Source organism: Burkholderia sp. LA-2-3-30-S1-D2 (assembly GCF_001523915.2).
In the GTDB taxonomy this organism is placed as follows: domain Bacteria; phylum Pseudomonadota; class Gammaproteobacteria; order Burkholderiales; family Burkholderiaceae; genus Burkholderia; species Burkholderia diffusa.
This window is the reverse complement of sequence record NZ_CP013384.1, coordinates 2,170,659-2,628,206: the sequence shown is the minus strand read 5'-3', so window position 1 is coordinate 2,628,206 and position 457,548 is coordinate 2,170,659. Positions and strand designations below refer to the sequence as shown.

The 457,548-nt window shown below is 66.1% G+C and carries 402 protein-coding genes, 14 tRNA genes, 1 other RNA gene, 6 pseudogenes and 2 riboswitches (2 of these 425 running past the window's edge); of the genes and pseudogenes, 244 read left to right on the top strand and 179 right to left on the bottom strand.

Annotated features, from left to right (window positions below; genetic code table 11):
• Positions 1 to 757 carry the 3' portion of a lytic transglycosylase domain-containing protein gene (locus WS66_RS25120; protein ID WP_059605384.1) on the top strand. It extends 371 nt beyond the left edge of the window, so the window shows 757 of its 1,128 coding nt (coding positions 372-1,128); the start codon falls outside the window, past its left edge; its stop codon occupies positions 755 to 757.
• 111 nt (positions 758 to 868) lie between these two features.
• Here WS66_RS25120 and WS66_RS25115 read toward each other — a convergent pair whose 3' ends face one another.
• The 9 genes from WS66_RS25115 to WS66_RS25075 form a co-directional block, all read right to left on the bottom strand.
• Positions 869 to 2,065, bottom strand: coding sequence for a pyridoxal phosphate-dependent aminotransferase (locus tag WS66_RS25115; RefSeq protein ID WP_059605381.1), 1,197 nt, complete (start codon positions 2,063 to 2,065; stop codon positions 869 to 871).
• A 67-nt stretch (positions 2,066 to 2,132) separates the two neighbouring features.
• Positions 2,133 to 2,570, bottom strand: coding sequence for a transcription antitermination factor NusB (gene nusB, locus WS66_RS25110; protein WP_059605377.1), 438 nt, complete (start codon positions 2,568 to 2,570; stop codon positions 2,133 to 2,135).
• Positions 2,567 to 3,079 (bottom strand): 6,7-dimethyl-8-ribityllumazine synthase, encoded by a 513-nt coding sequence (ribH, locus tag WS66_RS25105; protein WP_059605374.1) that lies wholly within the window; start codon positions 3,077 to 3,079, stop codon positions 2,567 to 2,569. The genes nusB and ribH overlap by 4 nt, the downstream gene beginning before the upstream one ends.
• Before the next feature lie 53 nt (positions 3,080 to 3,132).
• Positions 3,133 to 4,275, bottom strand: a complete 1,143-nt coding sequence (gene ribBA / locus WS66_RS25100) for a bifunctional 3,4-dihydroxy-2-butanone-4-phosphate synthase/GTP cyclohydrolase II (protein WP_059605371.1) — start codon at positions 4,273 to 4,275, stop codon at positions 3,133 to 3,135.
• 187 nt (positions 4,276 to 4,462) lie between these two features.
• The gene (locus WS66_RS25095) at positions 4,463 to 4,981 is read right to left on the bottom strand and encodes a DUF1993 domain-containing protein (RefSeq protein WP_059605368.1); all 519 of its coding nucleotides are present in this window, start codon (positions 4,979 to 4,981) and stop codon (positions 4,463 to 4,465) included.
• Positions 4,982 to 5,163: 182 nt separating this feature from the next.
• The gene (locus tag WS66_RS25090) at positions 5,164 to 5,793 is read right to left on the bottom strand and encodes a riboflavin synthase (RefSeq protein ID WP_059605366.1); all 630 of its coding nucleotides are present in this window, start codon (positions 5,791 to 5,793) and stop codon (positions 5,164 to 5,166) included.
• A 14-nt stretch (positions 5,794 to 5,807) separates the two neighbouring features.
• Positions 5,808 to 6,929, bottom strand: coding sequence for a bifunctional diaminohydroxyphosphoribosylaminopyrimidine deaminase/5-amino-6-(5-phosphoribosylamino)uracil reductase RibD (gene ribD / locus WS66_RS25085; RefSeq protein WP_059605363.1), 1,122 nt, complete (start codon positions 6,927 to 6,929; stop codon positions 5,808 to 5,810).
• Positions 6,930 to 6,944: 15 nt separating this feature from the next.
• A complete protein-coding gene (gene hemL / locus WS66_RS25080; RefSeq protein ID WP_059605360.1) occupies positions 6,945 to 8,228 on the bottom strand; it encodes a glutamate-1-semialdehyde 2,1-aminomutase in 1,284 nt (427 codons plus the stop codon).
• Positions 8,229 to 8,405: 177 nt separating this feature from the next.
• Positions 8,406 to 8,870, bottom strand: coding sequence for a hypothetical protein (locus WS66_RS25075; protein ID WP_059605357.1), 465 nt, complete (start codon positions 8,868 to 8,870; stop codon positions 8,406 to 8,408).
• 246 nt (positions 8,871 to 9,116) lie between these two features.
• On the opposite strand from WS66_RS25075, the gene WS66_RS25065 reads away from it, so the two are divergent.
• Positions 9,117 to 10,334, top strand: coding sequence for a Bcr/CflA family multidrug efflux MFS transporter (locus WS66_RS25065; RefSeq protein ID WP_059605354.1), 1,218 nt, complete (start codon positions 9,117 to 9,119; stop codon positions 10,332 to 10,334).
• Positions 10,335 to 10,440: 106 nt separating this feature from the next.
• Here the strand turns inward: WS66_RS25065 and WS66_RS25060 are convergent, their stop codons facing one another.
• From WS66_RS25060 to zwf, 3 genes are all read right to left on the bottom strand, one after another.
• Entirely contained in the window at positions 10,441 to 12,369 is a 1,929-nt protein-coding gene (locus WS66_RS25060) for a bifunctional transcriptional regulator/glucokinase (protein WP_059605351.1), read from the bottom strand.
• Positions 12,347 to 13,027 (bottom strand): 6-phosphogluconolactonase, encoded by a 681-nt coding sequence (gene pgl / locus WS66_RS25055; protein WP_059605346.1) that lies wholly within the window; start codon positions 13,025 to 13,027, stop codon positions 12,347 to 12,349. The genes WS66_RS25060 and pgl overlap by 23 nt, the downstream gene beginning before the upstream one ends.
• 80 nt (positions 13,028 to 13,107) lie before the next feature.
• Positions 13,108 to 14,577 carry a glucose-6-phosphate dehydrogenase gene (zwf, locus tag WS66_RS25050; RefSeq protein ID WP_059605343.1) on the bottom strand — a complete coding sequence of 490 codons (1,470 nt, stop codon included), beginning with the start codon at positions 14,575 to 14,577 and terminating at the stop codon, positions 13,108 to 13,110.
• A 430-nt stretch (positions 14,578 to 15,007) separates the two neighbouring features.
• Here zwf and WS66_RS25045 point away from each other — a divergent pair, with 430 nt between their 5' ends.
• The 4 genes from WS66_RS25045 (at position 15,008) to WS66_RS25030 (ending at position 19,411) form a co-directional block, all read left to right on the top strand.
• The gene (locus tag WS66_RS25045; protein ID WP_059605341.1) at positions 15,008 to 16,255 is read left to right on the top strand and encodes an ABC transporter substrate-binding protein; all 1,248 of its coding nucleotides are present in this window, start codon (positions 15,008 to 15,010) and stop codon (positions 16,253 to 16,255) included.
• A gap of 139 nt (positions 16,256 to 16,394) precedes the next feature.
• Positions 16,395 to 17,333 carry a carbohydrate ABC transporter permease gene (locus WS66_RS25040; RefSeq protein WP_059509685.1) on the top strand — a complete coding sequence of 313 codons (939 nt, stop codon included), beginning with the start codon at positions 16,395 to 16,397 and terminating at the stop codon, positions 17,331 to 17,333.
• Positions 17,323 to 18,180 (top strand): carbohydrate ABC transporter permease, encoded by an 858-nt coding sequence (locus tag WS66_RS25035; protein WP_108064722.1) that lies wholly within the window; start codon positions 17,323 to 17,325, stop codon positions 18,178 to 18,180. The genes WS66_RS25040 and WS66_RS25035 overlap by 11 nt, the downstream gene beginning before the upstream one ends.
• A 112-nt stretch (positions 18,181 to 18,292) precedes the next feature.
• Positions 18,293 to 19,411 (top strand): ABC transporter ATP-binding protein, encoded by a 1,119-nt coding sequence (locus WS66_RS25030; protein ID WP_059605335.1) that lies wholly within the window; start codon positions 18,293 to 18,295, stop codon positions 19,409 to 19,411.
• A 104-nt stretch (positions 19,412 to 19,515) separates the two neighbouring features.
• On the opposite strand, the gene WS66_RS25025 is transcribed toward WS66_RS25030, so the two are convergent.
• The 3 genes from WS66_RS25025 to trxB form a co-directional block, all read right to left on the bottom strand.
• Complete coding sequence (locus WS66_RS25025) at positions 19,516 to 20,139, bottom strand: trimeric intracellular cation channel family protein (RefSeq protein WP_059605334.1); 624 nt, start codon at positions 20,137 to 20,139, stop codon at positions 19,516 to 19,518.
• Entirely contained in the window at positions 20,126 to 20,905 is a 780-nt protein-coding gene (locus WS66_RS25020) for a Smr/MutS family protein (RefSeq protein ID WP_059605331.1), read from the bottom strand. The genes WS66_RS25025 and WS66_RS25020 overlap by 14 nt, the downstream gene beginning before the upstream one ends.
• 135 nt (positions 20,906 to 21,040) lie before the next feature.
• On the bottom strand, positions 21,041 to 22,003 hold the full coding sequence (trxB, locus tag WS66_RS25015; RefSeq protein ID WP_059605329.1) for a thioredoxin-disulfide reductase: 963 nt from the start codon (positions 22,001 to 22,003) through the stop codon (positions 21,041 to 21,043).
• A gap of 389 nt (positions 22,004 to 22,392) precedes the next feature.
• On the opposite strand from trxB, the gene WS66_RS25010 reads away from it, so the two are divergent.
• From WS66_RS25010 to WS66_RS24980, 7 genes are all read left to right on the top strand, one after another.
• Entirely contained in the window at positions 22,393 to 24,702 is a 2,310-nt protein-coding gene (locus WS66_RS25010; RefSeq protein ID WP_059605326.1) for a DNA translocase FtsK, read from the top strand.
• A gap of 46 nt (positions 24,703 to 24,748) precedes the next feature.
• The gene (gene lolA / locus WS66_RS25005) at positions 24,749 to 25,438 is read left to right on the top strand and encodes an outer membrane lipoprotein chaperone LolA (protein WP_059605323.1); all 690 of its coding nucleotides are present in this window, start codon (positions 24,749 to 24,751) and stop codon (positions 25,436 to 25,438) included.
• A 200-nt stretch (positions 25,439 to 25,638) separates the two neighbouring features.
• Positions 25,639 to 26,949 carry a replication-associated recombination protein A gene (locus WS66_RS25000; RefSeq protein ID WP_059605319.1) on the top strand — a complete coding sequence of 437 codons (1,311 nt, stop codon included), beginning with the start codon at positions 25,639 to 25,641 and terminating at the stop codon, positions 26,947 to 26,949.
• 226 nt (positions 26,950 to 27,175) lie between these two features.
• Positions 27,176 to 28,477 (top strand): serine--tRNA ligase, encoded by a 1,302-nt coding sequence (serS, locus tag WS66_RS24995; protein WP_059605315.1) that lies wholly within the window; start codon positions 27,176 to 27,178, stop codon positions 28,475 to 28,477.
• Between the two features lie 127 nt (positions 28,478 to 28,604).
• A tRNA-Ser gene (locus WS66_RS24990) sits at positions 28,605 to 28,695 on the top strand.
• A 136-nt stretch (positions 28,696 to 28,831) separates the two neighbouring features.
• A complete protein-coding gene (locus WS66_RS24985) occupies positions 28,832 to 29,779 on the top strand; it encodes a phosphatase PAP2 family protein (protein WP_236872950.1) in 948 nt (315 codons plus the stop codon).
• A gap of 203 nt (positions 29,780 to 29,982) precedes the next feature.
• Complete coding sequence (locus WS66_RS24980; RefSeq protein WP_059605311.1) at positions 29,983 to 31,518, top strand: methyl-accepting chemotaxis protein; 1,536 nt, start codon at positions 29,983 to 29,985, stop codon at positions 31,516 to 31,518.
• Between the two features lie 38 nt (positions 31,519 to 31,556).
• Here WS66_RS24980 and WS66_RS24975 read toward each other — a convergent pair whose 3' ends face one another.
• Positions 31,557 to 32,717 carry an alkane 1-monooxygenase gene (locus WS66_RS24975; protein ID WP_059605309.1) on the bottom strand — a complete coding sequence of 387 codons (1,161 nt, stop codon included), beginning with the start codon at positions 32,715 to 32,717 and terminating at the stop codon, positions 31,557 to 31,559.
• Between the two features lie 527 nt (positions 32,718 to 33,244).
• On the opposite strand from WS66_RS24975, the gene WS66_RS24970 reads away from it, so the two are divergent.
• The 5 genes from WS66_RS24970 (at position 33,245) to WS66_RS24950 (ending at position 36,533) form a co-directional block, all read left to right on the top strand.
• Positions 33,245 to 33,898, top strand: coding sequence for a GNAT family N-acetyltransferase (locus tag WS66_RS24970; protein ID WP_236872985.1), 654 nt, complete (start codon positions 33,245 to 33,247; stop codon positions 33,896 to 33,898).
• A gap of 166 nt (positions 33,899 to 34,064) precedes the next feature.
• On the top strand, positions 34,065 to 34,832 hold the full coding sequence (gene minC, locus WS66_RS24965) for a septum site-determining protein MinC (RefSeq protein ID WP_059605306.1): 768 nt from the start codon (positions 34,065 to 34,067) through the stop codon (positions 34,830 to 34,832).
• A gap of 59 nt (positions 34,833 to 34,891) precedes the next feature.
• A complete protein-coding gene (gene minD / locus WS66_RS24960; RefSeq protein ID WP_034182973.1) occupies positions 34,892 to 35,707 on the top strand; it encodes a septum site-determining protein MinD in 816 nt (271 codons plus the stop codon).
• A gap of 12 nt (positions 35,708 to 35,719) precedes the next feature.
• Positions 35,720 to 35,974 carry a cell division topological specificity factor MinE gene (minE, locus tag WS66_RS24955; protein ID WP_006486661.1) on the top strand — a complete coding sequence of 85 codons (255 nt, stop codon included), beginning with the start codon at positions 35,720 to 35,722 and terminating at the stop codon, positions 35,972 to 35,974.
• Positions 35,975 to 36,131: 157 nt separating this feature from the next.
• A complete protein-coding gene (locus WS66_RS24950; protein WP_059605303.1) occupies positions 36,132 to 36,533 on the top strand; it encodes a YXWGXW repeat-containing protein in 402 nt (133 codons plus the stop codon).
• Positions 36,534 to 36,649: 116 nt separating this feature from the next.
• Here the strand turns inward: WS66_RS24950 and WS66_RS24945 are convergent, their stop codons facing one another.
• Positions 36,650 to 38,191 carry a chloride channel protein gene (locus WS66_RS24945; RefSeq protein ID WP_059605300.1) on the bottom strand — a complete coding sequence of 514 codons (1,542 nt, stop codon included), beginning with the start codon at positions 38,189 to 38,191 and terminating at the stop codon, positions 36,650 to 36,652.
• Between the two features lie 174 nt (positions 38,192 to 38,365).
• Here WS66_RS24945 and waaC point away from each other — a divergent pair, with 174 nt between their 5' ends.
• Entirely contained in the window at positions 38,366 to 39,364 is a 999-nt protein-coding gene (gene waaC, locus WS66_RS24940; protein WP_059605297.1) for a lipopolysaccharide heptosyltransferase I, read from the top strand.
• A gap of 58 nt (positions 39,365 to 39,422) precedes the next feature.
• Here the strand turns inward: waaC and WS66_RS24935 are convergent, their stop codons facing one another.
• From WS66_RS24935 to WS66_RS24905, 6 genes and pseudogenes are all read right to left on the bottom strand, one after another.
• Positions 39,423 to 39,602 (bottom strand): hypothetical protein, encoded by a 180-nt coding sequence (locus WS66_RS24935; RefSeq protein WP_059605294.1) that lies wholly within the window; start codon positions 39,600 to 39,602, stop codon positions 39,423 to 39,425.
• A gap of 98 nt (positions 39,603 to 39,700) precedes the next feature.
• Positions 39,701 to 41,011 (bottom strand): MFS transporter, encoded by a 1,311-nt coding sequence (locus WS66_RS24930; protein ID WP_059605291.1) that lies wholly within the window; start codon positions 41,009 to 41,011, stop codon positions 39,701 to 39,703.
• Between the two features lie 299 nt (positions 41,012 to 41,310).
• Positions 41,311 to 41,802, bottom strand: a complete 492-nt coding sequence (locus WS66_RS24920; protein ID WP_059605288.1) for an energy transducer TonB family protein — start codon at positions 41,800 to 41,802, stop codon at positions 41,311 to 41,313.
• 226 nt (positions 41,803 to 42,028) lie between these two features.
• Positions 42,029 to 42,322 carry a hypothetical protein gene (locus WS66_RS24915; protein WP_059605285.1) on the bottom strand — a complete coding sequence of 98 codons (294 nt, stop codon included), beginning with the start codon at positions 42,320 to 42,322 and terminating at the stop codon, positions 42,029 to 42,031.
• Positions 42,323 to 42,477: 155 nt separating this feature from the next.
• Complete coding sequence (locus WS66_RS24910; protein WP_059605435.1) at positions 42,478 to 42,876, bottom strand: hypothetical protein; 399 nt, start codon at positions 42,874 to 42,876, stop codon at positions 42,478 to 42,480.
• A gap of 90 nt (positions 42,877 to 42,966) precedes the next feature.
• Positions 42,967 to 43,802 (bottom strand): annotated as a pseudogene (locus WS66_RS24905) (IS5 family transposase); the annotation flags it as partial.
• Between the two features lie 454 nt (positions 43,803 to 44,256).
• Here WS66_RS24905 and WS66_RS24900 point away from each other — a divergent pair.
• The 5 genes and pseudogenes from WS66_RS24900 (at position 44,257) to WS66_RS24880 (ending at position 51,906) form a co-directional block, all read left to right on the top strand.
• Positions 44,257 to 46,767: a type VI secretion system Vgr family protein gene (locus tag WS66_RS24900; protein ID WP_059602356.1), complete on the top strand. Its 2,511-nt coding sequence runs from the start codon at positions 44,257 to 44,259 to the stop codon at positions 46,765 to 46,767.
• A 60-nt stretch (positions 46,768 to 46,827) separates the two neighbouring features.
• A pseudogene (locus WS66_RS24895) lies at positions 46,828 to 49,657 on the top strand (hypothetical protein).
• A gap of 15 nt (positions 49,658 to 49,672) precedes the next feature.
• Complete coding sequence (locus WS66_RS24890) at positions 49,673 to 50,029, top strand: lysozyme inhibitor LprI family protein (RefSeq protein ID WP_082728939.1); 357 nt, start codon at positions 49,673 to 49,675, stop codon at positions 50,027 to 50,029.
• A gap of 9 nt (positions 50,030 to 50,038) precedes the next feature.
• Entirely contained in the window at positions 50,039 to 50,290 is a 252-nt protein-coding gene (locus tag WS66_RS24885) for a PAAR domain-containing protein (protein WP_059602359.1), read from the top strand.
• Between the two features lie 495 nt (positions 50,291 to 50,785).
• Positions 50,786 to 51,906 (top strand): IS3-like element IS407 family transposase gene (locus tag WS66_RS24880; protein WP_108064606.1). Its coding sequence is split into 2 segments (ribosomal slippage): positions 50,786 to 51,044 and positions 51,044 to 51,906, totalling 1,122 coding nucleotides; the frame shifts between segments, so codons are not numbered across the junction.
• A 423-nt stretch (positions 51,907 to 52,329) separates the two neighbouring features.
• On the opposite strand, the gene WS66_RS24875 is transcribed toward WS66_RS24880, so the two are convergent.
• The 5 genes from WS66_RS24875 to rph form a co-directional block, all read right to left on the bottom strand.
• Positions 52,330 to 53,145, bottom strand: coding sequence for a tyrosine-type recombinase/integrase (locus WS66_RS24875; RefSeq protein WP_236872949.1), 816 nt, complete (start codon positions 53,143 to 53,145; stop codon positions 52,330 to 52,332).
• Positions 53,146 to 53,284: 139 nt separating this feature from the next.
• A tRNA-Ser gene (locus tag WS66_RS24870) sits at positions 53,285 to 53,372 on the bottom strand.
• A 42-nt stretch (positions 53,373 to 53,414) separates the two neighbouring features.
• A complete protein-coding gene (hemW, locus tag WS66_RS24865; protein WP_059598965.1) occupies positions 53,415 to 54,629 on the bottom strand; it encodes a radical SAM family heme chaperone HemW in 1,215 nt (404 codons plus the stop codon).
• 34 nt (positions 54,630 to 54,663) lie between these two features.
• A complete protein-coding gene (gene rdgB, locus WS66_RS24860) occupies positions 54,664 to 55,293 on the bottom strand; it encodes an RdgB/HAM1 family non-canonical purine NTP pyrophosphatase (RefSeq protein ID WP_059598966.1) in 630 nt (209 codons plus the stop codon).
• Positions 55,286 to 56,026, bottom strand: a complete 741-nt coding sequence (rph, locus tag WS66_RS24855; protein WP_059530129.1) for a ribonuclease PH — start codon at positions 56,024 to 56,026, stop codon at positions 55,286 to 55,288. Before rph ends, rdgB begins: the two co-directional genes overlap by 8 nt.
• Before the next feature lie 175 nt (positions 56,027 to 56,201).
• Between rph and WS66_RS24850 the strand changes: the two genes are divergently transcribed.
• From WS66_RS24850 to WS66_RS24835, 4 genes are all read left to right on the top strand, one after another.
• A complete protein-coding gene (locus tag WS66_RS24850) occupies positions 56,202 to 57,125 on the top strand; it encodes a YicC/YloC family endoribonuclease (protein ID WP_059598967.1) in 924 nt (307 codons plus the stop codon).
• Between the two features lie 6 nt (positions 57,126 to 57,131).
• Positions 57,132 to 57,815 carry a guanylate kinase gene (gmk, locus tag WS66_RS24845; RefSeq protein WP_059598968.1) on the top strand — a complete coding sequence of 228 codons (684 nt, stop codon included), beginning with the start codon at positions 57,132 to 57,134 and terminating at the stop codon, positions 57,813 to 57,815.
• Positions 57,816 to 57,873: 58 nt separating this feature from the next.
• Positions 57,874 to 58,077 carry a DNA-directed RNA polymerase subunit omega gene (gene rpoZ / locus WS66_RS24840; protein WP_006025620.1) on the top strand — a complete coding sequence of 68 codons (204 nt, stop codon included), beginning with the start codon at positions 57,874 to 57,876 and terminating at the stop codon, positions 58,075 to 58,077.
• 63 nt (positions 58,078 to 58,140) lie between these two features.
• Positions 58,141 to 60,507: a RelA/SpoT family protein gene (locus WS66_RS24835; protein ID WP_059598969.1), complete on the top strand. Its 2,367-nt coding sequence runs from the start codon at positions 58,141 to 58,143 to the stop codon at positions 60,505 to 60,507.
• A gap of 175 nt (positions 60,508 to 60,682) precedes the next feature.
• On the opposite strand, the gene WS66_RS24830 is transcribed toward WS66_RS24835, so the two are convergent.
• The 3 genes from WS66_RS24830 to WS66_RS24820 all read right to left on the bottom strand — a co-directional run bounded on the left by WS66_RS24830 (position 60,683) and on the right by WS66_RS24820 (position 61,041).
• Positions 60,683 to 60,759: transfer RNA gene (locus WS66_RS24830), tRNA-Arg, on the bottom strand.
• Positions 60,760 to 60,820: 61 nt separating this feature from the next.
• Positions 60,821 to 60,897: transfer RNA gene (locus WS66_RS24825), tRNA-Arg, on the bottom strand.
• 67 nt (positions 60,898 to 60,964) lie between these two features.
• Positions 60,965 to 61,041: transfer RNA gene (locus WS66_RS24820), tRNA-Arg, on the bottom strand.
• 130 nt (positions 61,042 to 61,171) lie between these two features.
• On the opposite strand from WS66_RS24820, the gene greB reads away from it, so the two are divergent.
• Complete coding sequence (gene greB, locus WS66_RS24815; RefSeq protein WP_059530120.1) at positions 61,172 to 61,735, top strand: transcription elongation factor GreB; 564 nt, start codon at positions 61,172 to 61,174, stop codon at positions 61,733 to 61,735.
• 104 nt (positions 61,736 to 61,839) lie between these two features.
• On the opposite strand, the gene WS66_RS24810 is transcribed toward greB, so the two are convergent.
• Positions 61,840 to 62,982: a porin gene (locus WS66_RS24810; protein ID WP_059598970.1), complete on the bottom strand. Its 1,143-nt coding sequence runs from the start codon at positions 62,980 to 62,982 to the stop codon at positions 61,840 to 61,842.
• Between the two features lie 506 nt (positions 62,983 to 63,488).
• Positions 63,489 to 63,752, bottom strand: coding sequence for a hypothetical protein (locus tag WS66_RS24805; RefSeq protein WP_059598971.1), 264 nt, complete (start codon positions 63,750 to 63,752; stop codon positions 63,489 to 63,491).
• A gap of 393 nt (positions 63,753 to 64,145) precedes the next feature.
• On the opposite strand from WS66_RS24805, the gene WS66_RS24800 reads away from it, so the two are divergent.
• The gene (locus WS66_RS24800) at positions 64,146 to 64,349 is read left to right on the top strand and encodes a cold-shock protein (protein WP_006476615.1); all 204 of its coding nucleotides are present in this window, start codon (positions 64,146 to 64,148) and stop codon (positions 64,347 to 64,349) included.
• Between the two features lie 161 nt (positions 64,350 to 64,510).
• Entirely contained in the window at positions 64,511 to 65,638 is a 1,128-nt protein-coding gene (locus tag WS66_RS24795; protein WP_059598972.1) for an exonuclease domain-containing protein, read from the top strand.
• Between the two features lie 36 nt (positions 65,639 to 65,674).
• On the opposite strand, the gene WS66_RS24790 is transcribed toward WS66_RS24795, so the two are convergent.
• Together WS66_RS24790 and WS66_RS34155 are read right to left on the bottom strand one after the other, a co-directional pair.
• Positions 65,675 to 66,268, bottom strand: a complete 594-nt coding sequence (locus WS66_RS24790; protein ID WP_059598973.1) for a chorismate mutase — start codon at positions 66,266 to 66,268, stop codon at positions 65,675 to 65,677.
• Between the two features lie 220 nt (positions 66,269 to 66,488).
• Positions 66,489 to 66,635: a hypothetical protein gene (locus tag WS66_RS34155; protein WP_009690993.1), complete on the bottom strand. Its 147-nt coding sequence runs from the start codon at positions 66,633 to 66,635 to the stop codon at positions 66,489 to 66,491.
• A gap of 197 nt (positions 66,636 to 66,832) precedes the next feature.
• Between WS66_RS34155 and WS66_RS24785 the strand changes: the two genes are divergently transcribed.
• The 4 genes from WS66_RS24785 (at position 66,833) to WS66_RS24770 (ending at position 71,424) form a co-directional block, all read left to right on the top strand.
• Entirely contained in the window at positions 66,833 to 67,222 is a 390-nt protein-coding gene (locus WS66_RS24785) for a DUF2946 domain-containing protein (protein ID WP_059598974.1), read from the top strand.
• 127 nt (positions 67,223 to 67,349) lie between these two features.
• On the top strand, positions 67,350 to 69,698 hold the full coding sequence (locus tag WS66_RS24780; protein WP_059598975.1) for a TonB-dependent receptor: 2,349 nt from the start codon (positions 67,350 to 67,352) through the stop codon (positions 69,696 to 69,698).
• Entirely contained in the window at positions 69,686 to 70,945 is a 1,260-nt protein-coding gene (locus WS66_RS24775) for a sialidase family protein (RefSeq protein ID WP_059598976.1), read from the top strand. Before WS66_RS24780 ends, WS66_RS24775 begins: the two co-directional genes overlap by 13 nt.
• A complete protein-coding gene (locus WS66_RS24770; RefSeq protein ID WP_059598977.1) occupies positions 70,942 to 71,424 on the top strand; it encodes a TlpA family protein disulfide reductase in 483 nt (160 codons plus the stop codon). Before WS66_RS24775 ends, WS66_RS24770 begins: the two co-directional genes overlap by 4 nt.
• An 88-nt stretch (positions 71,425 to 71,512) precedes the next feature.
• Here WS66_RS24770 and WS66_RS24765 read toward each other — a convergent pair whose 3' ends face one another.
• The 7 genes from WS66_RS24765 to pepN form a co-directional block, all read right to left on the bottom strand.
• Positions 71,513 to 71,767 (bottom strand): GlsB/YeaQ/YmgE family stress response membrane protein, encoded by a 255-nt coding sequence (locus WS66_RS24765; protein ID WP_059530096.1) that lies wholly within the window; start codon positions 71,765 to 71,767, stop codon positions 71,513 to 71,515.
• A 225-nt stretch (positions 71,768 to 71,992) separates the two neighbouring features.
• Positions 71,993 to 72,214: a hypothetical protein gene (locus tag WS66_RS24760; protein WP_059598978.1), complete on the bottom strand. Its 222-nt coding sequence runs from the start codon at positions 72,212 to 72,214 to the stop codon at positions 71,993 to 71,995.
• The gene (locus WS66_RS24755) at positions 72,211 to 73,956 is read right to left on the bottom strand and encodes an FAD-dependent oxidoreductase (RefSeq protein WP_059598979.1); all 1,746 of its coding nucleotides are present in this window, start codon (positions 73,954 to 73,956) and stop codon (positions 72,211 to 72,213) included. The genes WS66_RS24760 and WS66_RS24755 overlap by 4 nt, the downstream gene beginning before the upstream one ends.
• A gap of 175 nt (positions 73,957 to 74,131) precedes the next feature.
• Positions 74,132 to 74,941 carry a helix-turn-helix transcriptional regulator gene (locus WS66_RS24750; RefSeq protein WP_059598980.1) on the bottom strand — a complete coding sequence of 270 codons (810 nt, stop codon included), beginning with the start codon at positions 74,939 to 74,941 and terminating at the stop codon, positions 74,132 to 74,134.
• Positions 74,942 to 75,121: 180 nt separating this feature from the next.
• Positions 75,122 to 75,197: transfer RNA gene (locus WS66_RS24745), tRNA-Thr, on the bottom strand.
• Positions 75,198 to 75,405: 208 nt separating this feature from the next.
• On the bottom strand, positions 75,406 to 76,425 hold the full coding sequence (locus WS66_RS24740; protein ID WP_059598981.1) for a class 1 fructose-bisphosphatase: 1,020 nt from the start codon (positions 76,423 to 76,425) through the stop codon (positions 75,406 to 75,408).
• Positions 76,426 to 76,708: 283 nt separating this feature from the next.
• Positions 76,709 to 79,402 (bottom strand): aminopeptidase N, encoded by a 2,694-nt coding sequence (pepN, locus tag WS66_RS24735; RefSeq protein ID WP_059598982.1) that lies wholly within the window; start codon positions 79,400 to 79,402, stop codon positions 76,709 to 76,711.
• Between the two features lie 186 nt (positions 79,403 to 79,588).
• On the opposite strand from pepN, the gene WS66_RS24725 reads away from it, so the two are divergent.
• A complete protein-coding gene (locus WS66_RS24725) occupies positions 79,589 to 80,290 on the top strand; it encodes a DUF4136 domain-containing protein (RefSeq protein ID WP_059598983.1) in 702 nt (233 codons plus the stop codon).
• Between the two features lie 51 nt (positions 80,291 to 80,341).
• Here WS66_RS24725 and WS66_RS24720 read toward each other — a convergent pair whose 3' ends face one another.
• The 8 genes from WS66_RS24720 to WS66_RS24675 all read right to left on the bottom strand — a co-directional run bounded on the left by WS66_RS24720 (position 80,342) and on the right by WS66_RS24675 (position 88,260).
• Positions 80,342 to 80,914, bottom strand: coding sequence for a TMEM165/GDT1 family protein (locus WS66_RS24720; protein ID WP_059448199.1), 573 nt, complete (start codon positions 80,912 to 80,914; stop codon positions 80,342 to 80,344).
• 77 nt (positions 80,915 to 80,991) lie between these two features.
• Positions 80,992 to 81,130, bottom strand: a riboswitch (yybP-ykoY riboswitch).
• Positions 81,131 to 81,226: 96 nt separating this feature from the next.
• Positions 81,227 to 82,546, bottom strand: coding sequence for a guanine deaminase (gene guaD / locus WS66_RS24710; RefSeq protein ID WP_059598984.1), 1,320 nt, complete (start codon positions 82,544 to 82,546; stop codon positions 81,227 to 81,229).
• Positions 82,547 to 82,562: 16 nt separating this feature from the next.
• Positions 82,563 to 82,844: a hypothetical protein gene (locus tag WS66_RS24705; RefSeq protein ID WP_236872948.1), complete on the bottom strand. Its 282-nt coding sequence runs from the start codon at positions 82,842 to 82,844 to the stop codon at positions 82,563 to 82,565.
• Between the two features lie 27 nt (positions 82,845 to 82,871).
• Complete coding sequence (locus WS66_RS24700; protein WP_059598985.1) at positions 82,872 to 83,897, bottom strand: adenosine deaminase; 1,026 nt, start codon at positions 83,895 to 83,897, stop codon at positions 82,872 to 82,874.
• 18 nt (positions 83,898 to 83,915) lie between these two features.
• Positions 83,916 to 84,920 (bottom strand): xanthine dehydrogenase accessory protein XdhC, encoded by a 1,005-nt coding sequence (gene xdhC / locus WS66_RS24695; RefSeq protein ID WP_059598986.1) that lies wholly within the window; start codon positions 84,918 to 84,920, stop codon positions 83,916 to 83,918.
• Positions 84,921 to 85,533: 613 nt separating this feature from the next.
• A complete protein-coding gene (locus WS66_RS24685) occupies positions 85,534 to 86,046 on the bottom strand; it encodes a disulfide bond formation protein B (RefSeq protein ID WP_059598988.1) in 513 nt (170 codons plus the stop codon).
• Positions 86,047 to 86,195: 149 nt separating this feature from the next.
• Positions 86,196 to 87,572, bottom strand: coding sequence for an amidase (locus tag WS66_RS24680; protein ID WP_059598989.1), 1,377 nt, complete (start codon positions 87,570 to 87,572; stop codon positions 86,196 to 86,198).
• A 7-nt stretch (positions 87,573 to 87,579) separates the two neighbouring features.
• The gene (locus WS66_RS24675) at positions 87,580 to 88,260 is read right to left on the bottom strand and encodes a GntR family transcriptional regulator (RefSeq protein ID WP_059598990.1); all 681 of its coding nucleotides are present in this window, start codon (positions 88,258 to 88,260) and stop codon (positions 87,580 to 87,582) included.
• A gap of 277 nt (positions 88,261 to 88,537) precedes the next feature.
• On the opposite strand from WS66_RS24675, the gene WS66_RS24670 reads away from it, so the two are divergent.
• Entirely contained in the window at positions 88,538 to 89,725 is a 1,188-nt protein-coding gene (locus WS66_RS24670) for a gamma-glutamyl-gamma-aminobutyrate hydrolase family protein (protein WP_059598991.1), read from the top strand.
• A gap of 114 nt (positions 89,726 to 89,839) precedes the next feature.
• Entirely contained in the window at positions 89,840 to 90,541 is a 702-nt protein-coding gene (locus WS66_RS24665; RefSeq protein WP_059598992.1) for a DUF2968 domain-containing protein, read from the top strand.
• 85 nt (positions 90,542 to 90,626) lie between these two features.
• On the opposite strand, the gene WS66_RS24660 is transcribed toward WS66_RS24665, so the two are convergent.
• Positions 90,627 to 91,577, bottom strand: coding sequence for a hypothetical protein (locus WS66_RS24660; protein WP_059598993.1), 951 nt, complete (start codon positions 91,575 to 91,577; stop codon positions 90,627 to 90,629).
• A gap of 305 nt (positions 91,578 to 91,882) precedes the next feature.
• Between WS66_RS24660 and WS66_RS24655 the strand changes: the two are divergent.
• Positions 91,883 to 92,374: pseudogene (locus WS66_RS24655) on the top strand (MFS transporter); the annotation flags it as partial.
• A 73-nt stretch (positions 92,375 to 92,447) separates the two neighbouring features.
• On the opposite strand, the gene WS66_RS24650 reads toward WS66_RS24655, so the two are convergent.
• On the bottom strand, positions 92,448 to 94,286 hold the full coding sequence (locus WS66_RS24650; protein ID WP_442859295.1) for a tetratricopeptide repeat protein: 1,839 nt from the start codon (positions 94,284 to 94,286) through the stop codon (positions 92,448 to 92,450).
• A gap of 130 nt (positions 94,287 to 94,416) precedes the next feature.
• Here WS66_RS24650 and WS66_RS24645 point away from each other — a divergent pair, with 130 nt between their 5' ends.
• Positions 94,417 to 96,075 (top strand): FAD-dependent monooxygenase, encoded by a 1,659-nt coding sequence (locus WS66_RS24645; RefSeq protein WP_059598995.1) that lies wholly within the window; start codon positions 94,417 to 94,419, stop codon positions 96,073 to 96,075.
• A gap of 8 nt (positions 96,076 to 96,083) precedes the next feature.
• Here WS66_RS24645 and WS66_RS24640 read toward each other — a convergent pair whose 3' ends face one another.
• From WS66_RS24640 to WS66_RS24625, 4 genes are read right to left on the bottom strand one after another with little or no spacing between them, the layout of a single operon-like run.
• Entirely contained in the window at positions 96,084 to 96,335 is a 252-nt protein-coding gene (locus WS66_RS24640; RefSeq protein ID WP_059598996.1) for a formate dehydrogenase subunit delta, read from the bottom strand.
• A 7-nt stretch (positions 96,336 to 96,342) separates the two neighbouring features.
• Positions 96,343 to 99,294 (bottom strand): formate dehydrogenase subunit alpha, encoded by a 2,952-nt coding sequence (gene fdhF / locus WS66_RS24635; RefSeq protein ID WP_059598997.1) that lies wholly within the window; start codon positions 99,292 to 99,294, stop codon positions 96,343 to 96,345.
• A gap of 17 nt (positions 99,295 to 99,311) precedes the next feature.
• A complete protein-coding gene (locus WS66_RS24630) occupies positions 99,312 to 100,889 on the bottom strand; it encodes a formate dehydrogenase beta subunit (protein ID WP_059598998.1) in 1,578 nt (525 codons plus the stop codon).
• Positions 100,886 to 101,386 (bottom strand): NAD(P)H-dependent oxidoreductase subunit E, encoded by a 501-nt coding sequence (locus WS66_RS24625; protein ID WP_059598999.1) that lies wholly within the window; start codon positions 101,384 to 101,386, stop codon positions 100,886 to 100,888. Before WS66_RS24625 ends, WS66_RS24630 begins: the two co-directional genes overlap by 4 nt.
• A gap of 131 nt (positions 101,387 to 101,517) precedes the next feature.
• Here WS66_RS24625 and WS66_RS24620 point away from each other — a divergent pair, with 131 nt between their 5' ends.
• From WS66_RS24620 to WS66_RS24610, 3 genes are all read left to right on the top strand, one after another.
• On the top strand, positions 101,518 to 102,624 hold the full coding sequence (locus WS66_RS24620) for a substrate-binding domain-containing protein (protein WP_059599000.1): 1,107 nt from the start codon (positions 101,518 to 101,520) through the stop codon (positions 102,622 to 102,624).
• A 101-nt stretch (positions 102,625 to 102,725) separates the two neighbouring features.
• Positions 102,726 to 102,995 carry a hypothetical protein gene (locus WS66_RS24615; RefSeq protein WP_059599001.1) on the top strand — a complete coding sequence of 90 codons (270 nt, stop codon included), beginning with the start codon at positions 102,726 to 102,728 and terminating at the stop codon, positions 102,993 to 102,995.
• A gap of 309 nt (positions 102,996 to 103,304) precedes the next feature.
• Positions 103,305 to 103,658: a DUF4148 domain-containing protein gene (locus WS66_RS24610; RefSeq protein WP_059599002.1), complete on the top strand. Its 354-nt coding sequence runs from the start codon at positions 103,305 to 103,307 to the stop codon at positions 103,656 to 103,658.
• Positions 103,659 to 103,918: 260 nt separating this feature from the next.
• Here WS66_RS24610 and ssrA read toward each other — a convergent pair.
• The 4 genes from ssrA to ompA all read right to left on the bottom strand — a co-directional run bounded on the left by ssrA (position 103,919) and on the right by ompA (position 106,555).
• Positions 103,919 to 104,288: a transfer-messenger RNA gene (gene ssrA / locus WS66_RS24605) on the bottom strand.
• A gap of 17 nt (positions 104,289 to 104,305) precedes the next feature.
• Entirely contained in the window at positions 104,306 to 105,022 is a 717-nt protein-coding gene (locus tag WS66_RS24600; RefSeq protein WP_059599003.1) for an HAD-IA family hydrolase, read from the bottom strand.
• 13 nt (positions 105,023 to 105,035) lie between these two features.
• Entirely contained in the window at positions 105,036 to 105,734 is a 699-nt protein-coding gene (ubiG, locus tag WS66_RS24595) for a bifunctional 2-polyprenyl-6-hydroxyphenol methylase/3-demethylubiquinol 3-O-methyltransferase UbiG (RefSeq protein ID WP_044844843.1), read from the bottom strand.
• 152 nt (positions 105,735 to 105,886) lie between these two features.
• Positions 105,887 to 106,555, bottom strand: coding sequence for an outer membrane protein OmpA (gene ompA / locus WS66_RS24590; RefSeq protein WP_059599004.1), 669 nt, complete (start codon positions 106,553 to 106,555; stop codon positions 105,887 to 105,889).
• Between the two features lie 537 nt (positions 106,556 to 107,092).
• Between ompA and gyrA the strand changes: the two genes are divergently transcribed.
• From gyrA to cysM, 16 genes are all read left to right on the top strand, one after another.
• Positions 107,093 to 109,696, top strand: a complete 2,604-nt coding sequence (gene gyrA / locus WS66_RS24585; protein WP_059599005.1) for a DNA gyrase subunit A — start codon at positions 107,093 to 107,095, stop codon at positions 109,694 to 109,696.
• Between the two features lie 83 nt (positions 109,697 to 109,779).
• Positions 109,780 to 110,379: a DUF2059 domain-containing protein gene (locus tag WS66_RS24580; protein WP_059599018.1), complete on the top strand. Its 600-nt coding sequence runs from the start codon at positions 109,780 to 109,782 to the stop codon at positions 110,377 to 110,379.
• Between the two features lie 161 nt (positions 110,380 to 110,540).
• A complete protein-coding gene (serC, locus tag WS66_RS24575) occupies positions 110,541 to 111,623 on the top strand; it encodes a 3-phosphoserine/phosphohydroxythreonine transaminase (protein ID WP_059530019.1) in 1,083 nt (360 codons plus the stop codon).
• Positions 111,624 to 111,656: 33 nt separating this feature from the next.
• Positions 111,657 to 112,739, top strand: coding sequence for a prephenate dehydratase (gene pheA / locus WS66_RS24570; protein WP_059599006.1), 1,083 nt, complete (start codon positions 111,657 to 111,659; stop codon positions 112,737 to 112,739).
• A 186-nt stretch (positions 112,740 to 112,925) separates the two neighbouring features.
• Entirely contained in the window at positions 112,926 to 113,852 is a 927-nt protein-coding gene (locus WS66_RS24565; RefSeq protein ID WP_059599007.1) for a prephenate dehydrogenase/arogenate dehydrogenase family protein, read from the top strand.
• Between the two features lie 20 nt (positions 113,853 to 113,872).
• A complete protein-coding gene (gene aroA / locus WS66_RS24560; RefSeq protein ID WP_059530011.1) occupies positions 113,873 to 115,177 on the top strand; it encodes a 3-phosphoshikimate 1-carboxyvinyltransferase in 1,305 nt (434 codons plus the stop codon).
• A 13-nt stretch (positions 115,178 to 115,190) separates the two neighbouring features.
• Positions 115,191 to 115,877: a (d)CMP kinase gene (cmk, locus tag WS66_RS24555; RefSeq protein ID WP_059599008.1), complete on the top strand. Its 687-nt coding sequence runs from the start codon at positions 115,191 to 115,193 to the stop codon at positions 115,875 to 115,877.
• A gap of 141 nt (positions 115,878 to 116,018) precedes the next feature.
• Positions 116,019 to 117,731: a 30S ribosomal protein S1 gene (gene rpsA / locus WS66_RS24550; RefSeq protein ID WP_059599019.1), complete on the top strand. Its 1,713-nt coding sequence runs from the start codon at positions 116,019 to 116,021 to the stop codon at positions 117,729 to 117,731.
• Between the two features lie 22 nt (positions 117,732 to 117,753).
• Entirely contained in the window at positions 117,754 to 118,077 is a 324-nt protein-coding gene (locus WS66_RS24545; protein WP_006750752.1) for an integration host factor subunit beta, read from the top strand.
• Between the two features lie 210 nt (positions 118,078 to 118,287).
• Complete coding sequence (locus tag WS66_RS24540; protein WP_059530004.1) at positions 118,288 to 118,581, top strand: lipopolysaccharide assembly protein LapA domain-containing protein; 294 nt, start codon at positions 118,288 to 118,290, stop codon at positions 118,579 to 118,581.
• Between the two features lie 53 nt (positions 118,582 to 118,634).
• Positions 118,635 to 119,807 carry a lipopolysaccharide assembly protein LapB gene (gene lapB / locus WS66_RS24535; protein ID WP_059599009.1) on the top strand — a complete coding sequence of 391 codons (1,173 nt, stop codon included), beginning with the start codon at positions 118,635 to 118,637 and terminating at the stop codon, positions 119,805 to 119,807.
• 90 nt (positions 119,808 to 119,897) lie between these two features.
• The gene (locus tag WS66_RS24530; protein WP_059599010.1) at positions 119,898 to 121,298 is read left to right on the top strand and encodes a UDP-glucose dehydrogenase family protein; all 1,401 of its coding nucleotides are present in this window, start codon (positions 119,898 to 119,900) and stop codon (positions 121,296 to 121,298) included.
• A 7-nt stretch (positions 121,299 to 121,305) separates the two neighbouring features.
• Positions 121,306 to 122,256, top strand: coding sequence for a D-glycero-beta-D-manno-heptose-7-phosphate kinase (rfaE1, locus tag WS66_RS24525; protein ID WP_159086581.1), 951 nt, complete (start codon positions 121,306 to 121,308; stop codon positions 122,254 to 122,256).
• Between the two features lie 64 nt (positions 122,257 to 122,320).
• Positions 122,321 to 123,313, top strand: coding sequence for an ADP-glyceromanno-heptose 6-epimerase (gene rfaD, locus WS66_RS24520; protein ID WP_059507155.1), 993 nt, complete (start codon positions 122,321 to 122,323; stop codon positions 123,311 to 123,313).
• A gap of 73 nt (positions 123,314 to 123,386) precedes the next feature.
• Positions 123,387 to 123,731, top strand: a complete 345-nt coding sequence (locus tag WS66_RS24515; protein ID WP_059599012.1) for a ComEA family DNA-binding protein — start codon at positions 123,387 to 123,389, stop codon at positions 123,729 to 123,731.
• A 206-nt stretch (positions 123,732 to 123,937) separates the two neighbouring features.
• Positions 123,938 to 124,840, top strand: coding sequence for a cysteine synthase CysM (gene cysM / locus WS66_RS24510; protein WP_059599013.1), 903 nt, complete (start codon positions 123,938 to 123,940; stop codon positions 124,838 to 124,840).
• A 76-nt stretch (positions 124,841 to 124,916) separates the two neighbouring features.
• Here cysM and mltB read toward each other — a convergent pair whose 3' ends face one another.
• Positions 124,917 to 126,266: a lytic murein transglycosylase B gene (gene mltB, locus WS66_RS24505; protein WP_082728809.1), complete on the bottom strand. Its 1,350-nt coding sequence runs from the start codon at positions 126,264 to 126,266 to the stop codon at positions 124,917 to 124,919.
• Between the two features lie 43 nt (positions 126,267 to 126,309).
• On the opposite strand from mltB, the gene WS66_RS24500 reads away from it, so the two are divergent.
• Positions 126,310 to 127,233: a histone deacetylase family protein gene (locus tag WS66_RS24500; RefSeq protein WP_059599015.1), complete on the top strand. Its 924-nt coding sequence runs from the start codon at positions 126,310 to 126,312 to the stop codon at positions 127,231 to 127,233.
• 22 nt (positions 127,234 to 127,255) lie between these two features.
• Here the strand turns inward: WS66_RS24500 and WS66_RS24495 are convergent, their stop codons facing one another.
• Positions 127,256 to 128,179 (bottom strand): alpha/beta hydrolase, encoded by a 924-nt coding sequence (locus WS66_RS24495; protein ID WP_059599016.1) that lies wholly within the window; start codon positions 128,177 to 128,179, stop codon positions 127,256 to 127,258.
• A 216-nt stretch (positions 128,180 to 128,395) separates the two neighbouring features.
• On the opposite strand from WS66_RS24495, the gene WS66_RS24490 reads away from it, so the two are divergent.
• From WS66_RS24490 to WS66_RS24470, 5 genes are all read left to right on the top strand, one after another.
• Entirely contained in the window at positions 128,396 to 129,430 is a 1,035-nt protein-coding gene (locus WS66_RS24490) for a methionine ABC transporter ATP-binding protein (RefSeq protein ID WP_059599017.1), read from the top strand.
• Positions 129,420 to 130,073, top strand: a complete 654-nt coding sequence (locus WS66_RS24485; protein WP_059529977.1) for a methionine ABC transporter permease — start codon at positions 129,420 to 129,422, stop codon at positions 130,071 to 130,073. Before WS66_RS24490 ends, WS66_RS24485 begins: the two co-directional genes overlap by 11 nt.
• Positions 130,074 to 130,100: 27 nt before the next feature.
• Entirely contained in the window at positions 130,101 to 130,895 is a 795-nt protein-coding gene (locus WS66_RS24480; RefSeq protein WP_059599020.1) for a MetQ/NlpA family ABC transporter substrate-binding protein, read from the top strand.
• 229 nt (positions 130,896 to 131,124) lie between these two features.
• The gene (locus tag WS66_RS24475; protein ID WP_059678648.1) at positions 131,125 to 131,874 is read left to right on the top strand and encodes an electron transfer flavoprotein subunit beta/FixA family protein; all 750 of its coding nucleotides are present in this window, start codon (positions 131,125 to 131,127) and stop codon (positions 131,872 to 131,874) included.
• A gap of 16 nt (positions 131,875 to 131,890) precedes the next feature.
• Complete coding sequence (locus tag WS66_RS24470) at positions 131,891 to 132,826, top strand: electron transfer flavoprotein subunit alpha/FixB family protein (protein WP_059590178.1); 936 nt, start codon at positions 131,891 to 131,893, stop codon at positions 132,824 to 132,826.
• A 320-nt stretch (positions 132,827 to 133,146) separates the two neighbouring features.
• Here the strand turns inward: WS66_RS24470 and WS66_RS24465 are convergent, their stop codons facing one another.
• Positions 133,147 to 134,433, bottom strand: a complete 1,287-nt coding sequence (locus tag WS66_RS24465) for a D-amino acid dehydrogenase (protein ID WP_059599367.1) — start codon at positions 134,431 to 134,433, stop codon at positions 133,147 to 133,149.
• A 144-nt stretch (positions 134,434 to 134,577) separates the two neighbouring features.
• Between WS66_RS24465 and WS66_RS24460 the strand changes: the two genes are divergently transcribed.
• Together WS66_RS24460 and WS66_RS24455 are read left to right on the top strand one after the other, a co-directional pair.
• Positions 134,578 to 135,066, top strand: coding sequence for an Lrp/AsnC ligand binding domain-containing protein (locus tag WS66_RS24460; protein WP_006762687.1), 489 nt, complete (start codon positions 134,578 to 134,580; stop codon positions 135,064 to 135,066).
• Between the two features lie 91 nt (positions 135,067 to 135,157).
• Complete coding sequence (locus WS66_RS24455; protein ID WP_059599368.1) at positions 135,158 to 136,336, top strand: PA0069 family radical SAM protein; 1,179 nt, start codon at positions 135,158 to 135,160, stop codon at positions 136,334 to 136,336.
• A gap of 22 nt (positions 136,337 to 136,358) precedes the next feature.
• On the opposite strand, the gene WS66_RS24450 is transcribed toward WS66_RS24455, so the two are convergent.
• Together WS66_RS24450 and WS66_RS24445 are read right to left on the bottom strand one after the other, a co-directional pair.
• The gene (locus tag WS66_RS24450) at positions 136,359 to 136,829 is read right to left on the bottom strand and encodes an NINE protein (protein WP_059599369.1); all 471 of its coding nucleotides are present in this window, start codon (positions 136,827 to 136,829) and stop codon (positions 136,359 to 136,361) included.
• 110 nt (positions 136,830 to 136,939) lie between these two features.
• Positions 136,940 to 138,079 carry a PQQ-dependent sugar dehydrogenase gene (locus WS66_RS24445; protein ID WP_059599370.1) on the bottom strand — a complete coding sequence of 380 codons (1,140 nt, stop codon included), beginning with the start codon at positions 138,077 to 138,079 and terminating at the stop codon, positions 136,940 to 136,942.
• Positions 138,080 to 138,232: 153 nt separating this feature from the next.
• Here WS66_RS24445 and rpsP point away from each other — a divergent pair, with 153 nt between their 5' ends.
• The 6 genes from rpsP to WS66_RS24415 all read left to right on the top strand — a co-directional run bounded on the left by rpsP (position 138,233) and on the right by WS66_RS24415 (position 142,360).
• Positions 138,233 to 138,487 carry a 30S ribosomal protein S16 gene (rpsP, locus tag WS66_RS24440; RefSeq protein WP_006476550.1) on the top strand — a complete coding sequence of 85 codons (255 nt, stop codon included), beginning with the start codon at positions 138,233 to 138,235 and terminating at the stop codon, positions 138,485 to 138,487.
• Between the two features lie 42 nt (positions 138,488 to 138,529).
• Positions 138,530 to 139,207: a ribosome maturation factor RimM gene (gene rimM / locus WS66_RS24435; RefSeq protein ID WP_059599371.1), complete on the top strand. Its 678-nt coding sequence runs from the start codon at positions 138,530 to 138,532 to the stop codon at positions 139,205 to 139,207.
• Positions 139,207 to 140,001 (top strand): tRNA (guanosine(37)-N1)-methyltransferase TrmD, encoded by a 795-nt coding sequence (gene trmD / locus WS66_RS24430; protein WP_059599372.1) that lies wholly within the window; start codon positions 139,207 to 139,209, stop codon positions 139,999 to 140,001. Before rimM ends, trmD begins: the two co-directional genes overlap by 1 nt.
• A gap of 133 nt (positions 140,002 to 140,134) precedes the next feature.
• Positions 140,135 to 140,527, top strand: a complete 393-nt coding sequence (rplS, locus tag WS66_RS24425) for a 50S ribosomal protein L19 (RefSeq protein WP_006753174.1) — start codon at positions 140,135 to 140,137, stop codon at positions 140,525 to 140,527.
• A gap of 87 nt (positions 140,528 to 140,614) precedes the next feature.
• Positions 140,615 to 141,301: a CoA pyrophosphatase gene (locus WS66_RS24420; protein ID WP_059599373.1), complete on the top strand. Its 687-nt coding sequence runs from the start codon at positions 140,615 to 140,617 to the stop codon at positions 141,299 to 141,301.
• A gap of 120 nt (positions 141,302 to 141,421) precedes the next feature.
• Positions 141,422 to 142,360, top strand: a complete 939-nt coding sequence (locus WS66_RS24415) for a CobD/CbiB family protein (RefSeq protein ID WP_059599374.1) — start codon at positions 141,422 to 141,424, stop codon at positions 142,358 to 142,360.
• Between the two features lie 78 nt (positions 142,361 to 142,438).
• On the opposite strand, the gene WS66_RS24410 is transcribed toward WS66_RS24415, so the two are convergent.
• The 3 genes from WS66_RS24410 to WS66_RS24400 are packed head-to-tail and all read right to left on the bottom strand — an operon-like array spanning position 142,439 to position 145,012.
• Positions 142,439 to 142,756, bottom strand: coding sequence for a putative signal transducing protein (locus WS66_RS24410; RefSeq protein ID WP_059599375.1), 318 nt, complete (start codon positions 142,754 to 142,756; stop codon positions 142,439 to 142,441).
• A 58-nt stretch (positions 142,757 to 142,814) separates the two neighbouring features.
• Positions 142,815 to 143,756, bottom strand: a complete 942-nt coding sequence (rsgA, locus tag WS66_RS24405; protein WP_059599376.1) for a ribosome small subunit-dependent GTPase A — start codon at positions 143,754 to 143,756, stop codon at positions 142,815 to 142,817.
• Positions 143,753 to 145,012 carry a M48 family metallopeptidase gene (locus tag WS66_RS24400; protein WP_059599377.1) on the bottom strand — a complete coding sequence of 420 codons (1,260 nt, stop codon included), beginning with the start codon at positions 145,010 to 145,012 and terminating at the stop codon, positions 143,753 to 143,755. Before WS66_RS24400 ends, rsgA begins: the two co-directional genes overlap by 4 nt.
• Before the next feature lie 117 nt (positions 145,013 to 145,129).
• Between WS66_RS24400 and orn the strand changes: the two genes are divergently transcribed.
• Positions 145,130 to 145,750, top strand: a complete 621-nt coding sequence (orn, locus tag WS66_RS24395; protein ID WP_059599378.1) for an oligoribonuclease — start codon at positions 145,130 to 145,132, stop codon at positions 145,748 to 145,750.
• 16 nt (positions 145,751 to 145,766) lie between these two features.
• Here orn and mog read toward each other — a convergent pair whose 3' ends face one another.
• Positions 145,767 to 146,387 (bottom strand): molybdopterin adenylyltransferase, encoded by a 621-nt coding sequence (gene mog, locus WS66_RS24390; protein WP_082728832.1) that lies wholly within the window; start codon positions 146,385 to 146,387, stop codon positions 145,767 to 145,769.
• Positions 146,368 to 146,973: a ribosome biogenesis factor YjgA gene (gene yjgA, locus WS66_RS24385; protein ID WP_272482657.1), complete on the bottom strand. Its 606-nt coding sequence runs from the start codon at positions 146,971 to 146,973 to the stop codon at positions 146,368 to 146,370. Before yjgA ends, mog begins: the two co-directional genes overlap by 20 nt.
• 128 nt (positions 146,974 to 147,101) lie before the next feature.
• Between yjgA and pmbA the strand changes: the two genes are divergently transcribed.
• Entirely contained in the window at positions 147,102 to 148,472 is a 1,371-nt protein-coding gene (gene pmbA / locus WS66_RS24380; protein ID WP_059599380.1) for a metalloprotease PmbA, read from the top strand.
• Positions 148,473 to 148,530: 58 nt separating this feature from the next.
• Here pmbA and WS66_RS24375 read toward each other — a convergent pair.
• The 3 genes from WS66_RS24375 to WS66_RS24365 form a co-directional block, all read right to left on the bottom strand.
• Positions 148,531 to 149,753, bottom strand: a protein-coding gene (locus WS66_RS24375) for an IS3 family transposase (protein ID WP_108064678.1) whose coding sequence is annotated in 2 segments (ribosomal slippage) — positions 148,531 to 149,385 and positions 149,388 to 149,753 — 1,221 coding nt in all. Because the reading frame shifts where the segments join, the coding sequence is not laid out codon by codon here.
• A gap of 117 nt (positions 149,754 to 149,870) precedes the next feature.
• Positions 149,871 to 150,371: a dihydrofolate reductase gene (locus WS66_RS24370; protein WP_059606976.1), complete on the bottom strand. Its 501-nt coding sequence runs from the start codon at positions 150,369 to 150,371 to the stop codon at positions 149,871 to 149,873.
• A 295-nt stretch (positions 150,372 to 150,666) separates the two neighbouring features.
• Complete coding sequence (locus WS66_RS24365; protein WP_059606979.1) at positions 150,667 to 150,993, bottom strand: hypothetical protein; 327 nt, start codon at positions 150,991 to 150,993, stop codon at positions 150,667 to 150,669.
• 500 nt (positions 150,994 to 151,493) lie between these two features.
• On the opposite strand from WS66_RS24365, the gene WS66_RS24355 reads away from it, so the two are divergent.
• Together WS66_RS24355 and WS66_RS24350 are read left to right on the top strand one after the other, a co-directional pair.
• Entirely contained in the window at positions 151,494 to 152,891 is a 1,398-nt protein-coding gene (locus tag WS66_RS24355; protein WP_059606981.1) for a sigma-54 dependent transcriptional regulator, read from the top strand.
• 42 nt (positions 152,892 to 152,933) lie between these two features.
• The gene (locus WS66_RS24350; protein WP_059607103.1) at positions 152,934 to 153,905 is read left to right on the top strand and encodes a thymidylate synthase; all 972 of its coding nucleotides are present in this window, start codon (positions 152,934 to 152,936) and stop codon (positions 153,903 to 153,905) included.
• 111 nt (positions 153,906 to 154,016) lie between these two features.
• Here WS66_RS24350 and WS66_RS24345 read toward each other — a convergent pair whose 3' ends face one another.
• Both WS66_RS24345 and WS66_RS24340 read right to left on the bottom strand, forming a co-directional pair.
• On the bottom strand, positions 154,017 to 156,527 hold the full coding sequence (locus WS66_RS24345; protein WP_059606983.1) for a DUF6600 domain-containing protein: 2,511 nt from the start codon (positions 156,525 to 156,527) through the stop codon (positions 154,017 to 154,019).
• 162 nt (positions 156,528 to 156,689) lie between these two features.
• A complete protein-coding gene (locus tag WS66_RS24340; protein ID WP_059606985.1) occupies positions 156,690 to 157,397 on the bottom strand; it encodes an ArsR/SmtB family transcription factor in 708 nt (235 codons plus the stop codon).
• Positions 157,398 to 157,573: 176 nt separating this feature from the next.
• On the opposite strand from WS66_RS24340, the gene WS66_RS34150 reads away from it, so the two are divergent.
• On the top strand, positions 157,574 to 157,714 hold the full coding sequence (locus tag WS66_RS34150) for a hypothetical protein (protein WP_174906966.1): 141 nt from the start codon (positions 157,574 to 157,576) through the stop codon (positions 157,712 to 157,714).
• A 144-nt stretch (positions 157,715 to 157,858) separates the two neighbouring features.
• On the top strand, positions 157,859 to 158,371 hold the full coding sequence (locus WS66_RS24335; RefSeq protein ID WP_014897688.1) for an acyl-CoA thioesterase: 513 nt from the start codon (positions 157,859 to 157,861) through the stop codon (positions 158,369 to 158,371).
• 56 nt (positions 158,372 to 158,427) lie between these two features.
• Here the strand turns inward: WS66_RS24335 and fumC are convergent, their stop codons facing one another.
• From fumC to WS66_RS24320, 3 genes are all read right to left on the bottom strand, one after another.
• On the bottom strand, positions 158,428 to 159,822 hold the full coding sequence (gene fumC, locus WS66_RS24330) for a class II fumarate hydratase (protein ID WP_059606989.1): 1,395 nt from the start codon (positions 159,820 to 159,822) through the stop codon (positions 158,428 to 158,430).
• 141 nt (positions 159,823 to 159,963) lie between these two features.
• The gene (gene norM / locus WS66_RS24325; RefSeq protein WP_059606990.1) at positions 159,964 to 161,352 is read right to left on the bottom strand and encodes a multidrug efflux MATE transporter NorM; all 1,389 of its coding nucleotides are present in this window, start codon (positions 161,350 to 161,352) and stop codon (positions 159,964 to 159,966) included.
• Between the two features lie 129 nt (positions 161,353 to 161,481).
• The gene (locus WS66_RS24320; RefSeq protein WP_006753074.1) at positions 161,482 to 161,700 is read right to left on the bottom strand and encodes an RNA-binding S4 domain-containing protein; all 219 of its coding nucleotides are present in this window, start codon (positions 161,698 to 161,700) and stop codon (positions 161,482 to 161,484) included.
• Positions 161,701 to 161,980: 280 nt separating this feature from the next.
• Here WS66_RS24320 and WS66_RS24315 point away from each other — a divergent pair, with 280 nt between their 5' ends.
• The gene (locus WS66_RS24315; protein ID WP_059606992.1) at positions 161,981 to 162,364 is read left to right on the top strand and encodes a hypothetical protein; all 384 of its coding nucleotides are present in this window, start codon (positions 161,981 to 161,983) and stop codon (positions 162,362 to 162,364) included.
• Positions 162,365 to 162,480: 116 nt separating this feature from the next.
• Here the strand turns inward: WS66_RS24315 and WS66_RS24310 are convergent, their stop codons facing one another.
• The 8 genes from WS66_RS24310 to fdxA all read right to left on the bottom strand — a co-directional run bounded on the left by WS66_RS24310 (position 162,481) and on the right by fdxA (position 166,861).
• Positions 162,481 to 163,257 carry a DUF4088 family protein gene (locus tag WS66_RS24310; protein WP_059606994.1) on the bottom strand — a complete coding sequence of 259 codons (777 nt, stop codon included), beginning with the start codon at positions 163,255 to 163,257 and terminating at the stop codon, positions 162,481 to 162,483.
• A 159-nt stretch (positions 163,258 to 163,416) separates the two neighbouring features.
• Positions 163,417 to 163,755 carry an AzlD domain-containing protein gene (locus tag WS66_RS24305; RefSeq protein ID WP_059606996.1) on the bottom strand — a complete coding sequence of 113 codons (339 nt, stop codon included), beginning with the start codon at positions 163,753 to 163,755 and terminating at the stop codon, positions 163,417 to 163,419.
• Entirely contained in the window at positions 163,752 to 164,525 is a 774-nt protein-coding gene (locus tag WS66_RS24300) for an AzlC family ABC transporter permease (RefSeq protein WP_059606997.1), read from the bottom strand. The genes WS66_RS24305 and WS66_RS24300 overlap by 4 nt, the downstream gene beginning before the upstream one ends.
• 121 nt (positions 164,526 to 164,646) lie before the next feature.
• Positions 164,647 to 165,552, bottom strand: coding sequence for an AraC family transcriptional regulator (locus WS66_RS24295; RefSeq protein ID WP_059606999.1), 906 nt, complete (start codon positions 165,550 to 165,552; stop codon positions 164,647 to 164,649).
• Positions 165,553 to 165,614: 62 nt separating this feature from the next.
• Positions 165,615 to 166,100, bottom strand: coding sequence for a CreA family protein (locus WS66_RS24290; RefSeq protein ID WP_059607001.1), 486 nt, complete (start codon positions 166,098 to 166,100; stop codon positions 165,615 to 165,617).
• Between the two features lie 107 nt (positions 166,101 to 166,207).
• A tRNA-Asn gene (locus WS66_RS24285) sits at positions 166,208 to 166,283 on the bottom strand.
• Positions 166,284 to 166,358: 75 nt separating this feature from the next.
• Positions 166,359 to 166,434 (bottom strand) — tRNA-Asn (locus WS66_RS24280).
• A gap of 103 nt (positions 166,435 to 166,537) precedes the next feature.
• Complete coding sequence (fdxA, locus tag WS66_RS24275; RefSeq protein ID WP_011544919.1) at positions 166,538 to 166,861, bottom strand: ferredoxin FdxA; 324 nt, start codon at positions 166,859 to 166,861, stop codon at positions 166,538 to 166,540.
• 289 nt (positions 166,862 to 167,150) lie between these two features.
• On the opposite strand from fdxA, the gene pncB reads away from it, so the two are divergent.
• The 5 genes from pncB (at position 167,151) to WS66_RS24245 (ending at position 173,137) form a co-directional block, all read left to right on the top strand.
• Positions 167,151 to 168,350, top strand: coding sequence for a nicotinate phosphoribosyltransferase (gene pncB / locus WS66_RS24265; RefSeq protein ID WP_059607002.1), 1,200 nt, complete (start codon positions 167,151 to 167,153; stop codon positions 168,348 to 168,350).
• 86 nt (positions 168,351 to 168,436) lie between these two features.
• The gene (locus WS66_RS24260; protein ID WP_059607005.1) at positions 168,437 to 169,099 is read left to right on the top strand and encodes a LutC/YkgG family protein; all 663 of its coding nucleotides are present in this window, start codon (positions 168,437 to 168,439) and stop codon (positions 169,097 to 169,099) included.
• Between the two features lie 52 nt (positions 169,100 to 169,151).
• Complete coding sequence (locus WS66_RS24255; protein WP_059607007.1) at positions 169,152 to 170,582, top strand: sodium:proton antiporter; 1,431 nt, start codon at positions 169,152 to 169,154, stop codon at positions 170,580 to 170,582.
• 81 nt (positions 170,583 to 170,663) lie between these two features.
• Positions 170,664 to 171,653: a 2-hydroxyacid dehydrogenase gene (locus tag WS66_RS24250; protein WP_059607105.1), complete on the top strand. Its 990-nt coding sequence runs from the start codon at positions 170,664 to 170,666 to the stop codon at positions 171,651 to 171,653.
• Positions 171,650 to 173,137, top strand: a complete 1,488-nt coding sequence (locus tag WS66_RS24245; RefSeq protein ID WP_059607009.1) for a DNA recombination protein RmuC — start codon at positions 171,650 to 171,652, stop codon at positions 173,135 to 173,137. Before WS66_RS24250 ends, WS66_RS24245 begins: the two co-directional genes overlap by 4 nt.
• Before the next feature lie 96 nt (positions 173,138 to 173,233).
• On the opposite strand, the gene WS66_RS24240 is transcribed toward WS66_RS24245, so the two are convergent.
• From WS66_RS24240 to WS66_RS24215, 6 genes are all read right to left on the bottom strand, one after another.
• Positions 173,234 to 173,719 carry a GNAT family N-acetyltransferase gene (locus WS66_RS24240; RefSeq protein ID WP_059607011.1) on the bottom strand — a complete coding sequence of 162 codons (486 nt, stop codon included), beginning with the start codon at positions 173,717 to 173,719 and terminating at the stop codon, positions 173,234 to 173,236.
• Positions 173,716 to 173,991 carry a hypothetical protein gene (locus WS66_RS24235; protein WP_006476519.1) on the bottom strand — a complete coding sequence of 92 codons (276 nt, stop codon included), beginning with the start codon at positions 173,989 to 173,991 and terminating at the stop codon, positions 173,716 to 173,718. Before WS66_RS24235 ends, WS66_RS24240 begins: the two co-directional genes overlap by 4 nt.
• Before the next feature lie 36 nt (positions 173,992 to 174,027).
• Complete coding sequence (gene moeA / locus WS66_RS24230) at positions 174,028 to 175,323, bottom strand: molybdopterin molybdotransferase MoeA (RefSeq protein WP_059607013.1); 1,296 nt, start codon at positions 175,321 to 175,323, stop codon at positions 174,028 to 174,030.
• A gap of 105 nt (positions 175,324 to 175,428) precedes the next feature.
• Positions 175,429 to 176,046, bottom strand: a complete 618-nt coding sequence (gene mobA / locus WS66_RS24225; protein ID WP_059607015.1) for a molybdenum cofactor guanylyltransferase MobA — start codon at positions 176,044 to 176,046, stop codon at positions 175,429 to 175,431.
• A gap of 28 nt (positions 176,047 to 176,074) precedes the next feature.
• Positions 176,075 to 177,187 carry a GTP 3',8-cyclase MoaA gene (gene moaA / locus WS66_RS24220; protein ID WP_059607017.1) on the bottom strand — a complete coding sequence of 371 codons (1,113 nt, stop codon included), beginning with the start codon at positions 177,185 to 177,187 and terminating at the stop codon, positions 176,075 to 176,077.
• A gap of 131 nt (positions 177,188 to 177,318) precedes the next feature.
• Entirely contained in the window at positions 177,319 to 180,453 is a 3,135-nt protein-coding gene (locus WS66_RS24215) for an Rne/Rng family ribonuclease (protein WP_059607018.1), read from the bottom strand.
• Between the two features lie 724 nt (positions 180,454 to 181,177).
• Between WS66_RS24215 and WS66_RS24205 the strand changes: the two genes are divergently transcribed.
• Genes WS66_RS24205 through WS66_RS24190 form a run of 4 tightly spaced genes read left to right on the top strand, consistent with a single transcriptional unit; the run spans position 181,178 to position 184,259 of the window.
• Positions 181,178 to 182,182 (top strand): RluA family pseudouridine synthase, encoded by a 1,005-nt coding sequence (locus WS66_RS24205; RefSeq protein WP_059607020.1) that lies wholly within the window; start codon positions 181,178 to 181,180, stop codon positions 182,180 to 182,182.
• Positions 182,183 to 182,187: 5 nt separating this feature from the next.
• Positions 182,188 to 182,847, top strand: a complete 660-nt coding sequence (locus tag WS66_RS24200; RefSeq protein WP_059607022.1) for an HAD-IA family hydrolase — start codon at positions 182,188 to 182,190, stop codon at positions 182,845 to 182,847.
• Positions 182,844 to 183,254 carry a Rieske (2Fe-2S) protein gene (locus WS66_RS24195; RefSeq protein WP_059607024.1) on the top strand — a complete coding sequence of 137 codons (411 nt, stop codon included), beginning with the start codon at positions 182,844 to 182,846 and terminating at the stop codon, positions 183,252 to 183,254. Before WS66_RS24200 ends, WS66_RS24195 begins: the two co-directional genes overlap by 4 nt.
• A gap of 12 nt (positions 183,255 to 183,266) precedes the next feature.
• Positions 183,267 to 184,259 (top strand): S49 family peptidase, encoded by a 993-nt coding sequence (locus tag WS66_RS24190; RefSeq protein ID WP_059607026.1) that lies wholly within the window; start codon positions 183,267 to 183,269, stop codon positions 184,257 to 184,259.
• Between the two features lie 72 nt (positions 184,260 to 184,331).
• On the opposite strand, the gene WS66_RS24185 is transcribed toward WS66_RS24190, so the two are convergent.
• The gene (locus WS66_RS24185; RefSeq protein ID WP_059607028.1) at positions 184,332 to 185,054 is read right to left on the bottom strand and encodes an SAM-dependent methyltransferase; all 723 of its coding nucleotides are present in this window, start codon (positions 185,052 to 185,054) and stop codon (positions 184,332 to 184,334) included.
• Positions 185,051 to 185,680, bottom strand: a complete 630-nt coding sequence (locus WS66_RS24180; protein ID WP_059607030.1) for a Maf-like protein — start codon at positions 185,678 to 185,680, stop codon at positions 185,051 to 185,053. The genes WS66_RS24185 and WS66_RS24180 overlap by 4 nt, the downstream gene beginning before the upstream one ends.
• A gap of 256 nt (positions 185,681 to 185,936) precedes the next feature.
• On the opposite strand from WS66_RS24180, the gene WS66_RS24175 reads away from it, so the two are divergent.
• The 22 genes from WS66_RS24175 (at position 185,937) to nagZ (ending at position 205,802) form a co-directional block, all read left to right on the top strand.
• Positions 185,937 to 186,572 (top strand): DUF177 domain-containing protein, encoded by a 636-nt coding sequence (locus WS66_RS24175; RefSeq protein ID WP_059607032.1) that lies wholly within the window; start codon positions 185,937 to 185,939, stop codon positions 186,570 to 186,572.
• Between the two features lie 98 nt (positions 186,573 to 186,670).
• Positions 186,671 to 186,850 (top strand): 50S ribosomal protein L32, encoded by a 180-nt coding sequence (gene rpmF, locus WS66_RS24170; RefSeq protein ID WP_006051932.1) that lies wholly within the window; start codon positions 186,671 to 186,673, stop codon positions 186,848 to 186,850.
• 129 nt (positions 186,851 to 186,979) lie between these two features.
• Entirely contained in the window at positions 186,980 to 188,086 is a 1,107-nt protein-coding gene (gene plsX / locus WS66_RS24165; RefSeq protein WP_059607035.1) for a phosphate acyltransferase PlsX, read from the top strand.
• Entirely contained in the window at positions 188,087 to 189,076 is a 990-nt protein-coding gene (locus WS66_RS24160; protein WP_059607037.1) for a beta-ketoacyl-ACP synthase III, read from the top strand.
• Positions 189,077 to 189,161: 85 nt separating this feature from the next.
• Positions 189,162 to 190,094, top strand: coding sequence for an ACP S-malonyltransferase (gene fabD / locus WS66_RS24155; protein WP_059607039.1), 933 nt, complete (start codon positions 189,162 to 189,164; stop codon positions 190,092 to 190,094).
• Positions 190,095 to 190,130: 36 nt separating this feature from the next.
• Positions 190,131 to 190,880, top strand: coding sequence for a 3-oxoacyl-ACP reductase FabG (gene fabG, locus WS66_RS24150; RefSeq protein ID WP_059607041.1), 750 nt, complete (start codon positions 190,131 to 190,133; stop codon positions 190,878 to 190,880).
• 144 nt (positions 190,881 to 191,024) lie between these two features.
• The gene (gene acpP, locus WS66_RS24145; RefSeq protein ID WP_004197638.1) at positions 191,025 to 191,264 is read left to right on the top strand and encodes an acyl carrier protein; all 240 of its coding nucleotides are present in this window, start codon (positions 191,025 to 191,027) and stop codon (positions 191,262 to 191,264) included.
• A 161-nt stretch (positions 191,265 to 191,425) separates the two neighbouring features.
• Positions 191,426 to 192,658, top strand: a complete 1,233-nt coding sequence (gene fabF, locus WS66_RS24140; protein WP_059607043.1) for a beta-ketoacyl-ACP synthase II — start codon at positions 191,426 to 191,428, stop codon at positions 192,656 to 192,658.
• An 11-nt stretch (positions 192,659 to 192,669) separates the two neighbouring features.
• On the top strand, positions 192,670 to 193,134 hold the full coding sequence (locus tag WS66_RS24135; RefSeq protein WP_059607045.1) for a protein YgfX: 465 nt from the start codon (positions 192,670 to 192,672) through the stop codon (positions 193,132 to 193,134).
• A 91-nt stretch (positions 193,135 to 193,225) separates the two neighbouring features.
• Entirely contained in the window at positions 193,226 to 193,825 is a 600-nt protein-coding gene (gene rpoE, locus WS66_RS24130) for an RNA polymerase sigma factor RpoE (protein ID WP_006752490.1), read from the top strand.
• A gap of 88 nt (positions 193,826 to 193,913) precedes the next feature.
• A complete protein-coding gene (locus WS66_RS24125) occupies positions 193,914 to 194,531 on the top strand; it encodes a sigma-E factor negative regulatory protein (protein ID WP_059523722.1) in 618 nt (205 codons plus the stop codon).
• A 5-nt stretch (positions 194,532 to 194,536) separates the two neighbouring features.
• Positions 194,537 to 195,589, top strand: coding sequence for a MucB/RseB C-terminal domain-containing protein (locus WS66_RS24120; protein ID WP_059607047.1), 1,053 nt, complete (start codon positions 194,537 to 194,539; stop codon positions 195,587 to 195,589).
• A 16-nt stretch (positions 195,590 to 195,605) separates the two neighbouring features.
• On the top strand, positions 195,606 to 197,111 hold the full coding sequence (locus WS66_RS24115; RefSeq protein ID WP_059607049.1) for a DegQ family serine endoprotease: 1,506 nt from the start codon (positions 195,606 to 195,608) through the stop codon (positions 197,109 to 197,111).
• Between the two features lie 7 nt (positions 197,112 to 197,118).
• A complete protein-coding gene (locus tag WS66_RS24110; RefSeq protein WP_059607051.1) occupies positions 197,119 to 197,355 on the top strand; it encodes a glutaredoxin family protein in 237 nt (78 codons plus the stop codon).
• A 217-nt stretch (positions 197,356 to 197,572) separates the two neighbouring features.
• A complete protein-coding gene (gene lepA / locus WS66_RS24105; protein ID WP_059607053.1) occupies positions 197,573 to 199,366 on the top strand; it encodes a translation elongation factor 4 in 1,794 nt (597 codons plus the stop codon).
• A 16-nt stretch (positions 199,367 to 199,382) separates the two neighbouring features.
• Positions 199,383 to 200,276, top strand: a complete 894-nt coding sequence (gene lepB, locus WS66_RS24100) for a signal peptidase I (protein WP_059607055.1) — start codon at positions 199,383 to 199,385, stop codon at positions 200,274 to 200,276.
• Between the two features lie 153 nt (positions 200,277 to 200,429).
• Positions 200,430 to 201,677, top strand: coding sequence for a ribonuclease III (rnc, locus tag WS66_RS24095; RefSeq protein ID WP_059607057.1), 1,248 nt, complete (start codon positions 200,430 to 200,432; stop codon positions 201,675 to 201,677).
• 60 nt (positions 201,678 to 201,737) lie between these two features.
• Entirely contained in the window at positions 201,738 to 202,637 is a 900-nt protein-coding gene (gene era, locus WS66_RS24090; RefSeq protein ID WP_059607060.1) for a GTPase Era, read from the top strand.
• Positions 202,624 to 203,463, top strand: coding sequence for a DNA repair protein RecO (gene recO / locus WS66_RS24085; RefSeq protein ID WP_014897645.1), 840 nt, complete (start codon positions 202,624 to 202,626; stop codon positions 203,461 to 203,463). Before era ends, recO begins: the two co-directional genes overlap by 14 nt.
• Complete coding sequence (gene pdxJ / locus WS66_RS24080) at positions 203,460 to 204,236, top strand: pyridoxine 5'-phosphate synthase (protein WP_059607063.1); 777 nt, start codon at positions 203,460 to 203,462, stop codon at positions 204,234 to 204,236. Before recO ends, pdxJ begins: the two co-directional genes overlap by 4 nt.
• 69 nt (positions 204,237 to 204,305) lie before the next feature.
• On the top strand, positions 204,306 to 204,758 hold the full coding sequence (acpS, locus tag WS66_RS24075; RefSeq protein WP_059607065.1) for a holo-ACP synthase: 453 nt from the start codon (positions 204,306 to 204,308) through the stop codon (positions 204,756 to 204,758).
• Positions 204,759 to 204,773: 15 nt separating this feature from the next.
• Positions 204,774 to 205,802 carry a beta-N-acetylhexosaminidase gene (gene nagZ, locus WS66_RS24070; RefSeq protein WP_059607066.1) on the top strand — a complete coding sequence of 343 codons (1,029 nt, stop codon included), beginning with the start codon at positions 204,774 to 204,776 and terminating at the stop codon, positions 205,800 to 205,802.
• Positions 205,803 to 205,968: 166 nt separating this feature from the next.
• Here nagZ and WS66_RS24065 read toward each other — a convergent pair whose 3' ends face one another.
• The 3 genes from WS66_RS24065 to earP all read right to left on the bottom strand — a co-directional run bounded on the left by WS66_RS24065 (position 205,969) and on the right by earP (position 209,509).
• The gene (locus WS66_RS24065) at positions 205,969 to 207,354 is read right to left on the bottom strand and encodes a sigma-54-dependent transcriptional regulator (RefSeq protein WP_059607068.1); all 1,386 of its coding nucleotides are present in this window, start codon (positions 207,352 to 207,354) and stop codon (positions 205,969 to 205,971) included.
• Between the two features lie 271 nt (positions 207,355 to 207,625).
• Positions 207,626 to 208,183 (bottom strand): elongation factor P, encoded by a 558-nt coding sequence (gene efp / locus WS66_RS24060; RefSeq protein ID WP_059607070.1) that lies wholly within the window; start codon positions 208,181 to 208,183, stop codon positions 207,626 to 207,628.
• Positions 208,184 to 208,321: 138 nt separating this feature from the next.
• Positions 208,322 to 209,509 carry an elongation factor P maturation arginine rhamnosyltransferase EarP gene (gene earP, locus WS66_RS24055; protein ID WP_059607072.1) on the bottom strand — a complete coding sequence of 396 codons (1,188 nt, stop codon included), beginning with the start codon at positions 209,507 to 209,509 and terminating at the stop codon, positions 208,322 to 208,324.
• A 76-nt stretch (positions 209,510 to 209,585) separates the two neighbouring features.
• Here earP and uvrC point away from each other — a divergent pair, with 76 nt between their 5' ends.
• From uvrC to WS66_RS24025, 6 genes are all read left to right on the top strand, one after another.
• A complete protein-coding gene (uvrC, locus tag WS66_RS24050) occupies positions 209,586 to 211,616 on the top strand; it encodes an excinuclease ABC subunit UvrC (RefSeq protein WP_059607074.1) in 2,031 nt (676 codons plus the stop codon).
• Between the two features lie 99 nt (positions 211,617 to 211,715).
• Positions 211,716 to 212,303 carry a CDP-diacylglycerol--glycerol-3-phosphate 3-phosphatidyltransferase gene (gene pgsA / locus WS66_RS24045; RefSeq protein ID WP_006757520.1) on the top strand — a complete coding sequence of 196 codons (588 nt, stop codon included), beginning with the start codon at positions 211,716 to 211,718 and terminating at the stop codon, positions 212,301 to 212,303.
• Between the two features lie 144 nt (positions 212,304 to 212,447).
• Positions 212,448 to 212,523, top strand: a tRNA-Gly gene (locus WS66_RS24040).
• Positions 212,524 to 212,576: 53 nt separating this feature from the next.
• A tRNA-Gly gene (locus tag WS66_RS24035) sits at positions 212,577 to 212,652 on the top strand.
• Between the two features lie 51 nt (positions 212,653 to 212,703).
• A tRNA-Gly gene (locus WS66_RS24030) sits at positions 212,704 to 212,779 on the top strand.
• 101 nt (positions 212,780 to 212,880) lie between these two features.
• A tRNA-Cys gene (locus tag WS66_RS24025) sits at positions 212,881 to 212,954 on the top strand.
• A 64-nt stretch (positions 212,955 to 213,018) separates the two neighbouring features.
• Here the strand turns inward: WS66_RS24025 and WS66_RS24020 are convergent.
• From WS66_RS24020 to WS66_RS24010, 3 genes are all read right to left on the bottom strand, one after another.
• A complete protein-coding gene (locus tag WS66_RS24020; RefSeq protein ID WP_059607075.1) occupies positions 213,019 to 213,507 on the bottom strand; it encodes a hypothetical protein in 489 nt (162 codons plus the stop codon).
• A gap of 281 nt (positions 213,508 to 213,788) precedes the next feature.
• Positions 213,789 to 214,337 carry a GNAT family N-acetyltransferase gene (locus tag WS66_RS24015; protein ID WP_059607077.1) on the bottom strand — a complete coding sequence of 183 codons (549 nt, stop codon included), beginning with the start codon at positions 214,335 to 214,337 and terminating at the stop codon, positions 213,789 to 213,791.
• Positions 214,334 to 214,993 carry a helix-turn-helix domain-containing protein gene (locus WS66_RS24010; RefSeq protein WP_059607079.1) on the bottom strand — a complete coding sequence of 220 codons (660 nt, stop codon included), beginning with the start codon at positions 214,991 to 214,993 and terminating at the stop codon, positions 214,334 to 214,336. The genes WS66_RS24015 and WS66_RS24010 overlap by 4 nt, the downstream gene beginning before the upstream one ends.
• 149 nt (positions 214,994 to 215,142) lie before the next feature.
• Between WS66_RS24010 and WS66_RS24005 the strand changes: the two genes are divergently transcribed.
• Complete coding sequence (locus tag WS66_RS24005) at positions 215,143 to 215,379, top strand: ParD-like family protein (RefSeq protein ID WP_059607081.1); 237 nt, start codon at positions 215,143 to 215,145, stop codon at positions 215,377 to 215,379.
• On the top strand, positions 215,379 to 216,185 hold the full coding sequence (gene map, locus WS66_RS24000) for a type I methionyl aminopeptidase (RefSeq protein ID WP_059607084.1): 807 nt from the start codon (positions 215,379 to 215,381) through the stop codon (positions 216,183 to 216,185). The genes WS66_RS24005 and map overlap by 1 nt, the downstream gene beginning before the upstream one ends.
• A 172-nt stretch (positions 216,186 to 216,357) precedes the next feature.
• Here the strand turns inward: map and WS66_RS23995 are convergent, their stop codons facing one another.
• Both WS66_RS23995 and WS66_RS23990 read right to left on the bottom strand, forming a co-directional pair.
• Complete coding sequence (locus WS66_RS23995; protein WP_059607087.1) at positions 216,358 to 216,861, bottom strand: GAF domain-containing protein; 504 nt, start codon at positions 216,859 to 216,861, stop codon at positions 216,358 to 216,360.
• Between the two features lie 133 nt (positions 216,862 to 216,994).
• Positions 216,995 to 217,912, bottom strand: a complete 918-nt coding sequence (locus WS66_RS23990) for a LysR family transcriptional regulator (protein ID WP_059607090.1) — start codon at positions 217,910 to 217,912, stop codon at positions 216,995 to 216,997.
• Positions 217,913 to 218,022: 110 nt separating this feature from the next.
• Here WS66_RS23990 and WS66_RS23985 point away from each other — a divergent pair, with 110 nt between their 5' ends.
• Together WS66_RS23985 and WS66_RS23980 are read left to right on the top strand one after the other, a co-directional pair.
• On the top strand, positions 218,023 to 218,889 hold the full coding sequence (locus WS66_RS23985; protein WP_059607092.1) for a pirin family protein: 867 nt from the start codon (positions 218,023 to 218,025) through the stop codon (positions 218,887 to 218,889).
• Between the two features lie 127 nt (positions 218,890 to 219,016).
• Positions 219,017 to 219,508 (top strand): GNAT family N-acetyltransferase, encoded by a 492-nt coding sequence (locus WS66_RS23980; protein ID WP_059607094.1) that lies wholly within the window; start codon positions 219,017 to 219,019, stop codon positions 219,506 to 219,508.
• Between the two features lie 19 nt (positions 219,509 to 219,527).
• Here the strand turns inward: WS66_RS23980 and WS66_RS23975 are convergent, their stop codons facing one another.
• The 3 genes from WS66_RS23975 to WS66_RS23965 are packed head-to-tail and all read right to left on the bottom strand — an operon-like array spanning position 219,528 to position 221,504.
• A complete protein-coding gene (locus WS66_RS23975; protein ID WP_059607096.1) occupies positions 219,528 to 220,400 on the bottom strand; it encodes a cytochrome c oxidase assembly protein in 873 nt (290 codons plus the stop codon).
• 10 nt (positions 220,401 to 220,410) lie between these two features.
• A complete protein-coding gene (locus WS66_RS23970; protein WP_059607098.1) occupies positions 220,411 to 220,851 on the bottom strand; it encodes a copper chaperone PCu(A)C in 441 nt (146 codons plus the stop codon).
• A gap of 8 nt (positions 220,852 to 220,859) precedes the next feature.
• Complete coding sequence (locus WS66_RS23965) at positions 220,860 to 221,504, bottom strand: SCO family protein (RefSeq protein ID WP_059607100.1); 645 nt, start codon at positions 221,502 to 221,504, stop codon at positions 220,860 to 220,862.
• Between the two features lie 282 nt (positions 221,505 to 221,786).
• On the opposite strand from WS66_RS23965, the gene otsB reads away from it, so the two are divergent.
• The 3 genes from otsB (at position 221,787) to WS66_RS23950 (ending at position 225,271) form a co-directional block, all read left to right on the top strand.
• Positions 221,787 to 222,539, top strand: coding sequence for a trehalose-phosphatase (gene otsB / locus WS66_RS23960; RefSeq protein ID WP_059607107.1), 753 nt, complete (start codon positions 221,787 to 221,789; stop codon positions 222,537 to 222,539).
• Complete coding sequence (gene otsA, locus WS66_RS23955; protein ID WP_059607101.1) at positions 222,536 to 223,912, top strand: alpha,alpha-trehalose-phosphate synthase (UDP-forming); 1,377 nt, start codon at positions 222,536 to 222,538, stop codon at positions 223,910 to 223,912. The genes otsB and otsA overlap by 4 nt, the downstream gene beginning before the upstream one ends.
• A 136-nt stretch (positions 223,913 to 224,048) precedes the next feature.
• Positions 224,049 to 225,271 (top strand): IS3 family transposase gene (locus tag WS66_RS23950; RefSeq protein WP_108064678.1). Its coding sequence is split into 2 segments (ribosomal slippage): positions 224,049 to 224,414 and positions 224,417 to 225,271, totalling 1,221 coding nucleotides; the frame shifts between segments, so codons are not numbered across the junction.
• A 51-nt stretch (positions 225,272 to 225,322) separates the two neighbouring features.
• Here the strand turns inward: WS66_RS23950 and WS66_RS23945 are convergent.
• Positions 225,323 to 227,152: an ABC transporter ATP-binding protein gene (locus tag WS66_RS23945; RefSeq protein ID WP_059599135.1), complete on the bottom strand. Its 1,830-nt coding sequence runs from the start codon at positions 227,150 to 227,152 to the stop codon at positions 225,323 to 225,325.
• Positions 227,153 to 227,713: 561 nt separating this feature from the next.
• Between WS66_RS23945 and WS66_RS23940 the strand changes: the two genes are divergently transcribed.
• The 3 genes from WS66_RS23940 to WS66_RS23925 all read left to right on the top strand — a co-directional run bounded on the left by WS66_RS23940 (position 227,714) and on the right by WS66_RS23925 (position 230,317).
• On the top strand, positions 227,714 to 228,778 hold the full coding sequence (locus WS66_RS23940) for a glycosyltransferase family 4 protein (protein WP_059599136.1): 1,065 nt from the start codon (positions 227,714 to 227,716) through the stop codon (positions 228,776 to 228,778).
• Positions 228,779 to 229,014: 236 nt separating this feature from the next.
• Positions 229,015 to 229,815, top strand: coding sequence for a hypothetical protein (locus tag WS66_RS23930; protein ID WP_059599137.1), 801 nt, complete (start codon positions 229,015 to 229,017; stop codon positions 229,813 to 229,815).
• Between the two features lie 37 nt (positions 229,816 to 229,852).
• Positions 229,853 to 230,317 (top strand): DUF2214 family protein, encoded by a 465-nt coding sequence (locus tag WS66_RS23925; protein WP_059599138.1) that lies wholly within the window; start codon positions 229,853 to 229,855, stop codon positions 230,315 to 230,317.
• A 42-nt stretch (positions 230,318 to 230,359) separates the two neighbouring features.
• On the opposite strand, the gene gudD is transcribed toward WS66_RS23925, so the two are convergent.
• The gene (gudD, locus tag WS66_RS23920) at positions 230,360 to 231,712 is read right to left on the bottom strand and encodes a glucarate dehydratase (RefSeq protein ID WP_059599139.1); all 1,353 of its coding nucleotides are present in this window, start codon (positions 231,710 to 231,712) and stop codon (positions 230,360 to 230,362) included.
• 428 nt (positions 231,713 to 232,140) lie between these two features.
• On the opposite strand from gudD, the gene WS66_RS23915 reads away from it, so the two are divergent.
• A complete protein-coding gene (locus WS66_RS23915; RefSeq protein WP_059599140.1) occupies positions 232,141 to 232,902 on the top strand; it encodes a FadR/GntR family transcriptional regulator in 762 nt (253 codons plus the stop codon).
• A gap of 205 nt (positions 232,903 to 233,107) precedes the next feature.
• Here the strand turns inward: WS66_RS23915 and WS66_RS23910 are convergent, their stop codons facing one another.
• From WS66_RS23910 to pdxY, 3 genes are all read right to left on the bottom strand, one after another.
• The gene (locus tag WS66_RS23910; protein ID WP_059599141.1) at positions 233,108 to 234,256 is read right to left on the bottom strand and encodes a branched-chain amino acid ABC transporter substrate-binding protein; all 1,149 of its coding nucleotides are present in this window, start codon (positions 234,254 to 234,256) and stop codon (positions 233,108 to 233,110) included.
• Between the two features lie 371 nt (positions 234,257 to 234,627).
• Entirely contained in the window at positions 234,628 to 236,772 is a 2,145-nt protein-coding gene (locus tag WS66_RS23900; protein ID WP_059599142.1) for a phosphocholine-specific phospholipase C, read from the bottom strand.
• Between the two features lie 330 nt (positions 236,773 to 237,102).
• The gene (pdxY, locus tag WS66_RS23895) at positions 237,103 to 237,963 is read right to left on the bottom strand and encodes a pyridoxal kinase PdxY (RefSeq protein WP_059599143.1); all 861 of its coding nucleotides are present in this window, start codon (positions 237,961 to 237,963) and stop codon (positions 237,103 to 237,105) included.
• Between the two features lie 174 nt (positions 237,964 to 238,137).
• Between pdxY and WS66_RS23890 the strand changes: the two genes are divergently transcribed.
• Positions 238,138 to 239,139 carry an alpha/beta fold hydrolase gene (locus WS66_RS23890; protein WP_059599144.1) on the top strand — a complete coding sequence of 334 codons (1,002 nt, stop codon included), beginning with the start codon at positions 238,138 to 238,140 and terminating at the stop codon, positions 239,137 to 239,139.
• An 88-nt stretch (positions 239,140 to 239,227) separates the two neighbouring features.
• On the opposite strand, the gene WS66_RS23885 is transcribed toward WS66_RS23890, so the two are convergent.
• The gene (locus WS66_RS23885; protein WP_059599153.1) at positions 239,228 to 240,226 is read right to left on the bottom strand and encodes an LLM class flavin-dependent oxidoreductase; all 999 of its coding nucleotides are present in this window, start codon (positions 240,224 to 240,226) and stop codon (positions 239,228 to 239,230) included.
• 641 nt (positions 240,227 to 240,867) lie between these two features.
• Here WS66_RS23885 and hpnI point away from each other — a divergent pair.
• From hpnI to WS66_RS23840, 9 genes are all read left to right on the top strand, one after another.
• A complete protein-coding gene (gene hpnI, locus WS66_RS23880; RefSeq protein ID WP_059599145.1) occupies positions 240,868 to 242,043 on the top strand; it encodes a bacteriohopanetetrol glucosamine biosynthesis glycosyltransferase HpnI in 1,176 nt (391 codons plus the stop codon).
• 168 nt (positions 242,044 to 242,211) lie between these two features.
• Complete coding sequence (gene hpnJ / locus WS66_RS23875; protein WP_306426965.1) at positions 242,212 to 243,654, top strand: hopanoid biosynthesis associated radical SAM protein HpnJ; 1,443 nt, start codon at positions 242,212 to 242,214, stop codon at positions 243,652 to 243,654.
• A gap of 3 nt (positions 243,655 to 243,657) precedes the next feature.
• Positions 243,658 to 244,542, top strand: a complete 885-nt coding sequence (gene hpnK, locus WS66_RS23870; RefSeq protein WP_059599146.1) for a hopanoid biosynthesis-associated protein HpnK — start codon at positions 243,658 to 243,660, stop codon at positions 244,540 to 244,542.
• Positions 244,539 to 245,579: a lysylphosphatidylglycerol synthase domain-containing protein gene (locus WS66_RS23865; protein ID WP_059599147.1), complete on the top strand. Its 1,041-nt coding sequence runs from the start codon at positions 244,539 to 244,541 to the stop codon at positions 245,577 to 245,579. The genes hpnK and WS66_RS23865 overlap by 4 nt, the downstream gene beginning before the upstream one ends.
• Positions 245,580 to 245,666: 87 nt before the next feature.
• Positions 245,667 to 246,224 (top strand): hypothetical protein, encoded by a 558-nt coding sequence (locus WS66_RS23860; protein ID WP_059599148.1) that lies wholly within the window; start codon positions 245,667 to 245,669, stop codon positions 246,222 to 246,224.
• A 265-nt stretch (positions 246,225 to 246,489) separates the two neighbouring features.
• Positions 246,490 to 247,179 carry an ABC transporter permease gene (locus WS66_RS23855; RefSeq protein WP_059599149.1) on the top strand — a complete coding sequence of 230 codons (690 nt, stop codon included), beginning with the start codon at positions 246,490 to 246,492 and terminating at the stop codon, positions 247,177 to 247,179.
• The gene (locus WS66_RS23850; RefSeq protein ID WP_059447650.1) at positions 247,176 to 247,889 is read left to right on the top strand and encodes an ABC transporter permease; all 714 of its coding nucleotides are present in this window, start codon (positions 247,176 to 247,178) and stop codon (positions 247,887 to 247,889) included. Before WS66_RS23855 ends, WS66_RS23850 begins: the two co-directional genes overlap by 4 nt.
• Positions 247,890 to 247,910: 21 nt before the next feature.
• A complete protein-coding gene (locus tag WS66_RS23845) occupies positions 247,911 to 248,711 on the top strand; it encodes an ABC transporter ATP-binding protein (RefSeq protein WP_059599150.1) in 801 nt (266 codons plus the stop codon).
• Positions 248,712 to 248,732: 21 nt separating this feature from the next.
• Entirely contained in the window at positions 248,733 to 249,770 is a 1,038-nt protein-coding gene (locus WS66_RS23840) for a GlxA family transcriptional regulator (protein ID WP_059599151.1), read from the top strand.
• A 955-nt stretch (positions 249,771 to 250,725) separates the two neighbouring features.
• Here WS66_RS23840 and WS66_RS23820 read toward each other — a convergent pair.
• From WS66_RS23820 to WS66_RS23800, 4 genes are all read right to left on the bottom strand, one after another.
• Positions 250,726 to 251,861 (bottom strand): IS3 family transposase gene (locus tag WS66_RS23820; protein WP_442859285.1). Its coding sequence is split into 2 segments (ribosomal slippage): positions 250,726 to 251,597 and positions 251,597 to 251,861, totalling 1,137 coding nucleotides; the frame shifts between segments, so codons are not numbered across the junction.
• Between the two features lie 53 nt (positions 251,862 to 251,914).
• Positions 251,915 to 252,412: a T6SS effector amidase Tae4 family protein gene (locus tag WS66_RS23815; RefSeq protein ID WP_082728776.1), complete on the bottom strand. Its 498-nt coding sequence runs from the start codon at positions 252,410 to 252,412 to the stop codon at positions 251,915 to 251,917.
• 155 nt (positions 252,413 to 252,567) lie between these two features.
• The gene (locus WS66_RS23805) at positions 252,568 to 253,818 is read right to left on the bottom strand and encodes an IS256 family transposase (protein WP_059600046.1); all 1,251 of its coding nucleotides are present in this window, start codon (positions 253,816 to 253,818) and stop codon (positions 252,568 to 252,570) included.
• Positions 253,766 to 254,335: a PAAR domain-containing protein gene (locus tag WS66_RS23800; RefSeq protein ID WP_108064760.1), complete on the bottom strand. Its 570-nt coding sequence runs from the start codon at positions 254,333 to 254,335 to the stop codon at positions 253,766 to 253,768. Before WS66_RS23800 ends, WS66_RS23805 begins: the two co-directional genes overlap by 53 nt.
• 762 nt (positions 254,336 to 255,097) lie before the next feature.
• Here WS66_RS23800 and WS66_RS23790 point away from each other — a divergent pair.
• The 7 genes from WS66_RS23790 to WS66_RS23755 all read left to right on the top strand — a co-directional run bounded on the left by WS66_RS23790 (position 255,098) and on the right by WS66_RS23755 (position 263,474).
• On the top strand, positions 255,098 to 256,330 hold the full coding sequence (locus WS66_RS23790) for an aspartate aminotransferase family protein (protein ID WP_059603334.1): 1,233 nt from the start codon (positions 255,098 to 255,100) through the stop codon (positions 256,328 to 256,330).
• Between the two features lie 30 nt (positions 256,331 to 256,360).
• A complete protein-coding gene (gene aruF, locus WS66_RS23785) occupies positions 256,361 to 257,413 on the top strand; it encodes an arginine/ornithine succinyltransferase subunit alpha (RefSeq protein WP_059603337.1) in 1,053 nt (350 codons plus the stop codon).
• Entirely contained in the window at positions 257,410 to 258,456 is a 1,047-nt protein-coding gene (gene astA / locus WS66_RS23780) for an arginine N-succinyltransferase (protein ID WP_059603341.1), read from the top strand. The genes aruF and astA overlap by 4 nt, the downstream gene beginning before the upstream one ends.
• A 7-nt stretch (positions 258,457 to 258,463) precedes the next feature.
• Positions 258,464 to 259,927 carry a succinylglutamate-semialdehyde dehydrogenase gene (astD, locus tag WS66_RS23775; protein ID WP_059603344.1) on the top strand — a complete coding sequence of 488 codons (1,464 nt, stop codon included), beginning with the start codon at positions 258,464 to 258,466 and terminating at the stop codon, positions 259,925 to 259,927.
• A gap of 14 nt (positions 259,928 to 259,941) precedes the next feature.
• The gene (gene astB / locus WS66_RS23770; protein WP_059603347.1) at positions 259,942 to 261,282 is read left to right on the top strand and encodes an N-succinylarginine dihydrolase; all 1,341 of its coding nucleotides are present in this window, start codon (positions 259,942 to 259,944) and stop codon (positions 261,280 to 261,282) included.
• Positions 261,283 to 261,289: 7 nt separating this feature from the next.
• Positions 261,290 to 262,324 carry a succinylglutamate desuccinylase gene (gene astE, locus WS66_RS23765; RefSeq protein ID WP_179955276.1) on the top strand — a complete coding sequence of 345 codons (1,035 nt, stop codon included), beginning with the start codon at positions 261,290 to 261,292 and terminating at the stop codon, positions 262,322 to 262,324.
• Positions 262,325 to 262,679: 355 nt separating this feature from the next.
• Positions 262,680 to 263,474, top strand: a complete 795-nt coding sequence (locus WS66_RS23755; protein WP_059603353.1) for an ABC transporter substrate-binding protein — start codon at positions 262,680 to 262,682, stop codon at positions 263,472 to 263,474.
• Positions 263,475 to 263,544: 70 nt separating this feature from the next.
• Here the strand turns inward: WS66_RS23755 and WS66_RS23750 are convergent, their stop codons facing one another.
• Together WS66_RS23750 and cdpA are read right to left on the bottom strand one after the other, a co-directional pair.
• Positions 263,545 to 265,056 (bottom strand): HDOD domain-containing protein, encoded by a 1,512-nt coding sequence (locus WS66_RS23750; protein ID WP_059603356.1) that lies wholly within the window; start codon positions 265,054 to 265,056, stop codon positions 263,545 to 263,547.
• A gap of 27 nt (positions 265,057 to 265,083) precedes the next feature.
• A complete protein-coding gene (cdpA, locus tag WS66_RS23745; protein ID WP_218928994.1) occupies positions 265,084 to 266,823 on the bottom strand; it encodes a cyclic di-GMP phosphodiesterase CdpA in 1,740 nt (579 codons plus the stop codon).
• Positions 266,824 to 267,102: 279 nt separating this feature from the next.
• On the opposite strand from cdpA, the gene WS66_RS23740 reads away from it, so the two are divergent.
• Complete coding sequence (locus tag WS66_RS23740) at positions 267,103 to 267,654, top strand: peroxiredoxin (RefSeq protein WP_059603363.1); 552 nt, start codon at positions 267,103 to 267,105, stop codon at positions 267,652 to 267,654.
• A gap of 90 nt (positions 267,655 to 267,744) precedes the next feature.
• Here WS66_RS23740 and WS66_RS23735 read toward each other — a convergent pair whose 3' ends face one another.
• Positions 267,745 to 268,374 carry an NAD(P)H-binding protein gene (locus WS66_RS23735; RefSeq protein WP_059603366.1) on the bottom strand — a complete coding sequence of 210 codons (630 nt, stop codon included), beginning with the start codon at positions 268,372 to 268,374 and terminating at the stop codon, positions 267,745 to 267,747.
• Between the two features lie 254 nt (positions 268,375 to 268,628).
• Between WS66_RS23735 and WS66_RS23730 the strand changes: the two genes are divergently transcribed.
• Entirely contained in the window at positions 268,629 to 270,065 is a 1,437-nt protein-coding gene (locus WS66_RS23730) for an NYN domain-containing protein (RefSeq protein WP_059603369.1), read from the top strand.
• A gap of 122 nt (positions 270,066 to 270,187) precedes the next feature.
• Here the strand turns inward: WS66_RS23730 and WS66_RS23725 are convergent, their stop codons facing one another.
• The 8 genes from WS66_RS23725 to WS66_RS23690 all read right to left on the bottom strand — a co-directional run bounded on the left by WS66_RS23725 (position 270,188) and on the right by WS66_RS23690 (position 284,095).
• A complete protein-coding gene (locus WS66_RS23725) occupies positions 270,188 to 270,571 on the bottom strand; it encodes a VOC family protein (RefSeq protein ID WP_059603371.1) in 384 nt (127 codons plus the stop codon).
• A 94-nt stretch (positions 270,572 to 270,665) separates the two neighbouring features.
• Entirely contained in the window at positions 270,666 to 273,974 is a 3,309-nt protein-coding gene (locus tag WS66_RS23720) for an efflux RND transporter permease subunit (RefSeq protein WP_059603374.1), read from the bottom strand.
• Positions 273,975 to 273,977: 3 nt separating this feature from the next.
• A complete protein-coding gene (locus WS66_RS23715) occupies positions 273,978 to 277,097 on the bottom strand; it encodes an MdtB/MuxB family multidrug efflux RND transporter permease subunit (protein ID WP_059603377.1) in 3,120 nt (1,039 codons plus the stop codon).
• A 15-nt stretch (positions 277,098 to 277,112) separates the two neighbouring features.
• Positions 277,113 to 278,486: an MdtA/MuxA family multidrug efflux RND transporter periplasmic adaptor subunit gene (locus WS66_RS23710; protein WP_059603380.1), complete on the bottom strand. Its 1,374-nt coding sequence runs from the start codon at positions 278,484 to 278,486 to the stop codon at positions 277,113 to 277,115.
• A 251-nt stretch (positions 278,487 to 278,737) separates the two neighbouring features.
• Positions 278,738 to 279,562 (bottom strand): IclR family transcriptional regulator, encoded by an 825-nt coding sequence (locus WS66_RS23705; RefSeq protein WP_059603383.1) that lies wholly within the window; start codon positions 279,560 to 279,562, stop codon positions 278,738 to 278,740.
• Between the two features lie 608 nt (positions 279,563 to 280,170).
• Positions 280,171 to 282,129 (bottom strand): PhoX family protein, encoded by a 1,959-nt coding sequence (locus WS66_RS23700; RefSeq protein ID WP_059603386.1) that lies wholly within the window; start codon positions 282,127 to 282,129, stop codon positions 280,171 to 280,173.
• Positions 282,130 to 282,322: 193 nt separating this feature from the next.
• Positions 282,323 to 283,516, bottom strand: coding sequence for an ammonium transporter (locus tag WS66_RS23695; protein ID WP_059603389.1), 1,194 nt, complete (start codon positions 283,514 to 283,516; stop codon positions 282,323 to 282,325).
• Between the two features lie 243 nt (positions 283,517 to 283,759).
• Entirely contained in the window at positions 283,760 to 284,095 is a 336-nt protein-coding gene (locus WS66_RS23690; protein WP_059603392.1) for a hypothetical protein, read from the bottom strand.
• Positions 284,096 to 284,288: 193 nt separating this feature from the next.
• Here WS66_RS23690 and WS66_RS23685 point away from each other — a divergent pair, with 193 nt between their 5' ends.
• The 4 genes from WS66_RS23685 to WS66_RS23670 all read left to right on the top strand — a co-directional run bounded on the left by WS66_RS23685 (position 284,289) and on the right by WS66_RS23670 (position 286,800).
• Positions 284,289 to 284,717: a hypothetical protein gene (locus WS66_RS23685; RefSeq protein ID WP_059603394.1), complete on the top strand. Its 429-nt coding sequence runs from the start codon at positions 284,289 to 284,291 to the stop codon at positions 284,715 to 284,717.
• 91 nt (positions 284,718 to 284,808) lie between these two features.
• The gene (locus tag WS66_RS23680; protein WP_059603397.1) at positions 284,809 to 285,264 is read left to right on the top strand and encodes an Rrf2 family transcriptional regulator; all 456 of its coding nucleotides are present in this window, start codon (positions 284,809 to 284,811) and stop codon (positions 285,262 to 285,264) included.
• 137 nt (positions 285,265 to 285,401) lie between these two features.
• Positions 285,402 to 286,043 carry an NAD(P)-dependent oxidoreductase gene (locus tag WS66_RS23675; protein ID WP_059603400.1) on the top strand — a complete coding sequence of 214 codons (642 nt, stop codon included), beginning with the start codon at positions 285,402 to 285,404 and terminating at the stop codon, positions 286,041 to 286,043.
• A 286-nt stretch (positions 286,044 to 286,329) separates the two neighbouring features.
• A complete protein-coding gene (locus WS66_RS23670; protein WP_006754321.1) occupies positions 286,330 to 286,800 on the top strand; it encodes an Lrp/AsnC family transcriptional regulator in 471 nt (156 codons plus the stop codon).
• 80 nt (positions 286,801 to 286,880) lie between these two features.
• On the opposite strand, the gene WS66_RS23665 is transcribed toward WS66_RS23670, so the two are convergent.
• The 3 genes from WS66_RS23665 to WS66_RS23655 are packed head-to-tail and all read right to left on the bottom strand — an operon-like array spanning position 286,881 to position 290,368.
• Positions 286,881 to 287,654, bottom strand: coding sequence for an ABC transporter ATP-binding protein (locus tag WS66_RS23665; RefSeq protein ID WP_059603405.1), 774 nt, complete (start codon positions 287,652 to 287,654; stop codon positions 286,881 to 286,883).
• A 4-nt stretch (positions 287,655 to 287,658) separates the two neighbouring features.
• Positions 287,659 to 289,335: an ABC transporter permease gene (locus WS66_RS23660; protein ID WP_059603408.1), complete on the bottom strand. Its 1,677-nt coding sequence runs from the start codon at positions 289,333 to 289,335 to the stop codon at positions 287,659 to 287,661.
• Positions 289,325 to 290,368 (bottom strand): Fe(3+) ABC transporter substrate-binding protein, encoded by a 1,044-nt coding sequence (locus WS66_RS23655; RefSeq protein WP_059603409.1) that lies wholly within the window; start codon positions 290,366 to 290,368, stop codon positions 289,325 to 289,327. The genes WS66_RS23660 and WS66_RS23655 overlap by 11 nt, the downstream gene beginning before the upstream one ends.
• Positions 290,369 to 290,610: 242 nt before the next feature.
• On the opposite strand from WS66_RS23655, the gene WS66_RS34145 reads away from it, so the two are divergent.
• Entirely contained in the window at positions 290,611 to 290,772 is a 162-nt protein-coding gene (locus tag WS66_RS34145; RefSeq protein WP_011884072.1) for a hypothetical protein, read from the top strand.
• A gap of 161 nt (positions 290,773 to 290,933) precedes the next feature.
• Here the strand turns inward: WS66_RS34145 and WS66_RS23645 are convergent, their stop codons facing one another.
• Entirely contained in the window at positions 290,934 to 292,301 is a 1,368-nt protein-coding gene (locus tag WS66_RS23645; RefSeq protein ID WP_059603412.1) for an amino acid permease, read from the bottom strand.
• A 299-nt stretch (positions 292,302 to 292,600) separates the two neighbouring features.
• Complete coding sequence (locus WS66_RS23640) at positions 292,601 to 294,892, bottom strand: FUSC family protein (RefSeq protein WP_059603415.1); 2,292 nt, start codon at positions 294,890 to 294,892, stop codon at positions 292,601 to 292,603.
• A gap of 181 nt (positions 294,893 to 295,073) precedes the next feature.
• On the opposite strand from WS66_RS23640, the gene recC reads away from it, so the two are divergent.
• From recC to arfB, 4 genes are read left to right on the top strand one after another with little or no spacing between them, the layout of a single operon-like run.
• The gene (gene recC, locus WS66_RS23635; RefSeq protein WP_059603418.1) at positions 295,074 to 298,412 is read left to right on the top strand and encodes an exodeoxyribonuclease V subunit gamma; all 3,339 of its coding nucleotides are present in this window, start codon (positions 295,074 to 295,076) and stop codon (positions 298,410 to 298,412) included.
• Positions 298,409 to 302,119 (top strand): exodeoxyribonuclease V subunit beta, encoded by a 3,711-nt coding sequence (gene recB, locus WS66_RS23630; protein ID WP_059603422.1) that lies wholly within the window; start codon positions 298,409 to 298,411, stop codon positions 302,117 to 302,119. The genes recC and recB overlap by 4 nt, the downstream gene beginning before the upstream one ends.
• Positions 302,116 to 304,380, top strand: a complete 2,265-nt coding sequence (locus tag WS66_RS23625) for an AAA family ATPase (protein WP_059603426.1) — start codon at positions 302,116 to 302,118, stop codon at positions 304,378 to 304,380. The genes recB and WS66_RS23625 overlap by 4 nt, the downstream gene beginning before the upstream one ends.
• Positions 304,377 to 304,781, top strand: coding sequence for an alternative ribosome rescue aminoacyl-tRNA hydrolase ArfB (gene arfB / locus WS66_RS23620; RefSeq protein WP_059603429.1), 405 nt, complete (start codon positions 304,377 to 304,379; stop codon positions 304,779 to 304,781). Before WS66_RS23625 ends, arfB begins: the two co-directional genes overlap by 4 nt.
• 55 nt (positions 304,782 to 304,836) lie before the next feature.
• On the opposite strand, the gene WS66_RS23615 is transcribed toward arfB, so the two are convergent.
• From WS66_RS23615 to thiC, 5 genes are all read right to left on the bottom strand, one after another.
• Positions 304,837 to 306,117 carry an EAL domain-containing protein gene (locus WS66_RS23615; RefSeq protein WP_059603432.1) on the bottom strand — a complete coding sequence of 427 codons (1,281 nt, stop codon included), beginning with the start codon at positions 306,115 to 306,117 and terminating at the stop codon, positions 304,837 to 304,839.
• Positions 306,118 to 306,557: 440 nt separating this feature from the next.
• Positions 306,558 to 307,484, bottom strand: coding sequence for a DMT family transporter (locus tag WS66_RS23605; protein ID WP_059603435.1), 927 nt, complete (start codon positions 307,482 to 307,484; stop codon positions 306,558 to 306,560).
• 138 nt (positions 307,485 to 307,622) lie between these two features.
• The gene (locus WS66_RS23600; RefSeq protein WP_059603438.1) at positions 307,623 to 307,871 is read right to left on the bottom strand and encodes a hypothetical protein; all 249 of its coding nucleotides are present in this window, start codon (positions 307,869 to 307,871) and stop codon (positions 307,623 to 307,625) included.
• Between the two features lie 210 nt (positions 307,872 to 308,081).
• Entirely contained in the window at positions 308,082 to 308,297 is a 216-nt protein-coding gene (locus WS66_RS23595; protein WP_059449419.1) for a glycine zipper 2TM domain-containing protein, read from the bottom strand.
• A gap of 255 nt (positions 308,298 to 308,552) precedes the next feature.
• A complete protein-coding gene (thiC, locus tag WS66_RS23590) occupies positions 308,553 to 310,484 on the bottom strand; it encodes a phosphomethylpyrimidine synthase ThiC (protein WP_059603441.1) in 1,932 nt (643 codons plus the stop codon).
• 124 nt (positions 310,485 to 310,608) lie between these two features.
• A riboswitch (TPP riboswitch) is annotated at positions 310,609 to 310,725 on the bottom strand.
• A gap of 269 nt (positions 310,726 to 310,994) precedes the next feature.
• Between thiC and WS66_RS23585 the strand changes: the two genes are divergently transcribed.
• The 3 genes from WS66_RS23585 (at position 310,995) to WS66_RS23575 (ending at position 312,785) form a co-directional block, all read left to right on the top strand.
• Positions 310,995 to 311,246: a pentapeptide MXKDX repeat protein gene (locus WS66_RS23585; protein ID WP_059603444.1), complete on the top strand. Its 252-nt coding sequence runs from the start codon at positions 310,995 to 310,997 to the stop codon at positions 311,244 to 311,246.
• 88 nt (positions 311,247 to 311,334) lie between these two features.
• The gene (locus tag WS66_RS23580) at positions 311,335 to 311,967 is read left to right on the top strand and encodes a cytochrome b/b6 domain-containing protein (RefSeq protein WP_059603445.1); all 633 of its coding nucleotides are present in this window, start codon (positions 311,335 to 311,337) and stop codon (positions 311,965 to 311,967) included.
• 29 nt (positions 311,968 to 311,996) lie between these two features.
• The gene (locus tag WS66_RS23575; protein WP_059603447.1) at positions 311,997 to 312,785 is read left to right on the top strand and encodes a molybdopterin-dependent oxidoreductase; all 789 of its coding nucleotides are present in this window, start codon (positions 311,997 to 311,999) and stop codon (positions 312,783 to 312,785) included.
• 53 nt (positions 312,786 to 312,838) lie between these two features.
• Here the strand turns inward: WS66_RS23575 and WS66_RS23570 are convergent.
• Positions 312,839 to 312,988, bottom strand: a pseudogene (locus WS66_RS23570) (XRE family transcriptional regulator); the annotation flags it as partial.
• 430 nt (positions 312,989 to 313,418) lie between these two features.
• Here WS66_RS23570 and WS66_RS23560 point away from each other — a divergent pair.
• Positions 313,419 to 314,600, top strand: coding sequence for an EamA family transporter (locus WS66_RS23560; protein WP_059603453.1), 1,182 nt, complete (start codon positions 313,419 to 313,421; stop codon positions 314,598 to 314,600).
• Positions 314,601 to 314,621: 21 nt separating this feature from the next.
• On the opposite strand, the gene WS66_RS23555 is transcribed toward WS66_RS23560, so the two are convergent.
• From WS66_RS23555 to WS66_RS23525, 7 genes are all read right to left on the bottom strand, one after another.
• Positions 314,622 to 315,821 carry an MFS transporter gene (locus WS66_RS23555; RefSeq protein ID WP_059603642.1) on the bottom strand — a complete coding sequence of 400 codons (1,200 nt, stop codon included), beginning with the start codon at positions 315,819 to 315,821 and terminating at the stop codon, positions 314,622 to 314,624.
• 241 nt (positions 315,822 to 316,062) lie between these two features.
• The gene (locus WS66_RS23550; protein ID WP_059603455.1) at positions 316,063 to 316,887 is read right to left on the bottom strand and encodes a phosphodiesterase; all 825 of its coding nucleotides are present in this window, start codon (positions 316,885 to 316,887) and stop codon (positions 316,063 to 316,065) included.
• Between the two features lie 42 nt (positions 316,888 to 316,929).
• On the bottom strand, positions 316,930 to 317,961 hold the full coding sequence (locus WS66_RS23545) for an ABC transporter ATP-binding protein (protein ID WP_059603459.1): 1,032 nt from the start codon (positions 317,959 to 317,961) through the stop codon (positions 316,930 to 316,932).
• A 24-nt stretch (positions 317,962 to 317,985) separates the two neighbouring features.
• On the bottom strand, positions 317,986 to 318,882 hold the full coding sequence (locus WS66_RS23540) for an ABC transporter permease (RefSeq protein ID WP_059603461.1): 897 nt from the start codon (positions 318,880 to 318,882) through the stop codon (positions 317,986 to 317,988).
• Positions 318,883 to 318,892: 10 nt separating this feature from the next.
• Positions 318,893 to 319,717: an ABC transporter permease gene (locus WS66_RS23535; protein ID WP_059603465.1), complete on the bottom strand. Its 825-nt coding sequence runs from the start codon at positions 319,715 to 319,717 to the stop codon at positions 318,893 to 318,895.
• Between the two features lie 16 nt (positions 319,718 to 319,733).
• Positions 319,734 to 320,762, bottom strand: a complete 1,029-nt coding sequence (locus WS66_RS23530) for an ABC transporter substrate-binding protein (RefSeq protein WP_059603467.1) — start codon at positions 320,760 to 320,762, stop codon at positions 319,734 to 319,736.
• Positions 320,763 to 320,826: 64 nt separating this feature from the next.
• Entirely contained in the window at positions 320,827 to 321,852 is a 1,026-nt protein-coding gene (locus tag WS66_RS23525; protein WP_059603472.1) for a LacI family DNA-binding transcriptional regulator, read from the bottom strand.
• A gap of 1,037 nt (positions 321,853 to 322,889) precedes the next feature.
• Between WS66_RS23525 and WS66_RS23515 the strand changes: the two genes are divergently transcribed.
• From WS66_RS23515 to lpdA, 6 genes are all read left to right on the top strand, one after another.
• Positions 322,890 to 324,038 carry a porin gene (locus WS66_RS23515; RefSeq protein WP_059603475.1) on the top strand — a complete coding sequence of 383 codons (1,149 nt, stop codon included), beginning with the start codon at positions 322,890 to 322,892 and terminating at the stop codon, positions 324,036 to 324,038.
• Positions 324,039 to 324,389: 351 nt separating this feature from the next.
• Positions 324,390 to 325,016, top strand: a complete 627-nt coding sequence (locus WS66_RS23510) for a flavin reductase family protein (RefSeq protein WP_059603478.1) — start codon at positions 324,390 to 324,392, stop codon at positions 325,014 to 325,016.
• Positions 325,017 to 325,427: 411 nt separating this feature from the next.
• The gene (locus WS66_RS23505; RefSeq protein WP_059603482.1) at positions 325,428 to 326,660 is read left to right on the top strand and encodes a 3-methyl-2-oxobutanoate dehydrogenase (2-methylpropanoyl-transferring) subunit alpha; all 1,233 of its coding nucleotides are present in this window, start codon (positions 325,428 to 325,430) and stop codon (positions 326,658 to 326,660) included.
• A 2-nt stretch (positions 326,661 to 326,662) separates the two neighbouring features.
• The gene (locus tag WS66_RS23500) at positions 326,663 to 327,706 is read left to right on the top strand and encodes an alpha-ketoacid dehydrogenase subunit beta (protein ID WP_059603485.1); all 1,044 of its coding nucleotides are present in this window, start codon (positions 326,663 to 326,665) and stop codon (positions 327,704 to 327,706) included.
• 1 nt (position 327,707) lies between these two features.
• Positions 327,708 to 329,045 carry a dihydrolipoamide acetyltransferase family protein gene (locus WS66_RS23495; protein ID WP_059603487.1) on the top strand — a complete coding sequence of 446 codons (1,338 nt, stop codon included), beginning with the start codon at positions 327,708 to 327,710 and terminating at the stop codon, positions 329,043 to 329,045.
• 5 nt (positions 329,046 to 329,050) lie between these two features.
• A complete protein-coding gene (gene lpdA / locus WS66_RS23490; RefSeq protein WP_059603490.1) occupies positions 329,051 to 330,442 on the top strand; it encodes a dihydrolipoyl dehydrogenase in 1,392 nt (463 codons plus the stop codon).
• 61 nt (positions 330,443 to 330,503) lie between these two features.
• On the opposite strand, the gene WS66_RS33795 is transcribed toward lpdA, so the two are convergent.
• Entirely contained in the window at positions 330,504 to 330,845 is a 342-nt protein-coding gene (locus WS66_RS33795; protein ID WP_159086580.1) for a hypothetical protein, read from the bottom strand.
• Between the two features lie 48 nt (positions 330,846 to 330,893).
• On the opposite strand from WS66_RS33795, the gene WS66_RS23480 reads away from it, so the two are divergent.
• The 3 genes from WS66_RS23480 (at position 330,894) to WS66_RS23470 (ending at position 334,137) form a co-directional block, all read left to right on the top strand.
• Positions 330,894 to 331,523 carry an NAD(P)H-binding protein gene (locus tag WS66_RS23480; protein ID WP_059603495.1) on the top strand — a complete coding sequence of 210 codons (630 nt, stop codon included), beginning with the start codon at positions 330,894 to 330,896 and terminating at the stop codon, positions 331,521 to 331,523.
• Positions 331,524 to 331,714: 191 nt separating this feature from the next.
• Complete coding sequence (locus WS66_RS23475) at positions 331,715 to 332,392, top strand: SOS response-associated peptidase family protein (RefSeq protein ID WP_059603497.1); 678 nt, start codon at positions 331,715 to 331,717, stop codon at positions 332,390 to 332,392.
• A gap of 314 nt (positions 332,393 to 332,706) precedes the next feature.
• Positions 332,707 to 334,137: a purine-cytosine permease family protein gene (locus WS66_RS23470; RefSeq protein WP_059603500.1), complete on the top strand. Its 1,431-nt coding sequence runs from the start codon at positions 332,707 to 332,709 to the stop codon at positions 334,135 to 334,137.
• A 115-nt stretch (positions 334,138 to 334,252) separates the two neighbouring features.
• Here WS66_RS23470 and WS66_RS23465 read toward each other — a convergent pair whose 3' ends face one another.
• Together WS66_RS23465 and WS66_RS23460 are read right to left on the bottom strand one after the other, a co-directional pair.
• Complete coding sequence (locus tag WS66_RS23465) at positions 334,253 to 335,458, bottom strand: MFS transporter (protein WP_059603502.1); 1,206 nt, start codon at positions 335,456 to 335,458, stop codon at positions 334,253 to 334,255.
• Positions 335,459 to 335,962: 504 nt separating this feature from the next.
• Entirely contained in the window at positions 335,963 to 336,874 is a 912-nt protein-coding gene (locus tag WS66_RS23460; protein WP_059603504.1) for a LysR family transcriptional regulator, read from the bottom strand.
• 172 nt (positions 336,875 to 337,046) lie between these two features.
• Between WS66_RS23460 and WS66_RS23455 the strand changes: the two genes are divergently transcribed.
• Positions 337,047 to 337,967 carry a pyridoxal-phosphate dependent enzyme gene (locus WS66_RS23455; RefSeq protein WP_059603507.1) on the top strand — a complete coding sequence of 307 codons (921 nt, stop codon included), beginning with the start codon at positions 337,047 to 337,049 and terminating at the stop codon, positions 337,965 to 337,967.
• Positions 337,968 to 338,237: 270 nt separating this feature from the next.
• Here the strand turns inward: WS66_RS23455 and WS66_RS23450 are convergent, their stop codons facing one another.
• Entirely contained in the window at positions 338,238 to 339,377 is a 1,140-nt protein-coding gene (locus tag WS66_RS23450; RefSeq protein WP_059603510.1) for a DUF2242 domain-containing protein, read from the bottom strand.
• A 126-nt stretch (positions 339,378 to 339,503) separates the two neighbouring features.
• Positions 339,504 to 340,397, bottom strand: a complete 894-nt coding sequence (locus WS66_RS23445; protein ID WP_059603513.1) for a LysR family transcriptional regulator — start codon at positions 340,395 to 340,397, stop codon at positions 339,504 to 339,506.
• Between the two features lie 107 nt (positions 340,398 to 340,504).
• On the opposite strand from WS66_RS23445, the gene WS66_RS23440 reads away from it, so the two are divergent.
• Together WS66_RS23440 and WS66_RS23435 are read left to right on the top strand one after the other, a co-directional pair.
• Positions 340,505 to 341,260 (top strand): TerC family protein, encoded by a 756-nt coding sequence (locus tag WS66_RS23440; protein ID WP_059603516.1) that lies wholly within the window; start codon positions 340,505 to 340,507, stop codon positions 341,258 to 341,260.
• Positions 341,261 to 341,344: 84 nt separating this feature from the next.
• Positions 341,345 to 341,647 (top strand): TFIIB-type zinc ribbon-containing protein, encoded by a 303-nt coding sequence (locus WS66_RS23435; RefSeq protein WP_059603519.1) that lies wholly within the window; start codon positions 341,345 to 341,347, stop codon positions 341,645 to 341,647.
• Positions 341,648 to 341,760: 113 nt separating this feature from the next.
• On the opposite strand, the gene WS66_RS23430 is transcribed toward WS66_RS23435, so the two are convergent.
• Together WS66_RS23430 and WS66_RS23425 are read right to left on the bottom strand one after the other, a co-directional pair.
• A complete protein-coding gene (locus WS66_RS23430) occupies positions 341,761 to 342,183 on the bottom strand; it encodes an Hsp20/alpha crystallin family protein (protein ID WP_059603522.1) in 423 nt (140 codons plus the stop codon).
• 27 nt (positions 342,184 to 342,210) lie between these two features.
• Positions 342,211 to 342,651: an Hsp20/alpha crystallin family protein gene (locus WS66_RS23425; RefSeq protein ID WP_059603525.1), complete on the bottom strand. Its 441-nt coding sequence runs from the start codon at positions 342,649 to 342,651 to the stop codon at positions 342,211 to 342,213.
• A gap of 241 nt (positions 342,652 to 342,892) precedes the next feature.
• Here WS66_RS23425 and WS66_RS23420 point away from each other — a divergent pair, with 241 nt between their 5' ends.
• Positions 342,893 to 343,810, top strand: coding sequence for a 3-hydroxyacyl-CoA dehydrogenase NAD-binding domain-containing protein (locus WS66_RS23420; RefSeq protein WP_059603527.1), 918 nt, complete (start codon positions 342,893 to 342,895; stop codon positions 343,808 to 343,810).
• Positions 343,811 to 343,838: 28 nt separating this feature from the next.
• On the opposite strand, the gene WS66_RS23415 is transcribed toward WS66_RS23420, so the two are convergent.
• Both WS66_RS23415 and WS66_RS23410 read right to left on the bottom strand, forming a co-directional pair.
• Positions 343,839 to 344,120, bottom strand: a complete 282-nt coding sequence (locus WS66_RS23415) for a DUF4148 domain-containing protein (RefSeq protein ID WP_059603530.1) — start codon at positions 344,118 to 344,120, stop codon at positions 343,839 to 343,841.
• A 168-nt stretch (positions 344,121 to 344,288) separates the two neighbouring features.
• Positions 344,289 to 345,137, bottom strand: a complete 849-nt coding sequence (locus WS66_RS23410; protein ID WP_059603532.1) for a LysR substrate-binding domain-containing protein — start codon at positions 345,135 to 345,137, stop codon at positions 344,289 to 344,291.
• A 329-nt stretch (positions 345,138 to 345,466) separates the two neighbouring features.
• On the opposite strand from WS66_RS23410, the gene madL reads away from it, so the two are divergent.
• From madL to WS66_RS23355, 11 genes are all read left to right on the top strand, one after another.
• Entirely contained in the window at positions 345,467 to 345,862 is a 396-nt protein-coding gene (madL, locus tag WS66_RS23405) for a malonate transporter subunit MadL (protein ID WP_059603535.1), read from the top strand.
• An 11-nt stretch (positions 345,863 to 345,873) separates the two neighbouring features.
• Complete coding sequence (madM, locus tag WS66_RS23400) at positions 345,874 to 346,641, top strand: malonate transporter subunit MadM (protein ID WP_059603538.1); 768 nt, start codon at positions 345,874 to 345,876, stop codon at positions 346,639 to 346,641.
• 130 nt (positions 346,642 to 346,771) lie between these two features.
• Positions 346,772 to 348,418 carry a malonate decarboxylase subunit alpha gene (gene mdcA, locus WS66_RS23395; protein WP_059603540.1) on the top strand — a complete coding sequence of 549 codons (1,647 nt, stop codon included), beginning with the start codon at positions 346,772 to 346,774 and terminating at the stop codon, positions 348,416 to 348,418.
• A 10-nt stretch (positions 348,419 to 348,428) separates the two neighbouring features.
• The gene (gene mdcC, locus WS66_RS23390) at positions 348,429 to 348,743 is read left to right on the top strand and encodes a malonate decarboxylase acyl carrier protein (RefSeq protein WP_059603544.1); all 315 of its coding nucleotides are present in this window, start codon (positions 348,429 to 348,431) and stop codon (positions 348,741 to 348,743) included.
• Positions 348,740 to 349,663, top strand: a complete 924-nt coding sequence (locus WS66_RS23385) for a biotin-independent malonate decarboxylase subunit beta (RefSeq protein ID WP_059603547.1) — start codon at positions 348,740 to 348,742, stop codon at positions 349,661 to 349,663. Before mdcC ends, WS66_RS23385 begins: the two co-directional genes overlap by 4 nt.
• A 79-nt stretch (positions 349,664 to 349,742) precedes the next feature.
• Positions 349,743 to 350,450 carry a biotin-independent malonate decarboxylase subunit gamma gene (gene mdcE, locus WS66_RS23380; RefSeq protein WP_059603550.1) on the top strand — a complete coding sequence of 236 codons (708 nt, stop codon included), beginning with the start codon at positions 349,743 to 349,745 and terminating at the stop codon, positions 350,448 to 350,450.
• Entirely contained in the window at positions 350,437 to 351,105 is a 669-nt protein-coding gene (mdcG, locus tag WS66_RS23375; RefSeq protein WP_059603646.1) for a malonate decarboxylase holo-[acyl-carrier-protein] synthase, read from the top strand. Before mdcE ends, mdcG begins: the two co-directional genes overlap by 14 nt.
• Positions 351,102 to 351,968 carry a triphosphoribosyl-dephospho-CoA synthase MdcB gene (gene mdcB / locus WS66_RS23370; protein ID WP_059603553.1) on the top strand — a complete coding sequence of 289 codons (867 nt, stop codon included), beginning with the start codon at positions 351,102 to 351,104 and terminating at the stop codon, positions 351,966 to 351,968. The genes mdcG and mdcB overlap by 4 nt, the downstream gene beginning before the upstream one ends.
• Complete coding sequence (mdcH, locus tag WS66_RS23365) at positions 351,965 to 352,897, top strand: malonate decarboxylase subunit epsilon (protein ID WP_059603556.1); 933 nt, start codon at positions 351,965 to 351,967, stop codon at positions 352,895 to 352,897. The genes mdcB and mdcH overlap by 4 nt, the downstream gene beginning before the upstream one ends.
• A 150-nt stretch (positions 352,898 to 353,047) precedes the next feature.
• Positions 353,048 to 353,569 carry a phospholipase D-like domain-containing protein gene (locus tag WS66_RS23360; protein WP_059603559.1) on the top strand — a complete coding sequence of 174 codons (522 nt, stop codon included), beginning with the start codon at positions 353,048 to 353,050 and terminating at the stop codon, positions 353,567 to 353,569.
• 175 nt (positions 353,570 to 353,744) lie between these two features.
• Positions 353,745 to 354,413, top strand: coding sequence for a phosphoribosyltransferase (locus WS66_RS23355; RefSeq protein WP_059603649.1), 669 nt, complete (start codon positions 353,745 to 353,747; stop codon positions 354,411 to 354,413).
• On the opposite strand, the gene phaZ is transcribed toward WS66_RS23355, so the two are convergent.
• Positions 354,400 to 355,623, bottom strand: coding sequence for a polyhydroxyalkanoate depolymerase (phaZ, locus tag WS66_RS23350; protein WP_059603562.1), 1,224 nt, complete (start codon positions 355,621 to 355,623; stop codon positions 354,400 to 354,402). The genes WS66_RS23355 and phaZ overlap by 14 nt on opposite strands.
• A 147-nt stretch (positions 355,624 to 355,770) precedes the next feature.
• Between phaZ and WS66_RS23345 the strand changes: the two genes are divergently transcribed.
• Both WS66_RS23345 and WS66_RS23340 read left to right on the top strand, forming a co-directional pair.
• Complete coding sequence (locus tag WS66_RS23345) at positions 355,771 to 356,400, top strand: glutathione S-transferase (RefSeq protein WP_059603565.1); 630 nt, start codon at positions 355,771 to 355,773, stop codon at positions 356,398 to 356,400.
• A 341-nt stretch (positions 356,401 to 356,741) separates the two neighbouring features.
• Positions 356,742 to 356,939 (top strand): hypothetical protein, encoded by a 198-nt coding sequence (locus WS66_RS23340; protein WP_044844954.1) that lies wholly within the window; start codon positions 356,742 to 356,744, stop codon positions 356,937 to 356,939.
• Positions 356,940 to 357,048: 109 nt separating this feature from the next.
• On the opposite strand, the gene proP is transcribed toward WS66_RS23340, so the two are convergent.
• Positions 357,049 to 358,533, bottom strand: coding sequence for a glycine betaine/L-proline transporter ProP (proP, locus tag WS66_RS23335; protein ID WP_059603568.1), 1,485 nt, complete (start codon positions 358,531 to 358,533; stop codon positions 357,049 to 357,051).
• Between the two features lie 529 nt (positions 358,534 to 359,062).
• Here proP and WS66_RS23325 point away from each other — a divergent pair.
• Entirely contained in the window at positions 359,063 to 359,395 is a 333-nt protein-coding gene (locus WS66_RS23325; RefSeq protein WP_059603571.1) for a YnfA family protein, read from the top strand.
• A 34-nt stretch (positions 359,396 to 359,429) separates the two neighbouring features.
• Here the strand turns inward: WS66_RS23325 and dnaQ are convergent, their stop codons facing one another.
• The 3 genes from dnaQ to WS66_RS23310 are packed head-to-tail and all read right to left on the bottom strand — an operon-like array spanning position 359,430 to position 361,469.
• Positions 359,430 to 360,173, bottom strand: coding sequence for a DNA polymerase III subunit epsilon (gene dnaQ, locus WS66_RS23320; protein WP_059603574.1), 744 nt, complete (start codon positions 360,171 to 360,173; stop codon positions 359,430 to 359,432).
• Between the two features lie 43 nt (positions 360,174 to 360,216).
• A complete protein-coding gene (rnhA, locus tag WS66_RS23315) occupies positions 360,217 to 360,660 on the bottom strand; it encodes a ribonuclease HI (RefSeq protein ID WP_059523484.1) in 444 nt (147 codons plus the stop codon).
• Positions 360,657 to 361,469, bottom strand: a complete 813-nt coding sequence (locus WS66_RS23310; protein WP_059603577.1) for a class I SAM-dependent methyltransferase — start codon at positions 361,467 to 361,469, stop codon at positions 360,657 to 360,659. The genes rnhA and WS66_RS23310 overlap by 4 nt, the downstream gene beginning before the upstream one ends.
• 18 nt (positions 361,470 to 361,487) lie before the next feature.
• Here WS66_RS23310 and gloB point away from each other — a divergent pair, with 18 nt between their 5' ends.
• The 8 genes from gloB to WS66_RS23265 all read left to right on the top strand — a co-directional run bounded on the left by gloB (position 361,488) and on the right by WS66_RS23265 (position 372,016).
• On the top strand, positions 361,488 to 362,294 hold the full coding sequence (gloB, locus tag WS66_RS23305) for a hydroxyacylglutathione hydrolase (RefSeq protein WP_059603580.1): 807 nt from the start codon (positions 361,488 to 361,490) through the stop codon (positions 362,292 to 362,294).
• 153 nt (positions 362,295 to 362,447) lie between these two features.
• Positions 362,448 to 364,034, top strand: coding sequence for a transglycosylase SLT domain-containing protein (locus WS66_RS23300; RefSeq protein ID WP_059603583.1), 1,587 nt, complete (start codon positions 362,448 to 362,450; stop codon positions 364,032 to 364,034).
• 163 nt (positions 364,035 to 364,197) lie between these two features.
• Positions 364,198 to 365,430 (top strand): MFS transporter, encoded by a 1,233-nt coding sequence (locus WS66_RS23295; protein WP_059603585.1) that lies wholly within the window; start codon positions 364,198 to 364,200, stop codon positions 365,428 to 365,430.
• A gap of 361 nt (positions 365,431 to 365,791) precedes the next feature.
• Entirely contained in the window at positions 365,792 to 366,937 is a 1,146-nt protein-coding gene (gene carA, locus WS66_RS23285; RefSeq protein WP_059523474.1) for a glutamine-hydrolyzing carbamoyl-phosphate synthase small subunit, read from the top strand.
• A gap of 37 nt (positions 366,938 to 366,974) precedes the next feature.
• Complete coding sequence (gene leuE, locus WS66_RS23280; RefSeq protein ID WP_059603588.1) at positions 366,975 to 367,634, top strand: leucine efflux protein LeuE; 660 nt, start codon at positions 366,975 to 366,977, stop codon at positions 367,632 to 367,634.
• Positions 367,635 to 367,693: 59 nt separating this feature from the next.
• A complete protein-coding gene (carB, locus tag WS66_RS23275) occupies positions 367,694 to 370,948 on the top strand; it encodes a carbamoyl-phosphate synthase large subunit (RefSeq protein ID WP_059603591.1) in 3,255 nt (1,084 codons plus the stop codon).
• Positions 370,949 to 371,066: 118 nt separating this feature from the next.
• Positions 371,067 to 371,543 carry a transcription elongation factor GreA gene (gene greA, locus WS66_RS23270; RefSeq protein ID WP_057927897.1) on the top strand — a complete coding sequence of 159 codons (477 nt, stop codon included), beginning with the start codon at positions 371,067 to 371,069 and terminating at the stop codon, positions 371,541 to 371,543.
• 14 nt (positions 371,544 to 371,557) lie between these two features.
• Positions 371,558 to 372,016, top strand: coding sequence for a DUF4149 domain-containing protein (locus tag WS66_RS23265; protein WP_059603594.1), 459 nt, complete (start codon positions 371,558 to 371,560; stop codon positions 372,014 to 372,016).
• A gap of 58 nt (positions 372,017 to 372,074) precedes the next feature.
• Here the strand turns inward: WS66_RS23265 and WS66_RS23260 are convergent, their stop codons facing one another.
• Positions 372,075 to 372,602 carry a YhbY family RNA-binding protein gene (locus WS66_RS23260; protein WP_059603597.1) on the bottom strand — a complete coding sequence of 176 codons (528 nt, stop codon included), beginning with the start codon at positions 372,600 to 372,602 and terminating at the stop codon, positions 372,075 to 372,077.
• Between the two features lie 194 nt (positions 372,603 to 372,796).
• On the opposite strand from WS66_RS23260, the gene WS66_RS23255 reads away from it, so the two are divergent.
• From WS66_RS23255 to phoR, 11 genes are all read left to right on the top strand, one after another.
• On the top strand, positions 372,797 to 373,459 hold the full coding sequence (locus tag WS66_RS23255; protein WP_059523464.1) for an RlmE family RNA methyltransferase: 663 nt from the start codon (positions 372,797 to 372,799) through the stop codon (positions 373,457 to 373,459).
• Positions 373,460 to 373,625: 166 nt separating this feature from the next.
• Complete coding sequence (gene ftsH / locus WS66_RS23250) at positions 373,626 to 375,521, top strand: ATP-dependent zinc metalloprotease FtsH (protein ID WP_059603600.1); 1,896 nt, start codon at positions 373,626 to 373,628, stop codon at positions 375,519 to 375,521.
• Between the two features lie 76 nt (positions 375,522 to 375,597).
• Positions 375,598 to 376,491 (top strand): dihydropteroate synthase, encoded by an 894-nt coding sequence (gene folP / locus WS66_RS23245; protein ID WP_059603604.1) that lies wholly within the window; start codon positions 375,598 to 375,600, stop codon positions 376,489 to 376,491.
• 36 nt (positions 376,492 to 376,527) lie between these two features.
• Positions 376,528 to 377,883, top strand: a complete 1,356-nt coding sequence (gene glmM / locus WS66_RS23240; protein ID WP_059603607.1) for a phosphoglucosamine mutase — start codon at positions 376,528 to 376,530, stop codon at positions 377,881 to 377,883.
• Between the two features lie 424 nt (positions 377,884 to 378,307).
• The gene (gene pstS / locus WS66_RS23230; protein ID WP_059603609.1) at positions 378,308 to 379,342 is read left to right on the top strand and encodes a phosphate ABC transporter substrate-binding protein PstS; all 1,035 of its coding nucleotides are present in this window, start codon (positions 378,308 to 378,310) and stop codon (positions 379,340 to 379,342) included.
• Positions 379,343 to 379,436: 94 nt separating this feature from the next.
• The gene (gene pstC / locus WS66_RS23225; protein ID WP_059603612.1) at positions 379,437 to 380,420 is read left to right on the top strand and encodes a phosphate ABC transporter permease PstC; all 984 of its coding nucleotides are present in this window, start codon (positions 379,437 to 379,439) and stop codon (positions 380,418 to 380,420) included.
• Positions 380,417 to 381,310: a phosphate ABC transporter permease PstA gene (pstA, locus tag WS66_RS23220; protein WP_059603615.1), complete on the top strand. Its 894-nt coding sequence runs from the start codon at positions 380,417 to 380,419 to the stop codon at positions 381,308 to 381,310. The genes pstC and pstA overlap by 4 nt, the downstream gene beginning before the upstream one ends.
• A gap of 15 nt (positions 381,311 to 381,325) precedes the next feature.
• Entirely contained in the window at positions 381,326 to 382,174 is an 849-nt protein-coding gene (gene pstB, locus WS66_RS23215; protein ID WP_059603618.1) for a phosphate ABC transporter ATP-binding protein PstB, read from the top strand.
• 18 nt (positions 382,175 to 382,192) lie between these two features.
• Entirely contained in the window at positions 382,193 to 382,897 is a 705-nt protein-coding gene (phoU, locus tag WS66_RS23210; protein ID WP_059523442.1) for a phosphate signaling complex protein PhoU, read from the top strand.
• Between the two features lie 30 nt (positions 382,898 to 382,927).
• Entirely contained in the window at positions 382,928 to 383,629 is a 702-nt protein-coding gene (gene phoB, locus WS66_RS23205; RefSeq protein ID WP_006750313.1) for a phosphate regulon transcriptional regulator PhoB, read from the top strand.
• Positions 383,630 to 383,686: 57 nt separating this feature from the next.
• Positions 383,687 to 385,006, top strand: a complete 1,320-nt coding sequence (phoR, locus tag WS66_RS23200) for a phosphate regulon sensor histidine kinase PhoR (RefSeq protein WP_059603622.1) — start codon at positions 383,687 to 383,689, stop codon at positions 385,004 to 385,006.
• A 131-nt stretch (positions 385,007 to 385,137) separates the two neighbouring features.
• On the opposite strand, the gene ppk1 is transcribed toward phoR, so the two are convergent.
• Positions 385,138 to 387,201 (bottom strand): polyphosphate kinase 1, encoded by a 2,064-nt coding sequence (gene ppk1, locus WS66_RS23195; RefSeq protein ID WP_059603625.1) that lies wholly within the window; start codon positions 387,199 to 387,201, stop codon positions 385,138 to 385,140.
• 278 nt (positions 387,202 to 387,479) lie between these two features.
• Between ppk1 and ppx the strand changes: the two genes are divergently transcribed.
• Complete coding sequence (gene ppx, locus WS66_RS23190) at positions 387,480 to 388,994, top strand: exopolyphosphatase (RefSeq protein WP_059603629.1); 1,515 nt, start codon at positions 387,480 to 387,482, stop codon at positions 388,992 to 388,994.
• A 53-nt stretch (positions 388,995 to 389,047) separates the two neighbouring features.
• Here the strand turns inward: ppx and WS66_RS23185 are convergent, their stop codons facing one another.
• The gene (locus WS66_RS23185) at positions 389,048 to 389,488 is read right to left on the bottom strand and encodes a hypothetical protein (RefSeq protein WP_059603652.1); all 441 of its coding nucleotides are present in this window, start codon (positions 389,486 to 389,488) and stop codon (positions 389,048 to 389,050) included.
• 326 nt (positions 389,489 to 389,814) lie between these two features.
• Between WS66_RS23185 and WS66_RS23180 the strand changes: the two genes are divergently transcribed.
• The 5 genes and pseudogenes from WS66_RS23180 to WS66_RS23165 all read left to right on the top strand — a co-directional run.
• Positions 389,815 to 390,102 carry an Arm DNA-binding domain-containing protein gene (locus tag WS66_RS23180; RefSeq protein WP_236872947.1) on the top strand — a complete coding sequence of 96 codons (288 nt, stop codon included), beginning with the start codon at positions 389,815 to 389,817 and terminating at the stop codon, positions 390,100 to 390,102.
• A gap of 178 nt (positions 390,103 to 390,280) precedes the next feature.
• Complete coding sequence (locus WS66_RS33790; RefSeq protein ID WP_159086579.1) at positions 390,281 to 390,598, top strand: hypothetical protein; 318 nt, start codon at positions 390,281 to 390,283, stop codon at positions 390,596 to 390,598.
• Positions 390,599 to 390,752: 154 nt separating this feature from the next.
• Positions 390,753 to 390,995 carry a hypothetical protein gene (locus WS66_RS23175; protein ID WP_159086578.1) on the top strand — a complete coding sequence of 81 codons (243 nt, stop codon included), beginning with the start codon at positions 390,753 to 390,755 and terminating at the stop codon, positions 390,993 to 390,995.
• Positions 390,996 to 391,136: 141 nt separating this feature from the next.
• On the top strand, positions 391,137 to 393,911 hold the full coding sequence (locus WS66_RS23170) for a type VI secretion system Vgr family protein (protein ID WP_059603635.1): 2,775 nt from the start codon (positions 391,137 to 391,139) through the stop codon (positions 393,909 to 393,911).
• A gap of 35 nt (positions 393,912 to 393,946) precedes the next feature.
• Positions 393,947 to 394,198: pseudogene (locus WS66_RS23165) on the top strand (alpha/beta hydrolase); the annotation flags it as partial.
• A 62-nt stretch (positions 394,199 to 394,260) separates the two neighbouring features.
• Here the strand turns inward: WS66_RS23165 and WS66_RS23160 are convergent.
• Positions 394,261 to 395,396 (bottom strand): IS3 family transposase gene (locus WS66_RS23160; RefSeq protein ID WP_442859285.1). Its coding sequence is split into 2 segments (ribosomal slippage): positions 394,261 to 395,132 and positions 395,132 to 395,396, totalling 1,137 coding nucleotides; the frame shifts between segments, so codons are not numbered across the junction.
• A 146-nt stretch (positions 395,397 to 395,542) separates the two neighbouring features.
• On the opposite strand from WS66_RS23160, the gene WS66_RS23155 reads away from it, so the two are divergent.
• From WS66_RS23155 to WS66_RS23145, 3 genes are all read left to right on the top strand, one after another.
• Positions 395,543 to 397,183 (top strand): esterase/lipase family protein, encoded by a 1,641-nt coding sequence (locus WS66_RS23155; RefSeq protein ID WP_236872984.1) that lies wholly within the window; start codon positions 395,543 to 395,545, stop codon positions 397,181 to 397,183.
• Positions 397,184 to 397,257: 74 nt separating this feature from the next.
• On the top strand, positions 397,258 to 398,214 hold the full coding sequence (locus WS66_RS33785) for a T6SS immunity protein Tli4 family protein (protein WP_159086577.1): 957 nt from the start codon (positions 397,258 to 397,260) through the stop codon (positions 398,212 to 398,214).
• An 11-nt stretch (positions 398,215 to 398,225) separates the two neighbouring features.
• The gene (locus tag WS66_RS23145) at positions 398,226 to 398,513 is read left to right on the top strand and encodes a PAAR domain-containing protein (protein ID WP_082729035.1); all 288 of its coding nucleotides are present in this window, start codon (positions 398,226 to 398,228) and stop codon (positions 398,511 to 398,513) included.
• A 153-nt stretch (positions 398,514 to 398,666) separates the two neighbouring features.
• Here the strand turns inward: WS66_RS23145 and WS66_RS23140 are convergent, their stop codons facing one another.
• Both WS66_RS23140 and WS66_RS23135 read right to left on the bottom strand, forming a co-directional pair.
• Positions 398,667 to 398,882 carry a hypothetical protein gene (locus WS66_RS23140; RefSeq protein ID WP_059606376.1) on the bottom strand — a complete coding sequence of 72 codons (216 nt, stop codon included), beginning with the start codon at positions 398,880 to 398,882 and terminating at the stop codon, positions 398,667 to 398,669.
• Positions 398,883 to 398,993: 111 nt separating this feature from the next.
• Positions 398,994 to 399,070 (bottom strand) — tRNA-Pro (locus tag WS66_RS23135).
• A 161-nt stretch (positions 399,071 to 399,231) separates the two neighbouring features.
• Here WS66_RS23135 and sixA point away from each other — a divergent pair.
• Positions 399,232 to 399,693 (top strand): phosphohistidine phosphatase SixA, encoded by a 462-nt coding sequence (gene sixA, locus WS66_RS23130; RefSeq protein ID WP_059606379.1) that lies wholly within the window; start codon positions 399,232 to 399,234, stop codon positions 399,691 to 399,693.
• Positions 399,694 to 399,852: 159 nt separating this feature from the next.
• The gene (locus WS66_RS23125; RefSeq protein WP_059606381.1) at positions 399,853 to 400,659 is read left to right on the top strand and encodes a GNAT family N-acetyltransferase; all 807 of its coding nucleotides are present in this window, start codon (positions 399,853 to 399,855) and stop codon (positions 400,657 to 400,659) included.
• A gap of 208 nt (positions 400,660 to 400,867) precedes the next feature.
• On the opposite strand, the gene WS66_RS34140 is transcribed toward WS66_RS23125, so the two are convergent.
• A complete protein-coding gene (locus tag WS66_RS34140; RefSeq protein WP_162840567.1) occupies positions 400,868 to 401,038 on the bottom strand; it encodes a hypothetical protein in 171 nt (56 codons plus the stop codon).
• A gap of 135 nt (positions 401,039 to 401,173) precedes the next feature.
• Here WS66_RS34140 and WS66_RS23120 point away from each other — a divergent pair, with 135 nt between their 5' ends.
• On the top strand, positions 401,174 to 401,365 hold the full coding sequence (locus WS66_RS23120) for a hypothetical protein (RefSeq protein WP_059606384.1): 192 nt from the start codon (positions 401,174 to 401,176) through the stop codon (positions 401,363 to 401,365).
• 25 nt (positions 401,366 to 401,390) lie between these two features.
• On the opposite strand, the gene WS66_RS23115 is transcribed toward WS66_RS23120, so the two are convergent.
• The 5 genes from WS66_RS23115 to WS66_RS23095 all read right to left on the bottom strand — a co-directional run bounded on the left by WS66_RS23115 (position 401,391) and on the right by WS66_RS23095 (position 406,925).
• Positions 401,391 to 402,761, bottom strand: a complete 1,371-nt coding sequence (locus WS66_RS23115) for an MATE family efflux transporter (protein WP_059606386.1) — start codon at positions 402,759 to 402,761, stop codon at positions 401,391 to 401,393.
• A 10-nt stretch (positions 402,762 to 402,771) separates the two neighbouring features.
• Positions 402,772 to 403,098 (bottom strand): DUF2288 domain-containing protein, encoded by a 327-nt coding sequence (locus WS66_RS23110; protein ID WP_059606389.1) that lies wholly within the window; start codon positions 403,096 to 403,098, stop codon positions 402,772 to 402,774.
• A gap of 88 nt (positions 403,099 to 403,186) precedes the next feature.
• Positions 403,187 to 404,806: an acyl-CoA synthetase gene (locus tag WS66_RS23105; RefSeq protein ID WP_059606392.1), complete on the bottom strand. Its 1,620-nt coding sequence runs from the start codon at positions 404,804 to 404,806 to the stop codon at positions 403,187 to 403,189.
• A gap of 378 nt (positions 404,807 to 405,184) precedes the next feature.
• Complete coding sequence (locus tag WS66_RS23100; protein ID WP_059606395.1) at positions 405,185 to 405,877, bottom strand: peptidoglycan DD-metalloendopeptidase family protein; 693 nt, start codon at positions 405,875 to 405,877, stop codon at positions 405,185 to 405,187.
• 136 nt (positions 405,878 to 406,013) lie between these two features.
• Complete coding sequence (locus WS66_RS23095; protein WP_059606400.1) at positions 406,014 to 406,925, bottom strand: aldose epimerase family protein; 912 nt, start codon at positions 406,923 to 406,925, stop codon at positions 406,014 to 406,016.
• 485 nt (positions 406,926 to 407,410) lie between these two features.
• Between WS66_RS23095 and WS66_RS23090 the strand changes: the two genes are divergently transcribed.
• The 17 genes from WS66_RS23090 to WS66_RS33770 all read left to right on the top strand — a co-directional run bounded on the left by WS66_RS23090 (position 407,411) and on the right by WS66_RS33770 (position 439,546).
• A complete protein-coding gene (locus tag WS66_RS23090; RefSeq protein WP_059606402.1) occupies positions 407,411 to 408,241 on the top strand; it encodes an undecaprenyl-diphosphate phosphatase in 831 nt (276 codons plus the stop codon).
• Between the two features lie 183 nt (positions 408,242 to 408,424).
• Positions 408,425 to 408,501, top strand: a tRNA-Arg gene (locus tag WS66_RS23085).
• 848 nt (positions 408,502 to 409,349) lie between these two features.
• The gene (locus WS66_RS23080; protein ID WP_108064718.1) at positions 409,350 to 418,370 is read left to right on the top strand and encodes a hemagglutinin repeat-containing protein; all 9,021 of its coding nucleotides are present in this window, start codon (positions 409,350 to 409,352) and stop codon (positions 418,368 to 418,370) included.
• Between the two features lie 5 nt (positions 418,371 to 418,375).
• Positions 418,376 to 418,762: a barstar family protein gene (locus WS66_RS23075; RefSeq protein ID WP_082729036.1), complete on the top strand. Its 387-nt coding sequence runs from the start codon at positions 418,376 to 418,378 to the stop codon at positions 418,760 to 418,762.
• A 19-nt stretch (positions 418,763 to 418,781) separates the two neighbouring features.
• Positions 418,782 to 419,102 (top strand): DUF6572 domain-containing protein, encoded by a 321-nt coding sequence (locus tag WS66_RS23070; RefSeq protein WP_082729037.1) that lies wholly within the window; start codon positions 418,782 to 418,784, stop codon positions 419,100 to 419,102.
• A gap of 62 nt (positions 419,103 to 419,164) precedes the next feature.
• Positions 419,165 to 419,575, top strand: coding sequence for a hypothetical protein (locus tag WS66_RS33780; protein ID WP_151047817.1), 411 nt, complete (start codon positions 419,165 to 419,167; stop codon positions 419,573 to 419,575).
• Between the two features lie 30 nt (positions 419,576 to 419,605).
• Entirely contained in the window at positions 419,606 to 421,357 is a 1,752-nt protein-coding gene (locus tag WS66_RS23065) for a ShlB/FhaC/HecB family hemolysin secretion/activation protein (RefSeq protein WP_059606408.1), read from the top strand.
• A gap of 877 nt (positions 421,358 to 422,234) precedes the next feature.
• Positions 422,235 to 423,731 (top strand): ShlB/FhaC/HecB family hemolysin secretion/activation protein, encoded by a 1,497-nt coding sequence (locus tag WS66_RS23060; RefSeq protein WP_082729038.1) that lies wholly within the window; start codon positions 422,235 to 422,237, stop codon positions 423,729 to 423,731.
• 79 nt (positions 423,732 to 423,810) lie between these two features.
• The gene (locus tag WS66_RS23055; RefSeq protein ID WP_059606414.1) at positions 423,811 to 424,713 is read left to right on the top strand and encodes a hypothetical protein; all 903 of its coding nucleotides are present in this window, start codon (positions 423,811 to 423,813) and stop codon (positions 424,711 to 424,713) included.
• A 72-nt stretch (positions 424,714 to 424,785) separates the two neighbouring features.
• Positions 424,786 to 434,433, top strand: a complete 9,648-nt coding sequence (locus tag WS66_RS23050) for a two-partner secretion domain-containing protein (RefSeq protein WP_082729039.1) — start codon at positions 424,786 to 424,788, stop codon at positions 434,431 to 434,433.
• Positions 434,434 to 434,726: 293 nt separating this feature from the next.
• The gene (locus WS66_RS23045; protein ID WP_059606417.1) at positions 434,727 to 436,025 is read left to right on the top strand and encodes a hypothetical protein; all 1,299 of its coding nucleotides are present in this window, start codon (positions 434,727 to 434,729) and stop codon (positions 436,023 to 436,025) included.
• A gap of 183 nt (positions 436,026 to 436,208) precedes the next feature.
• On the top strand, positions 436,209 to 436,508 hold the full coding sequence (locus tag WS66_RS34135; RefSeq protein ID WP_179955267.1) for a hypothetical protein: 300 nt from the start codon (positions 436,209 to 436,211) through the stop codon (positions 436,506 to 436,508).
• Complete coding sequence (locus tag WS66_RS34130; RefSeq protein WP_179955266.1) at positions 436,444 to 437,622, top strand: hypothetical protein; 1,179 nt, start codon at positions 436,444 to 436,446, stop codon at positions 437,620 to 437,622. Before WS66_RS34135 ends, WS66_RS34130 begins: the two co-directional genes overlap by 65 nt.
• A gap of 12 nt (positions 437,623 to 437,634) precedes the next feature.
• Positions 437,635 to 437,943: a hypothetical protein gene (locus WS66_RS33775; RefSeq protein ID WP_159086576.1), complete on the top strand. Its 309-nt coding sequence runs from the start codon at positions 437,635 to 437,637 to the stop codon at positions 437,941 to 437,943.
• A 99-nt stretch (positions 437,944 to 438,042) separates the two neighbouring features.
• The gene (locus WS66_RS23035) at positions 438,043 to 438,780 is read left to right on the top strand and encodes a hypothetical protein (protein WP_059606423.1); all 738 of its coding nucleotides are present in this window, start codon (positions 438,043 to 438,045) and stop codon (positions 438,778 to 438,780) included.
• 68 nt (positions 438,781 to 438,848) lie between these two features.
• A complete protein-coding gene (locus tag WS66_RS23030; protein ID WP_159086575.1) occupies positions 438,849 to 439,115 on the top strand; it encodes a hypothetical protein in 267 nt (88 codons plus the stop codon).
• Complete coding sequence (locus WS66_RS33770) at positions 439,112 to 439,546, top strand: hypothetical protein (protein ID WP_159086574.1); 435 nt, start codon at positions 439,112 to 439,114, stop codon at positions 439,544 to 439,546. Before WS66_RS23030 ends, WS66_RS33770 begins: the two co-directional genes overlap by 4 nt.
• Positions 439,547 to 439,551: 5 nt before the next feature.
• Here the strand turns inward: WS66_RS33770 and WS66_RS33765 are convergent, their stop codons facing one another.
• Positions 439,552 to 439,803, bottom strand: coding sequence for a hypothetical protein (locus tag WS66_RS33765; RefSeq protein WP_159086573.1), 252 nt, complete (start codon positions 439,801 to 439,803; stop codon positions 439,552 to 439,554).
• 536 nt (positions 439,804 to 440,339) lie between these two features.
• Between WS66_RS33765 and WS66_RS23025 the strand changes: the two genes are divergently transcribed.
• The 3 genes from WS66_RS23025 to WS66_RS23015 all read left to right on the top strand — a co-directional run bounded on the left by WS66_RS23025 (position 440,340) and on the right by WS66_RS23015 (position 443,805).
• Positions 440,340 to 442,169: an acyl-CoA dehydrogenase gene (locus tag WS66_RS23025; RefSeq protein ID WP_059606593.1), complete on the top strand. Its 1,830-nt coding sequence runs from the start codon at positions 440,340 to 440,342 to the stop codon at positions 442,167 to 442,169.
• Between the two features lie 126 nt (positions 442,170 to 442,295).
• Complete coding sequence (locus tag WS66_RS23020; RefSeq protein WP_059606595.1) at positions 442,296 to 443,276, top strand: NADPH:quinone oxidoreductase family protein; 981 nt, start codon at positions 442,296 to 442,298, stop codon at positions 443,274 to 443,276.
• Positions 443,277 to 443,367: 91 nt separating this feature from the next.
• Entirely contained in the window at positions 443,368 to 443,805 is a 438-nt protein-coding gene (locus WS66_RS23015; protein ID WP_059606426.1) for a nuclear transport factor 2 family protein, read from the top strand.
• A gap of 25 nt (positions 443,806 to 443,830) precedes the next feature.
• On the opposite strand, the gene WS66_RS23010 is transcribed toward WS66_RS23015, so the two are convergent.
• Positions 443,831 to 445,201 (bottom strand): ATP-binding protein, encoded by a 1,371-nt coding sequence (locus WS66_RS23010; RefSeq protein ID WP_059606428.1) that lies wholly within the window; start codon positions 445,199 to 445,201, stop codon positions 443,831 to 443,833.
• Positions 445,202 to 445,927 carry a response regulator gene (locus tag WS66_RS23005; RefSeq protein WP_059606429.1) on the bottom strand — a complete coding sequence of 242 codons (726 nt, stop codon included), beginning with the start codon at positions 445,925 to 445,927 and terminating at the stop codon, positions 445,202 to 445,204.
• Between the two features lie 246 nt (positions 445,928 to 446,173).
• Here WS66_RS23005 and WS66_RS23000 point away from each other — a divergent pair, with 246 nt between their 5' ends.
• Positions 446,174 to 446,920, top strand: a complete 747-nt coding sequence (locus WS66_RS23000; protein ID WP_059606431.1) for a MipA/OmpV family protein — start codon at positions 446,174 to 446,176, stop codon at positions 446,918 to 446,920.
• 273 nt (positions 446,921 to 447,193) lie between these two features.
• Entirely contained in the window at positions 447,194 to 447,529 is a 336-nt protein-coding gene (locus WS66_RS22995; protein WP_059606433.1) for a hypothetical protein, read from the top strand.
• 21 nt (positions 447,530 to 447,550) lie between these two features.
• On the opposite strand, the gene WS66_RS22990 is transcribed toward WS66_RS22995, so the two are convergent.
• Both WS66_RS22990 and WS66_RS22985 read right to left on the bottom strand, forming a co-directional pair.
• The gene (locus tag WS66_RS22990) at positions 447,551 to 448,765 is read right to left on the bottom strand and encodes a lytic transglycosylase domain-containing protein (protein WP_059606435.1); all 1,215 of its coding nucleotides are present in this window, start codon (positions 448,763 to 448,765) and stop codon (positions 447,551 to 447,553) included.
• Between the two features lie 416 nt (positions 448,766 to 449,181).
• A complete protein-coding gene (locus WS66_RS22985; RefSeq protein ID WP_059606437.1) occupies positions 449,182 to 450,342 on the bottom strand; it encodes a porin in 1,161 nt (386 codons plus the stop codon).
• 434 nt (positions 450,343 to 450,776) lie between these two features.
• Here WS66_RS22985 and WS66_RS22980 point away from each other — a divergent pair, with 434 nt between their 5' ends.
• Positions 450,777 to 451,361: a flavin reductase family protein gene (locus WS66_RS22980; protein WP_059606439.1), complete on the top strand. Its 585-nt coding sequence runs from the start codon at positions 450,777 to 450,779 to the stop codon at positions 451,359 to 451,361.
• Between the two features lie 104 nt (positions 451,362 to 451,465).
• Here the strand turns inward: WS66_RS22980 and WS66_RS22975 are convergent, their stop codons facing one another.
• From WS66_RS22975 to WS66_RS34475, 3 genes are read right to left on the bottom strand one after another with little or no spacing between them, the layout of a single operon-like run.
• Positions 451,466 to 452,395, bottom strand: coding sequence for a phosphatidate cytidylyltransferase (locus WS66_RS22975; RefSeq protein WP_059606441.1), 930 nt, complete (start codon positions 452,393 to 452,395; stop codon positions 451,466 to 451,468).
• 36 nt (positions 452,396 to 452,431) lie between these two features.
• Complete coding sequence (locus WS66_RS22970; protein ID WP_059606597.1) at positions 452,432 to 453,064, bottom strand: lysophospholipid acyltransferase family protein; 633 nt, start codon at positions 453,062 to 453,064, stop codon at positions 452,432 to 452,434.
• Positions 453,061 to 453,285, bottom strand: a complete 225-nt coding sequence (locus tag WS66_RS34475) for a hypothetical protein (RefSeq protein WP_236872946.1) — start codon at positions 453,283 to 453,285, stop codon at positions 453,061 to 453,063. The genes WS66_RS22970 and WS66_RS34475 overlap by 4 nt, the downstream gene beginning before the upstream one ends.
• 229 nt (positions 453,286 to 453,514) lie before the next feature.
• Between WS66_RS34475 and WS66_RS22960 the strand changes: the two genes are divergently transcribed.
• Together WS66_RS22960 and WS66_RS22955 are read left to right on the top strand one after the other, a co-directional pair.
• A complete protein-coding gene (locus WS66_RS22960; protein ID WP_059606443.1) occupies positions 453,515 to 454,120 on the top strand; it encodes a CDP-alcohol phosphatidyltransferase family protein in 606 nt (201 codons plus the stop codon).
• A gap of 68 nt (positions 454,121 to 454,188) precedes the next feature.
• A pseudogene (locus tag WS66_RS22955) lies at positions 454,189 to 454,380 on the top strand (hypothetical protein); the annotation flags it as partial.
• A gap of 94 nt (positions 454,381 to 454,474) precedes the next feature.
• Here the strand turns inward: WS66_RS22955 and WS66_RS22950 are convergent.
• Entirely contained in the window at positions 454,475 to 455,497 is a 1,023-nt protein-coding gene (locus WS66_RS22950; RefSeq protein WP_059606447.1) for a sensor domain-containing diguanylate cyclase, read from the bottom strand.
• A gap of 504 nt (positions 455,498 to 456,001) precedes the next feature.
• On the opposite strand from WS66_RS22950, the gene bcsB reads away from it, so the two are divergent.
• Positions 456,002 to 457,548, top strand: partial view of a cellulose biosynthesis cyclic di-GMP-binding regulatory protein BcsB gene (gene bcsB / locus WS66_RS22945; RefSeq protein ID WP_059606449.1) — the 5' portion only. Its footprint extends 781 nt past the window's final position; 1,547 of the gene's 2,328 nt are visible here — the first part of the coding sequence; it begins with the start codon at positions 456,002 to 456,004; its stop codon lies beyond the right edge, outside the window.

Genomic DNA, 457,548 nt, shown 5'->3' with positions numbered 1-457,548 from the left:
CGGCCCGTCGCCCGTCGCGCTGGCGAAACTGATCCCGACCCAGCGGGTCCCGGCCGATGCGCGCGACGATCGTGCGCTCGCGTCGAACCGCGAACAGGCGCTCGTCGCCACCTACCTGTCGCGCCGTTACCGGGTCGCGCAGGAGCCGCTCGGCCAGCTCGTCAAGGCTGCGTTCCAGACCGGCCGCGACGTCGGCCTCGATCCGCTGCTGCTGCTGTCCGTGATGGCGATCGAATCGGGCTTCAACCCGTACGCGGAAAGCGGTGTCGGCGCGCAAGGCCTGATGCAGGTCATGTCGAAGGTTCATTCCGACAAGTTCGAGTATTTCGGCGGCACGGACACCGCGCTGCAACCGCTCGCGAACCTGCAGGTCGGCGCGCTCGTGCTGAAAGACTGCATCGCCCGCGGCGGCTCGCTCGCGAACGGGCTGCGTCTGTACAACGGCTCGACCAACCCGGACGACACCGCCTACGGCTCGAAGGTCATGGCCGAGCGCGGCCGCCTGCGCGATGTCGCGCATGGCCGCAGCGTGCCGGTCAATGCGCCGCAGGCGCCGGCCCAGCCGTCGAAGCCGATCGTGACCGCGGCCGTGACGGCAGCAGCCGGCGGCGCCAAGCGCGTGCATGCGACGCTCGACGGCGCGCAGCCGATCACCACGAAAGCGGCTGCCGCGCCGAAGGGCGCACCGCAGCAGGACGACGCAAGCGTCGACACCGCGAAGCAGTCGCACGGCGACCACTCGGAACTCGGCGCGTAACGTCCCGCGGTTCCGGCCAGACTCCAGCAAAAAGGCACCCGATTCGGGTGCCTTTTTCTTTTTTTGCGCGGGGCAACGGCCGGTGTGCCGGCCGGGAAAGCGGATCGGCGGTCAGTGCTGGCCGAACAGTGCCGCGAGCCGCTCGACGGCCTCTTCGAGGCGCGAGTAGGCGGTCGCATAGGACAGCCGGATATAGTCGCGCGGCGCATGCACGCCGAAATCCATGCCCGGCACCAGCACGACGCCGGCATCGTGCAGCATCGCGTGCGTGAGCGCCGCGCTGTCGCCGGCCGCGGGATGGGCGACGCCGCCGCAGTGCGCATATACGTAGAACGCGCCGTCCGGCATCACGGGCACCGTGAAGCCGAGCTTCTCGAGCGCTGGCGCGATGAAATCGCGGCGACGCTTGAATTCGAGGCGGCGCGCCTCGTAGATGTCGAGTGCTGCCGGTTCGAAGCATGCGAGCGCCGCGTGCTGCGCGAGCGCGGACGGACAGATGAACAGGTTCTGCGACAGCTTTTCGAAGGTGCCGACGAGCGCGGGCGGCACGACGAGCCAGCCGAGCCGCCAGCCGGTCATGCTGAAGTACTTCGAGAAGCTGTTCACAGTGACGACATCGTCGCCGAACGACAGCGCCGACACGGGCGCCGCGTCGTAGCTGAGCCCCTGGTAGATTTCGTCGACGATCGTGAAGCCGCCGCGTGCGCGCACGGCTTCGACGATCCGCTTCAGTTCGTCCGGCTCGAGCGACGTGCCGGTCGGGTTCGACGGCGACGCGAGCAGCACGCCGCGCGTGTGGCTGCCCCAGCGCGTGCGGACGTCGTCCGCGGTGAGCTGGAAGCGCGCTTCCGGGCCGCTCGGCACGAGCACCGGCCGACCTTCGGCCGCCGCGACGAAGTGTCGGTTGCACGGATACGACGGGTCGGGCATCAGCACCTCGTCGTCACGGCCGACGAGCGCGAGGCACGCGAGCAGCAGGGCGGCGGAGGCGCCGGCCGTCACGACGATCCGCTCGGGGCTGATCGTGAGGCCGTAGGCGCGCGCATAGTGCGCGGCGATCGCTTCACGCAACGGCGCGATGCCGAGCGCGCTCGTGTACTGCGTGACGCCGCGGCGCAACGCGGCCGCGGCCGCCTCGACGACGGGCTCCGGCGCGGTGAAATCCGGTTCGCCGATGCCCATGTGGATAACATCGCGCCCGGAGGACTCGAGCCGCTGTGCCTCCTTCATCAGTTCCATCACGTAGAAGGGCTGGATCGCGTCGACGCGTGCGGCGAGCGTGACGAGCGAATCGGCGGTGGTATTCATCGGTCGGGCGGGGCGGGGGAGAGAATGAAAAACGGGCGCTTGCGCGCCCGTGGACAAACAAACGGTATCAGCCGTTGCGGCGCGCCTGCGTTTCGGCGGGGCGCAGCTTCGCGGCGAGCTTGTCGAGCACGCCGTTGACGTACTTGTAGCCGTCGGAGCCGCCGAACGTCTTCGCGAGTTCGACCGCTTCGTTGATGATCACGCGGTACGGCGTTTCGACATGGTGCGTGAGCTCGAACGTCGCGATCAGCAGCACCGCACGTTCGACCGGAGACAACTGGTCGATCGGGCGGTCGAGCGACGGCGTCAGCGCTTCGACTAGCGTCGCGTGCTCGCGGATCACGCCGTGCAGGATGGCTTCGAGCAGTTCCTTGTCAGCCTTGTCGTAACCGAGCGCGCCGCGCAGCTGCGCGTCGATCTCGCCGGAGGCCGCGTTCGACAGCAGCCACTGATACAGGCCCTGCGTCGCCAGCTCGCGCGATTGTCGGCGGGCGCTCTTCTTCATGCGCGCTCCTCTTCGTCTTCTTCCTCTTCGTCGTCCTCGTCGTCGCCGAGCTGGTCGAGTGCCATCGTCAGGTTGGCCATCTCGACCGCGACGCGAGCAGCGTCACGACCCTTTTCGGTCATGCGCGCGACGGCCTGCTCGTCGTTTTCGGTCGTCAGGACCGCGTTGGCGATCGGCAGGTTGAAGTCGAGGCCGATGCGGGTGATGCCCGCGCCGCTTTCGTTCGACACGAGTTCGAAGTGGTACGTCTCGCCACGGATCACCGCGCCGAGCGCGATCAGCGCGTCGAACTGGCCGCTTTCCGCGAGTTTCTGCAGCGCGAGCGGGATTTCCAGCGCGCCGGGCACCGATACGAGCAGCACATCTTCACCGGAGACGCCGAGGCGCTCGAGTTCCTCGACGCACGCATCGGCGAGGCCGTTGCAGACGGGTTCGTTGAAGCGGGATTGCACGATGCCGATACGCAGGCCGTCGCCTTCGAGATTCGGTTGGTATTGTCCGATTTCCATGATCTGGTCCGTGGTGTGGATGAACGGTTATAGGGCGAAAGCGTCGTGGCGGGTTACGCGTGGGACGCCGGGCAGGACTTGGCTTCGCCGCCGGGCATCGGAATGAAGCCCGTGACTTCGAGGCCGTAGCCGGACATGCTGCCCAGCTTGCGCGGATTCGACAGCACCTGCATCTTGCTGACGCCGACATCGCGCAGGATCTGCGCGCCGATGCCGAACGTCTTGAAATCGACCGGCCGGCGTTTCAGCGCAGCGGCCTTTTCTTCTTCGTCGAACGCCTTGAAGACGTCGATCAGATGTTCCTTCGTGTCGCCGCAGTTGAGCAGCACGATCACGCCGAGGTCGCGTTCCGCGATCTCGCGCATCGCCGCGTCGAGCGTCCACGAGTGCGTCGAGATGCTCGTCTCGAGCAGATCGAGGACCGACAGCGGCTCGTGCACGCGCACGGGCGTATCGACGTCGGGCGACGGCGTGCCGCGCACCAGCGCGATGTGCGGCGAGCCGCTCGGCTGGTCGCGGTACAGCACCGCGCGGAACGTGCCGTGCGCGGTCTGCATCGTGCGCTCGGCGATCCGCTCGATGATCGATTCGGTGCGGCTGCGATAGTGGATCAGGTCGGCGATCGTGCCGATCTTCAGACCGTGTTCCTTCGCGAATTCGATCAGGTCGGGCAGGCGCGCCATCGTGCCGTCGTCCTTGATGATCTCGCAGATCACCGCGGCCGGCGTGAGGCCCGCGAGCGCGGTGAAGTCGCAGCCGGCCTCGGTGTGGCCGGCGCGCACGAGCACGCCGCCCGGCTGCGCCATGATCGGGAATACGTGCCCCGGCTGCACGATGTGCTCGGGGCGGACGTCGTGCGCGACCGCCGTGGCGATCGTGTGCGCGCGGTCGGCGGCCGAGATGCCGGTCGTCACGCCTTCGGCCGCTTCGATGCTGACCGTGAACGCGGTGCCGTACTGCGTGCCGTTGCGGTAGGTCATCAGCGGCAGGTGCAGCTGCTTGCAGCGTTCCTGCGTCAACGTCAGACAAACCAGGCCGCGGCCGTACTTGGCCATGAAGTTGATCGCTTCCGGCGTGACGAATTCGGCGGCGATCACGAGGTCGCCTTCGTTTTCGCGGTCTTCTTCGTCGACCAGGATCACCATCCGGCCGGCTTTCAACTCCGCGATGATGTCGAGCGTGGAGGCGAGCGTCATAAGGGGGCGAGAAAGAGGAAAGTGCGTATTTTACGCCAGCCGGGCGACGTTTCGGCTGGCACCGGCTGCGCGCGGCCGGCGAGCGCGCCGGAAAGCGGTGCGACCGGCCGTCGGGCCGGGCCTGCCCGGGCCGTCGCGGCCCGCCCGAAGACGGGCCACCGCAGGCCGGCCGAGCCCCGGCCGTGCGTCACGCTTGTTCGTTACGGCCGCCGAGGTAATCGAGCTTGCCAAGTTCGACACCGCTGTGGCGCAGGATGTCGTATGCCGTCGTCACGTGGAAGAAGAAGTTGGGCAGCACGAAGTTCAGCAGATACGACTGGCCGGTGAATTCGATCGGGCCGACGCGCATCTTGAGCACGACCTGGCGCGCTTCGCTGCCATCGATCTGCGCGGCGTCGAAGCCTTTCAGATAGTCGATCGTCTTCTGGATGCGCGCGTGCAGTTCGTCGAACGTCTGCTCGACGTCGGGATAGCTCGGGATGTCGACGCCGGCGAGCCGCGCGGCGCAGCCCTTGGCCGTGTCGGTCGCGATATACACCTGGCGGACGAGCGGCAGCATGTCCGGATAGAGGCGTGCGCCGATGAACACCGACGGGTCGATCTGCTTCTCGGCCGCATGCGCCTGCGCCTTGCCGAGGATGTGCTGCAGGTTGGTGAGGCCGCGGATCAGGACGGGCAGCGAAGCCTGGTACATCGAGATGGACATGGGACGACTCCTGGAGGAAAAGGGGGCAGCCGGTACGCGGCGCACCGAGCGTCGCGGCGCCGAAACCGCTGCCGTTGCATCTTAGCGCGACGGGATGACCCGTGCGCGTCGTTGGCCATCAGGTCAGGTGCCGGACCGCACCGCCGGCTGCCATTTACCATCCAGGGGGCGGAACAGTCTGGTCAGTCCTGATGCACGCCCTGCGATGCCGACATCATCCGCTCCACATACCGCGCGATCATGTCGATTTCGAGATTGACCTTGTCGCCGGCCTTCACGTGACGCAGTGTCGTGACCTCGACCGTATGCGGGATCAGGTTGATCGAGAACTCGCAGCCGTCGGTGCGATCGTCGACCGTGTTGACGGTCAGGCTCACGCCGTTGACCGTGATCGAGCCCTTGTACGCGAGATAGCGGCCGAGCTCGCGCGGCGCGACGATCCGCAACTCGTGCGATTCGCCGACCGGCGCGAAGCGCGTCACGGTGCCGAGGCCGTCGACGTGGCCCGACACGATGTGCCCGCCGAGGCGGTCGTGCGCGCGCAGCGCCTTCTCGAGGTTCACTTCGCCCGGCTGCGCGAGACCGACCGTGCGGTTCAGGCTTTCGCGCGACACGTCGACGTCGAAACCGGTGTCGGTCTTTTCGATCACCGTCATGCACGCGCCCTGGATCGCGATGCTGTCGCCGAGCGCGACATCGGCCAGGTCGAGCCCGCCGGCCTGCACGGTCAGCCGCACGCCCGCCTCGGGCGACGCGCCGAGCGGGTTGATCGCCTCGATGCGGCCGACGGCCGCGACAATTCCGGTAAACATCCTGACGGCTCCGTTCAAAGAGTGGCGGGGGGCGGCGCGACACGCGCCAGGATTCGCAGATCGTCGCCGATCCGCTCGACGCTGTGGAACGCGAGCCGCACGCGGGCGTCGAGGCTCGCCGGCGCGGCGAGGTCGAACATGCCGGCCGCGTCGCTGCCGAGCAGGCTCGGCGCGAGATAGACCAGCAGCTCGTCGACGCACTGCTCGCGCAGCAGCGAGCCGTTCAGCTTGTGGCCGGCCTCGACGTGCAACTCGTTGACGCCGCGCGCGCCGAGCGCCGCCAGCATCGCGGGCAGGTCGACCTTGCCGTACGCATTCGCGAGCGGCACGATTTCCGCGCCGCGCGACTTCAGCACGTTCGCGCGCACTTCGCCGGCGGCATCGAGCCGGCCGCAGAAGATCAGCAGCGGCGCGCCTTCGAGCAGGCGCGCATCGAGCGGCAGGTCGAGGCGGCTGTCGACCAGCACGCGCTGCGGCTGGCGCGGCGTGTCGATGCCGCGAACGGTCAGGAGCGGGTTGTCCTCGCGCACGGTGCCGATCCCGGTGAGGATCGCGCACGCGCGCGCGCGCCAGGCGTGGCCGTCGAGGCGCGCGGCCTCGCCGGTGATCCACTGGCTTTCGCCGGACGGCAGCGCGGTGCGCGCGTCGAGCGACGCGGCCGTCTTCATCCGCACCCATGGACGGCCGCGCGTCATCCGCGACACGAAGCCGATGTTCAGTTCACCCGCTTCGTTCGCGAGCAGCCCGCAGCGCACGTCGATGCCCGCGTCGCGCAGCATTCCGAGGCCGCGCCCCGACACTTGCGGATTCGGGTCTTCCATCGCCGCGACGACCTTCGCGACGCGCGCGTCGATCAGCGCGTTCGCGCACGGCGGCGTGCGGCCGAAGTGGCTGCACGGCTCGAGCGTCACGTACACGGTGGAGCCGGCGACGTCATGGCCGCGCGCACGCGCGTCCTTCAGCGCCTGCACTTCCGCGTGGTCCTGGCCGGCCGGCTGCGTGAAGCCTTCGCCGATCACGTCGCCGTCCTTGATGATCACGCAGCCGACGCGCGGGTTCGGCGCGGTCGTATACATGCCGCGCGCCGCGAGCGTCAGCGCGCGCTGCATGTGGGCGAAATCGGTATCCGAGAACATGCGTGCGGACCCGGGTCAGGCGGCGAGGGCTGCGAATGCGCGGCGTGCGGCCGCGAGCGTCGCGTCGATCACCGCGTCGTCGTGCGTGCTCGACACGAAGCCGGCCTCGTACGCGGACGGCGCGAAATACACGCCCTCGTCGAGCATCAGGTGGAAGAAGCGGTTGAAGCGCTCGGTATCGCTCTTCGTGACTTCCGCGAAGCTGGTCGGCACACGCTCCGCGAAGTAGAGGCCGAACATCGCGCCGATCGAGTCGGCCGCGAACGGCACGCCGGCCGCGCGCGCTTCGGCCGCGAGGCCGTCGGCGAGACGCTTCGTCTGCGCGGTGAGCGCGTCGTAGAAGCCGGGCGCCTGGATCAGTTGCAGCGTCTTCAGGCCCGCGGCGACCGCGATCGGGTTGCCCGACAGCGTGCCGGCCTGATAGACGCCGCCGAGCGGCGCGAGGTGGGCCATGATGTCGCGGCGGCCGCCGAACGCGGCGGCCGGCATCCCGCCGCCGATCACCTTGCCGAGGCAGGTGAGGTCGGCCGTGATCCCGTAGTACGCCTGCGCGCCGCCGAGCGCGACGCGGAAGCCGCACATCACTTCGTCGAAGATCAGCACGGCGCCGTGCTTCGTGCACAGCGCGCGCAGCGCGTTCAGGAATTCGGGCGTGCCGCGCACGAGGTTCATGTTGCCGGCGACGGGCTCGACGATCACCGCGGCGATCTCGTCGCCGAACGCGCCGAACGCTTCTTCGAGCGCGGCGACGTTGTTGTATTCCAGGACGGTCGTGTGTTTCGCGATGTCGGCGGGCACGCCGGCCGACGTCGGGTTGCCGAACGTCAGCAGGCCGGAGCCGGCCTTGACCAGCAGGCTGTCCGCGTGACCGTGATAACAGCCCTCGAACTTGACGATGCGGCTGCGGCCCGTGAAGCCGCGCGCGAGACGCAGCGCGCTCATCGTGGCCTCGGTGCCGCTCGATACCATCCGCACCTGCTCGATCGACGGGACGAGCTTGCAGATTTCCTCGGCGATTTCGATCTCGGCTTCGGTCGGCGCGCCGAACGAGAAGCCGTCGGCGAGCACGTTCTGCACGGCCGACAGCACTTCCGGATGGACGTGGCCGACGATCATCGGGCCCCATGAGCCGATGTAGTCGATGTACTGCTTGCCGTCGGCATCCCAGAAGTACGGGCCTTGCGCGCGCGAGACGAAACGCGGCGTGCCGCCGACCGAACGGAAGGCGCGCACCGGCGAGTTGACGCCGCCCGGAATGGTCTTCTGGGCGCGTTCGAAGAGGATCTGATTGTTGGACATGGACGAAACCTGCGAGAGAAGGGCGCGGGGGGCCTGTACACGGGCCGCGGCGCCTGGGCGGAACGATCGTCTGATTGTACCGGAGACGCGCGCGGCGGGCCCGCGGCGGGGTCTGCGGCCTTTCGGCGCGTGAGGGATGGCGCGGGCCGGGCGAGACGAGGGTGTGATTCGGCCCCGTTATCGATCCGGCAACGGTGGCGGCTTGCGCTTGCCGGTCAGCTCGGCCCAGCGCTTCTCGAGCGGGCCTTCGACCATCGGCTTGATCACCGTGCCGGAGCTCTGCGCGTCCCAGGTCTGCACCGAGTATGGATGGACGCGCAGCGCGTCGCGCGCGATCACGACGTCCTGGTGCGCGTCGACCAGCCAGTCGTAGACGAAATCGATGCACAGCCGGTAGCCGCGCTTCGTCGCCGGGTCGGGCACCTCGTAGGGCGCGCGCGTCACGTAGCCCGAGCCGAACACGCCCTTCGGCGCCTTCGCGACGCGGTGCAGGAACACACGATCGCCCGGCAGGATGCCGCGCGCGAAGCCGCAGCCCCACACGTCATGCACGGCCTCGCCGGCTTTCACGCGCGCGGCGACGTCGGGCAGTTCGGGCCACGGCCATTTCTTGGGGCTCCAGATCAACAGGAAGGCGGTCATCGGTTCGATCGTGTGTCGTATTGGTCAGACAAGAGGGGCGAGGAGTTGCAAGCTTAATCGAATCCCGGCGCTCGATCCCGCGCGGTGGGCGTCGCGCCGGTGTTTTCCCGCCAGCCGCCCACTCGGCCGCCAGCACGTAAAAAAGTTGCGCGTACAATCATGGGCCTGAGCGCCGTTCGCGGCGCGGCCTCCCGTCTTCACCGCCACGCGCGCCCCGATGCGCGCGGGCCTCCATTCCGGATACCCATGTCTCACGTCATCCGACGCCGGCCCGATGCCCGGCTGATCCTGTTGCTCGGCGCGCTCGCGGCCTGCGGGCCGATCGCCACCGACATGTACCTGCCGAGCCTGCCGTCGATCGCCGACGGCTTTTCCGTGAGTCCCGGCGCCGCGCAGCGCACGCTGACGAGCTTCATGGCCGGCTTCTCGATCGGCATGCTGTTGTACGGTCCGATGTCCGACACGTGGGGCCGCCGGCCGGTGCTGCTCGGTGGCATCGCGCTGTTCACGCTCGCGAGCGTCGGCTGCTTCGTGTCGAACTCGATCGACATGCTGATCCTCGTGCGGTTCCTGCAGGCGCTCGGCGCCGGCGCGGCGTCGGTGCTGTCGCGTGCGATCGCGCGCGATGCGCACGAGCCGACCGATGCGGCGAAGGTGCTGTCGATGGTTGCGATCGTCACTGCGGTCGGGCCGCTGCTCGCGCCGCTGATCGGCGGGCAGATCCTGCGCTTCTCGGGCTGGCGGGGCGTGTTCGTCGTGCTCGCCGTGTTCGGCGCGGTGTGCGCGGCGACCGCTTACCTGCGCGTGCCGGAAACCTGGCCGAAGGAGCGGCGCAAGAGCGCGGCCGTGCTTGCGTCGTTCGCATCGTACGGGCGCATCCTGTCCGATCCGGTCGCGTGGGGGCACATGCTGTGCGGCGGGATGGCGTTCGCGTCGATGTTCTCGTACATCACCGCGACGCCGTTCGTGTACATCGAGTATTTCCACGTGTCGCCGCAGCACTACGGGCTGCTGTTCGGCCTGAACGTCGTCGGGATCATGATCGGCAACTTCGCGAACACGCGGCTCGTCGGCCGCATCGGCTCGCTGCGCATCATCTCGGCCGCGTCGCTCGTGAGCTGCATCGCGTCGCTGGCGGTCGCGCTCGTCGCGCTGACCGGGTGGGGCGGGTTGTGGTCGATCGTCGTGTGCCTGTTCTTCGTGGTCGGCGTGGTCGGGATCTTGTCCGCGAACTGCACGACCGACCTGATGCATCGCTATCCGCACAACGCGGGCGCGTCGGCGGCCGTGTTCGGCGCGATGCAGCTCGCGCTCGGCGCGATCGCGAGCGTTGCGATCGGCGCACTCGCGGACGGCACGCCGTTCGCGATGGGCGTGACGATCGGCGTCACCGGCGTGCTGTGTTTCGTCGGCCGCTCCCTCGTGCTGCGCTGGCATGGCCGGCCGGTGAAAGCGGGCGCCTGAGCCGGCGCGGCAGCCGCCGCCCCGGCATGAAAAAACGCCACCGCGCGATGCGTCGGTGGCGTTTTTTTCGGGCGGGCGGAACGCGGCCGCCGTGCCGTGTCGGGCGTCAGTCCCGCGCGACGTCCTTCGCAGCCGGCGAGGCGCCGTGGCTCAGCCAGTCGAGCACGTCGGCCGTCTCGTCGTCGCTCGCCCGTGCGCGCGCCTGCGCGACGGCCTCCGGCAGTTCGCCGTTGGTGGACGCGCGACGAATCGCGACGCCGACCGCGAGGATGTCGATCATCAGCAGATGCAGGACCCGCGAGATCATCGACAGCTGCGATTCGCGCATCTCGATGTGGTCGGTCTCGAGCGCGACGGTCGCGCGCTTCGCGAGCGGCGTGTTGCTCGACGTGATCGCGATCACCTTCGCGCCGGCCTGCATCGCGACCTCGAGCACGCGCAGCAATTCCGGCGCGCGTCCCGATTTCGACACCGCGACGATCACGTCGCCCTTGCCGAGCAGCGCGGCCGATGCGGCCTGCATGTACAGGTCGCCGTACGCGATCGTCGGAATCCCGAAGCGGAAGAACTTGTAATGCGCGTCCTGCGCGACGATGTTCGAGTTGCCGAGCCCGTAGAACTCGATGCGGCGCGCGCCGTTCAGGATCTCGATCGCGTTCTCGACGTGCTCGAAGTTCAGGTGTTCGCGCAACTGCAGGATCGCGGACACCGTGTTGTCGAGCACCTTCGCGCCGAAGTCGGTGGCGGTGTCGCCGAGATGCACCTGGCTGTGGCTCATCGGAATCGTGCCGGTGAGGCCGGTCGCGAGCTTCAGCTTGAAATCCGACAGCCCCTGGCAGCCGAGCGAGCGGCAGAAGCGGATCACCGTCGGCTGGCTCACGTCCGCCTTGCGTGCGATGTCGACGATCGGGTCGTTGATGATCGAGCGCGGATGGTTCAGCGCGAGATCGGCGACGCGGCGCTCGGCCGGCGTCAGCGCGTCGCGCATCTGGCGGATCCGCTCGAACACGGCCGACGATGCGCCGCCCGACCGGTTCGACAACTGCTCCGCGAGGATCGCCGACACGCCGAGGAAGGCCGGATATTCGGCGGTGATCAGGTAGGTCGGGATGTTCTGGAGATACTGCGTGAAGCGGCCCTTCGCCTCGAAGCGCGCGCGGAACGACGAGCGCGTGAACAGATCGCCGAGCTTCAGCGCGACGCCGCCGCCAATGTACACGCCGCCGAGCGCGCCGAGCGTCAGCGCGAGGCTGCCCGCGAACGAGCCGAGGATGCCGCAGAAGCATTCGACCGCCTCGAGCGCGAGATCGTCGCCCGCATGCGCGCGCTCGACGATCTCCGCGGTGTCGACGGTCGCGGCCACGCGCTTCTTGTCGCGCGCGGCGAGCGCGCGGTAGATGACCTCGATGCCCGGTCCCGCGCACACGCGTTCGAACGACACGTGCGGAAACTTCTTGCGCGCGTACTGCAGCACGAGATCCTCGCGCTCGTCCTGCGGCGCGAACGATGCGTGACCGCCTTCGCTGCCGAGCGCGATCCAGCGGTCGTCCGCGGGAATCAGGCCGGAGACCCCGAGCCCGGTGCCGGGCCCGAGCAGCCCGATCACGCTGTTCTGGCGGCGCGTGCCGCCACCGATCTGCACGCGCTGCGCATCGGTCAGGCCCGGCAGCGCCATCGCGAGCGCGGTGAAGTCGTTCACGACGAGCAGCGTGTCGAAGCCGAGCGCGCGGCGCGTGGCCTCGATCGAGAAGCTCCAGTCGTGATTGGTCATCGTGATCTGGTCGCCGTCGACCGGATTCGCGATCGCGATCGCCGCGTGGTTCACGCGGCTGATCTTCACGTCCTTCAGATACTTGCGGATCGCGTCGGTGAGCGTCGGATAGTCGGCGCCGGGGTAGACGCGGATCTGCGTGATCTCGCCGGGGCCGGTTTCCAGCGCGAAACGCGCGTTGGTGCCGCCGACGTCCGCGAGCAGGCGCGGGCCGTCGGCATGCTGGGCCGCGACGACAGCCTTACTTTGCGCACCAGTAGACATCGAGCTTGGTCCCCTTGTCGTTGGCCAGTTGGGAAATCGCGTTCTTCTGCAGCGATGCGGCTGCTGCGTCGAGCACCGCGCGTTTGCGTTCGCCCGCGATCAGCAGGAACAGCCGGTCGACGCGCTTGAGCGCATCGAGCGAGAAGCTCACACGCGCATGCGGCGCGGCGCCGGGATGCACGGCGACGAAGCGCTCGGGCGTCGTGATCGCGCGATCCCATTCGGGCGCATCGGCGAAGATCGACGCGGTGTGGCCGTCCTCGCCCATGCCGAGCACGGCGACGGTCGGCACGCGGTAGTCGGCGTTCGCGTTGAGTGCGGCGACGTGCGCGTCGAGCGCCGCGCGCGTGTCGACGAGCGGCAGGAAGCGGGCAGGGGCCGCCGCGTGCTGCAGCAGCGTGTCGCGCACGAGCTGCGCGTTGCTGGCCGCGTCGTCTTCCGGCACCCAGCGGTCGTCGACCAGCGTGACGTCGACGCCGGCCCAGTCGAGCGCCGCGTGCGACAGCGTTTGCAGGAACGGGCGCGGGCTCGTGCCGCCGGACACCGCGAGCGTCGGGCGCGCGGGGCCGCCGAGCGCGGCGCGCAGCGCATCGCCGACGGCGCGCGCGAGCGCTTCGCTTTGCGCTTCCTGGGTGTCGAAAGCGTGGATCTCGATCACATCTCCTCCGGACTGCTTTGTCTGTTCAATTCGTGCGAATCATGGGGCACGTTGCCGTGTGCACACGGCAACGGTTTGCATCAGTTTTCTTCTTCGAGCCAGCAGGTGCCGTGCTGCGCAAGCATCGCGCTCGCCGCGGCCGGCCCCCACGTGCCTGCCGCATACGGCTTCGGCGGCTTCAGCGAGCGGGCCCATTCGTTCAGGATCGGCTCGACCCAGCGCCACGCGGCTTCCTGTTCGTCGCGACGCACGAACAGGGCGAGGCGGCCGTTGATCACGTCGAGCAAGAGGCGCTGATACGCCTCCATCTGCCCTTCCTTGAAGAAACGGTCGAACGCGAGGTCGAGGTGCACGCTCGCGAGGTTCATCCCTTCGCCGGGCTGCTTCGCGAGGCAGTACAGGCGAATCGTCTCGTTCGGCTGCAGCCGGATCACGAGGCGGTTCGATCCGGCGCGCAGCGCGGTCGGCCCGAGGGCCGAGTGCGGCACCGGCCGGAAGTTGACGACGATCTCCGCGACGCGATCGGCGAGACGCTTGCCGGTGCGCAGGAAGAACGGCACGCCGGCCCAGCGCCAGTTTTCGATCTCGACTTTCAGCGCGACGAAGGTTTCGGTCGGGCTGTCCGGCTTCACGCCAGGCTCGGTCGCGTAGGCCGGCACCTGCGCGCCCTTGATCACGCCCGCATGATACTGGCCGCGCACCGCGACCTTGCCGATGTCGCGCGAATCGACGGGTTTCAGCGCGCGCAGCACGCGCAGCTTTTCGTCGCGCACCGAGTCGGAGTCCATCGAATGCGGCGGCTCCATGGCGACGATCGACAGCAGCTGCAGCAGGTGGTTCTGCACCATGTCGCGCAGCGCGCCCGTATTGTCGTAGAAATCGCCGCGCGCCTCGACGCCGAGCTCCTCGGCGATCGTGATCTGGATGCTCTCGACCCATTCGCGGCGCCACAGCGGCTCGAACAGCGCATTGCCGAAGCGCAGCGCGAGCAGGTTCTGCACCGGCTCCTTCCCGAGGTAGTGGTCGATCCGGTAGATCTGGTCTTCCGCGAAGATCTCGCCGACCGCGTCGTTGATCGCGTTCGACGAGCGCAGGTCGTAGCCGAGCGGCTTCTCGAGCACGATGCGCGCGCCTTCGTTCAGGCCGACCGACGCGAGCGCCTTGCAGATCGGCACGAACAGCGACGGCCCCGTCGCGAGATAGAACACGCGGATGCCGGGAAGCTGCGCGACCGCGTCGCGCAGCACGACGTAGTCCTCCGCGCGACCGAGGTCGAGCTTTACGTATTCGATGCGTTGGAGGAAGGATTTCCACGCGGTTTCGTCGAAGGCCTTGCCGGCGGCTTTCGCCGCGTGCGGCTTCACGTGCGTGTCGACCCACTCGAGATAGCCGGCCCGATCCGATTCGTGCCGCGCGACGGCAACGATCCGGCCGCTTTCCGCGAGCATGTTGCCGCGGTGCGCTTCGAACAGCGCGGGCAGGATCTTGCGCATCGACAGGTCGCCGGTGCCGCCGAAAAGTACGAAGGTAAAGCTGGAATCGGTATGCATGTGTCTCCGCCGGTTGGGGTGCTGGGAAGCGATCCGTAGTGCGATAAAAATATTTTTGACACTGAATTGTAGTTTAACTACAATCCGCCGCAAGGGGTAGCACCTGGGTGAAGAAAAAAAGAAGTGCGGTCGATGAACTGCGCGAGCTTCGCCTTCGGGAACGCCTTGTGCCGAATGTTATCGGACATTGACGGTGCGCATCGTCCGCGCGCCGTCGCCCCCGGGCTCGCGCCGCGGCATCGCGGCGGGCCAGAAACACAAAGAGGAGACACGCCGTTGAATCTCGATTCACGCTTTCTGTAAGAGCCCGGCCGGTCATCGGCCCCGTACGCTGCATGCGTCCCGCGGCTCGATTTCCCCGTCGTTTATCAAGAAGCCGGTTCCCCGTCGGGGAACCTCACGAGTTGATTCAGTCTGGAGGAGATAAGTAATGAAAGTTCGCTCGATCATGGGCGCGCTCTGCGCCGCGGGTCTGATGGCTGGCGCCGTGGCGGCGCAGGCGGCCGAGAATGTAACCGTGCTGCACTGGTGGACCTCGGGCGGCGAGTCGAAGGCCGTCGGCGTGCTGAAGGACGACTTGCAGAAGCAGGGCTACGTGTGGAAGGACTTCGCGGTCGCGGGCGGTGCCGGCGCCGCGGCGATGACCGCGCTGAAGACCAAGGTGATCAGCGGTGACGCACCGTCGGCCGCGCAGATCAAGGGCCCGTTGATCCAGGACTGGGCCGACCAGGGCGTGCTCGTCAACATCGATTCCGCCGCTGGCGACTGGAAGCAGAACCTGCCGCCGGAAATCGACAAGATCATCAAGTACAAGGGCCACACCGTCGCGGCGCCGTTCTCGGTGCATCGCGTGAACTGGCTCTATATCAACAAGGCCGCGCTCGACAAGGTCGGCGCGAAGGTGCCGACCACCTGGCCGGAATTCTTCGCGGTCGCCGACAAGCTGAAGGCCGCGGGCATCCAGCCGGTCGCGATGGGCGGCCAGCCGTGGCAGGACCTGACGCTGTGGGAAGACGTCGTGCTGTCGCAGGGCCCGGCGTTCTACAAGAAGGCGCTGGTGGATCTCGATCAGGCGACGCTGACCTCGCCGCAGATGCTGTCCGTGTTCGACACGGTGCGCAAGATCCAGGGCTACTTCGATACCGGCCGTAACGGCCGCGACTGGAACCTCGCGACCGCGATGGTCATCAACGGCAAGGCCGGCATGCAGTTCATGGGCGACTGGGCGAAGGGCGAGTTCGAGAACGCGGGCAAGAAGGCGGGCAAGGACTACATCTGCGCGGCGGTGCCGGGTACGGCGAATTCGTACACGTTCAACGTCGACTCGTTCGTGTTCTTCCAGCAGAAGGGCCAGAAGGAAGCGACGCCGGGCCAGCTCGCACTCGCGAAGACGATCATGACGCCGGCCTTCCAGGAGCAGTTCAGCCTGCTGAAGGGTTCGGTGCCGGTGCGTCTCGGCGTGAAGATGGACAAGTTCGACGACTGCGCGAAGAAGTCGTACGCCGACGAGCAGACCGCGATCAAGTCGGGCGGCTTCGTGCCGTCGCTCGCTCACGGGATGGCGCAGGGCGACGCCACGGCCGGCGCGATCACCGACGTCGTGACGAAGTTCATGAACTCGCAGCAGGATTCGAAGAGCGCGGTCGCCGCGCTCGCGAAAGCCGCGAAGGTGAAGTAAAACGCGATAGGCGCCCGGCCGGTAGCACTTCGCCGGCCGGGCGTTTTTGCAAGTGCAGCAAACGGGCTCGCCCGCGAAGCCCGTGCCGTACCCGGCGCCGGCCCGGCCTGCGTCACCCTCGTTCCAGGAGTCGAATCAAGTGGCTGCCCCTCTTAGCGGAAACGGATCCGGCGCTGCCGCCGCACGGCGCACGTCGCCGATGTCGGCCTTCGCCGATCGCTGGATCCCGAAGCTCGTGCTCGCGCCGAGCCTCGCGATCGCCGTGGTGTTCATCTACGGCTTCATTCTGATTACCGGTTATCTGTCGCTGACCAACTCGCGGCTGTTGCCGAACTACGAATTCGACGGCTTCGGCCGTTACACGGACCTGTTCCAGAACGACGTGTGGTGGACCTCCGCCGCGAACCTCGGCTGGTTCGGGATACCGTTCATCGCGATCTGCGTCGCGCTCGGGCTGTTCCTCGCGATCCTGCTCGACCAGCGGATCCGCAACGAAGGCGCGCTGCGCGCGATCTTCCTGTATCCGATGGCGCTGTCGTTCATCGTCACGGGTACCGCATGGCAGTGGATCCTGAACCCGGGCCTCGGCCTGGAGAAAGTGATGCACGACTGGGGCTGGACGAGCTTCTCGTTCGGCTGGCTCGACGATCCGGACAAGGCGATCTTCTGTATCGTGATCGCCGCCGTGTGGCAGTCGACCGGCTTCGTGATGGCGCTGTTCCTCGCCGGGTTGCGCGGCGTCGACGCCGAGATCTTCAAGGCCGCGCAGGTCGACGGCGCGACGCTGCCGACCATCTACCGCAAGATCGTGATCCCGAGCATGCGCCCGGTGTTCTTCTCGGTGCTGCTGATTCTCTGCCACATCACGATCAAGACCTTCGACCTGGTGGTCGCGTTGACGGCGGGCGGCCCCGGCACGTCGTCGTCGCTGCCGGCCATGTTCATGTACACGTTTTCGTTCAACCGCGGCCAGCTCGGGCTCGGCGCGGCGTCGTCGGTGATGATGCTCGCGACCGTGGTCGCCGTGCTGGTGCCGCTGATGTATATGGAATCGAGGAGCACCCGCAATGCAGCCTAAGATGACGATCAGCCGGGCAGTGATCTATGCGGCGCTGATCCTGTTCGCGCTGTATTTCCTGTTCCCGATCTACGTGATGCTGTCGACGTCCTTCAAGGATCTCGACCAACTGCGCACCGGCAACCTGCTGACGCCGCCGACGCACTGGACCATCGATCCGTGGGTGAAGGCGTGGAGCGGCGCGTGTACCGGCGTGCGCTGCGACGGCATGAAGCCGTTCTTCCTGAACTCGCTGCAGATGGTGATCCCGGCCGTGCTGATCTCGTCGCTGATCGGCGCGTTCAACGGCTACGTGCTCACGCACTGGCGCTTTCGCGGCGCGGATGCGCTGTTCACGATGATGCTGGTCGGCTGCTTCATTCCGTTCCAGGTGATCCTGCTGCCGATGGCGCGCGTGCAGGGGATGTTCGGCCTCGCCAACACGATTCCGGGCCTCGTGTTCGTGCACGTCGTGTACGGGATCGCGTTCACGACGATGTTCTTCCGCAACTTCTATGTGAGCGTGCCGGCCGAGCTCGTGAAGGCCGCGCGCATCGACGGAGCGGGCTTCTTCACGATCTTCACGAAGATCCTGATGCCCGTGTCGCTGCCGATCTTCATGGTGTGCCTGATCTGGCAATTCACGCAGATCTGGAACGACTTCCTGTTCGGGATCGTGTTCTCCGGCGTCGATTCGATGCCGATCACGGTCGCGCTGAACAACCTCGTCAACACGTCGACGGGCGTGAAGGAATACAACGTCGACATGGCCGGCGCGATCATCGCCGCGCTGCCGACGCTGCTCGTCTACGTGGTCGCCGGCCGCTACTTCGTGCGCGGGCTGACGGCGGGCGCGGTGAAGGGGTAAGCGCGGTTTCATCCGAAACGACGAACCGGCCGCGCACGACGCGCGGCGCATCGAAACGAACCCGACGCGGCGCCGCAGTGCGCCGCGCGAGACGAGACAGAGGATTCACAGCATGGCAAGCCTTTCCATCCGTGACGTGTACAAGACCTACCCGAACGGGGTGCCGGTCCTGAAGGGTGTCGACATCGAGATCGAGGACGGACAGTTCCTGATCCTGGTCGGCGGGTCGGGCTGCGGGAAGTCGACGCTGCTCAACATGATTGCCGGGCTCGAAACCGTGACGAGCGGCGAGATCTGCATCGACGGCAAGGTCGTCAACGGCCTGTCGCCGAAGGATCGCGACATCGCGATGGTGTTCCAGTCGTACGCGCTGTATCCGTCGATGACGGTGCGCGAGAACATCTCGTTCGGCCTGAACATCCGCAAGGTGCCGAAGAGCGAGCAGCAGCAGATCGTCGAGCGCGTGTCGTCGATGCTGCAGATCCAGCATCTGCTTGACCGAAAGCCGGGCCAGCTGTCGGGCGGCCAGCGCCAGCGCGTCGCGATGGGCCGTGCGCTCGCACGCGATCCGTCGCTGTTCCTGTTCGACGAACCGCTGTCGAACCTCGACGCGAAGCTGCGCATCGAGATGCGCGCGGAAATCAAGCTGCTGCACCAGCGCCTCGGCACGACGATCGTCTACGTGACGCACGACCAGATCGAGGCAATGACGCTCGGCGACCGGATCGCGGTGATGAAGGACGGCGTGGTCCAGCAGTTCGGCGCGCCGCAGGAGATCTACGATTCGCCGTCGAACCTGTTCGTCGCGGGCTTCATCGGCGCGCCGCCGATGAACTTCATCAACGGCAAGCTGGTCGAGCAGGGCAGCGGGATCGCGCTCGAGATCGACACGGGCCTCGCGCGCAGCGCGCTGAACCTGCCGTTCGACGCGAAGCGAATGAACGGCCATGTCGGCCGCGAGGTGATCCTCGGCCTGCGCCCGGAGCGGATCACCGACGTGCGCAACGCGCACCACGGCGAGACGTCGCAGCTGCAGCCGATCGACGTGCGCGTCGACGTGACGGAGCCGACCGGGCCGGACACGCACGTGTTCGCGCAGGTCAACGGCAAGCGGATCGTGAGTCGCGTGCATCCGGCCGCGAATCCGCAGCCGGGGCAGACGCAGTCGCTGCTGTTCGACGTGTCGAAGGCGGTGCTGTTCGATCCGGTGTCGGAAGAGCGGATCGCGTGAGGACGCGAATGCGCTGAACGAACGTGAAGGGGCCGTCTTGAACGGCCCCTTTTGTTCTGGCGTCCCGGCCAGGCACGGCATTGCGGCGCGGCGGCACGGCGGCGTCAGTGCGGCAACCGCACGTCGAACTTGAACGTCGCGAGCCGTGCGACGAGGATGAAGCCGGTCGCGAGCAGCACGCTGTACACCGAATCGAACTGCAGCCACACGAGCAGCAGGTAGAACCAGCAACCGACGAACGCGCAGGTCGCGTACGGCCGCGAATCGCGCAGGATCAGCGGGATGTCGTTGCACAGCACGTCGCGGACGATCCCGCCGACCACGCCGGTAATCACGCCCATCATCACCGCGATGAAGCGCGGCATCTCGGCATCGAGCGCGATCGACGTGCCCGAGATGCTGAAGATGCCGAGCCCGATCGCATCGGCGACGAGCAGCAACCGCTCGGCCGACAGCCGCGACAGCATGCGCAGCACGAACGGCGCGAACAGCGCGAGCACGAAGATCGCGATCACGTAGTCGTCGTGCACGACCCAGTAGAACGGCCGGCGCTCGAGCAGGATGTCGCGCAGCGTGCCGCCGCCGAACGCAGTGGCGAGCGCCACCACGAACGTGCCGACCGAGTCGAGGCGGTTCTTGCGCGCCTCGATGAAGCCCGAGATCGCAAAGGCCAGCGTGGCGATTGCCTCCAGTATCGCGATCGCGAGCGTCAGCCTAGGATGCGGCACGCGGCCCCCGGTCGCCCGGCGCCGCGAACGGCTGCAGCAGCACCAGCACCGCGCCCGCGCCGCCGTCGTGGCCGCGCGCCTCGCAGAATGCGATCACTTCTTCCTTCTGGACGAGCCACGCACGGACCTTGCCTTTCAGCACGGGTTCCTTGCCGATCGAGCCGAGCCCCTTGCCGTGGATCACGCGCAGGCAGCGCAGCCCTTTCTTGCCGGCTTCGCGGATGAATTCGGCGAGCGCATCGCGCGCTTCGTCGCGCCGCATGCCGTGCAGGTCGATCTGCGCCTGGACGATCCACGCGCCGCTCCTCAGCTTGCGCACGACGTCGCGGCTGATGCCGGGGCGGTGGTAGTACAGCGAGTCGTCGCTGTCGAGCAGCGTCTCGGGATCGAATTCGTCGGACAGCGTCGCGTTCAGCACGGCTTCCTCGTCGCGCTGCGTCTGCTTCGGCACCGGATCGGGCGGCGTGCGGCCGGCCGCCGCGCGCGGCGGTGCGTTCAGCGGCCGGACGGCGCCGATCTCGTTGCGGAACAGGTTCGCGTCGGCTTCCGCCTTGCGCTCGGCCTTGGCCGTTTCGATGCGCTCGCGGTCGCGGCGATCGGCTTCGCCTTGCAGCGACTTGCGCAGTGCGCCGAGGCCGGCGAGCCCCTGGCCGCGCAACGCGGCGGGATCGGGTGCGGGCGGCGGCGCGGCGGGCGCGGGGTTCGCGGGACGGGCGGCGATCTGCCGCTTCGCGGGATCGCTCGGATGGGGCTGGTTCTTTGCCATGATTCGGTAACAGGGCAGGCGCGTTCGGGCGCGCGGGCACAAAAAAGCCGCTGCGCGGCGGCAGCGGCTTTCCGGTCGAGCCCGCTTCGCGGCAGCGGACGCCATTGTAGCGCCCGCCGCGGCAAGGCTCCCCGCTTACTTCTTGTCGTGCAGGCTTTCGAGGTAGCGCTGCGCGTCGAGCGCGGCCATGCAGCCCGTGCCCGCGCTGGTGATCGCCTGGCGGTACACGTTGTCCTGCACGTCGCCCGCGGCGAACACGCCCGGCACGCTCGTCGACGTCGCGTTGCCGTGCAGGCCGCTCTTCGTCAGGATGTAGCCGTCCTTCATCTCCAACTGGCCCTGGAACAGGTCGGTGTTCGGCTTGTGGCCGATCGCGACGAACACGCCCTGCACGTGCAGGTCTTCCGTCGCGCCGGTCTTCACGTTCTTGATGCGCAGGCCCGTGACGCCCGACTCCTCGCCCGTCACCTCGTCGAGCACGTGATCCCACTTGATGTCGACGACGCCTTCCTTTTGCTTCTCCAGCAGGCGGTCGATCAGGATCGGCTCGGCGCGGAACTTGTCGCGGCGGTGGATCACCGTGACCTTCTTCGCGATGCCCGTCAGGTAGAGCGCTTCCTCGACGGCCGTGTTGCCGCCGCCGATCACCGCGACTTCCTGGTTGCGATAGAAGAAGCCGTCGCAGGTCGCGCAGGCCGACACGCCCTTGCCCATGAACGCTTCCTCGGAAGCCAGGCCGAGATACTGCGCGGACGCGCCGGTCGCGATGATCAGCGAGTCGCACGTGTATTCGCCCGAGTCGCCGATCAGCCGGATCGGCTTTTCGTGCAGTTTCGCGGTGTGGATGTGGTCGAATACGATTTCGGTGTTGAAGCGCTCGGCGTGCTCCTGGAAGCGTGCCATCAGTTCCGGGCCTTGCACGCCCTTCGCGTCCGCCGGCCAGTTTTCGACGTCGGTCGTGGTCATCAGCTGGCCGCCCTGCGCGATGCCGGTGATCAGCACCGGGGACAGGTTGGCGCGTGCCGCGTAGACGGCAGCCGTGTAGCCGGCGGGGCCGGAACCGAGAATCAGGACTTTGGCGTGTTTGGGCGTGGACATGTGCGAATCCGTAAAAGGCGGCTGCGGCGGGTGGGGTAGGCCCCGCCGTACGATCCGGGTTGACCGGGATGCCGTCATAGATGGGTATCAGACGCGCATTATAAAGGCCCCGTTGCTGCGCTGCCGAACGAGAGTTTCAATCGTGACGATAGCGTTTCGCGGCGCGCCTCCCGTGCCGGCGCGGCGGGCCGGGCGGGCGGGCGGCGGCGCGATGTCGCAGGCCCCGGCAAGGGCGCGTCCGTCCGGCTTGCGGTCGCTTGAGGCGCCCGGTTTGGCACCCCGTCCCTGTTATGTAACCGTCATTTACACTTGGCGGCCCGATGCAGCGTTTACAATAAGCGCGATCGAACGACAGGCGGGCGCGCGGCCCGTCCTCTTTATACGGATTCATGGCAAAAGCTCCTTATTCCGCCCAGGCACAGGCGTTGCCGCACCGGATGTCGAAGCTCCTCACGGAGATCCGCTGGATTCTCCAGGTCGCGCTCTGCGCTTTTCTGGTGATGGCCCTGTTGAGCTACAGTCGGCGCGATCCGAGCTGGACGCACGCCGCGCAGGTGGACCACATCTCGAACTGGGCCGGCCGCGTCGGTGCGTGGACGGCCGACATCATCCTGCTGCTGTTCGGCCTGTCGGCCTACTGGCTGATCGTGCCGCTCGGGCGGCGCATCGCGGTCAACTACCGGCGCATCACGCGTCACGAGGCCGTCGCCGACGAACCGGAGCGGCCGATCGGCTGGCTCACCGAGATCTTCGCGTTCGTGCTCGTCGTGCTCGCGTGCGACGGCATCGAGGCGCTGAGGATGTGGTCGCTGAAGGTGCAACTGCCGCGCGCGCCGGGCGGCGTGATCGGCGAGGCCGTGGCGGGCGCGATGTCGCACGCGTTCGGCTTCACCGGCGGCACGCTGCTGCTCCTGATCCTGCTCGCGATCGGCCTGTCGCTGTATTTCCGCTTCTCGTGGCTGTCGGTCGCCGAGCGCGTCGGCGGCGCGATCCTGTCCGCCGTGAACGTCGCGAAGCTGCGCCGCGAAGCCGAACGCGACCGCAAGCTCGGCGAGGCCGCGGCCGTGCGCCGCGAGGGGAAGGTCGAAGAGGAGCGCGTGCGCATCGAGGATCACGAGCCTGTGACGATCGTGCCGCCGGTCGTCACGCCGGCGAAGTCCGAGCGCGTCGAGCGTGAGCGCCAGGTGCCGCTGTTCACCGACCTGCCGGGCGATTCGACGCTGCCGCCGGTGTCGCTGCTCGATCCCGCGCCGCAGACACAGGAAGCGATTTCCGCCGATACGCTCGAATTCACGTCACGCCTGATCGAGAAGAAGCTGAAGGACTTCGGCGTCGAGGCGAGCGTCGTCGCCGCGTATCCGGGCCCGGTCGTCACGCGCTACGAGATCGAGCCGGCCACCGGCGTGAAGGGCAGCCAGATCGTCAACCTCGCGAAGGATCTTGCTCGCTCGCTGTCGCTCGTGTCGATCCGCGTGGTCGAGACGATCCCCGGCAAGAACTACATGGCGCTCGAGCTGCCGAACCAGCGCCGCCAGACGGTCCACCTGTCCGAGATCATCGGCTCGGAAGTCTATGCGGCCGCGTCGTCGGCGCTGACGCTGAGCCTCGGCAAGGACATCGGCGGCAAGCCGGTGTGCGCGGATCTCGCGAAGATGCCGCACCTGCTGGTGGCCGGCACGACCGGGTCCGGCAAGTCGGTCGGGATCAACGCGATGATCCTGTCGCTGCTCTACAAGGCCACCGCCGAGCAGGTGCGCCTCATCCTGATCGATCCGAAGATGCTCGAAATGAGTGTCTACGAGGGCATTCCGCACCTGCTGTGCCCGGTCGTCACCGACATGCGCCAGGCCGGGCATGCGCTGAACTGGACGGTCGCCGAGATGGAACGCCGCTACAAGCTGATGAGCAAGCTCGGTGTGCGCAACCTGGCGGGCTACAACAACAAGATCGACGAAGCGGCAAAGCGCGAGGAAAAGATCCCGAATCCGTTCAGCCTGACGCCGGACGATCCCGAACCGCTCGGCCGCCTGCCGAACATCGTCGTCGTGATCGACGAGCTGGCCGACCTGATGATGGTCGTCGGCAAGAAGGTCGAGGAGCTGATCGCGCGGATCGCGCAGAAAGCGCGCGCGGCCGGCATCCACCTGATCCTCGCGACGCAGCGTCCGTCCGTCGACGTGATCACGGGCCTGATCAAGGCGAACGTGCCGACGCGGATCGCGTTCCAGGTGTCGTCGAAGATCGACTCGCGCACGATTCTCGACCAGATGGGCGCCGAATCGCTGCTCGGGATGGGCGACATGCTGTACCTGCCGCCGGGCAGCGGCCTGCCGGTGCGCGTGCACGGCGCGTTCGTCGCCGACGACGAAGTGCATCGCGTCGTCGAGAAGCTCAAGGAGCAGGGCGAGCCGAACTACGTCGAAGGGCTGCTCGAGGGCGGCACCGCCGATGGCGACGAGGGTTCGGCCGGCGCGGGAACCGGCGAGGCCGGCGGCGAGTCTGATCCGCTGTACGACCAGGCGGTCGAGATCGTCATCAAGAACCGCCGCGCGTCGATTTCGCTCGTGCAGCGCCATTTGCGGATCGGCTACAACCGCGCGGCGCGGCTGCTCGAACAGATGGAACAGTCGGGGCTCGTGTCGGCGATGTCGTCGAGCGGCAACCGCGAAATTCTTGTGCCGGCGCGCGACGCGGAATGAGTCCGCGGCGCACGCAGCGCCGGCCACCCAGGGAGAAAACCGCAACATGCAGCAACTTTCGTTCGTCCCTTCCCTTCGTTCGACGCGGCGCTGGCTCGGCGCGGCGCTCGCCGGCGCATCGCTGATGCTCGCGGCGACGCACGCGTTCGCGGGCGGCACCGAGCAACTGAAGGCTTTCGTGTCGCAGGTGCATTCGGCGAAAGGCGATTTCACGCAGCAGATCGTCAAGGCGCCGGCCAAGGGCGCGAGCGCCGCACAGGCCGTGCCGAAGCCGAATGACAACTCGAGCGGCACGTTCGTGTTCTCGCGTCCGGGCAAGTTCATCTGGACGTACCAGAAGCCGTACCAGCAGGTGCTGCAGGCCGACGGCGAAAAGCTCTACGTGTACGACCACGACCTGAACCAGGTCACCGAGCGCAAGCTGAACGGCGCGCTGGGCGCGAGCCCGGCCGCGATCCTGTTCGGCAGCAACGATCTCGACAAGAACTACACGCTGCGCGACGCCGGCGAGAAGGGCGGCATCGAGTGGCTGGAGATGCTGCCGAAGGCGCAGGACACGCAGTTCCAGCGGATCGGCATTGGTTTTCGCAATGGCACGCTCGCCGCGATGGAACTGCACGACGTGTTCGGCAACGTCACGCTGCTCACCTTCACGAACATCCAGACGAACCCGCCGCTGAAGAGCGATGCATTCAAGTTCGTCGCGCCGAAGGGCGCGGACGTGATCGCGGGCTGAACGGCACCGCGCCATTTTCCCGACACGGGCCTGCCGGCGACGGCAGGCCCGTTTTGTTTTGCGGCGCGGGCACCCGGCGCGTGCACCCCGTGCGGGCATCCGGCGCGGGCACCGGGCCCGGCGGTGCCGTCGTGCGGCTGTCATAATGTCGGGTCCGGCGGCCGGTTCGGCCGCCATCGTTTGATCTGGAGCAAGGGTTCATGTCCGACCTGTTTCAAGTCGAGCCGCGCCGGCCGCTCGCCGAGGCGCTGCGGCCGAAGACGCTCGCCGAGGTGATCGGCCAGACGCATCTGCTGGGCGAAGGCAAGCCGCTGCGGCTCGCGTTCGAATCCGGCAAGCCGCATTCGATGATCCTGTGGGGGCCGCCCGGCGTCGGCAAGACGACGCTCGCTCGCCTCACCGCGCTCGCGTTCGACTGCGAGTTCATCGCGCTGTCCGCGGTGCTCGGCGGCGTGAAGGACATCCGCGAGTCGATGGAGCAGGCGAGGGACACGCTGAACCGCACCGGCCGCCACACGATCCTGTTCGTCGACGAAATCCACCGCTTCAACAAGGGGCAGCAGGATGCGCTGCTGCCGTTCGTCGAGTCGGGGCTCGTGACCTTCATTGGCGCGACGACCGAGAACCCGAGTTTCGAAGTCAACTCGGCGCTGCTGTCGCGGGCGCAGGTATACGTGCTGCAGTCGCTGAGCGACGACGAGATGCGTCAGCTGCTCAAGCGCGCGCAGGAAATCGCGCTCGACGGCCTCGCATTCGACGACAAGGCGATCGATACGCTCATTGGTTATGCAGACGGCGACGCGCGGCGTTTCCTGAACCTGCTCGAGCAGGCGCAGACGGCCGCATCGTCCGCCAGAGTCACGACCATCGATGCCGATTTCGTCAGCAGCGCGATGACGCTGAACGCGCGGCGCTTCGACAAGGGCGGCGACAACTTCTATGACCAGATCTCGGCGCTGCACAAGTCGGTGCGCGGTTCGAGCCCGGACGGCGCGCTGTACTGGTTCTGCCGGATGATCGACGGCGGCGCGGATCCGAAATATCTCGCGCGCCGGATCGTGCGGATGGCGTGGGAAGACATCGGCCTCGCCGACCCGCGCGCGTTGCAGGTGGCGAACGACGCGGCCGAGACCTACGAGCGGCTCGGCTCGCCGGAAGGCGAGCTGGCGCTCGGGCAGGCGGTGATCTATCTCGCGTGCGCGGCGAAGAGCAACGCGGGCTACAACGCGTTCAACCAGGCGATGGCGTTCGTGAAGCAGGACAAGTCGCGCGAGGTCCCCGTGCATCTGCGCAATGCGCCGACCAAGCTGATGAAGGAACTCGGCTACGGTCACGCGTATCGCTACGCGCACGACGAGCCGAATGCCTATGCGGCCGGCGAGTCGTACCTGCCGGAAGGGATGCGCGAGCCGCGCTGGTACAAGCCGGTGCCGCGCGGGCTCGAATCGAAGATCGCCGACAAGCTCGCGTGGCTGCGCGAACTCGATCGCGAGGCCGGCAAGAAGGACTGACCGGCTGCGCGCGGCCCGGGGGCGCGTCAGCGCTTGCGGGGGCTGCCGTCGCAAGCCGCGCAACGGCGCCGCGCAACGCGCTTCGCCGGGCTGCACACACGCAGCGGGCGAAGCGACATGCCCGCGCCCGTCGCGCGTTTGCGGCACTGTCCATCCGGCCAGTGCCGTGGCGGCCCTGCGGTGCGTTAGAATTCCGGTCTTACACAACGATTTTCCAAGTCCTCCCATGCTCGACATCCAGTTGCTGCGCAAAGACCTCGACGGCGTCGCGAAGCGCCTCGCCGATCGCGGCTACACCCTCGACGTCGCCGCGTTCTCCGCGCTCGAAGCGGAACGCCGTGCGATCCAGACCCGTACCGAAGAGCTCCAGGCGCGCCGTAACAGCCTGTCGAAGCAGATCGGCGCGATGAAGGGGAAGGGCGAGGACACGTCGGCCGTCATGGCCGAAGTCGGTGGGATCGGCGACGAGATGAAAGCGTCGGAGGTCAAGCTCGGCGAGATTCAGGCGCGCCTGTCCGACCTGATGCTGGGCATGCCGAACATCGCGCACGAAAGCGTGCCGGTCGGCAAGGACGAGGCCGACAACGTCGAGGTGCGCCGCTGGGGCACGCCGCGCGAGTTCGACTTCGAGGTGAAGGATCACGTCGACGTCGGCACGCCGCTCGGCCTCGATTTCGAAACCGGCGCGAAGCTCGCCGGTGCGCGTTTCACGATGCTGCGCGGCTCGATCGCACGGCTGCACCGCGCGCTCGCACAGTTCATGATCGACACGCACACGCTGCAGCACGGCTACAGCGAGACGTACACGCCGTACATCGTGAACCCCGAAATCCTTTACGGCACGGGCCAGCTGCCGAAGTTCGCCGACGACATGTTCCGCGTCGAGAAGGGCGGCGCCGAAAACACGATCACGCAGTACCTGATCTCCACGTCCGAGATTTCGCTGACGAACACCGTGCGCGAATCGATCGTCGAAGGCGCCGCGCTGCCGATCAAGCTGACCGCGCATTCGCCGTGCTTCCGTTCGGAAGCCGGTTCGTACGGCCGCGACACGCGCGGCATGATCCGTCAGCACCAGTTCGACAAGGTCGAGATGGTGCAGGTCGTTGCGCCGGACACTTCGTACGCGGCACTCGACGAGATGGTCGGCCATGCGGAAGCGATCCTGCAGAAGCTTGGCCTGCCGTACCGCGTGATCACGCTTTGCACGGGCGACATGGGCTTCTCGGCCGCGAAGACGTTCGACCTCGAAGTATGGCTGCCCGCGCAGAACACCTATCGCGAGATCTCGAGCTGCTCGAACACCGAGGCGTTCCAGGCGCGCCGCATGCAGGCACGTTTCCGCAACGCGCAGGGCAAGCCGGAACTCGTGCATACGCTGAACGGTTCCGGCCTCGCGGTCGGCCGCACGCTCGTCGCCGTGCTGGAGAACTACCAGAATGCCGACGGTTCGGTCACGGTGCCGGAGGCACTGCGTCCGTACATGGGCGGCATGGAGCGAATCGAAGCACCTGCGCAGGCGTCGTGAGATCGCTCCGCGATCGGTCTTCGAAGGCCCGAAAAAATTTGCAAAAAGGGCTTGTGAGTTTCAAAGAGATCGTTCTATAATCTTTTCTTTCCCGGACACGACCAACCGGGAATGAAGCAGCAAGGAAGGAGAGGTGGCAGAGTGGTCGAATGTACCTGACTCGAAATCAGGCGTACGGTTTCCCCGTACCGTGGGTTCGAATCCCACCCTCTCCGCCAAAATACGAAGCCCCGTGATCCGAAAGGATCACGGGGTTTTTCGTTTGGGTCGCGCGTGAGTGAACGCTGCGTCGATGGCGGTGTACGATAGCGCGCAGGCGTACGGGCCGGCCACACGAACCACACAAAAGCCACGATGAGAGCGAGCACGCGAATCTGGGGGATGCTGACCGGCGCTGTATTGCTGACGGTGCTTGCCGCCGGCCTGTGCGTCATGCACGCGGATTGGGTCGTGAATCCTGGCAGCATCGTCGAGTTCGCGCAGCACGTCGCGCTCGGGTTCGCCGCAAGCGCGTTCCTTGCCGTGCTGTCTCGTGTGCGCCGCTATCGCGACATCACGCGAACGCTGCGCTGTCGCGAATTCGCATTCGCGCTACTGAGCGTGGCGCTGCTCGCAACGCTCAGCGCGGCCGTCGCCGTGCTCGACTATCTTTGCGTGGCGATCGCCCCGCCGTCGATCGAAAACCATCTCATTCGCTTCGATGCGATGCTCGGTTTCCATTGGCCGGACCTGTACCGATGGGTGACGGCGCACGCCGGCCTGCACCGTATGCTCGACCTCGCCTATCGCAGCGGCATGCCGCAACTGTTTGCGGTGCCGTTCATCCTCGCGGCGGTCCGCCGCGTCGACGATCTTGCCGAGTTCGTCGCGCAGTTCATGTTCGCGGTGATCGTGGTCGTGCTCGTCTCCGTGCCGCTCCCCGCCGCCAGCGCATTCATCCATTTCGGCATCACCGACCCGGGCACCGCATCGACGGTGACGCACTACGACCTGTTGCGCAGCGGGCAGCTCCGTCAACTGAATCTGGCCGACGCGCAGGGGCTCGTGTCGTTGCCGTCGTTTCACGTGATGCTGGCGCTGCTGTTCGCGTATGCGGTGCGGCATGTTCGCTACGTGTTTCCGGCTGCGATCGTGCTGAATGCGGTGATGATCGCGTCGACGCCGACGCAGGGCGGTCACTATCTCGCCGACGTGATCGCCGGGATCGTGTGCGGCGCGCTGTCGATCGCCGCAGTACGGCGCTGGATGGCCGGTCGACACGCGATCGAGGCGGCCGGACCGCACGCGGCAAGCCCGACCTGATCGCGCGACGCCAGAGTCGCAATGCTCCCTCGCTTGCAGGCGGCCCGGTTCTCACTGTCGCCGGATCGCCGTCTTCCTCGCGGCCGGTGCACCGGATTCCCGCTGTCGATGTCCTGCTTCAGCCTTGGCTTCGCGTGCCGTTAACAGAGGGCGGCGGCAAGCGTCTTTTGCATCGTCGCCGTTTCCCGTCGATTCAAGGTCCAATGAAGCTGAGCTACAAGATTCCCTTCGCATTCGCCATTGCGCTGCTGCTGATGTTCTGCGGCGCGCTGTACGGCATCCGCATTCTCAATCGCTCGATCGATACGTTCGCGAACGACGTGCAGACCCGGGTCGCCGACGAGCGGCTCGTGTCGGCGACACTCGTGCAGTTCAAGCTGCAGGTCCAGGAATGGAAGGACACACTGCTGCGCGGCAAGCAGCCCGACAAGCTCGACAAGTACTGGCAGGCATTCCAGACGCGCGAGCGCACGGTCGATACGCTCGCCGCGCAGCTCGTGAACCAGTTGCCGCCCGGCGAGAGCCGCACGCTCGTCGAGCAGTTCATGCGCGCGCATGCGGCGATGGGTGACGGCTACCGGCGCGGGTTCGACGCATTCAAGGCCGCAGGCTTCGAGCCGACGGCCGGGGATGCGGCCGTCGCGGGCGTCGACCGTGCACCCGCCGCGCTGCTCGAGCGCGCGGCGAAGGCGATTGCCGACGAGAGCGCCGCCGTGTCAGCGCAAGCGAGCCGCGATGCGAGCCACGCCACCGCGGCGAGCGTCGTGCTGATGCTGATCGTGCTCGGCATCGCGATGATCGGTGCGTACCTGTTCAGCCGCGCGATCCTGCGGCCGCTCGATCGCGCCGTCGCCTGTGCGCAGGCGGTGGCCGACGGCGACCTGACGCGCCACGTCGATGCGGTCGGTCACGACGAGATCGCCGATCTGCTGCGCGCGTTGCGGACGATGCAGGCAAGCCTGTCGGGCGTCGTGCTCGAGGTACGGACGCATGCCGAAGCGGTCGCGACCGCGAGCGCGCAGATCGCGGCGGGCAATCACGACCTGTCGTCGCGAACCGAGGCGCAGGCTGCGTCGCTCGAGGAAACCGCCGCCAGCATGACCGAACTGACGGGCATCGTGCGCCAGTCGGCCGAACACGCGCAGCACGCGGCGCAGCTGGCGCGGGACGCATCGGACATCGCGTCCGCTGGCGGTGGCGTGATGTCCGACGCCGTCGACACGATGAGCGGGATTGCCGCCAGCGCGGCGAAGGTCGGCGAGATCATCGCGGTCATCGACGGCATTGCGTTCCAGACCAACATCCTCGCGCTGAACGCGGCCGTCGAGGCGGCGCGCGCGGGCGAGCAGGGGCGCGGCTTCGCTGTCGTCGCGTCGGAAGTGCGCACGCTCGCGCAGCGCAGCGCGGCCGCCGCGAAGGAGATCAAAGCGCTGATCGAGCAATCGACGCGGCGGGTCGACGAGGGCGCGGTGTTGATCGGCCGCGCGGGCGAATCGATCCACGAGATCGTCGGCGCGGTTCAGCGAGTCACGTCGATCGTCGGCGAGATCTCGTCGGCATCGCAGGAGCAGAGCGGCGGCATCCAGCAGGTGAACGTCGCGGTCACGCAGATGGACGAGGCGACGCAGCGCAACGCGGCGCTGGTCGAACAGGCGTCTGCCGCGACGCAGGCGCTGGCCGAGCAGGCGAGCGCGCTGCGACACGCGGTCGCCGTGTTCAGGCTGCCGCAGGCCGCGTGACGATATTGCCGATCGCGACCGGACCACACCGTCGCGTATCAGGCCGCGGTCGAATACTGCGCGAGCACGCGAGCGCGGATTGACGGCTTGATGTTCGACTGCGCCATGTCGCCGCCATAGTGCGCGACGACACGCGGATTCATCACGCGAAACCAGAGCGGCGGCACGTACGCGAACAGGATCATCGTCGCATAGCCGGCCGGCAGTTGCGGCGAGTCGTCGAAGTGGCGCAGCGCCTGGTACGAGCGCGTCGGGTTAGCGTGATGGTCGGCGTGCCGCTGCAACTGATACAGGAACAGGTTCGTGACGACGTGATTGCTGTTCCACGAATGCTGCGGTGTGCAGCGTTCGTAGCGGCCGCTCGGCAGCTTGCGGCGGCCGAGCCCGTAGTGTTCGACGTAGTTGACGACTTCGAGCAGCGACGCGCCGTACACGGCCTGGATCACGAGGAACGGAATCACGACCTTGCCGGCCATCGCGATCGCGATGCCCCACACGACGACGGTCATCGCCCACGCGTGCAGCACCTCGTTGCGCCAGGTCCATGACGAATGCCCGAGGCGCTCGAGGCGCGCCGTCTCGAGCCGCCACGCCGAGCGGATGCTGCCGGTCACGGTGCGCGGCAGGAATGCCCAGAACGATTCGCCGTAGCGCGCGCTCGCCGGATCCTCGGCCGTCGCGACGCGCACGTGATGGCCGCGATTGTGCTCGACGAAGAAGTGCCCGTAAGCGACCGGCGCGAGCGTGACTTTCGCGAGCCAGCGCTCGAAGCGGTTGGTCTTGTGCCCGAGTTCGTGCGCGGTGTTGATCGAGATGCCCGTCGCGGCGCCGAGCGACAGCGCGAAGCCGACGTAGTCGTACCACGCGAGCGCATGCGTACCGACGATCCATACGCACGTGAAGAACGCGATGTATTCGACCAGTGTCGCGAGATAGACGATGTAGCGGTAGTAGCGCTCGCGTTCGAGGTGCGGGACGGCGGCTTCGGGTGGATTGTCGCGATCGTCGCCAATCAGGGTGTCGAGGACCGGGATCACGCCGAACGCGAACAGCGGGCCGAACCACCAGAACACGTGAAGGCCCGTCGACAGTGCGAGCTGGGCCGAGAGGATGGGCAGCGTGATCGTCACCGCGCCGAGCAGCCATAGATAACGTTTGCCATCCGACCAGCCCGAGGCCGATGTGTCGGTCATTGCCATTGTCTCCCTCCTTGTTGGGGCCGGCTCCCGCGTGTGCGGGAGCAGCGGCCGAGTGACGCGTTTGTCGTCGTTCGAATCGTCGCGGGTCCGCGGCACCGGATCGGTCGTCCGGCTGTGCCAGTTATACGACCGTCACGCACGCTTTCCAAACCCTGGCGCTAGGCGCGTAACTCCAAACGGTGGGCCGTGCATGACGACGGTCGGGAAGGGCCGGCACGGGGTGATTGAAACACGCAGTCTTGGGCCGATCCGCTGGCGCGACCGGCGTTCTTGTCAGATGAATGCCTGGCGTGACGCACGCGTGCATCCATCGGCGAAGTCCGCAACGAATGTTGCGATGCAGCAGGTCTGGCGCGACGTCGCCCGGCTGCGCGGTTCTTTTGCATACACATGTAACGAATCATTACGGCATCGATGATGAAATGCCGGGCGCTCGCTGCATGAGTGCCATGCATGACAAGGCGAGCGAGGCGACGCTTCCGGTCCCGCAGTTCGGGTTGCATGCGTTGCCGCACGTCGACGCATCGATGCTGCACTTGCACACCGGCGTGTGCGCGACATCTGTTGCCTTTCGATCGGCGCTGCCGTTTGAAAATTACGATTTGACTCATGCCCCGCTTTCGGTTGAAGCTAATAGCTTGCTGTCCGAAGGGGGCTGTGCCTGCATGAGTTCGACCTTGACCGTTCGTCGTATCGCTGCCGACCAAGGCCGCGTGTATCGCGAACTCCGCGCCGCATCGCTGCGCGAGCCCTACGCGCCCGGTGAAGCGCCGGAGGCCGAATTGCTGAACGTCGATTCCGACGCGGCGGCGGCCGTCGCCTCGCTGCGCGCCGCGTCCGACGAGTCGACGACTTTCCTGCTGTATACCGAAGGTCATCCGGCCGGCATGATTGGCGCGTATTTCGACAACACGCCCGAGCGGCGCGCGTTCGTCAGCGAGCTGTGGGTCGCGCACGCGGTCCGCCACCTGCGCGGCGGCGTGCTGTTGCTCGAAACGGCCACCGCGTGGCTGGCCGAACGCGGTGCGCAGGACGTCTACGCATGGATCGCCGATGCGAACCGCAACGCGATTCGTTTCTACGAACGCGCGGGTTTCGCCAACACGGGCGAGCATGCGCCGATCGCGCGGATGCCCGGCGCGATGAAGTCGTTGTTCGTGTCGCACTTCAACACGCCCTGACGCATGAATGCGCGGGCCGCACGGTGCGATGAAGGCCCGGCCGCCCGTCCGACTACCGGCTTGCCGGTTGCGCGCTCGCCGCGACCGTCGCCGCCCGGTTCCCCAAAAATAATGGCCGCACGCGTGGACGCCTGTAAAATACGCAAAAATTTTTTGCAGAGTGTCCATGTCGCTTAAAAAATCGCCATTCTTCGAGCTGCGCAGCGGATCGGTCGATACGTTGCTGTTCACCGTGAAGACGACCGATCTCGATGCGTTGCGTACCGAACTGGTCAAGCGCTTCGAAGCGACTCCCGAATTTTTCGCCGATGATGTCGTCGTGATCGACGTTCGCCGCCTCGCGGACGGCGAACGCGTCGCGCTTGCCGACATCCGCCAGATGCTGAACGACGTGCGGATGCGCCCGGTGGGCGTCGTGGCGCTCGCCACGCAGGGCTGGGCGGGGGAAGCCGGCCTGCCGTTGCTCGAGGCGCGCGACCGCCGCGTGTCGACCGCGAAGCCGGCCGAGGAAGCGGAGCCGGCGCCTGTCGTTGCCGCGGCGGCTGCCGTGGCGGCGGACCTGGCGCCGGAGCCTGGCCCGACGTCGATTCCGGCGGGCGGCCAGACGCTGGTGATCGATCGGCCGCTGCGTTCGGGACAGCAGATTTACGCGAAAGGGGACCTCGTGGTGCTTGCGCCGGTCAGTCACGGCGCCGAGATCATCGCGGAAGGCAACATCCACATCTACGCGCCGTTGCGCGGCCGCGCACTGGCGGGCGTGCACGGCAATCACGATGCGCGCATTTTCTGCACGTGTCTGGAGCCGGAACTGATTTCGATCGCGGGTATCTATCGAACGACCGAGAACCCGTTGCCCGCCGAGATACTGGGCAAATCGGTGCAGATCCGGCTCGAAGAGGAAAAACTGATGATCGAACCGCTGCGCCTGACGTGATTCACGCGGCGCACGCCGGATCGATCGGCTCTCATTGACGAACACAGGGTATTGGGTAAATGGCAAAAATCATCGTGGTGACCTCGGGCAAGGGCGGCGTGGGCAAGACGACGACGAGCGCGAGCTTTGCGTCCGGTATCGCGCTGCGCGGCCACAAGACGGCCGTGATCGACTTCGACGTCGGCCTGCGCAACCTCGATCTCATCATGGGCTGCGAGCGTCGCGTGGTGTATGACCTCGTCAACGTGATCCAGGGCGAAGCGAACCTGAACCAGGCGCTGATCAAGGACAAGAAGTGCGAGAACCTGTTCATCCTGCCGGCGTCGCAGACGCGCGACAAGGATGCGCTCACGCGTGACGGCGTCGAGAAGGTGCTGAACGACCTGGTCGCGATGGACTTCGAATACATCGTCTGCGATTCGCCGGCCGGTATCGAGGCGGGCGCGCTGCACGCGATGTACTTCGCGGACGAAGCGCTGATCGTCACGAACCCGGAAGTGTCGTCGGTGCGCGACTCGGACCGCATTCTCGGCATCCTGTCGTCGAAGACGAAGCGCGCGACCGAGGGCAAGGATCCGATCAAGGAACATCTGCTGATCACGCGCTACAGCCCGAAGCGCGTGAGCGAAGGCGAAATGCTGTCCCTCGAGGACATCAGCGAGATCCTGCGCATCAAGCTGATCGGCGTGGTTCCGGAATCGGAAGCCGTGCTGCACGCATCGAACCAGGGTCTGCCGGCGGTGCATATCGACGGCACCGACGTTGCCGAAGCGTACAAGGACGTCGTCGCTCGCTTCCTCGGCGAGGACAAGCCGCTGCGCTTCACCGATTATCAGAAGCCGGGCCTGCTGCAGCGCCTCTTCGGCAGCAAGTAACGGAGGCCGCCCATGTCCATCCTTTCGTTTCTCCTCGGCGAGAAGAAGAAGTCCGCATCGGTCGCGAAGGAGCGCCTGCAGCTCATCATCGCGCACGAGCGGGTTGGCGGCCGGCCGCCGGCCGATTACCTGCCGGCGCTGCAGAAGGAGCTGGTCGCGGTCATCTCGAAGTACGTCCATATTTCGAACGATGACATCCGCGTGAGCCTCGAGCGCCAGGACGATCTCGAGGTTCTCGAAGTGAAGATCGAGATCCCGCAAGCCTGACGCTTGCATGTCCCCCCGCACGGCGGCGCACGTCGCCGTGCGCGTCTTACGCCCTGTTGCACTTTAGGGCTCGCCGTAACACGGCGTCTGTCGGCCGTTGGTCGACCTCCCGCATTGAACGAATACGCTCGCGTCATTTGTTAATCAGGAGGTTGTCATGGCTGTCTCTACCGTTCGACGTCGTATCGTTTCGCTCGCGCTGTTCGCCGCGGGGCTGTCAGCCATCGCCGCGCCGCTCGCCGCACGCGCGGACGAAATCCTCGTCGGTGCCCCGGCGATGGTGCAGTCGGGCCGGATGGTCGTCGCCGAACCGGTGGCCGCGCCCGTCGAGGAAATCGTCGTCGTCGCGCCGAACGCGCCGCCGCCCGTGCGCTACGAGGTCGTGCCCGACGCGCGCGTCGGCTATGTGTGGGAGCGCGGGCACTGGCACTGGGACCATGGCCGCTACGTCTGGATCGGCGGCCACTGGGAAACCGAGCGCATCGGCATGCACTGGGTGCCGGGCCACTGGGATCAGCGCGGCCCGAACTGGTTCTGGACCCGCGGCCACTGGGCCTGACGGAAGCATGCGATGAAACGAACCGCCATTGCCATCGCGCTCGTCGCGATCACGCTCGCCGGCTGTATCGTCGTGCCGGCCCGGCCCGTTTACTATCGGCCGGCGCCGGTGGTGATCTACTGAGGGTCACGCGGGCCCGCCGGCGCCGGGCCGCTCGCACCGGATGCGGACGGGCCGGGCTCGTGCGACGTCGCCGGCGTGTGCGTGGCGACGTTGGCGGCCACTGGGGCCTCCGGCTCGCCACCGTCCTGCTCGCGCAGCGTGTCGAGCGGATCGGCGGGCGCGGCGGCCGCATCCTGCGGCTCGACGACCGCGGCCGCAGCCGCCGGTGCCGCGGCGGGTTCCGCGGTGGCCGCGGGCGGCGCGAGATAGCGCTCGGCGAGCGTTTCGTAGAGGGGCGGTGCGAAGAAGCGCGCCATGCGGCTCGATACCAGCGCGGTCGCCATCAGCGAAATCACGAGCGCGTGACCGTTGATCATCTCCATCACGATCACGAACGACGTGATCGGCGACTGCGTGACCGCCGCGAGGTAGCCGACCATCGCGAGCGCGATCAGCATCGGCAGGCTCATGTTGCCGAACACGATGTGCAGCAGGTTGCCGAACCCGGCGCCGATCGACAGCGAAGGCGCGAAGATCCCGCCCGGGATGCCGGGCAGGTACGACGCGACCATCGACACCATCTTCAGGAACGGATACAGCACCGACAGCCGTTCATGGCCGTCGAGCAGGCCGCGTGCCTCGGCATAGCCGCTGCCGAACGTCGTCCCGCCCGACACGAGGCCGACGACCGCGATCACGAAGCCGCACAGCGCCGCGAACGCGATCGGGCGCTCGCGATACAGGCCGAGCAGGCGCGCGGGCAGCCAGCGGCCCGTATTGAGCAGCAGCCAGCTGAAAAGACCGCCCGCGATGCCCGTCACGATCGCTGTGACGAGCACGGCGACGGCAAGCATCTTCGGAAAATGCTGGCCGGCGTCGATCGTGCCGAAGTACGTGTAGTTGCCGTTCAGTCCCAATGCGACGACACCGGCGAGGATGATCGCGGTGATGAGCACGCCGCTTGCGCGGGCGGAGAAACTGCGGGTCAGCTCCTCGATCGCGAACACGATCCCGGCGAGCGGCGTATTGAATGCCGCCGACAGGCCGGCCGCCGCGCCGGCGAGCACCAGTTGCCGTTCGATCTGCGCGTTCGAGCGCGGGTAGAAGCGCCGCAGGTTGAACATCAGCGCCGCGCCGACCTGCACGGTCGGGCCTTCGCGGCCGATCGTGAAGCCGCCGAGGATTCCGAGGAACGAGATCAGGACCTTGCCGAACAGGATGCGCAACGTCAGCAGCCGCGCACCGAATGCGCTCGGGCTCGCGTGCAGTGTCGCAATGACCTGCGGGATCCCGCTGCCCTCCGCGCCGCGGAAGAAGCGGCGCGTGAGCCATGCCGACGCCGCGGCGATCGACGGCGTCAGCAGCAGCGGCAGCCACGCGGCGTGGTCGCGCATCGTGCGGAAGGTGTCGTAGCCCCAGTCGATCAGCCGCGCGTACAGCACCGCCGCGAGGCCGACGGCGATCGCGCCGAGCCAGAACACGCCGTACTGGCGCCAGATCCGCAGCGAGCGGCGGGTGAGGGCAGGGAACAAGGCAGGAAGGGCGGGGCGTTGCATCGGCAGCGGGCCGGGAGGGCAAAGAACGCATTATAAAAAGAACCCGATGCGGCGGGGCTCGACAAATATTCACAGAAGCGTCGCATTTTGTTGCAAATGTAATGTCGGTGTAATATCCGCGCACCGCAAGCGTCGATAGCATGGCGAAATGGCCAGCCATTCCTCATAACGAACGTGAAACGCATCCTCATCGTGAAAGTGACGTCGCTCGGCGACGTCGTCCAGACGCTGCCCGTCGTCGCGGACCTCCATCGCGCCTTCCCGGGCGTGAGGGTCGATTGGGCCGTGGATGAATCGTGCGCGGAGGTCGTGCGCTGGCACCCGGGTGTGAGCGACGTACTCTGCGCGCCGCTGCGGCGGTTCAAGAAGCTCCGCAACGGCGGTGACCTGAAGGCGATCTCCGCGTCGATCGGCGCGCTGCGCGCGCACCGCTACGATGCCGTCATCGACCTGCACGGCGTCTACAAGAGCGCGATCATCTCGGCACTCGCGCGCGCCGCACGCCGTGTCGGCTACCAGACGCAGGATCTTGGCGAGACGGGCGCCCGTTTCGCGTACTCGCATCGCTTCGGCCCGCGGCCGGATTGCGACGCGTGGCACGGGATGCGCGTGAGCGCCGGCGAGGCGCTCGGCTATGTCCCCGAAGGCATCGCCGAGTACGGAATCGTCCCGCCGCAGGATGCGAGCCTGCCGCCCGCCGTGACCGACGGCGCGCCGTTCATGCTGCTGTTCCACGCGACGTCCAATCCGGACAAGAAATGGCCGGCCGACGACTGGGCCGCGCTAGCCACCCGGATGATGGCGCGTGGCGTGCGCGTGTTGTTGCCGTGGGGATCGGCCGCCGAGCACGACGATGCGCAGGACATTGCCGCGCGCGCGCCGGGCGCGGTCGTGCTGCCCGCGATGTCGGTACGCGAACTGGGCGCGGCCATCGGCCGGGCTGCGCTCGTGGTGGGGGTCGATACCGGGTTCGTGCACATGGCGCACGCGCTGCAGCGGCCGACCGTGATGATTTTCGTCGCGACCTCGCGCCACCATTGCGGCATCGGCGGCGCACCGAATGCACTGTCGATCGGCGAGCCCGGCGCGCCGCCGTCGGTGGCGCAGGCACTCGATGCGATCGATGCGGTCGGGGCGGCCTACGGCGCGCAGCGCGAGCGGCTGACGGCCTAGGGCCTGCACAGGGCCGCTATCGTCGTGAATGGGCACCGCGGAAACGGGGCCGGCCGGTTCAGGCGAGCAGTGCTTCGACCGTGAGCACCGCGGCGACGGCGGCCAGGTTGGCGAGCAGCGCCTCGAACAGGAGGCCGCGCCAGGTTTTCGGCCGGAAGCGGGCCGCGAGCAGCAGGGCGCCACCCAGCGCGAGCGCCAGGATCAGGACGAGGTCGGCGTTGTCGAGGCGGATGTTCATCGCGGCGGCTCCTTCGAGGATCCGGGGGCGCGCGACGGCGTCCCCGGATCGAGTATAGTCAGCGCCGCCCGCTACACAACCCGAGGCGCCCCTGAGGCTCAGACGAGCGATGCGTCGCGGGTTTCGCGCATCAGCAGCACGCCGATCAGGCTGATCGCTGCCGCGACCGACATGTAGCCGCCGACCCACGACAGGCCGCCGCGCGCGGCGAGCAACTGCGCGATGTACGGCGCGATCGACGCGCCGAGGATCCCGCCGAGGTTGTACGCGACCCCGGCGCCCGTATAGCGGACGTTGGTCGGGAACAACTCGGGCAGCAGCGCGCCCATCGGCGCGAACGTCACGCCCATCAGGAACAGCTCGAGCGTCAGGAACAACGCGACGAGCGGCATCGAGCCGCTGCCGAGCAGCGGCTCCATCGCGAAGCCGGACAGCAGTGCGGCGATCGCGCCGACGACCAGCACCGGCTTGCGGCCGAAGCGATCCGACGCCCACGCCGACAGCGGCGTGGCGAGCCCCATGAACACGACAGCGAAGCACAACAGGCCGAGGAAGCTCTGACGCGGAATGTGCAGCGTCGACACGCCATACGACAGCGAGAACACCGTCGAGATATAGAACAGCGTGTAGCAGACCACCATCGCGAGCGCGCCGAGCAATGTGGGGCGCCAATGTTGCGAGACGAGCGTCGCGACCGGCACGCGCACGCGTTCGTTGCGGTCGAGTGCGGCTTGGAACGCCGGCGTCTCGGTGATCTTCAGCCGCACGTACAGGCCGAGCGCGACGAGCACCGCACTGACGAGGAACGGGATGCGCCAGCCCCAGCTGCGGAATTGTTCGTCGGACAGCGACAGCGCGAGCGCGAAGAACAGCCCGTTCGACATCAGGAAGCCCACCGACGGGCCCAGCTGCGGGAACATCCCGAACCAGCCGCGCTTGCCTTGCGGCGCGTGCTCGGTCGCGAGCAGCGCCGCGCCGCCCCATTCGCCGCCGAGGCCGATCCCCTGGCCGAAGCGCAGCACGCACAGCAGCACCGGCGCGAGTGTGCCGATCGTGTCGTAGCCGGGCACGAAGCCGATCGCGGTGGTGGACACGCCCATGACAAGCAGCGACGCGACGAGCGTCGACTTGCGACCGATGCGGTCACCGAAGTGGCCGAACAGGAACGAGCCGATCGGCCGCGCGATGAATGCGATGCCGAACGTGACGAATGCGGACAGCGCCTGTGCGGTCGCGGAGCCGTGCGGAAAGAACACGGGGCCGATGACGAGTGCGGCGGCAGTCGCGTAGACGTAGAAGTCGTAGAACTCGATCGCGGTGCCGATGAAGCTCGCGAACACGATGCGCCGGTGGCTGACGGCGCCGGCCGAACCGGTTGCGTGTGCAACGGCCGGGGGAGATGCGGACATGGATGTCTCCGTTTTGTCGTTGGGGCATTCGCTTGAGCGTGCGCTTGGGCAGGCAGGTGGACGCCTGCCGGGAGAGCGCAGCCGGGCGGATGATGCGGTAGCGGCGTGAACGCGCGTCGTGGCGCTGACGTCACCCGCCGGTCGACGATGGAGACGGATAGGTCGCCGCCGCCCAGTGCCGGCGTGGTCGGCTCGCATGCCGGGTGCGGCGCGCGAACGCGCGCGGGAGGGTGGCCGCGCGATTGCGGAAAATTATAGCCAGCGCCGCGACATAGCGGCAATCGCGGGCCGGCGCGGGCTCAGTCGAGCGATTGCGCCTGTGCGGATGCGGTGCTTTGCAACTGGAAACGTCCGTCGTCGTTGAACAGCCAGCCTTCCATCATCTCGAGCCGGCCATTGCCGTCCAGCAGTTTCGACGGCGGTGGCGGCAGCGGCGCCGAGCGACGCAGCGACGCGAGCGCGAGCCCTTCCGCTTCGCTGTCGCCGTTGCTGCGATAAACGGATGCGTTGACGAGGCGGCCGCTGCCATCGACGGTGAACGCGACGACGACGAGCGAACGCAGCATCGCCTGCGGCGTCCCGCGCGCGACGCCGGACGGATTGTGCTCGGTGACGCACCGCGCGACTTCCACGCGGTACTGGTCGCGATTCGCGTTGCGGATGACGGACGGGATCGTCTGCAGCGAGCGCAGCGATGGCGGCGGCGTGATCGTGCAGGCGGCAAGCAACGAGGCGGCGACCAGCCAGGCAACACGCAGCCGGCTGGCGCCCGGGTGGTGAAGGTGAGACATGGCGGACTGCCGGAGGGTGACGATAAAAAAATGATAGGCGTCCGGCCGCGACCTGTTATCGGGAGAAACGCATAGTGCGCGAAGCGCGACGTAGCGATTCGCGGATGATGGCGATCGGCGGCCCGACCGGCATGGGTCCCGATGTGACGTGACATGTGACGGCGCGGGCGCGATGTGCGCACGCGCGTCGCACGCAGTGGCGGCGGGCGTGGCCCGATCTGCCCGCTTAGTAGCCGTGTGTTACGAGCGACAGAACGGAGAGGTCCGGATGCGTGCCGTCGATGATGCTCTTGCCGATGTGCACGGCTTCCCGAACCGCTTCGTCGACGCTCGCGAAGCTTTCCTCGCCGTCCGCGTGGAAGGGCACCGCATGATCGGGCAGCGCGGGATTCGCGCCAGGATGGCAGACATAGCCGGTGTAGGTGTAACGCGTGTCGCTGCCCGGGGCGATGCACGGCATCACATGGATCTCGAAGCCTTCGTAATCGACGTGATCCGTCGCTGTCGACAATTCGGTCATGGCGGTCTCCCTGGGCCGCACGCACGGATGGCGCGGGCGGCATCGAGTCGCGGCGGCGGTCGTGTCGCCGTGCTGATCGAATTCTAGGCGATGGCGGCCCGGCCCGTGAGGCTCGCGCGCGTCGTCGGCGGACGGCGGGCGTGCCGTGGCGCGCGTTACCGCGCGCAGCGCGCGTCCTTGCGCTGCACCACGAGGATCACGGGATACTTCTGGCCGTGCTCGAGTTCCACCGGCGCGACGACCGTCAGCGTCGCCGGGTCGGAATCGTCGTACACGCTGACCTGTTCGTTGCGGATATAGGTCACACCGGTGCAGTTCGATGCGCGCCCGTCATCCGACACCTTGCACTGGATCTCGTTTTCCTTCAGATAGTTGTACGGCGTCGGGCTCGCGAGATATTCGCGCAGGCTGCGCGGCGAGCCGCCGACACCCTTCACGTACGCAATCGCGCATGACGGCGTTTGCGCGTCGGTGCCGGAGGCGGAATCGGCGGCTGCGGCGTGCGTGCCGACGGCAGCCAGGGCGACGAGCGACGAGGCGATGAAGGACTTCATGACGTGGTTTCCCGTTTCGCGAATCGGAGCGCCGGATTGTAACGGCACCGTGCGCGGCGCGCGTCGAACAAACAAAAACCCCGTCATTCCGTGCGGCGTCACGTTGTATTCGCGGCAGGCCTTCACAAATCCACGCGTGTCGTACGCCTTGTCTGCGCCCACCGTAATACGCACGTCCGAACCCGACACATCGCGCAGCATGTCCGTCGCCACTTTGCGTTCCGCTCGGCCATTCGCCTCGCTGGCCTGAACGTTCACGACCAGACCGTGCCGGTTATCCGTCAGCACATGGCCCAGGTAACTCGGCAAGGCTGGCGCGGCATTGCTCTTGCGATAGAGCCGGCTCTCACCGTCGCTCTTCGATTCGTGCGTTTCATTACTGCGCGATTCGCCATGCCAATTGTCAGGCGGACGATCATCGTCCCCGCCATCCTTGCGCCGGATGCTCTTGTGGCTGGCCCACGCATGGATCAAGGTGCCGTCCACACTGAAGTGCTCGCCCGACAGCAAGCCGCGTTTATGCGCCGTTTCCACCGTCGCGTTGAACAGGTCAGTCACTGCGTCGAACTCGATCAGTCGATCCCGGTTCTTGCTGAACACCGAGTGATTCCACACCGCGTCTTCGATCGACAGGCCGACGAACCAACGGAACAAAAGGTTGTACGAGATCTGCTCGACCAGTTGCCGCTCGCTGCGATGCTGTATAGCACCTGAAGTAGCATCGCCCGCATCAGCTTCTCCGGCGCAATGCTCGGCCGACCGCCTTTGATGTCCGCTTCGTACATCGCCGAGAACTTGGCATCCATATTCGACAGCGCCTCGTTCATCCAAGTCCGGATCGGGCGCAGCGGATGCGTTTGCGGTACGAACTCCTCCAGTCTGACTGTACTGAACAGGGATTCGTTGTAGCTGTCGGTGCCTCGCATGCTGCCTTCGTGCCTTGGGATCGGGTTCGCTACATCGTGACGGATCGGCGGGGGTATTTCAACGGCCTGCTACCGTGCCTCGCTCTGCTGAGTGACGTCCGACCCTGTTTTCCTTTGTGCCGGCTCCGTGGCGGGTTGGTACAGAGGGGCAATTTCCCGTGCATTCGACAAATATGCACAGATTGAGCAAGCGCTTGTTTTCAATTATCCCTCCCCCGATTTGTCAAAGATCGTCGCTCTCCTGCTATCGGTCGAGCCGATTTTGATATGATCTTTAGACATCGAGCCGGGATTTTCCAACACCTCTCCTCCTCGGACGGCCCGATGTTTGAGGGTCTGGCTTTTCGTCTCTGCCTCCCGCCGGGCCCTCGCCCTTTCTGAAAAGACACACGCAGTCTCGGCCTGGTTATGTCAGTAGCGGTCGGGCTCGTTTTCCACGAAACGGGGTGACCGCATGGCGGGGGAAGTCTTGCTGAAGGTGCTGCGCGGCGGCTACGCGCAGTTCGATCGCATCGTCAAACTCGACACGCCGCTCGGCGACGACTGGCTCGTGCCTCTGTACGTCAAGATTCAGGCGCGGCTCGGGCGCAATTTCGAGGTGACCGTCGACGCGTCATCGGTCGTCGGCGACCAAATCAAGCTCAACGCACTCATGCTGCAGCCCGTCACGCTCTGGATTCGCCAGACGGACGGCGGCTATCTGCCGATTCACGGGTACGTGCAACAGGTTCGCCGCCTTGGAAACGACGGGGCGTTGTCCTATTTTCAGCTCCGCTTCGCCTCCTGGTTAAGCTTCCTCAAGCTCAGCAGCGACCGTCGCGACTGGCAGGAAGCTCCCGGCTGGGAAATCCTGACCGATGTGTTCGAGAAACATCCGCAAGCCAGCGGCCATTACGGGCTCGAGCAGCGAAACGCGATCCGCGCGTATTCGCACCGTGTGCAGTGGGAAACCGACTGGAACTTCGTGCACCGGAGCATGGAGGAAGTCGGCCTGTTTCCACGCTTCGATTTCGCGAAGGACGGCAAGTCGCACAAGGTCGTCATCATGGACGACCTGTATTTCGGGCCATCGCTGCCGAAGCCGGAGATGCAGTTCAGCCACGCGGGCACCAACGAGGATTTCGACGGGCTGATCCAGTTGAGCGAGCAGCAGGACGCGCAAAGTGCGACGCTGACGCTCGGCGCGGCCGATTACAAACGGCCGAGCTACAGCCGGCAGACCGTCAGCTCGCCGGCGCAGGATTTGGATGAGTTGCCCGGACAGGGCGAGGACTACCTCTACGCGGGCTCACAGGCCTGGTCCGACACGGACATGAGCGAGCAACAGCTGCGCATCCGCACTCAGGAATGGGCATCGCGGGCGAAGCGCTATTTCGCGGTCGGCAGCCCGCGCTACGCCCTGCCCGGCTACTGGTTCAAGGTGACGGGTCACCCGGTCCTCGACACGCTGCCGGCCGAGGACCGCGAGTTGTCGATCATCGCGAGCGACTGGCTGATCCAGAACAACCTGCCGGGCATGGACACGCTCACGCGCTTTCCGCGCAGCCTGCGCGGCGAGGTCGAACAGGCGCAGGCGGCCGGCGCCGGCGCGACGGTTCCGCACCGCGACGGCGGCGTCGGCTTCCTCCAGGTCGAGATCGAGGCGCAGCACCGGCGCACACCGTTCCGCAGCCCGTTCGAGCATGAGAAGCCGGAAATGCACCTGCAGACGGCGATGGTCGCGACCGACAGCGACGAGGAAATCCACACGGACGAGGGCAACCGGGTAAAGGTCTGGACGACGAACAGCCGGAAAGACCAGAACACGAAATCGACGGCATGGATCCGTGCGGCGATGCCGGACGCCGGCGCGAAACGGGGCGGCTACTTCCCGCTGCGCAAGGGAGATCAAGTGCTCCTCGGTTTCGTGAATGGCGATTGTGACCGTCCCGTCATCATCTCGAGGCTGCACGGGGGCGCGACGATGCCGGAGTGGCACACGCACGGCCTGCTGTCCGGCTTCCTGTCCCGCGAGTACGGTGGGAACGGATTCAACCAGCTCGTGCTCGACGACGCCAGCGGCCAGAATCGAGTCCATCTTTACTCGTCCAGCTATAGCTCTCACCTGCATTTGGGCTACTTGATCGAGCAGAGTGGCAACACGCGCGGCGCGTTCCTCGGCAACGGTTTCGACCTGAAGTCCGGCGCATACGGTGCCGTGCGCGCCGAGCAGGGGCTGTACGTGTCGACGCAGCCGGCCACCGCGCAGCCGCTGAACGTGACGGCCGCCACCGAGCCACTCACCGGCGCGGAAGCCGTGTTCGATACCGTGTCGAAGGCCAGCGAAACGAACCGGGCCGAAAGCCTGCGGGACGGCCAGGCCGCGCTGAAGTCGTTCACCGACGCAACGCAGCGCACGGTCGCGGGCTCGACCAGCGGTGGCCGCACGGCCGGCGGCGGCACGGGCAATGCGAACGGCTTCTCGAAGGCGGTGATGCTGCTGTCGAGCCCTGAAGGCATCGCCGCCTCGACGCAGCAGTCGGTGCACATCACGGCGAACCAGCATGCGAACGTGGTAGCGTCGAAGAACGTCAACCTGGCGGCCGGCAAGTCGTTGCTGGCGAGCGTGCTGGACAAGATCAGCCTGTTCGCGCAGAACCTGGGCATCAAGATTTTCGCGGCGAAGGGGCCGATCGACATCCAGGCGCAGAGCGGCCCGGCTTCCTTGGTCGGCCTTCAGGACGTGAAGATCGAAAGCGCGGATGGACGGCTGATTCTGACGGCCGCGAAGGAAGTGTGGATCGGCGCCGGCGGCTCGTACATCAGCATCAAGGGTGGTTTGATCGAGAACGTGACGACCGGGCAGATTCTGGAAAAATGCGGGAATTGGGACAAGCCGGCCGGCGCGAGCGGGACGATTCGCGATCCGTTGCAGACGACACCGGTATCGACTGACGGCGGGCGCGGCTCGCTGTTCTCCGGCTGACGCCTGGCCGGCCGGCACCTGTGCCGCAAGAAAAACGAGAAACGAGAGATTCCGAGAAACATGAGCAAGAACCCACCTTCCACGAAGCCGGCCGCGACAGCCAAGCCAGCCGCAGCGCCGAGCGCCTCCGCGACACCACCTTACAAGCCATTGAAGTGGGCATTTCCGTTCACACCGGCCGACAAGGCGGACGCGGCCGACCCGATGACCTATATGAAGGCGCTGGCCGCCGCTGAAGACGGGTTCTATCCGCTTGGCGCAAACGGCATGTGGCACGGTGGCATCCACTTCGGACAGGGCACGGGTGCGAAGCTGAAGCAAGGCGATGGCATCCGCGCGATCGCCGACGGGGAGATCGTCGCATACCGGCTCGACAGCAAGTATCCGGAGCAGGACTATCAGGACGGCCGGCACGCGCTGTACTCGACCGGCTTCGTGCTGATCCGCCATCGGCTGCAACTGCCGCCGGCACCGCCACCGAAATCGGACCCGGCGAAGGGTTCGGCCACGCAGCCAGCAACGTCATCGAAGACGGCGACGACAGCGCCACTACCGACGCCGAACGCAAGCACGACCACGAACAAACCGGCACCCGGCGAAACGCTGACGTTCTTCAGCCTGTACATGCATACGATGGACTGGAACAGCTACCAGTCTGCAGCCGAACAGGCGAAGGTCGCCCAGGTCGACCGTTTCAAGCTAAACATGGGCCCGATGCCGTACTGGGAAGGCGACCGTTACTATCGGGTCGGCGACAAGGCGAAGGACAAGCAGGAGGTGCCGCTGCCGAAGGTGCCCGTGCCGTCGCTGCGCGACGCGATAAATCGCGATGTGCTTGGAGAGTTCATCCAGAGCGATTTCAAGAAGGTGCCCGAACCTGAAAAAGAGGCGAAAGACGCGACGCCACTCCCGCCCCCAGTCACGGGCCTGCGCATCCGCGATCTGCCAAACGGCAAGATCATCGGTATCCTGCCGACCGGGGCGGAATTGATCGTCTCGGATACGGACGAGCAAGCCAAGGCGAAACCCGGCTGGGTGAAGATCAAGGCGATCAAGTCCGGCACGCCGGCCAGCGCGGTCGTCGGCCAGCCGGTGTCGCCGCACGCGCCGTACGGGTACGTGTTCGAGAAGGAACTGGACCCGATCGTCGACCCGAAGCCACTCGATACGGTCGTCGTGTTGAAACAGCCGTATACGGTCAAGGCCGGCGACGTGATCGGCCAGTTCGGTCACTATCTACGCTACCCGGACGCAAAGCTGCTGCCGGCAAAGCCAACCCGGCCGCTGCTACATCTGGAAGTGTTCGCCGGCCCCGAGCTCGAGGCGTTCATCAAGAAGAGTCGAGAGCGGGCAAAGCAATTACCCGCGGCCAAAACGTTTCTGGAAATCTTGCCTGGCGCGCGACTCGTTGCCGACCTGCCGGAACCGGACCAGAAGCTGCAGCCCGGCGTCAAGCTTGTACCGCTCGCCGGAAACGCAAAGGGCAAGTGGGTCAAGGTGCAACCGAAAACGGCTGCACCTGTACACGGCGGCCGCCACGCGAAGCCGGTTTTCAACGACGCAGGAACGCCAGTATGGGTGGACGGCAATCTCGTCAATATGACGGCGACCGCCATCGTACCGGGCTGGAAGGACTTCCCGCTGAGCTTTTCGAACGCCAAGGGACCGGGCGCGGATTTCCGCGACGTGTTCCGACGCGCAGATTTGGACAAAAACGGGCCAGCGAACACCGCGAAGGATGACAAGGGCCGACAGTGGTATTACGTGAAGATCGGCACCAAGGACGGCTCCACGCGCGACGGCTGGGTGTGCGAGCAAGACCACCCACTCGTACGGATGTGCGGGCCGTGGGACTGGCCGGGTTTCGAACTGGTCGACAACAGCAGCATCATGCCGATCGACATGCTCAAGCGTTACATCTACGTCGCCGAACAGTTCCTGGTCGACGAAGACAAAACCGAATTCGAGACGAGCGCGACAGCGGTTAATGCGAGTCCGCTCATCTCCAAGATCGAGAAGGCGATCGACGCGAACCGCGACGGGAAGGTGACCGCGCAGGAGCTGAAGCACGCGCAGGAAACGCAATGGATGGCGGAGGCTCTGTCCCACATCGTCGTACGGTGTGAAAGCGAATGGGGGGGGCGGCCTGGGTAAATGGGAAGCGCTGTCGCCGCTGATGAAGACGCTGCTGTGGCTGTGGAAGGCGGAGATCGAGCGGATCGGAAAGTTGCAGTGGTGGGAACAGGTCTCCGGTATCGACGGCTTCCCGAAGGAGCCGAACCCTTGGCATTTCCATCCGATTGGAATTGTTGGGAATTTCGTTAATTCAGAAATGAGTGACCAAACAAGAATTCTTCGATTGTCCGAACAAGATGTAGATGATCTGATTAAGGTCACGGCAACTGAGGTCGCTGCGAGCTTGAATGATGAGAATTTGGCCAATCAAGCTGGCGCAGTTGTTGACACCATTTTAAATCGCGTGATGTCTGGTCGCAGCAACTGGAGTACCGTCAGAAGCGTGATTAATGAGAGGTGGCAATTTTCAGATATTAACGCCCCAAGGCCGAGTGCGTACGGAAGTGTGCAAAACGTTCCAGAAAGTCGAGTTCCCGCTAGGGTAAGAGCCATGGTTGTTGCTCATTTGCAAAATAGAGCTAATGGAGGAGCATCCCTGGTCGGGAACAATCTAAGTTACGCAAACCCATATGCATTAGACGAGGCTTCGGACGCAACGAGAGCATGGGTTGAAGATGTCGTCCATCAAGCGAGCATTACCGGCTATAGGTATGGAAGTGGGCGTGCAGTTCACGTGCACGGGACAACGCAAGGACTGATGCCTTTTAGGCCGGCCCCTTATTCCATAGAACTTCCAGATTCATATAACCATTAATCTTTTGGGGATGTCATGAAAAAAATCATTTCTTTGTTGCTTTTGCTGCTGCCTTTAAGCTCGTTTGCGGAGGCGTGCGTCAATAGCGGGAATGTGTATGATGATTTATCCTGCACCGATCGCGCCTTGAATATATCAAAAAAAGATCTCAATCTTATTTATCAGAAAATATATTCATCAACGCAATACAAGAATGAATTTGAGCAATCACAAAAGGCTTGGCTCAATTACAGGGAAAAGCAGTGCAATGGCTACATTGCAGCAGAGGCCTCGCAATCCCAAGGTGTCGGCCCTGGCCTAATTACAAAAGACTGCCTCCTCACAATCACAAAGCAGCGAGTTGATTATTTGAAAACCCTTCTCGAAAAATAGCAGATCGATATGATGAATTTAGTCCGCGTCGGCGACGATACCGACCACGGCGGCAAGGTCGAAACGGGCTCCACGACGATGCGCTTCGACGGCCGCTTCGTCGCGCGCAAGGGTGATCGCGTGTCGTGCCCGCAGCACCCCGATGTGTCACCCAACGTCATCGAGGAAGGTGACCCGTCGATGACGGACGGCGGCATCCCGATCGCTCGGCACGGCCATCGAGCCACGTGCGGCTGTCATCTGATCTCGAGCCTCACCTAAGCGACCACCGGAACAGGTCGTCCGAGATCGCGAAACGCCGAGACTGCATAACCAAGGCGCATAAAAGTGCATAGAGGAATCGCCTCGCTGATCGCCGCGCGGCCCGCACTGGGCGGCGCTGAGCGCCCAGTGCATACGCGCATAAAAGCCGCTCATTTTTACGAGCAGGTGGGGCGGGGTCACAACTGCGCGCGCCGGGGCGCAGGCGGCATCGTTGAGTGGGGGCTGGCCCGAGAATGCCCCTTCGGCGCGTCAGGAGGCCCGCCACGGCCTCGCTGCCGGTCGCGGGTGCCTTGTGGGGTTGGGTCGCGCGTTTCCGGGTGGCCTGAGGGCTCAGTGCCTTTCCGGGCCCGCGCGCACGGATGCTGGAAATGGAATTGAGTCAGGCCGCCCGGGCTCCAAGGTTATCCACAGCCCGGGCTTGTTGTGACCTGCCCCCTACAAACAGGGCCAGCCGGAGTCTAGTAAAGTTCGTTTTCGGAGAAGAAGACGGACATGAAGAAGCGCTTTACGGAACAGCAAATCATCGGGTTTCTGAAGGAAGCCGAAGCCGGTATGGCGGTCAAGGAACTGTGCAGGAAGTACGGGTTCAGTGACGCGTCGTTCTACACCTGGCGCGCGAAGTTCGGCGGCATGGAAGTCTCGGAAGCCCGCCGGCTCAAGGACCTCGAGGTGGAGAATGCCCGGCTGAAGAAGCTGCTGGCCGAAGCAATGCTCGATATGGAAGCGTTGAAGGTCGTCGTCAAGGGAAAGCCCTGAGCCCGCAAGCCAAACGCGAAGCAGTGTCGGCGATTCGGGAGAAGGTCAATATCTCCGAGCGCCGCGCCTGCCGGCTTGTCGGGCTTTCTCGCAGCGTGCTGCATTACGACGCGAAGCCAGACCACGAGAATGAGCTGCTAGCGGCGCGTCTGGTGGAATTGGCACACGAACGTCGTCGATTCGGCTACCGTCGACTGCACGCCCTGGTGGAGCGCGAAGGCACGCACGCCAATCACAAGCGCATCTATCGCCTGTACCGTGAGGCAGGGCTGGCTGTGCGGCGCCGTCGCAAGCGCCATGGCGTCATGATTGAGCGCGAGCAACTGGCATTGCCGGGCGCGCCCAACGAGGTGTGGTCAATCGATTTCGTGATGGATGCGCTTTCCAACGGCCGTCGCGTGAAGTGCCTGACCGTCGTCGACGACTTCACGAAAGAGGCTGTCGACATCGTCGTCGACCATGGCATCTCAGGCTTGTATGTCGCTCGGGCATTGGACCGTGCAGCTCGCTTCCGTGGCTATCCCAAGGCGGTGCGAACAGACCAGGGACCCGAATTCACGAGCCGCGCGCTTGACCAGTGGGCATATGCGAACGGCGTCACGCTGAAGTTGATTCAGGCGGGCAAGCCAACGCAAAATGCGTACATCGAATCGTTCAACGGCAAGTTCCGCGACGAATGCCTTAACGAGCACTGGTTCACGACGCTCGCGCACGCTCGGGCTGTCATCGCGGCATGGCGTCAGGACTACAACGAGCAAAGGCCGCACAGCGCACTGAACTACCTTGCGCCGTCAGAGTTTGCGGCGAAACACCGGGCAACCGCGGATGCTCCTGCCGCTTTCCAGGAGCTGGTTTAACAGGACTTTGCTAGAAGCCCATTGGCCCTATTGAAGGGGGCAGGTCAGTTGCTCGATGTAGTCCGCCCACGCTTGCATGAGAAGTCGTCGCTTCTCGAATAGGTCGCCACGGCGGTACGCACTTTCTGTTTTGTCGCGAATAGTATGCGCGAGTGCCATTTCGACCACCTCATTTGGGAATGGCGTGCACTCCGCTGCCCAATCGCGAAATGTCGATCGGAAGCCATGCACTGTTAGCGTTTCGTGTCCCATTCGTTCAAGTAGTTTAAGCATCGCCATGTTGGACATTGGCCGGCGTTCCCGTGCGCCTTCGAATAATGGACCGCCGATTACCTGAGGCAGTGATTTAATGAGCGCGATTGCTGACGACGATAGGGGAACTCGGTGCGGGCGTTTGGCCTTCATCCGGTCGGCCGGAACTGTTCACGTTTGAGCAAGCATTTCGAGTTCATTCGGATACGCACCGATAACTTCGCCAGTGCGCGTTGCCGTAAAAATCGTGAATTCAAGCGCCTTCGCGGCGGTACCAACCATCGTCCGCAACTCAGCGATGAATGCTCCAATCTCCGTATAGGGCAGAGCCGTGTGATGCTTAGGCTTTTGAACTTTGGCAGGCGCGGCGAGTAGTTGATCAAGGTGACCGCTCCATCGGGCTGGATTCTCGCCGTCGCGAAGCCCGCGAACCTTGGCCCAATCCAACACGTTCTCAATACGTCCGCGTAAGCGTGACGCTGTTTCGTTCTTGCTCAACCAAATGGGTTCTAGCACGCGTCGAACGAGATCGGTATCGATGTCGCAGGGACGCAAGCCTCCAATGATGGGATAGGCGTAGGTGGTGAGGGTGTTGGTCCACTGCTGCGTATGTTTGGGATTCACCCATTCGGCGCTGCGGGCTTCTATGAAGGCCGAGGCGCATTGTTTGAACGTGAGCGAGCGGGCGGCATCTACCTTGCGACGCGCCTTTTCTTGCTTGCGGAGCGTTGCAGGATCATCGCCGCTCAGGACAACCGCGCGGTGTTCGTTGCGCGCCGCGCGAGCTGCTTCCAGCGAAACTCGTGGATATGGACCGATCTGAACAAGTCCTTCGCGACCACCTGGCTTCATGTAACGGAACTGCCAGTACTTCAGTCCGTTGGGCTTCACAAGGAGGGCCAGGCCGCCGCCATCACTCAATCGATAAACGCGCTCGCGTGGTTTCGCCGAGCGGCATTGCATGTCGCGCAGGATGCATTCAGGCATGAAGGGGAGTCGAAAAAGTACCCAGAAAATAATGGGATGACTGGGAATTTTACGGTACTTCGTGGAACCTCGCGCTGGCGGAGAAGCCTTGCTGGTATTGGGCTTGGGGAGTGTTGCAGAACTAGGTGGGAGGTTGTCGTGGCGGAAGCGGTGAGATTCGAACTCACGGACAGTTTCCCGTCGCCGGTTTTCAAGACCGGTGCCTTAAACCGCTCGGCCACGCTTCCACACGAGGCGGCATTGTAACCGAAATGCCGCCTCGTTCCGCCTCAATCGTCGCGCAGGAACAATTCCTGCAGGTCGTTGAGGAACCGTTGACCAAGCGGCGTCGGCGCGATCTGCGCAAAATCGCGCGTGATGAGTCCGCGCTGCTCCGCATCCTTGAGTGCCTGCTCGATCGTGCCGATCGGCAAACCCGTGCGTTCGACGAAGCTGTGCACGGGGAAGCCCTCGACGAGCCGCAGCGTGTTCAGCATGAACTCGAACGGCAGGTCGCGCGCACCGACTTCACGTTCTTCCTGCACCGGCGTGCCGGCCATCGCCTGTTCGATGAAGGTAGCCGGATGCTTGTAGCGTGCCTGCCGCAGGATCCGGTTCGGGAACGACAGCTTCGTGTGCGCGCCCGCGCCGATCCCGAGATAGTCGCCGAAGCGCCAGTAGTTCAGGTTGTGCTTGCACTGATGATTCGGCTGCGCGTAAGCGGACACTTCGTAGCGGCCGTAACCGGCCTCGGCCGTGCGCGCGTGGATCCATTCCTGCATGTCGGCCGACGCGTCGTCGTCGGGCACCACGGGCGGAAACTTCGCGAACAGCGTGTTCGGTTCGAGCGTCAGGTGATACAGCGACAGATGCGGCGGCGCGAACGACAGCGCGGTCTCGATGTCGGCCCGGCATTCGTCGAGCGTCTGGTTCGGCAGCGCGAACATCAGGTCGAGGTTGAAGTTGTCGAACGTCTTCGCGGCGATCTCGACGGCCGCGCGTGCCTGCGCAGTGTCGTGAATGCGGCCGAGCGCTTTCAGATGGCCTTCGTTGAAGCTCTGGATGCCGACGGACAGGCGGTTCACGCCGCTCGCGCGAAACTGCGCGAACTTCGCGGCCTCGAACGTGCCCGGGTTCGCCTCGAGCGTGATCTCGGCGTCGGCATCGAGCGGCAGCAGCGCGCGCACGTCGGACAGCAGCCGGTCGAGGCCGGCCGCGGACAGCAGGCTCGGCGTGCCGCCGCCGATGAACACCGTATGCACCTGCCGGCCCCAGACGAGCGGCAGCGCCTGTTCGAGATCGGCGCGCAGCGCGTCGAGGTACTCGGTTTCCGGAAACCGCTCGCCCTTCCACTCGTGCGAGTTGAAATCGCAGTACGGGCACTTGCGCACGCACCACGGAAAATGCACGTACAGCGCGAGCGGCGGCAGCGACGTGAGCCGTACCTGCCCGGGCGACGTGAAGGCCGCGACGACGCGCGCGCCGGTTTCCGCCGCTTGGCTCATGCGGCCTCCGGTTGCGAATGCGTGACGAAGACGATCATGCCGGTTCCTCCGCGAGCCGCGCGAGCAGTGCCTTCAGCGCGAGCGCGCGATGGCTGTGCGTGTTCTTCACGGCCGGCTCGAGTTCGGCCGCCGTCGCGCCGAGCGACGGCAGGTGGAAATACGGGTCGTAGCCGAATCCGTGCTCGCCGCGCGGCGTGTCGACGATCTCGCCTTCCCAGCGACCTTCGGCGAACAGCGGCTCGGGATCGTCCGCGTGGCGCACCAGCGCGAGCACGCAGCAATAGTATGCGCGCCGGTCGGCGACGCCGCGCAGCTGCTCGACGAGGTACGCATTGTTCGCCGCGTCGCCCTTGTCGCCGCCCGCGCGCTGCGCGTAGCGTGCGGAATAGACGCCCGGTGCGCCGCGCAGCGCGCGCACGCACAGGCCCGAATCGTCGGCGATCGCCGGTAGGCCGGTGAGCCGCGACGCGTGCCGTGCTTTCGTCAGCGCGTTCTCGATGAACGTGCCGAACGGCTCGTCCGCCTCCGGCACGGCCAGGTCGCCCTGCGGCACGATCTCGATGCCGACCGTCGAAAACAGCGCGGTGAACTCGCGCAGCTTGCCGGCGTTGTTCGACGCGAGCACGATGCGCGACAGCGGCGCGAGGGTGCGATCGTCAGACATGGCCGGCGCCCAGCACGTCCTTCTGCAACTGCACGAGCTGGCCGATCCCGCTTTGCGCGAGGTCGAGCAGCGCGTTCATCTCGGCGCGCGAGAACGGCACGCCTTCGGCGGTGCCCTGGACTTCGACGAAGCCGCCGGCGCCCGTCATCACGACGTTCATGTCGGTGTCGCAGCGCGAATCTTCCGCGTAGTCGAGGTCGAGCACGGGTGCGCCTTCGTACACGCCGACCGAGATCGCGGCGACGTGGTCGGTGATCGGCGAGCGCGCGAGCTTGCCGGCCGCGATCAGCTTCGACACGGCGTCGTGCGCGGCGACGAAGGCGCCGGTGATGCTGGCCGTGCGCGTGCCGCCGTCGGCCTGGATCACGTCGCAGTCGATGTGGATCGTGCGCGGGCCGAGCGCTTCGAGATCGAACACCGCGCGCAGCGCGCGGCCGATCAGGCGCTGAATTTCCTGCGTACGGCCCGTCTGCTTGCCGCGCGCGGCTTCACGGTCGCTGCGCGTGTGCGTCGCGCGCGGCAGCATCCCGTATTCCGCCGTCAGCCAGCCCTGGCCGCGATCGCGCAGGAATTCGGGCACGCGTTCGGCGACGCTCGCGGTGCAGATCACCTTGGTATCGCCGAATTCGACGAGTACCGAGCCTTCGGCGTGTTTCGTGTAATGGCGCGTGAGGGCGACCTTGCGCAGTTCGTCGGCGCGGCGGCCGCTCGGGCGGGACAGGGAAGACGTCATGGGGGAATCGTGGACGGAAGAGGAAACCCCGATTTTAGCGCCGAACGGCTGCCTTGCCCGGCGGGGTGGGGCGCAAAAATGGGATAATGCGCGCTTCCCGCCCCGCGCCTTGCAATGCGCCGGGCGCCTCGACATATTCCCGCCCGAGAAGGGCACCCAGACGGCGAGACGAACCATGATCTACAGCATGACGGGCTACGCGAGCGCGACGCGCGAACTCGCGACGGCCACCGGCAACGGCGGCACCAGCGTGTCGGTCGAACTGCGCACCGTGAACTCGCGCTTCCTCGACCTGAATTTCCGCATGCCGGACGACGTGCGCGCGTGCGAGCCCGCGCTGCGCGAAATGCTGATGAACAAGCTGTCGCGCGGCAAGGTCGACGTGCGCATCAACCTGCAGCGCGGTGAGCAGAGCATCGGTGCCGGTGCGCTGAACCAGACGGCGCTCGGCCAGCTTGCCGAGCTCGAGCGCTCGGTGCTCGATTCGTTCCCGGGTGTCGGTCGCCTGCGTGCGGGCGAGATCCTGCGCTGGCCAGGCGTGCTCGCCGAGAGCGGCGTGTCGGCGGAAGCGATCCGCGACGCGGTGCTCGCGTGCGGCAAGGAAGCGATCGGTGAACTCGTCGTCGTGCGTTCGCGCGAAGGCGCGCAGCTGGCGACGATGCTGCTGTCGAACGTCACCGAGATGGAGGCGATCGTCGCGCGCATCACGCCGCTCGTGCCGGAGCTGATCGCGAAGCATCAGCAGAAGATCGTCGAGCGGCTGCAGGAGGCGCTTGGCATCGCGGCGCCCGAAGGCAGCGCGCCGATCGTCACGCGCGAGGAAGCCGCGGAACGCATTCGTCAGGAAGTGACGATGTACGGCATCCGGATCGACATCGCGGAAGAGCTGTCGCGACTCACCGCGCACCTGAACGAAACGCGTCACGTGATCGAGAAGGGCGGCCGCGTCGGCAAGCGTCTCGACTTCATGATGCAGGAACTGAATCGAGAAGCAAACACGCTCGGCTCGAAGGCGGCGGCGAAGGAACTGGCCGACGCATCGATGGCGCTCAAGCTGTTGATCGAGCAGATGCGTGAGCAAGTGCAAAACCTGGAGTAACGCAACATGACCCATCCCACTCACGACGGCCACGCGTCGCATGCGCTGCACGGCGGCGTCTATCCCGGCAACCTGTTCATGGTCATCGCGCCGTCGGGCGCCGGCAAGTCGACGCTCGTGAACGCGCTGCTGTCGAAGGACAGCGACATCTGCCTGTCGATTTCGTACACGACGCGCAAGCCGCGCCCGGGCGAGCAGGACGGCCAGCACTACCACTTCACGACCGTCGAGGATTTCCGCGCGCGCCACGCCGCGCACGAATTCCTCGAAAGCGCGGAAGTGCACGGCAACTACTACGGTACGTCGCGCGTCTGGATCGAGGAGCAGATGATGAGCGGCCACGACGTGCTGCTCGAGATCGACTGGCAGGGCGCGCAGCAGGTGAAGAAGCAGTTCCGCAACGCGGTCGGCATCTTCATTCTGCCGCCGTCGCTCGACGCGCTCGAGGAACGTCTGAAGAAGCGCGGCCAGGACGAGCCGAACGTGATCACGCGACGCCTGCTCGCCGCGGGCAGCGAGATGGCGCACGCGTCGGAAGCGGAATACGTCGTGATCAACGAAAATTTCGATCGTGCACTGGCCGAGCTCGAATGCATCGTCGCGGCGACGCGCCTGCGCTTTGCTTCGCAGTACGCGCGACATACCGAGCTGTTCATCGAGCTCGGCATCCATTTGCCCCACGCGGAATGACGCGGGGGTAGAGGGACATAAGGTAGAATAGGGACTATATTCAGAAGGAATTACCAACATGGCTCGCATTACCGTCGAAGACTGCCTGAAGCAAATCCCCAACCGCTTCGAACTGGCGCTCGCCGCCACTTACCGCGCGCGGCAGCTCGCGCAAGGCCATACGCCGAAGATCGAGAGCCGCGACAAGCCGACCGTCGTCGCGCTGCGCGAGATCGCTGCCGGCCAGGTCGGCGTCGAGATGCTGAAGAAGGTGCCGGTGTAACGCGCATCCGGCCCGTTCCAGCCATGTAGTCCACGCGCGCAACGACTCGACCTGGAGGCGAATATGAGCACCACCCCATCGTCCGCCTCCGCGGATTCGACCACCGAAGCCACGGCCCAGTCGCCTGCGCGCCAGTACATTGACGCGGTCCTCGAACAGTCCTTCCGGCATCTGTTCGGGCCGACCGCCACGCCGGAGCAGCCGCGCAAGCACGGCGTCGTTTCGATCGCGAAACTGACGGCCGCGCTTGCCGAGTATCTCCCTCCGGAAGAAATCAAAGAGGTCAAGGCGGCGTTCCACTTCAGTGACGAAGCCCACCTCGGTCAATATCGCCAGAGCGGCGAACCCTACATCACCCATCCCGTCGCCGTCGCGGAAATCTGTGCCGGCTGGAAGCTCGACGCGCAAGCCGTGATGGCCGCGCTCCTGCACGACGTGATGGAAGACCAGGGCGTGACCAAGAGCGAGCTGGCCGAACGGTTCGGCCCGAAGGTCGCCGAACTGGTCGACGGCCTGTCCAAGCTCGACAAGATGGAGTTCCGCAGCCGCGAGGAAGCGCAGGCGGAAAACTTCCGCAAGATGCTGCTCGCGATGGCGCGTGACGTGCGGGTCATCCTCGTCAAGCTCGCCGACCGTCTGCACAACATGCGCACGCTCGGCGCGGTGCCGATGGAAAAGCGCCGGCGCGTCGCACGCGAGACGCTCGACATCTACGCGCCGATCGCGCACCGCCTCGGGTTGAACAACACGTATCGCGAGCTGCAGGACATGAGCTTCGCGAACTTCAACCCGCATCGCTACGCGACGCTCGAGAAGGCCGTGAAGGCCGCGCGCGGCAACCGCCGCGAAGTGATCAGCAAGATCCTCGAGGCTGCTCAGCGCGCGATGAGCGACGCGAAGCTCGACGCGGAGATCACCGGCCGCGAGAAGACGATCTACAGCATCTATCGCAAGATGCGCGACAAGCAGCTGTCGTTCTCGCAGGTGCTCGACGTATACGGCTTTCGCGTCGTCGTCGAGAGTCCGCTCGACTGCTACACGTGCATCGGTGCGTTGCACGCGTTGTACAAGCCCGTGCCCGGCAAGTTCAAGGACTACATCGCGATCCCGAAGATCAACGGCTATCAGTCGCTGCACACGACGCTCGTCGGCCCGTTCGGCGCGCCGATCGAGTTCCAGGTGCGCACGCGCAAGATGCACGAGATCGCCGAGGCCGGCGTGGCAGCGCACTGGCTGTACAAGAACGGCGGCGCGGATCTGAACGACGTGCAGAAGCGCGCGCATCAGTGGCTGAAGTCGCTGCTCGACATCCAGAGCGAAGCCGGCGATTCGAGCGAATTCCTCGAGCACGTGAAGATCGACCTGTTCCCGGATGCGGTCTACGTGTTCACGCCGAAGTCGAAGATCATGGCGTTGCCGCGCGGCGCGACGGCGCTCGATTTCGCGTATTCGATCCACAGCGATCTCGGCAACCAGTGCGTGGCCGTGAAGATCAACAACGAGTTGCTGCCGCTGCGCACCGAGCTGAAGAGCGGCGACATCGTCGAGGTCATCACCGCGCCGTATTCGAAGCCGAACCCCGCGTGGCTCGGTTTCGTGCGCACCGGCAAGGCGCGTTCGGCGATTCGTCACTACCTGAAGACGATGCGCCTGAACGAGTCGGTGCAGCTCGGCGAGCGGCTCGTCGATCAGAGCCTGAAGGGTTACGGGCTCGCGCTCGCCGATGTAACGCCGGAGGTGTGGGAGAAGCTCGTTCAGTGGACGGGCAACAAGAGTCGCCAGGAAATCTTCGCGGACATCGGCCTCGGCCGCCGCGTTGCCGCGGTGATGGCCAAGCGCATCGAGGTGCTGATGACCGGCCGCGATGCGGACGACGATCTGCCGAAGTCCGAGCGGCATCCCGCGCACAATGCGCCGCCGGTCGTGATCACCGGCACCGAAGGGATGTCCGTGCAACTGTCGGCGTGTTGCCGGCCGATTCCGGGCGATGCGATCATGGGCTATATCGGCATCGGCCTCGGGATGGCGATTCATACGACCGATTGCAGGGTCGCGCAGCGCATCCATCGTCGCGATCCGGGCCGCTGGATCGACGTCGAGTGGGCGCCGCAGCCGGGTCGTCTGTTCGACGTCGCGGTGAAGGCGCTCGTGAAGAATACGAAGGGCATCTTCGCGCGCGTGGCGGCGGACATCACGTCGGCCGACGCGAACATCGTTCACATCGCGATGGACGAGGATCTGACGCACGAATCGACGGTGCTGCGGTTCGTGATCCAGGTCAGCGATCGCGTGCATCTCGCGAACGTGATGCGGCGCGTGCGGACCAATCCGGACGTGATGCGGATCATGCGCGAGCGCTCGACCGACGACAGCGTGCATGCGCGTCACGACGGCGGCATGCGCATCGAGCGCGAGCGGCAGGATTACTGACGTCGCGCGGTGGTTTGCGGCGGGATGCGACGGCGGCCACGGACCGCCGTTTTCATGTGTGCAGCGCGTCGGGCGCTGTCATGAAGTGGCAACCCGACTCGAGCGGGCGGTGGCCGAACAAAAGAGGGGGGCGGAAAAGAAAAAAGGGCCTTCCCGGAGGAAGGCCCTTCTGAGGTGGCGCGGCTGGCAGGATTCGAACCCACGACCCCTTGGTTCGTAGCCAAGTACTCTATCCAACTGAGCTACAGCCGCACGCAAAGCGGTACTACTTCAACTGTCGGAACCTTCTGCGATGGGAAGGCCCCCAAAAAGGTGGCGCGGCTGGCAGGATTCGAACCCACGACCCCTTGGTTCGTAGCCAAGTACTCTATCCAACTGAGCTACAGCCGCACGCAAAAACAAAACGCTACAACACCGAACTGAAAGGGCCTTCGGTTTGGAAGGCCCTCGAAAAAGGTGGCGCGGCTGGCAGGATTCGAACCCACGACCCCTTGGTTCGTAGCCAAGTACTCTATCCAACTGAGCTACAGCCGCACGCAGAAGCGGAAGTATAGCAGGGTTGTATAAAAAGGGAAGCCTTATTCGCAAAAAATGTCACCCGATCCTGGGCGGCCGCGTTCGTGTACCCTTGATGCATCAGTCATCCAAGTGTTGAATCTGCATCATGAACAAGGCGTTTGTCAAAGAGTCGGACGGCGACGACGACGATCTCGACCCGAGTCAACCCGCGATTCCGGCGGGCACGAAGAACTACATCACCCCGGCCGGCCACAAGCGGCTCAGGGACGAACTCCTGAACCTGATCGACGTCGAGCGCCCCGAAGTCGTGCGGTTGGTGTCGTGGGCCGCGTCGAACGGCGATCGATCGGAGAACGGCGACTACATCTACGGCAAGCGGCGGTTGCGCGAGATCGACCGCCGGATCCGCTTCCTGACGAAGCGGCTCGATCTCGCCGAAGTCGTCGACGCGAGCCGGCAGGAGAATGTCGACCAGGTGTTCTTCGGCGCGACCGTCGATTACGCGACGCCGGACGGCGAGGATCACACCGTCACGATCGTCGGGATCGACGAGGTCGATCTCGATCGCGGCTGTGTCAGCTGGATTTCGCCGGTCGCGCGAGCCCTCATCAAGGCGAAGATCGGCGACACCGTCACGCTGATGACGCCGGCTGGTCCCCAGCCGATCGACGTGCTCGACGTTCGCTATCCGGCACCGGGCAGCGCGTGAGCGGGGAGCGGTGCATTCGCACAGCGCAGCGCTGAAACAACGAGCGCCCCGGGTGGGGCGCTTCGTCATGACGGTCCTTGCCGGGCGGGGACCGATCGCATTGCTCAGAAGCGGTGGCGCATGCCGGCCGTGACCGCGATCTGCTTGTTGGTCGACGACGCGGTGCCGAGCCCGTTGATGTTCGCGCCCACAGCCAGGCCGTCCGCATTGACCCGCTGGTACTCGCCCTGCAGATACAGGTCGGTGCGCTTCGACAACGCATAGTCGGCCTGCAGGTTGAACTGATGCCAGCTGGGCGTCTGGCCGTCGAGGCGGCCGTCGGTGTACGTGTACGAACCCGCGAGCGAGAATGCCGGTGTCAGCGCGTAGCGGCCATTCACTTCGTAATTGTTGAAGCGCGTGCCGCCGGTGAGCGGGATGCCGCCCGACACGCCGGACTGGCCGGCGCTGATCCTGGCCGAATCGGTCAGGCGCGTCTGCGTGAACACGAAGCCGGCCGTCGCGGGTCCGAACGTGTAGTTGAGGCCCGCGCCCCAGGTGCGTTGACGGCTGGCGGCGAACGTCCAGTCGCCGGCCACCGCGCCGGGGTCGCTGGCTGCGAGCGACAACGCGTTGATGTTGTTGTTGAGCTGCATGTACGCGGCCGCGACGTTGAAGCCCAGATAGCTGTACGACGCGCCCACGCTGTATGCGCGGTTGTTCGAGAAATCGCTGGAATTCGAGAAGCCATACAGCGCGCCGAACTTCAGGCCGCCGTAATTGGCACTCTGATACTTGACCGAGTTGTTGATCCGGAACGAGTTGTTCAGATTGTCGTTGTCGAATGGGTGCGCGAACTGCGTGCCGCCGTATTGGGTGCCGGTCAGCGACAGCGGGCCGAGGAAATCGACGACGCTGTCGTACTGGCGGCCGAGCGTGAGCGAGCCGTAGCTTTGGTGCGCGAGGCCGACGAAAGCCTGGCGGCCGAATTCGCGGCCGTTCTGCTTGAGCGAACCGTTGTTGATGCCGAAGCCGTTTTCCAAGGTGAAGATCGCTTTCAGTCCGCCTCCGAGATCCTCGGTGCCGCGCAGGCCCCAGCGGCTGCCGTTGATCGAGCCGCTGGTCTCCTGCCACGCGCTGTGACCACCCTGGTTGTTCGTATAGGTGATGCCTGCATCGATCAGGCCGTACAGCGTGACGCTGCTTTGCGCATGGGCGGCAGTGGCACACACGCCGGTCAATGCGGCGACGATCAGGGGCTTTTTCATGATCTGTCTCCAAACAGGATGATGTCGATCGAACCTGCTGCGGGCATCGGCGGCGTCGCGTGTCGGCGACGCCGTGCGCGTTGAGCGCGGCGCCTTCGTCGGAAATCCATTTGCAGTGTAAGGATGGGTCCGGGTGCAAAAGGAAATTGCTTCTGGCAATACTGTATTTTGAATCCCGCAAGAATAAGTGTATGCGCCGGGAGCCCCGGCCATCAAGACTTTGCGGCAGCGCAGCAGGCGGAGAAGGTGCTCAGGACTGCATAACGGGTGTCGTGGGCGTTGCGCGATCGCGACAGGCAATCAGTGGCGGGCGGGGCAGACCTAGCGCGATTATTGACACATCGGCAATAGAGGTTTGTGTGTAGCATGGATAATGAAAGGATGTTCTCTCGCTATACTGCGATCTCTGCTTTCCGAAGCAGACTTTTTCGTTGACGGAAAAGATCTCCAAACCTTTGTCGGCGCGACTTCCCAGTCGCGCTTTTTTTTGCCCGTCTCCCGGACCCCTATTGCTTGTACGAGCGTCGCTTGCGCTTGCCGGTCGGCTGCGTGTCGTCGGGCTCGGCCTGCGGCGGCGTGTACGTCCAGTCTTCCATCACGTAGTGACGGGCGTCCAGCGGTGAAGCCAGCAGGTTCTGCCAATGATCGCCGTGCCAGGTCGGGTCGAACTCGGTATCGCATGGCGTTTCACGAGACTCGGCCAGCGCGCGGGACTTGCGGCGTGCGCGTGCGAGCCGGCTCGCAAGGCGTTTGATTCCGTCCAGCCACATGACCTTCTCCTTCCAATGCCTTGCACCAGCATCGCGACGTCCTTCGCTCTTGGCAATCCGGAAAAAACCCGATGATTTTACCGGCCCGATTTGTCCCCGGTAGGTTTTTCATGTTTTTGATTATCGGTGATTCGATCCAGGTAATATTGACAGGTTTTTGATGCGGATCAATTAATAAAAGACGATGGTGTACCGATTCCAGTGGTATTGACGTTCTTTTGATAAAGAAGGCGCCAAAAATTCCCTTGACGCACCCGGATTGTCCAATTTATAAAGTCAGCACTCCGTCCCCGGGCGGAGCGCTGGGGGTGAGTGTCGGCGCGCCGTTGCGGGATTTCGGGAAGCGGCTATAAACAGTAGCTTTTTTGATCTAATCGAGTGGGGAACGAAGGTATGGATACCGGTATCGTAAAATGGTTTAACGATGCTAAAGGTTTCGGCTTTATTACGTCCGACAATGGTGGCGAAGATCTGTTTGCGCACTTTTCCGAAATCCGGATGGACGGCTTCAAAACGCTGAAGGAAAACCAGCGCGTTTCCTTCGATGTGAAAGTCGGGCCGAAAGGCAAGCAGGCAGCGAATATCCAGGCGGTCTGACGCGCCACGCATTGCCGATCACGTCCGGCCCCCGCATCGCGGGGGCTTTTTGCTTTTTGGGGCACGAAAACCCGTGACCGGCGAATCGAATCCGCTTCGGACTGGTCGCGAACACGCCTGCCGGTGCATACTCACGGAAGCATTGTCTCTCCCGCCTTTTCATGTCCGATTTCCGTCCGTCCGATCCCGCCTGCGAACAGCCGCTCGTCTTCGTCGATCTCGAAACCACCGGTGGTTCGTCCGCCGAGCACCGTATCACTGAAATCGGCGTGGTCGAAATCGGCCCGCTGGGCGTATCGACATGGACGACGCTGGTCAATCCGGGGCAATCGATTCCGCCGTTCATCCAGCAACTGACGGGCATTTCCGATGAGATGGTGCGTGACGCGCCGTCGTTCGCGTCGCTCGCGCCCGTGCTGTTCGAGCGGCTCGACGGCAAGCTGTTCGTCGCGCACAACGCGAGCTTCGACCGGGGTTTCCTGCGTGCCGAATTCGAGCGCGCCGGCTTTGCATTCAATCCGGACGTGCTGTGCACGGTGCGGTTGTCGCGCGCGCTGTTTCCGCGGGAGGCGCGACACGGACTCGATGCGCTGATCGAGCGGCATGGCCTCGTTCCCGCCGCCCGCCACCGGGCGCTCGCGGATGCCGATCTCCTTTGGCAGTTCTGGCGGCAATTGCACGAGATCGTGCCGCTCGAGCGTCTGCGCGACCAGATTGCGCGCACAACGCGCCACTTCCGTCTCGCGGGCGGCATGACCGAAGCGTGGCTCGATACCGCGCCGGCCGGATGCGGCGCGTACGCGTTGTTCGGGGAGGGCGACGAAGCGCTGTACGTTGGCCGCAGCGTGCGCGTGCGGCAGCGCTTGCGCGCGCTGCTGACCGGCGAGCGGCGTTCGTCGAAGGAAATGCGGATTGCGCAGCAGGTGCGGCGTGTCGAATGGCGGGAGACCGGCAACGAACTCGGCGCAATGCTTGCGGAAGCGCAGTGGATCGCTCGTCTGCGTCCGTCATACAACCGGCGTCCCGCGGCCGAAAGCGCCCGTGCCGGCAATGTGCCCTGGCCGTTCGACGGCCCGGTCGCGTTCGAGGCGAGCGGCGAGCGCCGCCTGTTTCATGTGATCGACGGCTGGCGCTACCTCGGTGTGGCCGAATCGCTCGATGCGGCGGCGCGGCTCGTGGCCGATGGCGCGGACGGTGCAGTCGAGCCGCATACCCATCGCCTGCTGCAGACGCATCTCGCGCGCGGCCTGCAACTGATTCCGATAGCGGCGCTCACGCCTGCCGACTGAGCACCGCCGGCTGCGGCGCGCCATGGCCGCGCGTCATCAGCCGATCGCGCTGGCGCCGCCGGCCGAGCAGACGTGCGACAGCGCGATGCCGAGTGCCTGCGTCTGGGTGCGGTCGTAGCGCGTCAGCGTCTTCCAGTTCGCGATGCTGCGTGCGAGCCGCGCCTGGCAATCGGGCGCGTCGCGCAGCGGTGCGACTTGCGCGAGGCCGGCCAGCATCTTTTGCGTGAGCTGGTCGAGCGCCGGCCGCGTGCTGGTCGCGAGGTCGGGCGGCGAGCCTTCCGGCGGCCGCGTCGCGCGCCACGTTGCAAAGAGCGCGTTCTGCACGTCCTTGCTCGCGGCGATCTGATCCTCGAAGAACGTGCGCGCGAACGCCGGATCCACGCCGGACTGTGCGGCACGCTTCTCCACCGATGCGAGCAGGGCCGCTTCGCGCGGCCGGTCCTCGATCGCCTTGTGGTTCGCCCATTTCCATCGCGCGACGGGTTCGGCAAGTGCGAGCCGCTGCGATGCGAGCGCGACGAGATTGGTGAGCGCGGTGTCGTCGCCGTCCGCGCGTGCGACGTGCGGTGACGTAAAAAAGGCGACGCCGAGCGCGGCGACAGCGACGCTGGCACGAATGGCTTGTTTCATCGGAACGATCGGGAGGACCGGGCTGGCCGGAGGTGGAAAACCAGAAGAATAGACGAAGACAGTCGCGCGGCGGAACGACGCGACAGAAGAATCAGCGGACGCGCTGATCCGGCACCGTCAGGCCATTGCAGCCCGGGTGCGAAGCGATCTGCGCCGAAAACGCAGCGATGAACCGCACGATATCGATCGACACGTGGCGGTTACAGAACGGAACGTAGGTTCACTTCGGCGAGTACAGCTTGTGCTGCTCGTCGAAGAATGCCCGGACATGCTCGGGCAACTCGGCGAGGAATTCCACGCCGACGGGTTCCGGATCCGGGCTCATCACTTGCTCGGGCGGGGGCATGCGGGTTGGTCTTTCGTCCATGGTCATTTCTCCAGCAGGTTCAATAATTATCAACCTCGCGCTTGGATTTATGCCAGTGGCGAATCGTTAGATTTTGTCTCTGTTGTATTAACGGCACATGCGCAGCCGCGCACTGTGCGATGCCGACTATTGCACCTCGCACGTCGGCAACGATCGGGCCGCTTGTTATACTTGCGCGCTCTTTTTCCTGGACCGCGATGAAACGAACGACGCGATGGATCGGCCTCGTATGGTTGGCGCTCGTACTGAACGTACTGTCGCCCGTCATCGGCTACGCGCGTCTCGCATCGAGCGGTTCCGGCGAGCTCACGCTCGAATTGTGCAGTGCGGCAGGCGTGCGCCACATCGCCCTCGCGCAGTCGGGCGACGACCGCGGCACAACGCCGTTGGACCATGCCGGCGTGCCGCACTGCGTGTACTGTCCCGGCTTCGCGGCGAACGTGGCGCTCGGCACGAGCCTGCCTGCATTGCCGGGCTTCGTGCGCGCATTCGCGTACCGGGCGGCCGCCCCGGCCGTTCCCGTTTTTCCGCGCAAGGGCATCCGTCTCGCGCAGCCGCGCGGTCCGCCTGAAAACGTCCTGATCTGATTGATATCGTCCGCGCGCTCAGGAGGCGCGCGTGCCGCCCGCGGCCCGGTCCGCGCGCCGCGCCATGTGCGCGCGGCGCGTCGGCTCGCGCACGGCGGCGTCCGGTCACGTTTTCAGGAATTCATCCATGTCGTTCACCTTCCCCGCGCGGCCGTCGCGTGGCCGGCTCGCGCTCGCCTGCGCGGCAGTTTTTGTCTGGCCTGCCGCGCAGGCGGCCACGATCGATGGCGCATCCGCGGACCCCGCGCCCGGCGGTTTGGGCAACCCGGCCGGCCGTGCCGCACCGGTTGCCGCGCCCGCGACGACGGGCGACACGCTGACCGCCGTCAGCGTTTCCGCCCGGCGGCAACCCGTCGATCCCGATACGCCGGCCGTCGTCGAGTCGATCACGCGCGAGCAGATCGACGCGCACACCAACGTCACCACCGAGGACGCGCTGAAGTACGCGCCCAACCTGATGGTTCGCAAGCGCTACATCGGCGACCGCAACAGCGTGTTCGCCGGCCGCGACTTCAACGAGTTGCAGAGCGCGCGCGGGCTCGTCTACGCCGACGGGCTGCTTCTGTCGAACCTGCTCGGTTCGAGTTACGCGTATCCGCCGCGCTGGTCGCTGATCGCGCCCGACGATATCGCGCGCGTCGACGTGCTGTATGGTCCCTTTTCCGCGCTGTATCCCGGCAACGCGATCGGCTCGACCGTGCTGCTGACGACGCGGCGCCCCGATGCGCTCGAGGCGTCGCTGTCGACGCAGTTCTTCACGCAGCGCTATCACGACGGCTACGGGTTCGCGGACAGCTTCGGCGGCAATCACCAGACCGCGCGGATCGCGAACCGCGTCGGCAAGTTCTGGTTTTCGCTGTCGCTTGACCGGCTGGAGAACGACGGCCAGCCGATGCAGTATGCGAGCCCCAATTCAGCCTACAACCCGAAGCTCGGCGCCGCGGTGCCCGTGACGGGGGCGGCTGCCGACATCGGGCCGAACGGCAAGCCGCGTACGATCGTCGGCGCGCAGACCATCGAGCGGACCGAGCAGCTCAACGAGACGGTCCGGATGGGCTATGCGTTTTCGGACCGCGTCGACGCGACGCTGACGCTCGGGCACTGGGAAAACCATTACCGGCAGCACGGCGAAACCTTCCTGCGCGATGCGGCCGGCAATCCCGTCTACGGTGGCAACGTGTCGATTGGCGGCCGGAACATGACCGTCGCGCCGAGCGCGTTCGCGCCGCAGCGCGGCGACCAGGAGAATTGGTTGTACGCGCTCGGCCTGAACGGTCGGCTGGATTCGGGCTGGCGGCTGTCGGGCGTCGTGTCGGCATACGACGTATCGCGCGACGTGCTGCGCGCGGCGTCGACCGTGCAGGGCGGGGCGGGCACGCTGTTCCAGGGCGACGGCACGGGCTGGCGCACGTTCGACCTGAAGGCCGAGGCGCCGGAAGTGAAGGGCCACGCGTTCACGTTCGGCTATCACTACGACAACTATTTCCTGCGCAACGTCACGTACAACACGGCCGACTGGCTGGCCGGGCCGACTACGTCGCTCGCGAGCGTCTACCGGGGCGACACGCGCACGCAGGCGCTGTTCGCGCAGGACGCGTGGCGTTTCGCGCCCGGCTGGCTCGCGACCCTCGGCCTGCGCTACGAGCGCTGGGATGCGTACGGCGGCGCGCTTGGCAACGCCAACGGCATGCTCGGCTACGCGGACCGCAACGCGAATGCGCTGTCGCCAAAAGTCGCGCTGCAATGGGACGCGACGGACGTCTGGCGCTTCCGGCTGTCGTTCGCGACCGGCACGCGCTTCCCGACGGTCGGCGAACTGTTCCAGGGCACGATCTCGAACAACGCGATCGTCAACAACAACCCGAACCTGCGGCCGGAAAAGGCGATCGACTGGGACTTCACGGCCGAGCGCGACGTGGGCGTCGGCGTCGTGCGCGCGAGCGTGTTCCAGAGCGACCTGCGCGATTCGATCTACAGCCAGACGACGGTGTCGGGCGCGTCGACCGTCACCAACATCTCGAACGTCGATCGCGTGCGCGTACGTGGCGTCGAACTCGCATTCAGCGGCCAGAGCGTCGGGCTGCGCGGGCTCGACATCGACGCGAACGTGTCGGCGAGCAACGCGCGGATTCTGGCCGACGCCGCGAATCCGGCTTACGTCGGTTCGCGCTTTCCGCGCATCCCGCGCATGCGCGCGAACCTGCTCGCGTCGTACCGCTTCGACGAACACTGGCTCGCGAGCGTCGGCGTCCGCTACTCGGGCCGCCAGTTCAATACGCTCGACAACAGCGACGTCAATCCGGACGTGTACGGCGGCACGAGCACCTTCACGGTCGTCGACCTGAAGGCACGCTACCGGTTCGACCGTCACTGGGTCGCGTCGGTCGGCATCGACAACCTGACTGACCGCCGCTACTACGTGTTCCACCCGTATCCGGGCCGCACTTTCTTTGGAGAACTGAAATGGTCGCTGTGAAATCGTTCGCGGCAGGCTGCGCGCTGTGGCTCGCGGCGCTGTCGCCCGCAGGTGCGCACGACGCGCCGAACACCGTCGATCCGCATGCGGCGCACATGAGCGTGCAGGCCGCGCCGGCACAGCAGAAGCAGCCGCTCGCGACCGGCGCCGCATTCGACGTGCGGCACAGGCTGTGGGTCGCATGGGTCGAAGGCGCGCACGTCGTCGTCGCGCACTCGGATGACGCGGGCCGCACGTTGTCCGCACCTGCGACCGTCAACGCGATGCCCGAGCCGATCTACACGAGTGCGGAAAATCGCCCGAAGCTCGCGACGAGCCCGGACGGTAGCGCGGTATACGTGTCGTGGTCGATGCCGCTCGATGCGCCGTACACCGGCATGGTGCGCTTTTCGCGTTCGCTCGACGGCGGCGCGACCTGGAGCGTGCCCGTCACCGTGCATCGCGACCGGCAGGCGATCACGCACCGCTTCGACATGATGGCAGTCGATCCGGCGGGCAACATCGCGATCGCGTGGATCGACAAGCGCGATCTCGTTGCGGCGAAGGCGGCGGGGCGGGCGTACGACGGCGCGGCCGTCTACTACGCCGTGTCGCGCGACGGCGGCGCGTCGTTCGAGCCCGAGCGCAAGGTGACCGATCACACATGCGAATGCTGCCGCATCGCGATGGCGATCGATCCGGCCGGACATATCGAAGCCGTGTGGCGCAACGTATTCCCGGGGCAGATCCGCGACCATGAGCTCGCGGTGCTGCCCGTGTCGGCGTCGGAGCCCGTCGCGCCGGTGCGCGCGACGTTCTCGAACTGGCACGTCGAGGCGTGCCCCGAGCACGGGCCGGCGCTCGCGATCGCGCCGGACGGCACGCGCCACATCGCGTGGTTCGGCGTCGTCGACGGCCGCGCCGACGTGTTCTACTCGCGCATCGGCGCCGATGGGAGGCCGCTCGGCACACCCTGGGCGTTCGGCGCGAATCCGGCGGTACCGGCCGAGCAGGCATCGCACGCGGCGCTCGTCGCGCGCGGTGATGTCGTCTGGCTCGCATGGAAGGCGTTCGACGGCGACACGATGCAGATCAAGTTGCGTCGCTCGGACGATCGCGGCGAGCACTGGTCGGCGCCGCGCGTGATCGCGTCGACCTCGGGCGCGAGCGACAACCCGCAACTGCTCGACGATGCAGGACGCCTCTACCTGTCGTGGCGTACGCGTAACGACGGCTATCGGCTGATTTCCGTGGAGGGGGCGCAATGAAACGGCTGCTGGTGTCGATCTGCGCCGTGCTTGCGAGTCTGCCCGCATGGGCCGGTGAACTGCGGCCGCTGCGCGCGTCCGAGGCCGCGAAGTTGTACGCGACGGCGCTCGAACGGCCGCTCGCGGTCGAGATCTGGTCGCTCGATTGCGGCTACTGCCGCGAGAACGCCGCGCATCTGGTCGCGTGGCAGCGCCGGCATCCGGACGTGCGCCTCGCGATGGTCTCGATGGACGCGTACGACGACAACGGTGCGGCGATCGCGCAGGCGCTCGCGCAAATGAACCTGCCGCCGCAGGTCGCGCAGTATGCGAACGCGGAGCCGATGCCCGAGCGTCTGCGGGCGGCACTCGATGCGGGATGGCGGGGAGAAATGCCGCGTACCGTGTGGATCGGACGCGATGGCGCACGCGAGGCCCGCAGCGGATTGCTGACGACCGACGTGCTCGACGGCTGGTTGCGGCGCGGCAAGCGCCAGTGAAACCGGAAGGCGGCGCGCGGGCAATGCCGCGCGCCGCTTCGATGCAACTACGAAACGAAAGCGCGCCCGAAGGCGCGCGAGAAGATCGTCAGGCCGCGCGTCTGAACAGACGGATCACGAACAGCAGGATCACGGCGCCGATGACCGCGACGATCACCGAGCCGATGAAGCCGCTGCCGAGGCTGATGCCGAGCACCCCGGCCAGCCAGCCGCCGATCACCGCGCCGACGATCCCGACGATGATATCGACGATCAGGCCGAACCCGCCGCCCTTGACGAGCAGGCCCGCCAGCCAGCCGGCGATCGCGCCGATGATGAGCCACATAATCAAGCCATGAGTCATGGTGATCCTCTCCTAGTGTTGAGTCGAAATGACCGGACGTCGGCTGTTTCGCCGCAAGCTGCATGAAGGCGGCATGCGACCCGCCGCGCCGCCCACGCAATGTAACGCGATAGACGGGTCGGAATCGTTAAGTAATGTTATGCACCCTTATCGGGATTTTCCAGGGGATTCGTCTGCCTACGAAATGAATCCGTAAGAAATGGATGGTGGCACGCAATCGGTGCGTCATGTGTCACATCGTCCATGCGTCGGCGCCGGTGCGCCCGTGTCGGGCAGGCCGTCGCCGGCGTCCGCGATTAGGCGGGTGATGGTTGCCGCGTCGCCGATCGCCTCGATCGCCAGCAGCGCGAAGCGGGCGAGAAAGAGCGACGCGTCGGTTTCGCCGATGCGGGTCATCGTGCGGCACAGGTTGGTGTAGAGGACGTCGCGTTCGGTGTCGGTCATCATGCGTTCTCCTGAGGATCGGCTGACGTGTGCGGGTGAAGTGCGCGTTCGAGTGCGGCGCTCAGGTCGGTGGCGCGCGCATCGTGCCAGCGGCCGAGCACGTGTCCGTCCGGACGCACCAGATAGACGGTGCCGTCGCGCGCGCCGTACAGATCGAACAGCCGGCCGTCGACATCGTAGCCGCCGCCTCCCGGGTGTTGCGGTGCCGCATGCCGCGCGAGCGTGACGAGCGCGAACGGGATGCCGGTGTCGTGCAGGCGGCGTTCGAGATCGACGAACGACGGATCGGGCGCACCGTCGCGTGTAAAGCGGAACGCGGTGAAGCGCGAGCCGACGAGATCGGTCAGGTGGCCGCGACGCGCGCCGCTGTCGTTGCCGATGTCGCTCGACGTCTGCAGCATCAGCGGGCATTCGGCGAGTACCATGCCGGGCGCCGGCCCAGCCGAGAACGCATCGCGTTCGTCCGCATTGAGCGGCGACGCCGTGTAAGCGATGGCCGATGTCTGACGCGGGTTGATCAGCGAACGCAACGCCGGATGCCGGACCGCGAGCGTCAGCACGGCCTTGCGCATCAGGTCGAACGCAAACGACGGCGGCGCCATGAACTCGGTGCTCTTGGTGCCGTAGCGCAGGTTCTCGTGCGTCGCGAACACGCGCTCGTCCGAATAGCTGTCGAGCAGTGCGTCCGACGCGAGCCCGCGAATCACGTACGCCAGTTTCCAAGCGACATTGTCGGCGTCGTCGATGCCCGAGTTCGCGCCGCGCACGCCGAAGATCGGCACGAGGTGCGCGGCGTCGCCGCAGAACAGCACGCGGCCGTGCCGGTAGCGTTCGAGCGTCAGCGCGTTCGCCTTGTAGATCGTGATCCAGATCGGCGACCAGTCGCCGCGCTCGCCCATCATGTCGAGCAGGCTCTGCACACGCGGGATCACGTTTTCGGGTTTGACGGCCGCTTCGGGATCCTCATCGTCGCGCAGCTGGTAGTCGATCCGCCACACGTTGTCGGGCTGTTTGTGGACGAGCACGGTCGAGCCCGGGTTCGACGCCGGGTCGAAGTAGGCGAGCCGCTCGGTCGGCCGATCGCTGTCGAGCGCGATGTCGACGATCACGTAACGGCCTTCGTAGCTGGTGCCCTGGAGCGACAGGCCGAGCGCATCGCGCATCGTGCTGCGCCCGCCGTCGCTCGCCACGGCCCAGTCGGCATCGAGTGCGTATCCGCCGAGTGGCGTATCGACGTCGAGACGCACGCCGTCCGGGCGCCGCGTGACGCCGGCGACCTTCGTCTGCCAGCGGATTTCGATGAGCTCGGGGCGGCGCAGCGCGGCATCGAGCAGGAACTGCTCGATGTGATACTGCGCGAGGTTCACCATCGGCGGCAGCTTCTGGTTTTCGTCCTGCGGCATCGTGAAATGCAGCACTTCTTCGTGACGATGGAAGCTGCGTCCGCCGCTCCACGGCAGTCCGACGCTGAGGAAACCGTCGAGTGCGCCGAGCCGCTCGATGATCTCGAGGCTGCGTCGCGAGATGCAGATGGCGCGGCTGCCGTGACAGACCGAATCGTCGGCTTCGAGCAGCACGCTGCGGATGCCGTGATTGGCGAGGCCGAGCGCGACCGCGAGGCCGACCGGCCCGCCGCCGACGATCGCGACGCGGTGCCGCTGCATGTCGACGCCGTCGCTGCAGGTCGGCAGGTGCGCGGGATGGCGCGCGGCGACGAACGGATATGGCTTGAATTCGATGCCCATCGTTGGCTTCCAGGTTGCACTGTTTGAATGCGCACGCTCGACGACGCGATGCGTGCGGCAGGCTGGATGCAGTATGGAAGCCGTATCGAACACCGCTGTCCCCATTCCGGGTACAGCGCTCGGCCGGCGGCGGGCCGGGACTTACCCCGACGCGCTCAGGATCGGCAGTCGACGTTCAGGGCTGCAGGCACAGCGCGAACAGCTGGCGCTGGCTCGAGATGCCGAGGCGCCGGTACGCGCGTTTCTGGTAGGTGACGACGCTGGAGGCCTTCACGCCGATCGTCTCACCGATCTCCTGCGCGGTCTGGCCTTCGAGCACGCCGCGCAGCACATCGAGTTCGCGCTTGGACAGTGCCGGGCATGCGCCGCGCAGCCGCGCGAGCATCAGTTGCGGGATGCCGATCTGCGCCGCGCCGGCGAGCGCATAGTGATGCCGCGCGGCCTGCGCGATCAGCGGTGCGAGCGTTTCGATGGCCGCGATCTCGCGTGGCTGGAACGCGCCGCTGCGACGCGCGCGATACAAGTTGATCGACAGCCAGGTCGAGTCGTTCGGCTGCATTAGCAACGCGACGCGATCGGACACGTCGGGGCCGCGGTAGCAGGCTGCGCGATATGCGTCGTGGCAGATCTCGTCGCCGGCCTGCTGATGCAGCACCACGTCGTGGCGGTGCGTGCCGCGACCGGCGGCCGAGACGATCTTCTGGTTGCCGTCCAGTGCATAGAAATGCCGCGCGTAGGTGTCGGCGACGTCACGCAGGTAGCGGCCGCCGCGATGATCGGCGACCGAGATGGTGCGTGGACGGTTGCCGAATTCGTACGCGAAGATCGTGCACTGCGTGACGGACAGCGCATCGTCGAACAGCTTCAGGATTTCCGCGGCGAACGCATTCGGCTCGCTGCCGCCGATCACGGTAACGAGACCGGTTGCGCGGGACACGTCCAGTTGCCCGCCGAGGTTCGGTCGCTCGAGGCGCCAGATGCGCATGATGCGGAGGGGGGAGGGCCAGGTGATCCGGCAATTGTAATCGGCGGCGCGCGGTGCGGGAGTCGGGGGATGCCCGCACGCGGAAATGACGCAGAGGTGGTGCGGGACTTCGTGTATCGGAAATCGTGGCCGCTAAAGAGAAAAGGCCTGATAAGCGATGCTTATCAGGCCTTTATATCTTGGTGCCGGAGATAGGAGTCGAACCTACGACCTTCGCATTACGAATGCGCTGCTCTACCAACTGAGCTACACCGGCAGCAGAGAAATGAAATTATATGGTCAAATCCGAGATCTTGGCAATAGGTTTTGCGAATTTTTTTCAGCTTGCTGCTGCTGTTTCGCGAAACCATCGATCCGGCGGACTCCCCGCTTTCACTTCACTGCGATGCAGCCTGTCAGGGCCACATCGCGAAGGCGCGATTGTACTGGCGTCTCGCACCTCCGTCTAGTGCTGCAGTGCAAATTTATTTGCCTTCGCCTTCGTTGTGATAGCCGGTCACGCGCTCGACTTCGTTCTTCGAACCGAGGAACACCGGGACGCGCTGGTGCAGGCCGGTCGGCTGCACTTCCATGATGCGCTGCGTGCCGGTCGTCGCGGCGCCGCCGGCCTGTTCGACGATGAACGACATCGGGTTCGCTTCGTACATCAGGCGCAGCTTGCCCGGACGATCGGGCGTACGCTTGTCGGCCGGGTACATGAAGATGCCGCCGCGGTTCAGGATCCGGTGCACGTCGGCCACCATCGACGCGATCCAGCGCATGTTGAAGTTGTCGCCGCGCGGGCCTTCCTTGCCGGCGTTCAGCTCGCTGACGTAGCGCTGAACCGGTTCGTACCAGTGGCGTGCGTTCGATGCGTTGATCGCGTATTCGCGCGTATCGGCCGGGATCTGCATGTTGCTTTGCGTGAGCACCCACGAGCCGACTTCGCGGTCGAGCGTGAAGCAGTTCACGCCGTTGCCGGTCGTCAGCACGAACACCGATTGCGGGCCATACACCGCGTAGCCGGCCGCGACCTGCTCCGTGCCCGGCTGCAGGAACGATTCCTCGGTGGCCTGCTTGCCGTCCGGGCAACGCAGCACCGAGAAGATCGTGCCGATCGACACGTTCACGTCGATGTTCGACGAGCCGTCGAGCGGGTCGAACACGAGCAGGTATTCGCCGCGCGGGTAGTTCGCGGGGATCGGGAAGAACGTTTCCATTTCTTCCGACGCCATCGCGGCGAGGTTGCCGCCCCATTCGTTCGCGTCGAGCAGGATTTCGTTCGACAGGATGTCGAGCTTCTTCTGCACTTCGCCCTGGACGTTCTCGCTGCCGGCGGTACCGAGCGCATCGCCGAGCGCGCCCTTCGACACGTTGTAGCTGATCGCCTTGCATGCGCGGGCGACAACTTCGATCAGCAGGCGGAGGTCGGCGGGGAGGTTGTTGGTCTCACGCTGCTGCTCGATCAGGAACTTGGACAGCGTGGTGCGGCGGGCAATGGACATGACAGACTCCGAAAGGCCAAAGAATCCTTGAATTGCCGCAATTTTACCCGGCGCGCCTCCCGACCCGCCGCCTTTTTTCGTCCGGTTACATGGTCGGTCGGCTGACTCGGCCGGGTTCCGGCGTGCGTGACGCGGCGGATCGGCGCGGAAGCGGCGGGAAAACCGGGCGCCACGAACGCGTGGTCCGGCTCCGACCCCGCCAACCTTCAGACGACAAAAAAGCCGGCGCCGCAACGGGGCGGCGCCGGCTTCGTCGCACGCGAGGCGAATCGCGTGCGTGACGTTACGCAAGTGCCTTTTCGACGATCTCGCGCACGTCGCGCGATTTCGCGCCGGCGGCGACCTGCTCGAGCGCATCGCGCATCCGGTCGCGCAGCGCCGGCGTGAAGCGGCGCCACAGTTCCAGCGAGCGGGCGAGGCGCGCGGCGACCTGCGGGTTGATCGCGTCGAGCGCGAGCACCTGTTCGGCCCAGAACGCGTAGCCCGAGCCGTCCGCCGCGTGGAATTGCGCCGGGTTCGCCGCGCAGAAGCTGAAGATCAGCGAGCGTGCGCGGTTCGGGTTCTTCAGGTTGAACGCAGGGTGGGCCATCAGCTTGCGGACCTTCGCGAGCGTCGGCTGCGCGGCCGTGCCGCGCTGCGCGGCCTGCATCGCGAACCACTTGTCGATCACGAGCGCTTCCTTCTCGAAGCGACGGTAGAAGTCGTCGAGCGCGCGCGCGGCCGCGTCGTTCGCGCCCGATGCCGCAGCGGACAGCAGCGCGCCGAGCGCGGCGGCACGATCGGTCATGTTGTTCGCCGCGTCGTACTGCGCGGTCGCGATGCGCACGGCGTCGGCCGGATCCTCGAGTTCGGCGAGATACGCGAGCGCGAGGTTCTTCAGCGCACGGCGGCCAGATGCGTCGGGCGTCGGCTCGTACGCGCCCGGCGTCTCGTGCTGCGCGTACGCGGCGAGCCACTCGGCGCGCAGCGCGGTCGCGAGCTGGCGGCGCACGAACTGGCGCGCGCGATGCACGGCGGCCGGATCGGCTTCCGCCATCTGGTCGGCCAGATAGGTTTCCGACGGCAGCGTCAGCGCGAGTTCGCGGAACGCGGGCGACAGGTTTTCATCGGTCAGCACGCGGCGGAACGCGGCGACGAAATTCTCGCCGAGCGTGAGCGGCTCTTTTGCGGCGGCACGCGCGGCGAGCGTCAGCAGCGCACGCGTCGCGAGGCGCTGGCCGGCCTCCCAGCGGTTGAACGGGTCGCTGTCGTGCGCGAGCAGGAATGCGAGGTCGTCGTCGCTGTAGTCGTACTCGACGATCACCGGTGCCGAGAAATTGCGCAGCAGCGACGGCAGCGGTTGTTCCGGCACGTCGACGAACGTGAAGGTCTGCTCGGTATCGGTGAAGTCGAGCACGCGCGTCGTGCCTGCCGCCATGGCTTCGCCGTCGAGACGCAGCGGCTGGTCGCGGCCGTCGCGGCCGATCAGGCCGATCGCGAACGGGATCAGGAGCGGCCCTTGCTGCGTTTCGCGCGCGGCCGGCGACGCATCGCCGTAGCCCTGCGCGAGCGTGAGCGTGTAACGGCGCGTGGCCGGGTCGTAGGCGGCCTTCACCGACACGCGCGGCGTGCCGGCCTGGCTGTACCAGCGCTCGAACTGCGCGAGGTCGCGCCCGTTCGCGTCGGCCATCGCGTGACGGAAGTCGTCGCACGTCACGGCATGACCGTCGTGGCGCTTGAAGTACAGGTCCATCCCCTTGCGGAAGCCGTCGCGGCCGAACAGCGTCTGGTACATCCGCACGACTTCCGAGCCTTTCTCGTAGACGGTCATTGTGTAGAAGTTGTTGATCTCGACGTAGCTTTCCGGGCGCACCGGGTGCGCCATCGGGCCCGCGTCCTCGGCGAACTGCAGCTGACGCAGCACGCGCACGTCCTCGATGCGCTTGACCGCGCGGGCCGCGGATGCGACGTCGTCGCCCGCGGCCATGTCGGCCGAGAATTCCTGGTCGCGGAACACCGTCAGCCCTTCCTTCAGGCTCAGCTGGAACCAGTCTCGGCAGGTCACGCGGTTGCCGGTCCAGTTGTGGAAATACTCGTGGCCGACCACCGATTCGATGTTCGCGAAGTCGGTGTCGGTCGCGGTCTCGGGGTTCGCCAGCACGTACTTCGTGTTGAAGATGTTGAGCCCCTTGTTCTCCATTGCGCCCATGTTGAAGTCGCCGACCGCGACGATCATGAAGCGGTCGAGATCGAGCTCGAGGCCGAAGCGCTTTTCGTCCCAGCGGATCGAGTGGATCAGCGAATCCATCGCATGACGGGTCTTGTCGAGGTCAGCCGGCTCGACCCACACCTGCAGCAGTTTTTCCTTGCCCGAGCCGGTTGTGATCTTCTCCTCGATCGCGACGAGCTTGCCCGCGACCAGCGCGAACAGATAGCTCGGCTTGCGGAACGGGTCTTCCCATTTCGCGAAGTGGCGGCCGTCGGGCAGCTCGCCCGAGTCGACGAGATTGCCGTTCGACAGCAGCACCGGATACGCCGTCTTGTCGGCGCGCAGCGTGACCGTATACGACGCCATCACGTCAGGGCGGTCGAGGAAGTAGGTGATGTGGCGAAAGCCTTCCGCCTCGCACTGCGTGAAGAAGTTGCCGCTCGACACGTACAGGCCGGACAGCGTCGTGTTCTGGTCCGGCGCGCACGCGCTGTCGAGCGTGAGCTCGAACGCGTCAGGCACGTTTTCGACGGTCAGCCCGTGCTCGTGCGCGCGCACCGCGCCGTACGGCGCGCCATCGAGCTGCGCGCCGAGGAATTCGAGCGCTTCGCCCAGCAGCTCCAGATGCGGGGTCGGCGCCGCGTCCGGATTGCGGCGCACGCGCATCGTATTCCTGACGATCGTGCGGGCCGGCGCGAGATCGAATTCGAGCGCGACGGAATCGATGAGGAAGGCCGGCGGCGTGTAGTCGGCGCGGCGGATCACGGTGGAAGAGGCGTTGTCGGACATGGTCGTCGAGATCGGTGGAATGGGGATCGGGCCCGCGACGCGGGCCGGGCGAACCGGATCATTGTACAAAGGCTGGCGGCTGCGTGCCGGGCGAACTTTTTACCGGTTCCGGGAGTCCGCGTATTATCGGCATCCCGTGCAGTTCGCGCGTTGCGACGCACGGGTGACGGATCGACGAGGATCGACATGAAACACGATTGGATTTTTCGCGGTGCGGGCTGGGCGGCGGTGCTGTGCGTGACGCTGCTGACGGGCTGCACCAGCTACGTGACGACGCAGGTCACGGCATTCTCCGACTGGAGCGGCAGCGACGCGACACGCACTTATGCCTTCACACGCACGGATGCGCAGAAGCACAGCATCGAGCAGTCGACCTACGAGCCGATCGTCGCGAACGAACTGTCCGCGTATGCATTCAGGCAGGTGCCGGCCGCGCAGGCCCGCTATCTGGTCGGGCTGGCCTACGGGGTCGGCAGCGATCTGGTGACGGTGCCGCAACCGGTTTACTACGACCCGTGGTTGATGGGGCCGGGGCCGTACTGGCGCGGCGGGCCGTGGGGCCCGTGGGGGCCCTGGGGGCCGATGCCGGCAGGCTACGTCGCGCAGACCTACCAGGTCTTCGACTACACGCTCGGCATCCGGATCACCGAGCGCGCGACCGGCAAGGAAGTCTATAACGTGACCGCGCGCACCACCGGCGACAACGGGGCGTTGCTGTATGCGATGCCGTTCCTCGCGCGCAGCGCGCTCACCGATTTCCCGTTGGCGAACGGTGCGATCCGCACGGTGCGGCTGCCGGTCGACAAGCGCGGCGGGCCGGCCGCACCGGCCGCCAACGAGCGTGCGGTGCCGGCCGTGCCGGCATCGGGCGCGGCGGTCGCGAAGTAGCGCGATATCGACACCGGCGCGGCCGCCCGGTCGCGCCACTTGCTGCGTGCGTCAGGCCCCGACGCCCAGCAGCGCCAGCGCGCCGAGCACGACGAACAGCACGGCCGCGATACCGTGCACCAGCTTCGTCGGCAGGCGGTGCGCGAAACGGTCGCCCAGCAGGATCGCGGGCACGTTCGCCAGCATCATCCCGAAGGTCGTGCCGGCCACCACGCCGATGTAATCCTGGAAGCGCGCGGCGAGCGCGACGGTCGCGATCTGCGTCTTGTCACCCATTTCCGCGAGGAAGAACGCGACGAGCGTCGCGCCGAACACGCCGAGCCGCGAGCGGTTGGCATTGGCTTCGTCCGCATCGAGCTTGTCCGGCACGAGGATCCACAGCCCCATCGCGATGAACGAGAACGCGAGCGCCCAGCGCATGATCGACGGCGTGACGAGCGCGCCGAGCCATTCGCCTAGCGCACCGGCGAAACCGTGGTTCACGAGCGTCGCGACGAGCACGCCAAGAATGATCGGCACGGGCTTGCGGTAGCGCGCGGCCAGCACGAGAGACAGCAGTTGGGTCTTGTCGCCGATTTCAGCGAGGGCGACGGCGCCGGTGGAGATCAGGAAGGCTTGAGACACGTATGGGGTTCCACGGGCCGATGTTGTGCGTGCGAGCGACGATCCGCCGCGCGCCGGGCCCTGATGCGGCGCGCAGTGAACCATCGGTCTCGCCAGGCCTTGGTGGCTGCGTCCGCCATGGCCGAAAGGCCAAGTCTGTTGACGGACGCCTCCGTCACGATGCGCGCCGTTGGCGCGGGACATCGAGCGGAGCGGCTACTCCCCAATGAGCGGCGAATTCTAGCACGGCGTGCGGCGCGCGCCGTGCGAATCCGGTTGCTCCGGCCTGCCTCGCGACGCACGCCGGGGCAGGCATGGGCAAGCGCGCGTCAGTTACGCGGCGGCGGTGCGGTGCGCGGCACCGCGCTCGTGCACGAGTTGGCCGGCCGCATAGGTGCGGTACACCGCACGGTCGTCGCCGAGCAGCGCGAACGCGAACAGCAGTTCTTCCAGCGACTCCGCGCGTTTCGTGCGGCGCGCGAGCAACGGCGTGGCCTGCGGGTCGAGCACGACGAAATCGGCCTCGGTGCACGGCGCGAGCGTGCCGACCGTATCGGCGAGGTCGAGCGCCTGGGCGGCGCCGGCCGTCGCGAGCCAGAACATCCGCGTCGCCGTCAGGTGGTGGCCCGACAGCCGCGCGACCTTGTGCGCCTCGTTCATCGTCTGCAGCATCGAGAACGACGTGCCGCCGCCGACGTCGGTGGCGAGCGTGACGGGCACGTCGAATTCGCCGGCCTTGTCGAAGTCGAACAACCCGCTGCCGAGGAAGAAGTTCGACGTCGGGCAGTGCGCGACGACGGTGCGCGTCTCGGCCATCCGGCGGCGGTCCTCGTCGTCGAGGTGGATGCAGTGGCCGTACACCGCGCGCGGGCGCAGCAGCCCGTAACGGTCGTAGATGTCGAGATAACTGCGGTGGCCGGGGAACAGCTCGGCCACCCATTTCACTTCATCGACGTTTTCCGCGACGTGACTCTGCACGAACACGTCCGGATGGCGACGCGCGAGTTCGCCGCATGCTTCGAGCTGCGCCTCGGTGGATGTCGGCGCGAAGCGCGGCGTGAGCGCGTACATCTGGCGGCCCTTGCCGTGCCAGCGGCCGATCAGCTCGGCGCTGTCGTCATAGCCCGATTGCGCGGTGTCGCGCAGGAACTCGGGGCAGTTGCGGTCCATCAGCACCTTGCCCGCGATCATCCGCAGGTCGCGCGCGTCGCTCGCCGCGAACAGCGCGTCGGCCGATTGCTTGTGCACGGTGCAGTAGACGAGCGCGCTCGTCGTGCCGCAGGCGAGCAGTTCGTCGACGAAGAAGTCGGCGACTTCGCGCGCATGTTCCGGATCGCCGAACTGGCGCTCGGTCGGGAACGTGTACTTGTCGAGCCAAGGCAGCAGGCCCGGCGCCGGCGACGCGATCATGTCCGTCTGCGGATAGTGGATGTGCGTGTCGATGAAGCCGGGCACGATCAGCTTGTCGCGCAGGTCGTGGACGATCGCGTCGCGCGCGAGCGTCGCGGCGAGCTGCGCATACGGGCCGGCCGCGACGACCTTGCCGTCGTCGACGATCAGGAGACCGTCGGTCTCGTGGTTCGCGGCCTGGCTCGACTGCGCCGGGTCGCCGTTGAAGGTGAGCAGTTGGGAACGGAAAGCGGTTTGCGTCATGACGAATGGTCCTGCATCAAGGTAAGGCGAACAGAAGAAAACGGTCGGCGCCGCGCGAGCGACGGCATGGCGGGCGCTGCTCGGGCATGCGCGATGCGGCGAAGCGCGAAGGCCGGGGCGCGGCGGCGAGCTGCATGACGAGCCGCAACGACAGGCTTCGGCGCGCGACGCCGCACAACGCCGTCGCCACGCGGGCGACTGGCGCGACGCGCGCGTGCGTGCGCGGTGCACGCACGCGGCCGACGTGGCGCAGGGCCAAACCGGTCGCCACGAAGCGGATGCCGTCGATGTGTTTCATCTGTCTAGCGAACCTCGATGCCAGCCGTCACGCGGCCTGCCAGTACGAATCGAGACGCGCGATCAGCGCGTCGCGCTGCGCGGCGTCGACGAACGACGCCTCGAAGCCGTTGCGGATCACGGTGTGCACTTCGGCGTCCGTCAGCTGCAGCCCGTCAACCGTCGCGAAGTAGTTGTCGTTCACGTAGCCGCCGAAATAGGCCGGATCGTCGGAGTTGATCGTCACCGCGACGCCGCGATCGAGCAGCGCCTTCAGCGTGTGCTTCGCCATGTCGTCGAACACGCACAGCTTCAGGTTCGACAGCGGGCACACGGTCAGCGCCGTGCGCGTGCGCGCGAGGCGTTCGACGAGCGCCGCGTCCTCGATGCTGCGCACGCCGTGGTCGATCCGGTCGACCTTCAGCACGTCGAGCGCTTCGTAGATGTAGGCGGGCGGGCCTTCCTCGCCCGCATGTGCGACGAGCTTCAGCCCGAGCGCACGCGCCTTCTCGAACACGCGCGCGAACTTCGTCGGCGGATGGCCGAGCTCGGACGAATCGAGACCGACGCCGATCAGCCGGTGGCGATAGCGTTCGAACAGCGGCAACGCGGATTCGAACGTCGCGAGCGCATCGTCTTCGGACAGGTGGCGCAGGAAGCACAGGATCAGCTTGCTCGACAGCCCGCGCTGCTCGGCATCGGCGAGCGCGCGGTCGATGCCGGCAACGACCGTCTCGATCGGCACGCCGCGTTCGGTGTGCGTCTGCGGGTCGAAGAACAGCTCGGTGTGGACGACGTTGTCGGCGAGTGCGCGTTCGCAGTATGCGGCCGTCATGTCGTAGAAATCCTGCTCGGTCAGCAGCACGCTCGCGCCGGCGTAATAGATGTCGAGGAACGACTGCAGATCGGTGAACGCATACGCGGCGCGCAGCGCGTCGATCGACTCGTATGCGAGCTTCACGCCATTGCGCTGCGCGAGCGCAAAAATCAGTTCGGGCTCGAGCGAGCCTTCGATATGGATGTGCAGCTCCGCTTTCGGGGCGCGGGCAATCTTGTCCTTGAAGGTCGGGGTCATGGCGTTGTTCTTGGTCGGTCAGAATGTAGGGGAAGCCAGTGCGGGCGCGTTCGCCTCGACGGCCTGCAGCAACTGCGCGGCCACCGAGATCGCGATCACTTCGGGCGCCTTGTCGATGATGCCTTCGACGCCGATCGGGCAGCGCATCCGCGCGACCTGGGCCGGGTCGATGCCGATCGCCGCCAGCCGATGATCGAACTGCACGCGCTTGGTGCGCGAGCCGGTCATCCCGAAGTATGCATAGTCGCCGCGCCGCAGGATGCGCTCGGCCAGCACGAAATCGAGTGCGTGGTCGTGCGTCATCACGACGAAGTACGCATGCGGCGGCGCCGTATCGACGGCATCGGCCGGGCTGGCCACCGCGTCGATCGCGAGATTGCCGATCCCGGCGAGTGCGTCGGCCGGCGGGAACACCGCGTCGGGCCCGTCGATCCAGTGCACGTGGCACGGCAGCGTCGCCAGCACCTTCACGAGCGCGGTGCCGATGTGTCCCGCGCCGAACAGCACGACGGGGAACGCATACGGCGCGATCGTTTCGGTCATCAGCGACACGCCACCGGTTTCCCACAGCAGGCAATCGGCGCGCGCCGCGGGCGATTCGGGCTCGCTCAGCAGCGGCGCGCCCGGCGAGGGGCCGAATGATACGCTACGCACGGTTGCGGCGCCCGCCGCGACGCGCTTGGCGAGCGACATGATCCAGCCGAGGTCGCCGACGTCGAGCCGCTCGAACGCGAGCACGACCGCGCCGCCGCAGCACTGGCCGAGGCTCGGGCCGAGCGCGAGCCGTTCGAGCCGGCGCGCGTGGGGCACGTGCGCGCCGTCCTTCAGCAGGTGCCGCGCGATCTCGATCGCCTTCCATTCCAGATGACCGCCGCCGATCGTATGGCGGGCCGTGTCGCGCGTGACGAGCATCTTGGTGCCGGCCTCGCGCGGCGCGGAGCCGTCGGTGTGCGCCACCGTCACCAGCACGGCCGCTTCGCCGTGCGCGAGCAACTGCTGCAGATCGCCGAGCCAGGCTTCCATCAGCACGCTCCGGTCGGGACGACGCGGCGCGACGCGCGGCGCGGGGTGGCGGGCGCCGCGGCAACGAGGGCGGACGAAAGCGACGCGGGCCGGCTGCCCGACTGCGAATTCGGTGCGGTGGCCGTGCGCCGAAGGCGCGCGCGAACGACGTCGCGGGACGTGCGGACGCCATGAGGGTGAAGGATGCGGATGGTTTGCGTTGTCATGATGAATCCAGTCGACATTGCGGATCGGGCGCGCGTTACGCAGGAGGTGAGGCAACTGGCCTCGCGCACGTAGATCGCCATCCAGTCGCGAAGATAGCACCGCAAGGCGGCGGAAACATTGCCGGGCGGTGATCCGGGCTATCAGACGGCGATCATGTCGATCATAGGCCCGCCGTGCGGGATCGGGGCGCCGATGCACGGGCATCGGGCCGAAACGCATGCGCGGCGGGGCGTGCGCGCGGCTGTCGCGTGAGGTGCGTTCGCCCTGAAATCCGGGTTGCGGCAGGGTAGGTGTTTACGCGCGGCCGGCATGTGCGGCCGCGTCGGGGCTGCGCCGGTGCGGCCGGGTGAGCAGCGCGAAGCGCCTGCGCGGCCTCGACCGGTCGGCCGGAACGTGGCGCGTCCGGTCAGCCTGCCAGCTTGCGGCGATGGCGCCAGAGGCTCGAGGCGACGGGAATCAGGATCGCGGCGAAGCCGATCAGCGCCCAGCCGGGCAGCAGGATGCCGAAGATCGGCGGGTAGACGGTCTCGCACAGGCCGGCGACCTTGAACATGCCGGGGAACCACTGGGCGGGCGGCAGGCTGTCGACGATCGGCTGCAACGTGTCGAAGCCGCAGCTGAAGCCCGGATTCATCTGGATCGAAAGGTGTCGCGCGGCGGTGCCGACGCCGCCGGCCGCGGCGATCGCGATTAGCAGCTCGAGCACCCAGATGCCGCGCCAGTTGCGCATCCCGGCCGCCAGGAACGCGAAGATCCCGATCGCCGCGAAGAAGTAGCGCTGGATGATGCACAGCGGGCACGGATCTTCGTTCTTCACGTACTGCAGATAAAGCGCGCCGGCCAGCAGGGCGATGCACACCCATCCGAGCAGCATCAGCAGGCGGCGTTCACGGCGGAGTGCGAGCGTGGAGTCGTTCATGTCGGCGGGATTCCTGTCGTTGGTCGGTCCGATAAACAATCGCGCGATTTTAGCGCGAACGATCTGGCACGAAACTGACAGCGCGCATGCGGCACCCCGCCGCAGCCACTTCGTCCGGGGCACCTTCCGCCGTCATTGCGCCCGTGCGGTCACCGGATCGTGTTCAGCACGGCTTCGACCGCCTGGCCGATCGCGAGCAGCGCGTCGTCGCGATGCGGCGCGGCCGCGAGCATCAGGCCGACCGGCGCCGTGTCGCGCGGATGGCACGGCAGCGACAGCGCGCAGGCGTCGAGGAAGTTGAACGCGCTCGGGTTGCGAAGGATCAGCGCGTTGGTGCGCGTAAAGGCAGCGTCGTCCGCTTCGAGTTCGGCGATGCGCGGCGGCACGACGGGCACCGTCGGCGCGACGAGCGCGTCGAAGCGCGACCAGACCGTGTGCGCCGCTTCCTCCAGCATCGCCTGGCGGGCGGCGAGCAGGTCGAGATAGTCGGCCGCGCTCGCCGGCTCGCCCTTCAGGATCCGCGAAAGCACGCGCGGGTCGTATTGGTCGCGGTGCTGCGCGAGCAGCGGGCGATGCCACGCGTATGCCTCGATCGGCGAGAAGCCGAAGCGGTTGATGTCCGGCAACCGGTCGAGCGCGGAAAAGCGCACTTCCGTGACGATCGCGCCGGCGGCTTCGAGGTGCTTCAGCGAGGCGTCGAGCGCGGCGGCGACATCGGCATCGACGCCGTCCGTCACATAGTTGGTCAGCACGCCGAGCCGCACGCCTTCGAGCGGTCGCGCGGCCGGTACGTGCGGCTCGAGGCCCGCGAGCATGCGGTCGACGAGCGCGCAACAGGCGACCGTCAGGCCAATCGGGCCGAACGAGTCGAGCGTGGTCGACAGCGGCACGCCGCCTTGCGTCGGGATCCGGCTCGCGGTCGGCTTGAAGCCCGTGAGCCCGCACAGTGCGGCCGGAATGCGGATCGAGCCGCCGGTGTCGGTGCCGAGCGCGACGGCCGCCATCCCGTCGGCGACGGACGCGGCCGCGCCGGACGACGAGCCGCCGGCAATCCGCGCGTCGCCCGGCACGTCGCGGCGGTATGGTGAGCGCGGCGTGCCGAAGTGCGGATTCAGGCCGAGCCCCGAGAACGCGAACTCGCTCATGTTGGTGCGGCCGACCAGCACCGCGCCCGCGCGCTTGAGCCGCGCGACGGCGACGGCGTCGGCCTTGGCGGGCGGTGCGCCATCGAGCACGCGCGAGCCGGCGCGTGTGACCTGGCCCGCGACGTCGAACAGATCCTTGACCGACACGGGGATGCCCGCGAGCGGCGACAGCACGGTGCCCGCGGCACGCAGGCGGTCGTGGGCATCGGCGGCCGCGCGCGCGTTGTCGGCGTCGACTTCCGTAAAGACGGCGGCACCCTGGCCGGACGGATCGGCGATCCGGTCGAGCGCGACGTCGACGAGCGCGCGGCTCGTGGTCCGGCCGGCCGCGAGGTCGGCGGCGAGCTGGGCGAGCGGAGGGAAGGGCGTGAAGGTGGTCATGGGCGGTTCAGGGGCGAAGACGTTGGACAAGAGTGGCGCGAAACGAATCGATATGGCGTTCGACGGCCGTGCGCGCGCCGGCGGCATCGCGCGCGGACAGCCGTTCGAACAATTCGAGGTGTTCGCGCTGGACGTCGGACAGGTGGTGCGGCTCGGACAGCGTGACGAACCAGAAGCGCAGCGAGCGTTCGTGCAGCGCGCGCAGGATCTCCGCGAGCACGGTGTTGCGTGCCGCCGCGGCGATCGCCTGATGAAACGCGCGATCGAGCTCCATCATGCCCTCGACGTCGTGCGCGTCGACGCAGGCCTGCCCGTCGTCGAGCAGCGCGGCCATGCGCGCGAGATCGTCGGGCGTCGCATGGCGGGCGGCGAGTTCGACGCAATGCGCTTCGTTGATGCGGCGCACGTCGATCACCGCGACGATGTCGTCGAGCGACAGCGGCTGCACCATCAACCCCTTGCGCGGCATCACGGACAGCAGCCCTTCGAGCACCAGCCGGTGGACGGCCTGATGGACGGGCGTGCGGCCGATGCCGGTGCGGGCGACGAGGTCGGCTTCGTTGAGCGCGGCGCCGGGCTTCAGGCGCATCGTGATGATGTCGCGCTGGATCAGCGCGTACGCGCGGTCGGCGAGGCTGACGGCCGATGCGGCGGGCCGGTCGTGGAGGACGTCGGTCAGGGCGTTCATGCGGGCGGCGGCGCGGTGGCCGGGCAGGGCGCAATCATGGCGCAGGCGATCGGTAGCGTGGGCGATTCATGAATATTATTGTGATATATCACTGATGTCCAGTTTGCCCGGGCGACGATCGATATCGTCGAATGGGTCTGGTGATACGCCTGGCGGCGGATGCGACGAGTTGCAACAATATCGACAGGATGTTGCTCGTTTACCGCGCGATCGTGCACTGAAGCATAATGAATCCTCGTCAATCCACCACGCGCGAGCGACGTACCAGACCATCGTCATGAGCGAAATCACGCCTTCCCCGGCCGGTCTGCCCGGCACCTCTTCCGCTTCTACCGATTCCCCCCGTTCCAGGCCGGCGCACACGCCGGAGGCGTCTGCCACGCAGGCTGCCCCTGCGCAAGTCGTCGCGGCTGACGGTGCGTCGCCGGTCACCGCGGCGTCCGAGCCGGGCGCCGCAGGCACGACAGGTGCTGCAGGCGAAGGCGGTGCAGTGTCGCCGAAACCCGGTGCCGCGCCGCCCGGTTTTGGCGCGCAGCCCGATTTCGACACGCCGCGTCCGCCGCCCGCCAGCGTGCAGAACGCGCCGCCGGCATACCTGAAGCAAAGCGACACGCCGTGGTCGGTGTTCGGGCGGATCATCGCGGCACGCGCACGCCGGATCTTCGATCGCGCCGGCCAGCGGATCACGCAGCGTACGCTGCGCATCGGCGTGTCGGCGCGGATCTTCCATCCGGAGCCGGGCGCGAAGGGACTGCGCGGCAAGACACTGCAGTATCTCGAGGAATCGATCGCGCACTGGGTGATGTCGCGCGACGTGCTCGTGTTCATGATCCCGACCGTCGGTCACCAGGGCATGCTGCATCCGAGCAACATCCGCCTGCGCGACTACGCGAAGCATCTCGACGGCCTGCTGCTGCAAGGCGGCGCCGACGTGTCGCCGCAAACCTACGCGGCGTCGGATGCGCGCCCCGAATGGCCAGGCGACCGCGTGCGCGACATGTACGAGCTCGAGCTGTTTCACGAGTTCGTCGAGTCCGGCAAGCCGGTGCTCGGCGTGTGCCGCGGCTGCCAGCTGATCAACGTCGCGTTCGGCGGGTCGCTGTACCAGGACATCGCGACGGACGTGCCGACCGCGAATGCGCACGTGAGCGAGCATTACGACCAGCATCGCCACGCCATCCGCTTCCCCGACTCGTCGACGCTCGCGAGCATGTTCCCCGGGCGCAGCGAAGCGATCGTGAACTCGATTCACCATCAGGCGATCCGCGATCTCGGCCGCGATCTGAACATCGAGGCCGTGTCGGCCGGTGACGGGATCATCGAAGGCATTCGCTACCGGCGTGCACCGTTCGTCGTCGGCGTGCAATGGCACCCGGAGTTTCATCGTGCTGGCGGCTCCGAGTTGCTCGACTGCACGCCGCTGCTCGATGCGTTCCTGCGAGCGGCTCGCGATACCCGCCTGTAAGCCGCTCTTGTATCGCCGCGCAGGAAGGCTGGCCGCATCCCGATAAATTCGAGATGCGGCCGTTTCGTTTTGAACGATAATCGCGACTTCCGATTCGTTCGCCGGAGTCTGACGTTGGTCTTCCGAGATTTTTCCCCTGCACGATGCGCAACGTGGATCGTTGCGCTGGCCGCCTGCGCGCACGCGGGCGCAGCGTGGTCCGACGCGACCGCGCCGGTCGCGGGCACGCGCCCCGCGGTGACGAGCCTGAGCGGCGATGTCGCGACTGCGGCACCGGCATCCGCGGCATCCGCCACGGATGCCACCGCGCAAGGCAACGTCGCCGAACTCACGCAGATGCTGCATGACGGACGAATCGTCGAGATGCGCACCACCTACAACGGCAGCTATGGCGCAAGCCTGATGTTCGATCCGCGCGAGATGACGTATTACGTCGCGCTGTTTCAGAACAAGCATCTTTGGCGCGTGATCAGGTCGCAGGAGAAAAGCCGTGCGGAGATGGTGTACGCGAACTTCGTCCAGCAGACGGTGCAGCTCGCGGACGTCGAAATTCGTCGCACCGAACTCGAGGCGCAGAAGACGTTCCTCGAACGCGTGATCGCGCTGCAGGCGAATCGCGCGCAGCAACTGCAGGCCGATCTGAACGTCGCGCGCGGCCAGCAGGCCGAGGTGGCGCAGCGGCAGAAGGCGGCGCAGGAGCAGACGCGGGCGCTGCAGATCGAGAAGCGGGCCGCGCAGGTGCAGTTGCGTGATCTGCAGGAGCAGGTACGGCAACTCGAGCGGCAGTCGGAAACGGGGTTGCCCGCGCGCAAGTGACGATTCGGTGCGATCGACCGACGGACGGACGAACGAACGAAAACCCGGCGAAGCCTGCTTCGCCGGGTTTTTTGTTGGGCGCGTGTCAGCGGATGAGCGTATCCGGTCCGTCGGTCAGGCGGCGGTGGGACAGTTGTGCTGTCCAGTCGAAACCGGCGCCGGGCGCGTCGGCCGCCGGTGCCGCGCGATCGGGGTGCAGCGCGTTCACCATCGCGATAAGCGTGAGCGGGTCATCGAGCGGATCGAGCGGGGCTCCGGGAGGCGCAGGCGAACCGACGCGATCGGGCGTCGGCGTGCGCGACGCGTGGCGCGTGACCGATGGGCGCGCGGTGAGTCGCGGCGCGGAAGGTGCGTACACGCGTGCCGTTGTCGTGCGCCTGTGGGCCGGTCGATGCGGCGTCGGCAGCGCTGCGATGGCGACGCGCTGAACGTTCGGTGTCGTGTCGGAGCGTCGCGGCGCTGGATGGGTCGTCGCGCCGCGTGTGACGGGCGCGCCTGTGGAATGCGTCGCAAACGGCCGCGCTGCGACGGGCTGCGCCGGTGCGACGGTCGGCATGGCGGGCGCCACCGCGGCCGTTTGCACGGCACCCATGGACTGCACGGCATGCTCCGGCACGACGCCAACGATCTGCGTCGCGGGCGCAGGCGCGAAACCCGGTAACGGCTCGTGCGCGGCGATCAGCCAGCCGATGATGCCGAGTGCGCCGATGCTCCAGCAGGCGGCGTGCCGCGCACGTCGGTCATGCGCGCGACCGGCGGCATGCTCGATGTGCTGGCCGGCGGCGCGCGCCGCGACGTCCGGTACACCGGCAGACACCGGGCGCGTGGCGGGCGGCGATTGCCAGCGGCACGCGCGATGCGGCGCTCCGACGTCGATGCATGAGGTCTTCAGGATGGCTGCGCAGCGCGTGCCGAGTCGGGTGCCGGGCGCGCCGCTGAACGTCCATTCGCGACCGAACGGCGGCACGCCGTCGAGCGGTGCGACACGAGGGCGGGCAAGCGGACCTTCGACGGAAACGAGGAGCGTTGGGATCATGAGGGCGGTACGCGATGCGACACAGGCAACGATGCCGGCCGCGGCGCGAATAGCGTGGCAAGTTGTGAAATTGTGGTCAGTCGACGGCGACCGGTCGATCAGATCAATCTGATTTTTAGTACGCGTTTCGAGGCGATTCGTACCAGACGAACGCGGCGACGGTGATCGCGGGCCCGGCCCAAGGCAATTGTCGGCTTCGCGTGGCATCATTTGCCGTTCATGCCGGCGTGTGCATCATTGGGCTGCGTGCCTCCGGCTGGCAGCGATGTTCGTGCGTGCCGGTCCGGTGACACACGCATCGTCGGCTGCACCTGTCGTCGCTCGACGCACTCGTCGTGACCGTCTGCGTCGGCCTGTCCAATCTCGTCTGGCTGCCGCTGTCCGGCGCGCTGTCGGATCGCATCGGCCGCCGCCCGGTGCTGATCGCGTTCACGGTGCTCACGCTGCTGTCGGCCTACCCGGCCGTGCTGTGGCTCGTGGCCGATCCGTCCTTCCTGCGGCTGCTGGCGGTCGAGCTGTGGCTGTCGTTCCTGTACGGCTCGTACAACGGCGCGATGGTCGTCGCGCTGACCGAAGTAATGCCGGCCGACGTGCGCACGGCTGGCTTTTCGCTCGCGTACAGCCTCGCGACGACGATCGGCGGTTTTACGCCGGCGATCTCGACGTTGCTGATCCACCAGACCGGCAACAAGGCGGCGCCGGGGCTGTGGCTGAGCGTCGCCGCGATTTGCGGGCTGATCGCGACGCTCGTGCTGTATCGCACGCCCGAGGCGCGCAACCAGTACAAGGCGGCTTGACACCACCTGCGTCGCATCACGTCGAACGAAAAAAGGAGCGCGCCGCGCTCCTTTTTTGTCTGCGTTCGGCCACTCAGGCGTCGCGCAGCGCGTCGGCGACTGCCGCCGCCACGTCGAGCCATTGCCCCGGTGCGGACTGGCGGGCGAGCTTCGCGTGCGGATACCAGGGGCAGTCGTCGCCGGTGAACCAGCGCCAGTCGGGTGCGAACGGCAGCATGATCCACAGCGGCTTGCCGAGTGCGCCCGCGAGGTGCGCGACCGCCGTATCGATCGTGACGACGCCGTCGAGTCGTTCGATCAGCGCGGCCGTATCGGCGAAGTCGTTCAGCCGCCCATCGAGGCGATGCACGCGCGGATGCGCGTCGACGCGCGCCCGTTCGTCTTCGTCGAGCGCCGGCTGCAGCACGACCCAGTCGATGTCCTGCAGTGCGAGCAGCGGCGCGAGTGCGTCGAACGGCATCGAGCGATTTTCCTGCGCTTGCCGGCGCCCTGACCACGCGAGACCGAACTTGCGCTTCGACTGGCCGCCGAGCGAGCCGCGAAAGCGCCGGCGCGCGCTGTCCGGCGCGTCGAGGTAACGCTTGCCCGCGACGATGTCGGCTGGCTGCAGGCCGAGCAGGAACGGCAGGCTCATCAGCGTGCACGCGACGTCCGCCGCCGGCGGCTTCGCGGCGCCCTGTGCGACGAGCGTCACGCGCCAGCGTGCCGCGGCCGGCGTGAGCAGCGCGACGAGTTCCGGCTGCACTTCGAGCACGACGCGCGCGCAGCGGGCGCGCGCGAGCGGCACGAAGCGGACGAACTGCAGCGTGTCGCCGAAGCCCTGTTCCGCGCGGATCAGCAGCGTGCGCGACGCAATCGGCTCGCCTTGCCAGCGCGGCAGCGTGCCGAGCGGCGTTGCGCCCGGCGTGTCGTGACGCGCTTCGTATGCGGGCAGGCCGCGGGTGAAGTCGCCCAGCGTAAGCAGCGTGACGGCGCGATGCAGGTGCGCGAGTTTGAGGTCGGGAGCGACGCGCAGCGCCTGGTCGAACGCGCGCAGCGCCATCTCGTGCGCACCGAGTGCGTGATGTGCGTTGCCGAGGTTCAGCCACGCGAGACTGAACGACGGATCGAGGCCGACCGCCCGTTCGTAGTAGGGCAGCGCTTCGCGCTGGCGTGCCTGCGCGCACAGCGCGTTCGCGAGCCCGAAAAGGGCGAGTGGGAACGGCGGGTGCAGCGCGAGCGCGGCTTCGAATGCGGCGGCGGCTTCGCCGTGACGGCCGACCGCCTCGAGCGTGTTGCCGAGATTGAAATGCGCGGCGACGAAGCGCGGCTGCGCGGCGATCGCCGCCCGGAAGTGCGCGATCGCGTCGTTGGCCCGGCCCATCGCGTTCAGGGCCATCGCGAGATTGTTGTGCGCACCGGCATGCCCGGGCCGCAGCTCGAGGGCGCGATGGAATGCGGCAAGCGCGTCGTCGTGACGGCCGAGGGCATTCAGCGCGTTGCCGAGGTTGTTGTGGATCGATGCGTCGTCGGGCGTGAGCCGAAGTGCGCGGCCGAACGCATCGACGGCATCCTCGTGGCGCTGCAGCGCCGCATACGCGTTGCCGAGGTTGTAGTGCGCGAGCGGAAATTCGGGCGCGAGCGTCAGCGCGTTGCGAAAGCGGTCGATTGCTTCGTCGAGTCGGCCGAGCGCCTTTAGCGCGTTGCCGAGATTGAGCTGCAGCGCGGCATCGTTCGGGCGCAGCTCGACCGCACGCCCGACGAGATCGGCCGCCTCGGCATGCTGGCCCTGCTGATGCCGCAGCACGCCGAACAGATGCAGTGCGTCGGCGTCGGCGGGATTGGTGGCGAGTGCGGTGCGATAGCCGTGCTCGGCCTCGGCGAGGTGGCCCGCGCGGTGCGCGGCATACGCTCGGTCGAATGCGGAATCCATGACGCGAAAACTGACGGAAAGCGCGTATTTTCCCACACTGCGCGGGGGCACCCCAGATCGGCCGGTTGGCATATGGCCCCGTGACGCGGAGCGGCGTAGACTTGCACAATCGCGTGTCATCGAGGTTCTCATGGCTGACACACCGCTCGATATCCCGCCCGTGCTGATCGTCGGCGCGGGCCCGACTGGCCTTGCCGCCGCGATGGCGCTCGCGCGTGCCCGCGTGCCGGTGCGCATCATCGACCGGCTCGCCGCACCCGCACCGTATTCGCGCGCGATCGGCATCCAGGCGCGCACGCTCGAACTGCTGGAGCAGCATCGCGCGGTCGAACCAATTCTCGCGTTGGGCCATCGTGCGCATGCGGCCGTACTGCACGCGGACGGTCGCGTGATCGCGCGGCTCGATTTCGATCCGCTGCAAACGCGCTATCCGTATTTGCTGTTTCTCGACCAGAGCATCACCGAGCGGCTGCTCGCCGAGCACCTGGCCGGGTTCGGTGTGACGGTCGAACGCGGCGTTACGTTGACCGCGTGCGACGCGGGCGGTACGTCGCTCGACGTGACGATCCGCGGCGCCGACGGTCGTGAACAGGCGTTCGCACCGTCGTACCTGATCGCCGCCGATGGCGCGCACAGCACGGTGCGCCATCTGCTCGGCCTGGGCTTCGCCGGGCATGCGTTCGAGCAGACCTTCCTGCTCGCCGATTTCGCGGCGATACCCGACTGGCCGGACGAGGAGATCCACCTGTTCACGACGCCGGACGGCATCGCGGGGCTGTTTCCGATGGGCGGCGGCCGCTACCGGCTCGTCGCCGACCGGCCGCCCGGCGGCGACGCATCGCCCGATGCGCCGGTCACCCCGACGCTCGACGAATGCGAGGCGATCGTGCGCGCTCGCGTCGGCGCGTCGATCGCGCCGAGCGATCTCGCGTGGTCGGCGTATTTCCGCCTGCATAGCCGGATGGTCGACCGGCTGCGTCACGGGCGCGTGTTCTTCGCGGGCGACGCCGCGCACGTTCACAGCCCGGCGGGCGCGCAGGGGATGAACACGGGTATTCAGGAAGCGTTCAATCTCGGCTGGAAGCTCGCGCGCGTGCTCGGCGCAGGCACGCCGGAGCGGCTGCTCGACACGTATCACGCGGAGCGCCATCCGATCGAGCGTGACGTATTGCGGCAGACCGGCTTCATCACGCAGATCGTCGAAGCCGACCACGGCGCGATGAAGCTGCTGCGCGATCATGTCGTGCCGCTGCTGGCGTCGTTCGGGCCGGTGCGCGACGCGGTGCGTCGCACTGTCAGCGAGCTCGGCGTGCAATACCGGAAAAGCCCGCTCACGCTCGAACGCGTGCTCGATGGCGGGCCGCGCGCGGGCGAGCGTGCGCCCGACGCGCTCGTGCACGTCGTCGACGGGCCGCTCGGCCGGGCGCCCGGGACCGCGAGACTATACGACCTGCATGACCCGGCGAGCTTTACGCTGCTGCTGCTCGAGGAGCCGGCAAGTGCCGACACGGGCGACACGGGCGACGTGCCGCCGATGCCCGCGGACGCGCAGGCGCTTGCGCAGGGGCTGGAGCGGATCATGCCGGGTGCCGTGCGAACGTGGCGCGTCGCCGATGCCGAAAGCGACGGCGACGATGGGCTCGCGCAGGTATACGGCCGTTCGAGGCCGTCGTTCTACCTGCTGCGTCCCGATGGCTACATCGCGGTGCGCGGCCGTACCGCCACCGACGCGAACGCGCTGCTGCGCCATTGCGAAAGCTGGTTCGCGGGCATGCCGGTGCCCGCGTAGCGCGGCGCTCAGGCGGTGGCCGCGGCCGGCACGAGCGATGCGCGGTGCGCGGCGATCGCGTCGCGCACGATCGGTGCGGCGCGTTGCGCGGCTTCGCTCGACGGATCGTCGAGCGCGGCGAGTAGCGCGCGCCGCATCCGCGGTTCCCAGAAGCGCCGGATGTGGTCCGCGATTCCGGCCAGCGCTTCTTCGCGATCGGGCATCGATTCGAAGAACGCGCCGATCTGGTTGGCCATGTCGATCAGGTGTCCGTTGTCCATCGCGTCCTCACTTGCCCGTCGTCGCGGCAGCCGGCGTGGCGGCGCGGCGCTCGAGCAGATCGAGCTGCTCCGAGTTGAAACGTGCATACGCGCGCTGCCAGTCCGACGGCTGCGCAACCGGCATGACCTGCACGGCCGTGACCTTGTATTCCGGGCAGTTCGTGGCCCAGTCGGAGCTGTCCGTCGTGATCACGTTCGCGCCCGACTCGGGGAAGTGGAACGTCGTGTACACGACACCCGGCTGCATGCGGTCGGATACGAGCGCGCGCAGTACCGTCTGGCCGGCCCGCGATTCGATGCCGACCCAGTCGCCGGTCCGGATCCCGCGATCCTCCGCATCGTGCGGATGAATCTCGAGGCGATCCTCTTCGTGCCACCGGACGTTCTCGGTCCGGCGCGTCTGCGCGCCAACGTTGTATTGCGACAGGATGCGGCCCGTGGTCAGGATCAGCGGATAGCGCTGCGTGACCTTTTCCGGCGTCGGAATGAACTGCGTAATCACGAACCGGCCCTTGCCGCGCACAAACGCGTCGATATGCATCGTCGGCGTGCCGTCCGGTGCATCTTCGTTGCACGGCCACTGGATGCTGCCGAGCGCGTCGAGCTTCTTGTACGACACGCCCGAGAAGGTCGGCGTGAGCCGCGCGATCTCGTCCATGATTTCCGACGGATGCGTGTAGTGCATGTCGTAGCCGAGCGCCTGCGACAGCAGCAGCGTCACTTCCCAGTCGGCGTAACCCGCGAGCGGCGGCATCACCTTGCGTACGCGCGAGATGCGGCGCTCCGCGTTCGTGAACGTGCCGTCCTTCTCGAGGAACGTCGAACCCGGCAGCAGCACGTGCGCGTATTTCGCGGTTTCGTTCAGGAAGATGTCCTGCACGACGATGCATTCCATCGACGACAGCGCGGCCGCGACGTGCTGCGTGTTCGGGTCCGACTGGACGATGTCCTCGCCCTGGCAGTAAAGCCCCTTGAAGCTGCCGTCGAGCGCCGCGTCGAACATGTTCGGGATGCGCAGCCCCGGTTCCGGTTGCAGCGTGGCCGACCATGCTTCCTCGAACTGGCTGCGCACGATTGCGTCGCTGATGTGCCGGTAGCCGGGCAGCTCGTGCGGGAACGAACCCATGTCGCACGAGCCTTGCACGTTGTTCTGGCCGCGCAGCGGATTGACGCCGACGCCTTCGCGACCGATGTTGCCAGTCGCCATCGCGAGGTTCGCGATGCCCATCACCGTCGTCGAGCCTTGCGCGTGTTCGGTCACGCCGAGGCCGTAGTAGATCGCGGCGTTGCCGCCGGTTGCATAGAGGCGTGCGGCCTCGCGCACCAGTTCGGCCGGTACGCCCGTCACGTCCGCGGTGGCCTCGGGCGAGTTGTCGGCGCGCGACACGAAGTCGCGCCATTGCTCGAACGCGCGCGTGTCGCAGCGTTCGGCGACGAATGCCTCGGCGACGAGCCCTTCGGTGACGATCACGTGCGCGAGCGCGTTGACCATCGCGACGTTGGTGCCGGGGCGCAGCTGCAGGTGGTGCGTGGCCTTCACGTGCGGGCCGTCGACCACGTCGATGCGGCGCGGGTCGATCACGATCAGCTTCGCGCCTTCGCGGATGCGTCGCTTCATGCGCGAGCCGAACACAGGGTGGCCGTCGGTCGGGTTCGCGCCCATCACGACGATCACGTCGGCCTGGCCGACCGACGCGAAGGTCTGCGTACCGGCCGATTCGCCGAGCGTCGTCTTCAGGCCATAGCCGGTCGGCGAGTGGCACACGCGTGCGCAGGTATCGACGTTGTTGTTGCCGAACGCGGCGCGTACCAGCTTCTGCACGAGGTAGGTTTCCTCGTTCGTGCAGCGCGACGACGTGATGCCGCCGATCGAATCGCGGCCGTATTTCTGCTGCAGCTTGCGGAATTGCGTCGCCGCGTACGTGAGCGCTTCTTCCCAGCTGACTTCGCGCCACGGGTCGGTGATCTTCTCGCGGATCATCGGTTTCGTGATGCGGTCCTTGTGCGTTGCGTAGCCCCACGCGAAGCGGCCCTTCACGCACGCATGACCTTCGTTCGCGAGGCCGTTCTTGTGCGGCGTCATGCGCACGACCTGCGTGCCCTTCATCTCGGCCTTGAACGAGCAGCCGACGCCGCAGTACGCGCAGGTCGTGACGACCGAGTGCTCGGCCTGGCCGAGCTGCACGACGGACTTCTCCTGCAGCGTGGCGGTCGGGCACGCGGCGACGCAGGCGCCGCACGATACGCATTCCGATTCCATGAACGATTCGCTTTCGCCGGCGGCGACGCGCGATTCGAAACCGCGCGCGGCGATCGTCAGCGCGAACGTGCCTTGCGTTTCCTCGCATGCGCGCACGCAGCGGTTGCAGACGATGCACTTCGACGGATCGTACGTGAAATACGGATTCGATTCGTCCTTCTGCTCGCGCAGGTGATTCGCGCCGTCGAAACCGTAGCGCACTTCGCGCAGCCCGACCACGCCCGCCATGTCCTGCAACTCGCAGTTGCCGTTGGCGGGGCAGGTGAGGCAGTCGAGCGGGTGGTCGGAGATGTACAGCTCCATCACGTTGCGACGCAGCGACTGCAGCCGGTCCGACTGCGTGCGCACCTTCATCCCGGCTTCGGCGGGCGTCGTGCACGATGCCGGATAGCCGCGCCGGCCCTCGATTTCGACCAGGCACAGGCGGCACGATCCGAACGGTTCGAGCGAATCGGTCGCGCACAGCTTGGGCACGTTGACGCCGGCTTCGATCGCGGCGCGCATCACCGACGTGCCGGCCGGCACCGTCACCGGCTGGCCGTCGATTTCGAGCGTGACGTCGGTATCGGCATGCCGTTGCGGCGTGCCGTAGTCGGTTTCGTCGAACGGATCGCGCACGCGCGCCTGGGCGGCGCTCTTGCACGCGCATTGGCCCGAGCCGCAGCCGCCTTGGCGGACGTTGTTCGTGTCGAGGGACATTCAGGGCTCCTTCTGGGTCAGGCCGCAGCCTTGACCGGACCCGACGCGGCTTGCTTGCCGGCGGCGAGCCCGAAATCTTCGGGGAAATGGTCGAGCGCGGACAGCACCGGGTAAGGCGTCATCCCGCCCATCGCGCACAGCGAGCCGGCGAGCATCGTGTCGCACAGGTCGCGCAGCAGCGTGACCTGTCGCTCCGACTTATCGCCCTGGCGAATGCGTGCGATCGTCTCGACGCCGCGCGTCGATCCGATCCGGCACGGCGTGCACTTGCCGCACGATTCGATCGCGCAGAACTTCATCGCGTATTCGGCGAGCTCCGCGAGATTCGACGTATCGTCGTGCAGCACGATGCCGCCGTGGCCAACGACCGCGCCGATCGCCGTGTACGCCTCGTAGTCGAGTGGCACGTCCCACTGGTGATCGGGCAGATAGGTGCCGAGCGGGCCGCCGACCTGGGCGGCGCGCGCGGGCCGGCCGCTTGCCGTGCCGCCGCCGTAGTCGAACAGCAGCTCGCGCAGCGTGACGCCGAACGCGAGCTCCACGAGCCCGCCGTAGCGGATGTTGCCCGCGAGCTGGAACGGCAGCGTGCCGCGCGAGCGACCCATCCCGTAGTCGCGATAGAACGCGGCGCCGCGCGCGAAGATCACCGGCGCGGTCGCGAGCGTGATCACGTTGTTGATCACGGTCGGCTGGCCGAACAGGCCGGCGAGCGCGGGCAGCGGCGGCTTCGCGCGCACGACGCCGCGCTTGCCTTCGAGCGATTCGAGCAGCGCCGTTTCCTCGCCGCACACGTAGGAGCCCGCACCCTTCGCGACGTGCAGGTCGAACGCATGCGCGGAGCCGAGCACGCGTTCGCCGAGCCAGCCGGCTTCACGGGCGCGCTCGATCGCGGTTTCCAGTGCCGCGATCGCGTGCGGGTATTCACTGCGCACGTAGATGTAGCCGAGCGTCGCGCCCGTCGCGATGCCCGCGATGATCATCCCTTCGATCAGGCAGTACGGATCGCTCTCCATGATCAGGCGATCGGAGAACGTGCCGGAATCGCCTTCGTCCGCGTTGCAGACGATGTACTTCTGCGTCGCGCTGGCCTGCCGGACGGTGCGCCACTTGATGCCGGCCGGGAAGGCTGCGCCGCCGCGGCCGCGCAGCCCCGATTCGATCAGCAATTCGCACGCGGCGCCGCCGTCGAGCGCGAGCGCGTTCTTCAGGCCGGCGAGGCCGTCGTGCTTCAAGTAATCGTCGATCGACAGTGGATCGGTCAGGCCGATGCGCGCGAACGTGAGGCGCTGCTGGCGCGCGAGATAGGGCAGGGCGTCGACTACGCCGACGCCGCTCGGATGCGCGCCGCCGTCGAGCCAGTTCGCGTCGAACAGGGCGGGCACGTCTGCGGCTGACAGGTTCGCGTAGCCGACGCGACCGGCGGCCGTGCCGACCTCGACGAGCGGCTCGAGCCACAGCAGCCCACGCGAGCCGTTGCGGATCAGTTCGATCGCGACGCCGCGCCGCTCGGCTTCCGCAACGATCGCGGCGGCGAGCGCGTCCGCGCCGAGCGCCAGCGCTGACGAGTCGCGCGGAACGTAGATGCGGGTCGTCATGCTGCCTCCGAAGTGTGCGCGGTCGCGTCGGCGAGCAGGGCGTCGAACTTCTCCGGCGTGACCTTTGCGTGCAACACGCCGTTGACCGTCATCGACGGCGATTGCGCGCACAGCCCGAGGCAGTAGACCGATTCGAGCGCGATGTCGTCCGGCGCGTGCGCGTCGGCGCCATCGCCGTGCGCCGCGTCGAATCGACAACCCGTGCGCGCTTCCGCGTGTGCGGCCAGCACTTCGCAGCCCATGCTGCGGCACGCCTCGGCGCGGCACATCTGGATCGTCACGCGCGCGGGCGGCGCGGTGCGGAAGTGGTGATAGTAGGTGAGCACGCCATGCACTTCGGCGCGCGACAGATTCAGCGCCTTCGCGAGCGGCGCGACGCAGCCTGCAGGCACGTAGCCTGCATCGTCCTGGATCGCATGCAGGATCGCGACGAGCGAGCGGCCGGTACGCGCGTGGCGCTCGACGAGCGCGTCGGGCGCAGGGGAATTCGGGGACATCGGTTATGCTCCTCCAAAGTCTCATATGTGCCGTCAATTCATATAGTGCACATCGGGACTTCGTCCTGATTGATTTTAAGCAACGATAAGCGGAAGATTTCGCAGTCGCAATAGGAAATCGGAGTACATAATTGATTCGAATCGAATGCGACGCGTATCTGACCGTACGCGACACGGAGGGCCGGACGGCGAGCCTGTCGGACGTCGCCCCGTTGCTGGAGCTCGTGGCCGATACGGGCAGCATCGCGCAGGCCGCGCAGGCGAAAGGTCTGTCGTATCGGCACGCGTGGGGCATGCTGCGGGCGCTTGAGGCGTGCGTCGGCGGCGAGTTGATCGAGACGGCACGCGGTAAGGGATCGACGCTGTCGGAGCTGGGGCAGGCGGTCGTCGACGCGCAGCGGCTCGCGCGAAACCGTCTCGATGGGAACCTGCGCGCGCTGGCAGCCGAGGTGGCGAGCGACCTGAACCGGCGGCTCGCGCAGCGCGACGGCGCCGTGCGCATCCATGCATCGCACGGCTACGCGGTTGCGACGCTCGTCTCCGCGCTTGTCGACGCGCAGGCAGCCGTCGACATCAAGTATCGCGAGAGCGTCGAAGCCGTGCAGGCGCTCGCGCGCGGTGAATGCGAGCTGGCCGGTTTTCATCTGCCACGCGGCGCGTTTCGCGAACAGTGCGCGCAGATCTACCGGCCGTGGCTCGACGACACCCGTCACGTGCTGATTCATCTGACGCGTCGCCAGCAGGGGCTGTTCGTGCCGCGCGGCAACCCGAAGCAGGTCAGCGGGCTCGCCGATCTCGCCCGCAACGACATCCGCTTCGTCAACCGGCAGCCGGGGTCGGGCACGCGGATGCTGCTCGATCTTGCATTGCGCGCGATCGGCATCGATCCCGAGCGTATCGACGGCTATGCGTCGGCCGAACTCACGCACTCGGCGATCGCCGCGTTCGTCGCGAGCGGGATGGCCGATCTCGGCTTCGGCGTCGAGCCGGCCGCCCATCACTTCGGGCTCGATTTCATCCCAATCGTCGACGAGGACTATTACTTTGCGTGCGAACGCGCGCAGCTCGACTCGCGACCGCTCGCCGGCGTGCTCGCCTTGCTGCGCGATGCGCGCTTCGTCGACCGCGTCGCGCATCTCGACGGCTACGATCCGTCCGCGTGCGGGACGCTGACCGGCATCGCGGACGGATTCGCCGGTATCGTCGGGGGCGGTATGCCGGACGGCAATGCACGGTAACGGGGACGCACGCGAACCGCGCTGCAGCAGCGAGGGATTTGCGCTACGCTTGCCGCTTGATCAACGTTCCAACAAGCACGCCGTTCAGGCGTCATCCCGCCATGAAACTATTCGTTCCTTTCTCCGCGGCAGCGTTGACCGCAGGGCTTCTTGTTGCCGTTTCGCCGTTGGCGCTCGCGCAGAATTCACCAGGCCTGCCCGGCGGGATTCTGAGCGACCAGTTCCGCCTGAACGAGCATCCGCAGATGCCGTTCGCGGCGTCGGCGCCGTCGCAGAAATACCAGAACGGCAAGAAGTCGGCATTGCGCCGCAAGGGCGATTTGGGGGACCCGAACGGCTGCAACCTGAAGTGTCCGATGGACACACAATAAGCAGGCGCTGACGCGCCGGGTTGTCGACGCCGCGATCGTTTGTCCGAACCGCGCCGATGCCGCGCGGTTCCTTTCGAGCCCCGCAGGGTGTGCTGCCCGGCGGGGCTCATGCTTTGTGGTTCGGCCTGGCGTAGTGTGATCGTGCGGGGCTGGACCAGATTCGTACCATCCTAGGGTTAACCCTCGTTTCGGGAAGGATGTCTTCCTGAAACCTGCCTTATTCTTAAGCACGCGCCTACATAAACTTCGGTTTGTCAGCGATGAACGGGTGTTCACCGCGAAATCAGACAAATCTGGAGGTAGGTCATCATGAAGTCGCTCGTTCAAGCCGTTGTCGTTGCTGCTGCTCTCGTTGCCCCGGTCGTGTCGTTCGCGCAGTCCGGCTCGGCACTCACCCGCGCACAGGTTCGTGCCGAACTGGTTCAGCTCCAGCAGGCCGGTTACAACACCGCCCGCGGCGAAGATCCGCATTATCCGGAAGCGATCCAGGCCGCCACGGCGCGTGTCGCAGAGCAACAGCGCAGCGCGCTCGCCCAGGCGCAAGGCGCCGACGCCAGCGGTTATGGCGCGCAGGTGCAAGGCGCGTCGGCAGCGGGTTCGCGTGCGATCGGCGTGCGTCCGGCCAGTGCAGAAGAAATGAAGTCGCTGTATCGCGGCAGCTAAGCTGCACATCGCCCGGTGAGGCTGTGCTGCGCGTGCGATGACGCGTCGCGTGCCGGGCAGGGTGCCGTCCGCCGCGGTCGATCACCGTGCGGGCGACGCCGAACATCCGTCACCTCCTGCCGTCGGAATGCTGGCGGCATTCCGCCCGGCCCGTCCGGGGCTGGGCGCTTTTTCGGAAGGCACGGGACGTTCGGCTTCCCCGGCAACAAAAAACCCCGCAGACTCGCGTCGTGCGGGGTTCGTGCGTCAAGCGCGAAATTTGGTGGAGGCGGCGGGAATCGAACCCGCGTCCAGAAGCGCTCCACGACTAGTTCTACATGTTTAGTTCAGTCATTTGATTTAACCGCAGCGACGCGGACGAACACGCTGCACTACGGCGATTCGCTAGATTTTCGACCCTGGCGTCGCGACGCCGACAGGGCTTAACTGACGTAAATGACCTCTGGCGGTATTGCTACCGGTCTTGCGACTCTAGCCCGTCAGTGAACTAGGCAGAGGACGGCGGCCGTTAGGCTGCCAGTGCGAACGTATCGTCGTTTGCAGTTACGATTTTCCCATTGATTAACGAGGTGACGGGTCCTCGACATGCCCTAGCCGCTTCACAACCCCTGTCGAAACCAGGTCGCCCCCGCGGATAAGATCCACCATTATAGCCCAACATGGCGCAGCAGTTCGCGCAGTTCCTGCGTCGTGCCGACCAGATGCTGCGCCTGCCAGTCAGCCGGCGCGACGCCGTCACCGCAGTAGCCGTACGCGGCCGCGACCGTCGCCATCCCCGCCGCGCTGCCAGCCTGGATGTCGCGAAGATCATCGCCGACGTAGACGATGCGCTCCGGCGCGAGTGTCATTTGTTCCGCCGCATGCAACAGCGGGGCCGGATGCGGTTTCGAGTGCGGCGTTGTGTCGCCCCCGACGATGCAGGCCGCGCGCGGCGCGAGGCCGAGCAGGTCGGCGAGCGGCGCGGTGAGGCGCATCGCCTTGTTCGTGACGATGCCCCAGCGCACGCCGCGTCCATCGAGTTCGTCGAGCACGTCGCCGATGCCGGGGAACAGCACCGTGTGCACGCAGATGTCGGTCGCGTAATTGGTCAGGAACTCGTCGCGCATCGCATCGTAGCCGGGCGAATGCGGATCGATTCCGAATGCGCCGCCAAGCAGGCCCCGCGCGCCGGCCGATGCCAGCGGCCGCAGCACGTCGAGCGACGTTTCGGGCAGGCCGCGCATGCGCTGCATCTTGTGGACTGCAGCGGCGAGATCGGGCGCCGTGTCGGCGAGTGTGCCGTCGAGGTCGAACAGCACGGCATCGCAGTGCACCAGGCGCGGCGCGTCGAATGCGGGCCGCTCGGTCGAAAGGGGGATCGTCATGCCGGTCGGAGGGTCACGCGCCGCGGCGGCACGCGACGAGATAGTTGATGTCGGTGTCGTTCGACAGCGCGAAGCGCTTGCCGATCGGGTGATAGGTAATACCCTTGATCTCCACGATGTGCAGATCGGTCCCGCGCACGAAGCTCGCCAGTTCCGACGGGCGGATGAAGCGCGCGTAGTCGTGGGTGCCCTTCGGCAGCATCTGCGCGATGTACTCAGCGCCGATTACCGCGAACAGGTAGGACTTCAGGTTGCGGTTCAGCGTAGAGAAGAATACCCAGCCGCCCGGCTTCACGAGCGTCGCGCACGCGGCGACGACGCCGGCCGGCGAAGGCACGTGCTCGAGCATCTCCATGCAGGTGACGACGTCGTAAGTGCCCGGCTCGCGTTCGGCGATCGCTTCGGCGGCGATCGCCTCGTAGTCGACCGTGATGCCGCTTTCGAGGCTGTGCAGGTCGGCGACGCCGAGCGCTTCGGTCGACAGGTCGATGCCTTTCACCTGGGCGCCGAGCCCGGCCATTGATTCGGACAGGATGCCGCCGCCGCAGCCGATATCGAGCGCGCGCTTGCCGGCGAGGTGCGCATGCGAATCGATCCAGCCGAGCCGGACCGGATTCAGGTCGTGCAAGGGCTTGAATTCGGCATTCGGGTCCCACCACCGATGGGCGAGGTCGCTGAATTTCTGGAGTTCGTGCGGATCGGCGTTGGTCATGTCGGCAAACGGGCTACGGAAGGAGGGCGGTGCGTCGGTACGTCAGCCCCGAGTATATAAGGGGGCGCACAACGAGGCCAGCGAGCGCCTGGGCGGGCGTCAAAGAAAAAGCCCCGCCGGAGCGGGGCTTTGAAGCAGTCGAAAACCGCGGCTTACTTCGCCGGAACGGTCGTCTTCTGGACTTGTTGCGTACCGACCACTTCGACTTCCACGCGGCGGTCCGGTGCGAGGCAGGCGATCAGTTGCTTGCGGTTCTTCTGGTTGCAGCCGGTCGTGACCGGGTTGCGCTTGCCCTTGCCTTCCGTGTAGATCTTGTTGGCCGGGACACCCTTGCTGACCAGGTACGACTTGACGGCTTGTGCGCGGCGCAGCGACAGGCGGTCGTTGTACTTGTCCGAACCGATGCGGTCCGTGTAGCCCGTAGCGACGACCACTTCCGTGTTCATGCCCTGGATCTTCGAAGCCAGTTCGTCCAGCTTTTGCTTGCCCAGCGGCTTGAGCGTTGCCTTGTCGAAGTCGAACAGTGCGTCGGCTTGGTACGTGATCTTCTGGCTCGTGATGGCCGGAGCAACCGGAGCGACCGGCGGCTGCGGTGCCTGGGCGACCAGTGCGCCATCGCACTTCGCGTTGGCGGTGGCCGGCGTCCAGAACGCGTCACGCCAGCAGAGCTCGTTCGTGCCGTTCATCCACACCCATTCGCCCGTGCCGTTCACCCAGTTGTCGTTGACGGCTTGACGCGACGCCGGCACCGACTGTGCCGAAGCGGATGCAGCCATAACTGCGGTAGCTGCAATGAACGCGAGCTTTGAAAGTTTATTCATATTTCTCCTCTCGAAATTGAGATTACCGCAGGTTTACTGCGAGCCTGTTGACGGTGACAAGTCATACATTGCTCGAAGTATAACATTGGTGCGGCACAAAAAACGCGGCACCGCTCTGTGTAGACTTCGAGCAGCGTCTAACTTTCAGTGCGTTGGCATTTTGCCATATCGTTCCCTTCCTACGAAAAAAAATCCTCCCCACCCCAAGATCGCTTCAACTTTGTGGTGCATGCGCAACACCCGCCTGCCGTAACTTTCAGGGATTGTCAAGAGTGTGTCCGCGAAATTGCATGAAAGGCCGCAAGGGGTTTGCGCGCGTGCGTGACAAGGGTCCGAGGGACCCGGGCTTCCTGAATGGGGCGCAATCATGGCCGGTCCGGGATGCCTTTGCCATGGGCCGTGATTTTTGCTGTTTACATATAGAGGGGGTGGCGAATTGGCGGCTGATGCGTGCATGTTAGAATCTCGCGTTGCGTTGCGCATGCAGCGCCCACGCGAAAGGCGTTCGCCGTCTTCGCTCCGAAACGATACGGATACATGGATCAATTCGCCAAAGAGACCCTGCCCACCTCCCTAGAGGAGGAAATGCGCCGTTCGTATCTCGATTACGCGATGAGCGTGATCGTCGGACGTGCCCTTCCGGATGTCCGCGATGGCCTGAAGCCCGTGCACCGGCGCGTACTGTTCGCGATGCACGAACTGAACAACGACTGGAACCGCGCGTACAAGAAATCGGCGCGTATCGTCGGTGACGTGATCGGTAAGTATCACCCTCACGGCGATACCGCGGTGTACGACACGATCGTGCGGATGGCGCAGGACTTCTCGCTGCGCTACATGCTGATCGACGGACAGGGCAACTTCGGCTCGATCGACGGTGACAATGCCGCGGCGATGCGTTACACCGAAATTCGCATGGCGAAGATCGGTCACGAGTTGCTCGCCGACATCGACAAGGAAACGGTCGACTTCGAGCCGAACTACGACGGCAACGAGATGCAGCCGTCGGTCCTGCCGTCGCGCATCCCGAACCTGCTGATCAACGGCTCGTCGGGTATCGCGGTCGGCATGGCGACCAATATCCCGCCGCACAACCTGAACGAAGTCGTCGACGCGTGCCAGCACCTGCTGAACAACCCGGAAGCGACGATCGACGAGCTGATCGAGATCATCCCGGCGCCGGACTTCCCGACGGCCGGCATCATCTACGGTGTCGCCGGCGTGCGCGACGGCTATCGCACCGGGCGCGGCCGCGTCGTGATGCGCGCGGCCACGCACTTCGAGGAGATCGACCGCGGTCAGCGGATGGCGATCATCGTCGACGAGCTGCCGTACCAGGTGAACAAGCGCTCGCTGCTCGAGCGTATCGCCGAGCTCGTCAACGAGAAGAAGCTCGAGGGCATCTCCGACATCCGCGACGAGTCCGACAAGAGCGGCATGCGCGTCGTGATCGAGCTGAAGCGCGGCGAAGTGCCCGAAGTGGTGCTGAACAACCTGTACAAGGCGACGCAGCTCCAGGATACGTTCGGCATGAACATGGTCGCGCTCGTCGACGGTCAGCCGAAGCTGCTGAACCTGAAGGAAATCCTGCAGTGCTTCCTGTCGCATCGACGCGAAGTGCTGACGCGCCGCACGATCTACGAACTGCGCAAGGCCCGCGAACGCGGCCACGTGCTCGAAGGTCTCGCGGTCGCGCTCGCGAACATCGACGAGTTCATCGCGATCATCAAGGCAGCGCCGACGCCGCCGATCGCGAAGCAGGAGTTGATGGCGAAGCCGTGGGATTCGTCGCTCGTGCGCGATATGCTGACGCGCGCCGAGGCCGAGAACGCGTCGGCGGGCGGCCGCTCCGCGTACCGTCCGGAAGGCCTGAACCCGGCGTTCGGGATGCAGGCCGACGGGCTGTACCGTCTGTCCGACACGCAGGCGCAGGAAATCCTGCAGATGCGTCTGCAGCGCCTGACCGGTCTCGAGCAGGACAAGATCATCGGCGAGTACCGCGAAGTGATGGCGCAGATCGCCGACCTGCTGGACATCCTCGCGCGCCCCGAGCGGATCACGACGATGATCGGCGAGGAGCTGACGGCGGTGAAGGCCGAATTCGGCGACGCACGCCGCTCGAAGATCGAGCTGAACGCGACCGAATTGAATACCGAAGACCTGATCACGCCGCAGGACATGGTCGTCACGATGTCGCACGCGGGCTACGTGAAGTCGCAGCCGCTGTCCGAGTATCGCGCGCAGAAGCGCGGCGGCCGCGGCAAGCAGGCGACGCAGATGAAGGAAGACGACTGGATCGAGACGCTGTTCATCGCGAACACCCACGACTACATCCTGTGCTTCTCGAACCGCGGCCGCGTGTACTGGGTCAAGGTCTATGAAGTGCCGCAGGGCTCGCGCAACTCGCGCGGCCGTCCGATCGTCAACATGTTCCCGCTGCAGGAAGGCGAGAAGATCAACGTCGTACTGCCGGTCAAGGAGTTCTCGGCCGACAAGTTCATCTTCATGGCGACGTCGCTCGGCACCGTGAAGAAGACGCCGCTCGAAGCATTCAGCCGCCCGATGAAGAAGGGCATCATCGCGGTCGGCCTCGACGACGGCGACTTCCTGATCGGTGCATCGATCACCGACGGTGCGCACGACGTGATGCTGTTCTCCGACGCCGGCAAGGCCGTTCGCTTCGACGAGAACGACGTGCGTCCGATGGGTCGCGAGGCGCGCGGTGTGCGCGGCATGCAGCTCGAGGACGGCCAGCAGGTCATCGCGATGCTGGTCGCGGGCAGCGAGGAGCAGACCGTGCTCACCGCAACCGAGAACGGCTACGGCAAGCGCACGCCGATCACCGAGTACACGCGCCACGGCCGCGGTACGAAGGGTATGATCGCGATCCAGACGTCCGAGCGCAACGGCAAGGTCGTGGCCGCGACGCTCGTCGACGCCGAGGATCAGATCATGCTGATTACGACGGCCGGCGTGTTGATTCGCACCCGCGTATCCGAGATTCGCGAGATGGGGCGTGCCACGCAAGGTGTTACACTCATCAGTCTCGATGAGGGTACCAAGCTTTCTGGCCTGCAGCAGATCGCGGAGGCCGAAGAGGGCGATGGCGAGGCCGACGAGGCGTCGGACGGCGAAGCCTGAAGAACGGATGAGACTCTGGCCGCCGCGGGCGTGAAGCGCCGCGGCCGGCGAGCAACCATTCATATTTCCAAAAGGGAGTGATGATGCAAAAGCAATTCAAGCAACTGGTTCTGCTGGCTGCACTGGTGCCGACGTTCGCGATGGCGCAAGCGCTGTCGAATTCCGCACCGACTGCGACCGCGGCAGCTGCGCCGATCGACGCCGACAAGAAGGCGGCGATCAAGGATCTGCTCGACGCGATCGACGCGCCGAAGCTCGTGTCGGCAATCGGCAACAGCGCCGAGATGCAGGCAAAGCAACTCGTGCCGGCGATCCTGTCGGACGCGCTGTCGGAAAACAAGACGCTGAACGACAAGCAAAAGCAAGCCGCCGTGCCGACGCTGCAGAAGAACGCGGTGCCGAAGCTGGTTGACGGCGCGGGCAAGGTGTTCGGCACGCAGCAGTTCCAGAGCGACGCGATGTCGGCCCAGTACGACGCTTACGCGAAGTACTACAGCACGTCGGAGATCAAGGATCTGACGACGTTCTACAAGAGCCCGACGGGCCGCAAGTTCATCCAGGTTCAGGATCAGGTCGGTCGCGACGTGGTCAACGGCCTAATGCAGAAGTACATGCCGCAAGCGATCCAGGCAACGCGTACGCAGGCTGACAAGGAAGTCGCTGCAGTCAAGCCGGGCAAGTAAGCCGTCCGGGCACGCCGCCCGGCCGTTCGGCCGGGTTTGGCGGGAGCCTGATGACAGTGCGATAATGGCCGTTTGCGCGCGAGCGCAAGCGGCCATTCCTTTTCTGGCGCGGTTCTTTCTGCCGGCGGCAAGCCGGTCGCGTCCCTCCCGAGGTTTTCACGATGCGCGTCTTTAATTTCTCCGCCGGTCCTGCGGCGCTCCCCGAGGAAGTGCTGCGGCAGGCCGCCGACGAAATGCTCGACTGGCACGGCAGCGGCATGAGCGTGATGGAGATGAGCCATCGCGGCAAGGAATTCATGTCGATCCACGAGGCAGCGCTGACCGACCTGCGCGAGCTGCTCGATGTGCCGGCCAGCCACCGGATCCTGTTCCTGCAGGGCGGCGGCATTGCCGAGAACGCGATCGTGCCGATGAACCTGCTTGGTTCGCGCAAGACCGCCGACTTCGTCGTGACGGGCTCGTGGTCGCAGAAGTCGTTCAACGAAGCGAAGAAATACGGCACGCCGCATCTGGCCGCATCCGGCAAGACGGCCGACGGTTTCACGCGCGCGCCCGCCCGCGCCGAATGGCAGCTGTCGGACGATCCGGCCTACGTGCATCTGTGCACGAACGAGACGATCGACGGCGTCGAGACGTTCGAGATTCCCGACCTCGGCGACGTGCCGCTCGTCGCGGACGTGTCGTCACACATTTTGTCGCGTCCGATGGACGTCGCGAAGTACGGCGTGTTGTTCGGCGGCGCGCAGAAGAACATCGGGATGGCCGGCGTGACGGTCGTGATCGTGCGCGAGGATCTGCTCGATCGCGCGCTGTCGATCTGTCCGTCCGCATTCGAATGGAAGACCGTCGCCGCGAACAACTCGCTGTACAACACGCCGCCTACCTATGCGATCTACATCGCGGGCCTCGTGTTCCAGTGGCTGAAGCGGCAGGGCGGCCTCGAGGCGATCGAGGCGCGCAATATCGAGAAGGCGAAGCTGCTCTACGACACAATCGATGCGAGCAGTTTCTATCTGAACAAGGTCGAGCCGGCGGTGCGGTCGCGTATGAACGTGCCCTTTTTCCTGGCCGACGAAACGCGCAACGAAGACTTCCTTGCCGGCGCAAAGGCGCGCGGGCTGCTGCAGCTGAAGGGCCACAAGTCCGTCGGCGGCATGCGGGCGTCGATCTACAACGCGGTGCCGCTCGAGGGCGTGAAAGCGCTCGTCGAGTACATGAAGGACTTCGAACAGCGCGGCGCCTGAGCGCGCGCTGTTCAAACAGCACGGCAACTACGCATGGACGACGAACTGAATTCCCGCCTGAAACCGCTGCGCGACCGCATCGACGCGATCGACGCGCAGCTGATCGCGCTCCTCAACCAGCGCGCCGCGGTGGCGCTAGAGGTGGGCGAGGTCAAGAAGCATTTCAACGCGCCGGTGTTCCGGCCGGAGCGCGAGCTGCAGGTGATCGCGCGCCTGCAGGACATGAGCGCGGGACCGCTCGCGAGCGAGCACATTAGCGCCATCTGGCGCGAGATCATGGCCGCGAGCCGCGCGCTCGAACAGACGATCCACGTCGCGTTCCTCGGGCCGGTCGGCACGTACAGCGAACAGGCGATGTTCGAGTACTTCGGCCAGTCGATCGAAGGGCTGCCGTGTCCGTCGATCGATGAGGTATTCCGCTCGGTCGAGGCAGGCGCGTCCGCATTCGGCATCGCGCCGGTCGAGAACTCGACCGAAGGTGCGGTGTCGCGCACGCTCGACCTGCTGCTGCAGACGCAGTTGCTGATCAGCGGTGAACTCGCGCTGCCGATCCATCACAACCTGCTCACGCAGAGCGGCACGCTCGACGGCGTGACGCGCGTCTGCGCGCATGCGCAGGCGCTCGCGCAATGCCAGCAGTGGCTTGCCGCGAACGCGCCGCAGCTCGAGCGGCAAGCGGTGTCGAGCAATGCGGAGGCCGCGCGTCTCGCGGCGGCGGATCCGAGCGTCGCGGCGATCGCAGGCGACCGCGCAGCCGCGCACTACGGCCTGCAGATCGCGTTCTCGCTGATTCAGGACGATCCGCACAATCGCACGCGCTTCGTGATCGTCGGCAAGCAGCCGGCCGGGCAGAGCGGTCACGACCAGACGTCGCTGATCGTGTCGGTGAAGAACGAGCCGGGCGCGGTGTTCAAGCTGCTCGAACCGCTCGCGCGGCACGGTGTGTCGATGACGCGCTTCGAGTCGCGCCCCGCGCGGGTCGGCACGTGGGAGTATTACTTCTACATCGACATCGAAGGGCACCGGGACGAGCCAGCCGTGGCCGCCGCGCTCGCGGAGCTCGGCCAGAAGGCCGCGTTCCTGAAGATACTCGGTTCGTATCCGCGCGCGCGCTGACGCGTAGCGGCCCGTCGCCTGCACCAGCGGGCGGCGCGGCGAAGCGGGTGGGGCAGGCCGGGCGGCGCTGCCCAAGGCGGGTTCGGGCGGTATCCGGTGCAGGTCGCACCGGGTGCGGGCCCGTTGCCCGGAATCTGGACTTCCGTGCGCGGGGCGTCGTTCCGCGCGCGTCACTTGGCTCTTGTCGTGTCAGGCTTTGCATTCAACAAACTTGTCATCTTCGGCGTCGGCCTGATCGGCGGATCGCTGGCGCGCGCGCTGCGCGAGCGCACACCGGGTGGCGCGGGCGAAGTCGTCGGCGTCGGTCGTTCGCGTGCAGCGGTCGATCGCGCGCTCGCGCTCGGCGTGATCGATCGCGCGGTGGCGCTCGACGACGATGCGCAACTGCGCGACGCGCTTGCCGGCGCCGATCTCGTATTGCTGGCTGCGCCCGTCGCGCAAACGGGCCCGTTGCTCGCGCGCATCGCGCCGTGGCTTGACGCTGCGACGATCGTCACCGACGCTGGCAGCACCAAGTCCGACGTCGTTACGGCGGCACGCGATGCGCTCGGTGCGCGGATTGCGCAATTCGTGCCGGGCCATCCGATCGCCGGGCGCGAATCGAGCGGCGTCGAGGCCGCGCTGCCGGATCTGTACGTCGGTCGCAATGTCGTGCTGTGTCCGTTGCCGGAGAACGCGCCGGAAGCGGTCGCGCGGATCGATGCGATGTGGCGGGCGACCGGCGCCGACGTGCGCACCATGAGCACGGCGCAGCACGATCGCGTGTTCGCGTCGATCAGTCACCTGCCGCACGTGCTGTCGTTCGCGCTCGTAGAGCAAATTCTCGGCGAGGCGGATGCCGAACTGAAATTCTCGTACGCGGCGGGCGGCTTCCGCGACTTCACGCGGATCGCGGCGTCGAGCCCGGAAATGTGGCGCGACGTGTGTGTCGCGAACCGCACGGCGCTGCTCGATGAGCTCGACGGCTATACGCGCGTGCTCGCCCGGCTGCGTGCGGCGATCGACGCCGGCGATGGCGCGGCGCTCGAAGCCGTGTTCACTCGCTCGCGCGCTGCACGCAAGGCCTGGCAGGAACGTGGCGCGCAGCCCGCTGCCGAACCGGTCAAGAAATAACAGGAAACAGGACGATTCCCATGGACTATCTCGATCTCGGCCCATATTCCAGCGCGTCGGGTACCGTGCGCCTGCCCGGCTCGAAAAGCATCTCGAACCGCGTGCTGCTGCTCGCGGCGCTTGCTGAAGGCGATACGACGATCACCAACCTGCTGGATTCCGACGACACGCGCGTGATGCTCGACGCGCTCGGCAAGCTTGGTGTGAAGCTCGCGCGCGAGGGCGACACCTGTGTCGTCACCGGCACGCGCGGCGCGTTCACCGCGAAGACCGCCGATCTGTTCCTCGGCAACGCGGGCACCGCGGTGCGACCGTTGACGGCGGCGCTCGCAGTCAACGGCGGCGACTATCGCGTGCACGGCGTGCCGCGCATGCACGAGCGGCCGATCGGCGACCTCGTCGACGGCCTGCGGCAGATCGGCGCGCAGATCGACTACGAGCAAAACGAAGGCTTTCCGCCGCTGCGGATCAAGCCTGCCGCGATCACGGTCGACGCGCCGATCCGCGTGCGCGGCGACGTGTCGAGCCAGTTCCTCACCGCGCTGCTGATGACGCTGCCGCTCGTGAAGGCGAAGGACGGCAGGATCGTCGTCGAAGTCGACGGCGAATTGATCTCGAAGCCGTACATCGACATCACGATCCGGCTGATGGCGCGCTTCGGCGTGACCGTCGAGCGCGACGGCTGGCAGCGCTTCGTCGTGCCGGCCGGCGTCCGCTACCGTTCGCCGGGGCGCATCATGGTCGAGGGCGATGCATCGTCGGCCTCGTACTTCCTCGCGGCCGGCGCGCTCGGCGGCGGCCCGCTGCGCGTCGAGGGCGTGGGGCGCGCGAGCATCCAGGGCGACGTCGGCTTCGCGAACGCGCTGATGCAGATGGGCGCGAACGTATCGATGGGCGACGACTGGATCGAAGTGCGCGGCATCGGCCATGACCATGGCAAGCTCGAGCCGATCGACATGGACTTCAACCTGATTCCCGACGCGGCGATGACCATCGCGGTCGCGGCGCTGTTCGCGAGCGGCACGAGCACGCTGCGCAACATCGCGAGCTGGCGCGTGAAGGAAACCGACCGCATCGCCGCGATGGCGACCGAACTGCGCAAGGTCGGCGCGATCGTCGAGGAAGGCCCCGACTATCTGGTCGTTACGCCGCCGCAACGGCTCACGCCGAATGCAGCGATCGACACGTACGACGATCACCGGATGGCGATGTGCTTCTCGCTCGTCAGCCTGGGCGGCGTGCCTGTGCGGATCAACGATCCGAAGTGCGTCGGCAAGACGTTCCCCGACTATTTCGACCGCTTTGCCGCGCTCGCCAAAGCCTGACCCGACAGTTCCGATGAAATCAACCCGACCCTTTCACCCGACCCCCGTCATCACGATCGACGGTCCGACCGCTTCCGGCAAGGGGACCGTCGCGGCGCTCGTCGCCGCGCATCTCGGCTTTCACCTGCTCGACAGCGGCGCGCTGTACCGGCTCGCCGCGCTCGCGAGCGTGCGCTACGGCATCGCGGCGGAGGATGTCGACGCGCTCGTGAAGCTGATCGACGATCTTCACATCACGTTCCGCGAGGGCTGCGCGCAGCTCGACGGCGTCGACGTGTCGAACGACATCCGCGCCGAAGCGGTCGGCAACCGCGCGTCGGCCATTGCCGTGCACGGGCCGGTGCGTACCGCGCTCGTCGCGCGCCAGCGCGCGTTCCGCAAGACGCCGGGCCTCGTTGCCGACGGCCGCGACATGGGCACTGTGATCTTCCCGGACGCCGTGCTGAAGGTGTTCCTGACGGCCAGTGCCGAGGCTCGCGCGACCAGGCGGCATAAGCAATTGATGCAAAAAGGTTTTTCTGCTAATATTGATAACTTGCTCCGGGATCTTCGTGAACGTGACGCGCGCGACAGCAATCGCGCAGCCGCGCCGCTGAAGCCTGCGGCAGATGCCAAGCTGCTCGATACGTCGGCGCTTTCGGTTGATGAAGCAGTCGACCAGGTGCTGCAGTGGTACCGAACGCTCGGTCAGCCCGCCTGAGAAGGCGGGCAGCAGTAGGTGCTTTGCGCGAGAAGCGCGGAGCGTGTTTCGAACCCTTAACCCCGTGTGGCTTCGATCTGGCCCTTTCAGCCTGCCATTCCGGCCGGCGTGGCACAGCGATCCATGCACAATCAGATTTTTATGTCCGACCTGCAAACCTCCAACCCGAATACTGAATCTTTCGCGGCTCTGTTCGAAGAGTCGCTGACCCGCCAAGACATGCGCGCCGGCGAAGTGATTTCCGCCGAAGTCGTGCGCGTCGACCACAACTTCGTGGTCGTCAATGCAGGCCTGAAGTCCGAGGCTTACATTCCGATCGAGGAATTCCTGAACGATCAGGGCGAGGTTGAGGTGCAGTCGGGCGATTTCGTGTCCGTCGCGATCGACGCACTCGAAAACGGCTACGGCGACACGATCCTGTCGCGCGACAAGGCGAAGCGCCTTGCATCGTGGCTGTCGCTGGAAAAGGCTCTCGACAACAACGAACTCGTCACCGGCACGATCACCGGCAAGGTGAAGGGCGGCATGACCGTGATGGTCAACGGCATCCGCGCGTTCCTGCCGGGTTCGCTGGTCGACACGCGTCCGGTCAAGGACACGACCCCGTACGAAGGTAAGACGCTCGAGTTCCGCGTGATCAAGCTCGATCGCAAGCGTAACAACGTCGTGCTGTCGCGTCGTGCAGTGATCGAAGCAACGCAAGGCGAAGAGCGCGCAAAGCTGCTCGAGACGCTGAAGGAAGGCGCGATCGTCAACGGCGTGGTCAAGAACATCACCGACTACGGCGCGTTCGTCGACCTCGGCGGCATCGACGGCCTGCTGCACATCACCGACATCGCATGGCGTCGTGTGCGTCACCCGAGCGAAGTCCTGTCGGTTGGCCAGGAAGTCACCGCGAAGATCCTCAAGTTCGATCAAGAGAAGAACCGCGTCTCGCTGGGCATCAAGCAACTGGGCGACGATCCGTGGGAAGGCATCTCGCGCCGTTACCCGTCGGGCACGCGCCTGTTCGGCAAGGTCACGAACATCACCGACTACGGCGCATTCGTCGAAGTGGAATCGGGCATCGAAGGCCTCGTCCACGTGTCGGAAATGGACTGGACCAACAAGAACGTTGCTCCGTCGAAGGTTGTCCAGCTGGGCGACGAAGTCGAAGTCATGGTCCTCGAGATCGACGAAGACCGTCGTCGTATCAGCCTCGGCATGAAGCAGTGCAAGCCGAATCCGTGGGATGACTTCAGCCGCAACTTCAAAAAGGGCGACAAGATCACGGGCGCAATCAAGTCGATCACCGACTTCGGCGTGTTCATCGGTCTGCCGGGCGGCATCGACGGCCTGGTCCACCTGTCGGATCTGTCGTGGAGCGAAGCCGGCGAAGAAGCCGTTCGCAAGTACAAGAAGGGCGACGAAGTCGAAGCGATCGTGCTCGGTATCGACGTCGAGAAGGAGCGTATTTCGCTCGGCATCAAGCAGCTCGAAGGCGACCCGTTCAGCAACTACGTTGCAATGAACGACAAGGGTTCGATCGTCGACGGCGTGGTGAAGTCGGTCGATGCGAAGGGCGCTGTCGTCACGCTGACGGGTGACATCGAAGGCTACCTGCGCGCGTCGGAAATCTCGCAGGATCGCGTCGAAGACGCACGCAACGTGCTGAAGGAAGGCGACAAGGTCAACGCGATGGTGATCAACATCGATCGCAAGTCGCGTGGCATCAACCTGTCGATCAAGGCGAAGGATTCGGCTGAACAACAGGAAGCGATCCGCGGCCTGCAGTCGGACACCAGCGCTGCTGCGACCGGTACGACCAACCTCGGCGCGCTGCTGAAGGCGAAGCTCGACGGCCAGAACCAGTAAGCCTCACGAGGTCTGCTGAAGTATGACCAAATCCGAGTTGGTCGCGCAGCTGGCACTGCGATTTCCGCAACTTGTCCTCAAGGATGCGGATTTCGCGGTGAAAACGATGCTCGATGCAATGTCCGACGCCTTGTCGAAAGGGCATCGCATCGAAATTCGGGGTTTCGGCAGCTTCGGCCTCAACCGTCGTCCGGCGCGCGTTGGGCGCAACCCGAAGTCGGGGGAGAAAGTGCAGGTGCCCGAGAAGTTCGTGCCTCACTTCAAGCCCGGCAAGGAATTGCGTGAACGCGTCGACGGCCGCGCCGGCGAGCCGCTGAAAGCTGATGATCCGGACGACGAGCGTTGAGCGTCGTGCGGCTTGCCCGGAATCCGTCCGGCGAAGGCTGAAGAAAAAAGCGCCCCTTGCGGGCGCTTTTTTCATTTCCGGCGGCCGCGTGACAATGCGTACCCGCAGGATGTGCGGTGACGCGGAAACGCTTCCTTTACAATACGGGTCGATTCGGCGCCGCGAAGGGGAGTCGCGCGCCACGGCAAACCTCAACAAAGAGAGGGCTACATGAAGTTTATCGTCTGGCTGATCCGGGTATTGGTGTTCGTGCTGTTGCTGGTGCTCGCGCTGGCCAATACGCAAACCGCGACGCTGAATTTCGTTGCCGGCTACGCATGGCAAGCGCCGCTGATCCTGATCGGCCTCGCGTTCTTTGTCGTGGGGCTGCTGGCCGGCCTGCTGTCCGCGCTGCCGGCGATCTTCCGCATGCGCCTCGAGAACGGGCGCCTGAAGCGCGATCTGCGTACGGCGCGCGAAACCCCGGCCGTCGTCGACCAGCCGCCGATGCCGCCCGTCATTTAACACGGACGCCGCGCGACTCTGGCGCGGTTTTCGTCTCTGCTTCGATATTTCGCATGGATCTGGATTTTTGGTGGTTGCTCGCGATTCCGGTGGCGTTCGCGCTCGGCTGGGCGGCGTCCCGCTATGACCTGAAGAACCTCCTGTCGGAGAGCGCCAACCTGCCGCGATCGTATTTCCGCGGCCTGAACTTTCTGTTGAACGAACAACCGGACAAGGCGATCGACGCGTTCATCGAGGTCGCGAAGCTCGACCCCGAGACGGTCGAGTTGCACTTCGCGCTCGGCAACCTGTTTCGCCGCCGTGGCGAAACGGACCGTGCGATCCGCGTGCATCAGAACCTGCTGAGCCGCACGGACCTGCCGGTGAACGAGCGCGACCACGCGCTGTACGAGCTCGGCCAGGATTTCCTGAAGGCCGGCCTGCTCGATCGTGCGGAGGAGACCTTCCACCGGCTCGCCGATGGCGATTACGCGCTGGGCGCGCAGCGGGCGCTGCTGACGATCTACGAGATCGAGAAGGACTGGAACAAATCGATCGATACCGCGAAATGCATCGAATCGATGAGCGACAAGCCGCTCGGCACCGAAATCGCGCAGTTCCATTGCGAACTCGCGCAGGAGGCGCTGCAACGCAAGAACACGGCGGCTGCGGCCGATCAATTGAAGCTCGCGCTTGCAGCGAACCCGCAGAACGTCCGCGCGACGATCCTGTCCGGCGACGCCGCGCAGGCGGCGAGCGATCACGCGGCCGCGATCGAGCACTGGAAGCGTGTCGAAGCGCAGAATCCGGCGTATCTGCCGCTCGTCGCCGACAAGCTGATGAAGGCCTACGTCGCGCTCGGCAAACCGGTCGAGGGTGCCGAGCTGCTGATGGGCTACGTCGATCGTTATACGTCGAACGACCTGCTCGATATTGCTTATCAGCACATCGCCGGGTTGCGCGGCCAGGAAGCGGCGCACACACTCGCGCGTACGCAGATGGAGAAGTCGCCGAACCTGTCGGGCATGCTGCACCTGCTCGATGCGCAGATCGCGGCCGCCGACGAGCCGCGCCGTAAGGAACTTGAAATGATGCGTGCGCTGATCAAGCAGCGCACCAAGAATCTGCCACGCTATACGTGCCAGAATTGCGGTTTCCGGGCACGGCTCTTCTACTGGCAGTGCCCCGGATGCAGCGGCTGGGAAACCTATGCGCCGCGCCGCGTCGAACCTGCGATGCCGGGCTGATCCCGGCGTTCGACGCGCAAGCGCTGCGGTTGTCGCCGGGCCCGGTCCGGCGGCCAAGTTTGTCATTTACCGGGACGTACCGGAACATCTATGAAAATCACCATCATCGGCACTGGCTATGTCGGTCTCGTCACGGGCTCCTGCCTCGCCGAGATCGGCCACGACGTCTTCTGTCTGGATGTCGATCCGCGCAAGATCGAGATCCTGAACAACGGCGGGATGCCGATTCACGAACCGGGCCTGCTGGACATTATCGCGCGCAACCGCGCGGCAGGACGTCTGCGCTTCTCGACCGACATCGAGGCGAGCGTTGCCCACGGTGAGATCCAGTTCATCGCGGTCGGCACACCGCCCGACGAGGACGGTTCGGCCGACCTGCAATACGTGCTCGAGGCGGCGCGCAACATCGGCCGGTACATGGCCGGTTTCAAGGTGATCGTCGACAAGTCGACGGTGCCGGTCGGCACCGCGCAGCGCGTGCGCGCGGTGGTCGACGAGGCACTCGGCGCGCGCGGCCTCGCGGGCAGCGTCGAGCACCGTTTCTCGGTCGTGTCGAATCCGGAATTCCTGAAGGAAGGCGCGGCAGTCGAGGACTTCATGCGCCCGGACCGAATCATCATCGGTGTCGACGACGACGAGACGGGCACGGTGGCGCGCGAGAAGATGAAGAAGCTGTACGCGCCGTTCAACCGCAATCACGAGCGCACGATCTACATGGACGTGCGTTCGGCGGAATTCGCGAAATATGCGGCGAATGCGATGCTCGCAACGCGCATTTCGTTCATGAACGAGATGTCGAATCTCGCCGACAAGGTCGGTGCCGACATCGAAGCCGTGCGCCGCGGGATCGGTTCCGATCCGCGCATTGGCTATCACTTCCTGTACGCGGGCGTTGGTTACGGCGGCTCGTGCTTCCCGAAGGACGTGCAGGCGTTAATTCGCACCGCGAGCGAAAACGGTCAGCCGCTGCGCATCCTGGAGGCCGTCGAAGCGGCCAACTCCGCACAGAAGGACGTGCTGATCGGCAAGATCGAGCAGCGCTTCGGCGCAGACCTGAACGGCCGCGAATTCGCGGTCTGGGGCCTCGCGTTCAAGCCGAACACGGACGACATGCGCGAGGCGCCGAGCCGTCGGCTGATCGCCGCGCTGCTCGGGCGTGGCGCGACCGTGCGCGCGTACGATCCGGTCGCGATCGACGAGGCGCGCCGTGTGTTCGCGCTCGATCTCGGTGAGGCTCCCGACGCGCTTGCGCGCCTGCACTTCGTCGATACCCAGGACGCGGCCGTGACCGCCGCGGATGCGCTCGTGATCGTCACCGAATGGAAGGAATTCAGGAGCCCGGATTTCACGCGCCTGAAGGCCGAACTGAAGGCGCCGGTGATCTTCGACGGACGCAATCTGTACGAGCCGGACGCGATGGCCGAACTCGGCATCGACTACCATGCGATCGGGCGCCCGCATGTCGACCCCCAGTCCTCTCCCCGTGGATGAACGCACGATGACTACCCTTCGCGAAGTGGTGACGGTACCGCGCGCGCAGCTCGCGCGTTCGCGCGTGCTCGTGGTCGGTGACGTGATGCTCGACCGCTACTGGTTCGGCAACGTCGAGCGCATTTCTCCGGAAGCGCCGGTTCCTGTCGTGCACGTGCAGCGCCAGGAAGAGCGGCTTGGCGGTGCGGCCAATGTCGCGCGCAACGCGGTGACGCTCGGCGGTCAGGCCGGGCTCCTGTGCGTGGTTGGCTGCGACGAGCCTGGCGAGCGCATCGTCGAATTGCTCGGCAGCAGCGGTGTGACGCCCCATCTCGAACGCGATGCGTCACTGCCGACGACGATCAAGTTGCGCGTGCTCGCGCGCCAGCAGCAGCTACTGCGCGTCGACTTCGAGGCGATGCCGACGCACGAGGTGCTGCTCGCCGGGCTCGCGCGTTTCGATGCGCTGCTGCCGCAGCACGACGTCGTGCTGATGTCGGATTACGCGAAAGGCGGTCTGACGCACGTTACCACGATGATCGAGAAGGCGCGCGCGGCCGGCAAGCCGGTGCTCGTCGATCCAAAGGGCGGCGACTGGGCGCGCTATCGCGGCGCATCGCTGATCACGCCGAACCGTGCCGAGTTGCGCGAGGTCATCGGCCAGTGGCAATCGGAAGACGACCTGCGCGCGCGTGTCGCGAAGCTGCGTGCGGAGCTCGATCTCGACGCGTTGCTGCTCACACGTTCGGAAGAGGGGATGACGCTTTTTTCCGCAGCGGGCGAACTGCACGCACCGGCGCTCGCGCGCGAGGTGTATGACGTGTCTGGCGCAGGCGATACCGTGATCGCGACGGTCGCGACGATGCTCGGTGCCGGCGTGCCGCTCGTCGATGCCGTCGTGCTCGCGAACCGTGCGGCAGGCATCGTGGTCGGCAAGCTGGGTACGGCCACGGTAGCCTACGACGAGCTGTTTCACTGAGTGTATTCGGCGGCGCGCCGAGCGGGCCGCACGTATTTCTTGCAGTTTTTCAGGCAGAACGACCATGACCATCATCGTCACCGGCGCAGCCGGTTTCATCGGCGCGAACATCGTCAAGGCGCTCAACGAGCGTGGCGAGTCGCGCATCATCGCGGTCGACAATCTGACGCGCGCGGACAAGTTCCGCAATCTCGTCGATTGCGAGATCGACGACTATCTCGACAAGACGGAATTCGTCGAGCGCTTCGCGCGCGGCGATTTCGGCAAGGTACGCGCGGTGTTCCATGAAGGCGCCTGTTCGGACACGATGGAAACCGACGGCCGCTACATGATGGACAACAACTTCCGCTATAGTCGCGCGGTGCTCGATGCGTGCCTCGCGCAGGGCGCGCAGTTCCTGTACGCGTCGTCGGCCGCGATCTACGGCGGCTCGACGCGTTTTGTCGAGGAGCGCGAAGTCGAGGCGCCGCTGAACGTCTACGGCTATTCGAAGTTCCTGTTCGACCAGGTGATCCGCCGCGTGCTGCCGAGCGCGAAGAGCCAGATCGCCGGGTTCCGCTACTTCAACGTGTACGGTCCGCGCGAGACACACAAGGGCCGCATGGCGTCGGTCGCGTTCCACAACTTCAACCAGTTCCGCGCGGAAGGCAAGGTCAAGCTGTTCGGCGAGTACAACGGTTATGCGCCGGGCGAGCAGACGCGCGACTTCGTGTCGGTCGAGGACGTCGCGAAGGTGAACCTGTTCTTCTTCGATCATCCGGAGAAATCGGGCATCTTCAACCTCGGCACCGGCCGGGCACAACCGTTCAACGACATCGCATCGACGGTCGTGAACACGCTGCGCGCGCTCGACAACCTGCCGCCGCTGACGCTCGCGCAGCAGGTCGAGCAAGGGCTGATCGAGTACGTGCCGTTCCCGGATGCGCTGCGCGGCAAGTACCAGTGCTTCACGCAGGCCGACCAGACGAAACTGCGTGCTGCCGGCTACGATGCGCCGTTCCTGACGGTGCAGGAAGGTGTCGATCGCTACGTGCGTTGGCTATCCGGCCAGGTTTAAGCCTGCGCGTCGCATCGCTAGACTGGGTCTCACGGTCGGCAGCCGCCGACCGTTTTCATCGGAGATCCAGTACATGATCAGGAAATGGTTTGCCGCCGCCGCCATGTTCGGCGCGATCGCGTCGGCCTGGGCGGCCGTCGACGTCAACACCGCGAACGAAGATGCACTCGTCGGCATCAAGGGCATCGGTCCCGCGCGAGCGAAGGCGATTCTCGACGAGCGCGGTGCACGGGGGGCTTTCAGGAATGCAGACGATCTCGCATCGCGCGTGAAAGGCATGGGCGGCCATACGGTCGAGCGCCTTCAGCGGGAAGGGTTGACGATCGGTACGGCCGGCCCAGGTGCTGCGGCACCGGCCGCGGGCAAACCCGCGGCGGCGACGCCGGCTGCGGCACCTGCCCGCACCGCGCAGAAGTAACGCACGCGAGACAAAGGGCTCCTTCAGCCGCCGTCGTTGCGACGGCTTCCCGCGGCATGCCGCGGGTTTTTTGCGTGCATGCTGCAAATGCACACTCGTCAATCGTGCGGCACATCTATTCCATCGTCACAATGGGGTTGCCGGCGCGAGCCCCGGTGCTGGTTTACAATCAATCGATTGATCGGCCTCGCACTCACGGTATCTCCATGGCTTACAAAACTATCGAAGACACGATCGGCAACACGCCGCTCGTGCAACTGGTCCGCCTGCCGGACGACGAGATTCGCGCACGCAACAACGTGGTGCTCGCGAAGCTGGAGGGCAACAATCCGGCCGGCTCCGTGAAGGATCGCCCGGCGCTGTCGATGGTCAGCAAGGCTGAGGCGCGCGGTCGCATCAAGCCGGGCGATACGCTGATCGAGGCGACGAGCGGCAACACGGGCATCGCGCTCGCGATGGCAGCGGCGATCCGCGGCTACAAGATGGTGCTGATCATGCCGGAGGATCTGTCGATCGAGCGTCGCCAGAGCATGGCCGCTTACGGCGCCGAAATCATCCTGACGCCCGTAAAGGGCGGGATGGAACTGGCGCGCGACCTCGCGGAGCAGATGCAGCGCGAAGGCAAGGGGGTGATCCTCGATCAGTTCGGGAACCCCGACAATCCGATCGCGCACTACGAAGGAACAGGCCCGGAGATCTGGCGCGACACCGAGGGGCGCGTCACGCACTTCGTGTCGGCGATGGGCACGACGGGCACGATCATGGGCACGTCGCGCTTTCTGAAGGAACAGAATGCGGCGATCGAGATCGTCGGCGCGCAGCCGGAAGAAGGGTCGCGTATTCCGGGCATTCGCAAGTGGCCGGAAGCCTATATGCCGACGATCTTCGATCGCAGCCGCGTCGATCGCGTCGAGAGCGTGAGTCAGGCCGCGTCCGAAACGATGGCGCGTCGGCTCGCGGCCGTCGAAGGCATCTTTGCCGGCATCTCGTCGGGTGGCGCATGCGAAGTCGCGATGCGTATCGCGCGTCAGGTCGAGAACGCGACGATCGTGTTCATCGTCTGCGATCGCGGCGACCGCTACCTGTCGACCGGCGTATTTCCTGCCTGAGCCCGAACGGCATCAGCAGCGTCACGCGATAAAAAAGCGCCGCATGAGCGGCGCTTTTTCTTTGCGCGGACCGTGCTTACTGCGCCGGCGCTTCCGTGTCCGCCGCAGGCAGCGGCAGCGCGCCGTTCGCTTCCATCTGCGCCTTCACGGCTTCGCCGAGCTGGTACACGGCGAGTGCGTAGAAGAAGCTGCGGTTGTAGCGCGTCAGCACGTAGAAGTTCTTGAGGCCGAGCATGTATTCGGTCGCGCTTCCCGGCGACGGCAGATCGACCACGGTGACCGGCGTGCCAGCTTCGGTGGTGATGTTGACCATCGGCTCGTTGAGCGTCATGCCGGCGCGCAGAAGTTGCGACAGTGCCCAGTGCGGTTCGGGCTGACCGTCCGCGGCCGCCTGGGCAATGCCGAGGCTGCCCGTGTCGGGCGTGATTCGCCAGACTACCGGGCGATCGGTTTCCCAGCCGTGCTGCTTCAGGTAGTTCGCGACGCTGCCGATCGCATCGGCAGGACTGCTGCGCAGATCGACGTGGCCGCCGCCGTCGTAGTCGACCGCATACTCGCGGATGCTGCTCGGCAGGAACTGCGGGATGCCGATCGCGCCCGTGTACGAGCCGAGCACGGTGGTCGGGTCGAGCTGGTTGTCGCGGGTCCAGACGAGGAAGTCCTCGAGATTCTTGCGGAACGTTGCCTGGCGACTGTCGCGATTCGGCGTGTCCGGGTAGTCGAACGTTAGCGTCGTCAGCGCATCGAGCACGCGGAAGTTGCCCATGTAGCGGCCGTAGATCGTTTCGACGCCGATGATGCCGACGATCACTTCGGGCGGCACGCCGAATTCCTCGGACGCGCGCTGCAGCGTCGCCTGATTCGCCTTCCAGAATTTCACGCCCGCGTTGATGCGGATCGGTTCGATGAAACGCGAACGATAGACGCGCCAGTTCTTTACCGAAGGCGTCGGAGCCGGCTTCACGAGCTTCACGGCGGTGGCCGAGTAGCTGATGCGCGAGAACAGCGCATGCAGGCTTGTGGAATCGAAGCCGTTGCGGCTCACCATCTCGTCGATGAACGCATCGACTTTCGCGTTGTTCGCGTAGCGCTGCGGAACGATTTCCTCTTCGAAGGTCTGCCCTTGCGGCGCCGGCTGCTGCGGTTGCGCCTGCGCGACGCGCGTGCCGGGAGACTTCGCGGGCTGCGTCTGCGCGACGGCGGGCGCGGCCGCCACGGTAGCGGCGACGGCAGCAGCAACGAGCGGAACGCGAACGCTGAACAGTGCGGAGAGAAGGGCGGCAGGCTTGCTGGAATTCATGTCGAAGCGGGCGGACAGGGCGATGGGGTTCGGCGCAGTATACCCGACGCATCCTGCGTGCCGGGGCGAAGCAGCGTACCGTTGTGGTAAGTTAGCGGCGAATTCGCGGCAGACGATGGACATTATTGATGGAGACCTGCGGCGCACCCCGCGTCGCGGATGACAGATTATGGCAACCGCCTTCTATACGCACCCCGACTGCATGCTGCACGAGATGGGGGAATGGCATCCGGAATGCCCGGCCCGCCTGTCGGCGATCCAGGATCAACTGATCGCGAGCCGCATCGACGACCTGATCGTGCACGAAACCGCGCCGTTCGCGAGCGAGGTGGCGCTGGGCCGCGTGCATACGCAGGCCCACATCGACTACATCCGCAGCATGACGCCCGTCGACGGCTACGTCGAGATCGATCCCGACACGCTGATGAACCGCGACACGTGGCGCGCCGCGCTGCGTGCGGCCGGCGCGGCGATCGCGGCGACCGACGCCGTGATCGAAGGCCGCTACGCGAATGCGTTCTGCAGCGTGCGGCCGCCCGGCCATCACGCGGAGCCAGCGCGCGCGATGGGTTTCTGCTTTTTCAACAACGTCGCGATCGCCGCGCGGCATGCGATCGACGTCCACGGCCTCGAGCGCGTCGCGATCGTCGATTTCGACGTGCACCACGGCAACGGCACTGAAGCCGCGTTCGCGAACGACGAGCGGGTGCTGATGTGCAGCTTCTTCCAGCATCCGCTATACCCGTTCTCGGGCGTCGATCACCAGGCGCCGAACATGGTCAACCTGCCGATGCCTGCGCGCAGCAACGGGATGGCGATCCGCGAAGCGGTCGACATGTTCTGGCTGCCGCGTCTCGACGCGTTCAAGCCGCAGATGCTGTTCGTGTCGGCCGGTTTCGACGCGCATCGAGAGGACGATATCGGCAGCCTCGGTCTCGTCGAGGCCGATTTCGAATGGCTGACCGCGCAGATCGTCGACGTCGCGCGCCGGCATGCGCAGGGCCGCATCGTGAGCTGTCTCGAGGGCGGCTACAACCTGTCCGCGCTCGGCCGCAGCGTCGTGGCGCACCTGCGCGTGCTGGCCGGCATCTGACCGGGAGCGGGGCGGGGCGCGCTTAGCGCGCCTGCACGTGCGCGTGAATCCACTCGATCAGCGCATCGATCACGCGGTCGCGCTCGAGATCGTTCATCGTTTCGTGGAACCCGCCTTCGTATAGCGTCAGCGTGCGATCGGGCGAGCCGACGCGTGCGCCGAACGCGCGGCTTCCGTCGGGCTCGGTCAGCTTGTCCTCGGTGCCGTGATAGACGAGCACCGGCACGCGCAGCGCGCCGCGACCGCGCTCGATGCGCGCCATCGCGTCGAGGATCTCGGCACCGGTGCGCGCCGGCACCGCGCCGTGGTGCACGAGCGGGTCGGCACGATTGGCCGCGACGACGGCCGGATCGCGCGACAGCAGCGCCGCGTCGATCCTGATCGCGGGGAAGCTCGGCCACACGCGGCTGATGAAGCGGCTCATCGCGAGCATCCAGCGCGGCACGTCGCGTCCCGGCGCGAGCGCCGGGCTCGACAGCACGAGGCCCGCCAGCGCGTGGCCGCGAACCGGCGCGCGTTCGATCGCATACAGCGCCGCGACGGCGCCGCCCATGCTGTGCCCCATCAGGAAGAGCGGCGTATCGTCGCGGGCGGCTTCGGCGACGAGGGCATCCGCATCGTTCAGGTAGTCGTCGAAACGCTCGACCCACGCGCGTTTACCGGGCGACTGGCCGTGCCCGCGCAGATCGATCGCCAGCACGTCGATGCCGGCCGCGTTCAATCTGGCCGCGAGCGCGGAGTAGCGGCCCGCATGCTCGGCGAGGCCATGCACGAGAGCAATCGTCGCGCGCGGCGGCTCCGTGCCGTCGCCAGCCGGCCAGCGATACGACGCCAGTTCGAGCCCGTCCGCGGTACGGAGCCGGCCCATCCGCGGGGCGGGCGGCGCTGCCGTGTCCCGTGCTGCGATGGCGGCGGGTGCGGCGACCTGCGTGGTGGTGGCGGTCATCTGGCGGGTCCCCTGTTTGGTTGGCATCGGTGTTCCGGATCATAGTCGCGGCACTCACACGGCGGACCAGCAGTGCTCCTCTAATTTCGTCTGGTTATGAAAAGATCGAAATCGATTGTTAAGTGGAATGAGGCGTTTGCGGTAAAATCGCGGGCTATTCCAGATGCATCGGCGGCCGACTGGCGGGCTTCGCCAGTCGGCCGCCGTTTTGTTTACATGATCGAATTACGCAATCTGTCGCAGCGTTTCCCCGGGCCGACCGGCTGGGTCGACGCATTGCACAACGTCAATCTGACGATCCCGCAGGGCGAGGTGTTCGGCATCATCGGCCGAAGCGGCGCCGGCAAGAGCACGCTCGTGCGCACCATCAACCTGCTCACGCGGCCGACCGAAGGCAACGTCGTCGTCGGCGGGCTTGATCTCACGCTGCTGTCGTCCGGCGCGCTGCGCGAAGCGCGCCGCGAAATCGGCATGATCTTCCAGCACTTCAACCTGCTGTCGTCGCGCACGGTCTTCGACAACGTCGCGTTGCCGCTCGAGCTTGCTGGCGCGAGCCGTGCCGACATCGAGGCCGCCGTGCTGCCGCTGCTCGACCTCGTCGGGCTGTCCGCGCAGAAGGACCGCTACCCTGCTCAGATCAGCGGCGGCCAGAAGCAGCGCGTCGGCATCGCCCGCGCGCTCGCGAGCAAGCCGAAGGTGCTGCTGTCGGACGAAGCGACGTCGGCGCTCGATCCCGAGACCACGCGCGCGATCCTCGACCTGCTGAAGCGCATCAACCGCGAACTTGGCCTGACGATTGTGCTGATCACGCACCAGATGGAAGTGATCAAGCAAGTATGCGATCGCGTGGCGGTGCTCGACGCGGGGCGCGTGGTCGAGGAAGGCCGCGTGATCGACGTGTTCCTGCAGCCGCATCACGAAGTGACGCGCGCGCTGATCGGCGACGTGATCGCGCAGGAACTGCCGCCCGCGCTGAAGGCACGCGTGGCCGAGCGGCTGAAGACGGGCAGCGGGCATTTGCTGCGGCTCGCGTTCACCGGCTCGGGTGTCGACCAGCCGATCCTGTCGGAGACGATTCGCCGGTACGAACTGGATTTCAACATCCTGCACGGCCAGATCGACGAGATCCAGGGGCAGGCGTTCGGGTCGCTCGCGGTGCTCGCGGGCGGCGAACCGGGCAAGGTCGGGCAGGCGCTCGCGTTCCTGCGCGAGCAAGGTGTGGTGGTAGAGGAGCTTTCGTATGTTGAGTGAGATGTTCGATATGTTCGTGCAGTCGTTCTGGGAGACGCTGATCATGGTCGGCATCTCGGGAGCGGTCGGCGCGCTCGTCGGGATGCCGCTCGGCGTGCTGCTCTACCTGACCGACCGCCAGGGCGTGCTGCAGAACCTCGGCGTGAATCGTGTGCTCGGCGGCATCGTGAACGCGGTGCGCTCGACGCCGTTCATCATCCTGTTGGTCGCGGTCATTCCGTTCACGCGGCTCGTCACGGGGTCGTCGATCGGCACGGCTGCGGCGGTCGTGCCGCTGACGCTCGCGGCCGCGCCGTTCGTCGCGCGACTGGTCGAGACCGCGCTGCGCGAAGTCGACCGCGGGCTGATCGAGGCCGCGCAGTCGATGGGCGCGACGACGTCGCAGATCGTGTTCAAGGTGCTGCTTCCCGAATCGCTGCCTGGCATCGTCGCGGGCCTGACGATCACGTTCGTGTCGCTCGTCGGTTATTCAGCGATGGCCGGTGCGATCGGCGGCGGCGGGCTCGGCGATCTCGGGATCCGCTACGGCTACCAGCGCTATCTGCCGGAAGTCATGTGGACGGTCGTCGCGATCCTGATCGTGTTCGTGCAGATCGTGCAATCGTTCGGCGACTGGCTCGTGCGCCGGCTGAGCCACAAGTAAAACGACATTCATTGGTAGGGGGAGATGATGCAACGACGCTTCATGCTGAAGTTCGCGGCCGCACTCGGCGCGGCCGCGCTATTCGCGAGCGCGCACGCGCAGGCCGAAACCATCAAGGTGGGCGTGACGGGCGGTCCGCACGCGCAGATCATGGACGTGGTGAAGAAGGTCGCGGCCAAGAGCGGCCTCGACATCCGCATCGTCGAATTCTCGGATTACGTGCAGCCGAACGCGGCGCTCGCGTCGGGCGATCTCGACGCAAACAGCTACCAGCACGATCCTTATCTGCAGGCGCAGGTGAAGGATCGCGGCTACAAGCTGATCAAGGTCGCGGATACCGTCACATTCCCGATGGGCATCTATTCGAAGCGGGTGAAGTCGCTGGCCGAGCTGAAACCCGGCGCGCGCATCGCGGTGCCGAATGATCCGACCAATGGCGGCCGCGCGCTGCTGTTGCTGCAGAATCAGGGGCTGCTGAAGCTGCGTGCGGACGCCGGGTTGAAGGCGACGCCGCTCGACATCGTCGACAATCCGCGCAAGCTGAAGATCGTCGAACTCGATGCGGCGCAGATTCCGCGTTCGCTCGGCGACGTCGACGCCGCGGCGATCAACACCAACTACGCGATGGAAGCCGGGTTGAAGCCGAAACAGGACGCGATCGCGATCGAGGGCCCGAACGGCCCTTACGCGAACATTCTCGCAATTCGCGACGCCGACCGGAGCAAACCGTGGGTCGCGAAGCTGGTAGCGGCCTACCATTCCGCGGAAGTGAAGCAGTTCATCGAACAGAAGTTCGGCGGCGCGGTCATCGCCGCCTGGTAACACGTGGTGCTGGGCGCGCCCGGTGACGATTAGAGTTGATGATCGAAAACCCGGGCTTTGCGTCCGGGTTTTTTCTCTTTTAAAATAGAACGACCGTTCGCTATTGCCGGCGCGCCGAAGAGGGGCGTTATCCTCGATAGCCGCGATGGATTGGTCCGCTTGGCCGCGCAGTCATGAGGCCTCGCTATAGAATGGCCTCTGGTCGTATTCGTAACTTTGGAGCGTGTGCATGAAAATCCTGGTGCCAGTGAAAAGAGTGGTCGATTACAACGTGAAGGTCCGCGTGAAGTCGGACAACACGGGCGTCGACATTGCGAACGTGAAGATGTCGATGAACCCGTTCGACGAAATCGCGGTGGAAGAAGCGGTGCGCCTGAAGGAAGCGGGCGTGGCGACCGAAGTGATCGCGGTGTCGGTCGGTGTGACGCAAGCGCAGGAAACGCTGCGCACGGCGCTGGCGATCGGCGCGGATCGCGCGATCCTCGTCGAGTCGAACGACAGCGTCGAACCGCTGGCCGTCGCGAAGATCCTGAAGGCGCTGGTCGACAAGGAACAGCCGCAACTCGTGATCCTCGGCAAACAGGCGATCGACGACGATTCGAACCAGACGGGCCAGATGCTGGCCGCGCTGGCAGGCCTGCCGCAAGCGACGTTCGCGTCGAAGGTGACGATCGCCGATGGCCGCGCCACGGTTGCGCGTGAAGTCGACGGCGGCGCGGAAACGCTGTCGCTTCAACTGCCGGCGGTCGTGACGACCGACCTGCGCCTGAACGAGCCGCGTTACGTGACGCTGCCGAACATCATGAAGGCGAAGAAGAAGCCGCTGGAAACGGTGAAGCCGGAAGACCTGGGCGTGGACGTCACGCCGCGTCTGAAGACGCTGAAGGTGGCCGAGCCGCCGAAGCGCGCGGCCGGCGTGAAGGTGCCGGACGTGAAGACGCTGGTCGAGAAGCTGAAGACCGAAGCCAAGGTGCTGTAAGAGGGAGCGGAAAGAAATGACGATTCTGGTGATTGCAGAACATGACAACGCGTCGATCAAGGCCGCGACGCTGAACACGGTGGCGGCGGCCGCGAAGATCGGCGGTGACATTCACGTGCTGGTCGCGGGGCACAACGCGCAGGGCGCGGCCGATGCGGCAGCCAAGATTGCAGGCGTGTCGAAGGTGTTGCTGGCCGACGCGCCGCAGCTCGAAGCGGGCCTGGCGGAAAACGTCGAAGCGACCGCGCTGAACATCGCGAAGGACTACTCGCACATCCTCGCGCCGGCAACCGCCTACGGCAAGAACATCGCGCCGCGCATCGCCGCGAAGCTGGACGTCGCACAGATTTCGGACATCACGGCGGTCGATTCGGCCGACACGTTCGAGCGTCCGATCTACGCAGGCAACGCGATCGCGACGGTTCAGTCGAGCGATCCGATCAAGGTGATCACGGTGCGTGCAACGGGTTTCGATCCGGTGGCGGCGGAAGGCGGCAGCGCGTCGGTCGAGAAGATCGAAGCGGCGGCCGATGCAGGCAAATCGCAGTTCGTGAGCCGTGAAGTGACGAAGCTGGATCGTCCGGAGCTGACGTCGGCGAGCATCATCGTGTCGGGCGGCCGTGGTCTGGGCAGCGGTGAAAACTACACGAAGGTGCTGGAGCCGCTGGCCGACAAGCTGTCGGCAGCGCTCGGCGCATCGCGCGCGGCAGTCGACGCCGGCTACGTGCCGAACGACTATCAGGTCGGCCAGACCGGCAAGATCGTTGCGCCGCAGCTGTACATCGCGGTCGGTATCTCGGGTGCGATCCAGCACCTGGCCGGCATGAAGGATTCGAAGGTGATCGTCGCGATCAACAAGGATCCGGAAGCGCCGATCTTCAGCGTGGCCGATTACGGCCTCGTCGGCGACCTGTTCGCGCTCGTGCCGGAACTCGTGAACGAACTGGGCTGACACGGCGTGACTTGACGCTTCGGCGGCAAGTACGCAAGACGAGGGGCGCGATACGCGCCCCTTTTTTGTGCGACGACAGAAGCGGGCGGGGTGTTCTGTCGGGCAGCGAGCCATGCTCGCTCAATGCCGCGCCGAACATGTCGTCGTGCGGACAGGTGGGCCAGAAGCGTTGATCGTCGGCGCGAAGGGCAACGACCGTGCGCGAGTCGACGGAGGCTCTGTTCCGGGCCCGCAACGCATTCGGTGTAACGACAAAGGCGCCCCGAGGGCGCCTTTGTCGTTGAGGCGGACCGGCCTGCGTCGCGGCGGGCCGTTCCGACTTATGCGTATGCCGGGCGCGTCTGGCCGGCTACGTCCTTCAGGTAGCGATGCACCGACAGGTCGTCGGCCTGGATTGCCGGCTTCTTGCCCGAGATCAGGTCGGCGAGCAGCTGGCCCGATCCGCACGACATCGTCCAGCCGAGCGTGCCGTGGCCGGTGTTCAGAAACAGGTTCGAGACCGGCGTGCGGCCGACGATCGGCGTGCCGTCCGGCGTCATCGGGCGCAGGCCTGTCCAGAACGTTGCCTTCGACGTGTCGCCGCCGCCCGGGAACAGGTCGTTCACGCACATTTCGAGCGTCTCGCGACGCGCGGCACGCAGGTTCTTGTCGAAGCCGACGATCTCCGCCATGCCGCCGACGCGGATGCGCTGGTCGAAACGCGTGATCGCGATCTTGTAGGTTTCGTCCAGCACCGTCGACACGGGCGCGGCCGTCTCGTCGACGATCGGCGCGGTGATCGAATAGCCCTTCAGCGGATAGACGGGGATCTTCATCAGGTTAGAGATGAAGTCGGTGGAGTACGACCCGAGCGCGACGACGTATGCATCCGCGCGCACCGTCTCGCTGCCGCACTGCACGCCGGCGATCTTGCCGCCCGCGATCGCGAGTGCGTCGATCGGCGTGTTGTAGCGAAACTTCACGCCGAGCGATTCTGCGAGCGCCGCGAGGCGCGTCGTGAACAGCTGGCAGTCGCCGGTTTCATCGCCCGGCAGGCGCAGGCCGCCCGTCAGCTTGTGCGACACGGCGGCGAGCGCCGGTTCGGCATTCTTGAGCTCGGCCGGAGACAGCAGTTCGAACGGCACGTTGGCTTCCTGCAGCACCGCCATATCCTTCGCCGCGCCGTCGAGTTGCTGCTGCGTGCGGAACAGTTGCAGCGTGCCGCCGGTGCGGCCTTCGTACTGGATGCCCGTGTCGGCGCGCAGCGCCTGCAGGCAATCGCGGCTGTATTCGGCGAGGCGGACCATGCGGCCCTTGTTGACTGCATAGCGCTCGGCCGTGCAGTTGCGCAGCATCTGCCACATCCACTGGAGCTGGAAGCGCGTGCCGTCGAGGCGGATCGCGAGCGGCGCGTGCTTCTCGAACATCCACTTGACGGCCTTCAGCGGCACGCCGGGCGCGGCCCACGGCGCGGCATAGCCGGGCGAGATCTGACCTGCGTTCGCGAAGCTCGTCTCGAGCGCCGGACCAGCTTCCCGGTCGATCACCGTGACTTCATGACCGGCGCGCGCGAGGTAATACGCGCTTGCCACGCCCACCACACCGCTGCCCAGAATGACGACTCGCATAGCTGCTCCAGATGGAAGGATCAGGTCGAGGCCGGGCGCACCTGCGTCTCCGTGTAACCTCTAGCTGATCTAGTTTTTTGCGCTATGGTATTGTCGAATGTGTAGGTTTTGTTATCGTATTTTTCAGGTTTTCAGCATAAACAAATGAGAACGCAACGCCAGCCAGTACGCTCGCTCGACAAGCTCGACCGGCGCATCCTCAAACTGCTCCAGGACGACGGCCGGATGGCGATGAAGGACCTCGCGGAGCAAGTCGGGCTGACCGTCACGCCGTGCATCGAACGCGTGCGGCGCATGGAGCGCGACGGCGTCATCACCGGCTATCACGCACGCGTCGATCCGGGACAACTGGGTGCCGCGTTGCTGGTGTTCGTCGAGATCACGCTCGGCCACAAGGGCGGCAACATGTTCGAGCAGTTCCGGCGCGAAGTGATGAAGATCGACGAGGTGCTCGAATGTCATCTCGTGTCCGGCGACTTCGACTACCTGATCAAGGCGCGGATCGGTGAAATGGCCGACTATCGCAAGCTGCTGGGCGACATCCTGCTGCAGCTGCCTGGCGCGGTGCAGTCGAAGAGCTATGTCGTGATGGAAGAAATCAAGGAGACGCTGACGATCTCGGTCGGCGAATGACCCTGGCTATGGCCTACAGTCCGTCCCTCTATCTCTCCCTTGGCATGCTGCACCCAATACTGTATAAATGTACAGTATTGGGTGCAGGCGAATGGGTGAGTGCATGGGCGGTCGGTCCGACAACGAATTTCCGATAGCGCCGCCGGCGCCCCGCAAGGGGCGTGGTGCGGTCGACAACCTCCAGGGGCGATACGAAACGGCGCTGCGTGAAGCGGTCGACGACGGCTGGACCCACGAATCGGTCGACGCCGATCTGCCGGCTCCGCTGCGCACGCAGGTGTTCGAGGAGCGCGCGAAGAGCATCCTCACGCACAACCAGTCGCCGGACATACCGTTCAGTGTGTCGCTCAATCCGTATCGGGGCTGTGAGCATGGCTGCATTTACTGCTTTGCACGGCCGACCCATAGTTATCTCGGTCTGTCGCCGGGGCTCGATTTCGAGAGCCGCATCTATGCGAAGGTCAACGCGGCGGAATTGCTCGAGCGCGAGATTTCGCGCAAGCGCTACGTGCCGGAGCCTATCGCGCTTGGCGTCAACACCGATGCATACCAGCCCGTCGAGCGCGATCTGCGCATCACGCGCAGCGTGATCCAGGTGATGCACGATCACGGGCTGCCGTTCGCCGCGATCACGAAATCGTCACTGATCGAGCGCGATCTCGATCTGCTGGCCCCGATGGCCGAGCGCGGGCAGGTGATGGCCGCGGTCACGATCACGACGCTCGATGCCGATCTCGCGCGTACGCTCGAGCCGCGCGCGGCGACGCCGGCGCGCCGGCTGCGCACGATCCGCGCGCTGCGCGACGCGGGCGTGCCGGTGGGCGTCAGCATTGCACCGATGATCCCGTTCGTCACCGAGCCGGACATGGAGCGTGTGCTGGAAGCCTGTGCGGAAGCCGGCGCAACGCACGCGAGTTACATCATCCTGCGGCTGCCGTGGGAGGTCGCGCCGCTGTTCAAGAACTGGCTCTCCGCGCATTTCCCCGATCGCGCGGAGCGCGTGATGAACCGTGTGCGCGACATGCGCGGCGGGAAGGACTACGACTCGGATTTCGCGAAGCGGATGAAGGGCGAGGGAATCTGGGCAGACCTGTTGCGGCAGCGGTTCCGTCAGGCCGTGAAGCGGCTCGGGTTGAACGAGCGCGCGAACGGCATTCTGGATCTGTCGCAGTTTCGCGGTGCGCCGGCGACCGGGGCGGCAGCGCAGCGCCCGATGGCGGGCGCAACCGGCGCGACGTCGCGTGACGACGTGCAGCTGAGGCTGTTCTGATCTGACCGACGCGCGTCGGTGCTTATTGCGAGATTTGCTTCGCCGCTTCGACTTGCGATTCGAAGTATGTCTGGAAGGACAGCGCGAGCGCGGTCATCAGCAGGAACGCACCGATCAGCAGCGAGAAGATCACGATGAAGATCACCGTCCAGCCTGACTGGCTGTGCTTGCCGGTATCGGCATTGAATTGCGCGTCCCATTTCTCGTCGGGGCGCAGGCCGTAGACGAGCGCGGCGAGGAACGCAGCCAGAAGCGAGATCGCACCCGGCACGGCGAGCCACCAGCCGAGGTTGGCACTGCGCTGGGTCGCGGCGAGCAGCAGGAAACCCGGAATCCCGACGATCGTCGCGAGCAGGTGCGCCCAGCCGTACACGTCGCGAAAGCCGTACAGGTAGAAGCGGTGCGCACCGAGCGAGCCGAGGAGGAACGCGAGGGCGGCGGTGAGCGTCTTGGAGCGAAAGCGGCGGGACGACGATGCGGTGCTGCTGGACATGGATGGCGGCGGATTATCGTTGGCATGGGCGGCCGGCAGGCCGGCGCGGGGCGCGTGGCCCGGCAGGCATTCTACGATGCCCGGTCGGGCCGGGTCACCCCTTGCCTGCGTCAAGGTGCCGCATAGGTGATGCGATAGATGGTGCCTGCGTAGTCGTCGCTGACGAGCAGCGAGCCGTCCGGCAGCGGCAGTACGTCGGCCGGGCGCCCCCACACGGTGCCGTCCGCGCGCAGCCAGCCGGTGATGAACGGTGTCTGGCTTGCGTGGCTGCCGTCGGCCGACACGACCGCGCGCATCACGCGATAGCCGACCTTCGTGCTGCGATTCCACGAACCGTGCTCGGCAATGAAGATGTTGTTGCGATAGGACGCCGGAAACATCGGCCCCGTATAGAAGCGCATGCCGAGTGCCGCGACGTGCGCGCCAAGTTTCAGCACGGGCGGCACGTAGCGGCGGCACACGTCGGCGCTCCCGAATTCAGGGTCAGGCGTGTCGCCGCCGTGGCAGTACGGAAAGCCGAAATCGAGGCCTGCGCGCGGCGCACGGTTCAGTTTGTCGTCGGGCACGTCGTCGCCCATCAAGTTGCGCCCGTTGTCGGTGAACCACAGCTCGCGCGAATCGGGGTGCCAGGCAAAGCCGACGGTATTGCGCACGCCGCGGGCAAACACTTCTCGGCCGCTGCCGTCCGCGTTCATGCGTGCGATGATCGCGTATCGGCCGCGATCGGCCAGGCACACGTTGCACGGTGCGCCGGTTGGCACGTAGAGCTTGCCGTCGGGGCCGAATGCGATGAATTTCCAGCCGTGATGATGGTCGGTCGGCAGCGCGTCCGTCACGACTGCCGGCGCCGGAGGACTGGCGAGCCGGTCGTCGATGTGGTCGAGGCGCAGAATGCGCGACACGGCGGAGATATAGAGCGCGCCGTCGCGATACGCGACGCCGACGGGCATGTCGAGCCCCGATGCGATCACGTATCGGGCCGTGATCCGGCCCTCCTGCATCACAAATGCATGCACGCGACCTTCCTGCGACCCGACATACAGGATTCCGCGGGGCGACCATGCCATTTCGCGGGCGGTCGGCACGGCGTCGGTCAGCACGTCGACATGGAAGCCGGATGGCACGACGAGTTTGTCCACCGGCGTTGCGGCGCAAGCCGCGGCGGCTGCAAGACAGGTGACGAGGCCGGTCAGCAAGCCCGCGAGGCGGTGCTGCGCGCGGCCCACCGGGGTGACGCAAAATAGCGGCATGGCGGCGGTGAGCGTCGTGGACACGACGATTGTATGCCTGGCGCGCAGGGAGTCCGTGGAATTTTTGCGCGTAAGTGTTTGTTGTGGCTTTGGTTTCCGGCTATAATCGCACGTTTCAGTAGTTTCGAACCCGGTTTCCCCGAAGGATTTCATATGGTTATCATCCGTCTGGCTCGCGGCGGCTCGAAGAAGCGCCCGTTCTACAACATCGTCGCTACCGATTCGCGCAACCGTCGTGACGGCCGCTTCATCGAGCGCGTCGGCTTCTACAACCCGGTCGCCACGAAGGGCGAATCGCTGCGTATCGCTCAGGACCGTCTGACGTACTGGCAAGGCGTTGGCGCGCAACTGTCGCCGACCGTTCAGCGTCTCGTGAAGGAAGCGCAAAAGGCGCAACCGGCTGCCTAACATGGCGCGGTGTGCCGGTCGTGCCGGCTGCAAGGAGCATTGATGTCCGGTCACGATTCCGGTAACGCAAAGCGCGGGCGAGCGTCGTTTGGCGCATTCGTCCGCAAGCCGGTCGAGCGCGACACTGTCGCGAGCGCCGGTGAGGCTGCCGAGTCGGGCAGTCTCGGGGCGGTGCAAGCCTGGCCCGACGATGCTGTCGAGGTCGGGGCGGTAGTCGACGCCTACGGCCTGAAAGGCTGGGTCAAGGTGGCGACGCATGCCGACGCCGGTCGTGGCGGCGATGCGTTGCTCAACGCGCGCTGCTGGTGGCTGGAACGGGGTGGGGAGCGGTTGTCCGCTCGCATCCTGCAGTCGAAGACGCACGGCGACACTGTCGTCGCGCATACCGCGGGTGTCAGCGACCGCGATGCCGCACTGGCTTTGCGCGGCTTTCGCGTGTTCGTGCGCCGGGAAGATTTCCCGGTATTGGCCGCGGACGAATTCTATTGGGTCGACCTGATCGGCCTTGAGGTCGTCAACGAGCAATCGGTGGCGCTCGGGACGGTGAGCGGGATGATCGACAACGGCGTGCATTCGATCATGCGCGTCGAGTATCCGGCAGTCGGCAAGGATGGTCGGCCGACCACCGGCGAACGGCTGATTCCGTTCGTCGGCGTCTACGTCAAAACGGTGGATCAGGCGGCACGTCGCATCGTCGTCGACTGGGAAGCCGATTACTAATGAATCAGGTTACGGAGAGCGCGGTGCAGTTTGACGTCGTCACGCTCTTTCCCGAAATGTTCCGCGCGCTGACCGACTGGGGTATCACCAGCCGTGCCGTGAAGCAGGGGCGCTTCGGGCTGCGCACCTGGAATCCGCGTGATTTCACGACGGACAACTACCGCACGGTCGACGATCGTCCGTACGGCGGCGGTCCGGGCATGGTGATGCTGGCCAGGCCGCTAGAGGCTGCGATCGGTGCTGCGAAGGCAGCGCAGGCGGAGCAGGGCGTCGCGAGCACGCGTGTGGTGATGATGTCGCCGCAAGGTGCGCCGTTCACGCACGAACGTGCGGTGCGAATGGCGCAGGAGCCGGGTGTCATCGTGCTGTGTGGCCGCTACGAGGCGATCGATCAGCGTCTGCTCGACCGTTGCGTTGACGAGGAAATCAGCCTCGGCGATTTCGTTCTGTCCGGCGGCGAACTGCCGGCGATGGCGATGATGGATGCCGTTGTGCGCCTGCTGCCCGGCGTGCTGAACGATGCGCAGTCGGCCGTGCAGGACAGCTTCGTCGACGGGCTGCTTGATTGTCCGCATTACACGCGCCCCGAGGAGTACGAGGGGATGCGCGTGCCGGACGTGCTGCTCGGTGGCCATCATGCCGAGATCGAGCGGTGGCGGCGCCAGGAAGCATTGAGAAATACGTTGCGGAAGCGGCCGGACCTGATCGTCCGGGCGCGCCGCGAGAAGTTGTTGAGCCGTGCCGACGAGGCCTGGCTTGCGAACCTCGCACGCGAAGCGAAGAACGCCTCCTGAGGCGGCGTCGCGGGCGGGAAATGGCGGTGCCGTGCATGCGTGCGCGGCGCCTGATGTGAATCCATCCTCTATCGGGGCCAAGCCTGGAAGCAGGCGGGTGCAAACGCCGACAAGATGGCTTTAGGAGTCAGTGATGAATCTGATTGCAAAACTTGAGCAGGAAGAGATCGAGCGCGCGCTCGCCGGCAAGACGATCCCCGAATTCGCCCCGGGCGACACGGTGATCGTGAACGTGAACGTGGTTGAAGGTAACCGCAAGCGCGTTCAGGCGTACGAAGGCGTCGTGATCGCGATTCGCAACCGTGGTCTGAACTCGAACTTCATCGTCCGCAAGATCTCGTCGGGCGAAGGCGTCGAGCGTACGTTCCAGACCTACTCGCCGCTGCTGGCGAGCATCGTCGTGAAGCGTCGCGGTGATGTGCGTCGTGCGAAGCTGTACTACCTGCGCGAGCGTTCGGGCAAGTCGGCTCGAATCAAGGAAAAGCTGGTGTCGAAGGATCGCGCCGCAGCAGCTTCCCAAGAGTAAGAGCTGTAAGGAAAAAGCACCCACCCGGGTGCTTTTTTCATTCTGGCGCGACAATATGCTCGATACGTCACGAACTCGAGACCCCGATTGAATCGCCGCCCCATCATTGATCCCGAAGTGCTGCCGGTCGAAGGCACCGGCGCCGGCCTGCCGTCCATCGAATCCCGCTTGATGACGCCGCCCGGGCTGCGCGAGCGTTTCGCGCGCACGCTCGAATGGAGCGTCGAGCCCGGAGAGGTACGGCTGCAGGAGGGCGTCGATCCGCGCAGCGCTGCCGTTCTTATTCCGCTCGTCGTTCGCGAGAGCGGTCTCACCGTGCTGCTGACCCAGCGCGCCGATCACCTGAACGACCATGCCGGGCAGATCAGCTTTCCCGGTGGTCGCCGCGAGCCGTTCGATCGCGATGCGACGGCGACCGCGTTGCGCGAGGCGAAGGAAGAAATCGGACTAGCCGCCGAACCGGTGGAGATTCTCGGTGCGATGCCCGACTACCTGACGGGGACCGGCTTCTGCGTGACGCCCGTCGTGGGTCTCGTGCATCCCCCGTTCACCGTGCAGGCCGACACGTTCGAAGTTGCCGAGATTTTCGAGGTGCCGCTCGCGTTCCTGATGAGTCCGTCGAACCACCAGGTGCGCGTGTTCCGCTGGGAAGGCGGCGAGCGTCGTTTTTTTGCGATGCCCTATCCGAACGGCGAATCGGCCGGGTATTACTTCATCTGGGGCGCAACTGCCGGCATGTTGCGCAATCTGTACCGCTTCTTGGCAGCTGGATAGCATCCCACCCGAACCTGCGCACGCGGCCGGCTGACGGCCCGTCGCGTCGGCAGCCATGCGCCGCTTACGCTGTGCTATCGTTATGCAAAAAATGACATAACTCCGAAGACGGCACCACGCATGACTTTCTTTTCGGTTCTTCTCGCCCTCATCATCGAACAGGTCCGCGCGTTGTCGCCGAGCAATCCGGTGTTCGCGCTGTTCCAGTTTCATGCGGAAACCGTCGCCCATGGCCTCGACGCCGGCAAGCAAAAGCATGGCCTGCTCGCATGGATCGCAGTCGTGCTGCCGTGGGTTCTGGTCGTCGCGCTGATCTACTTCCTGCTGTTCAAGGTGAGCTTCGTGCTCGCGTTCATCTGGAACGTCGTCGTCGTGTATTTCACGCTCGGCTTCCGCCAGTTCAGCCACTACTTCACCGATATCCATCTCGCGCTTAACAACGACGACGTGCCGCGCGCGCGTGAAATCCTGCACGAGTGGACGGGCCTCGATACGGTCGACATGCCGGTCGGTGAAATCGTCCGCCATACGCTGATTCATGCGGTCGTTGCGTCCCATCGCCACGTGTTCGGCGTGTTCTTCTGGTACGTGCTGCCGATCGGTCCGGCCGGAGCCGTGCTGTACCGCATCTCCGAATATCTCGCGCGCAGCTGGTCGACGCCGGGCGACGATCGCACGGCCGCGTTCTCGACGTTCGCGCAGCGCGCGTTCTTCGTGATCGACTGGATTCCGTCGCGACTGACCGCGCTCGGCTTCGCGATCGTCGGCAATTTCGAGGATGCGATCTACGCGTGGCGCAATCACACGCGCCAGTGGCCCGACCCGAACGATGGCGTGCTGCTCGCGGCCGGCAGCGGCGCGCTTGGCGCGCGCCTCGCGGGGCCGCTCGCGGAACCGTCGAGTCTCGACGCGTTGGCGGTCGGTGACAGCGGCCCGTTGACAGTCGGTGATGATTGCACGCCGCGCACGCTGCAGTCCGCGGTCGGCCTGGTTTGGCGCGCCGTGATCCTGTGGATGATCCTGCTGTTGATGCTGACGCTGGCCGTCTGGGTGTCGTGACGCGGCAGCGAACATGCGCGATGAAACGAAAAGGCCGGCTTCATGCAGGCCTTTTTGCTGTGCGTCCGGTCAGTCCGCTCAGTCGTCGAGCAGATCGCGCGCGGCGCCGCATTGCCAGCAGGCGGTGAACTGGGCCTCCAGCGCCTCGCCGCATTGGCGGCAGCGCCACGGAACGGCCCCGGCCGACGGGCCGTGCGACGCCGCATCGAGGAGCCGCCGGGCGAGTGCATCGTCGCGCTCGTCGTCGAGCCACAGCTCGGGGGCGCAAGCGTCGGCGGGCAAGCCGCCGAGCGCGCCGGTCGCGTAGCAGTTGTGCAGTTCGCAGCCGATGCCGGCCACCTGCAGCACATTCGCCCAATGCTGCGCGGTGGCGAGATCGGGGGCCTTGAAACGCATCGCGGCTCCTGTCGGTGAAGGCCGGGCCGGCCCCGGCCGCCTTCTGTCCGCCGTGCGGTCAGCGGACGATCTGGCTTGCCTCGTGCACGAGCTGTGCGTAAAGCGCATGCCGCGACGGTGAAATGCGGCCGTCGGAGACGGCTTCGAGAATCGCGCAGCCCGGCTCGTGCAGATGATGACAATTATAGAAACGGCAGTCCGCGAGCAGCGGGCGGAATTCCGGGAACGCGCGCTCGAGGCGGCCTTCCGTCAGGTGGTAGAGGCCGAATTCCTGGAAGCCCGGCGAATCGATCAGTGCGCCGCCGCCTTCGAGCGGGTAGAGGCGCGTGAACGTCGTCGTATGGCGGCCGCTGTTGAGCGCGGCCGAGATTTCGCGGGTTGCGGCTTCGGCATCGGGCACGAGCAGGTTCACGAGCGTCGACTTGCCCATCCCGGACTGGCCGAGCAGGATCGTCGAATGCCCGGCCAGATGCGGCATCAGTTGCGCGCGCGCATCGTCGGGCGAGCCCTTCACCGACAGTTCGAGCACGTCGTAGCCGAGCGCCCGGTAGGGCGCGAGGCGCTCGCGGGCAACCGGCAGCGCGGCCTCGACGTCGATCTTGTTCAGCACGACGAGCGGCTTCAATTCGTTCGCTTCGGCCGCGATCAGCGCGCGGCCGAGGAGGTCCTCGCTGAAATAGGGCTCGGTTGCGAGCACGATCAGCAACTGGTCGAGGTTGGCCGCGAACAGCTTCGACTTGAACTGGTCGGAACGGTACAGTAGGTTGCGCCGCTCGCCGATCTCGACGATTACGCCCTGGTCCGCCGACGCCTGTTCGTACACGACGCGGTCGCCGACCGCGATCTCGCTTTTCTTGCCGCGGGGGAAGCACTGCAGCATCGGGCCGCCGTCGTCGGGCGCGACGATGTAGTGGCGGCCGTGCGCCGCGATCACGCGGCCTTCGACACGCGACGCGCCTGATGCGCGCGGAGCCGGCTTACGGGAGGTCGGCCGGCTCATGCGTGCTGCATCAGGCGGTCGATCCGCTGCGACGCCGGCGGATGCGAGTAGTAGAAGGCCGTGTAGACCGGGTCAGGCGTGAGGGTCGACGCGTTGTCCTCGTAAAGCTTCACGAGCGCGCTGATGAGATCCTGCGCGTCGGTCTGGCTGGCCGCGAACGCGTCGGCCTCGAATTCATGCTTGCGCGACGTGAGGCTGCTGAACGGCGTCGCGAAGAACAGGAACACGGGGATCGCGAGGAAGAACAGCACGAGCGCGGCGCCCGCGTTGCTCGTGTCGAGCGAAGGCGTGACGCCAAGCCCCGTGTAGAACCACGTGCGCTGCGCGAGCCAGCCGAGTAGCGCGAGCAGCACGAGACTCAGCACGAACGACACGAGCATCCGCTTCATTACGTGGCGACGCTTGAAGTGGCCGAGTTCGTGCGCGAGCACGGCCTCGATCTCCTGGCCGGACAGCCGCGCGAGCAGCGTGTCGAAGAACACGATCCGCTTCGATGCGCCGAAGCCCGTGAAATACGCGTTGCCGTGCGCGGAACGGCGGCTGCCGTCCATCACGAACAGGCCCTTCGCCGCGAAGCCGCACCGTTTCATCAGCGACTCGATGCGCGTGCGCAGCGCTTCGTCCTTCAGCGGTTCGAACTTGTTGAAGATCGGCGCGATGAAGGTCGGGTAGATCAGCAGCACGAGCATCTGGAATGCGACCCAGACGATCCAGGTCCACAGCCACCACAGGCTGCCGGCCTGGTTCATCAGCCACAGCACGACGAACAGCAGCGGCAGGCCGAGCACGGCGCCGAGCAGCGTGTTCTTCAGCATGTCGGTGAAGAACAGGCGCTTGGTCATGCGGTTGAAGCCGAACCGCTGTTCGATCCCGAACTGGCGGTAATACTCGAACGGCACGTCGATCACGCTCATGGTTGCGAGCACGGCGGCGACGAGCGCGACCTGCTGCCCGTAGCCGCGGCCGAACCAGCCCGTCAGCAGCGTGTCGAGGGCACCGACGCCGCCGAGCAGCGTGAGGCCGACCAGCACGGCCGCGCTGACGACGATTTCAAACATCGCCAGCCGGGTGCGCTCGACCGTATAGTCGGCCGCGCGCTGGTGGGCGGTCAGCGGAATGGTGGCGCTGAACTGCGCGGGCACGCCGTTACGGTGCGCGGCGACGAAGCGGATCTGCCGCGACGCGAGCCACAGCTTGGTGACGACCATCGCGAGCACGGCGAGCGCGAACAGCAGGGTGAACGAAAAGGGTGACATCGAAGGCGCCAAAGGGTTCTATGCGAGAATTATATGTTCTTGCGGACCGGGCCCGCTCACGCGATGCCGGCCGCCCGGGCGGCGCCGCGCGCCGTCCGCCATTTTCCAGGATGACTCATGACCGATACCGCCGCTTCCGCCAGCCAGCCCGCGCTCGTGCGCAACGAGTTGAACCTCGTCTGGCTCGACATGGAGATGACGGGCCTCGACCCGGATAACGACCGCATCATCGAAATCGCGGTCGTCGTGACCAATTCCACGCTCGACATCGCCGTCGAAGGGCCCGTGTTCGCGATCCACCAGAGCGACGAAACGCTCGCGAAGATGGACGACTGGAACAAGTCGACGCACGGCCGCTCGGGCCTGATCGACCGCGTGCGCGCGTCGACCGTGACCGAGGCGGACGCCGCCACGCAGCTGCAGGCGTTCCTCGCACAGTACGTATCGCCCGGCAAGTCGCCGATGTGCGGCAATTCGATCTGCCAGGATCGCCGTTTCATGGCGCGCTGGATGCCGGAATTCGAGAAATTCTTCCACTACCGCAATCTCGACGTCAGCACGCTGAAAGAGCTGTGCCGCCGCTGGCAGCCCGCGATCTACAAGGGCTTCCAGAAGCGCGCGATGCACACGGCACTCGCGGACATCCACGAGTCGATCGACGAACTGAAGTACTACCGCGAGCATTTCCTGATTCCGGCGGCGTCGGCGCCGGCAGGCGAGTCCGCACCGGCCGCCTGAGCGGGCCGGCACGCGCTCAGCGCGGCGCGCGTTGAGCGCTCTTCGGCCGGAACGCCGCGACCACTGCGGCGTCGGTCTCGATGTACGGGCCGCCGATCAGGTCGATGCAGTAGGGCACGGCCGCGAAGATGCCGGGCACGGTCGACTTGCCGTCGGCGTCGCGCAGCCCTTCGAGCGTTTCCCGGATCGACTTCGGCTGGCCGGGCAGGTTGATGATCAGGGCCGCGTGGTCGGCCGTCTCGCGGATTACCGCGACCTGTCGCGACAGGATCGCGGTCGGCACGAAATTCAGGCTGATCTGCCGCATCTGTTCGCCGAATCCCGGCATTTCCTTCGTCGCAACGGCCAGCGTGGCTTCCGGCGTCACGTCGCGCCGCGCAGGGCCGGTGCCGCCGGTCGTCAGCACCAGATCGCAGCCTGCCACGTCGACGAGTTCCGCCAGCGTGGCGGAGATCGTCGGCGCGTCGTCCTGGATCAGCCGGGTTTCGGCGCGCCACGGCGAGCGCAATGCGCCGGCGAGCCATTCCTGCAGCGCCGGAATGCCCTTGTCCTCATAAACACCCGTGCTGGCGCGGTCGCTGATCGACACGAGGCCGACCACGAGCTCGTCCGGGTGGTTACGCTTCGTCGTCGTCATGGTCGTCTCCGGCGTCGTCGGCCGCTTCGTCATCCCCGTCGGGCGTACCGCTCGCGGTCTTGATCCACTGGAACAGCTCGCGGAAATAGCGCGGCGGCTTGCCTTGCTGCGCTTCCTTGCGCGCGTTGCGGATCAGCGTGCGGCCTTCCTGGATGTCGGCTTCGGGGTGCTGGCGGAGGAATTCGGTCAGCGCGTCGTCGCTGGCGAGCAGCTGTTCGCGCGTGCGCTCGATCCAGTGCAGGCGAGCGGTCGCGGCCTTGTTCACGCCTCGCTGGGCGTCCAGCGCGGTGCGCAGCGCGGCCGTTTCATCCTCGGTCAGCGAGCGCATCACGCGGCCAACGTACTGGAGCTGGCGGCGCTTGCCTTCGTGGTCGGTGATCCGGCGCGCCTCGCGCACGGCGTCGGCGAGGTCCTCGGGCATCGGCATGCGCTTGAGCGCGTCCTTCGGCAGGTCGACCAGGGCCTGGCCGAGCTCCTGCAGCGCGTGCATCTCGCGTTTCAACTGGGATTTGCTGGGGCGATCGTAGCCGTTGCCGACGTCGTCGTCGGCATGCTCGATCGGCTGGATTCGGGTTTTGCGTGTCATGGGCGGCATTGTATCGCGGCGCGAACACCCCAAGCTTGTCGGTATGCGGCCCCGGACCTTGCTATGATCGCGGGATACGCAACATTTTGAACATGCGGGCGGCACGCCCGCCACCGGATATCACGACGATGGCAGCCAATCTCGACGTACAAGCGCGCTATTTCCCGCACACGCAGGACCAGCTCAAAGAAATTGCCTCGGACATCCTTCGCCATGCGAAGGCGCTTGGCGCGACGGACGCCGCGACCGAAATCTCCGAAGGCGACGGCCTGTCGGTGTCGGTGCGCCGCGGCGAGGTCGAGACGATCGAACACAACCGCGACAAGATGGTCGGCGTGACGGTGTTCATCGGCAAGAAGCGCGGCAACGCGAGCACGTCGGACTTCTCGCCGGCCGCAATCAAGGATACCGTCGCCGCCGCGTACAACATCGCGCGCTTCACGGCCGAGGACGATGCGGCCGGCCTCGCCGAGGCCGAGTTGCTCGAAACCGACCCGCGCGACCTCGATCTCTACCACCCGTGGGCGCTGACGGCCGACGAGGCCGTCGAGCTCGCCCGTCGCGCGGAGGACGCCGCCTTCGCGGTCAGTTCGCAGATCCGCAACTCGGAAGGCGCGAGCGTGTCGGCGCAGCATTCGCAGTTCGTGCTCGCGACGTCGCGCGGCTTCCTTGCCGGCTACCCGTACTCGCGCCACTACATCGCGTGTGCGCCGATCGCGGGCACCGGCCGCCACATGCAGCGGGACGACTGGTATTCGTCGAAGCGCAGCGCAGTCGACCTCGCTGCGCCGGAAGCCGTCGGGCGCTATGCGGCCGAGCGTGCGCTGGCGCGGATGGGCGCGCGCCGTCTCGACACCCGCAAGGTGCCCGTGCTGTTCGAGGCGCCGCTCGCGGCCGGCCTGCTCGGCGCATTCGTGCAGGCCGTCAGCGGCGGCGCGTTGTACCGCAAGACGTCGTTCCTCGTCGACAGCCTCGGCAAGCCGGTGTTCGCACCGCACGTGCAGGTCGTCGAGGATCCGCACGTGCCGCGTGCAATGGGCAGCGCGCCGTTCGACGAGGAAGGCGTGCGCACGCGTGCGCGCAGCGTCGTCAGCGACGGTGTCGTCGAAGGCTACTTCCTGTCGACCTATTCGGCGCGCAAGCTCGGCACGCAGACGACCGGCAACGCGGGCGGTTCGCACAACCTCGCGCTGCGCAGTTCGAACACGCAGCCGGGCGATGATTTCGACGCGATGCTGAAGAAGCTCGGCACGGGCCTGCTGTTGACGGAGCTGATGGGGCAGGGCGTGAACTACGTGACCGGCGACTATTCGCGCGGCGCGGCAGGCTTCTGGGTCGAGAACGGCGTGATCCAGTATCCGGTCGAGGAAATCACCGTCGCGAGCACGTTGCAGGAGATGTTCCGGCATATCGTCGCGATCGGCGCGGACTCGATCGTGCGCGGTACGAAGGAAACGGGCTCGGTGCTGATCGAGCAGATGACGATCGCCGGCCAGTAAGCGGCGCGGCGTCGGTCGCCACTGTCAAGTCCTGGAATAAGTTGACAGTATCCAGGCGCTAGAACGCCCGATGCACCGCATCGGGCGTTTTGTATTTCAGCGCGGCATGTGGCCGTTCATAGTTGTAGATGTGTACCGACTGTTCGACCATCTTGGCGGCCTGTTCAAGGTCCGCAGGACGTTGCAACAGGAACTCCCCCTTGAGAATGCCGTTGACCCGCTCAGCCAGCGCATTCTGATAGCAGTCGTAGCCGTCCGTCATTGAACAGCGCAGGCCGTGATGCCGATGGATGTCCTGATAGTAGGTCGAACAGTACTGGACCCCGCGATCGGAGTGATGGATCAACGGCTGCCGGCTCCGGCGCTTGCGCAACGCCTTCTTGAGCGCCTGACTGACCTGCTCGGTTTGCAGGCTGTCGTGAACGTGATGACCGACGATCTTGCGCGAGAACGCATCCGTGACGAGACTCAAATACACAAACGGGCCAGCCGTCGGCAGATACGTGATGTCGGCCACCCACACTTGTTCGGGGCCGGTCGGCACGATTTGATCCGGCCCGGGTTTCAGTAGATTCGGATGACGCCGGAAGCGGTGATGGCTATGGGTGGTCTTGTGATACGCCCGGTGCGGTACGACCAGTAGGCGCGCGGCACGCAGCACGTCGAACAGCCGATCTCGCCCCAGCTTGATGCCGCGCTCGACCAACGCTGGCCCGAGCAGATGATGGAGCTTGCGTGTGCCCAGCCTCGGCTGGCGAAGCCGCACGTCTCGCACCAGCGCAGTGACGGTCTCGCTCTGCGAGCAACGGTGTTCCTCGCTGCGGCATCGCTTGTAATACGCTTGGCGGCTGATACCCATGTATCGGCAGGCCCGCTCGACGCTCAGCTTTTCGATCCGCTTTTGCGCGACGACCTGCCTGAAGGCTTTTTTACGGTGATCCCGTAATCCTTGCGCATCACGTCGACCACGGCTTCGAATAGCGCGGCTTTCTCCTGCGCCTGTCGCAACTGCGTCTCCAACTCCTTGATGCGCTGCTCCGGTGTGAGCGGCTTTGAGTCTTGCTTTGACATGGTGGAACCCGATCGCGCACGGCCGGATGGATCGGCCCAATCCTGCAAGCCGTGCTTACGTAACCATACCAGCACGGTCGAGCGCCCCTGGATGCCGTAGCGTCGCTGTGCCTCTTTGTACGTCAGTTCGCCTTTTTCGACCTGCGCCACCACCGACAGTTTAAAAGCCAGGCTGTAGTCCCGCTGCGTCCGCTTGATCCCTTGCTCCATTTGGCACCTCTTCGTTTCGGCGAAAAAGTGTCAACCTATTTCTGGACGGGTCACACGAAACGAAAAAGCCCGACTGGCGTGAGTGCGCCGGTCGGGCTTTTTGTCGTGTGCCGCGTGTCAGTCGCGCTTGCGCGCGTAGACGACGAACGCATAGCTGAACGTGTTCGGCGCGGCGGCCTGGTGCGGATCGCGCGACACTTCTTGCCAGTGCGCGGGATCGGGCGCCGGGAACGACGCATCGCCGTCGAAGTCCGCGTCGATCTCGGTGACGACCAGCTTGTCGGCGAGTTCCAGGCCTTCCGCATAGAGCTGTGCGCCGCCGATCAGGAATGCTTCGGCCACCCCGTCACGCGCGGCGAGCGCGAGCGCATCGGCGAGCGACGTGACGGTGTCGCAGCCGTCGAAGCGGCGCGCTGCGTCGCGCGTGACGACGATATTGCGGCGGCCCGGCAGCGGCCGGCCGATCGACTCGTGGGTCTTGCGGCCCATCACGATCGGCGCGCCCATCGTCGTGCGCTTGAAGAACGCGAGGTCCTCGGGAAGTTTCCAGGGCAACTGGTTGTCGCGGCCGATGATGCCGTTGCGGGCGCGCGCGACGATCAGGGTCAACGTCGTCATGAAGGTCGGAGAAGAGGAGAACCGGAATGGCGCCGATTCTACCGGAATGGCGGCGCGCGGCCGTATCGATGCGGATGCGCGGGCGCCTTGGCAGATTCCGGTCCGCCGCACCTCGCCGACGGTGGCGACGAGGTGCGGCCTTTGCGCCGTAATGTCCTGAATAAAAAGAGTGCCCGCCGGGGGACGGACACAAAAACGGTTCGCGTCGAGATATCGACGCTGTGTGGACTGACCTGACTCATCTCGCTCGTCTGTAATCCTCATCAATTGAGCGGCATGTGGCGTCGTGAGCAGATTATTGATGCACGCGGTTTCCGGCGTTTCCCTCCATCGCATGCTGCGCGTTGCCGGGAAGCGGAACAGGAATCGGTACCGGCAGCGGAGTAGGCGGGGCGAGCTCGTCCCACAGCGTCACCCATGTCTTGCTCGACGAACGCGGTTGGGGTGCGGCGACCGGCACGATACCGATGTGGTTGTCCTGTTGCGTGTGCGCCGCGTTATCGGCAAGCAGCATCGCACGTTCGGGCCGCGCGCTTTCTTCCGCGCGGACCGGCATGAACGGACACGCCAGCGCAAATGCAATCGTGATCTGCACACAAGACCGTGAAAAAAGTGTTCGCATGGCTGCCTTCTCCGATCCGTTGCACATTCAGCGAAATACATGCCATCGGGCGAAGAGCATTGTCGCGTCTGCGATTCGCGGGGGAGCATCGTGAATCGCAATCGAAATCGCCGGGAAATGTTTCAGGCGTGAAACGAAGGGGCTTGGGAGTACTGCGGATTCATTCGATACGCTTCAAGGATGAAAATCTGGGCGTGTGTCGATGCAGGTACGCGTCACTGCGCGTGTGCTTATGTGCAGATGATTGATAAACGTCGACCATTGAGCGATTCGGCCGCTCGCCCATTTGCGCTGCAATCGGTTTGTCGTATTCAGCGCCTATAACTAAGCCGTCGTGACCCAAAATAACTGGACGCGAGACAAGCGCCATCATGCGTGGCTGGTCGTCGCCGCGCATCGGCATGGCGAATCGAGCCGCTTCGGCTGACCCGGTTCGATCCTTTAGCACGCGACTTGGCGTGTGCTGCAATCGTTAGACGGTTGATGAACGGGGTGGGCATATGGGAGCCGAGCAGCGGCATGTGATCTATTTCTCGCGCGAGCCGAACGACGCGTTGCGCGGACATTTCGACGAATGCGGGTGGCGCGTCGATCTTGCGGAAAGCGCACGCGACGTGCGGCGTGTCGTGCAGCACGGCGTGGCAACCGCCGGCCTGCTCGATTTCTCGCCGGGCTTTCGGCCCGCGGATCTGCGCGAACTCGAAACGTGTCTGAGCATCCAGCACATCGGCTGGATCGCGGCGACCCGGCGTGGGCAGTTGCAGGACGCGTCGCTGCGGCATCTCATTCGCGACTATTGCTTCGACTACGTGACGATGCCGTACGAGGCGTCGCGCATCGTCGAGACCATCGGCCATGCGCACGGCATGGTCGCACTGACCGACCCGGTGGCGGCGCCCGTCGGCGCCGGGCGCGCCGAAGGCGAGATGGTCGGCACCTGCGACGCGATGCTCGGACTCTTCAGGACGATCCGGCGCGTCGCCACGACCGATGCACCGGTGTTCATCTCCGGCGAATCGGGTACCGGCAAGGAACTGACGGCCGTTGCGATCCACGAGCGCTCGGCGCGCGCGCAGGCGCCGTTCGTCGCGATCAATTGCGGTGCGATTCCGTCGACGCTGCTGCAAGCCGAGCTGTTCGGCTATGAGCGCGGCGCTTTTACGGGCGCGAACCAGCGCAAGATCGGCCGTGTCGAGGCCGCGAACGGCGGCACGCTGTTTCTCGACGAGATCGGCGACCTGCCGCTCGAGAGCCAGGCGAGCCTGCTGCGATTCCTGCAGGAAGGCAAGATCGAGCGGCTCGGCGCGCATGTGTCGGTGCCGGTCGACGTGCGCGTGATCTGCGCGACGCACGTGAACATGGAAGCGGCGCTGCGCGACGGGCTGTTCCGCGAGGACCTGTTCCATCGGCTGTGCGTGCTGAAGATCGAGGAGCCGCCGCTGCGCGCGCGCGGCAAGGATATCGAGCTGCTGGCGCGCCACATGCTCGAGCGTTTCAAGGGTGATGCGCATCGCCGCTTGCGTGGCTTCTCGCCGGATGCGATCGCCGCGCTGTACGGCTATTCGTGGCCCGGCAACGTGCGCGAGCTGATCAATCGCGTGCGCCGCGCGATCGTGATGTCGGAGGGCCGGATGATTACCGCGGCCGATCTCGAACTCAACGAATTCGCGATCCTGGCGCCCGTCTCGCTGACCGAGGCGCGGGAAGCGGCCGAACGGCAGGCGATCGAGCAGGCGCTGCTGCGCCACCGCGGCCGTTTCGCCGATGCGGCGCGCGAACTCGGCGTGTCGCGCGTCACGCTGTACCGGCTGATGTGCGCGCATGGCATGCGCGATCGCAGCGACCCGCTGGGAGGGTTTTCGGCGCCGTTGCCGGAGGTTCCGCGTCACGCTTGCTAAAATTGGCGGGTGACGGCCGCCCTCGCGGCCGAAGGAACCCGCATGAAACAGTACCTCGACCTCGTTCGCACCATCCTCGACACCGGCACCTGGCAGGAGAACCGCACGGGCATCCGCACCATCAGCATGCCCGGTGCGATGCTGCGGTTCGACCTGCAGCAAGGTTTCCCGGCCGTGACGACCAAGAAGCTCGCGTTCAAGTCCGCGATCGGCGAACTGGTCGGCTTCCTGCGGGCATCGCGCAGCGCGGCCGATTTCCGCGCGCTCGGCTGCAAGGTGTGGGACGCGAACGCGAACGACAATGCGCAGTGGCTCGCGAACCCGTACCGCCAGGGCGTCGACGACCTGGGCGACGTGTACGGCGTGCAATGGCGCCAGTGGCCCGGCTACAAGGTGCTCGACGCGGGCGCCGACGCGCAGGTCGCCGACGCGACGCGCCGCGGTTTCCGGATCGTCACGCGCTTCGACGAGGACGGTGCACCGAAGGTGCTCCTGTACAAGGCGATCGACCAGTTGCGCCAGTGTCTCGACACGATCATGGAGAACCCGGCCGATCGCCGCATTCTGTTTCACGCGTGGAATCCGGCCGTACTCGACCAGATCGCGCTGCCCGCGTGCCATCTGCTGTACCAGTTCCTGCCGAACGTCACGAAGCGCGAGATTTCGCTGTGTCTGTACATCCGCAGCAACGACGTCGGGCTCGGCACGCCGTTCAACCTGACGGAAGGGGCTGCGCTGCTGTCGCTCGTCGGTCGGCTGACGGGTTATACGCCGCGCTGGTTCACGTACTTCATCGGTGACGCGCATATCTACGAGAACCAGCTCGACATGCTGCAGCAGCAGCTCACGCGCGAACCGTACGACAGCCCGCGGCTCGAGATTGCCGAGCGCGTGCCGGACTACGCGAAGACGGGTGTTTATGCGCCCGAATGGCTCGAGCAGATCGAGCCGTCCGACTTCTCGCTCGTCGGCTATCGGCATCATGAGCCGCTGACCGCGCCGATGGCGGTCTGAGCCCCGGCGTTCGACGGCGCGGCGGTGCGGGTCACGCGATCCGCGCCAGACGGAATGAAGAAGGCCCGACTGGCATTCGCCGGTCGGGCCTTTCCGCTTTATCGGGCGCGGTTACTGGCGGTGCCGCTCGTCGTGGCCGCCGGGCGGCGGGTTGCTCGGGCGCGGCGCCTCGACGTGCGGCGCCGGTTGCGGCCGTGGTTCCATGTGCGGCGCGGGCATCGACGGCCGCGGCTCCATGCGCGGAGCTTGCGGCTGCGGTCGCGGCATTTCGTGCACGGCCGGCGCGGGCGGGTGGTACTCGTTCACGCGCGGCGGCGCGACTTCGTGCCTTGGTGCCGGTTGCGCGAATTCGGGGCGCGGTTGCGGTGTCGGGGCGGCCCGCTCGGGCCGCGGCTGCGCATGCTGGGCCGGTGCCGCGAAGTCAGGACGCGGACGCGGCTGCGGAATCTGCGCGGTCGTATCGAGCCGTGGTTGCGGCAACGCGCGCGGCGTTTCCTGCCGCCCGCCGAGTTGCGTACTGGGCGCGGCTTCCGGATGCTGGGCCGGTGCCGCGCCGCGCACGGGCGGCAGTGCATTCTGTCCCGCTGCGTGGAGAGCCGTCGGCGGCGTCGGCCGCTGACGCTCCATCGGCGTATGCGGTTGCATCCACGCGGGCGCGGGCGCCGCGGCAGCATGCGTGTTGTCGTGCCCGGTCGGCGTGTTGGCGGACGTCGGCGGGTGCGGGACGCCATTTCCAGGGCCCAATGCCTGACGCGCAGCCGGATTGCCCGGTGCCTGCGGCGTGGCACCGTTCGTGAAGCGCGGCGCATTGGGGCCTTCGCCGTTCGTCGGCCGCGCGCCATTCGGCACGACAGGCATCGGCGCACCCGGCCGTGCGGCCAGTGCCTGTGCCGGGGCTGGCTGCCCGTCGCGCGGCGCGTGCGCCGGTTGCACGACAGGACCGTGCGGGTTCACGAGCTGAACGTTGCGCATCGCCCATGCACCGGCCTTCGGGTTGCCCGGAACGCGGACCGGGCGAGCCGTATAGTCGGCCGGCACGTTCGTCTTCGCGACGGGCGCGCCCGCGCCCGGCACGCGCGCGCCTTGCCGGGCGAGACGCGCGGCCGCCTGGTCGCGATACGCGGCCGGTACCGCCGGATTGCGCGTCGCGACGAACGTGTGCTGTCCGATCGCAGCCGGCGGGCGGTAGCTGGCCGTGCGCAGTCCGCCGGTAAAGCTCTGGCGTACCGGCGCAATGCCGGGGGTGCCCGGCATCACGTGCGCGTTGCGCCATTGCTGCGGATCGACGCGCTGCGAGAAGTGCGCGACTGGCTGACCGTGCACGAACGCGGACGCCGGCACGGCCCTGATCGCGTGCGGCGCGCGGAAGTTCACGTACGTCTTGTTGATGTTCGTGATGTTGGTGATGTTCGTCACGTTCACGGTCTTGTTGACCGACACGTTGTTGACCACGATGTTCCGGTTCACGCGATCGTAGTAATGCGGGCTCCAGCCACCCCAGCCGGGATGCCAGGCTTCGCCCGGGCCGAGTGCGAACCACGCGCAGCCGGCCGCGGCGACGCCGCCGACCGTCAGGGCGACGCTCCAGTCGGGACCGCCGCCTCCACCCACGAACGCGACGAGCGCCGGCGCGTAGACGGGCGGCTGGCTGACGACCATCGGGCCGGGCACCCATGCCCAGCTATCGTCGACATAGGCCCAGCGGCCGTAGTGATAGGGCGCGAAGCCCCACGGTGCATCGTCGACCCACGTCCAGCCCCACGGCGCTTGCCAGATCCAGTGACCGTCGTGATACGGCGCCCAGTCGGCCGGCGTGTCGTTCGGCACCCAGACCTCGCCGTAATTCGGGGTTTCGCGCCACGTACCGTTCGCGTCGAGGTCCTGATAGCCGGGAACGTCGCGCGATACGTAGCGGGCCGACACCGAGCGCTGCTCGGCCGCATCGCGGCTGGCGGCCCACTGGTCGAGCGCATCGGGGGCCGGTGCGGCCGATTGCTGTGCGACCTGCAGGTCGGTGCCGGTGAATACGACCTGCTGCCCGGGCGACAGCGGATACTGCCCGTTGCTGCCGTAGACGGTCGCGCTGCCGCTGCGGACGGTGACCGTCGTGGTCGCACCGTTCGGCGCGACATCGACGCGATAGTCGCCGGGGCCCGTGATGCCGAGCGCGAGATTGGGCGTATCGATTTCGTAGGTTCCGCCGGGCGGCAGATCGCGTACGTGGGTCGACACGGTGCCGAGCCCGACTTTCAGCTGCGTCGTGTTGTCGTCGAGGTTCAGGACCGACAGGTTCGTCGATTCGCCGAGACGCACCGCAGTCGAGCCGATGTGCAGTTCCGAGCGCGCGCCGGCATCGTTCCACAGCTGGTCGCCGGTCGTCAGCGGCCGGTTCACGGCGGCGTACGACCAGGTATCGGTGCCGGCGGGCTCCGTCGTCACGGCACCCGACATGTAGTTGAGCCGGGCGACGCGGCTCGGCGGATCGCCACCCGGCTGTCGGGCGGCGGCCGCATACGCCGCGGCCTGTGTCGCTTGCGCGAATGCGGACGGCAGGGTCGCCAGCGTGGCGACAGCGAGCAGCGTGCAGTGGGCGGTTCGCTTGAGCGTGAACAGGGAGGCCATGATGAGCGTCTTCGTCGTTATCGCGGCGCGTCGATTCGTGCCGTCGAGTTCACAATATCCGCTCGGCCTGTTTCAGTGCTCAGTGTTTTGTAAGTCGGATGGCACGCGATGTAACAAAACCTGTCCATCGCGCGCCGTTGTCATCCGGTCGCAATGCGCACGTCAAGCGGACGTAAGCCAGTCGTCGAAAATCTGCTGTCCCGGCACGGTGACGCGCAGCACGCGCGGCCGCACAGTGCGCTCGATCCAGCCGTGCGCGCAGAAGCTGTCGAGCAGTGCCGCGCCCAGCGCGCCGCCGAGATGCGGGCGGCGCTCGCTCCAGTCGAGGCAGCGGCATGCGAAACGGCGGCGGCGCGAGCGTTGCTGTGCGACGTCGATGCCCCAGCGCCCGAGCGCCTGCGTGCCGAGTTCGGTGGCTTCGATCGCATCGCCGTCCGCCTGCAGCCAGCCGCGTGCGGTGAGCCCGTCGAAGATGCGGACCGCGAGCTCGCCGGCCATATGGTCGTAGCAGGTGCGCGCGTAGCGCAGTTCGGCCGGCACCGTGCGCGACGGCGGCGGCACCGGACGGTTCGGCGCGGCCGCGCGGGCCACGTTCGCGAGTGCCTCGAGCGACGCCGCGATGTCGACCGACGCGAGCCGGTAGTAGCGGTGCCGGCCACGCACGTCGAGCGCGAGCAGGCCACCTTCGGTCAGGCGCGCAAGGTGCGCGCTCGCCGCGGAAGGCGACAGCCCCGCGATCATCGTCAGTTCGCCGGCCGGCCGTGCGCTGCCGTCCATCAGCACCCACAGCATCGCGGCACGGCCGGGATCGGCGATCAGTGCGCCGATCCGGCTCAGGCCTGGAAAGTGGTGGTCGTCTTGATCGGTCATCGTCGTGTCTCGTCAGGCGGAATGCCTGCAGTGTAGGCGCTGCGCGCATTCGATGTTTCGCGTTCGGATGAAATGTCAGATGCGGCGGGGCGGTGTGCGACGCGCGGTTGCCGGCTGCGCGCGTAGAATGGCCCGACGCGGCGGCAGTGGGCCGCCGGATGCGACACGATGCAACGATGAAGACGATTTTCTGCCTGTTGGCGGCCGCGTTCCTCTGCGCGGCCTGTGCGCAGGGCGGTGCGGGTGCCGCCGGCGCGCGGGGCGGCAGCCTCGAGATGTACGGGACGATCGACCAGGGCATCACGGTGCGTCGCTGACGGGCGCCAGCTTGCGGTGCCGATGCCGGCTCAGTGCGCGGGTGGGCGTGCCGTCGCTGCGGCGCGGCGGGCACCGCGACGGGTTGCCGCAGTGCAACGTATAATGCGCCGATTGCAGTGCCCCCGCCGCCTGGAGCTACCACGATGTCCCAACCGTCCCCCGTACCGGCCGCCCTCGACCGCACCGAAACCGTATTCCGCTTCCTCGCCGAGCCGTCGTCCGTGAACTTCGGCGGCAAGGTGCATGGCGGCGCGCTGATGAAGTGGATCGACGAGGTCGCGTATGCGTGTGCGGCGGTCTGGTCGAGCCGCTATTGCGTGACGGTCAGCGTCGGCAACATCCGCTTCCAGCGGCCGATCCTCGTTGGCAACCTGGTCGAACTGAAGGCGCGCGTCGTCGCGACGGGGCGCACCAGCATGCACATCCATGTGTCCGTGCACGCCGGCGATCCGAAGGGCGGCGTACTGCGCCAGACGACCGATTGCCTCGTCGTGTTCGTCGCGGTCGATGAGAACGGCAACCCGGTGCCGGTGCCGCCGTTCGTGCCCGAGACCGACGAACAGAAGGTGCTCGCAAAATATGCGGCCGACGTGCGCGCCGCGCTCGACAAGATCGTCGAGATGAAGCCCGAGGAAGTGGCGAAGGGCACCGTCTGACGACAACGGGCGCCGCGCATGCGTGCCGCGCCCGTCATCGCGTCGCCTCCCCGCGATTACCGCGATCCGATCATCTCTTCGGGGCGCACCCACGCGTCGAATTCCGCCTCGGTCAGGTAGCCGAGCGCGAGCGCGGCGGCTTTCAGCGTCGTGCCTTCCTTGTGCGCCTTCTTCGCGATCTGCGCGGCCTTGTCGTAGCCGATGTGCGGATTGAGCGCCGTCACGAGCATCAGCGATTCGTTCAGCAGCAGGTCGATGCGCGCGCGATTCGGCTCGATGCCCACCGCGCAGTGGTCGTTGAAGCTCTGCGCGCCGTCGGCGAGCAGCCGCACCGACTGCAGCACGTTGTGCGCGATCATCGGCCGGAACACGTTCAGCTCGAAATTGCCGCTGGCGCCGCCGACGTTGACCGCGACGTCGTTGCCGAACACCTGGCAGCACAGCATCGTCACGGCTTCCGACTGCGTCGGGTTCACCTTGCCCGGCATGATCGAGCTGCCCGGTTCGTTTTCCGGAATCGACAGTTCGCCGAGCCCGCAGCGCGGCCCGCTCGCAAGCCAGCGGACGTCGTTGGCGATCTTCATCAGGCCGGCCGCGACCGTCTTCAGCGCGCCGTGCGCGAACACCAGCGCGTCGGCGGCCGCCATCACCTCGAACTTGCTCGGGGCGGTCACGAACGGCAGCTTCGTCAGCCGGCCGATCTCGTCGGCCACGCGCACCGCGAACTCCGGATGCGCGTTCAGCCCGGTGCCGACGGCGGTGCCGCCGAGCGCGAGTTCGTACAGGTGCGGCAGCGCGGATTCGACGTGCCGGACGCTCTGGTCGAGCTGCGCGACGTAGCCGGAAAACTCCTGCCCGAGCGTGAGCGGCGTCGCGTCCTGCAGGTGCGTGCGGCCGATCTTCACGATGTCGGCGAAAGCCTTCGACTTCGCGTCGAGCGTCGCGCGCAGCGTGCGCAGCGCGGGCAGCAGGTGGTTGACGATCGCGTAGGCGGCCGCGACATGCATCGCGGTCGGGAACACGTCGTTCGACGACTGGCCGCGGTTCACGTCGTCGTTCGGGTGGACCTTGCGTGCTTCGCCGCGCTCGCCGCCGAGCAGCTCGCTCGCCCGGTTCGCGATCACCTCGTTGAGGTTCATGTTGGTCTGCGTGCCGGAGCCCGTCTGCCAGACCGCGAGCGGGAATTCGCGCGGATGCTTGCCCGCGATGATCTCGTCGGCCGCGTCGATGATCGCGCGCGCCTTTTCGTCGGCCAGCACGCCGAGCGACTGGTTCACGGCGGCCGCGGCACGCTTGACGATCGCGAGCGCGCGGATCAGCTCGGGCGACTGCTTCTCCGTCGAGATCCGGAAATTCTGCAGCGAGCGTTCCGTCTGCGCGCCCCAGAGCCGGTTGGCCGGCACGGCGATCTCGCCGAACGTGTCGCGTTCCATCCGAACTGCTTCGTTCATGATGCACTCCTCTTGGGAAGGGGAAAAGCCGCGGTTCGCGCGGCGTCTGGCGTATCGTGAGGCAATCGCGCCGCTGGCGCGGCGTCCTGGGTCTTCAACCGACAAGCATAGCGCCGGCTGCGATTTTGCGTCGTGCCGAGCTCAACGCGTCGCAGCGACGAGCGACGAGGTCTTCCGGTGAAAGCGCCAGGCCATCAGCACGGCGACGCTCGCGAGGCCGGCCGCGAGCCCCCACCACAGGCCGCGAGCGCCGAGGCCGGCATGGAATGCCAGCCAGTAACCGGTCGGGAAACCGATGCCCCAGTAGCCGAAGGTCGCCGCGAGCATCGGGATGCGCGTGTCCCGCAGTCCGCGCAGTGCGCCCGACCCGACGGTCTGCATGCCGTCGACGATCTGGAACACCGCGGCGATGCCGAGGAGCGATGCGGCCAGCGACACGGTCGCCGCGTTGGCCGGGTCGTCGAGTTGCAGATACAGGCCGACGATCGCATGCGGCGCGACGATCAGCACGAGCCCCGACAGCGACATGAACGCGACGCCGAGGCCGAGCGCGACGAAACCCGCATGTCGCGCGGCGACCGGCTGGCCGGCGCCGACCCAGTAGCCGACCCGGACGTTGGCGGCCTGGCCGATCGCGAGCGGCACCATGAACGCGACCGACGCGACGTTCAGCGCGATCTGATGCGCGGCAAGCGACGTCGCGCCGAGCACGCCGATGGTGAGACCCGTGGCGAGAAAGAGCGTCGATTCGACCCCGTACGTGATCGCCACCGGCCAGCCGATGCCGATCAGCTCGCCCATCAAGGGCAGTTTCGGACGGGCGGCGGTCACGAAATGGCGGAACCGCTGGCGGCCGTGCAGCAGCCAGATCAGCGCGAGCGCGGTGAGCCAGATGGTGATGGTCGTCGCGACCGCCGAGCCGAGGAAGCCGAGCCGCGGCAAGCCGAATGCGCCGTGGATCAGCCCGTAGTTCAGCACGCCGTTGATGCCGACGCCGCCGATCGAAACCCACAGCAGGCGTCGTGCGGCGCCGATCGCCGGCAGGAATGCGCGCATCAGTCCGACGCCGATCAGGCTGCCGAGCGCCGCGAACCGCAGAATGCCGGTGTACTCGCCGACGTGATGCGCGAGCGTCGGCGGCTCGTGGAACATCAGCAGGATCGGTTCGGACAGCGACAGCGCGACGATCGCCGGAATCGCGAGCAGCACGGACAGCACGAAGCCGGTCCAGTAGATGTGCGGCACGCGGTGTTCCGCCTGCGCGCCGCGCGCATGCGCGACGCTCACGCTGACCGACGAGAGCACGCCCTGCAGGACGGTCACGATGACGAAGAAGAAGTTCGCGCCGAGGCCGCCCGCCGCGAGCGAATCGGGGCCGAGCGAGCCGAGCAGTACCGTGTCGGTGACGCTCATCGCCATCTGCGAGAGCTGCGCGATCGCAAGCGGCGCGGCGAGGCGCGCGGTATCGGCGGCATGACTGGACAGGGACGGCGGCGCGGCGGCCGTCCGCGTAAGACCGGAATGCGACATGGAATGAGCGCTCGCGCGGGTGCGGGCCCGCACTGTCTGTATTTATTTTGAGAGACGGCTAGCTTACGGCTTTATTCGAACGGTGTCGAACGCGCGCGCCGATGGCCATGTCACGGTCAGGGGGAACCGCTACGCGTCGTGAACCGCGATCCGCGTGTCGCCGAACAGCACGACCTGACCCGCGCGGATCTTGCAGGTCTTGCGCAGTTCGACCACGCCGTCGACTTTCACCGCGCCGGACGCGACGAACATCTTCGCCGTGCCGCCGCTGTCCGCGAGGCCGGTGATCTTGAGAAGGTTGTGCAGCTCGACGTATTCGCCGGTCAGCGTGAAATCCAGATTGGGCATGACGAAGGATGCGCGCGATGCGCGGGAGGAATCGCCCCGCATCATACGGCACCGAGGGCCGGCGCGCGAGTGCGGACGGTCGTGCAGGCCCGCGCGCAGCAGTTGTTAAGGACTGTGAGCGATTCGTCAGCAAATGAAACGGTGGGTAACAGTCTGAGAGATTGGAGAACCGGACGTGCGGCCTGCGGGTCTTTCGTCGTACCTGCTGCGTGTTGCGGCGGGGGACGCGACGGATCGCATCGAGGCGGTCCGCGCCCACAACTTCTTGAGGAGGATTCTCATGTCCAAGATTCGTACGATGCTGATCGGTGCCGCGCTGACGGCGTTCGCCACTTCGGCCGCATTCGCGCAGACGGGCGTCGCGGCACAGGGCACCGCAGGTGCCGGCGTGCAGGCGCAGGCGCCGGCAGCAGGCGCTGGCGCTGGCATGCAGGGTGGTGCCGGCGCGAACGCGTCGGGCAATGCGGTCGGCGGCGCGACCGACGCGGTCGGTGCGGCAGCAGACGGCGCGAAGGACACGGCGGCGTCGTCGGTCCACTCGGCCAAGAAGCACGCGAAGCACGCGGCGAAGTCGGCCAAGCATCATGCCGGCTCGGCGAAGTCGAAGATGGGCGCGTCGGCCGGCGTGCAGGGCGGTGCATCGGCCACGGGCGCCGCGCAGTAAGCGGCCCCCGACGTCGCATGACGTTCGCCCCGGACGGCGCGTCGTGACGGCGATCGATCGACGGCCCGGTTCGCTTCGCGCGAACCGGGCCGTTCTTCATGCGTGGACGCGGGCCGTCATGGTCGGTGCTGTTCCGGCCCCGGTCCGTGCGCCGGCCGTGCGGCGGACGGCGTGAATACGCTGCGCAGCCATGCGGCAAGCCGCGCGAATACGTCGTACGGCTCGTCGACGAAGATTTCGGGCTTCAGCAGCCGCAGGTATTCCATGATCTGCTGCGCTTCCTGTTTCTGGAACGAACCGTGCGCGAGCCCGAGCCGCAGCAGGCCGCGCAGTTCGCCGAGCTTGTCGCGCGCGGCGCTGCCGACGCTCATCTCGCACGCGAGCTTGGCCTCGTAGACGCGCTGGCGCAGCGATTCCGCAAGCCGCCATGCGGGCGTCTGCATCGTTTCCTCGAGCGTCTGGATGTCGTGCACAGCGCCCTTGATCTGCGCGGCGAGCGGATCGACGAGCGACGCGTCGCCCTGCGCTTCGGCGACGATCGCCTTGGCCCAGTCGCGGCATGCCTTCGCGAGCTCGTCGGGGGTCCATTCGGAGCGCGACGCGAAGCCGAAGCCGAATTCGCCCGCCTGCCGCATCAGGATCGCGACGACGTCCGGAAATTCCTTGTCGAGCGTGCGCTTCGCCCACGCGTACTGGCCGCCCTCGAGCATCCGCTGCACGGCATGCTCGGTCAGCGGCACCATGTTGTCGAGCAGCTTGGCGCGCAGGAAATCCTCGAACGACGGCGTCGCGAACTGCGGGTCGAGTTTCAGCGACACGCGCACGAATGCGTCGTAGTCCTTGCGCAGGGACGCAAGCGTGTCGTCTTTGAGGGAAAGGGTGATCTGGCCCATGAATCGTCTCGATGGCGGCCCGCGCGGGCCGGCGGCCGACACCGCGCACCGGTGCGGGCGCAGCGTCGACGGACCGGTTCGCGCCGAGGCCGATGGCGGGTCTTCATACCCGATATCGGCGCGCCGGGCGAAAACTTGAGCACGGCCGGCGACGTTCGCTCAGGCCGGCAGCCAGTGCGGCATCACGATCCCTTGCCAGAAGAAGAACACCGCGAGCCCGACCGCGATCGTCACGAGCGGCCGGCGTGTCGTCGCCGACACGGCCACGGCGGCGAGCGCGCCGACGAGCTGCGGATTGCGCCAGGTCAATTCGGCCGTGCCCCCGTGCGGCGAGACGGTCATCGGCACGATGATCGCGGTCAGCACGGTGACGGGCACGAAGCCGAGCGCGGTCCGCACGAGCGGTGGGAAGGTCAGCCGCTCGCCGAACAGGAACAGCGTCGTCCGGATCGCATAGGTGATCACGGCCATCCCGAGGATCAGCAGCGCGTAGCTCACGATGCGGTCTCCGTGCGTGAAGCGGTGCGCGAACGCTCGTGCCGCAGCGTCAGCGCGACGCCGACCACGACGCCGGCGGCGACCGCGCCCAGCAGCCCGAGCTTGTACGGCCAGCCCTGCCAGAAGTACGCGAGCATGCCGGCCGTCGCGGCGGCCGCGAAATAGCGCAGCGTGCCGAGTTGCGGAACGACGATCGCGATGAATGTCGCCGCCATCGCGAAATCGAGGCCGAGCGACTGGAGGCCCGGGAAGGCCGCGCCGAAGCCGATGCCCGCGAGCGTCCAGACCTGCCAGTTCAGGTACATCGCGAGGCCCGAGCCGAAGAAGTAGTGGGGGCCGATTGCACCGGGCGGGAAGTGCCGGTAGTGCGCGTAGGCGACCGCGAACACTTCGTCGGTCATCAGCGCACCGAGCGTCGCGCGCCAGCGCAGCGGCAGGTGCGCGACGTACGGCGCGAGCGTCGCGCTGTACAGCAGGTGACGCAGGTTCACGATCAGCGTCGTCGCGAGCACGACGACGAAGCTTGCGCTGCCGGCGATCAGGCCGAGCGCGATGAATTGCGCGGAGCCCGCGAACACCGCGAGCGACATCAGCGCGCCGTGCCATGCGGCGAGCGGGCCGCCGCCGACCAGCGTGCCGAAGATCACGCCGAACGGCGCCGCGCCGATCATCATCGGGATCGTGTCGCGTGCGCCGTCGAGCCATTCGTTGAGCGGGCGGCGGGGCGGGGGCGAGTTTGTGGGTGTGGGATTCAAGGGGTGCGTCTCCATGAAATGCAGGATAGCGGAGCGCTGCCCGTGGCGGCTTGTACGTTCTTGCGCCCGCGGTGCCGGCGGCGCAACCTGCGTGCCGGTTGCCGCGTAATGTCGAATGCAGGGCGGGGAGTGCGCGTCAGCGCGCTTGCCAGCGTCCGGGCGGTACGCCGAACATTCGTTTGAAATGTCGCGAGAAGTGACTCTGGTCGACGAAGCCGCTGGCCGCGGCGACGTCGGCGATCGACACGCCCGCGCGCAACGGCGCCAGCGCGCGCTGCAGCCGCAGCTGGTTGCGCCATGCATGCGGCGGCATCCCGATCGTCCGGGTGAACAGGCGCGCTGCGTGGAACGGTGACAGGCCGGCAGCCTGCGCGACGTCGTCGAGCGTGACAGTGCAGGAGAGATCGGCGGCGAGCCTCTCGCGCATCGCGTCGACGCGCGGCTCGTCGGCCGCGAGCACTGCCGGCTGCAGCCGCGCGTCGGCATGGCGCGCGATCAGTGTCGACAATGCATCGAGCATCGCCGTTTCGGCGGCGAGCGGATCGTAGACGCGCGCTGCCGCGGCGGCCGGAGCGTCGGCGGCCGGCCGCTCGTGCGGATGGAGCGCCGGCATGCATTCGCTGTCGGCCTCCATCATCCGGTGGGCCAGCGCGAGCCGTGCCGCGAGATCGGCGTCGCGGATCACGTCGGACGGGAACCATGGCGCGTCCTGCGGGCGCCCCGCGATCGCGCTCGCGAGTGCGCGAATGTAGTCGACCGGCACGTAGCTCACGCGATAGCACCAGCCTTCGTCGGTCGCGCGCGAGCCCGTGTGCACTTCGCCGGGATTGATCACGGGCACGGTGCCCGTTTCGGCGACATGGCCGCTGCCGCGACACGTGTAGCGCTCGGCACCCTCGAGGATCACGGGGATCGTGTATGCATCATGCCAGTGCGGCGCGAACGTATGGTCGCGATAGGTAGCCGTGAGCAGATCCGCGCCCGGCAGCAGCGGCGTGCGCCAGTAACGTGCGGAGTCCGGAAGAAGGCGGGTGGCGGACATGGTCGGGCGCGGGGGGCGGTCGAATCGACAGTGTATCGATCGAGCGCCCGGCCGGCGCGGGCTTACTTGACCGGAATCGTCGTGCCGGCCGGCATCGGCACCGCGGTCACGGCGTTCTTCGGGCTGCCGCTGACGATGCGGTCGCTGTAGGTCAGGTAGACGAGCGTGTTGCGCTTCTTGTCGACCACGCGCACGACGTGAAGTGTCTTGAAGATGAACGACATCCGTTCGCTGAACACGTCGGTCTGCTGCTTGAGCGGCTCCTTGAAGCTGAGCGGGCCGACCTGCCGGCACGCGATCGACGCTTCGCTCGGATCCTCGGCGACGCCGAGCGTGCCCTTGATCCCGCCGGTGCGCGCCCGCGACACGTAGCAGGTGACGCCCGTCACGAGCGGATCGTCGTACGCTTCGACGACCACGCGGTCAGAGCCCGTCACGCGGAAATGGGTGTTGACGCTGCCGACTTCCTCCGCGTGCGCGAGCGGCGCGGCGGCAAAGGCGGAGAGCAGAAGGGCGAACGGCGCGGCGGAAAGGAGGCGATGCTTCATCGACGGAACCGGATGCGAATGCGGGACAGAGACTCTAGCATGCGCGGCGGTGACCGACGGGCGCCGGAAAAACAAAAGGCCCGTCGAATGACGGGCCTTTTGCTGTCTGGCTCCCCGACCTGGGCTCGAACCAGGGACCTACGGATTAACAGTCCGGCGCTCTACCGACTGAGCTATCGGGGAATAAATCGGTACATCTGCGTGCTTGTCTGGTGGCCAACAAAAAACCCGTCCACTTTCAACGGGCTCTTGCGTTTTTGGCTCCCCGACCTGGGCTCGAACCAGGGACCTACGGATTAACAGTCCGGCGCTCTACCGACTGAGCTATCGGGGAACAAACAACAACAGCAGAGAAACGAGATTTTATGGAGCGTTCGCTAACCTGTCAATACTTTTGAGCGGCGGAGTGCAAAAAATTTTGCGGCGCCGCTGCGCGATCAGCGTTCGAGCAGGTGCAGCTTGTCCTGCACGTCCTTCCACTCGTCCGCGTCGGCCGGTGCCGGCTTCGTCTTCGTGATGGACGGCCAGTTCTTCGCCAGTTCGGCGTTCAGCTCGGTGAACTGCTGCTGGTCGCCCGGAACGTCTTCTTCGGCATAGATCGCATTGGTCGGGCACTCGGCGACGCACACGGCGCAGTCGATGCACTCGTCCGGATCGATGGCGAGAAAGTTGGGACCTTCACGGAAGCAATCCACCGGGCACACATCCACGCAATCCGTGTATTTGCACTTGATGCAGCCTTCGGTCACAACGTGAGTCATTAAAACGCTCCTGCTTCGCGGTATATATGGGGTGGCGTTTGCGCCAAAAGCGGCATTGTAACTGAAGCGCAAAACCCGCATGGCGTGGTCGGCTTTCCGGCTTATATCGTTTCGTGATTAGTTTATGGGGCCGACCGTGGGCGCGGTGCGTGCGGCCGGCCGCACGACGCGGTGGGCAAGGGGGAGGCGGTTTCACGATGGTCGGGCCCGCATTCGGGTAACATGGCCGGCAGACCGGGCGGCGCGCGGTGCGCCGGGGCCGTGTCTCGATATTGGCGGTACCGCAATCATGATCATCACTTCGCTGCTCGACACGGATCTCTACAAGTTCACGATGATGCAGGTCGTCCTGCATCACTTTCCTGCCGCACACGTCGAGTACCGGTTCCGGTGCCGCACGCCCGGCGTCGATCTCGTCCCGTACATCGACGAGATCCGCGACGAGGTGCGCGGCCTGTGTTCGCTGCGCTTCACCGACGACGAACTCGACTACCTGCGGCGCATGCGCTTCATCAAGAGCGACTTCGTCGACTTCCTCGCGCTGTTCCATCTGAACGAGAAATACATCTCGATCACGCCTTCTCCGAAGGGCAACGGCGAGATCGACATCGTGATCGAGGGGCCGTGGCTGCACACGATCCTGTTCGAGATTCCGGCGCTCGCGATCGTCAACGAGGTCTATTTCCGCAACACGCAGCGCGAGCCCGACTATCGCGAAGGCCGCGAACGGCTGCGCGAGAAGATCAAGCTGCTCGGCGCGAAGCCCGAGTTCGCCGACTGCAAGATCGCCGACTATGGCACGCGCCGGCGCTTCTCGAAGGTGTGGCACGAGGAGGTCGCGCTGACGCTGCGCGACGGGCTCGGGCCGCAGTTCGCGGGCACCAGCAACGTGTTTTACGCGATGAAGCACGGCCTGACGCCGCTCGGCACGATGGCCCACGAATACCTGCAGGCCTGCCAGGCGCTCGGCCCGCGGCTGCGCGATTCACAGACCTATGGTTTCGAGATGTGGGCGAAGGAGTATCGCGGCGACCTCGGGATCGCGCTGTCGGACGTCTACGGGATGGATGCGTTCCTGAACGACTTCGACATGTACTTCTGCAAGCTGTTCGACGGCGCGCGCCACGATTCGGGCGATCCGTTCGAGTGGGGCGAGCGCATGCTGCGCCACTACGAGGCGAACCGCTGCGACCCGCGTACCAAGGTGCTCGTGTTCTCGGACGCGCTCGACATCCCGAAGGTCATGCAGCTGTACGAACGGTTCCGCAACCGCTGCAAGCTCGCGTTCGGCGTCGGCACCAACCTCACGAACGATCTCGGCTACGTGCCGCTGCAGATCGTGATCAAGATGGTCCGCTGCAACGGACAGCCGGTCGCGAAGCTGTCGGATTCGCCGGGCAAGAGCATGTGCGACGACAAGGCGTATCTCGCGTACCTGCGCCAGGTGTTCGGCATCGCGCAGCCGGTCGACGAGGACGCATCGCAGTAAGCGTCGGCCATGCGGCCAGGTGCGTCGCGGCGAGGGCGGCCGGTATAATCCGACGGTATCGCACGCCAACGTCACGAGGACCGTTCATGGACACTTCCGCTGCGCGTCGCCAGATCCTCGCACGCATTCGCGCGTCGCAACGACGCGCGCCCGAACCCGATGCAGCGGAGCGCGACGGCGTCGCCGACTACCTCGCCCGCCATCCGGAGGGGCCGCGCCCGCCGATGCCGGCCGACCTCGTCGCCGCATTCGGCGATGAAGCGGCTCGCCTCTCGACGACGGTCGACGAAGTCGCGACACTGGCCGACGCGCCGTCCGCCGCCGCCCGCTATCTTTCCGCTCACGGTCTGCCGATGCAGGCCGTCGCATGGCGCACGCTGGCCGAGCTCGACTGGGCCGGCGCCGGCCTGTCGGTCGAATGCCGCAAACCGCGCGACGGCGATCTCGTCGGCCTCACCGGCTGCTTCTGCGCAACCGCCGAAACGGGGTCGCTGGTGTTGCTGTCCGGCCCCGACACCTATGCATCGGCCGCGCTGTTGCCGGAGACGCACATCGCGATCGTGCCGGCGTCGCGGATCGTCGCGGGCCATGAAGACGCATTCGCGCTGATTCGCGCGGAGCGCGGCGAATTGCCGCGCGCGGTCAATTTCGTATCGGGCCCGTCGCGCACGGGCGATATCGAGCAGACCATCGTGCTGGGCGCGCACGGCCCGTACCGCGTTCACGTGATCGTCGTACGCGGCGCATGACGCACGCACCTGATCCATCCTCACTCGACTCACTCGCACAAGGAAGTTCTGCATGAAACGACATGCCGCCTGGGCGGGCATGGCGTCGGGAGCCGCGCTTGGCGCCGTTCCCGCGCTTGCATCGGCCGCCACGCTCGACGGTGCCACGCTGTCCGCACTCTGGGGCATCCCGTTCGCCGGGATCCTGCTGTCCATCGCGGTGTTCCCGCTCGTCGCGCCGGTGTTCTGGCATCACCACTTCGGCAAGATCGCCGCAGCGTGGGCGATCGTGTTCCTGGTCCCGTTCGCCGTCGCGTTCGGTGCGAGCACGGCGTTCGGTACGCTCGTGCACGCGCTGCTCGAGGAATACATCCCGTTCATCGTGCTGTTGACGGCGCTCTATACGGTCGCGGGCGGCATTTGCGTCAACGGCAACCTGCACGGCACGCCGAAGCTGAACACCGCGATCCTCGCGCTCGGCACGCTGCTCGCGAGCGTGATGGGCACGACGGGCGCAGCGATGCTGCTGATCCGGCCGCTGCTGCGCGCGAACGATAACCGCAAGCACGTCGTGCACGTCGTGATCTTCTTCATCTTCCTCGTCGCGAACGCGGGCGGCTCGCTGTCGCCGCTCGGCGATCCGCCGCTGTTCCTCGGTTTCCTGAATGGCGTGAGCTTCTTCTGGACGACCACGCATCTCGCGCTGCCGATGCTGTTCATCTGCGCGGTGCTGCTGACGCTTTTCTTCGTGCTCGATACGTACTTCTACCGGAAGGCCGGTGAGGAGCGGCCGGCCGCACTCGACCCGACGCCCGACGGCGGCGCGCTGTCGATCGACGGCAAGGTCAACTTCGTGCTGCTCGCGGCCGTGATCGGCCTCGTGCTGATGAGCGGCATCTGGAAGCCGGGCATCTCGTTCGACGTGTGGGGCACGCACGTCGCACTGCAGAATCTCGTGCGCGATGTCGCGCTGGTCGTCGTGGCGCTCGCGTCGCTCGCGCTGACGCCGCGCTCGGCGCGCGAAGGCAACGCGTTCAACTGGGCGCCGATCGAGGAGGTCGCGAAGCTGTTCGCGGGGATCTTCGTGACGATCGCACCGGTGATCGTGATCCTGCGCGCGGGTGCGGACGGTGCGTTCGCACAGATCGTCCATCTCGTCACGGGTCCCGACGGCAAGCCGATCGACGCGATGTATTTCTGGGCGACCGGCCTGCTGTCGTCGTTCCTCGACAACGCACCGACCTATCTCGTGTTCTTCAACCTCGCGGGCGGCGATGCGCAAGCGCTGATGACGACCGGCGCGACGACGCTCGCCGCGATTTCCGCGGGGGCGGTGTTCATGGGAGCGAACAGCTACATCGGCAATGCGCCGAACTTCATGGTGAAGGCGATCGCGGAATCGCGCGGCGTGAGGATGCCGAGCTTCTTCGCATATCTCGGCTGGGCGCTCGTGATCCTGGTACCCGTATTCCTGCTGACGTCGTGGATCTTCTTCCCGGCGTAGGCTGACGATTTTCAACCAAGCGCGGACGGCTCCGGCGGCGCACGATGTGCCGCGTGCCGGCCGCGGCATGCGGAGATGGCGATGCAGAAGATCCTGGTCGCACGTCCGATCTTTCCGGACGTGATCGAACGGCTCGAGCAGTATTTCGAAGTCGACTGGAACAATGGCGATGCGCTCGCCCCCGACGCGCTCGCCGCGCGCCTCGCGGACAAGGACGGCGCGCTGACGGCGGGCGACCCGGTCGGCGCGGCCGCGCTCGCGGCAGCGCCGCGCCTGCGCGTCGTGTCGAACATGGCGGTCGGCTACAACAATTTCGACATGGCCGCGTTCAACGCTGCGAACGTGCTCGGCACCAATACGCCCGACGTGCTGAACGAATCCACCGCGGATTTCGGCTGGGCGCTGATGATGGCCGCCGCGCGGCGGATCGCCGAATCCGAGCACTGGTTGCGCGCCGGACACTGGAAGAAGTGGGCGTACGACGGTTTCCTCGGCAGCGACATTTACGGCTCGACACTCGGCGTCATCGGGATGGGGCGCATCGGTCAGGCACTCGCACGGCGCGCGCGCGGCTTCGGGATGCAGGTGATCTATCACAACCGGTCGCGGGTTGCGCCCGAGATCGAGGCCGAGCTGAACGCCGAATACGTATCGAAGGATGCGTTGCTGGCGCGCGCCGATCACGTCGTTCTCGTGCTGCCGTACACGAAGGAGAACCATCACACGATCGGCGCGGCTGAGCTCGCGAAGATGAAGCCCACCGCGACGCTGACCAACATCGCGCGCGGCGGCATCGTCGACGACGCAGCGCTGGCCGTCGCGCTGCGCGCCGGGACGATCGCCGCGGCCGGCCTCGACGTCTATGAAGGCGAACCGAGCGTCCATCCAGCGCTGCTCGAGGTACCGAACGTCGTGCTGACGCCGCACATCGCGAGCGCGACCGAGAAGACGCGCCGTGCGATGGCGAACCTCGCGGCCGACAACCTGATCGCCGCGCTGGGCGAAGGGCCGCGCGCGGGGCAGCCGCCGAACCCGATCAACCCTGACGTAATCGGGAAGCCGCGCGCATGACGACGATGTTGTTGCTGGCGGCGGTCGTCGTGCTGGCCGTCGCGCTCGCGGTGGCGATCGTCGCGATCGTGCGCGGCGGCGGCCGCCACGACGATGCGGCCGTGCTGGGCGACCAGATCGAGGACGCCGCGCACGCGCAGGCGCTCGCGGTCGAACGGCTCGAGCGCGAGCTGCGTGGCGAGATCGTCGAGAACGCACGAGGCTCGCGCACCGAGCTTGCGGGCAGTTTCTCGCAACTCCAGCAGACGCTCGCGACGCAGCTCACGAGCATCGCGACCGTGCAGAACAATCAGATCGAGGGCTTCGCGCAACAGCTGGGCAAGCTCGTCGCGGGCAACGCGCAGCAGTTCGACGCGATGCGCGAGAGCGTGCAGCGCCAGGCGCAGCAGGCGCGTGAAGAGCAGACGGTCGCGCTGCGGCTGTTCGGTGACACGCTGAACCGGCAGCTCACGCAACTGACCGAGGCCAACGATCGCCGGATCGGCGAAGTGCGTGCGACGCTCGAACAGCGGCTGAAGGAAATCGAGACGAACAATGCGGCGAAGCTCGAGGAGATGCGCCGCACCGTCGACGAGAAGCTGCATGCGACGCTCGAACAGCGGCTCGGCGAATCGTTCAAGCTCGTGTCGGACCGGCTCGAGCAGGTACACCGCGGGCTCGGCGAGATGCAGACCCTCGCGGCCGGCGTTGGGGATCTGAAGAAGGTGCTGACCAACGTGAAGACGCGCGGCACCTGGGGCGAGGTACAGCTCGAGGCCTTGCTCGAGCAGATGCTCACGCCCGACCAGTACGCGAAGAACGTCGCGACGGTGCCGAAGAGCAGCGAACGCGTCGAGTTCGCGATCCGGCTGCCGGGGCGCGACGCCGGCACGCGCGACGCGCCGCCGGTGTGGCTGCCGATCGACGCGAAATTCCCGCGCGAGGACTACGAGCGGCTGATCGACGCGCAGGAGCGTGCCGATTCGGTGGCGGTCGAGGACGCGGCCCGTGCGCTCGAGGCGCGCGTGCGGTTGGAAGCGCGCACGATCGCCGAGAAGTACGTCGCACCGCCGCATACGACCGATTTCGCGCTGCTGTTCCTGCCGACCGAGGGGCTCTATGCGGAGATCCTGCGCCGCCCTGGGCTGACCGACCTGCTGCAGCGCGACTATCGCGTGACGGTGGCCGGGCCGACGACGTTGACTGCGCTGCTGAACAGTCTGCAGATGGGCTTCCGCACGCTCGCGATCGAGCAGCGCTCGAGCGAAGTGTGGCAGGTGCTCGGTGCAGTGAAGACCGAATTCGGCAAGTTCGGCGATGTGCTCGCGCGCACGAAGGCGCAGCTTGAAACGGTCACGCGCTCGATCGAGTCCGCCGAGCAGCGCACCCGCGTGATGAACCGCAAGCTGAAGCAGGTCGAGGCGTTGCCAGGCGAGACGGCCGCCGGGCTGCTCGGCACGGAAGGCGCCGATGGAGCCGATGGAGCCGATGCGGACGATGCATGACGCATCACGCGTACAGCCGAAGCCGGCTGGAACGAAAAACGGGCGCCGCGGCGCCCGTTTTCTTTTGCAGCATCGACCGGCGTGGCCGGCCCGCGTTCAACGTGCGGCGAGCGTGTTCAGTGCATCCCCGGTGACGCGCACGATGCGCCACTCGGGCAGCACGGTCGCGCCCATCTTCTGGTAGAAGTCGATCGCCGGCTGGTTCCAGTCGAGCACCGACCATTCGAAACGAGCACAGCGGCGCTCGACTGCGAGTGCTGCGAGGTGCTGCAGCATCGCGGTGCCGAGGCCCGTGCCGCGCTGCGACGGCTGCACGTACAGATCCTCGAGATAGAGGCCGCGACGGCCGAGGAACGTCGAATAGTTGTGAAAGAACAGCGCATACGCGACGATCGCGCCGTCGCGCTCGGCCACCAGCGCTTCGGCGGCGGGGCGCTCGCCGAACAGCGCGTCGGCCAGATCGGCGTCGCTCGCGACGAACAAGTGCGTGAGCTTCTCGAACTCGGCCAGCTCGCGCATCAGCGCGAGGATCGCGCCGACGTCACGCGTTTCCGCCGTGCGGATCAGCGGCGTGCCGCTCACGCTTCCTCCGGCGGATCGGACAGCACGATCTCGATGCCGCCGAAGCGCGACGCGACCCAGTTGTACGCGTGGCAGGCGATCCACAGCAGCACGAAACCGAGGATCGCGTTCAGCAGCAGCGCGCTCAGGATCGTGCTCAGTTCGACCATCCCGTAGCGGATGTACGCGACCAGGATGCCGAGCAGCACGATCGGCACGCTGAACGTCAGGTAGACGAGAATCAGCGCCTTCGCGGTCTGCCCCGCGGCGATCGACGAGATTTGTTTCTTCATGTGCGGATTGCCCCGTAGAGATATACCGATTGGAATTCAGATCAAGCCGTCGAGCGGCAGGATGTCGACCGGGGCGCCCGCGTCGACTGCTGCGCAATCGTGGCCCAGGACGATGAAACAGTTGGCGGCCGCGAGGCCGCTCAGCGATGCGGAACTTTGCGAACCGGCCGGCTCGACAAGCCACTGGCCGTCGGCGTCGCGCGTCGCGATGGCGCGCAGATATTCGGTACGGCCCGGGCGCTTTTTCAGCGCCTGCGTGCTGCGTGCCATATACAGCGCCGGCGGTGGCGCATGCGCGCCGGCCAGCGTCAGCAGCGCGGGGCGCACGATCGCATAGAACGTCACGGCGGAGGCGACGGGATTGCCGGGCAGCCCGAAGAACAGCACGTGGCCGGCGCCGTCGCCCACAGGTGCGAGCGTGCCGCACGCGAGCGGCCGGCCGGGCCGCAGCGCGAGGCTAGCGAAGGTCACGTCGCCAAGCCGCGCCATCACGTCGCGCGTGAAATCGGCTTCGCCGACCGACACGCCGCCTGACGTGATCACCGCGTCCGCCTGTGCGGCGGCGGCATCGCGCAGCGCGCGCTCGAGGGCCGCCGGATCGTCGCGGACGATCCCGAGGTCGAGCGCGTCGATGTGCAGCCTTTCGAGCATCGCGACCAGCATCCCGCGATTGCTGTCGTACAGCGTGCCGCGGCCGAGCGGCTCGCCGGGTTCGCGCAGTTCGTCACCGGTCGAGAACACGGCGACGCGCACGCGGCGGCGCACCGTGACTTCGCGCAACCCGAACGATGCGAGCAGGCCGAGATCGGACGGGCGCAGGATGCGGCCAGCGGCAAGCGCGCAGGCGCCGCGCGCGAGGTCCTCGCCGGCCCGGCGGCAGTTTGCTCCGCGCGTGACGTCGTGCGCGGCGAAGCGGATGACGTCGCCGTCGACGCGCACGCGTTCCTGCGGAATGATCGTGTCGCATCCGGCCGGCATCGGCGCGCCGGTCATGATGCGGATGCACGTACCGGGCGCCACGGCTCCATCGAACGGATGGCCGGCGAACGCCGTGCCGGCGACCGTCAATGCGATGTCGGGGGCCGATGCAGGCGTGTGTGTGCCGCAGTCGAATGCATAGCCGTCCATTGCCGAGTTGTCGTACGCGGGAACGTCGAACGGCGCATTGACGTCGGCCGCGAGCACGCGGTCGAGGGCGTCATGCAGCGGCACCGTGTCGCACGCGTCGACCGGCACCGCGAACCGGCACGCGAGCGCCTGCGCATCGGCGAGCGACAACGGGGCAGCGGAATCGGGTGCGGTTCGGGAGGCGGGCGAGGATTGCGTGATCATCAGTGTGACTGCGCCGCAAGGCGTATCGGGTTCGTGGCCGGTGGCGCGCGGAGGGCGCCGGAGCGCGAAGGCGCATGCGGCGGGCGGGAACGGATGCCGGTGCCGTCAGCGGCGGGCAAGCGCGGCAAGTTCCTGCCAGGAGTTGGCATTGTAAAACGCACGCTCGTCGCAAAACTCGACTTCGACCGTCTTGTGGCGTGCGTACCACGCACGCACCTTGCGCTCGCCGGCCGCGAGTCCGGCCGCGAGATCGTCGGCGAGCGACGTTCGCAGCAGCGCGAAGGTCGGCTGCGGCGAACGTGCCTGTTGCGCGTCGACGGTCACCGCCATCGCGATATCGGCTTGCTGCGCATCGAGCGCCGCGTGCAGTCGTGCGACGAGGTCGGTCGGCAGATAGGGTGTGTCGCACGGCGAGCACGCGACGAGCGGTGCGCGCGCCGCCCGCATGCCGGCCAGCAGACCTGCCAGCGGGCCGGGGAAATCGGGTGTTTCGTCCGGCACGATGCGCGCGTCGAACGGCGCGCCGAGCTCGGCGTAGCGATCGGCGTTGCGATTTGCGCTGATCAGCGTCTCGTCGACCTGCGGCGAGAGCCGGCGCAACACGTGCAGCGCAAGCGGCGTGCCGTCGAGCAGTTGCAGGCCCTTGTCGGCGCCATCCATGCGCGTCGCGCGCCCGCCCGCGAGCAGCAGGCCGGTGACGGAAGGCGAGGTGGAAGCGGACATCGCGGGAAATCGGGGCGGCGGGCGCGCGTCAGCCGCCGATGTACGACATTTCTACGCGCTTGCCGGCACCGTGGGGTGCCGCGTCGGCGGCCGCGCTGCCGCGCAGCTGCGAATAGCGGTCGGTGCGGGCCTGCCAGATCCGGGCGATCGCGGTCGCGATCTCGGCGTCGCTGGCGCCACCGCGCACCAGGGCACGCAGGTCATGGCCAGTCGACGCGAACAGGCACAGGTACAGCTTGCCTTCGGTCGACAACCGCGCGCGCGTGCAGTCGCCGCAAAATGCCTGTGTGACGCTCGAGATCACGCCGATTTCACCGCTGCCGTCCGCATAACCCCAGCGCTGCGCGGTTTCCGCCGCCGTGTGCGGCTCGAGCGGCACGAGCGGGAACTCTTCGGCGATCCGTGCGACGACGTCCGCGGACGGCAGCACTTCGGTCATGTTCCAGCCGTTCGACGTGCCGACGTCCATGTATTCGATGAAACGCAGGATCACGCCGGTGCCGCGGAAGCGCTCGGCCATCGGCAGGATCTCGCTGTCGTTGGTGCCGCGCTTCACGACCATGTTGACCTTGACCGGCGCGAGGCCCGCGGCCTGCGCGGCGAAGATGCCGTCGAGCACGTCGGCGCTCGCGAAGTCGGCGTCGTTCATGCGCTTGAACAACGTATCGTCGAGCGCGTCGAGGCTGACCGTCACGCGCGTGAGGCCGGCATCCTTCAGCGCGCGCGCCTTGCGCGCGAGCAGCGAGCCATTGGTGGTCAGCGTCAGGTCGAGCGGGCGGCCGTCATGGGTCGTCAGGCGCGCGAGGCGCTCGATCAGGAATTCGAGGTTCTTGCGCAGCAGTGGTTCGCCGCCGGTGATCCGGATCTTTTCGACGCCGTGTGCGACGAACAGCCGCGCCACGCGCTCGATCTCCTCGTGCGTGAGCAGCGCGCTGTGCGGCAGGAACGGGTAGTTCTTGTCGAACACGTCGCGCGGCATGCAGTACACGCAACGGAAGTTGCAACGGTCCGTCACCGAGATGCGCAGGTCGCGCAGCGGCCTGGCGAACGTGTCGGCCAAGGCGCCGTCAGGGGTATGCGCGACGCCGGAGATATCCGGCATCCCGCTGACGTCTGCGAGAGGAATGATGCGTCGGGACATGTCGAAAGAAGTGCGAGCCAAGCTTCTATTCTAGCCGCAAGCGGCTGGCCGGGCCGGTGGGCGGAAACCCTCGGCGCGGAAATGGAAAAGCCCGCCGGGGGCGGGCTTTTCCTGGTCGGGCGATGCGCCGCTTAATGTTGCGACGTTTCGACCTGCTGCATCGGGGTCGGGTCGACCGGCGGCAGCGCCTTGCGCTCGCGCGGAACGCGGACCGCGCGCGGCAGGCGCGACGCGGCTTCCTGAGCAGCGCGGAACTTGTCGGCGTCGGTGTTCACCCACACGAGACCGGCTTGTTCCAGCACGGCATCGAGGCTCGCCGAAGCTGGCGCAGCGGCCGGTCGCACGGGTGCCGGAGCCGGCGCAGCGGCCGGTTGCACGGGCGCCGGAGCCGGCGCGGCAACGGCTTCGACCGGTGCAGTTTCGACGCGGGCCGGTTCGACGCGAGCGGGTTCGAGGCGGGCCGGTTCGACAACGGCCGAAACCGCTTCAGTTGCGATGACCGGTGCCGGTGCGGCCTGCTCGACGGGCGCGGACTGCGGCGCTTCGACGACAGCCGGCGTGGCCGGCACTTCGAACGCATCGGTCGGCGAAACCGCGACCGGAGCCGGGCCGGCTTCCGGAGCAGCGGCCGGCGCGACCGGTGCCGATTCGGCTGCCGGTGCGACGACGGCGGGCTCGAGCGGTGCGACCGGCGTTGCTTCGACGCGAACCGGTGCCGGTTGCGGCTCGGCTACGACCGGTGCGACCGGTGCGGCCGTATGAGCCGGCTCGTCCGCGCTCGAGGGTTCCGTCGTCACGGGCTGCATGGCGACTTCGCCGTCCGCGCCTTGCTCGGCATGGTCGACGATTGCGCCTTCGTCCTCGCGCTCGCGACGACCGCCACGGCGACCGCGGCGGCGGCGGCGACGTTCCTCGCCGTCACGTGCGACGGCTTCCGCGTCGGCTGCGACATCGGCGCCCGGCAGGGCGACGGCTGCGGCCTGGTCGGCATCCGCGTCCGGATGGTTTTCGCCACGGGTGACGGTTTCGAGCGTCGCCGCGTGTTGCGTCGGCTTGCGGCGCTCTCCGCGCTCGCGACGCTCGCCGCGGCCGGCTGCCTCGACGGCTTCCGGCTGCTCGTTGCGCTCGCGCGGTTCGCGGTTCTCGCGCGGTTCACGCGGCTCACGGCTCTCACGCGGCTCGCGGCCTTCGCGCGGGCCACGGCCCTCGCGACTTTCTCGACCCTCACGGCTTTCGCGCGGCTCGCGGCCTTCACGCGGCTCGCGGCTTTCGCGCGGTTCGCGGCCTTCACGCGGCTCGCGACCCTCGCGCGGCTCGCGACCTTCCTTGCCTTCGCGTTCCAGGCGTTGCGACTGGCCACGGCCTGCCGCTGCCTGGTCGCGGCCACCCTGAGCCTGCTGGGCGCCGCCACGGCGGTTGCGGTTGCGATCGCCGCCGCGCTGCTCGGTCTTCTCGGTCCGCTCGCGGGCCGGACGGGTTGCCTGTTCCTTGGCCGGTGCCGGTGCGACCGGCGCGGGCGCCGGAGCCGGCGACATGCCGAACAGACCCTTCAGCCAGCCGATGAAACCGCCGCTCGCCGCGGCGACCGGTGCGGGCGCCGCAACGGCCGGCTCGACCGGGCGCTGCGGTGCCGGGCTCGGCGCCGGACGCTCCGGCGTGATGCCCTTGACCGCCGCTTCCTGCTTCGGCTTCACGTCGGCCGCACGCTTGCTGTAGCCGGTTTCCGACTCCAGTTCGCGGGCGGCTTCCTCTGCCATCTTCCAGGACGCACGCGGATCGTCGAGCCGCGCGTCGTCATGGCGCAGGCGCTCGAGCTTGTAGTGCGGCGTATCGAGGTGCTTGTTCGGGATCAGCACGATGCCGACCTTGAAGCGCGACTCGATCTTGTTGATTTCCTGACGCTTTTCGTTGAGCAGGAAGGCGGTCACCTCGACCGGCACCTGGCAGTGGATCGCCGCGGTGTTTTCCTTCATCGCTTCTTCCTGAATGATCCGCAGGACCTGCAGCGCGGACGATTCGGTATCGCGGATGTGGCCGGTGCCGTTACAGCGCGGGCACGTCACGTGGCTGCCTTCCGACAGGGCCGGACGCAGGCGCTGGCGCGACAGTTCCATCAGGCCGAAGCGGGAGATCTTGCCCATCTGCACGCGTGCACGGTCATGCTTGAGCGCGTCTTTCAGGCGCTGCTCGACCTCGCGCTGGCTCTTCGCCGACTCCATGTCGATGAAGTCGATCACGATCAGGCCGCCGAGGTCGCGCAGGCGGAGCTGGCGGGCCACTTCGTCGGCCGCTTCGAGGTTCGTGCGGGTCGCCGTTTCCTCGATGTCCGCACCCTTGGTCGCGCGCGCCGAGTTCACGTCGATCGCGACGAGCGCTTCGGTGTGGTCGATCACGATCGCGCCGCCCGACGGCAGCGGCACCGTGCGCGAGTAGGCCGTTTCGATCTGGTGCTCGATCTGGAAGCGGGAGAACAGCGGCACGTCGTCGTGGTAGCGCTTCACCTTCGACACGTTGTCCGGCATCACGATGTCCATGAACGCACGGGCCTGATCGTAGATCTCGGTCGTGTCGATCAGGATTTCGCCGATATCGGGCTGGAAATAGTCCCGGATCGCGCGGATCACGAGGCTCGATTCCAGGTAGATCAGCATCGGCTGGCCGGAGTTGCCGCTTTGCGACGCCGCTTCGATCGCGCGCCACAGTTGCAGCAGGTAGTTCAGGTCCCACTGCAGTTCCTCGGCGCTGCGGCCGATGCCCGCGGTACGGGCGATCATGCTCATGCCGTCCGGAATCTGCAGTTGCGACATCGTTTCGCGCAGTTCCTGGCGCTCGTCGCCCTCGATCCGGCGCGATACACCGCCGCCGCGCGGATTGTTCGGCATCAGCACCAGGTAGCGGCCGGCGAGCGAGATGAAGGTCGTGAGGGCGGCGCCCTTGTTGCCGCGCTCTTCCTTCTCGACCTGGACGATCAGCTCCTGGCCTTCGCGCAGGGCATCCTGGATGCGCGCGGAGCGCATGTCGATGCCTTCCTTGAAGTACTGGCGGGCGACTTCCTTGAACGGCAGGAAGCCGTGGCGATCTTCGCCGTAGTTGACGAAGCACGCTTCGAGCGACGGCTCGATGCGGGTGACGACACCTTTGTAGATATTGCCTTTGCGCTGTTCGCGCCCGGCTGTCTCGATGTCGATGTCGATGAGCTTTTGCCCATCAACGATGGCGACGCGCAGCTCCTCCTGCTGCGTCGCATTGAACAGCATGCGTTTCATGTACGACTCCAGGCGGCTCCGCAGCCGGCGCCTCGCGGTTGTCAGTCGCGAGGGCGGGAACGACGGCAGGCCGCACCTTGTTGTGTTGTCACAAGCACGCTGGAGCGGGAACGATGGCGGGGAGAATTGCCTGAAGAGGCGCTTGGGCCCGAAAGACGGGGCCGGCGGCCGTAGGGCACCTGCGAATACGGCTTCAAAGCACGGCGTTCACACACCGCACGCTGCAAAAAAGCGCGCTAAGCCTGAGTCCGCGCATTGCCACGGGCGCGCGCAATGCGTCGCGCGCGCCGACGGGCGGCAGATGCTGCGGCTTGGGCCGCAGCGGGGAGTATCGAATCCAGCCCGACTTTCCCGCTTGGGGTGTACTTCCCTGGTTTGACGTCGCCAAGCCCCGCACGCTTCGCGGGGCCAAATCGGGCGCAACGCCGTAATTTTCGCAACCGGCAGCCTGCGGACGCACTTCGCGCCGTCGGGCTGCCGATCAAATTCTTTTCAACCAACTTTCCGTTACCGCGGCGCCTTGCCGACCGAATCCGCCTGTGGGCGCGATCCTTGCCGACGGGCGGCGCCGTGCGTGCAACTTGCTGCATCTCTTTGATTAGGGGCGAGCAGCGGACCCCCGGCGCAAGTAAAATAATGGTTTCCGCTTGCACCTTGCCCGACTCGGTCGGGGCCGGCCGGTCAGGCCACCCTCAACGTCAGGCTGGGCAAAATTATATTCAGTATGAATGAGTTAGGCAAAATATCCCAGAATTCAGTCGCAAGCGGCCAGGTATCGATGATCGAGATCGACGAAAACTCGGCCGGTCAGCGGATCGACAACTTCCTGTTGCGCGTCTGTAAAGGCGTGCCGAAAAGCCATATTTACCGGATCCTGCGCAGCGGCGAGGTGCGCGTGAACAAGGGCCGGATCGATGCGCAGTACCGGCTCGCCCTCGGCGACATCGTGCGCGTACCGCCCGTGCGCGTGGCGGCGGCGGACCTCGCGCGCGCCGACACGCCGATCGTGCCGCCCGCGCAATTCGAGGTGCTGTACGAAGATGACGCCATGCTCGTCATCAACAAGCCGGCCGGCGTCGCCGTGCACGGCGGCAGCGGCGTTGCGTTCGGCGTGATCGAGCAGATGCGTCAGGCGCGTCCGCGCGCGAAGTTCCTCGAACTCGTGCATCGGCTCGACCGCGAGACGTCCGGGATCCTGATGCTCGCGAAGAAGCGCTCGGCGCTCGTCGGCCTGCACGAGCAGATTCGCGAGAACCGGATGGACAAGCGTTACTTCGCGTGCGGACATGGAGAATGGCAGGCCGACTGGGGCCGCCGCCGTGCGGTGAAGGCGCCGCTGTTCAAGTATTCGACCCCGGAAGGGGAGCGACGGGTGCGCGTGCAGGACGACGGCCTGCCGTCGCACACGGTGTTCAACCTGATCGAGCGCTGGCCGGACTATGCGCTGGTCGAAGCGGAACTCAAAACGGGTCGGACCCATCAGATTCGTGTGCACCTCGCGCATCTCGGCCTGCCGATCGCCGGCGACGCCAAGTATGGCGACTTCGCACTGAACAAGGCGCTGGCGCGCGCGAATGCGCAGCCGTCGCTCAAGCGGATGTTCCTGCACGCGCACCGGCTGAAGCTCACGCATCCGCTGACCGGCGAGGCGCTGCAGTTCGACGCGCCGCTGCCGGACGAATGCCGGCGCTTCCTCGATCAACTCAGCGCTCTGCGCGATACCGCCTGACTCGCATGGCCCGACAGCAATTTGACCTGATCGTCTTCGACTGGGACGGCACGCTGATGGATTCGACTGCGCACATCGCGCACAGCATCCAGGCCGCGTGCCGCGATCTCGGCCTGCCCACGCCGTCGGACGAGGCGTCCCGCTATGTGATCGGCCTCGGCCTGCGCGATGCGCTTCAGATTACTGCGCCGACCCTCGATCCGTCCGACTATCCGCGGCTGGCCGAACGTTATCGCCATCACTACTTGCTGGACGATCAGCGCATCGAGCTGTTCGCCGGCGTGCGCGAACTGCTCGCGGAATTGCGCGACATGGGTTACCTGCTCGCGGTCGCGACCGGCAAGGGCCGCGTCGGGCTGAACCGCGTGCTCGACCAGTCAAAGCTGACGAGCCTGTTCGATGCGACGCGCTGCGCGGACGAAACGTTCTCGAAGCCGCACCCGGCGATGCTGCACGAACTGTCGCGTGAATTGGGGCAGGATCTTGCGCGTACCGTGATGATCGGCGACACCACGCACGACCTGCAGATGGCCGCCAGTGCCGGGGCCGCCGGCATCGGTGTTTCGTACGGTGCGCACACGGCCGATGCGCTGGCCGCGCTGACGCCGCGCTTCGTCGCGCCGGACGTCGGCGCGCTGGCGGCGTGGCTGCGGGAGCACGCATGAGTACGGCGCCGGAAGTCGTGCGCGTATGCGCATCGGACGCGCTGGCCGACGGCGGTGCCGGCGTGCGCGTCGACGCATCGCTGCGCGGCGAGCAGGCGGTCGTGTTCTTCGTGCGCTACGAAGGTCGTGCGTACGGCTACCTGAACCGCTGCGCGCACGTGCCGATGGAACTCGACTGGGCCGAAGGGCAGTTCTTCGAGTCGTCGGGCCTGTACCTGATGTGTGCGACGCACGGCGCGATCTATGCGCCGGATACCGGCAAGTGTGTCGGCGGCCCATGTCGCGGCGGCCGCCTGCGGCCGGTCGAAGTCGACGAGCGCGACACGCCGGACGGGCGTGCGGTATTCTGGGTGCCGGATGCCGACCTGGGACCTGCCGCTCCGCCCCCTTCCGCCACGACCGACTGAAGACATTACTGCATGGCCGACCAACCGAACATCCCTGATTCCTCCTCCCGTCCCGACAGCCGCGAACCGAACTGGGAGCGTGCGGCGCTCGAGCGGATCGCGCTCGCGGCCGTCAAGGAACAGCGCGCGGCGCGGCGCTGGAAGATCTTCTTCCGCTTTGCGTTTCTCGGCGTATTCGTGCTGCTCGCGTTCGCGCTGATCGATTTCTCGAGCGACTCGAAGTTCTCGTCGAGCGGGCGCCACACGGCGCTCGTGACGATCGACGGCGAGATCGCGGCGGGCACCAACGCGAATGCCGACGACATCAATACGGCGCTGGATGCCGCTTTCGACGACAGCGGCACGGCCGGCGTCGTGCTGCGGATCAACAGCCCGGGCGGCAGCCCGGTGCAGGCAGGGATGGTCTATGACGAGATCCGCCGGCTCCGCACGAAGTATCCGGACAAGCCGTTGTACGTCGTCGTGACCGACATGTGCGCATCGGGCGGCTATTACATTGCGTCCGCCGCCGACAAGATCTTCGTCGACAAGGCGAGTATCGTCGGCTCGATCGGCGTGCTGATGGACGGGTTCGGCTTCACGGGCCTGATGAGCAAGCTGGGCGTCGATCGCCGCCTGCACACGGCGGGTGAAAACAAGGGCTTCTATGACCCGTTCTCGCCCGACACGCCGAAGATGGATGCCCATGCGCAGGCGCTGCTCGACCAGGTCCATGCGCAGTTCATCAAGGCCGTGAAGGATGGCCGCGGCAAGCGGCTGCACGAAACGCCCGACATGTTCTCGGGCCTGTTCTGGACCGGCGAGAAGAGCGTCGAACTCGGGCTCGCCGACGGCTACGGCACGACCGACACGGTCGCGCGCGACGTGCTGAAGGCGCCGGATCTCGTCGACTACACGGTGAAGGAAAGCCTGACGAATCGTGTTGCGCGCAAGTTCGGCGCGGCGGTCGGCGGTGCAGCGATGAAGGCGCTGACCGCGGGCGGTACGTCGTTCAGCCTGCGCTGAGCGCCAGCCGGCCGGCGCCGCGCCGATTGGGGCGGGGCGCCCCGTGCCGCGAGGCTGTTGCCGGTGCCGATCTCAGTTCGCGAGCAGCAGGAAGATGGCAGGGCGCTTGTGCAGGTTCGGCGCCGACGCCTTTTTCCAGTCGGCCACCGAACGGCTGGCGATCGTCTCGGTTTCGAGGGTCAAGTCGGCCGCGACGCAGATCTGCGTCGACGGCGCGCAGGTCGCGACGAGCGTATCGAGCATCGCATGGTTCCGGTACGGCGTCTCGATGAAGATCTGCGTCTGGCGCGCCTTGCGCGACAGCTGCTCGAGTTCACGCAGGCGTTTCGCGCGCGCGGCCGCATCGACCGGCAGATAGCCGTTGAACGCGAAACTCTGGCCGTTCAGGCCCGATGCCATCAGCGCTAGCAGGATCGAACTCGGCCCGACGAGCGGCACGACCTTCACGCCGCGCTCGTGCGCCCGGCGGACCAGCAGCGCGCCGGGATCGGCAACGGCGGGGCAGCCGGCCTCGGATACGAGCCCGGCGTCCGCGCCCGCCAGTACCGGTGCGAGCAGCCGGTCGATCTCGCCGGCCGGCGTATTGACGTTCAGTTCCCGAATCTCGATCTCCTGGATCGGCCGCGTCGTGCCGATCTTCTTCAGGAACGCGCGGGTCGTTTTCGCGTTTTCGCCGATGTAGTAGCCGAGCGTGCCGGCGCGCGCCTGCACGGCCGCGGGCAGCACGGCGGCGAGCATCGATGCGTCGCCTTCGCCGAGGGTGTTCGGGACGAGATAGAGCGTGCCGGCCGTCATGTGCGGTCTCCCTGGGTAGCGAGCAATGGATAGCCCGCGGCGCGCAGCATCCGCGTGAGCGCGATCAGCGGCAGGCCGACGAGAGCCGTGGGGTCGTTGGAGTCGATGGCATCCAGCAGCGCGATGCCGAGCCCTTCTGACTTCGCGCTGCCGGCGATGTCGTACGGCGTTTCCGCGCGCAGGTAAGCGTCGAGTTCGGCTTCGGACAGCGAGCGGAAGCGCACGTGCGTGACGACGTCCTCGCTCCAGGTTTCACCCGTGCGGCTGTCGTACAGGCTGAGCGCACTGTGGAATTCGACGTCGCGGCCCTGCATCGACAGGAGCTGCGCGAGCGCGCGCTCGTGCGTGCCGGGCTTGCCGATCTGGCGGCCGTCGAACGTCGCGACCTGGTCCGACCCGATCACGAGCACGCCGTCCGGCGCGTCGATCGTCGCGGCGACCGCGCGCGCCTTCGCGCCGGCGAGGCGCAGTGCGGTCGCGGCCGGCGTTTCTCCTGCGAGCGGGGTTTCGTCGAGGTCGGGCGACATGACGTCGAACGGCATGCCGAGGCGCTCGAGGAGCGCGCGGCGGTAGCGGGAACTGGAGGCGAGAATCAGCCGCGGCGGGCGGCAAACGGTATCCGGCATGGTCGGTTGGGTCGATGAGTCGTCAGGTGTGGCGCGGTGTTGCGAGGGCGCAAGCATAAGTGATTGACCGAAAAAGGTAAAACAGGTATGCTTTCCCGCTTTTCATCGGCAGGCTTTCGCTGTGGTGGCGCCTGCCGGGTCTTCGGACGTAAAGTTACGTAATCGTACGCGGCGTAGATCGCGCACGTGTGCGGCGCCAAATATGCGGCGCCAGCAAGCCGGATCCCGCAAGTCAGCCTGTAGGCAGGAGCGCAACATGAACACTTCTTCTGGCAAACCTGCGGCGTTGCTTGATCCGCACGCGGTCGACCTGTTCGAATTGGCCCGCAGCGGGCGGCAAGCAGCGGGTGCCGTGCGCCTGTCGCAGCTGCCACGCATGCTGAACGAAGTGCCGGCGGACGCGTCCGATCGCGACACGGTCTTCACGTGGCAGGCCGAAGGGTTCACCCAGAAAGAGTTGCAGGACGACGGCGCCGATGGGCAGCAGCCGTATCTGCGCCTCGCGGTGCACGGCCATGCGTGGCTCACGTGCCAGCGCTGCATGACCCCGTACGACCAGACGTTCGACGTCGACATGACGTACCGGGTCGTTGCGACCGAAGAAGAAGCTGAAGAATTTCCGCTCGACGACGATGAAGCCGATGTGATCGTGGGCTCACGCCAGTTCGATCTCGTCGACTTGATCGAAGAGGAGTTGCTGCTTTCGTTGCCGCTCGTGCCCAAGCACGAGGTTTGCCCGGCAGTTCACGAAAGCCTCGTGTCGGGTGCGAGCGGTCCTTCGGAAGACGCGGACGACGAGTCCGCCGAAGACGAGGACGAAGGCAAACGGCCGAATCCGTTCGCGGCGCTGGAAGCGCTGAAGAAGGACGGGGACGGCGGCAAGAAACACTAAGCAGTTGTGGCGCGGGAAGGCGTAAGGGCTTTGGGCCAGGGTAGTTAAGCGCCGGATCGGGCTGTGTTAGAATCCGGAAAATTATTTAGGAGTTAGTCATGGCAGTCCAGCAAAACAAGAAGTCGCCGTCGAAGCGCGGCATGCATCGTTCGCACGATTTCCTGACGGCAGCGCCGCTGGCAGTCGAGCCGAGCACGGGTGAAGTGCATCTGCGTCACCACGTCAGCCCGAACGGCTACTATCGCGGCAAGAAAGTCGTCAAGACGAAGAACGACTAAGCGTCAAGTCACGCGTTGCGCGCTACGTTCGCCGTTCGCGTGACAACTGGTTCGCTTGACACTTTCCTGGCTCAACAAAAAGGCGGCATTCAACTGCCGCTTTTTTGTGCCTGAAATTCGTCGCATTCCATGACCGTAAAGCTCACAATCGATTGCATGGGAGGCGACCACGGCCCGTCCGTGACCGTTCCCGCGGCAGTCAAGTTCGTCCGCGCGCATCCCGATGCGCACCTGATGCTCGTCGGCATCGAAAGCGCGATCCGCGCTCAGCTGAAAAAGCTGAAAGCCCTCGACGACCCCGCGCTGACCATCGTGCCCGCCACCGAAGTCGTGGCGATGGACGACCCTGTCGAAGTGGCGCTGCGCAAGAAGAAGGATTCTTCGATGCGTGTCGCGCTCAACCACGTCAAGGACGGCGCGGCCCAGGCCTGTATCTCCGCCGGCAATACCGGTGCGCTGATGGCCGTTTCCCGTTACGTGCTCAAGACGCTGCCCGGCATCGAGCGGCCCGCGATCGCGTTCGCGCTGCCGAACCCGACCGGCTACACGATGATGCTGGACCTCGGCGCGAACGTCGACTGCGAGCCGCAGCACCTGCTGCAGTTCGCGGAGATGGGGCACGCGCTCGTTGCCGCGCTCGAAGGCAAGGAGCGTCCGACGATCGGCCTGTTGAACATCGGCGAAGAGGTCATCAAGGGCAACGAGACGATCAAGCGCGCGGGGGAGCTGCTGCGCGCCAGCACGCTGAATTTCCGCGGCAACGTCGAAGGCAACGACATCTATAAAGGCACGGTCGACGTGATCGTCTGCGACGGCTTCGTCGGCAACGTCGCGCTGAAGACGTCCGAAGGGCTCGCGCAGATGCTCTCCGACATCATCCGCGAGGAGTTCGGCCGTTCGCTGATGTCGAAGCTGATGGCGCTGCTTGCGCTGCCGGTGCTGATGCGTTTCAAGAAGCGCGTCGATCACCGCCAGTACAACGGCGCGGCGCTGCTGGGGCTGAAGAGCCTCGTGATCAAAAGCCACGGTTCGGCCGATGCCTATGCGTTTGAGTGGGCGATCAAACGCGGGTATGATGCCGTCAAAAACGGCGTGCTGGAGCGCCTCGCGCGCGCGATGGCGGACAATTCGGTGTCGCTCGGCGACGGCGAACACGACGCGGGCGGCGCGGGCCAGACGAGCCCGGCCGCAGGCCATCACGCCGAACCTTCCGCTGCGCAATCCTCTAAAGCATAAATGGCCCAATCGACTCTCTATTCCCGCGTGCTCGGCACGGGCAGCTATCTGCCGCCCGACCGCGTCACGAACCAGCAGCTTGCCGATCGACTCGCGAAGGAAGGCATCGAGACGAGCGATGAGTGGATCGTTGCGCGCACGGGCATCCATGCGCGTCACTTCGCCGCACCGGACGTCACGACGAGCGACCTCGCGCTCGAGGCGTCGCGTCGTGCGATCGAAATGGCCGGTATCGATCCGCAGTCGATCGACCTGATCATCGTCGCGACTTCGACCCCCGATTTCGTGTTTCCCAGCACGGCGTGCCTGCTGCAGAACAAGCTCGGCATCAAGAACGGCGGCGCGGCATTCGACGTGCAGGCCGTGTGCTCCGGCTTTGCCTATGCGATGGCGACGGCAGACAGCTTCATTCGCAGTGGCCAGCACCGCACGGCGCTCATCGTTGGCGCGGAGACGTTCTCGCGCATTCTCGATTTCAAGGACCGGACGACCTGCGTGCTGTTCGGCGACGGCGCGGGCGCGGTGATCCTGTCCGCATCGGAAGAGCCGGGCGTGCTCGGCAGCGCGCTGCACGCGGATGGCAGTTATTCGAACATCCTCTGCACACCGGGCAACGTCAATCGCGGCGTGATCGACGGCAGCGCATTCCTGTACATGGACGGGCAGGCCGTGTTCAAGCTCGCGGTCAACGTGCTCGAAAAGGTCGCGATCGAGGCGCTCGCCAAGGCGAATCTCGCGCCGGAGCAGATCGACTGGCTGATTCCGCACCAGGCCAACATCCGCATCATGACCAGCACCTGCCGCAAACTCGGCCTGCCGCAGGAGCGCATGGTCGTGACGGTCGACCAGCACGGCAACACGTCGGCTGCGTCGATCCCGCTGGCGCTCGACACCGCGGTGCGCGACGGCCGCATCCAGCGCGGTCAGCACGTGCTGATCGAAGGCGTCGGCGGCGGCTTCACGTGGGGCGCATCCGTCTTCCGCTACTGATCCGCGGCGCGCAATGGCTGCGCGCGGATCCCGAACCGGCGCGCCGTTCGCGCGCGCCGTCCGAATCGATTCAATTGGGGGCGATATGAAATTTGCATTCGTTTTTCCGGGGCAGGGCTCGCAGTCGGTCGGCATGCTCAACGCATTCGCCGATCTGGCCGTCGTGCGCGAGACGCTTCAGGAAGCATCCGATGCACTCAATCAGGATCTCGGCAAGCTGATCGCCGAAGGTCCGGCCGAAGAACTGAATCTGACCACCAACACGCAGCCCGTGATGCTGACGGCCGCCTACGCGTGCTACCGCGCATGGCAGCAGGCCGGCGGCCCGGCCCCGTCGATCGTCGCGGGCCACAGCCTCGGCGAATACACGGCGCTCGTCGCCGCGGGCGCGATCGCGTTCAAGGACGCAGTGCCGCTCGTGCGTTTCCGGGCGCAGGCGATGCAGACGGCCGTGCCGGTCGGCGAGGGCGGCATGGCCGCGATCCTGGGTCTCGATGACGACACGGTGCGCGCGGTGTGTGTCGAAGCCGCGCAAGCGGGCGTCGTCGAAGCCGTGAACTTCAACGCTCCGGCGCAGGTCGTGATCGCGGGCGCGAAGGCGGCCGTCGAGAAGGCCTGCGAGATTGCGAAGGCGAAGGGCGCGAAGCGCGCGTTGCCTTTGCCCGTGTCGGCGCCGTTCCATTCGTCGCTGCTCAAGCCGGCGTCGGACCAGTTGCGCGACTATCTCGCGAACGTCGACGTGAAGGCGCCGCAGATTCCCGTCGTCAACAACATCGACGTCGCCGTGGTCAGCGATCCGGCCGCGATCAAGGACGCGCTGGTGCGCCAGGCCGCGGGCCCGGTGCGCTGGGTCGAATGCGTGCAGCACATCGCGGGCACGGGCGTCACGCACGTGATCGAATGCGGTCCGGGCAAGGTGCTGTCGGGCCTGACGAAGCGCATCGACGGCAACCTGGTCGGCGCATCGGTATTCGATCCGGCTTCGCTCGATGAAGCACTGAAGCTGGCGACCGCCTGACGCGGCGCCTTTCCTCAAGAGACGGATATTCGATTCATGGAAAAGACTCTCGATAAACAGGTCGCGATCGTGACCGGCGCGTCTCGCGGCATCGGCCGGGCGATCGCGCTCGAACTCGCGCGCCTGGGCGCGACGGTGATCGGCACGGCGACGAGCGAATCGGGCGCTGCCGCGATTACCGCAGGGTTCGCGGAAGCGGGCGTGACGGGCCGCGGCGCGGTGCTGAACGTCAACGACGCGGCGGCGGCCGAAGCGCTGATCGACGCGACCGTGAAGGAATTCGGCGCGCTCCACGTGCTCGTCAACAACGCCGGGATCACGCAGGACCAGCTCGCGATGCGGATGAAGGACGAGGACTGGGACGCGGTGATCGACACCAACCTGAAGTCGGTGTTCCGCCTGTCGCGTGCAGTGCTGCGCCCGATGATGAAGGCCCGCGGCGGCCGTATCATCAACATCACGTCGGTGGTCGGTTCGGCCGGCAACCCGGGGCAGGTCAACTATGCTGCCGCGAAGGCCGGCGTCGCGGGCATGACCCGTGCGCTCGCGCGCGAGATCGGCAGCCGCGGCATCACGGTGAACTGCGTCGCGCCGGGCTTCATCGACACCGACATGACGAAGACGCTGCCGGAAGAACAGCAGACCGCGCTCAAGACCCAGATTCCGCTCGGCCGCCTCGGCAGCCCGGAAGACATCGCCCATGCCGTCGCGTTCCTCGCATCGCCGCAGGCCGGTTACATCACCGGCACGACGCTGCACGTGAACGGCGGCATGTACATGTCGTAACGGTTTTCGTTTACCATCCGCGCCGTATCCCGTTTTTCAGGCGGATAGGCGCTTGATCGACCATCAAGCCAACGCGCGTTTTGGCGTCAGCAAACCTGATAAAATGCGCGCACTTGTAAATCTGAACTTTCCCTCGGAGGGGTAATGGATAACATCGAACAACGTGTCAAGAAGATCGTCGCTGAGCAACTGGGCGTCGCAGAAGCCGAGATCAAGAACGAAGCATCGTTCGTGAACGACCTGGGCGCGGACTCGCTCGACACGGTCGAACTGGTGATGGCGCTCGAAGACGAGTTCGGCATGGAAATCCCGGACGAAGAAGCAGAGAAGATCACGACCGTTCAGCAAGCGATCGACTACGCTCGCGCAAACGTCAAGGCGTAAGCGCCTTAGCGCTTGTCTGCCACGTCGCCGCGATCTTCGCGTTTGACGCGCCATCCTGCCGGCAACCGCGCCGGACGGACTAACAGCCACAGGGCTCGCAGGGCTGGTTCCTGTGGCCACTGTGGCTTTTGTTTTTGTCATCCAATGGAAAAGAGGTTACCGTGAGCCGCCGTCGTGTTGTCGTTACAGGCCTGGGGCTGATTTCGCCTGTTGGCAATAATGTTGCCGACGGCTGGGCCAATCTCGTCGCCGGCAGGTCCGGCATCGCCACCGTCACGAAGTTCGATCCGTCGAACCTTGCCGTGCATTTCGCGGGTGAGGTGAAGGGTTTCAGCGCCGAGGAGTACATTCCGGCGAAGGAAGCCCGCAACATGGATACGTTCATCCATTACGGCATCGCAGCCGGCGTCCAGGCAATCCGGGACAGCGGCCTCGAAGTGAACGAAGCCAATGCGGAACGCATCGGCGTGCTGGTCGGCTCCGGCATCGGCGGCCTGCCGATGATCGAAGACACGCACCAGACCTACGTCGATCGCGGCGCGCGCCGGATCTCGCCGTTCTTCGTGCCGGGTTCGATCATCAACATGATCTCGGGTCACCTGAGCATCATGTTCGGCCTGAAGGGCCCGAACCTCGCGGTCGTGACGGCCTGCACGACCGGTCTGCACAGCATCGGCCTCGCGGCGCGCCTGATCCAGGCCGGCGATGCCGACGTGATGGTCGCGGGCGGCGCCGAATCGACGGTGTCGCCGCTCGGCATCGGCGGCTTCGCGGCCGCGCGTGCGCTATCGACCCGCAACGACGATCCGGCCACTGCGTCCCGTCCGTGGGACAAGGACCGCGACGGCTTCGTGCTGGGCGAGGGTGCAGGCGTCATGGTGCTCGAGGAATACGAGGCGGCGAAGGCGCGCGGCGCGAAGATCTATGCGGAAGTCTCGGGCTTCGGCATGACGGGCGATGCGTACCACATGACCGCGCCGAACATGGACGGTCCGCGCCGCTGCATGGTTGCGGCACTGCGCGACGCCGGCGTGAACGCGGACGAGGTTCAGTACCTGAACGCGCACGGCACGTCGACGCCGCTCGGCGACAAGAACGAGTCCGACGCGGTGAAGGCGGCCTTCGGCGAGCATGCGTACAAGCTCGTCGTGAACTCGACGAAGTCGATGACGGGCCACTTGCTGGGTGGCGCGGGTGGTCTCGAGTCGGTGTTCACGGTGCTGGCGCTGCACAACAACGTGTCGCCGCCGACCATCAACATCTTCAACCAGGACCCCGAGTGCGATCTCGATTACTGCGCGAACACCGCGCGTGACATGAAGATCGACGTTGCCGTGAAGAACAACTTCGGCTTCGGCGGTACCAACGGCACGCTGGTGTTCAAGCGCGTCTGACGCCGAATCGCTTGACGAGTCCATTCGATGCTCCGGCCGGGCGTCCGCAGCGCTTTGCGTTGCGGGCCTCGGCCGTGTCGTATGTCGTGCTGGCCGTGTTCGTCGCGGCGGCTGCCGCGTCCGCGTACCTGTTCTGGGCGCCGCGGGCCGGTGCTGCCGCCGGCGCGTGCGTGTCCGCGGCGACGGCTGCGCTGCTTGCCGTGTGTGCCGCGCGGGCCTGTGCCCGTCGGCTGCCGGCCGAGCTGCGGATCGATGCATTCGGGGAGATTGCGGCGTTTGGCCGCACCGGGCGCTTGCTGGCCCGGGGCCGCGTGACCGGCCATGCACACTGGAGCAGCCTGCTGCTCGTACTGTCGGTCGGGCAGGGCGCCCGGCGCGCCCGGCCGCTGTTGATCCCTGCCGATGCGCTCGATGCCGCGTCGTTCAGCGCGCTGTCCGTGCTGGCGCGTAGCGCGGGCACGGCGGGGCGGGCATGACGGTGGCGCAGTTACCGACCGTAACCAGCGCCCGGCGCCGGAACGCTACAATAACGCTCCGCGTTGCATCCCTAGTTAACGGATTTGTCAGGTGAGTGAAAAAGAAATCGATCAGGCTCTGGTCGAGCGCGTACAGAAAGGCGACAAGGCAGCGTTCGAACTCCTGGTCTCCAAATACCACCGCAAGATCATTCGGCTGATCTCGCGCCTCGTGCGGGATCCCGCCGAGGTCGAGGATGTGGCCCAGGACGCGTTCATCAAGGCGTATCGTGCGCTGCCGCAATTTCGCGGCGAGTCGGCGTTCTACACGTGGTTGTACCGGATTGCCGTCAATACGGCGAAGAACTACCTTGCGACGCAGGGCCGCCGGGCACCGACCTCCACCGAGGCCGATGCCGAGGAAGCGGAAACTTTCTCCGACGCAGACCAACTAAGGGATATCAACACGCCTGAGTCGATGTTGATGAGCAAGCAGATTGCCGAGACGGTCAACGCTGCAATGGCCGTCCTGCCCGAAGAACTGCGCCAGGCGATCACGCTGCGCGAGATCGAGGGCCTGAGCTACGAAGAGATCGCGGAAATGATGGATTGTCCGATCGGGACGGTCCGGTCGCGGATCTTCCGGGCGCGCGAGGCAATTGCTGCGAAATTGCGTCCGCTGCTCGATACGCCCGAAGGCAAGCGCTGGTAAGCGCGACGGGCGCAACGAAGCGGGTCGGGGTCTAGTTACGGATAGAGTCGTGAAGTCACGACGGGGTGTGTGCAAGATGGGGAGCATCATGGGGTCGGTCAATACGCAGTCGCAGGCGTGCTCGCGCGGCGAGCGCCTTTCCGCTCTGGTCGACGGTGAACTGTTCGACGGCCCGGATCACGGGCAGTTTCTGGCTGAGCTCGACCGCGCGGATCGCGCTGCGTGGGCCCATTACCACCTGATCGGCGATGCGCTGCGCTCGGACGAGCTCGCACTGTCGCCCGCGCTGAGCGTCGCGTTCACCGCGCGCATGTCGGCCGCGCTCGAAAGCGAGCCGCACCTGCTCGCGCCGGCCGCCGCGCCGGTCGCGCGCAAACTGCTGTCGCTGCGCCGGCGAGTCGTGCCCGCGTTCGCGGTGGCCGCCGCGGCCGCCACGCTGACGTGGATCGTCGTCCCGCAGATGCAGACGGCCGGCGCGCCGGGCGCCGTCCAGGTCGCATCGACAGGCGCACCGCAGAACGGCAACCTGCAGCGCGTGACGGTTGCGCAGGCATCGGCGCAGCCGGGTCTGCAGGACGTCAACATCATCCGCGACGCAAGTCTCGACCAATACCTTGAAGCGCACCAGCAATTCGCGCAGCAGCCCGTCGTCACGGGCTCGATGCCGCTGATCCGCGCTGCCGTGACCACCACGCCAGGCCAATAAACCCGATGCGGACATTGCAGTTGAATCACGCCATCTCCGGATGGAAGCGGCTGCCGGCCCTCCTGCTTTGCGCAGCCGCCCTGTTGTCCGTCCAATCCCTCACAGCCAGCGCCCAGCAACCGGACGATCCCGTCGCGACCCGCAAGGGGGCGGCGGATTGGCTCGATCGCATCCAGCAGGCGGCGCAGCAGCAGAGCTACGAGGGTACGTTCGTCTACCAGCGCGGCGGCTATGTCCAGTCGTCGCGTATCGCGCACGTGGCGTCCCGCGACGGCGAGTTCGAGCGGATCGAGTCGCTCGACGGCAAGCCGCGCAAGGTTCTGCGGCACAACGACGAGTTGTACACGTTCGTTCCCGAGCGCAAGTTGTGCGTGGTCGAGCGCCGCCAGACGCGCGATTCGTTCCCTGCATTGCTCGGCGCGGGCGGCGAGCACGTGATGTCCGTTTATGACGCGAAGCTGCTCGGCAAGGACCGTGTGGCCGGGGTCGACGCGCAAGTGGTCGAACTCGTACCGAAGGATGCGTACCGGTTCACGTACAAGCTGTGGGCCGACACCCGCACCGGGCTGCTGCTGCGTTCGCAGACGCTCGACGCGAGCGATCACGTGCTCGAGCAGGTCGCATTTTCGCAAGTGCAGACAGGCGGCACGGCCGGCGACAAATCCGCGATTGCGGCCGGCATGCGCAACCTGAGCGGCTGGACGGTCGTCCGCCCGCCGGTCGCGACGGTCGACATGGAAGCGCAGGGCTGGCAGATCGCACCGACCATCGCCGGATTCCGGAAGATTCGCGAGGTGCGCCGCCCGATGGCCGCGCGCGACGCCGGTGATCCGCCGATTCCGGTCGATCAGGCCGTCTTCACCGACGGCCTCGCGACGATCTCCGTCTTCATCGAGCCGGCCGAAAAGAACACGCGCAAGGAAGGTGCGGGCAGCACCGGCGCGACCCACGTGCTCGTGAAGCGCCGCGGCGACTACTGGATCACCGTGCTCGGCGAAGTGCCGCCGGCCACGTTGCAGCAGTTCGCGTCTGCCATAGAATACAAGGCTTCCAAGTAACGCTACGGCTTTCGACATGACGAAACTCACGCTGCGCAAAGTGTTCGCGGCGGCGGTGCTGTTTGCCTGCCTGCCGCTTGCCTCGCATACCGCTGCCGCTGTCACGCCTCCTGCAGCCAGCCTTCCCGACTTCGCCGATCTGGTCGAGAAGGTCGGGCCGGCTGTCGTGAACATCCGGACCACCGCGAACGTGCCGACGCCCGGGCCGCGCGGCGTGCTCCCGCCGGGCTTCGACAACGGCGACATGTCGGAATTCTTCCGGCGCTTCTTCGGCATTCCGCTGCCGCAGGCGCCCGGTAGTCGTGGCGGCAACGGCAATGGCAACCCGAAAAACGCGCCGGCGCCAGACAATCCGCCCGACACCGAGCAGAACCGCGGCGTCGGTTCGGGCTTCATCGTGTCGGCGGACGGCTACGTGATGACCAACGCGCACGTCGTCGACGACGCTGACACCATCTACGTGACGTTGACCGACAAGCGCGAATTCAAGGCGAAACTGGTCGGCGTCGACGACCGCACGGACGTCGCGGTCGTCAAGATCCAGGCGTCGAATCTGCCGGTTGTCGCGATCGGCGATTCGAACAAGGTGCGCGTCGGCGAGTGGGTCGTCGCGATCGGCTCGCCGTTCGGCCTCGACAACACCGTGACGGCCGGCATCGTGAGTTCGAAGAGCCGCAACACGGGCGATTACCTGCCGTTCATCCAGACCGACGTCGCGGTGAACCCCGGCAACTCGGGCGGCCCGCTGATCAACATGCAGGGCGAGGTGATCGGCATCAACTCGCAGATCTACAGCCGCACCGGCGGTTTCATGGGCATTTCGTTCGCGATCCCGATCGACGAGGCGATGCGCGTGGCGGACCAGCTGAAGGCGACCGGCAAGGTCACGCGCGGCCGCATCGCGGTGGCGATCGGCGAAGTGACGAAGGATGTGGCCGACTCGATCGGGTTGCCGAAGGCGGAAGGCGCGCTCGTCAGCAGCGTCGAGCCGGGCGGTCCGGCCGACAAGGCGGGCATTCAGCCGGGTGACATCATCCTGAAGTTCAACGGCCGGCCGGTCGATGCGGCGTCGGATCTGCCGCGCATGGTCGGCGACACGAAGCCGGGCACCAAGGCGACCGTCAGCGTGTGGCGCAAGGGTCAGGCGCGTGATGTGCCGATCACGATCGCCGAGACGCCGGCGGAGACGACGGCGAAGGCCGAGCAGCGCAAGAATGTGCCGCAGAAGCCGCGCCAGGCCAATTCACTCGGCTTGACGGTCAGCGACCTTTCGGCTGACCAGCTGAAGTCGCTGAAGCTGAAGAATGGCGTGCAGATCGACGGCGTCGACGGTCCGGCGGCCCGTGCGGGCCTGCAGCGCGGCGACATCGTGCTGCGCGTCGGCGACACCGACATCACGAGCGCGAAGCAGTTCGCCGACGTGACCGCGCAGTTGGATCCGCAGAAGGCTGTCGCGGTGCTCGTGCGGCGCGGCGACAACACGCAGTTCGTGCCGGTGCGCCCGCGCCCGATCCAGAAGTAACGCGCCGATGTTCACGCTCTACGGCCGCGGCTGGTGCCATCTGTGCGACGACATGCGCGATGCGCTGGCGCCCGTGGCGGCCGAGTTCGGCGTTGCCGTCGACTACGTCGACATCGACGCCGATCCGGCGCTCGTCGCCCGTTACGACGAGGACGTGCCGGTACTGTTGCTGGACGGCACGGAGGTGTGCCGCCACCGGTTCGACGAGGCGAGGGTGCGCGGCGCGCTATCGGCGCGGCGCTGAATCTGGCCCCGCCGCCGGCCGCGCCCTGCGCGGAGTTCCGGTGCGAGTCTGCCCGCCAAGGCCTCCGGCAGGGTGCCCTGACCGGGCGTCCTCGACCAGACGTCCCAAATTACCGCCCGGCAAAGGCCTTTTCGGCTAAAATAAGCCGTTTTTTCACCGACTTACAAGGCGTGCTCCGCAGTCGTCGAGCGCGCCTTTTTCGCTTGATCGGCACTGAATGGATCATATTCGCAATTTCTCGATCATCGCGCACATCGACCATGGCAAGTCGACGCTCGCGGATCGCATCATCCAGGTATGCGGCGGCCTCGCCGACCGTGAAATGGAAGCGCAGGTGCTCGATTCGATGGATATCGAGCGCGAACGCGGCATCACGATCAAGGCGCAGACGGCGGCACTGTCCTATCGCGCCCGCGACGGCAAGGTCTACAACCTCAACCTGATCGATACGCCGGGGCACGTCGACTTCTCGTACGAGGTCAGCCGTTCGCTGTCCGCGTGCGAAGGTGCGCTGCTCGTGGTCGACGCGAGCCAGGGCGTCGAGGCGCAGACGGTCGCGAACTGCTACACGGCGATCGAGCTCGGCGTCGAGGTCGTGCCGGTGCTGAACAAGATCGACCTGCCGGCGGCGAACCCCGAGAACGCGATCGAGGAGATCGAGGACGTGATCGGCATCGACGCGACCGACGCGACGCGCTGCAGCGCGAAGACGGGGCTCGGCGTCGAGGACGTGCTCGAAGCGCTGATCGCGAAGGTGCCGCCGCCGAAGGGCGATCCGGCCGCGCCGCTGCAGGCGCTGATCATCGATTCGTGGTTCGACAACTACGTCGGCGTCGTGATGCTCGTGCGCATCGTCAACGGCACGCTGCGCCCGAAGGACAAGATCAAGATGATGGCGACCGGCGCGCAGTATCCGGTCGAGCACGTCGGTGTATTCACGCCGAAGTCGCGCAATCTCGAATCGCTGTCGGCCGGGCAGGTCGGCTTCATCATCGCCGGCATCAAGGAACTGACGGCCGCGAAGGTCGGTGATACGGTCACGCACGTGACCAAGGCCGCCACCGAGCCGCTGCCGGGTTTCAAGGAAGTGAAGCCACAGGTGTTCGCGGGCCTCTATCCGGTCGAGGCGAACCAGTACGACGCGCTGCGCGAGTCGCTCGAGAAGCTGAAGCTCAACGACGCATCGCTGCAGTACGAGCCGGAAGTGTCGCAGGCGCTCGGCTTCGGTTTCCGCTGCGGCTTCCTCGGGCTGCTGCACATGGAAATCGTGCAGGAGCGGCTCGAGCGCGAATTCGACATGGATCTCATCACGACCGCGCCGACGGTCGTCTACGAGGTCGTGCAGAGCGACGGCTCGACGATCATGGTCGAGAACCCGGCAAAGATGCCGGAGCCCGGCCGCATCGCCGAAGTTCGCGAGCCGATCGTCACCGTGAACCTGTACATGCCGCAGGACTACGTCGGGTCCGTGATCACGCTGTGCGAGCAGAAGCGCGGCTCGCAGATCAACATGCAGTATCACGGCCGCCAGGTGCAGCTCACGTACGAAATCCCGATGGCCGAAATCGTGCTCGACTTCTTCGATCGGCTGAAGTCGGTGTCGCGCGGTTATGCGTCGATGGATTACGAGTTCAAGGAATACCGCACGTCGGACGTCGTCAAGGTCGACATGCTGATCAACGGCGACAAGGTCGATGCGCTGTCGATCATCGTGCACCGCTCGCAGTCGCAGTATCGCGGCCGTGAAGTGGCCGCGAAGATGCGCGAGATCATTCCGCGCCAGATGTACGACGTGGCGATCCAGGCCGCGATCGGTGCGCACATCGTCGCGCGCGAGAACATCAAGGCACTCCGCAAGAACGTGCTCGCGAAGTGCTACGGCGGCGACATCACGCGAAAGAAGAAACTGCTCGAGAAGCAGAAAGAAGGTAAGAAACGCATGAAGCAGGTGGGTTCGGTCGAGATCCCGCAGGAAGCGTTCCTCGCGATCTTGCGCGTCGAAGACAAATAACAGGACTGATCCTTTTATGAATTTTGCGCTGATTCTTTTTGTGCTCGTCGTCGTGACGGGCGTAGCGTGGGTGTTGGACAAACTGGTGTTCCTGCCGCGGCGACGCAAGGCGGCCGATGCGGCGATCGAGGAGTTCGATCGCCAGCAGTCGCGCATCGACAAGCGATTCGCTGACGAAAACGCAGCGCAGACGCGTTCGAGGCTGCGCGACGAAAAACTGCGTCAGCCGTGGTGGCTCGAGTACACCGCGAGCTTCTTCCCGGTGATTCTGGCCGTGTTCGTCGTGCGATCGTTCGTCGTCGAGCCGTTCAAGATTCCGTCGGGCTCGATGGTGCCGACGCTGCGGATCGGAGACTTCATCCTCGTCAACAAGTTCGAATACGGTCTGCGCCTGCCGATCACGAACACCAAGATCACGCAGGGCAGCCCGCTGTCGCGCGGCGACGTCGTCGTGTTCCGTTATCCGAAGGACGAGTCGGTCGACTACATCAAGCGCGTGATCGGCCTGCCGGGCGACACGGTCGCTTACCAGGACAAGCAACTGACGATCAACGGCCAGCCGGTGCCCGAAACGCCGTTGCCGGATTTCTTCGACGACGAGCGCCAGAACTACGCAAAGCAGTTCGAGGAAACGATCGGCAACAAGAAGAACGCGATCCTCAACAACCCGGCCGTGCCGCCGTTCGTGATGGGCGCTTACGATTATCCGTATCGCGACAACTGCACGTACAACAGCCGCGGCGTGATCTGCAAGGTGCCGCCGGGCCACTACTTCATGATGGGCGACAACCGCGACAACAGCGCCGACAGCCGCTACTGGGGTTTCGTGCCGGACAACAACATCGTCGGCCGCGCGTTCTTCATCTGGATGAACTTCGGCGACCTGAAGCGCATCGGTTCCTTCAACTGATCGCGTTCGACTCGCACGCAATGCGCGACGCACGGGCCGCGTCGCGTATTGCCGAACTACTTTAAGAACCGGCGGTAACACCGCCTCGTCACGCCTTTTCGCGTCCGGCCGTGCCGTTTCGGCCCGACCGGCGCCCGCGTTATACTCCTGCACATGCCCCTATCCCAGTTGGAAAGCCGGCTGCGCTACGAATTTCGCAATGCGGAATTATTGCGCCAGGCTTTGACCCATCGCAGTCACAGTGCCACGCACAATGAACGGCTCGAGTTTCTCGGCGATTCCGTTCTGAATTGCGCGGTGGCCGCCCTTTTGTTCCAGCGTTTCAGCAAGCTGGACGAAGGCGACCTGTCGCGCGTGCGCGCCAACCTCGTCAAGCAGCAGTCGCTCTACGAAATCGCTCAGGCCCTGAATATTTCGGAAGGGTTGCGGCTGGGCGAGGGCGAATTGCGCAGCGGCGGCTTCCGTCGCCCGTCGATCCTCGCGGACGCGTTCGAAGCCATCATCGGGGCGGTATTCCTCGATGGCGGCTTCGAAGCCGCCCAAGGGGTCATCAAGCGCCTCTATATCCCGATTCTCGACCACATCGATCCGCGCACGCTCGGCAAGGATGCGAAGACGTTGCTGCAGGAGTACCTGCAGGGGCACAAGATCGCGCTACCGACCTATACGGTCGTCGCGACTCATGGTGCGGCGCACAATCAGCAGTTCGAGGTCGAGTGCACGGTACCGAAGCTCGACGTGAAGGTGTCAGGCTCCGGCGCGAGCCGGCGGGCGGCCGAGCAGGCTGCCGCGAAGAAGGCGCTCGACGAGGTGCTGGCGGCCGCGCCGATGCTGGCCGCGAAGCCGAAGCGTTCGAAGAACGCACGCGGGTCGAAGCACGTCGAGCCTGAAATCGTGCCGGGCGTGAAGGGCGTGCAGGAAGCGCTCGACCTGCGTTCGCCGGACCGAAAGGAGCGTGCGACGACGCGCGACGCGAAGGCGCCTGCTGCCGGGTCGGCAGCGACCGACGCCGGCGCACACACGACCGAGCGGCCGACGCAGGCGCCGATGGCCGCGATTCGCGCGGCGCATGTGGAAACGGCCACGGACAAGGCCGACCGGCCCCCGAAGCCGATGGCCGACAAGCCGGCCGACAAGGCGCCTGAGAAGCCGTCGGATCGCAACGAAACCGGCTCGCGCGCGACGGACAAGCACGCGGAAGCCGCACCCCGTGCAGCCGACAAGCAGGCGGGCCAGGCGGCCGATCCGGCCGCGTCCACCGACAAGCCCGCTGCCGGTTCAGACGCCGCTTCGCGTGCAACGTCGCGCGCCCGCGACGCCGCGGCGCCCGGCACCGAGACGCCGCAGGGTGGCGCAAGCCTCGCTGCCGCGCAGGCGCGCGTGGCCGATGCCGACCACTGAATTGCCCCTCGATCGTGCCGCGCGCCGCGCGGCCGTTTCCGAACCTGTCTCCCAAACGATATGAACACTCCCGCTCCTACCGGTTTCCGTTGCGGCATGATCGCGATCGTGGGCCGCCCGAACGTCGGCAAGTCGACGTTGATGAACGCACTCGTCGGCCAGAAGATCAGCATCACGTCGCGCAAGGCGCAAACGACCCGCCATCGCATCACCGGCATCAACACGTTCGATGACGCGCAATTCGTGTTCGTCGACACGCCGGGCTTTCAGACACGTCACAGCACCGCGCTGAACCGCTCGCTGAACCGCGCGGTCACGTCGACGCTCACGTCGGTCGACGTGATCCTGTTCGTGATCGAGGCCGGCCGCTTCGGGCCCGACGACCAGAAGGTGCTCGACCTGATCCCGCCCGGCATGCCGACGCTGCTGATCGCGAACAAGATCGATCGTGTGTCCGACAAGGCGACGCTGTTCCCGTTCATGCAGCAGATGAGCGGGCTGCGCGAATTCACCGAACTCGTGCCGCTGTCGGCACAGCGGCCGGAAGACATCAAGCGCCTGCTGGACACCATCAAGCCGTACCTGCCGGAAGGCGAGCCGATCTACGGCGAGGACGAACTGACCGACCGCAGCTCGCGCTTCCTTGCGGCCGAAATCCTGCGCGAGAAGGTGTTCCGCTGGACCGGCGACGAACTGCCCTACACGAGCACCGTGCTGATCGACAAGTTCGAGGAGGAAGGGCGCCTGAAGCGTATCTTCGCGACGATCCTCGTCGAGCGCGATTCGCACAAGGCGATGGTGATCGGCAAGAAGGGCGAGAAGCTCAAGCAGATCAGCACCGAGGCGCGGATGGACATGGAGAAGCTGTTCGACGGCCCCGTGTATCTCGAGACCTTCGTGAAGGTGAAGAGCGGGTGGGCCGACAACGAGGCGGGGCTGCGCGCCTATGGGTACGAATGACGCGCTGACGTCGACCGAAGACGCGGTGACTGCCGGCGCGAACGACGCGCCGTTGCCGGCACCGCCCGAACCGCCGCGTCGCAAGGCGCGGCGCGCAACGTCTCGCACGTCCGATTTCCGCGTCGCCGAGCAGCCGGCGTTCGTGCTGCACAGCTATCCGTATCGGGAAACGAGCCTGATCATCGACGTGCTCACGCGCGATCACGGCCGCCTCGCGCTCGTCGCGAAGGGCGCGAAGCGCCCGCACTCCGCGCTGCGCGGCGTGCTGCAGACGTTCCAGCCGCTACTGCTGTCCTGGTCGGGCAAATCCGAAGTACGCACGCTGACGGGGGCCGAGTGGGTCGGCGGGATGCTCCCGCTCGGCGGCGACGGGCTGCTGTGCGGTTTCTACGCGAACGAGTTGCTCGTGAAATTCTGCGCGCGCGAGGATCCGCAGCCGCCGCTCTTCAATCACTACGTGCTGACCCTCACGCGCCTTGCGCACGGCGAGCCTGCGGTGCAGGTGCTGCGCTCGTTCGAGCGCGTGCTGCTGCGCGAGACCGGCTATGCGATGGCGCTGAACCGCACGGTCGCGCGCCGTGCGGTCGAGCCGGATCGCCGCTACGTGTTCGATCCCGAGCGCGGCGTGCGCAATGCGGACGACGACGTACCGTCGCACTGGCCGGTGATTACCGGACAGACGTTGCTCGACATGGAGCAGGACGATTACCATCGAGCCCAGACGGTCGCGCAAAGCAAGACGCTGATGCGCTTCCTGCTGAACACCTATCTCGGCGGTACGCCGCTTGCCACGCGTCAGATCCTGATCGACCTGCAAAACCTATGAGTTTCTTCCTGACAACGCCCACCGCCATCGACCTCGGCGTGAACATCGACCACGTCGCGACGCTGCGCAACGCGCGCGGCACGTCCTATCCCGATCCGATCCGCGCGGCGCTCGCCGCCGAAGAGGCCGGTGCGGACGCGATCACGCTGCATCTGCGCGAGGACCGCCGCCACATCGTCGACGCCGACGTGCGCACGCTGCGCCCGCTGCTGAAGACGCGGATGAACCTCGAGTGCGCGGTGACGGCCGAGATGCTCGACATCGCATGCGAAGTGCGTCCGCACGACGCGTGCCTCGTGCCGGAGAAGCGCGAGGAACTGACGACCGAAGGCGGTCTCGACGTTGCCGGCCGCTTCGAGGCCGTGCGTGCGGCATGCAGGCAACTCGCCGACGCCGGCGTGCGCGTGTCGCTGTTCATCGATCCGGACGAGACGCAGATCCGTGCCGCGCACGAAGCCGGCGCGCCGGTGGTCGAGCTGCATACCGGCCGCTACGCCGATGCGCACGACGAGGCCGAGCAGCAGCGCGAATACGAGCGCATCGTCGCCGGCGTGCAGGCCGGTGCGCAATTGGGTCTCAAGGTCAACGCCGGCCACGGGCTGCATTACACGAACGTGCAGCAGATCGCCGCGATCGACGGCATCGTCGAACTGAACATCGGCCACGCGATCGTCGCGCACGCGATCTTCGCAGGCTGGGATAACGCGGTGCGCGAGATGAAGGCGATCATGGTCGCCGCACGCGTCGCCGCGCTGCACGGCGGCGCGCGCTGACGATGCGTTGCGTGCGCGCGCGCTTCACTCGCCGCCCGGCATCGTCCGCACATCACGGCGGGCGTTGAGATGGCGATCTACGGCATCGGCACCGACATCGTCCAGGTGAGCCGTATCGCGGCCGTGCTCGAGCGCACGGGCGGCCGGTTCGCCGAGAAGGTGCTGGGCCCCGACGAGCTGCGCGTGTTCCAGGCTCGCCGTGCGCGCTCGGAGGCGCGCGGCATCGCGTTTCTCGCGACGCGCTTTTCCGCGAAGGAAGCGTTCTCGAAGGCGATCGGGCTCGGCATGCACTGGCCGATGACGTGGCGCGCGCTGCAGACGCTCAACCAGCGCAGCGGCGAGCCGTACGTGGTCGCTTCGGGCGAGCTGGCCGACTGGCTTGCCGCGCGTGGCATCACGGCGCGCGTGACGGTCAGCGACGAACGCGACTACGCGGTGTCGTTCGTGGTCGCCGAAACGGACGCCGCGCCTGGCACTGCACCTGCACTTGCACCTGCACCTGTTTCCCGAACCCCCTCCTGACGGAATTCCGATTCGATGAAAACGACTCCCGGCCCGGTCATGCTCGACGTCGTCGGCACGACCCTGTCGCGCGACGATGCGCGGCGCCTCGCGCATCCGAATACCGGCGGCGTGATCCTGTTCGCGCGGCACTTCCAGAATCGTGCGCAACTGACGGCGCTGACCGACTCGATCCGCGCGGTGCGCGAAGACATCCTGATCGCCGTCGATCACGAAGGCGGCCGCGTGCAGCGGTTCCGCACCGACGGCTTCACGGTGCTGCCCGCGATGCGTCGCCTCGGCGAACTGTGGGACCGCGACGTGCTGCTCGCGACGAAGGTCGCGACTGCCGTCGGCTACATCCTGGCCGCCGAGCTGCGCGCATGCGGGATCGACATGAGCTTCACGCCGGTGCTCGATCTCGACTACGGGCACTCGAAGGTGATCGGCGATCGCGCGTTCCATCGCGACCCGCGTGTCGTCACGCTGCTCGCGAAGAGCCTGAACCACGGTTTGTCGCTCGCGGGCATGGCGAACTGCGGCAAGCATTTCCCGGGGCACGGCTTCGCGGAAGCCGATTCGCACGTCGCACTGCCGACCGACGACCGGCCGCTCGACGCGATCCTCAAGCAGGACGTCGCCCCGTACGACTGGCTCGGCCTGTCACTCTCCGCGGTGATCCCCGCGCACGTGATCTACACGCAGGTCGACAAGCGGCCCGCGGGCTTCTCGCGCGTGTGGCTGCAGGACATCCTGCGCGGGCAGCTCGGCTTCACGGGCGCGATCTTCAGCGACGACCTGTCGATGGAGGCGGCACGCGAAGGCGGCACGCTCACGCAGGCGGCTGACGCAGCGCTCGCCGCCGGCTGCGACATGGTGCTCGTCTGCAACCAGCCGGACGCGGCCGAGGTCGTGCTGAACGGGCTGAAGGCCCAGGCGTCGGGCGAGTCGGTGCGGCGCATCAAGCGGATGCGGGCGCGCGGCAAGCCGCTCAAGTGGGACAAGCTGATCGCGCAACCCGAGTATCTGCAGGCGCAGGCGCTGCTGAGCAGCGCGCTGGCGTAAGCGGAGAAGGGCGGCGTGATGTCGTCTTTCCCGTTGTCGAAAGCAAAAAGCCGCGCAGAAGCGCGGCTTTTTGCTTTTCCATCGAGGCGGGGCGAGGCGCAAGGTGACATGGCCTTACGCAACTAACCGTCAACTCCCGACCGCGCCCCGAACAACTGCGGCGCGGTCAGTTGACCTTCATCCGCTGCAACTTGTTGTACAGCGTCTTGGGGCTGATGCCGAGCAGCGTCGCGGCCCGATGGCGCGTGCCGCCGACCGCGTCGAGCGTCGCGCGGATCAGCAGGTCCTCGACGTCGGACAGCGGGGTGCCGACCTTGATCTGCACGCTGCTGCCGTTCAGCGCGGCGCCAGCCGCGAAGCTCGCTTCGCCCGCGCGCAGCGTTTCGATGAAATCGCCGGACGCGTCATAGGCGAAACGCACGCGCTCCTGCAATTCGCGCACGTTGCCGGGCCATTCGTAGGACAGGCATTCGCGCACGAAGCCCGGTGCCGCGCGCTTGTCGGTCGTGCTGCGACCGGTGGCGCTCGCTTCGCGGTTGAGTTCGTCGATAAGCGCGTCCGCGATGGCGAGCGCATCACCGTCGCGCTCGCGCAGCGGCGGCATCGTGATCGACGCCGCATCGAGACGCAGCCACAGATCCTCGCGCAGCGTGCCGTTCGCGACCGCCTCGCGGGCCGGGCGGCGCGTGGCCGCGATCAGCCGGAAGTCGCTCGCGATCGAACTCGTGCCGCCGATCCGCATGAAGTTCTGCGAGTCGAGCGCATGCAGCAGCGCCTCCTGCAGCACGAGCGGCAGTGCGGTGATCTCGTCGAGGAACAGCGTGCCGCCGCCGGCCTGTTCGAACAGGCCCGATTCGCGCCGCTCGGCGCCGTCGAACGCGCCGCGTTCATGGCCGAACAGCACGCTGTCGAGCGACGCGCCGTGACGCCCGGCATGCGCGATCGTGCGGCAGTCGAACGACACGAACGGCCCCTTGCGGCGCCGGCTCAGTTCGTGCAGCGTGCGCGCGGTCAGCTTCTTGCCCGTGCCGGCTTCGCCGGTGAACAGCACGGCCGTTTCGGTGCCGGCGTTGTGCTCGATCATGTCGTACACGTGCTGCATCGCCTCGCTGCGGCCCACCAGCGCGCCGAAACGGCCCAGGTGGCGCAGCGACGCGCGCAGCGTCCGCACTTCGTCGATCAGTTCGTAGGGACGCGGAATCCGGGCCAGCAGGCTGCGCAGGCGCGGAATGTTGATCGGCTTCAGCAAGTAGTCCCAGATGCCGTGACGCAGGCCTTCGATCGCGCTCTCGACCGTCGCGTTGCCCGTCAGCACGATCACCGGCAGCGAACCGTTCGGCTGCTGCTGCGGCAGATGCTGGAGCAGGTCAAATCCGCTGCCGTCCGGCAGGTTCAGATCGACCAGGACGACATCGGGAATCGAGCGGCCGAGTGCCGTGCGTGCCTCGGCGAGCGACGTGGCCGTGTCGACCGAGAAGCCGTCCGCGGCGAGCAGCGCGGTCAGGCCGGACAGGCTGTTGGGATCGTCTTCGACAATCAGGGCGTGTGGCATGGTGGACGCGAGTCGAGTCAAGAGAGGCGGGCTGTCGGCTGTCGAGCCGGCCGCAGCCGCATGTCAGATTAAAAACTGATTTTATGCCCCGCTGAACGCCTGACGTACATTATTTCTTTGTCGCTATAAAACAGTTACCGATGATACAAATTGAATACCTTTAGTGCTGGATTTTGTATTGTCGATGGTGCCGACGCACCGGTGCTGTTGGCGGCAGGCAAACAAAAAGCGCCCCGAAGGGCGCTTTGTTCGATCCGGAAATCGCGAGCGATTACGCGCGGCTGCGATATTCGTTCGTGCGCGTATCGATTTCGATCTTGTCGCCGGTACTGCAGAACAGCGGCACTTGCAGTTCGAAGCCCGTCGCGAGCTTGGCGTTCTTCAGCACCTTGCCCGACGACGTGTCGCCCTTGACGGCCGGTTCCGTGTAGGTGATCTCGCGAACCAGGATCGTCGGCAGTTCGACCGAGATCGCCTTCTCGTTGTAGAACACGACTTCGCAAGCCATGCCGTCTTCGAGGTAGTTCAGCGCTTCGCCCATCATTTCCGCTTCGACTTCGTACTGGTTGTAGTCGGCGTCCATGAACACGTACATCGGATCGGCGAAATACGAGTACGTCACTTCCTTGCGGTCGAGCACGACGACGTCGAACTTGTCGTCAGCCTTGTAGACCGATTCCTGGCCTGCGTTCGTCAGCAGGTTCTTCATCTTCATCTTGACGACGGCGGCGTTACGGCCCGACTTGTTGTATTCCGTCTTTGCGATGACCCATGCGTCGCTGCCGATCTGCACGACGTTGCCTACGCGGAGTTCCTGTGCGGTCTTCATAAAAAACTGTCCTGATCCAATCAAATAAATAGGTGCCTGAGCGTTGCACAACGGCTGACGGCGCAAGCGGGGGCGTTCCGGTGGGTGCCAAGAGCCCCAAAACGCGAGCGCTTGCGTGGTCAGCCGTCGGATAACCGCTTATTTTAACTGAGATTTTGCGTATTCCGCCAGCTTTCCGGCGAGATCGCCGACGCCCGCCAGCGCGTCGGCCCAGCATGCCGCGTTGGCGTCCAGCGCGGCACGGTGTTGCAGCAAATCGGCCCAATCGGGCGTGCCGCCGCCGTTCCATGCGTGCCAGAAGCGCTCGAGCGCGGCGCGCGGCGCGTCGGCGAGGCCGGCCGACAGGTGCGCGAGCGCGGCGTCGAGCTTCGGCAGGTGCGCGTCGTCGGCCTGCGGGTAGATGTGCCACACGAACGGTTTGCGCGCCCATTGCGCGCGAACGAACGAGTCCTCGCCGCGCACGAAGTTGATGTCGGACACCCACAGCAGCGGGTCATAGTCGGCTTGCGGGACGAACGCGAGCCCGTAAGCGGTCAGGTTGCCGGCGGCCGCGCGCGCGCCGGCGCCGAACGATTCGACCCCGAAGAAACGCGCGACGGCCGGTGATACGCGGCCGGCAGGCACGAGCGCGATGACGGGCGACGGGCCGTCGCGCCACTGCGCGAGCAGCGCGTCGACGGCCGGATTTTCATAGGCGAAGAGGCTGACGACGGTCGTGCCCGGCTCCGGCGGCGCGTTGCCGGTCGCCTGCCGCCACCAGGCGGCGCGCGCTGCCGTGTCGGCTTCGAAGGCCGCGCGGCGCGCGTCGAGGTCGCGTTCCTTCAGCACGCCGCCCGTGCCGGCGGATAGTCCCGGGAAGAAGAACGTCTTCAGCAGCGGGTACCGCGGATGCGGCGACGGCCGCAGATGAAAATCGGCGACCCAGTCCTCGGCGCTCAGGTATTCGAGATTGATCCACACGGGGCGGCGCGCGCGGCGCGCCATCGCCGCGAGATACGCGCCGGGCAGCTCGCACGCGAACGCCTCGATCACGACGTCGGCGATCTCCAGCGCGTCGCCGGCTTCCGCATGCCAGTGTTCGATCACGACGGCGTCGAGCGTCTGCCGTCCGGCATCGGGATCGACCCCCGGCAGCAGACGCGCGAACGTGCGCAGATCGTCGACGAACAGGCGCACCTGCCAGCCGTGCTCGTGTGCGAGCTGGCGCGCGAGGCGCCAGCACACGCCAATGTCGCCGAAGTTGTCGATCACGGTGCAGAAGAGGTCGCACGCGATCGGTTCGTCGGGTGCGAGCGGCGCAGGGGAGGCGGGGGTGGTGCGGGGCATCGAAGCGGACCGGTGAATGCTCTAAACTGGCGATTCTAATGGACCCGTTCCGCGCCACAAGGCACCCGGATCACGCATGACATCCCCAGAAGCCGCCGACATCCCGTTCGAACCCAAGAAGATCCTCGCGCAGTTGCCGCACATGCCGGGCGTCTACCGCTACTACGACACGGCGGGCGCCGTACTTTACGTAGGCAAGGCGCGCGACCTGAAGAAGCGCGTATCCAGCTATTTCACGAAGACGCAGCTGTCGCCGCGCATCGCGATGATGGTCACGCGCATCGCACGCATCGAGACGACCGTCACGCGCTCGGAGGCCGAAGCGCTGCTGCTCGAGAACAATCTGATCAAGGCGCTCACGCCGCGCTACAACATCCTGTTTCGCGACGACAAGTCGTATCCGTACCTGAAGCTCACCGCGCACCGCTTTCCGCGCATGGCTTACTACCGCGGCTCGGTCGACAAGCAGAACCAGTACTTCGGGCCGTTCCCGAGCGCATGGGCCGTGCGCGAGAGCATCCAGATCCTGCAGCGCGTGTTCCAGCTGCGCACCTGCGAGGATTCGGTCTTCAACAACCGCACGCGGCCATGCCTGCTCCATCAGATCGGGCGCTGCACGGCGCCGTGCGTCGGCGCGATTTCCGAGGACGACTACGCGATTGACGTGTCGAATGCCGCGCGGTTTCTGCTCGGTCGGCAGTCGGAAGTGATGAAGGAACTCGAGCAGAAGATGCATGCGTTCGCGGCCGAGCTGAAGTTCGAGCAGGCGGCCGCCGTGCGCAACCAGATGAGCTCGCTCGCGACGGTGCTGCACCAGCAGGCGATCGAGGTCGGCAGCGACAGCGACGTCGACATCCTGGCGGTCGTCGCGCAGGGCGGGCGCGTGTGCGTGAACCTGGCGATGGTGCGCGGCGGCCGGCATCTCGGCGACAAGGCGTATTTCCCGACGCACGTCGAAAGTGCGCTGACGCTTGCCGAAGGCGGGCTCGGCGACGAAGCCGAGGCGGCGGACGCAGCCGACGAAACTGCCGCGGCATTGCCCGAGGCGCCCGAGGAAGACGCTGCCGCCGCGCGTGATGCGGGGGCGTCGGTGGAGGCCGAGGTGCTCGATGCGTTCATCGCGCAGCACTATCTCGGCAATCGCGTGCCGCCCGTGCTGGTCGTGAGCCACGCGCCCGCGAGCCGCGACCTGCTCGACTTGCTGTCCGAGCAGGCCGGTCACAAGGTCTCGCTGGTGCGGCAGCCGCAGGGGCAGCGGCGCGCGTGGCTGTCGATGGCCGAGCAGAACGCGCAGATTGCGCTCGCACGGTTGCTGTCCGAACAGGGCTCGCAGCAGGCGCGCACGCGCGCGCTCGCGGAGACGCTCAGCTTCGAAGGTGACGATCTCGCCACGCTGCGGATCGAATGTTTCGACATCAGCCACACGATGGGCGAGGCGACGCAGGCGTCGTGCGTCGTATATCACCATCACAAGATGCAATCGGGCGAGTACCGTCGCTACAACATCACCGGGATCACGCCGGGCGACGATTACGCGGCCATGCGGCAGGTGCTGACGCGCCGTTACGAGAAGATGGTCGAGCAGGCCGCGCAGGCGGCGGCCGCCGACGACGCAGCCGGCATCGACGGCGAATCGACGCGCAAGGCCGAGGCATCGAGCCTGCTGCCGAATATCGTGCTGATCGACGGCGGCAAGGGGCAGGTCGAGATTGCGCGACAGGTGTTCACCGAACTCGGGCTCGACACGTCAATGCTGGTCGGCGTCGCGAAGGGCGAAGGGCGCAAGGTCGGCCTCGAGACGCTCGTGTTCGCGGACGGCCGCGCGCCGCTCGAACTCGGCAAGGAGAGTGCCGCGCTGATGCTCGTCGCGCAGATCCGCGACGAGGCGCATCGTTTTGCGATCACCGGAATGCGCGCGAAGCGGGCGAAGGCGCGCCAGACCTCGCGGCTCGAGGAGCTCGAAGGGATCGGCGCGAAACGCCGGCAGCGACTGCTCGCGCGGTTCGGCGGGCTGCGCGGCGTGGTCGCCGCGAGCGTCGAGGAACTGGCGAGCGTCGACGGTATCTCGTACGCACTCGCCGAGCAGATCTACAAGCAGCTTCACTGAAGCGGCCGTGCGGCCGGCGGCTCCTGCGCGCGATCTCGCGTTCTTGTGGCAGGCCGGTCGACACGGCACAATTGCGAATCCTTTACTGACCCGCATGCCATGCCGTTCAATTTCCCGATTTTCCTGACGTGGGTACGGATCGTGCTGATCCCGCTCGTCGTCGGCGTGTTCTATCTGCCGGACACGGTGATGGGCGGCGCGCACCGCAACCTCGCGGCGGCGGCGATCTTCATTCTCGCCGCGCTGACCGACTGGTTCGATGGGTTTCTCGCCCGCAAGTGGAACCAGACGTCGTCGTTCGGCGCGTTCCTCGATCCGGTTGCTGACAAGCTGATGGTGACCGCCGCGCTGCTGATCCTCGTGCAGATTTCGCGGGTCGATGCGGCGATCGCGCTCGTGATCGTCGGCCGCGAGATCGCGATCTCGGCGCTACGCGAATGGATGGCACAGATCGGCGCGTCGAAGAGCGTCGCGGTCAACCAGCTCGGCAAGTTCAAGACCGCGTGCCAGATGGTCGCGATCCCGATGCTGCTGTACTACGGCCCGCTGCCGCTCGGCATCGCGACGATCGACACGCGCGTGTGGGGCGAGTGGCTGATGTACCTCGCGGCGGTGCTGACGATCTGGTCGATGCTGTACTACATGAAGCTTGCATGGCCGCAGATTCGCGAGCGCGGCGGCGCGTGATCGGCCCCACATGGTCGATTGCGCAGGTTTTTGGAAAAAGGGCTGGAAAAGCCCTTGACACACGAATGTGCCTTCGACATAATCTCGCTTCTCCGCTGCACGACGAAGTAAGTGTGTGACGGGGAAGCAGTAGCGTATCAATACGCGGGAGTAGCTCAGTTGGTAGAGCGCAACCTTGCCAAGGTTGAGGTCGCGAGTTCGAGACTCGTCTCCCGCTCCAGATTTTTTCTGGCAGCGTGTTGTACGGCAAAGCGCTGCAGATGCAGGACACATGCGGGAGTAGCTCAGTTGGTAGAGCGCAACCTTGCCAAGGTTGAGGTCGCGAGTTCGAGACTCGTCTCCCGCTCCAGATTTTTCTGGCAGCGTGTTGAATGGCAAAGCGCTGCAGGTGCAGGACAAAGCGGGAGTAGCTCAGTTGGTAGAGCGCAACCTTGCCAAGGTTGAGGTCGCGAGTTCGAGACTCGTCTCCCGCTCCAAGTAATGGGGAAGCCACGCTTCCCTTTTTATTTGATGGACTGATGGTCATCGAATAAGAAATCTGTCGCTTGCCTCCACGGCATCCGGACAGTCCGCTTTTGGCGCGATAGCAAAGCGGTTATGCAGCGGCCTGCAAAGCCGTTTAGGCCGGTTCGACTCCGGCTCGCGCCTCCAGGTAAGAAGAGAAAAAGCCCCGCTTCGGCGGGGCTTTTCTTTTTTCCGCGCCTCATTCGCGCATCTATTCCGCCGGATACGTCAGCGTCACCAACTCGCACTTCGACGTGCTCTTGCCGTCGTAGTCGTAAATCGCGAGCAGATGCTGGCCCTTGCTGTTCAGTATCGGCAGCGTGATCGTCCGCCGATTCGGGTTGCCGCCGCCGGCGGGTTCGTCCGACACCTCTTTACGGATTTCCGATTCGAGGTCCGACGGCGTGTTGATGCCGTTCTCCGGCCCGCGGCTGCGCACCCTGCTGTAGAAATGAAAACCGTTGTCGGTCCAGCCGCGCGGCAGCATGTTGCGCCACTGGTTGTTGGTGACTTCCTTCCACAGCAGATCGGTGTTGCCGCTCAACGCGAACGGCGTCGGACACGCGCCGGCCGCGAAAGCTTGTCCGCAGAAAAGCGGGAGGGCGGCAAGCGACCACGCAATGCGTCGGGCCGCGCGGCGCGCGAGGCCGGCATCGCGTCGCGATCCGGCATGGTGCGACAGGACAGGGGGCGTTTTCATACGGCATTCTCCGGGTGATGGATCGGTACGCGGCCGTGCTGCGACCGCTGGGGAATACCGTATCGCTACCGTTCTCGCAGAAGAATGCGGCGAACGTCACACGTGCGGTCACGGGGCAAAGGGGCGAGGCCTCGGCCCGGGAAGGCCCGGAGGAGAGGCGACAACGCGCTCCGGTGGGGAGGGGGCGATCGCGCGTTGTCGCGGGCGAGGCGATGGGCGTGCTGCGGGCCGTCTATACCGCCCGCGTCATCATGAGCATGCCGAACGTTCGGCGATGCCGGTCAGCCGTCGACCGGCCGTGCCGGCGTGTCGAGCCTCAGCTGATAGAACGCCGCATCGAGCCAGCGGCCGAACTTGAAACCCGCTTCGGTGATCGTGCCCGAGTGCGCGAAGCCGAGCCGCGTATGCAGCGCGACGCTGCCGCTGTTGGTCGCGTCGATGCAGCCGACCAGCAAATGCACGTCAGCTTCGCGCGCACGCCGGATCAACTCGCGCAGCAGCAATTCGCCGAGCCCGCGGCCGCGATGGTCGCGGTGGACGTAGACGCTGTGCTCGACCGTATACTTGAACGCCGGGAACGCGCGGAACGTGCCCCAGCTCGCGAAGCCGACCAGCGTGCCCGATTCGTCGACCGCGCCGACGACCGGAAACCCGCCGGCGCGCTTCGTCGCGAACCAGGTGACCATCGCTTCCGGTGGGCGAGGCTGGTAGTCGTACAGCGCGGTGGAGTTCAAGATCGCATCGTTCAGGATCTCGAGAATGGCCGCTGCGTGCTCGGTCTCGTTGCAATCGATCAGGCGCACGTCGTCGCGCGGTGTCGGGGAATTCATACGGGCTCCTGCGCCTGTCGGCCTTGAACGGATGACACATTCCGCGCGCCGATGGCGGCGGGGGCATCGCAGATCGCGACGACATAGCGCGCGACGTGCGACGACGGGTTGCTGAAAACCAGCGGCTGATCGACGCGCATGGCGAGACAGTCGCCTTCGTGTAGTTTGTGAAGCTGATCGCCGAATGTGACGTCGATGCACCCGCGGACGACCCACACCTGTTGATGCAGCGCGCTTTCGCGCCCGCCGGAGTCGTACGCGACGCGCGCGCCGGGCGGGAAATCGACCTCGACGAGCTGGATCGGCGACGGCCATCCGGGCGGCGACAGATTGCGCCGCACGTACCCGGATGCCGGATCGCGCCATTCCGCCTGCTGTGCGCGCCGCACCAGCGGCTGCGCGGGTGCGGCGTCGCGATCGCCGGCGAACAGCCCGGCCAGCGACACGCCCAGACCGGCCGCGAGCTTGTCGAGCACGACGGCCGTCGGGCTCGCCGACGCACGCTCGATGAGCGAAATCATCGAACGGCTGACGCCGGAACGCGCGGCGAGCGCATCCAGCGTGTAGCCTCGCAGCGTGCGCAGGTCGCGCACGCGCCGGGCAATGCGTTCGTTGATGCCGGTGTCGTCAGCGGGAGCAGCGGTTGATTCTCGCATGATGGATTTATTGTCCATCAAGCTGGAATTTGATGTCAACGGGATTCCTGCTGTCGCGGGTCGACGATTCGCCGTCGGTCGCGTGCTTGCCCGACGACCCGGGCGAGCGTAATATACGAAACGGTTATATTTCGTTTAATTAGAGACATATGGGAATCATCAAGATATCCGAGCACATGCACGAACGGCTGCGCTCGACCAGCACCGCGCTGAGCCGTTCGATCAATGCACAGGCGGAGCACTGGCTGCGCGTCGGGATGCTGGCGGAGCTCAATCCATCACTGTCCTACGGCGATATCTGCCGGATGCTGATCGAGACCGAAGCGCGCGGCGGCGATGCCCGACCGACAGAGTCGGTCGCCCACGGCATCGAGCAGGTGGCGTGATGGCGAGACGCGAAATCCCGATCCGCGGTGCCGCGGAAATCGCCAGGTCGCGCGAAGCCGCGAAGCTCGCGTCTCAGGTGCTGACGATGATCGCCGAGCACGTGAAGCCGGGCGTCACCACCGACGAGCTGGATGCGCGCTGCCGCGAATACATCGTTGACGAGCTCCGCGCGATCCCGGCGAACATCGGCTACCACGGCTATCCGAAAACCCTGTGCACGTCGGTCAATCACGTGGTCTGTCACGGCATTCCGTCGTCGCGGCCGATGCGCGACGGCGACATCGTGAATCTCGACATCGCGGTGATCAAGGACGGCTGGTTCGGCGACACGAGCCGCATGTACTTCGTCGGCGAGCCGGGCGAACTGGCGCGGCGCCTCGTCGCGACGACCTACGAGGCGATGCATGCGGGCATCCGCGCGGTTCGTCCGGGCGCGACGCTCGGCGACGTCGGCTACGCGATCCAGCAGGTCGCACATCGAGAAGGGTTCAGCGTGGTCCGCGAGTATTGCGGGCACGGGATCGGCGACGTATATCACGACGAGCCTCAGGTGCTGCACTACGGCCGCCCGGGTACCGGCGTGCCGCTGCGGCCGGGGATGATCTTCACGATCGAGCCGATGCTGAACGCGGGCAAGCGCGATACGCGCGTGCTGGCCGACGGCTGGACGGTCGTCACCAAGGACCATTCGCTATCCGCCCAATGGGAGCACATGGTCGTCGTGACGGAGCAGGGCTTCGAGATCCTGTCGGACGATGTGAGGCCGCCGGCGTTCGCGGCGCTGTCCGGCACGCACGCGGCCTGACGCGCGGCGTGCCGCACGCAGCGGCGCAATGAAAAAGGGCCCCGTCATGGGGCCCTGTTCATTTGGAGTCGCGCGGCGCGATCAGCAGAGGATCGTCTCCACCGCCGCGACCCGCAGCGCCACGCGGCTCAACCGGGGCTCAACCGGGGCTCAACCGGGGCTCAACCGGGGCTCAACCGCGCGCCTTCTGCCATGCGTGCTCGACGAATACGCGGCACAGCGCTTCCATTCCGATGCGGTCCTCGTCATCGAAACGTGCGGCAACGGGGCTGTCGACGTCCCACACGCCGATCAGCGTGCCGTCGGCGGCCACCAGCGGCACGACGATTTCCGATTCCGACGTGGCATCGCAGGCGATATGGCCGGGGAATTCGTGCACGTCGCGCACGACCTGCGTCTCGCGGGTCTGCGCGGCCGTGCCGCACACGCCCTTGCCGAGCGCGATCCGCACGCACGCGGGCTTGCCCTGGAACGGGCCGACCACGAGTTCCGTCCCGTCGAAGAAATAGAAGCCGGCCCAGTTCAGGCGGTCGAGCGAGTGATAGACGAGCGCGGAGAAGTTCGCGGCGTTCGCGGTCAGGTCGCGTTCCGTTTCGACGAGCGCGCGTGCCTGCTCGACGAGCGTCGCATAGAGTTCGGCCTTGGAGGCGTGAGGGGCGGTGGACAGCGTGAACATGGCTGAAATGCGAAAAGGGTTGTCGGCAGCGGGGTTGTGAAAAGCGCGATGCGCGTCCCGCAGTCTACGGCACGCGCGGCTCGTTTGCAGCGCGTGGTTCGCGGGCGCCGTGGTGAACGCGCAGCGCCGTCGTTCAATCAGGTTCGAGCTCGGCGAACCGCTCGGCCAGGAAATCGAGCAGCGCGCGCACCGCGGGCAGCAGCCCGCGCCGCGACGCGAACACCGCGTGCACGATTTCGCGCCGCGGTGCCCAGTCCGGCAGCACGGTCGCCAGTTCGCCGCGCGCGACTTCGTCACGCACCATCATCGTCGGCAACTGCACGATGCCGACGCCCGCGACGGCCGCCGCACGCAGTGCGAGCATGCCGCCCGTCACGAGCCGCGGCTGGTGATGGATTTCCGCCTGCGCGCCGTCGGGGCCGCGCAGCCGCCACACGTGCGCGGCCTGCGGCACGCCGTGATCGAGGCTCGGCAAGCGGGTCAGGTCTGCGGGGACGGCCGGCACGCCGCGCTCGCGCAGCAACGCGGGGCTCGCGACGAGACACTGCCCGCGCTCGGCCAGCACGCGCAATGCGAGATCGCTGTCCTCGAGCGGCGGCGGGCGCACGCGAATCGCGACGTCGATCCCTTCGCCGACGACGTCGACGCGCCGGTTGGTCGCTTCGAGATGAATCTCGACGCGCGGGCACGTGACCATGAACGCGGCGATCATCGCGCCGACCAGCGAATCGAGCAGCACGACCGGGCAACTGACCCGCACGATGCCGCGCGGCTCCTCGTGCAGCAGCGCGATCGCCTCGTCGGCGGCGTCCGCTTCGACGAGCATCGCGCGACAATGCGCGTAATAGGTCTGGCCGACGTCGGTGACAGTGAAGCGGCGTGTCGAGCGCTGGATCAGCCGCATTCCGAGCCGCGCCTCAAGCAGCGCGATGCGGCGGCTCAGCTTCGATTTCGGCATGTTCAGCGCGCGTCCGGCCGGCGCGAAGCCGCCGTGCTCGACCACCTGCACGAAGTAATAGAGATCGTTCAGATCCCGTTCGTTATCGTTCATCAAATAGAACGCTGAGTGCGATTTTGGCAGTCTACCGCATCAATCGTTCCACCTCTATATTCCTTCTCAGGATGCGAAACACGTGTTTCGCCGCAATTCGGAGAAGGCAAATGAAGAAGATCCAGGGTGTGTACAGTGCGCCGCGCGGTCATTGGGTCGGCGACGGTTTCCCGGTGCGTTCGATGTTCAGCTATCAGTCTCACGGCGCACATCTGAGCCCGTTCCTGCTGCTCGACTACGCCGGTCCTGCGAACTTCGAGCCGGGTTCGGCGCCGCGCGGGGTGGGGCAGCATCCGCACCGCGGGTTCGAAACGGTGACGATCGTCTATGACGGCGAAGTCGCACACCGCGACTCGACCGGCGCGGGCGGCGTGATCGGCCCGGGCGACGTGCAGTGGATGACGGCCGCGAGCGGGATCCTGCACGAGGAGTTTCACTCGGAAGCGTTCACGAAGCGTGGCGGCCCGCTCGAGATGGTGCAGCTGTGGGTGAACCTGCCCGCCGCCGACAAGATGGGTGCGCCCGGTTATCAGACGCTTCTGAACGCGGACATCCCGGTGGTCGAATTGCCGGACGGCGCAGGTCGCGCGCGGATCATCGCGGGCGAGTTCGACGGGCGGCGCGGCCCGGCCCGCACGCACACGCCGATCGATGTGTGGGACGTGCGGCTTGCAGCAGGCGGCCGTGCTCGGTTCCCGATCGCCGAAGGGCGGACGCTCGCGGTGGTCGTGCTGAGCGGGACATTGCTGGTGAACGGCGAGACGGTCGCCCGCGAAGCGCAGTTCGTGCAACTGAGCCGCGACGGCCGCGACGTCGAGATCGAAGCGAACGGCGATGCCAAGCTGCTGATTCTGAGCGGCGAGCCGATCGATGAGCCGGTCGTCGGTTACGGGCCGTTCGTGATGAACTCGCAAGAGGAAATCCGGACCGCGATCGACGATTTCAACAGCGGCCGCTTCGGCCAGATGCCGGTGTGACGGACAGGCCCCGCGCAATGCGGGGTTTTTTTTCATGCGCGGCGCGGCGGCACGCGTGCCGCGTGCGCTTCGAGGCATAATCATCGGTTGCTGCGCGCCGGCCGGCGTGCTTGATTCAGGACCGACCATGAACGCTTCCGCACCTGCCGCCTCCGTGCGCGCCGACGATCTCGACTGGCACTGGAAATCCTTCGACGCGCTGACGGCGCGTGAACTCTATTCGATCCTCGACGCGCGCAGCGCCGTGTTCGTTGTCGAGCAGAACTGCGTGTATCGCGACATCGACGGTGCGGATCAGGCCGCATGGCACCTGGCCGCGTACGACCCGGCGGGCCACCTCGCCGGCTATCTGCGCGTGCTGCTGCCGGATGCGCAGCACACTGACGTGCGCATCGGCCGTGTGCTGACGACCGCGCCGTTTCGCGGCACGGGCCTCGGCAACGCGTTGCTGTCGCGCGCGCTCGAGTTCATCCGCGCGCAGTGGCCGGATGCGCAGGTGAGCCTGCATGCGCAAGCTCATCTGCAGCGCTTCTATGGGGCATTCGGTTTCACGCCGAGTTCGGACGTGCACGACGAGGACGGCATCCCGCACGTGTGGATGACCAGCGCGCGCGGCTGACGCGCCGCGCGCCGCGCCGTCAGTGGGCGGCGCGAGTCACCGGCGAGTTTTGCGCGTGCCGGGCGGCCGCCCGTTCGTCGATCAGGCGGCCGCGCGCCGACAGTCGCAGCCAGTGCCGCAGCGCGATCAGCGCGCCGATCACGCTCATCATCGAACCCGGGATCCAAAGCAGCAGGCCGCCGATCTGCTGATCGCGCAGCGGGCTGAGCCATGTGAATGCGCGTCCGCAGATCGAGTAGATCGGATACAACTCGTGCGGCGTGAAGAAGATCAGCGCACCGAGCGCGATCTGCGGCGGGATCGCCGCGACGACGATCAGGATCCGGCGGCCCGGTGACAGCCGCGCGGGCGGCGCGGGACGCGGATCGACGACGAGCCACCAGAACAGCAGCCCGTCGATTACCATGCTCCAGTTCATCACGCGATACAGGCGCCAGTCGAGCATCGCGATGAAGTGGATCGGCGATAGCAGCCAGAAATAGATCAGCCCGACGAACAGCACGACCGCTACGACCGGATGGAACACCACGTCGAGCGTCGCGCGCATTGGCGCCCACGCGAGCGCGGGGCGCACGAAGCGTTGCCGCCAGCGAAACGGTATGCCCGCGCGGATCGCCGCGCCCGGGTAGGCCAGCGCGATGAAGAACGGCCCGAGGTGATGCAGCACGAGGTGCTGCGCACGGTGCATGAAGAATTCGTGCTCGAAGAAGTAGTCGAGCCGGGTATGCAGCGCGATGTAGAGCGCCGTCAGCCCGAGCCAGAACGAGAACTGCCGCAGCGGCGACACCTTCGCCTTCTTCACGCCGCGCGCGAACAGCACGGCGGCCGTCAGCACCGCGATGACCACGGTCGGCGACGGTTCCCACGGATCGAGCCAGTACAGGACGTTCATCGCGCGCGCATCACTTCGCCTGGGCCGGCGATTTCACGGCGAACGGCGTGTCGACCGTCTCGCCATCGGAGAACTTCAGGCGCAGGCGCACGGTGTCGCCCGGCTTGATCGTGTGCCTGGGTTCCTCGAGCATGAAGTGATAGCCGCCCGGCGCGATGTCGACCTTGCCGCGCGCGGGGACCGTCAGCTTGTCGACCATTTCCATCTTCTGCGTCGAGCCGTTCGACACGGTCTGGTGCAGCATCGCCATCCCGTAGTCGGGGCTGTCGACGTCGACGAGATCGACCGGCTTGTCGCCCGTGTTGACAAGCGTCACGTAGCCGCCCGCGGGCAGCTTGTTCGGCAGCCAGCGCACCCATGCGTTCTGCGCGATGATCGCGCCGGCGGCATACGCGTGCGCGCCGGTGCACAGCGCGGCGAGGAGGGCGAACGTCTTGAGGGGCGTCTTCATGTCGGAGTTCAGGTGGTGGAGGCTGTGTCGATGATCCGGCGCACATCGGCGGCGATGGCGTCGGGTGAATCGCGGTCGGTCGCGAGCAGGCGCGCGCGACCGTTCGCGTCGAAGATGTAGACGGCCGAGCTGTGCGTAACCTCGTAGCCGCCGGACGGATCGCGTTTTTCCATCTGGTACGCGACGCGATAGCGCTTCGCGAGCGATTCGATCTGGCTGTCGGTGCCGGTCAGGCCGCGCGCGTGCGCGGCGTCGAACGCGGCGACGTACGCCTGCATCGCCTGCGGCGTGTCGCGCGCGGGGTCGACCGAGACGAACAGGATGCGCACGTCGTTCGCCCGCGGGCCGAGCTTCGCGAGCACTTCCATCAGCCGTGCCATCGTTTCGGGGCAGACGTCCGGACAGTGCGTATAGCCGAAGTAGACGAGCGCGACGCGGCCGCGAAACGCGTTCGCGTCGACCGCGTGGCCGTCGCCGCCGGTGAGCGTGAACGACAGGTCGGGCAGGTGGCCCGTGACGTTGGTCAGGTGCCAGTTCGGCTCGTCGCGCGTGCATGCGGCGAGCGCGACGGCGGCGGTCAGCGCCGCGACCGTGCGGACGAAGCGGGTCAGACTGAAGAGGCGCCGGTGCGGCGCGGGACGGGCAGACGACATCCTGGGGCTCGATCGGACGGAACGGTCGTCGGCCGGCGCGGCGCCATGCGTCGCGCGGCCGGCGATTGCAGACTGTAGCGCAATTCCTGCGCCTGCGTCCTTTCGAAACCCGTACGGCATGGGCGAGCGGGGCAATATGTCGCAGTTGACGCGGATGGCTGCGCGAGGCTCGCCCGCCACCGGTTTCGCCCATCTCGCTACGCAGGCGCGGTAAGATGCGCACAATTCCATTCTCGCAGCGGCGGCCCGCGTTTGCAGGCCGCTCCTCAGACCATCGAATCGATGCAATCCGTTCCGGCTTCCCTGTCCCTGACCGATACCGCGTTCTTTTTCGACTTCGACGGCACGCTCGTCGAGCTGGCGCCGACGCCCGACAGCATTCACGTGCCACCGTCGCTGCTGACGCTGCTCGATGAACTGCGGCGTCGCACGCACGGCGCGGTCGCCGTCGTGTCGGGTCGCGGCATCGACAATCTCGACACGTTCCTGAACATGCCGGACCTGCCGATCGCAGGCCTGCACGGCGCCGAGCGTCGCGATGCGAACGGCGACACGCAGCGCATCGGCTTCAACGACGAACGGCTGCTGCGCATCGAGCGCGAGCTCGCGGCCGTCGTCGACCGTCATCCGGGCATGCTGCTCGAAATCAAGGGTGCGGCCGTCGCGCTGCATTACCGCAACGCGCCCGAGCGCGAGCCGGCCGCGCGCGAGGCGGCCGAGCGCCTCGTCGCCGAATATGCGGATGCGTACGTGCTGCAGCCCGGCAAGATGGTATTCGAGATCAAGCCGAAGGGCGTCGACAAGGGTCGCGCGCTGGCCGCGTTTCTCGACGAGCCGCCGTTCGCGGGCCGCGTGCCGCTGTTCGCGGGCGACGACTTGACCGACGAGAAGGGCTTCGCGGTGGTCAACGCGCGCGGCGGCCTGTCGATCAAGGTCGGCGCGGGCGAGACGTCGGCCCGCACGCGGCTCGACTCGGTCGACGCGCTGCACGAGCAGATCGCCCGCTGGCTTGGCGCGGAGCAGCAGGGCGCATGAGTCGACTCATCATCGTTTCGAACCGTGTCGCCCCGATTTCGGAAGGCGAGCCGGCGGCGGGCGGCCTCGCGATCGGCGTGTACGACGCGCTGAAGGAGACGGGCGGCATGTGGTTCGGCTGGAGCGGCGAGGTGGTCGCGTCTGGTGCGCCGCAGATCCGGGTCGAGGAGCGCGGCCCCGTGACGTTCGCGACCGTCGGGCTGTCGCGCCGCGATTACGACCAGTACTACCGAGGTTTCTCGAACGCGACGCTGTGGCCCGCGTTTCATTACCGCGCCGACTTGATCCAGTACGACCGCCACGAGTTCGAAGGCTACAGCCGCGTGAACGTCTGGCTCGCACAGCAGCTCGTGCCGCTGCTGCAGGACGACGACGTGATCTGGGTGCACGACTATCACCTGATCCCGTTCGCGCGTGCGCTTCGGGCGGCCGGTGTGAAGAACCGCATCGGCTTTTTCCTGCACATTCCGTTTCCGGCCGCGCAGGTGCTCGTCAACGTGCCGCCGCATCGCGAGCTCGTCGAGTCGCTGTGCGCGTTCGACCTGCTCGGTTTTCAGACCGAGCCGGACCTGCGCGCGTTCTGCGACTACATCGAGTTCGAGGCCGGCGGCGAAGTGGCGCGCGAGGGGCGCACGGTGCGCGTCAGCGCGTTCGGCAACACGCTGCGTGCGGCCGCCTATCCGATCGGCGTGTATCCGGACGAGATCGCGTCGCTCGCGCAGGCCGGCGAGAACGGCAAGGCCGCGCGCATGGCCATGTCGCTGCGCGGGCGCCAGCTGATCATGAGCGTCGACCGGCTGGATTATTCGAAGGGGCTCGTCGAGCGGTTCCGCGCGTTCGAGAAGCTGCTGGAGCACCAGGCGTCGATCCGCAACCGCGTGTCGTTCCTGCAGATCGCGCCGTCGACGCGCGCCGACCTGCGCGCGTACCAGGACATTCGCCTGCAGCTCGAAGCGGAGTCGGGGCGCATCAACGGCCGCTACGCGGAGCTCGACTGGGCGCCGATCCTCTACATTCACCGCCAGTACGACCGACAGGTGCTGGCCGCGCTGTATCGCCTCGCGCGCGTGGGTTTCGTGACGCCGCTGCGCGACGGCATGAACCTCGTCGCGAAGGAATATGTGTCCGCGCAGAATCCGGACGATCCGGGCGTGCTCGTGCTGTCGCGTTTCGCGGGCGCCGCGCGCGAGCTGACGGGCGCGCTGATCGTCAATCCGATCGACATCGACGGGATGGCAGATGCACTGTCGCAGGCGCTGACGATGCCGCTCGCCGAGCGGCGCGCGCGTTATGCGGACATGATCGCGCAGCTGCGCGAGAACAACGTGTCGGTGTGGCGCGACAACTTCCTGCGCGACCTGCAGCGCGTGTAACCCGCGCGCTGCACGGCGGAGGCCGCGCGATGCCGTGAAAAAAAGCCGCCGTGCGCGAAGCACGGCGGCTTTTTTGTCGGCTGTGACCCGTCCTGAAATAGGTTGACACTTTTTCGCCGAAACGAAGAGGTGCCAAATGGAGCAAGGGATCAAGCGGACGCAGCGGGACTACAGCCTGGCTTTTAAACTGTCGGTGGTGGCGCAGGTCGAAAAAGGCGAACTGACGTACAAAGAGGCACAGCGACGCTACGGCATCCAGGGGCGCTCGACCGTGCTGGTATGGTTACGTAAGCACGGCTTGCAGGATTGGGCCGATCCATCCGGCCGTGCGCGATCGGGTTCCACCATGTCAAAGCAAGACTCAAAGCCGCTCACACCGGAGCAGCGCATCAAGGAGTTGGAGACGCAGTTGCGACAGGCGCAGGAGAAAGCCGCGCTATTCGAAGCCGTGGTCGACGTGATGCGCAAGGATTACGGGATCACCGTAAAAAAGCCTTCAGGCAGGTCGTCGCGCAAAAGCGGATCGAAAAGCTGAGCGTCGAGCGGGCCTGCCGATACATGGGTATCAGCCGCCAAGCGTATTACAAGCGATGCCGCAGCGAGGAACACCGTTGCTCGCAGAGCGAGACCGTCACTGCGCTGGTGCGAGACGTGCGGCTTCGCCAGCCGAGGCTGGGCACACGCAAGCTCCATCATCTGCTCGGGCCAGCGTTGGTCGAGCGCGGCATCAAGCTGGGGCGAGATCGGCTGTTCGACGTGCTGCGTGCCGCGCGCCTACTGGTCGTACCGCACCGGGCGTATCACAAGACCACCCATAGCCATCACCGCTTCCGGCGTCATCCGAATCTACTGAAACCCGGGCCGGATCAAATCGTGCCGACCGGCCCCGAACAAGTGTGGGTGGCCGACATCACGTATCTGCCGACGGCTGGCCCGTTTGTGTATTTGAGTCTCGTCACGGATGCGTTCTCGCGCAAGATCGTCGGTCATCACGTTCACGACAGCCTGCAAACCGAGCAGGTCAGTCAGGCGCTCAAGAAGGCGTTGCGCAAGCGCCGGAGCCGGCAGCCGTTGATCCATCACTCCGATCGCGGGGTCCAGTACTGTTCGACCTACTATCAGGACATCCATCGGCATCACGGCCTGCGCTGTTCAATGACGGACGGCTACGACTGCTATCAGAATGCGCTGGCTGAGCGGGTCAACGGCATTCTCAAGGGGGAGTTCCTGTTGCAACGTCCTGCGGACCTTGAACAGGCCGCCAAGATGGTCGAACAGTCGGTACACATCTACAACTATGAACGGCCACATGCCGCGCTGAAATACAAAACGCCCGATGCGGTGCATCGGGCGTTCTAGCGCCTGGATACTGTCAACCTATTCCAGGACTTGACACTGCGTGGCGCGGCGTCAGGCCACGCGTTCGCCGGTCGGTGCGGTGCCGTCGGACGCGTGATGGCGGCCGTGCTGCTTCGCGAGCAGGTCGCGGTACAGGCCCGGACGGTTGCGCAGCACGTCGGGGCTGCCGTCGTCGATCACCTTGCCGTTGCTCATCACGATGATCCGGTCGAAGTTGCGCAGCGTCGACAGCCGGTGCGCGATCGCGATCACCGTGCGGCCGACCATCAGGCGGTCGAGCGCGCTCTGGATCGCTTCCTCGGATGCGCTGTCGAGTGCGGACGTCGCTTCGTCGAGCAGCAGGATCGGCGCATCCTTCAGGATCGCACGCGCGATCGCGATGCGCTGGCGCTGGCCGCCCGACAGCTTCACGCCGCGGTCGCCGACGATCGTGTCATAGCCTTCCGGCATCGCCTCGATGAACTCCGAGCAGCGGGCGTCGCGCGCGGCGGCGAGCACTTCCTCGCGGGTCGCCTCGGGGCGGCCGTATGCGATGTTGTCGTAGATGGTCCGGTGCAGCAGCGAGATGTCTTGCGGCACGAGCGCGATCGCGTGCCGCAGGCTGTCCTGCGTGATCGCCTTCACGTCCTGCCCGTCGACCTTCACAGCGCCATCCTGCGTGTCGTAGAAGCGCTGCAGCAGCGCGAGCACGGTCGACTTGCCGGCGCCCGACTTGCCGATGAGGCCGACGCGCTGGCCCGGTTCGATATGGAGGTCGAAGTGGTCGAGGATCGCGCGGCGATGCGGATACGCGAACGTCACGCGTTCGAAATCGACGCGCCCACCCTTGGCCGATAGCGGTTGCGCGTCGGAGCGGTCCGGCATCCCGTGCGGCTCGAGCAGCGTCTTCACGGCCTCGGACAGGCGCGCCACATGCTGCGTGACGTCGACGAGCGCGACCGCCAGATCGCGCGTGCCGTGCAGGATCGTGAAGCCGAGCGAGCTGACGAGCACGATGTCGCCGGAGGTCGCGCGGCCTTGGTCCCACAGCCACAGTGCCCAGCCGAGCAGGCCGGCGGACAGCATCGCGGTGATCACCGCGTGCAGCAGGCGCAGCTTCTCGAGATAGAGCAGGCTTTGCTGGCGCGCGTCCATCTCGGCCTTCACCGTTGCGCCGAAGCGCTTCTGTTCGCGCAGCGTCATCCCGAACGCGCGCACGAGGCCCATGTTGCCGATCACGTCGACGAGTTCGCCGTCGACCGCCGCGGCCTTCGACGCGAACGCGTGATGGCGCGCGGAACCGCGCCCGGCAAGCTTGAACAACACGACCGAGAGCACGGCCGAACAGCCGAGCAGGCCGGCGGCCATCAGCGGGTTCACGACGATGATCATCAGGATCGCGCCCATCACCGCGATGCACGGCGGCAGCACGTTCCACGCCATCGTGTTCTCGGACGTATAGACGGCGTTCGACGTGGCGGTGATGCGGCTCGCGAGCGTGCCCGGCTGCTTTTCCGAGTAGTACGTCGGCGAATGGCCGATCAGGTACTGGAACAGGTCGCGCCGCAGGTCGCCGGTGACCGCGACGAACGTGTGCGCGGCGACCCAGCCGCCGACGCGCCACAGCAGGTTGTCGGCCGCGATCAGCCCGACGAGCAGCGCGAACGCACTCCACAGCGGGCCAGGATGATGACGCCCGGTCGCGAGCACGTCGATCAGGTGTTTGATCGCGTATTGCGAGCCGAGCGCGCAGCCGACGGCGGCCAGCACGCTGCAGAGGACGATCAGGTGCGCGACGGGATGCAGGCGGATGTAGCGGAACAGAAACGCGATCGGCCGATGCGCGTAGCTCGACAGCTTCGCGTTGTGGGCGTTGCGCTGGGCAGGGGTGAGAGATTCCAAAATATGCGTGCGGTGATTCGGTGATTGAGCGGATCGGTGGATCGCAGCCCACGGTCGCCCGGACTGAATAATCCGGCATTGTAAACAAGGCCGTGCATTGCCCTGCGCGAATCTTGCCTTGGTCAGGGGGGCGCGACCAATTTTGAGATAAAATTCTGCATCCGTCCTGCCGCATGCGCCGGAATCGCGATGCCGGCAGCGAGGGGACGACTCGGAACGCCAAAAGGGCCTTCCACTCTAGAACGGACGCCCAAGTCCGCGGGTTGCAAAGTGTTGCACCTTTGTAACAAAGTAAAGTGTTTGAAATGTTGTGCGCCGTATCGGGATTAACCCTAGATAATCGGCTCCGGGTTCGATTCCAGGTTTTTACGAACCCCTGTCAACGGGTCTTCGTTTCAAACGTTCTATGCCTGTCGCGTCGCCGACGCTCCTTGAGCAGCGCGGGTTCGACGCCCCCGGCAGGCTGATTCGTCCGATTTTCGGACGAAATGCATCCAGCCCGGACCGCCGGCAGGTTGCCGACCCATACCTGGTTTTTAGCCGATTTTTTAGGAGTTACGCATGCGAATCGCCCAAATCGCTCCGTTGCACGAAGCGGTGCCCCCGAAACTGTACGGTGGTACCGAGCGAGTGGTGTCCTACCTCACCGAAGCGCTTGTCGAGATGGGGCATGACGTCACGCTGTTCGCGAGCGGCGATTCGCAAACGTCGGCGAAGCTCGAAGCGTGCTGGCCGCAGGCGCTGCGCCTCGACCCGACGATCCGCGACGTGATGGCCCCGCACATGCTGCTCCTCGAGCAGGTGCGCCGCCGTGCGGAAGAGTTCGACGTCCTGCACTGCCACATCGACTACTACCCGTTTTCGCTGTTCTCGCGCCAGCCGGTCCCGCATCTGACGACGATGCACGGCCGTCTCGACCTGCCGGAACTGCAGCCGATCTTCAACGCGTTCAGCGACGTTCCGGTCGTGTCGATCTCCGACAACCAGCGCATCCCGCTGCCGCAGGCGAACTGGCTGTCGACCGTGTACCACGGCCTGCCGGAAAACCTGCTGACGCCGATCCCGAACGTGAAGCCGAGCTACCTCGCGTTCCTCGGCCGCATCTCGCCGGAGAAGCGCGTCGACACCGCGATTCGCATCGCCGAGCAGGCCGGCCTGCCGATCAAGATCGCCGCGAAGCTCGACAAGGCCGACCGCGCGTACTACGAAGAGAAGATCAAGCCGCTGTTCGCGCTGCCGCACGTCGAGTACATCGGCGAAATCAGCGAGTCGGAAAAGACCGAATTCCTTGGCAACGCGCACGCGCTGCTGTTCCCGATCGACTGGCCGGAGCCGTTCGGCCTGGTGATGATCGAGGCGATGGCCTGCGGCACGCCGGTGATCGCATTCAAGCGCGGTTCGGTGCCGGAAGTGATCGAAAACGGCGTGTCGGGTTTCGTCGTCGAAGACGAACTGTCGGCCGTCGCGGCGCTCAAGCGTCTCGATACGTTGCCGCGCGAGAAGGTGCGCGCCGCGTTCGAAGCACGTTTCTCGTCGAAGGTGATGGCGCAGAACTACGTGAAGGGCTACGAGGAACTGCTGCGCCAGAAGCACCGCACGGTGCTGCGCGAAGTCAACGCAGGCTGATGCCGGCGCGTCGGCCGCACTGCGGCTGAGGCCGTCATTGACGCCCCGTCCGGGTCCCCGGCGGGGCGTTGTCACATCTGCGGCGCCGATCTGTTGTATTCTCGCCGCGCCCGGCGCCGCGAACGGTCCCGGAAGCGGCCCGGCACGCCATCCGGTCGTCTGTCCAGACGGTAATGTCCCTATAATGGCCGTGCCGCGAAATCCGGCCCCGCACGAACATCGAGAGGAGAGCAGTCTTGGCGAGATCGAAAACCACGCGCGCAGCGCCGGCCCCCGGCGCCGGCGTGATCTTCGCGTTGCGCGCGATCGGTCTCGTGCTGCTCGCGCGCTGGCTGTTCTCGATGTCGCAGATGGGGTATCGCGCGTCGCTGTCGGCGATGGTGTCGTCGCCGTGGGCATTCGTCTATCTCGTGCTGATTTTCCTGCTGCTCGCGCTGCCGGGCGCCGTCGCGCGCGCCGAGCGGCCGTTCCACCCGCTGCCGCAGTGGCTGCGCCAGGCGCTGCGGGTCTTCGCGCTGATCGGTTTCCTGTTTGCCGTGTGGTCGATCGGCGCGTTCGCGTGGGCGGCCGGCTGGCGCCGTGCGCTGCACGCGGTGACGGCGACCAACGGTTGGCTCATCGCCGCGCCGGCGCTGTATGCGGCGATCGTGTGGATGTGTCGCCCGCGGCCGCTGTGGCGCACCAACGTGGCCGCGCGACGCTTCGCGGTCGGCCGCTACGCGATCTCGCTCGATACGCTCACGCGTACCGCGATCGTCTGGATGGAGAGCCGTAAGGTCGGCCAGTACGACGCGCGCGAACTGTCGGTGCGCTGGCCCGGTCGGGGCGCGTCCGCCGCGGCCGAGCAGGGTGCGCAGGCGGCCGTCGTGCCGCCGCGTCGCGGCAGCCTGTTTCGGCGGCCGAAGGTGGAACTGCTGTGGGATTCTCCGGCGGCCGTCGGCCATAACCGGCAGATCGTGATGCGCGCGCCGCTCGCGACCGAGGGCGACCGCGTTGCGGTGCTCGCGCTCGACGCCGCGCTCAAGCAGATCGTCTGACAAGGCCTGCGCGGCGCGCGGGCGACAAGGAGGCGCAATGATCGTTCGCTGGTTGCTGGCAGCCGTTCACCTGATGGCGTTCGGCGTCGCGTTCGCCGCGATCGCGGGGCGCAACCGCGCGCTGCGCCGGGTCATCGCGTCGGCGCAGGCCGCCGACCTGCCCGGCGTGTTCAAGGCCGACGCGGCCTGGGGATTGTCCGCGCTGGTGCTGATCGCGACGGGGCTCGCACGCGCGTTCGGCGGCTTCGAGAAGGGCGCCGCGTATTACCTTCACGCGCCGCTCTTCCACCTCAAGATGACCGCGCTCGTGCTGATCCTGCTGCTCGAGATCGTGCCGATGCTCGGGCTGATCCGCTGGCGCATCGCCGCGCGGCAACAGCAGATGCCCGATCTGGGCCGCGCACGGACCTATGTGCGCATCGGCCACTGGCAGGCCGTGCTCGTGATGGTCATCGTGTTTGCCGCGTCGGGAATGGCGCGGGGGATCGGGGCGGCCGGTTAGGCCTTCCGGCCGGGCGGACCAGCCGCCCGGATCGTCCTGCGCTCAGCGCACGAGGCAGGGGCGCTTGTTGTTGAACGTCCAGCCCGGAATCAGATACTGCATCGCGGCTGCATCGTCGCGCGCGCCGAGCCCGTGCTGCTTGTACAACTCGTGCGCGACCGCGACCGCATCCATGTCGATGTCGATGCCGAGACCCGGACGCTTCGGCACTTCCACGAGCCCGTTCTCGATCTTCAGCGGCTCGCGCGTCAGCCGTTCGCCGTCCTGCCAGATCCAGTGCGTGTCGATCGCGGTGACTTGACCGGGTGCGGCGGCCGCGACGTGCGTGAACATCGCGAGCGACACGTCGAAGTGGTTGTTCGAATGCGAGCCCCACGTGAGGCCCCAGTCGCGGCACATCTGCGCGACGCGCACCGAGCCCTGCATCGTCCAGAAGTGCGGGTCGGCGAGCGGGATGTCGACCGCCTGCAACTGCACCGCATGGCCCATCTGCCGCCAGTCGGTCGCGATCATGTTGGTCGCCGTCGGCAGCCCGGTCGAGCGGCGGAATTCGGCCATCACCTCGCGGCCCGAGTAGCCGTTTTCCGCACCGCACGGATCTTCCGCATAGGCGAGCACGTGATGCAGGTCGCGGCACAGCCGCACGGCTTCGTCGAGCGACCACGCGCCGTTCGGATCGAGCGTCACGCGCGCGTCGGGGAAGCGCTCGGCGAGCGCCGTCACGGCTTCGATCTCGCGCGCGCCTTCGAACACGCCGCCCTTCAGCTTGAAGTCGTTGAACCCGTAGCGCGCATGCGCGGCTTCGGCGAGGCGCACGACCGCCTCGGGCGTCAGCGCGGCCTCGTCGCGCACGCGCGTCCAGTCGTCGGTCGCGCCGCGGCCGTCGCGATAGGGCAGCGCGGTTTGCGTCCGGTCGCCGACGTAGAACAGGTAGCCGAGCATCTCGACGCGCTCGCGCTGCTGTCCCTCGCCGAGCAGGGCGGCCACGGGCACGCCGAGATGCTGGCCGAGCAGGTCGAGCAGCGCGGCTTCGAGCGCGGTGACCGCGTGGATCGTGGTGCGCAGGTCGAAGGTCTGCAGGCCGCGGCCGCTCGCGTCGCGGTCGGCAAAGGTGCGCCGCACGTCGTTGAGCACCGCATGGTAGTTGCCGACCGCCTGACCGACGACGAGCGCGCGCGCATCCTCGAGCGTGCGGCGGATGCTTTCGCCGCCCGGCACCTCGCCGACGCCGGTGCGGCCCGCGCTGTCCTTCAGGATCAGGAGGTTGCGGGTGAAGAACGGGCCGTGCGCACCGCTCAGGTTGAGCAGCATGCTGTCGTGGCCGGCGACCGGGATGGCTTGCAGGTCGACGATGCGCGGCGTGTCGTGGGAAGGCGAGGCAGTGACGGCGTTCATGGCGGCGATGGCGAAAGAGTGGGCAATGCCGTGCGGCAAAAGCTTTGCCGCGCGCGGCGGGAGGTGCGATCATTCGACAACCGACGTGCGCGGCGCGCAAGCCCCGCATGTCGACAGCAACCCGAAAGGGTGAGGGCGACCCGCTCGATGCCGGTGTCGCGGCGGACCGGAGCCAAGCGCGGATGCGCGCTTCGGTGTCGACCGTGAAACCGGGCGCCGGCAGCCGCGCACAAGCGCGAATGCTGGCCGATCGTGAACCACGGGACCCGGCAGGTGCTTGTACACCAGCCTTGGTCAACAGGAGATCCGTATCGCGATCATCAGTCGTCGGATGACTTGTGACGCAGTATAATGAATCATTGGCGTTCGCTCAAACCCCGCGTAAACCCTCGGCTCACATTACGATCATTCAAAAAGGAACCGGCCTCATGTCCGTGCCCACGCTTCCCGCAGCGCCGCGCCGTCGCGCACGCAGCCTCGCACAAGATGTCGTCGACGCGCTGACCGCGCAGATCGAAAACGGCACGCTGCGTCCCGGCGACAAGCTGCCGACCGAAACCGAAGTCATGGCGGCGCAGGGCGTCAGCCGCACGGTCGTGCGCGAAGCGATCTCGCGGATGCAGGCGAGCGGCCTCGTCGAGACGCGCCACGGCATCGGCAGCTTTGTGCTCGAACCGACGCGCCGCCAGGCGCTCGGCATCGATCCCGCGACCATCACGACGCTGCGCGACGTACTAGCCGTGCTCGAGCTGCGCATCAGCCTCGAAAGCGAATGCGCGAGCCTCGCCGCGCAGCGCGCGAACGATACCGACCTCGCCGCGCTGCGGCGGGCGCTCGACGCAATCGCGTCGGGGGCGGGCGGCGGCCGCGACACGGCGCAGCTCGATTTCCAGTTCCACCTGCAGATCGCGCAGTCCACCGGCAACCGCTACTTCGTCGACATCATGACGCAGCTCGGCGCGTCGATCATTCCGCGCACGCGCGTGAATTCGGCGCGCTTCGCCGGTGACGACCTCGAGCGCTATGTCGGCCGGCTCAATCACGAGCATGAAGACATTTACGAGGCGATCGCGCGTCACGACCCGGAGGCCGCGCGTGCCGCAATGCGCACGCACCTGACCAACAGCCGCGAGCGGCTGCGCCGTGCGCACGAGGCGGCCGAGGCGGAACGCGACACGCAGGCCAGCTGACGAGTCGCCCCGCACAATGCCGCGGGTCACGTCGAATATCGCCGCAACATCAGTCATCGTATAAGATCGGCGCGAGTGCGCCGATCGTTTTATTGCTGGCGACGCATCCGTCGGCACGCGCATCGTGCGAGAGAAGGCGGGGCGGCGTTTCCGCCGTGGCCCGCCCCCAGGCCACCTGGCTATCCAGGCAGCCGATCCCGCTCGATCAGCCTCCCTTCGTCACGATGGTCTTCCACGTACCGCTCTTCACCTGATACAGCGTCGACATCCCGCTCTTCAGCGAGCCGTCGCTCGCGAACGAGATGCGGCCGGTGACACCTTCGAAATCGACTTTCTTCAACACCGGGCGATAGACCTTCGGATCGGTCGAGTTGACTGCCTGCATCGCCTTGATCGCCGCCCACGCCGCGTCGTAGCCGAACTGCGCATACGACAGCACGTCGACACCGAAGCGCTTCTTGAACCGCTGCTCGAAATCCTTGCCCTGCGGCAGCTCGTCGAGCGGCCGTCCGTATTCCCACGCCATCGCGCCTTCCGCGGCCGGGCCGGCGATCTTGATGAACTCGTTGTCCTTCACGCCGCCGCCGCCGACGAACTGCGCGTTCAGCCCGAGCTGGCGCATCTGCTTGATGAAGTTCGCGGCGAGCGAATCGAGACCGCCGAAGAAGATCAGGTCGGGATTCTTGCCCTTCAGGCTCGTGATCTGCGCGCGGAAGTCGACCGCCTGGTTGCTGGTGAACTCGCGGCCGATGATGTTGCCGCCGGCCGCCTTCACGGCCTTCTCGAACTCGTCGGCCTCGCCCTGGCCGAACGCGGTGCGGTCGTCGATGATCGCGATGCGCTTCGCCTTGGTCACGTCCACGGCGTACTTGCCCGCGTTGCCGGCGTTCTGGCCGTCGGTCGCGATCACCATGAACATGTTCGCGAGCCCGCGCGACGTAAGCGTCGGGTTGGTCGCGGCCGGGTCGATCACCGGGATGCCGGCCTTGTCGTAGACCACCGACGCCGGAATCGTCGTGCCCGAGTTGAAGTGGCCGACCACCACCGACACGTTCTGGTCGACGAGCGCTTGGGCGGCCTGCACGCCGATGCGCGGGTCGGCCTGGTCGTCCTGCACGACGAGGTTGAAGTGCGCGGGCTTGCCGGCGATCTGGATCTTCTGCGCGGCCGCATCGTCGAGCGCGAGCTGCACGCCGTTCTGGAGATCCTTGCCGTAACCGGCGTTCACGCCGGTGAGCGGCGCGGCGAAGCCGACCTTCACGTCGGTTGAGTCGGCCGCCTGAGCGGCCTGTTGCGAGAGGAGAGCTACCGCGGATACGACCGATACCGACAACAGGGAATGACGGAATTTCATGTTCGTTCCTCTTGTTCTTACACCAGCGGGTGGGTACCGCACGCAGCCGGCGGGCCGGGCGCGTGCGACGGGCGGGCGGTTCGACCGCTTCTCGGAATCGGGCGGGGAGGTTGGCATGCTGATGCTTCCCGGAAGAATCTCCCGTCAGGCTCTGCGAGGAGCCCCGATCGCTTCGATATATAGGTCGCCGATATGCGCGGGTCTTGGCAATTTGCTGCGCATTCGGTGCGGATTTGCGCATAGCTTCTATGCGAGCGTGGGCGGCCGGTATCGGGAGTTTCCCGTCGCGAGCGCAACGGGTCGGAAGGCGGGCGGCGGTGGGGGGCAGACACGGCGCGGCCCGCCGGGGCCGCGCCGCGTCATGGGAACCGTCAGTCGGACAGCGCGTCCGATGCGGCTTCGGCGTCGTCGTGCGACGCGGTCGTGCGGATCAGTGGGTCGCTGGTGCTCGGGCGGCCGGTCTCGACGTGGCCCGCGAAGCGGCGCTGGAATCCGAGCGGCTTGCCGTCGCTGACGGTCAGGTCGTACCAGCCGTTGCTGCCGCGCAGGTCCCAGTAGTCGTCGACGTGCGTACCCGGTTTGAGGTCGAACTCACGTGCATGGCCGTGGCCGTATGCGTTCGTCACCTTGAGCTGCACGGTCTTGTGGCCGCGGTTCATCAGGCGCAGCGTGATGTTGCCGTTCGCGACGTCGTAGCCGTAGATCACCTCGGGGTTGACGCTCGCGGGGCCGACCGCGGACGCGGCGGGGCTGCGGAAGTGGCAATAGAAGCCGTTCGGGCCGTACACGTCGAGGTCGTACAGGCCGAGCGACGGCGCCGGGCTCCACGTGTCGGAGAGCCGCTTGCCGGCGTCGACCGTGTAGGTCCACGGGCCGTCGACGCGGTTGCGCGCCTGAACCTGGAACGCCGCGCCCGCCGCGCCGGTGTTCGCGAAGGTCAGCCGGAACTGGCCGCTCGCGTTGTCGATCCGGCCGTGCACGAACAGTTCGTACGGCAGCGCGCGCGCCGGACGCAGGCCGGCCTCCTGCTTCGGCAGATGCTGGACGACCGGCGGCACCGGGATGTAGTCGGGGTGACGGTTGCGGTCGGGCGGCGCGTAGCCGCTCGTGTCCGGGAGCTGTGGCCAGCTTGCGTCGGGCGTTGCGAAGTCGAACGCGGACGTCAGGTTGCCGCACACCGTACGGCGCCACGGCGACACGTTCGCCGCGGTGACCGCGTACTGCGCGCCGAAGCGCGCTTCGATGAATTGCAGCAGCGACGTGTGATCGAAGGTCTGCGAACAGACCCAGCCGCCCTTGGTCCACGGCGATACCACCAGCATCGGCACGCGCGGCCCGAGCCCGTACGGGCCGGCCATGTGCGACGCATCGCCAGCGAACACCTCGTTGGTCGTCGCGACCGTTGACAGCCCGTTGTCGCGCGACTGCGGCGCGAACGGCGGCTGCACGTGATCGAAGAAGCCGTCGTTCTCGTCGTAGGTGATGAAGAGCGCGGTCTTGCTCCACACGTCCGGATTCGACACGAGCGCCTTCAGCACCTGCTCGATGTACCACGCGCCGTAGTTCGCCGGCCAGTTCGGGTGCTCCGAGTACGCTTCCGGCGCGCAGATCCACGACACCTGCGGCAGCGTGCCGTTCTTCACGTCCTGCTGCAGCACGTCGAACAGCGTGCCGCCGGCGCTGATGTTGGTGCCGGTGCGCGCCTTGTCGTACAGCGGCGTGCCGGGCAGCGCGCTGCGGTACTGGTTGAAGTAGAGCAGCGCGTTGTCGCCGTAGTTGCCGATGTAAGGGTTCTGCGTCCAGCCCCACGAGCCGTTCGCGTCGAGCCCCGTGCCGATGTCCTGGTAGATCTTCCACGACACGCCGGCCTGCTCGAGCACTTCCGGATAGGTCGTCCAGCCGTAGCCCTTTTCCTCGTTGCCGAGCACCGGACCACCGCCCGTGCCGTCATTGCCGACGTAGCCGGTCCACATGTAGTAGCGGTTCGGGTCGGTCGAGCTCGGGATCGCGCAGTGGTACGCGTCGCAGATCGTGAACGCGTCGGCGAGCTGGTAGTGGAACGGAATGTCGTCGCGCTTCAGGTACGCCATCGTCGTGGTGCCCTTGTTCGGCACCCACTGGTCGTAGCGGCCCTTGTTCCACGCGGCGTGCATGTCCTGCCAGCCGTGCGGCAGGTCCTGCAGGAACTGCAAACCGAGCTTGTCGGCGCCCGGGTGGAACGGCAGCAGCTCGGCCGGGCCGACCGGCTGGTGAAACACCGACTTGCCGTTCGCGAGGCGCAGCGGGCGCGGGTCGCCGAAGCCGCGGACGCCGCGCATCGTGCCGAAGTAATGGTCGAACGAGCGATTCTCCTGCATCAGAATCACGATGTGTTCGATGTCGCGGATCGTGCCGGTACGGCGGTTCGCGGGAATGGCGAGCGCATCGCGGATCACGGGCGGGAACAGGTTCAGCGCGGCGGCGCCGGCGGTGCCGGCGGCGACGCGCAGGAAGTCACGACGGTTCGATCGGGTCATGGTCGTTATCGTGCGTTAAAGGGGGAGCCGGTTGGCGGGACATGCGGGAAATAACGGGCGCGTCGGCGGCGCAGGATGCGGCTGCACCGGTCGTGCCGCCGCGAGCATAGCGAGTATTCGGTGTCATTCATGTGAAGTCCGGAAACGTTTGCAGGCGCGGCATTGAACGGACAACGGCCGGCGGTCGTGGTGCAAGGGAAACGGGGACGCGGACAGCGGGAGGGCGGGACAGCAGGACAGCAGGACAGCAGGACAGCAGGACAGCAGGACAGCAGGACAGCAGGACAGCAGGACAGCAGATGGCGCGCCGGCGACGCGGATGCGGCGGCGTCAGGCGTCCGTCACCCACGCACCGAACCATTCGCTCGGGCGGGCGATTTCATCCTGCGCGGCGACGAGTTCGAGCTCGTAGCGGCGCGCGTCGTAGGTCGCCTTCACGACCGCGTGCACGGCCGCGAGCGTGTGCTCGAACGCGGCGCGCACCGAGTCGCCGCGCAGCCGGCGTGCGACGAAGATGGCGCTGGTGAGGTCGCCGACGCCGACCGGATGGCGCGGAAACGCATACAGCGGGCGCTGGCCGATCCACGCCTCGGTCTCGGTGACGGCGAGCATGTTGAAGCGGTCGGCCGGGCTGTTGCGGTCGTGCAGGTGCTTGACGAGGATGATCTTCGGGCCGCGGCGGATCAGCGCGCGGCAGGCATCGACGGCTTCGGCGACGGTCTCGATGCGCCGCCCGACGAGCTTCTGCAGCTCGGTGTGGTTCGGCGACATGCCGTCCGCGAGCGCTGGCATCTCCTGGACGATGAATTCCTCGACGCCGGGTTCGGGGCGGATGCCGCCCGTCTGGCCCAGCGCCGGATCGCAGAAGTACCACGCGTTCGGGTTCATCGCCTTCACCGTGCGCACGATCTCGACCGTCGCGCGCGCCTGCGCGGGCGAGCCGACGAAGCCGGACAGCACCGCGTCGCAGCGCTTGAGCGCGCCGATCGCGGCGACGCCGTCGACGAGCTGCTCCATCTTCGCGGCATCGATCGCGCTGCCGGCCCAGTGGCCGTACTGCATGTGATTCGACAGCTGGACGGTGTTGAGCGGCCAGACGTTGACGCCGAGGCGCTGCATCGGGAACACGGCCGCGCTGTTGCCGGCGTGTCCGTAGATGACGTGCGACTGAATGCTGAGGACGTTTTTCATGAGCGTTCGCCTGCAGGCGTTTCAGGGTCACGTCACACGATACCCGAGATCGTCGCGTGCGCGGAAGCCGCGCAGTCATCGAGTGTTGCGCGCCGTCGTCAGCCCGACCGCGTAGAATCGCGGTGCGCGGGGCCGCCTGGTTGCCCGCGTGCATTTCCCATTACCGTGATCGCCATGCCCTCGATTTGCAAGATGTTGTCCCTCGCGCGTGCCGCCGTGCTCGGCGCGGGTGTCGCTGCCGCATGCGCGACGCCAGCCGCGGCCGCCGTCCCGGCGCCGGCCGGTAACGACGGGCCCGCGTACGGCCCCCGCCTGGAAGGCTTTGCCTATCCGGAGCCGGTGCACCGCTACGCGTTCGTGTCCCAGCGCGAAACCCTCGAGATGATGTACATGGACGTGCGGCCGGCGCACCCGAACGGCCGCACCGTCGTGCTGCTGCACGGGAAGAACTTCTGCGCGGCGACGTGGGAGGACACGATCGGCGTGCTGAGCCGCGCCGGCTATCGCGTGATCGCGCCGGACCAGATTGGCTTCTGCAAATCGTCGAAGCCCGAGCGCTACCAGTTCAGTTTCCAGCAGCTCGCGCGCAACACGCATGCGCTGCTCGAGTCGATCGGCGTGAAGTCGGCGACGATCGTCGGACATTCGACGGGCGGTATGCTCGCGATGCGCTACGCGCTGACGTACCCGAAGGCGACCGAGCAGCTCGTGCTGGTGAACCCGATCGGCCTCGAGGACTGGAAGGCGCTCGGCGTACCGCCGCTGTCGGTCGACTACTGGTATGCACGCGAGCAGAAGACGACGGCGGACGGCATCCGCCGCTACGAGCAGGCGACCTACTACGCGGGCAAGTGGGCACCGTCCTACGAGCGCTGGGTGCAGATGCTCGCCGGCATGTATCGCGGCCCGGGCCGCGACGCGGTCGCGTGGAACTCCGCGCTGATCTACGACATGATCCTCACGCAGCCGGTGGTCTACGAACTCGGCGCGATCCGCGTGCCGACGCTGCTGCTGATCGGCGACAAGGACACGACCGCGATCGGCAAGGACGTGGCGCCGCCCGACGTGCACGCGAAGCTCGGTCGTTACCCGGAACTCGCGAAACGCACGCAGGCGGCGATTCCCGGCGCGCAGCTCGTCGAATTCCCGGCGCTCGGGCACGCGCCGCAGATCTAGGACCCGGACGCGTTCCACAAGGCGCTGCTCGAGGGGATGGAGGCGGTGCACCCGCCGCAATGACGCGTGCGCGGGCGCACCCGCCCGGTCAGCAGGTTTCGTTCGCGAGTTCGTCGCGGATCTGTGCCGCCAGTTCGAACGAGCGCACCCGCGCGGCGTGATCGTAGATCTGCGCGGTGATGATGACCTCGTCCGCGCCCGTCTGCGCGATCCGGTCGCGCAGCTTGTCGCGCACCGTGTCGCGCGAGCCGACGGCCGCGAACGACAGCGCGTGCGCGACGTTCGCGAGTTCGAACTCGCTCGCCTCGAGCGCGTCGACGGGCGGCGGCAGCTTGCCGGGCGTGCCGCGGCGCAGGTTGATGAACTGCTGCTGCAGCGACGTGAAGAGGCGCCGGGCCTCGTCGTCGGTATCGGCCGCGAACACGTTGACCCCGACCATCGCATGCGGCTTCGGCCACGCGGCCGACGGCCGGTACTGCGCGCGATACAGCTCGAGCGCTCGCATCAGATAGTCCGGCGCGAAGTGCGACGCGAACGCGAACGGCAGTCCGAGCATCGCGGCGAGCTGCGCGCTGAAGAGGCTCGAACCCAGCAGCCACACGGGCACGTCCAGCCCCGCGCCGGGCACCGCGCGCACGCGCTGGCCGGGCACCGGCTCCGCGAAGTAGCGCTGCAGTTCGGCGACGTCGTCCGGAAACGAGTCGGCGCTCCCGATCAGGTCGCGGCGCAGCGCGCGCGACGTGGTCTGGTCGGTGCCGGGCGCGCGGCCGAGCCCGAGGTCGATGCGCCCCGGATACAGCGACGCGAGCGTGCCGAACTGCTCGGCGATCACGAGCGGCGCATGGTTCGGCAGCATGATCCCGCCCGAGCCGACACGGATCGTCTTCGTCGCGCCCGCCACGTGACCGATCACGACGGCGGTCGCCGCGCTCGCGATTCCCGGCATGTTGTGATGTTCGGCGAGCCAGTAGCGCCGATAACCGAGGCGCTCCGCGTGCTGTGCGAGATCGACGGTGTTGCGGAACGCCTGGGCAGCGTCCGTGCCGGCGGGAATGGGAGCGAGATCGAGTACGGAAAACGGAATCATCGGGTGGCCTTCGAAAGGGAGGGGCGCGGTGATGCGCATGCGCAACAGATGGCGACGATTTTGCCAAAGGGTTCCGGAACGCGCTGGCGACGCGCGGATACCCATACGCCTTTCAGGGGTGCAAGGTAAGGTCTGGTGATTGTTGCAAAAATGGACTCAATCACCAAATAATTACCGATCTTTACCGCGATTGCGCGTGTCTTCGCATCGACGCACAAATTTCCACGAAACGTTTGATTTTCAAGACTGCAATATGCCTGCAAAGCGCTTACGCTAACGTGAACGGGGTGGCACCAGAATGGTTCCCCGGCCGCACAGCTTTGCCGAAATCGCACCAGTCCGTTACGCGAGGCGTCCGAGCGCACGTCGGCTCGGGCTGATAAAATCCGGCGCTTGCCCATGTTGTGCCGATGGTAGCCATTCGAATCTTCCCGCATCCCGTCCGGGCATCGCGCGAGGATGTGCCACGCGAAGCCGGGCATGGCCGCCTTCGGGGAATGGGCCGTGCCTCCCCATTACACAGACGCTGCTGGAACAAGGAGTCGGGTCGTGCCCGCGTTCGTTGCTGTCGGAATATCCAATCACGTTCAACCCGGTTCGATCGATCGGCAGGGCGCGCGCGTTGCCGGAGGGCATCGCGCATGACGCCGGCCGTCACGCTGCTGGACTGGCTCCTGACCGTGTTCACGCTGGCCGCGGCTGGCTACGCGCTTGTCGCCGCGTTCGCGCCGCAGCCGCGCACGCCGCGCACCGCCGCGCGCGACGGCTTCGAGCCAGTCAGCGTGCTCAAACCGCTGTGCGGCGCGGAGCCGCACCTGTACGAGAACCTCGCGACGTTCTGCGAGCAGCGCCACCCGCGCCATGAAGTGCTGTTCGGGGTCGCTTCGGCGGCTGATCCGGCCATCGCCGTGGTGGAGCGGCTGCGCGCCGATTATCCCGAATGCGACATTACGCTCGTGATTGACGCGCGCGTGCACGGCAAGAACCTGAAGGTCAGCAATCTGATCAATCTGGCCGAGCGGGCGAAGTACGGCCGCATCGTGATCGCGGACAGCGACATCGCGGTGAAGCCGGATTATCTGGAGCGGGTGACGGCGCCGCTCGCCGACGCGTCGGTCGGGGTCGTCACGTGCCTGTATCATGCGCGCAGCGTCGGCGGGTTCTGGACGCGGATCGGCGCGCAGTTCGTCGATGCCTGGTTCGCGCCGTCGGTACGGATCACGCACCTCGGCCGCTCGAGCCGCTTCGGCTTCGGCGCGACGCTCGCGCTGACGCGCGACACGCTCGCCCGGATCGGCGGCTTCATCGCGTTGAAGGACGAACTGGCCGACGATTTCTGGCTTGCCGAGCTGCCGCGTCGCCTCGGGCGGCGCACCGTTCTGTCCGAGGTCGAGGTCGCGACCGACGTGATCGAGCCGTCGTTCGGGCCGCTCTGGCACCGCGAGACGCGCTGGCTGCGCACGATCCGTTCGCTGAATCCGGCCGGCTTCGCGTTCCTGTTCATCACGTTTACCGCGCCGTGGCTCGCGATCGGCGCGGCACTGGCACTGCGCCTCGACGGCACCGTCGCCGGGACGCTGGCGGGTGGCGCGGCCGTCGTCGGTGCGTTCGGGCGGCTCGTGCTGCACGCGCGCGGCGAGGACGGCTGGTGCGCCTTCTGGCGCGATCTCCCGCTCGTCGCGGTGCGCGACACGCTGCTCGCGCTCGAATGGCTCGCGGCCGCGTTCGGCACGCACGTCGTATGGCGTGGCGCGAGGATGACGGTCGTCGGCGGCGAGCGCGCGACGGCGGCAGTGGAAGGCGGGGACGGCCGCTGAGGTGCGTTCCCCGAGGGAGCCGGCCATGCGTGCGGTCCCGATCGAATCCGGCCCGAAGGCCGAGACGCGCCGCGCGGCAACGCCCGCGCGACGCGACATGACAGAGAGGCGGGCGCCGGCAGGGCGGCCCGCGGTTGATTGACTGAATCGTTGAAAACGAATCGAACTATGCAGGCTACCGGAGCATTCATGAAAACGCTGTTCTTGCAGGCCCCTTCGTATGACGGCTTCGACGGCGGAGCCGGTTCGCGCTACCAGGCGAAGCGCGAAATCCGTTCCTTCTGGTACCCGACGTGGCTCGCGCAGCCGGCGGCGCTCGTGCCGGGCAGCCGCGTCGTCGACGCGCCGGCCGACGGCCTGTCGGTCGAAGAGACGCTGAAGATCGCCAACGACTACGATCTCGTGATCATCCACACGAGCACGCCGTCCTTCCCGACCGACGCGATGTTCGCGCAGGATCTGAAGAAGATGAAGCCGTCGATGCTGGTCGGCATGGTGGGCGCGAAGGTGATGGTCGATCCGCACAACTCGCTCACGGCGAGCGAGGCGATCGACTTCGTGTGCCGCGAGGAATTCGACTACACCTGCAAGGAAATCGCCGAAGGCAAGCCGTTCCCCGAGATCAAGGGCTTGAGCTGGCGCGCGAAGGACGGCTCGATCGAGCACAACGAAGCGCGTCCGATCCTCGAGAACATGGACGAACTGCCGTTCGTCGCGCCCGTCTACAAGCGCGACCTGAAGATCGACAACTACTTCATCGGCTACCTGAACTACCCGTACGTGTCGATCTATACGGGCCGCGGCTGCAAGTCGCGCTGCACGTTCTGCCTGTGGCCGCAGACGGTCAGCGGCCATCGCTACCGCACGCGCTCGGTCGAGAACGTGCTCGCCGAAGCGAAGTGGATTCGCGACAACATGCCGGAAGTGAAGGAACTGATGTTCGACGACGACACCTTCACCGACGACCTGCCGCGCGCCGAAGCCATCGCTATCGGCCTGGGCAAGCTCGGCATGACGTGGTCGTGCAACGCGAAGGCGAACGTGCCGTACAAGACGCTGAAGGTCATGAAGGAAAACGGCCTGCGCCTGCTGCTGGTCGGCTTCGAATCCGGCGACGACCAGATCCTCGTGAACATCAAGAAGGGCGTGCGCACCGATTTCGCGCGCCGCTTCAGCGCGGACTGCAAGAAGCTCGGCATCAAGATCCACGGCACCTTCATTCTCGGCCTGCCGGGCGAGACGCAGGAAACCATCAAGAAGACGATCGAGTACGCGAAGGAAATCAATCCGCATACGATCCAGGTGTCGCTCGCCGCGCCGTATCCGGGCACGACGCTCTACAAGCAGGCCGTGGAAAACGGCTGGATGGAAGAGAACAAGACCATCAACCTGGTGAGCAAGGAAGGCGTGCAGCTGGCGGCAATCGGCTATGCGCACCTGTCGCGCGACGAGATCTATCACCACCTCGAGCAGTTCTATCGCCAGTTCTACTTCCGTCCGTCGAAGATCTGGGAGATCGTCCGCGAAATGCTGACGAGCTGGGACATGATGAAGCGCCGGCTGCGCGAAGGCGTCGAGTTCTTCCGCTTCCTGCGCGCGCACGAGGCCTGATTCGTGACGACGCAGCGGGCGGCGCGGGCGCTGATCTTCACCGCGGACGACTTCGGGCTGCACCCGCGCGTCAACGCGGCGGTCGAGCGCGCGCATCGCGACGGCGTGCTGAACGCCGCGAGCCTGATGGTCGGTGCGCCCGCGGCGCAGGATGCGATCGAACGCGCGCGGCGCCTGCCGTCGCTCGCGGTCGGCCTGCATCTGGTCCTCGCGGACGGGCCGGCCACGCTGCCCGCGCATGAGATCCCCGCGCTCGTCGGCCCCGACGGGCGGTTCGGCGACGCGATGGCGAAGGACGGCTGCCGCTTCTTCTTCCTGCCGCACGTGCGCGCGCAGCTGCGCCGCGAGATCCGCGCGCAGTTCGAAGTGTTCGCGGCAAGCGGCCTGCCGCTCGACCACGTGAACGCGCACAAGCATTTCCACCTGCATCCGACCGTGCTGTCGATGATCATCGAGATCGGCCGCGACTACGGGCTGCGCGCGGTGCGGCTGCCGTACGAAACGAGCGCGCCCGCGCTGCTCAAGCCGTGGATCGCGCTGGTGCGCGCGCGGCTCGACCGCGCGGGGCTCGCACATAACGACTATGTGGTCGGGATCGAGCATACGGGCGCGATGGACGAGGCCGTGCTGCTCGACGCGCTGGCCAAGCTGCCGCCCGGAGTCGGCGAGATCTACTGCCATCCGGCCGAAGCGGGCGACGGCCCGATCACGCCGACGATGGCCGATTACCGTCCGGTCGACGAACTGGACGCGCTGCTGTCGCCGCGCGTCGCGGCCGCGCTGAAGGCTGCGGGCGTCGCGACCGGCGGTTTTGCCGACGTATTCGGCCAGCCCGCGGTGCGGCGCGGCGCGCAATCGTCGCGCGCACCGGGAGCGCAGCCGTCATGACCAAGTGGATCAAATGGCTCGGCTGGCCGCTCGGCATCGGCATCCTCCTCGCGCTCGGGTTGCACGAAGGCATCGGCGACGTGACCCAGATGCTCGAGCGCGCCGGTTTCGCGCTGCTGTGGCTCGTGCCGTTCCACGCGCTGCCGCTGCTGCTCGACGCGTATGCGTGGCACCAGCTGCTCGACCGGCGCGCGCCGCTGTCGTTCCTGTGGTGGGTCGCGACCGTGCGCGAAGCCGTGAACCGGCTGCTGCCGGTGGTCGGGATCGGCGGCGAGCTGGTCGGGATCCGGATGGCGCGCTGGCAGGTGCCCGATGCGAGCCGCGTGACCGCGTCGGTGATCGTCGAGGTGCTGGTGACGATCGTCGTCCAGTATGCGTTCGCCGCGCTCGGCCTCGTGCTGCTGCTCGCGACGACGCACGACATGGGCGGCGGCACGATCGGCCTCGCGCTGCTGCTGACGCTGCCGCTGCCGGTGCTCGGCGTCGTGCTGATGCGGCGCGGCGGAATCTTCCACGCGATCGAGCGATTCGCGGGGCGTCTGCTCGGCGATTCGCACCGGTTGCTGCAGGGCGTCGACGGCAAGCGCCTCGATGCCGACATCGATGGGCTGATGTCGCGCACGGGCCTGCTGTTCAGCGCGTTCTTCTGGCAGCTGTCCGGCTATGTGCTTGGCGCGCTCGAAATTTACTGGGCGCTCGCGCTGCTCGGCCATCCGGTATCGATCGGCGGTGCGATCGCCATCGAGGCGATGACGCAGGCCGTGCGGCATGCGGCGTTCATGGTGCCGGGCGGTCTCGGCGTGCAGGAGGCGACCGTCGTGCTGCTCGCGCAGATGTTCGGCGTCGATCGCGAGACGGCGCTGTCGCTCGCGCTGGTCAAGCGCGGCCGCGAGGTGCTGTTCGGCTGCCTGGCGCTCGGTTCGTGGCAGCTGGCCGAACTGGTGCGCACGCGCCGCCGGATCAAGGCCGCGCCGGCCGGGGCGCGCGCGGCGCAGGCGAGCCGCGAGGCCGAGGTGGGAACCGAAACGATGCATTGAACACGAGACGGGCCGCGCGCCCGTCTCGCGCTTTTGGCGTCGCGCGGGTATCCTTGGCGCGTGTTTTCTCGACGCGCATTTCTTCTGATGATTTTCCGTTTCCGGCTTCTTCCCGTGACGATGCTGGCCGCCGCGCTGGCGCTGACCGGCTGCGACGACAAGCAAGGCAATTTCGACGTGCAACGCATCAGGGACTTTTTCAACGCGATCAAGCCGGCACCGCTGCTGCTCAAGGGGCTGAAGGCCGGCGTATCGACCGAAGCCGACGTGCGCGCCACGATGGGCAAGCCCGAGACCGAGCGCGCCTTCACGGACGGCTCGAAGCGCCTCGAATATCCGCGCGGCCCGATGGGCAACCAGACCTGGTTCGTCGACCTCGACGCGAGCGGGCACTACACGGGCGCGACGCAGGTGCTGACCGCCGAGAATTTCGCGAAGGTGCGTCCCGGGATGACCGAGGACGAGGTGCGGCGCCTGCTCGGCAAGCCGGGCGACATCGCGCAATACCCGCTGAAGCCCGAGACGGTGTGGAGCTGGCGCTGGCTCGAGGACGGCGTGAACACCGACGCATTCTTTAACGTTCATTTCGGCCCGGACGGGCTTGTCTATACGACTTCGCGCTCCGATATCCTGAAGGGGCGGTGAGACCGGCTGCGGCGCTATATCGAAAAAGCGACCGGAAAATTGCAAAAAGTCCGCTTCCCTGCGTGTCATCCGACTGTCAGGAAGCGGCTTTTTTCCTTTTGAAACAGTGGCGTAGGCCGTGCCTGCAAATGGTGGGACGAATTGCTGCAACGCAGCAATCGCGTGCACGGTGATTTGAGGCAATCAATTTCGCTTGCGACTATCCGCGTCAGCCCGGCGCGGAAAGGTATGCGCGCCGGTGTTCATATCAACACTGGAGACGCGCGTGTTCCTTTACGGCTTTGGTCCTGTTCTCTGGGCCGGCACCGTGCAGACCATCGAACTGTCGGTGCTGTCGCTCGCCGCCGCGGTGGCGCTGGGGCTGATCGGCGCGGTGGCGAAGCTGTCGCACAACCGGGTGCTGCGAGCGATCGCGACCGGTTATACGACGCTCATCCGCTCGGTGCCCGATCTCGTCCTGATGCTGCTGCTGTTCTACAGCATCCAGATCTGGCTGAACCAGTTCACCGACCTCGTCGGCTGGGACCAGATCGACATCGACCCGTTCGTCGCCGGCGTGCTGACGCTCGGCTTCATCTACGGCGCGTACTTCACCGAGACGTTCCGCGGTGCGTTCCTGTCGGTGCCGCGCGGCCAGCTCGAGGCCGGCGCGGCTTACGGGATGAGCGGCATGCGCGTGTTCGTGCGGATCATGTTTCCGCAGATGATGCGTTTCGCGCTGCCGGGCATCGGCAACAACTGGCAGGTGCTTGTGAAGGCGACCGCGCTGGTGTCGATCATCGGGCTCGCGGACGTCGTGAAGGCCGCGCAGGACGCCGGCAAGAGCACGTTCAACATGTTCTTCTTCATCCTCGTCGCGGCGCTGATCTACCTCGCGATCACGACCGTTTCCAACCTCGTGCTGTTCCAGCTCGAGAAGCGTTATTCCATGGGCGTGCGGCACGCAGAACTATGATCGAGATCCTCCAGGAATTCGGCCAGGCGTTCCTTTACTGGGACGGCCAGCGCCTCTCCGGCCTTGCGGTGACGTTGTGGCTGCTCGTCGCGTCGATTTCGCTCGGCTTCGTGTGCGCAGTGCCGCTCGCGGTCGCGCGCGTATCGAAGAAGAAGTGGCTTTCGATGCCGGTGCGGTTCTACACGTATGTGTTCCGCGGCACGCCGCTCTACGTGCAACTGCTGCTGATGTACACGGGCATGTACAGCCTCGAGTTCGTGCGGTCGCACTCGCTGCTCGACGCGTTTTTCCGCAGCGGCTTCAATTGCGCGATCCTCGCGTTCGCGCTGAACACCTGCGCGTATACGACCGAGATCTTCGCCGGCGCGATTCGCGCGATTCCGCACGGCGAGGTCGAGGCAGCGCGTGCTTACGGGATGTCGCCGTTCACGATGTACCGCCGGGTGATCCTGCCGTCGGCGCTGCGCCGCGCGCTGCCGCTGTACAGCAACGAGGTGATCCTGATGCTGCACGCGACCACCGTCGCGTTCACGGCGACCGTGCCCGACATCCTGAAGGTCGCGCGCGACGCCAATTCCGCGACCTACATGGCGTTCCAGTCGTTCGGAATCGCCGCGCTGATCTATCTTGCGGTATCGTTCGCACTCGTCGCGGCATTTCGCCGGGCGGAGCGCCACTGGCTCGCGTATCTCGCGGCCGGCCGTCATTGATTTCACTTCGAGGAGAGCCAGTTGGCCGAGATCACTCAAACGAGCGCGTCCGCTTCCGTCAAGCTTGCAGCGGTCGACATTCACAAGCGCTACGGCGACAACGAGGTGCTCAAGGGCGTGTCGTTGAACGCGAAGGCGGGCGACGTCATCAGCATCATCGGTGCGAGCGGTTCGGGCAAGAGCACGTTCCTGCGCTGCATCAATTTTCTCGAGCGGCCGAATGCGGGGCAGATCGTCGTCGACGGCGAGGCGGTGCGCACGAAGACCGACCGCGCCGGCGCGCTCGAGGTTGCCGATCACAAGCAGTTGCAGCGCATCCGCACGAAGCTCGCGATGGTGTTCCAGCACTTCAATCTGTGGGCGCACATGAACGTGCTCGAGAACGTGATGGAAGCGCCGGTGCACGTGCTCGGCATCCCGAAGAAGGAAGCCGAAGACCGTGCGCGCGAGTATCTCGAAAAGGTCGGCCTCGCGCCGCGCGTCGAGAAGCAGTATCCGTCGCACCTGTCGGGCGGCCAGCAGCAACGTGTCGCGATCGCGCGTGCGCTGGCGATGCATCCCGACGTGATGCTGTTCGACGAGCCGACCTCGGCGCTCGATCCGGAACTGGTCGGCGAAGTGCTGAAGGTGATGCAGAAGCTGGCCGAGGAAGGCCGCACGATGATCGTCGTCACGCACGAGATGGGTTTCGCGCGCAACGTGTCGAACCACGTGATGTTCCTGCATCAGGGGCGGACCGAGGAAGAGGGTGATCCGAAGGAGGTGCTGGTGCGTCCGCAGAGCGAGCGTCTGAAGCAGTTCCTGTCGGGCAGTCTCAAGTAACGCGAAGGGCGGGTTTCATACGTGGTACCGGTGTCTCGTCCCGCAGGCGCCACCCGCACGACGCAGGTGGTGATCGTTGCATTGCCGCCCGTGTCGATGTCGGGCGTGGGTCCGATCGTCGATGCGTTGCATCTCGCGAACGAGATCGACGGGCGCTTGCTGTATCGCTGGCAGGTGTGTTCGTGGGACGGGCGGCCGGTGCCGCTCGTCGGCGGGGCGCAGTGGCATGCCGATGCGGCGTTCAACGATGCGATCGCGTGCGACTGGCTGATCGTCGTGTCGGAGCGGTTTCAGCAGTTTGCCGACTACCGGTTGTTTCTCGCGAGTCTCGCGCGGGTCGGGCAGCGGACGCCGGTCGTGACCGGCATTCATCACGGTGTGTGGTGGCTTGCGATGGCCGGACAGCTTTCCGGATATCGCGTGAGCGTGAACTGGGAGACGTATCAGCAGTTCGCCGAGCAGTTCGAGCGGTCGATCGTCACGCAGCAGATCTTCGAGATCGATCGGGACCGCGCGACGTGCGCGGGTGGGCAGGCTACCGTGGATTTCATGCTGGCCATGATCGGCCGGGAACATGGGCCCGATCTGGGTGAGCGCATTGCCGATGCGCTCGGGGCCGGCACGCTGCGCAGCGGCGAGGAGCGGCAGCGGATTCCTTTCGTGACTGCGCCGGGCGAGCGGCATCCTCGGCTGAACGATGCATTGCTTTTGATGGAAGCCAATATCGAGGATCCCCTGACGACCGATGAGATCGCCGGGCTCGTGGGCGTGTCGCGGCGGCAGCTCGAAAGGCTCTTTCGGCAGTATCTCGGGGCGATGCCCTCCAAGTATTACCTCAATCTCCGGTTGCTCAAGGCAAGGACGCAGTTGCAGCGCACGAGCAAATCGGTCGTGCAGGTCAGTCTCGCTTGTGGGTTTTCTTCTGCCGCGCATTTTTCCAATGCCTATCGGGAGCGGTTCGGCGTGACGCCACGCGAGGACCGGCGAGCCTGGCTCGAAAAGCAAACCGGGAGTGAGCCTCGCGGGGGCGCGTTGGTCGAGCGTGGGGCGAAGGATTGATTCTCGTGGGTTGCTCGCCGGTTGGCGTGAAGCACCTGTGATCGTGTCGGTCTATTAGCGTCGCCCCTGCGCGGGGCGGCGGTTACTTTTCTTTGTCTTGCCAAAGAAAAGTAACCAAAAGAAAGGCGCTGTGAAAACGCAAGACCTCCCGGTGCCGTGGCCCACGAAGTGGCCCTCGCCTAAGTGTCGGCGCCAGTCAGGAAACCGGAGTGGTTCGAGCAATGGTTCTGACTCGTCGCACCACCCGACGGAGCGGTATACCGCCCGCAAGCTCCATCCGCGCTTCGCTCGGCTGCAAGGTGCTTCAAGTCGCAAGATGAGGGTGCTTGCTGTGGCCTTGCCCGGAGGCGTGCGACAAGTGGACGACGACGGCGCACATCTGATCCCCAAGAGCAGCGATAGGGGTTAGTCGGCAAGACCTAAGTAGGGTGCGACGTATGGCTTGCAATAGAACAGCGCGGCGAGCAACGTTACAACGAAAAATGCTCCTCCCCAACGACGTCCCGACCATCGTTTATACGCTACCGCGTTTAATATCGCGCATGTGACAGCGGGCCATAACAGCATGGCGAACATGCCCCACAGGAACTTCGCATGCGATGTGCAGTGTTCCATGTCGCTGCAACCCGCTGTATGTGACTTCACCGCGGGCCAACGGATGTGATTGAGGGCGTAGATGGTCACCCATGTGACGAGCAAGCCCCACGCGAACCCTAGTATAGCGAGCGCCATACGTTTCATTTCACTTCCCAGAATAGGATTTCTTTGGAATTGGCCAGGTCGGAGAACCAGCTGTTGTTTGTCAGTGGGTTTCGGAATTGCGACATGCCAATGCGGAAGCGTAAGAAACTCACAACGGATGGGGTAAGTGTGTCCTTGTTCCACAGGTCGATAAGAGGTGGCCTCGCTCGTTCGGACAGTTTTCTGAGAGTTTTAAGTGGAGCGTCCAGGGCGATCATGCTGCCGATTTGATCGCAGGCAGCGTCGCGAAGTATGCCTCATCGGGCGTCTGATCCGCCAGGCTCGAATGAGGCCGTTTGCGGTTGTACAGCTCAATGTATTGGCCAATGGAGCGCCGGGCATGGCTTACCGACTCGTAGGCTCGCAAATAAATTTCTTCGTACTTGATGCTGCGCCACACGCGCTCGACGAACACGTTGTCGCGCCAAGCACCTTTGCCGTCCATCGACAGTCGAATGCCTCGGCCCAGCACCGCCTCGGTGAATGTTCCCGCCGTGAACTGGCTGCCCTGATCGGTGTTCACGATGTCGGGGTGCCCATGGCGGGCGAACGCTTCTTCCAGCGCTTCAACGGCATGCACGGCCTCCAGCGTGATCGCCACGCGGTGCGCGAGGATCTTGCGACTGGCCCAGTCCACCACCGCCGTCAGATACACGAAGCCTCGCGCCATGGGAACGTAGGTCGTGTCGAGTGCCCAGACCTGGTTGGCCCGCTCGATCTTCATGCCGCTCAGCAGATACGGCCAGACCTTGTGCTGCGCGTTGCGCCGACTCGTGTTCGGCTTGCAGTACAGCGCCTCCACGCCCATGCGCTTCATTTGCGTGCGTACGCGGCGCCGGCCGACCTCGTAGCCTTCCCGGCGCAGCAAGCGCGCCAGCATCCGGGCACCGGCAAACGGGAACTCCAGATGCAGTTCGTCGATCCGGCGCATCAGCCGTTGATCGACTTCGCCCACAGGCCGCGCCCGGTAATACGCGCTCGATCTCGCGATACCAACCAGCCGGACTTGCTGCGAAACCGGCAACGCATGGCCACGGTCAATCATCGCTTTGCGCTCAGCAATCCCGCCTTGGTGAGCGCGCCGCTTAAAAAATCATTTTCCAGGCTGAGTTGGCCGATCTTGGCGTGCAGGGTCTTCACGTCTACCGGTGGCTCGCTAGACACCGGGCCAGCCGCACCGAACACGTCGGCCGCGCGCTCCTGCAACTGCCGTTTCCATTCTGTGATCTGGTTCGGATGCACATCGAACTGCTGCGCCAGTTCGGCCAGCGTGCGCTCGCCCTTGACAGCCGCCAGGGCCACTTTCGCTTTGAACGCCGCTGAGTGCGTGCGTCGGGTTCGTTTCGTCATTTCCTCGGTTCCTTTGCCTGCATTATCGCTGGCTCAGGCCCCGGCCGTTCCACTTATCCCGCTGTCCGATTTTGCGCGGCCACCTCTATATGACCGCCGCTGAGTGTGTCGGCAGCATCGCCATCCTGTCGCCAGTAGCCGAAAAAGTAGATGATACCGGTTCGGTTTCTTATCTTGGTTTGCCAATCTGGACCAGTGATGTTGTCAGGTGTGCCAAGCCCAAGGAACGGGCGAAGCTTTAACCATTCAGCCAGCTCGTACGCGCGTGTCGCTGTCGCTTTGCCACCAAGCATCAGACGGCCTAGCATCTTCTTTCCCGGCATCGGCTTCAACACATTCTGTGAAAACGACTTCATGTCGCTTCCGATGCTGTGAAACGTGACGCTCATGCGAATGGCGCATTGATTCTCATATTCGCCAGTGGGGTCGTCGTAGGGGTCTTTCTTCGGGTACGCGTTCCAGAGCTCTTGAAAGGACAGCACTCGAAGCTGTACAGATTTCTTCGATTTTGGCGTGTCGTTCGTGCGGACCTTCGTAGATGGATTAGGCATAACTCACCCCGGTGTGTCTTTTTGCAATTGCTTCGTCTCCCCAGTAGACGGTGTAGTCTCTGGGGCCGTCGCCGGTGTGGACGCGCGGTAGCTCGCCGTTTGCATCGAGCACGCCGGGGGTGTCAGAATTTCCGTGTTCAAGGCGGGGTTGAGATTCACACGGATGGTCGAACGAACCGGTCCTCGTAGAGGATAGCGAATTGGTTCATCGCTGTCTTCCAGTCGTGAGCGGCACGTCCCCAATCGGCAGTGATGTTGCGCAGCGCCAGCCAGATCAGTTTCGTCGCGGCATCATCGGTCGGGAAGTGACCTCGGGTCTTGATGATCTTGCGTAGCTGCGAATTGATGTTCTCGATGGCGTTCGTCGTGTAGATCACCTTGCGCACGCCCGGCGGGAACGCAAAGAACGGAATCACGCGATCCCAGGCGTTGCGCCACGCCGTGCTGACCGGCGGGAATTTCTGCCCCCACGGACCGTCAGCAAACGCATCCAGCTCGGCCTGCGCGGCTTCAGCGCTCGGGGCGGTATAGATCGGGCGGATCGCAGCAGCGAGGGACTTGCGGTCTTTCCAGCTCGCGTAATCGAGACTGTTGCGGATCAGGTGGACGATGCAGGTTTGCAGCGTCGTGGCCGGAAACACCACCGCAAGTGCTTCGGGCATGCCCTTGAGGCCGTCGGTCACGGCAATCAGGATGTCGCCCACGCCGCGTGTTTTCAGATCATTGAATACCTTCATCCAGAACTTGGCGCCCTCGGTGTTCTCGATCCACAGGCCCAGGATGTCACGCGTGCCGTCGGGCAGAATGCCCAGTGCCAGATAGACGGCCTTGTTGCGCACGACGGCGTCTTCGCGAATCTTCACGCGCAGCGCGTCGAAGAATACGACCGGATACATCGGTTCGAGTGGCCGGGCCTGCCAGGCCGTCACTTCGGCCATGACCTCATCGGTCACCGAACTGATGAATTCGGGCGAAACTTCCGTGCCGTACTGCTCCAGCACAAAGCCCTGAATCTCGCGCACGGTCATGCCCCGTGCGTACATCGCAACGATCTTGTCGTCGAAGCCCGTGAAGCGTCGTTCGTGTTTGGGGATCAGCAGTGGTTCGAAACTGCCGTCGCGGTCGCGCGGTACTTCGATGCGGATCGGTCCGTCTTCGGTCAGAACCGTCTTGGCGCCACGGCCGTTGCGCTGGTTCGTCACGCTGGCCGGTTTTGCCGCGCCCGGCGCGTAGCCGAGGTGGTGATTCATCTCACCGCCCAGCGCTCGCTCGATCAGCGCCTTCTTGAGGGCTAGCGTCGCGGCATTGATCGCTTCGGCCGTCATCGGGCCGTTGCCGAATTGTTCAAGCAGTTCAGCGGGAATCGCCGGTAGCTCTACCGGTGGGGTTTTCGGTTTGCGAGGCATAGGTTCTCCTGGGGAGGATCATATGCCTTGAACACGAAATTACTGACAGGCCCAGCACGCCGGAATGGATGCGGCCGTCTGCCGTCTCGATGTAATAGGGGTAACCCGCGGGCCCGGTAGTACTGCCGCTACACTTCGCCTCGACCTGCTCATCAAATTCGCCTTGCTTGATCGACACGACGCGGCCGGTTGTTGTTCGGTCCGAAACGACCTCCCCGAGACCCTTTAGCCAATCATCACACCATGCTTCACCGGCAAGCAAAGCAACGATGCTCGGCGGAGTCGAACAGCCGCACAGGACAATATCGCGGTCGAGTGCGACTTCTCCCTGAAACTTGAGTCGATATGGCCCGCCGGCCTTCGCGATGACGCCGGTGCTTTGACATGCAGTGCAGAACGCACTGCCGCCAATCAAGGCTGCTTGATGCCCGTGGACTAGGAATGGTGGCCCGCTGTATGGGCTAATTGTTCCTCCGCTTGAAAGGCTGTCACCCACAACCGCAATTCTTCTATTCATCGTTTGGCCCTCTCGGAAAGTCACAATGGTAGCCGCACGGCGTAAGGCTATATCTCGATATTGTTCGAAGTACTTGAGAAGGCGTGATCACGCTGGCTGCACTACTTGTCAAACGGTGCTCATTTACCCTTTGCGTTATCAAGCAATGTGCCGACTGCGTTATTCCGTGTTCGCCAGCCGCGTTATTCTCAAGGGCCGTGAGGATGACGAGGTGCTTGTGGGTGGGATTCGTGGCGTCATTTACATGCCGTGGCCCCCGGGACCGATCGACCAACTGTGCTGCTTGAGGGATGTGTCCCCGTCAGCCGAGCGAAGAGAGGATGGAACTGGCGGGCGGTATACCGCTCTGTTGGGTAGTGAGTGGTGTCAGAACCATTGCTCGAACCACTCCGGGTTCCTGGCTGGCGCGGACACTTAGGCGAGGGCCACTCAGGTGACCACCGCACCGGGAGGTCATGTGTTTTCACAGCGCCTTTCTTTTGGTTACTTTTCTTTGGCAAGACAAAGAAAAGTAACCGCCGCCCCGCGCAGGGGCGACGCTAATAGACCGACACGATCACAGGTGCTTCACGAAGAACGCGGGCGCACCACCCGAAAAGCCCCAAAAAACACCGCCACCCCCGACCCCCCCGCCGGGAAGGGCAAAATAGACCGAAGAAAAGCGCTTCCGATAGAACCCGTCGCAAATCCGCAAGACGCTTGCGTCACCCTTACCTAAACTTGATCCTGTTGAACCCTCTTACGAAACCGAAAGGAACGACCATGACGACCTCGACCGTGACCCGCCAGACATTCGATGAAGTGATGGTGCCGGTATTCTCCCCCGCGCCGTTCGTGCCGGACCGTGCAGAGGGCTCGCGAGTGTGGGACACGGCCGGCCGCGAGTATGTGGATTTCGCCTGCGGCATCGCAGTGACGTCGCTGGGCCACGGCCACCCTGAACTGCTGAAGGTCCTGGACGAACAAGGCCGCAAGCTCTGGCACATCGGCAACGGCTACACGAACGAGCCGGTGCTGCGCCTCGCCAAGCGCCTCGAATCGCTGACCTTCGCCGACCGCGCGTTCTTCGCGAACTCGGGCGCGGAAGCGAACGAAGCCGCGCTGAAACTCGCACGCCGCGTCGCATTCGACCGCCATGGCGCCGACAAATACGAAATCGTGTCGTTCGTCCAGTCGTTCCACGGCCGCACGTTCTTCACGGTCAGCGTCGGCGGCCAGCCGAAATACTCGGAAGGCTTCGGCCCGGTGCCGGCCGGCATCAAGCACCTGCCGTTCAACGACATCGAAGCCGCGAAGGCCGCGATCGGCCCGCAAACCTGCGCGGTGATCGTCGAGCCGGTGCAGGGCGAAGGCGGGGTGATCCCGGCCGATCCGGCCTTCCTGAAGGCACTGCGCGAAGCATGCGACGCGAACGACGCACTGCTGATCTTCGACGAAGTGCAAACGGGCGTCGGCCGCACGGGCCAGTTCTACGCGTACATGGACACGGGCGTCACGCCGGACATCCTCACGACCGCGAAAGCGCTCGGCAACGGCTTCCCGATCGGCGCGATGCTGACGACGAACGAACTGGCCGCACACTTCAAGGTCGGCGTGCACGGCACGACGTACGGCGGCAACCCGCTCGCGTCGGCGATCGCGGACAAGGTCGTCGAACTGATCGGCGACCCTGCATTGCTCGAAGGCGTGCGCGAACGCAGCGTCCGGCTGAAGGGCGCGCTGGAACGCATCAACGCACGCTTTGGCATCTTCAAGGACATCCGCGGCAAGGGCCTGCTGGTCGGCGCGGAACTCACCGCCGCATTCGACGGCCGCGCGAAGGACTTCGTCGCCGCCGCGGCCGAGAACGGCCTGATCATGCTGATCGCAGGCCCGAACGTGCTGCGCTTCGTCCCGTCGCTCGTGATCCCGTTCGACCTGCTCGACGAAGGCATGAAGCGCTTCGAGAAGGCAGTCGAGCAGGTGCTCGCGGCCCAGGAAGCCACCGCGCGCTGATCGGCGCACCCATCGCAGACAGGAACGACGATGCTATTTGTTCGCCCCGGCAAACTCACGGATCTCGATGCGCTCGCGCACATGGCGCGCACCGCGCAGCCGGTCCTGCACTCGCTGCCGCACGACCGCGCGGCGCTCGAAGCGCGCGTGGCGCTCTCCGAGGATTCGTTTCGCGCGGACGTCGATTTCGCCGGCGAAGAGTTCTATCTCTTCGTGCTCGAGGATTCGTCGACGGGCAAGCTGCTCGGCACGGCGAGCATCGTGGCCGCGGCCGGCTACTCGGAACCGTTCTACGCGTTCCGCAACGACGCACTGATCCACGCGTCGCGCGAGTTGCACGTGAACCGCAAGATCCACGCGCTCACGATGTCGCATGAGCTGACCGGCAAGAGCCGGCTGGCGGGCTTCTACGTCGATCCGTCGCTGCGCGGCGACGCGGCCGCCCACCTGATTTCGCGTGCGCGGATGATGTACATCGCCGCCAACCGCCGCCGCTTCACGCCGGAAGTGTTCACGCTGCTGCTCGGCGTGAGCGACAACACGGGCGCATCGCCGTTCTGGGAAGCGGTGGGCCGCAAGTTCTTCGGCCGCAACTTCACCGACGTCGACATCGCGTCGGGCGGCCGCAGCCGCACGTTCATCGCGGAAGTGATGCCGGCGTATCCGCTCTACGTGCCGCTGCTGCCGGAAGCGGCGCAGCGCGTGCTCGGCGAGCCGAACGAAACGGCACTGCTCGCCTACGACATCCATCTCGAGGAAGGTTTCGAGCCGGACCGCTTCGTCGACATCTTCGACGCGGGCCCGGTGCTGACCGCGCAGGTCGACCGCACCGCATGCGTGAAGCACGGCGCGGAGCGCACCGTGCGCGAAGCCGCGCGTCAGCAGGGCGATGTCGCGTACATGGTGTCGACGGGCAGCGGCGAATCGTTCCGCTGCGTGCTGGCCGACCTGCCGGGCGACACGGCCGACGCGCCGCTGGCCGGCGACGTGCGCGCGGCGCTCGATGTGAAGGATGGTGATGTCGTGCGCTGCGTGCCGCTGCATCGCCGCGACGATGAAGAGATGAAGGGAGACGCAGCATGATCGTCGTTCGGGTCGTACAAACGGGCGACGTCGACGCGCTCGTGTCGCTCGCGAAGGAAACCGGGCCGGGCCTGACCACGTTCAAGCCCGACCGCGACGCGCTCGCCGCGCGCATCGAACGTACGCGTCGCACGCTCGACTGCGAGGCCGCGCCGGGCGAAGCCGGCTACTTCTTCGTGATGGAAGATTCGAAGACGGGCGACATCGCGGGCGTGTGCGGGATCGAGTCGCAGGTCGGCCTCGAACAGCCGTTCTACAACTATCGCGTGAGCACGGTCGTGCATGCGAGCCAGGAGCTCGGCGTGTGGACGCGGATGCACGCGCTGAACATCTCGCACGACCTGACTGGCTACGCGGAAGTGTGCTCGCTGTTCCTGAGCCCGCGCTATCGCACGGGCGGTGTCGGCGGCCTGCTGTCGCGCTCGCGCTTCATGTTCATCGCGCAGTTCCGCGACCGCTTTCCCGAACGCATCTGCGCGGAGCTGCGCGGCCACTTCGACGAGGATGGCACGTCGCCGTTCTGGCGCGCGGTCGGTTCGCACTTCTACCAGATCGATTTCAACGCGGCCGACTACCTGAGCTCGCACGGCCGCAAGTCGTTCCTCGCGGAACTGATGCCGCGCTATCCGGTGTACGTCGACCTGCTGCCGCAGGACGCGCAGGACGCGGTCGGCCTCACGCACCGCGACACGCTGCCGGCCCGCAAGATGCTCGAAGCGGAAGGGCTGCGCTACCAGAATCACGTCGATATCTTCGACGCGGGCCCGGTGCTCGAATGCCACGTCAACGACCTGCGCACGGTGCGCGAAAGCGTCGTCGTGCCGGTCGCGATCGGCGAGCCGGATGCGCGAGAGGATGCGTGGGGCGGCCATCCGCCGAAGTCGCTCGTGTCGAATACGTCGCTCGGCGATTTCCGCGTCGGCGTCGCGCCGGGCGTGGTCGCGAATGGCTCGTTCGTGCTGTCGGCCGACGATGCCGCCGCGCTCGACGTGAAGGCCGGCGATCCGGTCCGCGTGCTGCCGCTCAAAGTCAAACAGGGATAAACGAATCATGACGGAACTCTTCATCGACGGCGCCTGGGTCGCAGGCTCGGGCCCCGTCTTCGCTTCGCGCAACCCGGGCACCGACGCGATCGCATGGCAGGGCGGCAGCGCATCGGCGGCCGACGTCGACCGCGCGGTCGCGAGCGCGCGTCGCGCATTCGCCGGCTGGTCGGCACTCGACTTCGAATCGCGCTGCGCGATCGTCAAGCGCTTCGCGGCGCTGCTCACCGAGCGCAAGGAAGCGATCGCCACCGCGATCGGCCGAGAGACGGGCAAGCCGCTGTGGGAAGCGCGCACCGAAGTCGCGGCGATGGCCGCGAAGGTCGGCATCTCGATCCAGGCGTACCAGGAGCGCACCGGCGAGAAGCGCCAGGACATGGCCGACGGCGTCGCGGTGCTGCGCCATCGTCCGCACGGCGTCGTCGCGGTGTTCGGCCCGTACAACTTCCCCGGCCACTTGCCGAACGGCCATATCGTGCCGGCGCTGATCGCGGGCAACACGGTCGTGTTCAAGCCGTCGGAGCTCGCGCCGGGCGTCGCGCGCGCGACGGTCGAGGTGTGGCAGGAAGCCGGGCTGCCGGCCGGCGTGCTGAACCTCGTGCAGGGCGAGAAGGACACGGGCATCGCGCTCGCGAATCATCGGCAGATCGACGGGCTGTTCTTCACCGGCAGCTCGGACACCGGCACGCTGCTGCACAAGCAGTTCGGCGGCCGTCCGGAAATCGTGCTCGCGCTCGAGATGGGCGGCAACAACCCGCTCGTGATCGGCGAAGTCGAGGACATCGACGCGGCCGTGCATCACACGATCCAGTCGGCGTTCCTGTCGGCCGGCCAGCGCTGCACGTGCGCACGCCGCATCTTCGTGCCGCAAGGCGCGTTCGGCGACCGCTTCCTCGCACGTTTCGCCGACGTCACGTCGAAGATCACGGCCGACGTGTTCGACGCCGATCCGCAGCCGTTCATGGGCGCGGTGATCTCGGCACGCGCGGCCGCGAAGCTCGTGGACGCGCAGTCGCGTCTGATCGAGCAGGGCGCGAAGCCGATCATCGCGATGACGCAGCGCGATCCGCGCCTCGGTTTCGTGAACGCGTCGATCGTCGACGTGACCGGCGTGGCGAACCTGCCCGACGAAGAGCATTTCGGCCCGCTCGCGCAGATCGTCCGCTACGCGACGTTCGACGAAGCGATCGAGCGCGCGAACGACACGGCGTTCGGCCTGTCCGCCGGCTTGCTGGCCGACGACGCGACGGCATGGGACCACTTTCGCCGCACGATCCGGGCGGGGATCGTCAACTGGAACCGCCCGACCAACGGCGCATCGTCCGCCGCACCGTTCGGCGGCACGGGCCGCTCGGGCAATCATCGGCCGAGCGCGTACTACGCGGCCGACTATTGCGCGTATCCGATGGCGTCGGTGGAAAGCACCGAACTGACCTTGCCCGCGAGCCTGTCGCCGGGCCTGCATTTCTGATCGAGGGAACGACGATGAACGCACAAGAAGCCAATTTCGACGGACTCGTCGGCCCGACCCACAACTACGCCGGGCTGTCGTTCGGTAACGTGGCGTCGCTCAACAACGAGAAGTCGGCCGCGAACCCGAAGGCCGCCGCGAAGCAAGGGCTGCGCAAGATGAAGCAGCTCGCGGATCTCGGCTTCGCGCAAGGCGTGCTGCCGCCGCAAGAGCGCCCGTCGCTGCGCCTGTTGCGCGAGCTCGGCTTCTCCGGCAAGGACGCGGACGTGATCGCGAAGGCCGCGAAGCAGGCGCCCGAATTGCTCGCCGCGGCGAGCTCGGCGTCGGCAATGTGGACGGCGAACGCGGCCACCGTCAGTCCGTCGGCCGACACGAGCGACGGCCGCGTGCACTTCACGCCGGCCAACCTGTGCAGCAAGCTGCATCGCGCGATCGAGCACGAAGCGACGCGCCGCACGCTGTCGACGCTGTTCGCCGATCCCGCGCACTTCGCGGTGCACGAGGCGCTGACGGGCACGCCGGCACTCGGCGACGAGGGGGCCGCGAACCATACGCGCTTTTGCGCGGAATACGGCCAGCCGGGCGTCGAGTTCTTCGTGTACGGCCGCGCGGAATATCGCCGCGGCCCGGAGCCGAAGCGCTTCCCGGCGCGCCAGACCTTCGAGGCGAGCCGCGCGGTCGCGCATCGCCACGGTCTCGCCGAGACGGCGACGGTCTATGCGCAGCAGGATCCGGACGTGATCGATGCAGGCGTGTTCCACAACGACGTGATCTCGGTCGGCAACCGCGACACGCTGTTCACGCACGAGCGCGCGTTCGTCAACAAGCAGGCGATCTACGACACGCTGACGGCCGCGCTCGACGCGCGCGGCGCACGGCTGAACGTGATCGAGGTACCCGATGCGGCCGTGAGCGTGAACGACGCTGTCACGTCGTATCTGTTCAACAGCCAGCTGCTGTCGCGCGCGGACGGCTCGCAGGTGCTCGTCGTGCCGCAGGAGTGCCGCGAGAACGCGAACGTCGCCGCCTATCTGGACCAGCTCGCGGCAGGCAACGGGTCGATCCGGGACGTGCTGGTATTCGACCTGCGCGAAAGCATGAAGAACGGCGGCGGCCCCGCGTGCCTGCGCCTGCGCGTCGTGCTGAACGAGGCCGAGCGCGCGGCCGTCACGTCGAACGTCTGGATCAACGACACGCTGTTCGCGTCGCTCGACGCGTGGATCGAAAAGCACTATCGCGACCGTCTCGCACCGGAAGACCTCGCCGATCCGACGCTGCTCGACGAATCGCGCACGGCGCTCGACGAACTCACGCAGATCCTGCGCGTCGGGTCGCTGTATGACTTCCAGCGCTGAGTCCGGCATGCCGGGCGCCGCGCTGCTCGACGATTTTCTCGCGTTCACGCTCGCGGGCGACGCGCCGCCCGTGAAGGACGGCACGTGCGCGGGCGGTGCGGTGCGCTGGCAATGGCTCGGCGACGGGCTGCTCCAACTCGAACCGGCTTCGGCCGAAGGGGCCGGCGACGCGGCGAGCGTGCTCATGTCGGCCGGCGTGCATGGCGACGAGACCGCGCCGATCGAGCTGCTGTCGATGCTCGTGCGCGATCTCGCGGCAGGCACGCTGCCGCTCGCGTGCCGATTGCTCGTCGTGCTCGGCAACGTGCCGGCGATGCGCGCGGGCGAACGCTATCTCGACGACGACCTGAACCGCCTGTTCAGCGGCCGTCACGCGCAAGTGCCCGCGAGCCGCGAAGCGCCGCGCGCCGTGCAACTCGAAGCGGCGGCCGCCGCGTTCTTCGCGGCCGCGCCGGCGGGCGGTGCGCGCTGGCACATCGACATGCACACGGCGATCCGCGCATCGGTGTTCGAGCAGTTCGCGCTGCTGCCGCACACGGGCACGCCGCCGACCCGCGCGATGGTCGAATGGCTCGGCGATGCGCGCATCGCGGCCGTGCTGCTGCATAGCGCGAAGGGCAATACGTATTCGCATTACACGGCCGAGCATTGCGGCGCGCACGCGTGCACGCTCGAACTCGGCAAGGTGCGGCCGTTCGGCCAGAACGATCTGTCGCGCTTCGCGTCGGCCGATCATGCGGTGCGCAACCTCGTCTCGGGCGCGCCGCGCGACGTCGACCCTCCGCCGTTGCCGCGCGTGTTCACGGTGATCGACCAGATCACGAAGCAGAGCGACGCGCTCGAGCTGTTCGTCGCGGCCGACGTCGCGAACTTCACCGCGTTCGCGCGCGGCACCGTGCTCGCGCAGGACGGCGACTACCGCTACACGGTGCAGCACGACGAGGAGCGCATCGTGTTTCCGAATCCGACCGTGAAGCCGGGTTTGCGCGCGGGCCTGCTCGTCGTCGACACCACGCGCGAGACGCTCGCCGCACTCGTCTGACGGAAGACCGGCGGTGCGCGGCTACGGCGATCCGTCGCCCGCGCATCGTCCGGCAGCATCCCCGAAGTGCGTCGACGCCCGCATGCCATGCAGACGGCCCGCGCGTCGCGCCTTGCGTATTTGCGACATCGTCTTGCAAGTTCGACGGCGCATCCGGTCGTCATCGCGCATGCAGTGCAGCATCGTGTGCCGGCGGCCGCTTTGCCGTATCGGGCCTCGCGGATTGGTACAATCGCGGCCTTGCGGCTGTTGCGCCGCATCAAGGCGCGGCATCGGCATTGTGGTTGTCATCCGACCCTGCAATGATGCATGCGCCCGTAGTTCCGGAACATTCGAGTATCGAGGAGAACACCTGATGAAGTTGGATTGGCGTAAAGTGGCCGCGCACGCGGTAGTGGCGGCATCGGCCGTGGCGGCAGGCAGCGCGATGGCTGCGGATCCGAAGGAGATCCGGTTCGGCGTCGAGGCCTCGTACGCGCCGTTCGAATACAAGACGCCCGACGGCAAGCTGACCGGCTTCGACATCGACATCGGCAACGCGGTGTGCGCGAAGCTGAAGACGAAGTGCGTGTGGGTCGAGAACGACTTCGACGGCCTGATCCCCGCGCTGCAGGCGCGCAAGTTCGACGCGATCAACTCGGACATGACGATCACCGACCAGCGCAAGCACGCGATCGCGTTCACCGATCCGATCTACACGATCCCGAACCAGCTGATCGCGAAGCAGGGCAGCGGCCTGCTGCCGACCCCGCAAGCGCTGAAGGGCAAGCGCGTCGGCGTGCTGCAGGGCACGATCCAGGAAGCGTACGCGAAGAAGAAGTGGGCGCCGGCCGGCGTCGACATCGTGCCGTACCAGACGCAGGACCTGGCCTACGCCGACCTGAAGTCCGGCCGTCTCGACGCGACGTTCCAGGATTCGGAGGCGGGCTCGAAGGGCTTCCTGTCGAAGCCGCAAGGCCAGGGCTTCGGCTTCGCCGGCGGCACGGTCAGCGATGCGGAGATCCTTGGCTCGGGCGTCGGTTTCGGTCTGCGCAAGAACGACGCGGCGCTGAAGACGGCGCTCGATCAGGCGCTGAAGGAACTGAAGGCCGACGGCACGATCGACAACCTCGCGAAGAAGTACTTCAGCGTGCCGGTCACGCTCAAGTAAGCGTTTCGATCCGTCGCACGATGCAGCCGGCCGCTTTCGCGGCCGGTTTGCTTTTGGGGCACCGCTTGCGTTACGCGGGGAAGAACCGCCCCAGTTCCCGCGCGAGCTCGTTCAGCACGCTCATCTCCTGCTGCGTGATCTTGCGCGCCGGCTGCGCACCGGCCCAGTCGCCGTACAGCAGGCCGACGGTCTTCGTGCCGACGCGTACCGGCAGCAGCACGAACGCGCGCGTGCCGGGAAGCGCATTGAGATACCACGCGGGCAGGCGCTTCACCATCTTCGGGTCCTGCGCCTGCTCGATGAAGATGCCGACCGAGTTCGTGATCGCGAGATGGAACACATCCGGCTCGAAGCGCTCGTCGAAGCACAGCCGGTCGAGCGCCGCGTCGACGTCCTGGCCGAAGCCGAGCCGCGCGGCGAACGCGCCGTCTTCACGGCGCACGAACATCACGGTGCGCGTGAACGCGAGGCCCGCGAGCAGGCTTTCCGACGCGAGTGCGAGCACCGGCGTCAGCACGTGTTCGGACGGCAGCGCGCGCAGGTCGGCGAGGCCGGCCTCGAGGCATGCCTCGGGATCGGGCTGCGCCCGCGCGATCGCGTCGGCGTTCGCGCGCAGCTCGACGATCTCGCGCATCACGGTGTCGCTCGCTTCCTCGCGTGCGAGCCGGTCGGCGATTTCCACCAGCGCGTCGGCGTCGATGTCCAGCTCCTGCGCGTAGTGCTGCGCGAGCGCCGCGATATGCGCATCGCGCTGCGGGCCCGCGGGCATCGCGAGCGCACCGGCGACGTCGGTCGAGCAGCGGCTCACCGCGCGCAGCCAGCGCACGCGCTCGGGGCTGTCGTCGGCGCAGGCGTCGCGGGGCCGCTGGCGGTTTTCGTCGATGTCGTCCTCGTCGAAGCTCGCGGCGTGTGCGCTGCCGCCGTCGCCGTCGGCCATGCCGGCGCGGATCACGTCGGGCAGTCGCCAGCTCGCGGCGGCCTCGAGACCGATCTCGTGGAAGCCGACGCCCAGGACGTCGACACACGCCGCCGCTTCGTCGCCGTTCAGCTCGGCGGCGCGGCGCCGGATCCGGTCCCACTCGCTGTCGAGATAGCACACCACCAGCAGCTTGCCGACCTGACGCATCAGCGTGCAGACGACGGCTTCCTCGCCGCCGCGCAACTCGGCATGCTCGGTCAGCTTGCGGGCGACGCAACCGGACAGCAGTGCGCGGTTCAGCTCGAGCTTCGCGTCGATGCGGCGCGGCGTGCTTTGGTGGAAATGGTCGACGAGCTTGAGCCCGACGACGAGATGGCCGACGGTGTCCATGCCGAGCACCATCAGCGCCCGCGTGACGGTCGTGATGTTGCCGCCGAACGCCATGTACATCGCGGAATTGGCGAGCCGCAGGACTTTCTGCGTGAGCGCGAAATCCGACAGCACGACGCTCACGAGCGCGGTGAAGTCGAGATCGTCGTTCTTCATCGCGGCCATCGTCGCGCGTAGCGACTCCGACAGCAGCGGGAAGTCGCCCCGTTCGTTCATCCGGGCCCACAGCTTGTCGAGCAGCGCCGTGCGGGGCAGGTGTGCGGTGATTGACATACGGATGTATCCGGTTCGCCGCGCGCGTCAGGCGGCGTGCAGGCGCAGCTGCTGCGCCTCGAAGCGCCGCGCGAGCTCCTCGGACGGCAGCGCCTGACAGACGAGCCAGCCCTGGATGTGGTTGCAGCCCATCTCGGTCAGCAGCTCGCGCTGCGCCTCCGTCTCGACGCCTTCCGCGACGAGCTCGAGATCGAGCGTTTGCGCGAGGCCGACCACCGCCGACACGATCGCGCGGTCGTTGCGCGACGTCAGCAGGTTCTCGACGAAGCTGCGGTCGATCTTCAGCTTCGCGAGCGGGAAGCGCTGCAGGTACGCAAGGCTCGAATAGCCGGTACCGAAATCGTCGATCGCGAAGCGGATGCCGAGCGCGGTCAGCTCCTCGAGCAGCCCCTTCGCCTGGACGGGATCGTGCATCAGCAGGCTTTCGGTGATTTCCAGCACGATGCGGCGCGGGTCGATGCCCGTCAACGCGATCGCCTCGCGCACGCTTTGCGTAAAGCGCGGGTCGCGGAACTGCTGCGGCGACACGTTGACTGCCACATACTGCAGCGCGAGCCCCTGGCGATCCCAGGCGACGAGCTGCATGCACGCGGCCTTGAGCACCCAGTTGCCGAGATAGTTGATGAGGCCGATCGATTCGGCGAGCGGAATGAAGGTTGCCGGCGGCACGAGGCCGTGCACCGGATGACGCCAGCGGATCAGCGCCTCGACGCCGTCCACCGCACCCGACTGGCTGCGCGTGATCGGCTGGAAGTGCAGCGAGAACTCGCCGTTGCGCACGCCGTCGTACAGATCGGCCTCGAGCTTCAGTCGTTCCGCGTCGGCCGGATCGTCGACCGGCTCATGGAACGCGAGCGCATTGCCGCCGGACGCCTTTGCCTGCGCGAGCGCATGGTCGGCGCGGCGCAGCAGCGGGCTGTGATGCTGCGCGCGATGGTGTGCGGCGCGTTCGTCCGGGTACAGCGCGATGCCGATGCTCGCGGACAGGTGGACGGTCTGCCCCTGGTAGGCGTAAGGCTCACGCACCGCGGCCTGCAGCCGGCGCGCGAGCGCGTCGGCGGCATCGCTTGCCCGCGCGCGGTCCGGCGCGGTGAACACGATCGCGAACTTGTCGCTCGCGACGCGCGCGAGCTGCTCGCCGGGCGCGACGAGCGCCTGCAGCCGCTGCGCGGTGTCGCGCAGCAGCGTGTCGCCGGCGTCGTAGCCGAGCGCGCGGTTGATGCGCTGGTAGTCGTCGAGGTCGAGCAGCAGCAGCGCCGCGCAGGTGCCGCTTTCGTCGGCGGCCTGCTGCGCGCGCATCAGCGCGGGCACGAGCGCGGACAGATTGTCGAGCCCCGTCATCGGGTCGTGGTGCATTTCGTACGTCAGGCGCGCCTCGAGCGCACGCCAGGCCGACACGTCGAACGCCGCGATCGCGAAGCCATCGACGCCGTGGTGGCGGCTCTTGAACGCGCGGATCTCGACGTCGAGCGGGTAGGTGAGCGACTTGACGATGCACATCGTCGCCTTCTCGACCTGGCCGGAACGCGCGGCGCGCGCAAGCAGGCCTTCGAGCGCCGCGGTATCCTGTTCCGCGATCAGGTCGCGCAGCGTCAGCGTGTGCAGGTAGTCGCGGTGATAACCGATGAAGCGCAGGCTTGCGTCGGACACGTACAGAAAGCGCAGCTCGCGGTCGACATGGGCGAGGAAATCCACCGTGCCGACCGTCTGTTCCAGCCAGTTGCGCACGGTGTCGTCGCGGCGCGGCGTGCCGGCGCGTGCAGGCATCAGCGCGCCGCCCGACCAGGCGAAGCGGCGCAGCGTATGCAAGGCGTTGCGCCAGGAGCCCTTGCGTGGCGTCTGTTTCCTGTTGGCTTCCATGTATCTCGCTGACGTGAAGGGCTGGAACTGGCTGTCCGGAAGGAATAACGGCAGACCAGGCGGAATCTTTAACCGGTCGGCCGCGGCTGGCGTTGCCGCCGGACCGGGTCATGCATACTGGCGTTCGACAGGCGAACGCCAGTATGGCCTACATCGAGGCTGACTTTATAAGAAATGAGGACGCAGATGAAGCGAAAACTGTTGGTGGGCGCCGCGGCGGCGCTGATGGTGGCCGGCCATGCGCTGGTTGCGCAGGCGCAACTGAAGCCCGGCGACACGGCGCCCGACTTCACGACGCAGGCGTCGCTGGGCGGCAAGACCTACGCGTACTCGCTGGCCGATGCGCTGAAGCACGGGCCGGTCGTGCTGTACTTCTACCCGGCGGCGTTCACGAAGGGTTGCACCATCGAGGCACATGCGTTCGCGGACGCGGTCGATCGTTACAAGGCTTACGGCGCGACGGTAATCGGCGTATCCGCGGACAACATCGACACGCTGACGAAGTTTTCGGTGAGCGAGTGCCGCAGCAAGTTCCCGGTCGCGGCCGATCCGGACGCGAAGATCATCCGCGAATACGACGCGAAGCTGCCCGCGCTCGATCGTGCGAACCGCGTGTCCTACGTGATTTCACCGGAGCGGAAGGTGCTGTACGAATACACGAGCCTGTCGCCCGACAAGCACGTCGAGAACACGCTCGGCGCGGTGAAGGCGTGGGCCGACGCGCATCCGAAGCAGTAAGCCGGAGGCAGCAAGCGCGCAGTCAAGCGGCCCGCATCGCGGGCCGCCGGCACGACGAAATGCGCCGCCCAGTGGCGGCCCGGGCATGTGTTACGCGCGCAACGCCTGTTCGATCGGCACGCTGCCGCCGACGAAGCCGACGACCTTGCGTGAAATGCCGAGCTTGATCGCCTCGATCGCGGCCCATGCGACATCCTGGCGCGACACCGGCGGCGCCGAGTCGAGTGGTTCCTCGGTCAGCGCGATCTTGCCGACGCCTGGCCCGTCCGCGAGCGGGCCGGGGCGCAGGATCACGTAATCGATACCCGACGCGATCACGCGCTCGTCGCCTTCGCGCTTCATCTGCGAGTAGTGGCGCAGCGCGTCGCCGCTGCGCTCCGGCCAGTAGGCGCTCAGCGAACTGATCACGACCAGCTTCTGTACGTTGTAGGCGAGCGCATGCTCGGCCGTGCGCGCGACCGCGTCGCGGTCGATCTGCTCCTCTTCGGCGGCGCCTTCCGATTCCGCCGAGCCGGCCGCGTAGATCACGTGCGAGATGCCCTGGAACGCGTGCGAGAAATCGCCCGTCAGATCGGCCTCGACGACCTTCGCGCCCGGCAGCGCATAGCCACGCCGGCGCACCAGCGCAGTCACCTCGAATTCCGGCTGCTCGAGCAGCAGATCCGCGCAGGCCCGACCGGTGCGGCCGGTCGCGCCAATCAGCAATACCTTCGTCGTCATGAAACCGCTCCTTGCGCGATGCGTCATCCTCCCAGATAGGGACGGACGACCGATACTCAAGTGTATGTCGATTTGGGGCGGCGGCGCGCGGGTAATTGGGGCTGCACCACTCCGTAACGGCCGGCGCCGCAACCCGTTATCCGCGCGGTCGCGCGCATGGATGGCGGAATCGACCCGCCGACCGGCTATCATGTGCGCGATGCATTCTTCGCCGCTACGCAATACAACGCGGCGACCAACCGGTTGGAGTACACATGGCATTACCCCTGGACAACGTCAGCATGGCCGTGTTCTGCGACTTCGAGAACGTCGCGCTCGGCGTGCGCGACGCGAAGTACGAGAAATTCGACATCAAGCCCGTGCTGGAGCGGCTGCTGCTGAAAGGCAGCATCGTCGTGAAGAAGGCGTATTGCGACTGGGAGCGCTACAAGGGCTTCAAGGCGTCGATGCACGAGGCGAGCTTCGAACTGATCGAGATTCCGCACGTGCGCCAGTCGGGCAAGAATTCGGCCGACATCCGGCTCGTCGTGGACGCGCTCGACCTCTGCTACACGAAGTCGCACGTCGACACGTTCGTGATCATCAGCGGCGACTCGGATTTCTCGCCGCTCGTGTCGAAGCTGCGCGAGAACGCGAAGAAGGTGATCGGGGTCGGCGTGAAGAAGTCGACGTCGGACCTGCTGGTCGCGAACTGCGACGAATTCATTTTCTACGACGACCTGGTGCGCGAGCAGCAGCGCGCGCTGGCGAAGCGCGAACAGCAGCGCGCGGGCAACGGCGGCGCGAAGCGGCCCGACGAGCCGTCGCGCAAGCCGGAGCTGGAAGCGCGCCGCAGCGAGGCAATCGCGCTCGCGGTCGAGACGTTCGATGCGCTGGCATCGGAGCGCGACGACGTCGGCAAGATCTGGGCGTCGGTGCTCAAGAGCGCGATCAAGCGCCGCAAGCCGGACTTCAACGAGTCGTATTACGGTTTCCGCGCGTTTGGCAACCTGCTCGACGAAGCGCAGGCGCGCGGCCTGCTCGAAGTGGGCCGCGACGACAAGTCGGGCGCGTTCGTGTCGCGGCCGCGTCAGCCGGCCGTGGCCGAACCGGTGATGGCGCACCGCGATACGGGCGGCGCGCACCACGGTCACGGCGGACGCCACGCGGAGCCGGCACCGGCCGAGCGCGGGTCGCGACGTCGCGGGCAGCGCGCGGAAGCGGCCTCGCCTGAACGCGAGCAGGTCGATGTGGAGGAGGCGATCGTCGACGTGACGAGCGCGGCGGCGAGTGTGCCGGCCGAAGCAGCCGAAGTGACCGAAGCGGTCGAGACGCACGGTGACGCGAAGGATGGCCGCAAGCGCGCGCGCAAGAGCGCGGCGAAGAAGGCCGGTGCGAAGAAGGGCGCCGCCGCGAAGCACGGTGGCGACGCGCGCGCGGACGGCAAGCACGCCGAAGCGGCACATCGCGACGCGGAGCATGGCGACGACCGCCACGTTGCGGCGCAGCATGCGGCGCCGACGGCCGACGACTACGTCGCGGGGGCACCCGCCGCGCAGCCGTCGCACGACGCAGCACCGGCCGTACCGGTGGCCGAGCCGGCCGGGGAAGCGGTTGGTGAAGCAGCCACCGGCACCAAGCCGAAGAAGCCGGCTCGCAAGACGGCGACCCGCGCACGTCGTCCGCGCAAGACGGCGGCTGCCGCCGAGTAACGGTGGCAGGGTGGGGGCCGCTGTCCGACGCGACGGCGCGACCCGCCACCCTCGGCCGGGCGCCGGGTGCCCGTCGCTCGTGCCGTCACGTCGGCCGGCGCAACGCCGGCCGATGCGTTCCGTTATCCGTTCAGCACATACGGCTGGGTCATCACTTCGAGGAAGTGACCGTCAGGATCGTCGAAATATACGCCGCGGCCGCCGTTATGGCGGTAGATGTCATCGGGCTGCCGCTTGGCCGGATCGGCCCAGTGCGGCAGCCCTCGCTCGCGAATGCGCGCATACACGCGATCGAAGCCGGCCTCGTCGGTCAGAAATGCATAGTGCTGCGCCGTGATGTCTCCCGCCTTCTCGTAGAAATCGAGCGACACGCCGTTGTCGAGCTGGACGACCAGCATCGCGCCGAATGGCGTCGGCGCCGGCAGTTCGAGAAGCTCGGCGAGAAAGCGGCTCGACGCATGCTTGTCGCGGCACCAGACGATCGTATGGTTCAGTTGGACGTTCATGACGGGTCCCCGGAACGGGGCGCGAGGATGGGCATGGACACACGATAGCCGATTGCGGCCGGTGTGCAAGCCCGTCGCTCGTGCCGTTACCCGCTTACTCGCCCGCCACCGCCGGTCCGCCCGAATTGCCGCGGCGGTTGCGGCGCTTCTCGCCCCACACGCGGAACCGGTCCATGTACAGGTAGACCACCGGCGTCGTATAGAGCGTCAGCACCTGCGACATGATCAGGCCGCCGGCGATCGCGATCCCGAGCGGCGCGCGCAGCTCCGCGCCGTCGCCGTGGCCGAACGCGAGCGGCAGCGCGCCGAGGAGCGCCGCCATCGTCGTCATCATGATCGGCCGGAAGCGCAGCAGGCACGCCTCGTGGATCGCATCGAACGACGACTTGTTGCCGTTGCGCGTCTGGTCGATCGCGAAGTCGACCATCATGATCGCGTTCTTCTTCACGATACCGATCAGCAGGATCACGCCGATCAGCGCGATGATGCTGAACTCGGTCTTGAACAGCAGCAGCGCGAGCAGGGCGCCCACGCCGGCCGACGGCAGTGTCGACAGGATCGTGATCGGGTGGATGTAGCTCTCGTACAGGATCCCGAGCACGATGTAGACGGCCAGGAGTGCCGCGAGAATCAGGATCGGCTGGTTGTTCAGCGACTGCTGGAACGCCTGTGCGGTGCCCTGGAAGCTGCCGACGATCGTCGGCGGCACGCCGATCTGCGCCATCGTCTGGTAGATCACCTGGGTCGCCTGAGACAGCGACACGCCCGGCGGCAGGTTGAACGAGATCGTCGTCGCGACGAACAGCCCCTGGTGGTTGACCGACAGCGGCGTCGTGCTAGGGCCGAAGGTCGCGATCGCGGAAAGCGGAATCATCGTCGACTTCGACGTCGACACCGCCGCGCCCGACGACGCGCTCGACTTGCCGCTCGACGCGATCGAGTTCAGCGCCTGGTTGCGCGCGGAATCGGACGCGATCGCCGCGGCGCTGGTGGCGGCCGTCCCGGCGCTCGACGTGCCGGCCGAGGTCGCGACGAAGGTACCGGCCGCGGCGTTGGTCGTCTGCGAGCCGTTCGCGCTGCCTCCCGACGTGCTGATCCACACCTGGTTCAGCATCTCCGGGCTCTGCCAGTATTTCGGCGCGACTTCCATCACGACGTGGTACTGGTTCAGCGGGTTGTAGATCGTCGAGACCTGGCGTTGGCCGAACGCGTCGTACAGCGTGTTGTCGATCTGTGCGGGCTTGATGCCGAGCCGCGCGGCAGTTGCGCGGTCGATCGTCACCATCGCTTCGAGGCCGCCTTGCTGCTGGTCGGAGTTCACGTCGGTCAGCTCGGCGCGCTTCTGCAGCGCCTCGGTCAGCAGCGGCCCCCACTTGTACAGCTCGGCGCTCGAATCGCCGAGCAGCGTGAACTGGTACTGCGCATTGCTCTGCCGGCCGCCGACGCGGATGTCCTGCGCGGCCTGCAGGAACGTGCGCGCACCCGCGACGTCCGCGAGCGGCTTGCGCAGCTGGTGGATCACCTGGTCGGCCGACAGCTTGCGCTCGGTGCGGTCCTTCAGCGTGACGAACATGAAGCCCGAGTTGGTCTGCGTGCCGCCGGTGAAGCCCGCGACGCTCTTCACGTTCGGGTTCGCCTGCACGATCCGCATCATCTCGGAGAACTTCAGCTTCATCGCCTGGAACGACGTCGACTGGTCGGCCTGGATGCCGCCGATCATCAGCCCGGTGTCCTGCTGCGGAAAGAAGCCCTTCGGCACGACGATGTACAGGTAGACGTTCAGGCCGATCGTCGCGAACAGGATCAGCAGGACCAGCAGCGGACGGCGCAGCGCCCACGACAGCGTGCGCTCGTAGCCGCGCTGCATCCGCGTGAAGAAGCGCTCGAGGAACCGGCCGAGGCGGCCTTCCTCCTGCACCTCGTGCGACTCGCGCAGCAGCCGCGCGCACATCATCGGCGTGACGGTCAGCGAAACGGCGAGCGACACGCCGATCGCGAGCGACAGCGTCAACGCGAATTCGCGGAACAGGCGCCCGACGATGCCACCCATCAGCAGGATCGGCAGGAACACCGCGACGAGCGAAATGCTCATCGACAGCACGGTGAAGCCGACCTCGCGCGCGCCGTCGAACGCAGCCTGCAGCCGCGGCTTGCCGTTCTCGATGTGACGCGTGATGTTCTCGAGCACGACGATCGCATCGTCGACGACGAAGCCGGTCGCGACGATCAGCGCCATCAGCGACAGGTTGTCGATCGAGAAGCCGAGCAGGTACATCGCGCCGAACGTGCCGATGATCGAGATCGGCACCGCGACGCTCGGAATCAGCGTCGCGCGCCAGTTGCGCAGGAACAGGAACACGACCATCACGACGAGGCTCACCGCGATCAGCAGCGTGTGTTCGGTGTCCTTCAGCGACGCGCGGATCGTCGTCGAACGGTCGAGCACCGGCGTCACCGTGATGTCGGCCGGCAGCGACGCGGTGAGCTGCGGCAGCGCCGCGCGCACGCGGTCGATCGTCTCGATGATATTCGCGCCGGGCGAGCGGTAGAGGATCACGAGCACCGCGCGCTTGCCGTTCGACAGGCCCAGGTTGCGCAGGTCCTCGACGCCGTCGACGACCTCGGACAGGTCGGACAGCCGCACGCCCGCGCCGTTGCGGTAGGCGACGACCAGGTCGCTGTACTGCGACGCCTGCGAGGCCTGGTCGTTCGTATAGAGCTGGTAGTGCTTCGGGCCGAACTCGATCGCGCCTTTCGGGCTGTTCGCGTTCGCGGACGCGAGCGCGGCCCGCACGTCCTCGAGGCCGATTCCGTAGTGGAACAGCGCGTGAGGTTCGAGCTCGACACGCACGGCCGGGTTCGCGGAGCCGCTCACCGACACCTGGCCGACCCCGTCGATCTGCGACAGCGACTGCTGCAGCACCGTCGACGCGGCGTCGTACAGCTTCGCGGGCGACGACGTTTCCGATGTCAGCGACACGACCATGATCGGCGAATCGGCCGGGTTGACCTTGCGGTACGTCGGGTTGCTTTTCAGTGATGCGGGCAGGTCGGCGCGCGCCGCGTTGATTGCGGCCTGCACGTCGCGCGCGGCGCCGTCGATGTCGCGGTTCAGCCCGAACTGCAGGATGATCCGTGCGTTGCCGACGGTGCTGGTCGACGTCATTTCGCTGACGTCGGCGATCGAGCCGAGGTGCCGCTCGAGCGGGCTCGTCACGCTGGTCGCGACCGTCTCGGGACTCGCGCCGGGCAGCGACGCCTGCACCAAGATGGTCGGGAAGTCGACCTGCGGCAGCGGCGACACCGGCAGCTTGATGAACGCGAACAGGCCCGCGAGCGCGACGCCGAGCGCGAGCAGCGTCGTCGCGACCGGGCGGGTGATGAAGGGACGCGACAGGTTCATCGCTTATGCGCCCGTGTGCTTGCCGGTGTCGCGGCCGGGGCCGTGCCGTTCGAACCAGCCGCGCACGCGCCGTGCGAGGCTGTCGAAGCCGAGGTAGATCACCGGCGTCGTGAACAGCGTCAGCACCTGCGACACGATCAGGCCGCCCGCGATCGCGATCCCGAGCGGCTGGCGCAGCTCGGAGCCCGCGCCGGCGCCGACGATCAGCGGCACCGCGCCGAGCAGCGCGGCGAGCGTCGTCATCAGGATCGGCCGGAAGCGCAGCAGGCACGCCTGGTAGATCGCCTCACGCGGCGGTTTGCCTTCGACGCGCTCGGCCTCGAGCGCGAAGTCGATCATCATGATCGCGTTCTTCTTCACGATGCCGATCAGCAGCACGATCCCGATGATCCCGATGATGTCGAGGTCGTGCCCGGTGATCATCAGCGCGAGCAGCGCGCCGACGCCGGCCGACGGCAGCGTCGACAGGATCGTGATCGGATGGATGTAGCTCTCGTATAGCACGCCGAGCACGATGTACATCGTGACGACCGCCGCGAGGATCAGGAGCAGCTGGTTCGACAGCGATGCCTGGAACGCGAGCGCCGCGCCCTGGAGGCGCGTCTGGAACGAGCCGGGCAGGCCGATGTCCTTCTCGGCGGCGTCGATCGCCTTCACGGCTTCGCCGAGCGACGCGCCCGGTGCGAGGTTGAACGAGACCGTCGTCGACGGGAACTGCGACAGGTGCGCGACGAGCAGCGGCGACGGCCGTTCATGGAACGACGCGATCGACGACAGCGGCACCTGGCCGCCACCCGCTGACGGCAGGTAGATGTCGTTCAGCGATTCGGCGTAATGCTGCTCCTTCGGCTCCGACTCGAGAATCACGCGGTACTGGTTCGACTGCGTGAAGATGGTCGACACGATGCGCTGGCCGAACGCGTCGTACAGCGCGTTGTCGACGGTCGCCGGCGTGATGCCGAAGCGCGCGGCACTCGCGCGGTCGATCTCGATGTAGACCGACTGGCCGTTGCTCTGCAGGTTGGTCGCGACGTCGGCGAGCGACGGCTCCTTCTGCAGCCGCGTGACGAGCTTCGGCACCCAGGTCGCGAACTCGTCCGGGTTCGGGCTCGTCAGCATGAACTGGTACTGCGTCGGGCTCACGGTCGAGTCGATCGTCAGGTCCTGCACCGACTGCATGAAGAGCGTGATGCCGGTCACGTTCGCGACACGCTGCTGCAGGTTGCGGATGATCTGCGCGGCCGACTCGGCGCGCTCGTCGCGCGCCTTCAGGTTGATCAGCATCCGGCCGCTGTTCAGCGTGATGTTGCTGCCGTCGACGCCGATGAACGACGTGAGGCTTTCGACGTTCGGATCCTTCAGGATCTCGGCCGCGAGCGCCTGCTGGCGTTCGGCCATCGCGCCGTACGAGATCGACTGCGGCGCCTGCGTGATCGCCTGGATCACGCCGGTATCCTGCGCGGGGAAGAAGCCTTTCGGCACGTACACGTAGAGCAGGGCGGTGAGCCCGAGCGTCAGCAGCGCGACGACGAGCGTCGAGCGCTGGCGGTTCAGCACCCATTCGAGCGCGACCGCGTAGCGCGCGATCACCCAGTCGATCGCGCGGTGCACGCGCGCCTCGAAGCGGTGGCTTTCGGGCGGCGGCGAGTGACGCAGCAGCTTCGCGCACATCATCGGCACGAGCGTGAGCGACACGATCGCCGAGATCACGATCGTCACTGCGAGTGTGATCGCGAACTCGTGAAACAGCCGGCCGACCACGTCGCCCATGAACAGCAGCGGGATCAGCACCGCGATCAGCGACACCGTCAACGATATGATCGTGAAGCCGATCTGCCGCGAGCCCTTCAGCGCGGCCTCGAGCCCCGAATCGCCTTCCTCGACGTAGCGCGCGATGTTCTCGATCATCACGATCGCGTCGTCGACGACGAAGCCGGTCGCGATGGTGAGCGCCATCAGCGACAGGTTGTTCAGCGAGAAGCCGGCCATGTACATCACCGCGAGCGTGCCGATCAGCGACAGCGGCACCGACAGGCTCGGGATGATCGTCGCGTAGACGTTCGCGAGGAACAGGTACATCACCAGTACGACGAGCCCGACCGCGAGCAGCAGCTCGAACTGCACGTCGCGCACGGCGGCGCGGATCATCGTCGTGCGGTCGGTGACGATCTGCACGTCGAGCGCGGCGGGCAGCGTCTCCTGCAGCTTCGGCAGTTGCGCCTTGATCGCGTCGACGGTCGCGATCACGTTCGCGCCCGGCTGGCGCTGCACGTTCAGGATGATCGCGGGCTCCGAGTTCACCCACGCGCCGAGCTTGGTGTTCTCCGAGCCGGCGACGACCTTCGCGACGTCGGTCAGCATCACCGGACGGCCGCTCTTGTAGGCGACGACCGCGTCGTTGTATTGATCGGCGCTGGTGAGCTGGTCGTTCGCGTTGATCGTGTACGCGCGCGTCGGGCCGTCGAAGTTGCCTTTCGGCGTGTTCACGTTCAGGTTCGAGATCGTCGTGCGCAGGTCGTCGAGGTTCATCCCGTACTGCGCGAGCGCGGTCGGGTTCGCCTGGATCCGCACGGCCGGCCGGTTGCCGCCCGACAGGCTGACGAGGCCGACACCCGCGATCTGCGAGATCTTCATCGCGAGGCGCGTGTCGGTCAGGTCCTGCACCTGCGTGAGCGGCAAGGTCTTCGACGTGATGGCCAGCGTCAGCACCGGCGCGTCGGCCGGGTTGACCTTCGCGTAGATCGGCGGGGCGGGCAGATCGGACGGCAGCAGGTTGCCGGCCGCGTTGATCGCGGCCTGCACTTCCTGTTCGGCGATGTCGAGCGGCAGGTCGAGCGAGAACTGCAGCGTGATCACCGACGCGCCGGCCGAGCTTTGCGACGACATCTGGTTCAGCGACGGCATCTGGCCGAACTGCCGCTCCAGCGGCGCGGTGACCGACGACGTCATCACCTCCGGGCTCGCGCCCGGATAGAAGGTCTGGACCTGGATCGTCGGGTAGTCGACTTCGGGCAGCGCGGCGAGCGGCAGGAAGCGCAGCGCGACGAGGCCGGCCAGCATGATCGCCGCCATCAGGAGGGCGGTGCCGACAGGCCGGAGAATGAAGAGGCGGGACGGATTCATCGAGCGGCCCGCGCGTTACTGGGCCGCGGGGGCCGCAGCCTGCGACGCGTCGTGCTTGTGTCCGCCGCGGTGGGCGGCCGCACCCGATGCGCCGGACGCCGCGCCGGCGCCATGCGCGCCCGACGCGCCTTTCGGCTTGTCGGCCGGGATCGTGATCTTCGCGCCTTCGCGCAGCCGGTCGGAGCCGTCGGTGACCACGCGCTCGCCGATCGCGACGCCGCTGACGATGCTCGTGCGCTCGCCGTCGACCGGGCCGACCTTGACCTTGCGCACCGTCACCGTGTTGTCGGGTTTCACGATGTACACGAACTGGCCGATCGAGCCCGTCAGCACGGCGGCCGTCGGCACGATCGTCGCATTGCGCATCACGTCGACCAGCAGCCGCGTGTTCACGAACTGATTCGGAAACAGCAAGCCTTCCTTGTTGTCGAAGGTCGCGCGCAGCTTGACTGTGCCGGTGCTCGTGTCGATCTGGTTGTCGAGCGTTTCGAGCGAACCCGTCTCGAGCGGCACGGTGTTGTTGCGATTGTAAGCGGTGACCGACAGTTTCTGGCCCGCGTTCACCTGCTTGACGATCTGAGGCAGGTTGTCCTCCGAGGTCGTGAAGATCACGCTCATCGGCTGCAGTTGCGTGATCACGACGATCCCGTTCGTGTCGCCCGCAGTCACGTAGTTGCCGGGGTCGACCTGGCGCAGGCCGACGCGGCCCGACACGGGCGCCGTGATGCGCGCGTACGTGAGGTTCAGTTTCGCGGAGTCGATCGCTGCCTGGTCGGTCTTCACCGTTCCTTCGTATTGCTTGACGAGTGACGCCTGGGTGTCGACCGTCTGCGACGCGATCGAGTCCTGTGACAGCAGCGTCTGGTAGCGCTTCAGGTCGATGCGGGCCGTCGCGAGCAGCGCCGAGTCGCGCGCGTGCGTGCCTTCGGCATTCTCGAGCGCGACCTGGTACGGGCGCGGGTCGATCTGCGCGAGCAGGTCGCCCTTCTTGACGATCTGGCCTTCCCGGAACGCGACCGACTGCAGATAACCCGACAACTGCGTCTTGACAGTCACGCTCGCGAGCGGCGTCACGGTGCCGAGCGCGGACAGCACGATCGGCATCTCGCCCTGCGTCGCGGTCGCGACCGATACGGGCTGCGGAACGTTCGCCATGGCGGCGGGGCCGCCGCGGCCGCGATGGCCGCCACTGCCGCCGGCGCTCGCGCCGGAGGCCGCGTTGCCTGCCGCCGACGCGTCCGCCTGCGTACGGCTCCACGGGTGCCACCACAGCAAGCCGCCGATGACGACGACCGCGAGCGTCCCGATCACCAGCGTGCGGCGCGGGCGGCGCGCGGCGGGGGAGGCGGGATCCTTCGAAGGGGGCGTGGGCTTTTGTTGGTTGTCCATCGTGTTCTGTCAGGAAGACGGCGCGGCGGGCCGGGAGACGGGCCTGGGGTGGCGCGTGGGCATGCGGTGCCGGAGGGCCGGCTCGGTCCGGGCCCTTCCGGTCCGCGCGGGAAAAAGAAAAGAGCGGTGCGCGCCGCGGATGCGGCGCGACGATGGGCATGATGCTACGTCCCGTCCCCGTTACAGTCCAGTCGTCTATCTTTCAACGGGTTACGGTCGTTACATAAGGCGACAGGACGATGACGGACCGATTACACGGCGCTGCGCCGGGCTGGCGCGCCGCCGATCTCGCGGGTGATTTTCGCGATGCATTCGTGCAACGCGGGCACCACGTGTTCCTGCAGCCATTCGGGCGGGCACTGACTGGATGCGCCGCCGCAGTTCACCGAATAGCGCTGGCCCGACGGGCCGACGAAACCGGCCGCGACCGCGTTCAGCCCTTCACGCCATTCGCCGATCGCGATCGCATGGCCCGCGCGCATCGCGTCCTCGAGACCGGGGGTCAGGCGCGCCGATACGTGCGGCCAGTCATCGCCGGCCGTCGCGCGCAGCGCGTCGAGCAGTACGCGGCGCTCGTCGTCCTCCAGTGCCGCGAGATACGCGCGGCCGACCGCGGTGCGTGCGATGTCCATCCGCGAGCCGATCTCGAGGCGCGTGACGAGCACGGCCGAGCGCGGCCGGATCACGTCGATCGCGACCATGTCGAGCCGGTCGCGCACCGCGAGGTGCACCGACAGCGACGTGCGCTCGGCGAGTTCGATCATGAATGGCCGCGAGCGCGCGCGGATGTCGAAGTTGCGCAGGAAGCCGTGGCTCAGCTCCAGGACCGACGCGGTCAGCACGAAGCGCTCGCTGTCGGGCAACTGGAACAGGAAGCCGGCGCTGACGAGGGTCGCCGTGATGCGTGACACGGTCGGCTTCGGGATGCCCGTCAATTCGGTGAGCTCGCGGTTGCTGACCGGGGCGTCGGCGGCCGCGATGCGCCGCAGCACGGCGAGGCCGCGCGCGAGCGCGGTGATCTCGTCCGGCGACGATTCGCGGTCTCGGGGCGCGGGAGGCGTTACAGGTGTCGACACGAGGGATTCTCTCTATTTCCGAAACTCGATTTCAATTTTGTTGGTATTGTAGGATGATTGTCAAAAGATGCATGTTCCATGGGTGAATCGTTCATCGGATGAGATTTTACGGGTTCACCCTTGGTTTATTAGGAAAGCGCTCAAATGAGCATTGCCGGAAAGCGAACAAACCGGTGCAAATACCGCTTGACTTGTCGGGCGGAAACGGAAAGAATGTCTCACGTTTTCGAAACATCGTTTCAGGAGTTTAACCGGCAACGGTGTTTCGCGCAGTCTCTCAGGTTCTAGCACGGCCCTCGGAATGGCTAGAACTTTTTTAGCGCCACGGTCTCCGTGGCGCTTTTTTTTGCCCGTCCGCCGGACGCGTCACGTCCGTATTATCCCCCGATCGCTGAAATCGCCCGTTCGACCGGGCTCGTGCGCACTCGCGTGCGCGTGGCGCGCGCAAAAAAAAGCGCGATGCCCGCAATGGGCATCGCGCGTAAACCGGCGTGGAGCGCCGACGAATGAACGGTGATGAAGAAAGGGACGCCCGGTTAGGGACGCCCAGTCAGGGACGCCCGGTCAGGGGCGGCCTGCCAGGGCGCTAACCCCCTCGTGCGAAGCGGTCAGGCCTTCGCGAGCTTGATGCTGGTCGGCTCGGCCGTCAGGTAGCCGACGCTGGCGCCGAAGCGGTCCTTGAAGTTCGCGCGCACGAGCGGATCGAGCGTCGGCTTGACCTTGTCGTGCAGCGGCGACTCCCAGTCGCCCGCGTGCTGGAAGTTGCTCATGATGTAGGTCCAGCCGTTGATCTCGTCGACCGCGTGCAGGCCCGTCGATTCGGCGCCGGCCGGGCACGACAGCACGCGCGCGAGCGATTTCGTGTCGACGTTGTACGCCCACAGGAAGTTGTTGACGTGCATGCCCGAGTCTTCGCCGATGAAGAGCGTGCGCAGCTTCTCGGAGAACTTCAGGTTGTCGGGGTTCGCGATCTTGTCCGGGTTCGCCAGGTTGCCGAGCGCATCGGCCGCGGCGAGGTCCTCGCCGACGAGCGCGGCCGGCGCGCCCATGTCGACCGGCACCCACTCGCTGTCGATCGCGCCGCCCGTCGTGTCGCGCTGGCCGGCCTTCAGGTTCAGCGCGTAGACCGCGCCCGAGGCGATCTTCTTGTCGACCGCGACATCGCGCGACGCCGCGTTGCCCTGGACCATCGACGTCTCGATCCGCGACATCGCCGTGTAGACGATCTTGTCCTTCGCGTTCACGGTCGTGCCTTCGAGCTTCGTGAACGCCATGCTGCCGCCGAGCAGCGCCGCGTAGCGGTGCGTCTCGAGGAACGCGGCCGCTTTTTCCATGCCCGGCTTCACGCGGATCCAGTTGAACTTGCCGCCGAAATGGATCTTCGTGTAGCTCGCATCGTTCGGGTCGGTGGTGACCAGGTCCATGATGTCCGACGCCTTCAGCGTGTTCGCGAGCGTTTCGATCTCGCCGCTGGTCGCATGGCCGATCCTGATCCACGTGAGCGTCGCGGTGCCGGCGCCGGCCGATGACGTCTGCGTCCACTTCGCGACGTACAGCGTGCCGGCCGACAGGTCGGCCGCCTTGTCGGCGACGAACATGAACAGGCCGCCGTTGGTGGCGTCGTCGCCCATCATCACGGTGCGCTGGTCCGGCATCACCTGGATCAGCTCGTGCGAGATGCGGCCGAGGCAGTAGTGCTTCTTCACGGTGCCGGTGCCGTCCGGATTCACGGTGATCTCGGGCAGGTGGCCGTAGTGGTAGGGGTTCGCCTTCGTCTCGTCACCGAACGTGTTCTTGCTGAACGCCTTGAACTGCGCGTCGGTCGCGGCCTTCGTCGCGTCCGGCTCGTATTCCTCGCTCGACAGGTGCGTGCCCCACGGCGACAGGCTCGCGCCGCAGGTGATCCACAGGCCGTGCGCCTTCGACGTGTCGACGTTGTGGTACTTCACGACCTTCAGCGCGCCGGTGGCCGGATCCTGGTCGAGCGTGAGCACGGCGATCGGCGACGGCAATTGGCCGTACTGCGACGCGCTCGCCTGGTCGCGCGTCGTGTATTCGAACTGCACGACCGCGAACACCGTGTTGCCCTTCACGCCGGGCACGTTCGCATTTTTCAGCGTCAGCAGCGAGCTGCCGTCCGGGCAGTCGGAATAGAACTGGCGCTCCTTGCCGGCCACCGAGCGATCGATGATCGGCTGGTTGTTGATGTCGTAGTAGCCGCCCGCGAGGGTCGTGCCGCCCTTGCCGTCCGGCACCATGTCGCCCGTCACGAAGAACGGCCGGTACGCGAGCTTGAAGTTGCGCGACGAGCCGTCCGAGAAGGACACCGACAGCGTCGAACCGACCGTCGTCGTGGCCATCGCGGCCGCGTTGTCGAGCGTGGGCGCGGCCATCGCCGAGAACGCCGCCGACGTGTACGCGGCGGCGGCCGGCGTCGCCGCCGGATTGTCGTCGCCGCCGCAACCTGTCAGCAGGGCCGGCAGCGCGAGGCCGGAGAGGGGCAGCATGGGTGCGCCGGCGAGGATCTTCAGGGCCTGACGACGGGAAGCATTGGGCAACGCGGGCATGTGGAGTCCAGTTTCGAATGTTGGAAGAATCGCCTTTCGCGAAGCAGGCGATCAGCAAGCATTGCGAAGGCAAGTTGAAAACTGGACAGAAGTTTAGGGGCGCTCGATGAAAGTTTTTTGAATTGAAAACGTAATGATGCGTTGGGCGTCCGTTAGGCGGGCTGCCGGACGCCGATCGGACGCGTATTCGCGCTCAGTCGCGCTCGGGCGTCGCCGAGATGCGATGGATCGACAGGTCGGCGCCGTCGAATTCGGCTTCGCGCTCGAGGCGCAGCCCGACGGTCGCCTTCAGCGCGCCGTACACGAGCGTGCCGCCCGCGGAGGCGATCGCGATGCCGCCGAGCGTGCCGATGAGTTGCGACACGAACGACACGCCGCCGAGGCCGCCGAACGCGGGTTGCCCGAACACACCGGCCGCGATGCCGCCGAGCGCGCCGCACATTCCGTGCAGCGGCCACACGCCGAGCACGTCGTCGATGCGCCACTTGTTCTGCACGCAGGTGAACATCGCGACGAACAGTGCGCCGGCTGCCGCGCCGGTGACGAGCGCACCGATCGGGTGCATCACGTCGGAACCCGCGCAGACCGCGACGAGGCCCGCGAGCGGGCCGTTGTACGTGAAGCCCGGATCGTTGCGGCCGGCCATCCACGCGGCGAGCGTGCCGCCGACCATCGCCATCAGCGAGTTCACGGCGACCAGGCCGCTGATCTTGTCGAGCGTCTGCGCACTCATCACGTTGAAGCCGAACCAGCCGACCGCGAGCACCCACGCGCCGAGTGCGAGAAACGGGATGTTCGACGGCGGGTGCGCGGCGATCCGGCCGTCCTTCGCATAGCGGCCGTGGCGTGCGCCGAGCAGCAGCACGGCCGGCAGCGCGACCCAGCCGCCGAACGCGTGCACGACGACCGAGCCCGCGAAATCGTGGAACGGCGCGCCGAAGGCATGCGTGAGCCAGCCCTGCACGCCGAAGCGTTCATTCCATGCGATCCCTTCGAAGAACGGATAGATGAAGCCGACGATGATCAGCGTCGCGACGAGCTGAGGATTGAATTTCGCGCGTTCGGCGATGCCGCCGGACACGATCGCGGGAATGGCCGCCGCGAACGTCAGCAGGAAGAAGAAGCGCACGAGCGCGTAGCCGCTGTGCTGCGACAGCGTGCCGATATCGTCGAAGAACTCGACGCCGTACGCGATCGTATAGCCGATGAAGAAGTACGCGAGCGTCGACACCGAGAAGTCGACCAGGATCTTCACGAGCGCGTTGACCTGGTTCTTCTTGCGGACCGTGCCAAGCTCGAGAAATGCGAAGCCCGCGTGCATCGCGAGCACCATGACGGCACCGATCAAGAGGAACAGTGTATCGACGCCGGATTTCAGACCATCCATGCCGTGGCTTCCTTGCGCAAAAAACGGGCAAGGAATGCAAATATCGAGCCAACTTGGTGAACGCGTGCGTACAAGTGGTGCGGAAGGCCGTGCGATGCGGCACGCCGGCGATGCGTGCACGGTAGCGGGGCAGGCCGCGTGTGGGCCCGGAGCCGCAGTGGGTGCACGCGTGTGGTGCGATGAGAGCTCAAATGGTGCGCGCGATGCGTGGCGTGGTGCGCTGCGATGCACCGGTCTGGCGCGTCAGCGGCGGATGAACAGCACGCGTGAGCGCCGCAGCCGCAATGCGCAGGCACACCAGTAGGCGGCGACGGTGGTGAGCCCGAGTGCGGCAAATGCGAGCGCCGCGAAGCCGGCGTGCGACTGGCCGTCGCCGTCGGGGCCAAGGATGCCCTGCGCGACGATCAGCGCGGCCGTCCAGAAACCGATCACCGCCTGGACGAGCAGGCGAGCGCACGCGACGCGGCGCGGCCGCCCGGCGGCACGCAGGCGCGGCGCGGACGGTGAACGAAGGCACAGGAACAAGGTGGTGGCGAGCGCGGCGGCCAGCGCGATGAACCAGTCGATGAGGAAAGCCATGAAGAAACGGGAAGCAGACGGAGCGGATTGAAGCCTGCCCACTTTAGTCTCGGCACGCCGGCAATTGAATCAGACAAATCCGAAATTGAAAGGCATTTTTAATCACGAGTCGTCATTGGCCCTGTTCCACAGGCGGTATCATCGACGCTGGTCCAACCATTCAGGCCGTGCGGCGCACGGCCGGAGATCGCTGATGAAGATGAAGACTTGGCCGGCGCGTCGCGTGCCCGGGTCCGTGCTGGCGGCCGCGGCCGTTGGTGCGGTGCTGTTGCTCGCAGGCTGCGAGAAGTCCGGCACGCCGGCCACGCAACCCGATACGGCCGCCAGCGCGGCCGCCGATGCCGCGAACAACGCGGCCAAGGCGCTCGACCAGGTGGCGAGCACCGTCAACCAGCAGATCAATGCCGCGAAGGCCGGCATTGCGAGCGCGGCCTCGGCCGTGCCGCCGCTGTCGGCGAGCGGCCTCGCGTCCGCCGCGCAGGCGCAGATCGATGCGGCCGCTTCCGCCGTCGTCGCACACGCGGCATCGGAAGCGGGCGCGAAGATGGCGGAGGCCGGCAAGAAGCTCCAGCAGTGGAGCCAGCAGAACGCGTCGGGTGCGAAGCCGGCCAGCGGCGAGTGAAGGGGCCTTGCGGAATCTTCAATATGTAATTATCATGGTTACACATCGTCGCCGGCTGCCGTTCGAGCCGGCGTCACCGAGAGAGTGAGGAATGAATACCAGCAGCCGGTTCGCGTTTGCCGTTCATGTGCTTGCGTTGCTGTCGATGCAGGAAGGTGCGCCGCTGTCGTCCGACATCATCGCGGGTAGCGTGAACACGAATCCGGCGCTGATTCGCCGTCTGCTGTCGATGCTGGCGGCCGCGGGGCTGACCACGTCCCAGCTCGGCGCAGGCGGCGGCGCGCTGCTGGCGCGCGAGCCCGGCGAGATCACGTTGCTCGACGTGTACCGCGCGGTCGACGATGCGCAGCTGTTCGCGCTGCATCGCGAGGCGCCGAATCCCGCGTGTCTCGTCGGGCGGCACATCCAGGGCGTGCTGATCGACTATATCGGCGACGCGCAGCGCGCGATGGAAGCATCGCTTGCCACGCGCACGCTCGCGGACGTCACGGCCGACGTGCTCGAATCGGAGCAGCGCAGCCGGCCGGCGGGAAGCGCCGGCGGGTGATCGCGGGCAATGGATGATGCCGGGCAGGAGGCCGGGTGACGCGCATGCGCGGCGGCCGGCACGACGGAGTGTTGCTCCGTTTTTTTTCGGTCTGATATGTAATCACTGTAGTTACTTTTTATTTCTGGAGAATCGACATGACGCAACGTACCTTGAACATCGCACTGTTCGGCGCCACCGGGATGATCGGCTCGCGCATCGCCGCGGAAGCCGTGCGTCGCGGCCATCGCGTGACCGCGCTGTCGCGCCACCCGGGCGCGGCCGGCGACGGCATCACGGCGAAGGCTGCCGACCTGTTCGATGCGGCCAGCATCGCGGCCGCGCTGCCGGGCCACGACGTCGTCGCGAGCGCGTACAGCCCGAAGCAGGACGATCCCGCGAAGATCGTCGCCGCGGCGAAGGCGCTGGTGGAAAGCACGCGCCAGGCGGGCCTGAAGCGGCTCGTGGTGGTGGGGGGCGCCGGTTCGCTCGAAGTTGCGCCGGGCAAGCAGCTGGTCGACACCGAAGGTTTCCCGGAGGCGTACAAGGCGGTCGCGCTCGCGCACCGCGATGCGCTCGATTATCTTGAGACGGTCGGCGATCTCGACTGGACGTTCTTCGCGCCGGCGGCCCTGATCGCGCCGGGCGAGCGCACCGGCACGTTCCGCACGGGCGTGGGCAAGCTGATCGTGGACGCAGAGGGCAACAGCAGGATCTCGGCCGAAGACTATGCGGTCGCGTTCGTCGATGCGCTCGAGCAACACGGCTTCGTGCGCGAGATCGCGACGGTCGCGTATTGAGCGATCCCACGGCGAGGCGGCGCGCAGGTGCCGTATTCGCCGTGAGCGGCTGGCCAGGCAGCGCAGCCGCAGTGACTTCAGGCGATTCCACCTCGACGGGTGGAATCGCCTGTTTCGTCTGGTGTGCCGATGATCGATGGACCGCTGCGCACGGGATCGTGCGTGATGCGGATTCTTCACGGCCTGATTGGTATTTATCCCGGTCGACGCCGCGCAGCGGTTTCCATATTGTTCCCCGTCATGCAGGATGCATAGAAAAAATTTCTATCTACGAGGGACTGGGTAAATGGATGCCATCGATCGCAAACTGCTTGAGCTGTTGCAGGCAGATGCCACCTTGCCGATCGCGGAGCTCGCGCAGCGCGTGAACCTGTCGCAGACGCCGTGCTGGAAGCGCGTGCAGCGGCTCAAGGAAACCGGCGCGATTCGTGCGCAGGTCGCGCTGTGCGATCCGCGCAAGCTCGGTGTCGGCACGACCGTGTTCGTCGCGATCCGCACGAACCAGCACACCGAGGAGTGGGCGCAGCGCTTCACGCAGGCCGTGCGCGACATGCCGGAAGTCGTCGAGGTCTATCGGATGAGCGGCGAGACCGACTATCTGCTGCGGGTCGTGGTGGCCGGCATCGACGATTACGATCGCGTGTACAAGCAACTGATCCGCGCGGTGCCGCTGTTCGACGTGAGCTCGTCGTTCGCGATGGAGCAGATCAAGTATTCGACCGCGCTGCCGGTGCGCGATCTGTCCGAGCCGGCATAGCGCGCGGGACGGCAACGGATCGCGTCGGTGCGCATGGATGTTACGTGTGTGCGCCGCCAATACGCGCCATTGTCGCCCGGTCAGCGGCCGCGCGACAGCGCGCGTGCGCGTTCGTCCGCCAGCGCGTCGCGGCGCACGAACTCCGCGACGAACGGACTGGCCGGATGGTGGTGCAGCGCGTACGGCGTGTCCCATTGCGCGAGCTGGCCATCCTTCATCACGCCGATCCGGTCGGCGATCGCGAATGCTTCCGCCTGATTGTGCGTGACGAGGATCGCGGTGTGACCCGTGCGCTTCAGGATGTCGCGCAACTCGAACGCGAGCCGCTCGCGGGTATCGACGTCGAGATTCGAGAATGGCTCGTCGAGCAGCAGCAGCTCCGGTGACGGCGCGAGCGCACGGGCGAGGGCGACGCGCTGCTGCTGGCCGCCCGACAGTTCGTGCGGATACGCGTTGCCGGAAGCGGCGAGCCCGACCAGCTCGAGCATGTCCGCGACGCGCGCGCGCCGCTCGGCCTTCGGCATGCGCCGCAGGCCGAACGCGACGTTGTCGGCCGCACTCAGGTGCGGGAACAGCGCATAGTCCTGGAACATCATCCCGATGCGCCGCCGCTCGGGCGGCACGTCGAGCGACGGCGCCGCGACGGGCGTGCCGTCCAGCACGATGCGTCCCATGCGTACGGGCTCGAAGCCCGCGATCGCGCGCAGCACGGTGGTCTTGCCGCAGCCCGATGCGCCGAGCAGGCAGCCGATATCGCCGCGCGGCAGCGCGAGGCTCAGCCCGTCGACCACCGCGCGGCGGCCGTGCGGCGTGTCATAGGCGACGCAGAGGTCGTCGAGTTCGAGCAGATTCACGGTGTCAGGCTCCGATCTTGTGACGCGTGCGCGCGAGCAGGATCACGGGCACGAGCCCGGCCAGCACGATTGCGAGCGCGGCGACCGCGCCTTCCTCATAGGTGCCGCGCGCGGCCTCCGCGTACAGCCAGGTCGCGAGCGTGTCGAAATTCAGCGGGCGCAGCAGCAGTGTCGCGGGCAGCTCTTTCATCGCGTCGACGAAGACGAGCAGTGCGCTCGTCGTGAGCGCGGGCCGCAGCAGCGGCAGGTGCACGCGGCGCAGCGTGCCGCCGGCCGTCTCGCCGAGCGAGCGCGCGGCGTGTTCGAGCGACGGCGGAATGCGCGCGAGGCCGGCTTCGATGCTGCCGGCCGAGATCGCGAGAAAGCGGACGGTGTAGGCGATCACGAGGGCGGCCGCCGACCCCATCAGCAGTAGCCCGTCACGGCCGAGCGCCGCGCCGAGCAGCCGGTCGGCCGCCGCGAACGGGATCAGCAGGCCGATCGCGAGCACTGTGCCCGGCACCGCGTAGCCGAGGCTCGCGATGCGCGCACACACGCGGGCCGGGCCCGCACGCGCGCTGTCGCGCTGCGCGCGCGCCGCCCACGAGACGACGAGCCCGCATGCGAGTGTCGCGACGGTTGCGGCGGCGGCGATCGTCAGCGTGTTCGCGAGCCCGGTCATCAATTGAGCGGATACGCCGCCGACGAGATGCAGCCGCTTGCCGGTCTCGACCGCGAGGTATGCGGCCGGCGCGCCGAAGCCGAGCAGCACCGGCAGCCAGCCGAGCGCGGCGGCGCTCCACGCGGCCGCGCCCGTCAGCTTGCACGGTGCGACCGGACGCATGCGTCGGCCGTGCGCGTAGCGCTGGCGACGGCGCCCGTAACGTTCGAGCACGATCATGCCGACGACGATCGCGAGCATCGCGAGCGCGATCTGCGCGGCGCCGGCGAGATCGGAGCGCGTGATCCACGTCGTGTAGACCGACACGGTGAGCGTCTGCACACCGAGGAATTCCGACGCGCCGATGTCGTTCAGTGTTTCGAGCAGCGCAAGGCTCACGCCGACGGCGATGGCGGGCCGGGCGAGCGGCACGACGACGCGCCAGAACGTCGCGATGCGTCCCGCGCCGAGCGTGCGCGCGGCTTCGAGAAGACTCGCGGACTGCGTGACGAACATTGCGCGCGTGCTCAGGTACACGTACGGATACAGCACGAAGCCGAGCACGAAGATCGCACCGGGCAGCGAGCGCAGGTCGGGCAGACGGAACTGGCGGGGGCTGTCGAAGCCGAGCAGCCAGCGGATCGCGCCCTGCACGGGGCCGATCGGGTGGAGCAGGTCGAGATAGGCGAATGCGACGATATAGGTGGGCACCGCGAGCGGCAGCAGCAGCGCCCAGGTCAGCATCCGGCGGCCGGGAAAATCGTACGCGGTGACGAGCCACGCGCAGCCGGTGCCGACCACCGTGACGATCGCGCCGACGCCCGCGAGCAACAGCAGCGTGTTGACCAGCGCCTGCGGCAGCACGAACTCGGCGAGATGCTTCCAGTGCGCGAGATCGGCGCCGAACGCGGCGGCGACCAGCACCGCGAGCGGCGCCGCGACCGCCGCCGCGATCGCGACGGCCGCGCCCAGCCAGAGGCCGCCCGCGCGCGAACGGAGCGGCCGGCGGCGCGTGCGGGCGAACGTTGCGTCAGTTGTCAAAGCCGACCTTGTCGACGAGCTGGCTGGCCGCCTTGCGGTGCTTCGCGATGTCGGTCAGCGCAAGCGGGTCGACCTTCAGCGTGCCGAAGCTCGCGATCACCGGATCGAGCTTCACGTTCGCGCGCACCGGATATTCGTAGTTCGCCTGCGCATACAGCGCCTGCGCTTCCGGCGACACGAGGTACTCGAGCAGCTTCACCGCGTTGACCTTGTGCGGCGCGTGCTTCGCAACCGTCGCGCCGCTGACGTTCACGTGCGTGCCACCGCTCTTCGCATTCGCGAACGTCGGCCGCACGACCTTGATCGCGTCGCCCCACTTGCGCGCGTCGGTGCCCGGCTCCGCGTTCTTCATGTGACCGACGTAGTACGCGTTGGCCAGGCCGACGTCGCAGATGCCGCCGAGAATGTCGCGCGCGACGTCGCGGTCGCCGCCCGTCGCCTTGCGGGCAAGGTTCGCCTTCACGCCGCGCAGCCACTTTTCGGTCGCGGCTTCACCGTCGTGCGCGATCATTGCCGCGACGAGTGCCGTGTTGTACGGATGCTGCCCCGAGCGGATGCAGACCTTGCCCTTCCATTTCGGATCGGCGAGATCCTCGTAGCGGAACGCGTCGACCTTCAGGTCCTTCTCCACGTACAGCACGCGATCGCGCAGCGACAGCGCGTACCAGTCACCCTGCGCGCCGCGCAGGTTCGCGGGAATCGCGTCGTCGAGTAGCTTCGAGCGCACCGGTTGCGCGAGCCCGCCATCGACAAGGTCCAGCAGGTTGCCGATGTCGACCGTCATCAGCACGTCGGCCGGCGACTGCGCGCCTTCCGCCTTCACGCGCTCGAGCAGGCCGTCCTTCACGAACACCGTGTTGACCTTGACGCCGCTCTGTTTCGTGAACGCGTCGATCAGCGGCTGGATCAGCTTCGGTTCGCGGGTGGTGTACAGGCTCACTTCCTCGGCCGCGTGGGCGAGGGGCGCGAATGCGGCGGCGGCAAGGGCGAGGGCGCCGGCTAGCGGCAGCAGGCGGGTGCGCGGATTCGACATGAAGACTCCGGTGAGGCAGGCCGACGAAGAAGCGTTCCGGGGCGTGCCTGCCGTCCGAGCAACCCGAAACATTACAAAACGAAAGATTTAGGATTCTAGATCGGAATGGGAATGATTATCAAATGAAAGGTGACGGAAAGCAGGGAGGAAGGTGGGAGGAGGGGGCGCTACCGGGGCGTCGCAGCGCGGGCGCAAGCGCGTAGAATGCCCGCTTCAACGAAATCGACGGAGCCGTACCGATCATGAACGATCAGCGCAAGAAGAACCCTGTCCGCAACGTGAGCATCCTGATCGTCGTGGCCGTGCTGCTCGTGATCGGGACGATCATGTATAACGCGATCTCACAGAAGCACGCGTACGACGAGGCCCATCCAGCCGAGGCCGCGAGCGCCGCGTCGCACTGACACCGGCGCGGATGCGCATGATCGCTGGGCGGCCCGGTCGGGCCGCCCAGCGATGCGCGGAAACGGCAGGAAGCGTGGACGCGGTGCGCGGCGCAAGGCGTCGCGCCGGGACGGGCGCGGGCGCCGAAGCCGGCGCGCCGCGTGGAAGGGTCAGCTGTGCGTCAACGTGACGCAGGCGCAAATTTCGGGCGGATTCGTGCGTAGAACACGGCCGCGAGCAGCACGAGCCATGCCGCGCCGACGTAGAGCGCGACGCGCGTATCTTCGAACCAGCCGAGCATCACGATCACGAAAGCCATGAACGCGATCGTCAGCGCGGGTGCGACGGGCCACAGCGGCACCTTGAACTTCAGCGCCGCGACTTCCGCGCTCGACAGGCGACGGCGCATCGCGACCTGCGACAGCAGGATCATCAGCCACACCCATACGGTCGCGAACGTCGCGATCGCCGCCACCACCAGGAACACGTCCTTCGGCATCAGGTAGTTGAGCAGCACGCCGATCAGCAGCGCGCCGGCCATCACGAGCACCGTGACCCATGGCACGCCGTGCCGCGACGTCGCCATCAGCACGCGCGGCGCCTGGCCCTGCCGCGCCATCCCGAACATCATCCGGCCCGCGCCGAAGATGTCGCTGTTGATCGCCGAGATCGCCGCGCTGATCACCACGAGGTTGAGAATGGTCGCGGCCGACTTCACGCCGAGCGCCGAGAAGATCTGCACGAACGGGCTGCCGTCGCTGCCGACGCCGGTCCACGGGCTGATCGACATCAGCACGACCATCGTCAGCACGTAGAACAACAGGATGCGCGCGGGCACCGCGTTGATGGCGCGCGGAATCACGCGCTCCGGATCCTTGGCCTCGCCGGCGCTCATCCCGATCACCTCGATGCCGCCGTACGCGAAGATCACGACCGACAGCGACGCGATCAACCCGCCGATCCCGTTCGGGAAGAAGCCGCCGTGGTTCCACAGGTTCGCGAACGTCGGCACGTCGGCCGAATGGCCGAAATGCATGCCGGTCAGCAGGATCGCAACGCCGCCGCCGATCATCGCGACGATCGCGCCGACCTTGATGAGCGACAGCCAGAATTCGAGCTCGCCGAACACCTTCACATGGCACAGGTTCAGCCCGCAGATGACCGCGACGACGCCGAGCACCCAGATCCATTGAGGGACATCCGGAAACCAGAAGCCCATGTAGATGCCGAACGCGGTGATGTCGGCGATGGCGACGATCACCATTTCAAGCGTGTAGGTCCAGCCGGTGACGAAGCCCGCGAATGGGCCGAGGTTTTCGGTCGCATAGTGGCCGAACGAGCCGGCGACGGGCTCGCGCACGGCCATCTCGCCGAGCGCGCGCATCACCATGTAGACAGCCGCGCCGCCCAGGATGTAGGCCAGGATCACCGCCGGGCCCGCGAGCTGGATCGCGGACGCCGAGCCGTAGAACAGGCCGGTGCCGATCGCCGAGCCCAGCGCGAGAAAACGGATGTGCCGCGCGCTCAGATGGCGCTGCAAGTTCTTCATTGAGTCTCCGATATCGTTATGCGACAGACCGGGCGAACGGGGCCGGCCCGGTTGGTTCAAGTTGTATATACAACTTAGGCGTGCCCGAATGATAACAAGCCTGACCATGCGACCGGAATCGGGTATTCCCTGACTGGCGCAACCGGCGCAATCGAAGGTGGGGCCATCGCGCAGCGGGCGCGTGGGCCGTAAGGGGCGTGCGGGTCATGCTTCGGGAAGGGTGTTGCGGGCGCGGGGAGCGCTGCCGGCCGGCCCGCTTGTGGTGTGCGGGCGGCCGGTGGCGGAACGACGTCATGGCGTCATGCGGGCAGGCGGATGACGCTCGCGTCCTTGCGGATCAGCAGCGACGACGCGAGCATCTGCTTGCACTGGTGCGCGAGCACCTTCAGGTCGTGCGTGAGCTCGGCGCCGACCGCGTCGGATTTTTCCGCGGACACGACCATCGCGTCGAGGTCGCGGGTGATCTGCTTCGTCGCGTCGAGCTGGTCGGCAGGCGGCGGTTCGCCGGCTTCTGCCTTCTCGAGGTTCTCGAGCACGGCGGACAGGCCGCGGCGCAACGCATCGTCGTGGACGATGTTCTCGTCGGCCGCACACGCGCTCCGGATCAGTGGCGCGGCGGCGGTGATCTGCGCACCGAGCACGTGGGTCTGCACGAGCAGGTCGTTCAGCTCCGGCACGAAGCGCTGGTGCGCCTTCGGCTCGATCATCATCCGCTGGAACGCCTGGCCGAGGTTCGCGAACGCGATGTGCACGTCCTTGCGCGCGAGGCGGTAGCGGTAGTCGTCGTCGAGGGCGGCGGTCGGCGTCTCGATTGCCGCCGCGACGACCGGCACGACCGCCGCGCCGTCGGCGGCCGGCACGGGCGGCGGCGGCACGCCGCGCCCGGCGCGCCACACTGCTTCGAAATACCTGCGTGTCGAGGTCAGCATGTCGGTGACGAGCTTGCCCATCAGCCGGTATTCCCAGTAAGGGAACAGGCGGCTCGCTACAATCGCGATCATACAGCCGACCACCGTGTCGATCGCGCGCTCGCCGATGATCCGCATGCTGCCCGGCGCGAGCAGGTGGAACATCAGCAGCACGTAAGACGACGTGAACACGACGCTCGCCGCGTAGTTGAACAGCAGCAGGCTGTAGCTCATCACCATCGACCCGAACATGATTGCGATCAGCAGGTGCGGTTCCTTGACCGTGTAGATCAGCGCGATGCTCGCCGCGCAGCCGATCAGCGTGCCGACGATACGCTGCGCGTTGCGCTGCTTGGTGAGCGAGTAGCCGGGCTTCAGGATGATGATGGTCGTCATCACGATCCAGTAGGCATTCGTGAGCGGTAGCAGCCGGCCGAGCCAGAAGCCGACCGCGACCGCGATCGTCACGCGCAGCGCGTGGCGAAAGCTCGGCGAGCGCATGTTCAGGTTCGAGAAGATCAGGAGTGGCGACATCCGGCGCCGCTGCAGGAAGCGCGTGAGCGCCTTGTCGATCTTCAGTTCGGTCTGCTGCGGATCGGCATGGCCCGACAGGTTGCGGCGCATCCGGTCGATCAGGCGCGTCGCGCTCCAGATGCGGCGGAAGGTCGCGAGCACGGCTGCGTAGGCTTCCGCGTTGGTGGCCGGGAAGTTCTTCTTGCGCATCAGCTCGATCTCGTACTCGATCGCGCGCAGTTCCGCCTTCACGCTGATCCGCGAATGCGGCGCGCGATTCTCGAGCACCGCGAGGCCGATTTCCTCGAGGTCGCGGGCCGCCTTGTGGATCAGGTCGCGATAGAAAATGATCAGGTCGGAGCCGCCGAACGTGTTGCGCACGAGCGGGTAGTCGGTGTGCGCGCCGACGAACAGCTCGTGCAGGTCGACGCTGTTGATGAACAGGTTGTACATCATCGTGCGGCCGGGGTCGAGCTTGCCGCGGCGCAGCTTCGGCAGGTTGCGCAGCACGATGTCGCGCGCGGTTTCCTGGGTTTCGACCGCGGTGATCTGCTTCGCGACGAGATTGCGATAGCACTCGTCGAGATCGGCATCGAGATCGTAGAATTGCGCACGGGCGAGCAGGTAGTCGGCGCATGCGAACAGGCTTTCGGCGAGCGCCTGCTGTTCGATCCGGCGCGCCTGCCATTGCGACACGAGCGTCGCCCAGTACGTGTACCAGAGGCCGCCGGCGAGAATCCAGCCGGCATTGACGAACGCTTGCAGCGGCGTGAAATTCTCCTCGAGCGTCATCACCATCATGAACAGCGTCGCGAAGCTGATCTGCGGCCAGCGGTTGCCGTAGACGACGATCAGCGACAGCACGAACGTGAGCGGCACGATCGTCAGCCACAGCGCGAAGATGTTCGGCGTGGCGAGGCCGGTCGCGAGCGCGGCCAGGAAGCCGATCACGCTGCACGCGAGCATTTCGTTGTGCTTGTACTTCAGCGGGCCAGGCATGTCGACGACGCACGCGCCGAGCGCACCGGTCGAGATCGTGAAGCCGAGCTCCCGGTTGTGAAACACGATCAGGCACAGCACGGCCGGCAGCGATACGCCGACCGCGATCCGCAGGCCGCCGAAAAAGTACTGGCTGTAGAAAAACTTTCTGATTTCGACCGAATAGCGCATCGATGGGCTGAATGACAGACGAAGACGCCCGGGGCGTCGTAATGACTGGCGACGAGTCTATCGTATTTCGCGGTCCGCAAAACCTGGCCTTTCGGACGAGGTTCGCCGCGACGGCCCTTTTGCTATCCTTGGTGCTCCCGTTCGCACGGCCTGGCCGGCGCGAGGCTCCGACACCCGCTTCATGCTCCATCTCTTCTATTCGAACCGTCACGAAACGCTGGCCGACGCGCTGCTCGACGACCTGGCCGCGTTCCCGGCCCGCAACGGCCCGTGGGCGCCGCAACAGGTCATCGTACCGAGCGCGGCGCTTCGCCGCCGTCTGGAACTCGACATCGCCGCGCGCCACGGCGTGTGCGCGAACGTCGAGTTCACGTATCTCGCGCAGTGGCTGTGGGCGCAGATCGGCCGCGTGCTGACGGTGCCCGCGCGCTCGCCGTTCGCACCCGATCGCCTCGTGTGGCGCTGCTACCGGCTGTTCGCACAGGGCGCGGGCAGCGCGCCGTGGCTCGCGTCGCCGCGGCTGGCTGCGTATCTGTCGGCGTCCGACGACGCGATGCGCTACGAGCTCGCACAGCGCGTCGCGGCCGTGCTCGATCATTACCTGACCTATCGGCCCGAATGGCTGGCCGCATGGCAGGCCGGCGAGTCGGTGCTCGCGGGCGACGCCGCGCCGCGCGGAATCAGCGATGCCGCACGGGACGACGAGCACTGGCAGGCGGCGCTGTGGCGCGCGCTGCTCGCGGAGCTGAGCGACAGCGGCACGCCACCCGCGCATCGCTTCCTCGTGGAGGCGCGCAACCTCGATCTCGAGACCGTCGCGCGTGCCGACTGGCCGGAATCGGTCAGCGTGTTCGCGCTGCCGACGATGCCGCCGCTGCACGTCGCGTTGCTGCGCGAGCTGTCGCGCTGGATCGACGTGCGCGTCTATGCGCTCAATCCATGCCGCGAATTCTGGTTCGACATCGTCACCGCCGCGCATGCCGAAGCGCTCGATGCGGCCGGCCGGCTCGACTATCAGGAAGTCGGCCATCCGCTGCTCGCGGAGTGGGGACGGCAGACGCAGGCGCAGCTGCACATGCTGCACGAACTGACTGAAAGCGCCGCGTCGGGCGATGCGTCGCGTTTCGTCGGGAATCCCGCGCCGACCTGGCTTGCGCGCGTGCAGAACGCCATCCTCGACCTGCAACCGGAGGCCGAGCTCGGCGAAGCGCCGGCCGAGCGCGGGATCGAGGTGCACGTGTGCCACAGCCTCGCGCGCCAGCTCGAGGTGCTGCATGACCGCCTGCTCGCGTGGTTCGATGCGGACGCGACACTGCAGCCGTCCGATGTGCTCGTGGCGGTCGCCGATCTCGCGGCGGCCGGGCCACTGATCGATGCCGTGTTCGGTACGGCGGGCGCCGGCGGCGCGCGCGTGCCTTACCGGATCACCGGCCTGCCGCCGTCGCAGGCGAACCCGGTCGCGCGCGTGCTGCTGGAATGGCTCGCGTTGCCGGAACGGCAGGTCGGCGCGCCTGAGTTGGTCGAATGGCTGCGCGTCGACGCGGTGGCGGCCCGTTACGGCATCGACGCAACCGCGCTCGAGACGGTTCAGACCTGGCTCGCGGCCGCAGGCGCGCGGCGCGGGCTGTCGCCGACGGTGAGCGACGATGCGGTGGTGCCTGCGCCGCGCCATACGTTTTCCGATGCGCTCGCGCGGCTCTTCCTCGGCTATGCGATGCCCGAAGGCGCGGCACCGGTCGGCGCGTGGCTGCCTATCGAGGCGGCGACCGGCAGCGAGGCCGAACTGCTCGGCCGGCTCGCGCGCTTCACGGACGATCTCGACGGCTTCTCGCGACGGCTCGCCGACGCGCACACGCCGCGCGCCTGGAGCGAACTGTTCGCCGACACGCTCGCGCGGTTCTTCGACTCCGGTGCCGCATATGCCGATGCGCTGTCGGGCGTGCGCGACGCGCTCGACGCGATGCTCGCCGCGATGACGGAAGGCGCGCCCGACGAAGCCTTGCCCGCGGCCGTCGTACGCGCGGGGCTGGCAGCCGCGCTCGACGATCCGGCGCGCGGCGGGGTGCCGTGGGGCGGCGTCACGTTCTCGTCGCTGACGAGCCTGCGCGGGCTGCCATACCGCGTCGTGTGCCTGCTCGGCATGGACGACGGCGTGCTGCCGAGCCTCGCTCGCGCGGACGAGTTCGACCTGATGGCCGTGTTGCCGAAGCTCGGCGACCGGCAGCGCCGCGACGACGAACGCAACCTGTTCCTCGACCTGCTGCTCGCCGCGCGCGACCGGCTGCTGATTGCCTATACGGGGCGCAGCATCCGCGATAACGCGCCGTTGCCGCCCGCGGCGCTCGTCGACGAATTGCTCGACCATCTCGCGCTCGTCACGGCCGGCGCGGACGCCCCACCGGACGCCGTCGATGCCGCGCGGCGCGCGTTCGTCGTCGAACATCCGCTGCAGCCGTTCGCGGCCGAGTATTTCCGGCCCGGCAGCGAACTGGCTTCGTACGACGCCGAGCGCGCGACGCTCGCGGCACTGCTGGCAGCCGAAGCCGCACGCGATGCCACGCGCGAGCAGCCGTTCTTCGCGCAACCGCTGCCGGCCGAGCCGGTCGAGCCCGTCGCGTTCAGCGAATTCGAGCGGTTCTGGCGGCATCCGGCCCGCGCGCTGCTGCGCGCGCGGCTCGGCATCGTGCTGGCCGACGCGCAGGCCGAACTGCTCGATACAGAGCCGTTCGCACTCGACTTCGCGGGCAGCGACGCGCTCGCCGAGCGCGTGCTGCCGCTTCTGATCGAATCGGATGAAGGCGGCGTGCACGATCACGCGCTGCGCATCGCGGACGCCAGCCCGGAGCTGCCGGGCGGCGCGACAGGCGCCGTCTGGCGCGACCAGGCGCTCGGCTCGATGACGCAGCTTGCGTCGAACGTGCGGCGTGCGCTGGCCGACGGCATGGAACGGCGGCCATTCACGCTCGCGATCGCGCCTGCATGGCCCGACACCGAACAGGCGCTGTTCGGTGCCGATGACGCGATGCTGTCGGGCGATGCGGTGAGCGCGCCGCTCGAGTTGCACGGCACGCTGAACCGGCTGACGCCGGCGGGCCAGATCATCTATCGCTATGCACGGCCGAGCGCGCGCGACTACCTGTCCGCGTGGCTCGCGCACCTCGTCTACTGCGCGGTGGAGCCCGACGGTCCGCGCCGCACGCTGTGGTTCGGCAGCGGCGGCGCGTTCGAACTCACGCCGGTCGCGGCACCGCTCGAGCGCCTCGCGCCGCTCGCCGCGCTGTTTCGCGCGGGGCGGCGCATGCCGCTACGGTTCTTCCCGCGCAGTGCGTGGGCGCGCATTTTCGACGGCGAGGCGAAGGCCGCGAGCGTCTGGATCAACGAGCGTGTGGTGAGCGAAGCCGACGATCCGGCGATCGCGATCGCGTGGCGCGGCGCACATCCGTCGCTCGACGAGCCGTTCGGCACGCTCGCCCGGCTCGTGTTCGAGCCGATGCTGGAACATCTGAAGGAGGTCGCATGAGCGCCGCATCCCAGCCGCAGGCGGCGCTCGAACTCGACGTGTTCGCGTGTCCGCTCGACGGCGTCAACCAGATCGAGGCGTCGGCCGGTACCGGCAAGACGTGGAACATTTGCGCGCTTTACGTGCGCCTGCTGCTGGAGAAGGATCTCGGCGCGGACGAAATCCTCGTCGTGACCTTCACGAAGGCGGCGACGGCCGAACTGCACGAGCGGATCCGCGGGCGGCTGGCGCAACTCGCGCATGCGCTCGATACCGGTGACGACGGCGGCGATCCGTTCGTCGCGCGCCTGCTCGAGACGACGCTCGGCGAAGCCGGCGCGCTCGACCCCGAGACCGCCGCGAAGCGGATCCGGCGAGCGCTGCGCTCATTCGACCAAGCGGCAATCCACACGATCCACGCGTTCTGCCAGCGCGCGCTGCAGGAGGCGCCGTTCGCGGCCGCGATGCCGTTCGCGTTCGAGATGCAGGCCGACGATGCGGCGCTGCGCTTCGAGCTCGCGGCGGACTTCTGGCGCACGCGCGTCGAGCCGATGGCCGCGCGCTGGCCCGGCTTCGCGACGTGGCTCGTCGATTCGGGCGCGGGCCCGGCCGCGCTCGACGCCCAGCTCGCGCGGCGGCTGAAGAAGCCGCTCGCCGCGCTGCGCTGGGACGGCGTCGTCGAACCGGACGCATCGGCGGAGGCCGCTGCCGTCGAATGCTTCGCGGAGGCCGCGCGGATGTGGGCCGACGAGCGGGATGCGATCGACGCATTGCTGCGCACCGCGCAGCCCGTGCTCAATCAGCGTTCGCACAAGCCCGACGCGGTTGCCGATGCGCTCGGCGCGTGGTCCGCGCATTTCGCGCAAGGCAACGCGGCTACCGCGATACCGAAGGCGGCGCTCAAGCTCACCCGCACCGCGCTCGCGAAGGCGACGAAAAAGGGCGGCGCGACCCCCGAACACCCGTTCTTCGACGTGGCCGACGCGCTCGAAGCGGCGGTGGCCGCCGCCGAGGCCGCGCAACGCGCGCGCTGGCTCGCGCTGGTCGCCGACTGGCTCGACACAGCGCCGGGCGAACTGGCCGAACGCAAGCGTACGCGCCGCGTCGTGTCGTTCGACGATCTGCTGACGAACCTGTATCACGCGTTGCACGCGCATCCGTGGCTCGCCGAGACGCTGCGTGCGCGCTATCCGGCCGCGCTGATCGACGAATTCCAGGATACGGACCCGCTGCAGTTCGCGATCTTCAACAGGATCTTCGCACCGGGCGGGCCGCTCTTTCTCGTCGGCGATCCGAAGCAGGCCATTTACAGCTTCCGCGCGGCGGATCTGCATACGTATCTCGCCGCGCGGGCAAGCGCGAGCGCGTGCTACACGCTCGCGGTCAACCAGCGCTCGACACCGGCGATCGTCGATGCGTGCAACCGCTTCTTCATGTCGAACCCGCGTGCGTTCGTGCTCGACGGGCTCGACTATTACGCGGTGCGCGCCGGCACGCGCGTGCGCGCACCGTTCGTCGACGGAACCGATCCTGGCCCATCCGGCGATTTCCGGATCTGGGCGCTGCCGGGCGGCGACGCCACGCTGCTCAAGCGCGACGCGCAGGCACAGGCCGCCCAGGCGTGCGCGGCCGAGATCGCCCGGCTGATGCGCGGCGCGCGCGAAGGACATGTGCGGCTCGGCGATACGCCGCTGTCGCCGGGCGACATCGCGGTGCTGGTGCAGACGCACCGGCAGGGCAGCCTCGTGAAGCGCGTGCTCGCCACGTGGGGCATCGGCAGCGTCGAGCTCGCGCAGGCGTCCGTGTTTTCGACCGGCGATGCGGAGCAGCTCGAGCGCGTGCTTGCGGCGATCGATGCGCCGGGCGACCTGCGGCGCTTGCGTGCGGCGCTTGCCGCCGACTGGTTCGGCCTCGATGCGGGGGCGCTGTGGCGGATGGAGCAGGGCGACGGCGATGTGTCGCGCGCAGCGGCCGACGGTGCGCACGCGATGAGCTGGGTTGAGCGCTTCTCGCGCTATCGTCTGTTGTGGCGCGAACGCGGCTTCGCGGTGATGTGGCGCACGTTCACGCGCGAGCTGCGGATCGCCGAGCGGCTGATGGCCGGCGCCGACGGCGAACGCCGCGTGACCGACATCAACCACCTGGCCGAATTGACGCAGGCGCGCGCGTCCGCGCAGCCGGGCATCGCACCGACGCTGCGCTGGCTCGCCGCGCAACGGCTCGACGGCGGCGGCGAGGAAGCGCAACTGCGTCTCGAATCCGATCGCAACCTCGTGCAGATCGTGACCGTGCATAAGTCGAAGGGCCTCGAATATGCGGTCGTGTTCTGTCCGTTCCTGAACGACGGGGGGCTGCGCGAGCCGCCCGCGTCGGCGCTACCCGACGCGCGCGAGTATCACGACGATGCGGGCGACGCCGTGCTGCATTACGGGTGCGACGACGAAGCAGCCGAGCATGCCGCGCGCCAGGCGTTGCGCGAACAGGCGGCGGAACGCGCGCGGCTCGTCTACGTGGCGCTCACGCGCGCGGTCTATCGGTGCTATCTCGTCGCCGGGCCTTATCTGTCGTCGCGCTCGACCCGCGAGGCGCGGCGCAGCGTGCTGAACTGGCTCGTGGCCGGGGCCGGCCAGTCGTTCGACGCGTGGCTCGACGAGCCGCCCGACGAAGCGGCGCTCGACGCCGCGTGGCAAGCGCTCGCGGGCGGGCCCGTGAGCGTTGCACCGTTGCCGTTGCCGGCGCGCCGTGAGCGGCTGGCTGCCGGCCACGATGCATCGCAGACGCTCGCCGCACGCCATGCGACGCGCGTGCTGCGCGACGCGTGGCGGATGGCGAGCTTCAGTTCGCTGACCGCGTCGATGGCGCGCGAGGAGGCGGGCGTCGCGGTCGTGCCGGACGACGATCTGCGGCCCGATCACGATGCGCTTGCCGCCGTCGCGCCGGACGGCGCGCTTGCCGTGGCCGACACCGTCGCGGTCGAGGTCGAGCCGCCGGACGACGATATCCTCATGTTTCCGCGCGGCGCGGCAGCGGGCGAGTGTCTGCACCGCCTGTTCGAACTCAGCCGGTTCGCCGAGCCCGATTCGTGGCACCAGGCGGCGCTCGGCGCGCTGCACGACCGGCCAGTCGAGGCCGAGCCCGAACTCGCGACGCGCCTGCCCGCGATGATGGCGCGGCTCGTCGACGATGTCGTGCGCACGGAGCTCGTGCCGGGCATGCGGCTCGCGGATCTCGATCCCGCCAAGCGGCTCGACGAAATGGGTTTCCTGTTCCCGGCGCCATCGCTCGAGCTGGGCGCGCTGCGTCGGCTGCTGGTCGCGCACGGCTATCCGGACGTTGCGCTGGACGCGGGCGTGCTCGCCGGTTTCATCAAGGGTTTCATCGACATGATCGTCGAACACGACGGCCGCTTCTGGATCGTCGACTGGAAGTCGAACCATCTCGGCAATACGCCGGACGCTTACGGCCCGCGTGCGCTCGACGTCGCGATGGCCAATCACGCCTATCACCTGCAGGCGCTGCTCTATACGGTTGCGCTGCATCGCTATTTGCGCGGGCGGCTGCCCGACTATGACTACGACACGCATATCGCGGGCTATCTGTACCTGTTCGTGCGTGGCGTGCGGCCGGACTGGCGCAGTGCCGGCGAACCGGCCGGCGTGCATGCGCGGCGGCCCGCGCGCGAACTCGTCGACGCGCTCGACCGGATGATGGAAGGGGGCCGCGCATGAACGTGTCCGACGATACGCTCGAATTCACCGGCGGCCTCGTTGCGCGCCTGCCCGAGCCGGCTGATTTCGGCATCGCGCTCGCGGAAGGATTCGCGCGGCGCATCGGCGACCTGTCGCGCCGCGCGGGTGCACCGGCCGCGGCTGCGCGCTGGGCGGCGCGTGCCGCGTTTGCGACGAGCCGGGCGACCGCGGGCGGCCACGTATGCGTGTCGCTCGGCGCGCTCGCGCAGCGCTACGAGGAACCGCTCGACGACGTGCGCGCAGCGCTTGCCGCGAGCGGCGTGGTGGCCTTCGGCATGCTCGCGCGCGGCGACGAGCGGCCGCTGATCGTCGACCGGCACGACCATCTGTATCTGTCGCGTTATTTCGACTACGAACGTCGGCTCGCCGATGCGCTCGTCGCGCAGGCCGGCGTCGCCGCACCGGGCGACGTGCTGTCGCCCGACCGGTTGCGCGACAGTCTCGTGCGTTACTTCGGGCCCGCGACGGGCGAAGTGGACTGGCAGCGCGTCGCGGCGATCGTTGCGCTGACAGGACGCGTGACGATCGTCAGCGGCGGCCCCGGCACCGGCAAGACGACGACCGTCGTCGGCGTGCTGGCTTGTCTGCTCGACGCGCAGCCGGGATTGCGCATCGCGCTGGCGGCACCCACCGGCAAGGCTGCGCAGCGGATGCAGGAAGCGCTGCACGCGCGGGCGGGCGACCTGCCGCCGGAACTTGCCGCGCGCCTGCCCGACACGTCGTACACGCTGCATCGCCTGCTCGGCGGCGGCGGGGCGGCGGGCTTCCGCCATCATCGCGACAATCCGTTGCCGTACGACCTGATCGTGGTCGACGAGGCGTCGATGATCGACGTCGCGCTCGCCGCGCATCTGCTCGATGCGCTCGCGCCGGGCGCCCGGCTCGTGCTGCTCGGCGACAAGGATCAGCTTGCCGCGGTCGAGGCCGGCGCCGTGTTCGCCGAACTCAGCGCACGGCCGACGTTCACCGCCGCTGCGCGCACGCGCATCGCGGATGCGCTCGGGATCGACGAAGCGGCTTTCGTCGCGGCCTTGCCGGTGCCGGACGGCGAGGCGGCGGGGGGGGGGGCTGTTGCGGCTCAACCCGCGGCGTCCGCGCCATTGTCGGCGAACGGGGCGCGCAAGCCATCGGCGCGGCGCAACGTGGATACGCGCCAGGCGTCGTTGTTCGACGACGACCCGCAGGACGAGGTGGTTTCCCCGGCGGCTTCGTCGTCACCTGCACCCGCTGACCTCGAAGGCACCTCCGTAGCCACCGATCCTCCATGGATCGAAGCCGACGAACTCGCGTGGCTCGATGCGGTCGAGCTCGCGCCGCTCGATCCGGCCCATGCGGGAGGGGCGGCAACGCGGGTGTCGACCACTGCAACGCGAGCCGATGACATCGCCGCCCCGTCACCCGCACCGCTCGCAGACTGCGTCGTGTGGCTCGAACGCAATTACCGCTTCGGTCTCGATTCGCCAATCGGCCGCCTGTCGCTCGCGATCCGCCGCGGCGACGTGCAGGGCGCGCTCGACGCGTTGCCGGCTGACGATGCCGCTGCCGCGTCGTTTCACGACGACGCGGGCGAGACGCTTGCGGCGTCGACGGTCGAGCGGCTCGCGCGCCGGTTCGGTGCGTACATCGATGCGTTGCGCACCGCGTTGTCCGGGCCGCAGCCCGATCCGTTGCCGTTGTTCGATGCGCTCAACCGCTTCCGGATCCTGTGCGCGACGCGCACCGGCTCACGCGGCGCCGAGCACGTCAATGCACTGGTGGCCACGCACGTGCGGCATGCCGTGCGCGTGCCGCTCGCGGTCGGCGCACACTGGTTCACCGGGCGGCCGATCATGGTGACGCGCAATGACTATGCGCTCGGGCTGTTCAACGGCGACATAGGCATCGCGTTGCCGGACGTGCACGGCGTGCTGCGCGTATGGTTCCGCCGCGCGGACGGCACCGCGCGCGCCGTGTCGCCCGCGGCGCTGCCGCCGCATGAGACGGCGTTCGCGCTGACCGTCCACAAGTCGCAGGGCTCCGAATTCGACGAGGCCGCGCTCGTGCTGCCGGCGTCGTTCAGCCGTGTGCTCACGCGCGAACTCGTCTACACCGCCGTCACGCGTGCGCGCACGCGCGTGCAGGTGATCGGCCCGCGGCGCGTGCTGGCGCAGGCAGTCGCGACACGTACGCAACGCGATTCGGGCCTTGCGGCCCGCGTCGACGAGGCGCTCGCGCGGCGCCGCAAGGAGACGTCGCGATGATGATCCGCTATACGCTCGATCCGGCCGAAGTCGAATGGACTGCCGTGCGCGCGCAGGGTGCCGGCGGCCAGAACGTCAACAAGGTGTCGAGCGCGATTCACCTGCGTTTCGACATCCGCGCGTCGTCGCTGCCGCCCGTCATCAAGGAACGGCTTCTCGCGCTGTCCGACCAGCGCATCACGCGCGACGGCATCGTCGTGATCAAGTCACAGGAATACCGCACCCAGGAGAAAAACCGCGACGCAGCACTCGCGCGGCTCGATGCGTTGATCGGCAGCGTCGCGTACACGCCGCGTGCGCGGGTCGCGACACGGCCGACACGCGCATCGAAGGAGCGGCGGCTCGAACACAAGTCGCGCCGCAGCGTGGTGAAGTCCGGAAGAGGGAAGGTGATCGACTGACGAAAGAAAAGGCCGACCGGCCGGCATGGCGGGCGGCGTCGTGCGGCAATATGCGCTACCGCATCACGGTGCCCGCACTGTCGAGCACGAAGTCGACGCAGAACACGACGAGACGGTTTTGCGCGCGAATCGCGACGGCTGCGGTGTAGCAATCGCGGCCTTCGGTCAGCGAGAAGTGCGGACCCATTAGCGCGACGCGCCCTGGCGCCGCGATCGCGCGCTGGAAGTACGGTCGCCGCGACCAGTTGCTGTGCGTCTCCGGGAACAGCGGCGAGAGCCGCGTGCCGCTCGTCTGGCCGTCCTCGGGACGCGCGCCGATCGACGGCAGGAACTGTTCGCCGATCTCGTCCGTGACGAACACCCGGCGCGCGGCCGGCACCACGAATACGCGCTGCGCGGCGTCTTGCAGGCTGCCGCTCGCGGAAAATGCGGCCGCGCCGGCGAGCACGAGCCGCTCGATCGCGTCGAAGCCCGGCTGCTCGGCGATCGCTGGCGTATGCCGACGGGCGATAAAGCGTTGCCACGCGGCGTCGAGCATCGCGGGCGCCGCGGCGCTCGCGTGCGCGATCGACGCATCGGGCTGGCCGAACTGGAAGCCCTGGACGAAATCGATATCGGCCTCCATCAGTGTCTGCAGCGCGTCGTCGCTTTCGACACCCTCGGCGAGCACCATCGCGCCGGCCTGATGGAGCATCGATACCAGGTGATGCATGATGCGGCGATCGTCGGCCGACGCGTTCGCGCGTTCGACGAGCGATCGATCGAGCTTGACGATATCGGGCCGTGCGCGCCACACGCGGTCGAAATTCGAGAACCCGGTGCCGAAATCGTCGATCGCGATCAGGAAGTCCCGATGCTGGATCATGTCGATCGTGCGGGCGAGCGCGGCTTCATCGCGCGCCGGTTGCTCGACGACTTCCAGCACGATGCGGTTCGGCGGCAGCGCGAAATGACGGCACAGCGCCTCGACGAATTCGCGCTGCACGAGGCCCGAATCGAGCACGCGCGGCGTCACGTTCAGGAACAGCCAGCCGTCGCCGATGCCTTGCGCAACGAAGTTCGCCGTATGCAGGCAGCGAGCGAGCCGGTCGAGCAGCAACGCGTCGGCAGCGGCACGCGTCCTGTCGAACAGCGCGACCGGCGAAACCAGCGTGCCGTTCTCGTCCACGACGCGCAGCAGCGCTTCATAGCCGACCACGCGCTTGTGCGTGATCGACAGCACGGGTTGAAACACACTGCGCAGCGTCGTCTCGCGATACGTGGCGATCCAGCCGCTGGGCGTTGGCGTGAGGCGTTCGAGCAGGGAATCGAGCGAGAGGTCGCGGGAGGGCTTCATGTCAACGATGCCCTGGGGCGATCGGGGGGCGGTATCGTGCGCGCCACGCAGAAACCGTCGCACGCACAGGTGGACGCGAGAGAACGTGGTGCATCGTAACCGCCTTCTGCGGATGAGTGATCCGAGTGTAACGGGAATGGCGCGGCGCGCGTATCAGGGTAACTCCAGACGCAAACGCTACACCGACGGCTGGACGGGGCATTCCGCCCGGGAGCGCGACACGCAAGGGCCACCGGTCGCGTATGCGGCGACAGCGTCGCGTGTGCCGCGTGCACTGCGTGCGAAGAATACGGGAGAGCGGCAAAGCCGGGCGGCTGCATCGGCATCAGGCGAAACTCGACATGCGCCGCCGCGCACCGGCCGACGCGCGGCGCTCGAGCATCGGCGGCCGGCGCGTCGCGGGGAGCCCGCACCGGCGGGGTGCCGGCCCTGCCCGCCGCTCAGGCTGCTTCGCCGCCGCGCGGGCGGAGCCCGGGAATCCGCTTGATCACGCCGGTGGCAAGCGCGGTGCCGACGAGCACGATCGCGCAGCCTTCGATCATCACGACCGATACGTGTTCACCGAGGAACAGCGCGCCCCATAGCAGGCCGAACACCGGGATCACGAACGTCACCGTAATCGCGCGGGCCGGGCCGACATGCGCGATCAGGTAGAAGAAGATGAAATACGCGATCCCCGTGCAGGCGATGCCGAGCGCGAGCACGGCGCCCCATGCATGCGCGCCCACGGCTGCCGCGGGCCAGGTCGCGATCGCGAACGGCAGCAGCAGCACGGTCGAGCCGATCATGCTGCCGGTCGCGTTGACGAGCGGATCGACGCCGCTGAGTGCGCGTTTCGTGTAGTTGGCCGCGATGCCGTACAGCAGCGTCGCGCCGAGCGCGGCGGCGGCGGCGAGGGCGGTCGCGTTCGCGCCGGTGCTGCCGTGCGCGTTCGCGATCTGATCCCACACGAGCGTGAGGACGCCAGCAAAGCCGATCACGAGGCCGAGCGCGCGCGGCAGCGACAGCTTGTCCTTCAGCCAAACATAGGCGACGAGCGCGCCCCACAGCGGCGTCGTCGCGTTGATCACCGACGTCACGCCGGCCGACAGCGTCAGTTCGGCGAACGCGAACAGGCAGAACGGGATGCCCGAGTTCAGCGCGCCAACGACGAACAATGGCCACGCGCGACGGCGTAGCTGCGCGCCGAGCTCGGCGGGCTTGAAGCGCGTCAGTGCGAAGCCTGCGAGAAACAGCGCGCCGATTCCCACGCGCAGCGCCATCAGCGGCGCGACACCGAAGTCGGCGACGCCGATCCGGATGAACAGGAACGACGCGCCCCACAGGGCAGCGAGGACGGTCAGCAGAAAGGCGTTCTTGGGTGACATCGAGCGAGGCGGGCGAGGGGACGGGATGCGGAGAATCTTACACCGCGCTCCCGTGCCATCGTTTCACGATCGGATGAAATGGCAAGAACCGGGAAATCCGCTCGCCCCCGACGCGAACCGGCCGGCCTGGGCGGCCGTTCAATGATGGCGCCAGCCGCCGCGTCCACCGAAGCCGAAATTGAGCGACACCGCGGGGCCCCAGTAGCCACCCCAGGCCGGGGCATAGGCGGGGGCCGGATAGTAGTACGCGGGGCCCGGATCGACATAGACGGGCGCGGGCTGCACCGGCGCCGCCGTGTAATAGCCGGACGGATAGTAGCCGTAAGGGTAGTAACAGCCGGCGAGCGTCGTGCACGCGAGCGCCGCGGCGACGAGGGTCCTGTTCATGATGTCTCTCCGGCGGAGCCGGCAATCGGCAGATGCTTAAAGCTTAGGCCGCCCGGGGATGACAAGATGCGCTAAACGGTAACGGATCATTTCCGGGCCGCTGCGGCGTGTTGCGGCGCCGCATGTGAAAAACGGCGTTTCCGCCGTGCGGAAACGCCGTCAGGCCGGAGCTTGCCGCGCGTCGCGCGGCAGCCGGATAAGCCGGCCGGCTTATTTGCCGACCTGGTTGCCGATGATGCCGCCGGCTGCCGCGCCGCCCAGCGTCGACAGCGCGTTGCCGCCGATCGCCGCGCCGGCGACGCCGCCGACACCCGCACCAATCGCGGTATCGCGCTGGCGTCGTGTCATCGAATCACAGGCCGAGAGGCTGGCCACCGTCGCGACGAGCAGCGCGCATACCCCAAAACGCCGAATCGAATGGTTCATGATCGTTGTCCTTGTGGTAGTGAACGGAGGTCGCGCGACCGCCTGACGGCCGCGCATGCAATCAATCTACGCGTCGTTCCGCGCGGCGGTTGTAAGGACTTGTTAAGGCTCGAGCGGTTTCGTAATCAATTGTTTCCCGTGCGCCGGCGGGTACACGGGATGCGTGCGCGCAAAAAAGCCCGCTCGAAAGCGGGCTTTCTGCCGTGCTTCACGAAGCGAAGCGGTCCGTGCGGACCGCCGCGTTCGCTTGCCGACTTACTGACGGTGATAGATCTCGGCGCCGGTCTTCACGAACTCGACCGCCTTGACTTCCATCCCCTTCTTCAGCGCCTCGGTTTCCGACACGCCCTGCTGCGCCGCGAACTCGCGCACGTCCTGCGTGATCTTCATCGAGCAGAAGTGCGGGCCGCACATCGAGCAGAAGTGCGCGACCTTCGCCGAATCCTTCGGCAGCGTCTCGTCGTGGAATTCGCGCGCCTTGTCCGGGTCGAGGCCGATGTTGAACTGGTCTTCCCAGCGGAACTCGAAACGCGCCTTCGACAGCGCGTTGTCGCGCACCTGCGCGCCGGGGTGACCCTTGGCCAGGTCGGCCGCGTGCGCGGCGAGCTTGTACGTGATGATCCCTTCCTTCACGTCGTCCTTGTTCGGCAGCCCGAGGTGCTCCTTCGGCGTCACGTAGCACAGCATCGCGGTGCCGAACCAGCCGATCATCGCGGCGCCGATGCCCGACGTGATGTGGTCGTAGCCCGGTGCGATGTCGGTGGTCAGCGGCCCGAGCGTATAGAACGGCGCTTCCTTGCACCAGTCGAGCTGGAGATCCATGTTCTCCTTGATCAACTGCATCGGCACGTGGCCGGGGCCTTCGATCATCACCTGCACGTCGTGCTTCCACGCGATCTGCGTGAGCTCGCCGAGCGTCTTCAGTTCGCCGAGCTGCGCTTCGTCGTTCGCGTCGTAGATCGAGCCGGGACGCAGGCCGTCACCGAGGGAGAAGCTCACGTCGTACGCCTTCATGATCTCGCAGATCTCTTCGAAGTGTTCGTACAGGAAGCTTTCCTTGTGATGCGCGAGGCACCACTTCGCCATGATCGAGCCGCCGCGCGACACGATGCCCGTCATCCGGTTCGCGGTGAGCGGCACGTACTGCAGGCGCACGCCCGCGTGGATCGTGAAGTAGTCGACGCCTTGCTCGGCCTGCTCGATCAGCGTGTCGCGGAAGATTTCCCAGGTCAGGTCCTCCGCCTTGCCGTTGACCTTTTCCAGCGCCTGGTAGATCGGCACCGTGCCGATCGGCACCGGGCTGTTGCGGATGATCCACTCGCGCGTTTCGTGGATGTGCTTGCCGGTCGACAGGTCCATCACCGTGTCGCCGCCCCAGCGGATCGCCCACGTCATCTTGTCGACTTCCTCGCCGATCGACGACGTGACGGCCGAGTTGCCGATGTTCGCGTTGATCTTCACGAGGAAGTTGCGGCCGATGATCATCGGCTCGGATTCCGGGTGGTTGATGTTCGCGGGGATGATCGCGCGGCCGCGCGCAACTTCGTCGCGCACGAACTCGGGGGTGATCTCGGCGAGCGCGTTCGCGCCGAAGGCCGCGGCGCCGAACGCCTGGCCCGGGTGCTGGCGGCCCATCATCGCGGCGAGCTTCGCGCCGTTCGGGCCGCTCGACTTCAGGCTCTCGATGTACTCGGCGCGACGCTGGTTCTCGCGGATCGCGATGTATTCCATTTCCGGCGTGATGATGCCCTGGCGCGCGTAGTGCATCTGCGTGACGTTCTTGCCGGCTTGCGCGCGGCGCGGGTTGCGGTGCAGGCCCGGGAAACGCAGGTCGGCGGTGGCCGGGTCGGCCGCGCGCTCGAGGCCGTACCGGCTCGACAGGCCGTCGAGCACCTCGGTGTCGCCGCGCGCTTCGATCCAGCGCTGGCGCAGTGCCGGCAGGCCGGCGCGGATGTCGATCTTCGCGTCCGGATCGGTGTAGGGGCCCGACGTGTCGTACACGTAGATCGGCGGGTTCTTTTCGCCGCCGAAGCCGGTCGGGGTGTCGGCCTGCGTGATTTCACGCATCGGCACGCGGATGTCGGGCTGCGAGCCGGTTACATAAACCTTTCGCGAATTGGGCAGCGGGGCGACGGCAGCGGCGTCGACATGGGCGTCCGCGGACAGAAACTTCGGATTGGCGTTCATGCAATCTCCTGTGTGAGCGCCGGACAGGCGCCACGGCGCTTGCCCGGAGCCCTTGACGAATGTGGGGCTCGAGCTAAGCAGGAGACGAGGCTTGGTGAGGCGGCGGATTTCGTCAGAAGGATGGCGGCGAAATCCGTACGCTTCCCTGCGCTGGCATTATCCAGATCAGGTTCAAAGGGTATTTCTCACCCGCAATGCCGGTTGTTTGACCGAACGCATTGCAGGACCCCCGCGTTAGCAGCGCACACGATACACTGGCTTCGCGGCGGTTTCAACCGGTGGCAGATCGGTTGCCGCGGTGCAGTTGCAGCATTACGGGCGGCGCGCCAGCCGCGCAAGCCGCGATGCATGACACCGCCGCACGGCCCTGCAGCCCGGCTGACAACGACGGCGCGGCGCAGCATTGCGGCACTTCTGGCAGCCCCAAAAAAATATTTTCGAAACGGCTGTCATATCCCGCGACGTCCTCCGTCTATTCGTCTCCTCAAACCCATGTTTCGGAGAGATGTCATGAAAAAAGTACTGATCGCAGCGTGTGTCGCCGGTTTCGCCATGGCCGCAACGGGTGCGTATGCGCAGAACGACGCGATGTCGAAGGAAGGCTCGTCGATGTCGAAGGATGCGATGGGCCACGACGCGATGGCGAAGGATGGGGCGATGAAGAAAGGCGCCATGAAGAAGCACGCGATGAAGAAGGACGCGATGTCGCACGACGCGATGGGCAAGTCGATGTCGGGCGACAAGATGGCACCGTCGAACTGACCGACGCGGGCGGGGCGCGGCCTGCGCATGCGGTACACGAGGCCGCCCGCGCATCGCGCACCGCCGCAACGTTTCGGGAGTCTTCATCATGCAAACCGTTCCCGCTGCCGGGCGCACGGCAGCCACGCCGCCCGCCCGCAAGATTCATCCGCTGTGGGTGCGCGTGAGCCACTGGCTCAACGCGCTCGCGGCGATCCTGATGGCACTGTCCGGGTGGCGCATCTACGATGCGTCGCCGATCTATCCGCCGTTCACGTTCGCGCACGGCATCACGCTCGGCGGCTGGCTGGGCGGCGCGCTCCAATGGCATTTCGCGGCGATGTGGCTGCTGGTCTGCAACGGGCTGTTCTACCTCGCGATGTCGATCGCGACGGGCCGCCTCGCGCGCAAGATGCTGCCCGTCACGCCGGCGTCGATATGGCGCGACGTGCGCGCGGCGCTGGGCGGCCGGTTGTCGCACGACGACCTGAGCGTCTACAACGCGGTGCAGCGTGCCGCGTACCTGACCGCGATCGTCGATCTGCTCGTGCTGGTGCTGTCGGGGCTCACGATCTGGAAGTCCGTGCAGTTTCCGCTGCTGCGCGAGTTGTTCGGCGGTTACGACAACGCGCGCGTCGTGCACTTCTGGGCGATGTCGCTGCTCGTCGCATTTTTCGTCGTACACGTCGCGATGGCGCTGCTGGTGCCGCGCTCGCTGCTCGCGATGCTGCGCGGTCGCTGACCCGCACGCCGCGGGCGAAGGAACCCATCATGTCGGAATCCGGAAACAACCGCGGTCAGCCGAGCTGGACGCTCGACCGCAAGTCGCTCGAGCTCGATGTGCGCCGCGAACTCGAGATGCCGTCGCGGCGCCTCTTCAACCGGCGCGTGCTGACGCTCGGCGGCCTGACGATGCTGACCGGCTGCACGCTGCAGGACGACGCATCGGTCAACGCGTTCCTCGAGAAGGTGTCGCGCATGAACGATCGCGTGCAGGCCTGGCTGTTCAGCGGCGAGCGGCTCGCGCCGACCTATACCGAGGCCGACATCACGCGGCCGTTCCCGTTCAACGCGTATTACGGCATCGACGACGTGCCGCACGTCGACGCATCGACGTACCAGCTCGTGCTGTCGGGCCGGGTGACGGGCAAGCGCGTGTGGACGCTCGACGAGCTGTATGCGCTGCCGCACGCGGAGCAGATCACGCGGCACATCTGCGTGGAAGGGTGGAGCGCGATCGGCCGCTGGGGCGGCACGCCGTTCGGCGCGTTTCTGGCACGCGTCGGCGCCGATACGCACGCGAAATACGTCGGCTTCAAATGCGCGGACGATTACTACGAAAGCATCGACATGCCCACCGCGCTGCATCCGCAGACGCTGCTCGCATTCGACTACGACGGCCGTCGCCTGCCGCCAGAATTCGGCTTTCCGATGAAGCTGCGGATGCCGACCAAGCTCGGCTACAAGAATCCGAAGCACATCATGGAAATCTTCGTGACCGATACCTACCCGGGCGGCTACTGGGTCGATCAGGGGTACAACTGGTTCGGCGGATCGTGAGCGGCGGGGCGCGGCCCCGCACCGCCGTGCTTCACGGGTGCTTCACGGGTGCGTCAGGCGGATTCGCGTACCTGCGGATCGACGCGCAGGCCGACCGCCGCCGCCATGCTCACGAGCGCGTCGAACCCGAACAGGTTCATCTTGCCGCGCAGCAGATCGGACCCGCGCGGCTGAGTGACATCCAACTGCTTCGCGGCTTCGGCCGGCTGGCCCTCGCTGGCGTCACGGACATGCGTATCGCATCCGTCGGTCATCGTTTCTTCCCGATCGTCAACGCACGATAGCGCCGTGCGGCCCGCGCGACGTCCGTGCAGCGCATATCCGGCCCCGGATTCCCGTTCGTCCGGATGCCGAAAAATGTCGCGCCGAAACGTCAGTCGATATCCTTTCAGACGGGTCCGATGATGCTTTCGAATCCTTGATGCCATAATGCCGAGCGTGCGCGGCCAAAGCCGTCTGCGCGCGTGTTTTCGACCCTCTGCCGCCGCTTGCCGGTCCTTATTCGTCGCCGTTCGCACTGCCATGTCGTTCCGCACGTTCGTCTCCGCCTTCCTGGTCCCGTCGGGGCCGTTTGCCGGCATTGCCGGCGTCTTTCAGCGGAGCACGCGACACGTCGTGCGGGCGGGCTGAACGATGACGCCGCTCGACCGCCTCCTCGATTTCCTTGCCCGCCTGCCGATCCGGATCCGTCTGCCGCAAAGCCGCGGCGGCCGTGTCGCTCTGGCCCTGGTATTCATCTATTTCGTCTGGGGCTCGACCTACAGCGGCCTGCATTTCGCGCTGCAGTCGTTCCCGCCGCTGCTGCTGTCGGGCCTGCGCAACCTGCTCGGCGGGATCGGTCTGTTCATCTTCGCGCTGCGTCGCAAGCCCGAATGGCCGACGCTGCTGGAAATCCGCAACTCGGCGATCGTCGGCACGATGCTGGTCGCGCTGTCGTCCGGCACCATCGCGCTCGGGATGCGCACGGTCAGCAGCGGCTCGGCCGCGGTGATGGTCGCGACCGTGCCGCTTTTCGCGACCGTGATCGCGGCGGTCGCCGGGCGTCCGGTGACGAAGGGCGAGTGGGCGGCCGTCGCGCTCGGGATGGTCGGCATCGTCGTGCTGAATTCGGGCGGTGCGGCCGCCGCGAACTCGGCGCTCGGCACGATCTGCGTGCTCGCCGGCGCGCTGTTCTGGGCGGGCGGCGCGCATCTCGCGACGCGGCTCAAGCTGCCGTCGGACCTGTTTCTGTCGACATCGCTGCAGATCGGCCTGGGCGGGTTGATGTCCACGATCGCCGCGTGGCTGATGGGCGAGCGCATCGAGCAGGTCGCGGTCGGTCCGGTGTTCGCGTTCGTCTACCTGATGGTGTTCTGCACGATGGCCGCGTACGTCGCGTACGGCTACCTGATTCGCCATACGAGCCCGATCATCGCGAGCAGCTGCATGTACGTGAACCCGATCGTCGCGGTCGCGCTCGGCGCGCTGATGCTCGGCGAGCCCGTGACGACGGCGACCGTGGTCGCGACCGTCGCGATTCTCGGCAGCGTCGGGCTGTCGTTCGTGTTCGATCCGGCGCGCCGGCCCGCGGCGCGCGCGGCGGCCGACGCTTCATCGGCCGCGGCAACCGTGGCCGTCGAATCGGCGGCGGGTGCGGCGTCCGCACCGGATCAGGCCGCGATGCCGGACCCGGCACCGATCCTCGCGCCTTCCGCGGTATCGCTCGCGGTGCCGGTACCGGCTGCCGTCGTGGACCCGGCTGCGGTCATGGATCCCGCCCCGGCATTCACGCTTCCACCGGCCGACGAACCGGCCGCGTCTCGCGCCGACGCGTGACGCCGGCGCGCGGGGCGGCGTTCAGCCGTGCCGTGCGCCGCGATGGTGGGACCAGCCGGCGAGCGCGGCAAACAGCAGGCCGGCCGCGCACATGCCGGTCCAGCCGAACGCGTGCCACGCGGCGACGCCGGCCGACGAGCCGAGCGCGCCGCCAATGAAGTAGCACACCATGTACACGGTGTTCACGCGGCTGCGCGCCTCGGGCTTCAGCGCATAGATGCGCGACTGGTTCGAGATCTGCGCGGCCTGCACGCCGACATCCAGCACGATCACGCCGATCACGAGCCCGACGAGGCTCGTCCCCGACAGCGCGAAAATCACGAACGACGCCGCGAGCAGTGCGATCGCGAGCGAGATGATCGCGCGCGGGCCGCGCTTGTCCGCGAAACGTCCCGCGTATGGCGCGGCCAGCGCACCTGCCGCGCCGACGATCCCGAAGAGACCTGCGGCCTGCGGGCCGAGGTGGAACGGCGCGCCGGCGAGCAGCAGCGTGAGCACCGGCCAGAACGCGCTGAACGCGGCGAACAGCGCGGCGCCGGTCAGCGATGCCTCGCGCAGCCCGCGCAGTTCGACCACGAGGTGCCACATCGAACCGAGCAGCTTGCCGTACGGCAGCGTCGACGTCGGCGAACTGCGCGGCAGTCGCAGCACGATCACCGCGGCCAGCGCGACGAGCGCTGCGACCGATGCACCGAACACCGCCCGCCAGCCGAAATATTCGGCGACGAAGCCGGCCGCCGTGCGCGCCAGCAGGATGCCGAGCAGCAGGCCGCTCATCACGGTGCCGACCGCATGCCCGCGCTCGGCCGGCGGCGCGATTTCGGCCGCGAACGGCACGGCCTGCTGCGCGATCGTCGCGAGCACGCCGATCGCGAGGCTCGCGCCGGCGAGCACCGCCAGCGATGGCGCGGTCGCGGCCACGATCAGCGCGATCGACAGGCCCGCGATCTGCATCAGGATCAGCCCGCGGCGATCGAAACGGTCGCCGAGCGGCGCGAGCAGGAACATGCCGGCCGCGTAGCCGAGCTGCGTCGCGGTCGGCACCGCGCCGATCCATGACGCGCCGTCGGGAAAGGCCGAGCGGAAGCTGTCGAGTAGCGGCTGGTTGTAATAGATGTTCGCGACCGATACGCCCGCGATCGTCGCGAGCAGCAACAGCAGGCTGCGCGAATAGTGGGGCGAGGCGGCGTCGGTCGGACGATCGGTGGAGGCGGCGGACATGGCGGCAACGGAACGAAGTTGGGCGGCGTGGGCGCGCGGCACGGCGTCGGCCGCGCGCCGATCGAGGGTGCCGATCATACCGGAGCACGGTGAATCCTGCCGGCCGTGCCGCCAGGCGATCGGGCGGCACGGCCAGGGCGTGACGGGCCGCTTTCAGTCGCTATCGGTCGCTATCGGTCGCGATCCGCCGAACGGGCCGCGACCGCCCGCAGCCGCCCGTCATCGCGAGCGACGCGCGCCTTCAGTCGACCAGTTCGCCGCTCGGTTCATAGAACGGATAAGGCCCGTCGCCTTCGTCCACGTACACGTGATGGGACATCATTCCCCCTTCCGGCGTAAGCACGTGGACCGCGAACGCGGGCGGCTCGAGCCGGAACGCGGACGGCGCGTCCGCGCGCAGGTCGAACGCGACCTGGTGCGCGGGCGCCGGCACGGCCGACGCAAGCGTGCCGCCAAAGCGCGTGAACATCGTCCGGTGCACGTGGCCGCACAGCACGCGTTCCACGTTCGGATGGCCGCGCAGCAGCGCATCGAGTTTCGCGGCGGCGGCGGGCGCGAGGCGCAGCGCGTCCATGTGCCCGATCCCGGATGCGAACGGCGGATGGTGCAGCGCGACGATCACCGGCCGGTCGCGCGCGGCGTCGAGCTGCGCGGCGAGCCACGCGAGCCGCGCGTCGCACAGGTCGCCGTGGCTGGCGCCTGGCACCTGCGAATCGAGCGCGAGCACGCGCACGGCGCCGACGTCGAGTGCGTACTGCACGAATTCGCCGTCCTGCAATTCGGGGCGATCGGCGAACGCGCGGCGCAGCCCCGCGCGATCGTCGTGATTGCCGACCATCAGGTAATACGGAATCTCGAGCGGCGCGAGCAGGTCGCGCAGATGGCGGTATTCGTCGTCGTGGCCGAAGTCGGTCAGGTCGCCCGTGACGAGCACCGCGTCGGGACGCGGCACCAGCGCGTTGAGCTTCGCGATGCAGCGTGCGAGCGCGGCGGCGGTGTCGACGCGCCGGTACGCGAGCTGGCCCGGACGCTTGATGTGGAGATCGCTGATTTGAGCAAGCAGCATCGTCGTTCCTCGGAATGTCTGGTTATCGTTGGGCGGTGTTACTCACGCGGCGAGTGCGATCAGGCCCTCCGCCGCGATCGCGAGGCCGACCGCCGTGCCGCGCGCGAGCTCGATGCGGCCCGGCACGTCGATGACGAGCGCGTCGGGCGCCGCATGCTCGATCGTGAGCCGCGTGCGCTCGCCAAGGAACGCGCACGCGCCGATCGCGCCGCGCAGCGGCGCATGCGCGGGATCGGCGAGCTGCGCATCCTCCGGGCGGAAGAACCACTCGTCGGCGGCGTGCGGCGTGACGATCGAGCCACCGGTCGTCACGAGCGCGCCGTCCCGCCATTGTCCCGCAAGCCGGTTCAGCGTGCCGATGAACTGCGCGACCGTGCGGTTCGCCGGCCGGTAATAGATGTCGCGCGGCGTGCCGATCTGCTCGATGCGGCCCGCGCCCATCACGACGATCCGGTCGCCGAGCTCCATCGCCTCGGCCTGGTCGTGCGTGACGTACACGGTCGTTACACCGAGGTCGCGCAGCAGCGTATTCATCTCGCGGCGCAGCACGTCGCGCAGCTTCGCGTCGAGCGCGGTCAGCGGCTCGTCGAGCAGCAGCACGCGCGGGCGCACCGCGAGCGCGCGCGCCAGCGCGACACGCTGGCGCTGGCCGCCCGACAACTGATCGACCGGTTTGTCCGCATGCGCGTCGAGCCGCATCATCGCGAGCAATTCGTCGACGCGTTCGCGCAGCGCGCGCGGCTCCGTCTTGCGGATCTTCAGTCCGTAGCCGACGTTGCCGCGCACCGTCAGGTTCGGGAACAGCGCGTAGTTCTGGAACACCATGCCGACCTGGCGGCGCTCGATCGGAAGCGCGGTCACGTCGTCGCCGCCGAACAGGATCGTGCCGCCGGCGTCCGGCGTGTCGAGGCCGGCGATCAGGCGCAACGTCGTCGTCTTGCCGCAGCCCGACGGGCCGAGCAGCACGAGCGTCTCGCCCGCGCCGATCGACAGGTCGAGCGGTTCGAGCACGCGCGTGCCGCGGAACGTCTTCGCGCAGCGGGTCAGGGTGATGGGAGTGGAATCGAGTTTCATGGGAGCGGGAAAGTCAACGCAGGGTCAGCGCGGGCGACGCTTCAGCGCGCGCGTGCCGGACGGATCGACGCCGAGCCACTGCATCGCGACGAGAAGCGGCAGCGTCATCAGCAGGAACACGATCGTGTAGGCGCTGCCGACCTCGAGGCGCAGCGATGCGTAGGTGTCGGCGAGCCCGACGGGCAATGTCTTCGTGTCGGGCGTATGCAGCATCCACGTCAGGTTGAATTCGCCGATCGACAGCGTGAGCACCGCGAGCGCGCCCGCGACGATGCCGGGGCGCAGGTTCGGCAGCACGATCGTGACGAAGCGCGTGACGAACGACGCGCCGAGGCTCGCCGCGCCTTCCTCGAGCGTGCGCAGGTCGGCACCGGCGGCAACCGCCGCGACCGCGCGCACCATGAACGGCAGCGTGAACACGACGTGGCCGACGACGATGAACCACAGGCTCATCCGGAACGCGGTGAAGCCGCCGTACACGACCAGCAGCGCGAGCGCCGAGGCGAGGCCCGGCAGCGCGACCGGCAGCACGAGCGCTTCCTCGATCACGCGGGCGACGCGGTTCTTGCTGCGTGCGAGCGCATAGCCGGCCGGCACGCCGACGACGAGCACGATCGCGAGTGTCGCGAACGCGACGCCGAGCGACAGCGCGACCGAACCCTGGTATTGCTGCCACACCTGTTCGAGCCAGCGCAGCGTGAGGCCGCTCGACAGCCCGCGGAAATAGTTGACGGTGAGGCCCGCGAGCACCGACATCACGACGGGCACGATCAGGAACGCGCACAGCAGCAGCGTGACGCCCCATTGCAGCGCGGCGATCGCACGCGCGCCCGACACGCGCGGCGCTCGCCGTGCGGCGCCGTTTGCATGCGACGGGGCGGGTGCCGGCGACGGCGCCGACGAACCGGAAAGCGATTGCATGAAGAAATCCTCAGGCCGCGGCGGCGGCGGTGTGGCCGGTGAACCGGCGCGCGAGCGCGAGCACGGCCCAGGTGACGATGCCGAGCACGATCGACAGGCCGGCCGCCGTCGCGATGTTCGCGTTCAGCGTGAATTCGGTGTAGATCGTCATCGGCAGTACGTTCAGGTCGGTGGCGAGCGTGAAGGCGGTGCCGAACGCGCCCATCGCGGTCGCGAAGCAGATCGCGCCGGCCGCGATCAGGCCTGGCGCGAGCGCCGGCAGCACGATGTCGACGAAGATGCGCCACGGCGATGCGCCAAGCGAGCGCGCGGCTTCCTCGAGCGACGCGTCGAGCTTCGACGCGGCCGCGATCACCGTGACGATCACGCGCGGAATCGAGAAGTACAGGTAGCCGACGAACAGCCCCGCAACCGAATACGCGAACACCCACTTGTCGCCGGTCAGCTTCGCGGACAGCATCCCGATCAGCCCTTGCCGGCCGGCGAGCATGATCACCATGAAGCCGACCACGACGCCCGGGAACGCGAGCGGAAAGGTGAGCAGCGCGAGCAGCACGCGCTTGCCGGCGAATTCGCGGCGCGCCAGCAGCAGGCCCGAGATCGTCGACAGCGCGAGCGTCGCGAGCGTGACGCCGGCCGACAACGCAACCGTTTCGCCGAGGCTCTTCATGTAACGCGCGTTGCCGAGCAGCGTCGCGTACTGCGTGAAGAACGCGCCGTCGGCGGACACCTGCACGAGTGCCGCCATCGGCAGCAGCCAGAACGCGGCGAACACCGCGAGCGCCGGCGCGACGAGCGCGACGCGCCAGCGCAGCGGGAAAGTCAGGTCGAGCATGGTTTGAGTCCGGCGCTTACTGCATCACCTGCAGATATTGTTGGCCGAACGCCTGCTGACCGGCGGCCATCTTGCCGAAGTCGACCGATTTCGCCCGCGCATATTCGCTCGCCGGCAGGAACTTCGCGGCGACGTCGGCGCCGAGCGTCTGCGCGCGCACCGGACGCAGGTATGCGTTGGCCCACAGCTTCTGGCCTTCGTCGGACAGCACGAAGTCGAGCACCTTCCTGCCGTTCGCATCGTGCGGCGCACCCTTGACGAGGCTCATCACATACGGCACCGCGATCGTGCCTTCCTTCGGAATCACGAACTCGACGTTCGCGTGATCCTTGTACTTCGCGCGATACGCGTCGAAGTCGTAGTCGAGCAGGATCGGAATCTCGCCGGACAGCACGCGCGCATAAGCGGTCTGCTTCGGCACGATAGGCGCGTTGGCCTTCAGCTTGCGGAACCAGTCGAGCGCCGGCTTGAAGTTGTCGAGGCTGCCGCCGAGCGCCTGGTTGACGGCGACCGCGCCCGCATAGCCGACGAACGCGCTCGACGGATCGAGGTAGCCGACCATCCCCTTGTATTCGGGCTTCAGCAGGTCGGCCCACGAGCGCGGAACCGGCTTGCCCTCGAGCGCGTCCTTGTTCACGAAGAAGCCGAGCGTGCCCGAGTGGATCGCGAACCAGTAGCCCTGCGGGTCTTTCAGGTTCGCGGGGATGTCGTTCCAGTGCGCGGGCTTGTACGGCGCGATCACGTCCTTGTCCTTCGCCTGGAACGCCGACGACACGCCGAGATAGACGACGTCGGCGACCGGGCTCTTCTGCTCGGCGATCAGCTGCGCGATCGCCTGGCCCGAGTTCTTGTTGTCGAACGGCACGCGGATGCCGGTCTTCTGCTTGATCGCCGCGATCTGCGCGGCCCAGTCTGCCCATTCGGGCGGGCAGTTGTAGCAGATCGCGGTTTCGTCGGCGTGGGCGGCGGGTGCGAACGCGACGAGCGCGGCGCAGGCGAGGGGTGCCGCGAGCACGCGCAGCAGCGAGGTCAGGCGAAAGGACACGGTGGGTCTCCGGGCAGGGTAAGGGTATGTCGCCGCGCCGTGCGCGATGGCGCGGCGCGTGCGTTCAGGCCTGGTGCAACTGAAGGTCGGCGGCCGGCGGCGCGACCGTCGCGCCGTCGCGCACGGTATGCGGCAGGATCAGCGACGTGCGCTCGATCGTCGCGCCGGCGATGCATTCGACGAGACGCCGCCATGCATGGCGGCCGATGTCCTGGTTCGGCGTCGCGACGCTCGCGAGCGGCGGCGCGAGCAACTCGCCGATCGCGATGCCGTCGAAGCCGAGCACCGACAGGTCGTCGGGAATCGAGAAGCCCGCGCGGCGCAGGCCGCGCATGACGACCATCGCGAGCAGGTCGTTGCTGCAGAAGAGGGCGGTCGGGCGCGTGGCCTGCGCGGTGAGGTGCGCGAGCACCGCGTCGGGCAACTCGGCCGCGTTGAAGTCGACTTCGACCGGCGGCAGCGTTGCGACGCCGGCTTCCTCGAGTGCCTGCGCGTAGCCGAGATGGCGCTGGCGTGCGCGATCCGACGCGGCGAGCGAGCCGGCCAGCATCAGCACGCGGCGATGACCGCGCGCGGTCAGCAGACGGACGCCGTCATAGGCGGCGCGGCGGTTGTCGACCGACACCGACGGGCGGCGTTGCGTGTCGTTGTGCATCAGCACGTAATGCGGGCCGTCGCGGTCGAGCATGTCGAGCAGCGGATGCGTGTCCGCATCGGCGACGGTCAGGATCAGCCCCTCGACGCGCTGCTCGCGCAGCGTCTCGATCGCATGGCGCTCGCGCGCCGCATCGTATTCGGTCGTCATCAGGATCAGCTTGAAGCCGGCCGCGGTCGCGAGTTCGTCGATGCCCTGCAGGCAGTCGGCGAAGACCGGGTTCGACAGCGTCGGCACGACGACGCCGACGAGCCGCGTGCGCTCGCCGCGCAACTGCCGGCCGAGCGGGCTCGGGCGGAACTGCAGCGTGTCGATGGCGGTGCGGATCGTCGCCAGCGTGGCGGGGCTGACGGTGTGCGGCGCGTTGATCGCGCGCGAGACGGTGGCGATCGAGAAGCCGGCGAGCGCGGCGACGTCCTTGATGGTCGGGGTCATGAAGTTACGCGATGTAAACGTTTTCGGCAGGGGAATTATCGAAAACGTTTGTGACTTCGCGATGACGCGCGAGACGTCTGTTTCGCGAGCAGCACGACACAAACATCTGACGTTTGGCGCCCGGCGAGCGGGGCGGATTCGATTGTATCGGCGGATGCTGCGGCGCGGGGCGAAATCGATGAAGGTGTCGCGTCGATGTCGATGACGGCGGATAGATCGGGGCGCGGACGGTGCGGGCCGACATGCTGCGTCGCGATGCAATGCGCGTGAATCCGCTAACGCATGTGCAAGCAATGGTAGAATCGCGTCCGCCCTTTTGCCGGGGTGATGAAATTGGTAAACATAGCGGACTTAAACGATTGAGTGCCCGGCCGGAAACGGTCGGTGCAGAACCCTTCAAATTCGGCGAAACCCCTGATGCGCGCATCGAGGCAACGCCGAGCCAAGCCTCGCGGTACAGCTCAAGCGAGGAAGGTGTAGAGACTAGACGGGGGGCGCCTAAGGCGCACGGGCGGCGATCACGCCCGCGCGCGACGGCGAAGGCATAGTCCAGCGCACAAACGGCTTCGTTTCGACGCAGCCGGCTTTGAAAGAAGCAGTGTGACGAAAATCCGCCGCCTTGATTGGCTTGCCGGTTCAAGTCCGGTCCCCGGCACCAGATTCGCTTCAATGCGATGCCATGAAGTTCAGAAGACCCGCGAGAAACACGTTTCTCGCGGGTTTTTTGTTTTCAGGCACTGCTCGAGTGCCATTCACGTCCGAGGGCATGCGGGTGTATGCCGGCGTATGGGTACGGGCTGTTACGCGTCGCACGTCGTCGCCCCCGGTGAAGTGGTCTTTACCACCCTGCTATCCGGTTTCCGTGCCGAAAAATAGTCTCCGTTCCGGAGAGCACCTTTCCGCTGCCGGTCACTAACAGTAGAAAAACGGCTCATTACACTGCGCCCGTCGCATCGCGGGATACATCGACGCGGCACGCATTCGCAGCGCGCAAGCCTTGCGACCAGCAAACGAGAGACCTTGGGGGGTAAATCATCATGAACAAGCGTTGGGGGATCATCGTGCCCGCCGCGTTGCTTGCCACCGCCGCGCATGCGCAAAGCAGCGTGACGCTCTACGGCAAGATCGAGGACGGTATCAACTACACGAGCAACGCACGCGGCCACGGTACCGTGCAACTGCAAAGCGGCTACGATTACGGCAGCCGCTGGGGCATCAGGGGTACAGAGGACCTCGGCGGAGGCTACCAGGCCATCTTCACGCTCGAGAGCGGTTTCGACGTCAACAACGGGAAAATGAGCCAGGGCGGCCGGGAATTCGGCCGTCAGGCTTTCGTCGGCATCGCGTCGGAGCGTTACGGCACCGTGACGTTCGGCCGCCAGTACGATCCGAGCGTCGACATTTTCTCGCCGCTCACCGCGAACGGAAACTGGACGGGCTATCTGTTTGCGCATCCCTACGACAACGACAACACCGATTACTCGTTCCGGGTGAACAATTCGGTGAAGTACGTGTCGCCGGTGTGGCACGGGATTACCGCGGAAGCCATGTACGGATTCAGTAATCAGGCGGGCGGCTTTGCGAACAATCGTCTGTATGGCGCCGCGCTGCAGTACCAGCAGGGCGGGCTGACGGTCGGCGCGTCGTATTTGAAGATCAACAACGCACACAATGGCGATACGACCGGCGCGATCACCGGCGACAACACGTTCGATGCGTCGTCGCAGCAGAACATCGGCATCGGCGTGAACTACGCGTTTGCGAATGCGCTCGTCGGGTTCACATACTCGCACGTGGATGTGTACGATCCGACGTCCAATGCGTATTTCACCGGGACGACGCAGCCGGCCGGCGGCACATGGAACGCGTGGAAATTCGATAACTTCGAGGTCAACGGGCTCTATCATTTCACGCCCGCGTTGTACCTCGGCGCGGCTTACACCTATACGCAGGCCCGTGTCGCCTCGACGGTCGGCTCGTTCAATCCGAAGTGGCATCAGTTGAGCACGAAGTTGAATTACGACATGTCGAAGCGCACGTCGGTATTCGTGGAAGGGGTCTATCAGCATGCAATGAACGCACACACCGGGACCGACTTCGACTACGCGTACGTTCCGGGCGCGACCGACATCTCGTCGAGCCCGAACCAGTACGTCGTGCGTGTCGCGCTACTGCATCATTTCTGACACGGCTGCTGTTCGCGGGCACCGTTCGCCACCCACCGCATCGGCCCGCACGCGATAGCGTGAAGGATCGCGGGCCGTTCTCCTCTTGCAGTGGTGCCGGAGAGGTGGATCGTGTGGAGGCCGGCCTCGATAAGACCCGCGAGATGCCATGCACTCGCGGGTTTTTCATTGTGCGCGCCGCCCGCATCGGCGTTGCGACGCTGCCCGCGGTGCAGCTTCGCTGCGACGAACGTGAGGCCGTGTGATACTTGGAACACACGTCGCGCCGCACGCATGTGCTTCACCGGCACACGCACACGCACCTGCGCCGAGCGCTTTCAACACCATTTGCCTGTCGCAACACGATCCGCCATGACCGATTCGAACTACCACTATTACGAACCGTCGCAAGGCCACGGGCTGCCGCACGACCCGCTGAACGCAATCGTGGGTCCGCGCCCGATCGGCTGGATTTCATCCCGAGGCGCCGACGGCACGCTCAACCTCGCGCCGTACAGCTTCTTCAACGCGTTCAACTATCGTCCGCCGATCATCGGCTTTTCGAGCACCGCCGCGAAGGACAGCCTGCGCAACGTGCAGGAAACCGGCGAGTTCGTCTGGAACCTCGCGACGCGCGACCTTGCCGAGCGGATGAACCAGACCTGTGCCGCGGTGCCGTATGGCGTCAACGAATTCGAACTCGGCGGCCTGACCGCGATTGCGTCGCGCCTCGTCGACGTGCCGCGCGTGGCGGAAAGTGGCGTGAACTTCGAATGCAAGGTGACCGACGTGATCCGGCTGCGCGATCACCGCGGCGTCGAGACCCCGGCGACGCTGGTGCTCGGCGAGGTCATCGCCGTGCATATCCGTCATGACCTGCTGAAGGACGGCATCTTCGACACGTTCGGCGCGGGCATCATCCTGCGCGCCGGCGGCCCATCGGCCTACGTGCACGTGACGCCCGGCAGCCGCTTCGACATCGCGCGCCCCGACGCGTGATTCATCGCCCGCCGGGGCCAGCCGGCCAGCCGGCCGAGCTGGCGCGCAAGCGCCCCGACGCACCGAGACCCCGCCGGGATCCAGGATTTCGCGGGGTCTTTTGCTTCGGATCTTCCGATATGACCGCGGTGTGCCGATCGGTCCGGCCTCGATACGCACGCTCCACCGGCCGTTGACGCAGTGCAGCACGGGCGGCGTGCGTTCACGCCGCCGCCAGCATCGATCGTCCATCGACCCCGCCATGGCAAATCTGCTCACCCGCAACGAGCGGGTTGGCCATCGACGTTTCGCGCCATAAGGCATAAATTTCCAAGGTTGGCGTGCTTATCCGTGCGCCAGCTCGCGCGTGAGCCGGCAACCGGCCGCGCGTTTCCATCAGCGTGAGACACAATCGAGCGTGGAGACGACACCATGAGCCTGTCAGAGCCATTGCGTCTGCATGTGCCGGAGCCCACCGGGCGTCCGGGCTGCAAGACGGATTTTTCCTATCTGCATCTATCGCCGGCCGGCGCGGTTCGCCGCCCGCCGATCGACGTTGCGCCGGCGGATACCGCCCACCTCGCCCGCAGCCTGGTGCGCGTGCTCGACGACCACGGCGAAGCCCTCGGCCCGTGGGCGCCGGACCTCGACGATGCGCGCCTGATCGCGGGGATGCGAGCGATGCTCAAGACCCGCATCTTCGACGCGCGCATGATGATCGCGCAGCGTCAGAAGAAGATCTCCTTCTACATGGTGAGCCTCGGTGAAGAGGCGATCGGCGCCGCGCATGCGATGGCGCTGCGTCACGGTGACATGTGCTTCCCGACTTACCGCCAGCAAAGCATCCTGATTGCGCGCGACGTGTCGCTCGAACGGATGATCTGCCAGTTGATGTCGAACGAAGGCGATCCGCTGAAGGGGCGCCAGCTTCCGGTCATGTATTCGGACCGCGAAGCCGGCTTCTTCTCGATCTCGGGCAATCTGGCGACGCAGTTCATCCAGGCGGTCGGCTGGGCGATGGCGTCGGCGATCAAGGGCGACACGAAGATCTCGTCCGCATGGATCGGCGACGGCGCGACCGCGGAATCCGACTTTCACACCGCGCTGACGTTCGCGCACGTGTATCGCGCGCCGGTCGTGCTGAACGTCGTCAACAACCAGTGGGCGATCTCGACGTTCCAGGCGATCGCGGGCGGCGAGGGCACGACGTTCGCCGGGCGCGGCGTCGGCTGCGGCATCGCTTCGCTGCGCGTCGACGGCAACGACTTCCTCGCGATCTACGCGGCATCGACTTGGGCGGCCGAACGCGCGCGCCGTAATCTCGGCCCGACGCTGATCGAGTGGGTGACCTATCGCGCCGGCGCGCACTCGACGTCGGACGATCCGACCAAATACCGGCCGAGCGACGACTGGGCACATTTTCCGCTCGGCGATCCGATCGCCCGCTTCAAGCAGCACCTGATCGCGAAGGGCATCTGGTCGGACAGCGCGCACGACGCGCTCACGGCCGAGCTGGAGGCCGAGGTGATGGCCGCGCAGAAGGAAGCGGAGAAGTTCGGGACGCTGGCCGACGACCGGATTCCGTCGCCGGCCTCGATGTTCGACGACGTGTACAAGGAGCTGCCCGCGCATCTGCGCCGTCAGCGCCAGGAACTGGGAGCCTGATCATGGCGCAACATGAAACGACGACGGCATCGGCGCAGCCGATGACGATGATCCAGGCGCTGCGCTCCGCGATGGACGTGATGCTCGGCCGCGACGACGACGTGGTCGTGTTCGGGCAGGACGTCGGCTACTTCGGCGGCGTGTTCCGCTGCACCGAGGGGCTGCAGGCCAAGTACGGCAAGTCGCGCGTGTTCGATACGCCGATCTCGGAAGGCGGGATCGTCGGCGCCGCGGTCGGGATGGGCGCGTATGGATTGCGGCCGGTCTGCGAGATCCAGTTCGCGGACTACTTCTATCCGGCGTCCGACCAGATCGTGTCGGAAGGCGCGCGGCTGCGCTACCGCTCCGCGGGCCAGTTCACGGCGCCGATGACGATCCGGATGCCGTGCGGCGGCGGCATCTACGGCGGCCAGACGCACAGCCAGAGCCCGGAGGCGATGTTCACGCAGGTCTGCGGATTGCGTACGGTGATGCCGTCGAATCCGTACGACGCGAAAGGACTCCTGATCGCCTCGATCGAGAACGACGATCCGGTGATCTTCCTCGAACCGAAACGCCTGTACAACGGGCCGTTCGACGGCCATCACGAGCGTCCCGTCACGTCGTGGCTCAAGCATCCGGGCAGCGCGGTGCCGGAAGGCTATTACACGGTGCCGCTCGATACGGCTGCCGTCGTGCGGCCCGGCAACGACTTGACGGTGCTGACGTACGGCACGACCGTGCACGTGTCGCTGGCCGCCGCCGAGGAGACCGGCATCGATGCGGAAGTGATCGACCTGCGCACGCTGTGGCCGGTCGATCTCGACACGATCGTCGCGTCGGTGCGCAAGACCGGCCGCTGCGTGGTGGTGCACGAAGCGACGCGCACCTGCGGCTACGGCGCGGAACTGGTGTCGCTCGTCCAGGAGCACTGCTTCTACCATCTGGAAGCGCCGATCGAGCGGACGACCGGCTGGGACACGCCGTATCCGCACGCGCAGGAATGGGCGTATTTCCCCGGCCCGGCGCGGGTCGGCGAAGCGTTGCGACGCGTGATGGAGGCCTGAGATGGGGATTCATGTCATCAAGATGCCGGATATCGGCGAAGGGATTGCCGAGGTCGAGCTGGTGGCCTGGCACGTGCAACCGGGGCAGACGATCGCCGAAGACCAGCCGCTCGCCGATGTGATGACCGACAAGGCGGCGGTGGAGATTCCGTCGCCGGTGGCCGGCAAGGTGCTGGAGCTTGGCGGGCGAATCGGCGAGATGATGGCGGTCGGCAGCGAGTTGATTCGTCTCGAAGTCGAAGGCGACGGCAACCTGAAGCCGGCCGCGAAGGCGCGCGATGCCGGCGCGGAGGTGACGCAGCCTCCGGCGGCGGTCGATGTGCGTGCGGAGCCGTCGTCCATCGCTGAGGGATCCGAAACACATGCGTCACCGACGGCGACGCCGCCTGCCGCGTCCCGCGTGCCGGCCGAGCCGGGCCGCGCGGAACACGCGGTGCCGCCGCGCGCGGCGCTCGCGCCGGGCGAACGGCCGCTCGCGTCGCCGGCGGTGCGCCAGCGCGCATGGGACATGGGCATCGAGCTGCGCTACGTGCGCGGCACCGGCGAAGCCGGGCGGATCCTGCATGCGGACCTCGATGCGTACGCACGCACGGGCGGCGGCGCGCCGCGCGGATCCCAGGCGCGCGGCTACGACGAGCGCAACGACGAAACCGACGTGCCGGTGATCGGCCTGCGGCGCGCGATCGCGCGCAAGATGCAGGAAGCGAAGCGCCGCATTCCGCACTTCAGCTACGTCGAGGAGCTCGACGTCACCGAGCTCGAATCGCTGCGCGCCGAGCTGAACCGGCGCCACGGCGACACGCGCGGCCGGCTCACGCCGCTGCCGCTGCTGATTCGCGCGATGGCGATCGCGCTGCGCGACTTCCCGCAGATCAACGCGCGCTACGACGACGAAGCCGGTGTGGTCACGCGCTACGGCGCGGTGCACGTGGGCGTCGCGACGCAGACGGACGGCGGTCTCACGGTGCCGGTCCTGCGTCACGCGGAAGCGCGCGACGTGTGGTCGATCTCGGCGGAAATCGCGCGGCTCGCCGACGCGGTGCGCGCGAACCGCGCGCAGCGCGACGAACTGACCGGCTCGACGATCACGATCTCGAGCCTGGGTGCGCTTGGCGGCATCGTGTCGACGCCGGTCATCAATCATCCCGAGGTCGCAATCGTCGGCGTGAACCGGATCGTCGAGCGGCCGATGATCCGCGACGGCGCGATCGTCGCGCGCAAGATGATGAACCTGTCGTCGTCGTTCGACCATCGCGTCGTCGACGGCGCGGATGCGGCCGAATTCATCCAGGCCTTGCGCGGGTTGCTCGAGCGTCCGGCGCTGCTGTTCGTGGAGTGAGCGCGATGAAGAACGAACACACCACGTTGCTCGTGATCGGCGGCGGGCCGGGCGGCTACGTCGCTGCGATTCGCGCGGGGCAGCTCGGCATTCCGACGGTGCTGGTCGAGCGCGAACGGCTCGGCGGCACGTGCCTGAACATCGGCTGCATTCCGTCGAAGGCGCTGATCCATGTCGCCGATGCGTTCGAGCAGGCGTGCGGGCAGGCCGGCGACGGGATGCTCGGGATTCGCGTGCGCACGCCGGAGATCGACATCGCGAAAAGCGTCGCGTGGAAGGACGGCATCGTCGAGCGGCTCACGCGCGGCGTCGGCGCGCTGCTGAAGAAGCACGGCGTGCGCGTGTTGCACGGCGATGCACGCGTCGTCGACGGCAAGACAGTCGACGTCGTCACCGGCGACCACACGACGCGGCTCGCATGCGAGCACCTGTTGCTCGCGTCGGGTTCGGAACCGGTCGCGCTGCCGTCGATGCCGTTCGGCGGCCACGTCGTGTCGTCGACCCAGGCGCTGTCGCCCGCGTCGTTGCCGAAGCGGCTGATCGTCGTCGGCGCCGGGTACATCGGGCTCGAACTCGGATTCGTCTATCGCAAGCTCGGCGTCGACGTCGGCATCGTCGAGGTAGCCGAACGCGTGCTGCCCGCATACGACGCGGAACTCGCGAAGCCGGTCGCCGATTCGCTCGCGCGGCTCGGTGTCGGGCTCTGGCTGGGCCACAAGGTGCTGGGCCTCGCGAGCGACGGCGCGGTGCGCGTGCAGGCACCCGACGGCGCGGAGAAGACGCTGCCGGCCGATCGCGTGCTGGTCGCGGTCGGCCGCCGGCCGCGCGTCGACGGCTTCGGGCTCGAATCGCTGCCGCTCGATCGCAATGGCCGCGCGCTGCGCATCGATGACGAATGCAGGACGTCGATGCGCAACGTATGGGCGATCGGCGACGTCGCCGGCGAGCCGATGCTCGCGCATCGCGCGATGGCGCAGGGCGAGATGGTGGCCGAGCTGATCGCCGGACGCCGCCGCAAGTTCACGCCGGCATCGATCCCGGCCGTGTGCTTCACCGATCCCGAGGTCGTCACGTCCGGCTGGTCGCCCGACGACGCGAAGGCGGCCGGCGTCGACTGCATCAGCGCGTCGTTCCCGTTCGCGGCGAACGGCCGCGCGATGACGCTGCAGGCGACCGATGGCTTCGTGCGCGTCGTCGCGCGGCGCGACACGCATCTGATCGTCGGCTGGCAGGCGGTCGGGCGCGGTGTGTCGGAACTGGCCGCGGCGTTTTCGCAGTCCCTCGAGATGGGCGCGCGGCTCGAAGACATCGGAGGCACGATCCACGCGCATCCGACGCTCGGCGAAGCGATGCAGGAGGCGGCGTTGCGCGCGCTGGGGCATGCGTTGCATGTGTGATCTCCGCGTCGTTGCTCATATCGATCGAAGCCCCGCCACTGCGGGGCTTTTTTGTGTGCGGTTACGGGCGCGGCCGTTCGACCGCCCACCGCAGCTGAAGAGCATCGCGACGCTGCTGAACACGAGCGAGCACAGGCTCACGCGCCGGCTGCAGGAAGAGGGCGCATGCTTCGGCGACATCTCGAATGCGGTGCGCAAGACGCACGCGCAGGCGCTGGTCGCCGAAGGGCGGTTGTCGATCAAGGAAAATCGCGGCGGAACCGGGGTTCAGCGACATGTCGCCGCTCTCGCAGGCGCACAAGCGCTGGACCAGCGTCGCGCCGAGCGTGTCGTGGCTGGCGGGAACGCGCTCGTAGCGGGCGGGATGCGGGTTGCGGTTGACCCTCCCGCGCGGACCGTTCATCGTGTCGGTTCCACGCCGATTCACCGGCCTCACACGGAATGACTTGCCATGAAACTGTTGCTCGTCGGCGCGACCGGACTCGTCGGGCGTCACGTCCTTGAAGCCGCGCTGGCCGATGCGCGGGTGGACCAGGTCGTCGTGCTCGCGCGCCGGCCGTTGTCGCCGCATCCGAAGATGCGCGCGCTGGAGGTCGACTTCGATCATCTGCCCGAGGCGGCCGACTGGTGGCAGGCCGACGCGGTGATCTGCACGCTCGGCACCACGATGCGCGTCGCGGGCTCGCAGGCCGCATTTCGACGCGTCGATCACGACTATCCGCTCGCTGTCGCGCATCTCGCGCATCGGTCCGGCACGCCGACCTACGTGCTGAATTCCGCGCTCGGCGCCGATCCGGGCTCGCGCATCTTCTACAACCGCGTGAAGGGCGAGGTCGAGCGCGCGCTCGCGGGCATCGGGTTCGCGTCGCTGACCTGCGTGCGACCGGGCCTGATCGGCGGCAGCCGCGACGAATTCCGGTTCGGCGAACGGATGCTGGTGCTTGCGTTGAGCGTCGCCGGGCCGCTGCTGCCGCGGAAGTGGCGCGTGAATCCCGCGCCGCGCATTGCCCGCGCGCTGCTCGACGCCGCGCTCGAGGCGCGCCCGGGCGTGCATGTGATCGGATCGGAACGGTTGGCCTGAACCGGAACGGGCGACGACGCGCTGCCGACGGCACGGATGAACGAACGGACGGCCTGCGCCGGCTGTTCGCGCACGACGCCGTCGAGCGGGCCGAACTGCTGTAAGACTGTTTCGTCACACCACGCAATGGCGGGACAAGTAGCTGCACGCTGACCTACGATGAAGACATCGCGTCCGTCGTCTGCCCAACCGTGTGCACCCACTACCGCGCCCCTGATGAAGACCCGGGTATCAGCGAGCTGAGGATCGGCATCGGCGACCTGTTTCGTCGCGCTCCGTGGGAGCCCGACGTCTATCCGGATTACGCGGCACCCATCGCGCGTGCCGACGGTGACGGCCTCGCGGTCGTCCGCGCGGTGTTCGGCTTCTGGCCGAAGTTCATGCAGCCCGAGCGTCTCGACGAGAACGGCCGTAAGCGAAAGAAGCTCGATACGGTGAACGCGCGCGCGGAAACGATCGGTTCGTCGCGGCTCTACGGCAACGCCTGGCGCAACGGCCAGCGCTGCCTGATTCCAGTGCGCTGGATCTTCGAGCCGTGCTACGAAACGGGCCGCAACGTATGGCACCGCATCGGTGTCGACGGCTGGCAACCGTGCTGCGTCGCCGGTCTCTGGCGGCGTTACGAAACCGCCGATGGCCATGAGTGCATCGGCATGACGATGCTCACGGTCAATGCCGACGATCATCCGGTGTTCGCGCGCATGCATCGGCCCGGCGACGAGAAGCGGGGCGTCGTGATCCTGCGTCGCGACGACTACGACGAATGGCTGCATGCGCGCGACGTCGAGGCTGCGCGGCGCATGCTGACGCTCCTTCCCGCCGGCGACATGGTCGCCGCATCCGATCAGGTGTCGCCCGCCGGCACCTGAGGTTTCGTTTTCCCTGCATTTTTCATACGTTCAACTGACGCATCCGGCCTCCGGATGTGCTCGGCTTTCCCGGGCGATCTGCAAAACTGCCAGACACCGGGTAATCACCGATATCAGCCATGTTGTATATACAAGATGATCCGCTGGCACTCTCGGCGCGGGTCGTGTCGGCTGCGCGCCCGCGTGCGGACCTTGCGTGGCGCGTGCCCCGGCGATCCACGGCGCGCCGCACCCGACGAGTCGAAGGGGCGGCTCGGCACGTTCCCCGTCTCGTCCAAACCATTTGCGATCCTCAGTATCCTGGAGATTTTCCCGTGTCGACGAATCCCAATGGAAAAGCCGGTGGTCTGATCGAGGTACGCTCGATCGATTTCATTCCCGACGCCGAACGCCACGGCGGCCTGCTGAGCCAGTTCACGCTGTGGCTGTCGGCGAACATGCAGATCACGGCCATCGTCACGGGGGCGCTGGCGGTCGTGCTCGGCGGCGACGTGTTCTGGTCGCTGGTCGCGCTGCTGCTCGGCCAGTTCGTCGGCGGCGCGGTGATGGCGTTGCACGGCGCGCAGGGGCCGCAACTCGGCTTGCCGCAGATGATCTCGAGTCGCGTGCAGTTCGGCGTCTACGGCGCGATGATCCCGATCGTGCTCGTGTGCCTGATGTACATCGGTTTTTCCGCCAGCGGCTCGGTGCTGGCCGGGCAGGCCGTCGCGCAACTGCTGCACGTCGACGACGCGGCCGGCATCCTGCTGTTCGCGGCCGTGATCGTCGTGCTGACGGTGTTCGGCTATCGTGCGATCCACTTCGTCGGCCGGATCGCGAGCGTGGTCGGGATCGTCGCTTTCGTCTACATGTTCGCGCAGCTGTTCGCGAACCACGACGTCGGCGCGCTGCTCGCGAACCGGCACTTCTCGCTCGCGAGCTTCCTGCTGTCGATGTCGCTGTCCGCGTCGTGGCAGATTGCGTTCGGCCCGTACGTCGCCGATTATTCGCGCTACCTTCCGCGCTCGACTTCGTCGGCCGCCACGTTCCTCGCGGTTGGCCTCGGCTCGGTGATCGGCGCGCAGGCGGCAATGGTGTTTGGCGTGTTCGCGGCCGCGCTGGCCGGCAGCCAGTTCGCGCACCATGAGGTGTCCTATATCGTCGGCCTCGGCTCGACGGGCGCCGTGGCTGCGTTGCTGTATTTCACCATCGCGTTCGGCAAGGTGACGGTGACGGCACTCAACGCGTACGGCAGCTTCATGTCGATGGCGACGATCGTCAGCGGTTTCCGCGGCAAGGGCGCGGTGTCGTCACGCAGCCGTCTCGCGTACATCTTCGGGATGATCTGCGTGTCGACGCTGATCGCGCTCGCCGGCCGCCATTCGTTCCTGAAGGAATTCACCGCGTTCATCCTGTTCCTGCTCGCGTTCTTCACGCCTTGGAGCGCGATCAACCTGGTCGACTATTACTGCTTCACGCGCTCGCGCTACGATGTGCCGGCGCTGTCCGATCCGGACGGCCGCTACGGCCGCTGGAACGTGATGGCGATCACGATCTACGTGGTCGGCATCCTGGTGCAGCTGCCGTTCATGTCGACGCATATCTACACGGGCCCGCTCGTCGACGCGCTCGGCGGCACCGACATCTCGTGGATCCTCGGCCTCGTCGTGCCGGCAGTGCTGTACTACGTCGGTGCGCGTGCATCGCGACGCAGTATCCCCGAGCGCCTGATCCTGCCGCTCGAACGCGGCGAGGTTCAGCACTGAACTGACTGACGCATCGCGTCGCCCGCGTGCCGGCAGGCAGCCGAGCTGTCCATGCCGGTGCGTGCGTTTCCCGATTGCGGTGCCGCGTACCGGCACCGTGCGGATCGCCGTGTGCTTACGAACGCGCGGCGACCGGCGCGCGGCGGCGCTGGATCATCTGCAATGCGACCAGCGCGAGTCCCGCCGCGGCGATCAGCCCGCCGACGAGCGGCACCGCCCCATAGCCGAAGCCGGCCGAAATCGCCGCACCGCCGGCTGCCGCGCCGAGCGCGTTGCCGAGATTGAACGCGCCGATGTTGACGGCCGAGGCGAGGCCCGGCGCTTCGTGTGCGGCACGCATCACGCGCATCTGCAGCGGCGGGACCACCGCGAACGTCGCGACACCCCAGACGAGCAGCGTGACCGCGGCACCGACAGGCGTGCGGGCGAGCAGCGAGAACGCGGCCATCGTCATGATCAGCAGTACGAGGAAGCCGATGAGCGTGCCGTCGAGCGAGCGATCGGCGAGGCGGCCGCCGGCGATGTTGCCGATCGAGAAGCCGACGCCGATCAGCACGAGCATCGAGGTGACGAAGCCGGGTGTCGCGCCTGTCAGGTGTTCGAGCGTCGGGGCGACATACGTGTACAGCGTGAACATCGCGCCGGCGCCGAGCACCGTGGTCCCGAGCGCGCCGAGCACGACGGGGCGCGTGAGCACGGACAGTTCGGCACGCAGGTTCGGCATCTTGCCGGCTGCGCCCTTCGGCAGCGCGGCCAACAGGCCGGCGATCGCGATCAGGCCGAGCGCCGCGGTTGCCGCGAACGACATGCGCCAGCCGATCATCTGGCCGAGCCAGGTCGCGGCCGGCACGCCGCCGACGTTCGCGATCGTGAGGCCCATGAACATCGTCGCGACCGCGCTGGCCTGCTTTTCACGCGGCACGAGGCTCGCCGCGACCACCGAGCCGAGCCCGAAGAACGCGCCGTGGTTGAGGCTCGTGACGAGCCGTGCGAGCAGCAGCGTCGTGTAGTCCGGCGCGACGGCCGACAACAGGTTGCCGATCGTGAAGATCGACATCAGCGCGATCAGCGCCGAGCGATGCGACCAGCGCGCGAGCAGCAGCGTCATCAGCGGCGCGCCGACCATCACGCCGATCGCATACGCGCTGATCAGCATGCCTGCCTGCGGAATCGACACGTGCACGCCGTCGGCGATCACGGGCAAGAGGCCCATCGGCGAGAACTCGGTCGTGCCGATGCCGAAGGCCCCGGCGGCGAGCGCCAGCAGCGGCAGCGCGGCGCTGCCGCCCGGGCGGGAAGGGGAAGAAGTCGTGCTGTTCACGCGATGAGCTCCTGCAAGCATTGGGCAACGGCACCGGGCCATTGCGGACAGGGTGAAGTGTGCCTGCATTACTTTTGCGGAAAAAGCCGCGCTCCGGCGAAATTATCTTGATTCGATATCAACAATCCGGAGTCGAGGCGGTATGTGCGTGCGGCCCGTGGTGCGCAGGTTTCAGCGATTCGTCGGCGCGGCTCGCCGTCGAAAAAAGCCCCGGTCACAGGGGGGCCGTGACCGGGGCGAAAAGCATCCTCTCTTTGGCACGAGGGTTGGATGCGGGCGCAGTATATTTCGGGGCATGACCTTTCGAAATGACGTTAAACGGCCACTTTTGGTGCCAATTTAAAAATTCCGACGTGACGGCGTCGTTCATCGTCGATCTGAAAGATTTTTCGTCGGTCCGAGCGGATGTTGAGTACGCGATGACGGCGAAGCCGGCTGAATCCACGGCCATGCGACGACGCGGAATCCACCGCCCGCGCACGGATGGCGCGTGCCGGCGATCGATCATTCCGCCTGGCCGGCCGCGTCGCGCACTGCTTCGAGAAACCGCGCGACGACGGGAGACGCCGGCACCGCCGCACCGTCGAATACGAACTCGATGTCGAAGCGGCTCGCGAGTTCGTCGAGCGCGACGAGCCGGACCGTGCGCGGGCACGTCGGCGACGCGCTTTCCGGCACGAATGCGCAGCCCATGCCGGCCGCCACGAGACCGATCAGCGTCGGGATGTCGCTACCCACCTGCGCGATGCGCGGCGTGAAGCCGGCCTGTTCGCACTGCACCATCAGGAAGCGGTGGTGCGCCGCGGAGCGCTGCGCGTCGAACCAGACGAACGGTTCGTGTGCGACGTCGGCGAGCGTGCGCGGCGCGCGGAAGCGGCCGCCGGGCGGCGCGGGCATCGCGAGCACGAAGCGGTCGCTCAGCAGCCGCACGCCCGACAGATGCGGGGCTTCGTCTCGGCGCCACGCCATGATGCCGCCGTCGAGCTGGCCGCGCATCAGCGCTGCCGCCTGTTCGGCAGACAGCATCGGCGCGATCGATAGCTTCACGTCCGGACACGCGTCGCGAAACGCCTTCAGCACGTTCGCGACGACCGGCAGCGGCAGGCAGTTCGGTAGCGCGCCGAGGCGCAACTCGCCGAGCTGGCCGGACGCGCTGCGCAACGCGCGTTCGCGGCTGTCCTGCAACGTCGCGAGCAGGCCCGTCGCATCCTGCAGGAAACTCGCGCCGGCCGCCGTCAGCGTGACGCCCGTCGCGCGGCGGATCAGCAGCGGCGTGCCGATCGCATCCTCGAGCTCGCGAATCTGCCGCGACAGCGCAGGCTGGACGATGCCCGCCGCGCGGGCGCCGGCCATCACGCTGCCGGCCTGCGCGACGGCCACGAAGTAACGCAGGTGACGCAGTTCGATCTGGCGCATGCGGTGTCGACTCCGGTTGTCGGCCTTGATTCGGGGGATATGCCTGTCAAGCATAGCAAGTGCCATTCGATGGTATTGGAAAAGCATGGCGGACGTGCCGTACGATGATCGAAGTTGCCGGGCCCGTTCACGGGCCGCGTGCGTTCCCTTTGTCCCGACCGTGTCCCGCACCATGCCGCTTCATATCCAGACCCCCTATATCCGCTCGCAAATCGCGTCGCGCCGTCTCGGCAAGCACATCCGATTGAAGCTCGACGCGCTGCAGCCGTCCGGTTCGTTCAAATTGCGCGGCATCGGCGCGGTGTGCGAAGCGCGGCATGCGGCCGGCGCGCGCCGGTTCGTGTCGTCGTCGGGCGGGAATGCGGGCATCGCGGTTGCGTATTGCGGTCGCGAGCTCGGCGTGCCGGTGCTCGTCGCCGTGCCGGAAACCGCGTCGGCCCGGGCGCGGGCGCTGATCCGCGCAGAGGGCGCGGAGGTGGTCGTACACGGCGCGAGCTGGGTCGAGGCGAACGCTTACGCGCTGTCGGCCGTCGGTGCGCAGGACGCGTTCGTGCATCCGTTCGACGACCCCGTGCTGTGGCAGGGGCACGCGACGATGATCGACGAGATGGCGGCGGCCGGCCCGAAACCCGACGCGGTCGTGCTCGCGGTCGGTGGGGGCGGGCTGCTGTGCGGCGTCCTCGAGGGGCTTGCACGCAACGGCTGGCACGACGTGCCGGTCGTCGCGGTCGAGACGGAGGGAGCGGACAGCTACGCGCGCTCGGTCGCGCAGGGGCATCCGGTCGAATTGCCGGCGATCACGAGCATCGCGACGTCGCTCGGCGCGAAGCGGCCGTGCGACGCGGCGGTCGAGTGGGCGAAGCGGCACGCGATCCATCCGGTCGTCGTGTCGGATGCGCAGGCGGTGGCTGCGTCGCTGCGGTTCGTGGACGAGCACCGGATCGTCGTCGAGCCGGCGTGCGGCGCCGCGCTGGCCGCGCTCGAACAGCCGGTGCCGGTGCTTGCTCGTGCGTCGGATATCGCGGTGATCGTGTGCGGCGGCGTGACGGCGACGGCCGAGCAGTTGCAGACGCTGAACGCGACGTTGCAGTAACGCGGTGGCGCGCGTGCCGCGGCGCAGCCGGGCGGCGATGCGGGCGAAGACGTAACGACGGCGTGATCGCGCGGCGGGAATGATCGCGGGCGTTCGAGGACCCGGGATTCATGTGGCCCGCGCGACGGGGTGCACTCGATCGCCGGTCACGTTACGGCGCGCATGCGCAACCGGCCTTCGGGTGTACGAGGATCACGTGGCGCGGCGGGGAAGGGCGCACATGGCGCGCCGCGCGCGACGGGCGCACGACGTGGAGAGACGGTCGCGCGATCAGTTCGCGGACGGCGCGCTGGCACCGGTCGGTGCGGACGAGGCGACTGGATCGGCGGCAGCGGGCGCGGGGGCCTTGTCAGCCGATACCGGAGCAGCGTTCGCGGGGGCCGGTGCCGAGGCTGCCGGGGCAGGCGCGGCCGATGCCGACGTTGGTGCAGTTCGCGTGGCAGCGGCAGGCGTCGATGCGGGCGGTGCCGAGGCAGACGCGGGCGTTCGAACGGAGGCAGGTGCCGAAGCCGACATCGAAGCAGGCACAGCCGACGCGGGTGCCGGAGCCGATGCCGAGGAGGAAGCCGGGACTGCGGTCGAAGCCGACGCAGGTGCCGAAGCCGATGCCGAGGGCGAAGCCGGCACGCCACCCCGCATCGCCACCGGCGCGACCACGGCCGATGCCGCAGGCGAGGCAGGCGCGGCCGACATGCCCGAAGCCGGCGCGACGCCCGGCCCCGACAGCGGCCCCGGCACCGGCGCGGCGGGCGGCGTCGGCACGACCGGCGTCGTCATCTTCATCGGTTCGCCCTGCGGCGTCGGCGCGGGTTCGGGCAGTGGGGTGACGGGTTCCTTCTCGGCCGCCTTCACGGTCGCGCGGTCGCGGCGGGCCGGATCGATCTTCAGAAAATGCTCGACGAGATTGAAGAAGCGCTCATAGAACACGCCGGCGGGAATCGTCTCGCTGGCGGTCTTGACGAGCGCGTCGTCGCTCGACCCGATCGGCAGCGACAGCGAGCCGAACACGCTGAGCCCGACGCTCGCCGACGTATTCGACTTCTTCAGCGTGTAGCGGTCCTGCACCGCGTTCACGTACGCGATGCTCGACGAGCCGTCGGCATTCGCGTCGGCGCACACGACGTGAAACTCGATCACGACGTGCATGTCGTTGCTCGGCTGGAAATTCTTGCTGCCGTCGACCGCATCGTTGCGCGACGACGACACCACGTAGCCCTGGCTCAGCAGCGCGCGCCGCGCGGCCTCGCAGGACGCGTCGGATTTCGAGCGGAACGTGTGCGCGTACGGGCTGCTCGTTGCGTCGAACTGCTCCTGCTGGTAGATCGGCTTGGGCGGCGACGAGCACGCCGCCAGCACGGTCGCGGCCGCGAGCGCGCACGAAACGGAAAACAGGCGAAATCGGTTGTGCATGGCGTCTTTCAGAAGGCTCGGCGAGATGCGCGGGGCTGCGGGCGCAGCGGCGGGGCCGGTGCGATGCGCGTGGCAATCTCGTATGGCCGGGGCGTCATTATAGTTTCGTTTGATGTCGCGCTCGCTTCAGGCGGTCGGCGCCGGCCGCGCGGCGGCGAGCAGTCGCGACGCCAGCGGGTGGTGTTCGCCGCGCCGCGAGCGGATCGCATGGATCTCCTCGGTCACGTCGCCCGCCCGGCCGAGCCGGCGCAGCCCGCGCAGCAGCGACGCGTCGTTCGCGCCGAGTTCGCTGAGCGGAAACACGCCGAGGCCGCGCGCCGCGAACACGGCCATCAGCGCGCTGTCCTCGAATTCCCCGGCCACGCGCGGCACGATCCGTTCCCGTTCCAGCCACAGGTCGAGGCGGGCGCGCAGCGCCGAGTGGGCGGTCGGCAGCAGCACCGGCAGCTCGGCGAGGCACTGCGGAAAGCGCTGCCGCGCAGCCGGCGTGACGAGTGCCGCGGGTCCGTACCAGTCGACCGGCGACGCGACGAGCCGCTCGCTCGTCACGCGCAGGTTCGACCCCGACGGCGCGCCCTGGCCCGCCAGCACGAGGTCGAGGTGATGCAGCGCCAGTTCCGCGAGCAGCGCGTCGTGCTCGCCCTCGTGGCACAGCAGCCGCAGCGTGGGCGTATCCAGCACGGGCGCGAGGATCGCGTGCGCGGCGAGCTTGGAGATGCCGTCGGCGAGCCCGACCGCGAGCCGCACAGTCGGCTGGCTGGCCGCCGCGCGCACTTCGTCGGGAATCAGCCGGCCCATCTCGAAGATGACCTCCGCGCGCGCATATGCGGCCTGGCCGGCGTCGGTCATCGCGACGCCGCGCCCGGCGGGGCGCAGCAACTGGTGGCCGAGCGACTTTTCCAGTTCGCGGACCTGCGCGCTGATCGTCTGCACGGCCATGTCGAGCCGCGCGGCCGCGCGCGCGAATCCGCCTTCCTTCACGACGACCCAGAAATAGTACAGATGTCGGAAATTGAGCATCGGATCGTAATTTCGGAAAAACCGAACCAAAAATCAGATTCTCTCTGATTTTTACGAAGTTCGTGGCGGCATATCATCTGGCTTTCCACTTTCGTATCGGCCCATTCATGGACTACCTGCTGACGCTTGCCGCCGACCCCGCCGTCTGGGCCGCGCTCCTCACGCTCGTCGTGATGGAAGTCGTGCTCGGCATCGACAACCTGATCTTCATCTCGATCCTCAGCAACAAGCTGCCGGAAGCGCAGCGCGCCCGCACGCAGCGCCTGGGCATCGCGCTCGCGCTCGTGATGCGCCTCGCGTTGCTCGGCAGCGTCGCGTGGATCGCGAGCCTCACCGAACCCGTATTCACCCTGTTCGATCACGCGTTCTCGTGGCGCGACATGATCCTGCTGTCGGGCGGCCTGTTCCTCGTGTGGAAAGCGACCACCGAGATCCATCACCACGTGTCGCACGACGGTGAAGGCGCGGGCGGTGCCGGCGGCGCGGCCGGCCTGACGATGTGGGCCGCGATCGGCCAGATCGTGATGCTCGACATCGTGTTCTCGATCGACAGCATCGTGACTGCGATCGGCATGACCGAACACGTGCCGATCATGTTCGTCGCGGTGATCGTCGCGGTGAGCGTGATGCTGTTCGCAGCGCAGCCGCTCGCACGCTTCATCGACCGCAACCCGACCATCGTGATGCTCGCGCTGTCGTTCCTGGTCGTGATCGGCATGACGCTGATCGCCGAAGGGTTCGGTTCGCACGTGCCGAAGGGTTACATCTACGCGGCGATGGCGTTCTCGGCCTTCGTCGAAGGCATGAACATGCTGGCGCGGCGTGCGAAGGCGAAGCGCGCGGCACGCACGCAAGGTCACTGAGCCACCGCGCGTGACGCCGGCTGTGGCCGGCTCGCGCGCGTCACACGGAACCCGGACGACATTCGCCCGGGAAGGAGAGACGCGATGAAATGCCCTGTCTGCAAGACGCCCGACCTGCTGATGGCCGAGCGCCAGTCGATCGAGATCGACTACTGTCCCACCTGCCGCGGCGTGTGGCTCGATCGCGGCGAACTCGACAAGCTGATCGCCCGAGAAACCGATGACGCGCCGGTACGCCGCGACACCGCGCCGGCGCCACCCGATGCGCCCGCGCCGCGCGGTCGCGACGATGGCTGGGGTCGCGACGGACGCTCGCACGACGAGCGTTACCGGCACGACGGCCGGCGTCGCAAGAAGTCGGTGTTCGACCTGTTCGATTTCGATTGAAGCCGCCGGCAGCCGCCGCATGCCGCGCGTCGTGAAACAAGCCCCGCACAGGCGTTGCCTGGCGGGGCTTGTTCATCGTCGGTACGGCCTCGGGCAGTGCCGGAGCGCGACGCTCATGCGTCGCCGGCTTTCACGTCGATACGGCGCGGGCGGGCTTCTTCGCGACGCGGAATCGTCAGCGTGAGCACGCCGTCGCGCAGGTTCGCGTCGATCCTCGACGTGTCGAGGTCCGCACTCAGCGCGAACGTGCGCACGAAGCGCGGCGCGCGAACTTCCGCATGCCGCACGCGCAACTCGGCCGGCGTGTCGATGCGTGCTTCGGCTTCGATCGTCAGCGTACTGTCGTGCACCTTCACGTCGAGGTTTTCCCGCGGCACGCCGGGCAGGTCGGCGCGCAGCGTAACGCACTGCGAATCTTCGACGATGTCGACGGCCGGCACGATCGCGGGCCGACGCGATGCGTCCTCGGCGGCGGCGGTAGCGCCAGCGGACGGGGTGCCGGGCTGGCGTTCGGTCAGGGTCTGGCTCGTATTCATGTCGTTCTCCCGAAGGTGATGCCGAGGTTACTGGACGGTGATGGCGCGCGGCTTCGATTCTTCGCGACGCCCGACGCGAATCAGCAGGCAGCCATTTTGGTAGCGGGCGCTGACGTTGTCGGGATCGGCGTTCTGCGGCAGCTCGACCACGCGGCGGAACTTGCCGTGAAAGCGCTCCTGCGCATACGTGCGCACGTCGTCGCCGGCTTGCTGCGGCACGGGCTTGCGCTCGCCGCTGATCGTCAGCAGATCCTTGTCGATCGATACGTCGAAGTCCGCCGCGGCCATGCCGGGCGCGAACGCGACGATTTCGATCGTGTCGTCGGTGGCGCCGATGTTCAGCGCGGGGAACGCGCTCGGCCGGCCCTCGCGGATGCCGGTCGGAAGCCTGCCGAACAGGCCCGCCATCTGGCGCTGGACGCGGGCGAATTCGTCGAACAGGTCGTTGCCGAAATAGAGATCGCTCATGATGGTCCTCCTGCACGTGAAGCGCGGAATACGCGACGGGCGCTGACGACAAGGTGCCGCGCGGTTTTCCGCGGGATTGAAACGGGGCGGTGCGCGATATCGGCACTGCCCGGCACCGCGTAATTAGAGGTCGTCGAAATGTATTTCAAGAGGGAAATCGCACGTTGCATCGCCGCAGCGCGACGCCGCGAATCGATGCGACAATCCCCGCGCATCAACTGACCACGGAGACGGGACGCACATGGACATTCAACGTATCGCGATCGTCGGCACCGGCGTGATCGGCGCGAGCTGGACGGCTTTCTATCTGACGCAGGGTTTCGACGTCGTCGCGACCGACCCGGCGCCGCAGGCCGACGTGCGGCTGCGCGACGCGCTGGCTGCGTTTCTCGGCGAGCGCGCCGCCGAACTTGCCGCGCGACTGTCGTTCGATTCGGATCTCTCTCGCGCGCTCGACGGCGTCGACTTCGTGCAGGAGAACGGCCCCGAGCGGCTCGACCTGAAGCGTGCGCTGTACCGGCAGATGGACGACGTGCTGCCCGCGCACGTGCCGATCGCGTCGAGCTCGTCGGGCCTGAAGATGTCCGATATCCAGACCGCGTGCGCGAAGCATCCCGAACGCTGCCTGATCGCGCACCCGTTCAATCCGCCGCACCTGATCCCGCTCGTCGAGCTGGTCGGCGGCGACGCGACCGACTCGAGCATGATCGCGCGCGTGAAGGATTTCTACGACGCGCTCGGCAAGCAGACGATCGTGCTCAACAAGGAGATGACCGGCCACGTCGCGAACCGCCTCGCGGCCGCGCTGTTCCGCGAGGTGTATCACCTCGTCGGCGAAGGCGTCGTGAGCGTCGCCGATGCGGACAAGGCCGTCGCCTGGGGTCCCGGGCTGCGCTGGGGGCTGATGGGGCAGTGCCTGACCTATCACCTCGGCGGCGGTGCGGGCGGGATCGCGCACTTTCTCGAACACCTGTCGGGGCCGATCACGAGCTGGTGGGACGACCTCGGCACGCCGTCGTTCGATCCGGCCGTCGATCGCAAGTTGAACGATGAACTGCGCGCGATCCAGGGTGAGCATTCGATGCAGGAACTGGCGGCCGAGCGCGACCGGTTGCTCGTCGAGCTGATCGACGCGCGGCGCCGCAGCTTCCTGCCCTGATCCGGGCGCGCCGGCGCGGCTGCGCCGGCTATTGCTGCGACATCGCCTGGCGGGCCGGCGGCGTCTGGGCCAGCCAGGCGGGGCTCGCGGCCTGCACGAGTTCGCGGTTGCGCGCGCGCGTCGCCGCGTTCGGCGGGTAGTTGCCGTCGTTCGTCGGCAGTTCGCCTTCGAGATAGGCCTGCTTGAGCTGGTCGATGACTTCCGCGCGGGTCAGCCCCGGTGTGTGGGCCGACGCATCGGTCTGGGCAAAGGCGGGGGACAGCAGGGCGGCTGCAGCGGTCGCGACGGCGAATCGCAGGACGTTCTTCATGGTGGACTCCGATCAATGGGACGGGGTACCGGAGGCGCGCGGCGAGGTGCGATGCGTTCCGATGGGAGCCCATTGTCGCGAGCGGGTGCTGCGCGGACGATGACGCGTTCCGGGCAACGCTGTCAGGTGCGACGGACGCGCCCGGGTGCGGCCGGGCGCGCGGTGCCGCTACAGCTCGGCCGCCGCCGCGATCAGCGTGGCTTCGAGCGCGAGCGTCGAGCGCGACGCGGCCGCCGGGCGGTCGATCACGTATTCGAGTTCGCCGAGTTCGGGGAGCCCCGCGTCGAGCCGCGCGAGCCCGGCTGGAATCACGTAGCCGGCGAACGCGCTGACGCCGAGCCCCGCGCTCGCGGCTGCGCGCAGCACCGCGATGCTGCTGCTCACGACGGCGATCCGGTACGGGCGGCCGACCGCCTCGAGCGACTCGAGCACGCGGCGGCGCGATACGCTCGGCTCCGGATGCATCGCGAGCGGCAGCACGGCCTCGTGGCCGGTGATCCGCGAATCGGGGCCGGTGCACCAGTACAGCGGCTCGCTGCGGATCACGCGGCCGCGCCGGCTACCGGCGATGCGTTTCGCGAACACCAGATCGTGCCGGCCTTCGTCGAGCGCGTCGAACAGGTCGCCCGACAGCCCCGTCGAGATCGCGAGCTCGACGTCCGGATTGCGCTGCACGAAGCTCGCGAGCGCGGCCGTCAGGTGCGCGGACGCGAAATCCTCCGACATCGCGAGCCGCACCTTGCCCGACAGCGGCGGCCCGCACACCGACGTGACGGCTTCGTCCATCAGTTCGAGGATGCGCACCGCGTAGCGGAACAGCGCGTCGCCGTGCTGCGACAGGTGCACGTTGCGGGTGTCGCGCTCGAACAGCGGCCGGTCGAGCAGCTCCTCGAGGCGGCGGATGTGCTGGCTGACGGTCGACTGCGACAGGCTCACGCGCTCGGACGCGGCGGTGAAACTGCCGGACTGGGCGACGGCAACGAAGCTGCGCAGCAGCTCGGGCGGTAACGGGCGCATTGCTAAATCCACTGAATCGGTTTCGACAACTTCATAAATGGCCGGATTATGCGGGGCTAGTATCGGATCACGCGCCGGTGCGGCCTCTGCGACCGGGGGCCACCAGACGCGTAGCCCGTGTCGCGCCGCCGGCTGCATCGGTCAGTCTAAGCCATCCGGCGTCCGGCCCGAAACCGCATCATCCCATCGACCCCGAGAACGTGCTCGCACGACGAGCCGCCGGGCCGCGGCGCACCGCCGCAGGAGACAGACAGTCCGCCCGGGATCGGCGTGCGGGCCTGACTCCCGCACGCGTTCGGCGCCCGTCACGAAGAGACTGGAGACGACTCATGATCATCTACGGAACCGCGCTGCTGGCGTTCTGCCACCTGGCCGGACTGTTCCTCGGCGACCTGCTTGGCAGCGCGATCGGCGTGAAAACCAACGTCGGCGGCGTCGGCATCGCGATGCTGCTGCTGATCTGCCTGCGCCTGTGGCTGCATCGCCGTGGCTGGCTGCCGAAGGAGACCGAGGCCGGCGTCGGTTTCTGGGGCGCGATGTACATCCCGGTGGTCGTCGCGATGGCCGCGAACCAGAACGTCGTCGCCGCGCTCAAGGGCGGCCCCGTCGCGCTGCTGGCCGCCATTGGTGCGGTCGCGATCTGCGCATGCTGCATCGCGGTACTCGTGCGCACCGGGCGCGACGACACGGCCTTCGCGGGCGTGCCGCAATTCGAAGAACAGTGACGGAGGCCACCATGTTGCAGATGCTCGAAAAAACCGTCGCCCACAACGGGCTCGTCGCATCGTTCGCGCTGGTCGGCCTGATCATGTGGATCTCGTCGATCGCGTCGCGCAAGCTCACGTTCGGCCGCGTGCACGGCTCCGCGATCGCGATCGTGATCGGCCTCGTGCTCGCCTACGTCGGCGGCGCATTCACCGGTGGCGAGAAGGGGCTGGCCGACGTCAAGCTGTTCGCCGGTATCGGCCTGATGGGCGGCGCGATGCTGCGCGATTTCGCGATCGTCGCGACCGCGTTCGAAGTGCAGCCGGACGAGGCGCGCAAGGCCGGCCTCGTCGGCGTCGTGTCGCTGCTGCTCGGCACCGTGCTGCCGTTCATCGTCGGCGCGTGCATCGCGCGCGCGTTCGGCTATACCGACGCGGTCAGCATGACGACGATCGGCGCGGGCGCCGTCACCTACATCGTCGGGCCCGTCACGGGCGCGGCGATCGGTGCGAGCTCCGACGTGATCGCGCTCAGCATCGCGACCGGGCTCGTGAAGGCGATCATCGTGATGGTCGGCACGCCGGTCGCGGCCAGCTTCATGGGCCTGAAGACGCCGCGCTCCGCGATGATCTTCGGCGGCCTGGCCGGCACCGTGAGCGGCGTGAGTGCGGGGCTTGCCGCGACCGACCGCCGGCTTGTGCCGTATGGCGCGCTGGTCGCGACGTTCCATACCGGCGTCGGCTGCCTGCTCGGGCCGTCGGTGCTGTTCTTCACGACGCGCGCGCTGGTCGGCGCGTGACCGCGCATGGCCCGTCGCGCGCGGGCCGCATCCATCGCGGCGTCCTCTGAGTCGCATTCGTCAACATCATCAATCGGCGGCGGCGCCAGGCTTAGAATGCCGCTGAACCATCGAAGCGGGAGAACTGTTCATGACGGGATGGAATCACGCGCGGCAGGCGCGCGATGCACGCCTCGCGGCCGGCGCAGCCTTCGCGCAGGGCAAGCGGGTCGATGCGCGCGACACCGTCGCGTTGCTCGAAGCAGTGCTGCGGCCCGGCGATCGCGTGTGCCTCGAAGGCGACAACCAGAAGCAGGCCGACCTGCTCGCGACGGCGCTCGCCGACGTCGACAGCGCGAAGATCCACGACCTGCACATGGTGCAGTCGGGCGTCGTGCTGCCCGAGCATCTCGACGTGTTCGAGCGCGGCATCGCGAAGCGGCTCGACTTCGCGTATTCGGGCCCGCAGTCGCAGCGGATCGCGAAGCTGCTGTTCGGCGGCAAGATCGCGCTCGGCGCGGTGCACACGTATCTCGAACTGTTCGCGCGCTACTTCATCGACCTCACGCCGCATGTCGCGCTCATCGCGGCGGTCAGCGCCGACGCCGACGGCAATCTCTATACCGGCCCGAACACGGAAGACACACCGACCGTCGTCGAGGCCACCGCGTTCAAGGACGGCATCGTGATCGCGCAGGTCGACCGGATCGTCGACAAGGTGCCGCGCGTCGACATCCCGGGCGACCGCGTGCATTTCGTCGTCGAGGCCGGCCGGCCGTTCTACGTCGAGCCGCTGTTCACGCGCGACCCGGCCGCGATCACCGAGACACAGATCCTGACCGCGATGCTCGCGATCAAGGGCATCTACGAACCGTACGGGATCAAGCGCCTGAATCACGGGATCGGCTTCAACACGGCCGCGATCGAGCTGCTGCTGCCGACCTACGGCGCGAAGCTCGGGCTCAAAGGCAAGGTCTGCACGCACTGGGCGCTCAATCCGCACCCGACGCTGATTCCCGCGATCGAATCGGGCTGGGTCGAGCAGATCCACTGCTTCGGCTCCGAGGTCGGGATGGACGACTACATCCGCGCGCGCTCCGACGTGTGGTTCACGGGCCCGGACGGCTCGCTTCGCTCGAACCGTGCGTTCTGCCAGACCGCCGGCCTTTACGCGTGCGACATGTTCATCGGCTCGACGCTGCAGATCGACCTGTCCGGCCATTCGTCGACGGTCACCGCCGAGCGGATCGCCGGTTTCGGCGGCGCGCCGAACATGGGCAGCGACGCGCGCGGCCGCCGCCACCCGAGCGAGCCGTGGCTGAAGGCCGGCGCGGAAGCCGACCCGGACACGCCGGCGGCGCTCAGGCGCGGCCGCAAGCTGGTCGTGCAGATCGGCGAGACCTTCGGCGACAAGAACGTGCCGATGTTCGTCGAGAAGCTCGATGCGCTGAAGCTCGCCGACAAGCTGCAGCTCGACCTCGCACCGATCATGGTCTACGGCGACGACGTCACGCACATCGTCACCGAGGAAGGGATCGCGAACCTGCTGATGTGCCGCGACAAGGACGAACGCGAGCATGCGATCCGCGGCGTGGCCGGCTATACGGAAGTCGGCCGCGGCCGCGACCGCAGGATGGTCGAGCGCCTGCGCGAGCGCGGCGTGATCCGCCGCCCGGAAGATCTCGGCATCGATCCGCTCGACGCCGACCGCCGCTGGCTCGCCGCGCGCTCGATCAAGGATCTCGTGCACTGGTCGGGCGGCCTGTATGCGCCGCCGGCCCGGTTCCGCAACTGGTGAGGAAGAGGGCATGGAACAGTTGAACTATCGCTTCACCGCGCGCGGGCGTGCGCGGGGCGAACTGGCCACCGCGCTCGTTGGCGTGGTCGCGTCCGGCAATCTCGAGGTGCTCGTCGAGCGCGTGCTGCCGGGCAACGAATGCGAGATCGACATCCGCACCGCGGCGGTCGGTTTCGGCGCGGTGTGGCAAGCGGTGGTGTCGGACTTCGTCGAACGGCGCGCGCCGGGCGGCCTGAAGCTGTCGATCAACGACGGCGGCGCGCGGCCCGACATGGTGTCGCTGCGGCTCGCGCAAGCCGTGCGCGCGATCGAGGGGGACGCATGATGACCGACGCGATCCACGACGCGCCCGCGTTCGTCGCGAACGCCGCGAGCTGGTACGAAGCGTCGGCGCGGCAGCGCGTCGACGGACTGCTCGACGCGGGCAGCTTCACGGAATTTCTCGGGCCGGGCGAGCGTGTGACGAGTCCGCACTTGCCGCTGTTCGACCTGCCGCAGCAGTTCGACGACGGGATGGTGGTCGGCCACGGCCGGCTCGGCGGCCAGCCGGTGTTCGTCGCCGCGCAGGAGGGCCGCTTCATGGGCGGTGCGTTCGGCGAAGTGCACGGCGCGAAGCTCACCGGGTTGCTGCGCGCCGCGCGCGACGTCGGCAAGCCGGTGCTGATCCTGTTCGACACCGGCGGCGTGCGGCTGCAGGAAGCGAATGCGGGCGAGCTCGCGATCGCCGAGATCATGCGTGCGCTCGTCGAGGCGCGCGCGGCGGGCGTGCCGGTGATCGGGCTGATCGGCGGGCGCGCGGGCTGTTACGGCGGCGGCGGGCTGCTCGCCGCGTGCTGCTCGGCGCTCGCGGTGTCCGAGCAGGGGCGCATCAGCGTGTCGGGGCCCGAGGTGATCGAGACCAACCGCGGTGTCGAGGAATTCGACGCGAAGGACCGCGCGCTGATCTGGCGCACGATGGGCGGCAAGCACCGCCGGCTGATCGGCAGCGCGGATCGCTATGTGGCCGATACGCCCGATGCGTTTCGCGCGGCCGCGCTCGACCTGATCGGCCGTGCGCCGACATTCGATGCGGCGATGCTGCGTGCGGAGCAGGCGCGGCTCGAAGCGCGCGTCGAGCGGTTCGGCACGTGCAGGGATGCGCTCGACGTGTGGCGCGCGCTCGGCGCGAGCGAGCCGGAAGCGATTCCCGGCATGTCCGACGAAGAATTCGCGAAGCTCGCCGATCAACTGCAGGAGCAGAAATGACACGACCCCCACGCTCACTTCGTTCGCTGCCCCCCGAGGGGGCGTCTGCCTCCCGTAGGGCGGCCCGGCGGGAGGCAGCATGACGCTCGATGAAGTTCTGAATTCGCTGTTTCCCGAAGGCCATTCGATCAAGCGAAACGGCGGCCTGCTGACGGGCCACGCTGAACTGACCGGCACGCGCGTCGACGTGATCGGCGTCGCCGATCGCTTGCCGTTCGGCATCGACGAAGCCATCACGCTCGCATCGCACGTGCTCGACACGATCGAGCGTGGCGGCGGCACGCCGATTCTCGTGCTCGTCGACAGCGACAGCCAGCGGATGAGCAAGCGCGACGAACTGCTCGGCCTGAACGAAGGGCTGTCGCATCTCGCGAAATGCCTGATGCATGCGGAGCTTGCCGGGCACCGGACGATCGGCCTGCTGTACGGCCATACGGCCGCGGGCGCGTTCATCGCGACCGCGCTCGCGACACGCACGCTGCTCGCAGTGCCGGGTGCCGAGCCCGAGGTGATGGACCTGCCGTCGATGTCGCGCGTGACGAAGCTGCCGATCGACGTGCTGAAGGCAATGGCACGCTCGACGCCGGTGTTCGCGCCGGGGCTCGACAATCTCGTGAAGATGGGCGCTGTCGACGCCGTGCTCGATCCAGCCTGCGCGCTCGACGCGCAGGTCGGCGAATGGCTCGGCAAGCCGGCCGATCGCACCGATGGTCGTGCGGCGCGCGGCCGGCCGGTCGCGGCCGATGTCGCGCGGCGCGTCGAGGCACTCGCGCGTGCCGCACGCTGACACGCCGCTGCGACGCCACACGCTCGTCACGCTGACGGCGGCCGGGTGGCGTGCGGCATGCGCGCGCGATCCCGCGCTGGCGGCCGATCCGGTCGTGCACGCGTGGGCCGCGCGCGGCTGGCCGACGATCGTGCGCCGCGCGTCGCCCGACGAGGCCGATGCGCGGCGCGTGCCGCTCGGCTTGCCGCTGCCGCCTTCCGCGGGCAAACGGCGCATCGCACTGAACGTCGCCGACGACGCGGTGGAGTCGGTCGGCCCGCTGCCCACGCTGGCCGACGTGCTGGCCGCTGCGCCCGACGCATGGCACGCGACGCTGCGCGAGCTGGATGCGCTCGGCGCGCGCTGCGGCGTGCAGGGTCGCGTGTTCGGTAGCCTCGCGTGGCAGGCGCTGACGGGCGAGCGCTATCTGAGCGCGTCCTCCGATCTCGACATCGTGTTCCCGCTGCCGGACGCCGCATCGCTCGCTGCGCTGCTCGACGGCCTGGCGGCACTCGACGCGCGCGCGCCGATGCGCATCGACGGCGAACTGCTGCGTGACGACGGCGCGGGCGCGAACTGGCACGAATTGCATGCGCGGCTGCCTGAAGTCGCGGTCAAGACGGCGATCACCGTCGAACTGATGTCCGCCGACGCATTCACCGGAGGCACGCGATGAGTGCTTGGGCCGCCCGCCGGGCGGCGGCGCCGTCCGAGGCCGAGCGCATCGCCGAACTCGCCGAGCGCAGCCTCGTGCTCGAAATCGAGACCTATCCGAAACCGGGCCTCGTCAGTCACGTCGACACCGGCAGCCATGCGGACATGGACGCCGCGACGTTCGCGCGCAGCGCGGCCGTGCTGCGGCCGTACTTCGCGGAACTCGCCGACGCCGGCGCGCTTGACGCGGACATGGCCGTGCTGCGCAAGATCGGGCTGCGCGCGGAACACGCGATGCTCGCGGCGACCGGCGGCGTCAACACGCATCGCGGCGCGATTTTCGGGCTCGGGTTGCTGTGCGCGGCCGCCGGCCGCCGCACGGTGCCCGGCACGGCGGCCCGCACGATGACGCTCGGCGCGTTCGTCGCGCAGCGGTGGGGCACCGAGATCCTCGGCGGCCCGCGGCTGCCCGACAGTCACGGCGAGCGCGCGAGCCGCCGCTACGGCGTCGGCGGCGCGCGTCGCGAGGCGGCCGACGGGTTCGCGACCGTGTACGGCGTCGGATTGCCGGCACTGCGCCGCGCGCAGCGCCGCGTGCCGGACGATCCGGAGGCCGCGCGCGTCGACGCATGCTTCGCGCTGATCGCCGCGCTCGACGATACGAATCTGCTGCACCGGGGTGGGCAGGCCGGCCTCGATTTCGCGCGGGCCACGGCACGCGCATTCGTCGCCCGCGGCGGCATACGCGCTCGCGACTGGCGATTGCGCGCGGCCGCCGCGCACCGCGCGTTCGTCGCACGCCGGCTGAGCCCGGGCGGCGCGGCCGACCTGCTGGCGATGAGCGTGTTCGTCGACGCACTCGAAGCGGCCGAGGAGGGGGGATGACGCTGGCGATCCTGTGTTCGGGGCAAGGCGCGCAGCGGGCGGACATGTTCGAGTTGACCGGCGCCGCGCCACAGGCTGATACGCTGTTCGAGCATGCGGGCCGGCTCCTTGGCGACGATCCGCGCGACTGGGTGCGGCATGCCCGACCGGACGCGCTGCGCGAGAACCGCGCCGCGCAGATCCTTTGCACGGTGCAGGCGCTCGCGGCGGCCGCGTTGCTCGACGCGGTGTGGCCGCGCAGGCGCTGTGTCGCGGGGTACAGCGTCGGCGAAGTCGCGTCGTGGAGCGTCGCGGGGATGATCGATCCGCACGATGCACTGGATCTGGCCGACGCGCGCGCGCGCGCAATGGACGCCGCGAGCGGCGGCGACGAACGGATGGCGTTCGTGCGCGGGCTGACGCGCGCGCAGCTCACGCAACTGTGCGACGGTCGCGATGCGGCGATCGCGATCGCCAATCCGGGCGACGCATTCGTGGTGGCCGGGCGGCAGGCCGACGTTGCCGCGGTGGCCGACGACGCGGCACGCGACGGTGCGCTGCGCGTCGCGCCCGTGTGCGTACGGATCGCGTCGCACACGCGCTGGCTCGCGTCGGCGGTGCCCGCGTTTCGCGCGTCGCTGGCTGGCGTGAACGTGCGCCGGCCGTTGCCCGGTACGCGGCTGTTTTCGGGGATCGACGGCGCGTCGGTGCTCGATGTCGGCACGGGGCTGGACAAGCTCGCGCGGCAGATCGCGGAGCCGGTCGAGTGGGCGGCCTGCCTGGCCGCGTGCGTCGAGGCCGGCGCGACCGCGTTTCTCGAACTTGGCCCGGGCCGAGCCTTGGCCGAGATGGAGGGTGGCGCTTATCCGGCACTGCCGGCACGCAGCGTCGCGGATTTCCGTTCGGTCGACGGTATCGCGAACTGGCTCGCGCGCGTCGCGCCCGGCTGACGGGCGGCGCGCGAGCGGCCCGGAAACGCCTGGAAATCCCGGCGAGATCGATTCCGTAACCGGCCCGCCAGGTGGTGGTTGCGCACCGGGTGTTGCGCCGGCGCAGCAGCGTCGCAGCAGGCGCTTGCCACGCGAATTGGCGTCGCTACAATGGCGCCCGCCATGAGACCAGCCGCCTTCCTCCTCGCCGTGCTTTGCTGCGCGGCGACCGCCCACGCCAGCCCGATTCCGTCCGATGCCGCATCGGTCGGCACGTACTTTTCGTATGACAATGCGGCGGCCGACGCGACCGTCGACCTGATCGGACAGGCGCAGCGCCGCGTGCTGCTGGCCGGCTACGCGTACGTGCCGCCCGCGGTCGCGGCGGCGCTGCGCGACGCGCGTTCGCGCGGGATCGAAGTGCGGGTCGTGCTGGTGCGTTTGCCGCGTGCGGGCAAGTACAGCGGCGCGGGTTATCTGAAATCGGCCGGCATCGACGTCGCGATCGATTCACGGCACGGCGATCCCGCGCCGCGCTTCGTGATCGTCGACGACAGCGTCGCGCTGACGACGCTGTCCGACGGCGCGCCCGCGCACGCGGAAACGGTGAACGTGTTCCAGCGCGCACCGGAGCTCGCGCAGTCGTACGCGCAGTCGTTCTGGCGGCTGTACCGGCAGGCCGGCGGGCTCTGAGCGCCTGACGGCGGACCCGCCCGGGCAAACGCCACCCATCCTTTTCCCGCCGTAATCCGCATGCCCCGCGCGCCGGTATGACCCCGCTTGCATCGGCGCGTCCGATGAACCATGCTCGTTGAACAGGGTGCCGGTGCGCGCGTCGCGCATCCGGCGCAACGGGCAGGGAGCCATCGTGATCGAATGTTTTGCCGATCGCGCCGACGCGGGGCGCCGGCTTGCGCATGCGCTGCAGGACTATGCGGGGCGTCGCGACGTCGTCGTGCTCGCGCTGCCGCGTGGCGGCGTGCCGGTCGCATTCCCGGTCGCGCAGGCGCTGCGCGCGCCGCTCGACGTGCTGGTGGTGCGCAAGCTCGGCATGCCGTCCGATCCGGAATTCGCGATCGGCGCGATCGCGACCGGCGGAGCGATCCACCTGCAGCATTCGGCGATCCGCGCGATGGGCGTGACCGATGCGCAACTGGCCGACGTGATCGCGCGCGAGACAGCCGAACTGCAGCGCCGCGAAGCGCTGTATCGCGGCGCTCGGCCACCGCTGCCGGTCGACGGCCGGATCGCGATCGTCGTCGACGATGGCGTTGCGACCGGCGCGTCGATGCGCGTTGCGCTGCAGGCGCTGCGCGAACGCCATCCCGCGCGCATCGTGGCCGCCGCACCCGTCGCGCCGGGCGGTGCCCGGCATGCGTTCGACGATTTGGCCGACGCGTTCGTGACGGTGTTGCAGCCGCTGTCGTTCCTCGGAATCAGCCAGTTCTACGCGCGTTTCGACCAGACCGGGGACGACGAGGTGCGTGCGCTCCTCGACGCGGCCCGCGCGCCTGACGGCGACATCACGTCCGCCTGATACGGGGCCGGCGCGATCCCGGGCGAGCGGCTTCGGCCTGCACGAATACGCGCTGCAGCGCCGGATGGACTTCGCCGTGCCAGCGCGCGCCCGTGAACAACCCGTAATGATCGCAATCGTCGACATCGAGGCGCTGGCGCTCGCCGGCCTTGAGGCCGCGACACATGGCCAGCGCTGCATGCGTCTGGCCGATGCCCGTGACGGCGTCGCATCCGCCTTCGACCGTCAGCAGCGCGACGCCGCGCAGCGCGGCCGGCTCGACGCGCTGCCCGCCGACGTCCCACGTGCCGTTCGCGAGGCACATTCGCTGAAACACGATATCGACGGTATCCAGGAAGTATTCGGCCGGCATGTCGAGCAGCGCCGTGTATTCGCGCAGCGCACGCCGCGCGTCCGCCAGCGCCGTCAGGTCGAAATGCGCCGCCGCGCGCGCGTAGTCCTCGATCAGTGTCAGAAAGCGTTGCGGATACAGCAGCGCGATCTCGCCTTGCTGAAGATAGGTCGGGAACACGTGCCGGCCGCGGCCGGGGAAGCGGGGCGGCACAATGTCGATCAGGTGGCGGCGGCACCACGCGAGCGACCGGGACGCGGCGGTCGTGCCGAGCGTGGTCGGGTTGACGCGCGCGTCGAGCGGCCCGCCGATCAGCGTGATGCTCGCGGGCGGTGCGAGGCCGCGAGCGGCGCGCAGCGCAAGTGCGCCGAGCGCGGGAACGGTGGCCTGGCACACGGCGACAACGTGCAGCGGTCGCTCGTCGCGGGCGAGCGCGTCGACGAAGCCGTCGAGCGTCGCCACGTATTCGTCGAGCCCGAAGCGACCCGCCGCGAGCGGGACGTCGCGCGCATTGACCCAGTCGGTCACGCAGACGTCGCCGTCCGCGAGCAGCGCCTCGACGGTCTCCCGCATCATCACGGCCGCATGTCCGGCGAGCGGTGCGCACAGCAGCACCGTGCGCCGCGCGGCGTCGCGCGCGAAGCGTCGCAACTGGCAGAACGGCGTGCGCGCGACGATCCGCTCGTCGATCGCCGGGCGCCGGATCTCGAATCGCGGCGGCCCGGCGGCGGGCCCGAGGAGCGGCTCGAACAGGTCGTCGTAGCACGACGACGCGGCGTGCGCCAGCGTCGCGGCGGGCCATGCGTCGAACGCGTGGCGCGTCGCCGCGCGCCAGGCGCGCATCCATTCCCGCTGCTGCTCGACGACGGTGTACCACATGGCGAACCTTGGGGCGGAGGGGGCGTGAATCTGCATTATGGTCACTCTGGCCGCGCAGCGGGTGTCGGAAACGCGAACAAGCCCTAGGCGGCGACGCACGGCGCTGCTACAGTCGTCGGTCCCATTCCCTCAAGCGGAGCGTTCGCGATGAAGCTGATCGGCATGCTGGATTCCCCGTTCGTGCGCCGTGCCGCCATTTCGGCGAAGCTGCTCGACCTGCCGTTCGAACACGAGTCGATCTCGGTGTTCCGTCAGTTCGACCGGTTCCAGACATTCAACCCGGTCGTGAAGGCGCCGACCCTTGTGACCGACGACGGTGCGACGCTGATCGATTCGTCGTTGATCGTCGACTATCTCGACCATCGTGTCGCGCCCGAGCGGCGCCTGCTGCCCGACGCCGCCGACGCGCGGCTACGCACGCTCGTGCCGGTCGGATTCGCGCTGGCAGCGGCGGAGAAGACCGTGCAGGTGGTGTACGAGCACGCGCTGCGGCCAGCCGAGAAGCAGCACGCGCCATGGCTCGAGCGCGTGCTGGGCCAGATCGAGGCCGCGTATGGCGAGCTCGAGCCGCTCGTCGCGGCCGCGAACGGCTGGCTCGGCGGCGCGCGCCTGCTGCAGTCCGACGTGACCGTCGCCGTCGCGTGGCGCTTCACGCAATTCATGACCGCCGATTACCCGGCGCTCGCACGGATCGATCCGGCCCGTTATCCGGCACTCGCCGCGCATTCGGCGCGGGCGGAAGCGCTGCCGGCGTTTGTCGAGACGCCGCTCGACTGAAGCCGGCGGCTGTCGCGTCGGCACGGGAGCGAGGGCGACGGGCGACGCGACCGGCATGCGGTCCCACCCGGACTCGTGCCGGCTTCCGGCACCGATCGACCCGGCCGCTATCGGCTGCCCGGTCGCCCGTTTTCGCCCGGCGCGGCGTCCGCAAGACGCTGCCGCGCGCCTTCCGTCTGGCGCTCCCGAACCATCCGCCGCCGCCCGCTCGGCCCCGTGCGCCAAAGGCCCGGCCGATTGTTCTCCGTCACTGACAAGTGACTTCGCATTCGCGCTGTTTATCCGGTTGCGGCCGATCCCTAGAATCCACTCCATCGAATATGCATTGCCTGATGGAGCCGATGATGAGAGCGCTGATCGAATCGAGTCTGTACCACCCGTCCGTCGTGTTGCCGCTTGCCGCGCTGACGCAGCTGATGGTCGAGCGCGATTTCAATCTCGGCCAGGTCGGCCTGATCGTCGCGGCGCGCGGTGCGCAGGCTGCGGTGTCGCGTTCGCGGGCGCTGATCTTCTGCCGCCACTGCGAAGCGCACGCATGATCGCGCAGCCACCCAACAGATGAAAAAAAGCCCGGCCGGCGCAAGCCGGTCGGGCGGATCGGATTCGATCGGGCCCCGGCTTTTGCCGGGGCTTTTTCTTGAGCGATGCTCAGGCGCGTACAGTCGACACGACGCCGTAAATCTCCGCATCGTCGTCCTCGCGCATCTGGCGCACCAGCTGGTGCGCCTCGCGGCGCGTCGCGACGGCCGGCGGCGAGCCCTTGAGCGGCTGGCGCGCGGTTTCGGCAAGCGCGACGACCGACACGATGCCGATCACGGCGGCGCCCATCATGTAGTACGCGGGCATCATCAGGTTATGGGTCACGTCGACGAGCCACGCGGTGACGAGCGGCGTCGTGCCGCCGAACAGCGACACCGACACGTTGAAGCCGATCGCAAGCGCGCCGTAGCGGATCTCGGTCGGGAACAGCGCCGGCAGTGCCGACGGCATCACACCGGTGAAGCACGACAGCAGCACGCCGAGGATCAGCAGGCCGCCGAACACCGACGCGGTGGTGCCCGCATGGATCAGCATCATCGACGGGATCGACAGCACGAGCAGGCCGACGCAGCCGGCCAGCATCACGGGCTTGCGGCCGATCCTGTCCGACAGGCGGCCGGCGGCGAGCGTCAGCGGCATCATCAGCACCATCACGATCAGCACCAGCACGAGGCTGTGCGATTCGTCGAAGTGCAGCGTCGACGACATGAAGCTCGGCAGGTACGACAGCACCATGTAGTCGGTCACGTTGAAGATCAGCACGAGACCGACGCAGAGCAGCAGCGCACGCCAGTTGCGCATCAGCGTTTCGCGGAAGCGCGCCTTCGGCACGGCCTTGTCCTGCGCTTCGCGCTCTTCGGCCTGACGCTTGAACGCCGGCGTTTCCTCGAGCTTCATCCGGATGTAGAGGCCGATCAGGCCGAGCGGGCCGGCGATCAGGAACGGCACGCGCCAGCCCCACGACAGCAGCGCCTCCTGCGACAGCGATGCGGTCAGCAGCGCGACGACACCCGCACCCATCACATAGCCGATCAGCGTGCCGAACTCGAGGAAGCTGCCCATGAAGCCGCGGCGCTTGTCGGTCGAGAATTCGGCGATGAAGGTGGCGGCGCCGCCGTATTCGCCGCCGGTCGAGAAGCCCTGCACGAGGCGGGCGACGAGCAGCAGTATCGGCGCCAAGATGCCGATCGACGCGTAGCTGGGGATCAGGCCGATCGCGAAGGTGCCGACGGCCATCATGATCATGGTGGCGGCGAGCACGCGCTGGCGGCCGATGCGGTCGCCGAGCGGGCCGAACACCATGCCGCCGAGCGGACGCACGAGGAATGCGGCCGCGAACGTGCCGAAGGTCGCGAGCAACTGCGCGGACGGGCTGCTGGAGGGGAAGAACACCTTGCCGAGCGTGACGGCGATATAGCTGTAGACACCGAAGTCGAACCATTCCATCGCATTGCCGATGGCCATCGCGCTGACGGCGCGCTTGAGCAGGCTCTGGTCGACGACGGTAATGTCGTCCGCGGCGAGTGGGGCCTCGCCGGACGACGTGGAGGAAGAAGCAGCGGTCGGGCTGACGTGTGTTGCGGTCAAGGTCATGCACTCCTTTGACTGCGCCGGAACGGGCGGGCCGTCCGACACGGTTTGCCGGCGAGCGCGATGTCGCGTGCTGCGCGTCGGGGCAGGCCATTTAAGCGCTTACTGCACATGAGGCGGTAAAGGGCCGGAAGGGACTGCTTCGACGCGGGCCCGATGGGCCGTCGCGACTGTGCGCTCATGAAGAATGGGCCGCGTGATGCGAGCGGCAGATGCCGGTGCGGACGGTGTCCGGCGTTCCGGCAAGCGCCCCGGAGGGGCAACGAAACGAGAAAAGCGGGCCTGTCGGGCGGGCTTTCCTGTGGATGCAATTTCGGTCGAAGCACCAGCCCGCAACGCGCGGACGGACTCCTTTCGAAATCGAATAGACAGATATTGAATGTTGAAACAGGCGACATGATAGCACGATGGCAGACGATCGTGCAAATTGCCCGGAATCCCCCGTCTGGCGGCGGTTCCGCCCGGGTCGCCTCCGGTATGATCGGCGGCGCGCGGCCCACCGGGCGGGTGGGGCGAATCTGCGAGGAACCGGATGACCGAACTGATCAGGATTGCGGCGCTGTTCGCCGTCACCGCACTGGCCGAAATCGTCGGCTGCTACCTGCCTTGGCTCGTGCTGAAGGGCGGCCGGCCCGTGTGGCTGCTGGTACCGGCAGCGCTGTCGCTCGCGTTGTTCGCGTGGCTGCTGACGCTGCATCCGAGCGCGGCGGGGCGCACCTATGCGGCGTACGGCGGCGTGTATATCGCGGTGGCGCTGATCTGGCTGCGGGTGGTCGACGGCATCGCGCTGTCCCGCTGGGATGTGGCTGGCGCGGTGCTTGCGCTCGGCGGGATGACCATCATCGCGCTGCAGCCGCGCGCGTGAGCGCGGCTGCAGGCGCCGGTCGGGAGATGCTGCGTCAGGCGGCTTTGGCAGCTTCGCCAGCATCCGCGTCGGCGGACTTGCGCCACACGCAGGTGCCCTTGACCGACTTGTCGAGTTCGTCGAGTTGGGTCTGGTGGGCGGCGAGTTCGTCGTCGCTCGCCGCGAGAACCGGCAGGTCGAGCGACGCGAGCGACACGCGCTGGCCGTTCGCGGCGCCACCGTCGGCGCCTGCGTCGTCGAGCATGTCGATCACGAGGCTGTCCTGGCCGCGCGTCATCGCGAGATAGACTTCGGCGAGCAGTTCCGAGTCGAGCAGTGCGCCGTGCAGCGTACGGTGCGCGTTGCTGATGCCGAACCGGTCGCACAGCGCGTCGAGCGAATTGCGCTTGCCGGGAAACATCTGCTTGGCCTGCACGAGCGTGTCGATCACGCCGCTGCAATGCTCGCTGAACGGCGGCAGGTCGAGCCGGGCGAATTCGGCGTCGAGGAACCCGAGGTCGAACGGCGCGTTGTGGATGATCAGCTCGGCGTCCTTCACGAAGTCGCGGATCTGGTCGACGACTTCCGCGAACTTCGGCTTGTCGCTCAGGAATTCGGTCGTGAGGCCGTGCACGGCCAGTGCGCCCGGATCGCTGTCGCGCTCGGGGTTCACGTAGATGTGCAGGTTGTTGCCGGTGAGCCGCCGGTTCAGCAGCTCGACGCAGCCGATTTCGATCAGGCGGTCGCCCGTGCGGGGATTCAGGCCGGTGGTTTCGGTATCGAGAATGATCTGGCGCATGTCGGATAAATCGGGAAAGACAGTAGGGTTGGGTGGCCTGCGTTCAGGCCACGAGCGATTCGACACCGCGATTCGCGAGCGCGTCCGCGCGTTCGTTTTCGGGGTGGCCCGCGTGGCCCTTCACCCAGCGCCACTCGACCTCGTGCTGCGCGACGAGCGCGTCGAGGCGCTTCCACAGGTCGGCGTTCTTCACCGGGGTTTTCGCCGCAGTGACCCAGCCCTTCTTCTTCCAGCCGTGGATCCACTCGCTGATGCCTTTCTGCACGTATTGCGAGTCGGTATGGACGATCACGCGGCACGGCCGTTTCAGCGCCTCGAGCGCGGCAATCACGCCCATCAGTTCCATGCGGTTGTTGGTCGTGTCGGGCTCGCCGCCGAACAGCTCCTTTTCGCGGTCGCCGTAGCGCAGCAGTGCGCCCCAGCCGCCGGGGCCGGGGTTGCCCTTGCAGGCGCCGTCGGTATAGATGTCGATGGTGTCGGTGGTCATGAGTGTTCTTGATGGGTGGTCGGGGTGGCCGCCGGCGTGAGGCCCGGCGCGAGCACGGGCTTCTTCATCTTGATCGGGCCGACGAGGCGCATGCCGCGCACGCGCTTGACGGCCGTGACCATGTAGACGGCGCCGAAGATTGGCCACCAGCGGTCGCCGGCGGCTTCCATGAAGCCGTAGCGGGCAAGCCATTTGTCGGTGACGAGCGGCGGCCGGTAGCAGCCGAAGCGGCCGCGCTCGAGATCGAAGCCGAGCAGCTTGATCCAGTCCTTGAGCCGGATGAACGCGATCTGGTCGCGCGCGGACGGCACGAACGGACGGTTCGCCATGCGTCCGAACGATTGCCGCATGCCCCACAGGCTCAACGAATTGAAGCCGGTGATCACGAGCTGGCCTTCCGGCATCAGCACGCGCTCGGCTTCGCGCAGCAGGCGGTGAGGGTCGGACGTGAATTCAAGCGTGTGCGGCATCACGATCAGGTCGACGCTCTGCGACTCGAACGGCAGGTCGAGCAGGTCGCACCACGTGGTGCTGCGACCGGCCGGCGCGTGTTCGGGCGCGTGCGCCTCGCGCGCCCACGGATACTGGTAGGGCGCGCTCGCGCCGCTTGCCGGGTCGAGCACGAGGCCGCGATACGGCATGCGGTTCTCGCGCAGCGCATCGAGCTGCGGCAGGCCGAGCTGCAGCGCGTGAAACCCGAAGACGTCGGACACGATCCGGTCGAGCTGCGCTTGCTCCCAGTCCAGCACATAGCGGCCGGGCGGCGAGTCGGTCCAGGCGGGCCAGTCTATAATTTGACGATCGGACATAACGATGATTGCGCGCCCATGAACGAGCTGGAATACGTGCCGGTTCCGGCATTCGAAGACAACTATATCTGGCTCGTCTCGGACGGCCGCGATGCGATCGCCGTCGATCCGGGTGAAGCCGCGCCCGTACGCCGTGTTCTTGCCGAACGCGGCTGGCGGTTGACCGCTATTTTACTCACGCACCATCACGCCGACCATGTCGGCGGTGTCGCCGCGCTGCGCGATGGCCAACCGGACGATGTGCCACTGGTCGTCTTCGGCCCGGCGGCCGAGGCGATCGGCGTGGTCATGCGGCCGCTCGCGGGCGGCGATCGCGTGACGCTCGACGCACCGGCACTCACGTTCGACGTGCTCGACGTGCCGGGGCATACGCGCGGTCACATCGCCTATTTCCAGGCGGCCGGGCAGGGCGCCGCCACCCCTCATGTGTTCTGCGGCGACACGCTGTTCTCGTGCGGCTGCGGTCGCCTGTTCGAAGGCACGCCCGCGCAGATGCTGGCGTCGCTCGACGCGCTCGCGGCGCTGCCAGGCGACACCCGCGTGCATTGCGCACACGAATATACGCTGTCGAACATCCGCTTCGCGCTCGCGTGCGAACCGGGCAATGCGGCGCTCGCCGCCTGGCGCGACGAAGCGCAGGCGCTGCGCGCGCGCGGCGTGCCGACGCTGCCCACTACGATCGCGCACGAACGCGCCGTCAACCCGTTCATGCGGTCGGACAGCGCGGCCATCCATGCGACGCTCGAGGCCGAGCTGCACGAAACCGTGCCGGATCGCCTGGCGGCATTCACGCTGATGCGCGAGTGGAAAAACCGGTTCCGATGACGATTTCCGGAGGACTCCAAAAAGCTCAGGCAGAGCCTGTAAAAATTGCTCCAACTGTAGGATTTGGCTGAGTTTTCGGTGTTTTTATTGACGTGAAGCACGCACTTCCGTAGTATCGCCAGCAATTTCCAGCCGTCGGAAGCCGAGATTTTCATGCGACTTATATTGAGTGCGATGGTGGTCCTGCTGCTCGCCGCTTGTGCGAGCCAGGCTCCTGTCGCCAACAACGCCGCCGATTCGCAGGCAGCGTCCAACTACCTCCGTAAATCAGCCACCGCCAAAGAAACTGTCGACGTCGACAAGCAATCCGTCGGCGACCTGACCAGTGCAGATTCCGATCTCTGGGGCCGTATCCGTCGCGGCTTCCAGATGCCCGACCTGCAGAGCGACCTCGTCGACATGCAGACGACCTGGTACACGCAGCGTCCCGATTACGTGCAGCGCATGACCGAGCGCTCGCAGAAATATCTGTACCACATCGTCGAGGAGCTCGAAGCGCGCCACATGCCGACCGAGCTCGCGCTGCTGCCGTTCATCGAATCCGCCTACAACCCGCAGGCGCTGTCGGTCGCGAAGGCGGCCGGCATGTGGCAGTTCATGCCGGGCACCGGCCGCACGTACAACCTGAAGCGCAACATGTGGCAGGATGAACGACGCGACGTGCTCGCGTCGACGAGCGCCGCGCTCGACTACCTGTCGCGCCTGCATGACATGTTCGGCGACTGGTATCTGGCGCTGGCCGCGTACAACTGGGGCGAGGGCAACGTGCAGCGTGCGATTGCACGCAACCAGGCGGCCGGCCTGCCGACCGACTACCAGAGCCTGCGGATGCCGAACGAGACGCGCAACTACGTGCCGAAGCTGCAGGCGGTGAAGAACATCATCGCGAATCCGCAGCAGTTCGGCCTGACGCTGCCGGAGATCCCGAATCACCCGTATTTCGTGACGGTCACGACATCGCGCGACATCGACGTGGCGGTGGCCGCGAAGCTCGCGAACCTGTCGCTCGACGAGTTCCGTTCGCTGAACCCGTCGTTCTCGAAGCCGGTGATCCTCGGCGCGACCGAGCCGCAGATCCTGCTGCCGTTCGACAACGCCTCAGCGTTCGAGAAGAACCTGAAGGCTTACAACGGCCAGTTGTCGACGTGGACCACCTATACGGTCAGCGAGCGCGTGCGCCCGGCCGCGATCGCCGAGAAGATCGGTGTCGACCCCGATACGCTGATGTCGGTCAACAAGATTCCCGCCGGCATGCGCCTGAAGCCCGGCTCGACGATCGTCGTGCCGCGCGGCGATGACGACGACGAGGACATCAGCGCGGACGTTGCGGAAAACGGCGTACTCGCGATGGAGCCCGACGTACCCGACACGCGCAAGATGCTGATCCGCGTGCGCCGCAAGCAGTCGATGGCGGCGATCGCCGGCCGCTATGGCGTGTCGGTCGGCCAGTTGAAGGCATGGAACCGCACGCATCGCGATCTCGCGATGCCGGGCCAGGCGCTCGTGCTGCACGTGCCGGTCGGCCGCGCGGTGCCGGCCGAGCCGGGTCCGAAGCGGATCGCGACGTCGACCTCCGGCGCGCATATCGAGCGCGCGAGCCTGTCCGTCCGCGGCAAGTCGCGCGGCGCGAAGCGCGGCGCCGCGAAGCCGGCGGCTCGAGCGACGAAGGCTGCTCCCGCGAAGGCGGCGCCGGCCAAGGCAGCGCCGAAGGCCGCTGCAAGCAAGGGCAAGAAGAAGTAACGCGGTCGCGACCGCGGCGCGGCGGTCCGGCCGGACCGTGCGTTTGCGTTATCATCCGATGAAACACGAAGCAACGCCGTCACCAAGGTGACGGCGTTTTCGTTTGTGCGCGGCAGCGGGGGCGCTGCTTTGCGGGGCCGGGATCGGATCACGAGGAGGAGCGATGTCGTCGGTGCAGGTGAGGGTGCTCGCGCTGTTTGCGGTCGGATATTTCGTGTCCTATGTGTTCCGCGGCGTCAATCTCGGCTTCGCGCCGTTCGTCACGCGCGAGCTCGGGCTCTCGGCCGCCGATCTCGGACTGCTCACCAGTCTCTATTTCCTCGGTTTTGCCGGCGCGCAGATTCCGGCCGGCGTGCTGCTCGACCATTTCGGCCCGCGCCGCGTGACGGCCGGGATGTTGCTGTTCGCGGCCGCCGGTGCCGCCGTGTTTGGCGTCGCGCACGACCTCGGCACGATGATGGTCGGCCGGCTGCTGATCGGCGTCGGCGTATCGGTGTGTCTCGGTGCGGCGTTCAAGGCGCTCGCGCAGCATTTTCCGGTCGGCCGGCTGCCGCTCGTCAACGGTCTCGTGATGGCCGTCGGCGGCCTGGGCGGCGTCGCGGTCGGCTCGCCGTTGACCTGGCTCCTCGGCGTGACGAGCTGGCGTGTGATCTGCGGCGGCCTCGCGGTGCTGACGGTCGTCGTCGCGGCCGCGATCGGCTTCGGTGCGCCGGAAGCCGAGCGGCCGCGCCATCAGGGCGGGCTCGTCAGCCAGTTCAAGGGCACGTGGCACATCCTGGGCAGCCGCGCATTCTGGAAGATCTCGTCTTTCTCGATCGTCACGCAGGGCGTGTTCTACGCGATGCAGTCACTGTGGGTCGGTCCGTACCTGCGCGACGTCGCGGGATTCGATGCGCAGCGCGCCGCACGGCTCGTGTCGGTGCTCGGCTTCGCGATGATGGCCGGCTGTGTCGGTTTCGGCGCGGCGGCGCGTGTGCTCGAGCGCCGCGGGGTGTCCGTCCAGGCATTTTGCGGCGTCGGCATGGTGCTGTTCGTCGCCACGCAAATCGCGATCGTCGCGCGCGTGCCGCTGCCGCCGGCCGTGCTGTGGGCGGCCTACGGAATGTTCGGCGGCGTCGGGATCCTGACCTATGCTGTGCTTGCCGGTCACTTCCCGGCCCATCTGATCGGCCGCGCGAATACGACACTGACGCTCGTGATCTTCGTGCTGATCTTTGCGTTCCAGATCGGTATCGGCGCGGTGCTGTCGCACTGGCCGGCCGTCGACGGCCATTACCCGGCTGCCGCCCACGTCACCGCGTGGAGCGTGCTGCTCGCGCTGCAGCTTGCCAGCGCGGTCTGGTACGTGTGGCCCGCGCGCAGTGCTGGCAAGCGCGTTGATCCGGCGGTACGCTGACGGGTAGGGCGGCTGCGGAAACGGAGCCGCAGCAAGGAATGTCGCGCCTGATGCCACCGCATTGCGCGCGCCGCATGCGTGATCGGACGGCCATATCAATTGAAGATAAGGTCATTTTCGGGCTATAATTTGAAAGTTTGTGCTGATCAACCTCGCACCCTAGCGCCTACCTCACTTATCCCGTTCATCCGCCGCACGCCGCCTGTCGGGCGATGCCGCGAAGCCTCGTGCGCCACGCGCCGGGTTCGCGTGCCGACACAGCAGGTCGCGTCCAGCTAGCGACTCCGCGCGCCTATGCAGCGCGGCGCTCGCGCGGCAGGGTAAACAGGTCGGCAGCAGGGTGTTCCCCAAGGAGCCTCCCGTGTTGCCGTCTTTTTCTCCCGCCTTGCTTGCACTCGCCGACGGCACGGTCTTTCGTGGTTATTCGATCGGGGCCGAAGGCCACACGATCGGTGAAGTCGTGTTCAACACCGCGATTACCGGCTATCAGGAAATCCTGACTGATCCGAGCTACGCGCGTCAGATCGTCACGCTCACCTACCCGCATATCGGCAACGTCGGCGTCAACGCCGAAGATGTCGAAGCCACGAAAGTCCATGCCGCCGGCCTGATCATCCGTGATCTGCCGACGCTCGCATCGAATTTCCGCATGGACCGCACGCTCGGCGACTACCTGCGCGACGAAGGCGTCGTCGCGATCGCCGGCATCGATACCCGCAAGCTGACCCGTATCCTGCGCGACAAGGGCGCGCAGAACGGTTGCATCCTGGCCGGCTCGAATGACGAGGCGAAGGCGATCGAACTCGCTCGCTCGTTCCCGGGCCTCGCGGGCATGGATCTCGCGAAGGTCGTGTCGACCACGAAGCCGTTCGAATGGAAGCAGACCGAATGGCGCCTCGGCAGCGGCTACGGCATGCAGGAAGCGCCGAAGTACCGCGTCGTCGCGTACGACTTCGGCGTCAAGTACAACATCCTGCGCATGCTCGCGGAGCGCGGCTGCCACGTGACGGTGCTGCCGGCCGAGGCGAGCGCGGCCGACGCGCTCGCGCTGAATCCGGACGGCATCTTCCTGTCGAACGGCCCGGGCGACCCGGAGCCGTGCGACTACGCGATCGCGGCGGCCAAGGAGTTCATCGAGCGCGGCGTGCCGACCTTCGGCATCTGCCTCGGCCACCAGATCATGGGCCTCGCGGTCGGCGCGAAGACGCTGAAGATGAAGACGGGCCACCACGGCGCGAACCACCCGGTGAAGGATCTCGGCGACGGTCGCGTGGTGATCACGTCGCAGAACCACGGTTTCGCGGTCGACGCGGATTCGCTGCCGGCCAACGCGCGCGTGACGCACGTGTCGCTGTTCGACGGCACGCTGCAGGGTTTCGAGCTGACCGACAAGCCGGCATTCTGCTTCCAGGGTCACCCGGAAGCGTCGCCCGGCCCGCACGACATCGCGTATCTGTTCGACCGTTTCACCGCACTGATGGACGCGGCGAAGCAGCGCAACGCCTGACGCGACTGAAGCAACCGAAGAACGGGAGATTCGCATCATGTTCGGCCACGCACTCGGCATCACGGATATCTGGACCTACGTGTTCGGCGTGATCTTCATCATCCTGCTGCCGGGGCCGAACTCGATGTACGTGCTGTCGCTTGCGGCCCAGCGCGGCGTGAAGGCCGGCTATCGCGCGGCCTGCGGCGTGTTCCTGGGCGACACGGTGCTGATGGTGCTGTCCGCCGCGGGCGTCGCGTCGCTGCTGAAGGCGAACCCGCTGCTGTTCTCCGTCGTCAAGTACGGCGGTGCCGCGTACCTGCTGTACATCGGCACGGGGATGCTGCGCAGCGCGTGGCAGAAGCTGCGCGCGCGCGCCGATGCGCCGGCCGATGCACCGCGTGCGGTCGACGGCGAGCGGCCATTCCGCAAGGCGCTGATCGTGAGCCTCCTGAATCCGAAGGCGATCCTGTTCTTCATCTCGTTCTTCATCCAGTTCGTCGACCCGGCGTTCCCGCATCCCGCGCTGTCGTTCGTCGTGCTCGGGGCGATCGCGCAATGCGCGAGCTTCCTGTACCTGAGCACGCTGATCTTCGCGGGCGCGCGGCTCGCCGAGCATTTCCGCCGCCGCCGCAAGCTCGCGGCGGGCGCGGCGAGCAGCGTGGGCGGCCTGTTCATCGGTTTCTCGGTGAAGCTCGCGCTCGCCACCATGAGCTGAGCGCAACCGCCGATCCGCGACAACGCCACGACAAAGATTACTTACTGAATTCACAAGCCATGCCAAAACGCACAGACATCAAAAGCATCCTCATCATCGGCGCCGGCCCGATCATCATCGGCCAGGCGTGCGAGTTCGACTATTCGGGCGCGCAGGCTTGCAAGGCGTTGCGTGAGGAGGGCTACAAGGTCATTCTCGTCAACAGCAACCCGGCGACGATCATGACCGACCCGAACACGGCCGACGTGACCTATATCGAGCCGATCACGTGGGAAGTCGTCGCACGCATCATCGAGAAGGAGCGCCCGGACGCGATCCTGCCGACGATGGGCGGCCAGACCGCGCTGAACTGCGCGCTCGACCTGCACCACCACGGCGTGCTCGAGAAGTTCGGCGTCGAACTGATCGGCGCATCGCCGGAAGCGATCGACAAGGCGGAAGACCGCCAGAAATTCAAGGAAGCGATGACCAAGATCGGTCTCGGCTCCGCGAAGTCGGGCATCGCGCACTCGATGGAAGAGGCGACCAAGGTGCACGCCGAGATCATGGCGGAGACGGGCGGCAGCGGCTACCCGGTCGTGATCCGTCCGTCGTTCACGCTCGGCGGCTCGGGCGGCGGCATTGCGTACAACCGCGAAGAGTTCGAAGAGATCTGCAAGCGCGGTCTCGACCTGTCGCCCACGCGCGAACTGCTGATCGAAGAGTCGCTGCTCGGCTGGAAGGAGTACGAGATGGAAGTCGTGCGCGACCGCGCCGACAACTGCATCATCGTGTGCTCGATCGAAAACCTCGACCCGATGGGCGTGCACACCGGCGACTCGATCACGGTCGCGCCGGCGCAGACGCTCACCGACAAGGAGTACCAGATCCTGCGTAACGCATCGCTCGCGGTGCTGCGCGAGATCGGCGTCGACACCGGCGGCTCGAACGTGCAGTTCTCGATCAATCCGAAGGACGGCCGCATGGTCGTCATCGAGATGAACCCGCGCGTGTCGCGTTCGTCGGCGCTCGCATCGAAGGCGACCGGCTTCCCGATCGCGAAGGTCGCGGCGAAGCTGGCGGTCGGCTACACGCTCGACGAGCTGAAGAACGAAATCACCGGCGGCCAGACGCCGGCATCGTTCGAGCCGACGATCGACTACGTCGTCACGAAGATCCCGCGTTTCGCATTCGAGAAGTTCCGTGAAGCCGATTCGCGCCTGACCACGCAGATGAAGTCGGTCGGCGAAGTGATGGCGATCGGCCGCACGTTCCAGGAGTCGTTCCAGAAGGCGCTGCGCGGCCTCGAAGTCGGCGTCGACGGTCTCGACGAGAAGTCGACCAACCGCGACGAGATCGCGATCGAGATCCACGAGCCGGGCCCGGACCGCATCTGGTATGTCGGCGACGCGTTCCGCATCGGCATGACGGCCGAGGAAATCTTCGCGGAAACCGCGATCGATCCGTGGTTCCTCCATCAGATCGAGCAGATCATCCTGAAGGAAAAGGCGCTCGCGGGCCGCACGCTCGCGTCGCTGACGTTCGACGAGCTGCGCTACCTGAAGCAGAGCGGCTTCTCCGACCGCCGCCTCGCGAAGCTGCTCGGCGCGACGCCGGAAGACGTCCGCCGCCGCCGCATCGAACTCAACGTGCGTCCGGTGTACAAGCGCGTCGACACCTGCGCGGCCGAGTTCGCGACCAAGACGGCCTACATGTACTCGACCTACGAGGAAGAGTGCGAGGCGCAGCCGACCACCAACAAGAAGATCATGGTGCTGGGCGGCGGCCCGAACCGGATCGGCCAGGGCATCGAGTTCGACTACTGCTGCGTGCACGCGGCGCTCGCGATGCGCGAGGACGGCTACGAAACGATCATGGTCAACTGCAACCCGGAAACGGTATCGACCGACTATGACACGTCCGACCGCCTGTACTTCGAGCCGCTGACGCTGGAAGACGTGCTCGAGATCGTCGACAAGGAAAAGCCGGTCGGCGTGATCGTCCAGTACGGCGGCCAGACGCCGCTGAAGCTCGCGCTCGACCTCGAGGCGCACGGCGTGCCGATCGTCGGCACGTCGCCGGACATGATCGATGCGGCCGAAGACCGCGAACGCTTCCAGAAGCTGCTGCAGGACCTCGGCCTGCGCCAGCCGCCGAACCGCACCGCACGCGCCGAAGACGAAGCGCTCAAGCTCGCCGAGGAAATCGGCTATCCGCTGGTCGTGCGCCCGTCGTACGTGCTGGGCGGCCGCGCGATGGAAATCGTCCACGAGCCGCGCGACCTCGAGCGCTACATGCGCGAGGCCGTGAAGGTGTCGAACGATTCGCCGGTGCTGCTCGACCGCTTCCTGAACGACGCGATCGAGTGCGACGTCGACTGCATCTGCGACGGCGAAGCCGTGTTCATCGGCGGCGTGATGGAGCACATCGAGCAGGCGGGCGTTCACTCGGGCGACTCGGCATGCTCGCTGCCGCCGTACTCGCTGTCGAAGGAAACGGTCGCCGAACTGAAGCGCCAGACGGGTGCGATGGCGAAGGCGCTGAACGTGGTCGGCCTGATGAACGTGCAGTTTGCGATCCAGCAGGTGCCGCAGGCGGACGGGTCGAAGCAGGACATCATCTACGTGCTCGAAGTGAACCCGCGCGCATCGCGCACGGTGCCGTACGTGTCGAAGGCGACCAGCCTCCCGCTCGCAAAGATCGCGGCGCGCGCGATGGTCGGCCAGAAGCTCGCGCAGCAGGGCGTGACGAAGGAAGTCGAGCCGCCGTATTTCAGCGTGAAGGAAGCGGTGTTCCCGTTCGTGAAGTTCCCGACCGTCGATCCGGTTCTCGGGCCTGAAATGCGTTCGACCGGCGAAGTGATGGGCGTCGGCCAGACGTTCGGCGAGGCGCTGTTCAAGTCGCAGCTCGCGGCCGGTTCGCGCCTGCCGGAGTCGGGCACGGTGCTGCTGACCGTGATGGACGCCGACAAGCCGAAGGCGGTCGAAGTCGCGCGCATGCTGCACGACCTCGGCTACCCGCTCGTCGCGACCAAGGGCACGGCTGCCGCGATCGAAGCGGCCGGCGTGCCGGTGAAGGTCGTCAACAAGGTGAAGGACGGCCGTCCGCACATCGTCGACATGATCAAGAACGGCGAGATCGCACTCGTGTTCACGACGGTCGACGAGACGCGCCAGGCGATCGCCGATTCGCGTTCGATCCGCATGAGTGCGCAGGCGCACAAGGTCACGTACTACACGACGATGTCGGGCGCGCGCGCGGCCGTCGAAGGCTTGCGCTACCTGAAGGATCTGGAAGTCTATGATTTACAAGGTCTTCACGCTCGCCTAAACTAAGCGGTCAGTTACCTGTCGAAGCAACACGTGCCGCGATTAAGCGGTGTTTCCGGTTCGCCGGAAATGCGCTTAATCGCGGTGATTTTTTTTAAAGCCGTTTTTAGCGATTGAGCCGTTTATGAGCACCATTCCGTTGACAAAGCGTGGCGCAGAACTCCTGCGCGATGAATTGCAGCGCCTCAAGTCCGTCGAGCGGCCGGCCGTGATCAACGCGATCGCGGAGGCCCGCGCACAGGGCGACCTGTCCGAAAACGCCGAATACGATGCCGCGAAGGAAAAGCAGGGCTTCATCGAGGGTCGTATCGCGGAACTCGAATCGAAGCTGTCGGCCGCGCAGGTCATCGATCCCACCGTGCTCGACGCCGAAGGCCGAGTGGTTTTCGCATCGACGGTCGAACTCGAGGATCTCGAGTCCGGCGACACCGTCAAGTACCAGATCGTCGGCGACGACGAAGCCGACATCGATCACGGCCTGATCTCGGTCAGCTCGCCGATCGCACGCGCACTGATCGGCAAGTCCGAAGGCGACGTCGCGGCCGTGCAGGCGCCGAGCGGCGTGCGCGAATACGAAATCATCTCGGTCAGCTACATCTGAAGCGGGGCGACGTGATGCCGCATCGCGTGTTCCGTCTGCTGTCGGCCGTGTGGGTCGGCAGCCTGCTGACGATCGGGTATGCGGTCGCGCCCGTGCTGTTCAAGACGCTGGAGCGGATGACGGCCGGCACGGTCGCCGCCCAGTTGTTTCGCATCGAGGCGATCCTCGGTGTCGTATGCGGTGTGTTGCTGCTCGCGCTGTCGAACCAGCAGGTGCGGCGCGGCAGCGGTGATTACCGTCGCGTGCGCTGGATCGTCGCGGCGATGGTCGCGTGCGTGCTGGTCGGGTATTTCGCGCTGCAGCCGTTCATGAACGCGCTGCGGGTGGCCGCGATGGAGGCGGGCACCGATATCGCGAACTCGCCGTATGCGAGCCGCTTCGGGATGCTGCACGGCGTCTCGAGCCTGTTCTATCTCGTCGAGAGCGTGCTGGGGCTGATGCTGATCTGGCGTTTGCCGGCGCAAGACGCCTGAACGGCCTGAGCGCCGCACCGGCAGGGCGGCACGGGCTGCCCCGTGCCGCGCGGCAGGATTACTTGTCCTGGTGCGGCCGCTTCGTGCTGGCCTGGCGCTTTTTCGCGCGCTTCACGTTGCCGCCCGCCGTCACGCGCTCGTTGCCGCGCACGACGACCTTGGTCGGCTTCGGACGACGCACGGGGCTCGCGTTCGGCGACACCTTGACGACCTTGACGGTGCGCGGCGCACGGCCTTTCTTGTCGTCGACGGCTTCGGCTGCGCTCGGCAGCGCGCCGGCACGACGACCGCGGGTCGGGGCCGCCACGGCAGCCTCGGGCTTCCAGATCACCAGCAGCTTGCCGATGTGCTGGATCGGCGCCGCGTTCAGGCGGTCGCAGATCTCGTCGTAAACGGCGACGCGCTCGTCGCGCTCGTCACCGAACACACGGATCTTGATCAGCTGGTGCGCGGCGAGGTGTACCTTGATTTCCTTCAGCACGGCGTCGGTCAGCCCTTCGGCGCCGATCAGCACGACGGGCTTGAGCGCATGGGCCTGGGAGCGCAGCGCGGAGCGCTCGGCGGGGGAAAGCGAAAGGGCGGGCATGGAAATGTCGAAATCTAAATAGGGGCGCGCTGCATCAGAAGCGAATCGCGGGAAGTTACCGCATCAGCCGCGCGCCGAAACCACGTAAAATCGCGGCTTGGGCCCCGGAAGGGGCCGTAGCCGCGCGAAGAAGACGCGTATTATCCGCCAAAAGCACGGCTTCACGAAGCAAATAGCAGCAATCTCTCTCTCGAATGGCAAAAAACCGCTTTAACCAGCACTGGCTGCACGACCACATCAACGACCCGTACGTCAAAATGGCGCAGCGGGAGGGCTATCGCGCGCGTGCCGCGTACAAGCTGAAGGAAATCGACGAGCAGGACAAGCTGATCCGTCCGGGCCAGGTGATCGTCGATCTCGGCGCGACGCCGGGCAGTTGGAGCCAGTATGCCCGCAACAAGCTCGCGCAGGGCAAGAAGCGTGACGCGGAGCGCGAAGGCGGCATCGACGGCACGATCGTGGCGCTCGACATCCTGCCGATGGAACCGATCGCCGACGTCCACTTCCTCCAGGGCGACTTCCGCGAGGACGAGGTTCTTCACCGGCTGGAGGAAGTGCTCGAAGGCCGCTCGGTGGACCTTGTTATTTCGGACATGGCCCCCAACCTCTCGGGCGTGGCCTCGGCGGACGCGGCGCGCATCGAGCATCTGTGCGATCTGGCGCTCGAATTTGCGCAGAATCATCTGAAGCCGGAAGGTGCGCTGCTCGTGAAGTGTTTCCACGGCAGCGGCTACAGCCAGATCGTCGAAAAGTTCAAACAGCAGTTTAAGATCGTCGCGCCGCGCAAGCCGAAGGCGTCTCGCGACAAATCGTCCGAAACGTTCATTTTGGGCCGGCAACTGAAGCATCCGCGGTGACGCGGAGCGCTGTGCCGCAAACGGGCTCCGGCCCTTGCCAGACAAGCGAAGCGCTATTGCGACGGTTGTCAATGCTTATGGCAGGGGTGGTCGGACTGGATTAGAATGACCGAGGAGCGCTGCAAGGAAAATGTAGGCGCTCGTCTACGAGTGAAGGAGTGGTGCTTTGAACAACAATATGTTTTCGAAGGCAGCGGTGTGGCTGGTGATCGCACTGGTGCTGTTTACGGTGTTCAAGCAGTTCGACAAGCCCCGCGTCCAGGAAGGTGTGTCCTATTCGCAGTTCATGGACGACGCCAAGAACGGCAAGGTCAAGAACGTCATCGTGCAGGGGCGCAACCTCACCGTCACTCCGGCTGATGGCCAAAAATACCAGATCGTGTCGCCCGGCGACATCTGGATGGTCGGCGATCTGATGAAGTACGGCGTGCAGGTCAGCGGCAAGGCCGATGACGAACCGAACGCGCTGATGTCCGCGTTGTACTACCTCGGGCCGACGATCCTGATCATCGTGTTCTGGTTCTACATGATGAGACAGATGCAGGGAGGCGGCAAAGGTGGCGCATTTTCGTTCGGGAAATCGCGGGCGCGGCTGATCGACGAGAACAACAACGCGGTGAACTTCTCCGACGTCGCGGGCTGCGACGAAGCGAAGGAAGAAGTGTCCGAGCTCGTCGACTTCCTGCGCGACCCGCAGAAATTCCAGAAGCTGGGCGGTCGCATTCCGCGCGGCGTGCTGCTCGTCGGCCCCCCGGGTACCGGCAAGACGCTGCTCGCCCGCGCGATCGCCGGTGAAGCGAAGGTGCCGTTCTTCAGTATCTCGGGTTCCGACTTCGTGGAAATGTTCGTCGGCGTCGGCGCGGCCCGTGTGCGCGACATGTTCGAGCAGGCGAAGAAGCACGCACCGTGTATCGTGTTCATCGACGAAATCGACGCGGTCGGTCGTCATCGCGGCGCCGGCATGGGTGGCGGCAACGACGAGCGCGAGCAGACGCTGAACCAGATGCTGGTCGAGATGGATGGCTTCGAAGCGAACTCGGGCGTGATCGTGATCGCCGCGACCAACCGTTCCGACGTGCTCGACAAGGCACTGCTGCGTCCGGGCCGTTTCGACCGCCAGGTCTATGTCGGCCTGCCGGACATCCGTGGCCGCGAGCAGATCATGCGCGTGCACCTGCGCAAGGTGCCGATCGCGAACGACGTCGACGCAGCGGTCATCGCGCGCGGCACGCCGGGCTTCTCGGGCGCCGATCTCGCGAACCTCGTGAACGAAGCGGCGCTGTTCGCCGCCCGCCGCGGCAAGCGCATCGTCGAGATGCAGGATTTCGAGGACGCGAAGGACAAGATTTTCATGGGTCCGGAGCGCAAGTCGGCGGTGATTCGCGAAGAAGCGAAGCGTGCGACGGCTTACCACGAGTCGGGCCACGCGGTGATCGCGAAGCTGCTGCCGAAGGCCGACCCGGTGCACAAGGTCACGATCATCCCGCGCGGTCGCGCGCTGGGTGTCACGTGGCAGCTGCCGGAGCATGACAACGAGACCTACTCGAAGGACTACCTGCTCGACCGCCTGGCGATCCTGTTCGGCGGTCGCGTGGCTGAGGAACTGTTCCTGAACCTGATCAGCACCGGCGCGTCGGACGACTTCAACAAGGCGACGCAGACGGCGCGTGCGATGGTGGCGCGTTTCGGCATGACCGACGCGCTCGGACCGATGGTCTACGTCGACGACGAGAACGACAGCAGCCCGTTTGGCCGCGGCTTCACCCGCACGATCTCGGAAGCGACGCAGCAGAAGGTCGACAGCGAAATCCGTCGAGTGCTCGACGAACAGTACGGCCTTGCGCGTCGCCTGCTCGAAGAGAACCGCGACAAGGTCGAGGCAATGACGGCCGCGCTGATGGAGTGGGAGACGATCGACGCCGATCAGATCAACGACATCATGGAAGGGCGTCCGCCGCGCTCGCCGAAGAGCTCGCCGGCCGTCGGCGGCGATTCCTCGGGTGGCGGCACGGCTGCCGAAGTGAAGCCCGGCAACGCGCCGGCGCCTGCTTCGCCCGCCTGACCTTCGCCGTAGCGCCGTTCACGGGCTGGTGTGGCTTCACACCGGCCCGTTTTGCATTCATCAACGTCTCCCGCCCGTGCCCGAATCCGCAGTTCCAGCCTCCATTCCCGCGCCGCTCCAGTGCGGCCGTTTCTCGCTGACGTTCGAACGCCCGCTCGTGATGGGCATTCTCAACGCCACCCCCGATTCGTTTTCCGACGGCGGCCGCTTCCTCGCGCGCGACGATGCGCTGCGCCAGGCCGAGCGGATGATCGCCGAAGGCGTCGACCTGATCGACATCGGCGGCGAGTCGACGCGTCCCGGTGCGCCGCCCGTGCCGCTCGACGAGGAACTCGCGCGCGTGATCCCGCTCGTCGAAGCGCTGCGGCCACTGAACGTACCGCTTTCGATCGACACCTACAAGCCGGACGTGATGCGTGCGGCGCTCGCCGCCGGCGCGGATATGATCAACGACATATGGGGGTTCCGCCAGCCGGGTGCGATCGACGCCGTGCGCGAAGGCAACGGCGGGCTGTGCGCGATGCACATGCTCGGCGAGCCGCGGACGATGCAGGTCGGCGAGCCCGACTACGGCGACGTCGTGACCGACGTGCGCGACTTTCTCGCCGCACGCGTGCAGGCGCTGCGCGACGCGGGCGTCGCGCCGGAACGGATCTGCGTCGACCCCGGGTTCGGATTCGGCAAGGCCGTGGTCGACGACAACTACGCGCTGCTGGCCGCGTTGTCGGACACGGCCCCCGCGCGGCCCGACGGGCGCGCGTATCCGATTCTCGCGGGCATGTCGCGCAAGTCGATGCTCGGCGCGGTGATCGGCGGCAAGCCGCCGATCGAACGCGTCGCGGCGAGCGTGGCGGCCGCGTTGTGCGCGGTCGGGCGCGGTGCGGCGATCGTGCGTGTGCACGACGTCGCGGCGACGGTCGATGCACTGAAGGTCTGGAACGCCGTGCGCGAAGCCGCGCGGCAACGATAAGTCAGAAGTCAGAAAGACGAAGGAGGAAGGTTCGCCATGGGACGTCGATATTTCGGCACGGACGGCATTCGCGGCACGGTGGGCGATGCGCCCATCACGCCTGATTTCGTGTTGCGTCTCGGCTATGCAGCCGGCAAGGTACTGGCCGGCGCGGCCGACGTCGCGGCGGGGGTACGTCCGACGGTGCTGATCGGCAAGGACACGCGCGTGTCGGGCTACATGCTCGAGGCCGCGCTCGAGGCCGGTTTTTCGGCGGCAGGCGTCGACGTGATGCTGGCCGGCCCGATGCCGACGCCGGGCGTCGCATACCTGACGCGCGCGCTGCGCCTGTCGGCCGGTGTCGTGATCAGCGCATCGCACAACCCTTATCAGGACAACGGGATCAAGTTCTTCTCGGCCGATGGCAACAAGCTGCCCGACGACACCGAGGCCGAGATCGAAGCATGGCTCGACAAGCCGCTCGAATGCGCGTCGTCGGACCGGCTTGGCAAGGCGCGCCGCCTCGACGACGCGGCCGGCCGCTACATCGAGTTCTGCAAGAGCACGTTCCCGGCTGCATACGACCTGCGTGGGCTGAAGCTCGTGATCGACTGCGCCCACGGCGCCGCGTACCAGATCGCACCGCACGTATTCCACGAACTCGGCGCGGACGTGATCCCGATCGGCGTCGCGCCGAACGGCTTCAACATCAACGACGGTGTCGGCGCGACGGCGCCCGACGCATTGGTGCGTGCCGTGCGGGCGAATCATGCGGACCTCGGCATCGCACTCGACGGCGATGCGGACCGCCTGCAGGTCGTCGATTCGACGGGCCGGCTGTACAACGGCGACGAGTTGCTCTACGTGCTCGTGAAGGACCGGATTGCGACCGCCGGCAAGGTCGACGGCGCGGTCGGCACGCTGATGACGAACCTCGCGGTCGAGGTCGCGCTGCAGCGTGAGGGCGTGCAGTTCGTGCGGGCGGCCGTCGGCGACCGCTACGTGCTCGAACAGCTGCGCGAGCGCGGCTGGCAGCTTGGCGCGGAAGGCTCGGGCCACATCCTGTCGCTCGACCGCCATTCGACCGGCGACGGCATCGTGTCGGCGCTGCTCGTGCTGGCCGCGCTCAAGCGCAGCGGCCGCACGCTTGCGCAGATGCTGGACGGCGTCACGCTGTTCCCGCAGAAGCTGATCAACGTGCGGATGAAGGCGGGTGCCGACTGGAAGGGCAGCGCATCGATTCGCGCGGCGATCGACGCAGCCGAAAGCGCGCTCGCCGGCCGCGGCCGTGTGCTGATTCGCGCGTCGGGCACCGAGCCCGTGCTGCGCGTGATGGTCGAGGCACAGCATGCAGTCGACGCGACCCTTCACGCGGAAGCGATTGCCGACGCGGTGCGTGCGGCGACGAGCTGAGCCGAATCGGTGACGGCGCGCGACGGTCAGGCCGTGTGCGCGCCGCCTCTTTGGTGATTCGACGGGCGGCGCATTCGGGCGCCGCAATTCGTCAGACGCAAAGGTTTGCGCTATTAAATAGAGGGTGACTTCGGCGCGGATTTCGTCTGACGCAAGAAACCATCCGACCCTGAACCGCCATGTGCGGCGCATACGATTCGCTCCGGACCTCGCATCAGCGGGTACCGAACAGCCCTTCCTGACCGGTAATTCTTGCCGTCATTCCCGCTGCGCTGCCCTTGCGCGGCCGCCCTCACAGGGTCGATACTCCCTTTCAGCCAGTCATGTTACTGTCACACCAGTTTCATCGATTGTCACATTATCGTCATGAGGAGCCCCTAACCTTCGCGGTGCCGTAGTCATCTGCTCACACACTGGAGGTCTCATGAAATTGATGCAAACCGCGATTGCCGGCCTGGCTGGCGCGCTTTTCGCAGTCGCCGCGCAAGCTGCCGACATCACGGGCGCAGGCAGCACGTTCGCGATGCCGATCTATACGAAATGGGCTGCCGACTACCAGCAGTCCGGCGGCGCGAAGGTGAACTACCAGGGTATCGGTTCGTCGGGCGGTCTGAAGCAGATCAACGCGAAGACGGTCGATTTTGCCGGTTCGGACGCGCCGCTGAAGGATGAAGAGCTCGCGAAGGAAGGCCTGTTCCAGTTCCCGACGGTGGTCGGCGGCGTGGTGCCGGTCGTCAACGTGCCGGGCGTGAAGGCCGGCGAACTGACGCTGTCGGGCCCGGTGCTCGGCGACATCTACCTCGGCAAGATCAAGAAGTGGAACGACCCGGCGATCGCCGCGCTGAACCCGAAGGTCAAGCTGCCGGATACGGACATCGCAGTCGTTCGCCGCGCTGACGGTTCGGGCACGAGCTTCATCTGGACGAACTACCTGTCGAAGGTCAACGACGAGTGGAAGTCGAAGATCGGCGAAGGCACGACGGTCAACTGGCCGACGGGCACGGGCGGCAAGGGCAACGACGGCGTCGCGGCCTTCGTGCAGCGCCTGCCGGGCGCGATCGGCTACGTCGAGTGGGCGTACGCGAAGAAGAACAACATGACCTACACGGCCCTGAAGAACTCGACGGGCACGGTGGTCGAGCCGAAGACCGAAACGTTCAAGGCTGCTGCTGCTGGCGCGAACTGGTCGAAGTCGTTCTACCAGATCCTGACGAACCAGCCGGGCAAGGAAGCATGGCCGGTCGTCGGCGCGACGTTCGTGCTGCTGCACGCGAAGCAGGACAAGCCGGAGCAGGGCGCCGAAACGCTGAAGTTCTTCAGCTGGGCGTTCAAGAACGGCGAGAAGGCAGCCGACAGCCTCGACTATATCTCGCTGCCGGCGTCGGTCGAGACGGAAATCCGCAAGCAGTGGAAGACGAAGGTGACGGACGCATCGGGCAAGCCGGTCGCCGCAGAGTAAGCAATCCAGCGGTTCGCTGCCCGGCCGTGCCGGCCGGGCAGTGTGTGCGGTAAGGCCGGGCGTCACGGCGCCCGGCGATCCAGAACAGGCGCCCATGTCTGATATTTCCTACACGTCTTCTCGGCCCGATGTCGCGCAGCAACGCGCGCCGAGCCGTCTCGGAGACGTTCTGTTCGGCGGCCTCGCACGGCTCGCCGCGATCGTGACCCTGCTGCTGCTGGGCGGGATCATCGTTTCCCTGATCATTGCGTCGATGCCGACCATCCAGAAGTTCGGCCTCGGCTTCTTGTTGCAAACCGAGTGGGATCCGAACTCGGATATCTACGGTGCAGTGGTGCCGATCTACGGCACGATCGTGACGTCGCTCATCGCGCTTGTCATCGCGGTGCCGGTCAGCTTCGGCATCGCATTGTTCCTCACCGAATTGTCGCCCGTGTGGCTGCGTCGCCCGCTCGGCATCGCGATCGAGCTGCTCGCCGCGATTCCGTCGATCGTGTACGGCATGTGGGGCCTGCTCGTGTTCGCGCCGATCTTCGCTGAATACTTCCAGAAGCCGATCGGCCGTCTGTTCAAGGACGTGTGGGTGCTCGGTCCGCTGACGGCGGGCCCGCCGATCGGCATCGGCATTCTCGCCGCCGGCGTGATCCTCGCGATCATGATCATCCCGTACATCGCATCGGTGATGCGCGACGTGTTCGAAGTCACGCCCGTGCTGCTGAAGGAATCGGCTTACGGGATCGGCTGCACGACGTGGGAAGTGATGTGGAAGGTCGTGCTGCCCTACACGAAGACCGGCGTGATCGGCGGGGTGATGCTCGGCCTCGGCCGCGCGCTCGGCGAAACGATGGCCGTGACCTTCGTGATCGGCAACACCAACCTGCTCGACAGCGTGTCGCTGTTCGCGCCGGGCAACAGCATCACGTCGGCGCTCGCGAACGAATTCGCGGAAGCGGAACCGGGCCTGCATACGTCCGCGCTGATGGAGCTGGGCCTGATCCTGTTCGTGATCACGTTCATCGTGCTGTCCATCTCCAAACTGCTGCTGCTTCGTCTCGAGAAAGGAGAGGGCAAGAAATGAGCGAGCCCGTCATGAATTTCCCGGGGCCGAACGGCGCCGCGCTCGACGCGATGCGCAACCGCCTGCAGCGCAAGCGCAAGGTGACCAATGCGATCGCGCTGACCGCGTCGCTCGCTGCAATGGCGTTCGGCCTGCTGTGGCTTGTATGGATTCTCTACACCACGGTGCATCTCGGCATCGGCGGTCTGTCGCTGCAGCTGTTCACCGAATCGACGCCGGCACCGAACACGGAAGGCGGCGGTCTGGCGAACGCGATCGTCGGCAGCCTGCTGCTGTGCGGTTTCGGCACGCTGGTCGGCACGCCGATCGGCATCCTCGCGGGCGTCTATCTCGCCGAATACGGCCAGAAGAACCTGCTGGCGGGCACAATCCGCTTCATCAACGACATCCTGCTGTCGGCGCCGTCGATCGTCATCGGCCTGTTCGTGTACGCGATCGTCGTCGCGAAGTCGGGGCGCTTCTCGGGCTGGGCCGGCGTGATCGCACTCGCGCTGCTGCAGATCCCGATCGTGATCCGCACGACCGAGAACATGCTGAAGCTCGTGCCGAACGCGCTGCGCGAAGCAGCCTTCGCGCTCGGCACGCCGAAGTGGCGAATGGTGCTGAAGATCACGCTGCGCGCATCGGTGGGCGGCATCATCACGGGCGTGCTGCTCGCGATCGCGCGGATCGCCGGCGAAACGGCGCCGCTGCTGTTCACCGCGCTGTCGAACCAGTTCTTCTCGTGGGACATGAGCCAGCCGATGGCGAACCTGCCCGTGACGATCTACAAGTTCGCGATGAGCCCGTTCGCCGAATGGCAGTCGCTCGCATGGGCGGGCGTGTTCCTGATCACGCTCGGGGTGCTCGGACTCAACATCCTGGCGCGCTCGATCTTCTCGAAAAAGTAACGGCGGAGCAATCCGATGAATATGGCAGAAAGCCACCTGAATCCCGTCGAGCGCACCGCTGCGCCCGCCGGCACGCAAGATGCGGCACATGACCGTCCGCTGGCGCCGCTGAACGCGAAGATCGAGGTCAACAACCTCAACTTCTTCTACAACAAGTTCCACGCGCTGAAGAACATCAACCTGCGCATTCCCGAAGGGAAGGTGACGGCGTTCATCGGTCCGTCGGGTTGCGGCAAGTCGACGCTCCTGCGCACGTTCAACAAGATGTACGCGCTCTATCCGGAGCAGCGCGCCGAAGGCGAAATTCTGATGGACGGCGAGAACCTGCTGACCACCAAGCGCGACATTTCGCTGCTGCGCGCGCGGATCGGCATGGTGTTCCAGAAGCCGACCCCGTTCCCGATGTCGATCTACGACAACATCGCGTTCGGCGTGAAGATGTTCGAGAAGCTCACGCGCTCGGAGATGGACGATCGCGTCGAGTGGGCGCTGACGAAGGCCGCGCTGTGGAACGAAGTGAAGGACAAGCTGAACCAGAGCGGCTACGGGCTGTCCGGCGGCCAGCAGCAGCGTCTGTGCATCGCGCGCGGTATCGCGATCCGTCCGGAAGTGCTGCTGCTCGACGAGCCGTGCTCGGCGCTCGACCCGATCTCGACGGGCCGCATCGAGGAGCTGATCGCGGAGCTGAAGAGCGACTACACGGTCGTGATCGTCACGCACAACATGCAGCAGGCTGCGCGCTGCTCGGACTACACGGCCTACATGTACCTGGGCGAACTGATCGAATTCGGCGAAACCGAAAAGATCTTCATCAAGCCGGTGCGCAAGGAAACGGAAGACTACATCACCGGCCGTTTCGGCTGATGACGGAGAATCACAACCATGTCGGATAAACATCTGTCGAGCCAGTTCGACGCGGACCTGAATGCCGTGTCGTCGAAAGTGCTGGAAATGGGCGGACTCGTCGAGTCGCAGATCGTCGGCGCGATGCATGCGCTGAACGAATTCGACCGCGAGACGGCCGAGAAGGTGATCGCGGCCGAGGAAACGCTGAACGCGATGGAAGTCGACATCGACCAGGAGTGCGGCAACATCATCGCGCGGAGACAGCCGGCCGCGCGCGATCTGCGTCTTCTGATGTCGATTTCGAAAACGATTACGAACCTCGAGCGCGCCGGCGACGAGGCCGAGAAGATCGCGAAGCGCGTGCGCCGCCTGATCGACGAGCCGGCCGCGCGTGCGGTGAACATCGCCGAGATCAAGGTGTCGGGCGAGATGGCCGTGACGATCCTGCGTCGCGCACTCGACGCGTTCGCGCGCCTCGATACGGTGGCGGCCGCGCAGATCGTCAAGGACGACAAGGAAATCGACCTCGAATTCCGCGCGTTCGTGCGCAAGCTCGTGTCGTACATGCAGGAAGACCCGCGCACGATCTCGGTCGGCCTCGAGTACCTGTTCATCGCGAAGGCGATCGAACGGATCGGCGACCACGCGAAGAACATCGCCGAATTCATCATCTACATCGTGAAGGGCACCGACGTGCGGCACCAGCCGCGCGACACGCTCGATCGCGAAGCCAACAGTTAATCGACTCCGTAAGGAAGAACAGAGGTGCCGATGCCCAGCAACATTCTCGTCGTCGAAGATGAGCCCGCGATTTCCGAACTGATCTCGGTGAATCTCCAGCATGCCGGTCACTGCCCGATTCGCGCGTACAACGCCGAGCAGGCGCAGAACCTGATCAGCGACGTGCTGCCCGACCTCGTGCTGCTCGACTGGATGCTGCCGGGCAAGTCCGGCATTGCGTTTGCGCGCGACCTGCGCAACAACGAACGGACCAAGCACATCCCGATCATCATGCTGACCGCGCGGGGCGACGAGCAGGACAAGGTGCTCGGCCTCGAGATCGGCGCGGACGACTACGTGACGAAGCCGTTCTCGCCGAAGGAACTAATGGCGCGGATCAAGGCCGTGCTGCGCCGTCGCGCGCCGCAGCTGACCGAGGACGTCGTGTCGATCAACGGGCTGCGCCTCGATCCGGCCACGCATCGGGTCGCCGCGCACGGCGACGGCAGCGAGATCAAGCTCGATCTCGGCCCGACCGAATTCCGCCTGCTGCATTTCTTCATGACGCATCCGGAGCGCGTGCACAGCCGCACGCAACTGCTCGATCAGGTCTGGGGCGACCACGTGTTCGTCGAAGAGCGTACGGTCGACGTCCACATCAAACGATTGCGCGCAGCCTTGAAACCGGCCGGTTGCGATGCGATGATCGAGACCGTGCGCGGCAGCGGCTACCGGCTCGCCAAGCACGCGTAACGTATCCGGACATGCCGTGTGCCACGGCATGTCGTTCATTCTTTCGGGCGCTGAAACATGAACATCATCTGGGCGCGCTTTCTCGTGTCGCTCGTGCTGCTCGTGCTGATCAGCGTATTGGTCGGCGTGTTCGCCGGCCCGATCGCGGGCCTCGGGTTCGCGGTCGTGATGCTGGTCGCGCAGGGCTTCTTCAGTACCTTCCATACGCAACGCCTGTGGCGTCTGCTCGATGCGCCCGTCTACGGCGAGGTGCCGAGCGCGCCGGGCATCTGGGGTGAAATCTACTACCGGCTGCACAAGCTCGCGAAGCAGTGGCATGCGCAGGTGCGGCAGGTCGAGCAGCAGCATTCGCGCTTCATCCAGGCGATCCAGGCGTCGCCGAACGGCGTCGCGATGCTCGACGACCATGACCAGATCGAGTGGTGCAACGCGATCGCCGAGGTGCATTTCGGCCTCGACGCGAAGCGCGACCTGCGCCAGCACATCACGAACCTGGTTCGTCATCCGGAATTCGTGCGCTACCTGAACGCGCAGCATTACGACGAGACGCTCGTGATGCGCGGGATGGGCGACTCGCGGCAGAACGTGCTGGAAGTGCAGGTGTTTCCGTACGGCGAGAACCGCAAGCTGCTGCTCACGCAGGACATCACGGAGCTCGAGCGGACCGACGCGATGCGGCGCGACTTCGTCGCGAACGTGTCGCACGAACTGAAGACGCCGCTCACCGTGCTGTCGGGCTTCCTCGAGACGATGCGCGAACTGCCGCTGAACGAGGAAGATCGCGCGCGCTATCTCGAGATGATGGAGCAGCAGGCGTCGCGTATGCGGCACATCGTCACCGATCTGCTGGTGCTCGCGAAGCTCGAGGGCGAAAGCAAGCCGCCGATGGATCACGCGATCGACATGCGTGCCGTGTTCGACCATCTGAAGGAGGATGCGCAGACGCTGTCGAACGGGCATCACGAGATTACGTTCACGATCGACGAGACGCTCGGCGTCACGGGCGCGCAGACCGAAGTGTTCAGTGCGTTCGCGAATCTCGTGACCAATGCGATCCGCTATACGCCGGACGGTGGCAAGATCTTCGTGTCGTGGCGGCGCGAGGGCGCGCAAGGCGTGTTCTCGGTCACCGACAGCGGCTTCGGCATCCCGGCCGCCGACCTGCCGCGGCTGACCGAGCGCTTCTACCGCGTCGACCGCAGCCGCTCGCGCGATACGGGCGGCACGGGGCTCGGCCTCGCGATCGTCAAGCACGTGCTGCAGCGGCACGACTCTCACCTGTACGTGCAGAGCGAGGAGGGGCGCGGCAGCACGTTCACCGCGCGCTTCCCGGCCTCGCGAATCATCGCGATCCGGCCGGCCGCGTTCGAAGCATGAGCGCGTGACGCGAATCGGGTGCCTGACGTCGGCATCCCAACGCAAATGCGCCGCAAACAAAAAAGCACAGCCCGTGGGCTGTGCTTTTTTGTTTGGTGGCGCGGCACGCGAAACCGCGCGCCGCCCCGTGTCTACGAACAGAACTTCGCGAGCAGCCCGAGCTGCGCGTTGCGGATCGTCTTGCCCGCACGGCGCCGGCGGTAGTGGCCGTCGCTGAGCATCTGCCAGGCCGACTGGTTGTCGCCGAGGCAGACCGACAGCCCTTCGGCGATCACGCGGCGCTTCAGCTTGCGCTCGCGGATCGGGAACGCGACTTCGACGCGGCGGAACAGGTTGCGGTCCATCCAGTCGGCGCTCGACAGATAGACGTCCTCGGCGCCGCCCGCGTGGAAATAGTAGATGCGGTGGTGTTCGAGGAAGCGCCCGACGATCGAGCGCACCGTGATGTTTTCCGACAGCCCCGGCACGCCGGGCTTCAGCGCGCACACGCCGCGCACGATCAGGTCGACCTTGACGCCGGCCTGCGACGCTTCGTACAGCGCGGCGATCACCGACGGCTCCAGCAGCGCGTTCATCTTCGCGACCACGCGCGCGCGCTTGCCGGCGCGCGCATTGTCGATCTCCGCTTGGATCGATTCGATGATGCGCGGATGCAGCGAGAACGGCGACTGCCACAGCTCGTGCAGCGTAAGCTCGCCGCCGATCCCGGTCAGTTGCTGGAAGACGTGGTGGACGTCTTCGCAGATTTTCTGGTCGGCCGTCATCAGGCCGAAGTCGGTGTAGAGGCGGGCGGTGCGCGGGTGATAGTTGCCGGTGCCGAGGTGCACGTAGCGGCGCAGCGACGCCTTGCCGTTCTGCACGACGCGCCGCACGATCAGCATCATCTTCGCGTGGCACTTGTGGCCGACCACGCCGTACACGACGTGCGCGCCGACGGCTTCGAGCTGCGACGCCCAGTTGATGTTGGTTTCCTCGTCGAAGCGCGCGAGCAGCTCGACGACGACGGTCACTTCCTTGCCGTTGCGCGCGGCTTCCATCAGCGCATCCATCAACGGCGAATCGGTGCCGGTGCGGTAGATCGTCTGCTTGATCGCGACGACGCTCGGGTCCTTCGCGGCCTGCTGCAGCAGTTCGAGCACCGGCTGGAAACTTTCGTACGGATGGTGCAGCAGGATGTCGCCGTCGTCGATCGCGTCGAACATCGTCGGCGCGTTGACGATCGCGGGCGGGATCGACGCGGCGAACGGCGCGAACTTCAGGTCGGGGCGATCGACGAGATCGGGGATCTGCATCAGTCGCACGAGGTTCACGGAGCCGGCCACGCGATAGCAGTCCTTCTCGCTGAGCAGGCTTTCCTCGAGCAGGCGCCGAACGATATGCGCCGGCGTATCGGCCGACACTTCGAGCCGTACCGCGTTGCCGAGGTGGCGCGCGGGCAGCTCGCCCTGCAGCGCGACGCGCAGGTTGGTGATTTCGTCCTCGTCGACGAAGAGCTCGCTGTTGCGCGTGATGCGAAACTGGTTGCAGCTTTTCACGACCAGTTGTGGGAACAGTTCGCCGACGAAGCGCTGCATGAACGAGCTGAGCAGCACGAAGCCGTGCTCGAAGCCCGACAGCGCCTGCGGCATGCGCACGACGCGCGGCAGCGCGCGCGGCGCCTGCACGATGCCCATCACCGCCTGGCGGCCGAACGCGTCTCGGCCCTCGAGCTCGACGACGAAGTTCAGGCTCTTGTTCAGCACGCGCGGGAACGGGTGCGCGGGATCGAGGCCGATCGGCGTCAGCACCGGCAGCAGTTCATCGAGGAAGTAGCGGCGCGCCCATTCGAGCTGCTCTTCGTTCCACGTGTCGCTCGCGTGGAAGTAGATGCCTTCCTGTTCGAGCGCGGGCAGCACGGTATCGTGCAGCATCGTGTACTGGCGGTGAACGAGCCGTTGCGCGCGCTCGACCACGAGGTCGTAAGCGTGCTGCAGCGACATGCCGTCGGGGGTCAGTGCGCCGGGGTTGTCGCGGATCTGTTCCTGAAGGCCGGCCATCCGGACTTCGAAGAATTCGTCGAGGTTGCTGCTCGTGATGCAGATGAAGCGCAGTCGCTCGAGCAACGGAATCTGCGGGTCAGCCGCCTGGGCCAGCACGCGCTCGTTGAAACCGAGGATGCCGAGTTCACGATTGAGAAGCGGATAGCGGACGGACATCGGCAGAGTAGGGGGTGATTCGGGCGATGATTCGAAAGGACGCTCGGAAACTCTCACGGTACGATGACGTGCTGATGACGATAATGTATTTATATCGGGAAATTCTACGCCTGAACCGTTTTGTCTCATAAATGTTTCGGCCATATACAATCTACCCGTGTACATGCCCGTGAAGCGTGGCAACGGCAAGCGTTCCACGCTTAAAATGTCGCCTTTGACTGATCGCCCAGCGTGGCCGGCCGGCTGCCGCGGGCGAACGCGCACGGAGCCCCCTTCTGATGGTTACATCCCCCCACTTGCTGGCTGCCGTCGATCTCGGCTCGAACAGCTTTCGGCTGATCGTCGGGCGCGTCGAGGAAACGCCGGCGGGCAGCCAGATCTATCCCGTCGATGCGCTGCGCGAGCCCGTTCGACTGGCCGCGGGCCTGTCGAGCGACAAGATGCTCGATCGCGCGTCGCAGGAGCGTGGCTGGGAGGCGCTCAAGCGGTTCGGCGAGCGCCTGCGCGATTTCCATCCCGATCATGTGCGCGCGGTGGCGACCAACACGCTGCGCGTCGCGAAGAACGCGGGCGAATTTCTCGGCGAGGCCGAAGCGGCGCTCGGTTTTCCGATCGAAGTGATCGCGGGCCGCGAAGAGGCGCGGCTGATCTACGCGGGTGCCGCACATTCGGTACCGGCGAGCGCCGGCAAGCGGCTCGTCGTCGACATCGGCGGTGGCTCGACCGAATTCATCATCGGCTCGCACTACACGCCGATCGTGATGGAGAGCCTCTACATCGGCTGCGTGAGCCATAGCCGCGCGTTCTTCCCGGCTGGCAACGTCGACGAATACACGATGCGGCAGGCCGAACTCGCGGCCAAGCGCGAGATCCAGATCATTTCCAGCGAGTACAAGAAGGCCGGATGGGACCAGGCGATCGGTTCGTCCGGCACGGCGCGTGCGCTCGCCGAGCTCGTCGAGGCGAACGGCTTCAACGACGCGGGCATCACGCACGGCATTTCGCGCGGCGGGCTCGAACGCCTGAAGCGCGCGCTGATCAAGTCCGAGAACGTGAACCGGCTGAAGCTGATCGCGCTGAAGCCCGATCGCGTGCCGGTGCTCGCCGGCGGCCTCGCGATCATGCTCGCGGTATTCGAGGAACTGGGGGTCGACTACGTCGATACCACCGACGGCGCGCTGCGTCTCGGCGTGCTGTATGACCTGCTCGGCCGGACCCAGCACGAGGACATGCGCGCGGTGACCGTCGAGGGCTTCACGCGCCGCTACGGCGTCGATCGCGCGCAGGCCGGGCGCATCGGTGCGCTCGCGGTGCGGTTCTACGACGAGCTCGACGAATCCGACGACGAAGAACGCGAGGAAGGCAGGATGTTCCTCGGTTGGGCCGCCGCGTTGCACGAGATCGGCCTGTCGATCTCGCACAGCTCGTATCACAAGCATTCGGCCTATATCGCGAGCAACGCCGACATGCCGGGTTTCTCGCGCACCGACCAGGCGCGCCTTGCCGCGCTCGTGCTCGGGCATGCGGGCAAGCTCGGCAAGCTATCGCAGGCGCGCGACGTCGAATGGCCGCTGCTGTTCTGCCTGAGGCTCGCGGCGCTGCTGTGCCGGCGCCGGACCGATGCCGGGCTGCCGGACATTTCCGTGTCGCAGATGAAGAAGGGCGGGTATGAAGTGCGCCTGCCGGGCGCATGGGTCGAGCAGAACCCGCTGACCGACTACAGCCTCAGCCAGGAAGCGGCCGAGTGGGAGAAGGTCGGTATTCCGTACCGCGTGGTTTATACGGGTGCGTGACGCGCCGGCACGACGGCGGCGCGCTCGCGCCGCCAGGCTGCCTTGCGATGCGCTCAGTCCGAGCACACGATCGCGGTCAGGAACGGGAATGCCTGCTTGACGGTCGCGTCGCTGCCGGCCTTGCGCACGGCCTGCTCGACCGCGTTCTTCGTGCCGCGCACCACGACGCCGTATGCCCAGTTGCCGATCGGCGTGCCGTCGCCGGGCTGGAAAATCGGATCGTTCGCCTGGTAGCCGAGCACGACATAGACGCCGAAGCCGTAGGCGGTCAGCGGATGGTTCGTGCGGAATGCGTTCACCGAATTCGATTCGACGTGCATCGGCTCCGACTGGATGTCACCTGCCGCGAGCAGCGGCGCGACGAACTTGTGGCCGTTCGAATGGCAGTCGAGCGCGTCATCGAGCGACTTGGCCGATGCGACGCTGGACGCACCGAGGGTGCCGATTGCGAGCAGCGCGCCGAGCAGGGCAGTCTTGAAAACGTGGTTTTTCATGCGCGAATGCGGGTTGGTCGCGGACATTATCGCGTGTTCCCGCAATTTTCGTGCGCGGGCTGCGGGCGGTACGGCACCGGTGGCGCAAGCGGGCGGCGGACCAAACGAAAAAGGGCTGCAAGCGCGATGGCTTGCAACCCTTATCGTGTATCTCGTGGTCGGAGCGATAGGATTCGAACCTACGACCCTCTGATCCCAAATCGGGTGTCCCTACTATTTTCAACGTCGCTGGCGATCGATGGAAGTTATAAATCATTGATTTGATGTGGAACTTAAGCTCATTGCGATTTTCTGTTCCGACCCACAACGCTGCACGTAGTAGCAAAATGCTAGCAACGACGAGCGATAGCGAGAAAACGCAGCGCGCGGGCAAGGATGCCTTGAATTTTACGAAAGCGGCGACCGAAGCGTTGCTGATTCCAGAGAAGGGCTGGAAGTATTACTACGACACGAAGGTGAGTGGCCTAGCGATCGGCATCGGCCCGAGCGGCGTCAAGACATTCATTCTCGATATGAAAGTAAATCGTAAGCAAGAGCGAATGAAGATTAGGCGCTATCCCGATCTGACAGTCGATAAGGCAAGGACGCGAGCTCTGACCCTTATCGCTGGTTGAGCTGTCGCGCACACGACAGGTGGTTGCTTCACACATAGACTTTCATTGCTGGCGCTTCTCGATGATGCGTTGGAACAAGACCAGCAAGAACGCGGCGGCGACGGGCAGCACGTTCCCGTCACGAGCGTTCATATCATTGCGGCGACTGGGCTCGCGGTAGGCGTGGTGGATGCGCTCGATGTGGGAAGGGAACGTCCCGACAAAGCCGTCTGTGGCGGTTTTCGATATTGGTCGAGCGGTCGGTCGAAAAGGTCGTGCTGAACGGCTTAATCGAAAGATTTCAGCGCTCCGTCAGACTCCGCAGATTCGCTCACTCGCAAAGATCACACAAGACGACTGTGTGCTCGTCGATCAAATGACGACGAAATATTCTCGGTTTGAACACTCAAAGTCCGACGAGGTCGACGCCACCCTTCCCGGAGTCGACGAGCTGGCCGATGACCCGAAACTCATGATCGATTGGATTGGGGAATTTGATAAGCGTGCGGTGGCGTAGGGACGGGGAAAGCTCGGCGACCTGTACCGGCAACGAGAGTGGCGATTCTCCCGCGACTAGCGCCGGGGCCGGTCTTGTTGTCGCTTAGCTGTTCTGCGCCACCTATTGCGCGCACTTCGTCCACGAAGTGACGGAGGGGCGAACCGGCCTGGACTTGTTCCAGGCCGCTGATGAAGCGGCGCTTCACGATTGCGTCGTCTGCGGCAAGGCTGAAGACAAATTCACGACTATGGCCGATGGCATGGCCGCGATCCAGAAGGTACTCGTCCGCCGAAACGAGCAATTGCTGAATTACCCGTCGTGCGTCATTGCCAACGCCCAAGCGGCGCTCAGCAAATTTGTGATCAATGACTCGCTATCGCCGATTGCACCTGAGCGCGAGCCTCCGCTCCGCTAGATGACCGGGGGTCAAACTCAGTCAAGCCGCACCATATTTCTCAGACTTTAGATTAGAATCGCGCGAGAAACTTGCTGTAGCAATGGCTGACCGTCGCCTTTATCACTGGATTGACGGTCGAACCTGAGAGAAATAACGAAAATGGATATCAGACCGTCCGCACTCGGGGACCTGAAGTTGCGCGACCTCTATGAGGCGATCAGCAAGGGCGTTTTGCAGCAGGGGCGACTGCTGATGCTGGATACGCCGCTCGGCAAGAATGCGCTGGTGCCGTTACGGGCCCGCGGATCGGCCAGAATCGGGCGCGACTATTCGTACACGATTGACGTCGCGTCGACGCGCGATGACACTGCGCTGCTGTCGTTGATGCACCAACCCGTTACCCTGCGGATTCAGCAGGTCACGGCTCCTTTTGCGGTTCCCGTCTATCGTCCGGTCCACGGCTTCGTGCATCGGGTGGCCTATTTGGGCGGAAACGGCGGCCTTTCGACATACCAGATCGAGTTTTCATCGGCACTGGTCTTCCTTGAGAAGACTCACAACGAAGAAGGCTGGCTCGAGAAAGACGCTCGCGAGATCATCTCCGACGTGCTCGATCGGTATCCGCAATTGCGCGGGCAGTACCGTTTTGCGCTGTCATCCGATCCTGCCAAGCGTTCTTGGTGCAGGCAAAGCGAATCCGATCTTCACTTTGTGAACCGCTTGGCTGAGGCTGAGGGTTGGTATTTCTACTGGGCCCACGAAAACGTTAGCGAAGGCGACGCTCCCAAGACGACGCTCGTCATCGTTGATCGCGTCTCGACCCTTCCCGACGCCAAGCCAGTTGAATTCATTCGGGCGAACGACAGCAACGAATCTGACGGTTTCGCGCATTGGGCTGCGGTGCAGACGATGCAGAGCACGCGCTACATGTCGCGTGCGTTTGATTACAAGCGGCCCGCGTCCGATTTTCAGGTTGAGAGCGGACTTGCCGCGACGAGCTATGTTATGGAGGAGCGCGGCCAGAAAGCTGAGCATAGCGTTCCTGATGCGCCGATGACGGTCTACGAATCGACGGCTTACGGCTATTCCAGCTCAGACACCGGTGAGGTGCGAGCGCGACGGCGAGTAGAGATGTGGGATGCGCGAGCAAGCCGGTATTTTGGTGTCGGAGGCGTGCGGTGGCTTGATGCCGGTTCGCGGTTTATGTTGAACGGACATCCCCGCCACGAAGGCGGTGATGCGAAGAAGCGAGAGTTTCTGGTGGTCGAGGCGCGTTGGTTCATCGAGAACAACGTCCCGATCGGCCAGCAGACGGCCGAGTTTCCGCAAAGTCTTCGTGCAACGCTGGCCGAGCAGCAGGCGATTCACCGTGAGCGGTTCAAGACGCTTGGACATGAGGCGGATGGCTCGGCCGGGTTTTTTGTGATCGAAGTCGAAGCGCAGCCCACGGCTGTTGAATACCGGAGCCCGCTGGATCATCCGAAGCCTGTCATGTCGATCGAACACGCGCTTGTCGTGACCCCGGATGGCGCGGAGGCGTGGACGAACGACCGAAACCAGATCAGGGTGCATTTCGCATGGGATCGCAAGAACCCGCCGGAAGCCTTCAATTCCTCACCATTGCTGTCGTCGCTTCAATCCGATACCGGGAACGGTTATGGGGCTGTCCACGTCCCGAGGGCGCGGGAATGGGTCATCGTTGGTTACTGGAACGGCGACTGTGACAAGCCGTTCGTATTAGGGCGTATCAACGGAGGCGCGACCCCCTCTCCATGGCATTCAAACGCATTGTTGTCCGGGTTCAAGTCGGAGGGATTCGGCAAGACAGGCGCATACAACTCGTTCGTCCACGACGATTCTACGAATCAAGGCGGCACGCGGCTGGTCAGCTATACCGGCAAGAGCTATGCGGCGCTGACGCAGGGCTACCTGATCAAGCATGACGGCAACACGCGCGGACAGTACCTGGGTGCAGGTTTCATCCTGCACGCCGACGAGTTCGGTGCAGTTCGTGCCAGCAAGGGGTTGTCCATCAGTGCGCACTCGAAATCCTACGACGATGAACAGATGGGCGTGGACGAGGCGCGGTCGCAGTTGCAGCAGGCGGGAATGCTGGTCGAGTCGCTGTCTAGCGCAAGCACAACGGCTCAGGCGGAATCACTGCAAACCGGACAGGATGCGCTCAAGGCGCTATCGACGGACATCCAGCATCCGGTGTCGGGCGATACGTCGGGCGGCGTGACGGCGGGTGGCGGTACTGGCAGTGCCAACGGATTTGCGCAGCCGAACATATTGGTATCGACGCCGAAGGACATTGCACTGGTCGCAGACAACTCGACGCATATCGTGGCCGAGAAAGAGGTCAACGTCGTCAGTAACGAGAACACGTACGTGGCAACTGGCAAGTCGTTCGTCGTGGCGGCCGCGGAAAAGGTGAGCTTCTTCGCGCACAAACTCGGCGCATTCTTTGTGACGGCGAAAGGTCCGATCAAGCTGTCGGCCAACACGGATGACGTGAACGTCAATGCGGGTAAAGACGTGACGGTGAAGGCCAAGCGCATTGTGCTCGACGCCGATGAAATCATCATCAAGGCGGGCGGCTCATACACCCGTTGGGTGGCGGCTGGCATTGAAGACGGTACGCAAGGCCCGCGCACGATTAAATCGGCGTCGCTCAGCCGTCAGGGGCCGAGTTCGATTGCGCAGCATATGAACAGTCTGCCGCAGGCCAAATTTAACGATCCGTATGTGCTGCGTGATCGCATCACGGGCGAGGTGCTGAAAAACCACCCGTACGAACTGATCCGCGGGGACGGCACACGTCTGACCGGGATGACGAACGAGCTGGGGCACGTGGCCGAGCAGAAGAGCGAGGATATCGAGAAGCTGGCGGTGCGCGCATTGCGGCCGAAGCCGAACGGTCCTGCGGCATGAATTCGATAACCGATGCGCGAATTTGAAGAATAACGATGAGCGAAAACACAGATCAATCCGGCGGCGGATCGCCGTTCAGTGACGATGCCGAGAACGAAGTCGTCCGGCAGGCTGGTCGCACGGACAAGGACGGGGCGTCGGTCGGGCATTTTACGTTGACGCCGGCGAGTGACACGCGCACCAAAGAACTGCTGTGCGACGTGCGGCCAATCATTCCGGTGATCTTCCTGCCAGGCGTGATGGGTTCGCCACTGGTGAATGCCGAAACCGGTGACGAGATGTTCTTTGAGAGGTGGCCTCGCTCGTTCGGACAGTTTTCTGAGAGTTTTAAGTGGACCGTCCAGGGCGATCATGCTGCCGATTTGATCGCAGGCAGCGTCGCGAAGTATGCCTCATCGGGCGTCTGATCCGCCAGGCTCGAATGAGGCCGTTTGCGGTTGTACAGCTCAATGTATTGGCCAATGGAGCGCCGGGCATGGCTTACCGACTCGTAGGCTCGCAAATAAATTTCTTCGTACTTGATGCTGCGCCACACGCGCTCGACGAACACGTTGTCGCGCCAAGCACCTTTGCCGTCCATCGACAGTCGAATGCCTCGGCCCAGCACCGCCTCGGTGAATGTTCCCGCCGTGAACTGGCTGCCCTGATCGGTGTTCACGATGTCGGGGTGCCCATGGCGGGCGAACGCTTCTTCCAGCGCTTCAACGGCATGCACGGCCTCCAGCGTGATCGCCACGCGGTGCGCGAGGATCTTGCGACTGGCCCAGTCCACCACCGCCGTCAGATACACGAAGCCTCGCGCCATGGGAACGTAGGTCGTGTCGAGTGCCCAAACCTGGTTGGCCCGCTCGATCTTCATGCCGCTCAGCAGATACGGCCAGACCTTGTGCTGCGCGTTGCGCCGACTCGTGTTCGGCTTGCAGTACAGCGCCTCCACGCCCATGCGCTTCATTTGCGTGCGTACGCGGCGCCGGCCGACCTCGTAGCCTTCCCGGCGCAGCAAGCGCGCCAGCATCCGGGCACCGGCAAACGGGAACTCCAGATGCAGTTCGTCGATCCGGCGCATCAGCCGTTGATCGACTTCGCCCACAGGCCGCGCCCGGTAATACGCGCTCGATCTCGCGATACCAACCAGCCGGACTTGCTGCGAAACCGGCAACGCATGGCCACGGTCAATCATCGCTTTGCGCTCAGCAATCCCGCCTTGGTGAGCGCGCCGCTTAAAAAATCATTTTCCAGGCTGAGTTGGCCGATCTTGGCGTGCAGGGTCTTCACGTCTACCGGTGGCTCGCTAGACACCGGGCCAGCCGCACCGAACACGTCGGCCGCGCGCTCCTGCAACTGCCGTTTCCATTCTGTGATCTGGTTCGGATGCACATCGAACTGCTGCGCCAGTTCGGCCAGCGTGCGCTCGCCCTTGACAGCCGCCAGGGCCACTTTCGCTTTGAACGCCGCTGAGTGCGTGCGTCGGGTTCGTTTCGTCATTTCCTCGGTTCCTTTGCCTGCATTATCGCTGGCTCAGGCCCCGGCCGTTCCACTTATCCCGCTGTCCGATTTTGCGCGGCCACCTCTTTGCACCGGAGACGGACGGCCTATTTGGAAAGGCGGGCGCGTTGCCAGCACTGATCGGCATGTGGTTCAAGGGGGCGTCCGCACGGGAAAAGCTGTTCGACCCGACCCTGGCAGCCGTCACCCCGTTCGGGCCAGTCAGCGCCGGCAAGCACGAAGAGGATGCTGAACCAGACCAGTATGTGGACGAGAAGGAGGCCATTCGGCGGGGTTGGGGCTCAGTGTATAGGTCGAGCTATCAGCCGATGCTGGCGTGGCTGCAGGAGCAACTGAACGAGCCGATGCATCTGGGGAAGCATAAAGGGCCATGGATTGCAGGCGACCCTGACGGCAAGAAATGGGCGCTCAAGCCGCTGCTGGACACGGAGCCGGCCGACTACGGGGCGATCGATGCCGGCGCGCAAGGCCGGGGGCAGGCGATCACGAGAGACTCGGAGGTATTCAAGCATTTCATGAAATACCAGTACCGAGTGTACGCGATTGGCTACAACTGGCTGCAATCGAATGAGAAATCTGCGCAACAGGTGATCGATGGCGCGGATTTCAAGGACAAGAAGACCGGCAAGATCACGCGCCTGATGGGCATCAGGGAGATCATCGAGGAGAACCATAGCGGTAAGGCGATTATCCTCACGCACTCCATGGGCGGGCTGGTTGCACGGATGGCGATCGCGATGCACGGCGGAGCGGACCTGATGCACGGTGTATTTCACAACGTGCTGCCGGCGACCGGGGCACCAATCGCGGCGAAGCGGTTCCGCACCGGTGGCGGCAGCGAGGGCGGCGTAAACGGCTTCATCAATGGTGCCCTGCTCGGGAGCGATGCAGACGAGTTCGTAGCGGTGGCCGCGAATGCGCCGGGACCGCTTGAGCTGTTGCCGATGCCGGATTACCACAACGGCGAACCGTGGTGGATATTTGCGCGGCTCAACGGCGAACCGGTGATGAAATTGCCGAAGGACGGAAATACTTACGATGATGTCTTCACTAACCCAAAGTGGTACGGCTTGGTGCCCGAGCAATCGGCTTCGTTACTCGATCCAGCCGGAATTATGAAAGAACGACTTGATAAAAGCGATAAAAAGACGTCGGTGGTTGACAACTTCAAGGATACAATTAAAAAGGTTGTCGAAAACCAAAATAAGATAATTAACATATATCACGATAAAACGTATGTTGCCTACGGGGATGGAGAGCTGAAACCTAGGGGGGCGGCGGCATCGGATGAAAATCACGGCAAGCCCAAGATCGAGAAAGGCGAGAGTCTGACCGATCTGTTGGCATGGGGTACGGTGATTTGGAAGGGAGACGTGCCGGCGGGAGTGACGGAGGAAGAGCTGCGCTCTGCGCGGTTCCTGGGGGAGAAACACGACGATTCCCACACTGGAAAGCTGCGCGTGCACTTAGATTCGCGCAACGTCACGATCGAGTTCGAGGTGCAGAAGGTGGCGAAGCTGCCGCCTGGTAGCGAAACGCCCGATCCGGAGAAGAATGGCATCGTGCCGGGTGACGGAACGGTGCCGGTCTGGTCCGCCGAAGCCCCCGCGCGCGGCGCGGAGGGGGGCGCAGCCCACGGCGTACAAATGGTGTTTGACCAGGGAGGCTACGTGCATCAGGAAAGCTATAACCATCCGTGGACGCGCTGGGCGCTCCTCTACAGCGTCGTGCAAATCGCGCAGGATGCCCCGGAGCCGAAATGCTGACACGAATTGGCCGATTTCTATTTCTAGTCACAGGCATATGTGCCTGTTCGATAACGTTTTCCGGTGAACCGACCATGACGAATCCCTTGTTGTCCAAGCCACGGCCGTGGTGCATCGGCCGCTTCGTTTTTGAACGCCCAGTGGCAAGCGAAATCACCAATCAACGATATGAGTTTCAGGGAGAAAAACTGGAGACGCGATACAATGTATCGTCTGCGACGTATCAGGGGAAAGTTGCCGCCCGGGAAAAAGAGTTGCGTACAAAAAAGCGCATTAATCCTGGGCGCAGAAACGAAGAAACAAATCATGTATGGCTAGAGAAGGCATTTTCTCCTACAAAGGATTCCAGGGTGTTCGTATTCCAAGATGCGGTTTCGGCTAACGGACTGCCTTTCGATGCGGAGGGATATATTTACGAAAATAATACCTTGTTTCACACAACTAGCAGCGTTGGATCGGCTGCAATTGGTGATGTCGAAAATATTTATAATGGGATCTATCGTCGGATAAAGGCGCGCGATAACTGGTCGGTCCCAACCGAATCAGGGTTCTGTTTCGACGGAGGGATTGCCACAGGCTCGTCGACTTCGACCGAGGAAGTAAGCCAGTCACTGGCGCTGATGCCGGGCCGGCCGGCGTTATTCGTCATTCAGATGCGCGATTCGGTGAACGCGGACCAGAAATCGCCATTAACCAAAACCCTTCCCGAACTGCGCGCGAAGATGGATCAGGTTTCGGGCGGCAGCTACCGCATCCTGCGGCAAGGCAAGCGCACGGTGGCTGGGATGGACGCTGAGGAAGTGCTGTTCGCGCTGAAGGAAGGCGAGATCACGTCCTATCGCTTCTACCTGCTCGCGCCGGGCGATCCAAGTACGCTGGCGAAACCACATACCGCTATTCAGTTGCTGCTTGGGGCGAGCAGTCCTGATTTAAAGCCTGAAGAGGCAACGTCACCGGTCGATGAGGCCGGCGCACTGCAGACGTGGGACACGTTGTTGAACAGTCTGCGACTGCGGCCTGGCGCAGTCTGAGCGGAGGCGACATGCGACGTTACGACATCGTGAAGGGTGACGCGACGACAGTCGGAGGTATCGTGCAGGGTGGTGACGGACAAGACATGCTGCACGACCGCGAACAAGCGTATGAACACGATCCGGTATGGTGCCCGGTGTGCAAGACGCTCGGCGTGATCGAGTGCGATGGCCCACGTCATTCGAGCACCGGACCGGATGGCCGACAGTCAGCGCTGAGTGACGACCTCTGTCGGTGCGCGTGTCCGGTTCCGCCGAAACTGGTGGCGTCACAGTCGGTATCGTTTACGGAGGTCTGAGCGACGGAGAAGGAGAGCGACATGCCCCGAACGATCGCAGGTCGGGTTGTACTGCTGGTGCTGGCAGTGAGTGTTACGGGGTGCGCTTCGACCGGAATATTGAGCAGCGTCGTGTAGTTCTCCGTACTCGACACTAGGCCGATGCCCTTGGCCTTAGCCTACAAAACTGTCCCATTTGAAAGTGGAAAATTCCGGCATATCGGTGACGGTACTGAATGTAGTCTTGTGCGTAATCGTTATTGCGCCGGAGGAGTTCCAAAGACCAGATGGATAGATCGCGGAGGGTCGCTTGGGATACTGTTCGGCATCGCGCCAGTCGGCGCGGGCGATGAAAAGGCGGTGCTGGGCGGGGACGAGACGGTCAGCCATCGGGCGCGGTTCCTTATGGGAATCGCATCCAGATGCTAGCAAAATAGTAGCAATAGCCCGGTGACGCACCAAAGAAAAAGGGGTTAGCATCAGCTAACCCCTTGATTCCTTTGGTCGGAGCGATAGGATTCGAACCTACGACCCTCTGATCCCAAATCAGATGCGCTACCAGGCTGCGCTACGCTCCGACGAGCCAAAGATTGTATCGTCTAATGGGTAACTGGGTCAATCACGTTTTGCATAAGGCGCACGTCATCACGAAACGCTCACGATTGGCGACAATTCGAAGCGTGATCGTCCGGCCTGCGAGCGTGCGGCCGGATCATTCGTCGAAGCATGGAGAGACATCATGATGAACCTGATCCTGTGGCGCCACGCCGAAGCCGAGGACTACGCGGCAAGCGACCTCGCACGCCAGTTGACGGCCCGCGGGCGCAAGGAAGCGCAGGCCATGGCCAAATGGCTGCGCGGCCGGCTCGAGTCGAGCAGCGTGATCCTCGCCAGCCCGGCGGCGCGCACCGTGCAGACCGTCGAGGCGCTGACCGACCAGTACCGGACCGTCGATGCGCTCGCGCCGGGCGGCAGCGTCGACGACGTGCTGGCGGCCGCCGGGTGGCCCGACGGCATCGCGCCGACGGTCGTGATCGTCGGGCACCAGCCGACGCTCGGCAGCGTCGCGGCGCAGCTGATCGCCGGCAACGGCGACAGCTGGAGCGTCAAGAAGGGCGGTATCGTGTGGCTCGCGAGCCGCACGCGCGACGGCAGCCGTCAGGCCGTGCTGCGCGCGGTATTGACGCCAGACCTTGTCTGAAGGGGTTCGAAGGCATTGATCATACGGTTTCGCAGGCTTTCTGCTAAAGTCAATTCGGCGACACGTCATTGAAAGGACACGGTCGTGCCACAGAACGGTAACGACCGGTTACTACATTGGCTGGCATGTCGTCCTATTCCTTACGATCAGGAAAGCCTAATGCGAGAACTGCCGACGCCTACGCTCCCCTTTGCCTCGCTTCCCCTCGACACGTCACGGCGTCACCTGCCGCGCGCTGCTGAAACCGTCACATCCGAGTTCCGTCTGCGGGCCGCCTGGGCCCGCACGGAAGACGAACTGCGCGAGGCCCAGCGCCTGCGTTACACCGTGTTCGCCGAAGAGATGGGCGCGCAGGTCAGCGGTCCATCCGGTCTCGACGTCGATCCGTTCGACGCCTATTGCGATCATCTGCTGGTGCGCGATCTCGACACGCTGAAGGTGGTCGGCACGTACCGTGTGCTGCCGCCGCACCAGGCCGCGCGTGTCGGCCGTCTGTACGCCGAAGGCGAATTCGACCTGTCGCGCCTGACGCACCTGCGCGGCAAGATGGTCGAGGTCGGCCGCTCGTGCGTGCACAGCGACTACCGCAGCGGCGCCGTCATCATGGCGCTCTGGGGCGGTCTCGGCGCGTACATGATGCAGAACGGCTACGAGACGATGCTCGGCTGCGCGAGCGTGTCGATGGCCGACGGCGGGCACTATGCGGCGAACCTGTATCAGTCGCTGCCGGCCAACTCGCTGACGGCGCCGGAATACCGCGCGTTCCCTCATACGGCGCTGCCGGTCGACGAACTGCAGACGGGCACCGTCGTCGCACCGCCGCCGCTGATCAAGGGCTACCTGCGTCTCGGTGCGAAGATTTGCGGTGCGCCGGCGTGGGATCCCGACTTCAACTGCGCGGACTTCCTGACGCTGTTCCGGCTGTCGGACATCAATGCCCGCTACGCCCGGCACTTTCTGGGCTGAGCCATGTGATCGCGGCGCGCTGCTCAGGCGCGCACGCAAGCGAACGCCGTCGCACGGCAGATTGCCGCGCGACGGCGTTTGTTCGTTCCGAGGAAGTTGTTCTATCCGGCCCTGTTAATTTGGGCGGTACGCACTGCCCACCGTGCACGCAGGCGCACGTTTGGAGCAGGCCGCGCAAGCGGCGGCCCGGACGACAGGGCGGGCTTGCCTAGTGCTTGCGCCGCCAGTCGAGCAGGTGGTGTTCGGCCATCCAGTGATGGATCATTCCTTCGCCGCCGTGGCTGCGCTTGTATTCGCGCGACTCGAAATAGGACAGGGCGACGAGCACCATCAGACCGATGAACAGACCGATCAGGCCGGCGATTTCTTCAGACGACATGGCAGCCTCCTTTCAACGGCACAGCGCCATGGGTACATGGTAGAACATGCGCGGGACAACCCCTAGCCCGGAATTCCGCTAGACTCGGCGCGGTCCTGGCGCGCGATGGGCGCGCCGTTTTCCGGAGCCTCACCGATGACCCGTTTCATGCTGGCCGTGCTGGCCGCGTCCGTTCTCGCCGGCTGTTCCGGCGATCCCCGCCAGGCCCGCCGCGGCCACCCGCCGCAAGATCCGGCCGATTACCACGGCGTGCCGACCGACATGACGCCACCGTCGATGCTCGGTGCGCCTGCGCCGTCAGCACCCGCACCCTCATCCGCGCAATAACGAAACCGGCCGGCCTGCGTGGCCGTCAGGTGCCGGCTGCGGGTGCGTCGGCGCCGATTCGCCGCGTCAGCGCCGGCAGGTAGCGCGCGAGCGTCGCGCCGCGCGCCACCATGAACAGCAGCAGCGCGAACCACAGCCCGTGATTGCCGAACGGGCCGACAGCCGCCAGCGTCGCGGCAATGAAGATCGCGAACGACACGACCATCGCGCGCATCAGCGATTGCGTCTGCGTCGCGCCGATGAACACGCCGTCGAGCAGGAACCCCCATACGGACACGATCGGCGAGATCGCCGCCCACGGCAGGTATTGCAGCGCGACCGCGCGGATCCCGGCCTGGTCGGTCAGCTGTGCGACGATCCAGCCGCCGGCCGCCCAGTAGACGAGCGCGAACAGCAGCGCGCCGAGCGCGGACCACAGCAGCGTGACCCGTACGGCCCGCCGGAATGCGGCGCGGTCGCGCGCGCCGGCTGCGGCGCCGACGAGCGCCTCGGCCGCATGCGCGAAGCCGTCGAGCCCGTACGCCATGAAGGTCTGGAAATTCAGCAGCAATGCGTTGGCCGCGAGCGTCGCGTCACCCTGTTTGGCGCCCAGGTGCGCGAACCAGCCGAACGCGCCGAGCAGGCACAGCGTGCGAAGGAAGATGTCGCGATTGAGCGCGATCAGCCGCTTGAGCGTCGCGCGATCCGCCAATGCTCCCGCGGCCAGCGGCGCAAGGCCGCGCGGGCGCAGTTGCCATAGCATCCATGCGCCGAGCGCGAAGCCGCACGCGTCCGCGGTCGCGGTCGCCGCACCGATCCCGGCGATACCCCAGCCGAAGCCGTACACGTACAGCAGCACGGCGCCGATGTTCACCGCGTTGATGAAGACCTGCGCGACGAGCGCGAGCCGCACGCGCTGCACGCCGAGCAGATAGCCGAGCACGACGTAGTTCGCGAGCGCGAACGGCGCGCTCCAGATTCGTGCGTGGCCATAGGCCAGCGCCGTCGCGCGGACGGCGTCGCTGCCGCCCAGCGCGGTCAGCGCGAACGACAGCAGCGGCACCTGCAGCGCGAGCACGGCGGCGCCGAGCGCGAACGCGACGATCAGCGCGCGCAGCACGTTGAGCCGGATGCTGGCGGCGTCGCCGGCGCCGTGCGCCTGCGCGACGAGGCCGGTCGTGCCCATGCGCAGGAAGCCGAAGCCCCAGAACACGAAGTTGAAGAACAGCCCGCCGAGCGCGACGCCGCCGAGATACTGCGCGCCGTCGAGGTGGCCGGCGACGGCCGTGTCGACCGCGCCGAGGATCGGCTGGGTCAGGTTCGCCAGGACGATCGGGAAGGCGAGCGCGAGGACGCGCCGGTGCGAGACGGTGGCCGACCCGGTGCCGGCGCCGTGCGGTAATGCGGATTCGGACATGGCGAACGCGTCAGGCGCGTTCCTGCACGCAGACCCACGGCGACACCACTACCGCCCACAGCTCCGGATTGCGCGCCGCGAAGTCGGCGGCGGTTTCCGCGGGCATGCGCGCGACGAGACCGGACGACAGCCAGCGCGTGACCTGTTCGGCGTCGTCGCCGGCGATCGCTTCCGCGACGCTGACGAGATCGAGATCGCGTGCGACCGACAGCAGCTTGCCCTGCGCGAAGAAGCGCTCGAGGTCGCACCAGTCGATCTTGGCGGTTTCGCCGAGGAGTTTGGCGTAGAGCGGGCTGTGCGACGCGCCCGCGGCGGATTCGTGTTGGTCGGAGGACATCGGTCGTGTACTGAAAAGACTGCGTGGGCGCCACTATAAACCATCCGGGCGCGCGGCCAGCCACGCGGCACGGCGGCACGCGCCTGGTTCATGCGTCGCGCAGCGCGCGGCGCACGATCTTGCCGGTTGCCGTCATCGGCAGGCTGTCGACGAACGCGATCGCGCGCGGGTACTCGTGCGCGGCCAGGCGCGTTCGCACGTGGGCCTGCAGTGCCTGCACGAGCGCGTCGTCGCCGACATGGCCGGGGTTCAGCACGACGAACGCCTTGACGATCTCGGTGCGCGTCGGATCGGGCACGCCGACGACGGCCGCCATCCGCACCGCCGGGTGCGTGAGCAGGCAGTCTTCAATCGGCCCCGGCCCGATCCGATAGCCGGCGCTCGTGATCACGTCGTCGTCGCGGCCGACGAAGCGCACGAAGCCGTCGTCATCGATGGTGCCGGTGTCGCCGGTGAGGAGGTAGTCGCCCGCGAACTTGTCGCGCGTCGCGGCGGGATTGCGCCAGTATTCGAGGAACATCACCGGGTCGGGGCGACGCACCGCGATGCGCCCCTCGACGCCGGGCGGGAGAGGCGTGCCGTGCTCGTCGACGATCGCGACCGCATGGCCGGGCACGGCCTTGCCGATCGCACCGGGCTGCGCGTCGAACAGCGCCGCGCATGACGACAGCACCATGTTGCATTCGGTCTGTCCGTAGAACTCGTTGATCGTCACGCCGAGCGCGTCGCGTCCCCAGGCGGTCAGTTCGGTGCCGAGCGATTCTCCGCCGCTCGCGACCGATTTCAGCGCCAGCGCATGGCGCTCGCGCGGCGCGGGCACCGCGCGCATCAGCTTCAACGCGGTCGGCGGCAGGAACGCATGGGTCACGCCGTGCCGCGCCATCAGCGCGAACGCGGCTTCGCCGTCGAACTTCTCGAAGCGGCGCGCGAGCACGGGCACGCCGTGGTGCCATGACGGAAGCAGCACGTCGAGGAGCCCGCCGATCCACGCCCAGTCGGCGGGCGTCCAGAACAGGCGCGCGTCGCGCGGAAAGCATTGCTGCGACATCTCGACGCCCGGCAGGTGGCCCAGCAGCACGCGATGCGCATGGAGTGCGCCTTTCGGCTTCCCGGTCGTCCCGGACGTGGAGATGATGACCGCCGGGTCGTCGGCGGCGGTGTCCGCCGGCACGAAATCCGGCGATTCGGCGGCGAGTGCGGCGTCGAAGCGCAGCACGCCGGGCGCATCGGGCGCATCGTCGCCGATGCAGTAGCACGTGCGCAGCGCCGGCAGTTGCGCGCGCAGCGGCGCGATCTTCGCGTAACCGGCCGCGTCGGTGACGAGCGCGGCGGCTTCGCTGTTCGAGAGCCGGTATTCGAGTGCGTCGGCGCCGAACAGCGTGAACAGCGGCACCGCGATCGCGCCGAGTTTGTACGCGGCGAGATGGGTGATCGCGGTTTCGGGGCCCTGCGCGAGGAAGATGGCGATCCGGTCGCCGCGTTGCAATCCCGCACGCGCAAAGCTGTTCGCGAGCCGGTTAGAAGCATTCCTCAGGTCGTCGAACGTGAGGTGGGACACGTCGCCTTGCGTCGTTTCGTGAATCAGCGCGAGCCGTCCGCTGCCGTCGGCCCACTTGTCGCAGACGTCCACACCAATGTTGTAACGGGCCGGAACGTCCCACGCGAAGCGGGAGAGCAGGTCGTCGTAGCGGTCGGCGGCGGGTAGCATCGTGTGTCTCCTTGGCGTCGATCGTCGACATTGGTCGATAGATTACATCGGCATTTCACGCGACCGAAATCACAATGGCGCCTGATGGATAGGGAATGTGCGGACTCGTCCAACGGGGGCGGCTCAGTGCACGATTCCGCCATGACGCATAAGATCATGAAAAAACAGTGATGAGACCATGGATTTGCTTCTGATAGCTGCGGGGTTCAGCCTGTTCGGAATCGGTGCGCTGGTGGCGTTTGCCAGCCGCGTCGATCCGTTGTCGGGCCGGTTCACCGGCCGTCTGCGCAAGCGCTGACACAACCTTACCGATCTCCCTCGCGACGACATGCGATGCATGCCGGCATCGCGTGTCGTCCTCCTTCGGCGGTGGCGTGCTCAGCGCGCCGGCAGGTAGCGTGCCGGATCGATCGAGCGGCCGCCGTAGCGCAGCTCGAAGTGCAGCGCGACGCGATCGCTGTCGCTGTTGCCCATCTCCGCGATCGTTTGCCCCTGCGTGACCGACTGGCCTTCCTTCACGAGCAGCGCACGGTTGTGCGCGTAGGCCGTCAGGTAGTCGGCATTGTGCTTGAGGATGATCAAGTTGCCGTAGCCGCGCAATCCGTTGCCCGCGTAGACGACGGTGCCCGGTGCGGCGGCCAGAACGGGCGTGCCCGTGGCGTTGGCGATATCGATGCCCTTGGATTTCGAGCCGTCGAAGCTGCGCACCACGTTGCCGGCGGCCGGCCAGATCAGCGCGATGCTGGTGGCCGGCTTGACGGCCGATTCGACCGGCGCCGAGGGCGCGGGGCGGCTGCGGCCCGCACTGCCGGTGCCGGTGGTCGATGCGGTCGTCGTGCCGGGCGGCGGCGCGACGCGCAGCACCTGGCCGACCTCGATCGCGTCGGGATTCGTGATCTGGTTCCAGCGCACGATGTTCGCCATCGACGTGCGATTCTCGCGTGCGATCTTGTAGAGCGTGTCGCCGCGCTCGACGCGGTAGTAACCCGGGCCGACGGGTGCGGAGCCGCACGCGACGAGCAGTGCGGCGCAGGCGGCCGCGAAGAGCCGCTTCGTTGTTGTTCCGAACATTGAACCTCGCAAAACCCCGCCGCGCGCGACGCGGCAGGCGATACAAAACGTCCGATTTTAACGGGTTCGACCCGAGCACCGCAGTTTCGGGCCGCGGGCGCCGCCGGCGCGCACCGGTTCGCCGGTGCGGCCGACGTCAGCCGGCGAGCGGCAGCACGCGAATCCGCAGCGCCGCCGTTTCGGTCGCGCCGGGTGCGAGCGTGCGCAGCCCGAGGCCGTTGTGGATCGCGTCCGGCAGGCCGAGCCACGGCTCGACGCAGTAGAAGTCCGATTCCGGCTTTTCCGTCCAGGTCGTGACCGCGTACCACGGGATCGAGCCCGGGACGTCGAGCGCGATCTCTATCGTGCGGCGGCGGCCCGGCATCACGATGCGCACCGGCTCGGACGGCGCGCCGTCGAGGCAGTGGAAGCGGTCGAGAATGTCCTGATCACCGATGCTGTACGATGCTTCGCCGGGCTCGAGCGGGCTGATCGAGCCGTCGGCGCGCTGCATGCAGCGGCGCGTCGGCGGCAGCTCGAGCGTGGTTTGCGCGCGCTCGCCGTGCGGCAGTGCGAAGTAGAAATGGTGGCCCGCGTAGTAGGGCAGTGGCGTGTCGCCGCGATTGGTCGTGGTGAGTGCGACGTCGAGCGTGTGGGCATCGGCGAGCCGGTAGGTCGTCTCGAACCGGAAATCGAACGGGTAGCTGTCGCGCAGCGCGTCGTTCGCATCGAGCGTCATCGACAGCGCGGCGCCGTCGGCCGACGGTTGTGCCGCGAACGGGAGGTCGCGCGCGAAACCATGCATCGGCAGGTCGCGGACCACGCCGGCGGCATCGCGCCAGCGGCCCAGTTCGCCGTCGACGCGATGGCGGCCGAGGAACGGGAACAGCAGGGGATTGCCGCCGCGCACGCGCGCGAGGTTGCTCCAGTCGGCGGCTTCCGGCCAGAAGATGACCGGCTCGTTGTCGACGTGCCACGACAGCAGGCGGCCGCCGAATTGCGGGGCGACCCGGACGAGCGATGGGCCGGCGTGAAGTTCATGAATGTCGTGCTGCTGGAAGATCGGCATGGCGAATCGGTATGAACGGGTGGACGGGGGCGCGATGGTGCGCTCCATTATCGGGCCGCGAGGCGGTCGGGGAAAACCCTTCTCGGGGAAATCGCGAGTTTTTCAGACTGCCGACGGTCTGGATAATGGCGTTAAACCGGTGATGTTGCCGGGTCATGACACTTCGTGGAGGGGGCCATGGATCTGGCAATGGCAATGGGTATCGCACTGTTCGGCATGTTTACCGGCAGCACGGTATTGTTTTTCTATCAGCTCGGCCGCTGACGGCAATTTCTGCCGGAATCGAAAGGCCCGCCATGCAAATGGCGGGCTTTTTGCTTTCTGGGCGCTTACAAGTTGCAAGCGTTTGTGTGCATTGCCGCAATAACCGGCCAAATGCCTTGGCGCAGTAATCCTGGCTGGGCATAATCGGGGCGCGTTTTTTCGGACGCGCGATGCGTCGTCCGCTTTTCTACCCGATTGATCATCACTAAAAGGACCGACGCGTGAGTCTCTGGTTTCTGATATTCCTGAGCGTCCTGCAGGGCGTCACCGAACTCTTCCCCGTCAGCAGTCTCGGCCACACGCTGCTCGTGCCCGCGCTGTTCGGCATGCACATCGACAAGCACGCACCGCAGTTGCTGCCGTTCCTCGTCGCGCTGCACCTCGGCACCGCGCTCGCACTGCTGTGGTACTTCCGCGCACGCTGGATCGCGCTGATCAGCGGCTTCTTCGCGCAGCTCGGCGGCCGCAAGAACGACGACGGGCACCTGATGTGGGCGCTGATCATCGGCACGATCCCGACCGGGATCGTCGGCCTGCTGCTCGAGAAGCGCATCGAGCGCGTGTTCCACGACCTGCGGATCGTCGCGATCGCCCTGATCATCAACGGCGTGCTGCTGTGGGTCGGCGATCGGATCCAGCGCAGCCGCGCACACCAGCCGCCCGAGAAGATGACGTTCAAGCAGGCGTTCTTCGTGGGCCTCGCGCAGATCGGCGCGCTGATCCCGGGTTTTTCGCGCAGCGGGCTGACGATGATTGCCGGTAACGCGGCGGGGCTGACGGCGGAAAAGGCGGCGGAGTTTTCGTTCCTGCTCGGCACGCCGATCATTTTTGCGGCGGGCGTGCTGGAACTGCCGAAGCTGTTCCATGCACGCGACCAGCTCGCGGACGCGCTGCTCGGTGGCGTGCTGACGGCGATTGCCGCCTATCTAAGCGTGCGGTTCTTGATGCGCTATTTCGAAGGGCGCGGGCGGCTGGCTTCGTTCGGCGTGTATTGCGTGATTGCCGGAGTGTTTTGCCTCGGGTGGTTCATGCTGCATCCGCAGCCGGTTTGACGGTTGCGGTGCCGGTTGCGCGTCGCGCATGATATGACGCGATGATCGGGTATAATTTCGGGCTCGGCTTCATGCCGGGCCCGTTTCGTTTCGGGGCTTAGAGTCCGGTTTGTGCCGTGTTGTGCTCGAAGCCTTTCGCGTCAAATGCGGCCCGGGTTGTGTGGCCGTGTCTTTTCCCCTCGACCGCCCTTAGCTCAGTTGGATAGAGCAACGGCCTTCTAAGCCGTAGGTCACACGTTCGAATCGTGTAGGGCGGGCCAGTGAAATCAGTGCGTTAGCTGGTATTTTCAAATTCCCCATCCTCTGTCGGCATGCTCGTGTAGGCAGCATGCCTGTTGACCAATCCACAGCTGTTCGAGCGTGTCGAGGTGGTGGGGCGTTAGCGAGCGGACCGAGCAAGCGCAGCAGTTCAAACAAACTGTCGGACAGGATCCGAGATTGGATTTGGCCGACGTTGCGCAATGTGCAAATCCGACCAATCCAACTGCTGTTCCGGTTGACGCAGATTCAGGTGATTTCGAGCACAACGGGGCCGTTGACGGAGCGGGCCTTCTTACTGAGCAGTCGCAGGCTCAACTGCTTGGTCAAGCAGCGCGTACAGAACTGCCTCGAAACCTCACAACATCTGAGCTGGCAGCGGCTTTTGCTGACATGCATGACTGCATGTACCAGACGGGTAGGGGGATCAGAGATCACGGAAACTCCTGAACGAAGTGCGCCGATGCGGAAATGCATCGGCGGAGCGACCATATCTGGCCTATTCAGGAATGTGATATGTGGTTGAAAAAATGTTAATTCCGAGTCGCGCGCCGATTCGACCTCGCAATCCTGTCAGGGATTTTTGAGATGAGAGGTGGGGTAACATTCCGCCGATTGCTGTAGCTAATATCGTTGATATTTTCGACTAGTTGAATACGTTGTCCGGTCGCGAGATCGAGAGTGCCGATCGACGGACCCACTGCTGGGTGGGGGCGATGCGGTTATTCGAATTTCACAATTCGTCGATTCCTGGCAACGCTTGACACTTGTTGACGCTGTTCGATTAGATTCCGTGCGATGTTCGAAGGCCGTGAGAGCGGATCAGACGAATCGCGAGTAGACCAAGACCATGAACAATAACCATTATCGGCTGGTATTCAGCCGCGTGCGGGGTATGTTGATTGCGGTGGAAGAAACCGCGATTGCATCAGGTAACGCAGGGCGTGGCGAAATCGGTCTCGCCATTCGTTCGCCGCACGCATTCACAAGATTCGCGCTTCGTCATGTGGCACTCGCGGTACTGGTTGCGGCCGGCGTGGTGCCGATATGGGCCAATGCCCAGGTTGTTGCGGGCGGCGCACACGCCCCGTCCGTGATCCAGACACAGAACGGACTTCAACAGGTGAACATCAACCGCCCCGGCTCGTCGGGCGTGTCGATGAACACGTACAACCAGTTCGACGTACCCAAGCCCGGGATTATTCTCAACAACTCCCCGGTTAACGTCCAGACTCAACTGGGCGGCATTATCGGCGGCAATCCCAACTTCCAGGCAGGCGACGCGGCCCGTCTCATTGTCAACCAGGTCAACAGCAACAACCCGAGCTTCATTCGCGGCAAAGTCGAAATCGGGGGCGCAGCCGCGCAGCTCGTGATCGCGAATCAGGCCGGCTTGGTCGTGGATGGAGGCGGCTTCCTTAATACGAGCAGAGCCACGCTGACAACCGGCAATCCGAACTTTGGGCCTGATGGGTCGCTCACGGGTTTCAACGTCAACCAGGGCTTGATTTCGGTCGTCGGCGCGGGGCTCGACACGGCGAATGTCGATCAGGTGGATTTGTTGGCCCGCGCCGTACAGGTCAACGCCAAGGCTTACGCGAAGACCCTGAACGTGGTGACTGGTTCGAACCAAGTCGACTACAACACCCTGAACGCTACGCCGATCGCGGGCAACGGCGCAGCGCCTACCATCGCAATCGATGTCAGCCAGCTCGGCGGTATGTACGCGAACAGGGTGTTCCTTGTGAGCTCCGAGAATGGCGTCGGTGTTGCGAACGCGGGTGACATCGCGGCACAGGCGGGTGATCTCACGCTGCAAGCGAACGGTCGTCTCGTGCTGTCGGGCCACACCAATGCGGCCGGCAATATGTCGTTGTCGGCCGCGGGTGGCATCCAGAACAGCGGCGTTACGTATGGCAAACAGTCGGTCACCATCAACACGGGCGCGGACCTGATTAACAGTGGCGCGTTGACCGCCCAGCAGAATTTGACCGCCAACGTCGGCAGCCTTAATTCTACGGGCACCCTCGGCGCAGGCATCAACGCCGACAGCACGGTCGGCTCGAGTGGCGATCTGAGTGTCACGAGCAGCGGTCAGTTGACCGCAACGGGGACTAACAGCGCGGCCGGCAACGCGACCTTCGCCGGTAGCGGCGTCGATCTGTCGAACAGTGCGACGGCTGCCAACGGCAACCTCGCGTTGACAGCGACGGCGGGCGACGTGAACCTGACTGGCTCGACCGCCAGCGCCAAGGGTGCCGTGAACGCGCAGGCGAGCGGCACGGTCATTAATGACCGGGGCAATCTGTCCAGCGGCGCGGGCATGACGCTCGGCGGCGGCAACCTGTCGAATCAGGGCGGTCGCGCCAATTCGCAAGGCCCGCTGTCGGTACAGATGGCCAGCACCGTGTCGAACCAAAACGGCATGCTGAGTTCCCAAAGCACGGCCGACGTTCGCGGGAGTGCGATCCAGAACAATGCCGGGCTGATTCAGAGCGCGGGCAAGCAAACGATTGCTGGCGCATCGATCGACAATAGCGCCGGTCGGCTGATCTCCTTGAACGCAGACGGCCTGTCGGTGACGGCAACCGGCGCACTCACGAACGCGGCCGGCGCGAACGTGAGCGGCGATCCGGGCGGCGTCATCGGCGGCAAGGGTGAAGTGACCGTACAGGGCAACACGGTTACGAACAGCGGCTCGATGTCGGCCGACGCGAACCTGCACGTGATCGGTCGGAGCGTCGACAACGGCAACGGTATTCTGCACGCCGGGCAGGCCGCGACAGTCGACGTCGGCAATCATTTTGCGAATGCCAACGGCCGAGTTGAAGGCCAAAGCGTCGTGTTGAACGGCACGACGCTGGACAACTCTCAAGGGACGGTCAATGCGGTGTCGGTCTCGCTGAACGCTTCGACTCTGCTGAACCACGGCGGTACGGTCACGCAGACTGGCACCGGCCCGATGACGGTCGCGATCACCGACACGCTCGACAACTCGAACAACGGTCTGATCCAGACACGCAGCACGGATCTGTCGCTCACCCCCGCCGTCCTGATCAACGACAACGGCGGCACGGTCACGCACGTCGGCACGGGCACGCTGACGGTCGGCAACGCTTCGGGCGCGGTCAGCAACAAAGCCGGCTCCATCGCCAGCAATGGCCGAACCGTCCTGCAGGGCAAGACGATCGATAACTCGGCCGGTTCCGCCTCCGGCCAAACGGGCCTGAGCGTCAATGCGGCCGACTCGATCACGAATATGAGCGGCAAGCTCACGTCGAACGCGAACGTCGACGTGACCGCGGGCGGTGCACTGGTCAACGACGGTGGCGAGCTTGGTTCGAAGACGGCGACCACGACGATTCATAGCGGCTCGCTGTCGAACCTCGGCGGCAAAATCGTTTCGCCCACGCTCGCGGCAACCGTCGCCGGACTCGTGGACAACAGCCAGAATGGCGACATCGAAAGCAATCAGCTCTCACTGACAGCCGCGAACCTGAAGAACCAGGGCGGCCGCATTTCGCAATGGCAGAGCGGGCCGACCACGCTTGCCATTTCCGGCACGCTCGACAATTCGAACGGCGGCGTCATCCAGAGCAACAGCACGGACCTGACGCTTGCGCCGGCGGTTCTGGAGAATTCGCACGGCACCATCACGCACGGCGGGACCGGCACGCTAACCCTTACGCCCGGCAATGGCGCGGGCGCCTTGAACAATATCGGCGGTACGATCGGCACCAACGGACAGGCCGTCGTGAAGGCCGGTAGTCTGGACAACGGTAGCGGCGTCATCGCGGCGAAACTGGGTCTGGCGACCACGATCGCCGGGGCGATGAACAACGCTCAGGGCCTGATGCGCTCGAACGCAAATCTATCGTTGATCAGCGGCGGTGCATTGTCAAATCAGCAGGGGCACATCGAAGCCGGTCAGACGGGTGACGCCAGCACGCTGTCGATTCAGGCCGCGTCGATCGACAATACGGATGGCGCGGTGCACGACTTCGGCAGCGGCGCGATGAACGTGCAGGGCGGCGGCCAGATCGTGAACAGCCATGTGGGCGGTGTCGCCGGCATGGGGCAGATGACGGGGCAAGGCGATGTGACGATCGGCGCGAGTTCGATCTCGAACACGCAGGGCGGCCAGTTGATGGGCGGATCGCTCCATGTCAAAGGCGATACGGTCGACAATTCCGGCGCGCAAATAGGCAACGTCGCGAACTCGACCGGCGACGTGGATGTCGCGACGACGGGCGCGATCTCGAACGCCAACGGTTCGATCAGCTCGACTCGTGACCTGACGATAGCGGCTTCGACGCTGCTTGGCGGCGGCGCATACAGCGCGACGCACGACGCGACGATCAACCTGCAAGGCAACTTCACGACCACGCCACAGACGCAGTTCAACATCGGTCACGACCTGACTTTCACGTTGCCGGGCACGTTCACGAACAGTGCGAACCTGCAATCGGTCAACAACCTGACGGTCAACGCCGGCAATATCGTCAACACGGGGGCGATCACGGCCGGTAGCTTGCTGAGTACGCATTCGGGTGACCTGACGAACTATGGCGCGATGGTCGGCGGCAGCGTGGCCATTCAGGCAAGCGGCACGGTGTCGAACCTAGGCCCGGTCGCGTTGATCGGTGCATCGGACACGTCGGGCCTGTTGGAAATTCTCGCGCACGACATCGAAAATCGCGATGACACGACGGTGGGCGATTCGATGCCGACCGCGACGATCTTCGGGCTCGGCAAAGTGGCTTTGGCCGGTGGCAAGGATGCGAGCGGCGACTACACGAACGCGGCGTTGATCAACAATTCATCGGCGATGATTCAATCGGGCAGCTCGATGGAATTGCACGCTGATAAGGTCACGAACACGCGTCGCGTCATGCAGACATCCGGCGACACGACTCAGGTCGATCCGGCCCTGCTGCAACAGCTCGGCATCAGCATGTCGGGATGCGCCGCCTACTACATCGCGGCCTGTAGCGGTCAGGACGTACACTGGATCAACCTGTTCCACGATCCGAATTACCCGGATTACGATCCGGCCCCGATCATCGCCGCGCTCAAATTGCAGCCGGGTGGCGTCTTCACGGTACCGCCTAACGGCGGCCAGTGGAACAGCGGTTATCAGTACACGACCTATGAGGGCAAGGCGGTTGCCAACACCGTGACGAATCTGAGCCCGGGCGCGCAGATCGCGTCGGGGGGCGATCTCGACGCGTCCACGGTCAAGACGTTCCAGAACTACTGGAGCAGCGTGACGGCGGTCGGCAACCTCAAGCAGCCCGTGAGTCTCGATATGGACGGCTGGGGCGCGACGGGCCAGCAAGCGCCGGGCGTGACTGTCACGTATTCCGGGTACTACCACTACAACAACTACGACAACTCGGAACACAACTGGACCTTGCCGTTTGGCGACAAGCCCTTCGTCGGCGGGCCGGGCGGCTATACGCAAGCCGCACCGGCCGACGTGAGGCAATACAGCTTGCCTGACTATCGCTCGACGTGGGGCGCGAACCGCACGATCTCGGGCAACGGCGTGAGCGTCAACAACACGGCGGCCAACGCGACGATTCCGTCATTGGGACTGTTGCCGGGTCAGGCTGTTCCGGGGCTGACGCTCGGCACGGTCAGCGGCAACGCGAGCGGCACACAATCGGGAGCAGCCGCGATCAAGGGCGGCACGCCTGCCTGGATCGATCCGGTGATCGCGAGCGCGACCGCCGTGAACGTGCTGAACAACCTGACGATTCCGCAAGGCGGCCTGTACCGGCCGAATCCTGCCCCGAACCCGACATACCTCATCGAGACGAACCCCGCGTTCACTCGAATGAACAATTTCCTGTCGAGCGACTATTACCTGAACCAGATCGGCGTGAATCCGCTGACGACCGAAAAGCGTCTCGGAGACGGGTTCTACGAGCAGCAGCTCGTGCGCAACCAGGTCACGCAACTGACGGGCAAGGCGGTATTGGGGCCGTATACGGACCTTCAGGGTATGTATCAGTCGCTGATGCTCGCGGGCGCTGAATTGTCGAAGTCGCTGAACCTGCCGCTCGGCATGAGCCTGTCGGCGCAGCAGGTGGCTGCGCTCACGAGCAACGTGATCATCATGCAGACCGAGACGGTTGGCGGTCAGCAAGTGCTCGTGCCGGTCGTGTATCTGGCGAAGGCCGATCAGCAGAATGCGAGCGGCCCGCTGATCACAGCAGGCAATATCGACTTGAAGAACACGCAGGTCTTCACGAACAGCGGCACCGTGAAGGCGGACACGACGCTCGCGCTTCAGGGCAAGCAGATCGACAACGCGTTCGGCGCGCTGCAAAGTGGTGGGCTGATGTCGCTCGACACGACGGGCAACGTGGATCTCACGTCGGCCAATGTGAAGGCCGGCAGCCTCGAACTGAACGCGGGCAATCAGCTGATTCTGAATACCGCGACGCAGACGACGCACCAGGTCAGCCGCGACGGCGCGACGAGCGACAAGACGACGCTCGGCCCCGCTGCGAACCTGAATGTGGCCGGCGACGCGTCGATCAAAACCGGCGGCGACTTCCAGCAAAACGCGGGCAACCTGAACGTCGGCGGGAACCTGAACGCCAACATCGGCGGCAACTGGACGCTTGGCGCGCAGCAGACCGGCGAGCACAAGGTCGTGCAGCGCGCGAACGGCGTGTCGGATACGGACCTCAACAGCGCGACCGGCAGCACGGTGAACATCGGCGGCAAGTCGGCCATCGGCGTGGGCGGTGACTTGACGGCGCAAGGTGCGCAGCTCGACTTCGGCCAGGGCGGCACGATCGCGGCCAAGGGTAATGTGACCCTCGGTGCGGCGAGCGTCACGTCGACGATCAACGCCAACAGCTCGGGCGACCAAGGGAATCGCAGCTATGCGGAAACCCGGCATGGGTCGGATCAGGCGCTGACGGGCACGACCGTCAAGGGCGGCGATACGTTCAATGTGGTGTCGGGCAAGGACATCAATGTCATCGGCAGCACGATCGATCTGAACAAGGGCGATGCGAACTTGCTGGCAGCCGGCGATGTGAATGTCGGGGCAGCCACTGAAACGCACGTGTACAACTCGCACGAGACGCATAGCCGCAGCGGCGTCGTGAGCGGCACGAAAATCGCCAGCAGTCAGGACGCGACCAGCACCGTGGCGAACGGCAGCCTGATTTCGGCGGATGGCGTCTCGATTGGTAGCGGCAAGGACATCAACGTTCAGGGTAGTACGGTCGTCGGTACACACGACGTGACACTGAACGCGGCGCACGACGTGAACGTGACGACTTCGCAGAACACCAGCCAGTCGTCGACCACCTATCAGGAACAGCACTCGGGCCTGATGTCGGGCGGCGGCCTGTCGTTCTCGGTCGGCAACAGCAAACTCGCGCAGCAGAATCAATCGTCGAGCGTGACGAACAACGCCAGTACGGTCGGTTCGGTAGACGGCAATCTGTCGGTTCACGCGGGCAATACGCTGCACGTCCAAGGCAGTGATCTGGTCGCGGGCAAGGACATGACAGGAACGGCCGCGAACATCGTGATCGATTCGGCCACCGACACCACGCATCAAGCGCAACAGCAACAGACGAGCAAGAGTGGGCTGACGGTCGGCCTGTCGGGCTCGGTGGGCGATGCGATCAACAATGCGATCAGCGAGACGCAGGCCGCGCGCGAATCAGCGAAGGACAGCAACGGCCGCGCGTCGGCGCTGCATAGCATCGCGGCGGCCGGCGACGTGGCATTCGGCGGCATGGGCGGCGCAGCGCTTCTGAACGGTGCCAAGGGGCCGCAGGCCCCGAGCATCGGCGTGCAGGTCAGCGTTGGTTCGAGCCATAGCTCGATGCAGTCGTCGGAAGATCAGACGATTCAGCGGGGTTCCAGCGTCAATGCGGGCGGAACCGCGTCGCTGATTGCGACGGGCAACGGCACGCCAAAGGATGGCAGCATCACGATCGCCGGTTCGAACGTGAACGCGGCCAACGTGGCGCTCGTCGCAAACAACCAGGTCAATCTCGTCAACACGACCGATACGGACAAGACGCAGAGTTCGAACTCGTCGTCGGGATCGAGCGTCGGCGTGTCGATAGGTACGAACGGTATTGGCGTGTCCGCGTCGATGCAGCGTGCGCATGGCGACGGCAATTCGGACGCGGCGATCCAGAACAACACGCATATCAACGCGAGCCAGACGGCGACCATTGTGAGCGGCGGCGACACGAACGTGATCGGTGCGAACATGAACGCGAACAAGGTCGTGGCTGATGTGGGCGGCAACCTGAACGTGGCGAGCGTTCAGGATACGACTGTGAGCGCCGCGCATCAGTCGAGCGCGGGCGGCGGCTTCACGATCAGCCAGACCGGCGGCGGAGCTAGCTTCAGTGCGCAGAACGGCCACGCGGACGGCAACTATGCGGGCGTGAACGAACAGGCGGGCATCCAGGCCGGTGCTGGCGGGTTCGACGTGACCGTGAAGGGCAACACCGACCTGAAGGGTGCGTATATCGGCAGCACGGCCGATCCGTCGAAGAACAGCCTGCCGACCGGCACGCTGACGACCAGCGACATCGAGAACCACTCGCACTACAGCGCGAACAGCGCGGGCTTCAGCGCGGGCGCATCGGTCGGGCCGAGCAACAAGGCAGTTGGCCCGTCATCGGTATCGGGCTCGGGCGGCGTCACGCCGATGGTGTTCCAGAACGACAGCGGCGACCAGAGCGCGACGACGAAGAGCGCGGTGAGCGCAGGCACGATTACCATCACGAAGCCGGGCGAGCAAACGCAGGACATTGCGAACCTGAACCGCGACACGACGAATCTGAACGGGACCGTTTCGAAGACGCCGGACGTTCAGAAGACGTTGTCGCAGCAGGCCGATACGATGAACGCGGCGCAGGCGGCCGGCCAGACGATTTCGCAGGGGATCGGGCTGTACGCCGATGGCAAGCGCAAGGATGCGATCGACGCGGCCAAGGCCGCCTACGAGCGCGGCGACCTCGTTGCGATGCAGTCGTACATTGACCAGGCGCAGAGTTGGGATGAGGGCGGTGCGTCGCGCGCGGGCTTGCAAGCAGCCGGCGGTGCGCTGATCGGTGGGCTCGGAGGCGGCAGCGCGCTCACGGCAATCGGCGGCGCAGCGGGAGCCGGCACGTCGTCACTGCTGGCCGGACAGGCAGAGAAGATCAGCAAATCGGTGGGCGATACGACCGGCTCGTCGCTGGTCGGAAACATCGCTGCGAACGTCGCGGCAACGGTCGGCGGCGCACTGGTCGGAGGCAGCGCCGGAGCGGCCGCCGCATCGAACGTCGATCTTTACAATGCCAACGAAGACAAGCTTCGGGGCGAAGATCAGAAGGAAATCGCGGAGCTTAAGAAGGCGCTGGATAAAGAGCGCGCGATGATCGGCCAAGTCAATCTGACGCAACGCCAAGAGGACGGACTGACAACTGTGCCGGCCACGGCCGTGGCGGGTGTGTTGAGCGGCGGCAAGGCCACGGGAGGCGCAGGGAAGTCATCGGGGAAGGCCACAAACAGCACCTCCGGCTCTGCACCCATGATCAATGGCGTTACGGTAACCGACCGGGTTACCGGAAACGTCTACCAAGGCACCGTTGATCTTCAGCCGACGCTAGATCGAATCGCGTCTGGCGTGAAGTATCCTTCACGTAACGACAGCACCACGTTCAGCAATAACGAAGGGCTTTTGCCGCGGCAGCCAGCAGGCTACTACACGGAATACGTTGTTCCGACACCTGGGGTGAACGGTGTTGGTCCGCAGCGGATCGTGACCGGGCAAAATGGCGAGGTGTATTACACGCCCGACCACTATAAGACGTTCATTCCCGTAAAAAGGTAACCGCGATGACAATCGTCAACCCGTTTCGTTACGAGGCACAACCAAATGGTTACCGCCCGAAAGACGCATTCGTTGCCATGCTCCCCTCGACCATTGGAACGAAGAGTGGCTTGCTTGAGGCGCTCGCGTCCTTACTCGCATTTCCGGCATATTTCGGCTTCAACTGGGATGCGTTGTTTGACTGCTTCCGTGACTTCAGTTGGCTAAACGAACACGACATCGTGTTGATCCATCCAGAGCTCCCGATGTTGCAGCAGTCGGAGCTCAAGATATATCTGCGTTTGCTGCGCGACTCAGCTCTCGATTGGCGTCCAGACGAAGCACATCGCTTCGAGGTCGTATTTGCCGAATCTGACAAGGAGACCGTAGAACGCTTGCTGCGTGAGGGGTAGCCGGCTAAAGGGGAATTGAATGTCCATTACCGAAACGAATGTTGTTGATTTGATTGGCGTTGATCCATCCAAGAAAATCGCCAAGCTCGGGATTTCCGATCATTTGGAATGGTCGGCGCCAGAAGATGAACATCTTCTTCTTCAGGAAAAAATCAATACATATTTGAGATTCATTGAGGGTGGCGAATTATATCAGCACTTCCCAAATGCGCGTGGTTGTCAGTGCGAGATTGAATTGCTTGCAAAATATCCGCTGTCGCCGGCCGCACTCGACTTTTTTGAGAAGGCGAAAGCGGTTATTCGTGAGGCGGGATTTGATTTGTCATGTCAAGTTGGGTGAGCTTGGAGTCGCTGGGTTGATTTGACAAAGGCTGCGATCGCCGCTCCACCCGGAGGACGCAAATGAAGAATTCCTTGATAAATATGAAAGAGCGTCTCAAAGATGATCAATTGGCGAGGTGCATCGAAATTTATTTTATGGAGCTTGGGAGGTCACGCCCAATCATTACGTCGAGAAATTACGGAAATTCCAGCAAAGCCCTGTACGCCCAGGGGCAGCGAGAAGACGAATGGTGTTGGATCAACGTAATAGAATGGCCGCCGGGGCAGCGAATCGCTAACGATTGCCCCTACGCATGCTCGATCGAGAGTCGAGGGGATGAATTGTTTTCGGCTATTGTTGTTTCTGCAATCTCGTTGGTGACGGGCGGAATAATTTACGACGATGCGGGATATCTATGGTCCGGGCATGAATTTTCTCCTGATGAGTTCAGGGAAAAATTGCTGGTTGAAGTTAGTCAAAAATATTCCTGACCAGAAGTGACCAATCTTAAAAGGGAAATTATGAGGAGGTTTGCGTTTTGGTCACTTTTCGTCTTCATTCCGTTCGTAGCACGGGCGCAACAGGCCCCCACTCCGAACGACCAGGCCGCCGCCGCTCGCGCGAACGCCGAGCAAAACCAGCAAGTGCAGCAGCGCCGTGACGCGCAGCAGCGCGACGCCACCGTGCAAACGCCGGGCGTGCGTTCGGACGTGCCGCGCCCGGAAGCCTATCCGGTACTGCCGACCGAAACACCGTGCTTTCGAATCGATCGTTTCGCGCTCGACGTGCCCGCTTCGTTACCGGCTGCGTCAAAGGCGCAAGGCGCATCAGCCTTGCCGATGGATCGCTTCGCCTTTGCGCGCGACTGGCTCACGCACTACGCCGGCCAATGCGTCGGTAAGCAAGGCGTCGACCTGATCGTCAAAGGGGTGTCGCAGGCCATCCTCGCACGCGGCTACATCACGACCCGCGTACTCGTGCCCGAGCAGGATTTGTCCACCGGCACATTGAAGCTTGCCCTGATTCCGGGCGTGATCCGCCATGTGCGTTTCGAGGACGAGAAGTTACGGGGAACGTGGAAGACTGCGTTCCCGACTCGCGACGGCGACGTGTTGAACCTGCGCGACATCGAACAAGGGCTTGAGCAGATGAAGCGCGTCCCAAGTCAGGATGTGTCAATGAGGATTGCACCCGGAGATACGCCCGGCGAAAGCGACGTCGTGCTCGACGTGAAGCGCAGCAAACCATGGACCGTTGTTGCGTCCATCGACAATTCCGGTACGCGCGCGACCGGCAAACTGCAAGGCAATGTGTCGCTTGGCATCGACAACCCGCTGGGTCTCAATGACATCTTCAACGTAGGCTTCAACCAGGATCTGGAATTCGGCGACAAGCGCTTCGGCTCGCACGGCTGGAACGCGTTCTACTCGGTTCCTTGGGGTTATTGGACCGGCACTCTCTCGGCCTATACCAGTACGTACTTTCAACCACTCGCGGCCGTGAACCAGACGTTCGTTGCGAGCGGCAACATGAAGACGGTCGACTTCAGGCTCAATCGTGTGTTGGCGCGCAGCCGGAACGATGTGTTCGGTGCACAGGTTCGCCTGACGCGCCGTTTCGGCGACAGCTATATCGAAGGCACGACGATACCGTCGTCACATCAGAACGCGACCTTTCTCGAATTCGGGCTGAACGACCGGCACTATTTCGGCTCGTCGCAGTTCGATGGCTCGCTTGCCTATCGTCAGGGGCTCGGCTGGCTTGGCTCGACCGACAGCATGTTCGCGGCGGAGGGTGGACAGACTTACAGATTCAAGATGGTCGTGCTCGATGCGAATCTGTCGACACCGTTCGTCATCGGTACGCAGCCGTTCAAATATGTGACGACCTTTCATGGTCAGTACACCGGCAATACGGTTTCATACCTCGATAGCGTCACGATCGGCAGTCGTTATACCGTGCGGGGATTCGACGGTGAAACGCTGCTGGCGGGATCGCGCGGGTTCTACTGGCGCAACGAATTGCAGGTTCCCATCGCGCAGACCGGGCTATCGGCCTATGCAGGTCTCGACTACGGTCGGGTCTGGGGGCCAGAGCCGGTTGCCTTGGTTGGCACGCAGCTCGCCGGTGCAGTGATTGGCGTCAAGGGCAGTGTCACGACTCGGTTCGGCGGATACGGCTACGATCTCTTCGCGGGTACACCTGTCTACAAGCCGTCCGGTTTTCCAACCGCGCGCGTGACGCTCGGTTTTCAGGTGACTGCTCAGTTCTGAAGACAATGAGCCAAGGCGCATCAACGCTGGTGTTCTGACGGCTTCGAGTTTCGTTGCGACAACGGCGAACCGCTGCGCGTATGTGATTAAAAATTCTGCCTTCCGGAGGCGAGCATGGCGCTGGCGAAAGTCCTGTTGCAAATTGGAGACATGCAGCATCGCACGGACGTCTACTGCCACTAGTCGATGATTAGTCGATTAACGGCGGCGAGAAATGTCAATCGGCTAGATTTTGATTTTTCCTATCTCAATAGCAGGCGTGGTTTTGTGGATCTTCGGAAGAACGATGAAGTCTCGCGGGGTTCTTCCATGGAGGTGTGTCTGGTGGTCCTTGCTGACGTGCGAGCCGTCTAAATAAATCAATGATTTATTGAATTGATGTGGTGGTAGTAGCGCCTCCTTCGCCTGATGGTCTCTTGGGGGATTACTCTGTTTCTGATGCGCGATTTTCTATTGGATAACCTTTTCGAAGTGTCAAATTTTTGTTTTTAGAGGGATTGGCTTGCGCGTATTTGATTTGAATATGCCGTGATCGCGGATCGTGCAGCAACGGCGGGCGAGCGCTCACGGCTGGGCATATTGGTGCGGCATTGCAATTTCTGACAATCTGCTTTCGAGTGTTTTGATAAATTGCGGCGCGAGAGACCAATCATTACGCCGCTAACAAGTGAAGAAACGAGAAACTTCGGCAGCGTTGATTTCGGCGTTGGCGAGTGTTTCTGCATTCGCGCAAGGCGTTCCGCCGTCCGAGATCACGTCTGGCCCGCAAATCCAGCGTTTGCAACAACAGCAGTTGGACGCGACGAAGGAATTGAATCCTCGTCCGACAGTCCTGACACCGACGGGCGAGAGGGCATCGACAACTGGCGTCGAAAGCTTGCCGCTCGATAACCCGTGCTTTCCGATCAACGCAATCGCATTGGAAGACAATGCGTTCGCGTGGCTTGCGCGTTTTCTGCAACCGGTCGTCGGCCAGTGCGTCGGCAAGACCGCACTCAAGCAGATTCAGGACGCCGCTAATAACGCATTGATCGACCGTGGCTACGTGACGTCACGCGTGCTCGTGCCGACGCAATCGCTGCAATCCGGAACGTTGACGCTTCGCGTGGTTCCGGGGCGTATCAGCGACATCCGCGCCGACAAACCGACGATTGGCTGGACGCGCGCGGCATTGCCGACATCAGCCGGTGCCTTGCTGAATCAGCGCGACATCGATCTGGGGCTCGAGAACGTGCGCCGGCTTCAGTCGCAGTCCGATGCGACATTCGACATCGCGCCCGGCGTGAATCCGGGGGACTCGGAGCTGGTATTTCATCCCGGCACCGGCAAGCGCTGGCATGCCGTCATCGGCGCGGACAACGCGGGTCTCGATTCGACCGGCAAGTACGAGCTGTCCGGATCGTTCACGTTCGATTCCCCGTTTCACTTGTACGACCAACTGCAGATCGCGGGCACGACGAACGCAAACATTGGCGCGTCCGAGAAGGGTAACCAGTCTGTCTCCGCGAACTACAGCGTGCCGATCGGTTACGCGATGCTGACGCTGAACGCGAGTCGCTCGCGGTACAAGCAGACGGTCGCGGGTTTTGGCGAGCCGATCGAGTACAGCGGTGTCCAGTCTCAACTCCAGGCCGGGCTGTCCGGCGTGATCTATCGGAACGCGCATGCGCGTACCGAAATTCACGGCAACCTGTTCCACAAGATCAGTCGTAACTCGATCGACGGTGTCGATATTCCGGTGCAGCACCGCGACATCATCGGTTACGAACTGGGTGTCGCGCATCGCCAGTACATCGGCGATGTGGTGCTCGACGGCTCATTCGCGTGGCGCGCATCGTTGCCGGGCCTGTCCAGCAATTCGGGCACGGTGGTCGGGGCCCCCGACTTCGACGGCAAAACGCAGGTCGAACTGGCAAGCCTCAGCGCTCAAATCCCTTTCAAGATCGGCAGTCAGACGTTCTCGTACCAGTTCGGCTGGAACATGCAGAACGCACGTACACCACTGACCCCTTCCGACTATTTCACGATCGGCACGCGTTACGCCGTGCGCGGCTTCGATCAGCAACTGACGCTGGCTGCCGAGAGCGGCTGGGTTGTCTCCAACGAACTCGACTGGTACGTGCCGACGCCTGTCGGTACGCAGGCGCTCTATGCCGGCGTCGATGCCGGGCGCGTGCGAGGGCCCGCTGCACAGTACCTCCTCGGCGAAACACTGGTCGGCGCCGTCGTCGGTGTGCGCGGCAATCTCGCCCCGAAGAACGTGCTCGGTGCCGCACTGAATTACGACGTGTCGCTTGGGTTCCCGTTGTCGAAGCCGCAGGGCTTCAAGACGAGTTCGCCGACGTTGCTGTTCCAGGTCAGCACATTGTTCTAAGCGTAGCTGGGGTGAACCGAGCGGGGTGTCGATCTCGACTCGGTGTCTTGTTGATCGTCAATCAGAAGAAGGAAGAACTATGCAGCACCTGTACGAGAAGCATCGGCTTTTGCAAGCTGCGACGGCAACGTTTGCGGTGGTGGCAGCGCTTGGCCTGAGCGCATGTGGCGGTGGTGACGACGGTGGTAGCGGTGGCAGCGCGGCATCGAGTGGCGCGTCGTCGAACGGAGCGCCGTCGGGTAGTGCGTCGTCTTCGACGGGGATTCGCGTGGAAGGGCAATCCCAATCGATCTCGAGCCAGGTTTCGACGGTCCGCATTCTGATGCCGCCTGCATCGTGGAACGGTGGACAGATGCCGAACGGGAATTACACGCTCAGAGCCCTGTCCCAGCCGACCGCGTCGCTCAAGGAGCAGGCGCCGGGTGTCTATGTCGCGATTCCGTATGACTCCTCGGGCACGATCAAGACCCTGACCAAAGGCATCGTGACGGACATCGCCGGCAATGGCGACATCGCCATCGGTCGCTGGGCGGATGGCGCCGATTCGGCTGGCGCGACGTACAACGCCAACCAGGGGCAAGTATGGGCAATCGGTGTGCCGGTTGCGATCGACACGACGTCGCCCGTGCAAATGCAATGCTCGCTGGCCTTCGCAACGCGTCCGACGTCGACGGACGGCAATACGGCGCCGGGTTCGCTGAATGGCGCCACGGCGACGCTGACGAGCGGTACCGATACCTTTGGTAATCCGACCATCAACTACACGCTGAATCTGCAGTACTCGATCGGTAGCGACCAGAATCAGTCGTTCGTCGGAAGCTCTGCGATTGGTCTGACGGAGCTGAGCTCGAAAACCAAATCGACGCTGATGAGCACGGTCATGGGCCCGGACGCGAAGCAACCGTATCTGGTGGTGTCGTACGGCATCCCGGCCGCGACGACGGGCAACATCAACGGCCTGGTGGCACTGAGCTGCAAGTAAGGTGAGTAGGGGCCGGTCATTCACGCGATGCGTGGAAGGCCGGCCTGACATGCATTCAAGAATAAAACGATCATGAATTCCGGAATCTTTCGTTTGGTCTTCAGTGCCGTTCGCGGCATGCTGGTAGCGGTTGACGAATACGCATCGGCGCACGGGGGCGGTGAACGCGCTCGCGTGCGGCCAGCCACTCGACCTATGTCGGTGGATTCCGGAATCTCGATCTGGTTTGCGGCACGCGCAACCGCGTTTGCCGCACTCTGTACGTTCGGCATGCAGCCGCTCGTTGCCGAGGCGCAGGCAACGCTGCCGATCACACCCGATCGAAGCGGTCCGACTCATCCGGTCGTCGGGGTGTCGGCATCGGGCGTACCGCTCGTCAACATTACTGCACCGAAGAACGGCGTCTCGCTGAACAACTTTACGCAGTACAACGTCGGGACGAAGGGAGCAGTGCTGGTCAACAGCGGCCAGAATTCGCAGACGCAGCTCGCCGGCTGGGTTCAAGGCAATCCATTCCTCGGCAACAACGCTGCGCGTGTGATCGTCAACCAGGTCACGTCGGGTAACCCCAGTCAACTGCTCGGGCCGACCGAGATCGCGGGCAATCGCGCGAATCTCGTGATCGCCAACCCGGCCGGCATCACCTGTGCCGGTTGCGGCTTTCTGAATGTTCCGCGTGTCACGCTGACGACCGGCGTGCCGACTTTCAATCCGGACGGCACGTTGGCAGGTTTCAACGTGACGCAGGGGCAGATCGGCATTGCCGGTGCCGGGCTCGATGCGCATGGCAGTGCGATCGACCTGATCGCTCGCGCGATGACGATCAACGGCCAGGTGTGGGCGGATTCGATCAATGCAGTGGCGGGGGCGAACCGGGTCGACTATGCGAGCAACACCGCGCAGGCACAGACCGGTACCGGTGCCGCGCCGGGCGTCGCGATCGACGTGCAAGCGTTGGGAAGCATGTTTGCCAATAGCGTCCGGATGATCGGGACGGAGGCAGGCGTGGGTGTGCGAGACGCCGGCTCCGTCACTTCACTGACTGGCGATATTCAAGTGTCGAACAACGGCGATGTGACGATCGCGCCGACGGCCCGAATTCAGTCGGCCGCGAACACTCGGATCGATGGCGCCAACGTCGCCCAGCAAGGCACGATTGTCAGTACGCAGGCCACCGATCTGAACGCGTTCCAGGCACTCTCTAACGCCGGAACGATTTCGTCGGGCGGCAACACGAACCTCACAGCCGCCACATCGTTCAACAACAGCGGGCGGGCATACGCGGGTGTGGATTCCGCAGGCAATCTCGTTGGCGGTGGCTCCGTCACGGCACGCGCCGCGAATGTGACGAGCAGCGGCACGCTGGCAGCGGGCGATAACGTCAATCTGTTCGCAAACGACGTTACGCTCGATCAGGGAACCGTGAACGCGGCCAGCGCGGTCAACGTCACGACGAATGGCACGTTGTCGAATGTCGCCGGCACGATGAGCGGACAGAACGTGACGCTGAGTGCGGGACAACTGGTCAACAATTCCGGCACCATCAGTTCGCACAGCCTCGCGAACGTGGCCGCGCAATCGGTTTCGAACCGGTCCGGGACGTTGGCGGCGGACGCGCTGTCCCTGAACTCGGCTGGCGCGCTTGACAATACGCAGGGGCAAATGACTGCGCGCACGGCGCAGATCGCTGCAACGGACCTCACGAATGTGGCGGGCGAGATCGGCACGTCGACGGGCGCGTTGACATTGACGGCGACCGGGAATGTCTCGAACGCCAACGGGAAGATCGCCGGTGGCAATGGTCTCACGCTGACGGCGAATGCGGTTTCCAACGCACAGGGCCAGATCGGCTCCGTGGCGGGCAATACCTCGCTCGACGTCACGCAATCGCTGAACAACGCAAACGGCAAGGTTGCGTCCGGTAACGATCTGTCGATTCACACGACTCATCTCGACAACTCGGCTGGAGCGGTTAGCGCACACGCCGCACAGATCACGGCGACCGATGTCGTCAATACGGGCGGCAAGATCGGCACCACCGATATGCTGACCGTGACGGCGACAGGCACCGTCTCGAATCAGTCCGGCGCGATAGTCGGTGGCAATGGTCTGTCGGTGATGGCAAACAGCATTGGCAATGCGGCAGGCGCGATCGGATCGGCCGCCGGCGACACGACGCTGCGTGTGACGAAGTCTCTGACGAACACCGGCGGTACGGTGAGTTCGGCCAACGCGCTCATCGTTGCAAGCGACACGATCGACAACGCGAACGGCAGTATGACGGCCGTGCGCGGCGCACAAATCCAGACGGGGGATCTCGTCAATGCGGGCGGCCAGATCGGGTCATCGTCGGATGCGTTGTCGTTGATCGCAACGCGCACGGTGTCGAACGACGGCGGCAAGCTGGTTGGGGCGACCGGGCTCTCGGCGACAGCCGCCACGCTCAGTAACCGAGCAGGCCAGATCGGCACATCCAGCGGCGACATGGCGCTGACCGTCTCGCAGGCACTCGACAATACCCAGGGCAAGATTGCCGCGGCTGGCACGCTGAACACGCAGGCCGGTGCGTTCGACAATTCGCAAGGCGCGGTCTCAGCGGATGCAGCGAAGCTCAATGTTGCAGGCGCATTGACGAATGCAGGCGGCACGATCGCGACGACACACGACACGACCGTGGCCGCGCAGACCGTTACGAACCACGGTGGCACCATCGGCTCCGTCTCCGGTGCGTTGTCGGTGGCGACATCCGGTACGACGGACAATGCAGGGGGCAAGCTGCTGGCGTCGGGTGACACGACCCTGACCAATTCGGGCCTGCTGAACTCGGGCGGTACGATCACGGGGGCGAACGTCACGCTCGCGTCCGGACAGGGGGCGATCGACAACACGCTCGGCAACGTGGCGGCAAGCCAATCGCTGTCGAGTCGATCGGGGGCGTTCGATAACCGGTCGGGGTTGGTGCAGGCAACGGGAGCGGTTGACATCGATACGCACGGCCAGACGTTCGACAACGGCGTACTGGCAGGGCAATCCACGGGTGGTCAGGTTCTCGGCAAAGGCGTCACGCTGACGACGGGGGCGCTGAGCAACGCAGGTGGTGCGATTTCGTCGAGCGGTGCGGCAACCGTCAACGCCGCATCCGTGACGAACGATGCAGGTTCGCTCGTGGCGAACGGCGCACTGACCGTACGAAGCGCCGGGACGGTGTCGAACGCGGCCGGCCAGATAGGCGGCAACAGCGATGTAACGGTGTCCGGTACGACGGTCGACAACACGCGTGGGGCCATGCACGCGAGCGGCACGCTGTCGGTGACGGGCGATACGATCCGCAACGCGCAGACTGCCAATTCAACGCTGCCGACGACCGCAGGCGTGCCGGGATTGACTGCAGGAATGGAAGGCGCAAGCGTCACCCTTGACGCCAACCAGGCGATCGACAATACGTCCGGATCGATTCGAGCAGACAAGGGTGCGAAGCTCACCGCACCGATCATCGACAACACGTCGGGCAGCATCCAGTCGAAAGGCTCGGCAACGTTGACGGCATCGAATACGCTGGTCAACAGCCGGGGCGACATCAATGGCGGTCAGCAACTGACGGTCTCGACCGGTACGCTGAACAACGACGGCAAGCTCCAATCGGCGGGCGACGTCAACGTAACGACGCAAGGCGATCTGACCAACACCGGCCAGATCGTAGCGGGTCACGATCTGACGACCACGGCCGGCCGCACGCTCGACAACGGCGGCTCACTGTCGGCCGGCAATGTTGCCAATGTGAGCGCCAATTCGATCCAGAACCGTGCGACGGGCGAGATTTTCGGTGGCAACGCGACCAACGTTCACGCGAACCAGTCGATGACGAACGAAGGCCTGATCGATGGTGGCACAACGACGGTGACGGCAGGTGACACGATCACGAATGCCGGTGGCCGGATTTACGGCGACACGGTCGCGGTGGGCGCGAACACCGTTGTCAATGACCAGAATACCCAGGGTGTCGGTGGCGTGATCGCTTCTCGCGGGGATCTCGACATTGGTGCCCAGACGTTCAAGAACCAGAACAACGCGCTGATTTACGCGAGCAACGACATTCGTGTTGGCGGCGCGCTGGACGCGAACCATCAGGCAACCGGTGCTGCGCAGACCGTGACGAACAACGGCGCGCAGATCGACGCCGGTCGCGACATCACGATCAGCGCAAACCGGTTCGAGAATCTGAATTCGAACTTCCAGACCTCGACGGTCACGACCGATAGCGGCAACCAGTTGTGGTACCAGGTGCCGGGTTCGACCGAAAAGATCGACCCGTCGACCGTTTACCTGTACCAGAAGAACAGCCAGGAAATCCATCCGGGCACGGATTACCAGTGGGCGCTGGACGACGACCAGAAATTCATTCTGCTGCCGTCGACCAAATATCCGTTTGCCGAGTATGCGAAGTACACGATGAATGGGGTAGCGGGCAAGATCGATAACACGGCGTATCCCGCAAGCAATTTCGGTACGGGAGCTTGGGCGTCTCAGACTGGCGCGTATCGAACTGTGCCGGCTGACATCTGGACAACGTTCGGTGTGACGCCGCCGCCCGACGCAAATCCGGCATGGACCACATCCGGACCGTTCTGGATGTCGGCGATTGCAGGTTCGTTTGCCGGTAGAAGCAACGTCGGTAGTGACTGGTTTGCCATCAAGCCCCCCACTGAAGCTGACGTAACGGGGGCAAAACCGGATCCCTTCGGTCGGCCGAGCCCTTCGTGCCTGACGTCAACGAATGCAGCATGCGCCCCGTTCCAGCAGTGGTACAACGCCACGGTCGCCGCTTACCAGAAGCTGGATCAGGTGCTGGTCGGCTATAACGCGGACGTCCGGAGCCGGCTTGTACAGACCTACACCGTCTATACGGTCGACGTGAAATCGACCAAGGACGTGGTAACGGCGTCGCAACCCGGCACGATCACTGCTGGCCGTCATATCACGATCAACACGCCCTCCGGCGTCAACGACAAGAGCCAGATTGTGGCCGGTGACGGCAACAATCCGATGAACGTGCAGAACATCGGTGCGACCGGTACTGAAACCTTCACGGGCTCGGGCAAGGCGATCTATACATGGGTCCAGTCCGGCGGCGCCTTCAGCGGTGACGAACGCGCGACCTCGACGACCAACTACTCGCCGGCTATTCCGTCACAAACGATCGATCTGCCGGTCGTGCTGACCGATCCGGGCAAACCGTCCAATCCGATCAAGAGCGTGGCGGCGGCGACGTCCGCTGCGCAGGGTGCAAGCGGTACCGGCGTGACGCCGGTGGCGGGCAAGGACGTTAGCGGGCAAGTACTGGTCGGCTCGGGTGTGTCGGGCGTCGGCGTCGGGACAGTATCGGCCGTGAAGGCCAATGTCGGCGATGTCGTCGTGCGCACAGTCACGCCGAACACGCGTTTGCCCAACAACGCGCTGTATCAGGTGGCGAGCGACCCGGGCAGCCACTTCCTGATCGAGACAGACCCGCGCTTTACCGATTACAAGAAGTGGTTGTCCAGCGACACGATGCTGGATGCGCTCAAGGTCGACCCCAATACGGTCCTCAAGCGCATCGGCGATGGCTTCTACGAGCAGCAACTGATTCAGCAACAGATCATTCAGACGACCGGCCAGCGTTTCATTGGCGACTATACGGACAATCAGAGCGAATACGAAGCGCTGATGGCGAATGGCGTGAGGGCGTCGCAGCAGTTCGGGCTGAATGTCGGCACTGCGCTGACCGACGCGCAAATGGCCGCACTGACGAGCGACATCGTCTGGCTCGTGAATCAGACGGTAACATTGCCGAACGGTAGTCAGCAGACGGTGTTGGTGCCGCAGGTGTATCTGCACGCGAACGCGGCGGACGTGACTGGCGAAGGCACGATCATCTCCGGCAAGAACGTCACGGTCGATGCCAACGGCGCGTACATGAACTCGGGCACGATCGCTAGCCGCAACGTCACGATCATTCATGCCGATTCGATCGACAACAGCGGCACGGTGTCGGGTGGCACTGTGCTCGCCAGTGCGAACCAGGACCTCAATAATCTCGGCGGGTTGATTCAAGGCAATACCGTAGCGCTGTCGGCTGGCCGCGACCTCAACCTGACGAGCACGACCAGTTCGGCGAAGGCGGCGAATGGCAGCGCGACCGGAATCGATCGTGTATCGACGGTCAATGCGGGTACGCTTCAGGCAACTGCCGGTCGGGACCTGAACGCCAACGCGGCTGTAATTGCGACGACCGGCGATGCAGTGCTGGCCGCGAACAACGACGTCAATCTGAACGCGATTCGCCAGAGCAGTCAGGACGCGGTGAAGTGGGACGCCCGCAATCACGCCGAACACTCGGCGTCGAGCGATACGGGCACGCAGATCGCGACGGGTGGCAATCTGGCGATTGCGGCGGGCCATGACGTGAATGCGACGGCAGCTTACGCGAATGCGCAGGGTGCGATTGGCATCAGCGCCGGGCACGATGTGAATCTGAATGCTGGTGAACAGAGCGCGAGCGCGAACGACGAGCACTATCACAAGGAAAACGGCTTCCTGTCGTCGAAATCGACGCACACGATCGATTCGAGCAGTTACACCAATGCGGTGGGCACGACGTTGTCGGGTAACAGTGTCTCGGTGCAAGCAGGCAATGACCTGACGGCAAAGGCGGCAACGATTGCGGCGACTAACGACGTCAGCCTGACGGCCGGTCACGATCTGACGGTGACGACGGCCGACACGGCCTCGAGCGAATATCACTACAAGGACGTAAAGAAGTCGGGCCTCGGCAGCGCGGGCGCCGGGATCTCGTACGGTACGAACCAGACCATCGATACCAGCCGCGACACGGTGAAGGGTTCGCAGGGCAGCCTGATCGGCAGCACCGACGGCAGCGTGTCGATGGTAGCGGGCAACAAACTCCACGTGACGGGCTCCGACATTGTCGCGAGCAAGGACGTGACGGGCATCGCGAAGGAAGTGACGATCGATGCGTCGCAGACGGATCGCCATCACGAAGAAACCCACGAGGTGAAGAGTTCGGGTTTCACGCTGGCAGTGAAGTCGCCTGTCATCGATGCGATCCAGAACGTGAATCAGCAGGCGCAGGGCGCGGGCGGTAGTCAGGACGGACGGGCGGCAGCGCTGCATGCGATTGCCGCGGCCGGCGGCATGGCTGATCTGGTCGGCGCGACCGGCAATATGACCAAGGCGCTGAACGATCCGAAGGGCAAGGTCGAGGCGAAGGTGGAGTTGAGTTTCGGTTCTTCGCACAGCAAGACGACGTTCACCGAGGACGGCAGGCAGAACAACGGCAGCAGCGTGAAGTCGGGCGGCACGGCGGCATTCGTCGCGATGGGTGACAAGAACGCGGGCCAAGGGAACGTGACGATCCAGGGATCGGACGTGAACGCGAAGGACGTGCTGCTGCAGGCGACGAACAAGATCAATCTGGTCAACAGCACGGATACCGACAGCACGCGCAGCACGAACGAGTCGAAGAGCGCGAGCGTGGGCGTGTCGTATGGCACCGGCGGATTCGGCGTCTCGGCGTCGATGTCGCGCGCGCACGGCGATGCGAATTCGGATGCGGCGACGCAGAACAATACACACATCAATGCGAGCAACACCGCGACGATCATCAGCGGCGGTGACACCAATATCGTCGGTGCGAATGTCAATGCGAACAAAGTGATCGCGGACGTGGGCGGCAATTTGAATCTCGCGTCGGTGCAGGATACGAGCCGTAGCGAGGCCCACCAGAGCAGTTCGGGCGGCGGGTTCAGCATCAGCCAGGGCGGTGCGAGCGCCAGCGTCAGCATGCAGAACGGCCATGCGAGCGGTAACTATGCGGGTGTGAACGAGCAGGCGGGTATTCAGGCCGGGGACGGTGGTTTCGACATCAACGTGAAGCGCAATACGGACCTGAAGGGGGCGTATATCGCGAGCACGGGGACACCGGACAAGAATCAGCTGACGACGGGGGCGTTGTCGTTCTCGGATATTCAGAATAGCTCGAGCTACAACGCGAGCAGTTTCGGGATCAGTGCGGGTGGTGGTGTGGGTGACGGGGGCAATAACTACGCGACGCACGGCCAGACGTCGGGCAAGAACACGGGCGGTGCGTTACCGCTGTATGTGAGCGAAAGCGGCAGCAGCAGCGCGAGCACGAAGAGCGCGATCAGTGCCGGTACCATCACGATCACGGATCAGGCGAACCAGAAGCAGGACGTGGCGACGCTCAGTCGTGAGACGTCGAATCTGAACGGGACTGTTGGCAAGACGCCGGATCTGCAGAACGTGCTGAACAAGCAGTCGGACTTGATCAATGCTGCCACTGCAGCGTCGGAGGCGATCGCCAAGCGGATCGGCGATTATGCGAACAGGAAGGAACAAGCCGCACGCGACGCAGCCGCCACGACTGATGATCCGGCGCTCAAGGAGCAATACATCCAGGACGCGGAGAACTGGGCCGAAGGTGGTGACAACCGTATTGCCTTGCATATCGCTGGCGGCGCCCTGACCGGCGGATTGACGGCGGGCGGCCTCGGCGCGGCAGGCGGTGCGGCCGGAGCGGGCCTGTCGGCCAAGCTCGCGCCGCAATTGACGGAAATCGCGCAGTCAATCAAGGATGCGGGGCCGACGGGTAACAAGAACGTCGATGAACTGCTGGGTAATGTGGCGTCGAACCTGTTGACGGGCGGTGCTGGGGCGCTTGTCGGCGGCGGCACGGGTGCGTTGACGTCGGCCACCGTGGATCGCTTCAACCGGCAGTTGCACCCTGACGAAAGGCAGTGGGCGAAGGATAAGGCGAAGGACTTCGCGAAGTTCTATGAAGAAAAGACCGGCAAGCCACTGACTGCAGAGCAGGCGCAGAATATGTTGCTGGCGAACGGCTATCGTTTGGTGGATGCGGCGGCAAGCAAGGGACCGGGAGGGGACGCAACGGCGGTGGCGTATATTAGTCAGAACAGTGGCGGGTCGTTCAGCGCGACGTCGGCGGAGTACAACAATCCGTTCTTGTCTGGGAATAAGGATGGCTCACTGACACCGGAGCAGTGGGCATTGCCAGGCGCGGTGGCCAATCCAAAAGCCGGGCTCGTCATTGCCGGAGGCCTGGTAACTGCTGGACTGGCGTCAGAGATTGCGGCCGGATTGGCCGCTATCCCCGGCGCGCCAATTTTTGGATCGACCGGAGCTTTGGGATCCAGTGCGTGGGCATCGCCTGTTGGTATTGGTGTACTAACTGGTAGTGTAAATGCGACATCGCAGTTCATCCAGAATGGTACAGTCAATCCAGTCGATGTTGGGTATGCGGCATTGGCTGGCGGAGCCGGAACTTACACCAGGTTCTTTGGAAACGTTGTAATAAACGCAGTGACGGGTGCTCTTGATACTGTCACTAACAATGCGATCTCTGGAAAACATGACAGCATTGCAACCGGTGCAGCGGTGAACGCGGGTGCGGCAGCTATCGGTTATGGTACTGGACTCGCCATGCAAAATTTAATATCAGTGCTGTCGAAGTCGGGGATGAGTGGCTTTGGCTGGTCCGGCACTGGTGTTTGGGCAGGGTCGTCGGGGAAGAATCTGTTTAACCCGAATAACGTTCCTGCAATTGGTGCTGGTATCGGCGGTGCTGCCGGCGCTGAAGCGGGAACGAAATCGATAAACGATGCCAAGTCTCGGATTGGAAAGTGAAGAAATGTATAGATTGATTTGTTTGTATTTTGCTGCTTTCCTGCTGTCATTTATGTGCTTTGCCTCCATAAAATTATTTGTAATGGTCTTCGTGGCCTATTTTTATGGTGGCGGTTTCTTATGGGCGAGTAACGATACAAGATTCGTTCTAGTGAACGGCTCTCTGCTGGGGATTGTGTTTTGCGTTTTCGCGACAGTAGGTTTTGTGCGAAAAAAATGATTCGTGATGCCGTTGTGTGAGCGAGAGCGGCAGCAGCGCGAACACGAAGAGCGCGATCAGCGCAGGCACGATCATGGATCAGGTGAACCAGAAGCAGGACGTGGCGGCGCTCGATCGCGACACGTCGAATCTGAACGGGACGGTCACCAAGACGCCGGATTTGCAGCAGGTGTTGAGCAATCAGTCGGATGTGATCGGGGCGGCGCAGGCGGCGGAGACGATTGCGAAGCAGATTGGGAGCTACGCCGATAAGAAGCGGGAGGAGGCACAGACGAACGCGAACAACGCGACCGATCCGACGCTCAAGGCACAGTACCAGCAGGAGGCCAACAGTTGGGCCGAGGGTGGTGAAAATCGTGTTGCGCTGCACATTGCCGGCGGTGCGTTGACGGGCGGTTTGACCGGCGGTGGGTTGGGCGCGGTTGGTGGCGCTGCGGGTGCGGGTGTGTCAGCCAAGCTCGCACCGCAACTGAATGAAATCGCCCAGTCGATCAAGGATTCAGGGCCGACTGGTAACGCGAACGTCGATCAGCTGATGGGGAATGTAGCTTCGAACCTGCTGGCAGGCGGCGCAGGTGCGCTCGTCGGCGGTGGCGCGGGCGCGCTGACGTCCGCAGCGGTAGACCGGTTTAATCGGCAGTTGCATGAGGACGCGAAGGCGAAGGAGCAGACGTTAGCGAAAAAGCTGGCGGCGGAGAGCGACGGGAAATACACGGTGCAGCAGATTCAGGAGCAGATGGCGCAAATGGATCTGGTGATGGGCGGCGGCGGTGTGCTGCCGGGCAACGTACGCGTTGCATCGGGCGAGAAGCCGCAGGACGGAACGGAGTGGACGCGGTACGGCGTGAACAAGGCCGGTCAGACGGTGTGGACGCAATCGCTGGGGCCGGGCGATCCTGACTTGCAGGCGTATATTGTGAAGGGAGCACAGGGTAGCGGGCTCTCGTATCAGGCGACGACGACGGGCAAGAATCCGGGGTTGGTGAGAGCGCCGGACTTTGTGAATTTCCAGATTGATTACTTCGTGGGGAGTGTGTGGGGGACGTTTACGCGGGATGGCCATGCATACTTCGGAACCGGTGTAAATATGGCGCTCCCTAATCCAGTTCAGGCGTCGGCAAGTATTACTGCAGGCTGGCTTAATCAAACGAGCGTTGCTCCCGGTCAGACAAATAACTTCGCTGGAGGTTATGCCGGTGGCATGACTGGCGCTTACGGCATATTTGGCGCAGGCATCATGAATTCACCGGGTAATGGAACTGCGACCATTATTGGTGTTGGTGGTGGGGTTAGCGCTGGGAGGAACACTAATGTTGGTGGTGTCGGTGGTGGGTACAGTAGTGATCAAGGTAAAACGGGAATCGGGTGGTAAATATGGTTGGAATTCCAGGTTCGACTCCTAAAACACGCGGGCAAAAGATAGTTGGGGTTATTACCTTCGCCGCGCTGATGGGCTTCATCGTGTACGTGGTGTTGAAGAACGTCTTCTTTAGCTGAAGCAACGAATCCGGCCGTGGCCGGGTTCGTTGTTTGTGGGGCTGCTCAAGTGGGCGTGATGACAAGCCTGACGAACGCGCGACCTCGACGACCAACTACGGGTGGCGGTCAGCCGCTGTATGTGAGCGAGAGCGGCAGCAGCGGCGCGAGCACGAAGAGTGCGATCAGCAACGGCGGCATCACGATCACGAACAAGGTGGGCCAGAAGCAGGACGTCGCGACGCTCAATCGTGATACGTCGAACCTAAACGGCACGGTCAGCAAGACGCCGGATCTGCAGCAGGTAGTCGGATTTGATCAACGCGGCGCAGGCGGCGGCGGAGACGATTGCGAAGCAGATTGGGAGCTACGCCGATAAGAAGCGGGAGGAGGCACAGACGAACGCGAACAACGCGACCGATCCGACGCTCAAGGCACAGTACCAGCAGGGGGCCAACAGTTGGGCCGAGGGTGGTGAAAATCGTGTTGCGCTGCACATTGCCGGCGGTGCGTTGACGGGCGGTTTGACCGGCGGTGGGTTGGGCGCGGTTGGTGGCGCTGCGGGTGCGGGTGTGTCAGCCAAGCTTGCCCCGCAACTGAGTGAGATTGCGCAGTCGATCAAGGATGCGGGACCGACTGGTAACGCGAACGTCGATGAGCTCCTGGGAAATCTGACATCGAATGTGCTGGCAGGCGGAGCCGGTGTGATGGTCGGTGGTGGGACTGGGGCGTTGACTGGGGCGAGTGCTGATCGGTTTAATCGGCAACTTCACCCCGAAGAAAAGAAAGTCATACATGATTTGGCCAACGGCGACTCTAACAAAGAACATCGCCTAGAAGCAGCGGGATGCGCATTGGTTCATTGTGCAGCGGGATACGCGCCAGGCACGGTTGACTACGCAAAGTATTCAGCGCTGGAGCAGGAAGGTACAAGCTACACGGTCGAACAGGCTCAACTGAAGAGTTATAACGGAACGTACTTCGCTGCTGCTGGCTATGGCGGCATGGTGAAGCAAACGCCGGGCGGCAGCTTGTTCCAGTACAGTGTGACTGACGGGCAAGCGGATCAGAAATCGTGGGCATCAGGAATGGCGGCGCAGCGGCCAGGAAATATTGACTACGTGACCATTCAATATAGTGCGGGAATTGGCGGTGGATTGACTATCAATGTACATAACGGAAATGTTTACTATGGTGCATCTATTGCAGCTTCCCGCTCAGCAGGCGGGGCAATTACTGCAGGAGTTATTGCAGGTAACGTTGGTCAGTATTCGGTCGACAAAGGGAAACTTGCCGATGAGTTTCTTGCCGGTCAGTCTGTCGGCGGAAGTGGATGCGCCTTTGGGGCGTGCGTAGGTGTCAATCATGCCGTCGGGGGATCCACTGCGTTCGAGTTCGGAGTTGGCTTCGGTGGTTTTACAAGGGCTCCCAACTTCAATGGGAACGCTGCGGGTGGTTATTCCGGTCAGATCCCCAATCCATTCGTGAAATGATCGAGCAGAGATATGAAGAAGTTGTCGGCAAAGAAAGTAATTTTTTTCCTAATTTGGGTGGTGCTGGGGGTTTGGGTGATTTCCCGGACTCCGACAATTTCCACTGCGAAAACGAAATTGGAAATTATGACTTCGGATTTGAGTTATCTTTTTGATAGTTCAACTATTTTATCTCGGCATGAAAGTGCAAAAACAGGGTCGGCTCTTGCGCTTTATGATGTGGATGCATCGACTTTCGGTGAGGAGAAAGAAAAATTTCTCAAAAATTCTCTAGAAAAAAGGGGTGGGTGTTTTTGGGGAGGGATGGTGGTGCATATGTGATGTGCAAGAGTGGAATGAAGGCATCTTTTTCTGAAAAATCTGATACACAGGAATCGGATAGGGTGAGGAGGCGTGTCTTTTCTGTAAGCATGGAATTCAATGCCGGAATCGAGGATTTCTGTCGCCGGAGAATGCGCTGATCGGTTCAATTGGCAGTTGCATCCGGGTTCGCAGTTCGACGAGCGGGCACTGGCGAAGGCTTTGGCGGAAAAGAGCGAGGGCAAATACACACAGGCGGAGATTGAGGATCAGATGCGCATCATGGGCGCGACGGTGGGCGCCACGCATGAATCGGGCGCGCCGGCGACATTGGTCGGTGAAGTGCCGACGGACATGGGGGCACCGTGGGAAGGTGCGAAGCCATCGACGGACGGGCAGATGGTGCTGACTCAGAAGACCGCGCAGCCGGATCCACAGATTCAGGCGTATATCCTCGATAACTATATGCAGATGACGAAGGATGGCCTGCCGAGCATGATTAGCTATGATCGACCGGCAAGCAATGAATGGGGATTCACTGTGACGGGGCCGTTCACGAAGTTCGACCAGTCGGATGTGAACTATGTGAGGAACACGACGGCGGATGCGGCTTCGATGATTTCGACAAATGCAGGGCGCGTCAGTGCAATCGCCGGTGCAATGTCGTCGATCCCTGGCCCTGGTCAGGCAGCCGCGGCTGCAGTGGGAACTACCGCGTCAGCGATTGGCCTAGGTGCAAGCGCAATTGAGCAGGCTCTTCGACCTAACCTTGGAGAATTTACTTTAGGTTTTGCGACTGATATGGCTGCAAAGCCTGTTATGGATCGGCTGCCTTTTTACAGCCCACTCATTAATTAGGTCCTTGAGATTTGGAAGAATTCGGCTGCGGCCTATCAGATGAAGAACCAGATCAATAGGTGAGTTAGGTGAAGCTAATCGAAGATGGGAATTTAAAGGAATGGGTCCGAGGGATGCTCGTAGTTGCGGGCATCGGAATGACTGTCGGTTCGGCGCTACATGGCCTTGATGCGGCTACATCTACATGTATCTTCATGCTAGGCATCGTTGTGGCGGCGCTAGGTGGATACGCCTCTCAGGCACACATGTTGAAGATCAAGCCGTTCGACAACAGCTACAAGAAGGCGCGTGAAAGCTACGAATCGGACAAAGAAGACGAAGGGGCGCGGAAATGAGCGAAGTATGGTCGAACGAAAGCGTGGCCAAAGACCATTTCGCGGTCGCTCAAGTTGCACTTTACATTTTCGCGGTCCTCCAGGTGGTTGTTGCGCTGATGACGGAAAGCGGTGCTGTTCCACTTGGCATTGCTCCACAAGCCTCGACAATGCAGCAGATCTCGACGACCACTTATGCCGTTGTCAACGTTCTATGTTTCGTGGTCGGCTACGTGTTGCTTGCTCGATGCCTGAATTGCTGTACAAGGCTGGTCTGGCGTATCGCATTGACCATATTCCTGATCAACACAGGCATTGCTGCATTGGCTTTCGCAGCACAACCCGGCCCGTATCCCGTGTTGACTTGTAGCCTCTCGATTGCTGGCGTGATTTCCGTTTGGAACGGTCGGGGAGTGGCGCGCAGACACTCTAGCGCTATCTCGGGCAACTGACCGGTTTAATCGGCAACTTCACCCGGATGAATACGCGCTGGCAAAGAGTGCGAAGCTCGTTGCCGATATAAGAGGAGATAGGGATAATGGAGAATAAAAAATATGATTAATGGTTTTAATAGGGTGAGAATTTTGATTTTTGTCATCTTGATTGGTGGGTTTGTTGCGTTTCCTGCTTTTAAGATGCTTCCACTTAAATACCAGTGGGTTTCAGCAGTATTTGTGCTTTTCTTTGTAGTGTCGCTGGTAGTGATCATCGGCGTATTTTATCGCTGTCCATGCTGCAATGCTATTCCGCGTGGTCGGTTGATTCCTTATGTCGATCTGCTACCGAAAAAGTGCTCCTCATGTGGGTGTTCATTGCGTAATCGTTGATGGGATGCTCCCCCAGTCTGCTGATTCCGCTGATCGGTTTAATCGGCAACTTTGAGGCTGGCCCAATTTCCGTTCCAGTCTTTCCCGAGGCCGAATCCGGATTCGGCAAGCAATTGGAAGGCTGCAAGAGCGTTGCGCTTCGAAGGATCAAGTGCCGGGACAGCCCCACATCGACCGACCTTCGCACGCCGCCATCGCCTCGGTTCGCTGTCGGGGTGACTCGCCATTGTCGTTTTAGAACGACCGTGCTAAATTCCCGCCAGCATTTGCAGTCACCGACCTAATCATCCGGTTCCGGCAACCGGCGCCAACGGGCGCGCCGGCGCGTCGCCCGACAGGAGACAGACGTGATGGAGCATGCATCGATCGAGCTCCCGCGGACCGAGCGGGGCGTGCGGGCCGCGTGGAGGGCGTCGCGATGAGCCTGCTGATGTCGCGACGCGATCTCGCGTTCCTGCTGTACGACTGGCTCGATGCGGATGCGCTCGCCGCGCTGCCGCGCTATGCGGAGCACAGCCGCGAGACGTTCGATGCGGTGCTCGACACCAGCGAGCGAATCGCGGTGGACCTGTTCGCGCCGCACGCGGCGCGCGGCGACCGCGAGGAGCCGCGGTTCGACGGCGAGCGCGTGACGCTGATTCCCGAGGTCGAGCCGGCGGTGCGTGCCTTCGCCGACGCCGGCCTGATCGCCGCGGGCCAGGACGAAGCATTCGGCGGGATGCGGCTGCCGAAACTCCTCGAAGCCGCATCGTTCCTGTTCTTCCAGGCCGCGAACATCGCGACCGCCGCGTATCCGTTCCTCACCGTCGCGAACGCGAACCTGCTGCTCGCGCACGGCAGCCCCGCGCAGATCGACGCGTTCGCGCGTCCCGAGCTGGAAGGGCGCTTCTTCGGCACGATGTGCCTGTCCGAGCCGCAGGCCGGTTCGTCGCTGTCGGACATCGTCACGCGTGCCGACTTCGAGCGCGCGTCGCCGCTCGGCCCGCGCTACCGGATCACCGGCAACAAGATGTGGATTTCGGGTGGCGAGCACGAACTGGCGGAGAACATCGTTCACCTCGTGCTCGCGAAGATTCCCGACGAACAGGGGCAGCTGCTGCCCGGCACGCGCGGCATCTCGCTGTTCATCGTCCCCAGGTATCTGCCGGCCGAGGACGGTGCCGCTCACGGCGAGCACAACGACGTGGTGCTTGCGGGCCTGAATCACAAGATGGGCTATCGCGGCACGACCAACTGCCTGCTGAACTTCGGCGAAGGCACGCGCCATCGTCCGCAGGGGCGCGCCGGTGCGATCGGCTATCTGGTCGGCGAGCCCAATCACGGCCTCGCTTACATGTTCCACATGATGAACGAGGCGCGCATCGGCGTCGGCGCGGGTGCGGTGGCGCTCGGCTACACCGGTTACCTGCATGCGCTCGACTATGCGCGCAACCGGCCGCAGGGGCGTCCGCTGGGACCGGCCGGCAAGGACGCGGCGGCGCCGCAGACGCCGATCTGCGCGCACCCGGACGTGCGGCGCATGCTGCTCGCGCAGAAGGCGTACGTCGAAGGCGGGCTCGCGCTGATCCTGTACTGCGCGCGGCTCGTCGACGAAGCGCGCGCGCACGGCGATGCAACGGTGCGCGCCGAGGCCGCGCGCCTGCTCGACATCCTGACGCCGATCGCGAAAAGCTGGCCGTCGCAGTGGTGTCTCGCGGCCAACGATCTCGCGATCCAGGTGCACGGCGGATATGGCTATACGCGCGACTATCCGGTCGAGCGGCTCTATCGCGACAACCGCCTGAACCCGATCCACGAAGGCACGCACGGCATCCAGGCGCTCGACCTGCTGGGCCGCAAGGTCGGTCAGGACGACGGCGCGCTGCTGCGCACGCTCGATGCACGTGTCGAAACGACGCTCGAACGCGCGCGGGCGGCGGATGGCGATACGCGCGCGCATGCCGATGCGCTGGCGCCGCGCTGGGCACGGCTCGTCGACGTCACGCGCGCATTGGCCGCGCTCGGCGATCCGCAGGTGCGGCTCGCGAATGCGAGCGTCTATCTGGAGGCGTTCGGTCATCTGGTTGTCGCGTGGCTGTGGCTCGACGTGACGCTCGCCGCGCGCGGACGCGATGACGATTTTCACGACGGCAAGCGAGCCGCCGCGCGATACTTCTTTCGCTGGGAACTGCCGAAGGTGGATGCGCAGCTCGACCTGCTGGCGAGCGTCGATACGACGACGCTCGACATGCGCGACGCGTGGTTCTGAGCGTCGCGCCGCACGGATGAAGGTGCCGCGGTGCGGGCCGTCTGGCCTGCGCCGCGCGCCGGTCGCGCGGGCGCGTCCCGCTGCCGTATCGATGCGCGGCGATGTCGCGCAAGGAGAATGGAGAGCATGAAAGCGCTGTTGTGTACCGCATTCGGCCCGATCGACCGCTTGCGTATCGAGGACGTCGCGATTCCCGAACCGGCCGCTGGTCAGGTGCGGATTCGCGTGAAGGCGGCGTCGCTCAATTTCCCCGATGCGCTGATCGTCCAGGGGCTGTATCAGGTGAAGCCGGCATTGCCGTTCTCGCCCGGCGCCGAATTCGCCGGCGTGATCGACGCGGTCGGCGACGGCGTGAGCGCCTGGCGGCCGGGCGACGAGGTGGTCGCGTTCACCGGCCACGGCGGCTTCGCCGCGCAGTGCGTGGCCGACGTGCACCAGATCGCGGCGCTGCCGCCGGGGATGACGTTCGAGCAGGGCGCGGCGCTCGTGCTGGCGTATGGCACGTCGCTGCATGCGCTGCAGCAGCGCGCGCGCCTGCAGCAGGGCGAGACGCTGCTGGTGCTGGGCGCGGGCGGCGGTGTCGGGCTCGCCGCGATCGAGATCGCGAAGGCGCTGGGCGCGCGCGTGATCGCGGCCGCGTCGAGCGCGGACAAACTGGCGCTATGCCGAGAAGCCGGCGCCGACGACACGATCGACTATGCGACCGAGGACCTGCGGCGCCGCGTCGACGAACTGACCGGCGGACGCGGCGCGGACGTCGTCTACGATCCGGTCGGCGGCGCGTACAGCGAGGCCGCGCTGCGCGCGACCGCGTGGCGCGGCCGGTTCCTCGTGGTCGGTTTCGCAGCCGGCGAAATTCCGAAGATCGCGCTGAACCTTGCACTGCTCAAGGAGCGCGACATCCTGGGCGTGTTCTGGGGCGATGCGGTGCGGCGCGACCCGGCGCAGCATGCGGCGAACATGCGCCAGCTCGCGCAATGGTTCGCGGCCGGCAAGGTGCGGCCCGCGATCACCGAGCGCGTGCCGCTCGCGGGTGCGGCCGACGCCATTGCGCGCATGGCGAACCGGCAGGTCAAGGGCAAGGTCGTGATCCTGCCGGACGCGTGATCACGCCGGTGCCGGTTCACGCGGCGGTGGCCCGACCGGGCATCGCCTTCGATCGAGGTTCTTTCGTGTAACGTTACCGGAGTCGCTGACCATGCAATCCCTGTCGAATCTGCAGCCCGCCGTCGCGGCCTCGCTTGCTGCGTGGCACGCGATGCTCGCGCGCAAGGATTTCAGCGCGCTCGACACGATCGTCCATCCGGATGCCGTGTTCCGTTCGCCGATGGCGTTCAAGCCGTACGGGCCGGCGCCCGCACTGTTGCTCGCGCTGCGCACGGTGCTCACGATCCTCGAGAACTTCGAATATCACCGCGCGTTCGCCGACGACGACGGCACGAGCGTCGTGCTGGAATTCAGTGCGACGGTCGGCGACAAGCGGCTGAAGGGGATCGACATGATCCGCTTCGACGCCGACGGACGGATCGTCGAATTCGAGGTGATGATCCGTCCGTTCAACGCGCTGCAGGCGCTCGGCGCGGAGATGGGTGCACGGCTCGGGCAGCAGCTGCCGGCGTTCAGGAGCGGCGGGTGAGGGGGCGGCGACGCCCCGCGTGCATTCATTGACGCAGTGAAATGGACGATGCGCGGCCGGCTCGGCCACGTGCCGTATTCTCCGGTGCGTCGCCGAGGAAGTCCGGCAACGCCCGCGGCGGCAGAATAATCACGAAGCGTGCGCCGCCGAGCGGCGAATCCTCGAGCCGCACGTCGCCGCCGTGCACGAGCGCGACGCGTCGCACGATCGCGAGCCCGAGCCCGAACCCGCCGGTCTGCCGGTCGCGGCTCGAGTCGAGCCGCTGGAACGGTTCGAACACGCGCGCGCGTTCGGCGACCGGAATGCCGGGACCGTCGTCGTCGACGCTCAGCACCAGCGCGCCGGACGCATCGTGCGTCGCGGACAGCAGGACGGTGCGCGACGCATAACGTGCGCCGTTGCGGATCAGGTTCAGCAGCGCGCGTGCGACGAGCTTCGGATCGCACACGTGCGAGGCAGGGGCGCCGCTCGTCGACACGCCGAGGGTGAGGCCGCGGTCGGCGACGTCGTTCGCGACGTTGCCGGCCACGCTGTCGATCAGCGCATCGACGACGACGTCCATCGGCGCGAGCTCGCTTGCGCCTTGTTCGAGCCGCCCGATCGTCAGCAGCTCGGTCACGAGACCGTCGAGTTCGCGCACGTCGCGTCGAAGTTCGTCGCGGCGTTCGCGCATCCGCCCGCTCTCGTCGGATTCGGCGAGCAGCGCGAGCCCGAATTCGAGGCGCGCGAGCGGCGTCTTCAGCTCATGCGAGATGCCATGCATCATTTCGCGCTGCTGCTTGATCGACGCCTCGATCCGCTCGGCCATGTCGTTGAACTGCTGCGACAGCTCGTAGATGTTCGATCGCCCGGACAGCTTCACGCGCGTCGACAGCTTGCCCGCGCCGAACGCGTGCGCGGCGGCCTGCAGCTTGCGCAGGTCGCGCCAGTGATACGAGATCCACAGCACCACGGCCAACAGCGCGGCGAGCGCGAGCAGCAGGTACGCGTAGATCTTGATGTCGAGATCGGCCGCCTCGGTCGGGCGCGCATGCAGCACGGAGCCGTCCGCGAGCGGCATGTAGTAATCCTTGGCGTCGTAGCTGATCGCGATCCGGCCCGCGTCGAGATCGCGCAGCGGTGTGCCGCTCAACTGCGCGCGGGCGTCGGCCATCGTCATGAAGCCGAATCCTTCGTTGCCGTGCTTCGCGAGTTCGCGCAGCGCGAGCATGCGCTGCGCGCCCGGATGACGCTCCAGATAATCGTTCAGCACGAACGCGTAGGTCGTCAGCGAATCGCGCTGCGCCTGCGCGACGCGATCATAGAAGATCCGGTCGAACGAGAACTGGATGAACGCGATCGATCCGGCGACGCACAGGATCACGATGAGGTACAGCCTGATCAACGGGCGCAGCATTTATTCGTCCCACGCGGAAGGGCTGAAGAGGTAGCCGCGGCCCCAGATCGTCTTGATCTTGTGCGGCTCCGACGACGCATCCTCGAAGCGGCGGCGCAGCTTCGAGATGCCGGAATCGACCGAGCGGTCGAGCCCGTCGAACTCGATTCCGCGCAACTGCTTCAGGATGTCGTCGCGGCTCAGCACGGTGCCGGCCGCGCGCGCGAGGATCAGCAGCAGGTTGAACTCGGCCGTCTTCAGGTCGACAGGATCGCCGCGCCATGTGACGGTGCGGTTCGGCGGCGAGATCGTCAGTTCTCCGAATACCAGCGCTTCGGGCGCGGCAGCGGGCCTGTCCGTCGCGGCCGGCTGCGCGCGGCGCAGCAGCGCGCGGGCGCGCGCCACCAGCACCCGCGGCTCGATCGGCTTCGTCACGTAGTCGTCGGCGCCGGTTTCGAGGCCCGCGACCTGATCGTAGACGTCCGCGCGCGCGGTGAGAATCAGCACCGGGACGTTGGTGAACGCGCGAATGCGCCGGCACACTTCCATCCCGTCGAGGTTCGGCAGCATCAGGTCGAGGATCACGAGCGCGGGCTGGTGTTCGCGCACCGCCGCGACCGCCAGGTCGCCGCGTCGCACGACCGTCACCGCGAATTCGTAGTTGTCGAGGTATTCGCGCACGAGCTGCGCGAGGCGGTCGTCGTCCTCGATCAGCAGTACACGGTATTTGAGCGGATTGTCGTACATGGTCTCCTCGATGCGCGCGCGTCGTCCCGCATCCCGGCAGGCGGGCGCGCGGCGCGGCACGCGAATTCTATCCGGCGTTCCGGCGGCCTGGGCAGCAAGGCGACAATCGCGAACAATCGAACACAATTGAGCACAGATTCCCCGCAGATTCCGGACAGTCCCGGCGCACGGCGGCACCTAGACTTCGGGCTCCGTCACTCTTATTTCAATATTGTGCGCCCAACTCTTCGCCGCTCCCGTTATTGCGTGCCGCTTGCCGGCCTGACCCTTGCCGCCGCCGCTCATGCGGAAAACCAGTATTCGCTTTCGCTCGGTGGCGGGTTCGCGCCGCGCTACCAGGGGAGCAACCAGTATCGCGGCGTCGTCGCGCCGGGGTTTTCCGCGAAGTTCGGCAACGGCTTCTTTATCGACAGCACCGCGGGCGCCGGCTATCGGCTGGACCTCCCGCACGGCGCGTTCGTGTCGGCGGCGGTGAGCTACGACGCGGGCCGCGCGGACGAGAACCGCTTCGACCTGCCCGGTTCGGACTACCTGAAGGGGATGGGTCGGATTCCCGGCTCGGTGCTCGTCGGCGTGCGGGCAGGGCTGACGCTGTTCGATGCGGCGGAGCTGAGCGTGTCGGTCGACACCCCGGTGACGCATACGTCGCGCGGCGTGTCGGGGCATGTCGACCTCGCGGTGCCTGTGTTCAAGACCGCGCGGCACGAGATCGTCGTGACGGGCAGCGTGCATGCCGGGACCGGACGCTACACGCAGACGTTCTACGGCGTGACCGACGCGCAGTCGATGGCGAGCCGCTTCCGGCCATATTCGACGAGCGGCGGGATCGACAGCGCGACGATGTCGGTCGCGTGGCACTGGAACCTGTCGCGGCACTGGTCGGTCGTCGCGACGGGCGGCGTGACGCGCCTGCTCGGGCGCTATGGCGACAGCCCGATCGTCCAGTCGCGCAGCAACTACTACGGGATGGCCGGCGCGACCTACAGGTTTTGAACGGGTGGCCGGCGCGCGCGTGCCGGACATGACGCGCCGGTGTCGGGCCGTCGCCGCGAACCGCGTGCGGTAACATGCGGGCGGGTCCGGCGTCGCGCCGGGCCTGCGACGCCGGTGCGCCTGAACGGCTCGACCGCGTCGTGCATCGCCGCCATTCGCCGGCTGCTATCCGTCAGGATAGGGCCGGCGGCGCGCGGCGCCGATCACGCAAGCAATACCCGGCCTTGCACGAATGCCGCATGTGAATCGCCGGGCCGCGACAGGGAGATACCGATGAAGAGAACGATCGCGATGCTCGTGGCACTCGTTGCGAGCGCAACCTTCGCAGGATGTGCGGACATGAACACGAAACACCGCAACGCCACCGCCGGCGGCGCAGTGACGAACCCGGCTCCGTCGGGCACCGTGAACGCATGCAAAGCGGACGCCGCGCCGGACGATGCGCTGATCGGCAAGACGGAGGGCGAGGCGGCCGCGCTGCTCGACGGCTGCCTGTGGCGCGTGCTCGAGCGCGACGGCCAGTCGTTGCCGGGCACGATGGACTATCGCCCGGAGCGCCGCGACCTTGGCATTCGCGACGGCAAGGTGATCTGGGTGCGGCGCGGGTGATGTGGCTGGGCGGTGCGTGCGTTACTTCGAGATATACCAGAGCGCGTCGGTGCTGACGCGTGCAGCCGGCTTCGTCGCGGCCGGCGCCTGAGGTGTCGCGACGGGGGGCGGCGTGTTCGACGTCACTGCGGTGGGCCACGTCGCGGGCGTCTGCGACGTGGTCGATGCCGTCGAGGTATTTGCCGTACTCGAGGTCGCCGCCGATCCCGACGTCGACGCCGTATCGATATACCAGAGCGCATTGGCAGTGTGCTTCACGGTCGGTGCCGCGGCAGCCGTTGCCGCCGTCGCGCCTGAACGCGGCGTTCCCGCTGCCGCTCCCGCCCCAGCCCCTGCCTGCGCAGTCGCCCCTGCCGCACCGCGCTGCGCGCGCGCCTCGAACGGCCCGAGCTGGAAGATTAACGTTTGCGCGGGACGCGTCAGAACGGCATACGGGAACTGCAGCTCCCACGACATCAGCACGCGGCCCGACGACGTCTCGGTGAAGATCGCCGGCACGTGCTTCATGTCGCTGAACTGCACGTAGATTCGCGCGCCGTCGTCGAACACCTGGGTCGGCTTGGCCTGGTCGGCACCCGTGACCGTCCAGCCGAAGTTGTACGTGCCGGCCGGGCCGGCGGGCCCGCCTTGCGGCTGCGGCGGCGGGGCGGCCGGCGCGAGCGTGCGGGCACGCGCGACCGGCGGTGCCGACACGCTCAGGCTCGCGAACGGGTTGTACGCCTGCACCTGCTGCGGCGGCGTGAAAGAGGGTGGCAGGATGGGCATGGGAGTATCCGGCGAATCCGGCATGGTCCGGATTGCATCATAGACCTTGCGGGCATACGTGAGGCGCTTGTCGGGCGACGCGGAGTTGTACGCGCCGATCGCGTTCCAGTTGGCGCCGAGCTGTCGGATGTTCTGCGACAGGATCCACGCGCCGACGTACGCGTTGGTGCACGCATCGAACAGGCTTTCCCGCGAGATGCCTTCGCGCGCGAGCGTCGGCAGCCACGTGCTGTTGATCTGCATCAGCCCGATGTCGACGGTGCCGTTCGTGTTGGTGTTGACGGCATTCGGGTTCATTCCCGATTCGACCTGCGCGATGCCGCGCAGCAGGCTCACGCTCACCTTCTGGAACGTGGCCGCGTCGTCGAGACAGTCGGCACGCGCGAATCCGTGCAGCGCGCACGACAGCGCGATCGTCGCGGCGATCTTCGGCGTGGCGTGGCTGATCGAACGGGCAGTCTGACGCGGCATGGCAGGATGGGGCGGAATCCGGCCGCCCGGTGCAAGGAAATTACGCAGACGCGAAGTGTGCCATAGCGCGCAGTCAAATGGCTCGCGTCAAACTTTCCTTTGCATTTGCCGGCGCATGTGTCGCGCATTTTCGTTCGCGCCGGTATCGACGCGCGACAGGACGGAATCGGTAAAAAAGACTGCAATCGCGCGCATGCCGGCAGGCGCGCGCAGTCGCAATACTGACGCCACGCGTCAGATGCGCCGCGAAGGCGGCAGTGAATGGCGCAGCGAAGCGGATGACGAGAGGCGCATCCGGCGCTGCGCGGGCCGTAGAAGCGACGACGGCGGCCGCAGCCGCCGTGTCGGTGATTTCTCGATCCCCGTTCGGTACCGATCGACCGGCCACGCGATGCCGCGCAACCGGCCATCGTCGATCAGAAGCGGTGACGCAGGCCCAGGTTGACCATAGTCTGCGAGCTGGTGCCCGCATAGCCGTACGAACCGATCGACGCCTGCGCGGCCATCGCCCCGCCGTTGCCGTCGCCCGTATGGCCGCTCGCGTGCTGGTACGCGGCGGTCAGGTACACGTCGGTGCGCTTCGACAGGTTGTAGTCCGCGCCGGCGGACACCTGGTGATAGGTCGCCGACGTATCGCCGCCCGAGCGCGTATAGCTGTAGCCGACGCCGACGAGCAGCGCATTGGTCGCCTGGTAGTTCACGAAGCCATGGCCGGTGTTGTAGTGCTCGTTCGAGTTGAACACCGAGCTCGCGTCGCGGCGGTATTGCGCGTTGCTGTAGCCGAGGCCGAACGTGAACGGGCCGGCGACGTACTGGCCCGCGATGCGGGCGATGCCGATCGAGTGCGCGCTCGCATAGCCGGTGTTGATCGGGCCGTCGAAGGTGCCGTCCGACGAGCTGGTCCAGCCGTTGCGCAGCCCGTTCGACGCGGGGCTGTTGGTCGCGTGGAAGTAGCCGCCCGCGACGCTGAACGGGCCATTGTTGTACGACACGGCAGCCGAATACGACTGCGCGGCGCCGGTGCTGCCGGCGATGCCTCCGAACGAGTACATCGCCGAGAACTGCAGGCCCGAATACACGGCCGACGTGTACTTCACCGCGTTGTCGACGCGGAAGCTGTTGTCGTAGTTGTCGACGTCGCCCGGCGTCGCGAACACGCTGCCGAGATAGTTGTCGGCGGTGATGCCCTGCACGAGGTCGACGAGCGGATCGTACTGGCGGCCGAACGTGAGCGTCCCGTAGCGGTCGCTCGACAGCCCGACGAACGCCTGCCGGCCGAACAGGCGGCCGCCCTGGCCCTGCTGGCCGCTGCTCGGGTCGAAGCCGCTCTCGAGCTGGAATAGCGCCTTCAGCCCGCCGCCGAGATCCTCGGTGCCCTTCACGCCCCAGCGGCTGCCGGCAAGATTGCCCGCGCTGCTGTTGCCGAGCATCCATGCATTGTCCTTACCCTGCGCGTGATTCACGTACGTGATCGACGTGTCGATCACGCCGTACAGCGTGACGCTCGACTGCGCATGCGCGGCGGGCATCGCCGCGAACGATGCGAGCGAAATCAGCGAGAGGGTCGTGCGTTTCATTTCATCTCCTTGCGATTGGCTTGCTTGAACCGGATGGGCAGGAGACTACCGAGCCGCCGACGAACGGCAAAAATGAAATTCTTCGATGTGACGTAAAGCAGACATGCACATGCTGCGGCAAGGTCCATTGAGAGATTCACATTATTGAGAACTGTGCATCAATCGATCTGAATTTCAGGGTGGGGCGATTGGTGCATTGCCGGATTCGTGATAATTCCGCGCGATTTTCGGTCGAATTTCGATGGCGACGCATTCGTCGTCGATTCATCAATTGATTATTTAATGAATTGAATCGCGTGATGCAGACCGGGGTGTGTTATGGCGCGCATCGCGCGAGCGTGATGCGGCGCGCTCACCGTCAGCGGCAATTGGCATCGGGTGCGAGAATGCGGCCTTCGGCCGGCACGCGTCGTGCCGCTCACCAGGGAACCCGCATGGACACTCACATCGCTCCGGTGGAGCTGAAGAAAGCCTACCGTCTTCTCAACCATGGCCCGACCGTGCTCGTGTCGGCCCGTCATGACGGCGTCGACAACGTGATGGCCGCCGCATGGGCCTGCGCGCTCGACTTCCTGCCGCCGAAGCTGACGGTCGTGCTCGACAAGTCGGCGAAGACGCGTGAGCTCGTCGAGCGCAGCGGGACGTTCGTCATCCAGGTGCCGACGGCCGCGCAGCTGCAGCTCACGCATGCGGTGGGCAGCCACAGTCTCGCGGAGCGGCCGGACAAGCTGCGCGAGGCGGGCGTCACGTTGTTCGACGTCGAAGGCCACGACCTGCCGTTCGTCGCCGGCTGCTCGGGCTGGCTCGCGTGCAGGCTGGTTCCCGAGCCGCACAACCAGCAGACCTACGACCTGTTCATCGGGGAGGTGGTCGCGGCGTGGTCCGACACGCGGGTGTTCCGCGACGGCCACTGGTATTTCGAATCGGCCGATCCGGCGCTGCGCAGCCTGCACTACATCGCGGGCGGCAACTTTTATGCGATCGGCGAATCGCTGCACGTCGATCCGGCCGCAGAGTAGGCGTCGGGCGGGCAGCCGGCCGCGTCCAGCGCGGCGTCGACGACGACGTGCGCGAGATCGAGCGTGCAGCAATCGGAACCGGGCGGCGTTGCGCCGCCCGCGCATCACACGTACGCGTAGCGCACGAGGTGGAAGAACACCGGCGCGGCGAAGCAGATCGAATCGACGCGATCGAGCATCCCGCCATGGCCTGCGATCATCGAGCCCCAGTCCTTGGTGCCGAGCGAGCGCTTCACGGCCGACAGCACGAGCCCGCCGACGAAGCCCGCGATCACGATCGCGAGCGAGATCCCGAACGCCGCGCCGAAGCTGAACGGCGTCACGCGATACAGCGATGCACCGCACAGCGTGGCCAGCAGCCCGCCGCCGATGAAGCCCTCGATCGTCTTCGACGGCGACAGCTGCGGCGCGATCTTGCGGCGTCCGAACAACTTGCCGACGACGTATTGCAGCACGTCGCTGATCTGCACGACGAACAGGAAGAAGAACAGCAGCAGCGCGTTCTGCCCGGCGTAGCGCGGGATGTCGAGGATCAGCACGGCCGGCGCATGGCTCAACCCGTACACGCACACCATCAGCGCCCAGTTGATCTTCGCGTTGCGGCTCAGGAATTCCCGCGTGTCCTGCGTGAGTGCCGACACCAGCGACATCGCGAAGAACAGGTGCACCGGCACGAAGATCGAATACATCCCGTACCAGTTGATCCCGAGCAGCAGGTACTGCACCGGAATCGCAATGAAGAACGCAATGAAGAGCGTCGTGTGGTCGCTTGCGGTCGTCGGCGTGAGCGTGATGAATTCGCGCAGCGTCAGGTACGACAGCAGCGCGAACACCAGATACGTGACGTTGTTGCCGAGGCCGATCGCGATGACCATGATCGCGATCATCGCCCACCACGCGCGGATGCGCTGGTTCAGGTTGACGATGGTCGCGCTGGTGCCGCCGCTGCGCGCGCCGAGGATCGCGCCGATCACGGTCGCGAGCACCAGCACGCCGGTGACGCCTGCGACCAGTTCCCAGAAGAGAGTTCGCATGGAGAGGTCCGGAAAAGGGAGAGAGGGGCGCCGCGTTCAGCCGGCCGGCCGCTGCGGCGGCGCGAGCGCGACGATCGCGTCGCGCATGCGGGCGAGGAAGGTCGGCTTGTATTCGCCGGCGCCGAGCGCCTCGTTCGCACCGAAGTGCACCTTGCAGATCAGCGGCACGGGCCAGATCGCGCCCTTCGGCATGATGCGCTGCAGGTTCTCGAGATAGACCGGCGCGAGCGCGACCTCCGGAAACTCGGTCGCGAGATGGAACAGGCCGCTCTTGAACGGCTGCGGCAAGACTTCGGCGCCGCGCGTGCCTTCCGGAAAGATGATGATCGAGTGGCCTTGCCGTAGTGCATCGCGCACCGGGTCCAGCGGGTCGCCGCCGCTTTCGCGGTGACGGTCGATCAGCACGACATTCAGCAGCTTCTGCGCGATGTGACGCTTCACGTTGCTGCTGTCCCAGTAGTCGCGCGCGGCGACGGGCCGCACGACCGCGCGCACGTCGCGCGGCAGCGCGGCGAGGATCGCGAGCGTGTCGATGTGGCTCGTATGGTTCGAGAAGTAGATCTTCTGCGTCGGGGAAGGCGGCGCCTGATGCCAGACCGGATACGCACCGGCGACGAGCCGCACGATCGACAGCAGGAAATCGCGCTGCCAGACGTTCAGGATGTTCATCGGCGCCGCGCCTCCTGCATGCATGCCCGCGCGGCCGCGCGTGCGCGGCAGGCGGAATCCCGGAATGCCGGTGCGGCAGGATGCGCGCCGGTCGGCCCTTGTTTAAGTTTTTTCAAATTCGTGGCTGCCTGTTGCAGGGCCGCGATAATCGGACGATGCACCGGCGGGTATTGCGTCGCGGCGAATTCGCCGTTCGACGGCGTGATAATCGGCTGTTGCACGCGCGCCCGGCCACAGTTCGAATGAATTGCTGCGCTCACGGGCCAGCGGATTATCGCGAGTTTCCGTCGAAAACACCAGATTGCCCGGCGCGGCACGGAGCGGGGTGCGGCTTGACGCGTGGGGACCGCTCGGCGACGATTACGCCCACCTGTCGAAAGCCGCCACCGACGGGTGCGCTGCCCGGGGCCGGGCCGCAAACGTGTCCGAACGCAAAGAACCAATAAAACGATGAGCCTCTACGCACTCAAACCGAAATTCCAGAATCGTCTGCGTCCGTTCGCGGATTCGCTTGCCGAACGCGGCGTCACGGCCAACCAGGTCACGCTGTTCGCGGCCGGCGGCTCGATCGTCGTCGGCGCGCTCGCGGGGCTTGGCGTGTTCGCCCGCGTGCTGTTCCTGCTGATCCCGATCTGGCTGTTCGTGCGGATGGCGCTCAACGCGATCGACGGCATGCTCGCCCGCGAGCACGGGCAGAAGAGCACGCTCGGCGCTTACCTGAACGAGCTCGGCGACGTCGTGTCCGACGTCGCGCTCGTGCTGCCGTTTCTCGCGATTCCCGCGTTCGCTGCGGCGGACGTCTGGCTGTTCGCGCTGACGGCGGTCATCGTCGAATGCGCGGGGCTGATCGGCCCGCTCGCCGGCGCGACCCGCCGCTACGACGGCCCGTTCGGCAAGAGCGACCGCGCGCTCGCGCTCGGCGCGTTCGCGCTGTGGATCGGTTTCGGTCTGCCGGTCGGCAGCGTCGCCGCGTGGCTGTGGCGTGTGCTGATCGTGCTGTCGATCGTGACGGTGGTGCGGCGCGTGCAGGCCGGGATCGCCGAAGCGGGCGGCTGACGGCGGTAGTGGGACCGGCGCCGGAGGGCGGCGCCGCATGATTCGAATAACGAAACGAGCGAGACCGCATGAACGCAAGCGCGGCCCGCGAGGCCGACTTCATCACACGCGACGGCGAAACGCCGCTCTATCGTCACGGGCCCGCGACGGGTCCGCGCTGCCGTGGTGCGAGCGTGCTGCTGCATCGCGGCCACGAACATTCTGCGCGCGTCGCGCACGTCGTCGACGCGCTCGACCTGCCGGACTTCGCGTTCTTCGCGTGAGATGCGCGCGGCCACGGCCGCTCGCCCGGCGCGGGTCGGTCAGCCATCCGTGACCGGCCCGGACGGCCGCGGCTCGCGGTGGCCAAGCGGGTCATGCGTGCGCCGCACGCTGCGTCCGCGTGCGCTTCACCGCGTACATCGCCTGGTCCGCGTGCTCGATCAGCGCGTTCATGTCGGTGCCGTCGTCAGGCAGTATCGCGACGCCGACACTGACGCCGAGCCGCAGCGGATGCCCCTCGAATTCGAACGGCTCGCCGACCTGCCGGGCGAGCCGTGCGCGTTGCGCATCGACGTCGTCGCGGCTGCCGATGTCCGGCAGGATCACCGCGAACTCGTCGCCGCCCACGCGCGCGACCGTGTCCGAGCGCCGCACGGCGCGCTGCATCCGCGTGGCGATCGCACGCAGCGCGGCGTCGCCCGCGCGGTGGCCGTAGCCGTCGTTGATCGGCTTGAGCCCGTCCATGTCGATGTTGAGGATGCCGAGCCGGCCGTTCGCGCGCAGCGCCGTATGCATCGACTGGCGCAGGCGGTCGTAGAACAGCGCGCGGTTCGGCAGGCCGGTGAGCGCGTCGTGCGTCGCACGCAAGTACAACTCGTTGGCCTCGTTGCGCGCCGCATGGAACATCGCGGCGGCGATCAGGTCGGCCGTGAGCCGCAGCGTCCCGGCATCGGCGGCCGAAAAACCGTCGAGGTCCGGCGACATCACCTTCAGCACGCCGACCGTCGTGTCCGCATGGGTGAGCGGCATCACCAGCATCGAGCGCAGCCCCACGCGGCGGCACGCATCGCGGTCGACGCGCGGGTCGGATTCCGAATCCTTGCAGTGCAGCAGTTCGCCGCGCGTCACGCACAGGCCGGACAGGCTGCCCGAGCGGCGCAGCCGCAGCCCGAGCATCCCGGCGGCGGAGCCTGACGCGGCGCGGTACACCATGTCTTCGCCTTCGGCGAATTCGACCGCCGCGCCGCTCGCGCCCGTGAGCTGCGGCACCTGCTCGGTCACGTAAGCCATCACACTGCCGAGGTCGAGGCCGAGTTTCGCGATCTCGGTTTGCGCGGCGATGATGCGCAGCAGCGTGTCGGGGGACGGAGTGGCGGTGTCGACGATTTGATCCAAGTCAGTTTTCCAGGAAGAAAGCACAGCGCGCGGCCCGAGCTTGCGGTAGCATACGCGCCGCTCACGCGGCAGCGCGTTCCGGGCGGCCCGCAACGGGCCGCCGCCGGCATCCGGCCGGTTTCCCGGGGCGCCGGGCCGTCGGTTCGGCGGCGCCGGCAGTATGCCGGTCGGTCCGGCCGGCAGCAACGGTGTAACTCTTGCCATTCCATCGCGACGCGCAGCATTTCCGACCGGATTGAGTTGTTTTTCGCTTCGTCGGCACGAATCAGGGCGAGTTTTGTCTTGATTTTGAGATAGTGTGACGAATGTGCGAGCGCCGGTGCCAGGGGCGCGCTGTCCGACGAGTCGGCAGCGAAATGATTCGCCGTGTTGTTTCGATAAATGCATTCAGGCCAGACTTTGAGGGGAAGCAGTGGGGATGTGCACTCACGGGCATAGCTGCTTTGCGTGCGTCGGTTGCGGCGCGCTTGATAACCGGACGATCGTGACGATGCGGGGCCGCGCATGAAGCCGGCCGCGTCGCTGTTCGTCCTGTCGGTCGCCACGTTCGGCGCGTTCCATGCGGCCGCGCTGGCGGCCGCGCCCATGCCGGCTGCGGCCGCTTCGGCGTCAGCCGGCAGTCCGGCCGTGCCGGTGCTCGCCAGCGGCGCGGCCGTGCCGCCGCTCGCGGCCATGCCGAGCGCCGCCAGCGCGGCGTCCGCCGGCCTGCCCGCGACGACCGTGCACCTGCCGTTCGCGTCGCTCGGCGCGTTCGATCCGGTCCACCTGCGCGGCGCCGACGACGCGCGCACGATCAATGCGGGCGTGCGGCTCGACCGCGTGGTCACCGGCGCGCGGCTGCGCCTGACCTACGCGTATTCGCCGTCGCTGGTCTTCCCAATGTCGCACCTGAAGGTGTCGATGAACGGCGAGGTGGTCGCGACCGTCCCGTTCGACGCGACGCGCGCGGGCCGCACGGTCACGCAGGACATCCCGATCGATCCGCGCTACTTCTCCGATTTCAACCAGATCGGCCTGCGCCTGATCGCGCATTACACACTCGACCACTGCGAGGATCCGTCGAGCTCGGCGCTGTGGGCCGACGTGAGCCCGACGAGCGAACTCATCCTCGACGAGTCGCCGGTGCGCTTGCCGAACGATCTCGCGCTCTTGCCCGCGCCGTTCTTCGACCGGCGTGACAACGGGCTCCTGCGGCTGCCGTTCGTGCTGCCTGCGTCCCCCGACTCGGCGACGCTGCGCAGCGCCGGCGTGCTCGCGTCGTGGTTCGGCGCGCAGGCCGACTACCGGCAGGCGCGCTTCCCGGGTGCAGCGACGCTTCCGGCCGACGACCAGGCGGTGGTGGTCGGCACGGCCGCGACGTTGCCGGCCGGTCTCGCGCTGCCGTCGGTCAACGGCCCGTTGCTCGCCGTCGTCGACAACCCGGCCGCGCCGGGCCGCAAGCTGCTGGTCGTGACGGGCCGCACGGCCGCCGAGGTCGACGACGCGGTGGCGGCGCTCGTGCTCGGCCGCGCGGCGCTGTCCGGCCCGGCGGCGACGGTCGCGCACGTGGATCTCGGCGCGCCGCGCAAGCCGTACGACGCACCGCGCTGGCTGCCGGTGAACCGGCCGATCGCGTTCCGCGAATTGGTGTCGGATCCGCGCGAACTCGAAGTGCGCGGCACGTCGCCCGACGCGATCCGGCTGAACCTGCGCGTGCCGGCCGATCTGCATTCGTGGAACGGCTCGGGCGTGCCGATCACGCTGCGCTACCGCTACACGGCGCCGACCGTGCAGGACAACTCGACGCTCGCCGTCGAGATCAACGAACAGCTCGTGAAGTCTTACCGGCTCGGGCCGGCCCACGCGGAAGACGCGCGCGGGCGCATGCAACTGCCGCTGCTGTCGGTGCCGGAAGGGCGCGTGACGAGCGATGTCGACATCCCGGCGTTCCGCGTCGGCAGCGGCAACCAGCTGCAGTTCCGCTTCACGCTCGATTCGCAGAAGACGGGGCTCTGCTCGAGCACCGCGACCGAGCCGCAGCGCGCGGCGATCGATCCGGATTCGACGATCGA

Excerpts from the sequence above, each read along its gene's own strand:
- WS66_RS23110 (WP_059606389.1), bottom strand. The coding sequence starts at position 403,098 with ATGTCCTCCGACCAACACGAATCCGCCGCGGGCGCGTCGCACAGCCCG.
- WS66_RS22995 (WP_059606433.1), top strand. The coding sequence starts at position 447,194 with ATGAAGAGAACGATCGCGATGCTCGTGGCACTCGTTGCGAGCGCAACC.
- WS66_RS24350 (WP_059607103.1), top strand. The coding sequence starts at position 152,934 with ATGAAACAGTACCTCGACCTCGTTCGCACCATCCTCGACACCGGCACC.
- WS66_RS24235 (WP_006476519.1), bottom strand. The coding sequence starts at position 173,991 with ATGAAGAAACAAATCTCGTCGATCGCCGCGGGGCAGACCGCGAAGGCG.
- moeA (WP_059607013.1), bottom strand. The coding sequence starts at position 175,323 with ATGATCACGCAATCCTCGCCCGCCTCCCGAACCGCACCCGATTCCGCT.
- yjgA (WP_272482657.1), bottom strand. The coding sequence starts at position 146,973 with ATGACACGCAAAACCCGAATCCAGCCGATCGAGCATGCCGACGACGAC.
- WS66_RS24835 (WP_059598969.1), top strand. The coding sequence starts at position 58,141 with ATGAGCACCACCCCATCGTCCGCCTCCGCGGATTCGACCACCGAAGCC.
- recB (WP_059603422.1), top strand. The coding sequence starts at position 298,409 with ATGAGCGCCGCATCCCAGCCGCAGGCGGCGCTCGAACTCGACGTGTTC.
- WS66_RS23480 (WP_059603495.1), top strand. The coding sequence starts at position 330,894 with ATGAAACTGTTGCTCGTCGGCGCGACCGGACTCGTCGGGCGTCACGTC.
- WS66_RS24200 (WP_059607022.1), top strand. The coding sequence starts at position 182,188 with ATGGCCCGACAGCAATTTGACCTGATCGTCTTCGACTGGGACGGCACG.
- WS66_RS23860 (WP_059599148.1), top strand. The coding sequence starts at position 245,667 with ATGATTTTCCGTTTCCGGCTTCTTCCCGTGACGATGCTGGCCGCCGCG.
- WS66_RS23615 (WP_059603432.1), bottom strand. The coding sequence starts at position 306,117 with ATGAAGCCCTCCCGCGACCTCTCGCTCGATTCCCTGCTCGAACGCCTC.
- mdcC (WP_059603544.1), top strand. The coding sequence starts at position 348,429 with ATGGAACAGTTGAACTATCGCTTCACCGCGCGCGGGCGTGCGCGGGGC.
- WS66_RS25095 (WP_059605368.1), bottom strand. The coding sequence starts at position 4,981 with ATGTCCATCTCGATGTACCAGGCTTCGCTGCCCGTCCTGATCCGCGGC.
- WS66_RS24480 (WP_059599020.1), top strand. The coding sequence starts at position 130,101 with ATGCAACGACGCTTCATGCTGAAGTTCGCGGCCGCACTCGGCGCGGCC.
- WS66_RS23740 (WP_059603363.1), top strand. The coding sequence starts at position 267,103 with ATGAAGCGAAAACTGTTGGTGGGCGCCGCGGCGGCGCTGATGGTGGCC.
- WS66_RS23690 (WP_059603392.1), bottom strand. The coding sequence starts at position 284,095 with ATGGCTTTCCTCATCGACTGGTTCATCGCGCTGGCCGCCGCGCTCGCC.
- WS66_RS33770 (WP_159086574.1), top strand. The coding sequence starts at position 439,112 with ATGAGCGAAGTATGGTCGAACGAAAGCGTGGCCAAAGACCATTTCGCG.
- WS66_RS23295 (WP_059603585.1), top strand. The coding sequence starts at position 364,198 with ATGTCGTCGGTGCAGGTGAGGGTGCTCGCGCTGTTTGCGGTCGGATAT.
- WS66_RS23580 (WP_059603445.1), top strand. The coding sequence starts at position 311,335 with ATGCAAACCGTTCCCGCTGCCGGGCGCACGGCAGCCACGCCGCCCGCC.
- WS66_RS23545 (WP_059603459.1), bottom strand. The coding sequence starts at position 317,961 with ATGAAACTCGATTCCACTCCCATCACCCTGACCCGCTGCGCGAAGACG.
- WS66_RS22975 (WP_059606441.1), bottom strand. The coding sequence starts at position 452,395 with ATGCGAACTCTCTTCTGGGAACTGGTCGCAGGCGTCACCGGCGTGCTG.
- hemW (WP_059598965.1), bottom strand. The coding sequence starts at position 54,629 with ATGAGCCAAGCGGCGGAAACCGGCGCGCGCGTCGTCGCGGCCTTCACG.
- WS66_RS23965 (WP_059607100.1), bottom strand. The coding sequence starts at position 221,504 with ATGTCGTCTGCCCGTCCCGCGCCGCACCGGCGCCTCTTCAGTCTGACC.
- WS66_RS23115 (WP_059606386.1), bottom strand. The coding sequence starts at position 402,761 with ATGTCCGAATCCGCATTACCGCACGGCGCCGGCACCGGGTCGGCCACC.
- WS66_RS23145 (WP_082729035.1), top strand. The coding sequence starts at position 398,226 with ATGCGACGTTACGACATCGTGAAGGGTGACGCGACGACAGTCGGAGGT.
- WS66_RS24770 (WP_059598977.1), top strand. The coding sequence starts at position 70,942 with ATGAAACGGCTGCTGGTGTCGATCTGCGCCGTGCTTGCGAGTCTGCCC.
- WS66_RS24725 (WP_059598983.1), top strand. The coding sequence starts at position 79,589 with ATGAAACACGATTGGATTTTTCGCGGTGCGGGCTGGGCGGCGGTGCTG.
- WS66_RS24320 (WP_006753074.1), bottom strand. The coding sequence starts at position 161,700 with ATGCCCAATCTGGATTTCACGCTGACCGGCGAATACGTCGAGCTGCAC.
- WS66_RS23800 (WP_108064760.1), bottom strand. The coding sequence starts at position 254,335 with ATGAATAGAAGAATTGCGGTTGTGGGTGACAGCCTTTCAAGCGGAGGA.
- WS66_RS23655 (WP_059603409.1), bottom strand. The coding sequence starts at position 290,368 with ATGTCGAATCCGCGCACCCGCCTGCTGCCGCTAGCCGGCGCCCTCGCC.
- WS66_RS24910 (WP_059605435.1), bottom strand. The coding sequence starts at position 42,876 with ATGAAGTCCTTCATCGCCTCGTCGCTCGTCGCCCTGGCTGCCGTCGGC.
- WS66_RS24290 (WP_059607001.1), bottom strand. The coding sequence starts at position 166,100 with ATGAAGCATCGCCTCCTTTCCGCCGCGCCGTTCGCCCTTCTGCTCTCC.
- WS66_RS23075 (WP_082729036.1), top strand. The coding sequence starts at position 418,376 with ATGACAATCGTCAACCCGTTTCGTTACGAGGCACAACCAAATGGTTAC.
- WS66_RS23095 (WP_059606400.1), bottom strand. The coding sequence starts at position 406,925 with ATGCCGATCTTCCAGCAGCACGACATTCATGAACTTCACGCCGGCCCA.
- WS66_RS24445 (WP_059599370.1), bottom strand. The coding sequence starts at position 138,079 with ATGCCGCTATTTTGCGTCACCCCGGTGGGCCGCGCGCAGCACCGCCTC.
- WS66_RS25045 (WP_059605341.1), top strand. The coding sequence starts at position 15,008 with ATGAAAGTTCGCTCGATCATGGGCGCGCTCTGCGCCGCGGGTCTGATG.
- mdcA (WP_059603540.1), top strand. The coding sequence starts at position 346,772 with ATGACGGGATGGAATCACGCGCGGCAGGCGCGCGATGCACGCCTCGCG.
- WS66_RS24685 (WP_059598988.1), bottom strand. The coding sequence starts at position 86,046 with ATGAACGACTCCACGCTCGCACTCCGCCGTGAACGCCGCCTGCTGATG.
- WS66_RS23510 (WP_059603478.1), top strand. The coding sequence starts at position 324,390 with ATGACCGATTCGAACTACCACTATTACGAACCGTCGCAAGGCCACGGG.
- WS66_RS23680 (WP_059603397.1), top strand. The coding sequence starts at position 284,809 with ATGAATACCAGCAGCCGGTTCGCGTTTGCCGTTCATGTGCTTGCGTTG.
- WS66_RS23325 (WP_059603571.1), top strand. The coding sequence starts at position 359,063 with ATGACCGAACTGATCAGGATTGCGGCGCTGTTCGCCGTCACCGCACTG.
- WS66_RS22990 (WP_059606435.1), bottom strand. The coding sequence starts at position 448,765 with ATGCCGCGTCAGACTGCCCGTTCGATCAGCCACGCCACGCCGAAGATC.
- WS66_RS23730 (WP_059603369.1), top strand. The coding sequence starts at position 268,629 with ATGGCATTACCCCTGGACAACGTCAGCATGGCCGTGTTCTGCGACTTC.
- arfB (WP_059603429.1), top strand. The coding sequence starts at position 304,377 with ATGATGATCCGCTATACGCTCGATCCGGCCGAAGTCGAATGGACTGCC.
- WS66_RS24580 (WP_059599018.1), top strand. The coding sequence starts at position 109,780 with ATGCAAAAGCAATTCAAGCAACTGGTTCTGCTGGCTGCACTGGTGCCG.
- serC (WP_059530019.1), top strand. The coding sequence starts at position 110,541 with ATGCGCGTCTTTAATTTCTCCGCCGGTCCTGCGGCGCTCCCCGAGGAA.
- WS66_RS23550 (WP_059603455.1), bottom strand. The coding sequence starts at position 316,887 with ATGCTGCTTGCTCAAATCAGCGATCTCCACATCAAGCGTCCGGGCCAG.
- WS66_RS23685 (WP_059603394.1), top strand. The coding sequence starts at position 284,289 with ATGAAGATGAAGACTTGGCCGGCGCGTCGCGTGCCCGGGTCCGTGCTG.
- otsB (WP_059607107.1), top strand. The coding sequence starts at position 221,787 with ATGCAATCCGTTCCGGCTTCCCTGTCCCTGACCGATACCGCGTTCTTT.
- pdxY (WP_059599143.1), bottom strand. The coding sequence starts at position 237,963 with ATGAAAAACGTCCTCAGCATTCAGTCGCACGTCATCTACGGACACGCC.
- WS66_RS24365 (WP_059606979.1), bottom strand. The coding sequence starts at position 150,993 with ATGCGAACACTTTTTTCACGGTCTTGTGTGCAGATCACGATTGCATTT.
- hpnJ (WP_306426965.1), top strand. The coding sequence starts at position 242,212 with ATGCAGGCTACCGGAGCATTCATGAAAACGCTGTTCTTGCAGGCCCCT.
- WS66_RS24345 (WP_059606983.1), bottom strand. The coding sequence starts at position 156,527 with ATGGCCTCCCTGTTCACGCTCAAGCGAACCGCCCACTGCACGCTGCTC.
- pstS (WP_059603609.1), top strand. The coding sequence starts at position 378,308 with ATGAAATTGATGCAAACCGCGATTGCCGGCCTGGCTGGCGCGCTTTTC.
- WS66_RS24850 (WP_059598967.1), top strand. The coding sequence starts at position 56,202 with ATGATCTACAGCATGACGGGCTACGCGAGCGCGACGCGCGAACTCGCG.
- fabD (WP_059607039.1), top strand. The coding sequence starts at position 189,162 with ATGAAATTTGCATTCGTTTTTCCGGGGCAGGGCTCGCAGTCGGTCGGC.
- nusB (WP_059605377.1), bottom strand. The coding sequence starts at position 2,570 with ATGAAGAAGAGCGCCCGCCGACAATCGCGCGAGCTGGCGACGCAGGGC.
- WS66_RS24975 (WP_059605309.1), bottom strand. The coding sequence starts at position 32,717 with ATGGCAATGACCGACACATCGGCCTCGGGCTGGTCGGATGGCAAACGT.
- mdcB (WP_059603553.1), top strand. The coding sequence starts at position 351,102 with ATGAGTGCTTGGGCCGCCCGCCGGGCGGCGGCGCCGTCCGAGGCCGAG.
- WS66_RS22985 (WP_059606437.1), bottom strand. The coding sequence starts at position 450,342 with ATGAAACGCACGACCCTCTCGCTGATTTCGCTCGCATCGTTCGCGGCG.
- phoU (WP_059523442.1), top strand. The coding sequence starts at position 382,193 with ATGTCGGATAAACATCTGTCGAGCCAGTTCGACGCGGACCTGAATGCC.
- WS66_RS23525 (WP_059603472.1), bottom strand. The coding sequence starts at position 321,852 with ATGACCCCGACCATCAAGGACGTCGCCGCGCTCGCCGGCTTCTCGATC.
- ubiG (WP_044844843.1), bottom strand. The coding sequence starts at position 105,734 with ATGACCAACGCCGATCCGCACGAACTCCAGAAATTCAGCGACCTCGCC.
- WS66_RS24180 (WP_059607030.1), bottom strand. The coding sequence starts at position 185,680 with ATGCCGGATACCGTTTGCCGCCCGCCGCGGCTGATTCTCGCCTCCAGT.
- WS66_RS23515 (WP_059603475.1), top strand. The coding sequence starts at position 322,890 with ATGAACAAGCGTTGGGGGATCATCGTGCCCGCCGCGTTGCTTGCCACC.
- WS66_RS23890 (WP_059599144.1), top strand. The coding sequence starts at position 238,138 with ATGCCCTCGATTTGCAAGATGTTGTCCCTCGCGCGTGCCGCCGTGCTC.
- astB (WP_059603347.1), top strand. The coding sequence starts at position 259,942 with ATGAACGCACAAGAAGCCAATTTCGACGGACTCGTCGGCCCGACCCAC.
- phoR (WP_059603622.1), top strand. The coding sequence starts at position 383,687 with ATGAACATCATCTGGGCGCGCTTTCTCGTGTCGCTCGTGCTGCTCGTG.
- WS66_RS24020 (WP_059607075.1), bottom strand. The coding sequence starts at position 213,507 with ATGAAAACGCCCCCTGTCCTGTCGCACCATGCCGGATCGCGACGCGAT.
- WS66_RS23010 (WP_059606428.1), bottom strand. The coding sequence starts at position 445,201 with ATGCTGCGCCCGTTGATCAGGCTGTACCTCATCGTGATCCTGTGCGTC.
- WS66_RS23900 (WP_059599142.1), bottom strand. The coding sequence starts at position 236,772 with ATGACCCGATCGAACCGTCGTGACTTCCTGCGCGTCGCCGCCGGCACC.
- pdxJ (WP_059607063.1), top strand. The coding sequence starts at position 203,460 with ATGAGTTTCTTCCTGACAACGCCCACCGCCATCGACCTCGGCGTGAAC.
- carB (WP_059603591.1), top strand. The coding sequence starts at position 367,694 with ATGCCAAAACGCACAGACATCAAAAGCATCCTCATCATCGGCGCCGGC.
- WS66_RS23910 (WP_059599141.1), bottom strand. The coding sequence starts at position 234,256 with ATGAAATTCCGTCATTCCCTGTTGTCGGTATCGGTCGTATCCGCGGTA.
- pmbA (WP_059599380.1), top strand. The coding sequence starts at position 147,102 with ATGGCAGCCAATCTCGACGTACAAGCGCGCTATTTCCCGCACACGCAG.
- WS66_RS24215 (WP_059607018.1), bottom strand. The coding sequence starts at position 180,453 with ATGAAACGCATGCTGTTCAATGCGACGCAGCAGGAGGAGCTGCGCGTC.
- WS66_RS33795 (WP_159086580.1), bottom strand. The coding sequence starts at position 330,845 with ATGAACGGTCCGCGCGGGAGGGTCAACCGCAACCCGCATCCCGCCCGC.
- aruF (WP_059603337.1), top strand. The coding sequence starts at position 256,361 with ATGCTATTTGTTCGCCCCGGCAAACTCACGGATCTCGATGCGCTCGCG.
- WS66_RS23065 (WP_059606408.1), top strand. The coding sequence starts at position 419,606 with ATGAGGAGGTTTGCGTTTTGGTCACTTTTCGTCTTCATTCCGTTCGTA.
- rfaE1 (WP_159086581.1), top strand. The coding sequence starts at position 121,306 with ATGACTACCCTTCGCGAAGTGGTGACGGTACCGCGCGCGCAGCTCGCG.
- WS66_RS23700 (WP_059603386.1), bottom strand. The coding sequence starts at position 282,129 with ATGCCCGCGTTGCCCAATGCTTCCCGTCGTCAGGCCCTGAAGATCCTC.
- pncB (WP_059607002.1), top strand. The coding sequence starts at position 167,151 with ATGATCATCACTTCGCTGCTCGACACGGATCTCTACAAGTTCACGATG.
- WS66_RS24875 (WP_236872949.1), bottom strand. The coding sequence starts at position 53,145 with ATGCCTGAATGCATCCTGCGCGACATGCAATGCCGCTCGGCGAAACCA.
- WS66_RS23345 (WP_059603565.1), top strand. The coding sequence starts at position 355,771 with ATGAAGCTGATCGGCATGCTGGATTCCCCGTTCGTGCGCCGTGCCGCC.
- WS66_RS24950 (WP_059605303.1), top strand. The coding sequence starts at position 36,132 with ATGGCTGTCTCTACCGTTCGACGTCGTATCGTTTCGCTCGCGCTGTTC.
- WS66_RS23125 (WP_059606381.1), top strand. The coding sequence starts at position 399,853 with ATGCGAGAACTGCCGACGCCTACGCTCCCCTTTGCCTCGCTTCCCCTC.
- WS66_RS24915 (WP_059605285.1), bottom strand. The coding sequence starts at position 42,322 with ATGACCGAATTGTCGACAGCGACGGATCACGTCGATTACGAAGGCTTC.
- WS66_RS24125 (WP_059523722.1), top strand. The coding sequence starts at position 193,914 with ATGGGGTCGGTCAATACGCAGTCGCAGGCGTGCTCGCGCGGCGAGCGC.
- WS66_RS23990 (WP_059607090.1), bottom strand. The coding sequence starts at position 217,912 with ATGAACGATAACGAACGGGATCTGAACGATCTCTATTACTTCGTGCAG.
- WS66_RS25060 (WP_059605351.1), bottom strand. The coding sequence starts at position 12,369 with ATGTCTACTGGTGCGCAAAGTAAGGCTGTCGTCGCGGCCCAGCATGCC.
- rnhA (WP_059523484.1), bottom strand. The coding sequence starts at position 360,660 with ATGACCACCGACACCATCGACATCTATACCGACGGCGCCTGCAAGGGC.
- fumC (WP_059606989.1), bottom strand. The coding sequence starts at position 159,822 with ATGAACGAAGCAGTTCGGATGGAACGCGACACGTTCGGCGAGATCGCC.
- WS66_RS24920 (WP_059605288.1), bottom strand. The coding sequence starts at position 41,802 with ATGTCTCACCTTCACCACCCGGGCGCCAGCCGGCTGCGTGTTGCCTGG.
- earP (WP_059607072.1), bottom strand. The coding sequence starts at position 209,509 with ATGCCCCGCACCACCCCCGCCTCCCCTGCGCCGCTCGCACCCGACGAA.
- trxB (WP_059605329.1), bottom strand. The coding sequence starts at position 22,003 with ATGTCCACGCCCAAACACGCCAAAGTCCTGATTCTCGGTTCCGGCCCC.
- fabG (WP_059607041.1), top strand. The coding sequence starts at position 190,131 with ATGGAAAAGACTCTCGATAAACAGGTCGCGATCGTGACCGGCGCGTCT.
- WS66_RS33780 (WP_151047817.1), top strand. The coding sequence starts at position 419,165 with ATGAAGAATTCCTTGATAAATATGAAAGAGCGTCTCAAAGATGATCAA.
- WS66_RS24625 (WP_059598999.1), bottom strand. The coding sequence starts at position 101,386 with ATGTCCCCGAATTCCCCTGCGCCCGACGCGCTCGTCGAGCGCCACGCG.
- WS66_RS23105 (WP_059606392.1), bottom strand. The coding sequence starts at position 404,806 with ATGCTACCCGCCGCCGACCGCTACGACGACCTGCTCTCCCGCTTCGCG.
- WS66_RS25090 (WP_059605366.1), bottom strand. The coding sequence starts at position 5,793 with ATGTTTACCGGAATTGTCGCGGCCGTCGGCCGCATCGAGGCGATCAAC.
- rpsP (WP_006476550.1), top strand. The coding sequence starts at position 138,233 with ATGGTTATCATCCGTCTGGCTCGCGGCGGCTCGAAGAAGCGCCCGTTC.
- WS66_RS24540 (WP_059530004.1), top strand. The coding sequence starts at position 118,288 with ATGAAGTTTATCGTCTGGCTGATCCGGGTATTGGTGTTCGTGCTGTTG.
- WS66_RS24935 (WP_059605294.1), bottom strand. The coding sequence starts at position 39,602 with ATGAACATCCGCCTCGACAACGCCGACCTCGTCCTGATCCTGGCGCTC.
- WS66_RS22970 (WP_059606597.1), bottom strand. The coding sequence starts at position 453,064 with ATGAACATCCTGAACGTCTGGCAGCGCGATTTCCTGCTGTCGATCGTG.
- WS66_RS24785 (WP_059598974.1), top strand. The coding sequence starts at position 66,833 with ATGAAACGAACGACGCGATGGATCGGCCTCGTATGGTTGGCGCTCGTA.
- WS66_RS23625 (WP_059603426.1), top strand. The coding sequence starts at position 302,116 with ATGAACGTGTCCGACGATACGCTCGAATTCACCGGCGGCCTCGTTGCG.
- WS66_RS22980 (WP_059606439.1), top strand. The coding sequence starts at position 450,777 with ATGGACACTCACATCGCTCCGGTGGAGCTGAAGAAAGCCTACCGTCTT.
- WS66_RS23585 (WP_059603444.1), top strand. The coding sequence starts at position 310,995 with ATGAAAAAAGTACTGATCGCAGCGTGTGTCGCCGGTTTCGCCATGGCC.
- WS66_RS23300 (WP_059603583.1), top strand. The coding sequence starts at position 362,448 with ATGCGACTTATATTGAGTGCGATGGTGGTCCTGCTGCTCGCCGCTTGT.
- era (WP_059607060.1), top strand. The coding sequence starts at position 201,738 with ATGAACACTCCCGCTCCTACCGGTTTCCGTTGCGGCATGATCGCGATC.
- WS66_RS23600 (WP_059603438.1), bottom strand. The coding sequence starts at position 307,871 with ATGAACAGGACCCTCGTCGCCGCGGCGCTCGCGTGCACGACGCTCGCC.
- WS66_RS24645 (WP_059598995.1), top strand. The coding sequence starts at position 94,417 with ATGGCTGACACACCGCTCGATATCCCGCCCGTGCTGATCGTCGGCGCG.
- WS66_RS23595 (WP_059449419.1), bottom strand. The coding sequence starts at position 308,297 with ATGAACCATTCGATTCGGCGTTTTGGGGTATGCGCGCTGCTCGTCGCG.
- lapB (WP_059599009.1), top strand. The coding sequence starts at position 118,635 with ATGGATCTGGATTTTTGGTGGTTGCTCGCGATTCCGGTGGCGTTCGCG.
- WS66_RS34150 (WP_174906966.1), top strand. The coding sequence starts at position 157,574 with ATGAAGACGATTTTCTGCCTGTTGGCGGCCGCGTTCCTCTGCGCGGCC.
- WS66_RS24630 (WP_059598998.1), bottom strand. The coding sequence starts at position 100,889 with ATGACGACCCGCATCTACGTTCCGCGCGACTCGTCAGCGCTGGCGCTC.
- fdhF (WP_059598997.1), bottom strand. The coding sequence starts at position 99,294 with ATGTCCCTCGACACGAACAACGTCCGCCAAGGCGGCTGCGGCTCGGGC.
- WS66_RS24700 (WP_059598985.1), bottom strand. The coding sequence starts at position 83,897 with ATGACCCCGACCTTCAAGGACAAGATTGCCCGCGCCCCGAAAGCGGAG.
- WS66_RS24195 (WP_059607024.1), top strand. The coding sequence starts at position 182,844 with ATGAGTACGGCGCCGGAAGTCGTGCGCGTATGCGCATCGGACGCGCTG.
- rplS (WP_006753174.1), top strand. The coding sequence starts at position 140,135 with ATGAATCTGATTGCAAAACTTGAGCAGGAAGAGATCGAGCGCGCGCTC.
- WS66_RS24670 (WP_059598991.1), top strand. The coding sequence starts at position 88,538 with ATGAGCGAAATCACGCCTTCCCCGGCCGGTCTGCCCGGCACCTCTTCC.
- leuE (WP_059603588.1), top strand. The coding sequence starts at position 366,975 with ATGTTCGGCCACGCACTCGGCATCACGGATATCTGGACCTACGTGTTC.
- WS66_RS23605 (WP_059603435.1), bottom strand. The coding sequence starts at position 307,484 with ATGTCACCCAAGAACGCCTTTCTGCTGACCGTCCTCGCTGCCCTGTGG.
- WS66_RS24945 (WP_059605300.1), bottom strand. The coding sequence starts at position 38,191 with ATGCAACGCCCCGCCCTTCCTGCCTTGTTCCCTGCCCTCACCCGCCGC.
- WS66_RS23460 (WP_059603504.1), bottom strand. The coding sequence starts at position 336,874 with ATGCGCCAGATCGAACTGCGTCACCTGCGTTACTTCGTGGCCGTCGCG.
- WS66_RS23540 (WP_059603461.1), bottom strand. The coding sequence starts at position 318,882 with ATGCAATCGCTTTCCGGTTCGTCGGCGCCGTCGCCGGCACCCGCCCCG.
- WS66_RS24805 (WP_059598971.1), bottom strand. The coding sequence starts at position 63,752 with ATGTGGCTGGACGGAATCAAACGCCTTGCGAGCCGGCTCGCACGCGCA.
- moaA (WP_059607017.1), bottom strand. The coding sequence starts at position 177,187 with ATGTCCCGACGCATCATTCCTCTCGCAGACGTCAGCGGGATGCCGGAT.
- WS66_RS24465 (WP_059599367.1), bottom strand. The coding sequence starts at position 134,433 with ATGCGAGTCGTCATTCTGGGCAGCGGTGTGGTGGGCGTGGCAAGCGCG.
- WS66_RS24740 (WP_059598981.1), bottom strand. The coding sequence starts at position 76,425 with ATGTCCATTGCCCGCCGCACCACGCTGTCCAAGTTCCTGATCGAGCAG.
- WS66_RS23260 (WP_059603597.1), bottom strand. The coding sequence starts at position 372,602 with ATGCCCGCCCTTTCGCTTTCCCCCGCCGAGCGCTCCGCGCTGCGCTCC.
- norM (WP_059606990.1), bottom strand. The coding sequence starts at position 161,352 with ATGTCGCATTCCGGTCTTACGCGGACGGCCGCCGCGCCGCCGTCCCTG.
- ribBA (WP_059605371.1), bottom strand. The coding sequence starts at position 4,275 with ATGACGCTCGCCTCCACGCTCGACATCATCGCGGAGTTGAAAGCCGGC.
- WS66_RS23750 (WP_059603356.1), bottom strand. The coding sequence starts at position 265,056 with ATGTCAATCACCGCACACCTGCCCCGCACGGCGCTGCTCGACAAGCTG.
- zwf (WP_059605343.1), bottom strand. The coding sequence starts at position 14,577 with ATGCATACCGATTCCAGCTTTACCTTCGTACTTTTCGGCGGCACCGGC.
- mdcE (WP_059603550.1), top strand. The coding sequence starts at position 349,743 with ATGACGCTCGATGAAGTTCTGAATTCGCTGTTTCCCGAAGGCCATTCG.
- WS66_RS23070 (WP_082729037.1), top strand. The coding sequence starts at position 418,782 with ATGTCCATTACCGAAACGAATGTTGTTGATTTGATTGGCGTTGATCCA.
- WS66_RS23155 (WP_236872984.1), top strand. The coding sequence starts at position 395,543 with ATGTGGTTCAAGGGGGCGTCCGCACGGGAAAAGCTGTTCGACCCGACC.
- WS66_RS34145 (WP_011884072.1), top strand. The coding sequence starts at position 290,611 with ATGAACGATCAGCGCAAGAAGAACCCTGTCCGCAACGTGAGCATCCTG.
- proP (WP_059603568.1), bottom strand. The coding sequence starts at position 358,533 with ATGACCTTGACCGCAACACACGTCAGCCCGACCGCTGCTTCTTCCTCC.
- WS66_RS24970 (WP_236872985.1), top strand. The coding sequence starts at position 33,245 with ATGCTGCACTTGCACACCGGCGTGTGCGCGACATCTGTTGCCTTTCGA.
- astA (WP_059603341.1), top strand. The coding sequence starts at position 257,410 with ATGATCGTCGTTCGGGTCGTACAAACGGGCGACGTCGACGCGCTCGTG.
- WS66_RS25020 (WP_059605331.1), bottom strand. The coding sequence starts at position 20,905 with ATGGCAAAGAACCAGCCCCATCCGAGCGATCCCGCGAAGCGGCAGATC.
- madL (WP_059603535.1), top strand. The coding sequence starts at position 345,467 with ATGATCATCTACGGAACCGCGCTGCTGGCGTTCTGCCACCTGGCCGGA.
- WS66_RS24610 (WP_059599002.1), top strand. The coding sequence starts at position 103,305 with ATGAAGTCGCTCGTTCAAGCCGTTGTCGTTGCTGCTGCTCTCGTTGCC.
- WS66_RS23025 (WP_059606593.1), top strand. The coding sequence starts at position 440,340 with ATGAGCCTGCTGATGTCGCGACGCGATCTCGCGTTCCTGCTGTACGAC.
- mobA (WP_059607015.1), bottom strand. The coding sequence starts at position 176,046 with ATGTCCGCTTCCACCTCGCCTTCCGTCACCGGCCTGCTGCTCGCGGGC.
- rimM (WP_059599371.1), top strand. The coding sequence starts at position 138,530 with ATGTCCGGTCACGATTCCGGTAACGCAAAGCGCGGGCGAGCGTCGTTT.
- WS66_RS23080 (WP_108064718.1), top strand. The coding sequence starts at position 409,350 with ATGAACAATAACCATTATCGGCTGGTATTCAGCCGCGTGCGGGGTATG.
- phaZ (WP_059603562.1), bottom strand. The coding sequence starts at position 355,623 with ATGTGGTACACCGTCGTCGAGCAGCAGCGGGAATGGATGCGCGCCTGG.
- WS66_RS23445 (WP_059603513.1), bottom strand. The coding sequence starts at position 340,397 with ATGCTCAATTTCCGACATCTGTACTATTTCTGGGTCGTCGTGAAGGAA.
- WS66_RS24810 (WP_059598970.1), bottom strand. The coding sequence starts at position 62,982 with ATGAAAAAGCCCCTGATCGTCGCCGCATTGACCGGCGTGTGTGCCACT.
- WS66_RS23020 (WP_059606595.1), top strand. The coding sequence starts at position 442,296 with ATGAAAGCGCTGTTGTGTACCGCATTCGGCCCGATCGACCGCTTGCGT.
- WS66_RS23360 (WP_059603559.1), top strand. The coding sequence starts at position 353,048 with ATGGCGCCCGCCATGAGACCAGCCGCCTTCCTCCTCGCCGTGCTTTGC.
- pepN (WP_059598982.1), bottom strand. The coding sequence starts at position 79,402 with ATGTCCGACAACGCCTCTTCCACCGTGATCCGCCGCGCCGACTACACG.
- WS66_RS24015 (WP_059607077.1), bottom strand. The coding sequence starts at position 214,337 with ATGAATTCCCCGACACCGCGCGACGACGTGCGCCTGATCGATTGCAAC.
- ompA (WP_059599004.1), bottom strand. The coding sequence starts at position 106,555 with ATGAATAAACTTTCAAAGCTCGCGTTCATTGCAGCTACCGCAGTTATG.
- gudD (WP_059599139.1), bottom strand. The coding sequence starts at position 231,712 with ATGAACGCCGTCACTGCCTCGCCTTCCCACGACACGCCGCGCATCGTC.
- WS66_RS34155 (WP_009690993.1), bottom strand. The coding sequence starts at position 66,635 with ATGGACGAAAGACCAACCCGCATGCCCCCGCCCGAGCAAGTGATGAGC.
- gmk (WP_059598968.1), top strand. The coding sequence starts at position 57,132 with ATGACCCATCCCACTCACGACGGCCACGCGTCGCATGCGCTGCACGGC.
- acpS (WP_059607065.1), top strand. The coding sequence starts at position 204,306 with ATGGCGATCTACGGCATCGGCACCGACATCGTCCAGGTGAGCCGTATC.
- WS66_RS23255 (WP_059523464.1), top strand. The coding sequence starts at position 372,797 with ATGGCAAAAAACCGCTTTAACCAGCACTGGCTGCACGACCACATCAAC.
- WS66_RS25030 (WP_059605335.1), top strand. The coding sequence starts at position 18,293 with ATGGCAAGCCTTTCCATCCGTGACGTGTACAAGACCTACCCGAACGGG.
- WS66_RS23265 (WP_059603594.1), top strand. The coding sequence starts at position 371,558 with ATGCCGCATCGCGTGTTCCGTCTGCTGTCGGCCGTGTGGGTCGGCAGC.
- lpdA (WP_059603490.1), top strand. The coding sequence starts at position 329,051 with ATGAAGAACGAACACACCACGTTGCTCGTGATCGGCGGCGGGCCGGGC.
- WS66_RS24795 (WP_059598972.1), top strand. The coding sequence starts at position 64,511 with ATGTCCGATTTCCGTCCGTCCGATCCCGCCTGCGAACAGCCGCTCGTC.
- pstC (WP_059603612.1), top strand. The coding sequence starts at position 379,437 with ATGTCTGATATTTCCTACACGTCTTCTCGGCCCGATGTCGCGCAGCAA.
- gyrA (WP_059599005.1), top strand. The coding sequence starts at position 107,093 with ATGGATCAATTCGCCAAAGAGACCCTGCCCACCTCCCTAGAGGAGGAA.
- WS66_RS24010 (WP_059607079.1), bottom strand. The coding sequence starts at position 214,993 with ATGCGAGAATCAACCGCTGCTCCCGCTGACGACACCGGCATCAACGAA.
- minE (WP_006486661.1), top strand. The coding sequence starts at position 35,720 with ATGTCCATCCTTTCGTTTCTCCTCGGCGAGAAGAAGAAGTCCGCATCG.
- WS66_RS23005 (WP_059606429.1), bottom strand. The coding sequence starts at position 445,927 with ATGTACGACAATCCGCTCAAATACCGTGTACTGCTGATCGAGGACGAC.
- glmM (WP_059603607.1), top strand. The coding sequence starts at position 376,528 with ATGGGACGTCGATATTTCGGCACGGACGGCATTCGCGGCACGGTGGGC.
- WS66_RS23865 (WP_059599147.1), top strand. The coding sequence starts at position 244,539 with ATGACCAAGTGGATCAAATGGCTCGGCTGGCCGCTCGGCATCGGCATC.
- WS66_RS23735 (WP_059603366.1), bottom strand. The coding sequence starts at position 268,374 with ATGACGACGAAGGTATTGCTGATTGGCGCGACCGGCCGCACCGGTCGG.
- WS66_RS23940 (WP_059599136.1), top strand. The coding sequence starts at position 227,714 with ATGCGAATCGCCCAAATCGCTCCGTTGCACGAAGCGGTGCCCCCGAAA.
- WS66_RS23815 (WP_082728776.1), bottom strand. The coding sequence starts at position 252,412 with ATGCCTAATCCATCTACGAAGGTCCGCACGAACGACACGCCAAAATCG.
- WS66_RS24315 (WP_059606992.1), top strand. The coding sequence starts at position 161,981 with ATGTCCAAGATTCGTACGATGCTGATCGGTGCCGCGCTGACGGCGTTC.
- trmD (WP_059599372.1), top strand. The coding sequence starts at position 139,207 with ATGAATCAGGTTACGGAGAGCGCGGTGCAGTTTGACGTCGTCACGCTC.
- WS66_RS23725 (WP_059603371.1), bottom strand. The coding sequence starts at position 270,571 with ATGAACGTCCAACTGAACCATACGATCGTCTGGTGCCGCGACAAGCAT.
- WS66_RS23715 (WP_059603377.1), bottom strand. The coding sequence starts at position 277,097 with ATGAATCCGTCCCGCCTCTTCATTCTCCGGCCTGTCGGCACCGCCCTC.
- WS66_RS23755 (WP_059603353.1), top strand. The coding sequence starts at position 262,680 with ATGAAGTTGGATTGGCGTAAAGTGGCCGCGCACGCGGTAGTGGCGGCA.
- rnc (WP_059607057.1), top strand. The coding sequence starts at position 200,430 with ATGCCCCTATCCCAGTTGGAAAGCCGGCTGCGCTACGAATTTCGCAAT.
- sixA (WP_059606379.1), top strand. The coding sequence starts at position 399,232 with ATGATGAACCTGATCCTGTGGCGCCACGCCGAAGCCGAGGACTACGCG.
- otsA (WP_059607101.1), top strand. The coding sequence starts at position 222,536 with ATGAGTCGACTCATCATCGTTTCGAACCGTGTCGCCCCGATTTCGGAA.
- ribD (WP_059605363.1), bottom strand. The coding sequence starts at position 6,929 with ATGTTCTCGGATACCGATTTCGCCCACATGCAGCGCGCGCTGACGCTC.
- cmk (WP_059599008.1), top strand. The coding sequence starts at position 115,191 with ATGAAATCAACCCGACCCTTTCACCCGACCCCCGTCATCACGATCGAC.
- xdhC (WP_059598986.1), bottom strand. The coding sequence starts at position 84,920 with ATGGAAGCCTGGCTCGGCGATCTGCAGCAGTTGCTCGCGCACGGCGAA.
- pstA (WP_059603615.1), top strand. The coding sequence starts at position 380,417 with ATGAGCGAGCCCGTCATGAATTTCCCGGGGCCGAACGGCGCCGCGCTC.
- efp (WP_059607070.1), bottom strand. The coding sequence starts at position 208,183 with ATGAAGACCGCACAGGAACTCCGCGTAGGCAACGTCGTGCAGATCGGC.
- WS66_RS25035 (WP_108064722.1), top strand. The coding sequence starts at position 17,323 with ATGCAGCCTAAGATGACGATCAGCCGGGCAGTGATCTATGCGGCGCTG.
- WS66_RS25065 (WP_059605354.1), top strand. The coding sequence starts at position 9,117 with ATGTCTCACGTCATCCGACGCCGGCCCGATGCCCGGCTGATCCTGTTG.
- ribH (WP_059605374.1), bottom strand. The coding sequence starts at position 3,079 with ATGGAAATCGGACAATACCAACCGAATCTCGAAGGCGACGGCCTGCGT.
- WS66_RS23185 (WP_059603652.1), bottom strand. The coding sequence starts at position 389,488 with ATGAAAAACCACGTTTTCAAGACTGCCCTGCTCGGCGCGCTGCTCGCA.
- uvrC (WP_059607074.1), top strand. The coding sequence starts at position 209,586 with ATGACATCCCCAGAAGCCGCCGACATCCCGTTCGAACCCAAGAAGATC.
- WS66_RS24675 (WP_059598990.1), bottom strand. The coding sequence starts at position 88,260 with ATGAACGCCCTGACCGACGTCCTCCACGACCGGCCCGCCGCATCGGCC.
- WS66_RS23140 (WP_059606376.1), bottom strand. The coding sequence starts at position 398,882 with ATGGCTGACCGTCTCGTCCCCGCCCAGCACCGCCTTTTCATCGCCCGC.
- nagZ (WP_059607066.1), top strand. The coding sequence starts at position 204,774 with ATGAAAACGACTCCCGGCCCGGTCATGCTCGACGTCGTCGGCACGACC.
- WS66_RS24205 (WP_059607020.1), top strand. The coding sequence starts at position 181,178 with ATGAATGAGTTAGGCAAAATATCCCAGAATTCAGTCGCAAGCGGCCAG.
- WS66_RS24615 (WP_059599001.1), top strand. The coding sequence starts at position 102,726 with ATGAAACTATTCGTTCCTTTCTCCGCGGCAGCGTTGACCGCAGGGCTT.
- WS66_RS24410 (WP_059599375.1), bottom strand. The coding sequence starts at position 142,756 with ATGCGTTTCAAGGCCCCCGATCTCGCCACCGCGCAGCATTGGGCGAAT.
- WS66_RS23410 (WP_059603532.1), bottom strand. The coding sequence starts at position 345,137 with ATGCGCCCGTTACCGCCCGAGCTGCTGCGCAGCTTCGTTGCCGTCGCC.
- WS66_RS24475 (WP_059678648.1), top strand. The coding sequence starts at position 131,125 with ATGAAAATCCTGGTGCCAGTGAAAAGAGTGGTCGATTACAACGTGAAG.
- WS66_RS23440 (WP_059603516.1), top strand. The coding sequence starts at position 340,505 with ATGGACTACCTGCTGACGCTTGCCGCCGACCCCGCCGTCTGGGCCGCG.
- WS66_RS24175 (WP_059607032.1), top strand. The coding sequence starts at position 185,937 with ATGAACACTTCTTCTGGCAAACCTGCGGCGTTGCTTGATCCGCACGCG.
- WS66_RS23975 (WP_059607096.1), bottom strand. The coding sequence starts at position 220,400 with ATGAACGTCCTGTACTGGCTCGATCCGTGGGAACCGTCGCCGACCGTG.
- WS66_RS23500 (WP_059603485.1), top strand. The coding sequence starts at position 326,663 with ATGGCGCAACATGAAACGACGACGGCATCGGCGCAGCCGATGACGATG.
- WS66_RS23415 (WP_059603530.1), bottom strand. The coding sequence starts at position 344,120 with ATGAAGAACGTCCTGCGATTCGCCGTCGCGACCGCTGCAGCCGCCCTG.
- cdpA (WP_218928994.1), bottom strand. The coding sequence starts at position 266,823 with ATGCCTGCACGCGCCGGCACGCCGCGCCGCGACGACACCGTGCGCAAC.
- lepA (WP_059607053.1), top strand. The coding sequence starts at position 197,573 with ATGGATCATATTCGCAATTTCTCGATCATCGCGCACATCGACCATGGC.
- hpnI (WP_059599145.1), top strand. The coding sequence starts at position 240,868 with ATGACGCCGGCCGTCACGCTGCTGGACTGGCTCCTGACCGTGTTCACG.
- WS66_RS24340 (WP_059606985.1), bottom strand. The coding sequence starts at position 157,397 with ATGACCGATCAAGACGACCACCACTTTCCAGGCCTGAGCCGGATCGGC.
- WS66_RS24005 (WP_059607081.1), top strand. The coding sequence starts at position 215,143 with ATGGGAATCATCAAGATATCCGAGCACATGCACGAACGGCTGCGCTCG.
- WS66_RS23180 (WP_236872947.1), top strand. The coding sequence starts at position 389,815 with ATGCTAGCAACGACGAGCGATAGCGAGAAAACGCAGCGCGCGGGCAAG.
- WS66_RS33775 (WP_159086576.1), top strand. The coding sequence starts at position 437,635 with ATGAAGAAGTTGTCGGCAAAGAAAGTAATTTTTTTCCTAATTTGGGTG.
- WS66_RS24110 (WP_059607051.1), top strand. The coding sequence starts at position 197,119 with ATGTTCACGCTCTACGGCCGCGGCTGGTGCCATCTGTGCGACGACATG.
- WS66_RS34135 (WP_179955267.1), top strand. The coding sequence starts at position 436,209 with ATGACAAGCCTGACGAACGCGCGACCTCGACGACCAACTACGGGTGGC.
- WS66_RS23420 (WP_059603527.1), top strand. The coding sequence starts at position 342,893 with ATGGACATTCAACGTATCGCGATCGTCGGCACCGGCGTGATCGGCGCG.
- WS66_RS23450 (WP_059603510.1), bottom strand. The coding sequence starts at position 339,377 with ATGCACAACCGATTTCGCCTGTTTTCCGTTTCGTGCGCGCTCGCGGCC.
- WS66_RS24185 (WP_059607028.1), bottom strand. The coding sequence starts at position 185,054 with ATGACGGCCGGCACGCTCTATCTCGTCCCGAACACCCTCGGCGAAGGC.
- ppk1 (WP_059603625.1), bottom strand. The coding sequence starts at position 387,201 with ATGTCCGTCCGCTATCCGCTTCTCAATCGTGAACTCGGCATCCTCGGT.
- WS66_RS23885 (WP_059599153.1), bottom strand. The coding sequence starts at position 240,226 with ATGATTCCGTTTTCCGTACTCGATCTCGCTCCCATTCCCGCCGGCACG.
- WS66_RS24515 (WP_059599012.1), top strand. The coding sequence starts at position 123,387 with ATGATCAGGAAATGGTTTGCCGCCGCCGCCATGTTCGGCGCGATCGCG.
- WS66_RS24370 (WP_059606976.1), bottom strand. The coding sequence starts at position 150,371 with ATGACGACGTTGACCCTGATCGTCGCGCGCGCCCGCAACGGCATCATC.
- rdgB (WP_059598966.1), bottom strand. The coding sequence starts at position 55,293 with ATGTCTGACGATCGCACCCTCGCGCCGCTGTCGCGCATCGTGCTCGCG.
- WS66_RS24355 (WP_059606981.1), top strand. The coding sequence starts at position 151,494 with ATGGGAGCCGAGCAGCGGCATGTGATCTATTTCTCGCGCGAGCCGAAC.
- WS66_RS24890 (WP_082728939.1), top strand. The coding sequence starts at position 49,673 with ATGAAAAAAATCATTTCTTTGTTGCTTTTGCTGCTGCCTTTAAGCTCG.
- WS66_RS24295 (WP_059606999.1), bottom strand. The coding sequence starts at position 165,552 with ATGTCCGCCACCCGCCTTCTTCCGGACTCCGCACGTTACTGGCGCACG.
- minD (WP_034182973.1), top strand. The coding sequence starts at position 34,892 with ATGGCAAAAATCATCGTGGTGACCTCGGGCAAGGGCGGCGTGGGCAAG.
- thiC (WP_059603441.1), bottom strand. The coding sequence starts at position 310,484 with ATGAACGCCAATCCGAAGTTTCTGTCCGCGGACGCCCATGTCGACGCC.
- WS66_RS24985 (WP_236872950.1), top strand. The coding sequence starts at position 28,832 with ATGAGAGCGAGCACGCGAATCTGGGGGATGCTGACCGGCGCTGTATTG.
- WS66_RS23670 (WP_006754321.1), top strand. The coding sequence starts at position 286,330 with ATGGATGCCATCGATCGCAAACTGCTTGAGCTGTTGCAGGCAGATGCC.
- WS66_RS24680 (WP_059598989.1), bottom strand. The coding sequence starts at position 87,572 with ATGACCACCTTCACGCCCTTCCCTCCGCTCGCCCAGCTCGCCGCCGAC.
- lolA (WP_059605323.1), top strand. The coding sequence starts at position 24,749 with ATGCAGCAACTTTCGTTCGTCCCTTCCCTTCGTTCGACGCGGCGCTGG.
- WS66_RS23790 (WP_059603334.1), top strand. The coding sequence starts at position 255,098 with ATGACGACCTCGACCGTGACCCGCCAGACATTCGATGAAGTGATGGTG.
- WS66_RS24310 (WP_059606994.1), bottom strand. The coding sequence starts at position 163,257 with ATGGGCCAGATCACCCTTTCCCTCAAAGACGACACGCTTGCGTCCCTG.
- WS66_RS24470 (WP_059590178.1), top strand. The coding sequence starts at position 131,891 with ATGACGATTCTGGTGATTGCAGAACATGACAACGCGTCGATCAAGGCC.
- WS66_RS24495 (WP_059599016.1), bottom strand. The coding sequence starts at position 128,179 with ATGACCGCCACCACCACGCAGGTCGCCGCACCCGCCGCCATCGCAGCA.
- WS66_RS24800 (WP_006476615.1), top strand. The coding sequence starts at position 64,146 with ATGGATACCGGTATCGTAAAATGGTTTAACGATGCTAAAGGTTTCGGC.
- WS66_RS24765 (WP_059530096.1), bottom strand. The coding sequence starts at position 71,767 with ATGACTCATGGCTTGATTATGTGGCTCATCATCGGCGCGATCGCCGGC.
- WS66_RS24160 (WP_059607037.1), top strand. The coding sequence starts at position 188,087 with ATGGCCCAATCGACTCTCTATTCCCGCGTGCTCGGCACGGGCAGCTAT.
- WS66_RS33790 (WP_159086579.1), top strand. The coding sequence starts at position 390,281 with ATGTGGGAAGGGAACGTCCCGACAAAGCCGTCTGTGGCGGTTTTCGAT.
- WS66_RS24400 (WP_059599377.1), bottom strand. The coding sequence starts at position 145,012 with ATGTCACCCTTTTCGTTCACCCTGCTGTTCGCGCTCGCCGTGCTCGCG.
- greB (WP_059530120.1), top strand. The coding sequence starts at position 61,172 with ATGAACAAGGCGTTTGTCAAAGAGTCGGACGGCGACGACGACGATCTC.
- WS66_RS23055 (WP_059606414.1), top strand. The coding sequence starts at position 423,811 with ATGCAGCACCTGTACGAGAAGCATCGGCTTTTGCAAGCTGCGACGGCA.
- rpmF (WP_006051932.1), top strand. The coding sequence starts at position 186,671 with ATGGCAGTCCAGCAAAACAAGAAGTCGCCGTCGAAGCGCGGCATGCAT.
- WS66_RS23050 (WP_082729039.1), top strand. The coding sequence starts at position 424,786 with ATGAATTCCGGAATCTTTCGTTTGGTCTTCAGTGCCGTTCGCGGCATG.
- WS66_RS23430 (WP_059603522.1), bottom strand. The coding sequence starts at position 342,183 with ATGAATACGAGCCAGACCCTGACCGAACGCCAGCCCGGCACCCCGTCC.
- hemL (WP_059605360.1), bottom strand. The coding sequence starts at position 8,228 with ATGTCCAACAATCAGATCCTCTTCGAACGCGCCCAGAAGACCATTCCG.
- WS66_RS24250 (WP_059607105.1), top strand. The coding sequence starts at position 170,664 with ATGCAGAAGATCCTGGTCGCACGTCCGATCTTTCCGGACGTGATCGAA.
- WS66_RS24455 (WP_059599368.1), top strand. The coding sequence starts at position 135,158 with ATGGGTGAGTGCATGGGCGGTCGGTCCGACAACGAATTTCCGATAGCG.
- WS66_RS24300 (WP_059606997.1), bottom strand. The coding sequence starts at position 164,525 with ATGGAGACGCACCCCTTGAATCCCACACCCACAAACTCGCCCCCGCCC.
- WS66_RS23505 (WP_059603482.1), top strand. The coding sequence starts at position 325,428 with ATGAGCCTGTCAGAGCCATTGCGTCTGCATGTGCCGGAGCCCACCGGG.
- WS66_RS24980 (WP_059605311.1), top strand. The coding sequence starts at position 29,983 with ATGAAGCTGAGCTACAAGATTCCCTTCGCATTCGCCATTGCGCTGCTG.
- plsX (WP_059607035.1), top strand. The coding sequence starts at position 186,980 with ATGACCGTAAAGCTCACAATCGATTGCATGGGAGGCGACCACGGCCCG.
- WS66_RS23695 (WP_059603389.1), bottom strand. The coding sequence starts at position 283,516 with ATGGATGGTCTGAAATCCGGCGTCGATACACTGTTCCTCTTGATCGGT.
- gloB (WP_059603580.1), top strand. The coding sequence starts at position 361,488 with ATGAACGAGCTGGAATACGTGCCGGTTCCGGCATTCGAAGACAACTAT.
- WS66_RS24640 (WP_059598996.1), bottom strand. The coding sequence starts at position 96,335 with ATGGACAACGGACACCTGATCGACATGGCCAACCAGATCGGCGCGTTC.
- pgsA (WP_006757520.1), top strand. The coding sequence starts at position 211,716 with ATGCCGTTCAATTTCCCGATTTTCCTGACGTGGGTACGGATCGTGCTG.
- astE (WP_179955276.1), top strand. The coding sequence starts at position 261,290 with ATGCCGGGCGCCGCGCTGCTCGACGATTTTCTCGCGTTCACGCTCGCG.
- WS66_RS23555 (WP_059603642.1), bottom strand. The coding sequence starts at position 315,821 with ATGTCCGCCGCCTCCACCGATCGTCCGACCGACGCCGCCTCGCCCCAC.
- pstB (WP_059603618.1), top strand. The coding sequence starts at position 381,326 with ATGAATATGGCAGAAAGCCACCTGAATCCCGTCGAGCGCACCGCTGCG.
- rsgA (WP_059599376.1), bottom strand. The coding sequence starts at position 143,756 with ATGAGCCGGCCGACCTCCCGTAAGCCGGCTCCGCGCGCATCAGGCGCG.
- WS66_RS23435 (WP_059603519.1), top strand. The coding sequence starts at position 341,345 with ATGAAATGCCCTGTCTGCAAGACGCCCGACCTGCTGATGGCCGAGCGC.
- WS66_RS23995 (WP_059607087.1), bottom strand. The coding sequence starts at position 216,861 with ATGTTCACGCTGTCCACCGCCCCTCACGCCTCCAAGGCCGAACTCTAT.
- greA (WP_057927897.1), top strand. The coding sequence starts at position 371,067 with ATGAGCACCATTCCGTTGACAAAGCGTGGCGCAGAACTCCTGCGCGAT.
- WS66_RS24545 (WP_006750752.1), top strand. The coding sequence starts at position 117,754 with ATGACCAAATCCGAGTTGGTCGCGCAGCTGGCACTGCGATTTCCGCAA.
- WS66_RS24260 (WP_059607005.1), top strand. The coding sequence starts at position 168,437 with ATGGACACTTCCGCTGCGCGTCGCCAGATCCTCGCACGCATTCGCGCG.
- mdcH (WP_059603556.1), top strand. The coding sequence starts at position 351,965 with ATGACGCTGGCGATCCTGTGTTCGGGGCAAGGCGCGCAGCGGGCGGAC.
- WS66_RS24485 (WP_059529977.1), top strand. The coding sequence starts at position 129,420 with ATGTTGAGTGAGATGTTCGATATGTTCGTGCAGTCGTTCTGGGAGACG.
- WS66_RS23850 (WP_059447650.1), top strand. The coding sequence starts at position 247,176 with ATGATCGAGATCCTCCAGGAATTCGGCCAGGCGTTCCTTTACTGGGAC.
- WS66_RS24490 (WP_059599017.1), top strand. The coding sequence starts at position 128,396 with ATGATCGAATTACGCAATCTGTCGCAGCGTTTCCCCGGGCCGACCGGC.
- rfaD (WP_059507155.1), top strand. The coding sequence starts at position 122,321 with ATGACCATCATCGTCACCGGCGCAGCCGGTTTCATCGGCGCGAACATC.
- aroA (WP_059530011.1), top strand. The coding sequence starts at position 113,873 with ATGGACTATCTCGATCTCGGCCCATATTCCAGCGCGTCGGGTACCGTG.
- fdxA (WP_011544919.1), bottom strand. The coding sequence starts at position 166,861 with ATGACTCACGTTGTGACCGAAGGCTGCATCAAGTGCAAATACACGGAT.
- WS66_RS23710 (WP_059603380.1), bottom strand. The coding sequence starts at position 278,486 with ATGGACAACCAACAAAAGCCCACGCCCCCTTCGAAGGATCCCGCCTCC.
- WS66_RS25000 (WP_059605319.1), top strand. The coding sequence starts at position 25,639 with ATGTCCGACCTGTTTCAAGTCGAGCCGCGCCGGCCGCTCGCCGAGGCG.
- cysM (WP_059599013.1), top strand. The coding sequence starts at position 123,938 with ATGGCTTACAAAACTATCGAAGACACGATCGGCAACACGCCGCTCGTG.
- acpP (WP_004197638.1), top strand. The coding sequence starts at position 191,025 with ATGGATAACATCGAACAACGTGTCAAGAAGATCGTCGCTGAGCAACTG.
- WS66_RS24760 (WP_059598978.1), bottom strand. The coding sequence starts at position 72,214 with ATGATGACCGACACCGAACGCGACGTCCTCTACACCAACCTGTGCCGC.
- WS66_RS24885 (WP_059602359.1), top strand. The coding sequence starts at position 50,039 with ATGATGAATTTAGTCCGCGTCGGCGACGATACCGACCACGGCGGCAAG.
- madM (WP_059603538.1), top strand. The coding sequence starts at position 345,874 with ATGTTGCAGATGCTCGAAAAAACCGTCGCCCACAACGGGCTCGTCGCA.
- dnaQ (WP_059603574.1), bottom strand. The coding sequence starts at position 360,173 with ATGCGCCAGATCATTCTCGATACCGAAACCACCGGCCTGAATCCCCGC.
- WS66_RS24255 (WP_059607007.1), top strand. The coding sequence starts at position 169,152 with ATGAAACGACATGCCGCCTGGGCGGGCATGGCGTCGGGAGCCGCGCTT.
- WS66_RS23310 (WP_059603577.1), bottom strand. The coding sequence starts at position 361,469 with ATGTCCGATCGTCAAATTATAGACTGGCCCGCCTGGACCGACTCGCCG.
- WS66_RS22960 (WP_059606443.1), top strand. The coding sequence starts at position 453,515 with ATGAGCCTCTACGCACTCAAACCGAAATTCCAGAATCGTCTGCGTCCG.
- WS66_RS24415 (WP_059599374.1), top strand. The coding sequence starts at position 141,422 with ATGACTTTCTTTTCGGTTCTTCTCGCCCTCATCATCGAACAGGTCCGC.
- WS66_RS23035 (WP_059606423.1), top strand. The coding sequence starts at position 438,043 with ATGCCGGAATCGAGGATTTCTGTCGCCGGAGAATGCGCTGATCGGTTC.
- WS66_RS23675 (WP_059603400.1), top strand. The coding sequence starts at position 285,402 with ATGACGCAACGTACCTTGAACATCGCACTGTTCGGCGCCACCGGGATG.
- WS66_RS24930 (WP_059605291.1), bottom strand. The coding sequence starts at position 41,011 with ATGTCCGCATCTCCCCCGGCCGTTGCACACGCAACCGGTTCGGCCGGC.
- guaD (WP_059598984.1), bottom strand. The coding sequence starts at position 82,546 with ATGACGCAAACCGCTTTCCGTTCCCAACTGCTCACCTTCAACGGCGAC.
- WS66_RS24335 (WP_014897688.1), top strand. The coding sequence starts at position 157,859 with ATGTCCCAACCGTCCCCCGTACCGGCCGCCCTCGACCGCACCGAAACC.
- WS66_RS33765 (WP_159086573.1), bottom strand. The coding sequence starts at position 439,803 with ATGATCACTACCAGCGACACTACAAAGAAAAGCACAAATACTGCTGAA.
- mog (WP_082728832.1), bottom strand. The coding sequence starts at position 146,387 with ATGACGACGACGAAGCGTAACCACCCGGACGAGCTCGTGGTCGGCCTC.
- WS66_RS24460 (WP_006762687.1), top strand. The coding sequence starts at position 134,578 with ATGAGAACGCAACGCCAGCCAGTACGCTCGCTCGACAAGCTCGACCGG.
- WS66_RS23720 (WP_059603374.1), bottom strand. The coding sequence starts at position 273,974 with ATGAACCTGTCGCGTCCCTTCATCACCCGCCCGGTCGCGACGACGCTG.
- WS66_RS23535 (WP_059603465.1), bottom strand. The coding sequence starts at position 319,717 with ATGCTCGACCTGACTTTCCCGCTGCGCTGGCGCGTCGCGCTCGTCGCG.
- rpsA (WP_059599019.1), top strand. The coding sequence starts at position 116,019 with ATGTCCGACCTGCAAACCTCCAACCCGAATACTGAATCTTTCGCGGCT.
- WS66_RS23575 (WP_059603447.1), top strand. The coding sequence starts at position 311,997 with ATGTCGGAATCCGGAAACAACCGCGGTCAGCCGAGCTGGACGCTCGAC.
- WS66_RS23640 (WP_059603415.1), bottom strand. The coding sequence starts at position 294,892 with ATGCGCTATTCGGTCGAAATCAGAAAGTTTTTCTACAGCCAGTACTTT.
- WS66_RS23120 (WP_059606384.1), top strand. The coding sequence starts at position 401,174 with ATGACCCGTTTCATGCTGGCCGTGCTGGCCGCGTCCGTTCTCGCCGGC.
- WS66_RS23045 (WP_059606417.1), top strand. The coding sequence starts at position 434,727 with ATGGATCAGGTGAACCAGAAGCAGGACGTGGCGGCGCTCGATCGCGAC.
- WS66_RS24500 (WP_059599015.1), top strand. The coding sequence starts at position 126,310 with ATGGCAACCGCCTTCTATACGCACCCCGACTGCATGCTGCACGAGATG.
- rpoZ (WP_006025620.1), top strand. The coding sequence starts at position 57,874 with ATGGCTCGCATTACCGTCGAAGACTGCCTGAAGCAAATCCCCAACCGC.
- WS66_RS23495 (WP_059603487.1), top strand. The coding sequence starts at position 327,708 with ATGGGGATTCATGTCATCAAGATGCCGGATATCGGCGAAGGGATTGCC.
- orn (WP_059599378.1), top strand. The coding sequence starts at position 145,130 with ATGACCGATACCGCCGCTTCCGCCAGCCAGCCCGCGCTCGTGCGCAAC.
- WS66_RS24755 (WP_059598979.1), bottom strand. The coding sequence starts at position 73,956 with ATGGGCATCGAATTCAAGCCATATCCGTTCGTCGCCGCGCGCCATCCC.
- WS66_RS24660 (WP_059598993.1), bottom strand. The coding sequence starts at position 91,577 with ATGATCCCAACGCTCCTCGTTTCCGTCGAAGGTCCGCTTGCCCGCCCT.
- rph (WP_059530129.1), bottom strand. The coding sequence starts at position 56,026 with ATGACGTCTTCCCTGTCCCGCCCGAGCGGCCGCCGCGCCGACGAACTG.
- WS66_RS24750 (WP_059598980.1), bottom strand. The coding sequence starts at position 74,941 with ATGCGCATCTGGCGCCTCGAGCGACCGAACCTCGGCGGGCAACTGGAC.
- WS66_RS24065 (WP_059607068.1), bottom strand. The coding sequence starts at position 207,354 with ATGCCACACGCCCTGATTGTCGAAGACGATCCCAACAGCCTGTCCGGC.
- WS66_RS23100 (WP_059606395.1), bottom strand. The coding sequence starts at position 405,877 with ATGTTCGGAACAACAACGAAGCGGCTCTTCGCGGCCGCCTGCGCCGCA.
- WS66_RS23805 (WP_059600046.1), bottom strand. The coding sequence starts at position 253,818 with ATGCCTCGCAAACCGAAAACCCCACCGGTAGAGCTACCGGCGATTCCC.
- WS66_RS25115 (WP_059605381.1), bottom strand. The coding sequence starts at position 2,065 with ATGAATACCACCGCCGATTCGCTCGTCACGCTCGCCGCACGCGTCGAC.
- pheA (WP_059599006.1), top strand. The coding sequence starts at position 111,657 with ATGGACGACGAACTGAATTCCCGCCTGAAACCGCTGCGCGACCGCATC.
- WS66_RS23340 (WP_044844954.1), top strand. The coding sequence starts at position 356,742 with ATGATGAGAGCGCTGATCGAATCGAGTCTGTACCACCCGTCCGTCGTG.
- lepB (WP_059607055.1), top strand. The coding sequence starts at position 199,383 with ATGAATTTTGCGCTGATTCTTTTTGTGCTCGTCGTCGTGACGGGCGTA.
- WS66_RS24190 (WP_059607026.1), top strand. The coding sequence starts at position 183,267 with ATGGCCGACCAACCGAACATCCCTGATTCCTCCTCCCGTCCCGACAGC.
- WS66_RS24900 (WP_059602356.1), top strand. The coding sequence starts at position 44,257 with ATGGCGGGGGAAGTCTTGCTGAAGGTGCTGCGCGGCGGCTACGCGCAG.
- minC (WP_059605306.1), top strand. The coding sequence starts at position 34,065 with ATGTCGCTTAAAAAATCGCCATTCTTCGAGCTGCGCAGCGGATCGGTC.
- WS66_RS24780 (WP_059598975.1), top strand. The coding sequence starts at position 67,350 with ATGTCGTTCACCTTCCCCGCGCGGCCGTCGCGTGGCCGGCTCGCGCTC.
- WS66_RS24650 (WP_442859295.1), bottom strand. The coding sequence starts at position 94,286 with ATGGATTCCGCATTCGACCGAGCGTATGCCGCGCACCGCGCGGGCCAC.
- WS66_RS24530 (WP_059599010.1), top strand. The coding sequence starts at position 119,898 with ATGAAAATCACCATCATCGGCACTGGCTATGTCGGTCTCGTCACGGGC.
- WS66_RS23560 (WP_059603453.1), top strand. The coding sequence starts at position 313,419 with ATGACGCCGCTCGACCGCCTCCTCGATTTCCTTGCCCGCCTGCCGATC.
- serS (WP_059605315.1), top strand. The coding sequence starts at position 27,176 with ATGCTCGACATCCAGTTGCTGCGCAAAGACCTCGACGGCGTCGCGAAG.
- WS66_RS24245 (WP_059607009.1), top strand. The coding sequence starts at position 171,650 with ATGACGACGATGTTGTTGCTGGCGGCGGTCGTCGTGCTGGCCGTCGCG.
- phoB (WP_006750313.1), top strand. The coding sequence starts at position 382,928 with ATGCCCAGCAACATTCTCGTCGTCGAAGATGAGCCCGCGATTTCCGAA.
- WS66_RS23170 (WP_059603635.1), top strand. The coding sequence starts at position 391,137 with ATGGATATCAGACCGTCCGCACTCGGGGACCTGAAGTTGCGCGACCTC.
- WS66_RS33785 (WP_159086577.1), top strand. The coding sequence starts at position 397,258 with ATGACGAATCCCTTGTTGTCCAAGCCACGGCCGTGGTGCATCGGCCGC.
- map (WP_059607084.1), top strand. The coding sequence starts at position 215,379 with ATGGCGAGACGCGAAATCCCGATCCGCGGTGCCGCGGAAATCGCCAGG.
- WS66_RS23980 (WP_059607094.1), top strand. The coding sequence starts at position 219,017 with ATGAACGCTTCCGCACCTGCCGCCTCCGTGCGCGCCGACGATCTCGAC.
- recO (WP_014897645.1), top strand. The coding sequence starts at position 202,624 with ATGGGTACGAATGACGCGCTGACGTCGACCGAAGACGCGGTGACTGCC.
- WS66_RS24115 (WP_059607049.1), top strand. The coding sequence starts at position 195,606 with ATGACGAAACTCACGCTGCGCAAAGTGTTCGCGGCGGCGGTGCTGTTT.
- WS66_RS23645 (WP_059603412.1), bottom strand. The coding sequence starts at position 292,301 with ATGAAGAACTTGCAGCGCCATCTGAGCGCGCGGCACATCCGTTTTCTC.
- WS66_RS23985 (WP_059607092.1), top strand. The coding sequence starts at position 218,023 with ATGAAGAAGATCCAGGGTGTGTACAGTGCGCCGCGCGGTCATTGGGTC.
- WS66_RS25010 (WP_059605326.1), top strand. The coding sequence starts at position 22,393 with ATGGCAAAAGCTCCTTATTCCGCCCAGGCACAGGCGTTGCCGCACCGG.
- WS66_RS25075 (WP_059605357.1), bottom strand. The coding sequence starts at position 8,870 with ATGACCGCCTTCCTGTTGATCTGGAGCCCCAAGAAATGGCCGTGGCCC.
- WS66_RS34140 (WP_162840567.1), bottom strand. The coding sequence starts at position 401,038 with ATGTCGTCTGAAGAAATCGCCGGCCTGATCGGTCTGTTCATCGGTCTG.
- WS66_RS24775 (WP_059598976.1), top strand. The coding sequence starts at position 69,686 with ATGGTCGCTGTGAAATCGTTCGCGGCAGGCTGCGCGCTGTGGCTCGCG.
- WS66_RS24790 (WP_059598973.1), bottom strand. The coding sequence starts at position 66,268 with ATGAAACAAGCCATTCGTGCCAGCGTCGCTGTCGCCGCGCTCGGCGTC.
- ppx (WP_059603629.1), top strand. The coding sequence starts at position 387,480 with ATGGTTACATCCCCCCACTTGCTGGCTGCCGTCGATCTCGGCTCGAAC.
- WS66_RS23915 (WP_059599140.1), top strand. The coding sequence starts at position 232,141 with ATGTCCGTGCCCACGCTTCCCGCAGCGCCGCGCCGTCGCGCACGCAGC.
- WS66_RS23425 (WP_059603525.1), bottom strand. The coding sequence starts at position 342,651 with ATGAGCGATCTCTATTTCGGCAACGACCTGTTCGACGAATTCGCCCGC.
- WS66_RS24120 (WP_059607047.1), top strand. The coding sequence starts at position 194,537 with ATGCGGACATTGCAGTTGAATCACGCCATCTCCGGATGGAAGCGGCTG.
- WS66_RS23970 (WP_059607098.1), bottom strand. The coding sequence starts at position 220,851 with ATGAAGACGCCCCTCAAGACGTTCGCCCTCCTCGCCGCGCTGTGCACC.
- WS66_RS23925 (WP_059599138.1), top strand. The coding sequence starts at position 229,853 with ATGATCGTTCGCTGGTTGCTGGCAGCCGTTCACCTGATGGCGTTCGGC.
- WS66_RS24600 (WP_059599003.1), bottom strand. The coding sequence starts at position 105,022 with ATGACGATCCCCCTTTCGACCGAGCGGCCCGCATTCGACGCGCCGCGC.
- WS66_RS23015 (WP_059606426.1), top strand. The coding sequence starts at position 443,368 with ATGCAATCCCTGTCGAATCTGCAGCCCGCCGTCGCGGCCTCGCTTGCT.
- WS66_RS24450 (WP_059599369.1), bottom strand. The coding sequence starts at position 136,829 with ATGTCCAGCAGCACCGCATCGTCGTCCCGCCGCTTTCGCTCCAAGACG.
- recC (WP_059603418.1), top strand. The coding sequence starts at position 295,074 with ATGCTCCATCTCTTCTATTCGAACCGTCACGAAACGCTGGCCGACGCG.
- astD (WP_059603344.1), top strand. The coding sequence starts at position 258,464 with ATGACGGAACTCTTCATCGACGGCGCCTGGGTCGCAGGCTCGGGCCCC.
- WS66_RS23385 (WP_059603547.1), top strand. The coding sequence starts at position 348,740 with ATGATGACCGACGCGATCCACGACGCGCCCGCGTTCGTCGCGAACGCC.
- WS66_RS23455 (WP_059603507.1), top strand. The coding sequence starts at position 337,047 with ATGCCGCTTCATATCCAGACCCCCTATATCCGCTCGCAAATCGCGTCG.
- WS66_RS24705 (WP_236872948.1), bottom strand. The coding sequence starts at position 82,844 with ATGAAACACATCGACGGCATCCGCTTCGTGGCGACCGGTTTGGCCCTG.